General features: G+C 72.6%; 420 protein-coding genes, 7 tRNA genes, 11 pseudogenes and 1 riboswitch (2 of these 439 only partly in view). Of the genes and pseudogenes, 238 read left to right on the top strand and 200 right to left on the bottom strand.

The window, feature by feature from the left end:
- Positions 1-153 carry the 3' portion of an AAA domain-containing protein gene (locus tag ACPPVO_RS51415; RefSeq protein ID WP_426506574.1) on the top strand. 1,137 nt of this gene lie to the left of the window's left edge, so the window shows 153 of its 1,290 coding nt (coding positions 1,138-1,290); its start codon lies beyond the left edge, outside the window; the stop codon is at positions 151-153.
- Positions 154-224: 71 nt separating this feature from the next.
- Here the strand turns inward: ACPPVO_RS51415 and ACPPVO_RS51410 are convergent, their stop codons facing one another.
- The 4 genes from ACPPVO_RS51410 to ACPPVO_RS51395 all read right to left on the bottom strand — a co-directional run bounded on the left by ACPPVO_RS51410 (position 225) and on the right by ACPPVO_RS51395 (position 3,818).
- Positions 225-524: a hypothetical protein gene (locus ACPPVO_RS51410; RefSeq protein WP_426506572.1), complete on the bottom strand. Its 300-nt coding sequence runs from the start codon at positions 522-524 to the stop codon at positions 225-227.
- A gap of 95 nt (positions 525-619) precedes the next feature.
- Positions 620-2,467, bottom strand: a complete 1,848-nt coding sequence (locus ACPPVO_RS51405) for an endonuclease/exonuclease/phosphatase family protein (protein ID WP_426506570.1) — start codon at positions 2,465-2,467, stop codon at positions 620-622.
- Entirely contained in the window at positions 2,430-3,056 is a 627-nt protein-coding gene (locus ACPPVO_RS51400; RefSeq protein WP_426506568.1) for a winged helix-turn-helix domain-containing protein, read from the bottom strand. Before ACPPVO_RS51400 ends, ACPPVO_RS51405 begins: the two co-directional genes overlap by 38 nt.
- A gap of 372 nt (positions 3,057-3,428) precedes the next feature.
- A complete protein-coding gene (locus ACPPVO_RS51395; RefSeq protein WP_426506567.1) occupies positions 3,429-3,818 on the bottom strand; it encodes a hypothetical protein in 390 nt (129 codons plus the stop codon).
- On the opposite strand from ACPPVO_RS51395, the gene ACPPVO_RS51390 reads away from it, so the two are divergent.
- Positions 3,817-4,071, top strand: a complete 255-nt coding sequence (locus ACPPVO_RS51390; protein ID WP_426506565.1) for a hypothetical protein — start codon at positions 3,817-3,819, stop codon at positions 4,069-4,071. The genes ACPPVO_RS51395 and ACPPVO_RS51390 overlap by 2 nt on opposite strands.
- Here the strand turns inward: ACPPVO_RS51390 and ACPPVO_RS51385 are convergent.
- Positions 4,068-4,826: a thioesterase family protein gene (locus ACPPVO_RS51385; protein WP_426506564.1), complete on the bottom strand. Its 759-nt coding sequence runs from the start codon at positions 4,824-4,826 to the stop codon at positions 4,068-4,070. The genes ACPPVO_RS51390 and ACPPVO_RS51385 overlap by 4 nt on opposite strands.
- A gap of 28 nt (positions 4,827-4,854) precedes the next feature.
- On the opposite strand from ACPPVO_RS51385, the gene ACPPVO_RS51380 reads away from it, so the two are divergent.
- The 5 genes from ACPPVO_RS51380 to ACPPVO_RS51360 all read left to right on the top strand — a co-directional run bounded on the left by ACPPVO_RS51380 (position 4,855) and on the right by ACPPVO_RS51360 (position 10,028).
- On the top strand, positions 4,855-5,832 hold the full coding sequence (locus ACPPVO_RS51380; protein WP_426506562.1) for a magnesium transporter CorA family protein: 978 nt from the start codon (positions 4,855-4,857) through the stop codon (positions 5,830-5,832).
- Positions 5,829-7,211 carry a dihydrolipoyl dehydrogenase gene (gene lpdA / locus ACPPVO_RS51375; RefSeq protein ID WP_426506560.1) on the top strand — a complete coding sequence of 461 codons (1,383 nt, stop codon included), beginning with the start codon at positions 5,829-5,831 and terminating at the stop codon, positions 7,209-7,211. The genes ACPPVO_RS51380 and lpdA overlap by 4 nt, the downstream gene beginning before the upstream one ends.
- Positions 7,212-7,300: 89 nt before the next feature.
- Complete coding sequence (locus ACPPVO_RS51370) at positions 7,301-8,695, top strand: class II 3-deoxy-7-phosphoheptulonate synthase (protein ID WP_426506559.1); 1,395 nt, start codon at positions 7,301-7,303, stop codon at positions 8,693-8,695.
- Positions 8,688-8,831: a hypothetical protein gene (locus ACPPVO_RS51365; RefSeq protein ID WP_426506557.1), complete on the top strand. Its 144-nt coding sequence runs from the start codon at positions 8,688-8,690 to the stop codon at positions 8,829-8,831. The genes ACPPVO_RS51370 and ACPPVO_RS51365 overlap by 8 nt, the downstream gene beginning before the upstream one ends.
- Before the next feature lie 168 nt (positions 8,832-8,999).
- Positions 9,000-10,028 (top strand): threonine aldolase family protein, encoded by a 1,029-nt coding sequence (locus ACPPVO_RS51360; RefSeq protein ID WP_426506555.1) that lies wholly within the window; start codon positions 9,000-9,002, stop codon positions 10,026-10,028.
- A gap of 447 nt (positions 10,029-10,475) precedes the next feature.
- On the opposite strand, the gene ACPPVO_RS51355 is transcribed toward ACPPVO_RS51360, so the two are convergent.
- The 4 genes from ACPPVO_RS51355 to ACPPVO_RS51340 all read right to left on the bottom strand — a co-directional run bounded on the left by ACPPVO_RS51355 (position 10,476) and on the right by ACPPVO_RS51340 (position 15,378).
- Complete coding sequence (locus tag ACPPVO_RS51355) at positions 10,476-11,636, bottom strand: MFS transporter (RefSeq protein ID WP_426506553.1); 1,161 nt, start codon at positions 11,634-11,636, stop codon at positions 10,476-10,478.
- A gap of 223 nt (positions 11,637-11,859) precedes the next feature.
- Positions 11,860-12,750 (bottom strand): deoxyribonuclease IV, encoded by an 891-nt coding sequence (locus ACPPVO_RS51350; protein ID WP_426506551.1) that lies wholly within the window; start codon positions 12,748-12,750, stop codon positions 11,860-11,862.
- Complete coding sequence (pknB, locus tag ACPPVO_RS51345) at positions 12,750-14,729, bottom strand: Stk1 family PASTA domain-containing Ser/Thr kinase (RefSeq protein ID WP_426506550.1); 1,980 nt, start codon at positions 14,727-14,729, stop codon at positions 12,750-12,752. Before pknB ends, ACPPVO_RS51350 begins: the two co-directional genes overlap by 1 nt.
- Before the next feature lie 34 nt (positions 14,730-14,763).
- Complete coding sequence (locus tag ACPPVO_RS51340) at positions 14,764-15,378, bottom strand: hypothetical protein (protein WP_426506549.1); 615 nt, start codon at positions 15,376-15,378, stop codon at positions 14,764-14,766.
- A gap of 83 nt (positions 15,379-15,461) precedes the next feature.
- Between ACPPVO_RS51340 and ACPPVO_RS51335 the strand changes: the two genes are divergently transcribed.
- The 3 genes from ACPPVO_RS51335 to ACPPVO_RS51325 are packed head-to-tail and all read left to right on the top strand — an operon-like array spanning position 15,462 to position 16,431.
- Positions 15,462-15,770, top strand: coding sequence for an Rv2175c family DNA-binding protein (locus ACPPVO_RS51335; RefSeq protein ID WP_426514852.1), 309 nt, complete (start codon positions 15,462-15,464; stop codon positions 15,768-15,770).
- Between the two features lie 2 nt (positions 15,771-15,772).
- On the top strand, positions 15,773-16,093 hold the full coding sequence (locus ACPPVO_RS51330) for a lycopene cyclase domain-containing protein (protein ID WP_426506547.1): 321 nt from the start codon (positions 15,773-15,775) through the stop codon (positions 16,091-16,093).
- A complete protein-coding gene (locus ACPPVO_RS51325) occupies positions 16,078-16,431 on the top strand; it encodes a lycopene cyclase domain-containing protein (protein ID WP_426506545.1) in 354 nt (117 codons plus the stop codon). Before ACPPVO_RS51330 ends, ACPPVO_RS51325 begins: the two co-directional genes overlap by 16 nt.
- On the opposite strand, the gene ACPPVO_RS51320 is transcribed toward ACPPVO_RS51325, so the two are convergent.
- Positions 16,367-17,428 (bottom strand): polyprenyl synthetase family protein, encoded by a 1,062-nt coding sequence (locus ACPPVO_RS51320; RefSeq protein WP_426506544.1) that lies wholly within the window; start codon positions 17,426-17,428, stop codon positions 16,367-16,369. The two genes, ACPPVO_RS51325 and ACPPVO_RS51320, sit on opposite strands and share 65 nt — an antisense overlap.
- Before the next feature lie 10 nt (positions 17,429-17,438).
- On the bottom strand, positions 17,439-19,049 hold the full coding sequence (locus tag ACPPVO_RS51315; RefSeq protein WP_426506543.1) for a hypothetical protein: 1,611 nt from the start codon (positions 19,047-19,049) through the stop codon (positions 17,439-17,441).
- Positions 19,050-19,203: 154 nt separating this feature from the next.
- Here ACPPVO_RS51315 and metF point away from each other — a divergent pair, with 154 nt between their 5' ends.
- Positions 19,204-20,121, top strand: coding sequence for a methylenetetrahydrofolate reductase [NAD(P)H] (gene metF, locus ACPPVO_RS51310; protein WP_426506542.1), 918 nt, complete (start codon positions 19,204-19,206; stop codon positions 20,119-20,121).
- On the top strand, positions 20,108-20,770 hold the full coding sequence (locus tag ACPPVO_RS51305; protein WP_426506540.1) for a CDP-alcohol phosphatidyltransferase family protein: 663 nt from the start codon (positions 20,108-20,110) through the stop codon (positions 20,768-20,770). Before metF ends, ACPPVO_RS51305 begins: the two co-directional genes overlap by 14 nt.
- 461 nt (positions 20,771-21,231) lie before the next feature.
- On the opposite strand, the gene ACPPVO_RS51300 is transcribed toward ACPPVO_RS51305, so the two are convergent.
- Genes ACPPVO_RS51300 through ACPPVO_RS51275 form a run of 6 tightly spaced genes read right to left on the bottom strand, consistent with a single transcriptional unit; the run spans position 21,232 to position 26,149 of the window.
- Positions 21,232-22,683 carry a phytoene desaturase family protein gene (locus ACPPVO_RS51300; RefSeq protein WP_426506538.1) on the bottom strand — a complete coding sequence of 484 codons (1,452 nt, stop codon included), beginning with the start codon at positions 22,681-22,683 and terminating at the stop codon, positions 21,232-21,234.
- Positions 22,671-23,753 (bottom strand): glycosyltransferase, encoded by a 1,083-nt coding sequence (locus ACPPVO_RS51295; protein ID WP_426506537.1) that lies wholly within the window; start codon positions 23,751-23,753, stop codon positions 22,671-22,673. Before ACPPVO_RS51295 ends, ACPPVO_RS51300 begins: the two co-directional genes overlap by 13 nt.
- On the bottom strand, positions 23,741-24,481 hold the full coding sequence (locus tag ACPPVO_RS51290) for a carotenoid biosynthesis protein (RefSeq protein ID WP_426506536.1): 741 nt from the start codon (positions 24,479-24,481) through the stop codon (positions 23,741-23,743). The genes ACPPVO_RS51295 and ACPPVO_RS51290 overlap by 13 nt, the downstream gene beginning before the upstream one ends.
- Positions 24,478-25,014, bottom strand: coding sequence for a GNAT family N-acetyltransferase (locus ACPPVO_RS51285; protein ID WP_426506535.1), 537 nt, complete (start codon positions 25,012-25,014; stop codon positions 24,478-24,480). The genes ACPPVO_RS51290 and ACPPVO_RS51285 overlap by 4 nt, the downstream gene beginning before the upstream one ends.
- Positions 25,011-25,613, bottom strand: coding sequence for a monooxygenase (locus ACPPVO_RS51280; protein ID WP_426514851.1), 603 nt, complete (start codon positions 25,611-25,613; stop codon positions 25,011-25,013). Before ACPPVO_RS51280 ends, ACPPVO_RS51285 begins: the two co-directional genes overlap by 4 nt.
- Positions 25,614-25,660: 47 nt before the next feature.
- Positions 25,661-26,149: a YbaK/EbsC family protein gene (locus ACPPVO_RS51275; RefSeq protein WP_426506534.1), complete on the bottom strand. Its 489-nt coding sequence runs from the start codon at positions 26,147-26,149 to the stop codon at positions 25,661-25,663.
- A gap of 688 nt (positions 26,150-26,837) precedes the next feature.
- On the opposite strand from ACPPVO_RS51275, the gene ACPPVO_RS51270 reads away from it, so the two are divergent.
- The 6 genes from ACPPVO_RS51270 to ACPPVO_RS51245 all read left to right on the top strand — a co-directional run bounded on the left by ACPPVO_RS51270 (position 26,838) and on the right by ACPPVO_RS51245 (position 36,789).
- Positions 26,838-28,166 (top strand): DNA glycosylase AlkZ-like family protein, encoded by a 1,329-nt coding sequence (locus tag ACPPVO_RS51270; RefSeq protein ID WP_426506533.1) that lies wholly within the window; start codon positions 26,838-26,840, stop codon positions 28,164-28,166.
- Positions 28,167-28,669: 503 nt separating this feature from the next.
- A complete protein-coding gene (locus ACPPVO_RS51265; protein WP_426506532.1) occupies positions 28,670-29,182 on the top strand; it encodes an SAV_6107 family HEPN domain-containing protein in 513 nt (170 codons plus the stop codon).
- Positions 29,183-29,967: 785 nt separating this feature from the next.
- A complete protein-coding gene (locus ACPPVO_RS51260) occupies positions 29,968-30,165 on the top strand; it encodes a hypothetical protein (RefSeq protein WP_426506531.1) in 198 nt (65 codons plus the stop codon).
- 105 nt (positions 30,166-30,270) lie between these two features.
- Positions 30,271-31,911 (top strand): hypothetical protein, encoded by a 1,641-nt coding sequence (locus ACPPVO_RS51255; protein ID WP_426506530.1) that lies wholly within the window; start codon positions 30,271-30,273, stop codon positions 31,909-31,911.
- Positions 31,912-31,921: 10 nt separating this feature from the next.
- Entirely contained in the window at positions 31,922-33,466 is a 1,545-nt protein-coding gene (locus tag ACPPVO_RS51250) for a DNA polymerase Y family protein (protein WP_426506529.1), read from the top strand.
- Positions 33,466-36,789, top strand: coding sequence for an error-prone DNA polymerase (locus tag ACPPVO_RS51245; RefSeq protein WP_426506528.1), 3,324 nt, complete (start codon positions 33,466-33,468; stop codon positions 36,787-36,789). The genes ACPPVO_RS51250 and ACPPVO_RS51245 overlap by 1 nt, the downstream gene beginning before the upstream one ends.
- A 77-nt stretch (positions 36,790-36,866) precedes the next feature.
- Here ACPPVO_RS51245 and ACPPVO_RS51240 read toward each other — a convergent pair whose 3' ends face one another.
- From ACPPVO_RS51240 to ACPPVO_RS51230, 3 genes are read right to left on the bottom strand one after another with little or no spacing between them, the layout of a single operon-like run.
- Positions 36,867-37,637, bottom strand: coding sequence for a hypothetical protein (locus ACPPVO_RS51240; protein ID WP_426506527.1), 771 nt, complete (start codon positions 37,635-37,637; stop codon positions 36,867-36,869).
- A 19-nt stretch (positions 37,638-37,656) separates the two neighbouring features.
- Complete coding sequence (locus ACPPVO_RS51235; protein WP_426506526.1) at positions 37,657-38,094, bottom strand: hypothetical protein; 438 nt, start codon at positions 38,092-38,094, stop codon at positions 37,657-37,659.
- Complete coding sequence (locus ACPPVO_RS51230) at positions 38,087-38,449, bottom strand: hypothetical protein (RefSeq protein WP_360378698.1); 363 nt, start codon at positions 38,447-38,449, stop codon at positions 38,087-38,089. Before ACPPVO_RS51230 ends, ACPPVO_RS51235 begins: the two co-directional genes overlap by 8 nt.
- 176 nt (positions 38,450-38,625) lie before the next feature.
- On the opposite strand from ACPPVO_RS51230, the gene ACPPVO_RS51225 reads away from it, so the two are divergent.
- Entirely contained in the window at positions 38,626-39,048 is a 423-nt protein-coding gene (locus tag ACPPVO_RS51225; RefSeq protein ID WP_426506525.1) for a hypothetical protein, read from the top strand.
- A gap of 56 nt (positions 39,049-39,104) precedes the next feature.
- Here the strand turns inward: ACPPVO_RS51225 and ACPPVO_RS51220 are convergent, their stop codons facing one another.
- The gene (locus tag ACPPVO_RS51220) at positions 39,105-40,085 is read right to left on the bottom strand and encodes an aldo/keto reductase (protein WP_426506524.1); all 981 of its coding nucleotides are present in this window, start codon (positions 40,083-40,085) and stop codon (positions 39,105-39,107) included.
- A gap of 18 nt (positions 40,086-40,103) precedes the next feature.
- On the opposite strand from ACPPVO_RS51220, the gene thiE reads away from it, so the two are divergent.
- The 9 genes from thiE to ACPPVO_RS51175 all read left to right on the top strand — a co-directional run bounded on the left by thiE (position 40,104) and on the right by ACPPVO_RS51175 (position 47,685).
- Positions 40,104-40,712, top strand: coding sequence for a thiamine phosphate synthase (gene thiE / locus ACPPVO_RS51215; protein WP_426506523.1), 609 nt, complete (start codon positions 40,104-40,106; stop codon positions 40,710-40,712).
- A complete protein-coding gene (gene thiO, locus ACPPVO_RS51210) occupies positions 40,709-41,752 on the top strand; it encodes a glycine oxidase ThiO (RefSeq protein ID WP_426506522.1) in 1,044 nt (347 codons plus the stop codon). Before thiE ends, thiO begins: the two co-directional genes overlap by 4 nt.
- A gap of 25 nt (positions 41,753-41,777) precedes the next feature.
- A riboswitch (TPP riboswitch) is annotated at positions 41,778-41,888 on the top strand.
- Positions 41,888-42,091, top strand: coding sequence for a sulfur carrier protein ThiS (gene thiS / locus ACPPVO_RS51205; RefSeq protein ID WP_426514850.1), 204 nt, complete (start codon positions 41,888-41,890; stop codon positions 42,089-42,091). It overlaps the preceding riboswitch by 1 nt.
- On the top strand, positions 42,084-42,848 hold the full coding sequence (locus ACPPVO_RS51200; RefSeq protein WP_426506521.1) for a thiazole synthase: 765 nt from the start codon (positions 42,084-42,086) through the stop codon (positions 42,846-42,848). Before thiS ends, ACPPVO_RS51200 begins: the two co-directional genes overlap by 8 nt.
- Positions 42,842-43,357: a thiamine phosphate synthase gene (locus tag ACPPVO_RS51195; RefSeq protein WP_426506520.1), complete on the top strand. Its 516-nt coding sequence runs from the start codon at positions 42,842-42,844 to the stop codon at positions 43,355-43,357. Before ACPPVO_RS51200 ends, ACPPVO_RS51195 begins: the two co-directional genes overlap by 7 nt.
- Positions 43,354-44,142 carry a bifunctional hydroxymethylpyrimidine kinase/phosphomethylpyrimidine kinase gene (gene thiD / locus ACPPVO_RS51190; RefSeq protein WP_426506519.1) on the top strand — a complete coding sequence of 263 codons (789 nt, stop codon included), beginning with the start codon at positions 43,354-43,356 and terminating at the stop codon, positions 44,140-44,142. Before ACPPVO_RS51195 ends, thiD begins: the two co-directional genes overlap by 4 nt.
- A gap of 55 nt (positions 44,143-44,197) precedes the next feature.
- Complete coding sequence (gene thiC / locus ACPPVO_RS51185; RefSeq protein ID WP_426506518.1) at positions 44,198-45,778, top strand: phosphomethylpyrimidine synthase ThiC; 1,581 nt, start codon at positions 44,198-44,200, stop codon at positions 45,776-45,778.
- 45 nt (positions 45,779-45,823) lie between these two features.
- Positions 45,824-46,540, top strand: a complete 717-nt coding sequence (locus ACPPVO_RS51180; protein WP_426506517.1) for a class I SAM-dependent methyltransferase — start codon at positions 45,824-45,826, stop codon at positions 46,538-46,540.
- A complete protein-coding gene (locus tag ACPPVO_RS51175; RefSeq protein ID WP_426506516.1) occupies positions 46,537-47,685 on the top strand; it encodes an alkaline phosphatase family protein in 1,149 nt (382 codons plus the stop codon). The genes ACPPVO_RS51180 and ACPPVO_RS51175 overlap by 4 nt, the downstream gene beginning before the upstream one ends.
- A 43-nt stretch (positions 47,686-47,728) precedes the next feature.
- On the opposite strand, the gene ACPPVO_RS51170 is transcribed toward ACPPVO_RS51175, so the two are convergent.
- The gene (locus ACPPVO_RS51170) at positions 47,729-48,181 is read right to left on the bottom strand and encodes a hypothetical protein (protein WP_426506515.1); all 453 of its coding nucleotides are present in this window, start codon (positions 48,179-48,181) and stop codon (positions 47,729-47,731) included.
- Positions 48,182-48,248: 67 nt separating this feature from the next.
- Here ACPPVO_RS51170 and ACPPVO_RS51165 point away from each other — a divergent pair, with 67 nt between their 5' ends.
- The 3 genes and pseudogenes from ACPPVO_RS51165 to ACPPVO_RS51155 all read left to right on the top strand — a co-directional run.
- On the top strand, positions 48,249-49,556 hold the full coding sequence (locus ACPPVO_RS51165; RefSeq protein ID WP_426506513.1) for a DNA polymerase IV: 1,308 nt from the start codon (positions 48,249-48,251) through the stop codon (positions 49,554-49,556).
- A 151-nt stretch (positions 49,557-49,707) separates the two neighbouring features.
- On the top strand, positions 49,708-50,091 hold the full coding sequence (locus tag ACPPVO_RS51160; protein WP_360378660.1) for a DUF3040 domain-containing protein: 384 nt from the start codon (positions 49,708-49,710) through the stop codon (positions 50,089-50,091).
- A 685-nt stretch (positions 50,092-50,776) separates the two neighbouring features.
- Positions 50,777-51,274: pseudogene (locus ACPPVO_RS51155) on the top strand (transposase); the annotation flags it as partial.
- A gap of 231 nt (positions 51,275-51,505) precedes the next feature.
- Here the strand turns inward: ACPPVO_RS51155 and ACPPVO_RS51150 are convergent.
- The 3 genes from ACPPVO_RS51150 to ACPPVO_RS51140 are packed head-to-tail and all read right to left on the bottom strand — an operon-like array spanning position 51,506 to position 56,336.
- Entirely contained in the window at positions 51,506-53,995 is a 2,490-nt protein-coding gene (locus tag ACPPVO_RS51150) for a transglutaminase TgpA family protein (protein WP_426506512.1), read from the bottom strand.
- Positions 53,992-55,290, bottom strand: a complete 1,299-nt coding sequence (locus ACPPVO_RS51145; protein WP_360378654.1) for a DUF58 domain-containing protein — start codon at positions 55,288-55,290, stop codon at positions 53,992-53,994. The genes ACPPVO_RS51150 and ACPPVO_RS51145 overlap by 4 nt, the downstream gene beginning before the upstream one ends.
- A gap of 2 nt (positions 55,291-55,292) precedes the next feature.
- Complete coding sequence (locus ACPPVO_RS51140) at positions 55,293-56,336, bottom strand: AAA family ATPase (RefSeq protein ID WP_360378651.1); 1,044 nt, start codon at positions 56,334-56,336, stop codon at positions 55,293-55,295.
- Between the two features lie 284 nt (positions 56,337-56,620).
- On the opposite strand from ACPPVO_RS51140, the gene ACPPVO_RS51135 reads away from it, so the two are divergent.
- Together ACPPVO_RS51135 and leuS are read left to right on the top strand one after the other, a co-directional pair.
- On the top strand, positions 56,621-58,033 hold the full coding sequence (locus ACPPVO_RS51135; protein WP_426506510.1) for a serine/threonine-protein kinase: 1,413 nt from the start codon (positions 56,621-56,623) through the stop codon (positions 58,031-58,033).
- A gap of 207 nt (positions 58,034-58,240) precedes the next feature.
- Complete coding sequence (gene leuS, locus ACPPVO_RS51130) at positions 58,241-61,084, top strand: leucine--tRNA ligase (protein ID WP_426506509.1); 2,844 nt, start codon at positions 58,241-58,243, stop codon at positions 61,082-61,084.
- 95 nt (positions 61,085-61,179) lie between these two features.
- Here leuS and ACPPVO_RS51125 read toward each other — a convergent pair whose 3' ends face one another.
- Positions 61,180-61,890 (bottom strand): type 1 glutamine amidotransferase, encoded by a 711-nt coding sequence (locus ACPPVO_RS51125; RefSeq protein ID WP_426506508.1) that lies wholly within the window; start codon positions 61,888-61,890, stop codon positions 61,180-61,182.
- Positions 61,880-63,124, bottom strand: coding sequence for a MurT ligase domain-containing protein (locus ACPPVO_RS51120; protein ID WP_426506506.1), 1,245 nt, complete (start codon positions 63,122-63,124; stop codon positions 61,880-61,882). The genes ACPPVO_RS51125 and ACPPVO_RS51120 overlap by 11 nt, the downstream gene beginning before the upstream one ends.
- A gap of 382 nt (positions 63,125-63,506) precedes the next feature.
- Between ACPPVO_RS51120 and mraZ the strand changes: the two genes are divergently transcribed.
- From mraZ to ACPPVO_RS51010, 22 genes and pseudogenes are all read left to right on the top strand, one after another.
- Positions 63,507-63,938 (top strand): division/cell wall cluster transcriptional repressor MraZ, encoded by a 432-nt coding sequence (gene mraZ, locus ACPPVO_RS51115; RefSeq protein ID WP_360378637.1) that lies wholly within the window; start codon positions 63,507-63,509, stop codon positions 63,936-63,938.
- Between the two features lie 205 nt (positions 63,939-64,143).
- Positions 64,144-65,097: pseudogene (rsmH, locus tag ACPPVO_RS51110) on the top strand (16S rRNA (cytosine(1402)-N(4))-methyltransferase RsmH); the annotation flags it as partial.
- A gap of 23 nt (positions 65,098-65,120) precedes the next feature.
- Positions 65,121-65,678, top strand: a complete 558-nt coding sequence (locus ACPPVO_RS51105; protein ID WP_426506504.1) for a hypothetical protein — start codon at positions 65,121-65,123, stop codon at positions 65,676-65,678.
- A gap of 249 nt (positions 65,679-65,927) precedes the next feature.
- Positions 65,928-68,117, top strand: a complete 2,190-nt coding sequence (locus ACPPVO_RS51100; protein WP_426506503.1) for a penicillin-binding transpeptidase domain-containing protein — start codon at positions 65,928-65,930, stop codon at positions 68,115-68,117.
- 45 nt (positions 68,118-68,162) lie between these two features.
- Positions 68,163-69,635: a UDP-N-acetylmuramoyl-L-alanyl-D-glutamate--2,6-diaminopimelate ligase gene (locus ACPPVO_RS51095; RefSeq protein WP_426506501.1), complete on the top strand. Its 1,473-nt coding sequence runs from the start codon at positions 68,163-68,165 to the stop codon at positions 69,633-69,635.
- The gene (locus ACPPVO_RS51090; protein WP_426506499.1) at positions 69,632-71,035 is read left to right on the top strand and encodes a UDP-N-acetylmuramoyl-tripeptide--D-alanyl-D-alanine ligase; all 1,404 of its coding nucleotides are present in this window, start codon (positions 69,632-69,634) and stop codon (positions 71,033-71,035) included. The genes ACPPVO_RS51095 and ACPPVO_RS51090 overlap by 4 nt, the downstream gene beginning before the upstream one ends.
- Positions 71,032-72,153 (top strand): phospho-N-acetylmuramoyl-pentapeptide-transferase, encoded by a 1,122-nt coding sequence (mraY, locus tag ACPPVO_RS51085; protein WP_426506497.1) that lies wholly within the window; start codon positions 71,032-71,034, stop codon positions 72,151-72,153. Before ACPPVO_RS51090 ends, mraY begins: the two co-directional genes overlap by 4 nt.
- A gap of 62 nt (positions 72,154-72,215) precedes the next feature.
- Entirely contained in the window at positions 72,216-73,613 is a 1,398-nt protein-coding gene (locus tag ACPPVO_RS51080) for an FtsW/RodA/SpoVE family cell cycle protein (protein ID WP_426506495.1), read from the top strand.
- On the top strand, positions 73,613-74,719 hold the full coding sequence (locus ACPPVO_RS51075; protein WP_360378618.1) for a UDP-N-acetylglucosamine--N-acetylmuramyl-(pentapeptide) pyrophosphoryl-undecaprenol N-acetylglucosamine transferase: 1,107 nt from the start codon (positions 73,613-73,615) through the stop codon (positions 74,717-74,719). Before ACPPVO_RS51080 ends, ACPPVO_RS51075 begins: the two co-directional genes overlap by 1 nt.
- The gene (gene murC / locus ACPPVO_RS51070) at positions 74,716-76,200 is read left to right on the top strand and encodes a UDP-N-acetylmuramate--L-alanine ligase (RefSeq protein ID WP_360378615.1); all 1,485 of its coding nucleotides are present in this window, start codon (positions 74,716-74,718) and stop codon (positions 76,198-76,200) included. The genes ACPPVO_RS51075 and murC overlap by 4 nt, the downstream gene beginning before the upstream one ends.
- A gap of 17 nt (positions 76,201-76,217) precedes the next feature.
- Complete coding sequence (locus ACPPVO_RS51065; RefSeq protein WP_426506492.1) at positions 76,218-76,979, top strand: cell division protein FtsQ/DivIB; 762 nt, start codon at positions 76,218-76,220, stop codon at positions 76,977-76,979.
- 322 nt (positions 76,980-77,301) lie between these two features.
- A complete protein-coding gene (gene ftsZ / locus ACPPVO_RS51060) occupies positions 77,302-78,414 on the top strand; it encodes a cell division protein FtsZ (RefSeq protein WP_426506491.1) in 1,113 nt (370 codons plus the stop codon).
- A gap of 93 nt (positions 78,415-78,507) precedes the next feature.
- Positions 78,508-79,215: a YggS family pyridoxal phosphate-dependent enzyme gene (locus ACPPVO_RS51055; protein ID WP_426506490.1), complete on the top strand. Its 708-nt coding sequence runs from the start codon at positions 78,508-78,510 to the stop codon at positions 79,213-79,215.
- Between the two features lie 126 nt (positions 79,216-79,341).
- A complete protein-coding gene (locus ACPPVO_RS51050; RefSeq protein WP_426514849.1) occupies positions 79,342-80,007 on the top strand; it encodes a cell division protein SepF in 666 nt (221 codons plus the stop codon).
- Positions 80,008-80,025: 18 nt separating this feature from the next.
- Positions 80,026-80,331 (top strand): YggT family protein, encoded by a 306-nt coding sequence (locus ACPPVO_RS51045; RefSeq protein ID WP_223096957.1) that lies wholly within the window; start codon positions 80,026-80,028, stop codon positions 80,329-80,331.
- Between the two features lie 49 nt (positions 80,332-80,380).
- On the top strand, positions 80,381-81,175 hold the full coding sequence (locus ACPPVO_RS51040; protein ID WP_426506488.1) for a DivIVA domain-containing protein: 795 nt from the start codon (positions 80,381-80,383) through the stop codon (positions 81,173-81,175).
- A gap of 260 nt (positions 81,176-81,435) precedes the next feature.
- Entirely contained in the window at positions 81,436-82,209 is a 774-nt protein-coding gene (locus tag ACPPVO_RS51035) for a hypothetical protein (protein WP_426506486.1), read from the top strand.
- Positions 82,210-82,275: 66 nt separating this feature from the next.
- Positions 82,276-82,563 (top strand): DUF167 domain-containing protein, encoded by a 288-nt coding sequence (locus ACPPVO_RS51030; protein ID WP_360378605.1) that lies wholly within the window; start codon positions 82,276-82,278, stop codon positions 82,561-82,563.
- Entirely contained in the window at positions 82,560-84,077 is a 1,518-nt protein-coding gene (locus ACPPVO_RS51025) for a potassium/proton antiporter (protein WP_426506484.1), read from the top strand. Before ACPPVO_RS51030 ends, ACPPVO_RS51025 begins: the two co-directional genes overlap by 4 nt.
- 430 nt (positions 84,078-84,507) lie before the next feature.
- Entirely contained in the window at positions 84,508-84,942 is a 435-nt protein-coding gene (locus ACPPVO_RS51020; protein ID WP_426506483.1) for a TraR/DksA family transcriptional regulator, read from the top strand.
- A 41-nt stretch (positions 84,943-84,983) separates the two neighbouring features.
- The gene (gene lspA / locus ACPPVO_RS51015; protein WP_426506482.1) at positions 84,984-85,529 is read left to right on the top strand and encodes a signal peptidase II; all 546 of its coding nucleotides are present in this window, start codon (positions 84,984-84,986) and stop codon (positions 85,527-85,529) included.
- Positions 85,522-86,451 carry an RluA family pseudouridine synthase gene (locus tag ACPPVO_RS51010; RefSeq protein ID WP_426506480.1) on the top strand — a complete coding sequence of 310 codons (930 nt, stop codon included), beginning with the start codon at positions 85,522-85,524 and terminating at the stop codon, positions 86,449-86,451. The genes lspA and ACPPVO_RS51010 overlap by 8 nt, the downstream gene beginning before the upstream one ends.
- A 6-nt stretch (positions 86,452-86,457) precedes the next feature.
- Here the strand turns inward: ACPPVO_RS51010 and ACPPVO_RS51005 are convergent, their stop codons facing one another.
- On the bottom strand, positions 86,458-87,975 hold the full coding sequence (locus tag ACPPVO_RS51005) for a carbohydrate binding domain-containing protein (protein WP_426506478.1): 1,518 nt from the start codon (positions 87,973-87,975) through the stop codon (positions 86,458-86,460).
- Positions 87,976-88,084: 109 nt separating this feature from the next.
- Between ACPPVO_RS51005 and ACPPVO_RS51000 the strand changes: the two genes are divergently transcribed.
- A complete protein-coding gene (locus tag ACPPVO_RS51000) occupies positions 88,085-88,894 on the top strand; it encodes a hypothetical protein (protein ID WP_426506476.1) in 810 nt (269 codons plus the stop codon).
- Positions 88,895-89,356: 462 nt separating this feature from the next.
- Positions 89,357-90,118, top strand: a pseudogene (locus tag ACPPVO_RS50995) (MinD/ParA family ATP-binding protein); the annotation flags it as partial.
- On the opposite strand, the gene ACPPVO_RS50990 reads toward ACPPVO_RS50995, so the two are convergent.
- Positions 90,093-91,457: a transaminase gene (locus tag ACPPVO_RS50990; protein WP_426506474.1), complete on the bottom strand. Its 1,365-nt coding sequence runs from the start codon at positions 91,455-91,457 to the stop codon at positions 90,093-90,095. The pseudogene ACPPVO_RS50995 and the gene ACPPVO_RS50990 sit on opposite strands and share 26 nt — an antisense overlap.
- A 19-nt stretch (positions 91,458-91,476) precedes the next feature.
- On the opposite strand from ACPPVO_RS50990, the pseudogene dnaE reads away from it, so the two are divergent.
- Positions 91,477-94,788, top strand: a pseudogene (gene dnaE / locus ACPPVO_RS50985) (DNA polymerase III subunit alpha); the annotation flags it as partial.
- Positions 94,789-94,907: 119 nt separating this feature from the next.
- The gene (locus tag ACPPVO_RS50980) at positions 94,908-95,789 is read left to right on the top strand and encodes a hypothetical protein (protein WP_426506473.1); all 882 of its coding nucleotides are present in this window, start codon (positions 94,908-94,910) and stop codon (positions 95,787-95,789) included.
- A 571-nt stretch (positions 95,790-96,360) separates the two neighbouring features.
- On the opposite strand, the gene ACPPVO_RS50975 is transcribed toward ACPPVO_RS50980, so the two are convergent.
- The gene (locus ACPPVO_RS50975) at positions 96,361-97,050 is read right to left on the bottom strand and encodes an LON peptidase substrate-binding domain-containing protein (protein ID WP_426514848.1); all 690 of its coding nucleotides are present in this window, start codon (positions 97,048-97,050) and stop codon (positions 96,361-96,363) included.
- Positions 97,051-97,154: 104 nt separating this feature from the next.
- Between ACPPVO_RS50975 and ACPPVO_RS50970 the strand changes: the two genes are divergently transcribed.
- The 9 genes from ACPPVO_RS50970 (at position 97,155) to hisF (ending at position 103,658) form a co-directional block, all read left to right on the top strand.
- Complete coding sequence (locus ACPPVO_RS50970) at positions 97,155-97,796, top strand: TetR/AcrR family transcriptional regulator (RefSeq protein ID WP_360385101.1); 642 nt, start codon at positions 97,155-97,157, stop codon at positions 97,794-97,796.
- Positions 97,797-97,826: 30 nt separating this feature from the next.
- Positions 97,827-99,128 (top strand): histidinol dehydrogenase, encoded by a 1,302-nt coding sequence (gene hisD / locus ACPPVO_RS50965; protein ID WP_426506472.1) that lies wholly within the window; start codon positions 97,827-97,829, stop codon positions 99,126-99,128.
- Positions 99,129-99,213: 85 nt separating this feature from the next.
- Positions 99,214-100,290: a histidinol-phosphate transaminase gene (locus ACPPVO_RS50960; RefSeq protein ID WP_426506470.1), complete on the top strand. Its 1,077-nt coding sequence runs from the start codon at positions 99,214-99,216 to the stop codon at positions 100,288-100,290.
- An 86-nt stretch (positions 100,291-100,376) separates the two neighbouring features.
- On the top strand, positions 100,377-100,991 hold the full coding sequence (gene hisB, locus ACPPVO_RS50955) for an imidazoleglycerol-phosphate dehydratase HisB (RefSeq protein ID WP_426506468.1): 615 nt from the start codon (positions 100,377-100,379) through the stop codon (positions 100,989-100,991).
- Positions 100,988-101,137: a hypothetical protein gene (locus ACPPVO_RS50950; protein ID WP_426506467.1), complete on the top strand. Its 150-nt coding sequence runs from the start codon at positions 100,988-100,990 to the stop codon at positions 101,135-101,137. The genes hisB and ACPPVO_RS50950 overlap by 4 nt, the downstream gene beginning before the upstream one ends.
- Positions 101,138-101,147: 10 nt before the next feature.
- On the top strand, positions 101,148-101,771 hold the full coding sequence (hisH, locus tag ACPPVO_RS50945) for an imidazole glycerol phosphate synthase subunit HisH (RefSeq protein WP_426506466.1): 624 nt from the start codon (positions 101,148-101,150) through the stop codon (positions 101,769-101,771).
- A gap of 82 nt (positions 101,772-101,853) precedes the next feature.
- On the top strand, positions 101,854-102,168 hold the full coding sequence (locus ACPPVO_RS50940) for a hypothetical protein (protein ID WP_426506464.1): 315 nt from the start codon (positions 101,854-101,856) through the stop codon (positions 102,166-102,168).
- Positions 102,169-102,171: 3 nt separating this feature from the next.
- Positions 102,172-102,900 carry a bifunctional 1-(5-phosphoribosyl)-5-((5-phosphoribosylamino)methylideneamino)imidazole-4-carboxamide isomerase/phosphoribosylanthranilate isomerase PriA gene (gene priA, locus ACPPVO_RS50935; RefSeq protein WP_426506463.1) on the top strand — a complete coding sequence of 243 codons (729 nt, stop codon included), beginning with the start codon at positions 102,172-102,174 and terminating at the stop codon, positions 102,898-102,900.
- Positions 102,897-103,658, top strand: coding sequence for an imidazole glycerol phosphate synthase subunit HisF (hisF, locus tag ACPPVO_RS50930; RefSeq protein ID WP_426506462.1), 762 nt, complete (start codon positions 102,897-102,899; stop codon positions 103,656-103,658). The genes priA and hisF overlap by 4 nt, the downstream gene beginning before the upstream one ends.
- A 3-nt stretch (positions 103,659-103,661) precedes the next feature.
- Here the strand turns inward: hisF and ACPPVO_RS50925 are convergent, their stop codons facing one another.
- Positions 103,662-104,147: a hypothetical protein gene (locus tag ACPPVO_RS50925; protein ID WP_426506460.1), complete on the bottom strand. Its 486-nt coding sequence runs from the start codon at positions 104,145-104,147 to the stop codon at positions 103,662-103,664.
- Positions 104,148-104,255: 108 nt separating this feature from the next.
- Positions 104,256-105,203, bottom strand: a complete 948-nt coding sequence (locus ACPPVO_RS50920) for a LysR family transcriptional regulator (protein WP_426506458.1) — start codon at positions 105,201-105,203, stop codon at positions 104,256-104,258.
- Positions 105,204-105,274: 71 nt separating this feature from the next.
- Between ACPPVO_RS50920 and ACPPVO_RS50915 the strand changes: the two genes are divergently transcribed.
- Entirely contained in the window at positions 105,275-106,192 is a 918-nt protein-coding gene (locus ACPPVO_RS50915; RefSeq protein WP_360385123.1) for an EamA family transporter, read from the top strand.
- Between the two features lie 11 nt (positions 106,193-106,203).
- On the top strand, positions 106,204-107,676 hold the full coding sequence (locus tag ACPPVO_RS50910) for a PLP-dependent aminotransferase family protein (RefSeq protein ID WP_426506456.1): 1,473 nt from the start codon (positions 106,204-106,206) through the stop codon (positions 107,674-107,676).
- An 86-nt stretch (positions 107,677-107,762) separates the two neighbouring features.
- On the opposite strand, the gene ACPPVO_RS50905 is transcribed toward ACPPVO_RS50910, so the two are convergent.
- Positions 107,763-109,604, bottom strand: a complete 1,842-nt coding sequence (locus ACPPVO_RS50905; RefSeq protein WP_426506454.1) for an AMP-dependent synthetase/ligase — start codon at positions 109,602-109,604, stop codon at positions 107,763-107,765.
- Between the two features lie 142 nt (positions 109,605-109,746).
- Entirely contained in the window at positions 109,747-110,367 is a 621-nt protein-coding gene (locus ACPPVO_RS50900) for a TIGR03085 family metal-binding protein (RefSeq protein WP_426506453.1), read from the bottom strand.
- A 97-nt stretch (positions 110,368-110,464) separates the two neighbouring features.
- Here ACPPVO_RS50900 and ACPPVO_RS50895 point away from each other — a divergent pair, with 97 nt between their 5' ends.
- From ACPPVO_RS50895 to ACPPVO_RS50885, 3 genes are all read left to right on the top strand, one after another.
- On the top strand, positions 110,465-112,339 hold the full coding sequence (locus ACPPVO_RS50895) for an ABC transporter ATP-binding protein (protein WP_426514847.1): 1,875 nt from the start codon (positions 110,465-110,467) through the stop codon (positions 112,337-112,339).
- On the top strand, positions 112,336-114,120 hold the full coding sequence (locus ACPPVO_RS50890) for an ABC transporter ATP-binding protein (RefSeq protein WP_426506452.1): 1,785 nt from the start codon (positions 112,336-112,338) through the stop codon (positions 114,118-114,120). The genes ACPPVO_RS50895 and ACPPVO_RS50890 overlap by 4 nt, the downstream gene beginning before the upstream one ends.
- 101 nt (positions 114,121-114,221) lie before the next feature.
- On the top strand, positions 114,222-114,659 hold the full coding sequence (locus tag ACPPVO_RS50885) for a hypothetical protein (protein WP_426506451.1): 438 nt from the start codon (positions 114,222-114,224) through the stop codon (positions 114,657-114,659).
- Here the strand turns inward: ACPPVO_RS50885 and ACPPVO_RS50880 are convergent.
- From ACPPVO_RS50880 to ACPPVO_RS50865, 4 genes are all read right to left on the bottom strand, one after another.
- Positions 114,656-115,249 carry a TetR family transcriptional regulator gene (locus ACPPVO_RS50880; RefSeq protein WP_426506449.1) on the bottom strand — a complete coding sequence of 198 codons (594 nt, stop codon included), beginning with the start codon at positions 115,247-115,249 and terminating at the stop codon, positions 114,656-114,658. The genes ACPPVO_RS50885 and ACPPVO_RS50880 overlap by 4 nt on opposite strands.
- Before the next feature lie 124 nt (positions 115,250-115,373).
- Positions 115,374-116,111 carry an ABC transporter permease gene (locus ACPPVO_RS50875; protein WP_426506447.1) on the bottom strand — a complete coding sequence of 246 codons (738 nt, stop codon included), beginning with the start codon at positions 116,109-116,111 and terminating at the stop codon, positions 115,374-115,376.
- Positions 116,112-116,114: 3 nt separating this feature from the next.
- A complete protein-coding gene (locus tag ACPPVO_RS50870; protein WP_426506445.1) occupies positions 116,115-116,840 on the bottom strand; it encodes an ABC transporter ATP-binding protein in 726 nt (241 codons plus the stop codon).
- A 152-nt stretch (positions 116,841-116,992) separates the two neighbouring features.
- Positions 116,993-120,163, bottom strand: coding sequence for a hypothetical protein (locus ACPPVO_RS50865; protein WP_426506444.1), 3,171 nt, complete (start codon positions 120,161-120,163; stop codon positions 116,993-116,995).
- A 293-nt stretch (positions 120,164-120,456) separates the two neighbouring features.
- Here ACPPVO_RS50865 and hisI point away from each other — a divergent pair, with 293 nt between their 5' ends.
- From hisI to ligD, 4 genes are read left to right on the top strand one after another with little or no spacing between them, the layout of a single operon-like run.
- Positions 120,457-120,804 carry a phosphoribosyl-AMP cyclohydrolase gene (hisI, locus tag ACPPVO_RS50860; RefSeq protein ID WP_426506442.1) on the top strand — a complete coding sequence of 116 codons (348 nt, stop codon included), beginning with the start codon at positions 120,457-120,459 and terminating at the stop codon, positions 120,802-120,804.
- The gene (locus ACPPVO_RS50855) at positions 120,801-122,336 is read left to right on the top strand and encodes an anthranilate synthase component I (protein ID WP_426506441.1); all 1,536 of its coding nucleotides are present in this window, start codon (positions 120,801-120,803) and stop codon (positions 122,334-122,336) included. Before hisI ends, ACPPVO_RS50855 begins: the two co-directional genes overlap by 4 nt.
- A 59-nt stretch (positions 122,337-122,395) precedes the next feature.
- Positions 122,396-122,851 (top strand): Trp biosynthesis-associated membrane protein, encoded by a 456-nt coding sequence (locus ACPPVO_RS50850; protein ID WP_426506440.1) that lies wholly within the window; start codon positions 122,396-122,398, stop codon positions 122,849-122,851.
- A 10-nt stretch (positions 122,852-122,861) separates the two neighbouring features.
- Positions 122,862-124,127 carry a non-homologous end-joining DNA ligase gene (ligD, locus tag ACPPVO_RS50845; RefSeq protein ID WP_426506438.1) on the top strand — a complete coding sequence of 422 codons (1,266 nt, stop codon included), beginning with the start codon at positions 122,862-122,864 and terminating at the stop codon, positions 124,125-124,127.
- A 78-nt stretch (positions 124,128-124,205) separates the two neighbouring features.
- On the opposite strand, the gene ACPPVO_RS50840 is transcribed toward ligD, so the two are convergent.
- From ACPPVO_RS50840 to ACPPVO_RS50830, 3 genes are all read right to left on the bottom strand, one after another.
- Positions 124,206-125,165 carry a serpin family protein gene (locus ACPPVO_RS50840; protein ID WP_426506437.1) on the bottom strand — a complete coding sequence of 320 codons (960 nt, stop codon included), beginning with the start codon at positions 125,163-125,165 and terminating at the stop codon, positions 124,206-124,208.
- Between the two features lie 790 nt (positions 125,166-125,955).
- Entirely contained in the window at positions 125,956-126,108 is a 153-nt protein-coding gene (locus tag ACPPVO_RS50835) for a hypothetical protein (protein WP_426506435.1), read from the bottom strand.
- Between the two features lie 81 nt (positions 126,109-126,189).
- Positions 126,190-127,254, bottom strand: coding sequence for a hypothetical protein (locus tag ACPPVO_RS50830; RefSeq protein ID WP_426506433.1), 1,065 nt, complete (start codon positions 127,252-127,254; stop codon positions 126,190-126,192).
- Between the two features lie 173 nt (positions 127,255-127,427).
- Between ACPPVO_RS50830 and trpC the strand changes: the two genes are divergently transcribed.
- From trpC to trpA, 3 genes are read left to right on the top strand one after another with little or no spacing between them, the layout of a single operon-like run.
- Entirely contained in the window at positions 127,428-128,231 is an 804-nt protein-coding gene (gene trpC, locus ACPPVO_RS50825; RefSeq protein ID WP_426514846.1) for an indole-3-glycerol phosphate synthase TrpC, read from the top strand.
- Positions 128,232-128,257: 26 nt separating this feature from the next.
- Positions 128,258-129,463, top strand: a complete 1,206-nt coding sequence (trpB, locus tag ACPPVO_RS50820; protein WP_360385328.1) for a tryptophan synthase subunit beta — start codon at positions 128,258-128,260, stop codon at positions 129,461-129,463.
- Complete coding sequence (gene trpA, locus ACPPVO_RS50815) at positions 129,460-130,257, top strand: tryptophan synthase subunit alpha (RefSeq protein WP_426506431.1); 798 nt, start codon at positions 129,460-129,462, stop codon at positions 130,255-130,257. Before trpB ends, trpA begins: the two co-directional genes overlap by 4 nt.
- Positions 130,258-130,596: 339 nt before the next feature.
- Here trpA and ACPPVO_RS50810 read toward each other — a convergent pair whose 3' ends face one another.
- Positions 130,597-130,947 (bottom strand): hypothetical protein, encoded by a 351-nt coding sequence (locus ACPPVO_RS50810; RefSeq protein ID WP_426506429.1) that lies wholly within the window; start codon positions 130,945-130,947, stop codon positions 130,597-130,599.
- Between the two features lie 1,019 nt (positions 130,948-131,966).
- Between ACPPVO_RS50810 and ACPPVO_RS50805 the strand changes: the two genes are divergently transcribed.
- Positions 131,967-132,533, top strand: a complete 567-nt coding sequence (locus tag ACPPVO_RS50805) for a PQQ-binding-like beta-propeller repeat protein (RefSeq protein WP_426506428.1) — start codon at positions 131,967-131,969, stop codon at positions 132,531-132,533.
- Here the strand turns inward: ACPPVO_RS50805 and ACPPVO_RS50800 are convergent.
- Both ACPPVO_RS50800 and ACPPVO_RS50795 read right to left on the bottom strand, forming a co-directional pair.
- On the bottom strand, positions 132,415-133,056 hold the full coding sequence (locus tag ACPPVO_RS50800) for an SGNH/GDSL hydrolase family protein (RefSeq protein ID WP_426506426.1): 642 nt from the start codon (positions 133,054-133,056) through the stop codon (positions 132,415-132,417). The two genes, ACPPVO_RS50805 and ACPPVO_RS50800, sit on opposite strands and share 119 nt — an antisense overlap.
- An 86-nt stretch (positions 133,057-133,142) precedes the next feature.
- Positions 133,143-133,628, bottom strand: a complete 486-nt coding sequence (locus tag ACPPVO_RS50795; protein ID WP_426506425.1) for an NUDIX hydrolase — start codon at positions 133,626-133,628, stop codon at positions 133,143-133,145.
- A 118-nt stretch (positions 133,629-133,746) separates the two neighbouring features.
- Here ACPPVO_RS50795 and lgt point away from each other — a divergent pair, with 118 nt between their 5' ends.
- Positions 133,747-134,787, top strand: coding sequence for a prolipoprotein diacylglyceryl transferase (gene lgt, locus ACPPVO_RS50790; protein WP_426506423.1), 1,041 nt, complete (start codon positions 133,747-133,749; stop codon positions 134,785-134,787).
- Complete coding sequence (locus ACPPVO_RS50785; protein WP_426506421.1) at positions 134,787-135,959, top strand: FAD-dependent oxidoreductase; 1,173 nt, start codon at positions 134,787-134,789, stop codon at positions 135,957-135,959. The genes lgt and ACPPVO_RS50785 overlap by 1 nt, the downstream gene beginning before the upstream one ends.
- Here ACPPVO_RS50785 and ACPPVO_RS50780 read toward each other — a convergent pair.
- Together ACPPVO_RS50780 and bioB are read right to left on the bottom strand one after the other, a co-directional pair.
- Positions 135,949-136,197: pseudogene (locus ACPPVO_RS50780) on the bottom strand (hypothetical protein); the annotation flags it as partial. The gene ACPPVO_RS50785 and the pseudogene ACPPVO_RS50780 overlap by 11 nt on opposite strands.
- Positions 136,125-137,108, bottom strand: coding sequence for a biotin synthase BioB (gene bioB / locus ACPPVO_RS50775; RefSeq protein WP_426506419.1), 984 nt, complete (start codon positions 137,106-137,108; stop codon positions 136,125-136,127). The pseudogene ACPPVO_RS50780 and the gene bioB, both read right to left, overlap by 73 nt.
- Before the next feature lie 106 nt (positions 137,109-137,214).
- Between bioB and ACPPVO_RS50770 the strand changes: the two genes are divergently transcribed.
- Positions 137,215-138,354: an aminotransferase class I/II-fold pyridoxal phosphate-dependent enzyme gene (locus ACPPVO_RS50770; protein ID WP_426506417.1), complete on the top strand. Its 1,140-nt coding sequence runs from the start codon at positions 137,215-137,217 to the stop codon at positions 138,352-138,354.
- On the top strand, positions 138,351-139,100 hold the full coding sequence (gene bioD / locus ACPPVO_RS50765) for a dethiobiotin synthase (RefSeq protein ID WP_426506416.1): 750 nt from the start codon (positions 138,351-138,353) through the stop codon (positions 139,098-139,100). Before ACPPVO_RS50770 ends, bioD begins: the two co-directional genes overlap by 4 nt.
- A gap of 1,076 nt (positions 139,101-140,176) precedes the next feature.
- On the opposite strand, the gene ACPPVO_RS50760 is transcribed toward bioD, so the two are convergent.
- Complete coding sequence (locus ACPPVO_RS50760; RefSeq protein WP_426506414.1) at positions 140,177-140,836, bottom strand: sensor histidine kinase; 660 nt, start codon at positions 140,834-140,836, stop codon at positions 140,177-140,179.
- A gap of 133 nt (positions 140,837-140,969) precedes the next feature.
- Here ACPPVO_RS50760 and ACPPVO_RS50755 point away from each other — a divergent pair, with 133 nt between their 5' ends.
- Positions 140,970-141,746, top strand: a complete 777-nt coding sequence (locus ACPPVO_RS50755; protein WP_426506412.1) for an ArsR/SmtB family transcription factor — start codon at positions 140,970-140,972, stop codon at positions 141,744-141,746.
- Between the two features lie 84 nt (positions 141,747-141,830).
- Here the strand turns inward: ACPPVO_RS50755 and ACPPVO_RS50750 are convergent, their stop codons facing one another.
- Together ACPPVO_RS50750 and ACPPVO_RS50745 are read right to left on the bottom strand one after the other, a co-directional pair.
- Positions 141,831-142,676 carry a L,D-transpeptidase gene (locus tag ACPPVO_RS50750; protein ID WP_426506410.1) on the bottom strand — a complete coding sequence of 282 codons (846 nt, stop codon included), beginning with the start codon at positions 142,674-142,676 and terminating at the stop codon, positions 141,831-141,833.
- 9 nt (positions 142,677-142,685) lie between these two features.
- Positions 142,686-144,101: a PLP-dependent aminotransferase family protein gene (locus tag ACPPVO_RS50745; RefSeq protein ID WP_426506408.1), complete on the bottom strand. Its 1,416-nt coding sequence runs from the start codon at positions 144,099-144,101 to the stop codon at positions 142,686-142,688.
- Between the two features lie 64 nt (positions 144,102-144,165).
- Here ACPPVO_RS50745 and ACPPVO_RS50740 point away from each other — a divergent pair.
- Positions 144,166-145,299, top strand: a pseudogene (locus tag ACPPVO_RS50740) (amino acid permease); the annotation flags it as partial.
- 89 nt (positions 145,300-145,388) lie between these two features.
- On the opposite strand, the gene ACPPVO_RS50735 reads toward ACPPVO_RS50740, so the two are convergent.
- From ACPPVO_RS50735 to ACPPVO_RS50720, 4 genes are read right to left on the bottom strand one after another with little or no spacing between them, the layout of a single operon-like run.
- A complete protein-coding gene (locus tag ACPPVO_RS50735) occupies positions 145,389-145,832 on the bottom strand; it encodes a DUF5709 domain-containing protein (protein WP_360385183.1) in 444 nt (147 codons plus the stop codon).
- Positions 145,833-145,886: 54 nt separating this feature from the next.
- Positions 145,887-147,245 carry a GH1 family beta-glucosidase gene (locus tag ACPPVO_RS50730; RefSeq protein ID WP_360385185.1) on the bottom strand — a complete coding sequence of 453 codons (1,359 nt, stop codon included), beginning with the start codon at positions 147,243-147,245 and terminating at the stop codon, positions 145,887-145,889.
- Between the two features lie 31 nt (positions 147,246-147,276).
- Positions 147,277-147,561, bottom strand: coding sequence for a hypothetical protein (locus ACPPVO_RS50725; protein WP_426506407.1), 285 nt, complete (start codon positions 147,559-147,561; stop codon positions 147,277-147,279).
- Complete coding sequence (locus ACPPVO_RS50720) at positions 147,558-148,151, bottom strand: ABC transporter substrate-binding protein (RefSeq protein WP_426506406.1); 594 nt, start codon at positions 148,149-148,151, stop codon at positions 147,558-147,560. The genes ACPPVO_RS50725 and ACPPVO_RS50720 overlap by 4 nt, the downstream gene beginning before the upstream one ends.
- A gap of 119 nt (positions 148,152-148,270) precedes the next feature.
- Between ACPPVO_RS50720 and ACPPVO_RS50715 the strand changes: the two genes are divergently transcribed.
- The 5 genes from ACPPVO_RS50715 to ACPPVO_RS50695 all read left to right on the top strand — a co-directional run bounded on the left by ACPPVO_RS50715 (position 148,271) and on the right by ACPPVO_RS50695 (position 152,919).
- Positions 148,271-149,461, top strand: coding sequence for an ROK family transcriptional regulator (locus tag ACPPVO_RS50715; protein ID WP_426506405.1), 1,191 nt, complete (start codon positions 148,271-148,273; stop codon positions 149,459-149,461).
- Between the two features lie 62 nt (positions 149,462-149,523).
- Positions 149,524-150,381: an ABC transporter ATP-binding protein gene (locus tag ACPPVO_RS50710; RefSeq protein WP_426506404.1), complete on the top strand. Its 858-nt coding sequence runs from the start codon at positions 149,524-149,526 to the stop codon at positions 150,379-150,381.
- Positions 150,378-151,178, top strand: a complete 801-nt coding sequence (locus ACPPVO_RS50705; protein WP_426506403.1) for an ABC transporter permease — start codon at positions 150,378-150,380, stop codon at positions 151,176-151,178. Before ACPPVO_RS50710 ends, ACPPVO_RS50705 begins: the two co-directional genes overlap by 4 nt.
- A complete protein-coding gene (locus ACPPVO_RS50700; RefSeq protein ID WP_426506402.1) occupies positions 151,121-152,296 on the top strand; it encodes a sensor histidine kinase in 1,176 nt (391 codons plus the stop codon). Before ACPPVO_RS50705 ends, ACPPVO_RS50700 begins: the two co-directional genes overlap by 58 nt.
- On the top strand, positions 152,293-152,919 hold the full coding sequence (locus tag ACPPVO_RS50695) for a response regulator transcription factor (protein WP_360385197.1): 627 nt from the start codon (positions 152,293-152,295) through the stop codon (positions 152,917-152,919). The genes ACPPVO_RS50700 and ACPPVO_RS50695 overlap by 4 nt, the downstream gene beginning before the upstream one ends.
- On the opposite strand, the gene ACPPVO_RS50690 is transcribed toward ACPPVO_RS50695, so the two are convergent.
- Positions 152,912-153,655, bottom strand: a complete 744-nt coding sequence (locus ACPPVO_RS50690; RefSeq protein ID WP_426506401.1) for an SRPBCC family protein — start codon at positions 153,653-153,655, stop codon at positions 152,912-152,914. The genes ACPPVO_RS50695 and ACPPVO_RS50690 overlap by 8 nt on opposite strands.
- Position 153,656: 1 nt before the next feature.
- A complete protein-coding gene (locus ACPPVO_RS50685; RefSeq protein ID WP_426506400.1) occupies positions 153,657-154,250 on the bottom strand; it encodes an ArsR/SmtB family transcription factor in 594 nt (197 codons plus the stop codon).
- 76 nt (positions 154,251-154,326) lie between these two features.
- Between ACPPVO_RS50685 and ACPPVO_RS50680 the strand changes: the two genes are divergently transcribed.
- Both ACPPVO_RS50680 and ACPPVO_RS50675 read left to right on the top strand, forming a co-directional pair.
- Positions 154,327-155,466 (top strand): low temperature requirement protein A, encoded by a 1,140-nt coding sequence (locus ACPPVO_RS50680; protein WP_426506399.1) that lies wholly within the window; start codon positions 154,327-154,329, stop codon positions 155,464-155,466.
- A 9-nt stretch (positions 155,467-155,475) separates the two neighbouring features.
- Entirely contained in the window at positions 155,476-156,129 is a 654-nt protein-coding gene (locus tag ACPPVO_RS50675) for a pentapeptide repeat-containing protein (RefSeq protein ID WP_426506398.1), read from the top strand.
- Here the strand turns inward: ACPPVO_RS50675 and ACPPVO_RS50670 are convergent.
- Together ACPPVO_RS50670 and ACPPVO_RS50665 are read right to left on the bottom strand one after the other, a co-directional pair.
- Positions 156,109-156,555 carry a YdeI/OmpD-associated family protein gene (locus ACPPVO_RS50670; protein WP_426506397.1) on the bottom strand — a complete coding sequence of 149 codons (447 nt, stop codon included), beginning with the start codon at positions 156,553-156,555 and terminating at the stop codon, positions 156,109-156,111. The genes ACPPVO_RS50675 and ACPPVO_RS50670 overlap by 21 nt on opposite strands.
- A gap of 4 nt (positions 156,556-156,559) precedes the next feature.
- Complete coding sequence (locus ACPPVO_RS50665) at positions 156,560-157,669, bottom strand: geranylgeranyl reductase family protein (RefSeq protein WP_426506396.1); 1,110 nt, start codon at positions 157,667-157,669, stop codon at positions 156,560-156,562.
- 105 nt (positions 157,670-157,774) lie between these two features.
- On the opposite strand from ACPPVO_RS50665, the gene ACPPVO_RS50660 reads away from it, so the two are divergent.
- The 3 genes from ACPPVO_RS50660 (at position 157,775) to ACPPVO_RS50650 (ending at position 159,811) form a co-directional block, all read left to right on the top strand.
- A complete protein-coding gene (locus ACPPVO_RS50660) occupies positions 157,775-158,260 on the top strand; it encodes a beta-class carbonic anhydrase (RefSeq protein WP_426506395.1) in 486 nt (161 codons plus the stop codon).
- 44 nt (positions 158,261-158,304) lie between these two features.
- Positions 158,305-159,006, top strand: coding sequence for an SDR family NAD(P)-dependent oxidoreductase (locus tag ACPPVO_RS50655; RefSeq protein ID WP_426506394.1), 702 nt, complete (start codon positions 158,305-158,307; stop codon positions 159,004-159,006).
- A gap of 214 nt (positions 159,007-159,220) precedes the next feature.
- Complete coding sequence (locus tag ACPPVO_RS50650; protein ID WP_426506393.1) at positions 159,221-159,811, top strand: hypothetical protein; 591 nt, start codon at positions 159,221-159,223, stop codon at positions 159,809-159,811.
- Here the strand turns inward: ACPPVO_RS50650 and ACPPVO_RS50645 are convergent, their stop codons facing one another.
- Entirely contained in the window at positions 159,812-160,240 is a 429-nt protein-coding gene (locus ACPPVO_RS50645; protein WP_426506392.1) for a hypothetical protein, read from the bottom strand. It lies immediately after the preceding gene.
- 203 nt (positions 160,241-160,443) lie between these two features.
- Complete coding sequence (locus ACPPVO_RS50640) at positions 160,444-161,343, bottom strand: LysR family transcriptional regulator (protein ID WP_426506391.1); 900 nt, start codon at positions 161,341-161,343, stop codon at positions 160,444-160,446.
- 71 nt (positions 161,344-161,414) lie between these two features.
- Here ACPPVO_RS50640 and ACPPVO_RS50635 point away from each other — a divergent pair, with 71 nt between their 5' ends.
- Positions 161,415-162,215 carry an oxidoreductase gene (locus ACPPVO_RS50635; RefSeq protein WP_426506390.1) on the top strand — a complete coding sequence of 267 codons (801 nt, stop codon included), beginning with the start codon at positions 161,415-161,417 and terminating at the stop codon, positions 162,213-162,215.
- On the opposite strand, the gene ACPPVO_RS50630 is transcribed toward ACPPVO_RS50635, so the two are convergent.
- Positions 162,212-163,030: an isocitrate lyase/PEP mutase family protein gene (locus tag ACPPVO_RS50630; RefSeq protein WP_426506389.1), complete on the bottom strand. Its 819-nt coding sequence runs from the start codon at positions 163,028-163,030 to the stop codon at positions 162,212-162,214. The two genes, ACPPVO_RS50635 and ACPPVO_RS50630, sit on opposite strands and share 4 nt — an antisense overlap.
- A 56-nt stretch (positions 163,031-163,086) precedes the next feature.
- Here ACPPVO_RS50630 and ACPPVO_RS50625 point away from each other — a divergent pair, with 56 nt between their 5' ends.
- Positions 163,087-164,463, top strand: a complete 1,377-nt coding sequence (locus ACPPVO_RS50625) for a helix-turn-helix domain-containing protein (RefSeq protein ID WP_426506388.1) — start codon at positions 163,087-163,089, stop codon at positions 164,461-164,463.
- 209 nt (positions 164,464-164,672) lie between these two features.
- Here ACPPVO_RS50625 and ACPPVO_RS50620 read toward each other — a convergent pair whose 3' ends face one another.
- Positions 164,673-165,092, bottom strand: coding sequence for a hypothetical protein (locus ACPPVO_RS50620; protein WP_426506387.1), 420 nt, complete (start codon positions 165,090-165,092; stop codon positions 164,673-164,675).
- Between the two features lie 252 nt (positions 165,093-165,344).
- Between ACPPVO_RS50620 and ACPPVO_RS50615 the strand changes: the two genes are divergently transcribed.
- Positions 165,345-165,713: a DUF6980 family protein gene (locus tag ACPPVO_RS50615; protein ID WP_426506386.1), complete on the top strand. Its 369-nt coding sequence runs from the start codon at positions 165,345-165,347 to the stop codon at positions 165,711-165,713.
- Positions 165,714-165,763: 50 nt separating this feature from the next.
- On the opposite strand, the gene ACPPVO_RS50610 is transcribed toward ACPPVO_RS50615, so the two are convergent.
- Both ACPPVO_RS50610 and ACPPVO_RS50605 read right to left on the bottom strand, forming a co-directional pair.
- Complete coding sequence (locus ACPPVO_RS50610; RefSeq protein WP_426506385.1) at positions 165,764-166,180, bottom strand: nitroreductase family deazaflavin-dependent oxidoreductase; 417 nt, start codon at positions 166,178-166,180, stop codon at positions 165,764-165,766.
- A 17-nt stretch (positions 166,181-166,197) separates the two neighbouring features.
- Entirely contained in the window at positions 166,198-167,904 is a 1,707-nt protein-coding gene (locus ACPPVO_RS50605; RefSeq protein ID WP_426506384.1) for a RecQ family ATP-dependent DNA helicase, read from the bottom strand.
- A 190-nt stretch (positions 167,905-168,094) separates the two neighbouring features.
- Between ACPPVO_RS50605 and ACPPVO_RS50600 the strand changes: the two are divergent.
- From ACPPVO_RS50600 to metG, 4 genes and pseudogenes are all read left to right on the top strand, one after another.
- Positions 168,095-168,983, top strand: a pseudogene (locus tag ACPPVO_RS50600) (sigma-70 family RNA polymerase sigma factor).
- A 215-nt stretch (positions 168,984-169,198) separates the two neighbouring features.
- Positions 169,199-170,299 carry a glycoside hydrolase family 16 protein gene (locus ACPPVO_RS50595; RefSeq protein WP_426506383.1) on the top strand — a complete coding sequence of 367 codons (1,101 nt, stop codon included), beginning with the start codon at positions 169,199-169,201 and terminating at the stop codon, positions 170,297-170,299.
- A 349-nt stretch (positions 170,300-170,648) separates the two neighbouring features.
- Positions 170,649-173,588, top strand: coding sequence for a PQQ-dependent sugar dehydrogenase (locus ACPPVO_RS50590; protein WP_426506381.1), 2,940 nt, complete (start codon positions 170,649-170,651; stop codon positions 173,586-173,588).
- Positions 173,589-173,701: 113 nt separating this feature from the next.
- Entirely contained in the window at positions 173,702-175,105 is a 1,404-nt protein-coding gene (gene metG / locus ACPPVO_RS50585; RefSeq protein ID WP_426506379.1) for a methionine--tRNA ligase, read from the top strand.
- On the opposite strand, the gene ACPPVO_RS50580 is transcribed toward metG, so the two are convergent.
- The gene (locus ACPPVO_RS50580) at positions 175,093-175,560 is read right to left on the bottom strand and encodes a MarR family winged helix-turn-helix transcriptional regulator (RefSeq protein WP_426506377.1); all 468 of its coding nucleotides are present in this window, start codon (positions 175,558-175,560) and stop codon (positions 175,093-175,095) included. The two genes, metG and ACPPVO_RS50580, sit on opposite strands and share 13 nt — an antisense overlap.
- Before the next feature lie 60 nt (positions 175,561-175,620).
- Here ACPPVO_RS50580 and ACPPVO_RS50575 point away from each other — a divergent pair, with 60 nt between their 5' ends.
- From ACPPVO_RS50575 to ACPPVO_RS50565, 3 genes are all read left to right on the top strand, one after another.
- Positions 175,621-176,718, top strand: coding sequence for an NAD(P)/FAD-dependent oxidoreductase (locus ACPPVO_RS50575; RefSeq protein WP_426506376.1), 1,098 nt, complete (start codon positions 175,621-175,623; stop codon positions 176,716-176,718).
- Between the two features lie 28 nt (positions 176,719-176,746).
- Positions 176,747-177,640: a haloalkane dehalogenase gene (locus tag ACPPVO_RS50570; RefSeq protein ID WP_426506374.1), complete on the top strand. Its 894-nt coding sequence runs from the start codon at positions 176,747-176,749 to the stop codon at positions 177,638-177,640.
- A 277-nt stretch (positions 177,641-177,917) separates the two neighbouring features.
- Positions 177,918-178,802 carry a hypothetical protein gene (locus tag ACPPVO_RS50565; RefSeq protein WP_426506373.1) on the top strand — a complete coding sequence of 295 codons (885 nt, stop codon included), beginning with the start codon at positions 177,918-177,920 and terminating at the stop codon, positions 178,800-178,802.
- 399 nt (positions 178,803-179,201) lie between these two features.
- Here ACPPVO_RS50565 and ACPPVO_RS50560 read toward each other — a convergent pair whose 3' ends face one another.
- Positions 179,202-179,783, bottom strand: coding sequence for a hypothetical protein (locus tag ACPPVO_RS50560; RefSeq protein WP_426506371.1), 582 nt, complete (start codon positions 179,781-179,783; stop codon positions 179,202-179,204).
- A 548-nt stretch (positions 179,784-180,331) separates the two neighbouring features.
- Between ACPPVO_RS50560 and ACPPVO_RS50555 the strand changes: the two genes are divergently transcribed.
- Positions 180,332-180,610, top strand: a complete 279-nt coding sequence (locus ACPPVO_RS50555) for a tyrosine-type recombinase/integrase (RefSeq protein ID WP_426506369.1) — start codon at positions 180,332-180,334, stop codon at positions 180,608-180,610.
- A 111-nt stretch (positions 180,611-180,721) separates the two neighbouring features.
- On the opposite strand, the gene ACPPVO_RS50550 is transcribed toward ACPPVO_RS50555, so the two are convergent.
- The 4 genes from ACPPVO_RS50550 to ACPPVO_RS50535 all read right to left on the bottom strand — a co-directional run bounded on the left by ACPPVO_RS50550 (position 180,722) and on the right by ACPPVO_RS50535 (position 182,148).
- A tRNA-Val gene (locus ACPPVO_RS50550) sits at positions 180,722-180,796 on the bottom strand.
- Positions 180,797-180,829: 33 nt separating this feature from the next.
- Positions 180,830-180,900: transfer RNA gene (locus ACPPVO_RS50545), tRNA-Cys, on the bottom strand.
- Between the two features lie 15 nt (positions 180,901-180,915).
- Positions 180,916-180,988, bottom strand: a tRNA-Gly gene (locus ACPPVO_RS50540).
- Positions 180,989-181,098: 110 nt separating this feature from the next.
- Complete coding sequence (locus tag ACPPVO_RS50535) at positions 181,099-182,148, bottom strand: CapA family protein (RefSeq protein WP_360385291.1); 1,050 nt, start codon at positions 182,146-182,148, stop codon at positions 181,099-181,101.
- Between the two features lie 72 nt (positions 182,149-182,220).
- On the opposite strand from ACPPVO_RS50535, the gene ACPPVO_RS50530 reads away from it, so the two are divergent.
- Positions 182,221-182,293: transfer RNA gene (locus tag ACPPVO_RS50530), tRNA-Gly, on the top strand.
- 5 nt (positions 182,294-182,298) lie between these two features.
- On the opposite strand, the gene ACPPVO_RS50525 is transcribed toward ACPPVO_RS50530, so the two are convergent.
- Positions 182,299-183,351, bottom strand: a complete 1,053-nt coding sequence (locus ACPPVO_RS50525) for a hypothetical protein (protein WP_426506367.1) — start codon at positions 183,349-183,351, stop codon at positions 182,299-182,301.
- Here ACPPVO_RS50525 and ACPPVO_RS50520 point away from each other — a divergent pair.
- The gene (locus tag ACPPVO_RS50520) at positions 183,335-183,724 is read left to right on the top strand and encodes a hypothetical protein (RefSeq protein WP_426506365.1); all 390 of its coding nucleotides are present in this window, start codon (positions 183,335-183,337) and stop codon (positions 183,722-183,724) included. The genes ACPPVO_RS50525 and ACPPVO_RS50520 overlap by 17 nt on opposite strands.
- A gap of 37 nt (positions 183,725-183,761) precedes the next feature.
- On the opposite strand, the gene ACPPVO_RS50515 is transcribed toward ACPPVO_RS50520, so the two are convergent.
- From ACPPVO_RS50515 to ACPPVO_RS50500, 4 genes are all read right to left on the bottom strand, one after another.
- Positions 183,762-184,502, bottom strand: coding sequence for a YaaA family protein (locus tag ACPPVO_RS50515; protein ID WP_426506364.1), 741 nt, complete (start codon positions 184,500-184,502; stop codon positions 183,762-183,764).
- Positions 184,503-184,519: 17 nt separating this feature from the next.
- The gene (locus ACPPVO_RS50510; RefSeq protein ID WP_426506362.1) at positions 184,520-184,903 is read right to left on the bottom strand and encodes a GntR family transcriptional regulator; all 384 of its coding nucleotides are present in this window, start codon (positions 184,901-184,903) and stop codon (positions 184,520-184,522) included.
- A gap of 69 nt (positions 184,904-184,972) precedes the next feature.
- Positions 184,973-185,257 carry a hypothetical protein gene (locus ACPPVO_RS50505; RefSeq protein ID WP_426506360.1) on the bottom strand — a complete coding sequence of 95 codons (285 nt, stop codon included), beginning with the start codon at positions 185,255-185,257 and terminating at the stop codon, positions 184,973-184,975.
- 366 nt (positions 185,258-185,623) lie between these two features.
- Complete coding sequence (locus tag ACPPVO_RS50500) at positions 185,624-186,004, bottom strand: winged helix-turn-helix transcriptional regulator (RefSeq protein WP_426506359.1); 381 nt, start codon at positions 186,002-186,004, stop codon at positions 185,624-185,626.
- A gap of 102 nt (positions 186,005-186,106) precedes the next feature.
- On the opposite strand from ACPPVO_RS50500, the gene ACPPVO_RS50495 reads away from it, so the two are divergent.
- A complete protein-coding gene (locus ACPPVO_RS50495; RefSeq protein WP_426506357.1) occupies positions 186,107-186,901 on the top strand; it encodes an alpha/beta fold hydrolase in 795 nt (264 codons plus the stop codon).
- A 381-nt stretch (positions 186,902-187,282) separates the two neighbouring features.
- Here the strand turns inward: ACPPVO_RS50495 and ACPPVO_RS50490 are convergent, their stop codons facing one another.
- Entirely contained in the window at positions 187,283-187,951 is a 669-nt protein-coding gene (locus ACPPVO_RS50490; protein WP_426506355.1) for a cellulose binding domain-containing protein, read from the bottom strand.
- Between ACPPVO_RS50490 and ACPPVO_RS50485 the strand changes: the two genes are divergently transcribed.
- Positions 187,950-188,198, top strand: coding sequence for a hypothetical protein (locus tag ACPPVO_RS50485; RefSeq protein ID WP_426506353.1), 249 nt, complete (start codon positions 187,950-187,952; stop codon positions 188,196-188,198). The genes ACPPVO_RS50490 and ACPPVO_RS50485 overlap by 2 nt on opposite strands.
- 22 nt (positions 188,199-188,220) lie before the next feature.
- On the opposite strand, the gene ACPPVO_RS50480 is transcribed toward ACPPVO_RS50485, so the two are convergent.
- The 4 genes from ACPPVO_RS50480 to ACPPVO_RS50465 all read right to left on the bottom strand — a co-directional run bounded on the left by ACPPVO_RS50480 (position 188,221) and on the right by ACPPVO_RS50465 (position 192,638).
- Entirely contained in the window at positions 188,221-188,841 is a 621-nt protein-coding gene (locus ACPPVO_RS50480) for a methyl-accepting chemotaxis protein (RefSeq protein WP_426506351.1), read from the bottom strand.
- A gap of 3 nt (positions 188,842-188,844) precedes the next feature.
- Entirely contained in the window at positions 188,845-189,834 is a 990-nt protein-coding gene (locus ACPPVO_RS50475; RefSeq protein ID WP_426506350.1) for a HAMP domain-containing protein, read from the bottom strand.
- Positions 189,835-189,840: 6 nt separating this feature from the next.
- On the bottom strand, positions 189,841-190,908 hold the full coding sequence (chvE, locus tag ACPPVO_RS50470) for a multiple monosaccharide ABC transporter substrate-binding protein (protein WP_426506349.1): 1,068 nt from the start codon (positions 190,906-190,908) through the stop codon (positions 189,841-189,843).
- Between the two features lie 374 nt (positions 190,909-191,282).
- Complete coding sequence (locus ACPPVO_RS50465; RefSeq protein ID WP_426506348.1) at positions 191,283-192,638, bottom strand: ricin-type beta-trefoil lectin domain protein; 1,356 nt, start codon at positions 192,636-192,638, stop codon at positions 191,283-191,285.
- A gap of 642 nt (positions 192,639-193,280) precedes the next feature.
- On the opposite strand from ACPPVO_RS50465, the gene ACPPVO_RS50460 reads away from it, so the two are divergent.
- The 3 genes from ACPPVO_RS50460 (at position 193,281) to ACPPVO_RS50450 (ending at position 199,294) form a co-directional block, all read left to right on the top strand.
- Positions 193,281-195,023, top strand: a complete 1,743-nt coding sequence (locus tag ACPPVO_RS50460; RefSeq protein WP_426514845.1) for a ricin-type beta-trefoil lectin domain protein — start codon at positions 193,281-193,283, stop codon at positions 195,021-195,023.
- 460 nt (positions 195,024-195,483) lie between these two features.
- On the top strand, positions 195,484-196,869 hold the full coding sequence (locus ACPPVO_RS50455) for a ricin-type beta-trefoil lectin domain protein (protein WP_426506347.1): 1,386 nt from the start codon (positions 195,484-195,486) through the stop codon (positions 196,867-196,869).
- Between the two features lie 46 nt (positions 196,870-196,915).
- On the top strand, positions 196,916-199,294 hold the full coding sequence (locus ACPPVO_RS50450; RefSeq protein WP_426506345.1) for an RICIN domain-containing protein: 2,379 nt from the start codon (positions 196,916-196,918) through the stop codon (positions 199,292-199,294).
- Positions 199,295-199,366: 72 nt separating this feature from the next.
- Here ACPPVO_RS50450 and ACPPVO_RS50445 read toward each other — a convergent pair whose 3' ends face one another.
- Positions 199,367-202,456: a glycosyl hydrolase 2 galactose-binding domain-containing protein gene (locus ACPPVO_RS50445; RefSeq protein ID WP_426506343.1), complete on the bottom strand. Its 3,090-nt coding sequence runs from the start codon at positions 202,454-202,456 to the stop codon at positions 199,367-199,369.
- A gap of 347 nt (positions 202,457-202,803) precedes the next feature.
- On the opposite strand from ACPPVO_RS50445, the gene ACPPVO_RS50440 reads away from it, so the two are divergent.
- The 8 genes from ACPPVO_RS50440 (at position 202,804) to ACPPVO_RS50405 (ending at position 211,550) form a co-directional block, all read left to right on the top strand.
- On the top strand, positions 202,804-203,313 hold the full coding sequence (locus ACPPVO_RS50440) for a SigE family RNA polymerase sigma factor (RefSeq protein WP_426514844.1): 510 nt from the start codon (positions 202,804-202,806) through the stop codon (positions 203,311-203,313).
- Between the two features lie 14 nt (positions 203,314-203,327).
- Positions 203,328-204,560: a hypothetical protein gene (locus tag ACPPVO_RS50435; protein WP_426506341.1), complete on the top strand. Its 1,233-nt coding sequence runs from the start codon at positions 203,328-203,330 to the stop codon at positions 204,558-204,560.
- A 607-nt stretch (positions 204,561-205,167) separates the two neighbouring features.
- Positions 205,168-206,715: a peptidoglycan DD-metalloendopeptidase family protein gene (locus tag ACPPVO_RS50430; RefSeq protein WP_426506339.1), complete on the top strand. Its 1,548-nt coding sequence runs from the start codon at positions 205,168-205,170 to the stop codon at positions 206,713-206,715.
- Between the two features lie 224 nt (positions 206,716-206,939).
- On the top strand, positions 206,940-207,527 hold the full coding sequence (locus ACPPVO_RS50425; protein ID WP_426506337.1) for a hypothetical protein: 588 nt from the start codon (positions 206,940-206,942) through the stop codon (positions 207,525-207,527).
- A gap of 55 nt (positions 207,528-207,582) precedes the next feature.
- A complete protein-coding gene (locus ACPPVO_RS50420) occupies positions 207,583-207,924 on the top strand; it encodes a hypothetical protein (protein ID WP_426506335.1) in 342 nt (113 codons plus the stop codon).
- A 358-nt stretch (positions 207,925-208,282) separates the two neighbouring features.
- Entirely contained in the window at positions 208,283-208,906 is a 624-nt protein-coding gene (locus ACPPVO_RS50415; protein WP_426506334.1) for a hypothetical protein, read from the top strand.
- Between the two features lie 176 nt (positions 208,907-209,082).
- A complete protein-coding gene (locus tag ACPPVO_RS50410) occupies positions 209,083-211,116 on the top strand; it encodes an NAD(+) synthase (RefSeq protein WP_426506332.1) in 2,034 nt (677 codons plus the stop codon).
- Positions 211,117-211,157: 41 nt separating this feature from the next.
- Positions 211,158-211,550 (top strand): HIT family protein, encoded by a 393-nt coding sequence (locus ACPPVO_RS50405; protein ID WP_426506330.1) that lies wholly within the window; start codon positions 211,158-211,160, stop codon positions 211,548-211,550.
- Between the two features lie 119 nt (positions 211,551-211,669).
- On the opposite strand, the gene ACPPVO_RS50400 is transcribed toward ACPPVO_RS50405, so the two are convergent.
- Positions 211,670-212,014, bottom strand: coding sequence for a hypothetical protein (locus ACPPVO_RS50400; RefSeq protein WP_426506328.1), 345 nt, complete (start codon positions 212,012-212,014; stop codon positions 211,670-211,672).
- A 23-nt stretch (positions 212,015-212,037) separates the two neighbouring features.
- Here ACPPVO_RS50400 and ACPPVO_RS50395 point away from each other — a divergent pair, with 23 nt between their 5' ends.
- Entirely contained in the window at positions 212,038-212,499 is a 462-nt protein-coding gene (locus ACPPVO_RS50395; RefSeq protein ID WP_426506326.1) for a MarR family transcriptional regulator, read from the top strand.
- A 133-nt stretch (positions 212,500-212,632) separates the two neighbouring features.
- Here ACPPVO_RS50395 and ACPPVO_RS50390 read toward each other — a convergent pair whose 3' ends face one another.
- Both ACPPVO_RS50390 and ACPPVO_RS50385 read right to left on the bottom strand, forming a co-directional pair.
- Positions 212,633-213,055 carry a hypothetical protein gene (locus ACPPVO_RS50390; protein ID WP_426506325.1) on the bottom strand — a complete coding sequence of 141 codons (423 nt, stop codon included), beginning with the start codon at positions 213,053-213,055 and terminating at the stop codon, positions 212,633-212,635.
- Positions 213,056-213,659: 604 nt separating this feature from the next.
- Positions 213,660-214,775, bottom strand: coding sequence for a hypothetical protein (locus ACPPVO_RS50385; RefSeq protein WP_426506323.1), 1,116 nt, complete (start codon positions 214,773-214,775; stop codon positions 213,660-213,662).
- Here ACPPVO_RS50385 and ACPPVO_RS50380 point away from each other — a divergent pair.
- Entirely contained in the window at positions 214,774-215,709 is a 936-nt protein-coding gene (locus ACPPVO_RS50380; protein ID WP_426506322.1) for an amidohydrolase family protein, read from the top strand. The genes ACPPVO_RS50385 and ACPPVO_RS50380 overlap by 2 nt on opposite strands.
- Here the strand turns inward: ACPPVO_RS50380 and ACPPVO_RS50375 are convergent.
- Positions 215,658-216,194: a GNAT family N-acetyltransferase gene (locus tag ACPPVO_RS50375; RefSeq protein WP_426506321.1), complete on the bottom strand. Its 537-nt coding sequence runs from the start codon at positions 216,192-216,194 to the stop codon at positions 215,658-215,660. The two genes, ACPPVO_RS50380 and ACPPVO_RS50375, sit on opposite strands and share 52 nt — an antisense overlap.
- Before the next feature lie 104 nt (positions 216,195-216,298).
- Between ACPPVO_RS50375 and ACPPVO_RS50370 the strand changes: the two genes are divergently transcribed.
- Entirely contained in the window at positions 216,299-218,110 is a 1,812-nt protein-coding gene (locus ACPPVO_RS50370; RefSeq protein ID WP_426506319.1) for a hypothetical protein, read from the top strand.
- A 1-nt stretch (position 218,111) separates the two neighbouring features.
- On the opposite strand, the gene ACPPVO_RS50365 is transcribed toward ACPPVO_RS50370, so the two are convergent.
- A complete protein-coding gene (locus ACPPVO_RS50365) occupies positions 218,112-218,930 on the bottom strand; it encodes an SDR family NAD(P)-dependent oxidoreductase (RefSeq protein WP_426506317.1) in 819 nt (272 codons plus the stop codon).
- Between the two features lie 70 nt (positions 218,931-219,000).
- On the opposite strand from ACPPVO_RS50365, the gene ACPPVO_RS50360 reads away from it, so the two are divergent.
- On the top strand, positions 219,001-219,957 hold the full coding sequence (locus ACPPVO_RS50360) for a LysR family transcriptional regulator (RefSeq protein WP_426506316.1): 957 nt from the start codon (positions 219,001-219,003) through the stop codon (positions 219,955-219,957).
- A gap of 79 nt (positions 219,958-220,036) precedes the next feature.
- On the opposite strand, the gene thrC is transcribed toward ACPPVO_RS50360, so the two are convergent.
- Complete coding sequence (gene thrC / locus ACPPVO_RS50355) at positions 220,037-221,086, bottom strand: threonine synthase (protein WP_426506314.1); 1,050 nt, start codon at positions 221,084-221,086, stop codon at positions 220,037-220,039.
- 64 nt (positions 221,087-221,150) lie between these two features.
- Here thrC and ACPPVO_RS50350 point away from each other — a divergent pair, with 64 nt between their 5' ends.
- The 3 genes from ACPPVO_RS50350 (at position 221,151) to ACPPVO_RS50340 (ending at position 223,754) form a co-directional block, all read left to right on the top strand.
- Positions 221,151-221,954 (top strand): MurR/RpiR family transcriptional regulator, encoded by an 804-nt coding sequence (locus tag ACPPVO_RS50350; RefSeq protein WP_426506312.1) that lies wholly within the window; start codon positions 221,151-221,153, stop codon positions 221,952-221,954.
- A gap of 351 nt (positions 221,955-222,305) precedes the next feature.
- On the top strand, positions 222,306-222,968 hold the full coding sequence (locus ACPPVO_RS50345) for a hypothetical protein (protein WP_426506310.1): 663 nt from the start codon (positions 222,306-222,308) through the stop codon (positions 222,966-222,968).
- Positions 222,969-223,073: 105 nt separating this feature from the next.
- Complete coding sequence (locus tag ACPPVO_RS50340; RefSeq protein WP_426506308.1) at positions 223,074-223,754, top strand: PP2C family protein-serine/threonine phosphatase; 681 nt, start codon at positions 223,074-223,076, stop codon at positions 223,752-223,754.
- On the opposite strand, the gene ACPPVO_RS50335 is transcribed toward ACPPVO_RS50340, so the two are convergent.
- From ACPPVO_RS50335 to ACPPVO_RS50320, 4 genes are all read right to left on the bottom strand, one after another.
- The gene (locus tag ACPPVO_RS50335; protein ID WP_426506306.1) at positions 223,751-224,158 is read right to left on the bottom strand and encodes a GntR family transcriptional regulator; all 408 of its coding nucleotides are present in this window, start codon (positions 224,156-224,158) and stop codon (positions 223,751-223,753) included. The two genes, ACPPVO_RS50340 and ACPPVO_RS50335, sit on opposite strands and share 4 nt — an antisense overlap.
- Positions 224,159-224,671: 513 nt before the next feature.
- Entirely contained in the window at positions 224,672-225,391 is a 720-nt protein-coding gene (locus tag ACPPVO_RS50330; RefSeq protein WP_426506305.1) for a YcnI family protein, read from the bottom strand.
- Between the two features lie 77 nt (positions 225,392-225,468).
- Entirely contained in the window at positions 225,469-225,945 is a 477-nt protein-coding gene (locus ACPPVO_RS50325) for a vitamin K epoxide reductase family protein (RefSeq protein WP_426506304.1), read from the bottom strand.
- Positions 225,932-226,855: a DUF929 family protein gene (locus ACPPVO_RS50320; RefSeq protein ID WP_426506302.1), complete on the bottom strand. Its 924-nt coding sequence runs from the start codon at positions 226,853-226,855 to the stop codon at positions 225,932-225,934. The genes ACPPVO_RS50325 and ACPPVO_RS50320 overlap by 14 nt, the downstream gene beginning before the upstream one ends.
- A 263-nt stretch (positions 226,856-227,118) precedes the next feature.
- Between ACPPVO_RS50320 and ACPPVO_RS50315 the strand changes: the two genes are divergently transcribed.
- The gene (locus ACPPVO_RS50315) at positions 227,119-227,940 is read left to right on the top strand and encodes a cyclase family protein (RefSeq protein WP_426506300.1); all 822 of its coding nucleotides are present in this window, start codon (positions 227,119-227,121) and stop codon (positions 227,938-227,940) included.
- A gap of 74 nt (positions 227,941-228,014) precedes the next feature.
- Positions 228,015-228,239: a CbtB domain-containing protein gene (locus ACPPVO_RS50310; RefSeq protein ID WP_360390936.1), complete on the top strand. Its 225-nt coding sequence runs from the start codon at positions 228,015-228,017 to the stop codon at positions 228,237-228,239.
- Between the two features lie 99 nt (positions 228,240-228,338).
- On the opposite strand, the gene ACPPVO_RS50305 is transcribed toward ACPPVO_RS50310, so the two are convergent.
- Positions 228,339-228,968: a (2Fe-2S)-binding protein gene (locus tag ACPPVO_RS50305; protein ID WP_426506298.1), complete on the bottom strand. Its 630-nt coding sequence runs from the start codon at positions 228,966-228,968 to the stop codon at positions 228,339-228,341.
- 250 nt (positions 228,969-229,218) lie between these two features.
- Between ACPPVO_RS50305 and ACPPVO_RS50300 the strand changes: the two genes are divergently transcribed.
- From ACPPVO_RS50300 to ACPPVO_RS50260, 9 genes are all read left to right on the top strand, one after another.
- Entirely contained in the window at positions 229,219-229,728 is a 510-nt protein-coding gene (locus ACPPVO_RS50300; RefSeq protein ID WP_426506297.1) for a sigma-70 family RNA polymerase sigma factor, read from the top strand.
- Positions 229,725-230,399 (top strand): anti-sigma factor family protein, encoded by a 675-nt coding sequence (locus ACPPVO_RS50295; RefSeq protein WP_426506295.1) that lies wholly within the window; start codon positions 229,725-229,727, stop codon positions 230,397-230,399. Before ACPPVO_RS50300 ends, ACPPVO_RS50295 begins: the two co-directional genes overlap by 4 nt.
- 1,227 nt (positions 230,400-231,626) lie before the next feature.
- Positions 231,627-232,175, top strand: coding sequence for a M15 family metallopeptidase (locus tag ACPPVO_RS50290; RefSeq protein ID WP_426506293.1), 549 nt, complete (start codon positions 231,627-231,629; stop codon positions 232,173-232,175).
- 5 nt (positions 232,176-232,180) lie between these two features.
- Positions 232,181-232,597 carry a hypothetical protein gene (locus ACPPVO_RS50285; protein WP_426506292.1) on the top strand — a complete coding sequence of 139 codons (417 nt, stop codon included), beginning with the start codon at positions 232,181-232,183 and terminating at the stop codon, positions 232,595-232,597.
- A 60-nt stretch (positions 232,598-232,657) separates the two neighbouring features.
- Complete coding sequence (locus tag ACPPVO_RS50280; RefSeq protein WP_426506290.1) at positions 232,658-234,277, top strand: AAA family ATPase; 1,620 nt, start codon at positions 232,658-232,660, stop codon at positions 234,275-234,277.
- A gap of 2 nt (positions 234,278-234,279) precedes the next feature.
- Positions 234,280-234,723: a hypothetical protein gene (locus ACPPVO_RS50275; protein WP_426506288.1), complete on the top strand. Its 444-nt coding sequence runs from the start codon at positions 234,280-234,282 to the stop codon at positions 234,721-234,723.
- Positions 234,720-234,911, top strand: coding sequence for a DUF2997 domain-containing protein (locus tag ACPPVO_RS50270; protein WP_426506286.1), 192 nt, complete (start codon positions 234,720-234,722; stop codon positions 234,909-234,911). The genes ACPPVO_RS50275 and ACPPVO_RS50270 overlap by 4 nt, the downstream gene beginning before the upstream one ends.
- Before the next feature lie 141 nt (positions 234,912-235,052).
- On the top strand, positions 235,053-235,754 hold the full coding sequence (locus ACPPVO_RS50265; protein ID WP_426506284.1) for a helix-hairpin-helix domain-containing protein: 702 nt from the start codon (positions 235,053-235,055) through the stop codon (positions 235,752-235,754).
- A complete protein-coding gene (locus tag ACPPVO_RS50260; protein ID WP_426506282.1) occupies positions 235,738-236,430 on the top strand; it encodes a 4Fe-4S cluster-binding domain-containing protein in 693 nt (230 codons plus the stop codon). The genes ACPPVO_RS50265 and ACPPVO_RS50260 overlap by 17 nt, the downstream gene beginning before the upstream one ends.
- On the opposite strand, the gene ACPPVO_RS50255 is transcribed toward ACPPVO_RS50260, so the two are convergent.
- The 4 genes from ACPPVO_RS50255 to ACPPVO_RS50240 form a co-directional block, all read right to left on the bottom strand.
- Positions 236,339-236,941, bottom strand: a complete 603-nt coding sequence (locus ACPPVO_RS50255; protein ID WP_426506280.1) for a LutC/YkgG family protein — start codon at positions 236,939-236,941, stop codon at positions 236,339-236,341. The two genes, ACPPVO_RS50260 and ACPPVO_RS50255, sit on opposite strands and share 92 nt — an antisense overlap.
- On the bottom strand, positions 236,934-238,388 hold the full coding sequence (locus ACPPVO_RS50250; RefSeq protein WP_426506278.1) for a LutB/LldF family L-lactate oxidation iron-sulfur protein: 1,455 nt from the start codon (positions 238,386-238,388) through the stop codon (positions 236,934-236,936). Before ACPPVO_RS50250 ends, ACPPVO_RS50255 begins: the two co-directional genes overlap by 8 nt.
- 130 nt (positions 238,389-238,518) lie before the next feature.
- Positions 238,519-239,244 (bottom strand): (Fe-S)-binding protein, encoded by a 726-nt coding sequence (locus ACPPVO_RS50245; protein ID WP_426506276.1) that lies wholly within the window; start codon positions 239,242-239,244, stop codon positions 238,519-238,521.
- 3 nt (positions 239,245-239,247) lie between these two features.
- On the bottom strand, positions 239,248-240,303 hold the full coding sequence (locus tag ACPPVO_RS50240) for a LacI family DNA-binding transcriptional regulator (RefSeq protein ID WP_426506274.1): 1,056 nt from the start codon (positions 240,301-240,303) through the stop codon (positions 239,248-239,250).
- Between the two features lie 131 nt (positions 240,304-240,434).
- Between ACPPVO_RS50240 and ACPPVO_RS50235 the strand changes: the two genes are divergently transcribed.
- The 8 genes from ACPPVO_RS50235 to ACPPVO_RS50200 all read left to right on the top strand — a co-directional run bounded on the left by ACPPVO_RS50235 (position 240,435) and on the right by ACPPVO_RS50200 (position 250,059).
- Entirely contained in the window at positions 240,435-241,937 is a 1,503-nt protein-coding gene (locus tag ACPPVO_RS50235; protein WP_426506272.1) for a sugar ABC transporter ATP-binding protein, read from the top strand.
- Positions 241,934-242,962, top strand: coding sequence for an ABC transporter permease (locus ACPPVO_RS50230; protein ID WP_426506270.1), 1,029 nt, complete (start codon positions 241,934-241,936; stop codon positions 242,960-242,962). Before ACPPVO_RS50235 ends, ACPPVO_RS50230 begins: the two co-directional genes overlap by 4 nt.
- Positions 242,959-243,933: an ABC transporter permease gene (locus ACPPVO_RS50225; protein WP_426506268.1), complete on the top strand. Its 975-nt coding sequence runs from the start codon at positions 242,959-242,961 to the stop codon at positions 243,931-243,933. The genes ACPPVO_RS50230 and ACPPVO_RS50225 overlap by 4 nt, the downstream gene beginning before the upstream one ends.
- Positions 243,934-243,987: 54 nt before the next feature.
- Positions 243,988-245,043, top strand: a complete 1,056-nt coding sequence (rhaS, locus tag ACPPVO_RS50220) for a rhamnose ABC transporter substrate-binding protein (protein ID WP_426506266.1) — start codon at positions 243,988-243,990, stop codon at positions 245,041-245,043.
- Positions 245,044-245,122: 79 nt separating this feature from the next.
- On the top strand, positions 245,123-245,446 hold the full coding sequence (locus ACPPVO_RS50215) for an L-rhamnose mutarotase (protein ID WP_360390989.1): 324 nt from the start codon (positions 245,123-245,125) through the stop codon (positions 245,444-245,446).
- Positions 245,443-246,621, top strand: coding sequence for an L-rhamnose isomerase (gene rhaI, locus ACPPVO_RS50210; RefSeq protein WP_360390992.1), 1,179 nt, complete (start codon positions 245,443-245,445; stop codon positions 246,619-246,621). Before ACPPVO_RS50215 ends, rhaI begins: the two co-directional genes overlap by 4 nt.
- A gap of 85 nt (positions 246,622-246,706) precedes the next feature.
- Entirely contained in the window at positions 246,707-248,707 is a 2,001-nt protein-coding gene (locus ACPPVO_RS50205) for a bifunctional aldolase/short-chain dehydrogenase (RefSeq protein WP_426506263.1), read from the top strand.
- Entirely contained in the window at positions 248,704-250,059 is a 1,356-nt protein-coding gene (locus tag ACPPVO_RS50200; RefSeq protein ID WP_426506261.1) for a rhamnulokinase, read from the top strand. Before ACPPVO_RS50205 ends, ACPPVO_RS50200 begins: the two co-directional genes overlap by 4 nt.
- A gap of 67 nt (positions 250,060-250,126) precedes the next feature.
- Here ACPPVO_RS50200 and ACPPVO_RS50195 read toward each other — a convergent pair whose 3' ends face one another.
- The 6 genes from ACPPVO_RS50195 to ACPPVO_RS50170 all read right to left on the bottom strand — a co-directional run bounded on the left by ACPPVO_RS50195 (position 250,127) and on the right by ACPPVO_RS50170 (position 256,810).
- A complete protein-coding gene (locus tag ACPPVO_RS50195) occupies positions 250,127-250,681 on the bottom strand; it encodes an HD domain-containing protein (RefSeq protein ID WP_426506259.1) in 555 nt (184 codons plus the stop codon).
- The gene (locus tag ACPPVO_RS50190) at positions 250,678-251,325 is read right to left on the bottom strand and encodes a 4'-phosphopantetheinyl transferase family protein (RefSeq protein ID WP_426506257.1); all 648 of its coding nucleotides are present in this window, start codon (positions 251,323-251,325) and stop codon (positions 250,678-250,680) included. The genes ACPPVO_RS50195 and ACPPVO_RS50190 overlap by 4 nt, the downstream gene beginning before the upstream one ends.
- Before the next feature lie 297 nt (positions 251,326-251,622).
- Complete coding sequence (locus ACPPVO_RS50185) at positions 251,623-253,089, bottom strand: hypothetical protein (RefSeq protein WP_426506255.1); 1,467 nt, start codon at positions 253,087-253,089, stop codon at positions 251,623-251,625.
- A 239-nt stretch (positions 253,090-253,328) separates the two neighbouring features.
- Complete coding sequence (locus ACPPVO_RS50180) at positions 253,329-253,946, bottom strand: FMN-binding negative transcriptional regulator (protein WP_426506253.1); 618 nt, start codon at positions 253,944-253,946, stop codon at positions 253,329-253,331.
- A gap of 309 nt (positions 253,947-254,255) precedes the next feature.
- A complete protein-coding gene (locus ACPPVO_RS50175; RefSeq protein ID WP_426506251.1) occupies positions 254,256-255,668 on the bottom strand; it encodes an FAD-dependent oxidoreductase in 1,413 nt (470 codons plus the stop codon).
- Positions 255,665-256,810 (bottom strand): polysaccharide pyruvyl transferase family protein, encoded by a 1,146-nt coding sequence (locus ACPPVO_RS50170; protein WP_426506249.1) that lies wholly within the window; start codon positions 256,808-256,810, stop codon positions 255,665-255,667. The genes ACPPVO_RS50175 and ACPPVO_RS50170 overlap by 4 nt, the downstream gene beginning before the upstream one ends.
- A gap of 77 nt (positions 256,811-256,887) precedes the next feature.
- Between ACPPVO_RS50170 and ACPPVO_RS50165 the strand changes: the two genes are divergently transcribed.
- The 6 genes from ACPPVO_RS50165 (at position 256,888) to ACPPVO_RS50140 (ending at position 264,601) form a co-directional block, all read left to right on the top strand.
- Positions 256,888-257,904 carry a potassium channel family protein gene (locus ACPPVO_RS50165; protein WP_426506246.1) on the top strand — a complete coding sequence of 339 codons (1,017 nt, stop codon included), beginning with the start codon at positions 256,888-256,890 and terminating at the stop codon, positions 257,902-257,904.
- Positions 257,905-257,914: 10 nt separating this feature from the next.
- Positions 257,915-258,442 carry a hypothetical protein gene (locus tag ACPPVO_RS50160; protein WP_426506244.1) on the top strand — a complete coding sequence of 176 codons (528 nt, stop codon included), beginning with the start codon at positions 257,915-257,917 and terminating at the stop codon, positions 258,440-258,442.
- A 1,061-nt stretch (positions 258,443-259,503) separates the two neighbouring features.
- Positions 259,504-260,052, top strand: coding sequence for a sigma-70 family RNA polymerase sigma factor (locus ACPPVO_RS50155; RefSeq protein WP_426506242.1), 549 nt, complete (start codon positions 259,504-259,506; stop codon positions 260,050-260,052).
- A 98-nt stretch (positions 260,053-260,150) separates the two neighbouring features.
- Complete coding sequence (locus ACPPVO_RS50150; protein WP_426506240.1) at positions 260,151-260,633, top strand: hypothetical protein; 483 nt, start codon at positions 260,151-260,153, stop codon at positions 260,631-260,633.
- Entirely contained in the window at positions 260,630-261,616 is a 987-nt protein-coding gene (locus ACPPVO_RS50145; protein ID WP_426506238.1) for a hypothetical protein, read from the top strand. Before ACPPVO_RS50150 ends, ACPPVO_RS50145 begins: the two co-directional genes overlap by 4 nt.
- A gap of 87 nt (positions 261,617-261,703) precedes the next feature.
- Complete coding sequence (locus ACPPVO_RS50140; protein ID WP_426506236.1) at positions 261,704-264,601, top strand: RICIN domain-containing protein; 2,898 nt, start codon at positions 261,704-261,706, stop codon at positions 264,599-264,601.
- On the opposite strand, the gene ACPPVO_RS50135 is transcribed toward ACPPVO_RS50140, so the two are convergent.
- Together ACPPVO_RS50135 and ACPPVO_RS50130 are read right to left on the bottom strand one after the other, a co-directional pair.
- The gene (locus ACPPVO_RS50135) at positions 264,598-265,491 is read right to left on the bottom strand and encodes a pirin family protein (protein WP_426506234.1); all 894 of its coding nucleotides are present in this window, start codon (positions 265,489-265,491) and stop codon (positions 264,598-264,600) included. The genes ACPPVO_RS50140 and ACPPVO_RS50135 overlap by 4 nt on opposite strands.
- Before the next feature lie 4 nt (positions 265,492-265,495).
- Positions 265,496-266,401, bottom strand: a complete 906-nt coding sequence (locus tag ACPPVO_RS50130) for an NADP-dependent oxidoreductase (RefSeq protein ID WP_426506232.1) — start codon at positions 266,399-266,401, stop codon at positions 265,496-265,498.
- An 82-nt stretch (positions 266,402-266,483) separates the two neighbouring features.
- Between ACPPVO_RS50130 and ACPPVO_RS50125 the strand changes: the two genes are divergently transcribed.
- Positions 266,484-267,509 carry an ROK family protein gene (locus ACPPVO_RS50125; protein ID WP_426506230.1) on the top strand — a complete coding sequence of 342 codons (1,026 nt, stop codon included), beginning with the start codon at positions 266,484-266,486 and terminating at the stop codon, positions 267,507-267,509.
- A 176-nt stretch (positions 267,510-267,685) separates the two neighbouring features.
- Positions 267,686-268,036 (top strand): hypothetical protein, encoded by a 351-nt coding sequence (locus ACPPVO_RS50120; protein WP_426506228.1) that lies wholly within the window; start codon positions 267,686-267,688, stop codon positions 268,034-268,036.
- A 69-nt stretch (positions 268,037-268,105) separates the two neighbouring features.
- On the opposite strand, the gene ACPPVO_RS50115 is transcribed toward ACPPVO_RS50120, so the two are convergent.
- Entirely contained in the window at positions 268,106-268,747 is a 642-nt protein-coding gene (locus tag ACPPVO_RS50115) for a response regulator transcription factor (RefSeq protein WP_360391038.1), read from the bottom strand.
- The gene (locus ACPPVO_RS50110; protein ID WP_426506226.1) at positions 268,711-270,492 is read right to left on the bottom strand and encodes a sensor histidine kinase; all 1,782 of its coding nucleotides are present in this window, start codon (positions 270,490-270,492) and stop codon (positions 268,711-268,713) included. Before ACPPVO_RS50110 ends, ACPPVO_RS50115 begins: the two co-directional genes overlap by 37 nt.
- A gap of 132 nt (positions 270,493-270,624) precedes the next feature.
- On the opposite strand from ACPPVO_RS50110, the gene ACPPVO_RS50105 reads away from it, so the two are divergent.
- Together ACPPVO_RS50105 and ACPPVO_RS50100 are read left to right on the top strand one after the other, a co-directional pair.
- Positions 270,625-271,512, top strand: a complete 888-nt coding sequence (locus ACPPVO_RS50105; RefSeq protein WP_426506224.1) for an ABC transporter ATP-binding protein — start codon at positions 270,625-270,627, stop codon at positions 271,510-271,512.
- 1 nt (position 271,513) lies between these two features.
- Entirely contained in the window at positions 271,514-272,254 is a 741-nt protein-coding gene (locus ACPPVO_RS50100) for an ABC transporter permease (RefSeq protein WP_426506222.1), read from the top strand.
- 110 nt (positions 272,255-272,364) lie between these two features.
- Here the strand turns inward: ACPPVO_RS50100 and ACPPVO_RS50095 are convergent, their stop codons facing one another.
- Positions 272,365-272,967: a cysteine hydrolase gene (locus tag ACPPVO_RS50095; protein ID WP_360391049.1), complete on the bottom strand. Its 603-nt coding sequence runs from the start codon at positions 272,965-272,967 to the stop codon at positions 272,365-272,367.
- A 99-nt stretch (positions 272,968-273,066) separates the two neighbouring features.
- On the opposite strand from ACPPVO_RS50095, the gene ACPPVO_RS50090 reads away from it, so the two are divergent.
- Positions 273,067-273,897, top strand: a complete 831-nt coding sequence (locus ACPPVO_RS50090) for a phosphoribosylaminoimidazolesuccinocarboxamide synthase (protein ID WP_426506220.1) — start codon at positions 273,067-273,069, stop codon at positions 273,895-273,897.
- A gap of 7 nt (positions 273,898-273,904) precedes the next feature.
- Here ACPPVO_RS50090 and ACPPVO_RS50085 read toward each other — a convergent pair whose 3' ends face one another.
- Positions 273,905-274,831 (bottom strand): proteasome assembly chaperone family protein, encoded by a 927-nt coding sequence (locus ACPPVO_RS50085; RefSeq protein WP_426506218.1) that lies wholly within the window; start codon positions 274,829-274,831, stop codon positions 273,905-273,907.
- A 20-nt stretch (positions 274,832-274,851) separates the two neighbouring features.
- Positions 274,852-275,499: a TetR/AcrR family transcriptional regulator gene (locus ACPPVO_RS50080; protein WP_426506217.1), complete on the bottom strand. Its 648-nt coding sequence runs from the start codon at positions 275,497-275,499 to the stop codon at positions 274,852-274,854.
- Between the two features lie 84 nt (positions 275,500-275,583).
- Between ACPPVO_RS50080 and ACPPVO_RS50075 the strand changes: the two genes are divergently transcribed.
- A complete protein-coding gene (locus tag ACPPVO_RS50075) occupies positions 275,584-276,504 on the top strand; it encodes an SDR family oxidoreductase (RefSeq protein WP_426506215.1) in 921 nt (306 codons plus the stop codon).
- Positions 276,505-276,513: 9 nt separating this feature from the next.
- Here the strand turns inward: ACPPVO_RS50075 and ACPPVO_RS50070 are convergent, their stop codons facing one another.
- The 13 genes from ACPPVO_RS50070 to ACPPVO_RS50010 form a co-directional block, all read right to left on the bottom strand.
- The gene (locus tag ACPPVO_RS50070; RefSeq protein WP_426506214.1) at positions 276,514-277,173 is read right to left on the bottom strand and encodes a response regulator transcription factor; all 660 of its coding nucleotides are present in this window, start codon (positions 277,171-277,173) and stop codon (positions 276,514-276,516) included.
- Positions 277,152-278,288 (bottom strand): sensor histidine kinase, encoded by a 1,137-nt coding sequence (locus tag ACPPVO_RS50065; RefSeq protein ID WP_426506212.1) that lies wholly within the window; start codon positions 278,286-278,288, stop codon positions 277,152-277,154. The genes ACPPVO_RS50070 and ACPPVO_RS50065 overlap by 22 nt, the downstream gene beginning before the upstream one ends.
- A complete protein-coding gene (locus ACPPVO_RS50060) occupies positions 278,285-278,965 on the bottom strand; it encodes a YqeB family protein (RefSeq protein ID WP_426506210.1) in 681 nt (226 codons plus the stop codon). The genes ACPPVO_RS50065 and ACPPVO_RS50060 overlap by 4 nt, the downstream gene beginning before the upstream one ends.
- 59 nt (positions 278,966-279,024) lie before the next feature.
- Positions 279,025-280,239: a DUF2201 family putative metallopeptidase gene (locus ACPPVO_RS50055; RefSeq protein ID WP_426506208.1), complete on the bottom strand. Its 1,215-nt coding sequence runs from the start codon at positions 280,237-280,239 to the stop codon at positions 279,025-279,027.
- Positions 280,236-281,414 carry an AAA family ATPase gene (locus tag ACPPVO_RS50050; protein ID WP_426506206.1) on the bottom strand — a complete coding sequence of 393 codons (1,179 nt, stop codon included), beginning with the start codon at positions 281,412-281,414 and terminating at the stop codon, positions 280,236-280,238. Before ACPPVO_RS50050 ends, ACPPVO_RS50055 begins: the two co-directional genes overlap by 4 nt.
- A 44-nt stretch (positions 281,415-281,458) precedes the next feature.
- Positions 281,459-281,629, bottom strand: coding sequence for a hypothetical protein (locus ACPPVO_RS50045; protein ID WP_426506205.1), 171 nt, complete (start codon positions 281,627-281,629; stop codon positions 281,459-281,461).
- A gap of 59 nt (positions 281,630-281,688) precedes the next feature.
- Positions 281,689-282,813, bottom strand: coding sequence for a gala protein (locus ACPPVO_RS50040; RefSeq protein WP_426506203.1), 1,125 nt, complete (start codon positions 282,811-282,813; stop codon positions 281,689-281,691).
- Positions 282,807-284,021 carry an SDR family NAD(P)-dependent oxidoreductase gene (locus tag ACPPVO_RS50035; RefSeq protein ID WP_426506201.1) on the bottom strand — a complete coding sequence of 405 codons (1,215 nt, stop codon included), beginning with the start codon at positions 284,019-284,021 and terminating at the stop codon, positions 282,807-282,809. The genes ACPPVO_RS50040 and ACPPVO_RS50035 overlap by 7 nt, the downstream gene beginning before the upstream one ends.
- Positions 284,022-284,052: 31 nt before the next feature.
- Positions 284,053-284,127: transfer RNA gene (locus ACPPVO_RS50030), tRNA-Met, on the bottom strand.
- Positions 284,118-284,525 carry a VOC family protein gene (locus ACPPVO_RS50025; protein WP_426506199.1) on the bottom strand — a complete coding sequence of 136 codons (408 nt, stop codon included), beginning with the start codon at positions 284,523-284,525 and terminating at the stop codon, positions 284,118-284,120. The genes ACPPVO_RS50030 and ACPPVO_RS50025 overlap by 10 nt, the downstream gene beginning before the upstream one ends.
- Positions 284,526-284,599: 74 nt before the next feature.
- On the bottom strand, positions 284,600-285,061 hold the full coding sequence (locus ACPPVO_RS50020; protein WP_426506197.1) for a hypothetical protein: 462 nt from the start codon (positions 285,059-285,061) through the stop codon (positions 284,600-284,602).
- Between the two features lie 28 nt (positions 285,062-285,089).
- On the bottom strand, positions 285,090-285,683 hold the full coding sequence (locus ACPPVO_RS50015; RefSeq protein WP_426506195.1) for an RNA polymerase sigma factor: 594 nt from the start codon (positions 285,681-285,683) through the stop codon (positions 285,090-285,092).
- Positions 285,684-285,780: 97 nt separating this feature from the next.
- Positions 285,781-286,938, bottom strand: a complete 1,158-nt coding sequence (locus ACPPVO_RS50010) for a S8 family peptidase (RefSeq protein WP_426506193.1) — start codon at positions 286,936-286,938, stop codon at positions 285,781-285,783.
- 104 nt (positions 286,939-287,042) lie between these two features.
- Here ACPPVO_RS50010 and ACPPVO_RS50005 point away from each other — a divergent pair, with 104 nt between their 5' ends.
- On the top strand, positions 287,043-289,601 hold the full coding sequence (locus ACPPVO_RS50005) for an FHA domain-containing protein (protein ID WP_426506191.1): 2,559 nt from the start codon (positions 287,043-287,045) through the stop codon (positions 289,599-289,601).
- 1,305 nt (positions 289,602-290,906) lie between these two features.
- On the opposite strand, the pseudogene ACPPVO_RS50000 reads toward ACPPVO_RS50005, so the two are convergent.
- Positions 290,907-290,978: pseudogene (locus tag ACPPVO_RS50000) on the bottom strand (hypothetical protein); the annotation flags it as partial.
- A gap of 1,925 nt (positions 290,979-292,903) precedes the next feature.
- On the opposite strand from ACPPVO_RS50000, the gene ACPPVO_RS49995 reads away from it, so the two are divergent.
- From ACPPVO_RS49995 to ACPPVO_RS49975, 5 genes are all read left to right on the top strand, one after another.
- Positions 292,904-293,638, top strand: coding sequence for a dienelactone hydrolase family protein (locus ACPPVO_RS49995; RefSeq protein WP_426506190.1), 735 nt, complete (start codon positions 292,904-292,906; stop codon positions 293,636-293,638).
- A gap of 2 nt (positions 293,639-293,640) precedes the next feature.
- Positions 293,641-293,919 carry a DUF6295 family protein gene (locus ACPPVO_RS49990; protein WP_360376048.1) on the top strand — a complete coding sequence of 93 codons (279 nt, stop codon included), beginning with the start codon at positions 293,641-293,643 and terminating at the stop codon, positions 293,917-293,919.
- Between the two features lie 184 nt (positions 293,920-294,103).
- Positions 294,104-295,990 carry a propionyl-CoA synthetase gene (locus ACPPVO_RS49985; protein ID WP_426506188.1) on the top strand — a complete coding sequence of 629 codons (1,887 nt, stop codon included), beginning with the start codon at positions 294,104-294,106 and terminating at the stop codon, positions 295,988-295,990.
- A 63-nt stretch (positions 295,991-296,053) separates the two neighbouring features.
- On the top strand, positions 296,054-296,629 hold the full coding sequence (locus ACPPVO_RS49980) for an ATP-dependent Clp protease proteolytic subunit (protein ID WP_426506187.1): 576 nt from the start codon (positions 296,054-296,056) through the stop codon (positions 296,627-296,629).
- A 23-nt stretch (positions 296,630-296,652) separates the two neighbouring features.
- Entirely contained in the window at positions 296,653-297,867 is a 1,215-nt protein-coding gene (locus ACPPVO_RS49975) for a serine hydrolase domain-containing protein (protein ID WP_426506185.1), read from the top strand.
- A 6-nt stretch (positions 297,868-297,873) separates the two neighbouring features.
- On the opposite strand, the gene ACPPVO_RS49970 is transcribed toward ACPPVO_RS49975, so the two are convergent.
- Complete coding sequence (locus ACPPVO_RS49970; protein ID WP_426506183.1) at positions 297,874-298,581, bottom strand: hypothetical protein; 708 nt, start codon at positions 298,579-298,581, stop codon at positions 297,874-297,876.
- 51 nt (positions 298,582-298,632) lie between these two features.
- Between ACPPVO_RS49970 and ACPPVO_RS49965 the strand changes: the two genes are divergently transcribed.
- Together ACPPVO_RS49965 and ACPPVO_RS49960 are read left to right on the top strand one after the other, a co-directional pair.
- Positions 298,633-299,199, top strand: coding sequence for an O-methyltransferase (locus ACPPVO_RS49965; protein WP_426506182.1), 567 nt, complete (start codon positions 298,633-298,635; stop codon positions 299,197-299,199).
- Positions 299,200-299,266: 67 nt separating this feature from the next.
- Positions 299,267-299,749: an STAS domain-containing protein gene (locus ACPPVO_RS49960; protein WP_426506180.1), complete on the top strand. Its 483-nt coding sequence runs from the start codon at positions 299,267-299,269 to the stop codon at positions 299,747-299,749.
- Here ACPPVO_RS49960 and ACPPVO_RS49955 read toward each other — a convergent pair.
- The gene (locus ACPPVO_RS49955; protein WP_360376034.1) at positions 299,694-300,359 is read right to left on the bottom strand and encodes a pentapeptide repeat-containing protein; all 666 of its coding nucleotides are present in this window, start codon (positions 300,357-300,359) and stop codon (positions 299,694-299,696) included. The genes ACPPVO_RS49960 and ACPPVO_RS49955 overlap by 56 nt on opposite strands.
- Positions 300,360-300,411: 52 nt before the next feature.
- Between ACPPVO_RS49955 and ACPPVO_RS49950 the strand changes: the two genes are divergently transcribed.
- From ACPPVO_RS49950 to ACPPVO_RS49935, 4 genes are all read left to right on the top strand, one after another.
- Positions 300,412-301,023 (top strand): TetR/AcrR family transcriptional regulator, encoded by a 612-nt coding sequence (locus tag ACPPVO_RS49950; protein WP_426506178.1) that lies wholly within the window; start codon positions 300,412-300,414, stop codon positions 301,021-301,023.
- Between the two features lie 105 nt (positions 301,024-301,128).
- Entirely contained in the window at positions 301,129-302,142 is a 1,014-nt protein-coding gene (locus ACPPVO_RS49945; protein ID WP_426506177.1) for a CAP domain-containing protein, read from the top strand.
- Between the two features lie 248 nt (positions 302,143-302,390).
- Entirely contained in the window at positions 302,391-303,263 is an 873-nt protein-coding gene (locus ACPPVO_RS49940) for a DUF4397 domain-containing protein (RefSeq protein WP_426506176.1), read from the top strand.
- Between the two features lie 15 nt (positions 303,264-303,278).
- Positions 303,279-303,944 (top strand): class F sortase, encoded by a 666-nt coding sequence (locus ACPPVO_RS49935; protein WP_426506174.1) that lies wholly within the window; start codon positions 303,279-303,281, stop codon positions 303,942-303,944.
- Between the two features lie 195 nt (positions 303,945-304,139).
- Here the strand turns inward: ACPPVO_RS49935 and ACPPVO_RS49930 are convergent, their stop codons facing one another.
- Positions 304,140-305,030 (bottom strand): AurF N-oxygenase family protein, encoded by an 891-nt coding sequence (locus ACPPVO_RS49930; RefSeq protein ID WP_426506173.1) that lies wholly within the window; start codon positions 305,028-305,030, stop codon positions 304,140-304,142.
- Positions 305,031-305,078: 48 nt separating this feature from the next.
- Here ACPPVO_RS49930 and ACPPVO_RS49925 point away from each other — a divergent pair, with 48 nt between their 5' ends.
- Entirely contained in the window at positions 305,079-305,360 is a 282-nt protein-coding gene (locus ACPPVO_RS49925; protein WP_426506171.1) for a DUF4873 domain-containing protein, read from the top strand.
- Between the two features lie 183 nt (positions 305,361-305,543).
- Here the strand turns inward: ACPPVO_RS49925 and ACPPVO_RS49920 are convergent, their stop codons facing one another.
- The gene (locus ACPPVO_RS49920) at positions 305,544-305,975 is read right to left on the bottom strand and encodes an SsgA family sporulation/cell division regulator (protein WP_344503366.1); all 432 of its coding nucleotides are present in this window, start codon (positions 305,973-305,975) and stop codon (positions 305,544-305,546) included.
- A gap of 470 nt (positions 305,976-306,445) precedes the next feature.
- Here ACPPVO_RS49920 and ACPPVO_RS49915 point away from each other — a divergent pair, with 470 nt between their 5' ends.
- Positions 306,446-306,820: a TIGR02611 family protein gene (locus ACPPVO_RS49915; RefSeq protein WP_426506169.1), complete on the top strand. Its 375-nt coding sequence runs from the start codon at positions 306,446-306,448 to the stop codon at positions 306,818-306,820.
- Between the two features lie 354 nt (positions 306,821-307,174).
- Positions 307,175-307,531, top strand: coding sequence for a histone-like nucleoid-structuring protein Lsr2 (locus tag ACPPVO_RS49910; protein WP_360376013.1), 357 nt, complete (start codon positions 307,175-307,177; stop codon positions 307,529-307,531).
- Between the two features lie 831 nt (positions 307,532-308,362).
- Here the strand turns inward: ACPPVO_RS49910 and ACPPVO_RS49905 are convergent.
- From ACPPVO_RS49905 to ACPPVO_RS49865, 9 genes are all read right to left on the bottom strand, one after another.
- Complete coding sequence (locus ACPPVO_RS49905) at positions 308,363-308,785, bottom strand: Hsp20/alpha crystallin family protein (RefSeq protein WP_360376011.1); 423 nt, start codon at positions 308,783-308,785, stop codon at positions 308,363-308,365.
- A 740-nt stretch (positions 308,786-309,525) separates the two neighbouring features.
- Positions 309,526-310,098: a DNA-binding response regulator gene (locus ACPPVO_RS49900; protein WP_426514843.1), complete on the bottom strand. Its 573-nt coding sequence runs from the start codon at positions 310,096-310,098 to the stop codon at positions 309,526-309,528.
- Positions 310,099-310,156: 58 nt separating this feature from the next.
- The gene (locus ACPPVO_RS49895) at positions 310,157-311,248 is read right to left on the bottom strand and encodes a sensor histidine kinase (RefSeq protein WP_426506167.1); all 1,092 of its coding nucleotides are present in this window, start codon (positions 311,246-311,248) and stop codon (positions 310,157-310,159) included.
- Between the two features lie 13 nt (positions 311,249-311,261).
- Positions 311,262-311,999 carry an ABC transporter permease gene (locus ACPPVO_RS49890; protein WP_426506166.1) on the bottom strand — a complete coding sequence of 246 codons (738 nt, stop codon included), beginning with the start codon at positions 311,997-311,999 and terminating at the stop codon, positions 311,262-311,264.
- Between the two features lies 1 nt (position 312,000).
- Complete coding sequence (locus tag ACPPVO_RS49885; RefSeq protein WP_426506165.1) at positions 312,001-312,873, bottom strand: ABC transporter ATP-binding protein; 873 nt, start codon at positions 312,871-312,873, stop codon at positions 312,001-312,003.
- Between the two features lie 78 nt (positions 312,874-312,951).
- Entirely contained in the window at positions 312,952-313,512 is a 561-nt protein-coding gene (locus tag ACPPVO_RS49880; protein WP_426506163.1) for a TIGR03086 family metal-binding protein, read from the bottom strand.
- Positions 313,513-313,517: 5 nt separating this feature from the next.
- Positions 313,518-315,623, bottom strand: a complete 2,106-nt coding sequence (locus ACPPVO_RS49875) for a xanthine dehydrogenase family protein molybdopterin-binding subunit (RefSeq protein ID WP_426506162.1) — start codon at positions 315,621-315,623, stop codon at positions 313,518-313,520.
- Positions 315,624-315,975: 352 nt separating this feature from the next.
- Positions 315,976-316,953 carry an FAD binding domain-containing protein gene (locus ACPPVO_RS49870; RefSeq protein ID WP_426506161.1) on the bottom strand — a complete coding sequence of 326 codons (978 nt, stop codon included), beginning with the start codon at positions 316,951-316,953 and terminating at the stop codon, positions 315,976-315,978.
- Positions 316,950-317,399: a (2Fe-2S)-binding protein gene (locus tag ACPPVO_RS49865; RefSeq protein WP_426514842.1), complete on the bottom strand. Its 450-nt coding sequence runs from the start codon at positions 317,397-317,399 to the stop codon at positions 316,950-316,952. The genes ACPPVO_RS49870 and ACPPVO_RS49865 overlap by 4 nt, the downstream gene beginning before the upstream one ends.
- An 83-nt stretch (positions 317,400-317,482) precedes the next feature.
- On the opposite strand from ACPPVO_RS49865, the gene ACPPVO_RS49860 reads away from it, so the two are divergent.
- On the top strand, positions 317,483-318,430 hold the full coding sequence (locus ACPPVO_RS49860) for a zinc-binding dehydrogenase (RefSeq protein WP_426506159.1): 948 nt from the start codon (positions 317,483-317,485) through the stop codon (positions 318,428-318,430).
- A gap of 3 nt (positions 318,431-318,433) precedes the next feature.
- On the opposite strand, the gene ACPPVO_RS49855 is transcribed toward ACPPVO_RS49860, so the two are convergent.
- Positions 318,434-318,859, bottom strand: coding sequence for a rhodanese-like domain-containing protein (locus ACPPVO_RS49855; protein ID WP_360375990.1), 426 nt, complete (start codon positions 318,857-318,859; stop codon positions 318,434-318,436).
- A 70-nt stretch (positions 318,860-318,929) separates the two neighbouring features.
- Here ACPPVO_RS49855 and ACPPVO_RS49850 point away from each other — a divergent pair, with 70 nt between their 5' ends.
- On the top strand, positions 318,930-319,886 hold the full coding sequence (locus ACPPVO_RS49850; RefSeq protein WP_426506157.1) for a helix-turn-helix domain-containing protein: 957 nt from the start codon (positions 318,930-318,932) through the stop codon (positions 319,884-319,886).
- Between the two features lie 78 nt (positions 319,887-319,964).
- Here the strand turns inward: ACPPVO_RS49850 and ACPPVO_RS49845 are convergent, their stop codons facing one another.
- The 10 genes from ACPPVO_RS49845 to ACPPVO_RS49800 all read right to left on the bottom strand — a co-directional run bounded on the left by ACPPVO_RS49845 (position 319,965) and on the right by ACPPVO_RS49800 (position 330,359).
- The gene (locus tag ACPPVO_RS49845; RefSeq protein ID WP_426514841.1) at positions 319,965-320,591 is read right to left on the bottom strand and encodes a maleylpyruvate isomerase N-terminal domain-containing protein; all 627 of its coding nucleotides are present in this window, start codon (positions 320,589-320,591) and stop codon (positions 319,965-319,967) included.
- 2 nt (positions 320,592-320,593) lie between these two features.
- A complete protein-coding gene (locus ACPPVO_RS49840; RefSeq protein WP_426506155.1) occupies positions 320,594-321,511 on the bottom strand; it encodes an ABC transporter ATP-binding protein in 918 nt (305 codons plus the stop codon).
- The gene (locus tag ACPPVO_RS49835; protein WP_426506153.1) at positions 321,508-322,287 is read right to left on the bottom strand and encodes an ABC transporter permease; all 780 of its coding nucleotides are present in this window, start codon (positions 322,285-322,287) and stop codon (positions 321,508-321,510) included. Before ACPPVO_RS49835 ends, ACPPVO_RS49840 begins: the two co-directional genes overlap by 4 nt.
- Before the next feature lie 10 nt (positions 322,288-322,297).
- Positions 322,298-323,074, bottom strand: coding sequence for an ABC transporter permease (locus tag ACPPVO_RS49830; RefSeq protein ID WP_426506151.1), 777 nt, complete (start codon positions 323,072-323,074; stop codon positions 322,298-322,300).
- Positions 323,075-323,087: 13 nt separating this feature from the next.
- The gene (locus ACPPVO_RS49825) at positions 323,088-324,134 is read right to left on the bottom strand and encodes a hypothetical protein (RefSeq protein ID WP_426506150.1); all 1,047 of its coding nucleotides are present in this window, start codon (positions 324,132-324,134) and stop codon (positions 323,088-323,090) included.
- 48 nt (positions 324,135-324,182) lie between these two features.
- Positions 324,183-324,824, bottom strand: a complete 642-nt coding sequence (locus ACPPVO_RS49820) for a hypothetical protein (protein WP_426506149.1) — start codon at positions 324,822-324,824, stop codon at positions 324,183-324,185.
- Complete coding sequence (locus tag ACPPVO_RS49815) at positions 324,821-325,294, bottom strand: hypothetical protein (RefSeq protein WP_426506147.1); 474 nt, start codon at positions 325,292-325,294, stop codon at positions 324,821-324,823. The genes ACPPVO_RS49820 and ACPPVO_RS49815 overlap by 4 nt, the downstream gene beginning before the upstream one ends.
- Before the next feature lie 111 nt (positions 325,295-325,405).
- Positions 325,406-327,502: a protein kinase domain-containing protein gene (locus ACPPVO_RS49810; protein WP_426506146.1), complete on the bottom strand. Its 2,097-nt coding sequence runs from the start codon at positions 327,500-327,502 to the stop codon at positions 325,406-325,408.
- Between the two features lie 37 nt (positions 327,503-327,539).
- Positions 327,540-329,084, bottom strand: a complete 1,545-nt coding sequence (locus ACPPVO_RS49805; protein ID WP_426506144.1) for a Na+/H+ antiporter — start codon at positions 329,082-329,084, stop codon at positions 327,540-327,542.
- A gap of 177 nt (positions 329,085-329,261) precedes the next feature.
- Positions 329,262-330,359 (bottom strand): S8 family peptidase, encoded by a 1,098-nt coding sequence (locus ACPPVO_RS49800; protein ID WP_426506143.1) that lies wholly within the window; start codon positions 330,357-330,359, stop codon positions 329,262-329,264.
- A gap of 167 nt (positions 330,360-330,526) precedes the next feature.
- Here ACPPVO_RS49800 and ACPPVO_RS49795 point away from each other — a divergent pair, with 167 nt between their 5' ends.
- Both ACPPVO_RS49795 and ACPPVO_RS49790 read left to right on the top strand, forming a co-directional pair.
- Positions 330,527-333,142 carry a CHAT domain-containing protein gene (locus ACPPVO_RS49795; protein WP_426506141.1) on the top strand — a complete coding sequence of 872 codons (2,616 nt, stop codon included), beginning with the start codon at positions 330,527-330,529 and terminating at the stop codon, positions 333,140-333,142.
- A 436-nt stretch (positions 333,143-333,578) separates the two neighbouring features.
- A complete protein-coding gene (locus ACPPVO_RS49790; RefSeq protein WP_426506140.1) occupies positions 333,579-336,416 on the top strand; it encodes a hypothetical protein in 2,838 nt (945 codons plus the stop codon).
- A gap of 565 nt (positions 336,417-336,981) precedes the next feature.
- On the opposite strand, the gene ACPPVO_RS49785 is transcribed toward ACPPVO_RS49790, so the two are convergent.
- The 3 genes from ACPPVO_RS49785 to ACPPVO_RS49775 form a co-directional block, all read right to left on the bottom strand.
- The gene (locus ACPPVO_RS49785) at positions 336,982-337,398 is read right to left on the bottom strand and encodes a hypothetical protein (protein ID WP_426506138.1); all 417 of its coding nucleotides are present in this window, start codon (positions 337,396-337,398) and stop codon (positions 336,982-336,984) included.
- Positions 337,399-337,478: 80 nt separating this feature from the next.
- Entirely contained in the window at positions 337,479-338,684 is a 1,206-nt protein-coding gene (locus ACPPVO_RS49780; protein ID WP_426506136.1) for a glycosyltransferase, read from the bottom strand.
- A 78-nt stretch (positions 338,685-338,762) separates the two neighbouring features.
- Entirely contained in the window at positions 338,763-339,773 is a 1,011-nt protein-coding gene (locus ACPPVO_RS49775; RefSeq protein ID WP_426506135.1) for an SDR family oxidoreductase, read from the bottom strand.
- Positions 339,774-339,936: 163 nt separating this feature from the next.
- On the opposite strand from ACPPVO_RS49775, the gene ACPPVO_RS49770 reads away from it, so the two are divergent.
- Positions 339,937-343,107: a discoidin domain-containing protein gene (locus tag ACPPVO_RS49770; RefSeq protein ID WP_426506133.1), complete on the top strand. Its 3,171-nt coding sequence runs from the start codon at positions 339,937-339,939 to the stop codon at positions 343,105-343,107.
- 68 nt (positions 343,108-343,175) lie between these two features.
- On the opposite strand, the gene ACPPVO_RS49765 is transcribed toward ACPPVO_RS49770, so the two are convergent.
- From ACPPVO_RS49765 to ACPPVO_RS49755, 3 genes are read right to left on the bottom strand one after another with little or no spacing between them, the layout of a single operon-like run.
- Positions 343,176-343,670, bottom strand: coding sequence for a hypothetical protein (locus ACPPVO_RS49765; protein WP_426506131.1), 495 nt, complete (start codon positions 343,668-343,670; stop codon positions 343,176-343,178).
- Positions 343,671-343,718: 48 nt separating this feature from the next.
- Positions 343,719-344,876, bottom strand: a complete 1,158-nt coding sequence (locus ACPPVO_RS49760; protein ID WP_426506130.1) for a DUF2786 domain-containing protein — start codon at positions 344,874-344,876, stop codon at positions 343,719-343,721.
- A gap of 10 nt (positions 344,877-344,886) precedes the next feature.
- Positions 344,887-346,029, bottom strand: coding sequence for an FAD-dependent oxidoreductase (locus ACPPVO_RS49755; RefSeq protein WP_426506129.1), 1,143 nt, complete (start codon positions 346,027-346,029; stop codon positions 344,887-344,889).
- A gap of 111 nt (positions 346,030-346,140) precedes the next feature.
- On the opposite strand from ACPPVO_RS49755, the gene ACPPVO_RS49750 reads away from it, so the two are divergent.
- The 3 genes from ACPPVO_RS49750 (at position 346,141) to ACPPVO_RS49740 (ending at position 349,214) form a co-directional block, all read left to right on the top strand.
- On the top strand, positions 346,141-346,737 hold the full coding sequence (locus ACPPVO_RS49750; RefSeq protein ID WP_426506128.1) for a TetR/AcrR family transcriptional regulator: 597 nt from the start codon (positions 346,141-346,143) through the stop codon (positions 346,735-346,737).
- A gap of 96 nt (positions 346,738-346,833) precedes the next feature.
- The gene (locus ACPPVO_RS49745) at positions 346,834-348,168 is read left to right on the top strand and encodes a chitosanase (RefSeq protein ID WP_426506126.1); all 1,335 of its coding nucleotides are present in this window, start codon (positions 346,834-346,836) and stop codon (positions 348,166-348,168) included.
- A 128-nt stretch (positions 348,169-348,296) separates the two neighbouring features.
- Positions 348,297-349,214 carry a hypothetical protein gene (locus tag ACPPVO_RS49740; RefSeq protein ID WP_426506124.1) on the top strand — a complete coding sequence of 306 codons (918 nt, stop codon included), beginning with the start codon at positions 348,297-348,299 and terminating at the stop codon, positions 349,212-349,214.
- Between the two features lie 4 nt (positions 349,215-349,218).
- Here ACPPVO_RS49740 and ACPPVO_RS49735 read toward each other — a convergent pair whose 3' ends face one another.
- Positions 349,219-350,007, bottom strand: coding sequence for an ABC transporter permease (locus ACPPVO_RS49735; RefSeq protein WP_426506122.1), 789 nt, complete (start codon positions 350,005-350,007; stop codon positions 349,219-349,221).
- Positions 350,004-350,903: an ATP-binding cassette domain-containing protein gene (locus tag ACPPVO_RS49730; RefSeq protein ID WP_426506120.1), complete on the bottom strand. Its 900-nt coding sequence runs from the start codon at positions 350,901-350,903 to the stop codon at positions 350,004-350,006. The genes ACPPVO_RS49735 and ACPPVO_RS49730 overlap by 4 nt, the downstream gene beginning before the upstream one ends.
- Positions 350,904-350,973: 70 nt before the next feature.
- On the opposite strand from ACPPVO_RS49730, the gene ACPPVO_RS49725 reads away from it, so the two are divergent.
- Positions 350,974-351,615: a TetR/AcrR family transcriptional regulator C-terminal domain-containing protein gene (locus tag ACPPVO_RS49725; protein ID WP_426506118.1), complete on the top strand. Its 642-nt coding sequence runs from the start codon at positions 350,974-350,976 to the stop codon at positions 351,613-351,615.
- A 44-nt stretch (positions 351,616-351,659) separates the two neighbouring features.
- On the opposite strand, the pseudogene ACPPVO_RS49720 reads toward ACPPVO_RS49725, so the two are convergent.
- The 4 genes and pseudogenes from ACPPVO_RS49720 to ACPPVO_RS49705 all read right to left on the bottom strand — a co-directional run.
- Positions 351,660-352,661, bottom strand: a pseudogene (locus ACPPVO_RS49720) (MFS transporter); the annotation flags it as partial.
- A gap of 157 nt (positions 352,662-352,818) precedes the next feature.
- Positions 352,819-354,672 carry a hypothetical protein gene (locus tag ACPPVO_RS49715; RefSeq protein ID WP_426506116.1) on the bottom strand — a complete coding sequence of 618 codons (1,854 nt, stop codon included), beginning with the start codon at positions 354,670-354,672 and terminating at the stop codon, positions 352,819-352,821.
- 12 nt (positions 354,673-354,684) lie between these two features.
- On the bottom strand, positions 354,685-355,191 hold the full coding sequence (locus tag ACPPVO_RS49710; protein ID WP_426506115.1) for a hypothetical protein: 507 nt from the start codon (positions 355,189-355,191) through the stop codon (positions 354,685-354,687).
- On the bottom strand, positions 355,188-355,382 hold the full coding sequence (locus ACPPVO_RS49705) for a hypothetical protein (RefSeq protein WP_426506113.1): 195 nt from the start codon (positions 355,380-355,382) through the stop codon (positions 355,188-355,190). The genes ACPPVO_RS49710 and ACPPVO_RS49705 overlap by 4 nt, the downstream gene beginning before the upstream one ends.
- Positions 355,383-355,498: 116 nt before the next feature.
- On the opposite strand from ACPPVO_RS49705, the gene ACPPVO_RS49700 reads away from it, so the two are divergent.
- A complete protein-coding gene (locus ACPPVO_RS49700) occupies positions 355,499-356,461 on the top strand; it encodes a hypothetical protein (RefSeq protein WP_426506111.1) in 963 nt (320 codons plus the stop codon).
- Between the two features lie 33 nt (positions 356,462-356,494).
- Here ACPPVO_RS49700 and ACPPVO_RS49695 read toward each other — a convergent pair whose 3' ends face one another.
- The 3 genes from ACPPVO_RS49695 to ACPPVO_RS49685 all read right to left on the bottom strand — a co-directional run bounded on the left by ACPPVO_RS49695 (position 356,495) and on the right by ACPPVO_RS49685 (position 358,412).
- Positions 356,495-356,854: a GntR family transcriptional regulator gene (locus ACPPVO_RS49695; protein WP_426506109.1), complete on the bottom strand. Its 360-nt coding sequence runs from the start codon at positions 356,852-356,854 to the stop codon at positions 356,495-356,497.
- A 192-nt stretch (positions 356,855-357,046) separates the two neighbouring features.
- Complete coding sequence (locus ACPPVO_RS49690) at positions 357,047-357,268, bottom strand: amidase family protein (protein ID WP_426506108.1); 222 nt, start codon at positions 357,266-357,268, stop codon at positions 357,047-357,049.
- A gap of 406 nt (positions 357,269-357,674) precedes the next feature.
- Positions 357,675-358,412 (bottom strand): SDR family oxidoreductase, encoded by a 738-nt coding sequence (locus ACPPVO_RS49685; RefSeq protein ID WP_426506107.1) that lies wholly within the window; start codon positions 358,410-358,412, stop codon positions 357,675-357,677.
- A 67-nt stretch (positions 358,413-358,479) separates the two neighbouring features.
- Between ACPPVO_RS49685 and ACPPVO_RS49680 the strand changes: the two genes are divergently transcribed.
- Positions 358,480-358,950 (top strand): RrF2 family transcriptional regulator, encoded by a 471-nt coding sequence (locus tag ACPPVO_RS49680; protein ID WP_426506105.1) that lies wholly within the window; start codon positions 358,480-358,482, stop codon positions 358,948-358,950.
- A 281-nt stretch (positions 358,951-359,231) separates the two neighbouring features.
- Here ACPPVO_RS49680 and ACPPVO_RS49675 read toward each other — a convergent pair.
- Positions 359,232-359,303 (bottom strand) — tRNA-Val (locus tag ACPPVO_RS49675).
- Positions 359,304-359,379: 76 nt separating this feature from the next.
- Here ACPPVO_RS49675 and ACPPVO_RS49670 point away from each other — a divergent pair.
- Positions 359,380-360,417 carry a TRM11 family SAM-dependent methyltransferase gene (locus ACPPVO_RS49670; protein ID WP_426506104.1) on the top strand — a complete coding sequence of 346 codons (1,038 nt, stop codon included), beginning with the start codon at positions 359,380-359,382 and terminating at the stop codon, positions 360,415-360,417.
- On the opposite strand, the gene ACPPVO_RS49665 is transcribed toward ACPPVO_RS49670, so the two are convergent.
- The 3 genes from ACPPVO_RS49665 to ACPPVO_RS49655 form a co-directional block, all read right to left on the bottom strand.
- Complete coding sequence (locus ACPPVO_RS49665) at positions 360,414-361,859, bottom strand: beta-N-acetylhexosaminidase (protein WP_426506102.1); 1,446 nt, start codon at positions 361,857-361,859, stop codon at positions 360,414-360,416. The two genes, ACPPVO_RS49670 and ACPPVO_RS49665, sit on opposite strands and share 4 nt — an antisense overlap.
- Before the next feature lie 7 nt (positions 361,860-361,866).
- Positions 361,867-362,937 (bottom strand): DUF5937 family protein, encoded by a 1,071-nt coding sequence (locus ACPPVO_RS49660; protein ID WP_426506100.1) that lies wholly within the window; start codon positions 362,935-362,937, stop codon positions 361,867-361,869.
- Between the two features lie 74 nt (positions 362,938-363,011).
- Positions 363,012-363,350: a hypothetical protein gene (locus ACPPVO_RS49655; RefSeq protein ID WP_426506099.1), complete on the bottom strand. Its 339-nt coding sequence runs from the start codon at positions 363,348-363,350 to the stop codon at positions 363,012-363,014.
- Between the two features lie 319 nt (positions 363,351-363,669).
- On the opposite strand from ACPPVO_RS49655, the gene ACPPVO_RS49650 reads away from it, so the two are divergent.
- Complete coding sequence (locus tag ACPPVO_RS49650; protein WP_426506097.1) at positions 363,670-364,914, top strand: MFS transporter; 1,245 nt, start codon at positions 363,670-363,672, stop codon at positions 364,912-364,914.
- On the opposite strand, the gene ACPPVO_RS49645 is transcribed toward ACPPVO_RS49650, so the two are convergent.
- Positions 364,853-365,173, bottom strand: a complete 321-nt coding sequence (locus ACPPVO_RS49645; protein ID WP_426506095.1) for a YkvA family protein — start codon at positions 365,171-365,173, stop codon at positions 364,853-364,855. The genes ACPPVO_RS49650 and ACPPVO_RS49645 overlap by 62 nt on opposite strands.
- Positions 365,174-365,202: 29 nt before the next feature.
- On the opposite strand from ACPPVO_RS49645, the gene ACPPVO_RS49640 reads away from it, so the two are divergent.
- From ACPPVO_RS49640 to ACPPVO_RS49610, 7 genes are all read left to right on the top strand, one after another.
- The gene (locus tag ACPPVO_RS49640; protein ID WP_426506094.1) at positions 365,203-366,312 is read left to right on the top strand and encodes a damage-control phosphatase ARMT1 family protein; all 1,110 of its coding nucleotides are present in this window, start codon (positions 365,203-365,205) and stop codon (positions 366,310-366,312) included.
- Between the two features lie 198 nt (positions 366,313-366,510).
- Positions 366,511-366,963, top strand: a complete 453-nt coding sequence (locus ACPPVO_RS49635; protein WP_426506092.1) for a hypothetical protein — start codon at positions 366,511-366,513, stop codon at positions 366,961-366,963.
- A 9-nt stretch (positions 366,964-366,972) separates the two neighbouring features.
- Positions 366,973-367,575: a hypothetical protein gene (locus tag ACPPVO_RS49630; RefSeq protein WP_426506090.1), complete on the top strand. Its 603-nt coding sequence runs from the start codon at positions 366,973-366,975 to the stop codon at positions 367,573-367,575.
- 62 nt (positions 367,576-367,637) lie between these two features.
- A complete protein-coding gene (locus ACPPVO_RS49625; protein ID WP_426506088.1) occupies positions 367,638-368,396 on the top strand; it encodes a hypothetical protein in 759 nt (252 codons plus the stop codon).
- 11 nt (positions 368,397-368,407) lie between these two features.
- Positions 368,408-369,442, top strand: a complete 1,035-nt coding sequence (locus tag ACPPVO_RS49620) for a hypothetical protein (RefSeq protein WP_426506086.1) — start codon at positions 368,408-368,410, stop codon at positions 369,440-369,442.
- Positions 369,443-369,541: 99 nt separating this feature from the next.
- On the top strand, positions 369,542-370,990 hold the full coding sequence (locus tag ACPPVO_RS49615) for a flavin-containing monooxygenase (RefSeq protein ID WP_426506084.1): 1,449 nt from the start codon (positions 369,542-369,544) through the stop codon (positions 370,988-370,990).
- Entirely contained in the window at positions 370,987-371,880 is an 894-nt protein-coding gene (locus ACPPVO_RS49610) for an alpha/beta fold hydrolase (RefSeq protein WP_426506082.1), read from the top strand. The genes ACPPVO_RS49615 and ACPPVO_RS49610 overlap by 4 nt, the downstream gene beginning before the upstream one ends.
- A 140-nt stretch (positions 371,881-372,020) precedes the next feature.
- Here the strand turns inward: ACPPVO_RS49610 and ACPPVO_RS49605 are convergent, their stop codons facing one another.
- The 3 genes from ACPPVO_RS49605 to ACPPVO_RS49595 are packed head-to-tail and all read right to left on the bottom strand — an operon-like array spanning position 372,021 to position 375,608.
- Positions 372,021-373,097 (bottom strand): Zn-dependent alcohol dehydrogenase, encoded by a 1,077-nt coding sequence (locus ACPPVO_RS49605; protein WP_426506080.1) that lies wholly within the window; start codon positions 373,095-373,097, stop codon positions 372,021-372,023.
- Entirely contained in the window at positions 373,094-374,443 is a 1,350-nt protein-coding gene (locus ACPPVO_RS49600) for an aldehyde dehydrogenase family protein (protein WP_426506078.1), read from the bottom strand. Before ACPPVO_RS49600 ends, ACPPVO_RS49605 begins: the two co-directional genes overlap by 4 nt.
- Before the next feature lie 13 nt (positions 374,444-374,456).
- Positions 374,457-375,608: an acyl-CoA dehydrogenase family protein gene (locus tag ACPPVO_RS49595; protein WP_426506076.1), complete on the bottom strand. Its 1,152-nt coding sequence runs from the start codon at positions 375,606-375,608 to the stop codon at positions 374,457-374,459.
- 45 nt (positions 375,609-375,653) lie between these two features.
- Between ACPPVO_RS49595 and ACPPVO_RS49590 the strand changes: the two genes are divergently transcribed.
- Genes ACPPVO_RS49590 through ACPPVO_RS49560 form a run of 7 tightly spaced genes read left to right on the top strand, consistent with a single transcriptional unit; the run spans position 375,654 to position 382,367 of the window.
- Positions 375,654-376,277 carry a TetR/AcrR family transcriptional regulator gene (locus ACPPVO_RS49590; RefSeq protein WP_426506075.1) on the top strand — a complete coding sequence of 208 codons (624 nt, stop codon included), beginning with the start codon at positions 375,654-375,656 and terminating at the stop codon, positions 376,275-376,277.
- Between the two features lie 21 nt (positions 376,278-376,298).
- Positions 376,299-376,919 (top strand): TetR/AcrR family transcriptional regulator, encoded by a 621-nt coding sequence (locus ACPPVO_RS49585; protein ID WP_426506074.1) that lies wholly within the window; start codon positions 376,299-376,301, stop codon positions 376,917-376,919.
- Positions 376,920-376,944: 25 nt separating this feature from the next.
- On the top strand, positions 376,945-378,735 hold the full coding sequence (locus ACPPVO_RS49580) for a bifunctional metallophosphatase/5'-nucleotidase (protein WP_426506073.1): 1,791 nt from the start codon (positions 376,945-376,947) through the stop codon (positions 378,733-378,735).
- 39 nt (positions 378,736-378,774) lie between these two features.
- Positions 378,775-379,761 (top strand): aldo/keto reductase, encoded by a 987-nt coding sequence (locus ACPPVO_RS49575; RefSeq protein ID WP_426506071.1) that lies wholly within the window; start codon positions 378,775-378,777, stop codon positions 379,759-379,761.
- Positions 379,755-380,828 (top strand): carboxylate-amine ligase, encoded by a 1,074-nt coding sequence (locus ACPPVO_RS49570; RefSeq protein ID WP_426506069.1) that lies wholly within the window; start codon positions 379,755-379,757, stop codon positions 380,826-380,828. Before ACPPVO_RS49575 ends, ACPPVO_RS49570 begins: the two co-directional genes overlap by 7 nt.
- Before the next feature lie 13 nt (positions 380,829-380,841).
- Complete coding sequence (locus ACPPVO_RS49565) at positions 380,842-381,453, top strand: HAD family hydrolase (RefSeq protein ID WP_426506067.1); 612 nt, start codon at positions 380,842-380,844, stop codon at positions 381,451-381,453.
- On the top strand, positions 381,450-382,367 hold the full coding sequence (locus ACPPVO_RS49560; RefSeq protein WP_426506066.1) for a TAXI family TRAP transporter solute-binding subunit: 918 nt from the start codon (positions 381,450-381,452) through the stop codon (positions 382,365-382,367). Before ACPPVO_RS49565 ends, ACPPVO_RS49560 begins: the two co-directional genes overlap by 4 nt.
- Before the next feature lie 299 nt (positions 382,368-382,666).
- Here ACPPVO_RS49560 and ACPPVO_RS49555 read toward each other — a convergent pair whose 3' ends face one another.
- Positions 382,667-383,779, bottom strand: a complete 1,113-nt coding sequence (locus ACPPVO_RS49555; protein ID WP_426506064.1) for an FAD-dependent oxidoreductase — start codon at positions 383,777-383,779, stop codon at positions 382,667-382,669.
- Positions 383,780-383,809: 30 nt separating this feature from the next.
- Here ACPPVO_RS49555 and ACPPVO_RS49550 point away from each other — a divergent pair, with 30 nt between their 5' ends.
- From ACPPVO_RS49550 to ACPPVO_RS49530, 5 genes are all read left to right on the top strand, one after another.
- Positions 383,810-384,538, top strand: coding sequence for a TetR/AcrR family transcriptional regulator (locus ACPPVO_RS49550; RefSeq protein ID WP_426506063.1), 729 nt, complete (start codon positions 383,810-383,812; stop codon positions 384,536-384,538).
- Positions 384,535-385,203, top strand: coding sequence for a uridylate kinase (locus tag ACPPVO_RS49545; protein WP_426506061.1), 669 nt, complete (start codon positions 384,535-384,537; stop codon positions 385,201-385,203). Before ACPPVO_RS49550 ends, ACPPVO_RS49545 begins: the two co-directional genes overlap by 4 nt.
- Positions 385,204-385,309: 106 nt before the next feature.
- Positions 385,310-385,690, top strand: coding sequence for a RidA family protein (locus tag ACPPVO_RS49540; RefSeq protein ID WP_426506059.1), 381 nt, complete (start codon positions 385,310-385,312; stop codon positions 385,688-385,690).
- A gap of 52 nt (positions 385,691-385,742) precedes the next feature.
- Positions 385,743-386,090: a GntR family transcriptional regulator gene (locus ACPPVO_RS49535; RefSeq protein ID WP_426506057.1), complete on the top strand. Its 348-nt coding sequence runs from the start codon at positions 385,743-385,745 to the stop codon at positions 386,088-386,090.
- A 22-nt stretch (positions 386,091-386,112) separates the two neighbouring features.
- Positions 386,113-386,619 carry a hypothetical protein gene (locus ACPPVO_RS49530; protein ID WP_426506055.1) on the top strand — a complete coding sequence of 169 codons (507 nt, stop codon included), beginning with the start codon at positions 386,113-386,115 and terminating at the stop codon, positions 386,617-386,619.
- A 130-nt stretch (positions 386,620-386,749) separates the two neighbouring features.
- Here ACPPVO_RS49530 and ACPPVO_RS49525 read toward each other — a convergent pair whose 3' ends face one another.
- Genes ACPPVO_RS49525 through ACPPVO_RS49510 form a run of 4 tightly spaced genes read right to left on the bottom strand, consistent with a single transcriptional unit; the run spans position 386,750 to position 389,613 of the window.
- Positions 386,750-386,938 carry a hypothetical protein gene (locus ACPPVO_RS49525; RefSeq protein ID WP_426506054.1) on the bottom strand — a complete coding sequence of 63 codons (189 nt, stop codon included), beginning with the start codon at positions 386,936-386,938 and terminating at the stop codon, positions 386,750-386,752.
- A 9-nt stretch (positions 386,939-386,947) separates the two neighbouring features.
- Complete coding sequence (locus ACPPVO_RS49520) at positions 386,948-387,520, bottom strand: TIGR03086 family metal-binding protein (RefSeq protein WP_426506052.1); 573 nt, start codon at positions 387,518-387,520, stop codon at positions 386,948-386,950.
- 54 nt (positions 387,521-387,574) lie between these two features.
- Entirely contained in the window at positions 387,575-388,951 is a 1,377-nt protein-coding gene (locus ACPPVO_RS49515; RefSeq protein WP_426506050.1) for an ATP-binding protein, read from the bottom strand.
- Entirely contained in the window at positions 388,948-389,613 is a 666-nt protein-coding gene (locus ACPPVO_RS49510; RefSeq protein WP_360375852.1) for a response regulator transcription factor, read from the bottom strand. The genes ACPPVO_RS49515 and ACPPVO_RS49510 overlap by 4 nt, the downstream gene beginning before the upstream one ends.
- 96 nt (positions 389,614-389,709) lie before the next feature.
- Here ACPPVO_RS49510 and ACPPVO_RS49505 point away from each other — a divergent pair, with 96 nt between their 5' ends.
- Positions 389,710-390,291 (top strand): hypothetical protein, encoded by a 582-nt coding sequence (locus ACPPVO_RS49505; RefSeq protein ID WP_426506049.1) that lies wholly within the window; start codon positions 389,710-389,712, stop codon positions 390,289-390,291.
- A 176-nt stretch (positions 390,292-390,467) separates the two neighbouring features.
- Here ACPPVO_RS49505 and ACPPVO_RS49500 read toward each other — a convergent pair whose 3' ends face one another.
- The 4 genes from ACPPVO_RS49500 to ACPPVO_RS49485 form a co-directional block, all read right to left on the bottom strand.
- Positions 390,468-390,860, bottom strand: a complete 393-nt coding sequence (locus tag ACPPVO_RS49500; RefSeq protein WP_426506047.1) for a hypothetical protein — start codon at positions 390,858-390,860, stop codon at positions 390,468-390,470.
- Between the two features lie 315 nt (positions 390,861-391,175).
- Entirely contained in the window at positions 391,176-393,263 is a 2,088-nt protein-coding gene (locus ACPPVO_RS49495) for a hypothetical protein (RefSeq protein ID WP_426506046.1), read from the bottom strand.
- Between the two features lie 66 nt (positions 393,264-393,329).
- A complete protein-coding gene (locus ACPPVO_RS49490; RefSeq protein ID WP_426506045.1) occupies positions 393,330-394,229 on the bottom strand; it encodes a hypothetical protein in 900 nt (299 codons plus the stop codon).
- 6 nt (positions 394,230-394,235) lie between these two features.
- Complete coding sequence (locus ACPPVO_RS49485) at positions 394,236-394,580, bottom strand: DICT sensory domain-containing protein (protein WP_426506044.1); 345 nt, start codon at positions 394,578-394,580, stop codon at positions 394,236-394,238.
- A gap of 65 nt (positions 394,581-394,645) precedes the next feature.
- On the opposite strand from ACPPVO_RS49485, the gene ACPPVO_RS49480 reads away from it, so the two are divergent.
- Positions 394,646-394,894 carry a hypothetical protein gene (locus ACPPVO_RS49480; RefSeq protein ID WP_426506043.1) on the top strand — a complete coding sequence of 83 codons (249 nt, stop codon included), beginning with the start codon at positions 394,646-394,648 and terminating at the stop codon, positions 394,892-394,894.
- On the opposite strand, the pseudogene ACPPVO_RS49475 reads toward ACPPVO_RS49480, so the two are convergent.
- Positions 394,837-395,181: pseudogene (locus ACPPVO_RS49475) on the bottom strand (EAL domain-containing protein); the annotation flags it as partial. The gene ACPPVO_RS49480 and the pseudogene ACPPVO_RS49475 sit on opposite strands and share 58 nt — an antisense overlap.
- A 389-nt stretch (positions 395,182-395,570) precedes the next feature.
- Here ACPPVO_RS49475 and ACPPVO_RS49470 point away from each other — a divergent pair.
- Positions 395,571-396,386 (top strand): spermidine synthase, encoded by an 816-nt coding sequence (locus ACPPVO_RS49470; RefSeq protein WP_426506041.1) that lies wholly within the window; start codon positions 395,571-395,573, stop codon positions 396,384-396,386.
- Positions 396,387-396,618: 232 nt separating this feature from the next.
- Here the strand turns inward: ACPPVO_RS49470 and ACPPVO_RS49465 are convergent.
- Positions 396,619-396,695 (bottom strand) — tRNA-Leu (locus ACPPVO_RS49465).
- A 107-nt stretch (positions 396,696-396,802) separates the two neighbouring features.
- Here ACPPVO_RS49465 and ACPPVO_RS49460 point away from each other — a divergent pair.
- From ACPPVO_RS49460 to ACPPVO_RS49440, 5 genes are all read left to right on the top strand, one after another.
- Positions 396,803-397,390, top strand: coding sequence for an ANTAR domain-containing response regulator (locus ACPPVO_RS49460; RefSeq protein ID WP_426514840.1), 588 nt, complete (start codon positions 396,803-396,805; stop codon positions 397,388-397,390).
- A gap of 153 nt (positions 397,391-397,543) precedes the next feature.
- On the top strand, positions 397,544-398,836 hold the full coding sequence (locus ACPPVO_RS49455; protein WP_426506040.1) for an ABC transporter permease subunit: 1,293 nt from the start codon (positions 397,544-397,546) through the stop codon (positions 398,834-398,836).
- A gap of 10 nt (positions 398,837-398,846) precedes the next feature.
- The gene (locus ACPPVO_RS49450; protein WP_426506039.1) at positions 398,847-399,845 is read left to right on the top strand and encodes a branched-chain amino acid ABC transporter permease; all 999 of its coding nucleotides are present in this window, start codon (positions 398,847-398,849) and stop codon (positions 399,843-399,845) included.
- Positions 399,835-400,845 carry an ABC transporter ATP-binding protein gene (locus ACPPVO_RS49445; RefSeq protein WP_426506038.1) on the top strand — a complete coding sequence of 337 codons (1,011 nt, stop codon included), beginning with the start codon at positions 399,835-399,837 and terminating at the stop codon, positions 400,843-400,845. The genes ACPPVO_RS49450 and ACPPVO_RS49445 overlap by 11 nt, the downstream gene beginning before the upstream one ends.
- Positions 400,842-401,663, top strand: coding sequence for an ABC transporter ATP-binding protein (locus tag ACPPVO_RS49440; protein WP_426506036.1), 822 nt, complete (start codon positions 400,842-400,844; stop codon positions 401,661-401,663). Before ACPPVO_RS49445 ends, ACPPVO_RS49440 begins: the two co-directional genes overlap by 4 nt.
- 403 nt (positions 401,664-402,066) lie before the next feature.
- On the opposite strand, the gene ACPPVO_RS49435 is transcribed toward ACPPVO_RS49440, so the two are convergent.
- On the bottom strand, positions 402,067-403,329 hold the full coding sequence (locus tag ACPPVO_RS49435; RefSeq protein WP_426506035.1) for an ABC transporter substrate-binding protein: 1,263 nt from the start codon (positions 403,327-403,329) through the stop codon (positions 402,067-402,069).
- Between the two features lie 299 nt (positions 403,330-403,628).
- Here ACPPVO_RS49435 and polA point away from each other — a divergent pair, with 299 nt between their 5' ends.
- On the top strand, positions 403,629-406,328 hold the full coding sequence (gene polA / locus ACPPVO_RS49430; RefSeq protein WP_426506033.1) for a DNA polymerase I: 2,700 nt from the start codon (positions 403,629-403,631) through the stop codon (positions 406,326-406,328).
- Positions 406,329-407,371: 1,043 nt separating this feature from the next.
- Here polA and ACPPVO_RS49425 read toward each other — a convergent pair.
- Positions 407,372-408,187 carry a class I SAM-dependent methyltransferase gene (locus tag ACPPVO_RS49425; RefSeq protein ID WP_426506032.1) on the bottom strand — a complete coding sequence of 272 codons (816 nt, stop codon included), beginning with the start codon at positions 408,185-408,187 and terminating at the stop codon, positions 407,372-407,374.
- A 262-nt stretch (positions 408,188-408,449) separates the two neighbouring features.
- On the opposite strand from ACPPVO_RS49425, the gene rpsA reads away from it, so the two are divergent.
- Positions 408,450-409,946: a 30S ribosomal protein S1 gene (gene rpsA / locus ACPPVO_RS49420; RefSeq protein ID WP_426506030.1), complete on the top strand. Its 1,497-nt coding sequence runs from the start codon at positions 408,450-408,452 to the stop codon at positions 409,944-409,946.
- Positions 409,947-410,431: 485 nt separating this feature from the next.
- Here rpsA and uvrB read toward each other — a convergent pair whose 3' ends face one another.
- Positions 410,432-412,597 carry an excinuclease ABC subunit UvrB gene (uvrB, locus tag ACPPVO_RS49415; protein ID WP_426506028.1) on the bottom strand — a complete coding sequence of 722 codons (2,166 nt, stop codon included), beginning with the start codon at positions 412,595-412,597 and terminating at the stop codon, positions 410,432-410,434.
- A 309-nt stretch (positions 412,598-412,906) separates the two neighbouring features.
- Positions 412,907-413,488: pseudogene (gene coaE / locus ACPPVO_RS49410) on the bottom strand (dephospho-CoA kinase); the annotation flags it as partial.
- 185 nt (positions 413,489-413,673) lie between these two features.
- Here coaE and ACPPVO_RS49405 point away from each other — a divergent pair.
- Together ACPPVO_RS49405 and ACPPVO_RS49400 are read left to right on the top strand one after the other, a co-directional pair.
- Positions 413,674-413,874, top strand: coding sequence for a hypothetical protein (locus ACPPVO_RS49405; RefSeq protein ID WP_426506026.1), 201 nt, complete (start codon positions 413,674-413,676; stop codon positions 413,872-413,874).
- A gap of 91 nt (positions 413,875-413,965) precedes the next feature.
- Entirely contained in the window at positions 413,966-414,877 is a 912-nt protein-coding gene (locus ACPPVO_RS49400; RefSeq protein WP_426506025.1) for a hypothetical protein, read from the top strand.
- Between the two features lie 161 nt (positions 414,878-415,038).
- Here ACPPVO_RS49400 and ACPPVO_RS49395 read toward each other — a convergent pair whose 3' ends face one another.
- Positions 415,039-415,332: an antibiotic biosynthesis monooxygenase family protein gene (locus ACPPVO_RS49395; protein ID WP_426506024.1), complete on the bottom strand. Its 294-nt coding sequence runs from the start codon at positions 415,330-415,332 to the stop codon at positions 415,039-415,041.
- Between the two features lie 16 nt (positions 415,333-415,348).
- On the opposite strand from ACPPVO_RS49395, the gene pnuC reads away from it, so the two are divergent.
- The 7 genes from pnuC to ACPPVO_RS49360 are packed head-to-tail and all read left to right on the top strand — an operon-like array spanning position 415,349 to position 422,010.
- Complete coding sequence (pnuC, locus tag ACPPVO_RS49390; RefSeq protein WP_426506023.1) at positions 415,349-415,978, top strand: nicotinamide riboside transporter PnuC; 630 nt, start codon at positions 415,349-415,351, stop codon at positions 415,976-415,978.
- Positions 415,963-417,057: an AAA family ATPase gene (locus ACPPVO_RS49385; protein ID WP_426506022.1), complete on the top strand. Its 1,095-nt coding sequence runs from the start codon at positions 415,963-415,965 to the stop codon at positions 417,055-417,057. The genes pnuC and ACPPVO_RS49385 overlap by 16 nt, the downstream gene beginning before the upstream one ends.
- 10 nt (positions 417,058-417,067) lie before the next feature.
- On the top strand, positions 417,068-418,003 hold the full coding sequence (locus tag ACPPVO_RS49380) for an STM4015 family protein (RefSeq protein ID WP_426506020.1): 936 nt from the start codon (positions 417,068-417,070) through the stop codon (positions 418,001-418,003).
- Positions 418,000-419,088, top strand: a complete 1,089-nt coding sequence (locus tag ACPPVO_RS49375) for an STM4014 family protein (protein WP_426506019.1) — start codon at positions 418,000-418,002, stop codon at positions 419,086-419,088. Before ACPPVO_RS49380 ends, ACPPVO_RS49375 begins: the two co-directional genes overlap by 4 nt.
- Entirely contained in the window at positions 419,085-419,879 is a 795-nt protein-coding gene (locus ACPPVO_RS49370; protein WP_426506017.1) for an STM4013/SEN3800 family hydrolase, read from the top strand. Before ACPPVO_RS49375 ends, ACPPVO_RS49370 begins: the two co-directional genes overlap by 4 nt.
- Entirely contained in the window at positions 419,873-421,168 is a 1,296-nt protein-coding gene (locus tag ACPPVO_RS49365) for an STM4012 family radical SAM protein (RefSeq protein ID WP_426506015.1), read from the top strand. The genes ACPPVO_RS49370 and ACPPVO_RS49365 overlap by 7 nt, the downstream gene beginning before the upstream one ends.
- Positions 421,165-422,010: an STM4011 family radical SAM protein gene (locus ACPPVO_RS49360; RefSeq protein WP_426506013.1), complete on the top strand. Its 846-nt coding sequence runs from the start codon at positions 421,165-421,167 to the stop codon at positions 422,008-422,010. The genes ACPPVO_RS49365 and ACPPVO_RS49360 overlap by 4 nt, the downstream gene beginning before the upstream one ends.
- Here the strand turns inward: ACPPVO_RS49360 and ACPPVO_RS49355 are convergent.
- On the bottom strand, positions 421,988-422,539 hold the full coding sequence (locus ACPPVO_RS49355) for a TIGR03086 family metal-binding protein (RefSeq protein WP_426506012.1): 552 nt from the start codon (positions 422,537-422,539) through the stop codon (positions 421,988-421,990). The two genes, ACPPVO_RS49360 and ACPPVO_RS49355, sit on opposite strands and share 23 nt — an antisense overlap.
- Positions 422,540-422,576: 37 nt before the next feature.
- Here ACPPVO_RS49355 and ACPPVO_RS49350 point away from each other — a divergent pair, with 37 nt between their 5' ends.
- Positions 422,577-422,906, top strand: coding sequence for a hypothetical protein (locus ACPPVO_RS49350; RefSeq protein WP_360375796.1), 330 nt, complete (start codon positions 422,577-422,579; stop codon positions 422,904-422,906).
- A 4-nt stretch (positions 422,907-422,910) separates the two neighbouring features.
- Here ACPPVO_RS49350 and ACPPVO_RS49345 read toward each other — a convergent pair whose 3' ends face one another.
- Positions 422,911-423,783, bottom strand: a complete 873-nt coding sequence (locus ACPPVO_RS49345; protein ID WP_426506009.1) for a transglycosylase SLT domain-containing protein — start codon at positions 423,781-423,783, stop codon at positions 422,911-422,913.
- 101 nt (positions 423,784-423,884) lie between these two features.
- On the opposite strand from ACPPVO_RS49345, the gene typA reads away from it, so the two are divergent.
- Positions 423,885-425,750, top strand: a complete 1,866-nt coding sequence (typA, locus tag ACPPVO_RS49340) for a translational GTPase TypA (protein ID WP_426506008.1) — start codon at positions 423,885-423,887, stop codon at positions 425,748-425,750.
- 107 nt (positions 425,751-425,857) lie between these two features.
- Here typA and ACPPVO_RS49335 read toward each other — a convergent pair whose 3' ends face one another.
- Both ACPPVO_RS49335 and ACPPVO_RS49330 read right to left on the bottom strand, forming a co-directional pair.
- Positions 425,858-426,817 (bottom strand): terpene synthase family protein, encoded by a 960-nt coding sequence (locus ACPPVO_RS49335; protein WP_426506007.1) that lies wholly within the window; start codon positions 426,815-426,817, stop codon positions 425,858-425,860.
- A gap of 115 nt (positions 426,818-426,932) precedes the next feature.
- Positions 426,933-427,949, bottom strand: a complete 1,017-nt coding sequence (locus tag ACPPVO_RS49330) for a TerC family protein (protein ID WP_426506005.1) — start codon at positions 427,947-427,949, stop codon at positions 426,933-426,935.
- Positions 427,950-428,282: 333 nt separating this feature from the next.
- Between ACPPVO_RS49330 and ACPPVO_RS49325 the strand changes: the two genes are divergently transcribed.
- Both ACPPVO_RS49325 and ACPPVO_RS49320 read left to right on the top strand, forming a co-directional pair.
- Positions 428,283-428,603, top strand: a complete 321-nt coding sequence (locus tag ACPPVO_RS49325; protein WP_426506004.1) for a hypothetical protein — start codon at positions 428,283-428,285, stop codon at positions 428,601-428,603.
- A gap of 34 nt (positions 428,604-428,637) precedes the next feature.
- Complete coding sequence (locus tag ACPPVO_RS49320; RefSeq protein ID WP_426506002.1) at positions 428,638-430,194, top strand: DUF6745 domain-containing protein; 1,557 nt, start codon at positions 428,638-428,640, stop codon at positions 430,192-430,194.
- Positions 430,195-430,614: 420 nt separating this feature from the next.
- Here ACPPVO_RS49320 and ACPPVO_RS49315 read toward each other — a convergent pair whose 3' ends face one another.
- Positions 430,615-432,510: a CocE/NonD family hydrolase gene (locus tag ACPPVO_RS49315; protein WP_426506001.1), complete on the bottom strand. Its 1,896-nt coding sequence runs from the start codon at positions 432,508-432,510 to the stop codon at positions 430,615-430,617.
- Between the two features lie 216 nt (positions 432,511-432,726).
- Entirely contained in the window at positions 432,727-433,827 is a 1,101-nt protein-coding gene (locus tag ACPPVO_RS49310) for a winged helix DNA-binding domain-containing protein (protein WP_426505999.1), read from the bottom strand.
- Positions 433,828-433,893: 66 nt separating this feature from the next.
- Here ACPPVO_RS49310 and ACPPVO_RS49305 point away from each other — a divergent pair, with 66 nt between their 5' ends.
- Positions 433,894-434,085 carry a hypothetical protein gene (locus ACPPVO_RS49305; RefSeq protein WP_426505998.1) on the top strand — a complete coding sequence of 64 codons (192 nt, stop codon included), beginning with the start codon at positions 433,894-433,896 and terminating at the stop codon, positions 434,083-434,085.
- 6 nt (positions 434,086-434,091) lie between these two features.
- Here the strand turns inward: ACPPVO_RS49305 and ACPPVO_RS49300 are convergent, their stop codons facing one another.
- Positions 434,092-434,301 (bottom strand): hypothetical protein, encoded by a 210-nt coding sequence (locus tag ACPPVO_RS49300; RefSeq protein WP_426505997.1) that lies wholly within the window; start codon positions 434,299-434,301, stop codon positions 434,092-434,094.
- A gap of 86 nt (positions 434,302-434,387) precedes the next feature.
- Between ACPPVO_RS49300 and ACPPVO_RS49295 the strand changes: the two genes are divergently transcribed.
- Positions 434,388-435,248: an MHYT domain-containing protein gene (locus ACPPVO_RS49295; RefSeq protein WP_426505996.1), complete on the top strand. Its 861-nt coding sequence runs from the start codon at positions 434,388-434,390 to the stop codon at positions 435,246-435,248.
- 15 nt (positions 435,249-435,263) lie between these two features.
- Here the strand turns inward: ACPPVO_RS49295 and ACPPVO_RS49290 are convergent, their stop codons facing one another.
- Positions 435,264-436,304: a LolA family protein gene (locus ACPPVO_RS49290; protein WP_426505995.1), complete on the bottom strand. Its 1,041-nt coding sequence runs from the start codon at positions 436,302-436,304 to the stop codon at positions 435,264-435,266.
- Positions 436,305-436,480: 176 nt separating this feature from the next.
- Between ACPPVO_RS49290 and ACPPVO_RS49285 the strand changes: the two genes are divergently transcribed.
- Both ACPPVO_RS49285 and ACPPVO_RS49280 read left to right on the top strand, forming a co-directional pair.
- Positions 436,481-437,137: a response regulator transcription factor gene (locus ACPPVO_RS49285; protein ID WP_360375771.1), complete on the top strand. Its 657-nt coding sequence runs from the start codon at positions 436,481-436,483 to the stop codon at positions 437,135-437,137.
- Positions 437,138-437,222: 85 nt separating this feature from the next.
- Positions 437,223-438,572 carry a sensor histidine kinase gene (locus ACPPVO_RS49280; protein ID WP_426505994.1) on the top strand — a complete coding sequence of 450 codons (1,350 nt, stop codon included), beginning with the start codon at positions 437,223-437,225 and terminating at the stop codon, positions 438,570-438,572.
- 585 nt (positions 438,573-439,157) lie between these two features.
- On the opposite strand, the gene ACPPVO_RS49275 is transcribed toward ACPPVO_RS49280, so the two are convergent.
- Positions 439,158-439,712 carry an isochorismatase family protein gene (locus ACPPVO_RS49275; protein ID WP_426505993.1) on the bottom strand — a complete coding sequence of 185 codons (555 nt, stop codon included), beginning with the start codon at positions 439,710-439,712 and terminating at the stop codon, positions 439,158-439,160.
- Positions 439,713-439,771: 59 nt separating this feature from the next.
- Between ACPPVO_RS49275 and ACPPVO_RS49270 the strand changes: the two genes are divergently transcribed.
- Together ACPPVO_RS49270 and ACPPVO_RS49265 are read left to right on the top strand one after the other, a co-directional pair.
- The gene (locus ACPPVO_RS49270) at positions 439,772-440,725 is read left to right on the top strand and encodes a MerR family transcriptional regulator (protein WP_426505992.1); all 954 of its coding nucleotides are present in this window, start codon (positions 439,772-439,774) and stop codon (positions 440,723-440,725) included.
- An 11-nt stretch (positions 440,726-440,736) separates the two neighbouring features.
- Positions 440,737-443,127, top strand: coding sequence for a VIT domain-containing protein (locus ACPPVO_RS49265; RefSeq protein ID WP_426505991.1), 2,391 nt, complete (start codon positions 440,737-440,739; stop codon positions 443,125-443,127).
- Positions 443,128-443,522: 395 nt separating this feature from the next.
- Here ACPPVO_RS49265 and ACPPVO_RS49260 read toward each other — a convergent pair whose 3' ends face one another.
- From ACPPVO_RS49260 to ACPPVO_RS49250, 3 genes are all read right to left on the bottom strand, one after another.
- Positions 443,523-443,996: an HIT family protein gene (locus ACPPVO_RS49260; protein WP_426505990.1), complete on the bottom strand. Its 474-nt coding sequence runs from the start codon at positions 443,994-443,996 to the stop codon at positions 443,523-443,525.
- Between the two features lie 50 nt (positions 443,997-444,046).
- On the bottom strand, positions 444,047-446,062 hold the full coding sequence (gene thrS / locus ACPPVO_RS49255) for a threonine--tRNA ligase (protein ID WP_426514839.1): 2,016 nt from the start codon (positions 446,060-446,062) through the stop codon (positions 444,047-444,049).
- A gap of 631 nt (positions 446,063-446,693) precedes the next feature.
- The gene (locus tag ACPPVO_RS49250; RefSeq protein ID WP_426505988.1) at positions 446,694-447,275 is read right to left on the bottom strand and encodes a phosphoesterase PA-phosphatase; all 582 of its coding nucleotides are present in this window, start codon (positions 447,273-447,275) and stop codon (positions 446,694-446,696) included.
- Between the two features lie 17 nt (positions 447,276-447,292).
- Here ACPPVO_RS49250 and ACPPVO_RS49245 point away from each other — a divergent pair, with 17 nt between their 5' ends.
- Positions 447,293-447,577, top strand: coding sequence for a TfoX/Sxy family protein (locus tag ACPPVO_RS49245; protein ID WP_426505986.1), 285 nt, complete (start codon positions 447,293-447,295; stop codon positions 447,575-447,577).
- Here ACPPVO_RS49245 and ACPPVO_RS49240 read toward each other — a convergent pair.
- The 3 genes in view from ACPPVO_RS49240 to ACPPVO_RS49230 are tightly spaced (at most 53 nt apart) and all read right to left on the bottom strand, a layout consistent with a single transcriptional unit that may run on beyond the window.
- Positions 447,543-448,766 carry a cytochrome P450 gene (locus tag ACPPVO_RS49240; RefSeq protein WP_426505984.1) on the bottom strand — a complete coding sequence of 408 codons (1,224 nt, stop codon included), beginning with the start codon at positions 448,764-448,766 and terminating at the stop codon, positions 447,543-447,545. The two genes, ACPPVO_RS49245 and ACPPVO_RS49240, sit on opposite strands and share 35 nt — an antisense overlap.
- A gap of 17 nt (positions 448,767-448,783) precedes the next feature.
- Positions 448,784-449,815 carry a DUF695 domain-containing protein gene (locus tag ACPPVO_RS49235; protein WP_426505982.1) on the bottom strand — a complete coding sequence of 344 codons (1,032 nt, stop codon included), beginning with the start codon at positions 449,813-449,815 and terminating at the stop codon, positions 448,784-448,786.
- Positions 449,816-449,868: 53 nt separating this feature from the next.
- Positions 449,869-450,288: the 3' portion of an elongation factor G-like protein EF-G2 gene (locus tag ACPPVO_RS49230; RefSeq protein ID WP_426505980.1), read on the bottom strand. It continues 1,743 nt past the right edge of the window; only the last 420 of its 2,163 coding nucleotides appear in the window; the start codon falls outside the window, past its right edge; the stop codon is at positions 449,869-449,871.

The raw sequence follows: 450,288 nt of genomic DNA, 5'->3' as shown, positions 1-450,288 counted from the left end.
GCGTGCATCGTCGTCGCCCGGGCCGGCATCGCCGAGCTGCTCGACACCCACCCCTCGGCCGAGCCCGTCCACCTCAACGTGCCGGTGCGCTTCCCCGACGGCTGGGAGGCCAACCAGGCGATGCTCGCGCACCTCTCCACAGTGGACGCCTGACGCCCGGCCCCGGACGTGCCGCGGCCCCCGCACCGGATCGGTGTCGGGGGCCGCGACTTGGGGAGAGGAGGTTACCGCTTGATTCGTTTCTTCACGCTCTTACCGGTGCTTCGCAACGCCCTCATCGCCCGCTGCTGCGGGGTCTGACGCGCCTTGCGGCGCCGTACGACCGCCACCACCGCCACGACGACGGTGGCGAGGCCGGCCGCGGCGGCGGTCACCAGCGGAACGGGACGGCGACGTGCCACGTCCTTGGTGTGCTCGGCCAGCTCGGCCGCGCTCTCCTTGGCCTTGGTCGACAGGTCGCCGGCGGTGGCGCCGAAGTCCTTGCGGGTCTCGGTCACGCTTCCGTTCGCATGTGTCACGCTCATCGCTGCCCCTTTCTCTCTTGCCTCCGGGATGCCCACATGCCCCGTGGGTCAATCACGATTCGGCCAACACGTCCCCGAAAACGGTGACGAATCGGTCAAATTCCGGCGAAGACCAGGGAGACGTGTACCGGCGCGTGATCGGACGTCGTCGCGGTGCCCACGACCAGCGGACCCGCGGTCAGGCCGCGCACGAGCACGTGGTCGATCTCCTCGATCGGGCGGTCGGCCGGGAAGGTGCGCACCGGCCGGCTCGGGGCGAACGCGTCGGCGTACCCGGCCCCGGTGAGCCGGCCGAACGGCGCGCTGCCGGGCGTGATGTTGAGGTCGCCGGCGATGACGGTGGGCCGGCCGGCGGCGAACCGGGTGGCGAAGGCCGCGATCTCGTCCGCCTGCCGCAGCGGCTCGGCGTCCGGCGGCGGCTGGATGTGCGTCGACACCACGGCGACCTCGCGCCCCTGCACCGTGACCACGACGCCGAGGGCCTGGGCGCCCGTCGGCGCGCCGTCCGCGGTCAGCGGCATCGACTTCACGGCCACGACGGGCAGGCGGGTCAGGATCGCGTCGCCCCACACCGCGTCGGCGGCGGGGCCGAACCAGTACCGCATCCCGAGCCGGCGCGCGAGCACCGCCAGGTCGTCGTGGCCGCCGTTGAGCAGCCACCCGCGGTCGACCTCGGAGAGCAGGACGACGTCGGGGCGGTTCGCGGCGATGGCCGCGGCCACCTCCGCCGGACGATAGGTCCCGTCCAGACCGAAACCCATGCGGATGTTGTACTCCGTGAGCGCGAAGCCCCGTCCGTCCCCGCCGGACCGGGCCGGGGGCGGCACCCAGAGCCCGGCGAGCGGCAGCAGGAGGCACGCGGCGATCGCCGCGGCCCCGGCGCGCCGCGGCAGCCGGACGGTCACCGGCCCGGCCGCGCGGAGCAGGAAGCCGGCGGGGACGAGCGCGACCGCGACCGGCACCCACCGGTTCGGGTACCCGATGTCGTAGGCGGCGTAGTACGCGATCGCCGCGACCGCGAACACCACCAGGCCGAGGGTCGCGGCGTACGCGGCCCGCGGCGCGGGACGCTCGCCGGCCAGCCGCAGCGCGAGCCCGAGGCCGGGCGCGCCGAGCAGCAGGGCGAGCCACAGCGGGCCCGGCGCGCCGAAGTCGAACGCGAAGCAGGCGGCCGATGCGACCACGAGCACGGCGGCGGCGACGCGCACGGGCCGGCACGAGGGCACGCGGGGCGCGAAGGCGACGGCGAGGAACGCGAGCACGGCCAGCCCGATGCCCAGCGGCGGCAGCAGGGCGGGCGGCGTCGAGGCGTACCCGTGCGCGCCGTAGGACGCGGCCACCGCGGCGACGGCGGGGGAGAGGGCGTACACCCCGGTCAGCAGCAGCACGGGACCCACCAGGAACCAGCCCCCGGTCGCGGGCCGGCCCTCGGGGCGACCGTAGAACAGGGCGGCCCCCGCGGCGAGCGTGAGCGGGACCGCGATCCACCAGGGCCGCCAGCTCGCGTCGACGGTGCCGAGCGCGGCGTGCTCGAGGGCCGCGGCGGCGAGGCCGGCCGGGACGCCGAGCGCGACGGACGCCCCGCCCTCGGCGGCGGCGGCCAGGAAGGCGAGGCCGGCGAGCAGGCCGGTCGAGGCGACGTAGAGCTGCGGCGGGCCGCCGTGGACGAAGATCAGCGCGAGGCGGGCCAGGACCAGGACCGCGCCGGCCACAAGGGCGAGGCGGCGGGGGCCGAGGCGGCGCGCCAGCGGTGCGGCCGCGACGCCGGCGACGAACCACGCGAACGCGAAGGCGCCCATGAGCTCGGCCGGGGTCGAGGCCGTCTGCCCGAAGATCGTGATGATCGACGGGAGCCACACCCGCAGGAGATCGACCAGGAGCAGGATCCCCGCGGCGGTCGCGACGTCAGTCTTCGCGGACCACGACCTGGACGGCGGCGTCATCGTCGAGACGATAGCCGACCCCGCGGACCGTGGCGATGATCCGGGCGGCGTCGCCCAGCTTGACCCGCAGCCGGCGGACGTGGACGTCGACGGTGCGCTCGGTGCCGACCATGTCGTAGCCCCAGACCTGGCGCAGCAGCTGCGCACGGCTGAACACGCGCCGCGGGTGCTCGCACAGGAAGAGGAAGAGGTCGTACTCGCGGCGGGTCAGCGCCACCGGGGCGCCGTCCTGCAGGACCAGGCGCGAGCCGGTGCACAGGTAGAGGGAGGGCGCGTCGGGCGTGGCCCGGCCGATGCGCTTGACCTTGGGGTCGTGCTCCGCGACGGCGACCGGCGCGGCGGGCTCGTCGGCCGGCTGCTCGACCAGGCGCAGGTTGCGCGCCGGGGCGGCGGACGGGCTCGACGGGGTGCGCGGCAGCGGCGCGGTGCGCTGGATCTGCTGGCCGGCCTGGCTGGCGGCCAGCGCCTCGAGGTCGCTCAGCAGGCGGGAGGCCTCCGGTGGGAGATCCTCGCCGTTGAGCGTGATGTGGACGGTGATGGTGACCACGGAGGGCGCGACGTCGGGCACACCCACGACCGAAACGGCCATTTCAATCCTCTCGAAAACCTTCTGAATGAACGCCGATATCAACCGGGGGTCACTCGACAAAGGCCGTCGAAATGGTGCTCGCGGCGGGTTGTCCACATCGGATCAAGCAGCACCTGATGGCACATGGGACCGACCTTACCAGCTACGTCACATGATGCGACAGCCGTGTTACGTGCCGCACAGAATAGATCGACACTAATTCGTCAGACGTTTTGGCGCGTATTCACCGGCAATTCACGACACCGGTACCCGGATAACTTTGCGTGAGTCCGAGGTTGCGGTCAATGGTTTCCCACAATATGGAAGATCGCCATGAGTTCGCGTATCACTACGCGCGCATGCTGTGGTGAGGGAACCCCTAAATCATATCGGCTAGGTAGAGTCAGGTCGTCCACCATATGAGATGGTGGCCCGGAGCTGTCCGGGGCCGACAATACTCGCACCCAGTTCCGTCACCCGGTGCCGCAGCTCCCGGTCGGATGTGACCACGACGACGGGCCGATGTGACACATTGTCGCGCACGAGCGCCACAATGTGGTCGTCGCCGGATTGCGGCGCCGCCTCGACCGCGACCCCCGCGATCGGCGTGACCCCGCGGGCCGCGCCCTCGACCACCAGCGTGATCTCGCCCGGCAGGGCGGCGCGGTCGCGGGCGGCGAGGGCGTCGCGCAGCCGGGCCGCCGCGCCCGCCCGGTCGCGCCACCAGCCGTCCGGCACGGAGCCCACAACGTTTGCACCGTCGACGACGATGAGCGGTTCCATGTGGCCAGTGTTACCCCGCGGCCCCGCGTTTTCCCCTCAGCCCGCGCCCGGGCGGGCCGATCTCTGGCCTCGGAGGGCGGTCGAGGCGGCCCTCACCACCCCGGTCACGGCGCTCGGCGGCACCGAGGCGCGGGCCCGGGCCGGCGTCGGCGGGACCCGGTTCGCGGCCGGCGAGGAGAGCCGGGTGGTGCTGCACCGCGCGGACACCTCCATGTACGAGGCCAAGCGCGGCGCGGCGGCGGTGCTGAACTAGCGCTGGGCCATCCGGTACACGGCCAGCTGGGAGGCCTGCGCGACCGTGCGGCCGGCCGCGTCCCAGACCTCGCACACCTGGTCGAGCTGGCCGTCGGTGACCATCCGGGCGTACTGGCGCACCCGCAGCGGCCCCGGCGCCGGGAGCCCGCGCACGTAGGCGGTCAGCTCCAGCGTCGGCGTCCACCCGCTGCCGCCGAGCGTGAACGTGGCCGGCGGGAACGCGTCGACCGCGTACAGCAGCGAGAAGGCGTCGAACGGGGTGCCGTCGTCGAAGCTGAGCCAGCCCCGCAGGTCGCCCGGGGCGCTCAGGTCCACCCGCTGGTCGACCTGCTCCAGCATGGTGATGCGGATCCCGGCGCCCGGCGGCTCGACCGGGGTGCGGTTCAGGTCGTCGCGGGGTTTGACGGCGGCCGGCTCGGCCGCGGTGAACCGGGCCTCGCCGGCCGCGGCCAGGTCGCCGAGGGTGAACAGCGCCTCCACGCAGGCCCGGCCGCCCTGCGACAGCCGCACCCGGGCCTGGCGCACCGAGCGCCCGTCGCGCAGCGTCTCCACCGCGACCTCGGCCGGGCCGCACTCGGGCGGGGCGAGGTACACCGCGCTCGCGCTGAGCGGGTGCGGGTGCGCGGTGGTCGCGGCGGCCCGGGCGAGCACCGCCAGCAGGTATCCGCCGTTGGGCCGCCCACCGACGGTCCACTGTGGATCCAGCTCGGCCCGGCCGTCCACCACCGCGGTCGCCTCCGCGAATCCGGCCACCGGGGCCTCCTTCTGCTTTGATGAGCCTATGGCGCGTACGCGGCTCTACCGGGACGGTCGGCTGGAAGCCGAGGACTTCCCGCTCGACGATATCTCCGAGCACCTCAAGGACACCGCGGCGGTCGTGTGGCTCGATCTGGTCGACCCGGAGCAGGGCGACTACGACCTGGTCCAGGAGGAGTTCGGGCTGCACCAGCTGGCCATCGAGGACGCGTCCTCGCCGCACGAGCGGCCGAAGCTGCTGCACTATCCGGCACACATGTTCTTCAACGCGTACGCCATGCGGTTCCACGGCGGCGACGGCGACGGGACGGCGGAGGTCGACGAGGTGTCGGCGTTCCTCACCGACCGGGCGCTCATCACCGCCCACGGCGCCGGCTTCGACATGGACGCGGTCGTCGAGCGCTGGGACGCCACCTCGGACCTGGCCGCGCAGGGCGTGCCGTGGCTCGCCCACGGGCTGCTCGACGTGATCGTCGACGGGCAGTTCGACGCGGTGCAGAAGCTCGACGACGAGCTCGAGGCGCTGGAGGACCGGCTGTTCGAGGAGAGCCCGCAGGCCATCCGCGACGTGCAGCAGCGCAGCTTCCGGCTGCGCAAGACGCTCGGCCGGATGCGCAAGGTCATCATGCCGATGCGCGAGCTGGTCGGCGGCCTGATGCACTCCCGCGAGCACCTCGTCGACGAGGAGATGGTGCCGTACTACCAGGACCTCTACGACCACGTCATGCGCGTGACGGAGTTCACCGAGAACCTGCGCGACTTCACCGCCACGATCCTGGAGTCCAACCTGGCGGTGCAGGGCAACCGGCAGAACACCGTCATGAAGAAGGTCACCAGCTGGGCCGCCATCATCGCGGTGCCGACGGCGGTTACTGGTTACTACGGGCAGAATGTGCCGTACCCGGGTTCCGACAAGCTGTCGGGGTTCATCACCTCGGCCCTGCTGATCGTGGTGCTGTCCGTGGTGCTGTACGTCACCTTCAAACGCAAGGACTGGCTATGAGTGAGCACTTCGACGTCGTCGTCCTGGGCGCCGGCCCCGGTGGCTACACCGCCGCCGTACGGTCCGCGCAGCTCGGCCTGCGCACCGCCATCGTCGAGGACAAGTACTGGGGCGGCGTCTGCCTCAACGTGGGCTGCATCCCGTCCAAGGCGCTGCTGCGCAACGCCGAGCTTGCGCACATCTTCACCCACGAGGCGAAGACGTTCGGCATCTCCGGCGACGTCACGTTCGACTACGGCGCGGCGTTCCAGCGCAGCCGCAAGGTGGCCGACGGCCGGGTCAAAGGCGTGCACTACCTGATGAAGAAGAACGAGATCCGGCAGTACCAGGCCAAGGGCTCCTTCATCGACGACCACACGCTGCAGGTCGGCGACGAGACCATAACCTTCGCGAACTGCATCGTCGCCACCGGCGCCACGACCCGGCTGCTGCCCGGCACGTCGCTGTCGGAGCGCGTGGTGACCTACGAGGAGCAGATCCTCACCGAGGAGCTGCCCGGCTCGATCATCATCGCGGGCGCGGGCGCCATCGGCGTCGAGTTCGCCTACGTCCTGCACAACTACGGCGTGAAGGTGACGATCGTCGAGTTCCTCGACCGGATGGTGCCGCTCGAGGACGCCGAGGTGTCCGCCGAGCTGCTCAAGCGGTACAAGAGACTCGGCATTTCGGTTCTGACCTCGACCCGGGTCGACTCCGTGGAGGAGGAGACCGGTGGGGGCGTCAAGGTGACGGTCTCGTCCGGCGGTAAGAGCCAGGTGCTCGAGGCGGACAAGCTGCTGCAGGCGATCGGCTTCGTGCCCCGGGTCGAGGGCTTCGGCCTGGAGAAGACCGGCGTTGCGCTCACCGAGCGCGGCGCGATCGCCGTCGACGGGCGGCTGCGGACCAATGTGCCGCACATCTACGCGATCGGCGACGTCACCGCGAAGCTCATGCTCGCGCACGCGGCCGAGTCGATGGGCATCGTCGCCGCCGAGACGATCGCCGGGGCCGAGACCATGGAGCTCGACTACGTCATGATCCCCCGGGCGACGTACTGCCAGCCGCAGATCGCCAGCTTCGGCTGGACCGAGGAGCAGGCCCGCGAGAAGGGCTTCGACGTCAAGGTGGCCAAGTTCCCGTACACGGCCAACGGCAAGGCGCACGGGCTCGGCGACGCGACCGGCTTCGTGAAGATCATCAGCGACGCGAAGTACGGCGAGCTGCTCGGCGCCCACCTGATCGGCCCCGAGGTCACCGAGCTGCTGCCCGAGCTGACCCTGGCCCAGCAGTGGGACCTCACCGTCCACGAGGTGGCGCGCAACGTACACGCCCACCCGACGCTGGGCGAGGCGGTCAAGGAGGCCGTGCACGGGCTCGCCGGACACATGATCAACATGTAGGTGCGCCGGGCTCGCACCCGCCGGTCCAGCCTGCGGGATCGGCGGGTGGCGGACCCCGCTCGCCGATCCTCCTCGGTACGCTTTTCGTCATGCGCCAGGAGTGGCACCACTTCACGTACCCCGGCCCGGAGATCAGCCGCGTCGCCGTCCACGGCAACCAGGACGACGACGTCTTCGGCCTCGACCGCTGGCGGACCATGCCCCGGGCGCAGACGCCGCCGTGGCCGGACCAGGCCGCCGTCGACGAGGTCGCCAACCTGCTGTCGTCCGTCCCGCCGATCGTCGCGCCCTACGAGGTCGACCAGCTCCGCGAGCGCCTCGCCCTCGTCGCCGACGGCAAGGCCTTCATGCTCCAGGGCGGCGACTGCGCCGAGACCTTCGTCGACAACACCGAGGCCCACGTGCTGGGCAACGCCCGCACGCTGCTGCAGATGGCGGTCGTGCTGACCTACGGCGCCTCGCTGCCGGTCATCAAGATCGGCCGCGTCGCCGGCCAGTTCACCAAGCCCCGCTCCGCCGCGCTCGACTCGCTGGGCCTGCCGGCCTACCGCGGCGACATGATCAACTCGCTGGACCAGGACCCGGACGCGCGCATCGCCGACCCCCAGCGCATGGTCCGGGCCTACGCCAACTCGTCCAGCGCGATGAACATGCTGCGCGCGTACCTCGCCGGCGGCATGGCCGACCTGCACGCGGTACACGACTGGAACAAGGGCTTCGTGGTCACCTCGCCGGCGGGCCAGCGCTACGAGGCCATCGCCCGCGAGATCGACCGGGCCCTGCGCTTCATGCAGGCCTGCGGCGTCAACGACGACGAGGCCCTGCGCACGGTCACGCTGTACTGCTCCCACGAGGCCCTGGCCCTGGAGTACGAGCGGCCACTGGTGCGCATCGCGGGCGGCCGGCCGTACGGGCTCTCCGGGCACTTCCTGTGGATCGGCGAGCGCACCCGCCAGCTCGACGGCGCCCACGTGGACTTCATGTCCCGCCTGGCCAACCCGATCGGCGTCAAGCTCGGCCCGACCACCACGCCCGAGCAGGCCATCGAGCTGTTCGAGCGGCTCAACCCGCAGAACATCCCGGGCCGGCTCACGTTCGTGGCCCGCATGGGCAGCACCAAGGTCCGCGACGCCCTCCCGCCGATCGTCGAGAAGGTCACCGCGGCCGGCTGCCGCGTCGTCTGGCAGTGCGACCCGATGCACGGCAACACGCACGAGTCGTCGAACGGGTACAAGACCCGGCACTTCGACCGGATCGTCGACGAGGTCCTCGGCTACTTCGAGGTCCACCGCGAGCTCGGCACCCACCCGGGCGGCCTGCACGTGGAGCTGACCGGCGAGGACGTCACCGAGTGCCTGGGCGGCGCCCAGGCCATCGTCGACGAGGACCTGCCCGACCGCTACGAGACCGCCTGCGACCCGCGGCTCAACACCCAGCAGTCGCTGGAGCTGGCCTTCCTGGTGGCGGAGATGCTGCGTGGCTGACATCGTGGTCACCCGGCCGTCGCTGGGGACGGCCTTCCTGGTGGCTGACGTCGTGGTCGACTTCCGCTCCTCCGGCACGCTCACCCGGCCGTCGCTGGTGTCGGCTTCCCTGGTGGGGGCGATGCTGCGTGGCTGACGTGGTGGTCGACTTCCGCTCCTCCGGCACGCTCACCCGGCCGTCGCTGGTGTCGGCTTCCCTGGTGGGGGCGATGCTGCGTGGCTGATGTGGTGGTCGACTTCCGCTCCTCCGGCACGCTCACCCGGCCGTCGCTGGTGTCGGCTTCCCTGGTCGGGGCGATGCTGCGTGGCTGACGTGGTGGTCGACTTCCGCTCCGACACGCTCACCCGGCCGTCGCCCGCCATGCGCGAGGCGATGGCGGCGGCCGAGGTCGGCGACGACGTGTTCGACGAGGACCCGACCCTGCACGAGCTGCAGGAGCACGTGGCCGGCCTCTTCGGCCACGAGGCGGCCCTGTTCGCCCCGAGCGGCACCATGGCCAACCAGATCGCCCTGCAGCTGGCCGTCCCGCGCGGCGAGGAACTGCTGTGCGACGCCGCCGCCCACGTGGTGACCGACGAGATCGGCGCCGCCGCGGCCCTGGGCGGCGTGTCGACCCGCACCTGGCCGTCCGCGGCCGCCGACCTCGACCCCGCGACCGTCGCGGACATGATCCGCCCGGACGGCTTCGTGGCCGTCCCGACCCGCGCGATCGCCGTCGAGCAGACCCACAACCGCCTGGGCGGCGCCGTGATCCCGCTCGCGACGCTGCAGAGCCTGCGCACGATCGCCGACGAGGCGGGCGTGCACCTGCACTGCGACGGCGCGCGGATCTGGCACGCGCACGTGGCCGACGGGGTGGCCCTGTCCGACTACGGCCGCCTCTTCGACTCGCTCTCGGTCTGCCTGTCGAAGGGCCTGGGCGCCCCGGTCGGCTCGCTCATCGTGGGCTCGGCCGCGAACATCGCCGCGGCGCGCAAGCTCCGCAAGCGCCTCGGCGGCGGGATGCGCCAGGCGGGCATCCTGGCCGCCGCGGGCCTCTACGCGCTGCGCCACAACATTCCGCGCCTGGCCGAGGACCACGCCCGGGCGCACCGCCTGGCCGAGGCCCTGGCCCCGCACGGCGTGGTGGACCCGGCGCGCATTCGCACCAACATCGTGCCGCTCGACCTGACCGGCGCGGCCGTGGACGGCCCGGCCTTCGCGGCGGCGGCGCGCGAGCAGGGCATCCTGGTGTCGGTGCTGGGGCGGAGGTTGGTGCGCCTGGTGACCCACCTGGACCAGACCGAGGACGGCATCGACCACGCCGTGAAGGTGCTGCCGACCTTGCTGTAGTGGCGCGCTTTCCGATGTGTCGGGCACTCCGCTTCAGTCCCCGACATATCGGTCCGCCCCGCTTCGTGTTGCGGTGTCTTCAACGCCCTTGCTTCAGGCCGCCCTGCTTCAGACCCGACCTATTACGGCGCACTGCTTCGAGCCCGACCTGTCACGGCGCCCTGTTTCAGGCCCGACCTATCGCGGCGCTCTGCTTCAAGCCCGACCTGTCACGGCGCCCTGTTGCAGGCCCGACCTATTACGGCGCACTGCTTCGAGCCCGACCTGTCACGGCGCCCTGTTGCAGGCCCGACCTATTACGGCGGACTGCTTCAAGCCCGACCTGTCACGGCGCCCTATTGCAGGCCCGACCTATCGCGGCGGTCTGCCTCGAGCCCGACTCGCCCGGTGTTCGGCCTCCGCACGATATGTCGGGCGCTCCGCGCCGCGACATATCGGATTTATCGGTTATGCCGGGTTCCGCGGGTTCAACAGCAGGGCGACCAGCGCGGTCGCGCAGGTCAGCAGGCCCGCGCAGAGCATGGCGCCGTCCGCGTGCAGCAGGACCACCAGTGGCGACGCGGCCGCGGTGCCCAGGCCGATCGCCGTCTGGATCACCGCGCCCGACGCCGCGAACGCCCGGCCGTGCTGCGCCGGCGGGGTGCGGGTGCTGATCAGCGCGTTCTGGGCCACGTTCACGACGCCGTTGCCGATGCCGCCCGCCGTCGATGCGACGTACGCGAGCAGCAGGCTCGGGGCGAGGCCGATGCCCGCGATGCCGGCCCCGATGAGCAGGTTGCCCAGCGCCAGCAGGGTCGCGCTGGAGAGCCGGACCCGGGGCACGATCTGGGCCCCGATCAGCGCGCCGAGCCCCCAGAGCGTGAGGTACAGGCCGTAGCCGGAGTCGCTCGCGCCCAGCTGGCCGACGAAGCGGAACGGCGCCGCCACGTTGTCGATCACGCCGCTGCTGATCGCGATCGCGCTGCCCAGCAGGGCGGTGCGCAGGAGGCGGTCGCCGAAGATCAGGCGCATCCCGCCGGCGGCCCGCTTGCCGTCCGGGGGTGCGGCGGCCGGATGGCGGCGGGCCCGTACGGCCGAGCAGGCGAGGGTCAGCACCGCAAAAGTGGCCGCGTCGACCAGGATCGCCGTCCCCGGTCCGAAGGCGCCCGTGAGCAGGCCGCCCGCGGCCGGGCCGGCGATCCAGCCGAGCCCGGTGCCGGTGGCGAGCCGGGAGTACCCGCTCTGCGCGTCCCCCTCGCCGGTGATCGCCGGCACCAGGGCCGAGGTCGCGGGCCGCACGAACGCCGAGAGCGCGGTGACCCCGGCGAAGAGCGCGATCGTGGGCAGCAGTGCGGTCGCGTACGCCAGCGGCACACACAACACCGCCTGCCCGGCCAGCGCGACGAGCAGCACCGCCCGCGTCTCGAAGCGATCCACGATGCGCCCGGTGAGCGGGGCCAGTACCACGAACGGGATGAGCTCGGCCGCCAGCAGCCCCGCCACCCAGCCGCTGCCGTGTGGCTGGAGGCGTAGCAGCAGCGCCACGAGCGCGGCCGAGTCGCCGGCCGTGGACAGCGCCAGCCCGGCCGCGAGCAGGTTGAGGTCGCGCCGCACCACCCGATCGCTCACGGCTCAGCCCCCCGTCCCCGCCGCATCGGAGGTCACGATAACGGCCCGGCCCTCGCCGCGCCCCGGCCGAAACCCGCCGCGACACCCGACTCGTCCCGGCGGGGGCGTTAGCGACGAGCGTGCACCGAGGGTCAAAAGACGATAAGAACGCCGCATAACCGAAATGTCGGATATGTCGCGGCGCGAAGCGCCCGACATATCCGCTCAACTCCGCGCAACGGCCTCAGGCGCTCGGAGTGCAGGCCCGCAGGAGTGCGATGTCCGCCGCGTGGTCGGCGTGGTCGTCGCCGCTCGGGGTTTCCACGATCAGCGGTACGCCGCGCGCCGCCGGATGGTTCAGCAGCTCGCCGAACGCGGTCGCGCCGATCAGCCCCTTGCCCAGCGACTCGTGGCGGTCCCGCAGCGACCCGCAGGCGTCCTTGGAGTCGTTGGCGTGGATGAGCCGGAGCCGGTTCGGGCCCGCCGCGGACACGAGCGCGTCAATCGTCGCCGTCATGCCACCGGGCGTGGCCAGATCGTGCCCGGCCGCCCACGCGTGGCAGGTGTCGAGGCAGACGCCCAGGTGCGGGTGGCGGTCGACCGCGGCCAGGTACTCGGCGAGGTGCTCGACCCGCGACGCGAGGGAGCGCCCGCCCCCGGCGCTGGGCTCTACGAGCAGCGGCGGCCAGCCCTCGCGTTCGGCTCGCTCCAGAAGCGGAAGAAGCACCTGTCGTACCGTCGCAAAGGCCTTCTCCGCATGCCCGGCGTCGACCGCCGAGCCCGCGTGGAAGACGACGCCGCGCGCGCCGATCGCGTGCCCGCGGCGCAGGGCGTGCTCCAGGGTCGCGACCGAGCGCTCCACTGTCGCCTCGGTCGGCGAGCCGAGGTTCACCAGCAGGGCCGCGTGCACGTACGCGGTCACGCCGTGGTCGGCGCAGCACTTGAGGAACGCGTCGTCCTGCTTCGGGTCGCCGGCGGCCAGGGCCCAGCCACGGGGGTTGGAGACGTACACCTGGACCGCCGTCGCCGCCGTGCGCTCGACGTAGCGCAGCGCCCCCTTGGCGAGGCCCCCGGCGGCGAGCGCGTGCCCGCCGACCGGGGCGAGGGCCGGACCGCCCGGCGGAAAGTCACCCATTAGAAGAACGCGAAGAGGGAGACGTGCTGCCCGGGCACGACCGGCGTGCCGGGGGCCGGGTTCTGCTGGCGTACGGTGCCGAAGCCCTGCGAGTCGACCACCAGGCCGAGCTGTTCGAGCTGCTGGCGGGCCTGGTCGAGGGGAATGTTGCGCACCTCGGGCATCGGGATCTGGGCCGGGCCCTTGGAGATCTGCAGGTCCATGACCATGCCGTCGGCCACGCTGTTGCCGTCGCCGATGCTCTGCGAGACGATCTGGCCCTTCGGCTTGTCGCTGTCGACCTCCTCGACCTTGCCCAGGGCGATCTTCACCTTGGCCAGGTCGGTCTTGGCCTGGTCGACCGTCTTGCCGACGACGAGCGGCACCTTGACCGGGTTCGGGCCCTTGCTGACGAACACGGTGATCGTCTGGCCGGGCTTGACCTGCGTGCCGATCTTCGGGTCGGTGTCGACGACGTAGCCCGCGGGCACGGCGTCGTCGAACTTCTCGGCCCGGTTGCCCACGATCTTCATCGCCTGCAGGTCGACCTGGGCGAGGTCCCACTCCTTGCCGGCGATGTCGGGCACCTTGTACACCTCGGGTCCGAGCGACAGCGTGAGCGTGATCGTGCCGCCGTCGAGGATGCGCCCGCCCGCGGCCGGGTCCTGGGAGATCACCTGGTCCTTGGGGACGACCGCGTCGAACTTCGGGTCGGCGAACTTGACCTTGAACCCGGCGGTGGAGGCCAGGTGCGCGGCCTGGTCGCCGGTCTTGGCGCGCAGGTCGGGCGTGTCGGTGTAGCGCCCGACGCCGAACCAGTACCCGCCGACCGCCACCAGCAGGCCGAACGCGAGCATGGCGGCGATCACCGCGAGGCGGGTGCGCGGGTTGGCGTTGATCTGCGCGATCAGCCCCGACAGGCCGCCGCCCGCGCCGCCGCGGTGGGCGACGTCGGGGCGGTGCCGGCGCGCGACCGCGGCCGCCGGGGGAGCGGAGGCGGGCAGCCGGGCCCACGACGGGCGGCGGCTGGCCTGGTAGGTCTGGGTCATCGGCTGCGGCACCGACTCGACCCGCGGCACCATGACCGTGGGCGGGGCGATCTGGCGCGTGCGGCCGGTGGGCGTGGTGCCGATGTCCTCGCGGACCGCCTGCACCTCGGCGAGCATCGCGCCGGCGTCGGTCGGGCGGCCGCCCGGGTCGCGGCGGGTCGCGCGGGCGACGAGGTCGTCGACGGCGGGGGGCAGGCCCGGCACGTACCGCGACGGGAACGGCACATCGCGATCCACGTGCTGCCAGGCCACCTCGACGGGCCGGTCGGCCTCGTACGGCACCCGCCCGGTGAGCATCTCGAAGAGCACGATGCCGGCCGAGTACACGTCGGTGCGCGGGTCGGCGTGACCGTCGGTGACGAGCTCGGGGGCGACGTAGGCGACGGTGGCCATGAGGTGCGAGCCGGTCTCGTCCGCGCTCGCCTCGACCGCTCGCGCGAGGCCGAAGTCGGCCACCTTGACCACGCCGTCGATGAGGTTGTGGGTGTCGCCCGGCGACTCGGCGACGAGCACGTTCTCGGGCTTCACGTCGCGGTGCACGAGCCCGGCGCGGTGCGCGGCGGCGATCGCGGCGAGCATCTGCTCCATGATCGCGAGGGCCTCGTGCGGCTGCAGGCGGCGCCGCTCGGCGAGCAGTTCGCGCAGGGTGTGGCCGCGGACGTACTCCATGATCAGATACGGCAGCCCGTGGTGCGTGCCCTGGTCGTACACGGCGACCACGTTCGGGTGGGTCAGTCGTGCGATCGTCTTGGCCTCGTCGGTGAACCGGTCCACGAACAGCGGGTCACGGGACTGCGCCGGGTGAATGATCTTCAACGCGACGGTGCGTTCGAGCCGCTCGTCGAGCGCCGTGTAGACCGTCGCCATGCCGCCTTTGGCGACACGCGAGCGAACGCGGTAGCGCCCGTCGACAAGCGCACCGAGCAGAGGATCGGCGACCGTGGTATCCATTGGCTGCGAGTGTACGGCTGGGGGACCCGAAAGCTCAGCGTCCTGCACGGTCCTCGGAGGATCGTCCCCATTTCGAGCGCTTTGTGGGGGACGGCGACGGCGACGAACTACTCACCGAGGGTGATGGACCGGTCGTCTCGCTGGGCGTGGCGCTCGGCGACGGCGTCGGGGTGCTCTCGGGATCCGTCGTCTGCTGAGTGGGTACATCTGCCGGGGCCGGAACCTCGGGCATCGCCAGCACGGCGGGGGGCGTCGTCCGGCGCACCTGGGGCCGGACCTGGGTCGGCTGCGGCGCCGGCGGGCGGATCAGGCTCGGCGCGGATCCGGTGCCCGGCGCGGGGGCGGCGGGCGCGGCGACCGGGGCCTCGTAGGGCTCGGTCTGCAGGGCGGCCAGGCTGCCGGCCACGGCGAGGTACGTGCCCGCGGCGCCGCCCCCGACCGGCAGCGCGACGCCGGTCGTGGCGGCCGCGCGGTTGCGGTTGGAGGCGCGCATGACGTGCTGCCCGCGGTGGTGGCGCGGCCCGTACTCGGCCGTCTCCGCCATCCGCAGGCGCACCGCGCGGCGGCGGTTCGCGTGCCGGTACATGTCGTAGCACGCGGAGCGCCAGGCACCGGCGACCTCTCGGTGGACCTTGAGCAAGAGCCGCACTGCCCGTTCCTTCCCCGTCGCGTTGCGCGGTTTAACCTGCTTCTGTGAGCGAAGAACCTGCCGGCCCCGCCGAGTGGCTGACCATGCCCGACGTCGCCGAGCGCCTCGGCATCCCGGTGAACCGGGTACACCAGCTCGTCCGGGACAACATCCTGATCGCGGTGCGCGAGAAGGGCGTGCTGCGCGTCCCCGCGGACTTCATCCTGGACGGCGAGGTGGTCAAGCACCTTCCCGGCGTGCTGAGGTTGTTGTACGACGCTGGGTACAACGAGCCGGAGGCCCTCCGGTGGCTGTACACGCCCGACGAGTCGCTGCCGGGCACCCCGGCGGAGGCGCTGCGCGGCAACCGCGCGACCGAGATCAAGCGGCGCGCGCAGGCGCTGGGCTTCTGACGGTGCACTGGACCTATCTGCTGGTCCTGGCCGGCTGCCTGTTCGGCGCGCTGTGGCTGGAGCCGCTGCTGAAGGTCGGCGTCCTGCGGCAGGTGCGGCGGCTCGTGCTGACCGTCGCACCGGTCGCGGCCGTGTTCGTGGTCTGGGACCTGCTCGCCATCCACGCCGGGCACTGGACCTTCGACCCGCGCCAGATCACCGGGGTCATCCTTCCGGGTGGCCTGCCGCTCGAGGAGCTGCTCTTCTTCCTCGTCGTGCCGGTCTGCGCGATCCTCGGGTTCGAGGCGACCCGGCTGACGCTGCAGCGGTGGTCGCAGCGGTGACCTACACCACGGCCGCCGTTCTCGGCGTGGCGGCGGCATTGGTACTCGATGTGGCCGTGCTGCGCACAAGGGTCGTCCTCGGGCGTGTGTTCTGGTGCTCGTACCCGATCGTGATCGTCTTCCAGCTGCTGTCCAACGGCATCCTGACCGGCCGCGGGGTGGTGCTCTACAACCCGTCGGCGATCCTGGGGGTACGGCTGGCGTACGCGCCCGTCGAGGACCTGCTGTTCGGCTTCGCGCTCGTGCTCAGCACGCTGGCGCTGTGGGTCCGGTTCAGACCGCCCGCTGCGTCGCCGCCTGCGCCAGGCCCGTCAGAACCTCCCGGGCCTCGTCCGTGATCTCGGCGCCGGCCAGCGCGTCCAGCGCCGCCTCGGTCAGCTGCGCGATCCGCTCCTCGGTGCGCCGCAGCGCCCCGCTCGCCACGATCGTGTCGCGCAGCTCCTGGATGGTTTCGGGACCCAGCTTCGGGTCGCCGAGGTGCTCGTCGAACAGTGTCGTGCCCGTCTCCTCGATCGCGGCCGCGATCAGGTAGGTCCGCTTGCCCTCGCGCAGGTCGTCCCCGGCCGGCTTGCCGGTCACCGCGGGGTCGCCGAACACGCCGAGCACGTCGTCGCGCAGCTGGAAGGCCTCGCCGAGCGGCAGCCCGAACGCCGAGTACGCCTTGGCGAGCCGCCCCCCGTCGGCCAGCGCCGCGCCGAACACCAGCGGCTGTTCGATGGTGTACTTCGCGGACTTGAACCGCGCCACCAGGCTCGCCCGGTCGGTGGACGTGTCGCCGGTGGCCTGGGTCTGCACGTCGAGGTACTGCCCGATGGTCACCTCGGTCCGCATGTCGTCGAAGACCGGCCGCGCGCGGGCGAGCGTCACCGGGTCGACCCCGCTGGCGTGCAGCATCTCGTCGGACCAGACCAGGCACAGGTCGCCGAGCAGGATCGCCGCCGCGGTACCGAACCCGTCGCCGTCCCCCCGCCACCCGCCGGCCGCGTGCAGGGTGGCGAACCGCCGGTGCACGGCCGGCTCCCCGCGCCGCGTCTCGGACCCGTCCATCACGTCGTCGTGGATGAGCGCGCTCGCCTGTACCAGCTCCAGCGCCGCGACCGCCGCCAGGATCTCGTCCCGGTCCGCGCCGCCGGCCCCGCGGTACCCCCAGTAGGCAAAGGCCGGCCGCAGCCGCTTGCCACCCCCGAGCACCAGCGCCTCGATGGCGTCCGCGACGGGCGCGAGAGCCTCGGCCTCGATCTCGGTCAGCCGGTCGCGCCGCCGTCGCAGGAACGCGGCGAGGGCCGCGCGGACCCGCTCACGAAGCCCGGCCCGGTCGAGAAAGGGGTGCGTCACGGCAAAGACGCTAGTCCGAAACCAGCCGCCTCGCCGAGCGGGTGTCGCCCCCGTCCCGGCCGGTCCAGCGCACAGACTCGTACATTTCCTCCAATTCCCGATACCGCCGCGCCCGCCGAAGCCCGGAGAGGATCACCTCGAGCTCCCGAGCCACCCTCACCGATCCGCACCCGACCCCGGCCCCGAGCCCGAGCCGCGCCGCCGCACAGCCCTCTTCGAGCTCGCCGGCCGCGGTGAGCGCACGGGCCCGCCCGAGGTGCAGAAGCCCCAGCGCGCGCAACCGCACCGGCCCGCCCCCGCTGGTCCACACCGCCCTTCCGCTGATCGGTGTCCGCCTTGCACTGGCCCATGCCGGTCTTCCGCTGGTCTGTAGCGGTTCTGTGCTGGTCCCGGCGGGCCTTGCGCCGGTCGGTGGCCGCTCTGTGCTGGTCCAGGCCGGCGCGCCGTCGTTGGCCGTAGCCCGGCCGGGTGAGGCGGACGGCCGGAGCGCGCCCTCGAACAGCCGCAGCGCAAGCCGGTGCCGCCCGAGCACCGCCTGACAGCGCCCGGCGGCGGCCGCGAGGTGGACGTCATCGAGCCAGTACAGCCACGGGGGGTCATGCTCGTCCGACCGCCGCCCGTGCGCCTTCCCGGCCGCGGCGAGCGCGGCATCGCACCGGCCCCGTTCCCCACCGGCCGCCGCAGCCGCCGCCTCACGCAGCCACAGGACTGCGAGTGTCCCGGAGTCGGCGGGCTCAGCGATCCGCCGCGCCGCCCGGGCCAGCCGCAACGCCCCGGCGCCGTCCCCGTCCTCGGCCCGCAGCTGCGCCAGGCACCCGAGCAGATGCCCGGCCAGCCCCCGCTGCCCACCACGCACCGCGGCCCGCACCCCGTCCCGAACGAGCCCGGCCACCGCCCGCCCGCCGCCGTCCGCCCCGGCATCGACCCCGGCCCACACGGCGAGCTGCGCGAGCTCCGCGACCAGCGCAAACTCGGCCCGCCCACCACCGCCGGCGACCCGCCGAGCCGCGGCCGCGTACGCGTCCCGCACAACCCGCACGACCTCGGGCCCCGACAGGAGATCGTCCATCCGCCGCAGCTCCGCGACCCGCCCGGCGTCGACTTCCGGCCCGCCCCACTCCGGCCCTTCCCGACCTTCCCGCTCGCCTCCGCCGCCCGCCCGCTCGCGCTTGTCCGCACCGTCCGCCGGCTCGCGCCGTCCCGGTCCGCCGCTGCCGGCTCCGTCGTCCACCGGCTGGCGTCCGCGTGTGCCGGCCACCGATCCGTGCCGCCGAGGCCCGGCGCCCCCCGCGGCGCCGTCCACCGCTTCGTACCGGTCCGCGGCCGCATCGCGGGGACGGGCCGGGATCGGGCCGCGGCGGGTGCGGGCCGCCGCGCGTTCGAGGTCGTCGAGGGGCGTTTGGAGTACGAACGCCAGCCACGCCAGCCACGGCGGTCCCGGCACGCGCTCGCCCCGCTCCCAGCGCGACACCTCGTGCCGTGTGATCGTGGGCACGTCCGCGGCCGCGCACAGCATCTCGGCCAGCCGCAGCTGGGAACGTCCGCGCGCCAGGCGCAGGCGGGTGAGCAGGGCGCCGAACGTCTCGTCGTCGCCCGGGACGGGGTCGGGTCGAACAGGCATGATCCACCTCCCGGGAACGCCGCCCCGGGCGGCCGCCACCGTGGCGGAACCCACCCGAAGCAAAGTCCACCTCCTTATACCCCAGGGGTACGACAGGTTCCTGCACGTGAAACGGAGTCCTCATCCACCGGCCCGGGGCACTACAGTCATGGGCGTGGCTCTCGGACTTCCCTCTGTCATGGCCGGTGGACCCGCCGCGATCGGTGACCTGATCGCGCGGCAGGCCCCCACGTTCTCGTTCGAGTTCTCCCCGCCCAAGACGCCCGAGGGTGAGCGGCAGCTGTGGCAGGCGATCCGTGAGCTCGAGTCGCTCCAGCCGTCGTTCGTGTCGATCACGTACGGTGCGGGCGGCTCCACCCGCGACACCACCGTCGCCGTGACCGAGCGCGTCGCCGCCGAGACGACGCTGCTGCCCATGGCGCACCTGACCGCCGTGAACCACTCCATCGCGGAGCTGCGCAACGTCATCGGCCAGCTCGCCGGGGCCGGCATCCGCAACTTCCTGCTCGTGCGCGGCGACCCGCCCGGCGACCCGATGGGGGAGTGGGTCCGCCACCCCGATGGCGTGCTCTACGCCGAGGACCTGGTCCGCCTCGTCCACGAGGCCGGGGACTTCAGCATCGGCGTGGCCGCGTTCCCGTACAAGCACCCGCGCTCCGCCGACGTCGAGGCCGACACCGCCAACTTCGTGCGCAAGTGCCGCGCCGGCGCCGACTTCGCCATCACCCAGATGTTCTTCGACGTCGACGACTACCTGCGCCTGCGCGACCGGGTCGCCGCGGCCGGCTGTAGCACCCCGATCGTGGCCGGGATCATGCCCGTCACCAAGATGGGCACGATCGCCCGCTCCCAGCAGCTGACCGGCGCCCCGTTCCCGCCGGCGCTCGCGGCGCGCTTCGAGCGCGTGGCCGAAGACCCGGAGGCCGTGCGCCGCCTCGGCATCGACCACTGCACCCAGATGAGCCAGCGCCTGCTGGACGAGGGCGTGCCGGGCATCCACTTCATCACCTTCAACCGCTCCACCGCGACCCGCGAGGTCTGGCAGCAGCTCGGCGTCGGTGCCCGGGTCTGAGATCCCCGGCTGGGACGGGTACTGCACACGCTGGTCCGCGGCCCACGGCGGCTACGACCCGCGGACGGCGCCGGCCCTGGTCCGGGGCTGGCTCCGCCTCGGCCACGCACTGGGAGTCATCCTGGTGCGTGCGGGCGTCCGCAGCCCCAACGCCGTGACGACCCTCGGCCTGCTGCTTTCCGCGGGTGTACCGGTGGCCGCCGCCCTGGTTCCCGCAGGCGCCTTCTGGGCGGCGGTCCTGGTCCTGTGCTCCGCGTTCGCCGACACCATCGACGGCGTGCTGGCCGTGCTGGCGAACCGCGCGAGCCGCCTGGGGCAGGTGTACGACTCCGCCGCCGACCGCCTCTCGGAAGCGGCCTGGCTCCTGGCCTTCGCCCTGCTGGGCGCCCCGCTGTGGCTGACCGTGCTGGCGGGCGGCGTGATGTGGCTGCACGAGTACGTCCGGGCGCGCGCCTCGGTCGCCGGCATGACGGACATCGGCACCGTGACCATCGCCGAGCGCCCGACGAGAATCCTGCTGACCGTCTTCGGCCTGCTGGCGACCCTGCTGGACTCCCGTGCCGCGACGGTGACGTTGGCCGCGACGCTGGTGGTCGCGCTGGTGGGCTTCGTGCAACTCCTGCGTGCGGTCAATCGAGCCCTGCGCTGAGCTCTGGAAGCGATAAGTCGGGCGCTCCGCGCCGCGACTTATCGGATTTATCTCCTGTCGGGGTATAAATCCGATTCCGGAGGAATCGGATCGCGGTTCAAGCTGAGCGCGATTCCTCCGCCGGCCCCGTCGAGGACGGCAGTGAACAGCGGAAACGATAAGTCGGGCGCTTCGCGCCGCGACTTATCGGACTTATCTCCTGGCCGGGTATAAATCCGATTCCGAGGGAATCGGATCGCGACCAGTCAACGCGACCAGTCAACGGCCGGTCAACGCGGCCGGTCAACGCGGCCGGTCAACGCGGCCGGGTCAACGGACTGGTGAATGCGGCCGGGTCAACGGACTGGTGAATGCGGCCGGGGTCAACGGGGTTGGTCAATGCGTTCAGTTAACGCAGTCGGCCAGCGCGGCCGGTCAACGCGACCAGTCAACGCGGGCAAGCCGGCGAGAGGAGGCGAGAACTACCGGGAGCCACCGATCAGGTCCGCGACGATCTTGGCTGACAGCATCACCAGAGGCAGCCCACCGCCGGGGTGGACCGAGCCGCCCACCAGGAACAGGCCCCGCACCGGCGCCCGGTTCGGCGGCCGTAGCAGCCCGCCCAGCCCGTGGCTCGCCGTGCCGTAGATCGCGCCCCCCGGCGAGCGCGTCGACCGCTCCAGGTCCGCCGGCGTGAGTACGTCGCGGAACAGGAGGCGGGCGCGTACGTCGTGGCCGCGCGCCGCCAGCACGTCGAGAACGCGCTCCGCGTAGGCGTCCGCCTCGGCGGGCCAGTCGACGGGGCCTTGCGGGGCCGCGTTCACGAGTACGAACCAGCCCTCGTGGCCGTCCGGGCGCACGAGCGGGTCGTCCGCCGCGGTGACGAAGACCGTCGGGTCCTCGACGGGGCGGGGCGGCGTACCGAAGACGGCGTCGAACTCGGCGTCGTAGTCGCGCGGGAAGAAGACCGTGTGGTGGGCCAGGCCCGGGGTGCGCCCGCGCAGGCCCAGCAGCATGACGAAGCCGCCCAGGCTGCGGGCCTCCAGGCGGTGGGCCAGGCGGCGACGGGGGAGCAGGTCGCGGTACACGTGCAGCGCATCGGCGTTCGCCACCACGACGTCGGCCGGGATCGTGGTGCCGTCGGCCAGCACCACGCCGGACGCGCGGGAGCCAGTGACCGTGATCGAGCGCACCGGGGCCCCGGTGACCACGCGCACGCCCAACGACTCGCCGCGGGCCAGCAGCGCGTCGGCCAGGGTGCCGAGGCCGCCGCGGAGGTACCAGCCGCCGAACTCCAGCTCGGCGAACGGGATCGCCAGCAGCGCGGCCGGGGCTCGGCGCGGGTCGGCGCCGGTGTACGTCGCGTAGCGGTCCAGCAGCATCCGCAGGCGCGGGTCGCGCAGGTGCGTGCGCCCGAGCCCGCGCAGGGTGCGGCCCGGGGCGATTGCGGCCAGGTCCCGCAGCCGCCAGGCCAGGCCGGCCATGCGCACTGGGTTGTCCACGGGCGCGGTCAGCACGTGCCGCCACGACGTCGCCCAGACCCGCCCGGCGCGCCGCCACAGCCGGCGCCAGTCCGCGGCCGCCTCCGCGCCGAAAGTCTCCGCGATCCGATCTGCGAACGCGTCGCCGGCCGCGGAGTCCAGGGTGGAGCCGTCCGGGAAGTGGTGCCGGACGATCGGGTCGAGCGGCACGAGGTCCAGGCCGCCGCCGCCCGTCGCCGCGAACAGCTCGGCCGCGACCTGGGGCAGGGTGAACAGGCTCGGGCCGGTGTCGAAGCGGAACGTGCCCGCCGCGGTCTCCCGCACGTGCCGCCCGAGCTTGCCGCCGACCGTGCCGGCCTGCTCGAACACCTGCACCCGATGCCCGGCCGCGGCCAGGCGCGCGGCGACCGCGAGCCCGCCGACGCCGGCGCCGACGACAACTACGGAAGCCACGTCGGGCGCCCTTTCCACGTCGTGCGCCGGCGGTACGCGAACGAGCGCACCACCAGCCACGCGAACAACAGCACCGAGACCGGGTGGGCGAGCGCGTCGGGCAGCGCACGGCCACCCGTCGCCCGGGCGCTCACCACGCGCCCGGCCACGCCGAGCGCGTACGCCAGGATCCCCCACCACTGTCCGAACAGGACGGCCGCGGGCGCCACGACGTAGAGCGCCAGCAGCAGCCCCAGCACCGCGGCCGCGCCCCCGGGCGAGCCGAAGGAGGCCCAGAGCGATTTCGAGTAGCCCTCGGCGAGTTCGCTCCAGGAGGTGTACATCCGGCAGCGCGCCAGCCCCGAGCCGTCCGCGAGCGCGATCCGCCCACCGGAGCGCTTCACCGCCCGCGCGAGCTCGATGTCCTCCAGCACCTTGTCCCGCACCGCCGCGTGGCCGCCCGCGCGCACGTACGCGTCGCGGCGCACGACGAGGAACTGCCCGCCGGCCGCGGCCAGCGACGGGCGGGGCGAGCGCTCCATCGCCCGCAGCGGCAGGAACGTCAGCCACGACCACTGCAGCAGCGGCTGGACCAGGCGCTCGCCGGCGCCGCCGGTCTCGATGCGCGGGTACGGGCTGAGCAGGTCCACATCGGACCGTCGCAGCAGGACGGTCGCGCGGTCGGCGGCGTCCGGCGCGAGCACCACGTCGGCGTCGACGAAGACGAGTACCGTCGCGTCGTCCGCCGCGTCGGCCAGCTGCTGGCACGCGTGCGGCTTGCCCAGCCAGCCCGGCGGCGGCGGCCGCCCGCTCAGCAGCGTGACCCGGTCGCCGCCCACGCGCCGTACCAGCTCGGCGGTGCCGTCGGTCGAGCCGTCGTCGAGCACCAGCAGGCGCACCGCGGGCGGCAGTTCGAGCAGCGCGCGCAGGCACGGCTCGACCCGGTCCGCCTCGTCGCGCAGCGGCAGCAGTACCGCGATCGAGTCCTTTGTGGAGCCGGCCGGGGACCCGGGCCGCCGCAGCAGGCGCGCGTTCACGAGGGTGTGCACCAGCAGCGCGAACAGGGCCGCGCAGGCGATCAGGAGCGCCACAGCCGCACCGCCAGCGGGATCGCGACGAGCCCCATGCCCGCGGCGCCCCAGGCCGCCGACGCGGGGAGGCCGAGGAAGACCGCATGGGCCAGGATGCTCGAGGTGTACGTCCAGAGGTACATCGCGTACATGGGCGCGTCGGCCCCGGGCCGCGCCGGGTCGGCCCCGATCGCGAGGCGCAGCAGGGCCATGAGCGCGACGGCCACGGCCAGCCAGCCGAGGTAGTTGGTGAGCGGGATGCCCGGCACGCCCGGGAGCGCGGCGGAGTCCGTGTGCCACAGCCAGTACCGCTGCGAAACCATCTGCGGGTCGAGGAACAGGTCCCAGGCCGCGAGCCCGGCCCCGGCCACGGCGATGCGGGCGCCCGTCCGGGCCACGAGCCGCCCCGCGGCCACCCACGCGGGCCACGCCATCCACGTCCACGCCAGCGGGATGACCAGCGGCACGCCGAGCAGCCGCGGGCCGAGCGCGCCGGTGTAGTCGTAGTCGCCGAACGGGTAGCCGGTCGCGCGCCCGGCCGCCTCGACGAGGAAGCCGCCGCCGGTCGTGACGAGCACCAGGGCGCCGGCGGTACGCGCGCCGCGGGTCGCCCCGGCGTGCCCGACCGACATCGCGTAGCCGAGACATACCGTGGCGACCACGAGCGCGGCCCGGGCGTGGCCCTCGGTCAGCGGGTAGGCGATCTCGGCCAGGACGAGGGCGGCGAGCAGCGCCCAGAGCGGTTTCACAGGGGCAGCCGGCGGCCCAGCACGGCGAAGGGGCGGTCGTCGCCCGGGAAGTTGAAGTGGCGCAGGACGTCGACGAAACCGAACCGGCGGTACAGCCGCCAGGCCCGCGAGGTCGCCTCGGGCGCCTCGGGCGTGGACAGCAGCACGGACTGGTGCGGGGCGCGGGTGAGCAGGTCGTGCAGCTGGCGCGCGCCGATGCCGTGGCCCTGGGCGGCCGGGCGGACGTGCAGCTCGACCAGCTCGAAGCAGTCGGTGAGCCAGAACTTGCGGGCGTCGCGGCGCAGCGCGTTGCGCACCTGGTCGTGCCACCACTGCCCGCCGGCGCCGCGGTAGCCGTACCCGAAGCCGAGCAGATGGTCGTCGTCGTCGAGCGTGGCGACCGCCTCGAACGACTCGCGGCGGGTGTGCCCGGCGACGTAGCCGCGGCGCGTCTGCAGCAGCTGCACGGAGTACCCCATCGCCTCCCCGTACACGGCGATGACGTCGTCGAGCCGCTCGAGCAGGTCCTCGCCGCGCCACCGCACGAGCCTCACTGGCCGTCCCTCCACCCGATCACCTCTCGGTCGCCGTCGATGCCGAGCACGCGGAACCGGGCGAACAACTCCTCCGCGTACCACCCCAGCTGCGCCGTGCGCGTCACGACCTCGGCGTGCTCGGGCCGACGGTACGCGAACCGCCCGACGTCCGCCGCGGAGCGCCAGACGCTCATCGTGCCCTGGAATCCTACGGGTGCCTCGCCGAACCCGAAGGCGCAGTGCAGCCCCTCCGCCCCCGCCAGGGCGGCGCCGACGGGCCCGATGGCGCGCCAGAACGCCCGCGCTCGCCGAGGGCTCAGCCGGGCCCGGGTCAGGACCGCGATCGGCCCGTCGTCCGGCCTGGTGCGTTCCGGGGTGAACGGGGACTTTCCGGACCACGTTCCGCGGCTGGCGATCGGCTCCAGTGTCAGGGTGCAGTGCGCGGTCGCGCCGCGCATCGGCGGTACCGTCGCCGCTTCTGCCACCACGAGAGCGGCCCAGCGGGTCAGGTCGGCCGAGCCCACCCCGAACTCGCTGTCCCGGCCGGTGCCGAGCAGCTTGGCGAACTCCGCCTCGCGCCGGACCCGCGCCCGGTCGAACGCCATGGACCAGAACATCGCCGGGATCGCGCGCCGGGGCACGCGCCACACGTGCAGCCGGACGGTCACGCCACTTCGGCGGTGGTACCGCTGGTGATGCGCACCAGCTCCGCGTAGGTGATCGGGAAGACCGCCTGGGGGATGCCGCCCGCGGCCCAGATCTCGCCGTACTGCCCGAGGTCCACGTCCACCAGCGTGCGCAACGGCTTCGGGTGGCCCAGCGGCGACACCCCGCCGATGACCTGCCCGGTGCTAGTGCGCACGAAGTCCGCGTCGGCCCGCTTGAGCTTGGCGATCCCGAGGAGCGCGGCGACCTTGGCCGTGTCGACCCGGTGCGCGCCGGAGGTGAGCACGAGCAGCGCCTCGCCGTCGGCGTTGAAGATGAGCGAGTTGGCGATCTGACCCACGTCGATACCGATCGCGGCGGCCGCGGCGGCGGCAGTGCTGACCGGCTCGGTGAGAACCTTGACGCGGCAGGGCCGGCCGGCGGCGTCCCGCGCCCCGGCCGCATCGAGGGCGTCCTGGATCGCCTGGACGTTGGGATGAGGCTGCATGCGTCTATCTTGCCTTGGCTTTCTGGGAGCCTTCTGGCTGCGTGGCCCGGTCCAGCTGCGACGACGTGTCCGGCTGTGGCGGCGCGTGTAGCCGGCGGCGACTTGTTTGGCTGCGCGGCCTGTTTCGGCTGCTCGGCATGTCCAGCGGCTGGCTTGTCCGGCGATGGCGGACATATCCGACTACAGCGAGATGTCCGGCGGTATGGCTTGTCCGACTACGGCGACATGTCCGGCTGTGCGGCCGGCTCGGCTGCGCGGCTTGTCCGGCTACAGCGACATGTTGGGTCGCGAGGCATGTTCGGCTGCGGCAACATGTCTGGCTGCAACGACATGCCTAGCTGCGGCGACATTTCCCGGCTGCGTGGACACGTCCGGGTGCGTGACATGTCCGGTTGGGCGGACGTGCCCGGCTGCAACGACATGCCTAGCTGCGACGACATTCCCGGCTGCGTGGACGTGTCCGGCTGGGGGACGTGTCCGGCTGGGCGATGTGCCCGGGTGTGCGACGTGCCCGGGTGTGCGACGTGCCCAGCTGCGCGACGTGCCCAGCTGCGCGACGTGCCCAGCTGCGCGATATGTCGGCCGCGTCGCGGCCGACGCAGCCGACATATCGGATTTATCCGTCGCCGGGGTATATGGCGGTTTCAGCGCTCGACTTTTTGTCGTACCCCCTCGCTATGGTGCGGATATGACGGTGGAGGCGCGACGGATGCGCGCCCAGCTGCTGTCCGGGCCACCCGCGGACGGCGTGCTGGGTGCGGTCGAGCGGGTGGTGGGGGTACAGGCCCAGTCCTGGCCCGCGGCCCGTCTCGCCGTCCGCGCCCGCACCCGGGGCGCGATCGCCGAGGACGTCGACGCGGCCCTGGCCCGCGGCGAGCTGGCCCGCACCTGGCTCATGCGCGGCACCCTGCACCTGGTCGCCGCGGCCGACCTGGGCTGGCTGACCGAGATGTTCGGCCCGCTCAACCGGGCCGCGGGTCAACGGCGCCGCGAGGAGCTCGGCGTCACGGACGCCGTCGCCGAGCGGGCGCTGGCCGAACTGCCCGGCATCCTGGCCGGCGCGGGCCCGATGGAGCGCGGCGAGCTGATCGCCCGGCTCGCGCACCGGGGAGTGCGCGTCGACCCGTCCGGGCAGGCCCCCGCGCACCTGGTGGCCTACGCCGCCTCCGCCGGCGTGGTCTGCCGCGGCCCCGACGTGAGCGGCCGGCCGACGGTGCTGCTCGCCGACGAGATCCGGGCCGCCCCCGCGGCGGGCGGCCCGCGCCAGTTCTCCGGCGACGCGGCCCTGGCCGAGCTGGCCCGGCGCTACCTGCTCGGCTACGGCCCGGCCGACGAGGCCGACCTCGCCGCCTGGTCGGGCCTGCCGCTGCCCACCGCCCGGCTCGCGCTCACGCTGTGCGCCGACTCCGCGAGCCTGGCCGCGGCCGTTCCGCCACCGCGATTGCTGGGCGCGTTCGACACATTGCTTCTGGGGTACCGCGACCGCGCCTTCATCCTGCCCCCCGAACACCTCCGCCGGGTCAACGCGGGCGGCGGCATGATCGCCCCGACGCTGCTGGTCGACGGGCAGGTCGCCGGCGTGTGGCGCCGCTCCGGACGGCGGGTCGTGCTGCGTCCGTTCGGCCCGTCCCGCCCGCCGGGCAGCGTCCGCGGTGCGCTGGAGGCCGACGTCCGTGGCGCGCTGGAGGCCGACGTCCGCGGCGCGCTGGGCGCGGACGTCCGTGGCGCGCTGGAGGCCGACGTCCGCGGCGCGCTGGACGCGGACGTCCGTGGCGCGCTGGGCGCGGACGTCCGCGGTGCGCTGGGCGCGGACGTCCGCGGTGCGCTGGGCGCGGACGTCCGCGGTGCGCTGGGCGCGGACGTCCGTGGCGCGCTGGACGCGGACGTCCGTGGCGCGCTGGAGGCCGACGTCCGCGGTGCTCTGGACGCGGACGTCCGCGGTGCGCTGGAGGCCGAGGTCGCAGACCTGGCCCGCTTCGTGGGTGAGCGACTCACGCCGGCCTGGGAGGACGCATGAGGACGCCCGGGCTCCGCCGTGATCACCCGAACGGATGTTCGAAAAACCTCGCCCAACCATTGCCACGCACCGGCCCTCCCGGTGTACGCTTAACCCATCGAACGAGTGTTCGAACTGCTTCGGGGAAGGCGATTCGCGGCGCCAATCCCGAGCGCGGTCCGCGACACCGCGGAGGCCGGATTTTCGCGGGTCCGGCCTCAGGCGGGGCCGCCGTTCGCCGCCCACGACCCCCGGGCGGCGGACGGCGACCCAGCCGGTCGGGTGTGGTGTGGGGAAGCTCCACGCCCGACCGGCACGCCGTCGCCGTCGCGGGCCTCTGCCCGACCTCGATCCTGCGGCCTGAGGTCCGCGGCTCGAGCTTCAGTTCGCCCTACATATCGCCAACTTGCAAACGCACATCGCCAGACGGTCGCGACTCCCCCCGCGGCGGCCCGGCACGCGCACCACGCGCACCCACAGGCGCAGGCCCGACCCTGCCGACGCACCACCGAGGGAGAGCACCGATGCCGACGAACCGTTCGTCCAGCTCGTCCAACATCAGTCGTTTCCCGGCCCCCGGGCCGAGCGGCGGTGCCTCCCGCCAGCAGCTCCCGATCCCCGCACACGCGCTTCCCCACCGCACCCCGCGCGAGCTGCTCACCATGGCCCGCCACGGCCTGGAAGAGGCCACCGAGATCCGCGCCGACGGCATGCGCTACGCGACCGCCCACCTGGCGGCCCTGCGCGCGGCCGCCGCGGTCCTGGCCGCCCGGGCCGTCCCCGCCGCCCCCGGCCGTCGCAGCCGCGTGACAAGCGTCTGGTCGCTGCTGGTCCTGGTCGCCCCGGAACTGAGCGAGTGGGCCGCCTTCTTCGCCTCGACCGCGAGCAAGCGCTCCGCCGCCGAGGCCGGCATCCCGCGCGTGGTCACCGCCCGCGAGGCCGACGACCTGATGCGCTCCGCGGAGCAGTTCATCGCGGTCGTCGAGGTCGCCCTCGGCTACTCGTACCAGCCGAGGCTCGAAGGCCTGGCCAGCTGACCCGCCGCCCAGCCACGCCCGTGCCTCCCACCACCAGCCAGTCGCGCTCGCCCTTCAGGGCCCCACCGCCCGCGGGGCGAGACAGCGAACCCCTGGCCGCCCCAGCCTCGCACTCGTCCTTAGCGGCCCCGGTCGCTCCTGGCTCGGGCTCGTTTTTAGCGGCCCCGCGCGCGCTTCTTGCTGACGACCCGGGCTCGGTCGCGCCTTTTGCCGCCGGTCCGGGCTCGTCCGTCGCGGCCTCGCCGGTCTCCCGGCGAGTCGCGGCCTCGGTCGCGCCTTTCGCTGCTGGTCCGGACTCGTCCGTCGCGGCCTCGCCGGTCTCCCGGCGAGATGCCGCGCCCTCGGCCGCTCCTGGCTCGAGCTCGTCCTTGGCGGCTCGGGGCGCACCTTTTGCCGACGGCCCGGATTCGTCCGTCCCGGTCTCGTCGTCCTCCCGGCGTGACGGTTCGCCCGTGGGTGCTCCTGGCCCGCGTTCGTCCCCAGGGGCTGGCACGCCTCTCGCCGCCGGTCCGGGCTCGTCCGTCGTCTCGCCTCCCTTTCGGCACGACGACGCTCCTGGCCCGGGCTCACCCCTCGCGGCCTCGCCGGTCTCCCGGCGAGATGCCGCGCCCTCGGCCGCCGCGGCCGTTCCCCCAGCCTCCGCTGCGGCCGCGGCCCCCACCCACCGGCCGCAACCGATCGCCCTCGCCGTGTTCGTGCCCGCCTCCCCACACGGGTCCACGGCAGGCAGCGCACCGCCGGCCACCGCCACCCGCCGGCCGCAACCGATCGCCCTCGCCGTGTTCGTGCCCGCATCCCCACACGGGCCCACGGCAGATGGCGCGGACGGCCGGCCGCCCACCGGGGCCGGTCCGGTCCCCGCCCTCGCGTTCGTCGCGCCGGCCCTCGCCGCCGAGCCCGAGGAGCGGTACGGGGTGCCGGGGCCCGATCCGGCCTGGCCGGGTTTTCTCACCGCGCCGCCGGGCGACGTCGCCGAGCTCTGAGTTCGGCGTTCCGTATTTGGGCGATTTGCCCGTATTTACGCAGATTTATCTTCCGGGGGTGCTCCGGGAGACCGGGTAGCACGACAGGTGGGGGAGCAAGGAGCCGTGGCTGGCACGTCGGCTTCGGTGGCCGCCGAGTTCGAGGACGGGACGTACGACGACGTACGCCCCGAGGACGACGACTGGTCCACGATCAGCGTCGTCGGCGGCCGTGCGACCCGGCGCCTCGACCGCTCGACCGCCGACGGCTCCGCCCGGGCGGCCGCGATCGACTCCGCCCGCGCCTTCGTGAGCGGACTGACCGGCCGCGGCCGGAGCGGGCCGGGACGACCGGCGGCGCTCTCCGCGATCGGCGCGGTGACGTCCGCCGGCCTGGCCCGGGTGCCGGCCGAGGAGCAGGAACGGGGAGCGGAGGCCGAGGACGCCGCGCGGAGTGCCGAGGGCCGGGCGGAGAAGGACGCGCCGCGGCTGGTCGACGTCAGCGATGGCCGGACACGGGGTGCCGCGCGGCGGGCAACGGCGGCCGATGGCGGCGCGGGGGTTCATGCGCGGGCGGCGGCGGCCGAGGGCGCGGCGGGAGTTCATGCGCGGGCAACGGCGGCGGCCGAGGGCGGCGCGGGGATTCATGCGCGGGCAACGGCGGCGGCCGAGGGCGGCGCGGGAGTTCATGCGCGGGCGGCGGCGGCCGAGAGTGGCGCGGGGGTTCATGCGCGGGCGGTGGAGGCCGAGAGCGGCGGGCGGCGGGCGGGCGACGAGGGCGTTGCGTGGAAGGGCGCGGGAAGTGCTGGGCGGCGGGCGGCCGGGCTGCAGGTCGTGCAGGCCGCGGGGCTGGGCGGCGTCGTGCGTACCGCGGGGGAGCGCGACGTCGAGGTCGTGGCCGCTACGCGGACGTTGCCGGTGCTTGCCGGGCTGCGGGAGCTGCTGCCCGGGGGTGGGCTGCGCCGCGGGGCGACCGTGGCGGTGCACACCTCGTCGGTGTTGCTCGCTCTGCTCGCGGCGGCGTCCGGGGCGGGGTCCTGGTGCGCGGTGGTCGGGCTGCCGGGGCTCAGTCCGGTTGCGGCGGCCGAGATGGGGATCGCGCTCGAGCGGCTGGCGCTGGTGCCGCATCCCGGGACCGAGTGGACCACCATCGTGGCCGCGCTGCTCGATGGGTTTGACATTGTCGTGGCGGCGCCGCCCGGGGCGATCGCGCCCGTTGTGGCCGGGCGGCTCGCGGCTCGGGCGCGGCAGCGGGGGAGTGTGCTCATGGCCGCCGGGTCTTGGGCGGGGGCCGATCTGACCCTTGCGCCGGTCGGTAAGGCGTGGAGTGGGCTCGGGGCCGGGCGGGGGCGCCTGCGCGGGCGGGAGATCACCATTCAGGCCCGGGGGCGAGGGGCGGCGGCCGCCCCGCGTGAGGTGACCCTGCGGCTGCCCGAGATCACCGGCGTCCTGCCCCCGGTGATCAAAGAAGCCGCAAGAAGCGGGGCCGCAAGCGAAGCCGCAAGAAGCGGGGCCGCAAGCGGAGCCGCAAGAAGCGGGGCCGCAAGCGGAGCCGCAAGAAGCGGGGCCGCAAGCGGGGCCGCAAGCGGAGCCGCAAGAAGCGGGGCCGCAAGCGGAGCCGCAAGCGGAGCCGCAAGAAGCGGGGCCGCAAGCGGAGCCGCAAGAAGCGGAGCCGCAAGAAGCGGAGCCGCAAGCGAAGTCGCAAGAAGCGCGGCCGCAAGAAGCGAAGCCGCAGGAAACAAGGCCGACCTGCGCAGGGTGGGGTGACCAAAGAGCGATGCGAACGATTGTGATCTGGTGCCCCGACTGGCCGATCGTGGCGGCCGAGATCGTGGACGGGTACCCCGCGCAGGAGCCCGTCGCCGTCCTGCACGCCAACCGTGTGCTCGTCGCCTCGCCCGCCGCGCGCGAGGAAGGCGTCCGCCGCGGGCTGCGCAAGCGCGAGGCGCAAGGGCGTTGCCCGCACCTGATCGTGCTCGAGCACGACCCCGGCCGCGACATGCTCGCGTTCGAACCGGTGCTCGCCGCCGTCGAGGCCATCGCCGCCGGGGTCGAGGCGCTGCGCCCGGGGGCCTGCGCGCTCGCCGCCCGGGGGCCCGCGCGGTACTACCGGGGCGAGGCGGACGCGGCCGAGCGCATCGTCGAGCACATCGCGCAGCAGTGCGGGGTCGAGGCCCAGGCCGGGATCGCCGAGGGTACCTTCGCGGCCGGCCTCGCCGCCCGGGCCGGCGTCCTCGTGCCCGACGGGGAGACCGCCGGCTTCCTGTCCGGGCTGAGCATCGCCGCGATCGGCCGGCCCAACCTCGTCGACCTGCTGCGCCGGCTCGGCATCCACACGCTCGGGGAGTTCGCCGCGCTGCCCGGGGCCGATGTGCTCGACCGGTTCGGGTTCGACGCGGCCCTCGCGCACCGGCTGGCCGGCGGGCGCGACGAGCGGCCCCTCGCCCCGCGCCGTATGCCGCCGGACCTGGACGTGAGCGAGACGTTCGACGAGCCGATCGAGCGCATCGACGCCGCCGCGTTCGCCGCCCGGGCCCTCGCCGAGCGGCTGCACGACCGGCTCGGCGCGCACGGGCTGGCCTGCACCCGCCTGGCGATCGAGGCGATGACGGAGACGGGCGAGGAGCTGGTCCGGACCTGGCGCCACGACGGCCTGCTGAGCGTCAACGCCGTCGCCGACCGCCTGCGCTGGCAGCTGGAGGGCTGGTTGCGCAATATTCCAAACCGAAGCGGCGATCAAAGCAACGGTAGGCGGCCAGGAGCCATCACCCGGCTGCGGCTCGTGCCCGAAGGCGTGGTCGAGCACCTGGGGCTGCAGCCCGGCCTGTGGGGCGAGGCCGGCGAGGAGCGCGACCGCGCCCACCGCGCCATGACCCGCGTACAAGGACTTCTCGGCCCGGACGCCGTGCTGACCGCGGTCCTCGACGGCGGACGGGCCGACCAGAGCCGCATCCGCCTCGTGGCCTGGGGCGACGAGCGGGCCGCGCGGGGTACCGAGGCGCCGTGGCCGGGGCGGATACCGGGCCCGAGCCCCGCGACGGTGTACCCCGAGCCGCTCCCGGCCGAGGTCGTGGACGAGAACGGCGAGGTGGTGGGCGTGAGCGGCCGCCTGGAGCTGACCGGGACCCCGAGGAGCCTCCGGCTGAACGGGGAGGAGAGCGGGATCAAGGCGTGGGCCGGCCCCTGGCCGGTCGACGAGCGCTGGTGGGACGAGGAGGAGGCCCAGCGGAAGGCGCGGTTCCAGATCCTGACCGAGGACGAGCGCGCCTACCTCGCGGTACTGCGGAACGGAGCCTGGTTCATGGAAGCGCTGTACGACTGATGGGCTTCAACAACCCCGACATCCCCTGGTCCGAGCTGGAACGCCGGATGAGCGGCAAGAGCTGGCTGCCCCCGGGCCCGGACTACCGCCCGGACGTCCTGTCGGCGGACCAGGGCGACGGCGGCGACTCGCCGGCGTGGTCGCGCAAGCGCGCGGAGTACACGGCGCCGGACATCACCAGGACGGCGAGCGCCGTCCCGTACGCCGAGCTGCACTGCCACAGCAACTTCAGCTTCCTCGACGGCGCCAGCCACCCCGAGGAGCTGGCCGAGACCGCCGCGCGCCTGGGCCTGGAGACGATCGCGATCACCGACCACGACGGCTTCTACGGCGTGGTCCGCTTCGCCGAGGCCGCGCGGGCCCTCGAGCTCCGGACGGTGTTCGGCGCCGAGCTCTCCCTCGGCCTGCCCGGGCCGCAGAACGGCGAGCCCGACCCGCTCGGCCGGCACCTGCTCCTGCTCGCGCGCGGCCCGGAGGGCTACGCCCGGCTCTCCCGCGTCATCAGCGAGGCGCACCTGCGCGGCGGGGAGAAGGGCCGTCCGGTGTACGACCTGGAGGAGACCGCCGCGGCCCTGCGCGACCACGTCGTGGCGCTCACCGGCTGCCGCAAGGGCCACGTGCCCGCGGCCCTGCTGCAGGACGGCCCGGAGGCGGCCCGCAGGGAGCTCGACCGCCTCGAGGCGCTGTTCGGGAAGGAGTCGGTGGTCGTCGAGCTGACCTCGCACGGCGACCCGCTGGACGACGAGCGCAACGACGCCCTGAATGACCTTTCCGAGAGGGTGATAGCCACCAACAACGTGCACTACGCGCAGCCCCGGGACAGGAAGCTGGCCACCGCGCTCGCGGCCGTCCGGGCCCGCCGCAGCCTCGACGAGATCGACGGCTGGCTCCCGGCCGCCGGCGCCGCCTACCTGCGCTCCGGGGAGGAGATGGCCCGTCGCTTCGCCGCCTTCCCGGATGCGGTACCGCACGCCGCCCGCCTCGGCCGCGAGCTCGCCTTCGACCTGCAGCTGGTGGCCCCGAACCTGCCCGCGTACCCGGTGCCCGTGCCCGGCGTGAGCGAGATGGAGTGGCTGCGGCACCTCACGGCGGAGGGCGCCAAGGAGCGGTACCCCGGCAACGACAAGGCCCGCGCCCAGCTCGAGCACGAGCTGGCGCTGATCGAGGAGCTGGATTTCCCGGGGTACTTCCTGGTCGTCCACGACATCGTCGCGTTCTGCCGCGACAACGGCATCTACTGCCAGGGCCGGGGCTCGGCGGCCAACTCCGCGGTGTGCTACGCGCTGAAGATCACCAATGTCGACGCGGTGCGGTGGGGGCTGCTGTTCGAGCGGTTCCTGTCCCCGGAGCGCGACGGCCCGCCGGACATCGACATCGACATCGAGTCCGACCGGCGCGAGGAGGTCATCCAGCACGTCTACGGCAAGTACGGCCGCACCTTCACCGCCCAGGTCGCCAACGTCATCTCGTACCGCCCGAAGTCCGCCGTCCGCGACATGGCCAAGGCGTTCGGGCACTCCCCGGGGCAGCAGGACGCGTGGAGCAAACAGGTCGAGCGCTGGGGGGCCGTCGCGGTGACCGAGGTGGAGGAGATCCCGAAGAACGTCGTGGACTTCGCCAACGAGCTGCTCACGTTCCCGCGCCACCTCGGCATCCACTCGGGCGGCATGGTCATCTGCGACCGGCCCGTGATCGAGGTGTGCCCGGTCGAGCACGCCCGCATGCCGAACCGGACCGTCCTGCAGTGGGACAAGGACGACTGCGCGGCCGTCGGGCTGGTCAAGTTCGACCTGCTGGGCCTCGGCATGCTCTCGGCGCTGCGGTACGCGTTCGAGATGATCGACTCCGAGCTCGACATCGCGCACATGCCGCTGGACGACCCGGAGGTGTACGACATGCTCTGCCGGGCCGACTCCGTCGGGGTGTTCCAGGTGGAGAGCCGGGCCCAGATGGCGACCCTGCCGCGGCTGAAGCCCCGCGAGTTCTACGACCTGGTGGTCGAGGTGGCCCTGATCCGCCCGGGCCCGATCCAGGGCGGCTCCGTCCACCCGTACATCCGGCGCAAGAACGGCCGGGAGAAGGTCACGTACCCGCACCCGCTGCTCGAGCCCTCGCTCGCGAAGACCCTCGGCGTGCCGCTGTTCCAGGAGCAGCTCATGCAGATGGCCATCGACGTCGCCGGCTTCACCCCCGCCGAGTCCGACGAGCTGCGCCGGGCCATGGGCTCGAAGCGCTCGATGGAGCGGATGAGCGCGATCCGCGACCGGCTCTTCGCCGGCATGGCCGGCAACGGCATCACCGGCCCGCTCGCCGTCGAGCTGTTCGACAAGCTGGCCGCGTTCGCCAACTACGGCTTCCCGGAGAGCCACGCGATGAGCTTCGCCTACCTGGTGTACGCCAGCGCCTGGCTCAAGCGCTACCACCCGGCCGCGTTCTGCGCCGCGCTGCTCAACGCCCAGCCGATGGGCTTCTACTCGCCGCAGTCGCTCGTCGACGACGCCCGCCGGCACGGCGTGGAGGTGCGCCGCCCGGACATCAACGCCAGCGCCGCGACGGCGACGCTGGAGGGGGAGCACCGCACGGAGCCGGCCGGCGACCCGCGGGACTGGGGCCGCGGCGGCCCGGCGGTCCGGCTCGGCTTCAAGTCGGTGCGCACGCTGGGCGAGCCGGTCGCCGAGCGCCTCGAGGCGGCCCGGGACGAGGGCGGCCCGTACATCTCGCTGACCGACGTCGCGCGGCGGGCCGGGCTGTCCGCGGTACACCTGGAGGCGCTTGCGACCGCGGACGCCTTCGCGAGCCTCGGCCTCACCCGGCGCGAGGCGCTGTGGGCGGCCGGCGCCGCGGCCCGCGAGACGGCGAACCGGCTGCCGGGCACGGTCGGCGGCCAGCACGCCCCGATGCTGCCCGGCATGGACGCGGTCGAGCGGATGGTCGCCGACGTCTGGGCGACCGGCCTGGCCCCGGACGCGCACCCGGCCCAGTTCGCCCGCCCCTACCTCGACACCATCGGCGCCGTGGCGGTCGAGGCCCTGCACGGGGTCGAGGCCGGGCGCCGGGTGTCGGTCGGCGGGATCGTCACCCATCGCCAGCGCCCGGCCACGGCGGGCGGGGTCACGTTCATCAACCTCGAGGACGAGACCGGGATGCTCAACGTGACCTGCACACCGGGGCTTTGGCTGCGGTACCGCAAAATCGCCCGGACGGCGAACGCAATGGTGATCCGCGGGGTGCTCGAGAAGGCCGAGGGCGTGCTCAACCTGCGGGCCGACCACCTCGCGGCGCTGCGGCTGCCGATCCGCTCCCCGAGCCGCGACTTCCGCTGAACGTCAGCCGGTCGCCAAGCGGTCCCAGGGCGCTGCGGCTGCCGATCCGCTCCCCGAGCCGCGACTTCCGCTGAACGTCAGCCGGTCGCCAAGCGGTCCCAGTCGGCCGCGAACTTCCTCGGGTCGCTGGGGTCGGCCTTGATCGGGATGACGCCGCCCGGCTGCATGACCGAGACACGCTCCAGCGGTACCGCGAACATCGCCGGCCCGGCCACCGGCGCGCGCCCGTCGACCTCGATGTGCAGCTGGGTCGAGTATACCGGCCGCCCCTGCTCGTCGAGGCTGCCGGCGAACTCGGCGGACAGCACGCGGATGGTGCCCGGCACCCCGGTCGCCAGGATCTGCTCCTTGACGTAGGGCTCGGCGGCCGGCGGCGGGGCCGTCGGGGCGGCCGCGAGGGACCACTCGACGATGACCTTGGCCGGGTCGAGCGGGTCGACGAGGACCGTCAGCGGGCGGCCGGTGCCGAGCATGCCCATGGCGATGAACGGCACGTACTCCTTGATCGTCGTGTCGTAGGTGCCGTGCCCGGGCGCGCTGATGCGCAGCTGGAGGGCGATCTGGGGCTGCTCGTTGAGGTACACCCCGGTCTGCTGCGCGCCGAGGACCTGCGCGGTGCCGCGCACCCCGTTCGCGCGCAGCGCCTGGGCCTCCCGGAACCGCCGGTGGAAGCGCATCCCGACCAGGAACAGGATCACGGCGGTGCCCGCGAGCCCGGCGCCGACGAGGAGGAACGTCGTCTTCACCTCGGGCACGAAGTTCCCGACGACCATGAAGACGGAGCCGAGCAGGAACTCGAAGACGGCCACGAGGTACATCACGATGGCCGGCATGCGGGAAGTGGTCATGCCGCGAATGGTGGGGCCGTCACCCCTTGGCCGCAGTCGCCTCCGCGACCGGAGTCTGTCGGGAGCTACGCCACAGCCAGAAGAGCCCGACGAAGGGCAGCACCAGGGGAACGTACCCGTACCCCTGACCGAAGTCCGACCAGACCGTCGCGTCCGGGAACGCCTTGCCGTCCACGAGGCTCGCGGTGCCCACGGCGAGCACGCCGAGCAGCTCGAAGCCGACCGCGAACCAGGCCACCCGGCGCGACGTGACGCTGGAGCGGGCCAGGGCCACGGTGGCGACGATGTACACGAGCGCGGCCAGCGCCGACAGGGAGTAGGCCAGCGGCGCCTCGGAGAACTTGGTGCCGATCTGCACGCCGGCCCGCGCGCTCGCCGACAGCGCGAACACGCCGTAGACGAACACGAGCACGCGCCCGAAGCCGCGGTTGAGGGGTTTTACGGTCTTGTCAGCCATTCCAGATCTGTCCGAGTCGCAGGATGAGCACCGGCACGATGACCGCGGCGACGCCGATGAGCAGCGAGCCCCAGCGCGTCGGCTCCATCCGGGCCAGCACCCCACCGGCCGGGGGGAGCAGGACCGCGGTGAGCAGGTACCCGATGAGCGTGACCATGTCCCCGCCGTGCGGCTCGCCGCCGCCGGCCAGCCGTACCACCAGCGCCACGACCTGCACGGCCACCAGCGCCTCGACGACCCACAGGCCCGCGAACAGCGGCCGGGTGGGCGCGCGGTGCCGGAAGAACTCGGCGAACGCCCAGACAGCGAGCGCGAGCGACAGCACATGGGTGGCGACTGCCAGCGGCCCGATCACGGCCGACAGCGTATCTCCGGGCCGTAGACCCCCTGGCCGGAGGTAGGACACGCCGGGTCATCCGAGCGTGGTTCACTTCTGTCGGCTACCCGCCAATGGCACGTTTCCGGGATTCTTCCGCGCGACCGTGGCCTTAACGTTCATCGCAACGCAACACGACGATCAAGGGGAAGACAATGAGCGACGACTTCGGCGCCGGCGACACTGGCCACGACGTGGACTACGGCCACTACGAGGCCGGCCAGCAGCACGATGGTCTCGACCAGCTGCACCAGGCCCACGGCTCGGAGAACGACGCGCACAGCCAGTTCGGCGTGTACGAGAACGACCACCACCAGGACACGTCGACCGACTTCGCGCAGGGCCACCACCAGGAGTTCGACCAGCCGGGCGTCGTGCACGCCGAGTCGGACGACTTCACCAACTACTCGCACGACGCGTCGGTCGACGACCACGTGTTCGCGGCCGAGGGTGCCCAGGACTCGCACCAGGCGGAGTTCGGCGAGCTCGATGCGCTGGAGCAGCGCTTCGACGCCTCCTTCGCCCAGGGCACCGAGTTTCACGGTGGCGAGGGCCAGCTGGGCGTCGCGTCCAACTGAGCACGCCTGCGCGAAGAGGGGCCCCGGTCGCCGGGGCCCCTCTTCTGCATTTCCGGCTATGAGTGGCCGGAAATGCGGTGCGGCACGTACGGCGCCTCCAGGCGCTCGATCTCCTTCTCGTCCAGGGTCAGGTCGGTCGCGGCGATCGCGTCCTCCAGGTGCTGCAGCTTCGTCGCGCCGACGATCGGGGCCGTCACCGCCGGGTTGGACAGGAGCCAGGCCAGGGCGGTCTGGGCCGGGGTGACGCCGCGCTCGGTGGCCAGCTCGGCGTTGGCGTCCACGACGTTGAAGTCGTCCTCGGAGTACAGCGAGTCGCCGTACGGGTCGTTGTTCGCCCGGGTCGTGCGCCGCTCGCCGCCGCGGCCCCGGTTGCCCGCCAGCAGGCCGCGGGCGAGCGGGCTCCACGGGATCACGCCGACGCCCTGGTCCGCGCAGAGCGGGAGCATCTCGCGCTCCTCCTCGCGGTACACCAGGTTGTAGTGGTTCTGCATCGACACGAACGGCGTCCAGCCGTTGGTGCGCGCGAGGTGCTGGGCCTTGGAGAACTGCCAGGCGTACATGCTCGACGCCCCGATGTAGCGGGCCTTGCCGGCGCGGACGACGTCGTGCAGGGCCTCCATCGTCTCCTCGATCGGCGTCTCCGCGTCCCAGCGGTGGATCTGGTACAGGTCCACGTGGTCGGTGCCGAGGCGGCGCAGCGAGTTGTCGATGGCGGCCAGGATGTGCTTGCGCGACAGGCCGCCGTCGTTCGCGGCCTCGCTCATCCGGCCGTGCACCTTGGTGGCGAGCACGTAGTCGTCGCGGTGCGTGAAGTACTTCGCCAGCAGACGCCCGGTGATGGTCTCGCTGGCGCCGACGGAGTAGACGTCGGCGGTGTCGAAGAACGTGATCCCGCCCTCGGCGGCGCGGCGCACGAACGGGTCGGCGCCCTCCTCGTCGAGCGCCCACGGGCGGATGGCGGGGTTGCCGTAGCTCATCATGCCGAGACAGATTTCGGAGACCTGCAGGCCGGTCCGGCCGAGTCGCACTTGCTTCATGTCTGAAAAGCTATCGCGATGCCAACCATCGGACGACTGCATCTGGTGACCGATACGCGGCCCGGCCGCAACGCGCTGGAGGTCGTCGCGGCGGCACTGCGGGCCGGCTTCGACGTCGTGCAGGTGCGGCCCGAGGACGCCGTCACCGATCGCGAGGCCTACGAGCTGACCGTGCGCGTGCTGGCGATGTGCCGCGAGCTGGGCCGTACCTGCCTGGTCAACGACCGGCTGCACATCGCGCTCGCGGCCGGGGCCGACGGCGGGCACGTGGGCGCCGACGACCTGCCCGTGGCCGCGGCCCGGCGCGTGCTCGGCCCGCACGCGATCCTCGGCGCCACCGCCCGCAACCCCGAGACCGCGCGCCGGGCGGTCGCCGACGGCGCCTCCTACCTCGGCGTCGGGCCCGCGTTCGCGACCACCACGAAGACCGGGCTGCCCGACGCGATCGGGCCGGCCGGGGTGCGCGCGGTGGCCGAGGCGGTAGGCGTGCCGGTGGTGGCGATCGGCGGGGTGACCGCGGCCCGGGCCGGCGAGCTCTTCGCCGCGGGCGCGCACGCCGTCGCCGTCGTGGGCGCGGTCAGCGGGGCCGCCGACCCGTACGCCGCGGCCCTGGAGTTCACCGCATGACGACGTTCGGGATCGTCGGCGGCGGGATCATCGGCCTCAGCGTCGCGTTCGAGCTCGTCGAGCGCGGCGCCGCAGCGATCACGGTGTACGACCGCGACCCCTCGGCCGGGGCCGGGCTGGTCGCCGCCGGAATGCTCGCGCCCACCGGCGAGGCCGTGTTCGGCGAGGAGGAGCTGCAGGCGCTGATGCTCGAGTCGATGCGCCGCTGGCCGTCGTTCGCCGAGCGGGTCGAGGCCCGGACCGGGGCGTCGATCGCGTACCGCACCGACGGCACCCTCCTCGTCGCGCTCACCGCCGACGACCAGGCCGAGATCGACCGGCTGATCGGCTTCTACCGCCGCGCGGGTACCCCCATCGAGCCGCTCACCGGCCGGGGGCTGCGCGAGCTCGAGCCGCTGCTCGCCCCGCGGGTCCGCGGCGGCGCGCTCGCCCCCGGCGACCACCAGGTCGACCCGCGGCGGCTGCTGCGGGCCCTGCGCACGCTGCCGGTGCGGTTCGAGGCGCGGGACGTCACCGAGCTGTCCACGCTGCGGGACGATGTGATCATCGTCGCCAACGGCACCGGCTCGGCCGCGCTGACCGGGCTGCCGGTGCGCCCCGTGAAGGGCCAGCTGCTGCGGCTGCGGGGGGCCGAGCCGCTGCTGCGGCACGTCGTGCGGGGGGTGGCGGCGGGGCGGCACGTGTACCTCGTGCCGCGCGCCGACGGCGAGCTCGTCGTCGGCGCCACGGAGGAGGAGCGCGGCGCCGACACCACGGTCACCGCCGGCGGCGTGCTGGACCTGCTCCGCCCGGCCGCCGACCTCCTGCCCGGCGTCGCCGAGCTGGCGCTGGCCGAGACCCTCGCCGGCCTGCGCCCGGGCACGCCCGACAACGCCCCGGTCATCGACCGCCTGGCGCCGTCCGGGGCGCTGGTCGCCACCGGTCACCACCGCAACGGCGTGCTCCTGGCCCCGGTCACCGCGGCCGCCGTCGCCGACCTCGCGCTGCTCGGCGCGACCGGGGTCGACCTTCGCGCCTTCGGGGCAGCGCGCTTTACCTGACCATGTCGGCGGCGTTATGGTCGGAGACGTACCCCACGGGAGTCCGGTGTGACCGGGCTGAGAGGGGGGCTGTCAGCCCCCGACCGTCGAACCTGATCCGGGTCATGCCGGCGCAGGGAGGCAGGAGTGAGCCCTATGAAGCTCGTGGTCAACGCGGTCGCATCGAGCGTCGCCGACGGCACCACCGTCGCCGACGTGGTGCGCGCCCTCGCCGGAGACGATCCGCGCGGGATCGCCGTCGCCCTCAACGGTGACGTGGTACCCCGATCGCGCTGGGCGCAGACGCGCCCGGCCGACGGCGACCACGTCGAGGTGCTGACGGCGGTCCAGGGTGGTTGACGCCCTTGTGCTCGACGGCGTGGAGCTGTCGTCCCGGCTCATCCTCGGCACCGGCGGGGCGACGAGCCACGCGGCCCTGGAGGCGGCGATCCGGGCCAGCGGTACCGCGCTCGTCACCGTCGCGCTGCGCCGGCTCGACCCGGCCGCGCCCTCGCTCCTCGGCGTGGTCGAGCGGTGCGGGGTACGCGTGCTGCCCAACACCGCCGGCTGCTACACGGCCACCGAGGCGGTCAAGCTCGCCCACCTGGCCCGGGAGGCGTTCGGCACCGCCTGGGTGAAACTCGAGGTGATCGGCGACGAGGAGACCCTGCTGCCCGACGGCGTCGAGCTGGTCGCCGCGGCCGCCCGGCTCGTCGAGGACGGGTTCGTCGTCCTGCCGTACACCAGCGACGATCCGATCCTCGCCCAGCGCCTGGCCGACGCCGGCTGCGCGGCCGTCATGCCGCTCGGCGCGCCCATCGGCTCCGGGCTGGGCATCCGCAACCCGCACAACATCGCGCTGATCCGGCGGCTCGTCACCGTGCCGGTCATTCTCGACGCCGGGATCGGTACCGCCTCCGACGCCGCCCTCGCCATGGAGCTGGGCTGCGACGGGGTGCTGCTCGCCTCCGCCGTCACCCGGGCCGAGCACCCGGCGCGCATGGCCGAGGCGATGCGCCTCGCGGTGCGGGCCGGCCGACTGGCCCACCTGGCCGGGCGGATCCCCCGGCGCCTGCACGCGACCGCATCCAGCCCGACCGGAGGTATGCCGTGGTAGAGCCCGGCCTCATCGTCTTCACCGACCGCCGGCAGGCCGAACGCCCGCTGGACGAGGTGATCGCGGGCGCCGTCGACGGCGGGGCCCGGGTGGTGGTCCTGCGCGAGCACGACCTCCCGCCGCGGCGCCGCCTCAAGCTCGCCGCGGCCCTGCGCACCCGCCTCGACCAGGTCGGCGGCCGCCTGCTGCTGGAGGAGGACGGCGAGCTGTGCAAGTGCCACGGCCTCGAGGAGCTGTTCGCGGCCGCCGACGACCCCGCCGACTACGTCACCCTCTCGCCGATCTTCGCCACGCGCAGCAAGCCCGGGTACGGCCCGCCGCTCGGCCTGGCCGCCCTGGGCCGCATGGCGGTGGTCGCGCCCGTGCCGGTCTACGCGCTCGGCGGCGTCGACACCCCGGCCCGCGTCCGCGACTGCCTGGACGAGGGCGCCGCCGGCGTGGCCGTGATGGGTGCCGTCATGCGCGCCGACGACCCGGGCCGCCTGGTGAAGGAGCTCCTCACCGCATGAACCCGCCCGTCGCGCTCACCATCGCCGGCTCCGACTCCGGGGGCGGGGCCGGGATCCAGGCCGACCTCAAGACCTTCGCCGCACACGGGGTCTTCGGCACCAGCGTGATCACCGCGCTCACCGCCCAGAACACCGTCGGCGTGCGGGCCATCTCCGCCGTCGACCCGGGGTTCGTGCAGGCCCAGCTCGAGGCCGTCCTCGACGACCTGCCCGTCGCCGCCGTGAAGACCGGCATGCTGGCCACCCCGGAGACCGTCGCGCTCGTGGCTCGGTTCGCGCCGCGGCTGCCGGGCCTGGTCGTCGACCCGGTGCTCGTGGCCTCCTCCGGCGACCGGCTCTTCACCGCCGACGCCGAGCGGGCGTACCTCGACCTGCTCTTCCCGCACGCCGCCGTCGTCACGCCGAACCTGCGCGAGGCCTCGGTGCTGCTCGGCCGCGACGTCCTCGACGCCGAGGACGCCGCCAAGGCCGCCGAGGACCTGGCCGCCTACGGCCCCCGCTGCGTCGTGGTCAAGGGCGGCCACCTGCGGGGGAGCGCCGAGGCGGTGGACGCGGTCTGGTACGACGGCCACACCTCGCTGCTCACCGCGCCCTGGATCTCCACGTCCAACAACCACGGCACCGGCTGCACCTTCGCCGCCTCGACCGCCGCCCGGCTCGCGGCCGGCGACGAGCTGCCGATCGCGCTCGCCGGGGCCAAGTCCTACGTCCACTCGGCCCTCACCCGCTCGGCGTCCTGGAGCCTGGGCGCCGGCCACGGCCCCCTGGCCTGGGGCCCCTTCTAACGCACGGGTTCGACGCTTCCTCAGGTTCTCCATGCCCTTTTACGGGAGGTTTGGCATGAAAAGTAAGGTTTACGTCACGGGCTCCCGCCCCGACCTGCGGGTCCCGTTCGCCGAGATCGCGCTCAGCGGCGACAACCCACCGGTCCGGCTGTACGACACCTCCGGCCCGATCACCGACCGCCGTCCGTGGATCGCCGAGCGCGGCCCGGTCGAGCGCACGCAGCTGTACTACGCGCGGCAGGGCGTGATCACCCCGGAGATGGAGTTCGCGGCGATCCGCGAGAACGTCGAGCCGGAGCTGGTGCGGGCCGAGATCGCCGCCGGCCGGGCCATCCTGCCCAACAACGTCAACCACCCCGAGAGCGAGCCGATGGTGATCGGCGCCCGGTTCCTCGTGAAGGTCAACGCCAACATCGGTACCAGCGCGGTCTCCTCCGGCGTCGACGAGGAGGTCGCCAAGCTCACCTGGGCCACCCGCTGGGGCGCGGACACCGTCATGGACCTGTCCACCGGCAAGCACATCCACGCCACGCGCGAGGCGATCGTGCGCAACTCTCCGGTGCCCATCGGCACCGTGCCGATCTACCAGGCCCTCGAGAAGGTCGGCGGCGACCCGGTGCGGCTGACCTGGGAGGCGTACCGCGACACCATCATCGAGCAGGCCGAGCAGGGCGTCGACTACATGACGGTGCACGCCGGGGTGCTGCTGCGCTACGTGCCGCTGACCGTCCGGCGGGTCACCGGCATCGTGTCCCGCGGCGGCTCGATCATGGCCGCCTGGTGCCTGGCCCACCACGAGGAGAACTTCCTCTACACGCACTTCGCCGAGCTGTGCGAGATCCTCGCGAAGTACGACGTCGCGTTCTCCCTCGGCGACGGGCTGCGCCCCGGCTCCATCGCCGACGCCAACGACGAGGCCCAGCTGGCCGAGCTCAAGACCCTCGGCGAGCTGACGAAGGTCGCCTGGGAGCACGACGTGCAGGTGATGATCGAGGGCCCCGGCCACGTGCCCCTGCACAAGATCAAGGAGAACGTGGACCTGCAGATGGAGTGGTGCCACGAGGCCCCCTTCTACACGCTCGGCCCGCTCACCACCGACGTCGCGCCCGCCTACGACCACATCACCTCGGCCATCGGGGCGGCCATGATCGCGATGTACGGCACCGCGATGCTCTGCTACGTGACCCCCAAGGAGCACCTCGGCCTGCCCAACCGCGACGACGTCAAGGCCGGCGTGATCGCGTACAAGATCGCCGCGCACGCCGCCGACCTCGCCAAGGGCCACCCGGGCGCCCAGGCCTGGGACGACGCGCTGTCCAAGGCCCGCTTCGAGTTCCGCTGGGAGGACCAGTTCAACCTGGCGATGGACCCGGACACGGCGCGGGCGTACCACGACGAGACCCTCCCGGCCGAGCCCGCCAAGACCGCGCACTTCTGCTCCATGTGCGGGCCCAAGTTCTGCTCCATGCGCATCAGCCAGGACCTGCGCGAGTACGCCGAGCTCGGCATGCGGCAGAAGTCCGAGGAGTTCGCCGCGGCGGGCGGCCAGGTGTACCTGCCGCTGCCCCACACTGCGTCTTCTCCAGTGGGGGAGCTCCGCTCCACCCACACCCCCTCGAAGTCGCACGGCGTGTGAACGCCCAACGGCTGGCCGGCCCCTGGTTGCTCTAAGGTTTGCTGGGTGGAGTCTTCTGCGCCTCGCACCGCCGTCGTCTGGCGCGTGCTGCGTGACGAGCTGGCCCGGGCCGCCCGCCCGCTGAACGCCCTCGACGTCGGCGGCGGCACCGGCGGCTTCGCCGTCCCGCTCGCCCAGGCCGGGCACACCGTCACCGTCGTCGACCCGAGCCCCGACGCGCTCGCCGCCCTCACCCGCCGTGCCGCCGAGGCCGGGGTGGGGGAGCGGGTGCGGGCGGTGCAGGGCGACGGCGACGGCCTGGCCGACCTGGTCGAGCCGCGGAGCGTGGACCTGGTGCTCTGCCACAGCCTGCTGGAGGTCGTGGACGACCCGAACAAGGTCGTCGCCGCGCTCGCCGGGACCCTGCGCCCCGGCGGCGCGGCCAGCGTCGTCGTCGCCAACCGGGCCGCCGCCGTGCTGGCCCGCGCGATCAACGGCCACCTCGCCGCCGCCTCCCTGCTGGTGGCCAGCCCCGACGGCCGCGGCGACCCCCGCGACCGGCTCCGCCGCCGCTACGACGCCGCGACCGCCACCGCCCTGCTCGACGAGTGCGGCCTGACCGTCGAGCAGGTGCACGGCGTGCGGGTCGTCGCCGACCTGGTGCCCGGCACCGTCGCCGAGAGCGAGCCCGAGGCCCTCGCCGCGTTCGAGCTGGCCCTGGCCGGGACGCCGCCGTACCGCGACATCGCCACCCAGCTCCACCTCCTCGCCCGTCGCGCATGAATTTGCTCGACCCGGTCGAGCCCCGGTACGGGCACGACAGCCTGGCCGACATCCTGCCCACGGCGCTGTCGTTCCTGGGCGTCCCGGGGGAGCCGGACGCGCTGAACCTCGCCGCCGAGCTGGACGGGGTGCGCCGGGTCGCGGTGGTCCTCCTGGACGGCATGGGCTGGCACCAGCTGCCCCTGGCCGCGGCCGCCGCCCCCACGATGACCGACATCGTCGCGGGCCGCCTCGGCCTGGCCCGCCCCATCACGTCGGGCTTCCCGTCGACGACCCCGGTCAGCCTGGTCACCCTCGGCACGGGCACCGCCCCCGGCCGCCACGGCATCGTCGGCTTCAACCTCCTGCGCCCCGGCACCGGCAAGATCCTCAACCACCTGCACTGGACCGGCGACCCCGACCCGGCCGTGTGGCAACCGGTGCCGACGGCGTTCACCCGCGCGAGTGAGGCCGGCCTGGCCCCGACCGTGGTGACCAACCCGCGCTTCACGGACACCGGGCTGACCGTCTCGGCGTACCGCGGCGCCCGCCTCGGCCCCGGCATCGAGGCGGACGCCGTCGCGGAGGAGATGCTGGCCGCGCTGTCGAGCTCCCGGCTGGTGTACGGCTACCTCCCCGACGTCGACCGCGCCGGCCACGACTTCGGCATCGCCACGCCGGAGTGGCACCAGGCCGCCGCCGCCGCCGACCGCCTGGTCACCCGCCTGGTGGACGGCCTGCCCCCGGACACGGCCCTGATCGTGACCGCCGACCACGGCCAGCTCGACATCCCCCTGGACACCCGCATCGACGTGGACCGCGACCCCCGCCTGACCGAGGGCGTCACCTTCGTGGCCGGCGAGGCGCGGGTCCGCTACCTGCACACGGTGGACGGCGCCCGGGCCGACGTACTGTCGACCTGGCGGGACGTGCTGGGCGAGCGGGCCTGGGTGGTCGAGCGCGCGGAGGCGGTGGCCGCGGGCTGGTTCGGCCCGGTCCCGGAGTCACACCTGCAGCGCATCGGCGACGTGGTGGCCGTGTGCCGCGACCGCTGGGTCCTGATGGCCAGCCGGCACGAGCCGCCGCGGCTGAACTCGATGATCGCCTTCCACGGCTCGAACACGACGGCGGAGATGGAGATCCCGCTCCTGGTCGTGCGGCGTTAGATCCGATATGTCAGGCCTCGTCCCTCGGCCCGACATATCGGATTTATACCCTGACGGGGCATGTAGTGCGACTCTGCGACTCCAGCAGCGCGGTCACGTGCCGCACGTGGCGGGCCAGTTCGGCGCCCGGCGCGTCCGTGTGCCGCGCGACCAGGGCCAGCAGCTCATCCCGGTCCGCGGCGACGACCACGCCGGGCGCGCCCGCCGCGGGGTCGTCGGCCAGCACGGCGACGCGGGCCGTGCGCACGCCCAGCTGGCCCGCGCGGTTGACGAACGTCTCGCCCGGGATGAGCAGAGGCACGCGGCGGGCGCGGGTCCAGCCGGCTACCAGCAGTACCGCCGCCGCTTGTGGGTTGTTGCCGTTCGACCACTGCGCCGTCGGCGTGATCACCAGGCCGGGGAAGACGCCGCAGGTCAGGGCCGGGTGGCGGCGCCGGAGCCCCTCGACGGCCGCGACGACCGGCGCCAGGGGCGAGGTCATCGCGACAGAGGCCATGCCTGGAAGGTAAGGCAAACCTAAGTTTTCGTCAATTTTGTCAGAGGGGGCCGCTAAGGTTCCGGGTGTGGGGCGAAGTCAGGTTGTACCACGCGGAGGCGCCGGCGAGTTCGGACCGCACGCCGACGACACGGGCTGCACCGTGCTGCACGTCGACATGGACGCGTTCTACGCCTCGGTGGAGGTCCGCCGGCGGCCCGAGCTGCGCGGCAAGCCGGTCATCGTCGGCGGGGCGGGGCCGCGCGGAGTCGTGTCCGCCGCGAGCTACGAGGCGCGCGAGTTCGGGGTGCGCAGCGCGATGCCGGGCAGCCGGGCCCAGCGCCTGTGCCCGCAGGCGGTCTTCCTGCCGCCGGACTTCGGGGCGTACACCGAAGCGTCCCGCGCCGTGATGGCCATCTTCCGCGACGTCACGCCGCTGGTCGAGCCGCTCTCGCTCGACGAGGCGTTCCTCGACGTCGCCGGGGCGCGCAAGCTCCTCGGGCGCCCGGCCGAGATCGCCGCGCAGATCCGGCGCCGGGTCGCGCAGGAGCAGCGGCTGACCTGCTCCGTCGGGGTGGCCGGCACCAAGTTCCTGGCCAAGCTCGGCTCCACCCGCGCCAAACCCGACGGGATGGTGGTCGTCCCGCGCGAGCGCGAGCTGGAGTACCTCCACCCGCTGCCGGTCGAGGCGCTGTGGGGCGTCGGCGAGCGTACCGCCGAGAACCTCCAGCGGCTCGGGCTCCGGACCATCGGCGACCTCGCCGCCGCCCCGATCGGCCTGCTGCGCTCCGCCGTGGGCGACGCCGGGGCCCATCACCTGCACGAGCTGTCCTGGGCCCGTGACCCCCGACGGGTGATTCCGGAGCACGTCGAGAAGTCCATCGGCGCCGAAACCACCTTCGACGTCGACGTGAGCGACCTGTCGACCATCCGACGCACGATGCTCGCCCTCTCCGGCAAGGTCGCCGAGCGCCTGCGCCACGCCGGGCAGGCCGGCCGGACGGTCTCGGTGAAGATCAGGCTCGCCGATTTCCAGACCCTGAGCCGCTCACGCACCGTAGACGTCCCCACCGACGTCGCCCGCGAGATCTTCGAGCTCGGCTGGACGTTGTTCCAGGCCGGACGCCCGGGCGAGCGGATCCGGCTCATCGGCGTACGCGTCGAGGGCCTCGTCCACGCCGACGGCGCGCCCCGGCAGATGACGCTGGGTGAGCGCGACCACGGGTGGCGCGACGCCGAACGAGCCGCCGACGCGGTCGCCGCGCGCTTCGGCCCGGGCCTCGTCAAGCCCGCCAGCCTGCTCCGGGGCGACGGCATGCGCACCGACGGAAATGGAGCCGCACCGCGCGGGGAGGGGGCAGAAGAGTCCCCGAGGCGACACAATGGGAGGACATAGGAGCCACCCTCGTCGGAAAATCGGCACGGCCGGACCATCGTCCCGCTTTCCGACGGGTTGACCCCCTCGTAAACTTGCCAGTACGCAGCCGTCCGGCTGTGCCGGACTGCCGGTCCCTGAGGACCGGCCTTCGCGACCGGGGAGGAGTGCCGTGCCGCTCTCGGAGCACGAGCAGCGGCTGTTCGAGCAGATCGAGCGGTCGCTAGCCGAGGATCCTAAGTTCGCTTCGGCGGTGCGCGCCACCGACCCGCGGTTCCATGCCAAGCGCCGGATGATTGCAGCGGGGATTCTGCTGCTGGCCGGCATGGCGCTGCTTGTCTACGGCGTGGCAATTCGCATTCCACTCCTTGGCGTGGGCGGGTTCCTGGTGATGCTGTGCGCGTTGGCGTTCGGCGTCCAGGCCTACCGTCGCGGCCAGTCCACCGACCTGCACGCGGTCGGCGGAACGGCCACGCGCCGCACCCGCCAGCGCCGCGGTGGCCTGGTGGACCGCCTCGAGGAGCGGTGGCGTCGACGCCCCGAGGGCGACCTCTGACGGTCGCCTGATCGGGCTGGGCCGCCCACCGATGACCGCGGACGGCCCATGCGTCTCCACCATGCCCGCGGACTGCTCGTGCTGCCTGGCCGATCGCGGTTGGAACGCTGCTGGGTGAACGCCGTCCGTTTGGGGCCGTCCTTCCTGGGCGGGAGCCTTTCCGATGCCTGACCTGCGCCGGCGCCCACCAGTTGAGCTGGATCGGGCCGCCCGCGCTCTGCCCGGTGCGAGGCCCGCAGCGCCGGTCATCCCGGTTCGAGCACTCCGACGAGCCGCCGGCTTCGCCCGCCCGGTGCGAGGCCCGCAGTGCCGGCCGTCCCCGGTTTGAGCACTCCGGTGAGCCGCCCGCTTCGCCCCGCCTGCAGACCCGCTCATGGCACTCCTGCGAGCCGCCGGCTTCGCCAACCGGTCCCGAAATGGCACAAAGGCTCCTGCGTTCACGGCCCGAATCCCGCGTGCGGCCGATTCCGCAAAGGCCGCCGCGTGAGATTTTCACGCCGGCATCCAGTGATTGCCGCAAATCGGAAATAAGACCTGTCGGGCGAAAAATCCGATAAGTCGTGGCGCGAAGCGCCCGACTTATCGAGGGTTTGGTGTGCGACTCGCCGATTTTGGGCGTGATGTGGTGAATAGGAACGGCCACCGCTGGATCCTTCGAACGGCGAAGTCTGAAGGAGTTCAAGCGATGGCCGCACCTATGAGTGTGGACGGTGCCGCGTTCCTGCGTGAGCATGTCGAGTCCGCATCACCCGATCTGTTGCGTGCGATGGTGAAGTCGTTCGCGGGCCGACGCCGTGTGCGGCGCCGGCTACGGCGAACGCAGCGAAGAGCGGGTCAACTCCCGCAACGGCTACCGGGCCCGGGACTGGGACACCCGCGCCGGGACGGTGGAGCTGGCGATCCCCAAGTTGCGGCAAGGGTCGTATTTCCCGAGCTGGCTGCTGCAGCACCGCCGGCGCGCGGAGCAGGCGCTGGTGTCGGTGGTGGCCTGGTCTCGGCGATCGGTGCTGCGCTGCCGGGCGCGTCCTGGCAGCGGTGCCGGACGCACTACCTGCGCAACCTGCTGTCCAAGGTCCCGAAAACGGCCCAGCCCTGGGTTGCGACCCTCGTCCGGACCATCTTCGACCAGCCCGACCCCGAATCGGTCCGGGCGCAGTACGCCCGAGCGGTGGCTGCGATCAACGCTGGCCGTTCCTACACCACACCAGCGGGCGCAACACTTATCGAGTAACGGCTGCGGCCTGAGAGCGCAGCTCGCCCGTCTTTTCGCACGAGAGGGCCGCCTCCCGCGACAGAACGTGAGGCGGCCCTGACTCCACGAGCCTAGCCACCAAGCCGCGATGCCACCAATGGCCAAGTAAAAGGGCCGCCCCCCGCGACAGAACGGGAGGCGACCCTCACTCAACGAGCGTGGCTACCGATCAGCACGCCGCGCCACGATGCGGCGCCAGCTCACGGTTCGCATGAAGTCGTCCCACCCGCGGCCGGCCGAGAGCGCCGCGCCGCTCGTGCTGGTCGAGAAGCGTGTCCTCCAGCGGCGCAGGACCGACGGGGGCAGGAAGCGGGCGGTCAGCCGGACCTTGCGCGACGCGTTCGCCGCGAACGCCGTCTCCACCGACGAGATCGCCGTACGCAGCTCGCGGCCCGTGAGCGGGCGGCGGGCGTAGCGGGCGTGCTCCTCCGCGGTCGAGATCAGCCGGGCGCCGGACTCGGCCTGGTCGCGCAGGCGTTCCTTCCTGACCAGGCGCTCGACCGTGGCGCGCGGCGTCTCGGCCTCGTCCACCGGCACTCGGTAGTCGACCATGGTGTCGATGAGCTCGTCCCACGCGCGGTGGGCGTTCTCCCGGGCCGCCCCGAGGAACCGTTCGTCCGGGATGACCTCCATGGTCGGGCCCTCGCCGGTGACCACGGGGGTGCCGGCCGGTGGGGCCGCGGCGAACGCCAGGCGGCGCCGCCGGGTGCGGGAGCGGGTCAGCGCCGGCGTGCCCAGGAGCAGGGCCAGGACGACTACCGCCAGGAGCGTGATGCCCGCCGCGCTGGTCACGAAGTTCCGGGCCCGCACCGCGGCCGACAGGTGCGTGCTATCGGTCTGGGTGTCGGTGCCGCCGTTGTTGTCGTGGGTGTCGGTCTGGGCCGCCGGCGCCGAGGGGTCGTTCTGCGGGTTGCGGTCGTTGCCCGGCCGGTCGACGCTGTCGTCGCCGTTCACGGTGCCGGCCGTCGGCAGGTACGACGCGGTCACCGCGCCGCTGATCTGCGTCGACGGGGTCGCGTCGAAGGGCAGCCAGCCGTACCCGGGGAAGTACACCTCGGTCCAGGCGTGCAGGTTGAAGTTGGTCAGCGTCATCGTCCGGTCGGTGGTCTTGCCGCCGCGGGCGAAGCCGAACGCGACCCGGGCCGGGATCTTCGCCTCGCGCAGCATCCAGCCGAACGCGGCCGCGTACTGGGCGCAGTAGCCGCGCTTGTTCTGCAGGAAGTCGGCGATCTTGGTGCCGCTGGTGTCCGGGCCGGTGGTGATGTCGTAGACGAAGCCGTTGTCGGGCGAGAAGAAGTCGAAGAGGGCCTTGACCTTGTCGTACTCGTTGGTCTTGCCCTTGGTCAGCTCGTCGACCTTGCTCTTGACGAAGGGGTTGCTCGGCGCCGTGGCCAGGTCCTTCAGGGCCGGGTCGTTGAGATTCAGCCCGCCGGCCTGGCGCAGCTGGTCGGGGCTGATGTCCGGGCGCTGGTACGTCACCGTGAAGGTCTTCTTGGACGAGGTGTCCTTCCCGGAGTACACCACCGCGGTCTTCGGATCGAAGGACCACTGGTTGCTCAGCCGGTCGATCTTCGTCGGCCACGTGTAGATCGGCATGTAACTGATCGCGAGCTCGTTGGTGACCTCGATCTTCGCGGTGTGCGTCTCGGTCTTCACCGAGCTGTTCCACTCCGGCTTGCCCAGGCCGTTGCTCACGGGCGCGCCGCCGGAGATCGGGCGGGCCGCGAAGCCGCGCGCGTTGAGGTCCTCGAGCACGTTGAAGCGCAGGTAGAACGGGTGGTCGTCGTCGACGTTGGTCACCTTGACCATGTCGTACGACTTGTCCCGGGTGAGCTGCCCGGACAGCAGCGCGAACATGCTCACCGACTTGCCGTTGCGGCCGTTGCCGATCCCGCCGCCCCCGGCGCCCGCCCCCGCGCCGATGCTGTCGAGCAAGCCGGCCGGCATCGCGAAAGGCACCAGCGGGATGAGTACCGCGGCGGCGACGCTTATCGCGCCGAGGCGCTGGCCGGCCGCGGCGAGCGGCGAGGGCTCCCACAGGTCGACGTCGCGCCCGTCGCCGGTGAAGCGGCGGCCGAAGCGGCGCACCCGGTCGACGTTGTCGGTGACCAGCAGCCACAGGAAGCCGATGGCGCCGAGCGCGAAGGGCAGCCAGGCGGTGGTGTCGATGTCGACGGTGACCGGCACCGAGTAGATGGCGAGCATCGGCAGGCCGGCCAGCGCGGGCCGGCGCAGTACCACCGCGAAGAGGTCGACGAGCAGCGCCACCGCGGCGACGCCGAGCGTGGCGAGGAACAGGAAGCCCTCGCGGTCGGCGACGGGCGTGGCGTACTCGCTCATCTCCTGCGACGCCGTGTGCAGCAGCTGCCCGAAGTGGGTAATGGTGCCCGGCGACGGGAGGATCCCGAGGAACTCCTCGTGGCTGCGGTACAGCCAGGTCAGCGACAGCAGCGCGGCGAGGGCCATCGCGGCCGTCGGCGCCCAGGCCGGGGCCCGCAGGCTGCGCACCAGCAGCCCCACCCCGCACATGACGGCCACGACGAGGAACGCCCGGATCGCCCACGTGTAGTGGTCGAAGACGTTGACCAGCGGCAGCGACGCCAGGAACGCCGAACCCGCCGCGATCAGCGTCAAGTGCTTGCGTTGGTTCACCGGACTCCTCCAGCGACGCTCTCCGCGGACGCGGCCCGCCAGGCGAAGCCCTGCGACCCCCGTCCGGACTGCGGCCACAGCGCGGACAGTTTCGCCCCGTGCGGCACCTCGACGACCCGCCAGCCGCTGCGCAGCAGCGCGAGCGACGCGACGCCGTGGGCGCGGTCGGCCTCCTCGCGCGCCGCCGTCGGCAGGTTCAGCCAGGTCGACGAGTCGATGAACAGTGCGATGCATGTCGCGTTGTTGGAGCGGAACGAGGCCAGCAGCTCCGCCTCGGCCGAGGACAGCAGGCCGAAGATGCCGATGATGAGGCCGCCGTCGCTGCGCCGCCGGACGCTCTCGATGAGCGTGGCGATGTCGCCGCGCTGGGCCAGCCGCACGTCGGCGAGCTGGTCGAGCAGCGGGCCGTCGCCGTCGATCTCGGTCGCGTCGACGTCGACGCCGGCGTCGGTGACGAGCCGCATCTTGTACCCCGCGTGCCGCAGATGCACCGCGACGCTCGCGGCCGCCGAGACCGCCCACTCGAAGCTCGCCGTCGGGCCCTCGCCGCGGTGGGCGGTGGCGCGCGTGTCGAGCACGACGGTGGCGCGGCTCTCCCAGGGCTGCTCCTCGCGGCGCACCATGAGCTCGCCGGTGCGGGCGGTGGAGCGCCAGTGCACCCGGCGCAGGTCGTCGCCGTAGCGGTACTCCCGCGTCGCCGCGTCGTCCTCGCCGTGCACGGCCACGGAGCGGGCGCGGCTCTCCCCGGAGCCGGCGAACTCGCCGGCCAGGCGCACCGACGGCAGCGGTACCACCTGCGGGATGACGGTGAGCCGGTCCACCGACGGGAAGGCCCGGGTCAGCTCGCACAGCCCGAACGGGTCGGTCAGGCGCACGACCAGCGGGCCGACCTCGTAGCGGCCCCGCACGTCGGCGCGCACGGTGTAGGCCACCGAGCTGGCCTGGTGCGCGCCGAGCTTCTCCAGCACCAGCCGCGGGCGGGAGCCCAGCGCGTAGGGCAGCCGGTCCTCCAGCAGCATCGTGCCGGTGGGCAGCCGGGAGAGGTTCTGCAGGCGCAGGATGACCCGCGCGCTCGCGCCGACCTGGACGCGGTGCGGGTCGAGGGTGCGGCTGCACGAGAGGCGGTAGCGGGTCCGCCCGACGTAGGCCGCGGACAGCAGTGGCAGCGCGGCCAGCAGCAGCGCCACACGCAACAGGTCGCGTTCGCCGAGGATGATGGCGGCGATGAGGGCCGCTGCGGCGGCGGCCAGGAAGCTACGACCCCGGGTGGTGAGCCCCCGCAGCGCCTCTCGCATGCTCAGCGGCCCCCGTACTGCTGGGGCCGCTGCGACCGGGTGTCGTAGGGGGAGCGCGGGGGCCGCTCGGTCGCCAGCGGCAGCCGGTGCACGAGCTCGGCGATTATCGCGTCGGTGGTGCGCCGGGACAGCTGCGCCTCGGCCGTCGGGATCACGCGGTGGGCGAGCACCGGCACGGCCAGCGCCTGCAGGTCGTCGGGCAGCACGAACTCGCGGCCCTCGATGGCGGCGACGGCGCGGGCGGTGCGCAGCAGCTGCAGCGTGGCGCGGGGTGAGGCGCCCAGGCGCAGCTCGGGAGACTCGCGGGTGGCGGTGACGATGTTTACCGCGTACTGCTTGACCGCGTCGGCGACGTGGACGTCGCGGACCGTGGCGATCATCCGGCGCATGATGCTGCCGTCGGAGACGGGCACGAGGTCGTCCAGCGCGTCGTGGCGGCCGTGGACGTCGAGCATGGCCAGCTCCGCACCCATGTCCGGGTAGCCCATCGCGATCCGGGCGGTGAACCGGTCGCGCTGCGCCTCGGGCAGCGGGTAGGTGCCCTCCATCTCGATCGGGTTCTGGGTCGCGACGACCATGAAGGGGATCTGCAGCGGGTAGGTCGCGCCGTCGACGGTGACCTGCCGCTCCTCCATGCTCTCCAGCAGGGCCGACTGCGTCTTCGGCGAGGCCCGGTTGATCTCGTCGCCGACGACGATGTTGGCGAACACCGCGCCCGGCTTGAACTCGAAGTCGCGGGTCTCCTGGTTGTACACGCTCACGCCCGTGACATCGCTGGGCAGCAGGTCGGGCGTGAACTGGATGCGCCGGACCGAGCAGTCGATGGACCGCGCGAGTGCCTTGGCGAGTTTCGTCTTGCCCACACCGGGAACATCTTCGATGAGGAGGTGGCCCTCAGCGAGCATCACCGCCAGCGCGAGCCGCACGGTGGCGGTCTTGCCCTCGATGACCTGTTCGATGTTGGCGACGATCGCATCGGTCGCGGCGCGGAACTCGGGCGTCGGTAGCGGCGCGCCGAGTTCCTCGAACGTGCGGTGCCTGGTCAACTGGCCTCCTCATGGTCGTGCTGTGGCCACCGTTAGGTGTATGACCCGTAGGTGAACCGCCCGGTTGCACGAAAACGTTGTCATCAGATTGCAACCGAGCCGTTGTTATCCCCTCAGGCTAGCCGGGGAATTGACACGCCGCCGGACGGGAATCCGTTGATAACGGACATCCCGCCCGGCTGGTCGGCGCTACTTTTTTGGACGCCCGGACGTACCCCGGCCAAACCCGCGTAAACGACGTCGCTGAGATGTCGGTTCGCGTCGATTGGGGCAGACTTGGGCGCGTGGACGCCGGGCAGCTTGTCAACGGGCGGTACCTCCTCGCCGAGCGGCTGGGGGCGGGCGGCATGTCCGTGGTCTGGCGCGCCCGCGACGAGATCCTCGACCGCGACGTCGCGGTCAAGGTGCTCAGCTCCGACCTGGCCGCGGACGCCGACTGGCGCCGGCGCATCCGGCTCGAGGCCCGGGCGGCCGCGCGGCTCACACATCCCAACATCACCAATGTGTACGACTACGGCGAGACTTCGGATCAGCTGCCGTTCGTCGTGATGGAGCTGTTGCGCGGCCCGACCCTCGCCGAGCGCCTCCGGGGCGGGCCGCTGCCGCCGCCGGCCGCGCTGCGCATCTGCGCCGAGGTCGCCGCCGGGCTGGCCGCCGCGCACGCCGCCGATCTCGTGCACCGCGACGTCAAGCCGGCCAATGTCGTGCTCACCCCGGAAGCGGCCAAGATCCTCGACTTCGGCATCGTCGGCTTCGTCGGGCGGCCCGACGTGGACGAGGACTCCCCGCGGGTCCTCGGCACCCCCGCCTACCTCGCCCCCGAGCGGCTCGTCGGCGGCGAGATCACGCCGGCCAGCGATGTGTACGCGTTCGGGCTGCTGCTGTACCGCTGCCTGACCGGCCGGCTGCCCTGGAGCTCCGAGACCACCGCCCAGATGCTCAGGGCGCACCTGGCGGCCGCGCCGGCGCCGCTGCCCGAACTGCCCGGCCTGCCCGCCGACGTGCGCGCGCTGTACATGCAGTGCCTGGCCAAGGACCCCGCGGAGCGCCCGGCCGCCGTCGTGGTCGCGGCCCGGCTGGCCCAGGCGGCCGGCATCGTGCCGCGATTTTCGGTGGTACTGCAGGAGCCCGCCCCGGGCGCCGCCCGGCCCGAGGGCACCACCGAGCGGGTGGCCCTCCCGCTGCTGCCGGGCGTGTCCCCGGACGCGACCGAGCCGGTGGAGCACCCGGGCGGCCGGCAGCGGGTGCTGCTCGGCGTCGCCGCCCTGGTCGCGATCGCCGCCGTGCTGACCGGCGTCGCCCTGCGCGGCTCGGGCGACGAGCCGGCCGGGGCCACGGCGGAGGCGGTCCGGCCGGCGCCGGTCGTTCCTTATTCCTCTGCGCCGGAGCCGAGCCCCAGCGAACCGGGGACGACGCCGAGCGCACCGCCGATCACTCCGGCGGCCGACGACGAATCCACAGGCGGGGAGCAGGAGAAGGCCGGCACCGACGTGAAGACCGGCGGCGGGGTGGTCGTCGCGGTCTGTGCCGGCCACAAGGTCACCGTGCTGCGCGTGCTGCCCGCGGCCGGGGTCCAGCTCGTGCAGGCCGACCTCGGGCTGCACACCAAGGCCCGGGTCGAGTTCCTCCGGCAGGGGCAGCGGCTGCGCTACGACGTCGCCTGCTCGGGCGGCGCACCCACGGCGACGGTACATTAGCGCAGCGTGAGAGTTCGATGGCCGGGCGGGATTATCCGTTTCGGCCTGCGGTACACTGCGCTTATGACCCGGGCGGTCCGGCTTCTTAGCGAGCCGTGCTGACGCGAACACATCTCGCGACGGCACGGCGACCCCTCCTGCGCGAGGGGTTTTTCTATGCCCGGACAATGCCAGTGATTCCCCGAGACCTGAGGGTGGGCGACAGTCATGAGCGAGGCAGTGACCGACGGAGCGGTCGACATCCCGCCGTACCGGTACACGGCGGCGATGGCCGCGGACATCGAGGCGTGCTGGCAGGACTACTGGTCCGAGCAGGGCACCTTCCACGCGCCGAACCCGACCGGCCCGCTCAGCGACCCGAACCACCCGCGCGCCGGTGCGCCGAAGCTGTACGTGATGGACATGTTCCCCTACCCGTCGGGCGCCGGCCTGCACGTCGGGCACCCGCTGGGGTATATCGGCACCGACTGCTACACGCGGTACTTCCGCATGGCCGGGTACAACGTGCTGCACCCGATGGGGTTCGACGCGTTCGGCCTGCCCGCCGAGCAGTACGCGGTGCAGACCGGCACCCACCCGCGGACCACGACCGAGGCGAACGTCGAGCGGTACCGCAACCAGCTGCGGCGCCTGGGCCTGGCCTATGACGACCGGCGCAGCGTCGCCACCACCGACACCGAGTTCTACCACTGGACCCAGTGGATCTTCGTGCAGATCTTCAACTCGTGGTTCGACGCCGAGCAGCAGAAGGCGCGCCCGATCGAGGAGCTGATCGAGGAGTTCGCGGCCGGCACGCGGAGCACGCCCGACGGCCGCGACTGGGAGAGCCTGCCCGCCATCGAGCGGCGGAAGATCGTCGACGAGCACCGGCTGGCGTACATCTCCGAGGCGCCGGTCAACTGGTGCCCGGGCCTGGGCACCGTGCTGGCCAACGAGGAGGTCACCCCCGACGGGCGCAGCGAGCGGGGCAACTTCCCGGTCTTCAAGCGCAACCTGCGCCAGTGGAAGATGCGCATCACCGCCTACGGCGACCGCCTGCTGGACGACCTGGACCGGCTGGACTGGCCGGAGAAGGTCAAGTCCATGCAGCGCAACTGGATCGGACGGTCCCGCGGCGCCCACGTCGACTTCCCCACCGGGGCCGGCGCCCCGGTCCGGGTGTTCACCACCCGCCCCGACACCCTGTTCGGCGCGACCTACATGGTGCTGGCCCCGGAGCACGCGCTGGTCGACGCGCTGGTGCCCGCGGCCTGGCCCGAGGGCGTGCCGGAGCGGTGGACCGGCGGGGCGGCGACCCCGGCCGAGGCGGTCGCGGCCTACCGCGCGTTCGCCGCGTCGAAGACCGACGTGGAGCGCCAGGCCGACGCCAAGGAGAAGACCGGCGTCTTCATCGGGGCGTATGCCACCAACCCGGTCGACGGCCGGGCGATCCCGGTGTTCATCGCCGACTACGTGCTGGCCGGCTACGGCACCGGCGCGATCATGGCCGTGCCCGGCCAGGACGAGCGCGACTGGGAGTTCGCCGAGGTCTTCGGCCTGCCGATCATCCGCACGGTGCAGCCGTCGGCCGACTTCCCCGAGGACGGCAAGGCGTTCACCGGCGACGGCCCGGCGATCAACTCCTCGTTCCTGAACGGGCTGGGAGTGGCCGAGGCCAAGGCCTCGATCATCGACTGGCTGGAGGAGAACGGCCACGGCGTCGGCGCGATCACGTACCGCCTGCGCGACTGGCTGTTCAGCCGGCAGCGGTACTGGGGCGAGCCCTTCCCGATCGTGTACGACGGGACCGGGATGCCGATCGCGCTGCCCGACTCGATGCTGCCGGTCGAGCTGCCCGACGTCGAGGACTTCGCGCCGCGCACGTTCGACGTCGACGACGCCGACAGCATGCCCGAGACGCCGCTGTCGCGGGCCAAGGAGTGGGTCGAGGTCACGCTGGACCTGGGCGACGGGCCGAAGACGTACACCCGCGAGACGAACGTGATGCCGCAGTGGGCCGGCTCGAGCTGGTACGAGCTGCGCTACCTGGACCCGGCCAACGCCTCGAAGCTGGTGGACCCGGCCAACGAGCGGTACTGGATGGGCCCGCAGCACCCCGGCGACGTCGGCGGCGTCGACCTGTACGTGGGCGGCGTCGAGCACGCGGTGCTGCACCTGCTGTACGCGCGCTTCTGGCACAAGGTGCTGTTCGACCGCGGCTTCGTCTCGTCCGAGGAGCCGTTCCGCAAGCTGTTCAACCAGGGCTACATCCAGGCGTACGCGTACAAGGACGACCGGGGCGTGTACGTGGACGCCGAGAAGGTCGAGGAGCGCCAGGCCGGCAAGTACTTCTACGGCGACCGGGAGGTCAGCCGGGAGTACGGCAAGATGGGCAAGTCCCTGCGCAACGTCGTGACGCCCGACGAGATGTGCGAGCGGTACGGCGCGGACACCTTCCGCGTGTACGAGATGTCGATGGGCCCGCTGGACGTCTCCCGCCCCTGGGAGACCCGGGCGGTCGTCGGCGCGCAGCGCTTCCTGCAGCGCGTCTGGCGCCTGGTCGTGGACGAGCAGACCGACGCCGTGCGCGTGAGCGACGACGCGCTGGACGACGAGACGCGCCGCCTGCTGCACCGGGTCATCGACGGCGTGCGCGGCGACATCGAGGAGATGCGCTTCAACACCGCCATCGCCAAGATGATCGAGCTGACCAACCGGGTCACCCAGATCTCCGCCGCGGGCACCCCGCGCGAGGTGGCCGACCCGCTGGTCCGCCTGATCGCGCCGTTCGCCCCGCACCTGGCCGAGGAGCTGTGGCAGCGGCTGGGCAACGAGTCCTCGGTGGCCTACGCGGGCTTCCCGGTGGCGGACGAGGCCTACCTGGTGGCCGAGTCGGTGACGTACCCGGTCCAGGTCAACGGCAAGGTGCGTGGCAAGGTCGAGGTCCCGGCCGACGCCGACGAGGACACCGTGCGCGCGGCCGCCCTGGACGTGGTGGCCGAGCAGCTGGCGGGCAAGACCCCGAAGAAGGTCATCGTGGTCAAGGGCCGCATGGTCTCGGTCGTGGCCTGACGCAGAAGCAAGGCGCCGCTCCCGGCTCAAAGCCGGGAGCGGCGCCTCTTCGTATCCGATGGTGCGGTCGGCGAAGGCCGGGAGAGCGAGAACAGCTACTTCGCGATCGCGCTGAGGCGTTCGTTGCGCAGGGCCGTGGGCCAGCGGTCGTCGATCGGCTCCATGGTCGCGCCGGTCGCCCAGCGCAGCAGCAGGTCCGCGAGGCCGGGGTTGCGGGCCAGGGCCGGGCCGTGCGAGTACGTGCCCAGGATGCGCCCGTTCCAGGCGCCCTCGGACTGCCCGTCGTTGCCGATGCCCGTGGTCACCTTGGCCAGGGGCTTCACGCCCGGGCCGAGATGGGTGCGGCCGCCGTGGTTCTCGAAGCCGGTCAGCGCCGGCAGGCCCAGCGCCGGGTGCATCTCGCCCGCCAGTTCGCCCACCGCGCGGGTCTCGCCGCGGTCCGAGTCGATGTCCAGCAGGTCCAGGCCGGGGTACTTCGCCCCCTTCGCGAAGAACGAGTGGCCCATGAGCTGGTAGCCGGCGCACACGGCGAACACCGTCGCGCCCCGCTCCACGGCCCGGTGCAGGCCCCGGTCCGCGGCCAGGCGCTCGGCCGCCAGCGCCTGCGGGCCGTCCTCGCCGCCGCCGATGAGGTACACGTCGCCGTCGGTCGGCACCGGGTGGTCCGCGCGCACCTCGGCGCACTCCACCGGCAGCCCGCGCAGGTCGGCCCGGCGGGCCAGGATGAGCAGGTTGCCCCGGTCGCCGTAGGTGGACAGCAGGTCCGGGTACAGCCAGATCAGGCGCAGGTGGGACTCAGTTGACACGGTCCAGCTCCGCTCGGATGTCCTGGAAGGCGGTGTAGTTGGCGATGACCTCGAGACGGCCGGGCGGCACCAGCGAGAGCGCCTGGCCGAACGAGCGCACGTGCTCGAACGGCACCTCGTTGACCTCCAGCCGCACCGCGAGGTCCATGGCCCGGTCGCCGGTGATGAGCACCCGGCGCCCGCGCAGCGGGGAGAAGTCGACGTCGTACAGCCAGGACGTGTCGAGTCCGTCGGGGTCCCGGGCGTTGATGGACAGCAGCGTGGGGACGTCCTCGGCCATGTCGAACGACTCCAGCCAGCCGGCCGGGTTCTTGGCCAGCAGCAGCCGGATGACGCGCCCGTCGCGGTGCACGGTGGCGTAGCGGCCGGCGACCGAGGCGACCTTGGACAGCTCCGGCGCCGCCTTGGCCGGGGGCGCCCCGAAGTGCGCGGCGACGGCCAGGGCGGTCGCGGCGTTGGCGCGGTTCACCCGTCCGGGCAGCTGCAGGGTGATCTGGTGGTACGTCCCCGTGTTGTCGACCACGCCGTCGCCGGACACCGTCCAGTGGGGGACCGGCCGGCTCAGGTTGCCCTCGACGCAGGCCCACTGCTCGCCGTTGCGCTCGATGGACGCTCCGCACTCCGGGCACACCCAGGAGTCGTCGTGGAAGCGCTGGCCGGCGGCGACCCAGGTGACCGGGGTGCCCTCGGCCACGGCCTTGCCCGCGGCCCACACGACCATCGGGTCGTCGGCGTTGGCCACGAGGTGCAGCCCGCGGCCGGGCAGCGCGTCGCGCCACAGGGCCGCCATCATGGCGACCTCCTTGGCCCGGTCGAGCTGGTCGCGGCTGAGGTTGAGCAGGGCGACGACCCGCGGCCGGGTCTGGTCGAGCACCTGCTTGAGATAGTGCTCGTCGACCTCCAGCACCGCATAGGGCGTGGCGCCGGCCTTGGCCAGGGCCGACGTGTGCCCGGTCGGCATATTGGCGCCGAGGCTGTTGGTGGCCACGTCGCCCAGCACGCCCATCGCGGCCGCGGTGAGGCGGGTGGTGGTCGTCTTGCCGTTGGTGCCGGAGATCAGTGCGATCTGCCGGCCGGCGGCGAGCTCGGCGAGGAGATTGGGGTCGATCATGAGGCCGATGCGGCCCCCGATGACCGATCCGTCGCCTCGTCCGGTGGCGCGCGAGAGCGCGGCGGCACCGCGCGACAGGGAGGTGGCGAGCTTGGCCCGCATCGGCAGCTTGTTGTCCGTCATCTCGCTCTCACGGTGTCCGGGGATGCGCTGACCCTACCCGGCGCGGGCGACACCCCCAATGGGCCCACTCGCTCCCCGCGGCTCCCCACTTCCCTCCACCGGCGCCCCCGTACGCGCCGAGTGCGCGGAGATGTCTGCCCTGCCGGGCGATTTGTCCGGATTCTTGAACTTGTGGGAACGCCTCCACCGATCGGGCACGCCCAGGCTCCTCCACCCGGCCCCACCCCGTTTGACGTGGGAATTCTTCACAGAGACCACACCTGGATCGGGCGGTTTTCCGTTGACGGTGGAGGGAAGTGGAGTACAGTGGAGCGCGATGGCGGAGCCGGGGGGCTCGGCCGGCCCCGGGGGGACCGTTCGCGGTGGGAAGGGGTGGTTGTCCGTGTTCTTGGGCACCCACACTCCTCGCCTGGACGAAAAGGGCCGGTTGATCCTGCCGGCCAAGTTTCGGGACGAGCTGGCGGGAGGTGTCGTGATCACCAAGGGACAGGAGCGCTGCCTCTACGTGTTCCCCGGCGCCGAGTTCGCCCGGATCGCCGAACAGCTGCGCGCCACGCCGATGACGAACAAGGCGGCCCGGGCTTACGGCCGGGTGTTCTTCGCCAGCGCCCACGACGAGGTTCCCGACCGCCAGGGCCGGGTCACCATCCCGCAGCATCTGCGCGAATATGCCGCGCTGGATCGTGACCTCGTGGTGATCGGGGCGAGCACCCGGGTTGAAATCTGGGATCGCCAGGCATGGGACACGTACCTCGCGGAAAGCGAAGAGGACTTCGCGGGCATCGAGGAGGGGGTGCTGCCGGGAGGGCTGTGAGGTCCAACTGCAGTAACCGAACTTTTGAGGCCGCCGTACCGGCAGCTCTCCAGCCGCTCAGAGTTTCTCGAAGTCCTGACACCACTTCCCCGGTGCCAGGGCGGAGGGGCGGATGGGGAGCTGGCGGTACGGCGCTCGCGCACTTGGAGCACGGTGACAGCACCACGGCGGGGCCGCGAACCCCGCCGCCGGCAGGGGGTCGACGATGGGGGAGCGGGACGTTCACGTGCCCGTGCTGCTCGAGCGCTGCCTCGAGCTGCTCGCCCCCGCGCTCACGCGGCCCGGTGCGTTGTACCTCGACGCCACCCTCGGCCTCGGCGGGCACGCCGAGGCGGTGCTCCGGGCGCACCCGCAGGCCCGCCTCCTGGGCCTGGACCGCGACCCGCAGGCGCTGAGCCTCGCGGGGGAGCGGCTGGCGCCGTTCGCCGACCGGATCCGCCTCGTGCACGCCGTCTACGACGAGCTGCCCGAGGTCCTCGGCGACGAGCGGATCGACGCCGGACTGTTCGACCTGGGCGTGTCGTCGATGCAGCTCGACGACGCGGGACGGGGGTTCGCCTACGCCCAGGACGCACCGCTGGACATGCGCATGGACCAGACGCGCGGCACGACCGCGGCCGAGGTGCTCAACACCTACAGCCACGGCGAGCTGGCCCGGGTCCTGCGCGAGTACGGGGAGGAGAAGTTCGCCTCCCGCATCGCCGCGTTCATCGTCCGGGAACGGGAGAAGTCGCCGCTGACCGGCTCGGCCCGCCTTGCCGAGCTCGTCCGTGACGCCATCCCCGCGCCCGCCCGGCGCACCGGCGGGCATCCGGCCAAACGCACCTTCCAGGCGCTGCGCATCGAGGTCAACCGCGAGCTCGCGGTCCTCGAGCGGGCGATCCCCGCGGCGCTCGACGCGCTGCGGCCCGGGGGCCGGCTGGTCGTGCTGTCCTACCACTCACTCGAAGACCGCCTGGTCAAACGGGCGATCACGGAGCGGACCCGCTCGACCGTCCCGGTCGAGCTGCCGTTCGAGCCGCCCGGCAGCGAACCGGAGCTGCGGGCGCTCAACCGGGGAGCCGAGCTCCCCGACGCGGCCGAAACAGCGGCCAACCCGCGCGCGGCGTCGGTACGACTCCGCGCGGTGGAACGCAAGGAACGCCCGAAAAGGGCAGACACACTGGGGGAGGTGTGATGAACGTGACGACATTGCCGGCAGACCGGCAGCGCAGGAGTCAGCAGAGCGGATCGCGGTCGGGGGGCCGGACCACGGGGCGCAACGCTGAGGAGTTCGAGCCGCGACGGGACCCACAGATCGACGGTGCGACGGCACTGCAGCCGGAGTACACGCCGCCGGAGCACGAGACGCCGGAGCACGAGACCACGAGCCGGCCGGCGAGCCATCCCGCGCGGCCGGGCCGGGAGGACCGCCTGCGAGCGGCCCCGCCGGCACCGGTCAGTGCGCCGCGGGCGCCCTTCGTGGCGCTGGTGCTGGTGCTGGTGCTCGCCGGCGTGGTCGGCATCCTCGTGCTCAACACACGGATCGCCGAGAACGCGTTCAAGCTCGACGCGCTGAAGACCAAGCAGGCGGGCCTCGACCGCGACGAGGAGCGGCTGCGCAGCGATCTGGCCAACAAGGAGTCGCCGGTGACGCTCGCGTCGCGGGCGAAGCAGCTGGGGCTCGTGCCCTCGCGGACGCCGGCGTTCCTGGTGCTGCCCGACGGCACCAAGCTGGAGATGCCCGGGCCGAGCAAGTAGGCCGAGACCCATCCAAGTCCATAGTGGACGACGAACGGAAGTCAGGACATGGCTGGCGACACTCCTGATCGGCGGGGCGGCGAGCGGCGCGGGGGCGCCGGGCGCCGGGAGACCACCGAGCGCGGGAGCGCCGCCGGCCGGCAGCGAACGGGCGGTCGCGCCGGTGCGGGGGGTACCGGTGCCTCCGCCCGTTCCCGTTCCGATGGGGGCGAGGGCCGGGCGGCGGACGAGCCGTCGCTGCGCGGGACCATGTCCGAGGCGAAGCGGTACACGCCGCGCGGGCGCTCCGTGCGCGACGCCTCGGTCGACGCGGGCGGGCGCGGGGACCCGTTCCGCCCCGCCCTCGAGGTGATCCAGGGCGGCCGCAGCGAGCAGCCGCTGCGGGCCGGCCGCCGCGTCGAGCAGGCCCCGCGGGCGAGCCGCCGCACCGAGCAGTCCGCGCGCACCGAGCAGGCCGCGCGCGGGGGCGGCCGCACCGGGCAGGCCCCGCGCACCGAGCCGGGAACGCGCGGGGGCCGCCGCACCGCCCCGGCGGAGCGTCCGGACGGGGAGGAGGCGCCCCGGCAACGGCGGACCGCCCCGGCCCGGAAGGCGCAGCCGCTGCGGAAGGCCCCGAGGCGCGCGCCCGTGCGCAAGAAGCAGAGCCGGGTGACGGTACCGCGCCTGAAGCGCCGCCCCGGCCTGCCCAAGCTCGCCGAGCCGCGCCGCCGCCTGCGCCTGGCCACCGTCCTCGCGCTGGTGATGTTCGCCGCGATCGGCGTGCGCCTGGTGCAGCTGCAGCTGACCGACGCGAGCGCGTACGCCGCCGAGGGTCTGAAGGACCGCCTCGTGCGCGTCGTGCTGCCCGCCTCGCGCGGCTCGATCCTCGACCGCAACGGCAAGATCATGGTGCACTCGGTGGAGACCCGCTACGTGGCCGTCGACCCGATGGCGGTGAAGGACCCCGAGGCGCTGGCCGACAAGCTCTTCACGATCCTCGACAAGTACGGCGTGCCGCGCTCCGACCTCGTGCGCAAGATGACCCCGCACAAGGCCTCGGACGGCAGGACCAACGTGCGCTTCGAGTACCTCGTGCACCAGATCGAGCCCGCCGACGGCGACCGCATCGCGGCCCTGCACGTCGGCGCGCTCAAGGTCGACCGCGACGAGCGCCGCGAGATCCCCGGGTACGACCTGGCCTCCAACATCATCGGCTACACGTCGAAGCCCGACCTCAACGGGCAGATGGGCATCGAGAAGCAGTACGACTCGGTGCTGCGCGGCGTCGACGGGCTGCACGTGTACGAGCACGGCGAGGGCGAGCTCGACAAGCCGCTGCCGTACTACAGCTACGAGGAGCTCAAGCCGGCCCGCCCGGGCAGCTCGGTGGAGCTCACCATCGACCAGGACCTGCAGTTCTCGGTGCAGAGTGCCCTGGCCGAGCGCATGGGCCCGCTGGGCGCCGACTTCGCCACCGCCATCGTGCTCGACGCGCACACGATGGAGGTGATGGCGATGGCCAGCTACCCGTCCTTCGCCTCCGCGGACCCGGGCAGCACCGACCCGAACCTGCTCAAGGACCAGTGCACCGCGACGGTCTTCGACCCCGGCTCGATCCACAAGGTGATCGTCATGGGCGCCGCGCTGCAGGAGGGGGTCATCAACCCGAGCACCACGGTCACGGTGAACTCGAAGGTGAAGAAGGGCGGCACCACCTACACCGACCACCCGCCGCAGAAGGACGGCACCCAGATGACCATCCCGGGCATCCTGGCGCTGTCGTCCAACGTCGGCACCATCGCCGTGGCGGACCAGTTGGGCAAGGACAAGCTCTACGAGTACCAGCGGAAGTTCGGCCTCGGTCAGCGGACCGGCGTCGGGCTGCCCAACGAGTCGCCCGGCCAGCTGCTGCCGCCCAACGAGTGGACCGGCTCCAGCCCCGGCTCGATCCCGATCGGCAACGGCGTGGCCACGACGGCGCTGCAGATGGCGGCGGTGTACGGCACCATCGCCAACGACGGCCTCTACGTCCAGCCGACGCTGGTCAAGAAGATCATCGCGCCCGACGGCACCGTGACGAAGCCGCCGGCCCAGCAGACCCGCCGGGTGCTCGACCCGCAGGTCGCGCAGGAGCTGCGGGTGATGCTCGAGGGCGTGACCACGCTCGACGACGCCACCGGCAAGCAGGCGGCGATCACGGGCTACCGCATCGCCGGCAAGACGGGCACCTCGAAGCTGCCGCAGAACGGCGGGTACGCCGACGGCGACGTCGTGTCGTTCATCGGCATGGCCCCGGCCGAGGCGCCCCGCTACGTGATCGCGGTGAACGCCCACGTGCCGGGCGGGGCGGGCGGCTCGGTGGCCGCGCCGGCGTTCAAGGAGATGATGACGCTCACCCTGTCCAGCTTCGGGGTCACCCCGACCGGCACCGCGCCGCCGAAGCTGACGATCTACCCGTGACACCGGCTCCGGGGGCCCGCGGCCGGGCGGGTAGGGTCTGACCCCGTGCCCGGCTATCCCCGTCCGCGGAATGTCCGCCCCACGCTCGTCGGTGAGCTGGGCGGCGGCTCTGAAGATGTCGCGGTCACGGGGGTGACGCACAGTAGCTCCGAGGTACGGCCGGGTGATCTTTACGCGGCGCTGCCCGGCGCGCGGGTGCACGGGGCGCAGTTCATCCCCGAGGCGCTCGAGCGCGGCGCGGTCGCGGTGCTCACCGACCCCGCCGGGGTGCGCGCGGACGCGGGCGTCCCGTTCATCGTGGCCGGCAAGCCCCGCGAAGTGCTCGGCGAGGTCGCCTCCAAGGTCTACGGCGAGCCGACCCGGCGCCTGACCACGATCGGCATCACCGGTACCGCGGGCAAGACGTCGACCACCTACCTCATCGAGGCCGGCCTACGCGCCGCCGGCCAGGTCACGGGCCTCATCGGCACCGTGGAGACCCGGCTGGGCGACCTGACCGTCAAGAGCATCCGGACCACGCCCGAGGCGACCGACCTGCACGCGCTCTTCGCCGCGGCGCTCGAGCGCGGCGTGCAGTCGGTGGCGATGGAGGTCTCCAGCCACGCCCTCGAGGTCGGCCGGGTCGGCGGGGTCCGCTTCGCCGCCGCCGGGTACACCAACTTCGGCCTGGACCACCTCGACTTCCACCCGTCCGTGGAGGACTACTTCGCGGCCAAGGCGCGCCTGTTCGACGGCCGCGCCGCCGTGGAGATCCTCAACCTCGACGACGTGTCGGTAATGCGACTGCGCAAGCCCGCCTCGTGGACGTATTCCGTTGCGAGTGATCTTGCCGACTTCGGCGTCTCCGGCGTGACCGTGGACGGCTACGGACAGGCCTTCGACGTGCACTGGAAGGGCCGCACCGCCCGCTCCGGCGTGCAGCTGCCCGGCCGGCACAACGTGGCCAACGCGCTGCTGGCCATCGCCTCCCTCGTCGCCGTCGGGGTGGACCTCGACGTCGCGGCCCGGGCCGTGGCCGGGGCGCCGGGCTCGCCGGGCCGCATGGAGCGCGTCGAGGCCCCCGGCGAGGTCGTCGGCGTCGTGGACTACGCGCACAAGCCCGACGCCATGGTCGAGGTCCTCAAGGCGCTGCGCACCCTCGCGGCCGCCCGCGGCGGCCGGGTGCTCTGCCTGGTCGGGGCCGGCGGCGACCGCGACCGCGGCAAGCGCCCGCTCATGGGCCGGGCCGCCGCCGAGGGCGCCGACCTGGTGATCGTCACCGACGACAACCCGCGCACCGAGGACCCGGCGGCGATCCGCGCCGAGGTGCTGGCCGGGGCCGCGGGCGGGCCGGCCGACGTGGTGGAGATCGGCGGCCGGCGCGCCGCCATCGCCCACGCGGTGGCCCAGGCCAAGCCCGGTGACGTGATCGCGCTGCTGGGCAAGGGGCACGAGACGGGCCAGGAGGTGGGCGGCGAGGTGCTCCCGTTCGACGACCGGGTGGAGCTGGCCGCGGCGCTGACCGAGGCGGCCTCATGATCGCCCTGACGCTGGCGGAGATCGCCGCGATCGTCGGCGGCGAGCTGCACGGTGGCGGCGCCGGCGCGGTGGTCGACGGCGACGTGGAGTACGACTCCCGCAAGGTCGGCCCCGGAAGCCTCTTCGTGGCCTTCGCGGGCGCGAAGGTCGACGCCCACGAGTTCGCCCCCAAGGCGATGGCCGACGGCGCGGCCGGGGTCCTCGGCAGCCGGCCCGTGCCGGGCGTGCCCACGGTCGTGGTCGCCGACCCCCGCCACGCGCTCGGCCTGCTCGCCCGTGCGGTGCTCGACCGGCTGCACGAGGCCGGCGGCATCACCGTCGTCGCGCTCACCGGCTCCTCCGGCAAGACCAGCACCAAGGACATCGTCGCCCGGCTGCTGGCCGCACACGGCCCGACCGTGGCGACCGTGGGCTCGGAGAACAACGAGCTCGGCACGCCGTACACGGTGCTCAAGGCCGACGCCGGCACCCGCTTCCTCGTGCTCGAGATGGGCGCGCGGGGGGTCGGGCACCTGCGGTACCTGTGCGAGATCGCCCCGCCCGACGTGGCCGTCGTGCTCAACGTCGGCGTCGCGCACATCAGCGAGTTCGGCTCGGTCGAGGGCATCGCGCAGGCCAAGGGCGAGCTCGTCGAGGCGCTCGGCCCCGGCGGCGTCGCGGTGCTCAACGCCGACGACGAGCGGGTCCGGGCCATGGCGGCGCGCACCACCGGCCGCGTCGTGCTGGCCGGCGAGGCCGCGGACGCGCAGGTCCGCGCCACCGACGTGGTGGCGCTGGACCGCGGCCGGTTCGGCTTCACCCTCACCGTCCCCGATTGTCAGGCGCCCGTTCCGGTCCGCCTCGGCGTCGCGGGGCGTCACAGCGTCGGCAACGCGTTACTCGCCGCTGCCGTCGCGTCGCTGGCGGGCATGGACCCGGCCGCGATCGCGGCGGGACTCGGCGATCTCGACGGTTTGTCGACCCGAAGGATGGATGTCTTCGACCGTGCCGATGATGTCACGGTCATCGACGACTCGTTCAACGCCAATCCGGCGTCCATGGCGGCGGCGCTGCACGCGCTCGTCGCGGTGGCCGGCGGGCGGCGCAAGATCGCCGTGCTCGGCTTCATGGCGGAGCTCGGCGAGTTCGAGCGAGCCGGACACGAGGAGGTCGGTCGTATCGCCGCGGAACTCGGCGTCGACCGTCTCGTGGCCGTCAGCGAGCAGGCCGCGCCGATCCTGACCGGAGCGGCCGCCGTGGCGAGTTGGGGAGGAGACTCGGTGCTCGTGACCGATCAGGAGGCCGCCGTCGCGCTGCTGCGCGCCGAGCTGCTTCCACGCGACGTGGTCCTGGTCAAGGGATCGCGCTACCGGACCTGGGGCGTCGCCGACGCCCTGCGCTCGGAAGATCTCGGCAAGTGAGGGCCGTCTTCGTCGCGGCCTTCGTCGCGTTTCTCATCTCGCTGTTCGGTACGCCGATCGCGATCAGGTACTTCACCCGCCTGAAGGCCGACCAGCCCATCCGCAGCGAGGGCCCGCAGACCCACCTCGGCAAGAAGGGCACGCCCACCATGGGTGGCGTGGTGTTCATCTTCGCCACGCTCGTCGCCTACACCGGCGGGCACATCGCGCTCACCACGCTGCCCGAGGCGCAGCTGCGCCCGTCCGGCCCGACCGCGACCGCGGTGGTGCTGCTCGGCCTGTTCGTCTTCACCGGCCTGCTGGGCTTCCTCGACGACTACCTCAAGGTCGCCAAGCGCAACAGCGACGGGCTCAACAAGCGGGGCAAGCTCATCGGCCAGGCGCTCATCGGCGCCGTCTTCGGTGCGATCGCGCTCTACGTCTCCTCCGACCGGACCGGCCGCCAGGTCGTCACCACGGTGGCCAGCCCGAAGCTGTCGTGGGTGCACGACATCGACTGGCTGAACATCGGCAAGATCGCCGCGGTGATCTTCTTCGTGTTCGTGGTCATGTCGATGTCCAACGCGGTGAACCTGACCGACGGCCTCGACGGCCTCGCGACCGGCACGTCGATCCTGGTGCTCATCAGCTACATGGCGATCGCGTTCTGGCAGTACCGCCACTGGTGCGCCGACCCGTCGTACAAGGCCGGATACTGCTACGACGTGCGCGACCCGCTGGAGATGGCCCTGATCGCCGGGGCCGCCGTCGGCGCGCTGGTCGGCTTCCTGTGGTGGAACACGTCACCGGCCCGCATCTTCATGGGCGACACCGGCTCGATGGCGCTGGGCTCCCTCATCGCGGGCCTCGCGCTGGCCACCAAGACCATCCTGCTGCTGCCACTGCTGGGCCTGCTCTTCGTGATCATCGTGGTGACCTGGGTCATGCAGATCGGCTCGTACCGCACGACCGGTAAACGCATCTTCCGGATGGTGCCGCTACAGCACCACTTCGAGCTGGCCGGATGGAGCGAGGTCAACATCGTGGTCCGCTTCTGGATCATCGCCGGCCTCGGCGTCGCGGCCTCCCTCGGCCTCTTCGCCGCCGACTTCCTGCGTGTGATGAGCGGCGCCTCCTAACGGCACGTCCCCCCGGCGCGTCGCGGCCGTCCGGCCCCGGCGCGCCGGGAATGATGGGCGGCATGAGGAGCGACGGGGAGGAAGTTCCGAACGACGGCGGCTGGCTGGGCAACCTGGTCGGATCGCTGCGGGGGCTGCTGGACCGGCCGCTCGCCTCCTACTACCTGCTGCTGTCCAGCGTCGGCCTGCTCGTCTTCATCGGGCTGGTCATGGTCTTCTCGGTGACCAGCGTCGACAGCTTCGCGACCACCGGCAGCCCGTTCACCTCGATCGCCAAGCAGGCGCTCTTCGCGGTGGTCGGGCTGATCGCGTTCTGGGTCTGCCAGCGGCTGCCGGTGCGGACCTTCCGGGCCGTGGCCATCCCGGCGCTGCTCGCCACGTTCGTGCTGATGTCCTTCGTCGACCTGATGGGCTGGGCGGCGGCCCGCCGTGCGCCGCCCGGGGCCGAGGTCGACCCGATCCACCTCGGGCCGATCTGGGTCAAGGACCTGTGGCTGCACGTCGGCGGCTTCCAGCTGCAGCCGGCCGAGTTCGCCAAGATCGCGCTGGTGATCTGGGGCGCCGACCTGCTCGTGCGCAAGGGCCGCAGCATCATGAACTGGCGCGAGCTGCTCATGCCGATGTTCCCGGTGACGGTCGCGCTGCTGATCCTCGTGGGCTACAACGACCTCGGCTCGATGATCTGCATGGTGGTGCTGTTCACCGGCCTGCTGTGGGCGGCCGGGGCCCGGCTGCCGGTCTTCGGCTGGCTCGGCGGGTTCTTCCTGGCCGGCGTGGTCGCGCTCATCCTGCTGCCGGCCAACAAGGACTACCGGCTGGACCGGCTCAAGGTCTTCTTCGACCCGAGCATCGACCCCGACGCGAAGGCGGGGCGGTACCAGTACCTGCGCGGCCTGTGGGCGGTCGCCGACGGCGGCTGGTTCGGCGTCGGCCTAGGCCAGGGCCAGCTCAAGTGGGGCCGGCTGCCCAACGCGCACAACGACTTCATCTTCGCCATCGTCGCCGAGGAGCTCGGCGTGGTCGGCTGCATGGTCGTGCTGCTGCTGTTCGGCATGCTCACCTACACCGGCCTGCGCATCGCCCGCCGCGTCGAGGACCCGTTCCGCCGGCTGGCCGCCGCGGCGATCACCCTCTGGTTCGTCGGTCAGGCGATCATCAACATCGGGGGCGTCGTCGGCCTGCTGCCGATCACCGGCCTGCCGCTGCCGTTCATCTCCGACGGCGGCAGCGCCCTGGTCGTCGCGCTCGGCGCGGCCGGCATCCTCACCTCCGCCGCCCGGGCCGAGCCGGACTGCGCCCGAGCCATGCACGCCCGTCCGCCGCGGAAATGGGTGCGACTACTCTGGGCGCCGTTGCCGCCGCTTCCGCGCGCCCGCGAGGAGGACGACGGCACGGACCCCTCGACTCGCACGACGGGCCGGCCCACCCTCACGGGGTCGCCCCGCGGAAGGAGCACCTGATGGCAGCGCTGCGTTCGGTGGTGCTGGCCGGCGGAGGCACGGGCGGGCACATCTACCCGCTGCTCGCCTTCGCCGACTGCTTGCGCAGGCACGACCCCGACGTCCGCATCACGTGCATCGGCTCGCCGAGCGGGATGGAGAACGACCTGATCCCGCCGCGCGGGTACGACCTGCGCCACGTCCCGGCGTACCAACTGCCGCGCTCGGTGAACCTGAACCTGGTGCGCACCCCGGACCGGATGTGGAAGGCGGCCCGGGCCACCCGTGCGATCCTCGACGAGGTGAACGCCGACGCCGTCGTCGGCTTCGGCGGCTACGTGTCGGTCCCGGCCTACCTGGCCGCCTGGCGGCGCAAGACGCCCACGGTCATCCACGAGGTGAACGTGCCGATCGGCGTGGCCAACAAGATGGGGATGCGCTTCACCAAGAACATCGTGCTCGGCTTCCCGCACCAGGCCCAGCAGATGCCGTCCGTGGCGGACTCGCCCGTGGTCGGCGTGCCGCTGCGGCAGAGCATCGCGACCCTGGACCGGGCCGCCCGCCGCGCCGAGGCCCGCCGGTACTTCGGCCTCGACCCGAACCTGCCGACGCTGTTCGTCTTCGGCGCCTCCTCCGGCGCCCGCTCGATCAACAACGCGGTGGCGGGCGCGGCCAAGGCGATCACCTCGGCCGGGGTGCAGGTGCTGCACATCATCGGCGCCCGCAACGAGGACTTCGAGGTCCCGGCCGGGCTGGCCGCGCCGTACGTGCGCGTCAAGTTCCTCGCCGAGATGGAGCTCGGCTACGCGGCCGGCGACCTGGCCCTGTGCCGCGGCGGCGCGATGACGTGCGCCGAGACCGCCGCGATCGGCATGCCCGCGGTTTACGTGCCGCTGCCGTGGGGCAACGGCGAGCAGCGGCGCAACGCGCTGCCGGTGGTCGAGGCGGGTGGCGGCCTCATCGTCGAGGACGGCGACCTGACGCCCGAGCTGATCGCGCAGCAGATCGTGCCGCTCGCGCGCGACGGCGCCCGGCTCGCCGCGATGAGCCACGCGGCCGCCGGATACGGGCGCCGTGACGGTGACGAGGCCCTTCGTCGGTACCTGTTGAGGATCGTTGGATCATGAGCGGAGCGGAGCGAAGCGGAGTGGCCGCGCAGCATGAAGTTCAGCGCAACCTGACGGCCGAGGAGCTGGGCAAGGTCCATCTCGTGGGCGTGGGCGGGGTCGGCATGAGCGGCCTGGCCCGCCTGCTGCTCACCCGCGGCATCCCCACCTCGGGCAGCGAGCTCAAGGAGTGGCCTCAGCTCGCCGCGCTCAAGGCCCTCGGCGGCACGATCTACCGCACCCACGAGGCGTCCAACCTCGACGGCGTGGACACGGTCGTGTACTCCACCGCCATCCCCAAGGACCACATCGAGCTCGTCACCGCCCGCGAGCGGGGCCTGCGGCTGCTGCACCGCTCGGAGGCCCTGGCCGCCACGATGCTCGACCGGCGCGCCGTCGCCGTGGCCGGCACGCACGGCAAGACGACCACCACCTCCATGCTCACGCTGATCCTGCAGCACGCCGGGCTCGACCCCTCGTTCGTGATCGGCGGCGAGATCTCCGCGATCGGCTCCGGCGCCCACCACGGCAGCGGCGACCTCTTCGTGGCCGAGGCCGACGAGAGCGACCGTTCGTTCCTGCTGTACTCCCCGCACGTCGCGCTCGTCACAAACATCGACGCGGATCACCTCAACACGTACGGCGACCTGCAGGGGCTCGAAGACGCGTTCGTCGAGTTCTGCGCCCGGGTCCAGCCGGGCGGGTTCGTGGTCACCTGCGCCGACGACGCCGGGGCGATGCGGATGGCGGTGCGGGCCCGGGCGGCCGGGGCCGACGTGGTCACCTACGGCACCGCGCCCGACGCCGACCTGCGCATCAGCGAGGTCCGCTCGTCCGTGCACGGGGTGCGGTACGTGGCCCACCACGAAGGCGTGCCGCTCGGCGAGGTGTTCCTGCCGGTGCCGGGCGCCCACCTGGGCCTCAACTCGGCCGGGGCGGTCCTCACGGCGCTGCGGCTGGGCGTGCCGGCCGAGACGGCGATCGAGAGCCTGGCGACGTTCCCGGGCGTGCGGCGCCGCTTCGAGTTCAAGGGCGCCGAGGCCGGGGTGCGGGTCTACGACGAGTACGCATACCACCCGGTGCCGATCGCCGCGGCCCTGCGCACGCTGCGCGAGGTGGCCGGCGACGGGCGCCTCCTCGTGGTGTTCCAGCCCTACCGGGTGTACCGCACCCGCGACTTCCAGGCCGAGATCGCCGCCGGCCTCTCGCTCGCCGACGAGGCCCTGATCATGGAGGTCTTCGGGCCCGGCGAGGTCCGCGAGCCGGGGGAGGGCGGCGTGGCGCTCACGGCCGCGGTCGACCTGCCCGCGGAGCACAAGGTGTTCCTGCCGTCCTGGGAGGACGTGCCCGGCGAGGTGGTGGCCCGGGTCCGCGAGGGCGACGTGGTCGTCACCATGGGCGCGCCGCCGATCTCGCTCATGGGCGACGAGCTGCTGGCCGCGCTCAAGGGCGGGGGCGAGGCGGACGGGTACGTCGGCCGGCACTCCCGGGCCGACGACTGACGCCGGGCTGATCGCCGGTGACCCAGACGCGCGGATGGCGGCTCGTCCTGGCCCCCCGCGACGCGCCGCGCTCCGTGCGGCTCTTCGCGGCCCGGGCCCGGCGGCACCGTCTCCGCGCGGCGCTGCCCTGGCTGGTCGCGCTCGCGCTGGTGGCGCTGCTCGGCGGGGCGGCGGCGATCGTGTACCTCACCCCGGCCCTCGGCGTCGAGCGCATCGAGGTCACCGGGGCCGGCGTGCTCGACCCGGCCGCGGTGCGCGCGGCCGCCGGGGTGCGCGACGGCACCCCGCTGCCGCGGCTGGACCTGGGCGCGCTGGAGCGCCGGGTGCGCACGGAGCTCAAGCCCGTGCGCACCGTCAAGGCCCAGACGCACTACCCGCACACCCTCGCGATCGCGGTGGTGGAGCGCACGGCGATCGCGGCCGTGCCCAAGGTCGGCGGCTTCACCCTGCTCGACGCCGACGGCGTGGCCTTCCTGCCGGTCGACACCGCGCCGCCGGGCCTGCCGCTGATCCGCATCGCCCAGCCCGAGCCGGGCGACGCCACCACCGAAAGCGCCCTGACCGTGCTGGCCGCGCTGTCCCCGGCGGTCCGTACGCAGATGGTCGCGCTGGTCGCCGAGTCGCCGACCCGGATCAGGCTGGAGCTGACCGGCGAGCGGTCCGTGGTGTGGGGCGACGCCACCCAGAACGAGGCCAAGGTCCGGGTGCTGGAGCGCACCCCCATCGAGCCCGGGCACACCCTCGACGTGAGCGCCCCCGGCGTCGTCCTGGAGAAGTGACGCGTCCGCCCGTCACAACCGCAGGCCGGCGGCGTTAACGAATTCGACGGCGCGGTGGGCGTTTGGCCGACACGCCGGGGCACGGTCCTTGGATCACGACAGTCGGGCCCTTACCTTGCGATAAGGCATTAGTTGACATAACTATAAGCCTCTAGTAAAGGGTGAGGGTTTGCGGGACCCCCATCCGGTGCGTTCGCATTGGCGGACGCCGCCCGTCACGGGGTCGGGCTCGGACAGGCCTCCGCGAGGGGGCGGACCGGGGTTCAAGGCTCGGCACCGGACAGGATCGGCGCTCGCCAACCTCGAAAGGAAAGGTGGTCCGATGACACATCCGCACAACTATCTCGCGGTCATCAAGGTCGTCGGCATCGGCGGCGGCGGGGTGAACGCCGTCAATCGCATGATCGAGGTTGGCCTGAAGGGCGTCGAGTTCATCGCGATCAACACCGACGCCCAGGCCCTGCTGATGAGCGACGCCGACGTCAAGCTCGACGTCGGACGGGAACTGACCCGCGGGCTGGGTGCGGGCGCCAACCCCGACGTCGGCAAGAATGCGGCCGAAGACCACCGGGACGAGATCGAAGAGGTGCTCAAGGGCGCCGACATGGTCTTCGTCACCTGCGGCGAGGGCGGCGGGACGGGCACCGGCGGCGCGCCCGTCGTGGCCAACATCGCGCGGAAGCTCGGCGCGCTGACCATCGGCGTGGTCACCCGGCCCTTCTCGTTCGAGGGAAAGCGCCGCCAGGTGCAGGCCGAGTCCGGCATCGAGGAGCTGCGCAACCAGTGCGACACGCTCATCGTGATCCCGAACGACCGGCTCCTGGCCCTCGGCGACCGCGGCATCAGCATGATGGACGCGTTCCGCCAGGCCGACCAGGTGCTGCTCTCCGGTGTCCAGGGCATCACCGACCTCATCACCACGCCGGGCCTGATCAACCTTGACTTCGCCGACGTCAAGAGCGTCATGAGCGGCGCCGGTAGCGCGCTCATGGGCATCGGCAGCGCCCGCGGGGACAACCGCGCGGTCGAGGCCGCCGAGTCGGCCATCTCCAGCCCGCTGCTGGAGCAGAGCATGGACGGCGCGCGTGGCGTGCTGCTGTCCATCGCCGGCGGGTCCGACCTCGGTCTGTTCGAGATCAACGACGCGGCCCAGCTGGTCACCGACGCCGCCCACCCGGACGCCAACATCATCTTCGGCGCGGTCATCGACGACGCGCTCGGCGACGAGGTGCGCGTCACGGTCATCGCGGCCGGCTTCGACGGGGGCGCCCCGGCGTACCGCCCGATCGAGAGCCGGGCCCCGCGCACGGCGCACGGCCCGCAGCACAGCCAGCCGAAGGAGCCGGCGCCCCAGGAGCGCCAGGCCCCGCCGCCGCCCCGGCGGGTGCTCTTCGACGACGTCGACGTGCCGGACTTTCTCAAGAACGGTGCGTGATTGATCACGGCTTGAGCTCTGGTTGAATTGGGTAGGTCGCATGTGCGGCCTACCCAATCGCCGTATTCAGCGCAAACTTCTTTGGGGGCCCAGTTGGATGCGCGCACCGAGCAGATCGCGGCCAATCTCGCATCCGTGCGGGAGCGGATCACCGCGGCCTGCCGCGCGGCCGGCCGGGAGCCGGAATCGGTCACCCTCGTGGCCGTGACGAAGACCTACCCGGCCGAGGACGTCGCCCGGCTGGCCGAGCTGGGCGTGGCCGACGTCGGCGAGAATCGGGACCAGGAGGCGGCCGCCAAGGCCGCCGCCGTGCCCGGTGTGCGGTGGCACTTCGTCGGGCAGCTGCAGCGCAACAAGGCGCGCTCGGTGGCCGGCTACGCCGACGCCGTGCACTCCGTGGACAGCCTTCGCCTGGTGGATGCCCTGGCCGACGCCGTGGTGAAGACCGAGCGGGCCGCCCCGCTCGGCGCGCTGGTGCAGGTGAGCCTCGACGACGACGAGCACCGTGGCGGGGCGCTCACCGGACAGGTCGAGAAGGTCGCCGAGGCGATCGCGGCCAGCCCGGCCCTCGCGCTGCGCGGGGTCATGGCGGTCGCGCCGCTGGGCTGGGAGCCGGACGAGGCATTCGCCCGGCTGGCGGCAATCGCGTCCCGGATTCGTCAGCGTTTTTCCGGGCCGGACGGGGCGGCGGACTGGATTTCCGCGGGTATGAGTGACGATCTCGAATCCGCGATTCTGCACGGCTCGACACACGTCCGTGTCGGCAGTGCATTGCTCGGAAAACGCACCCCACTGGGGTAGCCTGGCCCGCGGGAACGGAAAACTACACGGGTGTGGTTCTGCGCCGGCGGGGCGGTGTCGCACGACGTGATCGGTGGCACCGACAACGGGGGGAAGTGCCGCATGGCGGTGGACGGAGGAGCGCGTATGGGTGCTCTGCGCAGGGCGGGCGTGTGGCTCGGTCTCGTCGAGGACGAGGACGATCGTGGGTACGACGATCGTCATTACCGGTACGACAACGACCTGCTCGACGAAGAGGACGACGTCGACGACGTGCCGGCGCCGCGCTCCCGCACGGCCTCGGAGCGGCTCTCCGCCTCGGAGCGCCTCTCGGCGTCCGACCGGCTCTCGACCTCGGAGCGTCTCTCCGCCTCCGAGCGCCTGGAGGCGAGCGCCGCGAGCCGCACCAGCACCGTCCGCTCGATCACGCGCCCGACCGCGTCGGTCAGCTACCCGACGCGCGACAACCTGGCCCTCGCCCCGACGAGCTCCGTCCGTGATCGCCCCCAGGTGGACGAGGACAGCGACGACCGCCGTTACGCGATCACCACGCTGCACCCCACCACGTACAACGAGGCCCGCACGATTGGGGAGCACTTCCGCGACGGCGTCCCGGTGATCATGAACCTCACCGAAATGGACGAGTCGGATGCCAAACGTTTGGTCGACTTCGCGGCCGGACTCGTATTCGGCCTGCGTGGTAACTTCGAGCGGGTGACCAACCGAGTCTTCCTGCTCTCACCGGCAAATGTCCAGGTCACCGCCGAGGACAAAGCTAAGATCGCCGAGGGCGGGTTCTTCAACCAGAGCTGATGCGAGGACTCAACGGCCGTGGTGTCCATCACCTTGCAGATCGTGCATCTGCTGCTCTACCTCTTCTTGGTGGCGCTCCTCGGACGCTTTGTGATGGGCTACGTCATGCAGTTCGGTCGCCGCTGGCAACCCGGCCGGGGAGCCGCCGCCGCGCTCGAAGTGGTGTGGAGCGTCACCGATCCGCCGCTCAAAGCGTTGAGGCGGGTGATTCGTCCGCTGCGTATTGGTACCGTGGCCGTGGACCTGTCTTCGCTTGTGCTGCTGGTTATCCTGTTCGTGCTGATGTACGTCGTGTTAGGGCGGCTGATCGCGGCGTTCTCGTGACACGCACCGCTCGGCGGCCACGCGGCCGCAACTGACCCGAGGAGTTTCGATGCCGCTGACCCCGGCCGACGTTCACAACGTCGCCTTCAAGAAGCCCCCAATCGGCAAGCGGGGCTACGACGAGGAGGAGGTCGACGCCTTCCTCGACGAGGTCGAGCGTGAGCTCGCCCGGTTGATCGAAGAGAACAACGAGCTGCGCGCGCAGCTCGAGCGCGGCGGCGGCCCCGCCCGCTCGGCGCCCGGCGCCGGCGGCGACCCCCGCCTGGCCGCGGAGCTCGCCGACCTCAAGACGCAGTTCGAGCGCGTCCAGCGGGAGAAGGCGTCGGCCGAGCAGGCCGCCCGCAGCATGCAGCAGGAGCTCGACCAGGTCCGCACGCAGGGCGGCCCGGCCGGTGGCTCCGGCGACGGCGAGCAGCAGGCGCTGCGCGTGCTCATGATGGCCCAGCGCACCGCGGACGACCACGTGTCCGACGCGCGCCGCGAGGCCGACAAGCTCCTCTCCGAGGCCCGCACCAAGGCCGAGGAGGTCACCCGCGACGCGCGGGCGAAGGCCGACGCGCTCGAGCGCGACGCCCGCCAGCGCCACCAGGAGGCCATGGGCGGCCTGGACGCGAAGCGCACCGCGCTGCAGAAGCACATCGAGGAGCTCAAGCAGTTCGAGCGCGAGTACCGCACCCGCCTCAAGGCCTACCTGGAGAGCCAGCTGCGCGACCTCACCGGTCGCGAGCAGAGCCTCGAGGCCGAGATGGCGCAGCGCGGCGAGGGCGCGGCGCGCCCGGCGGTCGGCGGCGGCGGTCTGGCCACGGCCGGCCTCGCGGGCGGCTACGAGGGCGCGGGTCGCTGACCCTGGGCCCGTCTCCCCGAGGCGAGCACGACGCACAGCGGCACCCACAAGAGTGAAGTAGTGGCACAGAGCGGCCCACCGGCAGCACCCGACACGCGGCCGGTCAATGCGACACGCGGCGCCCCAGTCGAAATTCGGCTGGGGCGCCGGTCATTCTGGGAGACTTCCGCCTGGCTCGTTCGTTGTACCGGCTGAGAGACACTCGCCCGGAGACGCCATCGGCGCTCGCCCCGGGACTCGCTTTGCGGAGGGACAGGGCCGTGATCGTCGGAAGCCTGCTGCTGATCGTGGTAGCCGTCGGCCTGCTCGTGCTGGGCCTGCTCCAGGGGTCGGACGCCCTGCTGGTCGCGTCCATCGGGGCGAGCCTGCTGGCCGCGGTCGCGCTGATCGTCGGTGGTCGCCAGGCCGCCGCCGCGCGCACCGCCCGCACCGCCCGCACCGGGCGCCAGGTGCCCTCGGAGCGCTACGACCCGTTCGCGTCCCACCTCGGCGGTGACGAGCTCGGTGGCGAGGACGAGGAGGTCCCGGGGGAGTACGGCCGGCGGGCGGAGCGCCAGGCGGTCGGCGCCGGGGCGCGCACCGGCACCACCTACGGCACGTCCACCGGCGGCCGCCCGGCCGCCCCGGACGAGACCACGACGACGGCCCCGGTCCGCGACGAGCCCGATGCCGGGATCCCGCTGCAGGGCGACAGCGAGGGCCGCTACGAGGAGTACCCGTCGCAGTACGACCAGCACCGGCCGGTCGACTCGTACCAGGACGACGATGACGACGACGATGACGACTACGACGACGAGGACCCGGCCGACGAGCCGGCGATCCAGCAGTCGCCGGCCGCCGACCTCGCCCGCGTCGCCGCGCTGCCCGACGAGGTCCTCGTGATCGACGGCCGGCCGCGGTACCACGTGCCGAACTGCCCGCACCTGCTCGGCCGCGAGCACGAGCCGCTGCCGGCGCACGAGGCGGTCGAGCTCGGCTTCACCCCGTGCGCCGTGTGCGCGCCCAACGACGTGCTGCTCGCCGCCCGCCGGTAGGCCCCTGGGCGCAGAGCCGCCCGCGCGGAGGATCGCCCCCGATCGGGTGAACCTTCACAATGAGGCATGGCCACCATCGCGATCCGTGTCCGGCCCGGTGCATCGCGCACCGCGGTCGGGGGCGGCCATCCCGGGCCCTACGGGCCCGCCGTGGTCGTCGCGGTGGGCGCCCGCCCCGTCGACGGGCAGGCCACCGCGGCCGCGCTGAAGGCCCTCGCCGCCGCGATCGGGGTGCGCCCGTCGAGCCTGCGCCTCAAGGCGGGGGCGGCGAGCCGGGACAAACTGGTCGAACTCGCCGACCCGCCGGCGGACCTCGCCGATCGGGTCGCCGGTCTGCTGGCGGGCCGCCGTTGAGTCATGAGCTCAACGTCGCGCTGCTGATCGGCGCGGCGGTCCTGCTGGTGTCCGTGGGCGCGGTGCGGTTCTCGGTGCGCCTCGGCCTGCCCAGCCTCCTGGTCTACCTGGGGCTCGGGGTCGCGATCGGGGAGGCCGGGCTCGGCATCCAGTTCGCCGACGTCGAGCTGACCCGGACGCTGGGCATCTGCGCCCTCGTGGTGATCATCGCCGAGGGCGGCCTCACCACGCGCTGGTCGACCCTGCGCCCGGTGCTCGGCCCCGCCCTGGTGCTCTCCACCGTCGGGGTGGCGGTCAGCATCGCCGTGGTCGGGGCGGTCGTCCACTTCGCGCTGGGCGTCGGGTGGCAGCAGGCGCTGCTGTACGGCGCCGTGCTCTCCTCCACCGACGCGGCCGCCGTCTTCTCCACGCTGCGCCGGGTCCCGGTCCGGCCGCGCCTCGCCGCGCTGCTGGAGGCGGAGTCGGGCATCAACGACGCCCCCGTGGTCATCCTCGTCGTGATGCTCTCGGCGCCGCGGCTCGGCCAGCACCCCTGGTACGAGGAGCTGGCCCTCGTCGCCTACGAGCTCGTCGCCGGCGCCGCGGTCGGACTGCTGGCCGGGTTCGGCGGTGCCTGGGCGCTGCGCCGGGCCGCGCTGCCCTCCGCCGGGCTCTACCCGCTCGCCGCGATCGGCCTGACCGTGCTCGCCTACGCCGCCGGCGCCGTCGCCCACGCCTCCGGCTTCCTGGCCGTGTACGTCACCGGCGTCGTCCTCGGCAACGCCCGCCTGCCGCACCGGCGAGCCATGCTCGGCTTCGCCGACGGGCTGGCCTGGCTCGCCCAGATCGGCCTGTTCGTGCTGCTGGGTCTGCTGGCCTCGCCGAGCGAACTCGGCGGGGCGGTGCTCACCGCCCTGGTCGTCGGCCTGGTCCTGGTGCTGCTGGCCCGCCCGCTGTCGGTGGTGGTCAGCAGCGCCCCGTTCCTGCTCACCCCGAACGGTCCCGGATGGCGGGACCAGGCGTTCCTGTCCTGGGCGGGCCTGCGCGGGGCGGTGCCCGTCGTGCTCGCCACGATCCCGCTCTCGGCCCGGCTGCCGGGCGCCCAGGACCTGTTCAACGTCGTCTTCGTGCTCGTGGTGATCTACACGGCCGCCCAGGGCGTGACGCTGCCGCCGGCGGCGCGCCTGCTCGGGGTCACCGCGCCCGCCGAGCCCACCGACCTGCAGGTGGAGGCCGCACCCCTGGAGCGCATGGGCGCGGATCTGCTGCAGGTCGAGGTGCCGGAGGGCTCGAAGCTCAACGGCGTGCACGTGGACGAGTTACGATTGCCTCTCGGTGCGGTCGTGACGCTGGTGTTGCGCGACGGCGGTGCGTTCGTGCCGGCGCCGGAGACCCGCCTGAAGACCCGTGACAGCCTCCTGATCGTCACCACCGAGCAGGTTCGCGATGCCGCGGAGCAACGGCTGCGGGCCGTGAGCAGGCGGGGGCGACTCGCTCGCTGGTTTGCCGAACATGGCGATGATCGGCGCCAATAATTGATCAAATTGGTCGGAATACGTGTGGCGCGTTTGTCGGACGCGTGTACATTCCGTATTCTTGCCAGCCACTGGAGTGCGCGACCGCGCGTCGCGCGCCCATTTTGCATCTGGGGGAGCCATGGCCGAGCGGGCTGATGCCGTGCCGACGAGGCGGTCAGCGAGTGGTGCCGGGCGGAGCAAGGCCGCCGATGTGACGGGAGGGGCCACTGTGACAACAGCACAGAAACCCGCCTCTCGGCAAGCCGGAACGCCGAACCGGGCGACAGAGGCGGCCGCCACCGGAGCGGCCGGCACGAAGCCGGCGGAGGCGGCGCCGGCCGCCAAGGCCGCACCGGCGAAACGGGCTCCGGCCCGCAAGGCCGGCAGTACCAGCACCACGACAGCGCCGACCACGTCAATCGCCGCCCGTGCGGCCAAGGGAGCCACAATGGCCAAGACCGCCGAACCGAAGACCACCGCGGCCAAGACCGCTGGGGCGACGAAGCCCGCCCGTGGAACGCGCACCGCCGCCGAGACGGAGAAGATCCGGGTGGCGCTGATCGAGCGCCGCGACGAGCTCAAGGGCGAGCACGAGCAGGCCATGGTGGAGATCCGTGAGCTGCAGCAGCACCGCCTCACCGACTCCGCCGGCGACGACCAGGCCGACACCGGCACCAAGACCGGCGAGCGCGAGCAGGAGATCACCATCGCCAACAACCTGGCCGACCGCATCCTGCAGGTCGAGCGGGCGCTGGAGCGGCTCGACGAGGGCGGCTACGGCTGGTGTGAGAAGTGCGGCAACCCCATCCCCGTGGAGCGCCTGGCCGCGTTCCCGTCCGCTACGCTCTGCGTCACCTGCAAGCAGTTGGAGGAGCGGCGCTGACCACCCAGGAGCCCACCCAGGACCGGGCCGAGCCGACGGCCGTGGACCCCGCGACCCCCGCGGCCGGCCCGTCCGCCGCGCGGACCCGGGCCTGGTCCGTCTTCGGCCTCGTCGCCGTGGCGATCGTCGGCATCGACCTGGCCGTGAAGCAGTGGACGACCTCGACCATCGCCCACGGCGACCCGGTGAAGCTGTTCGGCGGCCTGATCTACGTGATCTACACCCGCAACAGCGGGGCCGCGTTCAGCATGCTCCGCGATCACACGTGGATCTTCCCGATCATCGCGCTCGGCGTGGTCGGCTGGCTGTTCTGGATGATCCGCGGGACGGTGTCGACCGCCTGGGCGGTCGCCCTGGGGCTCGTGCTGGGGGGCGCCGCGGGCAACCTCGGCGACCGGCTCTTCCGCGCCCCGGGGCCGTTCCGGGGGCACGTCGTGGACATGTTCAGCTTCCTGGACGACCACGCCGGGCACTTCCCGGTGTTCAACATCGCCGACTCGGCCCTGACCGTCGGCGTGGCGCTGGCGATCCTGCTCGAGTTCATGGGGCGGCGCCGCGACGGGACCCGGGCCCGCAAAGATGCGTGAGGTCCGCTCGCTGCCGGTGCCCGACGGCCTGGACGGCACACGGCTCGACCAGGCCCTCACCCGCCTCTTCGGGCTCAGCCGCACCACCGCGGCCGACCTGGTCGAGGCCGGGGACGTGTCGGTCGACGGCGAGGTGCGGCCGAAGTCGGACAAGGTCCGCGCGGGCGCCTGGCTGGAGGTGACGCTGCCGGCCCCCGCCGGGGTGGTGGCGGTCGAGGCCGTGCCCGTCGACGGCCTCGGGATCGTCTACAGCGACGACGACATCGTGGTGGTCGACAAGCCGGTCGGCGTGGCGGCGCACCCGAGCCCGGGCTGGACCGGCCCGACGGTGATCGGCGGGCTGGCCGCGATGGGCCAGACGGTCGCCACCAGCGGCGCGGCCGAGCGGCAGGGCGTGGTGCACCGGCTCGACGTCGGCACCACCGGGCTCATGGTCGTGGCCAAGAGCGAGATCGCGTACAGCGCCCTGAAGCGCGCCTTCAAGGCCCGCGAGGTCGAGAAGCGCTACCACGCCGTGGTCCAGGGCCACCCGGACCCGCTGCGCGGCACGATCGACGCACCCATCGACCGGCACCCGAACCACGACTACAAGTTCGCGGTCGTCTCCGGCGGCCGGCCGAGCGTCACCCACTACGACACGATCGAGGCCTTCCCGGCCGCGAGCCTGCTCGACGTGAATCTGGAGACCGGGCGCACCCACCAGATCCGGGTGCACTTCTCGGCGCTGCGGCACCCGTGCGTGGGGGACGTGACCTACGGCGCCGACCCGACCCTGGCCGCCCGGCTCGGGCTCTCGCGGCAGTGGCTGCACGCCCGCGAGCTGGGCTTCGCGCACCCGCGCCACGGCGAGTTCGTCTCGTTCCTGAGCGAGTACCCGGCCGACCTGGCGGCGGCGCTGGAGGTTCTCAGCGCCGCCGCGTAGGCCGCCTCAGACGAGCGTGATGTCGTCGGCGTAGATCGTGCCGGTGCCGTACCAGCCGTGCACCCACACCTTGATCGAGGTGGCGCTGCCGGTGCTGACGGTGACGGTCAGCTTCGTCCAGGCCGAGCCGGACCCGGGCGACCACGTGCTCACGTCGCCCGCCCCCGTGGTGGCGCCGAGGAACGCGTAGCTGCCCTGGACCCAGGCGGTCAGCGTGTACGTGCGGTTGGGCTGCACGGCCACGGTCTGGCTGCACTGGGCGTTGTCGGACGCGGACGCGGCCGCCTTGAGCGCCTTGGTCCCGCCATGCACCGGCGTGCTCACGACGCTGCAGAGGCTGCCGGTCCACGGCGCGAGCGAGCCCGTCTCGAAGTTGCCGTTGGTCAGGCCGCCGGCCGGGGGAGTGCTGCTCGGGCTGCCGCTCGGGCTGCTGCTCGGGCTCCTGGAAGGCGTGGGCGACGCGCTGCTCTTCGTCGGGCTGGGCGAGCCCGGCGTGCCGCCGCCGCTGGTGAACGGGGCGAAGATGTGCGAGAACTGCCACGTGCTCTGCGAGATGCCGGAGCAGGTGTCCGACGCCGCGCCGCCGGGGCAGCCGCCGTTGTCGCGCTGCAGCGCCCAGAACGACAGCTCGGCGATGCCCTGCTGGGTCGCCCAGGAGTAGACGGCGTTCGCGTCGGCGACGGTGAACGTCTCGGCGGGGCCGAAGTCGTCGACGCCGATCATCTCGGTCACGCCGATCATGGACCACAGCTGCTGGCTGGTCCTCCCGGGGTACAACTGCTGCAGTTGCGTGTGCAGGCCGTTGGACGCCGTCTTGGTGTCGTTGGCCATCTGGTGCGGCTGGTTGTCGTAGTAGTCGAAGGTCATCTGGTTGACGATGTCGATCCGTGCGTTGTTGGCCACCGCGTTGCGCAGCACCGCGAGCCCGCTGTCGGCCAGGCCGCTCGTGGTCGTCGGCAGCGTGTAGACGAACTGGATGCTCCGCCCGTTGGCGGCGGCCCAGTCCTCGACGATCTTGATCGCCTTGTTGCGGCGGTCGATGCCGGCGGTGTTGGTCAGCGAGTTGTCCTCGACGTCGAGGTCGATGCGGGTGACGTCGTAGGTGGTGATGACCTTCTCGAACTGCGCCGCGATCTGGTTGACGTCGGTGCAGCTGTCGGCGATCTCGGTGGCGCCGTTGTCGGCCGCGTAGCCGCCGAACGAGGGGATCACGTCGCCGCCGCGGGCGCGGATGGCGGCGATGTCGCTGCCGAACGTCGAGTTGGCGATCGGCATGCCGGTGTCGCCGTTCCAGTAGACCGTGCACGAGCCGTGGCTCGCGGTCTGGATGAAGGCCATGGTCAGGTACTTGTCGCCGGACTGCTGGGACAGCCCGTTGAGGCTGTCGCCGTTGTAGGCCTCGAAGTAGGGGGCGAACACGTGGGCGGGGATGGCGGTCGCCGCCTGGGCGGACGGCGTGACCGCGAGGACGACCCCGGTGGCGGCCAGCGCCACCGCGGCGGCTGCGATGAGAGACCTTCGCATGACCCCTTCTTTCTATTAGTAAACTTGACTGATAGAAATCCTTCGCTGCCTCGATGTCAAGACCCCATGAGTCACCCTTAAGGCGGCGCTGTGGGACGCTCTTGGGGCGATGAAGCGGCTCCAGCAACTCGACCAGCGGCTCCTGCCGCCGGTCGGCAACGTCCTCGCCCGGGTTTTCCGGGGCGCCCAGCGGCTGCGCGCGTTCACGGTCGTCGTCGGCGTGGTCGCGGTGACGGCGACGCTGCTCGCCGTGCACCGCACCGACCGGCCCGGCAGCGACCCGTCCCTCGGCGACGTCGTGCGCGTCGGGGTCGCCGCGGGCGCGTCCATCCCGGCCTACCTGCAGGCGGGCCGGGACGAGCTGGCCGCGCTGCCGGGTGACGGGCCGGTCTACGCGCTGGTGTCGTTCACCGCCTACCTGGGGCCCGACCGCCTCACCCCGGTGGTCGCGGACGTCTCGGTGTCCAGCGTCTTCGCCCGGGTACCGCTGCCGCAGACCCAGACCGAGCTCGTCCGCCTGGGCGCCTACAAGCTCCCCGACGACGTGGTGTCGGCGATGGACGAGACCGCCCAGCGCAAGACCGAGGAGGCCGCCCACTACCGCGACCTGCTCGGCCGCAACGACGGCATCCCCGAGGAGAACCGGCAGCTGTACCTCTCCGGCGCGATCGTCGCCGACCAGGAGGCGACCGCCTACCGCGAGCACTGCTCGTGCGTGTACGCCGCGGTCGTCTACGGCACGCCCGCCGCCCTGCGCGCCGTCGCCGCCCGGCCCGAGACCCGCGTCGTCGACCCGATCACCGAGATGCAACGGCTCGATCGCACGGTGTTCCTGCCCCCGTTGCCCGAGCAGACTACGGTCGCGGAGCCGGTCAGCGAGGGGGCCGGCACGGTGGTCGCGTCCCCCCGTCCGTCCTGAGGCGATATCCCTTCGGCCTGTCGTGCAGTTGATGCAGGGGATGGGCTCGTAGGAGTGGTCCGAATACTGTTCGGTCCGTAGCCTTGGGGGGCGGGTTTGACGCGTGCGCGTGCGAGGGAGGGGCCGGGCGTGGCCGATCGGGATGCCGGGTGGGAGGACAGATCGGCCGAGCCGGCTCCCCGCTGGCGCTCGCTGCTCGACCGGGCGCTGCTGGGCCGGCCGACCCCGGGTGATCTGGATTACGACGGCCGGTTCGGGCGCCCCTCGGCCCCATATCCGCCCGGGCCCCAATACGATGACGAACCAATGCCTCCCACCAACGGCACCCGCCCGTACGACGACGCGCCGCTCCGCACCGCAGGGGCCGCGCGGCGTGAGCCCCTGGTCGAGTACCAGGCGCCCCGGCCGGCCGCCGACCCGACCGAGCAGATGGTGCAGGTCCTGCGCCGCGACATCCCGACCCCGAAGGTCCTCGCGTTCGCCAACCCCAAGGGCGGCGTGCACAAGACGACCGCGACCGTGCTGACCGCCGCCACGATCGGCAGTGTCCGCGGCAAGGGCGTCATCGCGTGGGACGACAACGAGCTGCGGGGCACGCTCGGCCTGCGCGCCGGCAGTGCCCGCCACGCGCGCACGATCCGCCACCTCATCGCCGATCTCGTGCGCGTCGAGCACGCGACCGGCTACGACCTGTACGACATGCTCGACGACTATCTCCGCCACGCCTCCGACGGCTCCTACGACGTGCTCGCCGGCGAGGAGAACCCGCGCTTCGCCCAGCGCCTCGACCCGCACACCGTGCGCCGGGTGCTGGAGCTGCTGCGGCGCACCCACGACGTGATCTGCGTCGACACCGGCAACAACGTCGAGAGCCCCAACTGGCAGACGGTGCTGCAGACCGCCGACCAGCTCGTGGTCACCAGCGTGCCGCGCGAGGACGCCGCGTTCACCGCCGACTGGATGCTCGACCTGCTCGACGAGGCCGGGATGGAGGAGCTGGTCGCCAACGCGGTCACGCTGCTGTCCTGCCCGACGCCCAACCCGACCCCGCTCATCGACGACCTGGCCGGGCACTTCCGCACCCGGACCCGGGCCGTCGTCGTGGTGCCCTACGACCCGGCGCTGGAGAGCGGCTCCAACATCGAGTACCCGATGCTGGCGGCGGCCACCAAGCGCGCGTGGCTGCGGGCGGCGGCGGTCATGATGGACCCGACGGCCCGGTGAGCTCCTCGACGGCGCCGCGGAACACCTCGGCGTGCCGGGCGACCTGCTCGTAGGTCGTGGCCGGGCTCATCAGGGCCATGTTGTGGAACGGGGTGAGCAGGATGCCCCGGTTCGCGAGGTACACGTGGAAATAGTCGTCGAGCTCCCCGTCGGCGGCTTCCGCCGACTCCGTGCCGGTTGCGGGGGCCGGGCTGGCGAAGCGGTACTCGACCCGCGCGCCGAGTCCGGTCACCGACCACGGGAGCTGGAACTCGGTGATCACGGCCTGCACGCCGGCCGCGAACTGCCGTGATTTCTCGGACATTTCGGCATGCGCGGCATTTGTCAGAACGTGCTCCAGGGTTGCGCGGGTCGCGGCGATCGACAGCGCGTTGCCGGCCAGGGTCCCGCCGACGCCGCCCATGTCGACCAGGTCGAGATCGCCCATGCCGGCCAGCTTCTGCGTGATCTCGTCGGACAGGCCGTAGGCCGCGGCCGGGATGCCGCCGCCGATCGCCTTGCCGATGGTCACCACGTCGGGCTCGAGGCCCCACAGGCCGGTCGCCCCGCCCGGGCCGGCCGAGAACGTGTGCGTCTCGTCGTTGACCAGGTAGGTGCCGTACCGCTTGGTGAGCGCACGCACCCCGGCGAGGTACCCGGGCCGGGGCAGCACGATGCCGATGTTGGTCAGCGCCGGCTCCATCACCACCGCGGCCACGTCCCCGTGCGCCAGTTCCCGCTCGAGCCCGTCCAGGTCGTTGAACTCGGCGACCCGGCTGGTCACGGTCACGTCGACCGGCGCGCCCACGTTCCCGGCGCGGGCCCGCGGCCCGTCCGGCGTGGCCACGATCAGCGACTCGTCGACCGAGCCGTGGTAGCAGTAGCTGTTGAACAGGATCTTCGGCCGGCCGGTGACCGCCCGCAGCAGCCGGATCGCCCACCGGTTCGCGTCGGTGGCGGTGAGCGCGAAACTCCACCGCGTAACCCCGAACCGGCGGGTCAGCTCGGCCCCGACCCACGCCGCGTCCGCCGTCGGCAGCATCGCGCAGGCGCCGCCGAGGGTCTCGAAGCGCTCCCGCACCGCGGCGACGACCGGCTCGGGGGAGTGCCCGGCCATCGCGGCCGTGTCGCCGAGGCAGAAGTCGGCGTACTCGTGCCCGTCCACGTCGGTGACGCGGGCGCCGCGGGCCTGCGCGAGGTACAGCGGAAATCCCGCCGCCGTCTTGTTCATCCACGTCATCGGGACCCGGCCGAAGAGGTTTCCGGCCCGCGCGTACTCGGCCGCCGAGCGGGGGTTGCGCCCGGCGAAGGCGGCTCGCTCGCGGCGCAGCAGCGCGCCGAGCCGGTCACGGTCGATCATGCCTGCAGTGTCGCCGAAAATGTCGTACCCCCGCGATAGGTTCGGGGCCGTGGGTTTCGTACATCTGCACGTACACACCGAGTACTCGATGCTCGACGGGGCCGCGCGCCTCGGGCCGCTGTTCGCCGAGGCGGCCCGGCTCGGCCAGCCCGCGCTGGCCATGACCGACCACGGCAACATGTTCGGCGCCCACGACTTCTACCACTCCGCGGCCCGGGCCGGCATCAAGCCGATCATCGGCGTCGAGGCCTACGTGACCCCCGGCACCAGCCGCGGCGACCGCACCCGCGTCCGATGGGCCGACGGCGGCGAGAACGACGTCTCCGGCGGCGGCGCCTACACCCACCTCACGCTGCTGGCGGAGTCCGCGACCGGGCTGCGCAACCTGTTCCGGCTCTCGTCGCGGTCCAGCACGGAGGGGTATTTCTACAAGCCCCGCGCCGACCGGGAGCTGCTGGCCGAATACGCACCGGGCGTGATCGCCACCACCGGCTGCCCGTCCGGGGAGATCCAGACCTGGCTGCGCATCGGCGACTTCGAGCGGGCCTGCGCGGCCGCCGCCGAGCTGCGCGACATCTTCGGCGCCGGCAACCTCTACCTGGAGCTGATGGACCACGGCCTGAAGATCGAGTCGCGGGTCCGCGCCGACCTGCTGCGCCTCGGCCGCCGGCTCGGCCTGACCCCGGTGGCCACCAACGACCTGCACTACACGTTCGCCGGCGACGCCGACGCCCACGAGGCGCTGCTGGCCGTGCAGTCCGCCACCACGCTCGCCGACCCGAAGCGCTTCAAGTTCGACGCCCGCGACTTCTACCTCAAGTCGGCCGAGGAGATGCGTCGCATCTGGGACGCCGAGGTCCCGGGCGCCTGCGACGCGACCCTGGCCGTCGCCGAGCGCATCGGCGACTACGCGGAGGTCTTCGCCCACCGCAGCCTGATGCCGGCCTTCCCGGTGCCGCCCGGCCAGACCGAGGGGGGTTATCTGCGGGCCGCGGTCGACCGGGGCCTGGCCCGCCGCTTCCCCGACGGCGTGCCGACGCCGCACGCCAACCAGGCCGGCTACGAGCTGTCGGTGATCGCCGGGGCCGACCTGGCCGGCTACTTCCTCGTCGTGGCCGACCTCGTCGCCCACGCCCACCGGGAGGGCATCCGCGTCGGGCCGGGCCGCGGCTCCGCGGCCGGCTCCCTCGTCGCCTACGCGCTGGGCATCACCGAGATCGACCCGCTCGAGCACGGGCTGCTCTTCGAGCGCTTCCTCAACCCCGAGCGGCCCAGCATGCCCGACATCGACATGGACTTCGACGAGCGCCGGCGCGGCGAGATGATCCGCTACGCGACGGCGCAGTACGGCGAGGACCGGGTGTCGCAGATCATCACCTTCGGCACGATCAAGGCCAAGGCCGCGATCAAGGACGCCGCCCGGGTCCTGGGCTTCCCGTTCTCCCTCGGCGAGCGGATCAGCAAGGCGGTGCCGCCGCCGGTCCTCGGCCGCGACATGCCGCTGTCCGGCGTCTTCGACCCGGCCCACTCGCGCTTCAAGGAGGGCGGCGAGCTGCGCCGGCTCTACGAGTCGGAGGCGGAGGTGCGCACCGTCGTCGACACCGCCCGCGGGCTGGAGGGGCTCAAGCGGCAGTGGGGCGTGCACGCGGCCGGCGTGATCCTGTCCCGGGAGCCGCTCATCGACGTGCTGCCGATCCAGAAGCGCGAGCAGGACGGCGCGATCATCACCCAGTGGGACATGGGCGCGTGCGAGGACATGGGCCTGCTCAAGATGGACTTCCTCGGCCTGCGCAACCTCACCATCATCGACGACGCGCTCGACGCGATCCGGCACAACCGGGGCGTCGACCTGCTGATCGAGGACGCGGCGCTGGACGACGCGCCGACCTACGCGCTGCTGTCGCGCGGCGACACCCTCGGCGTGTTCCAGTTCGAGGCGACGCCGGTCCGGCAGCTGCTGCGCTCGATGGCCCCGGACGGCTTCGCCGACGTCGCCGCGGTCGGGGCGCTCTACCGGCCCGGTCCGATCGCGGCCAACGCGCACAACGAGTACGCCGACCGCAAGAACGGCCGCCGCCCGGTCACGCCGATCCACCCGGAGCTCGCCGAGCCGCTCGCCGGCATCCTCGGCGACACCTACGGGCTGATCGTCTACCAGGAGCAGGTGATGGCGATCGCCCAGCGGGTCGCCGGCTACACCCTCGGCGCCGCCGACCGGCTCCGGCGGGCCATGGGCAAGAAGAAGAAGGAGATCCTCGACGAGGAGTTCACGCTGTTCGCCCCGGCGATGCGCGAGCGCGGGCACTCCGAGGGCGCGATCCGCACCCTGTGGGACATCCTGGTGCCGTTCTCCGACTACGCGTTCAACAAGGCGCACAGCGTGGCCTACGGGCTCGTCGCCTACTGGACGGCGTACCTGAAGGCGAACTACCCGGCCGAGTACATGGCGGCCCTGCTCACCTCGATCGGCGGCGACAAGGACCGCTCCGCCGTCTACCTCGCCGAGTGCCGGCACATGGGCATCCGGGTCCTGCCGCCCGACGTCAACGCCTCCCAGGGCCGCTTCGCCGCCGACGGCACCGACATCCGCTTCGGCCTCGGCGCCGTGCGCAACGTCGGCGCCGCCGCCGTCGAGGCCATCCTGCGGGCCCGCCGCGACCGGGGCGCGTTCACGGACTTCTACGACTTCCTGTCCAAGGTCGACCAGGTCGTGTGCAACCGCAAGACGATCGAGTCGCTCATCAAGGCCGGCGCCTTCGACTCCCTGGGCCACTCCCGCCGCGGCCTGCTCAGCGTGCACGCCGACGCCCTCGACGCCGTCTCCAGCGTCAAGCGCAACGAGGCCATGGGCCAGTTCGACCTCTTCGGCGCCCCGCTGATGACCGCCCCACCGGTGCCCGCGATGGAGTGGGACAAGCCCGAGCGCCTCGCCTTCGAGCGCGAGATGCTCGGCCTCTACGTCTCCGACCACCCGCTGCGCGGCCTGGAGCACGTGCTGCGCGCGGCCGCCGACCGCCCGGTCGCCGCCCTGGCCGAGGAGGGCACGCTCGCCGACGGCGCCGTGGTCCGGCTGGCCGGCATCCTGTCCGGGGTGCAGCGCCGCGTGACCCGCCAGGGCCGCCCGTGGGCGCAGGCCTGGCTGGAAGACCTGGACGGCAGCGTCGAGGTGATGTTCTTCCCGGACACCTACGAGCTGGTCGACCAGTGGGTGGTCGAGGACGCGGTGGTGTCGGTCAAGGGCCGCGTGGACCGGCGCGAGGAGGTGCCGCGCCTGATGGCCATGGACCTCGCCCTGCCCGACCTGACCACCCCGCCGCCGTCGACGCCGCTGCCGCCCTGGCCGGGCTCCTCCACCGCACCCCGGGCGGGCGATTCGTCCGGTTCGCGAGCTTCGCAGGGCGATGTCGACGCGCTTGCCGGAACGCGCCCCGCGCCTGGCAGGATGGGATCGTGAGCATCGCCCCGATTTCGCCCGTCGAACCGGCCGAGGCCACCCGGCCGGCGCGCGTACCGATCCTGCGGGAGGTGCTCGTCGCCCTGCTGACCGCGGTGGTGGTGGCGGGCCTGGGCGCACCCTTCGGCCTGCTGTGGTCGAAGCTGGCCCCGCACGTGGAGCTGGTCCAGACCCAGTACGGCCCGTATCCGATCCAGCCCGAGCCGGAGGGCTACTGGGGCGACGAGGGCTGGTTCGTCCTCATGGCGATCGGCATGGGCATTGTCGTCGCCCTGGCCGCCTGGTTCCTGCTGCGCCGCTACCGGGGCCCGGTCATGCTTGTCGCCCTGGTCCTGGGCTCGGCCGGCGCATCGGTCCTGGGCGCCTGGCTCGGCAACAAGATCGGCTACGCGCACTACATCGACCTGGCCGAGCACGCCCCGGAGGGCACGCACATCTTCCGCCCGGTGAAGCTGCGGACCGGCACCTCGAGCCTGGCCTTCGGCTTCATCCCCTGGGTCCGCGGCACGATGCTGATCCAGGGCCTGGCCGCCGCGGCCGTCTACACCGGGATGGCGGGCTTCCACGTCTCGCCGACGCTGCGCTACGACAACATCCCGCCGGAGTACCTGTCGCCGCCGCCCCCGCCGGTGGGCTACCCGGGCCCGTATCCGCCGCACCCGGAGCAGCCGCAGTTCCCGGCTTCGCCGTCGCCCTTCCCGCCGGGGGCGGTGCAGGAGGGACCGTTCGCGCCGGGCCTGGGTCAGGCGGCGCAGTTCCCGCCGGCCACGGCTACCCAGGATCAGCCGGCGGGCTGGCACGACCCCGGCGCTCCGCCTCCGGCGACGGAGTCCCCGGTTTGGCCGCAGTCGCCGAACGCCGAGCCGCCGCGCTCCTGAGCGAGGCCTGTTGGAGTTGGCCGCGGCAGCGTTCCGCGATGGTGTGGTGCCGGTAGGTGCTGGCATCGAATGCCGCCGGTCGCTCGCCGGGGTGCTGCCGGGCCGGCCGCATCCGCGTCGGTGTGCACGGCGGTTGTCGCCATCGCCGCCGACAGGGCGGCACGGCATGGTGCCGCGCTTCGCGGCAAGGGCCGTCGCCCGCTTGGTCGGTATCCCGTGGAGTCCGGGCGGAGACGTGGCCGCCGGGGGCGCGGCAGTCGGACGCTCAAACGGATGCCCACCGAAAGAGCCAAGAGCGAAGAGCCTCAAATTCCAAGGGAGGAAAAGCAATGATTTGAGGCGGGTTCGAGGAGGCTACGAGCGCGACTTGTTGCCGTAGTTGCGCACCGTCGGGGTTGAAGAACTGGCTGGCATCCGCGCGAACCTGCCCATCCAGCGTCCATCCCGCCTTGGCGCCCCGGGCCGCGCCCGGGACAGCCGCGGTTCCGGCCGTCGCCATACCCACCGGGCCCGGCTCAGGGCTACGGCGACGCAGGACCAGCGAGCGGGCCGGTCCGGGGTCGCCGTCGGGCTAGTTCGGGCTGGACGGTACGGCCAGGTCGGACAGGGCCACCGGCACGGCGCGGACCTGGCCCAGCAGGGCGGTCTCGCGGCGCAGCAGGGCCCGCTCGGCCTTCAGGCGGCTCGCCGTGTCCGGCTCCGCGAGCAGGGCCTGGCGGTCCTCCAGGGTCAGCGACGCCGTCGCCGCCACGAGGTGGGACAGGACCGTCGGGTCGTCCGGCAGCTGCTCGCCGTCCTCGTCGGCCCGGACCGCGCGCAGGTAGTCCTGGTAGGCCGCCAGGACGCCCGCGGCCAGTTCGCCCTCGCGGTCCGGCTCGCCCTTGGGCTCGGGCAGCCACTCGACCTCGCCGGTGAGGTAGGGGTCGTCGTTGCGTGCCAGGCCCAGCAGGCGGAACCGGCGCCGGCCCAGGGTCATGAGGTCGAAGCGGCCGTCCGGGAGCTCGGTGATCTGGCGGATCTCGGCCGCGCAGCCGATCTCGTACAGCGACAGCGACTCCCCGGCCGTGATCGCCGCGTCCGCGGTCTCCGTCTGGCGGCCGACCTCCCAGCCGCGCCGGATCGCGATCACGCCGAACTCGCGCGGCAGGCTGGCCGGCAGCTCGGTGAGATGCTGCACGAGCGTCCGGTACCGCGGCTCGAACACGTGCAGGGGCAGGACGAGCCCCGGAAACAGCACGGTGCCCAGCGGAAAGAGCGGCAGCAGCTCCACGAGCCGAAGCGTAGCCGAGCCCGGGCGGCCCCGGTGTTCAGGACGCTCGGGCGCCATAGCGGACCGGAATCATCCGTTCCGCTATAGTCGAGGGCATGGGACGCAAGCGCGAGGCCGAGCGCAACGACGGGGTCATTCTCGCCGCCGCTCGGGACGTGTTCATCGAGGACCCGAAGGCGCCGATCGCCGCCGTCGCCGAGCGGGCGGGCGTGGGGATCAGTGCGCTCTACCGACGGTACAAGAACAAGGAAGAGCTCCTGCGGACCCTCTGTCATGACGGTCTGCGCCAGTTCGTGGCCGAGGCCGAGGCGGCCGGCGAGCGCGCGGACGGGTGGGAGGCGCTCACCGCGTTCCTCCGGGCGGTCGTCGACGCGGACGTGCACTCGCTCACCGTCCACCTCGCCGGCACGTTCGTCTCGACGCCGGAGATGATCGCCGAGGCGGTGCGGGCGGGCACGCTCGTGGAGGGGCTGGTGCGCGACGCGCACGCGAGCGGGCGGCTGCGGCCCGACATCGGGGCGAGCGACATCACACTCGTGCTGGAGGGCTGTGCGGCGATCCGCCTGCCGGACCGGGAGCGCACGGCCCAGCTGCGGCGGCGGTACCTGGCCATCAACCTCGGCGGCATGCGCGCCGGTCCGGGCGAGGACCTGCCCGGACCGGCCCCGGCGCCCCAGGAGCTGAACTGGCGCTGGGCCGGATCCCGACAGCCCGCAGGGCGGGACGGCGACGCATAACCGCTGGCGGCGCCGAATAGACTCGCAAGGGTGTTGAACCGGATCGACCTGCGCGGCTCCGCCGAGGACCCGCGCCGTCTGCTGCCCCGAGCCGCCATCGACGTCTCCGTCGCCACCGAGCAGGTGCGCCCGACCGTCGAAGGGGTCCGTGAGCATGGCGCGGCGGCGATCCGCGCGGCGGCCCAGCGCTTCGACGGCGTCGACGTCAAGCGGCTGCGCGTGCCGGCCGAGGAGATCGAGCGGGCCGAGGCCGGGCTCGACCCGGACGTGCGCGCCGCGCTGCTCGAGTCGATCGCGCGGGCGCGCAAGGTCCACGCCGACCAGCGCCGCGCCGAGACCACCACGGTCCTCGCCGAGGGCGGTACCGTCACCCAGCGCTGGCTGCCGGTCGGCCGGGTCGGGCTCTACGTGCCGGGCGGCCTGGCCGTGTACCCGTCCAGCGTGGTCATGAACGTCGTGCCCGCGCAGGCCGCCGGGGTGCCCTCGATCGCCGTGACGAGCCCGCCGCAGAAGGGCACCGGCCTGCCCAACGCGAACATCCTCGCGGCGTGCGCGCTGCTCGGGGTCGACGAGGTGTACGCGGTCGGCGGCGCCCAGGCGATCGCGATGCTCGGGTACGGCTTCGACGACGAGGAGCCGGGCTGTGCCCCGGTCGACATGATCACCGGCCCTGGCAACATCTGGGTGACCGCCGCCAAGCGGATGCTGCGCGGCACCGTCGGCATCGACGCCGAGGCCGGGCCGACCGAGATCGCCATCCTCGCCGACGACAGCGCCGACCCGCGCCACGTCGCCGCCGACCTGATCAGCCAGGCCGAGCACGACCCGCTCGCGGCAAGCGTGCTCGTCACCACCAGCACCGCGCTCGCCGACGCGGTCGACGCCGAGGTCGCCCGGCAGGTCGCCGCGACCAAGCACCTCGAGCGCGTCACCGAGGCGCTGAACGGGACGCAGTCCGCGACAGTCCTCGTCGACGACATCGAGCAGGCGCTGGCGGTCGTGGACGCGTACGGCGCCGAGCACCTCGAGATCCAGACCCGCGATCCGCGCACCGTCGCCGAGCGGGTGCGCAACGCCGGCGCGATCTTCGTCGGGGCCTGGTCGCCGGTCTCGCTGGGCGACTACTGCGCCGGCTCCAACCACGTGCTGCCGACCGGCGGCTGCGCGCGCCACCAGTCGGGGCTGTCGACGCAGACCTTCCTGCGCGGGGTGCAGCTGATCGAGTACAGCCGCGATGCTCTGCAGGAGGTCGCCGGGCACGTGGTGGCGCTGTCCACCGCCGAGGACCTGCCCGCCCACGGCGCCGCCGTCTCCGTCAGGTTCGACGCATGACCGGTCCGGAGCGCACCGGAGGGGCCGGGCATTGGCTAGCTCAGTTCAAGTGTCGTGCCGCCGACGAGCGAAGTGAGGAGGGGGCATGACCTCGCTGGACGACCTGCCGCTGCGCGACGAACTGCGGGGGATGACCCCATACGGCGCGCCCCAGCTCGACGTGGCCGTGCGCCTCAATACGAACGAAAACTCCTATCCGGTACCCGAGGCGGCCGTCGCGGAGATGGAGAAGGCGCTCGGCTCCGTGCTGCGGGACCTCAACCGGTACCCGGACCGGGACGCCGTCGCCCTGCGCACCGACCTCGCCGCGTACCTCGGCCACGGCCTGACCGGAAAGAACGTCTGGGCCGCCAACGGCTCGAACGAGATCCAGCAGGAGCTGCTGCAGACCTTCGCCGGGCCGGGCCGCGTCGCGCTGGGCTTCACGCCCAGCTACTCGATGCACCCGCTGCTCGCCGCGGGCACCGGCACCACCTGGGTCGACGGCCGCCGCGGCGACGACTTCGCGCTCACCGCCGAGCACGCCGTGGCGAAGGTCCGCGAGACCGAGCCCGACCTGGTCTTCCTCTGCTCGCCCAACAACCCGACCGGCACCGCACTGCCGCTGGAGGTCGTGGAGGCGGTCGCCGAGACGGCCCCCGGCATGGTCGTCGTCGACGAGGCCTACGCCGAGTTCGCCCGTGCGGGCACGGTCTTCGCGCTGAGCCTCATCCAGCGGTACCCGCGGCTGGTCGTCACCCGCACGATGAGCAAGGCGTTCGCTCTGGCGGGCGGGCGGCTCGGCTACCTGGCCGCCGACCCGGCCGTGGTCGACGCGGTGCAGCTCGTGCGGCTGCCGTACCACCTCAGCGCCATGACCCAGGCCGTGGCCCGGGCCGCCCTGGCGCACACCGACGCCCTGCTGTCCACCGTGGACGCGGTCAAGGAGCAGCGCGACCGGATCGTGGAGACGCTGCGCGGCTGGGGCCTGCCGGTCGCCGACAGCGACGCCAACTTCGTGCTGTTCGGCGCCCCCGGCGGCGACAGCAAGGGGGCGTGGCAGGCCCTGCTCGACCGGGGCGTGCTCATCCGCGACGTCGGCCTGCCGGGCTGGCTGCGCGTGACCGCCGGCACGCCGGACGAGACCTCCGCTTTTCTGAACGCCCTTGAGGAGCTGTTGTGAGCGGTTCGGAGCGAAGCGGAGAGGCCGCTCACCAGAAAACTCAGCTTGACGCCGCGGCGTCACCGGAGCGAAGCGGAGGTGGCGACGTGAGTCGTACCGCGAAGATCGAGCGCGTCACCAAGGAGACGAAGGTCCTCGTCGAGCTCGACCTCGACGGCACCGGCGTCGGCGAGATCTCCACCGGCGTCGGCTTCTACGACCACATGCTCAACCAGATCGCCAAGCACGGCGGCTTCGACCTGCGGGTCAGCACCGTCGGCGACCTGGAGATCGACGCCCACCACACCGTCGAGGACACCGCGCTGGCCCTCGGCGCCGCGTTCGCCGAGGCGCTCGGCGACAAGGCGGGCGTCACCCGCTACGGCCACGCCCAGGTCCCGCTCGACGAGGTGCTCGCCTCCGCGGTCGTCGACCTGTCCGGCCGGCCGTACGTGGTGCACGACGAGCCGGCGAACATCGCCCCGCACATCGGTGGCAACTACCCGACGAGCCTGACCCGCCACATCTGGGAGTCCTTCGGGCACTCGGCCCGGGTCACGCTGCACGTCAGCATCCTGCGGGCCGGTCGCCACGGCGCCCAGCCCGACGCCCACCACATCGTCGAGGCGCAGTTCAAGGCCGTCGCCCGGGCGCTGCGCCAGGCCTGCGCGATCGACCCGCGCAACGCCGGCGTCGTGCCGAGCACCAAGGGCGCGCTGTGAGCATCGTCTTGCTGGGGCTGGCCGGGCTGCTCGTCGGCGCTGCGCTGTCGATGCGGCAGCAGAGCAAGTCGAAGGTACCGTTCGTCATCACGCTCGTGCTGGCCGCGATCTCCGCGACCGCCGGCGTGCTCTGGCTCAACAACTAGGAGGCGACGCGTGGCGAAGCGGGTGGTGATTCTCGACTACGGCTCGGGCAACCTGCGCTCGGCCGAGCGGGCCGTCGCGCGGGTCGGCGCCGACGTCGAGGTCACCGACGACCTGGGCAAGGCGGCCCGGGCCGACGGCCTCGTGGTGCCCGGCGTCGGGGCCTACGCGGCCTGCATGGCCGGGATCGAGGCGCTCGGCGCCGGCCCCACGATCGCGGAGCGGGTCCGCACCGGCGCGCCCGTGCTCGGCATCTGCGTCGGCATGCAGGTCCTGTTCGAGTCGGGCGAGGAGCACGGCGTCGTCACCAAGGGCCTCGGCCTCGCGCCCGGCTCGGTGACGCGGCTGCAGGCGCCGGTCGTGCCGCACATGGGCTGGAACACCGTCGCCTGGCCCGAGGGCTCGGTCCTCGGCGCCGGCATTCCGGACGACACCCGCTACTACTTCGTGCACTCCTACGCCTCGACGGTCGTCGACGCCCAGGCCGAGGCCGGGGTCCGCGTCGCCACCACCGTGCACGGCGAGCCGTTCGTGGCCGCCTTCGAGACCGGCGTCCTGCGCGCGACCCAGTTCCACCCCGAGAAGTCCGGCGACGCCGGCGCCACGCTGCTGGCCAACTGGCTCGGGACGCTGTGAGCGGTCCGGAGCGGAGCGGAGGGGCCGCTCACCGGGGGCACAGGGTTTTCGCGCCGGCGCCAGAGCTTGCGGAGGCGACGGCGTGAGCAAGGAGCGGGCCAAGCGGCGGGCGGTCCTCGAGGCCGAGCGCGCCGAGCGGATGCGCCGCCACGAGCGCAAGCGGGCCCGCCGGGCCGCCGTGCGGCGGCTGGTGCCCAAAATCCGCGCCGGGCGCACCGGTAAGCTCTTCGCTCGCCGCCCCCGCAAGCAGCGCGCAATCATCGCCATCCTCGTGCTGGCGGTCCTGGCGCTGGTCTGGACGTTCATCGACTCCTGGCCCGCCCGGATCGGCATCGGCACGATCGTCATCGTCGCCACCCCGGCGCTCACCGTGCTCGTCCTGGACCGAAGGATCTGAACCATGGCTCTGCAGCTCCTGCCCGCCGTCGACGTCGCCGACGGCCAGGCGGTCCGTCTCGTCCAGGGCGCCGCCGGCAGCGAAACCACCTACGGCGACCCGCTCGAGGCCGCCCTGGCCTGGCAGCGGCAGGGCGCCGAGTGGATCCACCTCGTCGACCTCGACGCGGCCTTCGGGCGCGGCTCCAACGCCGAGCTGCTCGCCGACGTGGTGCGCCGCCTCGACGTGCAGGTCGAGCTCTCCGGCGGCATCCGCGACGAGGCCTCGCTGAAGGCGGCGCTGTCCACCGGCGCGACCCGCGTCAACCTGGGCACCGCGGCGCTGGAGAACCCCGACTGGTGCGACCACGTGTGCGCCACCTACGGCGACCAGGTCGCGGTCGGCCTCGACGTGCGCGGGCACCAGCTCGCGGCCCGGGGCTGGACCAAGGAGGGCGGCGACCTCTTCGAGGTGCTCGACCGGCTCGAGAAGGCCGGCTGCGCGCGGTACGTGGTCACCGACGTGATGCGCGACGGCACCCTCACCGGCCCGAACCTGACCCTGCTGCTGGAGGTGACCGGCCGCACCAAGAAGCCGGTGATCGCCAGCGGCGGCGTGTCGAAGCTCGACGACCTGCGCCAGCTGGCCGCGCTCGCGCCCGCCGGCGTGGAGGGCGTGATCGTGGGCAAGGCGCTCTACGCCGGCGCCTTCACCGTCACCGAGGCCCTCGCCGCGCTGCAGGAGTCGGCATGACGGTTGCCGTACGCGTGATCCCCTGCCTGGACGTCGACGCCGGGCGGGTGGTCAAGGGCGTCAACTTCCTCAACCTCCGTGACGCCGGCGACCCCGTGGAGCTGGGCGCCGCCTACGACGCCGCGGGCGCCGACGAGCTCGTCTTCCTCGACGTGACCGCCTCGTCGGACGGGCGCTCCACGATGCTGGAGGTTGTCCGCCGTACCGCGGAAATGGTCTTCATCCCGCTGACCGTCGGCGGCGGTGTGCGCAGCGTCGGCGACGTCGACACGCTCCTGCGTGCCGGCGCGGACAAGGTCGGCGTCAACACGGCCGCGATCGCGCGCCCGGAGCTCATCGCCGAGATCGCGCAGCGCTTCGGCAACCAGGTCCTGACGCTGTCGCTGGACGTGCGGCGGGGCGGGGGACAGCCCAGCGGCTTCGAGGTCACCACGCACGGCGGCCGGCGCGGCGCCGGGCTCGACGCGGTCGAGTGGGCGGCGCGGGTCGCCGACCTCGGGGCGGGGGAGATCCTGCTCAACTCGATGGACGCCGACGGCACCAAGGACGGCTTCGATCTGGAGCTGATCCGGGCCGTGCGCGCCGTCGTCGACATCCCGGTGATCGCCAGCGGCGGCGCCGGCAAGGTCGCCGACTTCGCGCCCGCGGTGGAGTGCGGCGCGGACGCGGTGCTCGCCGCGAGCGTCTTCCACTTCGGCGAGCTCAGCATCGGCGACGTCAAGGGTGCCCTGCGGTCGGCCGGGCACCCCATCCGCTGATCCCTAATCGGCTCGCTTGCCGGCGGCCACGGCGATGCCGACGATCCATCCGACGAAGAGGCCGTACCCAGAGGCCTGCGCGGCCGAGTTGAGCGCGCCCAGCATCGTCGGCTCGGCGATGATGAACGCGGTCGTGAACGCGGCGAGTGCGGCGCCGAAGATCAGCGCCGCCCATCCGATGACGAAGGCGCCCCCGCCGCCGGCCACGGTGCGGGCCGAGACGGAGAGCACCAGCGCGACGAACAGGATCACCAGCAGCGCGCGCAGATCGTTGGCGAGCAGGTCCCGTGCGGCGTTGCCGGAGCCGTCGCGCGGGCTGATCCACCAGCGCGGCCACGCCAGCATGCGCAGGAAGAAGCCCCAAACGGTCGAGCCGTCGCTGTGACGGTCGACCCACTCAGTGAAGATCTGGTTGCCGAAGATCAGCACCAGCAGAACCGCCGCCAGGATTCCGGCGCTTGTCGCGGTCCGCGAACGGAAGAGGGCCATAGCAATGATTGTGAGGCTCGGCCCCAAAACGCGCAGAACTGAATTCGATGAATGAACGCCCCGCGGCCGCAGGGCCCGGCCGGGCCCTGCGAACAGGGCGGACGCGGGTCAGACGACTTGAATCGCCTCCCGGCCGGGCGCCCATTGGGGCCGATTGTCCGGTTCCGGGCGTAGCGCCCACGCCTCCTGCAGGGCCGCCACCGTCGCCCCGATCGCGGGCCGGGTCGCGCCCGCCGCCCGCCACGCGACGCTGACCCGCCGGGCCGCCTCCGGGGCCACCGGGCGCGCGACCACCCCGGGCGGCAGGGCGGTGCGGGCCAGCCGCGGGATGAACGCCACCCCGAGCCCCTCGGCGACGAACGTCAGCTGCGTCTCGAACTCGTTGACGAGGATCGCCGGGCGCAGCCCGGGCAGCATCCGCAGCAGCCACTCGTGGCAGACGGTGCCCGGCGTGGAGCCGATCCAGCGCTCCTCCCGGACCTCGTCGAGGGTGACCGGGCCGGGCTCGTGCGCCAGCGGGTGCCCGACCGGCAGGATCAGGTCCCCGACGTCCAGGCCCAGCTCGAGCGAGGCGACGCCGGGCGGGTACGTCACCGGGATCTCCAGCCACTCGTCGATCAGCGCGACATCGACGATCCCGCGCAGGATGCCGGCGAAACTCGCCTCCCGGTCGGTCTCCAGCAGCGTCGGCTCCAGCGCCGGATGGTCCGCCGCGAGCCGGCGCAGCGCGTGCGGGAGCAGGCCCCGGCATGCCGTCGGGAACGACGACACGCTCAGCCGCCCCGACACCGTCTCCTGGTGCGCGGCGAGCGCCGCCTCGGCCTCCTCGACCGCGGCCAGCACCCGGCCCGCGTGCTCGGCGAGCACCCGCCCGGCCTCGGTCAGCCGCAGCCGCCGGCCGTCCTTCTCCACGAGCGCGGCCCGCGTCTCCCGCTCCAGCTTCGCGATGTGCTGGGAGACCGCCGACGGCGTGATGTGCAGGGCTCCCGCGGCGGCCGTGACCGTGCCGAACGTCTGGACCGCGCGGAGCGCCTGCAGGCGCGAAAGGTCAAGCATGAAGCAATACTAAAACCTGGATGCAGTACTTTTCGATGGTGCTTCACGGTTCGGGGGCCAATCATCGAGCCATGAAACCTCGCGACCTCGCCCTGGCGATCGTGGTCAGCGTCATCTGGGGCGTCAACTTCGTGGTCATCCACGTGGGCCTGGACAGCATGTCGCCGCTGCTATTCTGCGCGCTGCGCTTCGGCGTCGCCGCCCTGCCCGCGGTGTTCCTGGTCGGCCGGCCGCAGGCGCCCTGGCGCTGGGTCATCGCGACCGGCATCGCGCTCGGCGTGGTGAAGTTCTCGCTGCTCTTCGCCGGGATGGCGGCCGGGCTGCCGTCCGGGCTGTCGGCGCTGGTCCTGCAGAGCCAGGTCGTCTTCACGATGGTGTTCGCGACGGTACTGCTGCGCGACCGCCCGGGCCCGCGGCGCGTCGGCGGCGTGGTCCTCGCGGGCGCCGGGATCGTGCTCATCGCCACCCAGCTCGGCCTGGACCGGCCGCTGGGCGCGTTCCTGCTTGTCGTGTCGGCCGGCGCGGCGTGGGGGCTGGCCAACATCGCGATGCGCAAGGCCTCGGCCGGGAACATGCTCAACTTCATGGTCTGGGTCAGCGCGGTCGCGACCCCGCCGCTGGTCCTGCTGACGCTGACCGTCGACGGGCCCCGGTACGTCTGGGGCGCCCTGCGGGGTCTGGACCTCGTCGCCGTCGGGGCGATCGCCTACATCGCGTACCTCAGCACGCTGCTCGGGTTCGGGGTCTGGGGGCGGCTGATCGCCCGGTACGGGGCCGGTACGGTCGCGCCGTTCGCGGCCCTCGCACCCGTCTTCGCCATCCTGTCCTCGGCGCTGTTCCTGCACGAGACGATCCACTGGTACGACCTGGTCGGGGGCGCGGCGATCGTCGGCGGGGTGTTCCTGGGCGCGGTCGGCCGCCAACCGGTGGAATTGGACTTGCCTGGAGAAGCCACTGCTGCAAGGGTGAGGCCAATCGAGCGAGTGTAGGAGGCCAATCGGTGTCTGCGATCGTCCGGGGCGCGCAACTGGCCCGCATGCTCAACGCCTGGCAGGTCGCCGTCGGGGTGCGCGGGCCCGCCGGGAAGCGGCCCGAGTACGTGGTGCTCGCCAACGCCGTCCGCGGCCTGCTCATCGACGGCCGGCTGGCCCTGGGCGTCCGGCTGCCCGCGGAACGGGAACTGGCGGCGTCGCTGGGCATCAGCCGTACCACCGTGACCGCCGCCTACCGCGAACTGCGCGAGAGCGGGCACGTCTCCAGCCGCCGGGGCGCGGGCAGCTGGACCGAGCTGCCGGCCGGGCACCGGGTGGGCACCTCCGGGCTGTGGACCCCAAGCGACGACGCCGGGCTGATCGACCTGGGCTGCGCGGCGATGCCGGCCCCGCCGGAGCTGTCGGCGGCCGCGGCCGAGGCGGTCACCGACCTGGAGCCGTACCAGTGCGGCCCCGGCTACCAGCCCATGGGCCTGCTGGTGCTGCGGGAGGCGATCGCCCGCCGGTACACCGAGCGCGGCCTGCGCACCGACCCCGACCAGGTGATGATCACCGGCGGCGTGCAGCAGGCCCTCGACCTGCTCCTGCGCCTGCTGGTCGCGCCGGGCCAGCGCGCCCTGGTCGAGACCCCGACCTACCCGAACGCGCTGAGCGCCTTCGTGGCCCAGCGGGCCCGGATCAGCTCGTACGCGATCGGCCCGGACGGCTGGGACCCCGACCTGCTGCTGTCGACGGTCCGCGCGGCGCAGGCCCGGGTGGCGTACCTCATCCCCGAGTTCCACAACCCGACCGGCCATCTGCTGCCGGCCGCCCTGCGCGAGAAGCTGCCGCCCGCCGCCCACGCCGCCGGCACCGACCTGATCATCGACGAGTCCTTCGTCGACCTGGCCCTGGAGCCGGAGCTGGCCGAGTCGATGCCGCCCGCGGTCGCCGCGTTCGACCGCACCGCGCGGGTGCTCACGATCGGCGGCATGAGCAAGGCCTTCTGGGGCGGCCTGCGCATCGGCTGGGTCCGCGGCCCCGCGCCCCTGATCGCCCGCCTGGCCGCGGCCCGCGTCGGCGTGGACATGGCCTCGCCGGTCCTCGACCAGCTGGTTGCGACGCGCCTGCTGCAGCGCCGCGACACGATCGTCGCCGCGCGCCGCAAGCAGCTGCTCGTCCAGCGCGACACCCTGGCCGCGGCCCTGCGCGCCGAGCTGCCGGAGTGGCGCTTCGTGCTGCCCCGCGGCGGCATGGTGATCTGGGCCGAGCTCGACGCGCCGGTGTCCAGCGCCCTGGCCCGCTCGGCCGAGGAGCTTGGCGTGCGCGTCGCGCCGGGCCCGCGCTTCGGCGCGGACGGGACGATGGAGCGCTTCATGCGGCTGCCGTTCACGCTGCCGGAGTCCGACCTGGTGGAGGCGGTGCGGCGGCTCGCGGAGGCGCGCACCGACCTGGACCGCCCGCGCCGGCACTCCTGGTCGGCACAGACCGTCCTGGCCTGATCCCTGATCCGGCCGCAGACGCGTCGTGGCCCCCGGGGATGGCGGTTCCCGGGGGCCACGACACTGTGGGGTGTGAATAGAGGCTTTTAGATCTCCGCGAGCGTCCCGGCGTACATCTGGTCGATGTCGGCCGCGAAGGACTTCTCCACGACCCGGCGCTTGACCTTCAGCGAGGGGGTGAGCTCGCCGTCCTCGATGGACAGGTCCCGGCCGAGGATGCTGAACTTCTTGATCTGCTCCCAGCGGTTGAGCTTCGCGTTGAGCTCCCGCACGTAGCCGTCGACGAGATCGAAGGCCTCGCGGGACGCCGCGATCTCCGCGTACGACTTGCCGGCCAGCGCCGTGCTCTCGGCCCAGCCCTTGATCGCGTCCGGGTCGAGCGTCACCAGCATCGTCACGTAGTTGCGGGCCTGGCCCACCACGATGGCCTGGGACGTGTACGGGCAGACCGACTTGAACAGGCCCTCGATGTGGCTCGGGGCGACGTACTTGCCGCCCGAGGTCTTGATGAGGTCCTTCTTGCGGTCGGTGATGCGCAGGTAGCCGTCGTCGTCGAGCTCGCCGATGTCGCCGGTGCGGAACCAGCCGTCCTCGGTGAACGCGGCCGCGGTCTCGTCGGGCAGGTTGTGGTACCCCCGCATCACCGGCGTGCCCTTGAGCAGCACCTCGCCGTCGGAGTCGAGGCGCACCCCGAGGTCGCCGAGCACCTGCCCGACGGTGCCGATGCGCGGCTCGCTCTCCCGGTTGACGAAGGAGCCCGCGGACGTCTCGGTGAGCCCGTAGCCCTCCAGGATCGGCAGCCCGGCGGCGAAGAAGAACTCGGCGATCTCCGGGGCCAGCGGCGCCGAGCCCGAGACCATCGCGCGCATCCGGCCGCCGAGGCGGGCGCGCAGCTTGCTGAAGACCAGCTTGTCGGCGATCCCGGCCTGGAACTTGAGCAGGCCGCCCGGTGTGCGCCCGGCCAGGCGCTGCGCGGAGGCGCGCTTGCCGACCCCGACCGCCCAGGTGAAGATCTTGAGCTTGGCCCCGCCGTCGGCCTGGGCGCCGGTGACGACGCGGTTGTACACCTTCTCGAAGACGCGCGGCGCGGCGCACATGAGCGTCGGCTGGATCTTGCCGAGGTTGTCGATGAGCTTGTCCACGCGCCCGTCGACGTACGTGGGCAGCCCGACGTAGATGATCCCGCACAGCAGCGTCTTGCCGAACGAGTGCGACAGCGGCAGCCAGAGGTACTGCAGGTCGTCGGCGCTGAGCACGCCTGTGTCCTGCTGTGTCCTGCCCTGCCAGATCCAGCCCGCGTGCAGCAGCTCCACGCCCTTGGGCCGGCCCGTCGTGCCCGACGTGTAGATCAGCGTGGCGAGCCGGTCGCCGTCGATGCCGGCGACGATGCCGTCGATCAGCCCGGGGTCCGCCTCGGTCGCGGCGCGGCCGGCCGCCTCGAGGTCCGCGAGGGTCATCGTCGGTTTGGCCTCGGTACCGGTGGGAGCCCCGTCGATCAGCACGATGTGCGTGAGGCTCGGCAGCTCCGCGTCCTTGAGCTTCGCCGCCTGCTCGGGGTTCTCGGCGAAGAGCACCTTGGAACCGGAGTCCGTGACGATGTACACGGCCTCCTCGGGCTCGGTCGTGGGGTAGACGGTCGTCGTCGCCGCGCCGGCGAGCATGACGCCAAGGTCGGCGAGGATCCAGTCCAGCCGCGTGCTCGACAGCACCGCGACGCGGTCCTCGGGGCGGACCCCCAGCGTGGTCAGGCCGGCCGCGATGGCCCGGGCGCGCCCGTCGACCTCCCGCCAGGTCATCCAGATCGGGTCACCGGCGTCGTCGGGGGCGGGGCGGGCGAAGGCCTTGGCGTCGGGAGTCTCGGCCACCCGGTGCAGGAACATGTCCGGGATCGAGCGGTACGGCAGTTCCAGCCGCTGGGTCTGGGTCATGGTCGGGGCTGCCTTCCGGGGGTCCGGGAGAATACGCCTCCAGCCGTGAGCACCGTCACGTCCGTCGGTTACCAGACGGTAAACCGTCGATCCCGTTACGGGCTAGACCCGAAACCGAAACGTGAGCAAGCGGCGCAACAGTTCAAATTCCCAGTCGGGCACCGCGTAGCTTTTCGGCCAGATCGTCCGGGCCGGTGACCGACACGTCGGCCGCGGACTGGCGCCCGGTGAAGAACAGCACCAGTTCGCCGGGGGCGCCCTCAACCCGGACGGTGTGCTCCTGCTTCCCGTTGACTGTGAAGGGCGCCACGCCCGGGCCGGAGACCTCGATGCGCGCGGGGAAGCGGCGGGCCGACATCCGGGCCGAGGTCTTCACGCGGCCGGCGAGCGCCTCGGCGTACGGCGGCGGAATCTCGCGCGGGGTCCAGCCCGGCGCGGCCCGCCGGACGTCCTCGAGGTGCACGAAGAACTCGACCACGTTCATCGCCTCGTCGAACGGGCGCAGCAGCAGCGGCCCGCGCCGCACCCGGTCGACCAGCGCCGGGTAGTCGCCCGCGGCCAGCCGGTCCTGGACCTTCTTCGTGTGCCCGGCCACCGCGCCGAGCATGATGCCGGCGGCGGCGTCGGGGCGGTGCTCGCGCAGCACCAGGTGCGCGGCGAGGTCGCGGGTGGCCCAGCCCTCGCAGAGGGTGGGCGCCGCGGGGCCGGCGGCCAGCAGTGCGTCGGCGAGCGCGGCGCGCTCCGACCGGGCGAAGGCAGTCATGGGCATAACGCTAGTCCCGAAAGTGTCGTACCTCGTCGGTAAGGTTTAGCGTGCGGTCGGGTCGCTTACTGGGGGGCGTGTTGTGACTAGTGGCAAGGTGCTCGCGAAGGGCTTCCGGGTGCTCGGCCACGCGGTCCGTGACGAGCCTCACATGTTCGCGTGGTCGGTCGGCGGCAGCGTGCTGTTCAGCCTGCTGACCATCACGACGGCGTTCGTCTCCGGACGCGTGGTCGGCCAGATCGTCGTGCCGGCGTTCGGCCGGGGCAGCGTCGCCACCGGCACGCTCCTGCTGGGCGGCCTCGCCGTGCTCGCGGTGAGCCTCGGCAAGATCGTGGGCATCTTCGGCCGCCGGCTCGGCGCGGGCGCGATGCAGTTCAACCTGCAGGCGAAGTACCGCCGCGCCGTCACCCGCCGCTACCTGCGCCTGCCGCTGGCCTGGCACCAGCGCCACGCGACCGGAACGCTGCTGTCCAACGCCAACGCCGATGTGGAGTCGGCGTGGTATCCGATCGCCCCGTTCCCGTTCGCGGTCGGCACCGTCGTGATGCTCCTGGCCGCGATCGTCTCCCTCTTCCTCACCGACTGGGCCATGGCGCTGGTCGGGGTGGCCGTGTTCCCGGCGCTGCTGCTGGTCAACGTGGCGTATTCGCGCCGCATGTCGCCGCGGGTGGCCCGGGCCCAGCAGCTGCGGGCCGAGGTGAGCGCGGTCGCGCACGAGAGCTTCGACGGCGCCCTCGTCGTCAAGACCATGGGCCGGGAGGCGTCGGAGACCGAGCGCTTCGCGGCCAAGGCCGTTGAGCTGCGCGACGCCACCATCCGGGTCGGCCGGGTCCGGGCCATGTTCGACCCGGTCCTCGACGCGCTGCCCAGCGTCGGCACCCTGGCCGTGCTCGTGGTCGGCACCTACCGCTTCCGCGCCGGCGCGGTCGGGGTCGAGCAGGTCGTCAGCGTCGCGTTCCTCTTCACCGTGCTCGCGTTCCCGGTCCGGGCCATCGGCTGGGTCCTCGCCGAGCTGCCCCGCAGCGTGGTGGGCTGGGAACGCATCCGGCGCGTGCTCGACGCCGAGGGCGACACCGTCTACGGCACCGCCGGCCTGCCCGGCACCGGCCCGGCCGCCCTGCGCTTCGACAACGTCGACTTCGCCTACACCGACGAGACCGGCACCGGGCCCAACGTGCTCACCGGCGTGACATTCGACGTCCCGGCCGGGCGCACGGTCGCGCTGGTCGGCCCGACCGGCTCGGGCAAGTCGACCGTCGCCGCGCTCGCGGCCCGGCTCGTCGACCCCGCGGCCGGCACGGTGTGCCTCGACGGCGTCGACGTGCGCGACCTGAGCCAGGACGCGCTGACCGCCGGCACCGCGCTCGTCGCGCAGATCCCGTTCGTCTTCGACGACACCATTCGCGGCAACATCACGCTCGACCGCGCCGGCGTCGACGACGGGGAGGCCTGGCGCGCGCTGCGCCTGGCCCAGGCCGACGGCTTCGTCGACCACCTCGCCGACGGCCTCGATACCAAGGTCGGCGAGCGCGGCACGTCGCTGTCGGGCGGCCAGCGGCAGCGCCTGACGATCGCCCGCGCCCTCGCCGGCTCGCCGCGCCTGCTGGTGCTCGACGACGCGACGAGCGCCGTCGACCCCCGCGTCGAGGCCGCGATCCTGGCCGCCCTGCGCCGCGACGAGGGCGCGCCCGCCCCGGGGCCCGACCGGGCGGCGCAGGCCGCGTCGATCCTCGTCGTCGCCTACCGCCGCGCCACCATCGCCCTGGCCGACGAGGTGGTCTACCTGGAGCGGGGCCGGGTCGTGGCCCGCGGCACCCACGCCGAGCTGCTGGAGAGCGCGCCGGGCTACGCCGACCTGGTGACCGCGTACGAGAAGGCCGAGGAGGAGCGCGAACGCGAGCACGCCTTCGACGGCGACCGCCTGGACGACGGCCGCGACGGCCGGCTGGACAAGGAGACGCTGCCCGCATGACCACCGTCGAGAGCGCCACCGCCGCGCCCGCCCCGCGCGCCTCCGTGCTGCGCCGGGGCCTGGCCCTGTCCCCGGAGCTGTTCACCGGGCTGGCCGGCACGCTGGGCCTGGCCCTGCTGGCCACCGCCGGGCGCGTGGCCGTGCCCGTCGCCATCCAGCAGGGCATCGACAAGGGCATCAACGCTCGCGGCGGGCCCGACCTCGGCGTCGTGGCCCGCATCGTGGCGGTCACCGCGGGCGTGCTGCTCATCACGATGGTCTGCTCGTACCTCATGAACGTGCGCCTCTTCACCGTCAGCGAGACGGCCCTGGCCGGCATCCGGGCGCGCACCTTCCGCCACATCCACGACCTGTCGATGCTGCACCAGCAGTCCGAGCGGCGCGGCGCGCTCGTCTCGCGGGTCACCGGCGACGTCGACCAGATCAGCCAGTTCCTGCAGTTCGGCGGCCTGCTGTTCGTGATCAACCTGGGCCAGCTCACGGTCACCACGATCGTCATGCTCGTGTACTCCTGGCAGCTGACCCTCGTCGTCTTCGCCGCGTTCGCGCCGCTCGTGTTCGTCGTGCGCTTCTTCCAGCGTCGGCTCAGCGTGCTGTACCTCGAGGTGCGCGAGAGCGTCGGCGCGATGCTGGGCGTGATCGCGGAGAGCGTCGTCGGCGCGCCGGTCGTGCGGGCGTACGGCATCCAGGGCCGCACCGGGGAGCGCCTCGACGGCGCGATCGAGCGGGCGCGGCGCAACCAGTTCCGCGCCCAGACCAACAACGTGATCAGCATGAGCTTCGGCGAGCTGGCCGCCGGGCTCGCGCTCGGCGGCGTCATCGTCGTGGGTACCCTGCTGGGCGTGGGCGGCGGCCTCACCGTCGGCCGGCTCACCGCGTTCCTGTTCCTGGCCACGCTGTTCGTGCAGCCGGTGCAGGTCGCCACCGAGGTGCTCAATGAGGCCCAGAACGCGATCGCCGGCTGGCGTCGCGTGCTGGACATCATCGAGACCGAGCCGGACGTCGCCGACCCGGGCGAGGCCGGCCACGCCCTGCCCGACGGCCCGATCGACGTGCGCTTCGACCACGTGCACTTCGCGTACCCCGACGGCCCCGAGGTGCTCAGCGACGTCGACCTGACCGTCACCGCCCGCACGCGCGTCGCCGTGGTCGGCGAGACGGGCAGCGGCAAGACGACGTTCGCGAAGCTGCTGACCCGGCTCATGGACCCGACGACCGGCCGTGTGCTGCTCTCGGGCGTGCCGCTGGACACCGTCCGCTTCGACTCGCTGCGCAGCCGCGTCGTGATGGTGCCCCAGGACGGCTTCCTCTTCGACGCGACGATCGCCGACAACGTCCGCTTCGCCCGCCCCACCCTGACCGACACCGACCTGGCCGCGGCCTTCACCGAGCTGGGCCTGATCGACTGGCTGGAGTCCCTGCCGGACGGCCTGCAGACCCAGGTCGGCGAGCGCGGCGAGTCCCTGTCGGTGGGCGAGCGCCAGCTGGTCGCCCTGGCCCGCGCCTACGTGGCCGACCCCGACCTGCTGGTGCTCGACGAGGCGACGAGCGCCGTCGACCCGGCAACGGAGGTCCGCCTGCAGCGCACCCTGGACGCCGTAACCCGCGGCCGCACGACCATCGCGATCGCCCACCGCCTGTCGACGGCCCAGTCCGCCGACGAGGTGATCGTGGTGGACAAGGGCCGCATCGTCCAGCGCGGCCCCCACGCGTCCCTGCTGACCGACCCGACCTCGATCTACGCGCGCCTGTACGCGTCGTGGCTGGAACAAACCCGCTGACCACCCCGAAGTCCACGCTCATGTCACGACGGGACATGTATTCACGTTCGGCTCTATGTGTGGGGGTTCTCGCAGGCCGGGGATGGCCTACATTGGGCTGCATGGCAGCCGGGGGGCGCCGATTCGTGCCGGTCCAGGTGCGCATCGCGGTGACGGGATTCATGGCGGTGGGCGCGGTCATGCTGACGCTCGCGCTCGTGTCGCTCGGGGTGCTGCTCTCGGGGATGCAGGTGGATCCGGTGGCTCAGGGGGGTACCGGATATCTGGATTTTGTCCTGTTCTTCAATGCGGCGCTCTTCCTGTCGCCGCTCGCCGGGGTCCTGGTGTTTCTCGGGACGCGGGTGCGGCGGGGGGAGCACTGGGCCTGGCTGTCCAGCCTGGTGTTCTGGGGCTTCGCCGGGACTACGGCGCCGCTGCTCGCCTGGGTGCTCGGCGCGCCGGTGCCGTTGCGGCTCGTGCCGGTCGTGTGTGCGATCGCGATGGTCGGGCTGCTGGTGACGCCGCAGGCGCGGACGTTCTGCGCCGATCTCGACGACTAGCCGGGCAGGGGGTCGGCCAGGTAGCGCTGGATGGTCGGGGCCACGTTGCTCACGACCTCCTCGGGGGGCATCGAGGCCAGGGGCTCCAGCTTCAGGATGTACCGCAGGATGCCGATGCCGATCATCTGTGACGCGACCAGAGCGGCTCGCTTCGGGGCCTCGGCGGGGTCCAGGTCCAGGGCGCGCGCGGCGCGGCGCAGGATCTGGCTCACCAGGAACTCGCGCAGCATGCGGGCGGACCAGTCGTGCTGCATGGCGCTGCGTACCAGGGCCACGACCGGCGTGCCGGCCGGGGAGTCCCAGACGCCCAGGAACGCGCGGACCAGGCGCTCGCCGACGCCGTCGATGCCGGGTTCGAAGACCGGTGGCAGGAGTTCGCCGGGGTCGATCGGGGCGTTCATGGTCGCGAGGAACAGCTGGTCCTTGGCGCCGAAGTAGTGGTGCACCAGCGCCGGGTCGACGCCGGCGGTGCTCGCGATCTGCCGGATGGAAGCCCCGTCGAAGCCGCGCTCGGCGAAGGCCGTGCGGGCGGCGGCCAGGATCGCCTCGCGGGTGTCCTGGTTGCCGGGGCGTCGTCCGGTGCGAGCCATGGGCCTCTTCCTGAAGTTGTACCTGTGCGCTGCCTTCTCCCGCCGCCCAGCCTATTCGGGTGCTCCGATGGCCCGGTGCGCGCCGGCCGTCGTCTACGGTCGGCGCGCACCGGGGCCGGGGCGGTCAGGCGGTGCGGCGGCGCAGCGTGGCCGCGCCCAGGAGGAGGGCGACGATCACACAGCCGATGACGATGGCCAGGTCGCGCCACATGATGCCGGTCGGGTCCGTGTGGGTGCCCAGTTCGGTGAGGGCCTGCACGGCGTACGACATCGGGAGCACGTCGCTGATCGCCTCCATCCAGCCGGGCATGCGGTCGCGGGGCTGCAGCAGGCCGCACAGGAGCACCTGGGGCAGTACGACGGCCGGCATGAACTGGACGGCCTGGAACTCGCTGTCGGCGAAGGCGCTCACCAGCAGGCCGAGGGCCATGCCGAGCACCGAGTTGCCGACCGCGATGACGCCCACGAGCCAGGCCGGGCCGAGCGTGTCGAGGCCCAGCAGCCAGTACGCGAGGGTCGACACGATCGCCGCCTGTACCGCGGCGGCGACGGCGAAGGCCAGCCCGTACCCGAGCAGGATGTCGACCTTCCCGATCGGGGTGGTGAGGAGGCGCTCGAGGGTGCCGCTCGTGCGCTCCCGGAGCATCGCCACGCTCGTGAGCAGGAACATGATCACGAGCGGGAAGACCCCGAGCATGATCAGGCCCACCCGGTCGAACAGGAACGGGTTGTCGTCGTAGAGGTACCGCAGGAGGGTGAGCAGTACCGTCGGGACCACGATGATCAGCGCGATCGTCCGGCGGTCGTGGCGCAGCTGGCGCAGGATGCGCCCGGCGGTGCCGAAGGTCAGTCGCGGGGACACGGCTCAGCCCACCTTCTCGGTGTCGTGGGCCTGCACGAGCCTGAGGAACGCCTCGTCCAGGTCGTCGGTGCCGGCGGATTGACGTACCGCTGCCGGGGTTTGATCGGCGATCAGGTGGCCTTCGCGGATCAGGAGCAGCCGGTCGCAGCGGGCGGCCTCGTCCATCACGTGGCTGGACACCAGCAGCGTCGAGCCGGCTTGCGCGAGGGCGTGGAAGCGCTGCCAGAGCTCGTTGCGCAGGACCGGGTCCTGGCCGACGGTCGGCTCGTCGAGCACCAGCAGCTGCGGCTTGCCCACCATCGCGCAGGCCAGCGAGGCGCGGGCGCGCTGGCCGCCGGAGAGGCGGCCGACGAGCTGGTCCTTGGCGGTGGCCAGGCCCACGTCGCGGACGGCCTCGTCGGCCTCCTTGGCCCCGAGGCCGTAGAGCGAGGCGAAGTACCGGGCGTTCTCGCGGACGGTGAGGTCGGCGTACACGCTGGGGGCCTGGGTGAGGTAGCCGAGCTTGTCGCGCAACGGCCGCGACCCGGCCGGGTGGCCGAGGACGGTGACGGTGCCGCTCACGATCTTCTGTACGCCGACCACGGCGCGCATGAACGTGGTCTTCCCGCTGCCACTCGGCCCGAGCAGCCCGGTGACGCTGCCGGCGGGGACGGAGCAGGTGAAGTCGTGCAGCACCCGCCGTTTGCCGCGCGCGATGACGAGGTGTTCGACCTCGATCGCGTTCGTCATCGTGGTGTTCCTTTCTGGCGGTCCATCAGGGGATTCAGGAACTCAACGCGTGATGAACTCAACGGTAGATGAAATCTTGGCCGCGGGCAAACCCGTAAATGCGACAGGGGGCGTACCGGTTGCCCGGCACGCCCCCTGCAGTGGACCCTGAGCTACAGCGAGAGGACCCGCTCGAGGAAGTCCTTGTACTGCCGCAGCGCCACGCGCAGCGCCTCGGTGTCGGGGTGCTTCGAGGTCTTGTTCGGGTTGAGCGCGTGCTGCTGCTCCTGCAGCTTCTCGGCGAGCGTCTCGATCGCGTCGCTGACCACGGCGCTGGCGCGGGCCACGGCCTTGACCGGGTCGTCGACGAACTTCGCCTCCGCCTTCACGAGCCGCGTACGGAACTTGTCGGCCCGCTTGCGCTTCCAGAGCACGATCCGCTCTTCGACGATGTCCCCGGGCCGAAGCGGCGCGGGGGCGACGGCGGCGTACTCGAGCTCGTCGTCGTCCTCCTCGTCCTCTTCTTCTTCCTCGGCCACGACGATCAGCACGTCGTCGTCCTCGTCCGCGGTGGCCACGATGAGCACGACGTCCTCGTCCTCGTCCTCGTCTTCTTCGTCGTCGTCGGCTTCGGCTACGAGGTCGTCGCTCTCGTCCTCGTCCTCGTCGTCGTCCGCTTCGGCCGCGACTTCCTCGACGTCGTCGCTTTCGCCTTCGTCCTCGTCGGCTTCGGCGGCGGGCTCTTCGGCCTCGTCGGTGTCTTCGACGAGGAGGAGTACGACGTCGTCGGTCGCTTCTTCGTCGCTGTCGGCCTCGGCGGCGGGTTCGTCGGCCTCGTCCTCGACCACGACGAACACGACGTCCTCGGCCGCGTCCTCGTCACTGTCGGCTTCGGCGGCCTCGTCCTCAACCACTACGAGCACGACGTCCTCGGCCACGGGCTCGTCGGCCGCGTCCTCGTCCTCGTCACTGTCGGCTTCGGCGGCCTCGTCCTCAACCACTACGAGCACGACGTCCTCGGCCACGGGCTCGTCGGCCGCGTCCTCGTCCTCGTCACTGTCGGCTTCGGCGGCCTCGTCCTCAACCACTACGAGCACGACGTCCTCGGCCACGGGCTCGTCGGCCGCGTCCTCGTCCTCGTCACTGTCGGCTTCGGCGGCCTCGTCCTCAACCACTACGAGCACGACGTCCTCGGCCACGGGCTCGTCGGCCGCGTCCTCGTCCTCGTCCTCGGCCTGAGCGGCGGGCTCGTCGGCCTCGTCTTCGGCCGCGGGCTCGTCCTCGGCGTCGGTTTCGGCGGCGGGCTCGTCGGCGGCGTCCTCGTCCTCGGCGATCACGAGTACGACGGCTTCGGCCGGCTCTTCGGCGGCCTCGTCCTCGACCACGACCAGCACGACGTCCTCGGCTTCGGCGGCCGGCTCCTCGTCGGACTCGGCCGCGGGCTCGTCGGCTGCGTCCTCGTCCTCCGCGTCGGTCTCGGCGGCCGGTTCTTCGGCGGCGTCCTCGTCTTCGGCGTCGGTCTCGGCCTCGGGCTCGTCCGTGGCGTCCTCGGCTTCAGCGGCCGGCTCCTCGGTCGCCTCTTCCGCCTCGGCGTCGGCCTCGGCTGCGGGCTCCTCCGACTCCGGCTCTGCCTCAGCCTCGGCTGCAGGCTCCTCCGACTCCGACTCCGACTCCGGCTCTGCCTCGGTCTCGGCTGCGGGCTCGTCGGCCGTGTCCTCGTCCTCTGCGTCGGTTTCCGCGGCCGGTTCTTCGGCGGCGTCCTCGTCCTCGGCGTCGGCCTCGGGCTCTGCCTCGGCTGCGGGCTCCTCCGTGGCGTCCTCGTCCTCCGCGTCGGTTTCCGCGGCCGGTTCCTCGGCCGCGTCCTCGTCCTCTGCGTCGGTTTCCGCGGCCGGTTCTTCGGCGGCGTCCTCGTCCTCGGCGTCGGCCTCGGGCTCTGCCTCGGCTGCGGGCTCCTCCGTGGCGTCCTCGTCCTCCGCGTCGGTCTCCGCGGCCGGTTCCTCGGCCGCGTCCTCGTCCTCTGCGTCGGTTTCCGCGGCCGGTTCTTCGGCGGCGTCCTCGTCCTCGGCGTCGGCCTCGGGCTCTGCCTCAGCTGCGGGCTCCTCCGTGGCGTCCTCGTCCTCCGCGTCGGTTTCCGCGGCCGGTTCCTCGGCCGTGTCCTCGTCCTCCGCGTGAGCTTCGGCGGCCGGTTCCTCGGCTGCGTCCTCGTCCTCCGCGTGAGCTTCGGCGGCCGGTTCCTCGGCTGCGTCCTCGTCCTCGGCGGCGGCCTCGGCCTCGGGCTCCTCGGACTCTGCGTCGGCCTCGGGCTCCTCCGCGGTGTCCTCGTCGTCCGCGTCGGTCTCGGCGGCGGGCTCTTCGGCGGCGTTCTCGTCCTCGGTCGTTGCGTCCTCGTCGTCGGACGCCTCGGCCTCAAGGGGCCCGGCGGCGGCATCGTCCGGAGCGGAAGCGTCGGTGGCCTCCACGTCCTCCGGCGTCACCGTTGCCGGTTCGTCCTCAAGCGCGACGTCCGCCGCCTCCGCAACCGGCTCGTCGCTCTGCGCCGTCTCGGTCTCCTCGACCGCATCGCCATCGTCGACCGTCTCGCTTTCCGCGGCGGCCGTGTCGCTCTCCGCGACCGGCTCGTCGCCGTCCTCCGACTCGGCGTTCTCGTCCGCAACGGTGCCGGCCGAGTCGTCAACGTCGGCGGCCGAGTCGTCAACGGCGGCGTTCGAGTCGTCAACCTCGGCAACATCGACAGCCGAGTCGTCAACGGTCGCGGCCGAGTCCTCGACGTCGGGCGTCGAGTCGTCAACCTCGGCAACATCGACAGCCGGGTCGGCAACGGTCGCGGCCGAGTCGTCGACGTCGGGGGTCGAGTCGTCAACCTCGGCAACGTCGGCGGCCGAGTCATCAACCTCGGCAACGTCGGCGGCCGAGTCGTCAACCTCGGCAACATCGGCGGCCGCGTCGTCGACGTCGGCTACGTCGGTCGCGGTGTCGTCGTCGGTGGCGACTGAGTCGTCAACGGTTGCGGCCGTGTCTGTGGCCGCGGGAGTGTCGTCGTCCGCGACCACGTCGGCGGTGGTCGAAGAGGTGTCCGCGACGGCCTCGGCATCCGCGACCCCAGAGTCATCGGCGGCCGGCCCGACCAGGGCCGAGATGTCGTCCGGCACCGCGACCGAGATCGCCGGGTCGTCCGCGAGCGCATCCGCTTCGTCCGGGCCGGCCGACGGAGCGGACGCAACCTCAGCGGACTCGTCAGGGGCCTGGGCGTCGTCCAGGGGCTCGCGCGGCGACGGTACGACCGCCTCGGCCGAGCCGTCCGAGGACGGCGGTTGCTCGTTCGGTGGGGTGATGTTGGGGTGCATGAGGGGGTCCTCCGTCCGCCTGGTCCGAACGGGGGCAGCCACCCGGTCGGACTGCTGGTTGGCTCAGCGCTGGGGTCGCGGACGCCGGGAGGCCGTGCGGCGCCCGGAACCGACGACCGCATGGCCGGCGATGGGGTGCCCCCTTGATGACGGGTAGGGGGTGCCGTCGGCTGCGGGGAAGGGTGGGCGACCGCGCAGATCTTCCGTGCGGCGCACCTGCAAGGTACCCCTTCAACACCAGCAGCCATAGACCCCAAACCGCCGAGTCTGCACGGTGCGGGAGAATTGCTGGCGTGCCGTCGAACCTTGATCCAGAAGTCGCCGACCGTCTGTTGCGCAACGAGGCCGGGCTCGTGCCCGCGATCGTGCAGGAGTACGGCTCCGGCAAGGTGCTGATGCTCGCCTGGATGGACGACGAGGCCCTGCACCGGACGCTCACGACCGGTCGCGCGACGTACTGGTCGCGCAGCCGCAACGAGTACTGGGTCAAGGGTGAGACCTCCGGGCACCACCAGCACGTCAAGGCGGTCGCGATCGACTGCGACGGCGACACCCTGCTGGTGACCGTCGAGCAGACCGGCGCGGCGTGCCACACCGGCAACCACACGTGCTTCTACACGGAACTCGAGGTGACGGCATGACGACCGGCGCGGTGGCCCCGGACGAGGCCACCTTCCGCGAGCTCGCGCGCACCCGCCGTGTCGTGCCGGTGACGCGAAGGCTGCTGGCCGACGGCGAGACCCCGGTCGGCGTGTACCGCAAGCTCGCCGGCGGCCCCGGCACGTTCCTCCTGGAGTCGGCGGAGCAGGGGGCGGGCGCGGCCGGCGCCGTCTGGTCGCGGTACAGCTTCATCGGCGTCCGCAGCGTGGCCACCCTGGTGGAGCGGGACGGGCGCGCGCACTGGCTCGGCACGCCGCCCGCGAACGTCCCGGCCGACGGGGCCCCGACGGAGGTGCTGCGCGCGACGATCGACGCGCTGACCGCCGACGACGCCGACCTGCGCGAGCTCAACCTGCCGCCGCTGTCGGGCGGGCTGGTGGGCTTCCTGTCCTACGACGCGGTCCGCCGGTTCGAGCGCCTCCCCGAGATCGCCCTCGACGACCTCGGCCACCCCGAGCTCGGGATGATGCTCGCCACCGACCTCGTCGCGCTCGACCACTTCGAGGGCGCGGCGCTGCTCATCGCCAACGCGGTGCTGCCCGCGGCCGGGGCGGACGAGGCCGTGGTCGTCGCCGCGTACCACCAGGCGATCGGCCGGCTGGACGCGATGACCACGGCGCTGTCCCGCCCGACGCCGCCGCTGGTGTCCACTGTGGACAAGGTACGCCCGGGTGAGTTCATCAGCCGCACGCCGGCCGGGGAGTACCCGAAGGCCGTCGAGGCCGCCAAGGAGGCCATCCGGGCGGGGGAGTGCTTCCAGATCGTGGTCGCCCAGCGCTTCGAGCGCGCGACCGACGCCGACCCCCTCGATGTCTACCGGGTGCTGCGCACGACCAACCCGAGCCCTTACATGTACCTCCTGCGCTTCGACGGCTTCGACGTGGTCGGGTCCTCGCCCGAGGTACACGTGAAGGTGGATGGGCGGCGGGCGCTGCTGCATCCGATCGCGGGCACCCGGTGGCGCGGGGCGACGCCCGAGGAGGACGCGGCGCTCGCGGCCGACCTGCTCGCCGACCCCAAGGAGCGCTCCGAGCACGTCATGCTCGTCGACCTGGCCCGCAACGACCTCGGGCGGGTGTGCAAGCCCGGCACGGTGGAGGTGCCGGAGTTCATGACGGTCGAGCGGTACTCGCACGTCATGCACATCGTCTCGACCGTCGTCGGCGAGCTCGGCGACGACCGCACCGCCTTCGACACGCTCGCGGCCACGTTCCCGGCCGGTACCCTGTCCGGGGCGCCGAAGGTCCGCGCGATGGAGATCATCGAGGAGCTCGAGCCCACGCGCCGCGGCCTGTACGGGGGCGTCGTCGGGTACTTCGGCTTCGGCGGCGACATGGACACCGCGATCGCGATCCGCACCGCGCTGCTGCGCGACCGTACCGCCTATGTGCAGGCCGGCGCCGGCATCGTGGCCGACTCCGATCCGGCCGCGGAGGAGACGGAGACACGCAACAAGGCCGCCGCGGTGCTGGCCGCCATCGCGACCGCCGAGACGCTGCGGCCGGCCCGGTGAACCTGTCGGGGCGTCGGGGCCTGGCGACCACGGCGGTCGCCTGTGCCGTCGGTGCTGCGTTGGTACTGCTGGCTGCCACCCGATCCTGGCAGTCCCTCGAAACCATCCAGCCGGCCCCGCTCCCGCCGCTCAAGGTGGAGCGCACCGGCACCGAGATCGCGCCCTGGCTGCCGGCCCTGGGCATCGTCGCGCTCGCCGGCGCCGGCGCGCTGCTCGCCACCCGGGCCGCGGCCCGGCTGGCGGTCGGCATCCTGCTCGTCGTCGCCGGCGCCGGCGTGACCGTCGCGTCGCTGGTGACCCTCGACGACGACGTCCGGGTGGCCTGGCCGCTGCTGTGCGCGCTCGGCGGGCTGGTCGTGCTCGCCGCCGGCGTGGTGACCGTGCGTGTCGGGCGCTCGTGGCCGGGCATGGGGTCGCGGTACGAGGCACCGGCGCGCCGCCGGCCCGGCCAGACCGATCTGTGGGACGCCCTCGACCGGGGCGAAGATCCGACGACGGGAGATCGGCCCGAGTAGGGTTCGGCCCATGGCGAGCAGCGCTGAGGAAGTGATCGAGGTCGCCGGGCGCGAGGTGACGATCACCAATCCGGACAAGGTGTACTTCCCGAAGTCCGGCCGCACCAAGATGGACGTGGTGCGCTACTACCTGGCCGTGGCCGACGGGGCCCTGCGGGGCGCGGGCGGGCGGCCGATGGCCCTCAAGCGGTACGTCAACGGCATCGAGGGCGAGGCCTTCTTCCAGAAGCGCGCGCCCGCCAAGCGGCCCGACTGGATCGAGACGGTGGAGCTGCGGTACCCGTCGGGGCGAACCGCGGAGGAGATCGTCCTGCGCGACGCGGCCCAGCTCGCCTGGGTCGTCAACCTCGGGTGCCTGGAGCTGCACACCCACTCGGTGCTCGCCGAGGACGTCGACCACCCGGACGAGCTGCGCATCGACCTCGACCCGGTGCCGGGCGTGCCGTGGGGCCAGGTCGTCGACGTGGCGCTCATCGCCCGGGAGGTCCTCGAGGAGTACGGCCTGGCGGGCTGGCCGAAGACGTCGGGCTCCCGGGGCTTCCACATCTACGCGCGCATCGAGCCGCGGTGGACCTTCGCCGAGGTACGCCGCGCCGCCGAGGGCTTCGCCCGCGAGGTCGCGCGCCGCGCCCCCGACCTGGCGACCGGCGCGTGGTGGAAGGAGGAGAGGCAGGGCGTGTTCCTCGACTACAACCAGAACGCCAAGGACCACACCACCGCCTCCGGGTACTCCGTCCGCCCCGCCGAGGAGGCCAAGGTCTCGGCCCCGCTCAGCTGGGACGAGGTGCCCGGCTGCGACCCCGCCGCGTACACCGTGGACACCGTGCCCGGCCGCCCCGACCCGTGGGCCGGCATCGAGGACGCCCGCGGGTCGCTCGAGCCGCTGCTGGACCTCGCGTCCACGTTCAAGAAGCGAGCACCCGCGAAGAAGGGCGCCGGCCGCCGCGAGCCGACCATGCCGCTGATCGAGATCACGCGCACCGCGACGCGCGAGGAGGCGCTGGCGGACCTCGACCGCTGGAAGGAGCGCCACCCCAAGGTCTGGCCGCTGCTCGAGCCCGCCGACGTCCTGGTCGACTCGATGCGGGGGATAAATTCGGTCTGGTACCGCATCCGCGTCAACCTCATCCACGTCCCCGACGGGGAGCGTCCGGAGCAGGAGCCCCTGGAGCACGACTTCGACCCCTTCGCCAAGTGGAAGGAGATGGCCGCGCGCGGCGAGATCCCGGCCCGCTGGCGCCGCCCCGAGCCGGCCCCCGAACCCGGGGAGTCGTGACGCCGCACACCGGGGCGCCCGGTCTGAGCGGTCCCTGACGCCGCCGCGTCGGCGGCCGGCGGCGCGCCCCCGGTTGCATCAGTAGTCCTCGGTGTACGGATCCGGCTCGCCGACCCATCCCGCGAAGAGCACCAGCCCGGTGGGGCGGTCGACGGCGAGGAAGCCGAAGGGCCGGTCGAAACTGACGTACACCATGTCGTGGTTCAGGTCCGGGATGCCGGCGCCCGACGCGGCGTAGGTGGACGCGGCCGCCTTGAAGCCCAGGGCGGTGAACGACGCGGTGGCGCTCTGGGCGGCCCCCGAGACCGCGAGCGGCTCCTCGGCGAGGCCCGGGAAGTGCCCCGTGGTGTCGGTCGGGCCGGTCGCGGCGCCCAGCCCGAACACCGCAGCCGCCGCGAGCAGGTCGTGCTCGGCCCGCACGGTGAAGCGGGGCAGCGACAGCGTGCACCCGGGAAGCTCGCTCCGCTCGACCGAGACGCCCGGCCCCTCCGGCGTGAAGGCACCATCCACCAAGGGCCGGAGAGCGTCCGCCGCGGCCGGCTCCGGCACGGTCACGGCGGCGATCGCGGCCGGGAGGAGCTCGGCCGGGCCGCGGTTCTCCTCGCCCAGGAGCAGGACCACGTCGACGTTGTCGCGGCCGCGAACGGTCGCGGCGGTGATCGGGCCGGCCGCTGTCGCCAGGACGGCGAGCCCGTCGAGTGTGGGCGCGCTCCGGTACAGCCACAACCACGAACCCGTCCAAGGTCCCGTGTCGAAGTGGCCCTCGCCCTCCTCGAACGGCTCGGCCCACTCGGTCTCGATAGCCAGCGCGCCGGCCAGGACGAGGCGCGTCTCTTCGTCGATCTTGATCGGAATGGACGGGATCAGGCCGCCGGTGTGCTCGTTCGACCAGGCGTCGATCGGGGCCGGGTCGTCGGTGAGGATGCCGGCCACGAGGTCCCGGAAGCGCGGCCGCAGCCGCACATCGGCGCGCGCCCACAACCCGACGGCGGCCTTCACGTCCGGCGGCAGTACGAGCGGCGTGGGGCGCCACCGCACTCAACTCGGCGGCGGCCGGCCCGGCGGCGGCCCCGGCCAGCAGCGACAGCAGCGGATAGACGCCCGCGCCCGACAGGACCGTCCCCGACGCTCCGGACAGGGTCGCCGCCCACGCCCCGGTGAGCCGATTCGCCGCAGCAACACTCATCGCACAACCCCCGAACGTGAAGGACAACAGGAACGGGCAGCGGCCCGCGAGGGCCCGACCGGGCGGGACGCGGCAGGCCGGGCTGGGGTCGGCGCCGCGTGGGGCGACGCCGCCACCCGCGTCACGGTGCGGCCTCCGAGGTGTCGGCCCAGGCAGGGCCGACAGTGAATGGAAGCGGCAGCGACCGGCGAAGGCCGGACACGACGGGAAGCGGCAGCCAGCCGTGAAGGCCCGACCGGGCGGGAAGGGGCAGGCCGGGCGGGGGTTGACGCTGCGTGGGGCGACCCCGTCGCCCGCGTCACGGTGTGGCCGGCGGTGTGTCGATCCAGGCAACGCGGAATGCGAATGGAAGGGGCAGCGAGCGGCGAAGGCCGGGGACGACGGGAAGCGGCAGCCAGCCGTGAAGGCCCGACCGGGCGGGAAGCGGTAGAGCGTGGGGCGCCGCCGTCGCCCGCGTCACGGTGTGGCCCGCGGTGTGTCGATCCAGGCAACGCGGAATGCGAATGGAAGGGGCAGCGACCGGCGAAGGCCCGGGGACGACGGGAAGCAGCAGCCACCCGTGAAGGCCCGACCGGGCGGAAATCGGCAGGCCGGGCAGGGTCGGCGCTGCGTGGGGCGACGCCGCCGACACAACCGCCCGCGTCACGGTGCGGCCTCCAGGGTGGCGACCCAGCCGGCGATGGGGAACAGGCCTGTGGGGCGGTGGACGGCGAGGTATCCGAACGGCTCGTCGAAGCGCACTGTCGCCCGTAGCCCGGTGGGCGGGGTCATCGGCACGGCCGGGCTCCGGGTCACCGGCGCGGCGTCGAACGCGGCGTCGAGCGCGAAAGGCCGCCGGAACGGGCGGTGACCCGGGGGCGGTGCACAGGGCAGACCTCACGGTGCGGCCTCCGGGGTGTCGACCCAGCCGGCCATGAGGACCAGGTCCGTGGGGCGGTGGACGGCGAGGTATCCGAACGGCTCGTCGAAGCGCACCGTCACCCGCAGCCGGCGCGCCGTGCCCGCCGGCGGGGTCATCGGCACGACCGGGGTGCGTGTCACCGGCGCGGCGCGGAACCCCGGGCCGGTGAAGGCCGCCGCCACGCTCAGCCCCGCGGACGCCACGCGCAGCGGCTCGGAGCTGATGCCCGGGAAGAGTGCCGGTGCGGCCGCCGCGCGCAGGCCGAAGACGTCCGCGGCGGTGAGCAGGTCGTGGGCGGCCGCGGCCGCGAAGCGGGGGACCTTCACCACCAGCTCGGGCTCGGTGTCGTCGGCGTCGACGAGTGCCTTGGTGATGCCCGGGCCCTTCCTCGCGGGGGTGGCCGCCGCGAAACTTTCCACGGCGGCGGCCAGCACGGCCGGGGCCGGGGCGGTCCCGCCGGCCGTGCACAGCACCACGTCGACGTCGCCCGTCCCGCGCACCGTCAGCAGCGTCACCGGGCCGGCGGGCGTCGCGGCGCTGCGCAGGGCGGTCAGGCCGGGGCCGCGCCGGTGCAGCGAGGCCAGCCGCCGGCCCGCCCAGGGGCCGGCCGCGGGGCGCAGCACGCCGTCGGTGAACGGGGTCTCCCAGTCGGCGGTGACGGCGAGGGCCGCGGCCAGGACCAGCGCGTTCTCGTCGGCGGGGGCGAACTCGAACGGGGGGACGGGGGCGCCGGTCTGCGCGGCCGCCCACGCGTCAAGCAGCGGGCGGTCGATCAGCGGGTCGCCGGTCAGGCGCGGGCCGGCGCGGGCGGCCCAGTCGAGGGTGAGCGGCACGCCCTCGCGGGTCCACAGGCCGAGCGCGCCGCGGATCGGCAGGTCGAGGGGCGTGGGGGCGACCGCGAGCAGCTCGGCGCGGGGGCGTCCGGCGGCGACGGAGGCCAGCAGGGCCAGGAGCGGATAGACCGCGGCCGCCGAGAACACCGCCGCGGCCGACACCGCGGCCCAGGTGGCCGTCAATGTGTTGGCGCGCTGGATGCTCATGCGGACACCCTAGGGCGGGGGTACGACAAAACTGGGCGGCGAGGCATTATGCCCTAGTCCATCAGGTGATGTCGGCCATACCCCCGCGACCGTCCACTGACCGGGGGCGACCTAGCATCGGTCGCATGACCACCGGAGAGGGGAGCTCCTTGATCAACGCGGAAAGCGGCCGGGTGCTCGACGAGATCCTCGCCGGAGTGCGCGAGGACCTGGCGGTCCGCGAGGCCCAGGTGCCCCTGTCAGACATCAAACAGCGCGCCGCCGAGGCCCCGCCGCCGAGGGACGCCTACGCCAAGCTGCGCGCCCCGGGCGTCGGCGTCATCGCCGAGGTCAAGCGCGCGTCGCCGTCCAAGGGCGCGCTGGCCGAGATCCCGGACCCGGCGGAGCTCGCGAAGGAGTACGCGGCCGGCGGCGCCCGCTGCGTCAGCGTGCTCACCGAGGGCCGGTGGTTCGGCGGCAGCCTCGACGACTTCGCCGCCGTCCGTGCCGCGATCGACATTCCGATGCTGCGCAAGGACTTCGTGGTGTCCTCGTACCAGGTGCACGAGGCCCGGGCCTACGGCGCCGACCTGGTGCTGCTGATCGTCGCCGCGCTCGACCAGAACACGCTTTCCGGGCTGCTCGACCGCATCGAGAGCCTCGGCATGACCGCGCTGGTCGAGGTGCACGACGAGGAGGAGACCGACCGTGCCCTGGAGGCCGGCGCCCGCGTCATCGGCATCAACGCGCGCAACCTGCGCACGCTGGAGGTCGACCGGACGGTGTTCGAGCGCATCGCGCCCGGGCTGCCCGCCGAGGTCGTCAAGATCGCCGAGTCGGGGGTCCGCGGGCCGCACGACCTGATCCGCTACGCGTCCGCCGGCGCCGACGCGGTGCTGGTCGGCGAGGGCCTGGTCACGCAGAAGAGCCCGCGCGACGCCGTCGCCGAGCTCGTGACCGCTGGGAGCCATCCGGCCACCCCGCGGGCGGCCCGGTGAACGCCGGCGGCCCGGCGAGCGCCTTCCTGTCGGCCGCGGGCCTGCTGCCCGACCCGGCCGGGCACTTCGGCACCTACGGCGGCCGGTTCGTCCCCGAGGCGCTCATCGCCGCGCTCGACGAGCTCGACGCGGCCTACCGCCACGCGCAGGCCGACGAGGCGTTCCAGGCCGAGTTCGGCCGCCTGCTGCGCGACTACGCCAACACGCCCAGCCCGCTGTACCGGGCCGAGCGGCTCTCCCGCGGTACCGGTGCAACGATCTTCCTCAAGCGCGAGGACCTCAACCACACCGGCGCCCACAAGGTCAGGAACGTCCTGGGCCAGGCCCTGCTGACCAAGCGGATGGGCAAGTCGCGGGTCATCGCCGAGACCGGCGCCGGCCAGCACGGCGTCGCCAGCGCCACCGCCTGCGCGCTGCTCGACCTCGAGTGCGTCGTGTACATGGGCGAGGAGGACACCCGCCGCCAGGCCCTCAACGTCGCCCGCATGCGCATGCTCGGCGCCACCGTCGTGCCCGTCTCGACCGGCTCCAAGACGCTCAAGGACGCGATCAACGAGGCCCTGCGCGACTGGGTGACGAACGTCGACGACACCCACTACCTGCTCGGCACCGCGGCCGGCCCGCACCCGTTCCCGGCGATGGTCCGCGACTTCGTCGGCGGCATCAGCGTCGAGGCCCGCCGCCAGATCGTCGAACAGACCGGCCGGCTGCCCGACGCGGTCGCGGCCTGCGTCGGCGGCGGCTCCAACGCGATCGGCGCGTTCCACGCGTTCGTTCCCGATGAAACCGTGCGGCTGTACGGCTTCGAGGCCGGCGGCGACGGCGTGGACACCGGCCGGCACGCGGCGAGCATCACCGGCGGCGCCACGGGCGTGCTGCACGGCGCCCGGACCTACCTGCTGCAGGACGAGGACGGCCAGACCGTCGAGTCCCACTCGATCTCGGCCGGCCTGGACTACCCGGCGGTCGGGCCTGAGCACGCCTACCTGCACGACACCGGCCGCGCCCGGTACGAGCCGGTCACCGACGCCGAGGCGATGGACGCCTTCAAGCTGCTCTGCCGCAGCGAGGGCATCATCCCGGCGATCGAGAGCGCGCACGCCGTCGCCGGGGCCCTGCGGGTCATCCCGAGCCTGGCCGCCGAGCTGGGCCGCGAGCCGACCGTCATCGTGTGCCTGTCCGGCCGCGGCGACAAGGACATGGACACCGCCCGGGAGTGGTTCGAGGTATGAGCGCCCAGACCGCGTTCGACAAGGCCGGGGTCGAGGGGCGCAGCGCGCTCATCGGGTACCTCCCGGCCGGCTTCCCCGACGTCGCGACGGCCACGGACGCCATCCGGGCCATGATCGACAACGGGGTCGACATCGTCGAGATCGGCCTGCCGTACTCCGACCCGGTCATGGACGGCCCGGTCATCCAGCGCGCCACCGAGGCGGCTCTCGCCCGCGGCTTCCGGGTCCGCGACGGCCTCGCCACCGTCGAGGCCGCGGCGGCGACCGGGGCGCCGATCCTGACCATGACGTACTGGAACCTGGTCGAGCGCTACGGCGTCGAGCGCTTCGCGGGCGACCTGGCCGCGGCCGGCGGGGCGGGCCTGATCACGCCCGACCTGATCCCGGACGAGGCCGGCCCGTGGCTCGCCGCCTCCGACCAGCACGGCCTCGACCGGGTCTTCCTGGTCTCGCCGTCCTCGACCGACGCGCGCATCGCGAGCACCGTCGCGGCCTGCCGCGGCTTCGTCTACGCCACCAGCGTCATGGGCGTCACCGGCGCCCGCGACCGGACCAGCAGCGCGGCGCCGGTCATCGTCGACCGGGTGCGCGCGGTCGGCTCCACGGTGCCGGTCGCGGTCGGGCTCGGCGTCTCCAACGGCGCGCAGGCGGCCGAGGTGGGCGCGTTCGCCGACGGCGTGATCGTGGGCAGCGCCCTGGTCCGCTGCCTGCTGGAGGCCGACAGCCCGGCGGCGGGCGTGGCCGCGGTGGGCAAGCTCAGCGCCGAACTGGCCGAGGGCGTGCGCCGCCGCTGAAACGGCCACTGGCACGTCAGCGCCGATGGCGCGCGCCGCCACAAGGCGGCCATGGGCAGCCTGGGCGCCGGGCCGGGCCGAGGGCGTGCGCCGCCGCTGAAACGGCCACGGGCGCCGAAGGCCTTCGCCGCCGCTAAAGCCGCCACGGACAACCTCGGCGCCGAAGGCGCGCAGCCAGCAAGGAGGCGCCGAGGACCAAGGCTCCGCCACCAACGGAAGCCGGGCTCGTTGAGCCCCCGTGCGGCATTATTCCCGTTTTGTACCGCAAGCCCTCCTCCTGCTGACCATGGCCTCCGTGCTCGGACCGCAAGCCGGCGCGGCCCAGGCCTCGACCATCGGCTACGGCTCGACCGCCGACGCCGACTGGCGCCAGGACGGCGGCGACCCCGGACGCTCCGGCCACCAGGCGCTGACCGGCGGCCTGAACGCGACGGCGGCGAAGCACCTGCACCCGGCGTGGGCCGCACCCGCCGGGCGCCCGGGCGAGCAGGTCGGCGGCGCGGTCGTGGTCGACGGCACGGTGTTCCGGTCCTCGGGCGGCCCGTCGGGGCAGATCCGCCGGTACGACGCCGTGACCGGTGACGATCTCGGCGCGGTCGTCGACGAGCCCGGCCAGGCGTTCGGGCGGCTCGCGGCCCCCGGCGACACGCTGGTCGTGGAGGCGATCGAGCGCCCGGCGCTGCGGCGCACGCTGCGCGGGTACACCTTCCGGGGCGAACCGAAGTGGACCGTGGACCTTCCCGATGCGGTCTCCGGCGGTTTCACGGCGGCCGGTGAGCTGGTCCTGCGCGCCGCCGGGGCCACCCTCACCGCCTACCGCACCGCCGACGGCACCGTTGCGTGGACCGCCCCGCTCGGCGGCGAGCCCGGCTTCCACGTCCCGGTCCGCCTCGGCGGGCTGGTGCTGCAGGCCGTGGAGCCGGGGACCATCGAGGCGTTCGACGCCCGCACCGGGGGCCCCGGCCTGGCGGCGCGACGCCAGCGGCGCCGAGCTCGTGGCGGCCGGCGACGCCGTGTACTCGGTCGGCGAGCGCGGCGTCTGCGCCTACGCCGCCGCCGACGGCGTCCAGCGCTGGTGCGACGCCGGGACGCTCGACGCCGTGTAGTCGGTCGGCGAGCGCGGCGTCTGCGCCTACGCCGCCGCCGACGGCGTCTAGCGCTGGTGCGACGCCGGGACGCTCGACGCCGTGTAGTCGGTCGGCGAGCGCGGCGTCTGCGCCTACGCCGCCGCCGACGGCGTCTAGCGCTGGTGCGACGCCGGGACGCTCGACGCCGTGTAGTCGGTCGGCGAGCGCGGCGTCTGCGCCTACGCCGCCGCCGACGGCGTCTAGCGCTGGTGCGACGCCGGGACGCTCGACGCCGTGTAGTCGGTCGGCGAGCGCGGCGTCTGCGCCTACGCCGCCGCCGACGGCGTCTAGCGCTGGTGCGACGCCGGGACGCTCGACGCCGTGTAGTCGGTCGGCGAGCGCGGCGTCTGCGCCTACGCCGCCGCCGACGGCGTCCAGCGCTGGTGCGACGCCGGGACGCTCGACGCCGTGTAGTCGGTCGGCGAGCGCGGCGTCTGCGCCTACGCCGCCGCCGACGGCGTCTAGCGCTGGTGCGACGCCGGGACGCTCGACGCCGTGTACTCGGTCGGCGAGCGCGGCGTCTGCGCCTACGCCGCCGCCGACGGCGTCTAGCGCTGGTGCGACGCCGGGACGCTCGACGCCGTGTACTCGGTCGGCGAGCGCGGCGTCTGCGCCTACGCCGCCGCCGACGGCGTCCAGCGCTGGTGCGACGCCGGGACGCTGGAGTCGCCGGTGCACGCGAGCGCCGGCGACGGGGCCGTGTTCGTCGTCGACGGGCACGGCGGGCTGGCCGCGTTCGACGCGGCCGGCGGGGCCCGGCGGTGGCGCACCTCCTACGGGCTGCACGCGGAGGTCGACGCCTCCTACTGGGCGCCGGTCAACGGGGGCGGCGTCGTCTACGCGATGGTGTACCACTTCGCGATCCGCGGCGGCGTGAGCACCCCCCGGGTCGAGCTGGTCGCGGCCGACACCGGCACCGGGCGCCTCGTGCGGCGCCTCGACCTCGACGTGGACGCGATGCACGGCGACGAGCCGCTGCTGCTGGCCGGCGACCACGTGTACTTCGCCGCCGTCCAGCGTGCACGCGTTCTCAGCCGCGTAGGGCCGCCCGCCAGGTGTCGCGGATCGCCTGCGCGCCCCAGGCGTTGGGCTCGATGTGCCCGCACAGCCAGAGCTCGCGGTTGGCCGGGTGCGAGTCGGGCCGCGTGATGTCGCCGGCCTGCGCGCCGTGGCCCAGGAACGCCAAGTGCAGGTCCGCCACGACCGCGCCGTGGCGCCGGGCCGCGCCGCGGATCGCCGCGTTCATCGAGTGCAGCAGGGCCAGGCCCTCGTCGACGTCGGGGAGGCCGGCCCAGGAGAGGTCGCCGGTGCCGTCCGTCGGGTCGTACACGGTGCTGACCACGATCTTCGCGCCGGTCGCGGCGAGGGTGGCGAGGACGGCGTCGTAGTTCGCGGCGGTCGCCTCCACCGCGGCCGGCACCTTGTCGGGGGACTCGACTATCGCGGTCAGCAGGTCGTTGCCGCCCATCGTGACGGTCACCAGGGCCGGGCGTCCGGCCACCTGGCCGAGCTGGCGGCGCAGGACGTCGTCGCTCGTCGCGCCGTCGCGCGCGAGCAGCAGCATCTCGATGCCGAGGTCGTCGGCGAGCAGGGAGGCGGCGCCGAGACCGGGGCCGCCCGCGTAGTCGTCGATCGACATCGAGTCGCCGAGCGCGTAGTACTGCGGGGCCATGGAATGGATCATCGCGGATCGGCCCGCGTCAGTGCCAGGTGGTATCGGCGGAGGTGCAGGTACGCAAGCTTGTGCGGCGGAAAATTTCAGGCGTCGGCGATCGCCGGTTCCTTGTCGCGCTCGACCTCGCGGATCACGCCGGTGCGCCCGGCGGCCGAATCGGCGATCGCGGTGCGGGTGGTGGCGGTCAATGGCTCGGGCAGCGCGTCGGGGGAGTGCCACGCCAGCCCGCTGATCCGGCCGGGCGCGTTGAGGGCCGGGCCGCCGCCTTCGAGCCGGCCGCGGAAGACGTGGACGAAGAGGTCGGGGGTGGTGCTGCCGCAGGCGTCGCCGGTCAGCTGGTACATGCCGATCAGCTCGATGATCTCGGTCTCCAGGCCGGTCTCCTCGCGGATGTCCCGGATGACCGCGTGCACGGGGCTCTCCTCCGCGCGGATCTTCCCGCCCGGCAGACCCCAAAGCCGGTGGCCGCCGGCCTGCCGGCATAGAAGAACGCGGCCGGCCGCGTCCTCGATGACCGCGGCGACCGCAGAGGTCACCTTGCTGCCGTTACTCAACGTTGAGTAGCTCATGTTCCGACTTTAAGCCGAGCCGCGCAGCGTCGCGAGACCTTCGCTGATGGTGATCTCCAAAGAGCCGGGGCCCGCCCGGGCGTCGGTTCCGGCGGGATCGGCGGTAGCGTGTGCACCCGTGGATGCTGCCCTCTTCCCGCTGGCCGAGATCCCGAGCCCGACGCGTGGCGTCTGGGACCTCGGACCGATCCCGCTGCGTGCCTACGCGCTCTGCATCGTGCTGGGCATCGTGGCCGCCTGCTACATCGCCGACCGCCGCCTCCGGGCGCGGGGCGCTCCACCCTGGGTGATCCTCGACGTGGCGATCTGGGCGGTGCCGTTCGGCATCGTCGGCGCCCGGCTGTATCACGTGATCACCTCGCCGGAGGCGTACTTCGGGGAGAACGGCTCGGTCCTCAAGGCGTTCAAGATCTGGGAGGGCGGCCTCGGCATCTGGGGCGGCATCGCGGCGGGCGCGCTCGGCGCCTACATCGCGTGCCGGCGGATGAAGCTGCCGTTCGCGATGACGGCCGACGCCCTCGCGGTCGCGCTGCCCGTCGCCCAGGCGATCGGGCGCTGGGGCAACTGGTTCAACAACGAGCTGTACGGCAAGGAGACGACCCTGCCGTGGGGGCTCAAGGTCTACAACTGGGACACCGAGCACGGCCGCGCCCTGGAGGCCGGCGGCCAGCCGATCGTGCTCGGCGTGTTCCACCCGACCTTCCTCTACGAGTCGCTGTGGTGCATCGGGGTCGCGGTCGCCGTCTGGCTGCTCGACCGCCGGTACCGCTTCGGCCGCGGCCGCGCCTTCGCGCTCTACGTCATGCTCTACACGGTCGGCCGCTTCTGGGTCGAGCTGCTGCGCATCGACGACGCCCACCACGTGCTCGGCATGCGCCTGAACAACTGGACGTCGATCATCGTCTTCGCCGCCGCGCTGGTGTATTTCCTGCGCGTACGCGGCCCGCAGGAGCACGTGACCTTCGACGACGACGGCAACATCACGCTCGTCAGCCCCGGCGCGCCGGCCGCCGGAGAGGAGCCCAGGGCCCTCGACGCCGCCCCGGAGCCTGTCGCCGAGCCCGTCGACGAGCCCGCCGAGGAGCCCGCGCCGGAGGAGCCCGACGACCGGCCCGCAGAGGCCAAGGAAGACCAGGAAGCGAAGGAAACACAGGGCTGATGCGGTCCGCGGTCGTGGTCGGCGCCGGCATCGGCGGGCTCGCCGCCGCCGGCGCGCTGGCCCGCTCGGGCTGGAGGGTCACCCTGCTCGAGCGCGACGACCGGATCCGGGCCGGCCGCGCCGCGGTGGTGCTGTGGCCCAACGGGGTCCGCGCGCTGCGGGCGCTGGGTCTGGCCGGCGGGCTCGAGGGCATCTCCACGCCGGTGCCGCCCGCGGGCATCCACCGGCCCGACGGCTCGTGGCTGGTGCCGCCGGGCGCGGCCGAGCTCGAGTCGCCGCCGGTCGTCGTGCACCGCGAGGACCTGCACGACGCGTTCATCGCCGGCATCGGCGAGCAGGTCGACGTCCGCGGCGGCATCGCGGTGCAGAGCGCTCGCGTGCGCCGCGACCGGCCTGCGGTCGGCGACGGCCGCGTCATGTTCGAGGGCGACCTGGTCGTCGCCGCGGACGGCCCCGACAGCGCGATCCGGCGCCGGCTCGCCGCCGCGAGCACCTTCGCCAGCGCCGGGTTCGCGGCGTGGCGGGCCGTCATTCCGTGGTACCGCGCGCCCGAGCTGCCCGCCGGCGTCCCCGGCCACGGGGACGTGCTCGGGGGCGGGCAGCGGTTCGCGTACGCGTCGCTGGGGGAGCGCGGCTCGGCCGGCGGCTCCAGCCGCGGCGGCATCTCCTGGGTCGCGACCGTGCCCGGCGCGCTGCGCCCCGAGCCGCCCGCCGGCCAGCTGGCCCTGCTGCGGCGCTGGTTCGCCGGCTGGCACGGGCCGGTCGCCCAGCTGCTGGACGCCACCGAGGCCGACGACCTGGTGCAGGAGCCGGTCGGCGAGATCATCCCGCTGCCGGACACGCTGGGCATCGCCGCCGGGGCGGGCGGCTACGCGCTCATCGGCGACGCGGCCCACGCCATGCCGCACCACCTGGCCCAGGGCGCCTCGCTCGCGCTCGAGGACGTGGCCACCCTGCAGACGGTGCTGGCGGGCGGGGCGGTGCCGGCGGCGCTGCACGAGTACAACCGGCTGCGTCGTCCCCGGATTCTCCGGGTGCTCCAGCAGTCGAAGAAGGCGGCGGCGGTACTGCAGAGCCGCGGCCGGATCGCGGCCTCCATCGCCCGGGTGAACCCCCGCTCGCTGGAGCGCGCCGCGGCCGCGGCGACCGAGTGGGGCGGCCCTACGGGGTGAGCACACCGTGCTCGACGCAGGCGGCGGACCAGCCGCCCGGCAGCACCTGGACCTTCATCCGGCGGCGGCAGTGGGTGCAGTACCGCGGCGGCTCGAGCTCCCGCGCGGCCGCGCAGGCGGCGTGTTCGCCGGTCCCGCGCGGCTCCCCGCACCGGTCGCAGTACGTCACAGCGTCGCCGACAGGGCCTTGACCGGCATGCTCAGCTCGTCGAGCAGGGCCAGGTCCTGCGCCGGCGAGCGGCCCAGCGTGGTCAGGTAGTTGCCGACGATCACCGCGTTCACGCCGCCCAGCAGCCCGTCGCGGGTGCCGAGGTCGCCCAGCGTGATCTCGCGACCGCCGGCGTAGCGCAGCAGCGTGCGCGGCAGCGCGAGGCGGAACGCGGCGACGGCCCGCAGCGCGTCCTTCGGGTCGAGCACCGGCTGCTCGGCCAGCGGCGTGCCCGGGCGCGGGTTGAGGAAGTTCAGCGGTACCTCGTGCGGGTCGAGCTCCTGCAGCTGGATCGCGAACTCGGCGCGCTGCTCGACGCTCTCGCCGAGGCCGAGGATGCCCCCGCAGCACACCTCCATGCCGGCGGCGCGGACCATGCGCAGGGTGTCCCAGCGCTCGTCCCAGGTGTGGGTGCTGACGACGTTGGGGAAGTGGGACTTCGCGGTTTCCAGATTGTGGTTGTACCGGTGGATGCCCAGCTCGGCCAGCCGGTCCACCTGCGCCTGGCTGAGCATGCCGAGCGAGGCGGCGATGTTGATGTCCACGGCCGCCCGGATCGCCGCGACCCCGTCGGCGAGCTGCGCCATGAGCCGCTCGTCGGGCCCGCGCACCGCGGCCACGATGCAGAACTCGGTCGCCCCGGTCGCCGCGGTCTGCTTCGCCGCCTCGACCAGCGACGGGATGTCGAGCCAGACCGCCCGCACCGGCGAGGCGAACAGGCCCGACTGCGAGCAGAAGTGGCAGTCCTCGGGGCAGCCGCCGGTCTTGAGCGACACGATGCCCTCGACCTCGACCTCCGGGCCGCACCAGCGCATGCGCACGTCGTGGGCGATCGCGAGGTACTCCGGCAGCTCCTCGTCGGTACAGGTCAGCACCGCGAGCACTCCGTCGCGGTCGAGGCCCTCGCCGGTGTCCAGCACGGCCTTGGCAGCATCAAGCATGCTCGTACCTTACAAATCGTCCGGGCCCCGTGTCCGCACCCGATGACTTTGTACACACTGTCTAATCGGTATTGTCGGGGTCCTACAACGTCGGTGGAGGGTTTCGTTGGAGTGGTTGGCTGGCCTCGATGATGCGGCGGCGGCTCGTGAGGCCGCGGGCCTGCGCCGGGAGCTGCGCCCGCGCGGCGCCGCCGAGGCCGATCCGGTGATCGACCTCGCGGGCAACGACTACCTCGGCCTGTCCCGCCACCCCGCCGTCCTCGCGGCCGCGGTCGAGGCGCTGCACGACTTCGGCCTCGGCGCGACCGGCTCCCGCCTGGTGCGCGGCTCCACCGAGGCCCACCAGGCCCTGGAGGACGGCCTCGCGGAGCTGCTCGGCACCGAGAGCGCGCTGGTGTACTCCTCCGGCTACCTCGCCAACCTCGGCGCCATCCGCGCCCTGGCCCGCCCGGGCGCCCTGATCGTCTCCGACGCCCACAACCACGCCTCCATCGTCGACGGCTGCCGCCTCGCCCGGGCCGGCCGCGACGGCGTCGAGACCGTCGTCGCCCCGCACGCCGACCCGGCCGCGGTCCGGGCGATCCTCGCCGCCCACCCGGGCCGCCCGGCGCTGGTCGTGACCGAGAGCGTCTTCTCCGTCGACGGCGACCTGGCCCCGCTGCCGGAGCTGTACGACGTCGCCCGCGCCCACGGCGCCCTCCTGCTCGTCGACGACGCCCACGCCCTCGGCGTGCTCGGCTCGCGCGGCGCCGGCGGGGTGGCCGCGGCCGGGCTGGCCGGCGCCCCCGGCCTGGCGGTGACCGCGACCCTGTCGAAGTCCCTGGGCGCGGCCGGCGGCGTGATCGCGGGCCCGGCCCAGCTGCGCCGCCAGCTCGTCGACACCGGCCGCACGTTCATCTTCGACACCGCCCTCCCGCCGGCCGTGGCCGCGGGCGCGCTGGCCGCGCTGGCCCTGCTCGCCGACGGCGACGACCTGCGCGCCGAGCTGCGCGCCCGGGCGTCGCGCGCGGCCGAGCGGCTCGAGGTCCCGGTTCCGGCCGGCGGCGTCGTCCCGGTCGTCGCCCCCGGCCCCGAGCAGGCCCTGGCCTGGTCGCTGGCCTGCCGCGAACAGGGCGTGGCGGTAGGCTGCTTCCGCCCACCGTCCACACCGGACGGACGCTCCCGCCTGCGCCTGACGGTCAATGTCGGCATCGCGCCCGAGGCCTTCGATGAGGCGCTCGACATCATCCTGAAGGAACGCCCTTGAACGCCCCCCTTGACGTCCTGTTCGGCGAGGAGATCCCGGGCCCGCTCACCGGCCCGCTCGTGATCACCGGCACCGACACCGGCGTGGGCAAGACCATCACGACCGCCGCCATCGCCGCCGCGGCCACCGCCGCGGGCCAGCGCGTCGCCGTGGTGAAGCCGGCCCAGACCGGTACCGCGGACGGCGACGAATGGGACGCCCGCACCGTGGCCCGCCTCGCCGAGCCGCTGACGACCCGCACCCTGTCGGACTTCCCGGAGCCGCTGGCCCCGCTCGCCGCCGCGCGCGTGGCGGGCGAGGACCCGCTGACGGCGGTGATGGCCCAGCTGGCGATCCGCTCCATCGCCGAGGAGCACGACCTGACCCTGATCGAGGGCGCGGGCGGCCTGCTGGTACCGCTGGGCGAGGGCGGCTGGACGATCCTGGACCTGGCCGCGGCCCTGAACGCGACGGCGGTGGTGGTGGCGCGGGCGGGCCTCGGGACGTTGAACCACACCGCGCTGACGCTGCAGGCCCTGTCGCGCCGCGACGTCCCGGCCATCGTGATTCTCGGCGCCTGGCCGACCGAGCCGGAGCTGGTACACCGCACGAACCTCCACGACCTCGAGGCGGACCTGGCGGGCGCGATCCCGGACGGGGCGGGCGCTATGACGCCGGAGGTCTTCCGACGGGAGGCCTTGCACTGGCTGGACGCGCGCTTGCACGGGCGCTTCGATCCGGTGGCGTTTCGCTCGCACTCTCGCTGAATCGTCGGGGGTGATGTCGCACGACATGTCGGGCGCTTCGCGCCGCGACATGTCGGATTTTTCGCCTGACGGGGTTTATGTCGGCTTACCTGGACTTTGGGGCTGTCCAACGACGCTCGGCCGATGGTGGCGGGAGCTTGCGCTCCCGCAATGTGTAAGCGTGGTCCCTGCTCGTTGTTGCGTACGGTTATTCCTCTTGGCCGTGGTTTGCCGGCGGGTTCGTGCGGGTCGTCATTCGGTGGTCCCGGATTTATGCGCTATATGAAGTGGGGCGGCGGGTTTCTGGGTGGGTTGGGATAATTGTGGGGTGGTGGGGCAGATATCTTTGTTTAGTCGGGCGCAAGTGGCTGCTATGCGGGATCGGACTCGGGCGCGGAATTGGTTGCCTTCTCGGGATGCGTTTCGGCGGGAGCATGCGGAGCGTCGCTACTGGGGGTTGAAGCGGCGGTATGCGGAGAAGCTTCGGCGGGAATATGGCAGTGAGGCGGCGGGGTATGCGAGCTTCGCGCGGCGGGCGGCGGAGGCGAAGGCGGCCTGCGAGCGGCGTGCGGCAGCTGCCCTTGCTTCAGGCGGGCCAGTTCCGCTGTCCGGCCGGGCCGAATGTCCCGGACCGCTTTCCGGTCAGGCCGAATGTCCCGGACCGCTGTCCGGCCGGGCCGAATGTCCCGGACCGCTGTCCGGCCGGGCCGAATGTCCCGGACCGCTGTCCGGCCGGGCCGAATGTCCCGGACCGCTGTCCGGCCGGGCCGAATGTCCCGGACCGCTGTCCGGCCGGGCCGAATGTCCCGGACCGCTTTCTGGTCAGGCCGAATGTCCCGGACCGCTTTCCGGTCAGGCCGAATGTCCCGGACCGCTTTCTGGTCAGGCCGAATGTCCCATACCGCCGGACCCGCCGATTGACCAAGCCGGGCTCGCCGTCCCATCGGCTGAGCCGACTGGACCTGCTGCTCCGCCGAATAGGCGCACCGCGGAACATTTCGGCGATGAGAACGACGGCGTCGAACCGTCGAGCCGCGGAACAAATCCGTCAGCCGATGGATTGCGTAAAAGCGTGCCGCGAGCCGAAAAGAATGGCCTCAGCATGGTGAAGGCGCGAGGACTGAGGACGGCAGGGAAAGGCGGAACGAGGAATCGTCCAGGCGCAGATCGCCGCCGCACAGGTTCGCCACCGCTCGGGCCACCTGCAGGTCCGGGGCCGGCTTCGGCGGCTCGTCGCTCGGGCGCCGCTGGGGGGCCGCGGTCAGCTCGCCCGCCGGTACGACGCGGGCGTCCAGCGACACGGCCGGGTCGCGGCTCAGGGCGATCTCCACGTGCGCGCGGGGCGGGGCCGCGATCGTCAGCCACAGTACGAGCTGGCCCACCAGGTGGCGGCAGATCATCTCGTCGACGGCGACGCGCGCGGTGTCCGGCACGTCCGCGTGTACGCTCACCGCTCCCGCGACGGCCACCCGCCGCGCCAGGTCCACCGCGTCGCGCACCACGGCTACGAGGTCCGTCGCGCCCTTGCGTGCGGGCGGCGTGCCGGTGGTCGAGGCCAGGGGGAGTACGACGCTGTCGACGTACCGCTCCAGGCGCATCGTGTTGCGGTCGATCGCGTCCAGGCAGGCCGCGCCCTCGCCCGGGCCGTCCGGCGGCAGGTCGTCGCGCAGCAGGCGGGTGTACGCCTTGATCGAGGTCAGCGGCGTGTGCAGCTCGTGGCGCATGCGGGCCGCCGGGTCATCACCGGTCGCGAACAAAGCAAGCCCCCTCTCACGCCGTCAAACCGGGCGTGCCGCCGCGAAGGTTCGCTCATTCACTCGTTCGCGTTGACAGGCAACCAAATGGCTGCCTAATATGGGCAACCGAAAGGCTGCCTATTCGGGGGGTGTCGTGGGCGACGTGTTCCGGGCGCTCGCCGACGAGAGCCGGCGCGCGCTGCTCGACCGGCTCAACCAGGCGAGCGGGCAGACGCTGCGCGAGCTCTGTGCCGGGCTGGACATGACGCGGCAGTCGGTCAGCAAGCACCTGGCGGTGCTCGAGGAGGCCGGCCTGGTCACCACGGTGCGCCGGGGCCGGGAGAAGCTGCACTACCTCAACGCCGCCCCGATCAGCGACATCGCCGAGCGGTGGATCAGCCGCTACGACCGGCGGCGGGTCGACGCGCTCGCCGACCTCAAGAAGGCCTTGGAGGCAACCCCGATGAGCAGGCCCGCATTCGTGTACACCACCTACATCCGGACCACGCCCGAGCAGTTGTGGCAGGGGCTGACGGATCCGGCGTTCACCCGGCAGTACTGGGGGACGGCGTTCGAGACCGACTGGCGCCCCGGCTCCGCGATGACCTGGCGGCTGGACCGCGACGACACGGAGATCGCCGACCCCGAGCAGGTGGTGCTCGAGGCCGAGCCGTTCACGCGCCTGTCGTACTCCTGGCACAGCTTCACCGCCGAGTGGGCGAAGGCCTACGACATCGACGACGAGTACCGGGCGAAGGCCGCGGCCGAGCCCCGTTCGAAGGTGACCTTCGAGATCGAGCCGAAGGGCGACCAGGTCAAGCTCACCGTCACGCACGAGGGCGGCGACACGGTCCTGGAGGGAGTGTCCCAGGGCTGGCCGGAGCTTGTCGCAAGTCTCAAGTCGCTGCTGGAGACCGGAAAGCCGCTGTAAACCTGGCATATACGATAAATCCGATATGTCGCGGCGCGAAGCGCCCGACATATCGCCGGCCGCCGGCATATCGAAGAAGGACAACTAGGGCAGCACGACCACCGAAGTGCCCGAGCCGATGTTCGTCAGCAGCACCTTCTGCGCCGCCGGCGGCATGCGCACGCACCCGTTGGACTTGCGGACGCCGAACTCGTTGCGGTACCAGGCGTGGATGCCCGTGTGCGCATCGGCCAGCCCGCTCGCCACGGCCTTCTTGTCGTCGGGCACGGCGCCCAGCGCGAGCACGTCCAGCCCGGCGTACACCTTGCTCGGCAGCGACGAACGCCCCAGCACGAAGGTGCGCCCGAGCGGCGTCTCGGTCGCGGGCGCGCCGACGGTGACGGTCCACGTCTGCTGCGGCTGGCCGTCGCGCACCCAGGTGAGCGTGTAGGCGCCGCGGTGCACGATGATCTGGTCGCGCAGCGGCGTGGTGGCCCAGTTGCCCGGCGGCAGCCAGCCGATGCTGCGGTTCATCGACGGCAGCAGTACCGCGACCCAGCCGCTCTGCTTCGCGACCACCGGCATGATGAGGTCCACGCCGCTGATCTGCGGGGTCAGGTACGCCCGGGCCGTGCCGCCGACCGCGTCGTACACCGGCTGCTTCTCCCGCACCTGCAGCGCCTCGGTGAGCGGCGTGGTCGAGGCCTGGTCGGGGTCGGCCGGGAACCCGGTCGCGGCCTGGGTGTAGGTGATCGTGGTCAGGCCCGCGGCGGGCGGGGCCGCGCTCGGCGGGGCCGTCACCGGGGCCGGTGAGGAGGGGCCGGACACGAGCGTCGTCGGGTTCGGGGCGGCCGGCAGGGAGCCCGGGCCGGCCTGGTTGTGCTTGGAGGAGCACCCCGCGAGGAGGGTGATCGCGAGCGCGGCAAGGACGACGGCGCGACGGGCGAACATGAGCCAAACCTAGCGGGTCGCGGCCGCCGCCGCGTCGGTCAGGCGGGTCAGGGCCTCGGGCAGGTCAGCCGACGCGATGGCGCCGAAGCCGATGGCGAGGCCCGGATCGGGTGTGAGCCGTGGCTCGGCGTAGAAGTTCGACAGCGGCTCGACCGCCACGTCCCGCGCGCGCAGGTCCCGCACCAGCGCGTTGACGTCCAGGGGCCCGTGGCAGCGCAGCGCCAGGTGCAGTCCGGCGCTCGACGGTACCGTCGCGAACCACGGCGCGAGCGGCCCGGCGGCGGCCCGCAGGACGAGCTCGTGGCGCGCCGCGTACACCCGGCTGACCGTCCGCAGGTGCCGCCGCAGCCGCCCCTCGTCGATGAACGCGGCCAGGGCCGCCTGGGCCGCGTGCTCGCCGTGCCAGTCGGTGAGCTTGCGGGCCGTGCGCAGGGCCGGCCGCAGCGCCTCGGGCGCGACCAGGAACCCGAGCCGCAGCGAGGGCAGCAGCGTCTTGGAGAACGAGCCGACGTAGATGACCCGGCCGGCCCGGTCGAGGCTCTGCAACGGCTCCAGCGGCCGGTCGGAGTAGCGGAACTCGCTGTCGTAGTCGTCCTCGACGATCGCCGCGCGGTGCTCCTGGGCCCAGGCCAGCAGCGCGCTGCGGCGGGCGAGGGACATCGCGGTGCCCAGCGGGTGCTGGTGCGACGGGGTGACGTACACCAGCCGCGCCGACGCGGGAATGGCGTCCACGACGATCCCGTCGGCGTCGACCGGCACCCCGGCCACCCGCGCGCCGTGGCTCTGGAACAGCCGCCGGACCGGCCGGTACCCGGGCTCCTCGACGGCGACGACCGCGCCCGGCTCGAGGAGCACCCGCGCGACGAGGTCGATCGCCTGCTGCGCGCCCGCGGTCACGAGCACGTCCCCGGGCGCGGCCCGCACCGACCGGGACAGCCCGATATGCCGGGAAATGGCGGCACGTAACGGCATGAAACCGGACGGGGCGTCGTAGTCCGCCGACGCCCGCACCGACCGCGCGAGCAGCCGCCGCCAGGTGCCCAGCGGGAACAGCGACGCGTCGGGGTGACCGATGCGCAGGTCGAACCGGGCCCCCGGAAAAGCGGCCACGTCCGCCGAGACCTCCGAGAACCGCCGGGAGGGGCGCAGCGGGCCCACGGGGGCGCGGCGGGACGGGGCGGGCTCCCCGCGGTACGCCACGAAGGTCCCCGCCCCCGCGCGCCCGGCCAGGAACCCGTCGCCGACGAGCCGGTCGTAGGCGGCGGCGACCGTGTTGCGGGCCACCGACAGGTCGCGGGCCAGCTCCCGGCTCGGCGGCACCCGCTCGCCGGGGCGCAGCCGACCGTCGAGGATCGCGTCGCGCAGCTGGCGGTAGATCCGGTCGGTGCGGTCGCCGCGGCCCTCGAGGCTGATGTGCACGTCCACGGTTGGCCCAATCGATCTTGCGCCGGATTGGCCCTTCAGCGGGGCCAACGCCGACCCTAACGTCATGGGCATGCTCACCGTCAAGCAGGGCGCCGCGCTGTCCGTCGGCGCGGTGCTCGGCACGGGCGTGATCGCGCTGCCCGGGCTCGCGGCACAGGTCGCCGGCCCGGCCGCGCTCGTCGCCTGGGTCGCGCTCATCGCCCTGTCGGCGCCGCTCGCGCTCACCTTCGCCGCGCTCGGGGCGCGGTTCCCGGACACCGGCGGGGTGGCCTCGTACGTCGGGCGCGCCTTCGGCCCCCGCGCCGCGGCCGTGGTCGGCTGGACCTTCTACTCCGCCGTGCCGGTCGGGTCGCTGCCCGCGGCCACGTTCGGCGGGGCCTACGTCACCGCCGTGCTCGGCGGCGGCGCCCGCACGACGCTGCTCACCGCCGCCGCCCTGGTGGCGCTGGTGACGGCGGCGAACCTCGGGGGTGTGCGGACGAGCGGGCGGGTCCAGCTCGGCCTGGCCGCGGCGCTGGTGGCGCTGCTGCTGGCCGCGATCGTCACCGCGCTGCCGCACGCGGACCTGGCCAACCTGCGGCCGTTCGCCCCGCACGGCTGGTCCGCGGTCGGGCCGGCGATCGCGGTGCTCGTCTGGGGCTTCGCCGGCTGGGAGGCGCTGACCTCGCTGGCCGCCGACTACCGCAACCCGCGCCGCGACGTGCCCCGCGCCACCTGGATCGCGGTCGCCGTCGTCGGCCTGTTGTACCTCGCGGTCGCCGCCACCAGCCAGCTGGTGCTGCCGGAGCCGTCGGAGGCCCCGCTGGGCGATCTGCTCGCGCTCGGCTTCGGCCACGGCGCGCGGGCGCTGACCGCCGTCGTCGCGCTGCTGCTGACCGCGGGGGCGATGAACGCGTACTTCGCCGGCGCCGCGCGCCTCGGGGCCGCGCTCGGCCGCGACGGGGCGCTGCCGGCCTGGTTCGCCCGCGGCGCCGACGCCGGTCAGGTGCCCCGCCGCAGCCTCGCCGTGGTCGCCGCCCTCGCCGCCGTGACGCTCGCGGTGGCCGCCGCGACCGGGCTCGGCGCCCGGCCCCTCATGCTGCTCACGACGGGATCGTTCGTCGTGGTGTACCTGCTGGGCACGGCCGCCGCCGTGAAGCTGTTCCCGCGCGGGTCGGCCGCGCGGCGCACGGCCGCCGTCGCGCTGGTCTCGGTCGTCGGGCTGCTCGCCCTGACCGGCCGCTACGTGCTGTGGACCGCGCTGGTCGCGGCGGCGGCACTGGCTTACCAGGCCGCCGCCGCGCGCCGTCACAGGTCGCGGTCGTCCACGATGTGCATGGCGGCCTCCTCGGCCGAGGCCGCGCCGCCGTCGATGCCCACGTCCGAGCCGACCTCGTCCTTCTCCTCGTCCTCGCCCAGACCCTCGTCGGGCGCGACGAGCCGGCCGGCGCGGCGGTCGCCGACCTCGCCGGAGTCGAAGAACTCGCCCGACTCGGTGGTGCGGCCGTAGTCGTCGAGGTCCAGCCGGCTGATCGGGTCGGGCTCCTCCTGGCGCAGCCGCTGGTCCAGCGACTCGCCCTGCTCGGCCTCGGCCTGGGTGACCCCGAACGCGGTCACCCCACGCGGCTTCTCCGGCGGCGAGTAACCCTCGTCGAGGGAGTCGGCCAGCCCGCGGTCGGACAGCGTGTCCTCCGCGGACAGCTGGCCCTCGTCGTCCGGGTCCGGGTCCCAGCTGTCGGTCTGCTGCGTCATGTCGGTATCCCCTCGAAGGTGCGAGATTCGGGCACCTTATGCCCGGTTCCGAGCCTAGATCACCGCTTCGCGCGAACGTTTGTGCGCGGTGATGAGATCGGCGTACCGGTGCCCGCTCGCCTTGATCGTGCGCTGCTGGGTGCCGTAGTCGACGCGGACCAGCCCGAATCGCTTGTCGTAGCCGTAGCCCCACTCGAAGTTGTCCAGCAGCGACCACGCGAAGTACCCGTCGACCGGCGCCCCGCGCAGCACCGCCCCGCGCACCGCGTCCAGGTGCTGCTCCAGGTAGTCGGTGCGCTCCTTGTCCTGGATCTCGCCGCTGGGCTCCACGGTGTCGTACCAGGCCGAGCCGTTCTCGGTGACCAGGATGCTCGCCGGGCGGTAGGTGCCGGCCACGGAGACGAGCAGCTCCTCCAGGCCCTTGGCGTACACCTCCCATGGCATCGCCGTCTCGACCGACCCGGGCACGGGGATCTGCCGGGCGAACGGCGCGCCGCCGGTCGGGTCGTCCACGACGATCTGGCGGAAGTAGTAGTTGACGCCCAGGAACTCCGTCGGCGACGCGATGGCCGCCAGGTCCCCGTCGCGGACCGGCGGCTCGACGCCGTAGCACTCGAGCATGTCGGCCGGGTAGCCGCGGCCGAAGACCGGGTCGAGCCACCAGCGGTTGGTGTGCCCGTCGGCGCGCGCGGCCGCGGCGACGTCCTCGGGCCGGTCGCTGCCGGGCTCGATCGGGCTCAGGTTGAGCACGATGCCGACGTTCGGCGCGCGCCGCGCGTTGGCCCGGATCGCCTGGTTGGCCAGGCCGTGGCCGAGCAGCACGTGGTGCGAGGTCTGCACGGCGCGGGTCAGGTCGCGCTCGCCCGGGGCCATGCGGCCCTCGAGGTGGCCGATCCAGGCCACGCACAGCGGCTCGTTGACGGTGTTCCAGTCGGCCACGCGGTCGCCGAGGCGCCCGGCCACGACGGCGGCGTAGTCGGCGAACGCCTCGGCCGTGGCCCGGTGCGGCCAGCCGCCGGCGTCCTGCAGGGCCTGGGGGAGGTCCCAGTGGTACAGCGTGACGAACGGCCGGACGCCCTCGGCGAGCAGCGCGTCGACGAGCCGGTCGTAGAAGTCGAGGCCGGCCGCGTTCACGGCGCCGACGCCGTCGGGCATCACCCGCGGCCAGGCGACCGAGAAGCGGTACGCGTCGAGGTTGAGCCGGCGCATGAGCGCGACGTCCTCGGGCCAGCGGTGGTAGTGGTCGCAGGCCACGTCGCCGGTGTCGCCGTTGTCCACGGCGCCCGGCGAGTGCGAGAAGGTGTCCCAGATGGACGGTTTCCGGCCGTCCTCGGCGACGGCGCCCTCGATCTGGTATGCGGCGGTGGCGGCGCCCCAGATGAAGCCGGGGGGTAGTGCGGACAGATCCAGCACTTGACGGTTCTCCTCTGATCGGAGGGGAGGGTCACATCTTGCCTTCGGCCGCGCTGAGCTTGGCCTTGATGGACTCGTTGGTGACCGGCTTTCCGGCCGCCGCGTCGGCGAACAGCTCCGCCATCGCCGTGCCGACGAGCGTCTCGAACCGGCTCTCCTCGGGCACCTGCGGCAGCGGGGCCGCGGTCGAGTTGAGCACCTGGTACAGCACCTCCTGTTCGGGCGTGCGGAACGCCGCGTCGGAGTACGCCGAGCGCACCGACGGCAGCGAGCCGTACGCCTTGTTCAGGATGATCTGTTCCTTGTCGCTGGTCATGAACTCGACGAACTCGAGTGCCCCGGCCGGGTTGCGGGTGTGCCTGTACACGGCCAGACGAGCTCGTCCCAGGTCTTCGGCGGGTTCGCGATGCCCGCCTCGGCGAACATGCGCTTGTTGTAGTACAGCGCGTACGACAGCGAGTACAGCGGTACGGCCGACGGCGGGGTGCCGGGCGCGCCCGCGGCGGCCAGCGCGTTGGGCACGAACCGGTCGCGGCCGCCGACCTTGTCCAGGGTGCGGCCGTCGAACGGCACGAACGCCCCGGTCGCCTGCAGCGAGGCCGACCAGGTGTTGCCGATGTTCACCACGTCCGGCCCGCCGTCGTCCTTGGTGGCCGCCATGAGCCGGTCGAGCAGGTCGGACCAGGGCACCACCTCGAGCCGCACGTGCACGCCGGTCTGCTGCTCGAACTCGTCGAGCTGCGGCTGCAGGGCGGCCCGGTCGAAGTCGAGGCTCGGGCCCTGGTTGCTGGCCCAGTAGACAAGCGTCTTCGGCCCGGCCGCGGGCTTGCCGCACGCGGCGACCGACCCGGATGTGCACAGCAGTGCGGCGATGGTGCAAATGGCACGTCGGATCGGTGTCGACATCGGTGCGCTTTTCTATCGAGACTTAATTAATGTCGCCATTAAAGTGGCGCTCAGATCGTGCGTCAAGGCCCGCGCCTTTAGAGTTGCGGGCACAGGCGACGCGGCTTACGGGGGTTGGCGTGCAGGTCGAGCGGGCGAGCAATCGAGAGGTACGACTGCGAAACCGCTCCGCGCTGCTCACCCGGCTGTTTCTGGAGGGCCCGCTCACGCGCCAGGACCTTTCCCGCCGCACCGGGCTGAGCCAGCCCGCGGTGAGCAATGTCGTGAGCGATCTCATCGATGACCGGCTCGTCGAGGAGGCCGGCGCCCTGGAGTCCGAGGGCGGCCGGCCCAGCATCCTGCTGCGGGTGGCGCCGGACTACGCCGTCGTGGCGGGCGTCGACGTCGGCGAGACCCGGGTCCGCGTCGAGCTGTTCGACCTGGGGCTGAGCCGCCTCGCCGAGGCCGACCACCCGATCGAGCCGGGCGGGACCCCGCCCGAGGCGGTGGCCGGGCACATCCTCGCCGGGCTGCGCGCGGTCGCGGGCGACCGCCCGGTCCTCGGCGCCGGGATCGGCGTCTCTGGCATCGTGCAGCAGCGGCCGGAGGGCGCCCTGGTGCACGCGCAGACGCTGGGCTGGGAGGCGGTACCGCTGGAGTCGCTCCTGCGGGCCGGCACCGGCGTGCCGCTGCACCTGGAGAACGGCGCGAAGACCCTCGGCCAGGCCGAGATGTGGTTCGGCGCCGGGCGCGGGCACCGCCACGCCGTCTTCGCGCTCCTGGGCTCGGGGGTCGGCGCGGCCGTGGTCACCAACGGCTCCACTTATCGCGGCGCGTCCAGCAGCGCGGGGGAGTGGGGGCACACGACGCTGGTGTACGGCGGCCGCCCGTGCCGCTGCGGCTCGCGCGGCTGCCTGGAGGCCTACGTCGGCGCCGCCGCGATCCTCGAGCGCTACTGCGAGCGGGCCGGCCGCCCGGCCCCCGGCGCCGGCGAGGAGTCCCGGCTCACCGCCCTGGTGACGCGGGCCGCGAGCGACCCGCACGCCCGTGCGGTGCTCGACGAGACCGCCGACTACCTCGGCGCCGGCGTCGCCAACCTCATCAACCTGTTCAACCCGGAGCTGGTCGTCCTCGGCGGCTGGGCCGCGCTCGCCCTGGCCGGGCTGCTGCCGCGGGTCCGCGCCTCGGCCGGCCGGCACGCGCTGCGCCAGCCGTTCGCCCAGGCCGGCATCGAGCGAGGCCGCCTCGGCCTGGACGCGGTGGCCCTCGGCGCCGCGACCCTGCCGATCGCGCGGCTGCTCACCGAGGGCGGCGGCGCGGCGGCGGGCTGAGCGCCGGCGCTGTCCGTCGACCGGTTGACCCGCGGGCGGTGAATCCTCGCGAGCATCGATGCATGCGACCGATCGAAGTGCAGGGGCTGCGCAAGAGCTACGGGGCGACGACCGCCGTCGACGGCGTCGACCTGGCCGTCGAAGCGGGCGAGGTGTTCGCCCTGCTGGGCCCGAACGGGGCCGGCAAGACCACGACCGTGGAGATCCTGGAGGGCCACCGGCGCCGCGACGGCGGGGACGTCCGGGTGCTGGGGGAGGACCCGGGGGCCGCGGGGCGGCGCTGGCGGGCCCGCATCGGGGTGGTGCTGCAGACCGCGGCCGACGCCGCCGAGCTCACCGTGCGCGAGTCCGTGCGGCACTACGGCGGGTACTACCCGCGGCGCCGCGACCCGGACGAGGTGATCGCCGCCGTCGGGCTCGAGAGCAAGGCCGGCGCCCGGGTGCGCACCCTCTCGGGCGGGCAGCGGCGCCGGCTCGACGTGGCGCTGGGCATCGTCGGCCGGCCCGAGCTGGTCTTCCTCGACGAGCCGACGACCGGCTTCGACCCGGAGGCGCGCCGGCAGTTCTGGGACCTGATCCGCGCCCTCGCCGCCGACGGCACCACGATCCTGCTCACCACCCACTACCTCGACGAGGCCGAGGCGCTCGCCGGCCGGCTCGCCGTGCTCGCGGCCGGGCGCATCGTCGCGGCCGGCTCCCCGGCGACCGTCGGCGGCCGCGACCGGGCGGCGGCGGTCGTCACCTGGCGCGACGCGGACGGCTTCCACGAGGTGCGCACCGGCGAGCCCGACGCGCTCGTGGCCGGCCTCAGCGGCTTCACCGGCCTGCGCGTCGCCCGGCCGACCCTCGAAGACGTGTACCTCTCCCTGATTGGCGGAGCCGGAACGGACTCGCCGAGCACGATCGGAGCCACCGGATGACCATGCCTTCGACCCTGCGCGTCGGTACCGCCCGCGGCCTGGTGGAGATCCTGCAGCTGGTCCGCACCCGGGAGGCGCTGATCTTCACGTTCGCGTTCCCGGCGCTGCTGTCGATCCTGCTCGGCAGCATCTTCGACGAGCCCGTGACGCCCGGCGGGACGACCACCCACTCGCAGGTGTTCGCGGCCGGGATGATCGCCTACGGCATCCTGTCGACCGCGTTCATCAGCGTCGGCGTCGGCATCTCGGTCGACCGCGCCGACGGCAGCCTGCTGCGGCTGCGCGGCACGCCCGCCACCGCCGGCGCCTACTTCCTCGGCAAGATCCTGCTCGTGCTCTTCGCCGCCCTGCTCGAGGTGGCGCTGCTGCTCGCGGTCGCGGTGCTGCTCTTCGACCTGCCGCTGCCCGCCGACCCGGGCCGGTGGCTGACGTTCGCGTGGCTGCTGCTGCTGTCGGTGATCGCCTGTACCCTCCTGGGCATCGCGGCGAGCTCGCTGGCCCGCTCGGCCCGCAGCGCCCCCGCGGTGCTCAACCTGCCCGTCCTCGTCCTGCAGTTCACGTCCGGCATCTTCGTCCACATCGCGGCCCTGCCGAGCGCGATGGTCAACATCTCGGCGTTGTTCCCCGTCAAGTGGATGGGCCAGGGATTCCGCTCCGTCTTCCTGCCCGACGCCCTCGCCGCTCAGGAGGTGGCCGGAGCATGGGAGCACGGACGTACGGCCCTCGTGCTGGGGGCGTGGTGTGTGATCGGCTTGGCGCTGAGCCTGGCGACCTTCCGCTGGAGCGACAGGCGCTGAGCCGGGGCCGCTGGGAGCTCTTCTACGCGGTGATCGTGGCGTGCGTCTGCGCCTTCATGCTGCTCGACCGGGGGCCGGGCCTGCGGGCCGCCGTTGCCGCGACGGTACTGCTGGTGCTCGCCCTGGTCTGGTACCTCGCGCTCGGCCGCGGCGCGGTCCGCCGGCCCTGGCTGTTCGTGACGGTGCTCGGCCTCCTGCACCTCGGCGCCGTCTGGATCGACCACACGGGCTCCTTCGCCCTGTTCGCCTGGGCCCCGATGATCTTCCAGGTGCTGCCGCTGCGCCCGGCGCTGGCCGTGGTCGCCGTGCTCGACCTGCTGCCGGTGCCGATGGCCCTGCTGCGCGACGGCACCATCGCCCGGGTACACGGGCTGCTCCCGCTGACCGCGCTGGGCCTGGCCTTCGCCGCCGTCATCGGCACCTACATGGCCCGCCTGACCGGCACGATCGCCGAGCTGAAGGCCAGCCGGGCCGAGGTCGCCCGCCTCTCCCACGAGGCCGGGGTGGCGACCGAGCGGGCCCGGCTGGCGGCGGAGATCCACGACACCCTGGCCCAGGGGTTCACCAGCATCATCACCCTCACCCAGGCGGCCGAGTCGGAGCTGGACGCCGACCGGGCCGCCGCGGCCCGCCGCCTCGGCCTGGTGGTCCGCACCGCCCGCGACAACCTCGCGGAGGCGCGGGCCCTGGTCGCCGCCCTGGCCCCGGCCGACCTGCACGCCACCGGGCTGGGCGCGGCCCTGCGCCGCCAACTGGACCGCTTCGCCGCCGAGACCGGCGTGCGCACGGCCCTGCACCTGGGCCCCGGCGCCGAGGCCGTGCCGACCGCGCTGCAGGTGGTACTGCTGCGGGCGGCCCAGGAGGCGCTGTCCAACGCCCGCCGGCACGCGGCCCCGTCCACCGTGGAGCTTTCGCTGCGGGTCGTGGCCGGCGCGGCCGTGCTGACCGTGACCGACGACGGTGCCGGCTTCGGCCCCGGCGCCCCGGCCGCCGGGTTCGGCCTGGCCGGGATGCGGGCGCGGGCCGAGCAGATCGGCGGCGCCTGCACGGTGAGCAGCAGCCCCGGCGCCGGTACCACCGTGACGTTGTCCCTGCCCCTGCCGGACGGACCGGAATGATCACGATCCTGCTCGCCGACGACCACCCGGTGGTCCGCGACGGCCTGCGCGGCATGCTGCGGTCCGAGCCGGACCTGGAGGTGGTCGGCGAGGCCGGCTCCGGCGCCGAGGCGGTCGTCGCCGCGGCCGCGTGCCGGCCCGACGTGGTCCTCATGGACCTGCGGATGCCGGGCCTGGACGGCGTCGGGGCCACGGCCCGGATCCTGGCCGCGCGGCCGGAGACCCGGGTCGTGGTGCTGACGACGTACGAGACGGACGCCGACATCCTGCGCGCCGTCGAGGCCGGGGCCCGCGGCTACCTGCTCAAGGACGCGACCCGGGCCGAGCTCGCGGCCGCGGTGCGGGCCGCGGCCCGCGGCGAGACGGTCCTGGCCCCCGCGGTGGCCGACCGGCTGGCCCGGGAGACCCGCCGCCGGGCCGCCCCGCCGATCCTGTCGGCCCGCGAGGTGGAGGTCCTGGCGCTGGTGGCCCGCGGCCGGACCAACGCCGAGATCGGCCGGGAGCTGCACATCTCGGAGGCCACGGTGAAGACGCACCTGCTGCGCGCCTTCACCAAGCTCGGGGTGGCCGACCGCACCGCCGCCGTGACCACCGCCATGTCCCTCGGCCTGCTGCCTAGTTGAAGACCTCGGCCAGCCACGCGGTCCACTCCTGCTCGGCCGTCTCGCGGTCGATGCCGGCGAAGACGTGGTGGCCGGTGAGGATGAAGCCCTGGCGGCCGACGAAGCGCAGCAGCGCGTCGTCCGTGCGCACGCCCAGGAAGCTCGGCTCCAGCGCGGTGTCGACGACGCCGCTGATCTCCCGGCCGCCGAAGGTCAGCCGCGCGGCGTCGCCCTCCTTGACGTCCTTGGACAGCCCGCACGCCTCGGTGACCGCGGCCCACACGATGTCCTGGTCGGCCTGCTGGGGCCCGAACGCGGCGACGGGCACGGCGGTGCGGCCGGCGAAGTGCTCCAGGTACTGCTGCAGGGTCCGCAGGTAGAGCGGGTTGCCCTTGCGGAGCGCGTCGTACTCGTCCTCCCAGTTGCCGGCGAGGACGCCGCTGTGCACCAGCCGCAGCGAGGTCGAGCCGCCGTCGCGGCCCTCGATGAGGTACTCGAAGGCCATGAACGAGCCGTCCTCGGCCTCGGGGCTGCGGTAGCCGAAGCGGTGCCCGGGCTCGTAGGCGGTGACGGTGCCGGTGGCGTCGAAGCCGGGCATCGCCATGCGGGTCTCGCCGCCGACGCGGGGCTCGATCTCGTTGCGGCCCATGAACCACGAGTCGATGCCGGGGCCGGTGGCGATGGCCGCCCACACCTGCTCGGGGGTCGCGGCGAGGTCGATGTCGTGGGTGAGCTCGAAGGCGTGGGTCTCGGACATGTCAGGACTCCTCGGTCGGTGTGATGCTCGGATGGATGGCGACGATGACCCGGTGGTCGCGGCCGCCGGGGGCGTCCTCGTCGTGGTAGCGGCCCACGAGCGCGGCCACGGCCGCGGTGAGCTCCTGGGCGAAGGCGGCCCGGTCGGCGGCCGAGGCGAAGCGCACGGTCCCGTCGAGGGCGAACGTGGCCACCGGCTTCCCGGCCTTGGCCGCGCCGGTGATGAGCTGGCCGGTCTCCTTGACCAGCCGCGCGGCGATCGCGAGCAGCCAGCGGGCGGAGAGCCGGTCGGGGGAGCGGGCCGGGTCGGGCTGGACGGCGGCCAGCGCGACCGGCGAGATGACGAACGACGCCGCGGTGGCCCGCAGCACCCGCTCGGTCATGTTGCCCTTGCGCCGCTGCTCGACCAGCTCCACCAGGCCGTGGGTCTCGAGGGCCTTGAGGTGGTAGTTGACCTTCTGCCGGGGCAGCCCGACGAGCGCGGCCAGGCTGGTGGCCGAGTGTGGCTCCGCCAGCAGGGCCAGCAGCCGGGCCCGTACGGGGTCGAGCGCGACCTCCGCCGCCCGGGACTCCTCGATGACTTGCACGTCGAACATGGCTCAACTCTAGGGACCGACAACTTCCCTTGTCAAGACAAAAAAAGTTGTCGGTGTACTGATCTACTGTGTGCCGGTGACTGAGGCGCGCGGCCCCCGGGTCTCCACGATCGAGCTCTTCTTCGACCTGGTCTTCGTGTTCACCGTGACCCAGCTGGCGTCGGTACTCGTGCACCACGTCGACTGGGCCCACACCGGACAGGTCGCGCTCATGCTCGGGCTGATCTGGTGGATGTACGCCGGCTACAACTGGCTCACCAACGCGGTCGCGCCCAGCAGCACCATGCGGCGCACGCTCCTGCTCGCCGGGATGGTCGGCTTCCTGGTCATCTCGCTCGCCGTCCCGGAGGCGTTCGACGGCGAGGGGTGGGCGTTCGGCGTCGGGTACCTCATCGTCACCGTCGTGCACAGCGTGCTGTTCCTGCACGCCGACGACAACATCTCGATCCGCCGCGCGATCGCGAACCTGGCCCCGATCAACGGCTTAGCCGCCGTGCTCGTCCTCGTCGGCGGCTTCCTGCACGACGGCTGGCGCATCGGCCTGTGGAGCACGGCCCTGGCCGTCATCATCGCCGCGCCGTACCTGCAGCGCATGGGCGCCTGGACCATCAACGCCGGCCACTTCGCCGAGCGCCACGGCCTCGTCGTGATCGTCGCGATCGGCGAGTCGGTGGTCGGGATCGGCCTTGCCTTCCGCGACGTGCACCTCGGCGCGGCCACCCTCGCCGTCGCCGTGCTGGGCCTCGCCATCGCCTACTACCTGTACTGGACCTACTTCTCCGGCGACGAGGCCCGCGCCGAGCACGCCCTGCACGCGGTCACCGACCCGGCCCGCAAGGCCCGGCTCGCCGTCTTCGCCTACGGCTACGCCCACGTCGCCCTGCTCGCCGGCATCGTGGGCACCGCCGTCGGCGTCGAGCTGTCCGTCGGCCACGCGACCGAGCCGCTGCACTGGGCGAGCGCCGTGTGCCTCAGCGCCGGCGTCGCCGTGTTCCTGCTCGGCCACGCCTGGTTCCTGTCGCTCATGGGGCTTCCCGGCATCTCGTACCGCATCGCCGGCGCCGTCGGGGTCCTCGCCGTGATCCCGCTGGGCCACTGGCGGGCCGTCGCCCAGCTCGCCGCGATCCTGGTGGTGATGATGGCCTCGGCGATCACCCGCGACCTGCGCACCGTCCGGGCGACGCGCACCACCCAGATCCACGACTTCGGCCGATAGGCTGGCCGCATGCCGGTCGCGCTGTCCCTCGAGGAACTCCCGTACGCCGCCTACCTGCAGCGCCACGCGGACGGCGAGCCCTTCGAACCCGACGGCAACTACACCGAGGTGCACTTCGACGGCGCCGTGTTCGACGGTGGCGAGGCGACCAGCGCCAAGTTCATCGAGTCGGCGTTCACCGGCACGGCCCTGACCGGCGTCGGGCTCGAGCGGGCCCGGTTCAGCGACGTGTGGCTCAGCCGCAACCGGTGGGTCGGGGTGCGCGTCGTCGACGGCGAGTGGCTCGACGTGGCCGTGCTCGACAGCGCGCTCGCCGGCGTGCAGGCGTACAGCTCCCGGCTGCGCCGGGTCACGTTCCGCGGCTGCAAGATCGACACCCTGAACCTGCGCGGGGCGACGGTCGCCGACGTCGTGTTCGAGGACTGCGAGCTCAACGAGCTCGACTGCGCCGGGGCGAGCCTGACAAACGTCACGTTCCCCGGCTCGGCGCTGCGCAACGCGCGCTTCTCCCAGGTGAACTGCAAGAAGGTCGACTTCCGCGGGGCCCGCGAGCTCGACGTCGCCGACGGGGCCGACTCGCTGCGCGGCGCCACGATCGACGAGCGTCAGCTCATGGAGATCGCGCCCGCCCTCGCCGGGGCGCTAGGCATTCTCGTCAAGTAGCGCCGCCACGGCCTTGGCCACGCGGCGCTGCCGGGTCTGCTCGGTCTTCGCGCCCTCGACGGAGAGCACGTGCTGGCGCTGGTTGCTGTACGACAGCGCGTCGAACCGCGCCCGGGCCGGCGGTTCGGCGTCGAGGGCCGCGGCCAGGTCGGCCGGCACCTCGACGGTCCGCGGCGCGGTGTCGAGCTCGACGTCGACGTCGACCTCCTCGCCGGCGGCGATCCCCGCACCGGCCCGCACCTCGGCGGCGACGGGCAGCATCGGCACCCCGCCGTAGACGGCGATCGTCGACCGGTACGGGTACCCGTTGATCGTCACCGCCACCTTCGGCTTCCGGCCCGGGCCGAGCGCCTCGACGACCTCGGCCGGCACGGTCAGCCCGGTCGCGGTCCTCCCGTTCAGCTGCAGCGTCGTGCGGAACCTCATGGCCTCACCCAAGCAGGCGCAGGGCCTGCCGTACAGGGAAACGCTCGACCGTGCCCTCGAAGGACGTCTGGCCGAGGCAGAACCGCTCGAACATGCGCCAGCCCGGCGGCGTGCGCAGCAGGTTGTGGAACAGCCGCGGATGGCGCGCGAACGCGGCCAGCAGCCGGGTGCCGGCCCGCATCGCCGGCGCGAGGGTCGCCTCGATGTCGCGCTCGTACCCCGGCAGGTCCCCCTCGGCCGCGGCCGCCCCGGCGAGCGCGCCCGAGCGGGTGGCGAAGCTGATGCCCTCCCGGGTCCACGGTTCGAGCAGCCCCGCGGCGTCGCCGGCGACGAGCACGTTGCCCCTGCGCAGCGGCGATCGGTCGGTACGGCACCGCGTCAGGTGCCCCGAGTCGTGCACGGGCTCGATCCCGCTCAGCCCCAGCCGGTCCACGAACGAGCGCAGGTAGGCCTTGGTCCGCTCGCCGTCCCCGCGCGCCGAGATCACCCCGACGGTGAGCTGGTCGCCCTTCGGGAACACCCACGCGTACGAGCCCGGCAGCGGACCCCAGTCGATGAGCAGCCGCCCGCGCCACTGCTCCTGGCGCGCGCGGTCGACCGGCAGCTCCACCTCGAGGCCGAGGTCGACCTGGCCGTACTCGACCCCGACGTGCCGCGCCGTGATGCCCGACGAGCCGTCGGCCCCGATCGCGACGGCGGCCGTGACGGCGGTGTCTCCGGCGAGCCGGATGCGCACCCCGCCCTCGTCCTGCTCGACGGCGCGGGCGGGCGTCGCCTGCAGTACCGTCGCGCCCGCCTTCTCCGCCGCCTGCCGCAGCGCGTCGTCGAACGCGGGCCGGCGCACCATCGTGAGCAGCGTTCCGCCGGTCTTCGTGAAGGCGGCCTTGCCGTCGTGGGTGAAGTCGGCCCGCTCGACCCGGTCGTCGGCCGGGATCGTGATGCGATCGGCGACCGCGGCCACCGAATGGCCGATCAGCCCGCCACCGCACGTCTTGTACCGCGGGTGCGTCGCCTTCTCCAGGACGACCGTGCGCGCGCCCCGGCGGGCCGCCTCGTACGCGGCCGACAGTCCCGCCGGCCCCCCGCCGATGATCGCCACGTCCCAGTCAGTCACGGGAAGCACCTTAACGGCCTCCGTCGCTTTCGGCCGGGGGTGACTTTGGCCTCGTGTGACCAACACATCAGCCGTTCGGGTGAAGGATCTGCTTCACTCGGTCTTATGTCCGCGATCGACCACCTGATCCACGCGAACGCGCGCTACGCCGAGACGTTCCCGGGCCCGCGCCCGTTGCGCCCCAAGCTGCGCCTGACCGTCATCGCGTGCATGGACTCGCGGCTGGACCTCTTCGGCGCCCTGGGCCTGGAGATCGGCGACGCGCACCTCATCCGCAACGCCGGCGGCCTGCCGACCGAGGAGGTGCTGCGCTCCCTCGCGATCAGCCAGCGCAGTCTCGGCACCCGCGAGGTCGTGCTGATCCACCACACCGAATGCGGCATGGACGGCTTCGACGACGCGGGGTTCCGCGCCCAGCTGGCCGAGACCGGCATGGTCCCGACCTGGGACGTGCCGGGCTTCACCGACCTGCACGACACCATGCGCAAATCGATCCGCACCGTGCGCGAGTGCCCGTGGCTGCCGAACCGCGACGACGTGCGCGGCTTCATCTTCGACGTGGCCACCGCCAAGATCGAAGAGGTCGTCTGACCCCCGCGGCCCCGGCGTACGTCGTCACCGGCGCGGCCGGCGGCGTGGGCCGCGGAATCGCCGAGCACCTGGCGGGCTCGGCCGCCCGCGTGGTGGTCCTGGACCGCTCGCCGGCGCCGTGGGCCGACGGCGAACGCGTGATCGCCCTGGCCGGCGACGCGGCGGACGAGCGGGTGACCGAGCGGGCCGCCGACCTGGCCGGTCCGGCGCTGGCGGGCTGGGTCAACAACGCGGCGATCTTCGAGGACGCCTGGCTGCACGAACAGCCGGCGTCGCGGGTCGTGGATCTGATCACCGCCAACGTGGCCCTGGCGGTGGCGGGCTGCGCGACGGCCGTGAAGCGCCTGGGTCCGGGCGGGGCGATCGTGAACGTCAGCTCCCACCAGGCCCAGCGCCCGGTGCGGGGCGCCCTGCCGTACGCCACGGCCAAGGCGGCGATCGAGGGCCTGACGCGCGCCCTCGCCGTGGACTACGGCCCGCGCGGCATCCGGGTGAACGCGGTGGCGCTGGGCACGATCGAGACCCCGCGCTCGGACGCCTACCTGGCGTCGCTGTCCCCGCCCGCGACGGCGCGGGTGACCGCCGATCTACGCCGTATACATCCCCTCGGCCGCCCCGGCGCCGCGGCGGAAGTGGCCGCGGTGGTGGCGTTCCTGTTGTCCCCGGCGGCGTCCTTCGTCAACGGCGCCGTGGTCCCGGTGGACGGCGGCCGGGCAGTACGCGGCGAGGATCCCGAATCCCGGTGATTCCGGGCAAGTCGCCGGTCCCATGGATCGGACGCGGACGTCCGCAATGTGAACACCGCGCGGGTACCCCTCGCCCCTCCGGCACTGCCCGTAACCGCTGGCCGTGCGGTGCGTGGCGGCGAACGACCCCGTACCGCAATTTGCATACGGCAGGGGTTGCGCCGAGGGATCCGCCTCGTCCCGATGGGGTCATGCATGCGGCACGATCGGACCCATGCGATACGGGGGGAGACTCAACCGGATCGAGTTCACGGCATTGATCGACCAGCAGGCCGGCCGCGTCCGCGCCAGCGCCGCGACGCTGCCGCTCTACGGCCCGGCCAGGTGGTCGGGCGGGTGCCGCCTGGGCGAGTGGGGCTGGGAGGACGACCGGCTCGTGCACGCCGGGCTGCTCTTCGGCGATCCGGTCGACTCCCTCCGCGCCCCGTGGGTCGAGGTGATCACCACCGCCGGCCCGCCCATGCCGCAGCTCATCGATCTGCGTATGGCGGCCACGGGGCAGCCCCGGGCCGACCGCCGCGCCGTCGAGCGGGCGCTCCGCGCGGCCTCCACCCCGGCGCCCGAGCGCGTCACGATCTCCGTCGACGGCGTGCCGCGCGAGTTCTCACGCTGGCCCGACGAGCCGCTCGGCGACTCCCTCGGCCGCGGATGGCTGGCGATCCTCGACGAGGTGCCGGGCCTGCTGCTGCGCGTCTCCGGGCTGGACCCCGCCGGGCTGGCGCTGGCCCGGGTCGGCGACATCGAGCCGCACCTCAAGGGCACGCGGGCGCACCTGCTCGCCGGGTACGACGCCGTCGGGACCTGATCAGCGCGTCGCCAGGGCCTGGGCGAAGTTGACGCGCTGGATCGCCTCGGCCGCGTGCATCGGCGAGTACACGATCTCCTGGGCCAGGTAGTGATAGGGCCCCGACTGGATCGACACGACCAGCGGACCCGACATCGAGTGCGTCTTGGCCGTCAGGAACAGCAGGCCGAACAGCAGGAACATGCTCAGCCCGCAGGTGAAGATCGACAGCACCACGGCCAGCACCGCGCACGTCACCGCCAGGCCCACGCCCCAGCCCGCCGTCGTCGTCATCGGGATCGGCTGGGAGACGACCATCCAGCGGCTGCCGCGGATCGGCCACACGCCCACCGGGGTGTAGATCGCCACGCCGTCGACGCGGACATCGCCGATCTGCACGTCGGGGCCGTTGTAGGCGGGGGCGCCGCTGTACGGCACGGGCAACGTCACCACCGGATTGTCGCCTGCGTCCCGGTCGGGCGGACACCGTCCGGAAGGGCGGAATGCGTTCAGCCGGCTGCGGGGCCGCTTTGGTTTCGCGGGGCCGTTTTGGGTCTGCGCGGGGTCGTTTTGGGTCTGCGCGGGGCCGCTTCGGTCTGCCCGGGGCCGCTTCGGTCTGCGCGGGGCCGCTTTGGTTTCGCGCCGCCCGACGCTCAGCCGGCGCTGGTCAGGTCGACCCGTTCGGACAGCTCGGCCAGCAGCTTCACCAGGCGCTCGGCCGCGGGGGACAGGGTGCGCCAGGCGGCCACGGTCTCGGCCGCGTCGCCCTCGATCGGCACGAACACGACGCCCGTGTCGCGCAGGGTCCGCGCCGACGCCGCCAGCCGGGTGACGCCGACGCCGGCGGCGACCAGACCGAGCAGGTTCGGTACCGTCGCCGCCCTTTGCACCACATCGGGCCGGAAGCCGGCCGCGGAGAAGTCGCGGTCGTACTTGTCGTGCCACGGCGGCCACGACGATCGCGGGGTCAGCACCCACGGCTCGCCGGCCAGCTCGGCGAGCGCGACCGCGGCCCGCCCGGCCAGGCGATGGCTCGCCGGCAGGACCGCGCACACGGGCTCCCGGGCGAGGGTGCGGGTGTTCAGGTCGGGTACGAGCGGCGGCCGGGTGAAGGCCAGGTCGAAGGTGCCGTCGCGCAGGCCCGCGACGAGCGGGTCGATCGCCGTGTCGGCCGTGCTGACCTCGACGTCCGGCAGGTGCTCGCGGCAGGCCCGCACCACCAGCGGCAGCATGTAGTTCGCGACCGAGGCGAGGAAGCCCAGGCGGAGCCGGCCGAGCTCGCCGGACTCGGCGCGGCGGGCCACCGCGACCGCGCGGTCCGCGGCGTCCAGGACCGCGCGGGCCTCGGCCAGGAACAGCCGCCCCGGCTCGGTGAGGCGGGTGCCGCGGGTGTCGCGGTCGAGCAGGCGGGCGCCGACGGTACGTTCCAGGGCGGCGATCTGCTGGGAGAGCGACTGCTGCGCGAGGTGCAGCTCCCGGGCCGCGGTCGTGAAGCTCAGGTGCTCGGCTACGGCGACGAAGTACCGCAGCTGGCGCAGCTCGGGAAGGCTCACAGGATCCGACTGTAACCGCTCCCGGTGGCGTGTGTTGGCCGCCGTCCGTCGCTCCGGGCCAGGCTGGGGGCATGCGAAACTGGCTGATCACCGGGTGCTCGTCCGGGTTCGGGGCGGCGCTGGCCCGGGCCGCGCTGGCCGCGGGCGACCGGGTCATGGCGACCGCGCGCGACCCCGACGTGCTGACCGAGTTCCCCGACCGCACCCGGCTCGACGTGACCGACGAGGACTCGATGGCGGCCGCGGTGGCGCTCACCGCCGAGCGCTTCGGCGCGATCGACGTCCTCGTGAACAACGCCGGCCACGGCTCCGTCGGCGCGGTCGAGGAGATCGAGCCCGAGCACCTGCGCGCGCTCATGGACGTCATGTTCTTCGGCGCCGTGTCGCTGACCCGGGCCGTCCTGCCGCACATGCGGGCCCGCGGCCGGGGCGCCGTCGTGCAGATCTCCTCCATGGGCGGGCAGCTGACGATGCCGGCGTTCGGCGCCTACTGCTCCGCGAAGTTCGCGCTGGAGGCGATCTCCGAGGCCTTGTACGCCGAGGTCGGCGCCCTCGGCATCCGCGTGCACATCGTGGAGCCGGGCGCCTTCCGCACCTCCTTCGGCGGCGCGGGGCTGCACCGGTCGCCGCGCCTGCCCGCGTACGCGGAGACGACGGCGGCGACCCGGGCCGCGGTCGAGACGATGGACGGCACCCAGCCCGGCGATCCGGACAAGGCGGCGCAGGCGATCCTGACCCTGCTGTCGCTGCCGGACGCGCCGCTGCGCCTGGCCCTGGGCTCGGACGCGGTCGACGCCATCCGAGCCCATCAGACCTGGGTCCAGGACGAGCTGTCCAAGTGGGAGACCTTGAGCCGGTCGACGGACAGCTAACCCATCAGCTCGTTCAGCTCCCCGAAGTCGTACGAGTCGGCCAGCGACGTGTACGTGCCCGCCGTGTAGGCCTCCCGGGCCGCCTTGCGGGCCAGCGCGTAGGCGGCCTCGGCGATCCACGACCCGAGGCTGACCCGGGCCACGCCCAGCGCCGCGAGCTCGGCCACCGTCGGCGTACCCGGCTGCGCGAGGACGTTCAGCGGCGCCGGGATCGCCTTGGCCAGCGCGCCGATCGTGGCGGGGTCGGCGACGCCGGGCACGAAGATGCCTGTCGCCCCGGCCGCGAGGTACGCCTCGGCCCGCTCCACGGTCTCCTCGGGCCGCCCGCGGAAGTACGTGTCGACGCGCGCGTTGATGTACAGGTCCACGCCCGCGTCGTCGGCGGCGGCGCGGGCCGCGGCGATGCGGGCCTGCTGCCCGGCGACGTCGCGCAGACCGGCTTCATTGTTCGCGCGAGCGGTGTCCTCGATGTTGACGCCGACGGCGCCGGCCGCGAGCACACCTCGGATCGTCTCGGCAACGTCGGCCGGCGTCGCGCCGAAGCCGGACTCGATGTCGGCGGTCACGGGCAGCTCACCGGGCACGGCGCGCACGATCCGGGCGAGGTGCTCGAGCGCCTGCTCCCGGGGGAGCGTGTCCCCGTCCGGAGCCCCGAGCGTCCAGGCGACCCCGGCCGAGGTGGTCGCGACGGCGGGCGCACCGCTGGCGGCGACGATGCGGGCGGAGGCGGCGTCCCAGGCGTTGACGAGCACGAGCGGATCGGCGGCGGTGTGCAGGGCCCGAAAGGCCGCGGCGCGGTTGGTCATGCGCGCCATTCTTCCGCCGCCGCGCGGGGCGGCCCCAACGTTTCAGTGCAGACTAAATTGTACCGGTGGTGACGATCGGCCTCTCCGCGTCCGCGGTCGCCCGGATCCGGTTCGCGATCTCCCCGCTGTGGGAGACGATCGCGAGCCTGCGCGTGCTGCGCGACCCGGGCGGCCACGCGATCCACCTGCCGTGGGCGGCCCGGGTGCGGCAGCTGGACGTGTCGCGGCTGGCCGGGCTCGTGTCGCCGACCCCGGGGTACATTCCGGACTTCCTGACCCCGACGCCGCCGGGCCCGTTCCCGGGCCTGGAGGAGGAGCTGGCCGTGCTGGCGGCCACGCCGGCGGACGTGATCGAGGCCCAGAGCGGCGCCGCGCTGGACCCGGAACGCCTGGCGCAGGCGCTGCGGGAGTACTTCGCGGCCGCGATCGCTCCCGACTGGCCGCGCATCAGGGGCCTGCTGGAGGCGGAGGTGTACGCGAGGGCCCGCTCCCTGGCCGCCGACGGGGTGGGCGGCCTGCTGAACGACTTGCACGCGAACGTGTCGTTCGCGGACGGCACCCTGTCGGTGCTGCAGCGCTGGTGCACGGCGGATGACGTACGCGACGGCGGCGACCTGGTGCTGGTGCCGTCCGTGTTCGTGTGGCCGTCGGTGCTGACGGTGTTCGGGGCGCAGGCCCAGCTGGCCTATCCGCCGCGGGGCGTGGGCGTGCTGTGGGAGTCACGGGGCGGCGCCGGCCGCAGGGCCCGCGGCGCCTTCGGCGGTGGGACGGTTGGCCGGGCGAGCGGCCCGGGCGGCAGGGCGGGTGGCGGTGGGGCGAGCGGCGGCCTCGGCGGTGGAGCAGGTGGCAGCGGCGCAGGCGGTGGCAGGGCGAGCGGCGGCACGGTTCACGGCGGCGTCGACGGCCGGGTCAGCGGTGGCCGAGTGGGCCGCGGCACCAGCGATAGGGCGGGCGGCGGCACTGACAGCAGCGGCGACGGCGGGGCCGGTGGCAGCAGCAGGGCCGGGGGGGCCGGTGGCAGCAGCAGGGCCGGCGGGGCCGGTGGCAGCAGCGTCGTCGGCGGGCCCAGCGGTCGACGCGGGGCTGGCGGCGGCATGATCGGTAGCGGGGCTGGCGGCCGTCGCGGGGCTGGCGGCCGGGCTGGTGGTGGGGTCGTCGACGACGATGAGGTCGGCGGCGAGTTCGGTGACGGCGGCGACCCGCTCGCGGCACTTGCTGCCCTCGTCGGACGAGCCCGAGCCCGCCTACTGGCCGAACTAGCAGCCCCCGCGTCGACCACCGACCTGGCCCGGCGAACCGGCCTGACCCCAGGCGGCGTGTCCCAGCATCTGGCCGTCCTGCGCGCGTCCGGCCTGGTAAGCGCTCACCGCGAAGGAAGGGCCGTGATCAACGTCCGGACCGGCACCGCCGAGGTCCTGCTGGACGCCAATGGAATCCGATGAAGATGAAGATGAACAAGACACCCACGTGGGTCGAGCGGTGCCCCGTTCCGCTTTCTGCAAGCACCCTACACCATCCAACCTAATCGATCACGTGATCGAATTCGGTGGGTCATGAGTGTAATACAAAAAGTGCCGGCCGACGCTTAATCCTAGCGCCGACCGGCCCTCGCCGGGGACCGCGCCAACGGTCCGTGAGAATTCGTTGACGGTCAGTTCTGGGCGGTGCCGAGCTCGGACTGGCCCTCGCCCGTGTGGATTTCGGTGCCCTGGGCGAACGCGGCGTCGAACTTCTGCTCCAGCGCGTCCAGCTCCGCGAACTCGGCCTGGTGCGTCGACTGCGAGCCCTCGGCGGCGAAGACGTGGTCGTCCTCGGACGCGCTGTGGCTGTAGTTGGTGTAGTCGTCCGACTCGGCGTGCACGATGCCCGGCTGGTCGAACTCCTCGTGGTGGCCCTGCGCGAAGTCCGTCGACTCCTCGGCGTGGTGGTCGTTCTCGTACACGCCGAACTGCGACTGCGCGTCGGTCTCGCTGCCCGCCGACTGGTGGAGCTGGTCGAGCTCGGTGCTCTCCTGGCCCGCCTCGTAGTGGCCGAGGTCCGTGCTGCCGTCGCCGGTCTCGTACTCGCTCATGATGTGGTCCCTCCGAAGGAGTCTATGGTCTATGCGGTGCGGGCCTTTGCTTGATCCACGGTATGCGGGGCCCTGAAGGCGGGAATCCCGGAAACGTGCCAGCGGCCCGACGCGTTGTTCAGCTGATGGCCGGGAGCGTAGTCCGGCGCGGGCGGGCCGAACTATCCCCCACATGACAGGTGATCAGCTACTTTTCGTCGCGAGCCGGGGCCGGTGCATACTCCTGCGGTGCGACGACACTGCTGCGACGGAATGCGTGCCCAACTCGAGCCCGAGAACGGCGAGACCGAGAACGGCGAGACCGAGAACGGCCAGACCGAGGACCCGTGGGACGACCCGGACGTGGTGGTCGTCTACACGCCCAAGTTCGACGAGTACGGCCTGCCCGTCCGGGACGGCGGCACGTCGATGGTCGTGATCGGGTACTGCCCGTGGTGCGGCGCCCGCCTGCCCCAGTCGCGCCGGGACGCCTGGTTCGACGCGGTGGAAGGGCTCGGGCTGGACCCGTGGGAGGACGAGCTGCCGCAGGAGTACCGCACCGACGCGTGGTGGAACGCCGACCCGGCGCCGGCGCAGCACCGCGACCACGTCGAGCCCGAGCGGGTCGTCACGCCGAGCTGAGTCGACCCGAGCGGGTCGTCACGCCGAGCTGAGTCGACCCGAGCGGGTCGTCACGCCGAGCTGACGAGCTCCACGACGGGGATCCTGCGCGCGACCCCGCGCTGGTGGTCGGCGAAGAACGGGTACTGGGCGGCGATCCGCTCGAAGAGCGCGTCGCGGTCCTCGCCGGTCGCCGGGCGGGCCGTGGCCGCGTACTGCTCGCCGTCGACCTCCACCGTCACGGCCGGGTCGGCGACGAGGTTGCGGTACCAGTCGGGGTCGTGCTCGGCCCCGGCCGCGGAGGCGATGACGAGGAGCCGTCCGTCGAGGCGGACGTACATCATCGGGTTGGTGTACGTCCGTCCGCTGCGCCGCCCCGTGGTCGTGAGCAGCAGCAGCGGGCGCCCCTCGAGGCGCCGGCCGCTCGCCCGGAACTCCTCGATGAGCTTCGCGTTGGCCGCGTTCAGGTCCGCCGGGATCTCCGCCATACCGACACCCTAACCGGCTACACGGGTTCGAGCAGCTTGGACTTCTGCACGATCGGAACGCTCAGCGTCTTGTACCCGACCTGCTCGAACAGCACCACGACGCGATCCTGCTCGTAGGCCATGACCGTGCCGGTGCCCCACGCCGAGTGCCGTACCTCGCTGGAGACCGGGAAGGGACGGTCCTGCGCCACGGTCCTGATCTCGGGCGCGGCGACCGGCGCGGCTTTCGGGCGGAACAGGCGCTGGTACCACTTGAGCCGCGGCACCACCGGGTCCACGACCACGGTACCGCCGGCGCAGTTGTCGCAGTGCCCGCACGGACCGTCGGCCTGCTCGCCGAAGTACGCCAGCAGCGAACGCCCGCGGCAGTTCGCGCTCTCGGCGTACTGCCGCATCATGTCGATCCGGGAGCGCCGCAGCGTCTGGTGCCGCTCGAACTGGGCCAGGGCCAGGCGTGCCGCCTCGGCCGGGGCGGGCGCGTAGCGGGGCGCGGTGAGCTTGTTCCCGGCGCCGACCTCGGCCGCGCCGACCTGCTCGAGCAGGCTCAGCAGCGACGTGATCCGGCGGGCCGGCAGCCCGCTGCGCGTCGCCAGGCCGGCGCGGGTCGTGGGCTCCTCGCGCAGCGCGGCGGCGAGCTGGGTGAGCTCCTTGGCGTCGGGCGAGCCGGTGGCGAAGAACCGCTGCAGGGCCACGTCCTCGGGGCGGAAGAACAGGATGGTGCGGGCCGGGGAGCCGTCGCGCCCGGCGCGGCCGATCTCCTGCAGGTAGCTGTCGGGGGAGTCGGGCAGGGCGACATGGTGTACCCAGCGGATGTTGGGCTTGTCCACGCCCATGCCGAACGCGCTGGTGGCGACCATGACCGGGGTCCGGTCGGCCATGAAGTCCTCGTAGCGGCGGTTGCGCTCGCCCGCGGCCAGCCCGGCGTGGAAGGCGACCGCCTCGATGCCGCGCTCGGCGAGGCGCTGCGCGTACTGCTCGGCGATGGCGCGCGTCGGGGCATACACGATCCCGGGGTGCTGCTCCTGCTCGACCTGGGCCAGCAGGCGCTGCCAGCGCTGCTCCTCGCTGGTGCAGTGCACCGCGCCGAGCTCGAGGTTGGCCCGGTCCAGCCCGGCGACGAGCGTGAACGGGTCGCGCAGCCCGAGCGCTGCGGTGATGTCGGCGCGCACGGGCGGCGAGGCGGTGGCGGTCAGCGCGACCACCGGCGGGCGGCCCAGTTCGCGGATCAGGTGCCCGAGCTGCAGATAGTCGGGGCGGAAGTCGTACCCCCACGCCGACACGCAGTGCGCCTCGTCGACGGCGACGAGCCCGGGCCGCAGCGCGCGGACCTCGGCGAGGCGGTCGGGGTTGCCCAGCTGCTCCGGCGTGATGAACAGGAACCGGGCGGTGCCGGCCTGCAGCGCCTCGAGCGCCCGGCGCTGCTGGGCGGGGGTCTCGGCCGAGCTGATCCGCACGGCCTGGCCCTCGCGGCGGCGGTTGAGACCGGCGATCTGGTCCTGCTGGAGGGCGAGCAGTGGTGAGATGACGACGGTGGGTCCGGGGATCAGCGTCGCCGGCACCTGGTAGATCGCGGACTTTCCGCCGCCGGTGGGCAGTACGACGAGGGCGTCGCGCTTCTTGAGCAGGGCGCGCATCGGCGGAAGCTGTCCGGGGCGGAGGGTCTCCCAGCCGAACTCACGGCTGGCGGCGCGGCGCAGGCGGGGCGCGTGAGGCACAAGATTCATCGGGCGCGACTGTACCGGTGTTCGAACGGTTCGGCGCGCTATGCGACACGCCGAGGCTTGAGGAGTCTCACCGTTCAGCAACCGAGATGCACCCGAAAGTGACGGCGTGAGCACCCTTCGTAGTCGAAAGTTCTTCGTGTCAGCAGGTGGACCGCCTGCATGGGGTCCACCCGGACACGAGGGGGAAACGATGACAACGACCCTTGAGGGTGCCACGCTCAAGGTCCAGTTGGAAGGCCGCGAGCTCGAGGACCTGATCCGCGAGCACCTGCCGCTCGTCGGGCATCTGGTGCGCCAGACGCTCGGCCGCCTGCCTGCCCACGTCAGCCGCGAGGACCTGGTCTCGGCCGGGATGGCGGCTCTGGCCGGCGCCGCGAAGGCGTTCGACCCGAGTCGCGGCATCCCGTTCGGCAGCTTCGCCACCACGCGCATCCGGGGCGCGATCCTGGATGAGCTGCGCGGGCTGGACTGGGCGAGCCGGTCGGTGCGCGCCAGGGCCCGGCAGGTCGACGCGATGCAACAGGAGCTCACCGCGGCGCTCGGCCGCACCCCGACGAACGCCGAGCTCGCCGAGGCGCTCGGGGTGAGCATCGAGGACCTGCAGGCGATCGACGACGACGTCCAGCGGGCGGCGGTGCTGTCGCTGCAGGGCTTCGCGGCCGGCAGTGCGGAGGACATGGGTCCCCGAGCGGGCCGCCGGGCCTGAGGACCTGATCCTGCACCGGGAGCGCATCGGGTACCTGCACAACGCCGTCGAGGCGTTGCCCGAGCGCCTCGGGAAGGTCGTGAAGGGGTACTTCTTCCAGGAGCGCCCGATGACGGAGATCGCGCACGAGCTCGGCGTCACCGAGTCCCGGGTCTCGCAGCTGCGCGCCGAGGCGCTCATGCTGCTGCGCGACGGGCTCAACACCCACCTCGACCCGGACCTGGTCTCGGCGAGCGACAAGCCGGCGGGCTGCGTCGCCCGCCGGCGCGAGGCGTACCACGACAAGATCGCCAGCGCCGGCAACCTCAACAGCCGGCTGGCCCGGACCAACCATCACGGCATGCCGTTCAGCCAGTCCGGCCGCCACGCCTAGACCCGGTCGCCCGCCGGGGTCTGCCATTCTTGGGGCGGTCCCCGGCTGCGGCGCTAACCGGCAATTAAAGATCGCCCTCGGAATCGCCCTTCGCGACGGTGATAGTGTGGCCGCTGCAAATTGGTCCGGCACCTGCGATATGCGCACCGATTGGCGGGCGAATGCGTTTCGAACCGGCAGAATTCGACCACACGGAACCCGGCGAAAACGACCATTTGGACGTTCCGGTGCGCCGCCGCGGCGGGCGCCGGCTCTGGGTCATCCTGGCCTCGGCCGCCGCGGTGCTGCTCGTCGCGGCCGGCGCCGGCGCCGCGACGCTGATGAGCCGGGACTCGGCGTCCAACGGCGGGACGGGCCCGGCGATCGACGCCGTCGGCAACGGCGACCCCGCCGCCGCGGCCGCCGGCCTGGGCGCGGGGCCCTCGGGGTCCACGTCGGCCGGCGCGTCGTCGTCGGCCAAGCCGGGCGCCTCCGCCACCAAGGCCGGCGCCGGCAACAGCGCCCCGGGTGCGCCGGCGATCACGCCCGCGGCCGGCAAGCGCTGGACGGTCGGCTTCAGCGAGGAGTTCAACGGCACGGCGCTGGACAAGTCGAAGCTCAGCCCGTGCTTCGACTGGAACAGCGGCGACTGCACCTCGACGTTCAACGGCGGGCGTGAGCACTACCAGCCCAGCCAGGTCGTCGTGTCCGGCGGCACCGCGAAGCTCATCGCCGCGCCGCTGAGCCCGCCGTACAAGAGCAGCGCCTGCCAGAACGGCTCCTGCACCTACAAGGCCGGCCTGGTGTCCACGGCGCGCCCGAACGCCGACGCCTCCAAGTACCTGTACTCGTTCACGTTCGGCTACGTCGAGTCCCGCTTCAAGTTCCCGGCGACGCAGGGCTTCTTCACCGCGCTGTGGATGCTGCCCGCCGACCCGTCGTACGACTACAAGACGGAGCTGGACATCCTCGAGGAGATGGGCGACGACCCGTCGACGATGTACATGACGTACCACTGGAACGACCGCAAGGACTCGGTCCACATCAACAGCGGCAAGCACAACAACGGCAAGTGCGCGTCGAAGGACTACTCGAAGGACTTCGTGCGTATGGGCGTGGACTGGGAGCCGGACCACATCTCCTGGTACATCGACGGCGTGGAGTGCTACCGCTTCACCGACGCGGCCCACATCGAGAAGGGCCCGATGCAGATCCTCATGCACATGATGGTGGACAACGACTGGCAGCGGCAGTGGAACGTCGGGCTCACCGACCCGACCCTGACCCGCCAGCTCGAGGTCGACTACATCCGCGTGTATCAGCAGACCCCGGCCTAGGCCCTGTCCTGCCGATCATGCCGGCCTGCGCCGGGCCCAGATTCCGCCTGCGCGCGCCCCGCGAAGGCCGGGTTACAACACCGGTAGCCAGGCCTCCGCGGGGCACACGCAGGCGAAATCTGGACCTCGTCTCGGCTCGGCATGACCGGCAGGACAGGACCTAGCACATCGTCCGGTCACCCCTGCGATCCCGGCCGGGGTGACCGAACGGTCAACGTCATCTCCACACATCGCACAATTATCCTTGTCGACGCAGCGCGCTACGCTGACGCCACTTTTCTGCGGGTTATCCCGAGTGGCATGGGGGCGCATTATGTCGCTGCGTCGGCAATTGTCGGTTTTCGCGGCTATGGCGGTGGTGATCCCGAGCGCGATATTCGCGTTCGGATTCAGCCGGTCCGCCGCGGTCGCGGGAACGCTGCCGACCGGCTTCCAGGAGCAGGTCGTGTTCAGCGGCCTGACCCAGCCGACGAGCATCCAGTTCGCCTCCGACGGGCGGGTCTTCGTCGCCCAGAAGAACGGCGTGGTCAAGGTGTTCGACAGCCTGTCGGACCCGACCCCGACCGTCTTCGCCGACCTGTCCGCGCGCGTGCAGGACTACTGGGACCGCGGCCTGCTCGGCTTCGCGCTCAGCCCGACGTTCCCGGCCGACCCCTCGGTGTACGTCCTGTACTCCTACGACGCCTCGGTCGGCGGCAGCTCCCCGAAGTACGGCGACGACTGCGTGGTCGACGGGGGCGGCACCGGCGGCAACTGCGTCATCAGCGGCCGGCTGTCGAAGCTGACCGCCAACGGCGACGTGATGACCGGCGCCGAGCAGCCCCTCATCAACGACTGGTGCCAGCAGTTCCCCAGCCACTCCGTCGGCGACCTGCACTTCGGCGCGGACGGCGCGCTCTACGTCTCCGGCGGCGACGGCGCGAGCTTCGGCAGCGTCGACTACGGCCAGTACGGCAGCCCGGTCAACCCCTGCGGCGACCCTGCCGCCGAGGGTGGGGCGCTGCGCTCGCAGGACGTGCGCACGACCGGCGACCACCTGGGGTACAACGGCAGCATCGTGCGCGTCGACCCGGCCAACCCGGGCGCCGCGAAGATCGTCGGCTACGGCCTGCGCAACCCGTTCCGGTTCGCCACCCGCCCGGGTACCGGCGAGATCTGGGCCGGCGACGTCGGCTGGAACGACATGGAGGAGATCAACCGGATCACGGACCCGACCGGCCCGGCGACCAACTTCGGCTGGCCCTGCTACGAGGGTGTCTCCGCGCAGCCCGGCTACCAGGCCGCCGCCCTGCCGATGTGCCAGAGTCTCTACAGCGCCGGCGGGGCGACCGGGCCGTACTACACGTACAACCACGCCAACAAGGTCGTGCCGGGGGAGGCCTGCCCGGCCGGCGGCTCCTCGGTCTCCGGGATCTCCTTCTACCCGACCGCCGGCGGCTCGTACCCGTCCGCGTACAACGGCGCGCTGTTCTTCGCCGACTACTCCCGCGGCTGCATCTGGACGATGTTCAAGGGCGCCAACGGGCTGCCCGACCCCACGCAGATCCAGACGTTCGCGGCCGGGGCGGCCAACCCGGTGTACATCACGACGGGCCCCGGCAACGACCTCTACTACGCGGACCTGGGCGGCGGGACCGTCCGGCGGATCCGGTACTACCCGACGAACCGCCCGCCCGTGGCCTCGTTCACGGCCACCCCGACGTCGGGCACGACCCCGCTGGCGGTCACGTTCGACGCCACGGCCTCGACCGACGAGGACGTCGCCGACCGCAGCGAGCTGACGTACCAGTGGGACTTCGACGGCAACGGCACGTTCGACGCGACTGGCGTCAAGGCCTCCCATACGTACACCACCGACGGTGGCTCGACCGCGGTGCTGAAGGTCACCGACCCGCTCGGCGCGAGCGACACCGCGACGACGACCATCACCGCCGGGAACGGGGCCCCGACCGCCGTGATCGACACCCCGGCGGCGACGTTCACCTGGGGCGTCGGCACCAACGTGCAGTTCTCCGGGCACGCCAGCGACCCGCAGGAGGGCGACCTGCCGGCCTCGGCGCTCAAGTGGGACCTGATGCTGGAGCACTGCACCGCCCCGGACAACTGCCACACCCACTACCTGCAGACGTTCCCCGGGGTCGCCGGCGGCTCGTTCCCGGCGCCGGACCACGAGTACCCGTCCTACCTGCGGCTGCGGCTCACCGCCACCGACGCGGGCGGGCTGACCAGCGTGTCGACCGTCGACCTGCAGCCCAAGACCGTTGACCTGTCGTTCGCCAGCAAGCCCAACGGCCTGCAGGTTACGGTCGGCTCGGCCCAGCAGGCGACGCCGTTCACGCGCCGGGTCATCGTGGGCTCCACGAACACGATCAGCGCGCTGGAGCCGCAGACCACACCCGCGATGACGTACTCGTTCGGCGCCTGGTCCGACGGCGGTTCCCGGACCCATGTGCTGACCGCGCCCGCGGCGGCGACGACGTACACGGTGACGTACAACGGCCTCGCCCCGATCGAACTGCGAGCCGGCGCGAACGGCAGCTATGTGACCGCCGACAACGGCGGGAACGCCCCGCTGATCGCGAACCGGTCCGTCATCGGCGCGTGGGAGCAGTTCGACGTCATGGACGTGGGCGGCGGCTTCGTGGCGCTGCGCAGCCGGGCGAACCTGCAGTACGTGACCGCCGAGAACGGCGGCGCCTCCCCGCTCATCGCGAACCGCCCGGAGGTCGGCGGCTGGGAGAAGTTCCAGCTCGTCGACAACGGCGACGGCACGGTGAGCCTGCGCGCGAACGCCAACGGCAAGTACGTGACCGCCGAGAACGGCGGCAACGCGGCGCTGATCGCCAACCGGGACGCGGTCGGCGCCTGGGAGAAGTTCACCAAGGTGAAGGCGCCCACGGCCATGAGCATCACGGCGAACATCAACAGCCTGGTGGTGTGCGCGGACGCCGGGGGCGCGAAGCCGCTGCTCGCCAACCGCGCCGGCGCCGGCCCCTGGGAGACCTTCGACGTCGTCGACCTGGGCAACGGCTTCGTGGCCCTGCTGTCGCACTCGGACTTCAAGTACGTGACCGCGGAGAACGGCGGCAACGCGGCGCTGATCGCCAACCGCCCGACGGTCGGCACGTGGGAGATGTTCCAGATCGTCAACAACCCCGACGGCACGGTGAGCCTGCGCGCGAACGCCAACGGCAAGTACGTGACCGCGGAGAACGCCGGCAACTCGCCGCTCATCGCCAACCGCACCGAGATCGGCGCCTGGGAAAAGTTCCGCCTCGCCCCGGTCTGATCTGCCACCATCGTCGGTATGACGCCGACCGCTCACATGCCGGGCCCCTTCCGGGGGCCCGGCGTCGTGCGCTAGTCCCCCGGCAGGGGCCCCCGTTCGCCTGGGGGAAGACGATGAGCTTTTACATCACGACCGCGATCCCGTACGTCAATGCCGCCCCGCACCTGGGCCACGCGCTGGAACTGGTGCAGGCGGACGTCCTGGCCCGCCACCGCCGTGGGCGCGGCGAACCGGTGCGCTTCCTGACCGGTACCGACGACAACGCTCTTAAGAACGTGACCGCGGCCCGCGCGGCGGGGGTCGGCGTCCGCGACTTCGTGGACGCGAACGCGTCCCGCTTCTCGGCGCTGCGCGACCCGCTCGGCCTGTCCTTCGACGACTTCATCCGCACCGGCACCGACCCCCGCCACGCATCGGGCGTGGCGCGCCTGTGGCGGTCGTGCGCCGCGTCCGGCGACTTCTACCGCCGCGCTTACGAGGGTTGGTACTGCAACGGCTGCGAGCAGTTCGTGGACCGGCTCTGCCCCGAGCACCCCGTGCCGCCGGAGCGGGTGACGGAAGAGAACTGGTTCTTCCGGCTGTCCCGCTACACCGGCCGCATCCTGGACCTCATCGAGTCCGGCCGCCTGCGCATCGAACCGGCCCCGAGACGCAACGAGGTCCTGGCCTTCGTCCGGGCGGGCCTGGAGGACTTCAGCGTGTCGCGTCCGGCGTCCCGCGCGGCCGGCTGGGGCATCCCGGTCCCGGACGATCCGGACCAGGTGGTGTACGTGTGGTGGGACGCCCTGGCCAACTACGTGACGGCGCTGGGCTCCGGCGCGGACTACGACCGCTGGTGGGGCGGCCCCGGCTCCGCCGAACGCGTGCACGTGATCGGCAAGGGGATCGTGCGCTTCCACGCCGTGCACTGGCCGGCCCTGCTCCTGTCGGCCGGCCTTCCGCCGCCCACGACCATCTTCGTCCACGACTACCTGACGGTGGACGGCGCCAAGCTGTCGAAGTCCGCGGGCAACGCGGTGGACCCGCAGGCCCTGACGGCGCAGTACGGCGCGGACGCGGTGCGCTGGTGGCTCCTGCGCGACGTGGCGCGGGTGGGTGACACCGACTTCACGGCGGCGCGCCTGGTGCACCGCTACAACGCCGACCTGGCCAACGGCCTGGGCAACCTGGTGAACCGGACCCTGGCTCGCGGCCCGGTCCCGGCCGCGCCGCCCCTCGCCCCCGGGCTCCCGGCCGTCGTCGGTACCGCGCTGGAGGCTTTCGACTTCCGGGCGGCCACGACAGCCTTGTGTGCGGCGGTCGGCGAGGCCAACCGCTACATCGAGTCGGAACGCCCCTGGGCGGCGACCGGCCCGCGGCGGGACGAGGTCCTGGCGACCCTGGTCGCGACGGTCCGGGCCCTGGCCGGGGAGCTCGCCCCGTTCCTCCCGGGGGCCGCCGCCCGCCTGGAAGCCCAGCTCCGGACCGGCCGCCCCGGCGTGCCCTTTCCCCGCCGGCCGGCCGGTCAGTCCCGGTAGCGCGCCTCGATGCGGTCGACCGTCTGCCGGCTCCACGCCTCGATGGCGGCCGCCTGCTCGGGGGTGAGCGTCTCGAAGAAGTACCGGCGGATGTTGCCCGCGTGCCCGAGGATCGCCTGCTCCACCGCCTCGCGGCCCTTGGTGGTCAGCCCGACCCCGACCCGGCGGCCGTTGAGCTCGTTGTCGGTGCGCTCGACGAGCTCGCGGTTCTCCATCCGCGTCAGCTGGTGCGCGACGCGGCTCTTCTCCCAGTCGAGCGACTCGGCGAGCTCGCCGACGCGCATCCGCCCGCCGGCCGTCCGGTGCAGCGTCACGAGCACGCTGAACTCCGCCTTGGAGATGCCGTACTCACGCTGCAGGTCGCGGTCCAGCTCGCGCGCGAGCAGGCGCTGCGCCTGCATCCAGCTGTTCCAGAGCGCCCACTCCGCGGGTTCGAGGGAACGGGGCTCGACCATGCCGGAATCGTATCGGACCGTGGAGTTGACGCGTCAACTCCACGGCCCTACAGTCGGCCCATGGATCAGACGGTGGTGGTCGTCGGCGGCGGGTACGGCGGGTCGCTGGTCGCCAAGGCGCTGGACGACGTCGTGCTCATCGACCCGCGCGAGGCGTTCGTCAACGCGGCGGCGTCGCTGCGGGCCCTGACCCGGCCGGACTGGGCGCCGAACGCGTTCTTCCCGTTCGGGACGCTGCTCGAACGGGGCCGGGTGATCCGGGACCGGGCCGTCTCGGTGGACCCGCGGGGCGTGACCCTGGCCTCGGGCGCTCGGGTCGACGCCGGCTACGTGGTCCTGGCCACCGGCTCGGGCTACACGTACCCGGCCAAGCCGAACGACGCGTCGACGAGCATCGCCGAGCAGCTGGACGACCTTCGCGCGACCCACAAGGAGCTCAGGGGCGCGGCCCGCGTCCTGATCCTCGGCGCCGGCCCGGTCGGCCTGGAGCTGGCCGGGGAGATCAAGGAGGTCTGGCCGGACAAGCACGTGGTCATCGTCGACCGGGCCGACCGGCTGCTTCCCGGCTTCCTCCCCGAGGTGCGCGACGGCCTGCGCCACCGGCTGGACGAGCTCGGCATCGAACTGCGGCTGGGCACCACCTTGACCGCACCGCCCGCCACCGAGCCCGGCCGGGCCGGCCGGGTCGGGGTCACCACCGGCCAGGGCGACGAGATCGAGGCCGACATCTGGTTCCGCGCCTTCGGCGTCCGGATCAACACCGAATACCTGGCCGACGGCCGGTTGACGACCCTGACCGAGCACGCGACGGTACCGGTCGACGAGCACCTGAACGTCCGGGGCTACGAACACATCTACGCGATCGGCGACATCGCCGCGCTGCCCGACCCGAAGATGGCGTCGTACGCGATGACGCACGCCGAGGTCGTGGTGGACAACATCAGGGCCCAGCTCGCGGGCGGCCGCCCGGAGGCCGTCTACACGCCGGTCCCCGAGCGCCGGATTCTGCTTCCCCTCGGCACCCGCACGGGCGTCGGCCAGCTCCCGACCCCGGACGGCGTGGCCGCGGCCACGGCCGAGACGGTCCGCGAGCGCAAGGGCGCCGACCTGTTCACCGCCCGCTTCGCCGCACGGTTCGACCGTCCCGGCGGGGCGTAAACCCCCACGACGGGGGCAGCGAGCAGACATGATCCCTGCCGCATTTCCCTACCAGAAGCGACGCCGGCGGGTCCTCGGCAGCGAGATGGCGTACGTCGAGGTCGGCGAGGGCGACCCCATCGTGCTGCTGCACGGCAATCCGACCTCGTCGTACCTGTGGCGCAACGTGCTGCCGCACCTGCAGTCCCGCGGCCGCTGCATCGCCCCCGACCTGATCGGCATGGGCGACTCCGACAAACTGCCTGGCACCGGCCCCGGCTCGTACCGCTTCGTCGAGCAACGCCGCTACCTCGACGCCCTGCTCGAGGCCCTGAACGTGCACGAGCGGGTCACCCTCGTCGTCCACGACTGGGGCTCGGCCCTCGGCTTCGACTGGGCCAACCGCCACCGCGACGCCGTGAAGGGCATCGCCTACATGGAGGCGATCGTGCGGCCGCAGGCCTGGGACCACTGGGACAAGCTGGGGGAGCGCGCCCTCCTGCAGGCACTGCGCTCCGACGCCGGCGAGGAGCTGGTCCTGCGCGACAACATCTTCATCGAACAGGTACTGCCGCGCGCCATCCTGCGCACCCTCGCCGACGAGGAGATGGAGCAGTACCGCCGGCCGTTCGCCGAGCCCGGCGAGGGGCGGCGGCCGACCCTGACCTGGCCCCGGGAGATCCCCATCGAGGGCGAGCCGGCCGACGTGACCGCGATCGCGAGCGCTTACGCGGACTGGCTGGCGAGCAGTGACGTGCCGAAACTGTTCCTGAGGGCCGAGCCGGGCGCGATCCTCGCCAGCGACTGGCTGCTGGACTTCGTCCGCGGATGGCCGGCGCAGGTGGAGGTGGCGGTCGCGGGGAGGCACTTCGTCCAGGAGGACTCGCCGGACGAGATCGGCCGAGCCATCGCCAGCTGGATGGGTGCGCTGACCCCGGCGTGATCGGTGCGGGGGCGACCCGTGCCGGCTCTCCGCGATCGCTCGGCTTGAACTCGGCTGCGTGTAGTAGACCCCCTGAACGAATACAAGGGTCGTTCCCGGCTCCCGGGAACGACCCCCTTGACCTGCTGTGGCGATACTGGGTTTCAGGACGGACGTGATCAAGGTGTCCGGCTTCCCGCGGTGATGCACACAGGATGACGCCGGCAGATTGGCGACCTGTCCCCCATAGGCCCGACCGCTGCATTGCCGGTGTTGAACGGGCGGTACGTTCGGTGCCGTGACGGGCGAGGCGACAACCGGCAGTGCTGATGAGGCTCCCAGCACGGCACTGGTGGAACGCGTGCTGGCCGAGGCGGCCGAGGTGCTGATCATCGAGGCATCCCCCTACGACCTCGACCGGCCCGGCGCCGCACGGACCGTGGTGTCCGGCGGCGGGATAGCCGAGCTGGCGAGGCTGCTGGCCGTTGTGGACGGCGGCACTGGAGACCACTGTCGGTGTATCGGATGGCCGACGATCGTCGTGCTGGACGCAACCGGCCGCGAGTACGCCCGATGGACGCTGCACCACCAGACCGGCATTCGGGGACTTGGCAGTTGCGATGCGGAGCTGCGTGACGGCCCCGGCCTCACGGACTGGCTGGCCGAGCGCGGCCTGACCGGATCACGCGAGGCCCAGCGGATGCTGGCCCGTCTGGCGGCCGAGGACGAGGAGCGTCGCCTTCAGTGGGTGCAGGCCGCGCCGCCGGTCCTCGCCGAGGTCGCCGACGCAGCGTCGCGCCAGGAAACCGGCGCCGAGGAGCGGCTCGCCGACCTGACGGCCCGGGAGTACCCCGATCCGACCGAGCGCATCCGAATGCTCCTGGCCTGGGCCGGCTTCCCCCCTCGTCATACGACCACAATGGGCGGCACGCCGTGGTACGAGTTGGCACCCGAGCGCATGCTGCTGGCCGAGCCGACCGAATCGATCTTCGACGCGGTAGCGTCGGCGCCGCCGACGCCGGCCCAGCTCGACGGTGCCGCCGAACTGTTCACGTGCTTCGGGTGGACTCGTCCGCTGCGAGCCGAAATTCCCGACCCGCTGCGCTCGACGCTGGTCGCGCACGTTACGGCGACCGGCACCGACCCGATGAAATTTCGGATGCGCCACGGATACGGCGCCTGACACCAGATCCGGCGCGTATACGATGGTCAGTCTGACGCGATGGCGGTAGCCTCGCGGATTGCGCGCTCGTACTTATCCCCGGGGCCGCCGCAGCGCCGTAGACCCCCCGAACGGATCAAGGGCCGTTTCCGACTAGCGGAAACGGCCCCTGAGCTGTGGTGGGCCTTACCCAGCACAGACTGAACGAGACGATCATCAAGTACATGCGAAGCAAGGGCAGCTGGAGGGGGTGAAGGCTGGCCACTCCCTCTGTTGGAGTCCTGTCGCCACGCTGCATCAGTCGCGGCGATCGCGTCATCCGTGTGACAAACGTCAGATGGGTGGCGCACCAGGCTCGCCGATGAGCCTGGTGCGCCCGTACACGGCCGGTCTTGTGGGCCAGTGATCACACGACGCGGGTCAGGGTGCCGGCAACGGCGTGGTGTTGGCCGAGTTGAACGCCTGCACGCCGGCCTCATTGTCGCCGTCGAACGGTGTCACCGGGCTGTTGGGGCCGAGGCAGAAGTCGTCGCCCTTCGGGTCGGCGAACCAGGCACCGACCTGGTTGAGGTCGACGCGCGTCCGTACCCCGTTTACGAGCGTGGATGAGAAGGCCTCCTGGACGATCAGCTTGAAGGTGTTCAACGAGCGGCCGCGCCGGTCGGATGTGAAGTCGCCGATGTATTCGGCGGCCCCGAACGGCGGGCCTGCCTTTTCCAGCAGGAAGACCGTGAACGTCGTGTTCGGCGGCAGATTGAAGGCGTTGACCGTGAAGATGTCGAATCCCAGCCGATCGGTGGTCAGCTGGACGTCGACGTTGACTCGGACATTAGGCATGCAGCCGGCCAGTTGAGCCGACGACGGCGTGAGCTTGAGATGTACCTGTTCGGGGAACCAATTCTTGTTGGACGCTGAGGCCGTGGCGCTCCTGGCCACAGCTCCACCAGCTGCGATCGCCCCGAGGACGAGCGCGCTGGCGATGAGTCGAGTCGTGCGACGCATTCGTTTCTCCAATCATGCAGGTGTGCTGCTCTTGCTGATGGGCGCGGCGAATCGCCTCCCGGGGCGTCGACCGGCAGGGCACGCTGAGGAAGGTTCGCCGCACCGCCGTGAGGCCTGTGCGAGGTAAGGCGTCCCGGTACGCAGGCCGGAAACGGTCGCCTGCGAGCGAGGCGGTTTGCTCAGACAGTTGGCGGGCAGATCGTCGTGAATGAACACACGAGGTCTTCTCCAGGTGCGGATGGTCAACCTGGGAACCGCTGGGACATCCGGCGTTTTCAGACCCAGGCCGAGAGTAATCGGCGAGGTACCTGGCGAGATGGCGAACCTGCAAACCTCACACCTGCATTCGGCGATGCGGCCGATCATGCCGTCTCCTCCGGCCAGCTCGGCGGTGTCCACGACGGGCTCCGCGATGCACCAGGACGTCGTTGAGGGGCCCTGCTGACGCTGGAGTCCGCTGCCGGAGCTCGGATGACGCCACCCTTGCCCGCTTCACGGCCGAAATCTTGCTTGGTCGCTCCAGTCGGGCTGAGATGTGCTGGCTGCCGGTGGCGCAGAAGCTGACACCGCATGGGCTGCGTCATTCCTGCAAGACGTTGATGATCGAGCCGGGCACGTCGGCCACCCTCATGGATGCGCAGATGGGCCATGCGGACGGTTCGGTTCAAGCGCTCTACGCGCACGTCACCGCGGGGATGGTGCGTCGGCTGCTGGACGGGCTGACCGAGATCTGGCAGGGGGCGCTGGAGGCGCGGCGGCTGCTGAATCCGGGCTCACCGGTTGCCGTGCTTGATCGGCTGCTGCGGGAGGAGGAGGGGGCATCGTGAGGTCGATGGACCAGGCAAGGTCGTCTCCCAGGTTTCTCCCGAGTGCCCGGCGAGAAGCAGTTCGGCCGGTCCCTCGTGGTGAGGAAACCGGCCGTGACCTGGTGTTTCGTGTGGTGGGCGATACTGGGTTTGAACCAGTGACCTCTTCCGTGTCAAGGAAGCGCGCTCCCACTGCGCCAATCGCCCTAGCGGTCGCCACCACGATATGCGGCGGCTCCGAGGTGGGAACGGGATTTGAACCCGTGTACACGGCTTTGCAGGCCGTTGCCTCGCCTCTCGGCCACCCCACCGTGGTGACTATCCCGAGCGGACGACGGGATTCGAACCCGCGACCCTCACCTTGGCAAGGTGATGCGCTACCAGCTGCGCTACGTCCGCACCGCCAGCTTCGTTCCCTGGCGACGGATGCAAACTTTAGCTGACCGCCAACCCCCATGCCAAACCGGTATCCCGCTTCGGCGCGTCGAAGGGGGCTGAGCTGGTGTTTTTCATGACGCGGTCGGGGATAGGGCGGCGCAGGTGCGCAGCCCGGCGTACCGCTGGCTGAGCTTTTCCGCCTTTGCGCCGGTCAGCAGGACGGGCTGGCCGGTGTCGGAGACCACGGCGGGCAGGAACTCTGCTTTGGTCACGGCGCGGGCTCGTACGGTCAGGCGCAGGACGCCCGTCTCGGTGCTCTTCGAGGTGCCGTACCACAGGAAGTTTCCCATCCCGTAGGCGACGAACGTGCGGCCCAGCCAGCCCGAGCCCTGCAGCGTGTGGGCGTGCGCGCCGATGATGATGTCGGCGCCCGCCTTCGACAGGCGGGACGCGAAGGACTTCTGCTCCGCGTTGGCGCAGCTGTTCGCCTCTTCGCCCCAGTGGTTGAAGACGATCACGAGGTCGGCTCGGGCGCGGGCGGCGGTCACGGCGGCCACGGCGCGCTCGGTGTCGAAGGCCAAGGCTACGCCCGGCTTGTCCGGGCCGGGGCCCCACGTCGACGCCAGCTCGTGCACCTGGCTGAAGCCGAGCAGCGCCACGTTCACGCCCTTCACGGTGGTGTACCGCGGGGCGTAGGCGTCCTCGGTGTTCTTCCCGGCGCCGAAGTACGGGTAGTCCGCGGCGTGCAGCGCGTCGAGGGTGTCGAGCAGCCCCACCCGGCCGTAGTCGAGGATGTGGTTGTTCGCGATGGTCACCGCGTCGATCCCGGCGGCCTTCAGGGCGTCGATCGCCTTGGGTTCGGTGCGGAAATGGTACGTCTTGGGCTCCGGCGTCCCCCGGGACGTGATCGCGGTCTCGAGGTTCACCACCGTGAGGTCGGCGTCGGCGAGCGTGGACGCGATCGGGCCGAACGCCGTCGCCGGGTTCGACAGCAGCTTCTCGGTGCGCTCCATGAAGTGCACGTCGCCGGCGAAGGCGAGGCGCAGGTCGGTGGTGGCGGCAGCGGGGGAAGCGGACGCCGACGGGGAGCCCGCGGCCGAGGCCGGCGCGGACTTCACCGCCGGGGCGGGATCGCTGCAGCCCGCGAGCAGCAGCGTCAGGGCGAGCACGCGCACCTTCACGGGCGTCACGCTAACGGGTGACGGGCCCCGGCGGCAGTCCCGTGCGCGAATGCGCTACAGTGCTTTCTCAGTGCGGACGTAGCGCAGCTGGTAGCGCATCACCTTGCCAAGGTGAGGGTCGCGGGTTCGAATCCCGTCGTCCGCTCTTTTTTATTCCTTACCCCGGAGTCGTACCGGCGGAATCGGACGCTTCGGCGCCTTGTCCAACACCCACAGCGGATTGGACACGCCCACCACGTCGCCCCCGGCGAGACGCACCTGAACCCGGACGTAATGGCCCGGCGACACCGTGACGGTCTTCGATTTTTCGGCCTTTGTCGACGGTACCGCCGCCGCCTCATCGGCCACGCCGACGATCACCTCCGCCTTGGCCCCGCTCGGCAGGCCGGTCGCGATCGCGTCCACCTTCACCGGTGACTTCGTCATGAGCACGGCGCCGAGCTGGGAAACGCCGCCGATGCGCAGATCCAGGCTGCCCCGGTACCGCGCCAGATCCGTGAACCACGCCGCGCCCTTGGCCAGCGCGCCGAGCAGATCCGGCTGCGCCGACGACGCCGACCAGACGTAGGTGATGTCGTGCTCCGGCTCCTTCGCCCAGTCCTTCGCGTCGTGGTCGTCGCTGCTGCCGACGGCGGTGAAGAACAGCGGGTTGCGGCAGGCGACGTCGTACACCCACAGCAGGTCGTCGAATGGTTTCCGGCCGATCTCGACCAGGTCCACGCCGAGGAAGTCGCGTTCGAGCATCAGCTTCGCGAGCTCGTCGCGCTTGGCCACGTCCATCGGATGGTTCCAGCAGACGAGGCCGCCGTGCGATTTGAGGTACCGCACCATCGACGCCGTCAGTCCGGGGTCGTTGTCGCGGATCGGGGGGCTCGGGAACGACGGGAAGGTCTGGTCGCCGCCGAACCAGTTCAGGTGCCGCACCAGCGACACCTCCATCGCGCGGTAATGCGTCACGCCCGCCCCGTGCCGGGCCGCGGCGGCCGCGATGACCTCGGCCCGCAGCCGCTCACCGGCCTGCCCGGCGCGGCGGGACCGGTGGAACGTGAGCCGGTCGGCGACGAACCCGGCGTTCTGCACGCCGATTCGCAGACCGGTCAGCGCATTGTCGCCGGCGGCGATGTCGGGCCAGAGCTTGGCGACGTCGTCGCGCAGTACGAAGGTGAACTCCTGCCATTGTCCGGGCTTGACGGGCAGGCACACCGTCCCGCTCGCGCCCGATGCCGTGTGCGTCATCGCGGGGAAGGGCCCGATCTGGTACCGCATCGGCGCCGTCGAAGTGCACGGCCTGGCGGTGCTCGAACGCCGCGATGCGGAAGTCGTGGTCGGTCCACCAGATGACGTCGACGTTCTGCCTGCGGGCCTGCTCGAAATGCGCGGAGAAGCTCGCGAGGCCCTCGCTGAACGGACCGTGAATGTGCATCGCCATGCTGACCGGCCGCACATTCCCACCGGCCGGCAGCGCCACACCCCAGTCCCGGGTCGGCTGCGTCGAGGGCGGCATCGCGGCGGCGGCGAGCGCGGCGCCGGCGGTCAATACGGTACGTCGGGTCAGCGTGTGGTCCACATTCCCTGACGTTCCCGGATCACCGCCGGGCGGCGCACGAGAATGGCTAAAGCTGCTCCACATGGATGTCGAGCTGACCCGATCGGGGCTCTTCGACGCGGTACCCGAGACCCCGCAGCGTTTCCGTCAGTTTCACCGCACTGCGCGGCCGGGCGCCGTCGACCAGCAGCGCGCGCACGATCCGGCCCTTGGTGGCCTTGTTGAAGTGGCTGACGACCTTGCCGCCGTGCAGGACCCGCACCGTGACGGCGTTCGGGGGCGTCCACATTCCGGCGTACGCCGACGAGCGCAGATCGAGCACCAGATCGTCCCCGGTCACGGCGTCGAGCGGCCCCTTGAGCGCCCGCTTCCAGTGCGCGGCGAGCGGGCCGACGCCGGGCAGCCGTACCCCGATCGAGCACCGGTACGGCGGGATCCGGTCCCCGACCCCGACCACGCCCCACAGCCCCGAGAAGATCAGCAGCTGCTTCGCGGCCCGCCGTTTCGCGGCCGCATCGAGGCTCGCCAACTCGAGCGCGTCGTAGAGGACGCCGGTGTACACCTTCCCGGCGGCGACGGCGGCCGCAGTCTCCAGCCGCGCGTTGCGCTCGACCTCCCCGGCCTGCCCGGCCCCGAGCCCGAGCGTGCCGAGCGCCGTCTCCGGGTCGGCCGCGAGCTTGACGAGATCGTCGAGCACGGCCCGCCGGGCCTCACCGAGCTCGGGCACGGACAGCGACGCCAGATCGAGCGCACGCCCCCGCCGCGGCGCGTCGGCCTTACCCTCGGAGGGCGGTAGCAGGATGAACACCCCGCGGACAGTACCGCCTACCCTTCGACGACCACCGCGACGGTCTCCGCGTTCACCAGCTCCACGCCCCCGCCGGCGCGCCGGATCTCCAGGAGCGGCACACCACGCTCGATCCCGAGCCGAGCGCGCTCCTCGGCACTGGGCATCCGCGACACGAGCGTGTCTCCGGCCCCGAGCCCCACGACCCGCCGCCGCGGCCGGGCCCGCACCCGCGCGACCCGCCCGCGCTGCGTGGCGACGAGGCCTTCCTCACGCAGCACGGCGAGCGCCCGCCGCACGGTCATCAGGCTGACCGCGAACTCCTGCGCGAGCTGAGCCTCGGACGGGAGGGGCCGCCCTTCGCCATACTCCCCGGCAGCGATCCGCTCGCGCATGAGCTCGGCCAGTCCCCGGTACCGCACGCGACGTTTGTAGGCCAAAGGGCCGAATGGCCATCGATCCGCCGCGACACAACCAGAACCAACCGCGGCTCACGCGTCCCGAGGCGCCCTGACGAAGCCGTCGGTCCACTGGTCCTCGTCGAGGGTGTAGGCGCCGACGTAGAAGCAGTCCGGCTCGTCACGAAACCCGGGCAGCGTCCGGGCGCGGACGATACGTTCCCGAGCCATCTGATCGGTGGAGTAGGCACCGAGAATCTTGAGGTCGTCGCCGTCCTCCTCGTGCCAGACGAGCACGCCGTTCTCGTCGCAGTGCTCGGTCGGCCGGCCGTCCAGAAACGGAGCGTGCTGAACGTGCCAGAGCAGGAAGACATCCACCCGCCGACCATAATTCGTCCACCGGTGACAGTCGCGCCAGCGGGGGTAGCGTGAACCGCGCGAGCCGGCCTCCCTCCGTATCTAGCCGCCCCACCGGGCAAGCCGAACATCCGATTCATGACCTCGGCGCCACTCAGCAAACACCGGCCGTCGCTGGTGCCGATAGACCGCCTCCTTGACCCGCGTGCCAGCGTGCCCAACAGGGTCGGCGATCTGCTCGAGGGTCAGCTCGAAGGCCGAGCCGATCGACACGAGGCTGTGCCGCAGCTCCCGAGGCGTGTTCGCAAGTGTCCCGAGGTATCAGCCCCAGCGGGCCGTTACGGGTAATGCGTCAGCGAGTCGGTCCACCCGCCCTCGCGGTGCCAACTAGCCGGAGCCATTGGCGAAGTCGTCGATGTCGGGCATATGACGTTCTGCCCACTCGCGGAGGGCGGCCAGCGGCTCGTCCAGTGAGCGGCCCAGCTCGGTGAGCCGATAGTGGACCCGCGGCGGTACCGACGGCTCGACCCGGCGGGTCAGCAGGCCGTCGGCGACCAGCGACCGCAGCGTCTGGGACAGCATCTTGTGCGAGACGCCGGGGACCCGGCGGCGCAGCTCGGCGAAGCCCAGTTCGCCGGGCTCGGCCTCGGCCAGCACCTTGACGATCATCGCGACCCACTTGCTGCCGACCCGGTCGAGCAGCCGTCGCGTGGGACAGGCGGGGTCGAACAGGTCGCCGCGGCGGCCGTCGGCACGGGAGGGCACCACGGGGTTACCACCTTTCGGCGAAGTGCGTTCTTCCGGCTGACCCTACCCGCTCCTACGGTTACCAGGTAACTGATGGTAACTACCGCTGGGAGCACCATGAGCATGAGCATGCATCTCGTCGAGGCGAACGGGATTGAGATCAATGTGGCGGTCGCCGGTCAGGGGCCGGCCGTCCTACTACTGCACGGCTTCCCGCACACCTGGCAGGTCTGGTCGGCGGTCATCCCAGATCTGGCCCGCACCCGGCGGGTGATCGCCCCGGACCTGCGTGGGCTGGGCGGGACCACCCGCGCCGCCGATGGGTACGACGCGGGGACGCTCGCCGAAGACGCGCGGGCCCTGCTCGACGCCCTGGACGTGGCGACAACCGAGGTGGTCGCGCTCGACCTCGGCGTACAGCCGGCGGTGCTGCTCGCCGCGCGGTACCCGGAGCGGGTGAGCCGGCTCGTGGTGATGGAGGCGGCGCTGAGCTCCGAGGGTTTCCCGCGGCCCTGGTGGTTCGGCTTCCACGACGTGCCGGGGCTGGCCGAGCGGGTGCTGGCCGGGCACGAGGGCGAGTACCTCGACTTCTTCCTGCGCAACGGGACGTACGACGGGAATGGGGTCGACGAGGGGGTGCGGGAAGCGTTCGTCACGGCGTACACCGGCACCGAGTCCTTGCGATGCGCCTTCGCGCACTATCGCGCGATGACGGTGAGCGGCGACCAGGTCGCTACGGAACTGAAGGATCGTCGGCTGACGATGCCGGTGACGGCGATCGGCGCGCGGTCGGTCGGCGACACGCTGCACCGGCAGCTGACGCCGTTCGCCGACGATCTCGCCGGGATCCACTTCGAGGAGTGCGGCCACATCGTGCCGCTCGACCGGCCCGGAGCGCTGCTCGCGCTGTGGCGGTAGGGCTCACTCCGGCCACACCCCTCCGCCACTAACCGCTACCGCGGGGGCTGCTCGGGCAGAAGGAGCATCGGTGCCCTGCTCGGTGGCCGCGCGCAGGAACGCCGCCGCCGCGGCGGCGTGGGCGGCGGCCGCAGCGAGCTCGTCGACGCAGATCGCCGCCCGGCCCAGCCCCTCGGCGATGTCTGCAGCCCCTGCGCGGTCTGGATCAGCGGCAGGAGCACCCGAGCTGGTAGCCGCCGGAAGCGCCGACCGCGACGCCCTCGTGCAGCGGTTCGACCACGGATCGATCATCGTCCTCAACGGCGTCGCCCTCACCGACGTCGAGGCCGCCGGCCACCAAGCGGTGCAGCCGGCCGCGCAGTTCGACACATCCCGGCCGATTTACATGGCGGAGCAGGCCGCGTTGTTGAGCGTGAAGGCGGTCGGCGACGCGTTGCTGGTCTGCCACGTGCCCAGGAACCCGAACGTCACCGAGGCGCCGGCCGCGACGGAGCCGTTGTAGGAAAGGTTCCCGGCCGTGACGGCGACGCCGCTCTGCTGGGCGTTGGTGTTCCACGACTGGGTGATGCGCTGATCGCCGGGGAAGGTGAACCTGAGCGTCCAGCCGTTGACGGGCGCGGTGCCGGTGTTGGTGATGATGATCTGGGCCGTAAAGCCGCCGGGCCACTGGCTCGCCGTGCGGTAGCTGACCGAGCACGGCGCGGGCTGCGTCGTCTGTGTGATCTTCACCGTGGCGATCTGGGTGGCGAGTGCGTTGCCCGCGGTATCCCAGATCCGGGCCGTGAGCTCAAGTCCTGTCGCAGTGCAGCCGGCGAACACCGAATAGCCGGTGTTCCAGCCGAAGGTCGCACCGGCGGCGACCGTCATTCGCTGCGGCGGCAGCGGATCGATGGCCGGGCAGCCGGCCGGGATGCCGGGCGTCGGGCCCACGAACCGGGCGAAGAATCCGGTGGACACCTGTTGTGGCTGGTTGGTGCAGTTCTGCGCTGTCGCCGTGGCGGTGACGCTCTGCCCCGGGGCCACCTGCGGCGGGTTGAATGTGAGGGACATGATCGAGATGGTGCCGGTGCAGGCGGGGATATCGGCCGGCGCGGCGTGTGCCGCCGGGCCGGTGATCGCCAGCACGCCGGCGGCACAGACGGCCGCGGCGGCGGAGGCCAAGAGCGAGCGCAAGTGGAGCCTCCCGGGCGAGCGGCGACGGAGCGATCGTCGTCAGTCGACTGCATTGATGCGCGTCTGTCAACAACCTGCTCTGCTCCTCGCCCGGGATCGTGCTCATCTCGGCCGGACGCCCTGACCAAAAGGAAAGTTACACCGGCTCAGGTGCGGAAATGCGTCACCATGACCTGCAGGTCGTGGGCCATGCGGCTGAGCTCGGCGACCGCTTTCTGCGACTGGGCCACGCCCTCGGTGGTGACCTCCGCCGCGGCGGCCAGCCCGGCGACGTTCGCCGCGATGCCGCCCGCGCCGTCCGCCGCGGCGGCAATGCCGCGGTTCATCTCGCCGGTCGTGGCGGTCTGCTCCTCCACCGCGCTGGCGATCGTCGCCTGGAAGTCGTTGATGCGCGCCACCACGCTGCTGATCTCGCCGATCGCGGCGACCGCGCCGCCGGTGTCCTCCTGGATCGCCGCGACGCGCCGCGCGATGTCCTCAGTGGCGCGCGCGGTCTCCTGGGCCAGCTCCTTGACCTCGCCGGCGACGACCGCGAAGCCCTTGCCGGCGTCGCCGGCCCGGGCGGCCTCGATTGTCGCGTTGAGCGCCAGCAGGTTGGTCTGCTCGGCGATGCCGGTGATGACCTTCACCACGGTCGCGATCTGGGTGGACGAGTCGCCGAGCTTGTTCATCTGCGCCGTGGTCGACTCCGCGACGTGCACGGCGTGGCCGGCGACCTTGGCCGCCTCGGCCGCGCTGTGCGAGATGTCGCGGATCGAGGCGCCCATCTCCTACGCGCCCTGCGCGACCGTCTGGATGTTGTCCGAGACCCGCCCGGCGGGCTCCGAGACGCCCCGGGCCTGATCGGAGGCGTCGTCCGCGGACGCCGCCATGGACCTGGAGGACGAGGTCAGCTCCTCGGCCGCGGCGGCGACGGCGTGCGCCGCGGTGGACACGGACGAGACCACGCCGCACAGTCCGCCGATCGCCTCCTCCAGCGCCGAGGCCATCTGGCCCACCTCGTCGCGGGAGGCGACCTGGGGGTTCACCGTGAGGTCGCCCTTGGCCATGCCCTGCAGCGCGACCCGGACCCGCGCGAGCGGGCGGGTGATCGAGATGACGACCACGCGCGCCAGGCCGCACAGCACCAGGGCGGCGACGATGACGGCGATCCACATGATCCGCTTGGCGTTCGCGCGGCTGGCGGCGGCGTCCTTCTCCGCCAGCGCCACGGTCCGGGCGAACAGGGCCCGTTCGTTCTGCAGTACGGCGGAGGTGAGGTAGTTGTCGACGCCGATCTGCTCCCAGGCCAGCCGGGACTGGGCCTGGTCCACCGACGCGCTGTTGACGAAGCGGGCAATGACGGAGCTGTAGTCGCTGTACACGTCGTTGATGCATTGCACCGCCCCGGCCAGCCGCGACGGCAGGTTCATCGCCTTGAGCTGGCCGAGCAGCTCCCCGGCCTCGGCCTCCTGGGTCTTGAGCAGGCTCGCCTGCGCCGCCGGATCGGGGCGCACGACGGCCTGCAGGCCGCTCACCTTGAGCTCGCTGGCGAGGCGGTCCAGCCGCAGGACCAGCGCACTGGCCGCGTTGAGCCGCTGCTGCCGGTCGGCGGTACGGTCGGCGACGCGGTCGCTGGTCAGGGTGACCACGAGGCACGCACACAGGGCAAGCAGGCTGGCGCTGACCAGCGCCGTGAGTTTGACCCACAGCGGCAGGTCGACGAAGGCCCGGGCGATCCGGTTGGCGCGGTCCGGGCGAGGGGCGGTCCGGTCGGTCATCCCAATTCAGCCACCGATCTGGCTAGCGTTGTAGTAGCCGCCGTCGATCAGGACGCGGCGATGGTTCGACTTGTCGACGCTGACGGGCTGCAGCAGGAAGGTCGGGATCACCTTCACGCCGTTGTTGTACTGACTGGTGTCGTTGATCTCCGGGCTGCCGCCGGTGAGCACGGCGTTCGTCATCTGCACGGCGACCTTGGCCAGTTCTCGGGTGTCCTTGTAGACGGTCTGGCTCTGTTGCCCCGCCACGATCAGCTTCACCGACTCCAGCTCCGCGTCCTGGCCCGTGACGACCGGCAGCCGGGCCGCATAGCCGGCCGCCTTGAGCGCGTCGATGATGCCGCGGCTGATGCCGTCGTACGGCGAGAGCACGGCGTCGAGGCGCACCCGCGCGAGCGGCCCCGCCAGCAGCCGCTGCATGCGCTGCTTGGCGGTGTCGCCGTCCCACCGCTGCGTGGTCACCTGCGTGAATGCGGTCTCGCCGCTGCGCACCACGAGCGCGCCGGAGGCCAGGTACGGCTTGAGCACGCTCATCGCGCCGTTGAAGAAGAAGGTCGCGTTGTTGTCGTCGGCGGAGCCCGCGAAGAGCTCGATGCTGAACGGCCCGCGCGCGCCCCGGGCCAGCCCGAGCGCCTCGGCGATGTATTCGGCCTGCTGTACGCCGACCTTGAAGTTGTCGAACGTGGCGTAGTACGCGATGTCGGGGCTGTCGCGGATGAGCCGGTCGTAGGCGAACACCGGGATGCGCGCCGCGGCGGCCTTGGCGAGCACGTCCTTGAGCGCGGACCCGTCGATGGCGGCGATGATCAGCGCCTTGTCGCCGTGCTTGATCATGGCGTCGATCTGCGCCACCTGTGCCGCGACGTCGTTGTCGGCGTAGGCGAGCTCCGGGCGGTACCCCCGCAGCTCGAACTGCTTGTGCATGTTCTCGCCGTCGGCGACCCAGCGCTCGGAGGTCTTGGTCGGCATCGCGAGGCCGACGGCGCCGCGGTCGGGCGGCCCGGCGACGAGCGCCTCCTGGGCGTCCGCGCCGCAGGCCGCCCCGCCCAGGAGCACGACCGCGAGAAGCGCCAAATCCCGGGCATCGTGCGGCTCCGGGGTCTCTTGCCTGCCATCTCGCTTACCTCCTCCGGCGCCCGATAAACGGAGATTACCGACATTTGCCCCGGAAGGTGATTGATTCATGATCACTGATCGCGAGACTCCGGTCCGCGATCGTGCGCATCGATCCGTGCCTGGGGGTGCGGGACGCGCGCCCCCGCTCGGATGGATGTCCCACGGGGTCGCACGGCCGAGCATGTGGCGGGCCATGGTGAACCCGACGTTCACCGAGGACCTTGGCGTCCGCGCGAACGCCAAGGTCCTCGGTGAAGCGGCCGTGCGTCGTTCGGCCGCTGGCACGCGCCTCAGGCCGGCCGGAGCAGGCGCGGCTCAGAACGGTCGGCGGCTCAGCTGCGGAGGCTCCATTTCTGGTTGGCGCCGTTGAGGCACTGCCAGAGCTGGATCTTGGTGCCGTTGGCGGTGCCGAGGCCGCTGGCGTCCAGGCACAGGCCGGACTGCACGCCGGTGACGGTGCCGTCGGCGTTGACGTTCCACTGCTGGTTGGCCTGGCCGTTGCAGTCCCAGATGACCGCGGCGGTGCCGTTGCTCCGGCCCTGTCCGGAGGCGTCGAGACACTTGTTGCCGTAGACCGTCAGCTGCTTGCTCGACGTGTACGTCCAGCGCTGGTTGGTGCCGCCGTTGCAGTCCCACAGCTGCGCCTGGGTACCGTTGGCCGTGGTGGAACCGCTGATGTCCATGCACCGGCCCGACTGACCGCCCACGACCATGACGCCCTGCGACCCGCTCGACGGTGTCGTGCTCGGCGACGGTGTCGGCCCGCCGGGCTGGAACTGCGTGAAGAAGTTCCAGACCACTGGCCTCGTCCAGGATTTCTCGCCGGGGGCGTAGGGGTCGGCCGTCCCGTCCACGGCATTGGGGGCGTGGCCACCGTCGAACGCCGCCCACACCACGGGATACCCCGACCGGCAGCCGGAGTAGTAGGTGACGATGTGCGTCAGGCTGCCTTGCGTCGGCTCGGGCGGGTTCTGCGGGGTGCAGCCGTTGTTCCGCACGAACGTGTCACGCAGTCCCCGTCCGAGCGAGATGGGGAGCACGTTGTCCCTGATGCCGTGGATCCCGATGTAGGCGATGGGCTGTGTGCCGCCGCTGCAGCCGCTGAGCTGTCCCCCGGAGTAGACGGCGACGGCGCGGAACACCGTCGAGCGGGCGCACGCCAGTGCGTAGCTCATGCCGCCGCCGTAGCTGAAACCGGCGGAGAACAGCTGCGTGGTGTCGACGCACAGGCCGCCCTCGATCTGGCGGATCATGTCGTCGACGAAGGTCAGGTCCTCGCCGCCGGAGTTGGCCCAGCCGTTGTTGAGGCCCTGGGGTGCCACGAAGATCGAGGTGTTGTTCGACAGTGCCCGCAGCCCGTAGTACGACCACGGGTATCCGCTCGTCCCACCGGAGTCGACGTCGTTGGCGGTGCCGCCGTTCCAGTGGAACCCGAAGACCAGACGGTACGGGGTGTTGCTGTCGTAGTTGTCCGGGACCCTCAGGATGAAGGTGCGGGTCTTGCCGCCGCTCTGGATCGAGTGCGTGCCGCTGGCGAGCGTCGGCGCCCGGCCGCACCCGGCGGTTGTCGCGGCGTAGGCGGTGGCGGCGTTGCCGCCGAGGCCGCCGCTGATGGCGATGCCGGCCGCGGCCACGGCGAGACCGGCCGCGGCCACGACCGCCCCGAACAAGGACCTGTGTCTCAACATGCGCATTCCTCGATGAGTGCATAGACGTATGGATGCGCTGGCGGCGTCGCGCACGGCATGTCGGTGCCCTGGCGGGGGACCTGTGCCGGGAAGGCGGCCATCGCGATGAGTCGTCGGTTCGGCGTCGGCCAAAGGCGGGGCGGACGCGTCACCGGTGGCGGTTCGCTCGGGATAGCGGTCCCGAACCGGGTGCAAGGTCGAGGGTGGTGAGGGTCGGGTGGTGGTGAGGGTCGGGTGGCGCAGGCGGGGCGCGGCGGCGGGCCATGGGGAGCCCCTCTGGGAGCACGATCGGTTCATTCATAAGACGTCATACGATAGGAGCAGACAATGGTGAGCGTCAACGTCTGACGCCACGACCGCGAACCGGTTCGTGGGCCACGGCAGCTCGGGGAAGCCGTCCGGCGGCCGTCTTGTTGACAGGCCACACCGACTGGCTTACCGTGCACACGAATCGATTCGACCGCTGTGCCGCCAGGGAACACCCCAGTCACCTGGCCGCCCGATCGTGCATGTTGGACAGTCCGCCAGCCGTCCGACGACGCCACCTCTTTCTCCGTCGCCGGCTCGTCTCGCGATCGGTGTGGGTTGTCCGTCACCCCCTCCCCGCCGACTGACCGAGGAGATGCAGTGCAACTTCCACGAATGCGCCGATGGCGCACCCGCGGTGCCCTCGCCGGGTCACTTGCCTTCGCCGCCGCACTAGCCCTGGTGGGCGCACGGCCGGCGCTGGCCGCCGACGAGTCCATCACCGTCAACTTCTCCGTGACGAACGGGACGCCGACGTACCGCGCGTCCGGCTGGATCTACGGGATGACCGAGGACGGCAAGAACCCGCCGGACAACTACTACCGCGACGTCAAGTTCCAGGCGATGCGCGCCGGCGGCGCCCAGCTGCCGGGCGGCGGCTGGGTCGGCGGCGGCTACGACCGCCGGTGGAACGCCACGCGGCTGCAGGCGCAGCGCACCGCCGCGCTCGGTGGCAAGTTCGTCCTGCTCAACCACGACCTGTGGGGAGCCGACGGCGCCGGGATCAGCCGGTTCCCGGGCGACAACGGCAACTGGACCGACTACGACAACTACCTCAACCGGCTGTTCGGCGACGTGCAGGCGGCCGGGATCACCGTCGAGTGGGACATCTGGAACGAGCCGAACATCAGCATCTTCTGGAACCGGCCGCAGTCGCAGTACTTCGAGCTGTGGAAGCACACGTACCAGCGCATCCGGGCCACGTTCCCCAACATGCTCATCGTCGGGCCGAGCTGCGCCTGCGTGCCGTCGACCGGCGGATGGTGGACGCAGTACCTCGACTACGTCAAGGCCAACAACGTCGTGCCCGACATCGTCAGCTGGCATTCGCTGCCCGGCGACCCGGTGGCCAACGTCGCCACGGCCAACCAGACCCTGGACTCGCGGGGCATCGCGCACCCGCGCCCGTACCAGATCAACGAGTACGGGGCGTCCAACGAGCAGAACCCCGGTGACGGATCCTGGTACATCGCCCGCCTGGAGCGGGCCGGCGCCGACGGCCTGCGGGCCAACTGGGCCGGCGGGCAGAACCTGCACAACGACCTGGCCAGCCTGCTCACCCGCAACTCCGCCGGCCAGTACCAGACCAAGGGCGAGTGGTGGGTGTACAACTTCTACGCCTCGCAGGCGGGGCAGATCGCCTCGGTCACGCCGAGCGGGTCCTACGACGCATTCGCCACGAAGACCGCCGGCTCCGCGAAGATCCTCGTCGGCGGCGGCAGCACGACCGGCAACGTCGCGGTGAACCTGCAGCGCCTGGACACCACGAGCGGCATCGTGCAGAACAACCAGGTCCGCGTGGTGGTGCAGAACATCCCGTACAACAACGGCGGCGCGGTGACGGGCCCGGTCACGGTCCAGGACAGCGTGGTGACGCTCTCCGGCAACGCCGCGACCGTGAACGTCTCGCACACCGCCATCAACGACACGTCCACGATCACGCTGCTGCCGCCGTCGGGCACGGTCCCGCAGGGCCAGCTCATCGTGGGCAGCCAGTCGGGACGGTGCGTTGACGTGCCGGGCGCGACGACCACCAACGGCACGCAGGTGCAGCTGTGGGACTGCCACGGCGGCACCAACCAGCGCTTCACGTATACCGCGGGCAAGCAGCTGCAGGTGTACGGCAACAAGTGCCTGGACGCCAACGGCCAAGGCAGCAGCAACGGTACCGCCGTGATCATCTGGGACTGCAACGGCCAGGCCAACCAGCAGTGGAACGTCAACGCCGACGGCACCGTCACCGGCGTGCAGTCCGGCCTGTGCCTGGACGCCAGCGCCCTCGGCACCGCCAACGGCACCAAGATCCAGCTCTGGCAGTGCCTCAACGGCGCCAACCAGAAATGGAGCCTGCGCAACTGACGCGAGCGGCGGAAGGGCGGCGGGCCGACCGGTCCGTCGCCCGGCCCCGCGGCGGTGATCTCGCCGAGGATCCCGCGAATCGATTCGGCGCGGTCGGCGCCGGTGACCGGGCGCCGGTCTGAAAGTTTCAGCCGCGCCCGACCTCTCCGGCCAGGCGCCTCTGTGCGTCATCCCGGCCGGCGCGGCAACGCGATCGGATCGGCCGCCAAACGTTGTCGCCGGTCTCTTGAGCGGCCGGGCGGAATGTGGCAGCGTCGCCATAGATGATACGTAATACGTAAGCTGTTTCCGCCGACCGCCGATCACCCCGCAGCAGCCGCGACTGTGAGCGCTCACACCCCTACATGATCGGCGCCGGGCCGCCACCGGCACATCCCGGTCCGCGGAAACCGATCAGCAAGGCCAAACCCGCGACGCCGGGCCTTCTGGAGGACTCCGGCGTGTCATGCCTGGAGGCTCGATGTACCGCAGATCCATTCGTACGCTGGCAGCGCTCGCCGTGCTGGCCGGCGTCACCGCGATGAGCCCGCACGCCGCGTCGGCGGCCACGGTGACCATCACCCCCGGGACCGCGTGGACCGATACGGCCGGCAACCGGCTGCAGGCCCACGGCGCCGGCATCTTCACCGTCGGATCCACCTACTACATGGTGGGCGAGGACAAGACCGCCGGGTCCACGTTCACCGCCGTCGCCTGCTACTCCTCGACCGATCTGGCGCACTGGACCCGGCAGACCGATGCACTGTCCCGCCAGGCGAGCGGCGACCTGTCCGCCGGCCGGATCGTGGAGCGGCCGAAGGTGCTCTACAACAGCACCACCGGCAAGTACGTGATGTGGATGCACATCGACAACACCTCGTACAACGACCAGCGGGCCGGCGTCGCGGTCAGCGACACACCGTGCGGGCCGTACACCTATCTCGGGGCAACCCGACCGCTCGGCCATCCGAGCCGGGACCTCGGACTGTTCAAGGACGACGACGGCACGGCGTACATGATCCATGAGGATCCGGCCGCCGGGATGCGGATCGAGCGCCTTTCCGCTGACTACACCAGCGCGCAGAGCACCGTCGCCACGTTCCCATCGCTGGAGTCGCCGGCGATGGCAAAGGTCGGCGGTCGCTACTTCCTGCTCACCTCGCATCTCACCGGGTGGTCCACCAACGACAACGTCTACGCAACCGCCACCTCCCTCGCGGGTCCGTGGAGCGGGTTCAGCAACTTCGCGCCGGCGGGCACCCGCACCTACGACTCGCAGACCTCGTTCCTGCTGCCGGTGACCGGCAGCGCCGGCACCAGCTACGTGTACGTCGGCGACCGGTGGAACGCCTCGAACCTGAACGCGTCGCTGCCGGTATGGCTGCCGATCACCCTCACCAGCTCGGGCACGGCCACGCTGAACTGGTACGACTCCTGGGGCATCGACACGAGCACCGGCACCGTGACGCTTCCCACCACGACCTCGAGCCGGCTCGTCGGCAGCCAGTCCGGCCGATGCCTCGACATCACCGGCGCCTCCCAGGCCAACGGCACCGCCGCCGAGCTGTGGGACTGCAACGGCGGCGCGAACCAGAGCTTCACCGCGACCGCCGCCGGTGAGCTGCGGGTGTACGGCAACAAGTGCCTCGAGGCCCGCGGCGCGGGCACCAGCGCGGGCACCGCGGTGGACATCTCGGACTGCACCGGCGGCAACCACCAGAAGTGGACACTCGCCAACGACGGCACCGTGGTGGGTGTCCAGTCGCGGTTGTGCCTCGACGCGAACGGCGGCGGCACCGCCAACGGCACGAAGATCATCATTTGGACCTGCAACGGCGGCGCCAACCAGAAGTGGGCCCGCTCGTAGCACCACCTTGGCGCGACCCGCACCCAACCCCACGTTAGGAGATCCAGTGTTCGCGTCCTCGTCCTCCGCCGCGCGGAGGCTCGTGGCGGCCGGAGCGGCCGCGGCGGCAGTGTCCGCCGCGGCCGTGGTGGCCGTAGCGCCGGCCGCCTTCGCGGCGACCACGACCGTGTATGTCTCCCCATCCGGCACCGGCACGAGCTGTACCTCCGCCGAGCCGTGCTCGCTCTCGGCCGCGCAGGTCGCGGTGCGCTCGATGGTCGCCGGCATGTCGGGCGACATCGTTGTGCAGCTGGCCGACGGCACCTATCGGCTCTCGTCGCCGTTGCGGCTGACCGCCGCCGACTCCGGCACCAACGGTCACACCGTGATCTGGCAGGCCGCTGCGTCCGCGCATCCGACGATCACCGGCGCGCGCCAGGTCACGGGCTGGTCGCTCGCCGACTCCGGCAAGAACATCTGGCGGGCCGGCGTCGGCACCGGCATCGACGCCCGGCAGCTCTACGTCAACGGGGTGGCCGCCCCTCGGGCCCGCACCCAGGTGAACCGGTCGGACTTCACCGCCAACGGCACCGGGCTGCAGTTCTCCAACAGCGCATTGGGCTACCTGAACAACGTGGCCAACCAGAACCGGGTGGAGTTCGAGGCGATCAACTCGTTCACCGACCGGTACTCGCCCGTGCAGAGCATCAGCGGGAACTTCGTCACGATGCAGCAGCCGGCGTGGAGCAACAACAACTTCGGGTACGACACCTTCAGCAGCCCGTTCCGGGCGGGGCCGATGTACGTCGAGAACGCCTACGAGTTCCTCGACTCGGCCGGCGAGTGGTATCTCAACACCGGCACCGGCACCCTCTACTACATCCCGCTGTCGGGCCAGAGCATGAGCAGCGCCGACGTGGAGCTCCCGGCGCTGCAGTCCCTGGTCGACATCGGCGGCACCTATGACGCGCCGGCGCACAACATCTCGTTCACCGGAGTCACGTTCACCGGCACGAGCTGGCTCGGGCCCAGCAGCAACCAGGGCTTCGTGGACCAGCAGACCGGTGCGTACATCGCCGGGAACTGGTCGTTGCCGTCGTTCGGATCGTGCAGCTCGGGCTGCACGCAGTTCGAGGCGACCCGGCCGGGCTGGTCACAGATGCCCGCGGCGGTGCAGGTGTCGGCGGCGAACAACGTCACGTTCGACGGCGTCCAGTTCGTCAACCTGGGCCAGACGGCGCTCGGCATCGGCAACGACGCCAACGCGCACGCCTCCGGCGTCGGGCTGGGCGCCAGTTCCATCACGGTGACCCGCTCGACGTTCGCCCGGGGCTCGGCCGGCGCGGTCGTGGCCGGTGGCGTACGTGCCGACGCGCACCACCCGAGCGACTCCCGGATGGTCAACCGGGACATCACGTTCAGCAACAACGTCGTGCACGACATGGGCCTGGACTACCGCGGCATCTCCTCGTTCCTGCCCACGTACGTCACCAACGCCACCATCTCGCACAACGAGATCTACAACATGCCGTACTCGGGCCTGACCGTCGGCTACGGCTGGGGCGCCAACGACGCGGGCGGCAGCAACGACTACGCCAACCGCGGCCTGTACAACTACCAGCCGCGCTACAGCACCGCGACCACCGCCACCAACAACCGGATCACCGGCAACTACATCCACGACATCATGCAGTCGATGAACGACGGCGGCTGCATCTACACCCTGTCGGCCAACCCCAACGCCACCATCGACAGCAACTACTGCCTGCGGACCAACAACTTCTTCGGCCTGTACTTCGACGAAGGCTCCCGCTACTTCACCGCCACCAGCAACGTGTTCTCCGCCGTGGGTACCTGGTCCACGGCCAACTCCAACGCCAACAACAACACCGGCAACCTGACCCTGACCGGGAACTGGACCACCAACGGCACCACGTGGGTCGGCAACGGTTCCCGGGGCAACAACGTCAGCAACAACACCACGGTCACCAACGGCAACTGGCCGGCGGGCGCCCAGGCGGTGATGGCCTCGGCCGGCGTTCAATCCACGGGCAGCACCCAGGGCCAGCAGATCGTGGGTGGCCAGTCGGGCCGGTGCGTCGACGTGCCCAACTCCACCACGACCAACGGCACCCAGGTGCAGCTGTGGGACTGCAGCGGCCAGACGAACCAGCGGTGGACGTACACGTCGAGCAAGCAGCTGCAGGTGTACGGCAACAAGTGCCTGGACGCCAACGGTCACGGCACGACGAACGGCACCCTGGTGATCATCTGGGACTGCAACGGCCAGACGAACCAGCAGTGGAACGTCAACGCGAACGGCACCATCACGGGCGTGCAGTCCGGGCTGTGCCTGGACGCCAACGGCGCCGCAACCGCAAACGGCACGAAGCTCATCCTCTGGTCCTGCAACGGCGGCACCAACCAGCAATGGAGCCTGCGGTAACGGCTCCCTGACAGCGCGAAGAGGCGGGTGCCGGTGTGCCGGCACCCGCCGGTTCCTCCGTGGCAGGCGAGTTCAGCGGACGTTGAGGTAGTCGACGTTCGGCCCGCCGTTGGCGGTCGTGGCGGTGGCGCGGACGGTGTTGGTGCCGGCGGTCACCGGTACCGTCACGGTCACGTCCTGCCAGGTGTTCCAGTTGACGGTGGGGTTGAACGCGACGCCGGCGGCCACGACGGTGCCGTTGACGGCGATGTCCATCGGCCGGTTGGTGGTCGTGCCGTTGGAGACGCGGAACGTGAGCGTCGCGGTGCCTGCTGCGGGTGCGGTCACCGACCACTGGACGTAGCTGCCGGCGATGTTGGTGTAGTCGACGAAGCCGGTGCCCGAGTAGCCGGTGTGGTTGGTCGCGACCATGCCCTGCGAGATCGTGGCGTTCTCCGCCTCATATCGCACGCCCCCGGCCGGTACCGTCTGGGTCGCAACGTTCCAGCCCGACACCCGCACCGACGGGGCCGCGCCGGCCAGGTCGCTCGTGCGGTACTTCGCGGTCAGCGTCTTCGACTCGCCCGGCCACAGGCTGATCTCGTTGTCGTTCCACTGGATCGGCAGCACCGGCTTGCCGGCCGCGCCGACCACGTGCGCGTCGACGTAGAACGCCGGCGTCTTGCCGGTCGAGGTGTTGCGCAGCGTGACGGTGGTCGTCGTGGTACCGCCCGCCTCGCTCGACGACGCCGTCGCCGACACGGGCGCCTGCGCCATGCCCGACAGGCCCTTGAGGTTGGCGTAGCTGGTCGTCGGCGCGTAGTACCAGTCGTTGTTCGCCCAGTCGACCGTGTCCGGCGCGGTCGACAGCCAGTAGACGTTGCGGCTGACCTCGGCGCCCGACGAGTCGAGCAGCACCAGCTTGGCGAGGTAGGTGCTGGCGATGCCGCTGATCGACGACGGCACGGTCAGCGCGGTGGCCCGCCCGCCGTCGCCTGGCACCGTCAGGGTCGCCGACTGGGCGAACACCTCCGTGCCGTCGGGGTTGTACAGGTTCACCTTGGCGGTCAGGCCGCTCGCCGAGCCGTGCCGCTGGTTGACCACGACGACCGAGCGGTTGTCGTAGGACCACTGCACGTGCAGTGGCTCGTTGGCCTTCTTGGCGCCGTAGTACGCGCCGTTCTGGTCCAGGTAGTAGTCGAACAGCTGCCAGTGCAGCGAGGTCCAGCCGCTGTTGAGCATCCAGTAGATGACGCCGTCGGCCGGATTCGACGAGTCGGTGAAGTTGCGCCGGTAGGACTCGAACTGGGCCCGGACGTTCTCGTACTGCGCCAGCTGCGCCTTGCGCACGTAGTCGTCCAGGCTGGCCGGCGTCCCGTAGCGGCCGGTGATGGCGTTGTCGAAGATCTTCAGCGTATTGAAGGTGCTCGACGGCGAGCGGTGGTACTGCGTCGCCGTCGGGCTCTGCCACAGCGTGCTCAGCTCGCTCGTGGACATCATCCGCTTGAGCGTGTCCATGGTCGGCACGTCCGGCCCTGCGCTGGTCTCGGAGTTGAAGCCCCAGGCGCCGCCGCTGTCCGAGTGCGCCTTGTCGTACCAGTAGTTCGGCGGGATCCAGTCGTACGGCCCGGTCATCTTCATCCCCGACGAGCCGGTCAGCGGGGCCGAGTTGTCCGACGCCGCGGCGATGACCGGGGTCGACCAGTCGGCCGCGGTCAGCGCGTCCATGTAGTTCTTCTCGATGGTCGCGTCGGGCGCGAAGTCGCTGCCGATGAGGAACGAGATGACGCTCGGGTGGTCGCGCAGCCGGGCGGCCTCGGCGGCCATCGACGCCTTCGCGATCGGGTAGTCGGCCGCCGTCCAGGTGTTGCCCGGCTCGCTGCCGTTGACCTGGCCCTCCCATTTGTCGCAGCACTCCCAGCCGGGCAGCGTGAGGATGCCGTACTGGTCGGTGAGGTCGAAGAACTCATTCGCCTCGATGTGTCCCTCCAGGCGGATCGTGTTGAGCCCGAGGTCGAGCGCGTAGCGCAGTTTGTCCTCGACGTAACCGGGATTCCATCGCAGGAACAGGTCGGGCGACCAGCCGCCGCCCCGGATCTGCAGCGGGCGTCCGTTGATGGTGTACCGCCGGTGCCCGCTGGCGTCCAGCGGTGCCTTCACGTCACGCACGCCGAACCGCTCGTGTGCGGCGTCGCCGGCCGTGCCGCCGACCGACACGGCCAGGTTCAGGTCGTACAGCGGCTGTCCACCCATGCCGGCCGGCCACCAGACCTGCGGATCGGCCAGCGTGACCGGGCCGAAGGTGACCGTCTTGGTTTCGTGCGCGGCCAGGCTCACCGACTGCGACAGGGCGGTGCCGGCGACGGTGCCGGAGACCGTCGCGGTGACCGCGGCGGCGGAGTCGTTGCGCACGTCGGCCTTCGCGGTCAGCGTCGCGCTGTCCAGCGCCGGCGTGCTGAGCTTCGTCACCACGTGGGCGTTGCGCAGCGCGACCGCGCCGGACCGGCGTAGCGTCACGTCGCGGACGATGCCCATGTTCTTGTCCGGCGGTGTCTGCACCCAGTCGATCCAGCCCATCGTGAGGTCCCGGTCGGGGTCGTTCGGGTACACCTTGATGGCGACGCTGTTGACTCCGCTGTGGACGACCGAAGTCAGGTCCAGTTCGTGGTCGGTGTAGGCGCCGGCGATCGTGGCGCTCGTGGCGACCTGGGTGCCGTTGACCCAGACGTCGGCCTTGGACAGCACACCGGTCACGTCGACGAACGTGTGCAGCCCGGCCTCGGAGCCGAGCGTGAAGTCCGCGCGGTACCACCACGGTACGGTGAAGTCCCCGGCGGGGATCGACTTCATGTTGGTGGAGTAGAACGGGTCGGGGTACACGTTGTTCTGCAGCAGGCCGGCGAGCACGGTCGAGCGGGCCGACACCGGATACCAGCCCGAGGCCGCGTACCCGGGCTGGGAGATGGTGCCGCCGGTGTCGCTGGTCCTGCCGGACGACTGGATGGCGAAGCCGGGGATGGCGGTCGACTCGCCGGGCGTGGCGGAGACCTGGACGGCGGCCCTCTGTGCGGCCGCCGCCGGGCGGGCCGCGGCCGGTGCCGCGCCGTTGCCGGCCAGCGCGGCCGCCGTGGCCGCCACGACGAGCAGGCGCAACGAGGGACGGGTTCGGATGTTGAGCAGCATGACGCCTCCCGGGTGATGGGCGGTCTGCATACACGGGTGTTCGACGGCCTGGCGAGCGGCGGCCGGGCCGGGGCCACGAACTGTTAAAGAGTCTTACTATTTTATGGCTCTCGATGTTAGGCGCGTGGCTCGGGTGTGGTCAAGACGCCGCAGCGTTGAAGGCTGTGGGTCGCCTGACGTTGGACCTCAGGCCGGGAGAGCGCCTCATGACCGCGGCCGCGGCCGCGATCCCGTCGGGGTGCGCGCGGGCCGTGGAAAGAATCTTCGCAACCTAGACTCCGGCCGCCACGTGTAGGAGATGCCGTCACACGGGCGGCACTACACGGGAGGAAGGACGCGTGACCGCAGTGACCACCCCAGTCGCGGCCGCGCATCGGGGCGGAGCCGAGGAATCGGCTCACGACTTCGACGCATTCTATGCCGCGAAGTTCGACGTCCTTCGTGGACAGATCTACGCCTATCTCGGTGATCGGGCCGAGGCGCAGGATCTGGTCCAGGAGGCGTTCTGCCGGGCGTACAGCAAATGGAAGAAGATCTGTCGCTATGACGACCCGTACGGCTTCGTGCGCCGGGTCGCCTGGAATCTGGCCACCAGTCGGCTGCGCCGGCAGCGCACGTCGATGAACTTCCTGCGACGGCAGCGCGAGGAGCACGCGGACGGGCCGTCGCCCGATCGGGTGGCGCTCGTCGCCGCGCTCGCGAAGATTCCCGCGCAACTGCGTAAGGCCGTCGTTCTGCACTATCTCGGGCACATGTCGGTGGTCGAGATCGCCGCGCAGGAGGACGTCGCCGAAGGCACGGTCAAGAGCTGGCTCAGCCGTGGCCGCGCCGCCCTCGCCGGACACCTGCAGGACTGAATAAGGAGACTGTGATGACCGATCAGTTCGACCACCTGCTCCACGACGCCTTCGACGACTTCGCCGCCGCCGAGCGCACCACCGCCGCCCAGGCCCCGGGCACCGCCGCAGTGCGCCGCACGGTGGCCGTCCGGCGGCGGAATCGCTACGCCATGCTCAGCGTGCTGGGCGCGGTACTCGTCGCCATCCCGGTGGCCGCCTATGCCGCCAACCCACGAGGGAACAACTCCCCGCCGCTGCCGGGCGCCTCGGTGACGGTCTCGAGCTCGCCGCCAGCGACCGCGACCGCGTCCCCCGCCGCCAGCGAGGGCGCGAACCCGGGCACCGACGGGAGCACGAGCCAGAGCACGACCGGTACCCCGGCCGACCCGGTGCCCGGCATGTACCTCTTCCGCGTGGACAAGCACGACGGCACGATCACCAACGACGTCCTGCACCGCGCGCCCGGCGGCGAGTGGCAGAAGGTCGCGAGCGTCAAGAGCCCGACCGTCGCGCTGCCGGCCGGGCCGCCGCTCATGACCATGTCGCCCGACCGCAAGCACGTCGCCTGGTTCCTCGACGGCAAGCTTCAGGTCAGCGCCCTTGACGGCAGTCAGGTCAAGACCCTGGCGACCGTCGGCGACCCGGTCGTCTGCGTGGCCGCCACGTGGGCCGCCGACTCCCGTCATCTGCTGTTCCAGGCGAAGAGCGCCGACGGTACGACCACCACGACGGAGAGCATCGGCGTCGACGGCGCCGGGCGGAAGACGCTCGGCCCCGGCGGCGACGCCGTCCAGTGCGGTCCCGCCTCCGTCGACGGCTCGACCGCGTACGTGATCTCGAACGCGGCCGGCCCGCGGCACCTGATGGCGGTCAGCGGCGGCACCTCGCGCACCATCGCCGTGAGCTGGCCCGGCGGCCGGCAGCCGGTCGACGTCGTCGCGGCCGACAAGGGCTCGACGCGCCTGCTGGTGGCCACCGTGTCCGACCCCGGCTGCGGCTGCGCGCCGCCGAAGCAGTACGTCATCGTGGACACCGCGAACGGCAAGGTGACCAGGCTCGACAATGCACAGGACAAGGCGGGCAGCTCGCCGGCCTCCGGCGCCTTCACCGCCGACGGCAAGGTCGTGCTCATCGCCGACCGCAACCGCGGCAACGGCAGCGGGGTCGACCTGTTCCTGACCGTGTTCGGCGCTGACGGCGCCATCCTGGGCAGCGCGCCGCTGCCGGACATGGAGGTGGGCTACCTCGTCGGCTTCGGCGCGTAGCGGACACGCGCAGGAGAACGCGGAGACGAACGGAAGGCAGCGGACCTGGCGGGAGTACCCCCAGGTCCGCTGCTTTGGTTTCAACCGCTACGGCACGACACCTCTGCCCAGTTAGCGCCCACGTCGGTTGGCGCCCGTAGAACCCACCATCGGTGATCAGTAGCCGGGTGGCTTCGCCACCCCTCGTGGTGCCGGCCGGTTGTGCCGCCCCTGAACTCCTCGCCGTCATGCTCGACCAGGCCGAGGTAGTCGCGATCGGCCAGAATCAGCCGTTGACGGCGAGCCGCGCCCCGCCGCCGGAGCGCAAAACTCTCAGAAGTATCCGGCTATCTCTTCAATTCGATCCGCGCAAGCGCGAAACCCACACCAAGACCCCCCGGGGGTGCTGCCGTCCTATTGAGATTCATCTACCAAGAAGAAAAGCGAATCCGGCTCGGCTTAGAGGCTGGCCAGCGCAAAGCGGCGACGGTTGCGAGCCTTGAATAATTGATCATCCCTGTGTTTTGTCGCAATCTGGTCCCCCCACTTCCCAATCCGGGCGGCTGCCCGTATCCATGAGCCATGGTTCGGGTCTGGGAAACGTAGTACCACCCGGGAAGGGATCTTCGTGACCTCGACGAGAACGGACAGGCTTCGAGGCGTTTTCTTTGCGTTCCTCCTATTGGCTACAACGGCCATCGGGGTCGCAGCCGGCGCTCGTCCGGCACTGGCCGCCACCGGCAATATGTTCCCACCATTCGACCTCGGAACGACGTGGAACATCTGTCAGGGGTACAACGGTCCGGCAACCCACACCGGCGCCTACCTCTACGCGTTGGATCTGACCGGTTCGGGATGCGACAACTCGGCCGCCGGTAGGCATGTCAACGCCCCGATCAGCGGTACCCTGGCCTACTCCTACGCCTCCGACGCCTCCCATGGCAACCTATGCGTCAACATCGCTGGGAATCGCAGCTACACCCTTACCCACGTCGAGTTGGCGAATGGCTTCAGTGGCAACTCCGGCAGCACGGTGACGGCGGGCCAGTGGATTGGTACCGTTGCCGCAGCAGGCAACCGTGGAAACAACAACCTAGCCCACCTGCACTTCCAGATTTGGAATGCGCCAGGCTGCTACAACAGCTCAGTCGTACCCTTCGACGCCGCTCATGGTGCTCGCATCTGTGGCGCGCCAGATCTGACGGCGACTGGCCCGAATGGCGGCAACGGAATCTGGAGCGGTACGTCGTTCACGGCACAAGCGTGCGGAACTCCGCTACCGGCGCCGTCCGGCCGTCGCAGCGACTTCAACGGCGACGGCCGGGACGATATTGCATGGCACCAGGGCACATCAACCCTGTTCATGCTCAGCTCCAACGGCACCGGTTTCGACCTTGCCGGCCGCAACGCTGACGACGCGCCCATCGGTGTACCCGACTGGGCTGCGGCCGGGAACATCGACGGTGTCGGCGCGGCCGAGATCTACTGGTACCACGCGGCCGCCCGTACGATCTACGTGCTGCGGTGGACCGGTACCACCTGGATCGGCGTCTCGGCCTCGTACGGCTATGACACGCCGGATCATGCGGTGGTCGGTGACTTCAACGGCGACGGTCGGGACGACATCGCATGGCACCAGAACACAACCTTGTTCTTGTTGACGTCAAACGGAACTGACTTTGACCTCGCCGGCCGGAATCCGACCGATGCGCCCATCGGCACTCCCGACTGGGCCGGTGCGGGCAACGTCGACGGGGCTGGCCCCGACGAGGTGTACTGGCACGACGTCAGCAGCAACATCTACACCTTCCGCTGGAACGGTTCCACCTGGGTCCCAGTCACAGTCAGCGGCGGTTTCGGCACCCCTAACCTGGCCATCGTCGGTGACTACAACGGCGACGGCAGGGACGACATCGCCTGGCATCAGGGCCCATCCACCCTGTTCATGCTGGACTCAACGGGTGGAGGCTTCGGTGTTGCGGGCCGCAACGATTCCATCGGCATCGCTGACCGGGCCGGTGGTGGAAATATCGACGGCGTCGGTGCCGACGAGGTCTACTGGTACCACTCCGGGCCACGGAATATCTACGTGCTCCGCTGGAGCGGGTCGACCTGGTATGGCGTTTCAGCCACGAATGGCTACGACCTGTCGGACCACATGGTGAGCGCCTCATAGCCGCACTTGGGTGTCCATGGCGAGAGAGTCTCTGGCCGCCGCGCCGGGGGCTCTCTCCGACCACCTGCCTCCATCCTTCACAGCGCAGGATCACAGGTGATAGATGGCCGGGGCGTCGTGCCCGCTAGTCGCTCGGACGGCACCGATCGGGGTGGCGCGGGATCGACGCGTTTGGCGGTTCGCGCTTCAATGGGTCAAACGGCCTATGCGGCGAGGTGACCGCCTTGCACGAAACCCTGCAACAGCTTCCAGCACTGCTCGGCGTTGTGATCGGCGTGGTGACGACCTTCGCCCTGACCAGTATCGGGGAGCGCGCACGCTGGCGGCGGAGTCAGGATGTGCGGTGGGATGCGGCGCGGCTCGAGGCCTATGTCAGCTACGGCAACGCCGTGAAGCGCGTCGTTCACGTCGCCACCTGCCTGGCGGCTGCGCGCGGGCTGCCGCACTCGTCGGAGCCGGTGCCACTGGAGCAGGGGCAACTCGAACTCGCGGCGGCGACCGCCGAGCGGACGGCGCGGTGGGAGTCGGTTCTGCTGCTCGGCCATCCTGACACCATCGCGGCCGGGCGGGCGTGGCATCAGGCGGTGTGGCGGTTGGAGTTCTACGCGCGGGGGCTGCTGCGGGACCGGGACGGATGGGCCGACGCGCTCGATGACTTTGAGCGGATGCGCGAAGGGTTCCACCGGGCCGCGAGGAATGATCTCGGTGTGGGTGGCGAGGTGCTGACCACCTCGTGGCCGCCTCCGTGGTACGAGCGCCTCAGTGACGAGGAGCGGGCGGCTGTCGCCGCTGCCACTGATCCACGCCCCTGACGGACGTGTCGGCATCCCGACTGGAACCGTCATCCGGATGGCTCAGAGTGAGCGGATGGAACCGGATCACTGGGCGCCCAACAGCCAGAGCAAGGCCGGCCCCGCCGTCGTCACGCTCGCGGTGCTTACGGCGGTCGCCTGGCTGGCGCTCGGCCTCGACGGGCTGGTCTATCGCGACTCGCTCGACGAACCCGAGGGGATGGCCACCGGCGCGGCGGCCTTCATGGGGCTGCTCGGATCCGTGGTGACCCTGGTGCTGACCGTTGTCACCGCTCTCGTGGCCGCGTACCACCGGGCCGTCAGTGAACAGCGCTGGGCGCTCGTCGTGGCGGTGAGCTCGGCGGTTCTGGCCGTCGGGCTGTGCGGCTGGTGGACGGTCGTCGCGATTCGTCAGTGACGGGCGTTCCAGACGGTTCCCTCGCGCGAGCGGTGCGTGAGGGTGGACAACCGGATGGGTGATTGCTGTCGTCGATCTCCCGGGTTGCGGCTAGCGTCGGCGTCGATACCTACAACGGGAGGAAGCGATGGCCTGGAGAGCCGCAAACTCGTTGCTGGTCCTCCACCAACAATTGCAAGCGGGCGCGCCGCGCGCCAAGCCGCCCGGGACCGGGGCCGATGAGTGGGGTCTGATCGGGGACGCGGCGCATGATCCGACGTCCGATCACACGCCGCACGACTTTCCCGGGTGGGGGAGTCAGATCGTCACCGCGGCGGACTTTCCCAACCGGCCCGACCTGGGGCTCGACGCTCATCAGGTGCTCGACGACATCCGGCGGTCGCGTGACGCGCGGGTCAAGTACGGCATCTCGAACGGGCAGATGTTCTCCAGCTACGCCGTCAGCGGGTACGGGGCCTGGACGTGGCGGCCGTACAACCCCAAGAACGGCGATCGGCACTTCACGCACGGCCACCTGTCCGTCGTCGGTGACGCGCGGGCGGACGGTACCCAACCCTGGCAGACGATCGGCGCGAATCTCGCCGAGGAGGATGACGACGACATGGGCGCTTCGTTCGGACCGATCAACATCGAGCGTGAGGGCGTTACCTCGCTGACCATCCCGCCGGTGCAGGGCGGCATCGCCGACCCGCGGCCGGCCTGGCTGAACTTCTGCAACGACACGGGCCAGGACTACGGGCTGCGCGTGTGGTGCACCCCGGGCAACGAGGATTACGCGCCGTTCCCGGGCACCAAGAACGGGCAGCTGCTGCTGCGCTCGGGGCAGCGCTGGGGCGTGGAGATCCCCGCGGGGACCTCCGGCCTGTCGATCCTGCGCCAGGCGATCGACGCCGACGGCAACGTGGTCGCGCCGACCGCCGAGTTCCGGGCGTACGGGGGCCACCTGACGTGCGCCATCGAGCGGGGCGCGGTCAAGCGCTGAAATCCAGAGCTCGGGCGGCGCGGGCGGGACCCGCGCCGGGCGCTGAATCCAGAGCTCGGGCGGACCCGCGCCGGGCGGGACCCGCGCCGGGCGCGGTCGAGCGCTGAAATCCGGGGATCGGGCGGCGCGGGCGGGGACCCGCGCCGCCGCGGGGGCGGTTGGACCATGATGGGAACGTGAACTTCCGCTCGCTCTACGCCCACGGCTTCGCCCGGGTGGCCGCCTGTACGGGGCGGACCGCCATCGCCGACCCGCCCGCCAACGCCGACGCCATCCTGCGGCAGGCGAGCGAGTGCTCCGACGACGGTGTCGTCCTCGCGGTCTTCCCGGAGCTGGGGCTCAGCGGGTACAGCATCGAAGATCTTCTCTTGCAGGACGCCGTGCTGGACGGGGTCGAGGGCGCGCTCGACGAGGTCCGGAAAGGGTCCGCCGAGCTGCTGCCGGTGCTCGTCGTCGGGGCGCCGCTGCGCCACCGCGGGCGCGTCTACAACTGCGCGGTCGTCGTGCACCGCGGCCGCATCCTCGGCGTGGCGCCCAAGTCGTACCTGCCGAACTACCGCGAGTTCTACGAGGCCCGCCAGCTCACCCCGGGCGACGCCGAGCGCGGCTCGACGATCCGGATCGGCGGCGCCGACGTGCCGTTCGGGCCCGACCTGCTCTTCGCCGCCGACGACGTGCCCGGCTTCGTGCTGCACGTCGAGGTCTGCGAGGACATGTGGGTGCCGGTGCCGCCCAGCGCCGAGGCCGCGCTGGCCGGGGCGACGGTGCTCGCGAACCTGTCCGGCAGCCCGATCACCGTCGGCCGGGCCGAGGACCGCCGCCTGTTGTGCCGCTCGGCGTCGTCGCGCTGCCTGGCCGCGTACGTGTACGCCGCCGCCGGCCTCGGCGAGTCCTCGACCGACCTGTCGTGGGACGGCCAGACGATGATCTACGAGAACGGGGCGCTGCTGGCCGAGACCGAGCGCTTCCCCGACGGCGAGCGGCGCTCGGTCGCCGACGTCGACCTCGACCTGCTGCGCCAGGAGCGGCAGCGGATGGGCACGTTCGACGACAACCGGCGTACCCACGACGCCCGGACGAGCGCGTTCCGGCGCATCGCGTTCACGATGGACCCCCCGGCCACCGACCTCGGGCTGCGGCGTGTGATCGAGCGCTTCCCGTTCGTGCCCGCCGACGTCGAGCGGCTGGCGCTGGACTGCTACGAGGCGTACAACATCCAGGTCGCGGGCCTGCGCCAGCGCCTTGCCGCGATCGGCGAGCCGAAGATCGTCATCGGCGTGTCGGGCGGGCTGGACTCGACCCACGCGCTCATCGTGGCCGCCCGTGCGATGGACCGCGCCGGGCGCCCGCGCACGGACATCCTCGCGTACACCATGCCGGGCTTCGCCACTTCCGGCGGTACCAAGGACAATGCCTTTGCCTTGATGCGCGCCCTCGGCGTGAGCGTCCACGAGCTCGACATCACCCCGACCGCGCGGCTGATGCTGCAGGAGCTCGGCCACCCCTTCGCGGCGGGCGAACCGGTCTACGACGTGACGTTCGAGAACGTGCAGGCCGGGCTGCGGTACGACTACCTGTTCCGCATCGCCAACCACCGTGGCGGCATCGTGCTGGGCACCGGGGACCTCTCGGAGCTGGCGCTGGGCTGGTCGACGTACGGCGTCGGCGACCACATGAGCCACTACAACGTCAACGGCGGCGTGCCCAAGACCCTCATCCAGCACCTCATCCGCTGGGTGAGCAACAGCGGCCAGTTCGACGCCGAGGTCGGCAAGATCCTGGACGTGATCGTCGAGCAGGAGATCAGCCCGGAGCTGGTGCCGGGGGAGGAGCTGCAGTCCTCGGAGTCGAAGGTCGGCCCGTACGCGCTGCAGGACTTCACGCTGTTCCACGTGCTGCGGTACGGCATGCGGCCCTCCAAGATCGCCTTCCTGGCCTGGCACGCGTGGCGCGACGCCGACGCCGGCGCGTGGCCGGCGCACTTCCCGGACCACCGCCGCGTCGCCTACGACCTGCCGGCGATCCGCCACTGGCTGGACGTGTTCTGCAAGCGGTTCTTCGGCTTCGCCCAGTTCAAGCGCTCGGCGCTGCCGAACGGCCCGAAGGTCTCGGCCGGCGGCTCCCTGTCCCCGCGCGGCGACTGGCGGGCCCCTTCCGACGGCAACGCCAACGCGTGGCTGCGCGAGCTCGAGCGGTGGGACTTCGATTGAGTTGCTTCAGTTGTACCCAGAACGCCCGCTCCGATCTTCCGTTGCGCGAGCGGATCGGCGACGATGAGCACTGGCGGGTCGCGCACGCCTTCGACACCGGCCTCGAGGGCTGGCTGGTCCTCGTCCCGCGCCGGCACGTGCTCACGATCGCCGAGCTGACCGACGCCGAGGCCGCCGGTCTCGGCGCCTGGCAGGTGCGGCTGTCGCGGGCGCTGCACGCGGTGACGGGCTGCACGAAGACGTACGTGGCCCAGTTCGCGGAGGCGCCGGGCTTCGGGCACGTGCATTTCCATGTCGTACCGCGGGCGGCCGATCTCCCGCCCGATGTCCGCGGTCCCGGCGTGTTCGCGCGCCTGAACCCGGCGCCGGAGCTGAGGATCGCCCAGGAGCGCATCGACGAGGTGTCGGCGGCCCTGGCGGCGCGGCTGGGTTAGGCCGCGGCCGGGGCTTTTCGCGGGCGGCGCGGCTGGGTTGGACCGCGGCCGGGGCTTTTCGCGGGCGGCGCGGCTGGGTTGGACCGCGGCCGGGGCTTTTCGCGCGCCGCGCGGCTGGGCTAGACCGCGGCCGCGGCCAGGGCTTCGTGCAGCGAGTCGAAGCGGTGCGCGAGGGTCACCCGCCCGTCGCGTACCCGGAACAATGTCGCGACCCGCGCGGGCGCGCCGCCGTCCCAGGTCGCCTCCTGCTCGACCACCAGGCCGTCCGGCCCGGCCGGGTGCCACGACACCGGCCGCAGCGCGATGCCCGACCGGGTGATCCACGCCGCGAAGTCGCCCGCCGCGATCGGCCCCGACCCGCGCGGCCCGGACACGTCGACGGGGTCGGTGACCGCGGCCCGGGCCGCGTCTTGGTCGCGCCGGTTGACGGCGTCGTGCCAGGCGTTTATCGCATCCTCTACCATGAGGCCTACCGTATGCGTTTTGCATGCGGAACGACAAGGGGGTGGGGTCCGTGGAGCCGGGCGGCGGGCGGGTGTTGTTCGCGTTCGTGCGGTTCTGGTCGCGCCGCTGGACCGGTGCCGACCCCGACCGCGGCCGGGACGTCATGGTGCTCGAGGCGGTCACCGCGCTGACCGGGCGCGGTGGCGGCCCGCCCTCGGTCAACGACGTGGCCCGCGAGCTCGGCCTCGACCAGTCCGGGGCGAGCCGGCTCGTCACCCGGGCCGAGCGGCTGGGCCTGCTGCGCCGCCGGGCCCCGCGCGAGGTCGGCGCCGCGACCGCCGTCACCGCCACCCCGGCCGGAGAGGACCTCCTCGCCGGCGCGCACGCCTGGCAGGACGGGGTGCTGCGCGAGCTGACCGCGGGCTGGCCCGACGAGGACGTGCGCACGCTGGTCACCCTCATGGGCCGGCTGGTCGACGCCCAGTCCCGGCCGGATCGGCCCTGACCACGGCGGCGGTGGCCGGCCGGTTGACGCGCGGTCGCGGCGGGGTCGGTTCTGGCTACGGCGGTGGCGGTGGCCGGCTGGTTGACGCGCGGTCGTGGCCGGATCGGGCCTGACCACCGCCGCCGCGGGCGCCCTACGATGAGCGCGTGGCGCGTTCGTCGGGCGCGACAGGGAGCGGGCACTGCTGGCCGGGCGGGTCCGCGACGCCCACGGCGGGGCCGGGCGCGGCGGGCTGTTCGTGCTCCTCGACGACGTGCAGTGGGCCGACCCGGGGACCCTGCGGCTGCTCGTCCACCTCGCCCGCAACGTTGCGCGGGAGCGGGTCGTGGTCGTCGCCACGTGCGACACCGAGCCCGTTCCCGCGCTGCGCGACGCGCTCGCCGCGCTCGCCCGCGAGGCCGTCGTCGACCGGATCGCGCTCGGCGGGCTCGCCGAGGACGAGGTCGCCGCACACCTCGCCGCCGTGGCCCGGTTCGCGGTGCCGGCGCCCGTCGCCGCCGCCGTGCACCGGCGCACGCGCGGCAACCCGTTCTTCGTCGGCGAGCTCGGCGCGCACCTGGCCCGGCGCGAGGTCACCGGCGGGGCCGCACTGCCGGCCGGAGTCACCGGCGGGGCCGCACTGCCGGCCGGAGTCACCGGCGAGGGCGCGCTGCCGGCCGGAGTCACCGGCGCGGCCGCGCTGCCCGCCGGGGTGCGCGACGCCGTCCGCGCGCGGCTCAACCGGCTCAGCCCCGCGACCCGGGCGGTCGTCACCGCCGCCGCCGTGCTCGGCACCACCGAGCCGGCGGTGCTCGGCACCACCGAGCCGGCGGTGCTCGGCGTCGGCGCGGCCGTCTTCGGCGCCACGGAGCCGGTGGTGCCTGGCATGGGCGCGCCCAGATCGGCCGCCACGGAGCCGGTGGTGCCTGGCATCGGCGCGCCTACACCGACCGCCACGGAGTCGGTGGTGCCTGGGATCGGCGCGCCTACACCGGCCGCCACGGAGTCGGTGGTGCCTGGGATCGGCGCGCCCAGATCGGGCGCGGCGGAGCCGGTGGTGCCTGGCATCGGCGCGCCTACACCGGGCGCCACCGAGCCGGCGATGCCGAGCATGGGCGCGGCCGCGGTGCTCGCCGCGCTGGACGAGGCCCGCGCGGCCGGGATCGCCGACGGGCAGGGCTTCACGCATGACCTGATCCGGGAGGCGGCGGTCGCGGAGGTACCGACGACGCAGCGCCTGACCATGCACGCCCCGCGCGGCCGAGGCGCTGCGCGACTCCGGCGACGTGCCGAGGGTCGCCCGCCACCTCGCCGAGTCGCTGCCCCTCGGCGACGCCCGCGCCGCCTCCGACTGGGCCCGCCGCGCCGGCGACCTCGCCGCCGGGCGGCTCGGGTGGGAGGAGGCGGCGGACTGGTACGGCCGCGCGCTGGACGCCGACCCCGGCGAGCGGCGCGCCGGCATCCTGCTCGCGCGGGCCCACGCCCAGGCCCGCGGGTACGACATCGAGGGCGCCCGCGCATCGCTGCTCGCCGCCGCCGACCTCGCCCGTGCGGCCGGGGACGCCGAGGCGCTGGCCCGCGCGGTGCTGGTCATGGAGGGCGTCTCCGATTTCCTGTGGGACCCGACCGGCCGCGCCCTCGCGCAGGAGGCGCTCGCCGCCCTGCCGACCGGCGACAGCGGGCTGCGGGCCCGGCTGCTGGCGGGCACGGTGGTGATGGACGCGTGGCGGCTGCGGGACGACGCCGGCGAGCGCAGCCGCGCCGCCCTCGCCATGGCCGAGCGCGTCGGCGACCGGGCCGCGATCGTCGAGGCGCTGCGCGCGCGGCAGTTCGCGTGCGGCGGGCCCGGCGGGGCCGAGGAGCGGTTCGCGCTCGGCTCCCGGCTGCTGGAGCTGCGCCGCGGCGACGACGACGCCGCGATGTGGGGGCGGCTGTGGCGCTTCGACGCGCAGGCCCAGCTCGGCGGCCTCGCCGCCGCCACCCGCGAGTCCGCGGCGCTGACCGCGATGGCCGAGCGGATGTGCAGCCCCCTCGCCCGGTGGCACGCCATCCGCACCCGGGCCGCCCTGGCCGCCGCCCGTGGCCGCTTCGCCGAGGCGATCGAGCTCGGCGAGGCCGGGGTCGCGCTGTCGCGCCGCTCCGGGCACGAGGGCTCGATGCTGCCGTCGGTCGGGTACCTCCTCGCCGTCCGGGCCACCATCGGCGACTTCCGCGACGGCCCCGACGAGATCGTGCTGCGGCACATCGACGCGTCGCCGACGACGGGCCTGCGACGCCGCCGACGCGTTCGCCGCCATGTGCGCGGCCGGGCGCCGGGCCGTCGCCGGCGGCGTCACCACCGTGCGCGACCTCGGCGACACCGGCTACCTCGCGCTCGGCGTGCGCGACGCGGCCCGCGCCGACCCGAGCCTGCCGCACGTCGTCGCGGCCGGGGTGCCGATCACCACCCCCGGCGGGCACTGCCACTTCCTCGGCGAGGGCGTGCGCGGCGAGGCCGGGCTGCGCCGCGCCGTCCGCGAGCGCCACGAGCGCGGCGCCGACGTCGTCAAGGTGATGGCCAGCGGGGGCAACCTGATGCCCGGGAGCCGGATCGAGCGGCCGCAGTACACCCGCGAGGAGCTGTGCGCCGTGGTCGACGAGGCGCACCGGCTGGGGCTGCCCGTCGCCGCGCACGCGCACGCCACCGCGGCCATCCTCGATGCCGCCGCGGCCGGCGTCGACAGTCTCGAGCACGCGTCGTTCATGACCGCCGACGACGTCGACGAGATCCCGGCGGGCCTGCTGGAGGAGATCGTGGCGCGGGACATCGTGCTCAGCCCGACCCTCGGCCTGCGCGCCGGGCCCGGCACCGCGATGCCGCCCGCGATGCTCACCCGGCTGCCCAAGCTCGTCGCCGCCGCCACCCGGATGGCCGCCGCCGGGGCCCGGATCGTCGTGGGCACCGACGCCGGCATCGCCCCGATCAAGCCCCACGACGTGCTGCGCGATGCTCCGGTACACCTGCAGCAGCTCGGGTTCGGCCCGGCCGACGCGCTGCACGCGATCACCGCCCGGGCCGCGGCCGCGATCGGGCTCGGCGACCGCAAGGGGCACCTGCGGCCCGGCTACGACGCCGACGTGCTCGCGGTGGACGGCGACCCGCTCACCGACCCGGCGGCCCTGCACCGCATCCGGGCCGTCTACGTCGGGGGCGTGCTCGTGGGGTCGTCGCGCAGCAGCGAGTACAGGTAAAGGCTTCGCCACCGGCCCTCGCGGAACTGCGCCGAGCGGATCTCGCCCTCGAGGGTGAACCCGGCCTTCGACAGCGCCCGCTGCTCGGCGACGTTCTCCACGTCCGTGTACGCCTCCACGCGTTCCTGCGGCGTCGTGGCGAACAGGTACGCCGCCAGCATCCGCTGCGCCACCGTGCCCGCGCCCCGGCCCCGGAACTCCGGCAGCAGCGAGATGCCGATCGTCCAGCAGCTCCAGATCGGCGTCCCGTAGGCGTGGCGCATCCACACGACGTTGCCCGCGACCGAGCCGTCGAGCTGGGCGATTAGGCTGCCGCCGTCGGGGCCGATGAGCCGGTTCTCCTCGAAGCGGCGCCGGGTGGCGACGATGTCGCGGTACCCCGACCAGTTGAACGCCCCGCCCGCCTCGGGGTCGTCGGCCTGCCGCTCCAGCAGCCACAGGTCGGCCGCCGTCACCGGCCGCAGCACCACGTCCGGCGTCTCCACGGCCAGCAGCGTACCGGTTGCATTGTGTCGAGAACTTGTCGCGGGCGGGCGTCCGGCCCCTCCGCTGGACGATGATGGGCGCGGGCAGAGGTTGGAGAACCGCAATGACGTCGGGTTCCGGCGCGCAGTGCTGCGTCGAGGCTGACATCGCATCCGAAACGGTCGCCGGGGGGCTGCACGCGCTGCACGCCGACGGGGACCTCCAGACCGCACGACGGTGCTTCGAGATCGCGTACGCGCGCGCCGAGGCCGCCGGGGACGTGCCCGGCATGGCCGAGGCCGTGCTCGGATCGGCGGGCGTGTGGGTGCACGAGCACCGCGTGGGCGCGGGGGCGGCCGTGCTGGAGCAGCGGCTGAGCCTGCTGCTGGGGCTGGTCGACCCGGAGGGGGTTCCGGCGGTACGCCTCCGGGCCCGCCTGGCCGCCGAGCGCGACTACCGCGAGGGCCGCAGCGACGCCGTCCTCGCCGCGCTCGAGGACGCCCGCGCGTGCGGCGACCCCGTCGCGCACGCCGAGGCGCTGAGCCTCGCGCACCATTGCCTGCTCGGCCCCGAGCAGGCCCAGCTCCGCCGGGAGATCGCCGTCGAGCTGCTGGCGGTCAGCCCTCGCACCGGCCGCCGCGGCGACCTGCTCATGGGCCTGCTGTGGTGCACCGCCGACCTGTTCCTCGACGGCGACCGGCACGCCGAGCGCCGCCTCGGCGAGCTGCGGGCCCTGCTCGACGAGCGCCCGCACCTCGCGGTGGGCTACGTCGCCGACGCGATCGACGTCATGCGCGAGATCCGCGCCGGGCGCTTCGCCGAGGCCGAGCGCGCCGCCCACGCCTGCTACGAGCGGGGCGACCGGGCCGGCGACGCCGACGCGGCGGGCTGGTACGGCGCGCACCTCGTCGCCATCCGCTGGTACCAGGGCCGGCTGCGGGAGCTGCGCCCGATGCTCGACCGGATGGTGCACTCGCCGACGCTGTCCGCCGTGGACAACGCGTACTACGCGGTGCACGCGGTCGCCGCGGCCGAGGACGGCGACCTGCGCACCGCCGCGCACGCCGTGGCCCGGCTGCGCGGCCCGTCGCTCAAGGAGCTGCCGCGCTCGGGCAGCTGGCTGGTCACCATCCACGGCATCGCCGAGGCGGCCCGGCTCATCGACGACCCCGACCTGGCCGAGGAGGTCTACGAGCTGCTCCTTCCGCACGCCGGGCTCCCGGTGATGGTGAGTCTCGGGGTCGCGTGCTTCGGCTCGGTACACCACGCGCTGGGCATCGCCGCCTCCGTCTCCGGCCGCCGCGACCTCGCGCTGGAGCACCTGACCCGCGCGGTCGCGCACAACCGGGCGCTCGGGCACTGGCCGGCCGCCGAGGAGTCCCGGCGCGCTTTGGAACGCCTCGGGCCGGCCCAGCCGTCGCGCGCATCGTGCGTGCGGGAGCGGCAGCACTGGCGGCTGGCCTGGGGCTCGCAGTCGGTGCTCGTGGAGAACAGCGTCGGGCTGCTGCACCTGGCGGTCCTGCTGGCCAACGCGGGCACCGAGATCCCGGCGGTCGAGCTCGCGATGGGCGTCAACGGTCTCGCCCAGGCCGCGGGGGCGCGCACGTCACCGCAGGCGGTGCTCGACCAGGAGGCGATGCGTCGGTACCGGCTGCGCGTCGCCGACCTCCGCGCGGAGATGGAGTCCACATCGGACGCCCGTCGCGCGGAGGCGGCCCGCCGCGAGAGCGAGGCGCTGATGGCCGAGCTCGCGGGCAGCGTGGGGATCGGCGGCCGCAGCCGGCGCTTCGTCGACAACGCGGAGCGGGCGCGGGTCGCGGTCGGCAAGGCCATCCGGCGGGCGATCGCGCGCGTGGAGGAGTCGGACGCGGCCCTGGGCCGCCACCTGCGGGAGACGGTGCACACGGGGCGGCAGTGCTCGTACCGGCCGGTGTAGCTCACGGCTTCCAGGGCAGCGGCCGGCCGAAGCGGACCAGCTCGCCGTAGTGGCCCGGCTGGACCTGGCCCAGCGCCAGGTCCAGCAGGGCGACGGCGGCCTCGGCCGGGGCCGGGGCGGCGCTCACGTCCCACCACAGGCCCGACGTCGGGGTGTTGATCATGCCGGGGCAGACCGCGGCGACAAGGATGTCCCGCGCCGCGTCGGCCCGGCGGCGCTCGGAGGCCAGGGCGCGTACCGCGGACACCTGGGCGATCTTGGACGGGATGTTCACGAACCCCGGCCACGCCATCGCCCGGGCCCGGCCGTCCGCCACCTCGTCGCGCCAGGCCGCCGTCGCCTCGTCCACCGCGTCCAGGGTGGTCAGCCCGTCGAAGCGGCGGTGCAGGGACGGGGCCAGGTGGTGCAGGGTCCCCAGGGAGCTCGCCACGATCAGCAGGCGGCCGCCGTCGCGCAGCCGCGGGGCGAAGGCGCGCAGCAGGCGCGTCGTGCCGAAGTTGTTGACCTGCGTGTAGGTGCCGACGATCGCCCTCGGGTCGTCGTCCGGGCCCACCCGCATCACCGCGTTGCCGAAGACGATGTCGATGCCGCCGATGTCCGCGGCCACCTCCTCGGCGGCGGACGGGTCGGCGACGTCGAGCCGGCGGCCGACCACCCGGGCGCCGCCCTCGCCGGCGCAGGCGGCGGCCGCGGCCTCGACCCGGGCCTCGTCGCGGCCGGTCAGGTAGACGACGTCGGCGGGGGTCAGGCGGCGGGCCAGGCCGGCGGCGAGGGCCAGGCCGAGGCCCTGGGTCGCGCCGGTCACGAGAGCGGTGGTCATGCCTCGACGCTAGAAGGCGCCGGGGTATGCGGCCAACGCGAGATGCGCGCGTCTGGTATGCGTATCCGTCATGGGCATCGGGGATGCATCGCTCACCGGGATCCGCGTGTTCCGGGAGGTCGCCGCGCGCGGGTCGCTCTCGGCGGCGGCCGGCGCGCTCGGGTACACCCAGTCCGGCGTTTCCCGGCAGATCGCGGCGCTCGAGCGCGCGGTCGGGGCCAGGCTGCTCGAGCGGCGGCCCGACGGCGTCCGGCTCACCGCGGCCGGGCGGGTGGTCCTGCGCCGGGCCGTGGTCATGCTCGACGAGGCCGACGCCGTCGGGCGGGAGCTCGCCGGGCTCGCCGCGACCGGGGGGACCGTGCGGCTCGGGTGGTTCGCCAGCGCCGGGGCGGTACTGGTGCCGGAGGCGCTGCGAATCCTGCGGGCAAGCGATCCCGGCGTCACCGTGGTCAGCCGGGAGGGGAGCACGCCGATACTCGTGCGGGGGCTGCGTGCCGGGACGATCGACCTCGCGCTGCTCGCGGCCGGGCCGCCGTTCCGGGCGCCCGACGCCGAGGACCCGCCGCTCGTGCTCGAGGTCCTCTCGGAGCGGCCGCTGCGCGTGGCGGTGCCGGCGGGGCATCCGCTCGCCGCGGCCGGCCACGTCGACGTGGAGGAGCTGCGCGGGCTGCGGTGGATCGCGGGGCAGTCGGCGGCCGGGGAGCGGCTCATGGGGGTGTGGCCGGGGCTCGGCGGGCGGCCGGTGATCGCGCACACCGCCCGGGACTGGCTCGCGAAGCTCCGGCTCGTCGCGGCCGGGCTGGGCGTCACGACCGTGCCGCCGTCGATGGCCGACGCGATGCCGGCCGGGGTGCGGCTCCTGGAGGTGCGCGGCGGCCCGCTCGAGCTGCGCCGGCTGCTCCTGGCGCGCCGCCCCGGCCGGCCCTCGGACGCGACCGAGCGGCTGGCCGAGGCGCTGCGTCAGGCGGCCAGGCCCAGTGAGCGCGCCACGTCGGGCACGGTCGGGTCCGCGGACGCCGTCGGGTAGCCGGTGCGCGGGACCGCGTCCGTGCGGCTCGCCGGGGCGCTGCGTCAGGCGGCTTCCGGCTGCTCGCCGGGGCGCTGCGTCAGGCGGCCAGGCCCAGTGAGCGCGCCACGTCGGGCGCGGTCGGGTCCGCGGACGTCGTCGAGTAGTCGGCGCGCAGGGCCGCGTCGGGGTCCTTGAGGCCGTTGCCCGTCAGGGTGACCACGACGCGGGAGCCGGGGGACAGGCGGCCCGCGCGGTGCCGGGCCAGCAGGCCCGCCACCGCGGCCGCGGACGACGGCTCCGCGAAGACGCCGTCGTGGGAGCCCAGCTCGCGGTACGCCGCGAAGATCTCGGCATCGGGGACCGCCGCGATCAGGCCGCCCGACTCGTCGCGGGCCGCGATCGCGGGCGCCCAGGTGGCGGGGGAGCCGACGCGGATCGCCGTGGCGTCGGTGCGCGGGGCGGGCACCGGGGCGCCGTGCACGAGCGGCGCGGCGCCCGCGGCCTGGAAGCCCCAGATGCGGGGGCGGCCGCGGTCGTAGGCGACGTACCCCTGCCACGTCGCGGTGATGTTGCCGCCGTTGCCGACCGGCAGGCAGTGGATGTCGGGGGCGGCGCCGAGCGCGTCCACGATCTCGTAGGCGACGGTGCGCTGCCCGGCCAGGCGCAGCTCGTTGCCGACCGAGTTGACCAGCGCCACGCCGGGCGACGTGGCCAGGGCGCGGGCGATGCGCAGGCAGTCGTCGAAGGTGCCGCCGATCTCGACGATCCGGGCGCCGTACCGCGCCGCCTGCGCGAGCTTCCCGCGCGCGACCCCGGAGGCCGGCACCAGCACGGCCGAGGCGATCCCGCCCCGTGCCGCGTAGGCGGCCGCGGACGCGCTCGTGTTGCCCGTCGACGCGCACAGCACGAGCTCGGCGCCCGCCTCCACGGCGCGGCTGACCGCCACCGTCATGCCGCGGTCCTTGAACGATCCGGTGGGGTTCGCGCCCTCGACCTTGAGCCACACCTCGCAGCCGGTGCGGCCGGAGAGGTGCCGGGAGTACAGCAGCGGGGTGTTGCCCTCGTGCAGGGAGACGGCCGGGGTGCCGGGGTGCACCGGCAGCCGGGGCCGGTAGTCGCTGTCGATCAGTCCGCGCCAGGGAGCCATGGCCGCGACCCTAACATTCGTCACGCCGTTGCCGGAATCAGATTATGGGCGTTACATTTGTACCGTGGATCTCGAGGCGCGGCTCGGAGCCGTCTACGCCGACCTGCCCCCGGGCGAGCGGGCCATCGCGCGCGCAATCCTCGACGACTATCCGTACGCCGCGCTCGGCTCCCTGCGCGCGCTCGCCCAGCGGGCCGGGGTCAGCCCGCCGACCGTCTCCCGGCTCGTCGGGCGGATCGGCTTCCCGACGTACGCGGACTTCCAGGAGGCCGTGCGCGGCGCCGACCGCTCCCGGCTGCGCACGTTCGTCACCGAGCCCGCCGACCTCGACGCGGCCGCCCGCACCCTGCGCGCCGGCCTCGACGGCTGCCTCGCCGCGGTGCCGGAGCCGCTGCTGGAGACCGTCGCCGAACGGCTGGCCGGGGCCGGCGCCGTGTGGGCGCTCGGCGGGCGGCTCAGCGAGCTGGCCGCGGAGTACCTCGTCCGGCAGCTCGCCAGCCTCCGCCCCGGCGTGCGCCACGTGCCCGGCCCGGCGCCCGAGCGCGCCCGGGTGCTGCTCGACCTCGGCCCGGCGGATCTGCTGGTGGCGTACGACTTCCGGCGGTACTCCCCGGACAACGCCCGCTTCGTGCGCGCGGCCGCCGACCGCGGGGCCCGCCTCGTCCTCGTCACCGACGCCTGGGAGTCGCCGCTGGCGCCGCTGGCCGACGTGCTCGTGCGGCTGCCGCGGGAGGCGTCCGGCCCGATCGACCCGATGACGCTCGAGGTCGCGGTCACCGAGCTCATCCTGGTGACGGTGGCCAACCGGCTCGGGCCGGCGCGGCGGCTCGCCGAGCTCGAGGAGCTGACCCGGGATCTCTCCCGCTAGCCGACCTCGTTAGCCGGCCTCGCTAGCCAACCTCGTTAGCCGACAAATCGGACTTTCTGCTCAAGTCGGGGCCGTCCCGGTCGATGGGGACCGTGTGCACCATGAGGCGGCCGGACGGCTGGGCGCGCCCCCGCGCACGGGGGCGGAGACGCTCATGCCCGTGGCGGGGCCCGGCCGGCTCGCCGCGCCACTCCTGGCCGAGTTCGATCTTGCCACCACCTCCGCCGGGGAGCGGCCCGGATTCACGCATCGGAACGAGATCGCCGGCCGTCCGCCGTTCCGGCGCAACCGGGTCGCAGCCGGTTCGTCGCCCCCGGTAATCTCAGCGGTTTGAGGGAGCAAGCAACGGGAATGGCCGACCACCGCGCGGACCAGCCCACCGGCGCATCCGCCGGCGGGCCGGTGACGCTGACGTTCGCGGAGCTGGAGTTCGTGCTGCGCTCCGCGGCCGAGCGCGACGTCGACGTCGACGACGTCCGCCGCTGGCTCAACTTCCAGCCCGGGGTGTCGACCGGCATCGTGGTCGCCTCCGGCGTCGCCTCCCTCGTCGCGCGGGACCTGTGCCGGCTCGAGGACAGCCGGGTCGTGCCCGGCGAGTTCGTACAAGGTGCGATTGCGGCTCTTGCAACCCGGCACACGAGCACCGAGGCGGCCGGCTGGCTCGACGAGCGCCCCGTCGTCGTGCACCTGTTCTCCGGCGTCACCGGCCGGTTGGCGATCTATCCGGGCTCCTACGGGCTGTTCTCCGTGGAGCTCATCGATGCCACCGAGCCGCTGTCGGGGCCCGTGCTGCGGTTCCTCGACCTGTGCACCTCCGGCGACCGCGCGGCCACGGTGCTCATCCGCACCCAGGCCGGCGCGGCCGACGACTCCGGCGTCGCGGTCGCCCGCAGCGCGGCCGGTGCCTGGTTCATGTCCGACTCGTTGGAACGACCGGACCCGGGCCGTCCCCTGGCCCGTGCGGCCGTGGTCGCCCGGCTGCTTGCACTGCTCGCGCAGCCGGTGGGAGTGTGATGACCTCCGGGCAGGCCCCGGTGTCCGGTCGTTCCGCCGATGGTGCGATCTTGGCAGCAGTGGGATCTTGATGGCGTTTTGGGATTCGAAGGCGGTGGAGGGCTGATGGCGACTATCCGGGCCGGTGCGGCGACCGACGTCGGGAAGGTCCGCCGCCGCAACGAGGACAGCGCGCTCGTCGGCGAGTGCATCTTCGCCGTGGCCGACGGCATGGGCGGCCACGCGGCCGGCGACGTGGCGAGCCGCCTGGCGGTAGCGGCCCTGCAGCGCCTCGACGGCGTGGCGGGCCCGGGCCCGCTGGACATCCGCGACGAGATCGTCCAGGCCAACGCCGACATCCTGGCCGCGGCGGTCGCCGACCCGACCCAGGGCGGCATGGGCACCACGGCGGCCGGCCTCTGCCTGGGCAAGGTCGAGGGCGACGAGTGCTGGATCGTGTTCAACGTCGGCGACTCGCGCGTGTACCGTTTCGCGGCCGGCGCCCTGGACCAGCTCACGATCGACCACGTGGCCCCCGAGGCCGTGACGATGCGCCGAGGCGTGATCACCCGTGCCCTGGGTACCGACCCGGGCCCGCGCCCGGACCTGTGGGTGCGCACGGCCGAGGCGGGCGAGCGCTTCCTGGTCTGCTCCGACGGCCTGTCGCTGGAGCTGACCGACGAGGAGATCGCCACGGTCCTGACCGCCTGCGAGGACCCGCAGGCGGCGGCGGAGGAGCTGGTACGCCGCGCCGTACTGGCCGGCGGCCGCGACAACGTCACCGTGGTCGTGGTCGACAACCTCTAGGCTTCGCGGGTCCAGCGGATCGCCGTACCGGTGGCGGGGTGCACCTCCTCGAGGTCCCCGAGGCAGACGACGAGCACGGGTACGCCGTCGGTGAGCCCGAGCTCCTCACGCTCCTTGGGCGTGGGCATACGGGCCTTGACGACGCTGACGGCGGGCACCTCGACGAGCGTGCCCGGCACCTCGACCACGTGCCCGGCGCGCCGCTCGACCCGAACGAGACAGTCCCGCCCGAGCGCGAGCAACCCTTCGTTGCGAAGCAGCTTGACGGCCTTGAGCGCGGTATCCCGCCCAACCCCGAACTCCCGGGCCAGCTCCCCGGCCCCGGGCACGACATCCCCGACGGCCAACTCCCCACACCCCACCCGCTGCCGAAGTACGTCGGCGATCTGGTCGTAACGCGCCACGAGTCCAATGTAGCCAAGTGGCCACACGAATCGAAAGTGGGCTTTTCGATAAGTCGGGCGCTCCGCGCCGCGACTTATCCCATTTTTCGCCTGACAGGTCATAAATCCGGACACGCCAATTTCCCCGAATCGTGCACGTCGAGGCTGCAATGAGCGCGGCCACGGGAGGGGCGCGCGGCTACCCGGGTGCGGTGGACGGTCATGAGCGGGGGTGCGGCTAAAGAGGTGCGGTGGACGGCGGCGGGCGGGGTGCGGCGCACGGCCGCAGGCGGGTGGTGCGCGCCTGTATGGGGTGCGGTGGACGGCCATGGGCCCATGAGCGCGGTGCGAATGCATGCGGCGAGCCGCGGTCTCGTGCGTCCCTGGTCCACCCCCGGCCGGAATCACTCGATCGAGTTCCGCTGCGCCTCCTGCAGCCGCGCCAATCCGGGGCATAACCGAAAAATCCGAAATATCCGTCGCGGAGCGGCGGATATTTCGGATCGCAACCGAACGTGAACCCCGAACGAGAAGCTATGCGACCGGCCCGCGCCGGTACGCCAGGACACCCATCACCAGACCCGCCAGGCCGAGCACCATCCCCGCGATCCCCAGCGCGATCGCCGTCCCGGCAGAGGACGACGAAGACGACGAGTCGGACGCGTTCGCCGTCGGGCCCGCCGACGTCGTGGTCGAGGCCGCCGCCGTGTCCGTCTTCTTCGACAGCTTCAGCACCGGCGCCGGGTGTTCGGCCGAAGCGCCCGCCGCGGGCTCGTCGATCCAGCGGACGACCTCGCCGTTCGAGTACGTCTGCAGCGCCTTGAACACGATCTGGTCCACCTGCGGCAGCGGGCCCAGGGAGACGTCGAACTCCTGGAACTGGTGCGGCTTGATCTCGGCGCCGGCGTCGGCGGTCCACGTGATTTTCGAGACGGCCTCGGTGATCTCGTCGCCGCCCTCGCGCTTCACCGGGGTGGCCAGTTTCGAGGTCTCCGTCACCGCGGTCCAGCCCTGCACCGGCCTGGTCGACACCGACGCGATCGGCTGGTCGGTCGGGATCGCGATCTCGAGCTTCGTCGTGCTCGCGTTGTCGCGCTCGGTCGGCACGCGGAAGGTCACCTTCGTGTACCCGCCCTGCACGGCGGTGTTCGGGTTGACCGTGACGTGCGCGGAGGCGACGGCCGGGAAGGCGAGCGCCGCGGTGACGGCCGCGGCGGTGGCGATGCCGGCGCGGACCACGGAGGTCAGGCGCATGACGGGGAGTTCCTCTCGAAAGCTTGGCGGGGGATGCGTACCGGGCGGATAGTCGGTACACACCCCCACAAAGTTCCCTAGAGGTCGGACGGGTCGGCCCAGGCGGTACCGATGGCGGTGACCGCGAAGAGCGCCACGGCGAGCACGTGCACCCCGGTGCACCACAGGCAGATCGCCTTCAGCTGGAACAGCTCGGCGAAGACCAGGTAGAACACGAAGAGCACGCCGATCGCGGCGAGGGCGAGGCGGCCGTACCGCAGCGCCGGCAGTTTGGAGCGCCACAGCGGGCCCGGCGAGATCGCGAGCATCGCCACGAAGTACACGAGGCCGAGCACCGCCACCGGGATGCCGAGCACCGCCGACTGCTCCGAGGTGGTGACCTTCAGGCAGTTCAGCGCCCCGGTATCGGGGCACGCGAGCGTGGTCGACGCGCTGAAGTGCTCGATCGTGAGGTACACCGAAATCCCGAGCCCGACCACGGCGAGCACCAGCGACGTCAGGGGCACCCACGGCTGGACCAGGCTGCGGTCCAGTTCCGGCTCACTTGCCGACATTGGCGAACTCCCCCTGGTAGGCCTGGACGGCGGCGCTGGAACACACGTCCCCGGGCTGGTTGCCCGTGATCTTGCACAGCAGGGCGGTCAGGGCGTTGGCGCTGCCGTTGATCGCCCGGCCCACCTGGCTGTTCGAGTCCTTGACCGCGTCGAGGACCTGCTGGTGGGTGTGGTCGGCGAGCAGTTCGGGGCTGTAGGAGGCGCCCGCCTGGATGGCCTTGTTCGCGAAGTCGACGAACGGGATCGCCCCGGCCGAGTCGCTCGGGACATAGGGCGCGGCGTTGTACTTCTGCAGCACCTGCTGCTGGGCCGGGGTGAGCTGGTCCAGCTGCTGGTACTGCCCGTTGACCCGCTTGTTCGTCGTGGTCTCGACGCCCTGGAAGGACAGATACTGGCTGGTGTACGTCGCGCCGTGGAACGACACCGTCGGCGTGTTCGGGTACGTGTCGTCGGCGGCCGACGCGGTCAGCGTCAGCCCGCTGAACGTGCCGAACCGCGACAGCGCGATGACCACGGGCCAGCGCTGGGCCGCGCAGAAGGGGCAGTACTCGGCGCCGACGTACAGCACCAGCGGCTTGCCGCCGTCGGTGAGCGCGGGCTGTCCGGTCAGCGCGGTGGGCAGGCTCGGCTTGGCCCCCGCGCCCACCGCGTCGAGCGTCGCGGCCGGCACGGAGGTGATCCCGCTGATGATCGCCTCGGCCGCGGCGCCGGTCGGTACGGCGCTCGGCGACTCCCCGCCCCCGCCGCCCGCGGTGCCGAGCTTGACCAGCCCCATCACCACGAAGACCAGCAGCACGGCGCCGATCGCGGAGTACGCGACGCGCATCCGGCCGCGCCGCGCAGCCGCCCGCTCCTGGATCATGCGCATCTGCCGCGCGTACTCGCGCGAGTCGCGCTGCCGTTTCGACACGCGCCAACCTCCTGGTCTGTGCGGGTGCGTCCGTTCCTTAGTCGCACAGGGCGGGCGACCGGTTCCCGATTTCCGGCGAAAGATCACCCGCCGCGGGCTCGATGGTAGGTGACCAACCTGGCGGAAGTCTGGGGACGAAAGACCCGAAAAACCATGACTCCGGTCCGTTGTGGTGCGGACCGTTGCTCCCGTCAGGAATCCCGGCGTCCGCCGTGGCAAGACCGCACCGGAAAACGCGGCCGCCACACCGTAGATTGACGACCATGCAGAGACGACACCTGCTCGCCGCCGCGGCCGGAGGGGCCGTCGCGGGTGCCGCCGGAATCGCCGGCACCGCGAACGCCGCCGACGCCGAGTCCTTACGCCCGGGCAAGACCCGCCTCATCAGCCTGTCCCACGTCAACGACCCGGCCAAGACCAACATCTACCCCGGCGACCCCGCGTTCACGCTCGAGACCATCGCGACGATCGAGAACGAGGGCTACTACCTGCAGTACGTCCGCGAGGGCGAGGCGACCGGCACCCACTGGGGCGCGCCGGGCCACTTCAACGCCGGTGAGCCGCTCGCCGACGACCTCGACCCGAACGACCTGTTCCTGCCCGCGGTGAAGATCGACGTGCGCGACAAATGCGCCCGCAACGCCGACTACGCATTGACCGTGGACGACGTGAAGCAGTGGGAGCGCCGCCACGGCCGCATTCCCGACGAATCGATGATCATCATGTGGACCGGCTGGGAGTACAAATGGGGCACTCCCGCCTTTCCGAACCTGGACGGCGACGGCGTGCTGCACCAGCCCGGCTTTGCCCCGGAGACCGTCCAGTGGTTCATCGACACGGGCCGCATCGGGCGCAACGGCGGCACCGGCATCGACACCTTCGGACCGGACCTCGGTACCGACCCGAACTTCCTCGCCTCGCTGCTGGTGTACCAACGCCACCGCGTCAGCCTCGAGATCATCGCGAACCTCGCCCAGTTCCCGACCACCGGCGCGTCGGTGCTCTGCGGCGGGTTCATCAACAAGAAGGGCTCCGGCTCGACGGCCCTCATCTTCGGGGTGATTCCGCCCGGCGTCCACGCCTGAACCGCGTCCGGGCCGGTGCCCGCGCGGCACCGGCCCGATTGACGTAACGATCAGCGGACGCTTAGTGTCCAGTTATGAGCACGATGTCCGGCGCCGAGGCACCGCAGGCGGTCACCACACCGCTCGTCCTGCCGATCTCCCGCTCGCTGTTCTGGCTCGGCGGCACCGCGCTGCTCGCCCTGCTGGTCTACTACTTCGTCGGCATCGACCAGGGCGCCGTGTCCATCTTCGGCAGCGACTCCCACGTGCACGAGTTCGTCCACGACGGCCGGCACTTCCTCGGTTTCCCCTGCCACTAGGGGCTGTGTCGATACCGGGGTTGTATCGGGGTGTGACCGGGGTGGTTCCAGCCGACGCCTGAGTCCGCCGCAGCCCGGCCATCCACTTCGATATAGCTCCTAGAGCCTTTTCAGAACACAGTCCCCGCAGGTGCCGCCGCCGGGGATTCGGTAGTACAGGCAGCAGTTGCGTCTCCGGAGCCGGCCGACGGCGACATCCGCCATGCCCTCGAGCGGCGGCCGGGCCACCAGCTCCTGCACCGCCGACCAGGCGTCGCGCGTCCCGAGCTGCCCCGCCGCCCCGCCCAGCGCCGACGCCACGTTGCCCCACAGCACGTGCCGCGACAGCCGGAACCGCGCGGCGAACACCTCCGCGAGCGGCATGACCAGCCCGCGGATCGCGACATCGAAAAGGTCGGACGCGGGGCGGTTTTCCTTCGCGTGTACCGCCACGGGCAGCGGCCCGCCCGGCACCTCCCGCCACCAGAGGTCCTCCGGCCCCACGCCGGGCACCGAGCCGGACAGCGCCTGGGCGAGCGGCGGCGAGACGAGCCGGGACGCGTACCCGAGAAACAGCACGGACGCCACGACCCGCGCCGGCAGCGCCTCCAGCCCGAGGCCGAACATCCCCGCAAGCGCCTCCCGCGACGCGGCGACCCGCTCCGCCACCACGTCGGGGGACAGCAGCGCCGCGAACGGCCGCCATCCGGGCTCGCCGGAGTAGGGCTCCCAGACGAAGTACGGATTCACCACCGCACCCTATGCCGAAAGAATTGCCCCGAGTTGGTTGAACCCTGAACAGTCTGGTGGGGTAGAGGTCGGCAGGAGGCCGTCGAGAGCGCCGCGAACGGCCGCCATCCGGGCTCGCCGGAGTAGGGCTCCCAGACGAAGTACGGATTCACCACCGCACCCTATGCCGAAAGAATTGCCCCGAGTTGGTTGAACCCTGAACAGTCTGGTGGGGTAGAGGTCGGCAGGAGGCCGTCGAGAGGGGCTGTGCGTGACGCGCGACGAGGAGCTCATGACCGCGCTGTACACCGAGCACTACGGTGTGCTGCTCGCCTTCGTCCTGCGGTACGAACGGGACCGCCACCGCGCCGAGGACCTCGTGCAGGACACGCTCCTGCGGGCCTGGCGGCACATCGAGCGCATCGACGTCAGCCGGGACACCACGCGGGCGTACCTGCTGACGATCGCCCGCAACGTCGTCAGCAACGCCTGGCGGGCCGAGCAGCGCCGCCCCCAGCTCGTTTCCGACCCCGACGCGGTCGCGGCCGTCGCCGACCCCGACAACGTCGACGAGCTCGTCGAGGGCTGGCTCATCACCGCCGCGCTCGACCGCCTCTCCGTGGAGCACCGCGAGGTGATCCGCTCCGTGTACTACGACGGCCGCACGGTCGCCGACACGGCCAGACGCCTTGCGGTACCGGAAGGTACCGTCAAGTCGCGCGCCTACTACGCGGTACGCGCGCTTCGGGCGGTGTTCGAGGAGATGGGGGTGTTACGGTGACCGCCGGCCACGACGCGGTGCGCCGGCTGCTCGGGGCCTACGTCCTGGGCGGCCTCGACGACACCGACCAGCACACGGTCGACGCCCACCTGAGCACGTGCGCCGAGTGCCGCACCGAGGTGGGGCGCCTGGCCGCGGTACCGGAGCTGCTGCAACGCCTCCCGGGCGGCCCGGGCGCGCCGCTGGAGCCGCCCTCCCGCGCCGGCCTCGACGCCTTCCTGCGCCGGGCCCGCCCGCGGCGCCTGCCGGTCGTCGCCCTTGCCGCGGTGTGCGTCGCGCTCGCCGTCCTGGCGGGGGTGCTGGCCGTGCGCCGGCCCGCCTCCGCCCCGGCGCCGCGGGCCGCTGCGTCGCCGTCGGCTTCGGCCTCCCCGGGGACCGTCGTCGAGTTCGAGGCGGCTGGCGGCAGTGGGCTGTCGGGGCGGGCCACGCTCAGTCCCCGCCAGTGGGGGGTTTCGGTCTCGATCGAGCTCGCTGGTCTGCCGGGGGAGGGGCCGTTCACCATGCAGGTCCTTGGGCGGGGTGGGCAGTCGGAGCAGGCGGCTTGCTGGGGGCGTACTCAGACCGCTCAGGCGCGGGTTACGGGGGCCAGCTCGATTCAGCTCGCTAACGTCGACTCGGTTCAGGTCGCTGACCACGATGGGCATTTGCTCGGGTCTGCTCGGTTGGGCTGAAGTCGATATGTCGGGCGCTGGCGCGCCGCGACATATCGGATTTTTCGCCTGCCGGGGGATATGTCGGGGTTTGTTGGTATTCTTAGCTGGACTGGGGGCTGACAAACGACGCTCGGCCGATGGTGCGCGGGAGCCTTCGGCTCCCGCAATGTGTAAGCGTGGTCCCTTTTCGTTGTTGCTTGCGGTTATGCCTCTTGGCCGTGGTTTGCTGCCGGGCTCGTGCGGGTCGTCATTCGGTGGTCCCTGCCCTGTCTCGCGCTATTTGAAACGGGATCCTGTTTTTGGGCGCGATTTGGGATAATCAATGTGTGTTGGGGCAGCGGGGGTTGTTCGGTCGGGCTGAAATTACTGCTATGTATGACGCTACTCGGCGGCGTAACTATTCGCCTGCTGGTGAGAAGTTTCGGAAGGAACACCAGCGGCATCGGGACTGGGGGCTTGAGCAGCGGCACCGGAAAAAGCTCTGTGACCAGTACGGCAGTGTTGAGGCGGCCGAGGCTTACTTTGCGCAGCGGGGCCGGGAGGCCCTCACGCCCAAGTCGCCGGAACCGCCGACTGGACCGGTTGAATGTCCGGCTGGGCCGCCTGTGGAACTGGCGGTCGCCGACCACGATGGTGAAGCGGCGCCACGGCACTGTGCGGAAAGCGGGGACTGTGCGGAATGCGGGGACCTTGAGTCCGCGCCAGCGCAGAGCGCGGACAGCGGGGACTGTGCGGAATGCGGGGACCTTGAGTCCGCGCCAGCGCAGAGCGCGGACAGCGGGGACTGTGCGGAATGCGGGGACCTTGAATCCGCGCCAGCGGAAGGCGTGGACAGCGCGGAAGGTGTGGACAGCGCGGAAGGTGTGGACAGCGCGGAAGGTGTGGACAGCGCGGAAGGTGTGGACAGCGCGGAAGGTGTGGACAGCGCGGAAGGTGTGGACAGCGCGGAAGGTGTGGACAGCGCGGAAGGTGTGGACAGCGCGGAAGGTGTGGACAGCGCGGAAGGCGTGGACAGCGCGGAAGGCGTGGACAGCGGGGACCTTGAATCCGCGCCAGCGCCCAGCGTGGACAGCGCCGACAACGACGTTGATGCCGCGGCGACCTGTGCGGTGAGCATTCCGCCCGCGCCCGCCGAAGCCGATTCCATCGACAATTGTCCCAACGAGTCGCTCGGCGGTGGGGGCGCGGCCGACTTCGGGGGGCCAAGGGGCAAAGGTTGCCGTTCGGGTGGCCGATGGTGGCAATGTGGAGGCCACAGGCATCACCGGGATCGCGACCCGCATGGCGCAGATCCGGTCCCAGATTGCCACGTTCCGACCGCCCGCCGTCGAAGGCCCGGGCGGCGGCGAGTCGTTTCAGCAGACGCTCGACGCCACGCTGCGCACCGCGCGCACACCCGGGGGAGTGCCGGTCGAGCTGACGAAGTACGGCAACGGGCGCGTCCCGGAAAGTGCGCTCCAGCGCGTCGGAACGACCGGGCACAGGCTGTGGGCGCCCGCCGCCACGTCGCTCGACGCGCTGATGCGGGCCGCGCGGGCGCAGGGGGTCGGCATCGGGATCACCGACTCGTACCGGCCCCTCGCCGAGCAGGTCGACCTCGCCAAGCGTAAGGGCTTGTACGCCAACGGCGGGCTCGCCGCCAAGCCCGGTACCAGCGATCACGGGTGGGGGCTGGCCGTCGACCTCGACCTGGACGGCAAGGCGCAGGCGTGGATGCGGCAGAACGCCGGGCGGTTCGGGTTTGCCGAGACCACGCCGCGGGAGCCGTGGCACTGGGCGTATCGAGCAAGATGAGAGGCGTGACCGCCCTCTTCACGACCGTCCACCTCGCGCTCGCCGCCGCTTGGGCCGGGGCCATGGGGTACAGCCTGCTCGTCGTGCAGCCCAAGGCCGAGCGCTACTTCGCCAAGGATGACGACCTCGAGGACTTCCTGCTGGTCATGGCCCACGGGAACCGGTGGAAGGTGGTGCCGCTCATCGCCGCGCTGCTCGTCACCGCCGCGCTGGCGGGGATTTACTACCTGCTTCCGGTGTACCTCGTCGCCGCCGTCATTTTCGCCAACGTGAGCTGGCGGCACTGGCCCGCCCGGGTGTTCGCGCTGCCCGCCGAGCGGGCCGGGTTCCGGAAAAGGCTGAAGGTTCAGGCGTGGGCCATGACGGTGCTCGTCGGTGGCGCGTTTCTGACAGGTCTGGCGGCAACCAGCGGACTCATCTGATCTCCACACCGCGGTTAGGGTCGTGCGACGAACGACTCGCGGTAAGGAGAGGACAGCGCAGTGACCGGTTTCCGCCACAATCTGGCGCAGCTGTTGAAGGCCAGGTTCCCGGTCCTGTACGTCGAGTCCTACGAGGAGCACCGCGTGCTCGGCGAGCTCGCCGCGGTCGCCGGGGACGCCGCGCTCGTGCGGACGCCGCGGCCGGTGTGGACCTGGTCGGCTACGAGCGGGCTGCTGCAGCCCGACGGGGTCGCGACCCAGTACACGACCGAGCCCGACAACGCCCTCGAGACGGTGCTGCGCATCCAGCAGCCCGGCCTGTTCGTGTTCCGCGACCTGCACAGCTCGCTGGGCGGCGACGTGCCGGTGCTGCCGAGCGTCGTGCGGCGGCTGCGGGACATCGCCGCGGCGTTCAAGGCGGGTGCGGTACCGCGGACGCTCATCATCGTCGCCCCCGTCCTGCGCATCCCGCCCGACCTGGAGAAGGACGTCACGATCGTCGACTTCCCGCTGCCGAGCGAGGCCGAGATCCGCGGCGTGCTGGAGGCGATGATCGCGGGCAACGCCTCGGGCGGGCGGATCCGCATCGAGCTCGACCCCGTCGGCCGGGAGCGGTTCGCCAAGGCCGCGACCGGGCTCACGCTGCACGAGGCCGAGAACGCGTTCGCCCGGGCCATGGTCAACGACGGCGTGCTCGACCTGCACGACCTCGGCGTGGTACACGAGGAGAAGCGGCAGGCGGTGCGCAAGGCCGGCGTGCTCGAGTACGTCGACGCCGGCGTGCGCCTCGACGAGGTCGGCGGGCTGGAGAACCTCAAGCGCTGGCTGGCCAAGCGGGACAACACGTGGCTCGCGGCCGCCGCGGAGTACGGGCTGCCGGCCCCCAGGGGCGTGCTCATCACCGGCGTGCCCGGCTGCGGCAAGTCGCTGACCGCCAAGGCCGTCGCCGCCGCGTGGGGGCTGCCGCTGCTGCGGCTCGACATCGGCCGCGTCTTCTCCGGGCTCATCGGCTCCAGCGAGCAGAACATGCGGGCCGCGCTGCGCACCGCCGAGGCCAGCGCCCCGTGCGTGCTGTGGGTCGACGAGATCGAGAAGGGCTTCTCGACGAGCGCGGGCAATGACGGCGGTACCACCAACCGGGTCTTCGGCACCTTCCTCACCTGGATGCAGGAGAAGACCGGCTCGGTGTTCGTCATCGCGACCGCCAACGACATCGAGCGCCTGCCGCCCGAGCTGCTGCGCAAGGGCCGCTTCGACGAGATCTTCTTCGTCGACCTGCCGAGCCGGGCCGAGCGCGCCTCGATCTGGGGCGTGCACCTGCGCCGGCGCCTGACCCGGCCCGCGGTGCAGGGCGCGCTGCGGCCCGACGACGCGCTCCTGCGCGAGCTGTGCGGGCTGACCAACGGCTACTCCGGCGCCGAGATCGAGCAGGCGGTCGTCGCGGCGCTCTTCGACGCGTTCTCCGAGCGGCGCCCCCTGCACCGGGAGGACCTGCTGCGGGCCATTGCGGCGACGGTACCGCTGAGCGTCACCCAGTCCGAGAAGCTCGACGCGATCCGGGACTGGGCCCGCACCCGGGCCGTGGCGGCGACGGCCGCCGAGGACTGGGACCCCGACGAGGAGCCGCCGACCGCGCCCATGCCCGTGCTGGGCACCCACGGACGCACGATCGAGGTCTGACGATGAGCGTTTCCCTGATTCTGGTACCGCTGGCAATTGCCGCCGCCGCGGCGCACGCCGGGCTCACCAAGGGCAAGCAGGGCACGGTCTGCGCGGTGCAGACCCGGATGCGCGACGTGAACCTGCTCGCGGCCGCGCTGCGGGACACCCGGGCGGCGGTGGAGCCCGACGGAGACGCGCTCGTCGCGGACTGGGCGGGCGTGCGGGCCCGCTTCGTCCGCGACGAGCGGCAGGTGTGGGCCGCGTACTTCACCGGCGACGTCGACGAGCCGCGGGCGGTCGACATCGTGCGGGCGGTCGACGCCGCCTACGGCCGGCAGGTCCAGGCGGCCGTCCTGGCCCGGCTCACCCAGCGCGCCCCGGCCGCGGGCCTGCGCCTGGAGTCGCGCTCGGTGACCCCCGACCGGGCCGTGCGCCTTGTCTTCGCGGTGGAGCGGGCGACGTGAAACGCATCGTCGTCACCGTGGCCGAGGACGGCACGGTCTCCGCCGAGACGCTGGGCATCACCGGTTCGAAGTGCCTCGACTACGTCGAGGTGCTCGAGGACCTACTGGGGGCGCAGACGGTGCACAGCGAGTACACCAGGGAATTCACGACCGTTCAGAACAGGCAGGTTCAGCACGATGGCCTCTAGGCTCTGTCCTGCCGATCATGCCGGCCTGCGCCGGGCCCAGATTCCGCCTGCGCGCACCCCGCGAAGGCCGGGTTACAACACCGGTAGCCAGGCCTCCGCGGGCCACACGCAGGCGAAATCTGGACCTCGTCTCGGCTCGACATGATCGGCAGGACAGAGCCTAGCCCGGCGAGCCTCGGCTGGCGTCTGCGCAACAGCTGGTGGGTGCTGCTCGTCGTCCTCGGCGTGGGCTGCCTCGGCGGCACCGGCTTCCTCTACATCGGCATCACCGCGCGGCGCCCGGCGTGGTGGGGCCTCGGGGTCGCGTACCTCGTGCTGCCGTGGGCCGGCCTCGTCGCCATCAACCGGCTCGGCGAGGACTCGCAGGTGAGCACCGCGATCGCGGTCACCTACTTCGCCCTGTGGTTCGCGAGCATCGTGCACGCCCTGGTCCTGAACGGCTCCTGGCTGCGGTGGCGGGCCGCGAACCGCCCGTGGTTCGAGGCGTCCTCGCCGCCGGCGGCCCCGCTGGCGCCCCCGCCGGTCTTCGCGCCCGCGCCGGCCGCCCCCCTCGACGTGAACCGGGCGACTTCGGTGCAGCTGGCGGAGGGCGCCCGCCTCGACGTGAACCGGGCGACTTCGGTGCAGCTGGCGGAGGGCGCCCGCCTCGACCTCCCGCGGGCGGAGCGGATCGTCGCCGACCGCGAGGCCCGCGGCGGCTTCCGGACCGTCGAGGAGTTCGCCGCCGCGGCCGCCCTGGCCCCGCACGAGTTCGCCCGTCTCCGCGCGGTCCTCACCTGCACCCCGCGGCCCCGGGCGCCGCAGTCGCAGCCGCCGGGCCCGGGCCGTGTTCTCGACTTCTGAGCCCGGCACCCTCGCGGTCGGGCGGTTCGTGGAGCGCACGGTCGCCGAGGGCCCGGGGGAGCGTACCGCCCTGTGGGTGCAGGGCTGCACCATCCGCTGCGCCGGCTGCTTCAACCCGCACCTGTGGACGTTCCGCGGCGGCACCCCGACCCCGACCGCCGACGTCCTGGCCCGGGTCCTCGCCGCCGGGACCGAGGGCCTGACCCTGCTCGGCGGCGAGCCGTTCGACCACGCCGCCCCGCTCGCCGTCGTCGCCGCGGGGGTACGGGCCGCCGGCCGCTCGGTCATGACGTTCTCGGGCTACACCACCGCCCAGCTGGACTCGGCCGTCCACGGCGGACGCGCGGACGTCGCCGCGCTGCTGGCCGCCACCGACCTGCTCGTGGCCGGCCCGTTCGTCGCCGGGCTGGTCGACCACGCGCGGCCCTGGGCCGGCTCCGCCAACCAGGAGTACGTCCACCGCGGCGACCGCATCCCGCCGTCGGCGCTCGCCGCGACCCCGGACCGCCTGGAGATCACGGTCGGCGCCGACGGCACCCTGGCCGTGAACGGCTGGGCCGACGACGAGACCCTCGACGCCCTGCTCAGCGAATCAGCAGCACGACCAGGGTCCGGGGCCCGTGCACGCCCTCGACCCGGTTCAGCTCGATATCGCTCGTCGCCGACGGCCCGCTGATCAGCGTCAGGGGGCGGGTCGGCGTGAGCCGCGCGAGGAGGTCCGGCACGGTCTGGACGACCTGGTCGGCGCGCACCACGCAGAAGTGCCGGTCCGGCACGAGGGTGACCGCGCGGCGCCCCTGGCCGGCCGAGCCGTCCAGGGCGATCGTCCCGGTCTCCGCCACCGCCGCCGCGCAGCACGTCACCACGGCCGCGAACGCGTCCAGCTCCGCCGCCGTCCGGGTCCCGTCGTCCACGGTGGACCCGGGCACCGCGAACGGCAGGCCCGGCGGCACGATCAGCGGGGCGAGGCCGTCCAGCGCCCGGGCCAGGTCGGCCTCCAGCGTGGCCTCGGTGGTGGGCACGACGGTCGCCTTGTAGTCCTCGAGCCGGTCGACGAGCAGGTCGAGGTCGCCGCGGCGGGCCGGGTCGGCGGGCCGGTAGTCGCGCGGTACCTCGGGCACGGCGGGCGCGGAGCCCAGCGCGGCGCGGATGCGGGCCAGGACCACGGATCGGGAGTCGTCAGCCATTGCGCGTGCGCCACCATTCGCGGAAGGTCTGGGCCGGCGGGCGGGGCAGGTCGCGGCTGTCCGTCCACGCCGACAGCGGCGGCGGCAGCGCGCCGATGCGGTCGCGGCGCCGGCCGAGCAGGCGGCCGAGGCGCATGAGCCGCTCGCCGCCGCGGAACCGGCCCGGGCTCGCCATCACCCACGCCATCGCGGCCATCGACACCGCCTCGGCCGACGGGCCGCGGTGCTCCTCGACGTGCCGGGCCCGCAGGTGTACCAGCAGCGAGGGGATGTCGATGCGCACCGGGCAGGCGTCGAAGCAGGCGCCGCACAGGCTGGAGGCGTAGGGCAGCGAGGCGTTGTCCTCGACCCCGGTCAGCTGGGGGCTCAGCACCGCGCCGATCGGGCCCGGGTACACCGAGCCGTACGCGTGCCCGCCGGTGCGCTCGTAGACCGGGCACACGTTCAGGCACGCGCTGCAGCGGATGCAGTGCAGCGCCGAGCGGCCCACCTCGTCGGCGAGCACCGCGGTGCGCCCGTTGTCCAGCAGCACCAGGTGGAACTCCTGCGGCCCGTCACCGGGCGTCACGCCGGTCCACAGCGACGTGTACGGGTTCATCCGCTCCCCGGTCGAGGAGCGCGGCAGCAGCTGCAGGAACACCTCGAGGTCGGACCACGTGGGCACGAGTTTCTCGATGCCCATGACCGTGATCAGCGTCGGCGGGAGGGTCAGGCACATCCGGCCGTTGCCCTCCGACTCGACGACCGCGAGCGTGCCGGTCTCGGCGACGGCGAAGTTGGCCCCCGACACCGCGACCTTCGCGGAGAGGAACTTGCGGCGCAGGTGCTCGCGGGCGGCCATGGCCAGCCGGCGCGGCTCGTCGGTGAGGTCCGCCGGCACGTCCGGCATCGCGCGCAGGAAGATGTCGCGGATCTCGGTGCGGTTGCGGTGGATCGCCGGCACCAGGATGTGCGAGGGCTTGTCGTTGCCGAGCTGCACGATGAGCTCGGCGAGGTCGGTCTCCCACGCCGCGATGCCCTGCTCCTGCAGGGCCTCGTTGAGCCCGATCTCCTGGGTCGCCATGGACTTGACCTTGACGACCTCGTCGGCCCCGGCCGCGCGGACCAGGCCGGCGACGATCGCGTTGGCCTCGTTGGCGTCGCGGGCCCAGTGCACGTGCCCGCCGTTGGCCGTGACCCGCTCCTCCAGCTGCTCCAGCAGCTCGGGCAGGCGGGCCATGGTCGCGGCCTTGAGCGCCTCGCCGGCCCGGCGCAGCTGCTCCCAGTCCGGCACCTCGGCGACGACCGCGGCCCGCTTGGCGCGGATGGTGCGGGTCGCGTGGCCGAGGTTGCGCCGCAGCTGCTCGTTGCCCAGCGCCGTGCGGGCCGCGGCGGGGAAGGGCTCGTCGCCGCGCAGCTGCCCGACTCCGCGGGGAGCCACCACGGGCATTCCCAGGAACGTGCTCATGCGACCTCCGCTTCGCTCCGGCCGGACGAGCAGCCACCTACGCCTCTGTGAGCGGCCCCAATGCCCAGTCTGGCTCGATGCGGCTTCGCGCGGACCGACCCAGACCAGGCACCGCTTCGCTGCGGACCGCTCATGTGGACGCCAGAATTTCCGCCAGGTGTACCGGACGAGTCTCCACCGACAGCCGCGAGAGCCCGCCGCCCATGTGCATCAGGCACGACGAGTCCCCGGCGGCGACGACGTCGGGGGAGGTGGACAGCACGTTGCGCAGCTTGTCGGCGAGCATCGCGGCCGAGGTGTCGGCGTTCTTGAGGGCGAAGGTGCCCCCGAAGCCGCAGCACTGCTCGGCGTCGGGCAGCTCGACCAGGTCGATGCCCTCGACCGCGCGCAGCAGCCGCAGCGGACGGTCGCCGACGCGCAGCAGGCGCAGCGAGTGGCAGGTCGGGTGGTAGGTGACCCGGTGCGGGTAGCGCGCGCCGACGTCGGTCACGCCGAGCACGTCGACGAGGAACTCCGAGAGCTCGTAGGTGCGCCCGGCGACCTCGCCGGCCCGGGCCGCGAGCTGGCGCTTGCCCGCGCGCTCGGCGACCATGGCGTGCTGGTGGCGTACCGAACCCACGCAGGAGCCCGAGGGCGCCACGATCGCGTCGTAGGGCTCGAAGGTGCGCATGTGGTGCTCGACGAGCTTGACCGCCTGGCGCTGGTACCCGGTGTTGATGTGCATCTGCCCGCAGCAGGTCTGGGCCTCGGGGAACACCACCTCGTGCCCGAGGCGCTCCAGCAGGGCCACCGTGGCCTTACCGACCTGGGGGAACATCGCGTCGGCGAGGCAGGTGACGAACAAGGCGACGCGCATGGGTCACCGCCTGCCCTTCAGTGCGCTCTGTCGGCGGCTGCGCGGGCGGCCGCTCGAGTCGCGGACGATCAGCTCGGGTTGGAAGACCACGTGCCGGTGCTCGTGCCGGCCGTCGTCCTCGATCTCCTCGAGCAGCAGGGCTGCCGCCGTGCGGCCGAGCTGCTCGCGGGGTTGCCGCACCGAGCTTAACGGCACCGCGGCGGCCGCGGCGAACTCGATGTCGTCGTAGCCGACGATCGCCACGTCCTGCGGCACCCGCACGCCGCGCTGGGTCATCTCCTGCAGCACCCCCAGGGCGAGCAGGTCGTTGGCGCAGAACACGGCGGTCGGCCGGTCGTCGCCGGCCGCGGCGACCTGGGCGGCGATCTGGGTGGCGGCGGCCCGGCCGGACGCGACGGTGAGGTTCGGCGTCGGTACCACCGACAGCTCGGCCCGCCCCTCGACGGCCTCGGCGATGCCGGCGTGGCGGTCGTGCACCTGGGCGATCGACATGGGCCCGCCGACGAACGCGATGTGCCGGTGCCCCTGCTCGACGAGGTGCTCCCCGGCGAGCCGGCCGCCGAGCACGTCGTCGACCGCGACCGAGCAGCGGCTGTGCCGGCCCGAGCCGCGGTCCACCAGCACCACCGGGGTGCCGCGCTGGATGAGCTGCTCCAGGCGGGAGTTCGGCGACTCGTCGACCGGGGTGATGAGCACGCCGCGCACCCGCTGCTCCTCGAGCAGGTCGAGGTGGCGGTGCTCGCGGTGGGCGTCCTCGCCGCTGTTGCACACCACGACCATCACGCCGTGGTCCTCGGCGGCGGCCTCCGCGCCCCGGACCACGTCGGTGAAGAAGGGGTTCGTCACGTCGAGGACCACCAGCGCGATCTGCCGGCTGTGCCCGGCCCTCAGCTGCCGCGCCGAGTCGTTGCGCACGTAGCCGAGCTCGGCGATCGCGTCGAGCACGCGCTGCCGGGTGGTGGTGGCGACGAGCTCGGGGCGGTTGAGGACGTTGCTGACGGTACCGATGGAGACGCCGGCCCGTCGTGCGACCTCTTTGATGCCAGCTGTCGTCGTCATCGATCTCCTGAACGTCCGGTGTATCGGAACGGTAACGCGACCGAAACCCTTGACGCGGTCCGGGCTCGGCTTCTAACGTCACTCTAACCAGTCGATGAAACGTTTCACAAGGTGCAGGAACGGAGGCCCGGGTGCTCGTTCTCGAGGGCGTCAGCAAGTCCTTCGGTGCCGTCGCGGCGCTCCGCGACGTGCGCCTGGACCTGCGCGCCGGCGAGGCCCACGCGCTGGTCGGCGAGAACGGCGCCGGCAAGTCCACGCTGGTCAAGGTCCTGGCCGGGGCGCACGCGCCCGACGCCGGGACGCTGACCCTGGACGGCCGGCCGCTGGTGCTCAACAACCCCGCCGACGCCCGTGCGGCCGGCATCGCCGTGATCTACCAGGAGCCGACGCTCTTCCCCGACCTGTCGATCGCCGAGAACCTCTTCATGGGCCGCCAGCCGCTGAAGTCCGGGCGCCGCATCGATACCGCCGAGATGCGCCGGCGCGCCACCGAGCTCTTCGCGCGCCTCGGCGTGCAGATGGACCTCGACCGCCCGGCCCGCGGCCTGTCGATCGCCGACCAGCAGCTGGTCGAGATCGCCAAGGCGCTGTCGTTCGACGCCAAGGTGCTCGTCATGGACGAGCCGACCGCGGCGCTGTCCGGCGTCGAGGTCGAGCGGCTCTTCTCCGTGGCCCGCTCCCTGCGCGACGCCGGGGCCGCGGTCCTGTTCATCTCGCACCGCTTCGACGAGGTGTTCGCGCTGTGCCAGCGCATCACCGTCATGCGCGACGGGCGCTGGGTCTCCACCGACCCGGCCGACGAGCTCACCGTCGCCGACGTCGTGCGCCGCATGGTCGGCCGGGAGGTCGGCGACCTCTACCCGGGAAAAACGAAGGCCCCGAATCCGGAGGCGGCAATCGGCGAGGCCCGCCTGGAGGTCCGCGGCCTCAACCGGGCCGGCGCCTTCCACGACATCAGCTTCACCGTCCACAGCGGCGAGATCGTGGCCCTGGCCGGGCTCGTCGGGGCCGGGCGCTCCGAGGTCATCCGGGCCGTGTTCGGCGTCGACCGGTACGACTCGGGCGAGGTGCTGGTCGACGGCAAGCCCCTGCGCGCCGGCAGTGCGTCGGCGGCGATCGGGGCCGGCCTCGCGCTCGTGCCCGAGGACCGCCGCCAGCAGGGCCTGGTGATGGAGCTGTCCGTCGAGCGCAACGCCACCCTGCCGCGGCGCTGGTCGCTGTCCAGTCTCGGGCTGCTGTTCGGCGGGGCCGAGCGGCGCTCGGCCCAGGACTGGGCCCAGCGCCTGCAGGTCAAGGCGGGCCGGCTCGGCGATCCGGTCTCCACCCTGTCCGGCGGCAACCAGCAGAAGGTCGTGCTGGCCAAGTGGCTGGCCACCCAGCCCCGCGTGCTCATCGTCGACGAGCCGACCCGCGGCATCGACGTCGGCACCAAGGCCGAGGTCCACCGCCTGCTGACCCGGCTGGCCGGCGAGGGCGTCGCGGTCCTCATGGTCTCCAGCGAGCTGCCGGAGGTGCTCGGCATGGCCGACCGGGTCCTGGTCATGCACGAAGGGCGGCTGGCCGCCGACATCCCCCGCACCCGAGCCGACGAGGAGTCCGTGATGCTGGCCGCCACCGGGCAGGGGGAGCGATGACGACCGTCGAGACTCCGGCCCCGCCACGCACAGCGCGGGCCACCCGGCTCACCCACCGCGTCTTCCTGGTCCGCGAGCTGGGCATCCTGGTCGCGCTGGTGCTGCTCATCGGCATCACCGCGGTCACCAACCCGCGGTTCCTGTCCCAGCAGAGCGTCAAGGACCTGCTGCTGGGCGCGACGATCCTGGCGATCCTGGCCACCGGGCAGGCGATCGTCGTCATCACGCGCAACGTCGACCTCTCGGTCGGCTCGGTCCTGGGCCTGTCGGCGTTCCTGACCGGCACGCTCTTCCTGAACCACCCCGGCATCCCGATCCCGGTGGTGCTGGTGGCGGGCGCGGCGCTCGGCGCGGTGTGCGGCGCGGTCAACGGCGCCCTCATCGCCGCCGCCCGGGTGCCAGCGCTCGTGGTGACCCTCGGCACGCTGTACGTCTTCCGCGGCATCGACTACCGATGGGCCACCGGCAAGCAGATCAACGCCGCGGACATCCCGGCCTCGTTCCTGCACATGGGGACGAGGACGATCGTGGGGGTACCGCTGCTGACGCTCTTCGCCCTCGTCGTCGTGCTCGCCGCCGGGTTCTTCCTGCGCTCCTACCGCAGCGGCCGGGAGCTCTACGCCATCGGCTCCGATCCCGCCGCGGCCCGCCTGTCCGGCATCGCGGTCGGGCGGCGCGTGTTCTTCGCGTTCGTCACCTGCGGCGCGCTCGCCGGGCTGGCCGGGGTGCTGTACGTGGCCCGATTCGGCACGCTCGACGCCAACGCCGGCCTCGGCCAGGAGCTCAACGTCGTCGCCGCGGTCGTCGTCGGCGGCGTCGCGATCTTCGGCGGCAGCGGCTCGGTCTACGGCGCGGCCCTCGGCGCGATGCTGCTCACCACCATCGGCAGCGCGCTGCCGGTGCTCGGCGTCACCCCGTTCTGGCAGCGGGCCGCCGTCGGCGCGCTGATCCTGGCGGCGATCGGCCTGGACCGGGCGCTGTCGCTGCGAGTCACGAAGAGCCTCGAGCGAGGGGTGCACCAGTGAACATCGTCCGCCGCATCGGGTCCTGGGACCTGATCGTCCTGCTGGCCCTCGTGCTGGTCGTCGCGGTCGGCGCGGCCTCCGTGGAGGGGGTGGCCAGCCCGCGCTTCTGGCGGTTCGTGACGCTGGAGGTCATCCCGATCGCGATCGTGGCCCTGCCGCTCACGCTCGTCATCATCACCGGCGAGATCGACCTGTCCGTGGCCAGCGTGATGGGCCTGACCTGCGCCGCGATGGGCGACCTGTGGGCGCACGGGGTCACCTCGCTGCCCCTGCTGGTGGTGCTGAGCCTGGTGCTCGGCGCCGTGCTGGGCGCGATCAACGGCCTGTTCATCACGGTCTTCGGCCTGCCCTCGCTCGCCGTCACGATCGGCACCCTGGCGCTGTACCGGGGCCTCGCCTACGTCGTGCTGGGGGACAAGGCGATCTCGAACTACCCCGTCTCGTGGACCAGCGGCTCGACCAAGCCGATCCCCGGCCTGACCATCCCCTGGTTCATCATCGTCGTGGCGGTCCTCGCCGTGCTCTTCGCCGTGGTGCTGCACGCCACGCCGGTCGGCCGCGGGCTCTACGCGATGGGCAACAACGCCGAGGCGGCCCGCTTCGCCGGGGTCGCGGTCGGCCGCACCAAGTTCTGGCTCTTCGTCACCACGAGCACCATGTCGGCCCTGGCCGGCGTCTTCTGGACCTTCCGTTTCGCCAGTGCCCGCGCCGACAACGCCAACGGCCTGGAGCTCGCCGTCGTCGCGGCGGTACTCCTCGGCGGCGTGTCCATCTTCGGCGGCCGCGGCGGCCTCCTCGGCGTCCTCGGCGCCGTCGTGCTCATCTGCGTGCTGCGCAACGAGCTCCAGCTGGCCTCCGTGCCCGAGAACACGCTCACCATCGTCACCGGTTCGCTGCTCATCGCGTCGGTCGTCGGACCGAACGTGGTGGCGATGGCGCGGGAACGCCTGCGCCGTCGCCGACCCGCCTGATCGCACCTCGCGTTTTTCTGCTCCGCCGACACCCCACTGAAAGGATTCAACCCGATGAGAGGCAAGCTCATCGCGGCCGTGGTCGCGACCGCCCTCGCATTCAGCATGTCGGCCTGCGCCGACGACTCGGACACGTCGACCTCCACCGACAGCAGCGGCGCCGCCGCCGGCTCCGGCACCATCAAGAGCGGTCTCAAGGTCGCGTTCCTGCCCAAGCAGGTGAACAACCCGTACTTCGACACCTCCGACAACAAGGGCGGCAAGCTCGCCGTCGACGAGTTCAAGGGCACGTACAGCGAGACCGGCCCGTCCGAGGCGAGCCCCTCGGCGCAGGTCAGCTACATCAACACGCTGTCGCAGCAGGGCGCGAACGTCATCGCCGTGTCCGCCAACGACAAGGACGCCATCTGCGGCGCGCTCAACGAGGCGCGGCAGAACGGCGCGAAGGTCGTCACCTACGACTCCGACACCAAGCCCGAGTGCCGCGACCTGTTCATCAACCAGGCCACCAGCGAGGGCATCGCCAAGATTCAGGTCAAGCTCATCTCCGACGCGATCGGCGCCGACGGCGGCGAGATCGCGATCCTCTCGGCCACGGCGAACGCGACCAATCAGAACGCCTGGATCGAGCAGATGAAGACCGAGCTGGCGAAGCCGGAGTACAGCAAGCTCAAGCTGGTCGACACCGTCTACGGCGACGACGACGACCAGAAGTCGTTCCAGGAGGCGCAGGGCCTCATGGCCAAGCACCCCAACCTCAAGGGCATCATCTCCCCGACCACGGTGGGCATCGCCGCGGCCGGGCGCTACCTGAGCGGCTCGACGTACAAGGGCAAGGTCCAGCTGACCGGGCTCGGCACGCCGAACCAGATGAAGGCGTACGTCAAGGACGGCACCGTCAAGGCGTTCGCGCTGTGGAACCCGGCCGACCTGGGCTACCTCGCCGCCTACGCGGGGGCGGCGCTCGCCTCCGGCCTGATCAAGGGCAAGGAGGGCGACAAGTTCAAGGCCGGCAAGCTCGGCGACTTCACCGTGGGCAAGGACGGCGTCGTGCTGCTCGGCGACCCGTACACCTTCAAGGCCGACAATATCGACCAGTTCAACTTCTAGCCGGGGTCTGCTCGATAAGTCGGGCGCTCGGCGCCACGACTTATCGGACATTTCACGATTTACCACGAGGAGGTAGGGCGTGCGCCGAGTCTGCTTCACGCTGCAGGTCAAGCCGGAGCGGCTGGAGGAGTACCGGCGCCGCCATGCCCAGGTCTGGCCGGACATGCTCGTCGCCCTGCGCGGCGCCGGCTGGCACGAGTACCAGCTCTTCCTGCGCGACGACGGCCTGCTCGTCGGCACGTTGCTGACCGACGATCTGGCCGCCGCGCAGGCCGCCATGGACGCCACCGAGGTGTCCGCGCGCTGGGAGGCGCAGATGGCGGAGTTCTTCATCCACGGGCGGCATCTGGTCGTCCTCGACGAGGTGTTCAACCTGGAGCACCAGCTTGGAGCATTGCAATGAGTGAGCTCGCCCCGGAGACGCGGGCGCGTGTCGCGGCGCGGCTGCGCGACCAGCGGATCGAGACGGCGTCCTGGGCGTACGGCAACTCGGGCACCCGGTTCAAGGTGTTCCCGCAGGAGGGCGTGCCCCGGGACCCGTACGAGAAGCTCGCCGACGCCGCCCAGGTCCAGCGCTTCACCGGCGTCGCGCCGAGCGTGGCGCTGCACATCCCGTGGGACCTCGTCGACGACTACGCCGACCTGGCCCGGCACGCGTCCGAGCTGGGCGTGCAGGTCGGCACCATCAACACCAACGTGTTCCAGGACAACGACTACAAGCTCGGCAGCGTCACCAACCCCGACGCCGGCATCCGGCGCAAGGCGACCGGGCACCTGCTCGAGTGCGTCGACATCATGGACCGCACCGGGTCGCGCGACCTGAAGCTGTGGTTCTCCGACGGCACCAACTACCCGGGACAGGACGACGTGCGCACCCGCCAGGACCGCCTCGCCGCGGCCCTGTCCGAGACGTACGCGCGGCTCGGCGAGGACCAGCGGATGCTGCTGGAGTACAAGCTGTTCGAGCCGGCCTTCTACATGACCGACGTGCCGGACTGGGGTACGGCCTACGTGCACTGCATGGCCCTCGGCGAGCGGGCCCAGGTCGTCATCGACACCGGGCACCACGCGCCCGGCACGAACATCGAGTTCATCGTGGCGATGCTGCTGCGGGCCGGGAAGCTCGGCGGCTTCGACTTCAACTCGCGTTTCTACGCCGACGACGATCTCATGGTCGGCGCCGCGGACCCGTTCCAGCTGTTCCGCATCATGCACGAGATCGTGCTCGCCGACGCGCTGACCGCCCAGGGCATCGCCTTCATGCTCGACCAGTGCCACAACATCGAACCCAAGATCCAGGCGGTGATCCGCTCCGTGCTCAACGTGCAGGAGGCGACGGCCAAGGCGCTGCTCGTCGACCACGCCGCACTCAAGACCGCGCAGGACTCCGGCGACGTGCTCGGCGCGAACGAGGTGCTGATGGACGCGTACAACACCGATGTGCGGCCGCTGCTGCGCTCGGTCCGCGAGGACATGGGCCTGGACCCCGACCCGATCGGGGCGTACAAGCGCTCCGGCTACCTGGAGAAGATCGTGGCCGAGCGCGTCGGCGGTTCGCAGGCGGGGTGGGGCGCGTGAGCGGTTCGGAGCGAAGCGGAGAGGCCGCTCACCAGGATGCACAGTCCTGGGCGCGGCGGCACCGGAGCGAAGCGGAGGTGGCGTCGTGACGCCTGAAGAGCTGATCGCGCGGTCCAACCGGCTCGGGGGCGACCCGCGCAACACCAACTACGCCGGCGGCAACACCTCGGCGAAGGGCACCGCCGAGGACCCGGTGACCGGCGGCCCGGTCGAGCTGGTGTGGGTCAAGGGCTCGGGCGGCGACCTGGGCACGCTCACGACCTCCGGCCTCGCCGTGCTGCGCCTGGATCGGCTGCGTGCGCTGACCCAGGTGTATCCGGGGATCGACCGCGAGGACGAGATGGTCGCCGCGTTCGACTACTGCCTGCACGGCCGGGGCGGCGCGGCCCCGTCCATCGACACCGCGATGCACGGCCTGGTCGAGGCCCCGCACGTCGACCACCTGCACCCCGACGCCGGCATCGCCCTGGCCACCGCGGCCGACGGGCCCGCCCTGACCAAGGAGTGCTTCGGCGACCGCGTGCTGTGGGTCCCGTGGCGGCGGCCCGGCTTCCAGCTCGGCCTCGACATCGCCGCCGTCCAGCGCGCGAACCCGCAGGCGATCGGCGTGATCCTGGGCGGCCACGGCATCACGGCCTGGGGCGCGACCTCGGACGAGTGCGAACGGAACTCGCTGGAGATCATCAACGCCGCGACCGCGTTCCTGGCCGCGAAGGGGCGCTCGGAGCCGTTCGGGCCGCAGGTGCAAGCGCCTCTCGAAGACCGGCGGGCGCGGGCGGCGGAGCTCATGCCGCTGCTGCGTGGGCTCGTGTCGACCGACCGGCGCCAGGTCGGCCATTTCCGGGACGACGACGTGGTTCTGGACTTCGTCGGATCGGCGGAGATGCCCCGGCTGGCCGGGCTCGGGACCTCGTGCCCCGATCACTTTCTCCGGACCAAGGTGCGTCCGATGGTACTGGAGCCGGGCGGCGGCACCGAGGAGAGCATCCGGCAGATCCACGCTCAGTACCGGGAAGAGTACGCGGAGTACTACCAGCGGAACGCGGCGCCCGACTCCCCGGCGATGCGCGGCGCGGACCCGGCGATCGTGCTCGTGCCCGGCGTGGGCCTGTTCTCTTTCGGGGCCAACAAGCAGACCGCCCGGGTCGCCGGCGAGTTCTACGTCAACGCGATAAACGTGATGCGCGGGGCCGAGTCGGTGTCGCGGTACGAGCCCATCGACGAGGCCGAGAAGTTCCGCATCGAGTACTGGGCCCTGGAAGAGGCGAAGCTCCAGCGGATGCCCAAGCCCAAGCCGCTCGCGACGCGGATCGCGCTGGTGACCGGCGGCGGGTCCGGCATCGGCCGGGCGATCGCGCTGCGCCTGGCCGCCGAGGGCGCCTGCGTCGTCGTGGCGGACCGGGACGCCGACTCCGCGAGCGCGGTGGCGGCCGAGATCGGGGGCGCCGACGTCGCCGTACCGGTGGCCGTCGACGTCACCGACGAGGCGGCGGTGCGGGCCGCGGTCGACGCGGCGGTACTCGCGTTCGGCGGGGTCGACCTCGTCGTCAACAACGCCGGGCTGTCGGTGTCCAAGCCGCTGCTGGAGACCACCGTCGCCGACTGGGACCTGCAGCACGACGTCATGGCGAGGGGCTCGTTCCTCGTCGCGCGGGAGGCGGCCCGGGCCATGATCAAGCAGGGGCTCGGCGGGGACATCGTCTACATCGCCAGCAAGAACGCGGTCTTCGCGGGGCCGAACAACGTCGCGTACGGGGCGACGAAGGCCGACCAGGCGCACCAGGTGCGGCTGCTGGCGGCGGAGCTGGGGGAGTACGACATCCGGGTCAACGGCATCAATCCCGATGGGGTGGTGCGCGGGTCGGGCATCTTCGCCTCCGGCTGGGGCGCGCAGCGGGCCGCCGTCTACGGGGTGCCCGAGTCGGAGCTCGGCGCCTTCTACGCGAAGCGCACGCTGCTCAAGCGCGAGGTGCTGCCGGAGCACGTGGCCGACGCCGTCTTCGCGCTGACCGGGGGTTCGCTGTCGCTGACGACGGGCCTGCACATCCCCGTCGACGCCGGCGTGGCGGCGGCCTTCCTGCGATGAGGATCGCGGCGGTCGATCTGGGGGCCTCCAGCGGGCGGGTGATCGTCGCGGACGTGTCGTCCTCGGCGGTCACCTTCTCCGAGGTGGCGCGGTTCGTGAACGAGCCGGTCCGTGTGGGCGGCACCCTGCATTGGGACATTCTGGCGCTGTACCGCGGGATCTTGTCCGGTCTTTCGGCCGCCGGTCCGGTCGACTCGGTCGGCATCGACTCCTGGGCCGTGGACTACGGCCTGCTCGACGCCGACGGGGCCCTGCTCGGCAACCCCGTCCACTACCGCGATGCGCGGACGGACGGGGTCGCCGCCGGGTTCGACGGCTACGCGCTCTACGAGGCCTCCGGCATCGCCCCGCTACCGTTCAACACGATCTTCCAGCTGGCCGCGGCCCGGGGCAGCGCGCAGCTCGAGGCGGCGCGCACGCTCCTGCTGATCCCCGATCTGCTGTCGTACTGGCTGACCGGCGTCGCCGGCACGGAGCTCACGAACGCCTCGACGACCGGCCTGCTCGCGGCCGGCGGGGGCAGCGGCTGGTCGCCGGCCCTGCTCGCGCTCGCCGGCATCGACGCGGACCTGCTCCCGCCGCTGCGTGCGCCCGGCTCGCCGGCGGGCACGATCCAGACTTCACTCGGGGTGTCGCCGGGCACCCCGGTCACCGTCGTCGCGTCGCACGACACGGCGTCGGCGGTGGCCGGGGTGCCGGGTGCGGGAAACTTCGCGTACATCTCCTGCGGCACCTGGTCGCTGGTCGGCGTGGAGCTGACCGCGCCGGTGCTGACCCGCGACTCCTACGAGGCCGGCTTCACGAACGAGATCGGCGTCGACGGGACGGTGCGGTACCTGCGCAACGTCATGGGCCTGTGGCTCCTGCAGGAGTGCATGCGGGAGTGGGACCTTCCCCTGTCGACGCTGCTCTCCGGGGCCGCCGAGGCCCCGGCGGGGCGCAGCATCGTCGACGCCACCGACCCGGTCTTCCTGGCCCCCGGCGACATGCCGGCCCGCATCGCCACGGCGTGCAAGGCGGCGGACCAGCCCGTGCCGGCCACGCCCGTGGAGATGACGCGCTGCATTCTCGACTCCCTGGCCCTGGCGTACCGGCGGGCCGTCGACGACGCCCGCCGCCTGGCCGGTGTCACCGTCGACGTGGTGCACATGGTCGGCGGCGGGGCCCTCAACACGCTGCTGTGCCAGCTGACCGCGGACGCCTGCGGGCTCCCGGTCCTGGCCGGCCCGGTGGAGGCGGGCGCGCTGGGCAACATCCTGGTGCAGGCGCGGGCCCTGGGGCTGGTGGACTCGGACATCCGCGCCCTGGTGCGCTCGACGCAGCCGATTGTCCCGTACGACCCGCGCGTCTAGGCGCGTTTTTGTCGTACCGCTGGGGTACGGTGGCGGCATGGTTAGAACAGACGTTCTAGATCATGAGCTACGTCGTCGGGAAGCGCGACTGGAAGGCCAGGCGGGCCTCGGCCCCGTCGGCGATGCGGGTGAGCTCGTCGTCCAGGCGCATGAAGACGGCCCAGACCGGCTCGCCGCGGGCGTCGGCGATGACCTGCGCGACCTGCTCCTCGAGGCCGGGCTCGCGCCGCCCCTTCCAGACCTTGTCGGCGAGCGTGACGAGCAGCTCGTCGAGCGTGGCCCCGTCGCGCTGCCAATTCCCGTGCAGCGCGGCAAACCGGGCGAGCCGCGGCTCGACCCCGAGCGCGACGAGCAGCTCCTGCCCGGCCGGCTCGTGCTGTGTGCCGGCCCCGGACAGCTCGGCGGGGAAGCGGACCTTCCCGATGTCGTGGGTGGCCGCCCCGAACAGCACCGCCGCCCGGTCCACGTCCACCTCACGCCCGACCCATTCGACGATCTCTACGGCGACGTCGTGCACGGCCCGCAGATGGGCACAGAGCCGCGGCGGCGCCCCGGCCCGGCGTAGCAGGTCGGCGGCCTCGGCGGGCAGTGGTCGCAGGTCCGGTTCGGTGTTTCCGCTCATGTGGTTACCACGCCGGCGCTGCGCACGAGGTCGGGCGTGGCGTGGAACCGTCCCCTGAACGTCGTCGGCGCGCCCGGGGACTTCGCCAGCCGCTCGGGCAGGATCTGCGCCTCGAACTCGCTCGTCTCCACGTCGATCGTGAGCCGCGCGTCGAGGAAGTCCAGCCAGGTCCCGACGATCGGCGACCACAGCTTGAACACGACCTCCTTGGCCGAGAAGTGCACGGCGGGCCACCAGTCCTCGTCCGGCCGCCGCGCGCACCAGGCCAGCTCCTCGGGCCGGCAGATGGAGGCGCGGACGTTCGCGGGCAGGATGGTGCGCCGCTCGGCATCGATCCCGACGGCGCGCACGTCGCTGCGGCGGGCAACGGCGGCGGCACAGTACCCGGCGGTGTGCGTGATGCTGCCGGTCGTCCCCTGGGGCCAGACGGGCGCCCGGTTCTCGGACGGCACGAGCGGCTGCCCATGGACATCGAGCCGCGCGAGCGCGCGCCGCGCACAGCTGCGCCCGGCCGTGAACTCCCGGCGCCGGCTGGCCACGGCGCGGGCACTCAGCGCGGCGGCCTCTTCGGGGAGCAGGTCGGCGAGGTAGTCCGCGTCCCGGGCCACCTCAACGGCGACCCAGTCGGGCAACAGATCGTGCACGCGGCGACTCTAACCGCGCAACACCGTACTTGCCGACTCTTGCTTTCTTGCTCTCTCGTTCGTCGCGCGGCCTCTCTACTTTGTACGGCCTCTTCACGCGCGGCCTCGTCTTCTCCCACGGCCTCTTCTCTTCCACGGCCTCTTCTCGCGCGGCTTCGTCTTCTTCCACGGCCTCTTCTCTTCCACGGCCTCTTCCCGCGCGGCCGCTCTTCTTCCACGGCCTCTTCTCGCGCGGTCTTTCTTCTTCCGCGGCCTCTCTTTCGCACGGGCCCTTCTCGCACGTGCCTCAGTGCTTGATCAGTCGCTCCTCGCCCGATCGGCATTGACCAGGGGCAGGAACAGTCCTCCGAGCACCGCCCCCGCGAGCATCGTCAGCACGACCACCCCGCTCCAGAGCTCCAGCGACCAAGCCACCCCGAGCGAGAGCTGCACCCCGACGAGATGCGCGGGCCAGACCAGCAGCGGCACGACCACCCCGATCGCCAACGAAACCATTCCCGCCCACCGCACCGCCACCGCCTGCAACGCGAGGTCGGCCATGACCGCCCCGAGCAACGGCCACAGCTGCGAGGCAAGATTCTCGAAGTCGTCGAACACCCCATTGGGAATCGAGGCGGCCGCAACCACGAGCGTGACGAGCCCGAACGGCACCCGCCCGAGCCGGCTCCAGACGAACAACAACGCGGCGATCACCAGCACCGAGTACGCCAGGTACTGCGCCAGCCCGAACGGCTGCCCATTGCCGTACCCACTGTTGGCAGCGGGCGCATCCGTGAACGGCGAGAGATAGTCGAGGAAGAACGCCGCGACCGCGGTCCCGCTCGTGGCACTGATGAGCACCGGCACGTCGGCCGCCACGCGCCAACCGATCGCGGCACCACCGCCAACGGCGCCCGCACTCCCCGCGACCGCGCGCAGGTTCCGCACCTCGGCCAACGTGTTGCCCCGCGGCGCGACGTTGCGCGGGTTCCGCACCTCGGTCACCGTGTCCGCGCTGCGCTCGCTCAGCACCTCGGCCGCCACGCTTGCGTTGCGCGCGCTCGGCCCCTCAGCCGCCACGTTTGCGTTGCGCGCGCTCGGCCCTTCGGTCACCACTCCCGCCTTGCGTGCGCTCGGCCCCTCGGCCCCTACGCCCGCGTTCCCCGCGACGGTGCGCAGGCCCAGCTTGGCGGCCGCGGCCCGGATCGGCGTCGCGATCATCAGTGAACCGGCCGTGAGCAGCAGCAGGTGCGGCGGGCTCAGTAGCGCGGCAAGGTCCGTCTCGATCCCGAACGTGATGTGCCACGTCATGTCGATCACCCCGCCGGCGGCGAAGAGGATCGCCCCGAGCAACCCGAGCCCGTATCCGGCCGGCACCCATGTCGGCACCGCCCCCTCGGGCCGCCCGCGCCAGAGCCGAGCGGGCACGAGACTGATCGCGAGCGCGGCATAGCCGCTGTACAGCACCCCGTGCCACGGCGTGAAGAAGGTCTCGAGCGACGGTACGTGCGAGTGCGCCCACCCGTCCATGAACAGCCCGCCGGCCAACCAGACCGAGGCGAGCGCAACGAGCAGATCCCGCCGAGCGGAGGAAACCGGCCGGCGCACAGCGGTACGTTCGGAAACGATGGTCGCCATCCATCGATCCTGACGCATCGCGCTCGTGAACACAGCCTCGTTTTGGGAATCCGCCCCTGCGGCGAGCCGCAAGGCCCGACGACCACATCCACCCGTCGGCTCCGCGTCGACCGTGCCCATCTCGCCAATCGTCGCCGCGAACGTCACCGAGGCAGATCGCGCCGCGCACCCGTGCAGAACTCCGAGCCGAGTCGAACTGCAGAAGCGTCGAGTCGAAGTGCAGGAGCGCCGAGTCGAGTCGAAGTGCAGGAGCGCCGAGTCGAGTCGAACTGTAGGAGCGCCGAGTCGAGTCGAACTGTAGGAGCGCCGAGTCGAGTCGAAGTGCAGGAGCGCCGAGTCGGGTCGAGCTGTAGGAGCGCCGAGCCGGGTCGAAACGGTGCGGCCGGTCAGGGATCGATGCGGCGCAAGAGGTGGGCGCGGGCCTCGGCGTCCATTGGGCCGTTGCGCGTTTCCAGGTGCGCGGCGAGTTCGTGGCGGTGTTCGGTCGTACGGTTCCCGCCGTACTTGAACTTGCCCGCGACCGCGGTGATCGTCAGCTCGATGCCGCGAATGCCGGGCAGGTTGCGGTCCGACGGCAGCACCGGGGCGCGCTCGACGCCGGGCTGGAACTGGGCGAGCTGCAGTTGCAGGATCGACGCCTTCTCGGCCGGATCGTCGACGATGCGCACGTCGCACGAGAGCTGGACGGTCGCGTAGTACGACGTGGGCACCCCGTCGCGCGGTTCGGTGCCCGGCTTCGCGTTCCAGTCCGAGGGCACGTACACGTAGTCGCCGATCACCGTCAGCAACGCCCGCGGGTGCTCCTCGAGCGCCGCCCACACCGGATTGGGCCGCGCCAGGTGCAGCCGCACGCGCTCGTCGCCGTCGAACGAGAAGTGGGTCGGCACCACCACGGGCAGGTCCCGCCCACGCCCGGGCGCGATCAACTGCCCGAAGTCGTGGCCGCCCAGCCACCGCCGCCACTCGGACTCGTCGATGGGTGCGTCCCACGGGTGTACCAGCACGCCTACCAGCGTGCGACACAAGCCACACGGCCGGAAGAACCAATCGCAACCCCGAGGCCCACACAACGGCAATCGTCGCGACCGCCGCCACGAGCACGAGGACGGGACGTTGGCAATCGCCGCCGCCTTCGAGGTTGAGAGGCCCCGATCGCAGCCGCAGGCGCCCGGTCGGGTGGGAGCGGCGTGCAGGTCGTTCGGGCGCAGCGTGCCGGGGCCGAGGTGGTCCGGCGCCGGCCCGGGGGTGCGGCCGCGACGTCGGCGCGGGCCTAGAGTGAGCGGAGTTGGCGGCCGATGCAGTCCGGAGTGGGCTCAGGTCGGGAGGCTCGCGCCTTGGGCGCGTAGGACGCGCTGGACATGCGACGCCGGTATCTCGCGCGGGGGTTTGCCCGCGTGCGCCGCCATGGCCGCGCACACCCCCGCCGCCTGGCCGGTGGCCATCGCGATCGGCATGATGCGGTACGAGCTGTGCGCGACATGGTCGCCGGAGATGCAGCGGCCCGCCACCAGGAGACCGTCGGTGTTGCGGGGGAGCAGGGTGCGCAGCGGAATGTGGTACGAGCAGCCCTGCGGCAAGCGGCGCAGGATCGTGCCCGGGCCGTTGGGGTTGTGAATATCGACCGGATAGGCGCCGCGCGCGATCACGTCGTCGAACGAGCGCGCGCCCAGCACGTCTTCGCCGGTGAGCTGGTAGTCGCCGAGGACCCGGCGCGTCTCGCGCACGCCGATCTGCACGCCGCTCTGAATGACGTACGAGTCCTGGAAGCCCGGCACCCGGCCCTGCAGGAACCGGGCGATCTGCGCCAGCTGCCGGTGCGTGGCCAGCTCCGCGCGGGTCAGGTCCCACACGCTGATGCCGAGGCCGCCGACGCGCGTCGAGTTGACGGACACCTCGTCCGGGTGCGGGGTGGCGAAGAACAGGATGTCCTCGCGCGGCAGGTCGAGCTCGCCCGCCTCGCGGGCCTGGCGGATCAGGTCCCACAGCCCGTGCACTCCTTTCCACTGGTCGGGATGCTCGTGGACGTAGTCGAGGAACGCCGCGCGGTCGACGTTGCCCGCGCGGAACATCAGGGTCATCGGCTGGGTCAGGCCGTCATCGGGGCGGCCGACCTCGTAGGGCGCGCCGGAAGCCGCGGCGAGGTCGCCGTCGCCGGTACAGTCGACGACCACGTCGGCATCGAGCACGACCGGACCGGATTTCGTCTCGAACACGACGCGGGAACCGCCGTCAGGCAGCCGCATCAGATCCGAGGCGAAGGCATGCAGCAAGAGTCGAACACCGCTGCCGGTCAGCATGTCGTAGGTGACGAGTTTGAACAGCTCAGGATCGAAGGGCACGGTATAACCGGTGCTCGGATCCGGGGGAGTGGCGCCTCCGGCTCGGACCAGGCGATCGAGCAGGGTCCATAGTACACCCGCCACAACCGGCTCGCCCTCCCCGTGATCGGTCGGCAGCAGTCGGTTGTCGTCGCCGCCCACGGCCTGCTTCATCTCGTTGTGGAAGCTCATCAGGGGCATGACCAGGGCGGCCGTCGCGTTGCCGCCGAGGAACCCGTAGCGCTCGACGAGCACCACGTCGGCCCCGGCCGCGGCCGCGCCCGTCGCCGCCCCGATCCCGGCCGGCCCGCCGCCCACGACCAGCACCTCCGTGCGGCCGCCGTGCGTGGCCGAGCGCGGCGGGAGCTGTACCGGGGGCAGCCCGTGCGGCCGTTCGAGCGCGGTCATGCTCCCACCACTTCCCGCTCGGCGACGGGCGACAGGCGGTCGAGCTGCGCATTCAGCCGCCGCCCCGTCTCCGTCGCGCGCTGGCGCAGGGCGGCGACCCGCGCCGCCATCTCCTCCTGGCGCTGCGGCCGCTCGTCCCAGAGCCGGTCGACCTGCGCGATGAGCGGCCCGGCGGCCTCCCGCACGACCCCGCGGGGAACGGGCGCGCCGATGCGTTGCGCGAAGTCGAAGACCTTTCCGGCGTATGGCAGCGCTAGTAGAGGTACACCCGCCAAAGCCGAGAAAATAAGGAAGTGCAGGCGCATCCCGACCGATAGGTCCAGGTGACGCATCAGATCGAGGACCTGGCCGGGCCGATATTGCCCGTTGAGCACGCGGCAGTGCTCGGCGGCGGTCATTCGCGACAGCACCGCGTGCGAGTGCCTGATGTCCGACCGCTCCATGGGCACGAAGAGCAGCGACGCGTCGAGCCGGTGCACGATGAAGTCCCCGACGTGGGCGAGCAGCTGGTGGTACTCGTCGGCGGCGAGGTGCTGCGCCGCGCGGCCCGGCTCGCGCACGCTCATGCCGACCACGCGGCGCCCGGGCGGCAGCGAGTCGCGCAGCATGGCCATGTCGAACTCCTCCGGCTGCAGCAGCAGGGCCGGGTCCGCGGTCACGGTGACGGGGGCCGTCACGCCCGCCTCCTCCAGCGCGACCTTCGACTCCTCGTCGCGCACGGTCAGCTCGGTGGCCGCGCCGAGCACCTCGCGCGCCATCGTGCAGTCGAGCTCCTCGGTCAGCGGGCCGGCTCCGATGGCGTACGTGAACACGGGAACGCGGCGCTCCTGGGCTGTGCGCACCACGCGCAGGTAGCGGCGGGCCTCGGTGTCGTACAGGATGCCGCCGCCGCCCAGGACCAGCAGGTCGAGGCGGGCCAGCGCGTCGGCGGTACGGTCGCGGCCGACGCCCTCCCACGGTGCCACCGCAACGCCGGGGTGCGCGGCCGCGGTGTGATCCGGATCGCGCGAGAAGACGAGGACCTGCGCGTCCGGGCGCCGGGCCCGCAGGTCGGACAGCAGACTGGCCAGGATCGCCTCGTCGCCCAGGTTGTACCCCCCGTAGGAGCCCAGGACACCCACCCGTGGACCGTGTTCGGCCATGACGCGCCTCCCGTCGCCGGAGCGACCCCGTCTACCCACGAGCGAAACTGTCACACCCGACCCTTATGGTGGATTTCGTGATCCACCTTCCAGCAGTACGGCAAGGTCCGTTGCGAGCGATCAGTGCCCGTCTCGGCTTCGCCGTAGCGCTGGTGGTCGTGATCGTGATCGTCATCTACATCGACCGCGGTGGCTATCGGGACATCAACGAGGACGGCCTGTCGCTGCTGGACTGCTTCTACTACGCCGTCGTGACGCTGTCGACGACCGGGTACGGCGACATCACCCCGGTCTCGGAGTCCGCCCGGCTCATCAACATCTTGGTCATCACCCCGGCCCGCGTGCTGTTCCTGATCATCCTGGTCGGCACCACCCTCGAAGTCCTGACCGATCAGTACCGCACGAACCTCAGGTTGCAGCGGTGGAGGAAGCGCGTGAAGAACCACGTCATCGTGTGCGGCTACGGCACCAAGGGCCGTGCGGCCGTCAGCACCCTGCTGGAGAACGGCTTCGACAAGACCAACGTGGTGGTCGTGGAGAGCGACCGCGCCGCGCTGCGCCAGGCCACCGCCGACGGGCTCGTCGCCGTCGAGGGCTCCGCGACCCGCTCGACCGTCCTCGTCGAGGCGCGCGTGCAGGAGGCCAAGGCGGTCATCATCGCCACCGACAGCGACGACGCGTCGGTCCTCGTCACGCTCACCGTCCGCCAGCTCACCGCGGGCAAGGTGTCGATCATCGCGGCGGCGCGCGAGGCCGAGAACGCGCCGCTGCTGCGCCAGTCCGGCGCCCACCACGTCATCGTCTCGTCCGCGACCGCCGGCCGCCTGCTCGGCCTGTCCACGACCGCGCCGCCGCTCATCGAGGTCGTCGAGGACCTGCTCACACCCGGGCAGGGGATGGCGCTGGCCATGCGCTCGGCCCGGCGCGACGAGGTCGGCTCGTCGCCGCGCGAGCTGAAGGAGCTGGTGATCGCGCTGTTCCGGCGGGGCAAGGTGCTCTCGCTGGCCGATCCCGAGGGCACGGCGATCCAGACCGGAGACATGATCGTGTATGTCCGCGACGACCGTCCCGAGGTGATCCCCGCGATGCCGTAGGGTTCCCCGGGTGGCGGCGCGGATCGGGACGTTCCTGGCCGCCGTCGTGCTCCTGCTGCTGGTGGCGACGCCGGCCGAGGCCCACGGCGGCGCGTCCGTGACGATCCACTCCGACGGCCACGGCTCCGTGTGGATCACCGCCCAGTGGCAGGACGGCCACGCGATCAGCGAGCCGACCACCGTGACCATGACCGCCACGGGCGACGCTTCGGCCTCGGTGGCTCCATCGGTACTGCGTCAGACGGGCGACGAGCGGGGCACCCAGACGTACAGCGGCACCCTGGACCCGGGCACCTGGCGCGTGGCGATCGACCTCGCCGCGCCCGTGAACGGCCACTGCCAGGCGGTTGTCCAGTCCGCCGCGCCCTCGGCCACGGCCTCGCCGACCGAGGTTGCCTGCCTGATCCCGGCCACGGCCTCGTCCACCGAGCCCTCGCCGCCGCCCGGCGGCGGCCTGACGCCGCTCTGGTTCACCTTGGGCGGGCTGGCCGTGGCGGCCGCGGTCGTGGTGGCCCTCCGGCACCGTCGGCGGGGCTGACCAGGCTCTCGGGTTTTTGTCGTACCCCTGTTCTAAGTTGTTGGCATGGATGAGGTGCTGACCGCGGAAGACCAGTCGGAGTGGCGTAACCGGCTGGAGACGATGATGGCCGAGCACCGACTCCGCCGTGAACGGCGCGCCGCGACGCGGGCCGCCTTCGCCGAGGCGAGGCGACGGGGGCTCGAGGAGCGACATGCCCAGCGGCTGGCCCTGATTGACCGGGAGGCTCGCACCGCGGAGATCACGGCGTACCGGGCCGAGCGTGACGCTCGGGCGGCCGGTCGTCGCCCGCGGGCCCCGTCTCCACCGCCTTCTTCTACGTCTTCCTCGTCTCTGGCATCTGGTGTGCGCGGCTGCTCGTCGCCGGATCGGGGGTCGGCGGCTGGCGGGAGCTCGCCGAGTGCTCGCGGTCCGGACCGGCCGACCGTGGCTGCCACTCGGTCGGCGGTTGCGGAGCCTGGCTCTCTCCAGGCGCCGGGGGTGGCGGATTCGGACGCTTCGCCGGTGCCGGCCGTCGTGGAGGCGGACCGTCGGCGGGTGGAGACCGTTGCCCGGCTTGGCGGTCCGGGTGTCGAGCCGGATGGTTCTCGGGTGCCGCCTGCTGTTGATTCGGGCGGTTCGCGGGCGTTGGTTGTCGTCGAGCCGGGCCGTTCCCAGATGTCGGCTGCTGTTCGTTCCGGCAGTTCGCGAGCCGTCGTTGTTGCACGGTCGGGAGCTTTGGGAGCACCTGCTGAGACGGAGCCCGGCCGTTCGCGGGCGTTGGACGGTGCGGGGTTGGACGGTCGGCCGGGTGGTCGATCGCGACTGGCCGGCGCGGGGGAGCGGGCGCCGCCCGGGTGACCGTGGTGTTGTCGCCGGGTCGTCGCCGTCCTTTGCTACTGGCTGAGCAGGGGTCCTCGTCGGCGAGCCCACAGCCGGACCTCGGGGCAGGCCGCCTCGGACCGTTCGACGGCTGGCCCCGCAAAATGCGACATGTGGGTCGCCGAGTGCGGTGGGTTGCTCGAGCTACACCCTGGTGAGCCGGAAGGAGGATTGTCGGGGTGGGGCGCTAGGCTCGCTGCGTGACTGGTGAGGCCAACGCCGAGACGGACCCGGCGACCGAGGCGTTGCTGGCCGCGCGGTCGGGCGACGAGCGGGCCGCGGCCGTGTTCGTGCGGGCCACGCAGACGGAGGTCTGGCGGTTCGTTGCGGCGCTGGTTGGCGTGGCGCACGCCGATGACGTGACCCAGGACACCTATCTGCGGGCCTTCCGGGCGCTGCCCGAGTTCGCCGGTCGGTCCTCGGCGCGCACCTGGGTGCTGGCCATCGCGCGGCGGGCGTGTGCCGATCAGGTGCGGGCGGCCGTTCGGGCGCGGCGCCTCGAGGCCCGGGTTGTGGCCGAGCCGGCGGCGCTGGCCGAGGGGGACCACGCGGGCCTGCACGCCACTAACGCGCTGGTTGCCGCTCTGCCTGCGGAGCGGCGGGTTGCGTTTGTGCTGACTCAGGTTCTGGGTGTGTCGTACGCGGAGGCTGCCGAGATTGAGGACGTTCCCGTTGGGACGATCCGCTCGCGGGTTGCTCGGGCGCGCGCTGACCTGGTCGCTGCCATCGCTGCCGCTCGCGCTGGATGACTGACGCTCGCCCACACGAGGGAACGGGTGCTGGCCGGGAGGCGGTGACCGTGGTCGGCGGGGAAGCAGTGACCGTTGCTGGCCGGGAAGAAGTATCCGTGGCCCGCCGGGAGGTGGTGACGATCGTTGCTGGTCGGGAGGCGGTGACCGTGGCCGGCCGCCGGGAGGCGGTGACCACGGCCGGCCGGGAGGTGGTCGTGACGATCGTTGCTGGCCGGGAGGCGGTGACGATGGCCGGCGGAGAAGCAGCCGGCGTTGTCGACCGGGAAGGGGTATCCGTTTCTGGCGGCGAGGCGGTGACGACCGTTGCTGGTCGGGAGGCGGTGATCGTTGCTGGCCGGGAGGCGGTGATCGTTGCTGGCCGGGAAGAGGTGGGCGTCGTTGGCCGGGAGGAAGTGGCCGGCTCTCGTCGGGCGGACCGGGGCTGTTGCTCGTCGTGCAGCGGGGAGCGTCGTTTCGCCGGGAGGAAGTGGCTGGCTTTCGTCGGGCGGATGTGGCCTCGCTCGGCGTGCCGAAGTGACCGTCGTTGGCCGGGAGGAGGCGAAAGGCGGACGTGGGCTTCGCTCGTAGTGCAGTGGTGACCGTTGCTCGCCTTGTTTTGGCGGTCTCGCTGGGGCTGGTGGCCGTTGTGCTCTACGCCGGGCCCGTCTCTGCTCATGGGGCCGACGCCCCCGTTGCCGTCGGTTATGTCGTTCGCGTTGACTCCGTGTCTGTTTCCGGGGTTCAGGTACGTGCTGTCGAGGGTGGGGCTCGGCTCGAGCTTGTGAACCGCTCCGGCCGTGAAGTCGTCGTGCTCGGGCTGCAAGGGGAAGAGTTTCTCCGCGTCGGCGTGCGCGGCGTTGAAGAGAATCGGCAGTCGCCCACCTGGGTCGCCAGTCGGTCGATCACCGGGGCGGCCCGCGGGGGGAATGCCTCCGCCGCTCCCGAGTGGCACCTCGTGGCCTCGGTGCCGCGGGTCCGGTGGCACGACGAGCGGGCCAGGGAACTGCCCGCGCGCGCCTGGAGCGTTCCGCTGCTTGTCGACGGGCGGGAGGCCGGGATTGTGCGCGGTACCGTCGCGAGCGCGCCGGCGCCCCAGACCGGGTGGTGGTGGGCCGGAGGCGTGCTCGGGGCCGTGGTCGTCGGGCTGTTGTGGCGGTCGCGGACCGTGCTCGCCGGGGTCGCGGTCGTTGCCGGGCTGGTCGCGGCGGGGTGGATCGTGCAGTCGGCAAGTCTGGCCACGTCGCCCGCCGATGGGGTCGGGGTGCAGCTCCTGGTTCGGTTGTGGCCGCTCGTCACGGCCGTCGGCGTTGTGGCGGCCGGCGGGCTGTCGCTGTTCAAACGTGTGGACATCGTCGTGGCGATCGCCGGGGCCTGTCTCGCGGTCATGGTCGGGCTCGGGGACTCGGCGGTGTTCCGGTACGGGACGCTCGCCGGGCCGTCCTGGGGGAGATGGGCCGTCGTCGTGGCGTTCGCGGCGGGAGCGGGGCTGGCCGTTGCCGGCGGGGTTCGGTGGTACCAGCAGGCAGCACCCGCGGAACCCGAAGAACGGCGCGAAAGGCCACATCAGAACTCGGAGAAGTAAACAAAAGCCAACGAGTTCTTTCATGAACGACCGTTTCTCTGCATAATCGGGCATCGATGTTCCCCGCCAGGAGCAAAGGAGTCCGACGTGGACCGTAGGACGTTCGTCGCGCGAGGGGCCGTCGTCACCGGCGGCGCGATCGCGCTCAGCACCGCCGTTGCCGGAGTCGCCGACGCCGCCGTGCGCACCAGCAAGACCGTCACGGCCGGGGCGCGCACCGGGCAGTACTCGCCGAACCTCGCCCCCCTCAAGGCGACCCCGTTCCTGAAGCTGCCACCCGGCGCCGTGCAGCCGCGCGGCTGGATCCGCAACCAGCTCAACATCGAGGCCGACGGCCTCTGCGGGCGCATGACCGAGGTCTCCGACTACCTGGTGTACAGCAACTGCGGCTGGGTCGACCGGACCAAGGGCGCCTGGGAGGAGCTGCCGTACTGGCTGCGCGGCTTCGGCGACCTGGGGTACGTCACCGGCAACACGCGCATCCTCACCCTGGCGCGCCAGTGGATCGACGGCATCATCGCCAACCAGGCCGCCGACGGGTTCTTCGGGCCGGACAGCCTCCGCACGAGCCTGGAGGGCGGCCCGGACTTCTGGCCGCACATGCCGCTGCTCGATGCCCTGCGCGCCTTCGCGGAGTACAGCGGCGACGCGCGGGTCGTGCCGTTCATGCGCAAGTACTTCCAGTTCCAGAACGCCCAGCCGGCGGCCGTGTTCAACCGCAGCTGGGCGGCCCTGCGCTGGGGCGACAACATCGACAGCGTCTACTGGCTGTACAACCGGACCGGCGAGAGCTGGCTGCTCGACCTGGTGCGCAAGATCCACGCGGGCTCGGCCGACTACACCAACGGCATCCCGAACTGGCACAACGTCAACCTGGCCCAGGGCTTCCGCGAGCCCGCGCAGTTCGGGCTGCTCGACACCGACCCGAAGTACCAGCAGGCCACGTACAACGACTACAACACCGTGATGGGGCTGTACGGCAACTTCCCCGGCGGCGGCTTCGCCGGCGACGAGAACTGCCGCACCGGGTACACCGACCCCCGCCAGGGCTTCGAGACCTGCGGCATCGTCGAGTTCATGCACAGCCACCAGATGCTCGCCCGGATGACCGGCGACTCCGTGTGGCTGGACCGCTGCGAGGACCTCGCGTTCAACTCGCTGCCCGCCGCGCTCGACCCCGCTCAGAAGGGCGTCCACTACATCACGTGCGCCAACAGCATCGGGCTGACGAACCGCACCCTGACCCAGGGGCAGTTCCAGAACGGCTTCCCGATGCTGGCCTACATGCTCGGCATCCACAACTACCGCTGCTGCCCGCACAACTACGGGATGGGCTGGCCGTACTACGCCCAGGAGCTGTGGTTCGGCACGTGGGACAACGGGCTGTGCGCCGCGATGTACGGCGCCTCGCAGGTGACCGCCAAGGTCGGCGCGAGCGGCACCACCGTCACGATCGCCGAGGACACCGACTACCCCTTCAGCGACACGGTCACGTTCACGCTCAGCACGCCCGGGCCGGTGAGTTTCCCGTTGTACCTGCGGGTGCCCGGCTGGTCCCAGGGCGCCCAGGTCCGGGTCAACGGCACCCTGGTCACCGGCACGCTGCAGTCCGGCTCGTTCGTCATCGTCGACCAGACCTTCAACAACGGCGACAAGGTCACGGTCGCGCTGCCGATGCGCACCACCGTGCGTACCTGGGCCAAGAACGGCAATGCGATTAGCGTCGACAACGGCCCGCTGACGTTCTCGCTGTCGATCGCCGAGCGGTGGTCGCGCATCGGGGGCACCGACGCGTGGCCCACCAACGAGGTGTACGCGGACACCAACGCCGCCTGGAACTACGGGCTCCTGCTGGACCCGGACAACCCCGCGGTGACCGTCACCCGCAAGCCCGGCGCGCTCGCCGCGAACCCGTTCACCCGCGACGGCGCCCCGATCTCGCTCAGCCTCACCGGCCGGAAGATCCCCAACTGGCAGGCCGACGCCGAGGGCATCGTGCGCACGCTGCAGCAGAGCCCGGCCCGCTCCACCCAGCCCAACGAGACCGTCACCCTGCTGCCGATGGGCGCGCAGCGGGTCCGGATCACCACGTTCCCGCGCATCAGCGACGGCGCGGACGCGATCGACTGGTCGATCCCGGCGACGGCCTCGGCGTCCTGGTGCTGGGGCGGCGACAGCGTCGGGGCGATAAACGACGGCAAGGTCCCCAGCAGCTCCGGCGACCAGTCCATCCCGCGGCTGACCTGGTGGGACCACCTCGGCACGAGCGAGTGGGCGCAGCTGTCCTACGCGACGCCGGTCAACGCCGGTGCGGTTTCCGTGTACTGGTTCGACGACACCGGCGCCGGGCAGTGCCGGGTGCCGCAGTCATGGCAGGTGCAGTACCTCAACGCCTCGGGCCAGTGGACGGCGGTGAGCGGGGCGTCGGCCTACGGTACGGCGCTGAACACCTTCAACCGCGTCACCTTCAACGCGGTCACGACCTCGGCCCTGCGCGTGGCCGTCCAGCTCAGGTCCGGCTTCTCGGGCGGGATGCTGGAGATGCGCGTCGAGGGCACGACGGCGCCGATCTCCTGGAAGCGGATCCAGAACAAGAACAGCCTCAAGGTGCTGGGCGTCGCGGGCATGTCGACGGCGAACAGCGCCAATGTCGTGCAGTACGACGACAACGGCACCGCCGACCACAACTGGCGCCTGATCGATGCGGGCGGTGGGTGGTACAAAATCCAGAACCAGAACAGCGGCAAGCTCCTCGCCGTGCAGAACATGTCGACGGCCGACGGCGCGCTCGTCCAGCAGTTCGAGGACAACGGCAGCGCCGACCACCTGTGGCGGCTCGTCGACAACGGCGACGGCTGGGCCCGGATCCAGGTCCAGCACAGCCTGAAGGTGCTCGGCGTCTCCGGGATGTCGACCGCGAACAGCGCCCAGGTGGTGCAGTTCGCGGACAGCGGAACCGCCGACCACCTCTGGAAACTGCTCTAGCGGTGCCCGGGCCTCGGCTTCAGCCGGGTCGTCGGCAGGCCGGGGGCGGGCAGCGGCCGCTCGTCCCCGGGCACGACGCCGAAACGGTCCGAGGCCCGCATCCAGTCGTCGCGGGCCTCGACGATGTCCTCGTGCGAGCGGCCGACGAAGTTCCACCACATGACGAGCTCCTCCTCGAACGGCACGCCGCCGAGCAGGAACAGCCGGGCCGGGCCGCCGGTGGCCTCGAGGGCGAGGCGGTCGCGGTCCCGGCCGAGGTACAGCAGGGAGCCGGGCTCGACCGCGACCCCGTCGACCCGGGCCGTGCCCTCGGTGACGACCACGGCGTGCTCGAAGTCCGGGCGCAGCGCGAGCTCGGTGCGCCCGGCCAGCTCCACGTCGGCGCCGAGCAGCTCGGTGTACACCTCGGCGGGGGAGACGGCCCCCGCCAGCGCGCCGACCGCGACGGTAACTTTCACGTCCCGGTCGGCGAGCTGCGGCAGCTCGGCGATGTGCTGGAACGCGGGCGCCCGGTGCCGCTCGGCGTCCGGCAGCGCGACCCAGAGCTGCAGGCCGTGCAGGACCGGCGGCTTGGCCCTCGGCGAGTTCTCCGAGTGCGCGATGCCGCGGCCCGACGTCATGATGTTGAGCTGGCCCGGGACGATCACCTGGTCGGAGCCGAGGCTGTCGCGGTGGCGCACCTCGCCGCCGAGCAGCCAGCTCACCGTCTGCAGGCCGATGTGCGGATGCGGCGGCACGCGCATGCCCGGCTTGCCGGTGACGTCCTCGGGGCCGAAATGGTCGAGGAAGCACCAGGCGCCGACCGTCCGCCGGGCCTTGTTGGGCAAGGTGCGGCGGACGACGGTGTAACGCCCGAGGGGGACGTCCCGGCCCTCTTCCAGGATGGTCACGCCCTCAATTGTCCACGGCGATCACGATTTTGCCGCGGCCGTGACCGGTCTCGATCTCGCGGTGGGCGTCGGCCGCCTCGGCGAGGGGGTACACCCGGCGCACGTGCCACCGGGTGCGGCCGGCCGCGTACAGCCCGACCAGCTCGGCCAGGGCCTCGGCGCTGCGCCGGCCCTGAATGCTCGCCAGGCCGAGCTCCTCGACGCGGTCGTGCGCGACCAGGGTGATGATCCGCTTGCGGTCGGCCACGAGCGCGAGCGAGGTCTCGAGCGCCTCGCCGCCGGCGCCGTCGATCGCCGCCGTCACGCCCTGCGGGGCCAGGGCGCGGACGCGGTCGGCCAGGCCCTCGCCGTACACCACGGGAATCGCGCCCAGAGAGCGCACGTAGTCCTGGTTGGCCGCGCTCGCCGTGCCGATGACCGTGGCCCCCAGGAGCACGGCCAGCTGGACGCCGGCCGTGCCGGTCCCGCCCGCCGCGGCGTTGACGAGCACGGTGTCGCCGGGCCCGGCGCCGATCGCCGACAGGGCCAGCCGGGCCGTCTGCCAGCCGGCCGTGAAGCCGCCCGCCACCTCCCAGGGCACGCTCGGCGGCTTGGCGGTGACCTGGTCCTCGGGCACCACGATGAGCTCGGCGTACGACCCGAAGACGCTGAACCCGAGCACCTCCGTGCCCGCGGGGATCCGGTCGGTGCCCTGGTCGACGACGCCGGCGAACTCGTTGCCCGGGGTCTGCGGGAGGGTCACGGTGGCGTACGGCGGGACCCAGCCCCGGCGCAGCGCGGCGTCGAAGGGCTGGACGCCGGCGACGCGCACGCGGACCCGGACCTGACCGGGCCCGGCCTGCGGTTCGGGGCGGTCGTGGAGGCGGAGGACGTCGGGCGGACCGGGTTCGGCGAACGCAGCGGCTCTCATGGTCAACCACTGTCCGACCTCAAGCGCGGTTGAGGTCAATGGGGTACCGTGCATCCGCGTTGGAGTAATCAGGGAGTCGACCATGGTGAACGCGAAGGACTGGGTCGTTGTCGGACTGGACAACGGCGGCACCGCGAACAACGCCACGGTGCTCGACCACGGGGGCTCGTTCCTGGTGGACGGGCTCGTCGAGGTGCCGAGCCGGGTGCTGGACGGCCCGGAAGCGGCCGTCGAGTCGCTGGCCGGGGCGTTCGAGAACATCCTGGCCGTGACCAAGGTCGACCGCTCCCGCGTCGTCGCCGTCGGCCTCGACACCCCGGGCCCGGCCAGCGCGGACGGGGTCATCTCCTCCAAGGGCGCGACGAACTTCTCGCAGGCGGCGTGGTGGGGCTACGACTTCCGGGGCGCGCTCGAGCGCCGGCTCGGCCTGCCGGTCGTCTACAACAATGACGGCAACGCGGCCGCCCTTTACGCGCATCACGTGTACTTCGGGCCCGCCGCCGACACCAAGTCGTCCGTCTCGGCGATCGTCGGCACCGGCCTCGGCGGCGGCGTCATCGAGCAGGGCAAGGTCATCAAGGGCGCGGCCGGCATGGCGGGCGAGCTCGGCCACGTCCAGATCCCGATGCACGGGCTGCTCGAGGAGGGCCAGCCGCTGCCCTCCTGCGGGTGCGGCTTCCTCGGCGACGTGGAGAGCGTCTCGTCGCTGACCGGGATCGTGCGCAACCTGCTGCCGTACTGGCTCAGCCGCTTCCCCGACCACCCGCTGCACGGCGCCGACTCCCTCAAGTCCGCCGCGAAGCAGGTCCGCTCCTACGCCGAGCAGGGCGACGAGCTCGCCCTGCGGATCTTCGAGCAGCAGGCGATGGGGCTCGGCCGCCTGTTCACGATCGCGGCCAACTTCACCGACCCCGACTGCTACTTCGTCGGCGGCGGCGTGGTCGAGGCCGCGCCGCACTTCCGCGACTGGTTCCTGGCCCGGGTCCGCGAGTACACGCTGCTGCGCGAGGAGCAGGCCAAGGTCTCCGAGTTCTCGCTCGTCCCGGAGCGCGACATGGCCGGCGCCCGCGGAGCGGCGATCGCCGCGGCCGGGACGGTCGTGGCCTGAGCGAGCTCGACCCCAGGCGCTCTCGACCGGGGCCGGGGCGCGGGCCACGTTCTCGCCCGCCAGGTTGAGCCGCCCTTTGTCGTCGCGCTGCCACCGCCGCCCGCTCGCGTCGGTGAAGCGCACCTCGACGTGCATGTCGGCCGAGGGCGCGAGCCGGATGGTCCCGTCCTCGTTTGATGCGGTCCCGCTCGACGGGCCCCTCGGTCGCCTCGTCGTCGAAGCCGGCGTACACCTCGGGCTGCTCCCCGGGCGGCACGATCCGCACCCGCCGGGTCGCCGTCCACGCGGCGGGCGGGTCGCGAAAGACGATCTCGACGTCGTACACCGGCGCCTGCCCGGCATTGCGCACCGCCGCGCCGACCACGCCCCGCGTGATGATCTTCTCGAACGTCTCGCGCTCGCTTACCGCCCACGCGCACACCCGCTCGGCGTCGAGCCGGTCGTCGGCCAGCCGGTGCCGCGCGATGAGCTCGCCGACGGCGACCGTGGCCTGCCGGGCCGCCTGCAGCGCGGCCCAGCCGAGGTAGACGGCGCCCCCGGCGACGAGCACGGCGAGGATCGCGGCGACGAGAAGCCCCACGAGCGCCAAGGTACCGCTACGAACCCTGCAAATGCGCCAAAACCGCCAATACCCGGCGATTGTCGTCGTCCGAGATCGGCAGGTTCAGCTTCCCGAAGATGCTCGCGATGTGCTTGTTCACGGCGCTCTCGCTGAGGAAGAGCTGCTTGGCGATCGCCGCGTTCGAGCGCCCCTCCGCCATCAGCGTCAGCACCTCGCGCTCCCGCGGCGTCAGGGTGCCGGTCTGCTCCGTCGGCCGGGCCACGAGCTTCGCGATCACCGAGGGGTCCATGACGGTGCCGCCCGACGCCACCCGGCGTACCGCATCGATGAACTGGTCGGCGTTGAACACGCGATCCTTGAGCAGGTAGCCCACCGCCCCGGTGCCGTCGGCCAGCAGTTCCCGGGCGTAGAGCTGCTCGACGTGCTGGGAGAGCACCAGCACCGGCAGCCCGGGCACCTCGCGGCGCGCGGCGAGGGCGGCCTGCAGGCCCTCGTCGGTGAAGCTCGGCGGCAGCCGCACGTCGACGACGGCGACGTCGGGCCGGTGCTCCAGCAGCGCGGCGAGCAGGTCGGGGCCGGTGTCGACGGCCGCCACGATCTCGAAGCCGTGGCTCTGCAGGAGCAGGACCAGGCCGTCCCTCAGGAGGTAGAGGTCTTCGGCGAGGACAACGCGCACGGCAGCTCCAGCGAGGCGACGGTCGGCCCGCCCGGGGGGCTGTTCAAGGCGAGCGTTCCGTCGAAGGTACCCAACCGCCGCTGAATCCCGCGCAGCCCGGTGCCGCGCGACGGGTCGGCGCCGCCCTCGCCGTCGTCGGTCACCGTGACGCGCAGCGCGCCCTCGCGGTGGCGGATGTCGATCGAGACGTGCTCGGCCCGGCCGTGCCGGACCGCATTGGCCAGCAGCTCGCTGACCGCGAAGTACGCCGCGGACTCCACCGGCGCCGCCAGCCGCCCCGCGAGCCGGCCGGTCACGGTGACCTCGGCCGCGGTGTCCAGGGCCAGGGCCCGCACCGCGTCGGGCAGCCCGCGCTCCGACAGCACCGGCGGGTGGATGCCGCGGACGAGGTCGCGCAGCTCGGTGAGGGCGGTCTGCGAGGTCTCGCGGGCCTGTGCGACGAGCCGGCGGGCCGCGTCGGGGTCGGTGTCCATGAGCCGCTCGATCGTGCTGAGCGTGAGCCCGACCGAGATGAGCCGGGCCTGGGCGCCGTCGTGCAGGTCGCGCTCGATGCGCCGCACCTCGGCCGCCTGGGCGTCGACGGCATCGGCCCGGGTCTGGGTGAGGCGCTCGACCCGCCGCCGGAGCTGCTCCTTGGCGGTCGGCCGCAGCAGTACCGCGGTCCAGCGCGACGCGATCCGCAGCGCGCGGTCGGCCACCGCGACGGCCGCGACCGCGAGCGCGACGCCGACGGCGAGCCCGGCGGTGCGGTTGCCGGCCACGGCTCCGTACCAGCGGCTCCAGTCCGCCCCGAAGAACTGCGTCCACATCCACGGCAGGGCCAGCCCCCAGACGCCGTAGATGCCGGCCACGACCGGGACCCCGGCCACGACCCCGACCACGACCGCGTCGGCGACGAGCCACAGCAGGTCGCGCCACGAGGCCACGTCGTGCCAGACCCACTGCCAGCGGGCGTTGAAATCCGCCATGCCCTCGGTCTTGTACAGGGTCCGGTCCACCCGGTACATCCCGTCCGCGCGCAGCTCCGGGAACCGCCGCGCCGTGTACGGGCGCTCGATGGTGACCCCGGCCCAGGCCGCGTAGCTGCGGCGCAGGTTCGCCAGCCACCGGAAGTGCGTCAGCCCGATCGGGATCAGGAAGATCAGGCCGAGCCCGAAGCCGAGCGCGAAACACACCAGCGTGACCGCGAACAGCGCCACCTGCACGACGGCGCTGATCGCGAGCAGGCCGCAGCGGGCCCAGGCGAGCAGGGCGCGGTCCGAGCATTTCCGCCCCGCCGGGGACGTTTCGGCGACCGGCCGCAGCCGGCGCTCGCTCCACGCCGCGACCGCGCGCACGGCCCGGGGCGCGACCGGCAGCCCGAGCGGGATCACCAGCAGCACCACGAACGGGAAGAACAGCATCCACCGGAGGTCGCGCTCGAGCGCCGGGTCCTTGGCGAACCAGTCCACCCGGGCCAGATAGGCGGGCATGCGCGGGGATCGGTACAGCTGGGATTCGTGGCGGTAGAGCCCCTCCTCGTCCGGCTGCGGCGGGGCGGGCTCGGGCCGGTAGGGCACCGGGATCTCGCGGCCCAGCCACGAGCCGAACAGCGCGCGCCACCGGTTGGTCAGGTGCCGGACGGCGATCCCGGGGGCGATCAGGGCCAGCCCGGTCGGCAGCACCGTCAGCACGAACTGCGCGAGCGCGACCGGCGTCAGCGCGAGCAGCTGCCCGCTGCGGGCGAGCGCCTTGGAGTACGTCATGTCACCGAGCCTCGCCCTTCTCCTCGTCGCGCACATCGGCCCTGACTGCCGCGCCCGGTGCAGATAACTGCACCCCCGGGTCGGCATCCAGCGTCATTCTGCCGGGTCGCCGGTGTCGGCAGAGTGTCGGCCATGACAGTCATCGAAGTGCAGCAGCTGCAGAAGCGCTACGGCGAGCGGGAGGCCGTGCGGGACGTGACCTTCTCCGTCGAGCGCGGGGAGATCTTCGGCGTCATCGGGCGCAACGGCGCCGGCAAGACCACGACGGTCGAGTGCGTCGAGGGCCTGCGCACCGCCGACGGCGGCTCGGTGCGGGTGCTCGGCCGCGGCCCCGGCGACCCGGTCGTGCGCCAGCGCCTCGGCGTGCAGCTGCAGGAGTCGCAGCTGCCCGACCGCATCCGGGTCCGGGAGGCGATGGAGCTCTTCGCGACGTTCTACGAGCGCCCCGCCGCGACCGGGCCGCTGCTGGAGCGGCTGGGCCTGGCCGAGCACCGCGACCAGCAGTACAAGCGGCTCTCCGGCGGGCAGAAGCAGCGCCTGTCGATCGCGTTGTCGCTTGTCGGCTCGCCCGAGGTGGCGGTCCTGGACGAGCTGACCACCGGCCTGGACCCGCAGGCCCGGCGCGACACCTGGCGGCTGATCTCGGACATCCGCGACGGGGGCGTCACCGTCCTGCTCGTCACGCACTTCATGGACGAGGCCGAGCGCCTGTGCGACCGGATCGCGGTCATCGACCAGGGCCGCACGGTCGCGGTCGACACCCCGGCCGGGCTGATCCGCCGGGCCGCCCCGGGGGTGACTGTCACGTTCCGCACGTCCGCCCCGGCCCACCTGGCCGGCGTTCCCGGCGTCGACTCGGTGACGGCCGACGACGGCATCTGGACCGTCACGGGCCGCGGCAACCTCGCCCATGAGGTGTCGAAAGCGCTGGCGGCCCAGGAAGTTGTACCCCTGGAGCTCAACATCGTCCAGGCCGACCTCGAATCCGCGTTCGTCGCCCTCACCGGCAAGGAGTCCTGACATGCGTGCCCTGACCCGGCTCACCGTCATCGAGACCAAGCTCATGCTGCGCGAGATCGCCGGCCCGATGTTCACCGTTCTGCTGCCGGTCGCCCTGCTGGTCGTGTTCGGCCTGCCCGGCAGCGCGCACAAGGCCGACCCGGCCCTCGGCGGGCACCGCGGCATCGACACCGTGATCCCGTCGATGTCCGTCATGGTGTCGATGGCCATGGTCGCGTTCTTCATGCTGCCCGTGGTGCTCGCCAACTACCGCGAGCGCGGGGTGCTGCGCCGGTTCGCGACCACGCCGGTGAAGCCGGCCGCCCTGCTCGGCGCCCAGCTGGTCATGAACGCCGGCGTGGTGCTGGCCTCGACCGTGCTCACCCTCGTCATCGGCGTCGCCGCGCTGGGCATGCACCTGCCCGACCTGGCCCTCGTGGTGCCGACCTTCCTGCTCGGGGTGCTCGGGCTCTTCCCGGTCGGGCTGCTCGTCGCGTCGGTGGCGGGCACCGCCAAGGCAGCGACCGCCTACGCCCTGGCGATGTGGTTCCCGTCGGCGTTCTTCGCGGGCCTGTACGTGCCGGTGGAGTACATGCCGGCCACGCTGCGGCGGATCGGGGACTTCACCCCGCTGGGCGCCTTCCGCCAGGCCATCCAGGCCGCGTGGACCGGCGACACCCCGCGCCCGCTGCACCTGGCGGTGCTGGGCGCGAGCTTCCTGCTGGCCGGCGGCCTGGCGGTGCGCCTCTTCCGGAGGGCCTAGGGGTTGCATCGAAGTGGGGGTTGGAGCGAGGCGAGGCTCAGGCGTCGGCTGGGCGGCCCCAGGCGGCGTCTGAGTCCGCCGCAGCCCGGCCATCCACTTCGATACGACCCCTAGAACTGCCCGGCGAAGTCGGCCGCCGACATCGGGGTCGAGAACATCGGGAAGTCGTACTTCAGCGCGTTGTCGTGCTCCTCCTGCGAGGTGGCCGCGAGGCAGTCCTGCAGGGTGACGACCTGGTAGCCGTGCTCGTAGCCGGTCCGCATGGTGGACTCGACGCAGCAGTTGGTCAGGAAGCCGCCCAGGGCGATCGTGGTGATGCCCTTGCTGCGCAGGATGAAGTCGAGGTTGGTGCTGGCGAAGGTGTCCAGCCCGCGCTTGCCCTCCACGACGATGTCCCCGGCCTGCGGCGCGAGCTCGTCGACGATCTGCGCGCCCCACTCGCCCTTGACGAAGGCGTTGCCGTCCACGACCCCCTTGAGGATTCCGTAGGGATGGGAGGTGATCTCGTTGTATCCGGGCGCGAAGGTGATCGGCGCGTGCACGATCGTCACCCCGGCGGCCCGCGCGGCGGCGACGAGCTGCCGGGTGTTGGCCATCATGTCGGTCTTGTCCATCACGCCCTGCACGGCGGCGTGGAACGCGCCGCCCTCGGAGACGAAATCGTTCTGGTACTCGATGAGGACGATGGCGGTCTTGGCGGGATCGATGGTCATGCGGACCCTCCACTCACGACGTCGTGACGCAGCTCACCCTACGCCGCGACGGCGGCGGCCCGGATCGTTCCGACGGCCTCGGCCGATAGGCTGAGCCGCGTGGAACTCCTGCACTCGGGCAAGGTCCGTGACGTGTACGCCGACGGCGACGACCTGATCCTGGTCGCCTCGGACCGCATCTCCGTCTACGACGTGGTGCTGCCGACGCCGATCCCGGACAAGGGCGCCGTGCTCACCCGGCTCTCGCTGTGGTGGTTCGAGCAGCTCGCCGACATCGTGCCCAACCACGTGATCTCGGCGACCGACGTGCCCGCGGAGTTCGCCGGCCGGGCGATCCGCTGCCGGCGGCTGGAGATGCTGCCCGTCGAGTGCATCGCGCGCGGCTACCTCGCCGGTCTGGGGCTCTCGGAGTACAACTCCCGGGGTGAAGTCTCCGGCATCCAGCTGCCGCCGGGGCTCGTCGAGGGGTCCCGCCTGCCCGAGCCCGTCTTCACCCCCACGACCAAGGCCGCGGTCGGCGAGCACGACGAGTTCGTCACGCTCGACGAGGTCCGCGAGGAGATCGGCAAGGACCTCGCGGACGAGCTCCGGGAGCTCACGCTGCGGGTGTACTCCCGCGGCGCCGCCCTCGCCGCCGAGCGCGGGATCGTGGTCGCCGACACCAAGCTCGAGTTCGGCCGCGACCGCGCCGGCGCCGTGGTGCTCGCCGACGAGGTGCTCACGCCCGACTCGTCCCGCTTCTGGCCGCTGGACCGGTGGGAGCCGGGCCGCACCCAGTTCTCCTTCGACAAGCAGGTCGCGCGCGACTGGTCGCTGTCCAGCGGCTGGAACAAGACCGCGCCCGGCCCGGAGATGCCGGCCGACGTCGTGGCCCTGACCCGGGCGCGCTACGTCGAGGTCTACGAGCGGCTGACCGGCACCGCCTGGTAATGCCTGTTCAGCCCCCCAGCGGGGGCTCGTCGCCGCGGGTGTGCTCGGCCAGGAAGCGCTCCAGCTCCGCCCCGATCTCATCCGCGGTCGGCAGCGGCGCGGGGGAGTCGGCCAGCAGGTTGCTGTTGCCGCTGCGGCCGCGGGTGAAGGCGTCGTACTGCTCCTCCAGCGCCCGCACCAGCGAGGCGGCCTCGTCGGCCTGGGCGATCTGCACGTCGATCTCCGCGCGCACCGAGTCGGCCGCGGCGTGCAGCTCGTCCATCGGCACCCGCAGGCCGGTCGCGTCGGCCAGGCACGCCAGCAGCTTCTCCGCGGCGGCCGGGAACTCGGCCTGGGCCACGTAGTGCGGCACGTGCACGGCGAAGCCGAAGGCGTCGCGGTCCTGCTGGCCGATGCGGTACTCCAGCAGGTTGCCGACACTGCCCGGCACCTGCACCCGCTGCAGCCACGGCTCGAAGCCGGCGATGAGGTCCCGGCTGGTCCCGTGCGCGGTCACCCCGGTCGGGCGAGTGTGCGGCACGGCCATCGGGATCGCGGTGAGCCCGACCGTGGCCCGCACGTCGAAGCGCTCGATCAGCTCGAGCACCGCCGCGGTGAACCGCTCCCACTGCAGGTCGGGCTCGGGCCCGTCCAGGAGCAGGAACTCGGTGCCGCCGGCGTCGCGCACCGCCCGCAGCAGCAGCTGGGGCTGCTCGTAGTGCTCCCAGTGGTCCTCGACGAAGAGCATCGCCGGGCGCCGGCCACGGTAGTCGTAGAGCTGGTCGAGGTCGAACGTGGCGACCGTGCGCGGCGATCCGACGCTGAGCAGGTGCTCGCGCGCGAGACGGGCGGCGTTGCCGGCGTCCACGAAGCCCGTCAGCGCGTGCACGAGCACCGGCCGGTCGGCCTCCGGCGGTTCCTCGGTGAGCTCGTAAAGTTCGCTGGGGTTCAGCACCGCGACGCGTCCTTCCTGTTTTAGCTCTGCAACCCGGCAGTACGCCCGATCATTCCATCCGCGGTCATCCAGGGGTTCGTGAGGATCGCGTAGACCAGTTCGTCCACGGCCGGCGTCAGCTCGGTGAAGGACGGCCCGGCGCCGGTGTACGGGTCGCAGACCTGCAGCATCATCTCGTGCACGCCGCCGACCAGCGCGATCGCGAGCAGCGGCGACAGCGCCGGGATCCGCGGGTCGGACTCGCGGGCCCGCTCGATCACCTCGACCAGCGCGTCCGCGAAGCGGCGCAGCATCTGCTGGCGCAGGCGGAACGCCTTGGGGCCGGCCGCCTGGATCTCCACGAGCAGGGTGCGGGTGACCGCGGGCAGGCTCTCCAGCGCGGTGAGGTACGCCGTCACCCCGCTGTTGATCATCTCCTTCCACGGCCGGCCACCCGGGCCGGCCGCGCTGCGCACCACCTCGAGCAGGTGCGCGCAGCCCTGCTCGTAGAGGGCCATCAGGCAGGCTTCCTTGTCCGCGAAGTGCTCGTAGAACGTGCGTTTGGACACCCGCGCGTGCATGACGACGTCCGCGATCGTGGTGGCCGCGTAGCCCTTCGCGGCGATCGACTCGGCCAGCCCGCCCGTGAGGTCGGCGCGCAGCTCCTCGGCGGTCCTGGTGCTCGTCATGCGGTGGCCTCGACCTTTCGCGACAATGTACCCGGGTGCTAGTTTGCCTGGTACTGAACGGTACCGCCGACAGGAGGGGCCTCGGTGAAGCGTGCACTGACTGGTCAGGTGGTACTCGTCACCGGTGCCGCCCGCGGCATCGGCGAACACACCGCGCGCCTGGCCGCCGCCCGGGGCGCCCGGCTGGCGCTCGTCGGGCTCGAGCCCGCCCGCCTGGAGCGGCTCGCGGGGGAGCTGGACGCCGTCTGGTTCGCCGCCGACGTGACCGACCAGGCCAGTATGGCCGCCGCGGTCGAGAGGGCGCTCTCCGCGTACGGCCGCATCGACGCCGTCGTCGCCAACGCCGGCGTCGCCAGCCGCGGCACGATGGCCACCGGCGACGTCGAGGCGCTGGTGCGCACCGTCGAGGTGAACCTGGTCGGCGTGATGCGCACGGCCGCCGCGTGCCTGCCGGCGCTCATCGCCTCCCACGGGTACCTGCTGATCGTCGCCTCCGCCGCGTCGTTCGCGGCGCTGCCGGGCATGGCGCCGTACTGCGCCTCGAAGGCCGGCGCCGAGCACTTCGGCAACGCGGTGCGGCTGGAGGTCGCCCACCACGGCGTCGCCGTCGGCACGGCCCACCCGAGCTGGATCGACACCGACCTCGTCCGCGACGCCAAGGACGACCTTCCCGCGTTCGGCGAAACCCTGCGCCGCCTGCCCCCGCCGCTGGGCTCCACCACATCCGTCGAGCGCTGCGCCACCGCCTTCGTCGACGCGCTGGAGCGCCGCCGCCGCAAGGTCTTCGTGCCCCGCAGCGTCATGCTCGTGTACTGGCTGCGCACCTTCCTCAACAGCCGCCTGGCCGAGAAGGTGGTCGAGTCCCAGGCCCGGCGCAGCGTCCCGCTCATGGAGGAGCAGGTGCGCACGCTCGGCCGCGGCTTCGGCGCGAACACGGCCCTGCCCGCGCCGCGCCGCCCGGAGCCGCCCGAGCCAGGGTTCATCGCCGACCGCTACCACCGGTGACGGGCTAGCCTAGGCCCTGTCCAGCCGCGACTCGTGCACGAGGATCGCCACCTGGACGCGGTTCGTGCAGCCCAGCTTCGCCAGGATCCGGGAGACGTACGTCTTCACCGTCGCGACGCTCATGTGCACCGCGGCGCTGATCTCCGCGTTCGAGCGGCCCTCCGCGACGCCCTCGGCCACGTCGCGTTCCCGGGGCGTGAGCGCCGCGAGGGTACGCCGCGCCGCCGCCCCGCGATCATCGGCCTTCACGTGCGCGATGAGCCGCCGCACCGCGGACGAGGACAGCGTCTGCTCGCCGGTGGCGACCCGGCGTACCGCATCGAGGATCGCCAGCGGCGGGGTGTCCTTCAGCAGGAACCCGTGCGCGCCGAGCCGCAACGCCCGCAGGACGTGCTCGTCGGTGTCGAACGTGGTGAGGACGATGACCCGCACGCCGTCGGGCCGCAGGGCCTCGAGCGCGGCGAGCCCGTCCATGCGCGGCATGCGGATGTCCATGAGGACGACGTCGGGCCGCGTGGCGCGCACGGTGCGCACCGCCTGGGCCCCGTCGGCCGCCTCGCCGACGATCTCGACCCCGGTGTTGCCGCCGAGCACCATGGCGAGCCCGGCCCGCACCAGCGCGTCGTCATCGGCGACGACGACGCGGATCAGCCCTTGCACGGCAGCCACGCCTCCAGCGTGAACGTCGCGGCGCCCTGATCGCTGCGCCGCACGCCGTGCTCGAACCGCCCACCGGCCAGCGCGACCCGCTCGGCCAGCCCCTCCAGCCCCGAGCGCGTCCCCGGCAGGGCCGGCGCGGCGGGCCGGTCGGGCAGCGGGTTGCTGACCCGGACGTGCACCTCGTCGCCGCGTTCGAGCAGCACCCGCACCGCGACCCCGGGCGCGTGCTTGCGCGCGTTCGTGAGGCCCTCCTGCACCAGCCGGAACGCCGTGCGGTCCACCGCCGCGGGCAGTCCTCCGTCGAGACGATGCTCCAGTTGTACCGTCGTGCCGGCCTTCTCCGCCTCCGCCACGAGCTCGCCGAGGTCGGCCAGCCCCTGCCGGGGCCGCAGCTCCTCCCGGTCGCTCGCGCGCAGCACCCCGAGGATCTCGCGCAGCTCCTCCATCGCCTGGTGCGCGCTGGTCCGGATCGTCGCCCCCGCGTCGGCGACCTGCTCCCGCGAGAGGTCGTCGCGGATCTCCAGCGCCCCCGCGTGCAGGCTGATGAGCGAGATCCGGTGCGCGAGCACGTCGTGCATCTCGCGCGCGATCCGCTCCCGCTCGAGCCCGCGCACCAGCTCGGCCCGCTGCCGCGCCTCGGCCTCGGCGCGGGCCGCGCGCTCCCGCAGCGAGGCGATGAGCTCGCGCCGCGCCCGCACCGCGGTGCCCCAGGCGACCGCGCCGGCGATGATCGTGAGCGCGAGCGTGTTCGCCCCGAGGACCTGCAGGTCGGGGTCCGGGTACCGGATGCTGAGCGGCACCGGCGCCAGCAGGTGCAGCAGCGCGACCCACAGCGCGGTCCGCAACGGCCGGTGCACCGCGACCCCGAAGACGGCGATGAGCGCGGCCCCGCCCGCCATGTCGGTGAGGGCGGCCGGCACGAGGAGCGCGATCGCCACCCCGACCGGGTACCGCCGCCGCCACCACAGCACCACGATCGCGGGCACGGTGATGGCGAGCGAGACGAGCAGCCGCCCGTCCCCGAGCGTGCCGTTGTCCAGCCCGCCGGCCGCCGCCATGAGCGCCACGAGCACGGCGATGACTGTCGCGGTGATGTCGACCGCGACGTTGCGGGCCCGCGTCACGACTTCACCAAGGGCCGCCAGTGCTGGACGGTACCGATGTCCCGCACGGTGTACCCGAGCTTCTGCACCTCGTCGCGCAGCTCGTCGGCGTCGGTGCCGCTCTTGTTCTCCAGCGCCTTGCCGCGCGCGGCCAGCACGGCGTTGACGGCCGCGGGCAGGTCGGGGAGGTCCGGCACCCAGCGCCGGTACAGCTGCGCGTACGGGTCCTGGGCGACCCACGGATACCCGTGCTCGCGGAACGCCCGCTCCACCCGCGGGCTCCCGGCATTGTCGAACCGGTCCCGCACCACCTGGCGCGACTGCCGGTCGAGCACCACGAGCAGCCTCCCGTCCACGAACACCGCGTCGACGTCGCGCCGCTCGACGGTCCGCCGCGTCTCCCCGCGGACGAGCGTGAGCCCGCCGTCGCCGACGGTCACGCGCAGCGCCTCGTGCACCGCCACGAAGGCGAGCCCGGCGCCGAGCAGCACCCCCGCGGCGACGACGGCCAGCAGCCCCCACCCGGCGTCGAGGTGCCGCACGAGCCGCAGAGGCCCGGCGAACGGTACCCACGGCAGCGAAAGCAGCCACCGCGCCGCGCTCGGCAGCCCCCACCCGGCGAGCCCCCCGGCGACGGGCAGCCCGACGAGCAGCAAGGCCCGGTCTCCGCGGGTCAGCCCGAGCTCGTCATCAGCCATGCCTACACGCTAGGCAGCCACCCCGCGGGCGGGACAGTCGCCGAAAGTAGCCGGACGTCTCAGTCGTCGGTGATGTGGATCGCCTCCATCCAGGCCGGGGTCGCGGGCGGGTTCGGGCCGATCAGCCCCGCGATGATCCGGCAGCCGCCCGGCTCGTCCGGCCACGGGGTCAGGCCGTCGGTCAGCACCACGATGATGTTCGGCGGCTCCGGCTGCCGCCGCGCGCGCTCGATGCCCACGCGCATGTCGGTGCCGCCGCCCCCGCTCAGCTGGACCTGCTCGGTCTTCGTCACCCGGGTCACGGCCGTGACGTCGGCGTCGCAGGCGAGCACCGTGACACGGTTGCCGCGGATGCCGACCGCGCGCAGCACGCCCGTCACCTCGGCCAGGCACGACGCGAGCTGGCCGTCGCCCATCGAGCCCGAGGTGTCGATGACGATCGCGACCCGCGGCAGGGGCTGGCGCAGGCTCGGCAGCACGACCCCGGGCAGCGCGGCACTGCGCCGGCCCGGCCGCGCGTACGTGTAGTCGACCGCCCCGCTCGCCCACACCACGGCCTGCCGCAGCGCCCCGGTGAGCAGCCGCCGCCAGTCGACGGTCGGCTCGGCGATCTCGTCGGCCCAGCGCCGCCAGCCCTGCGGCACGGTGCCGCGCCCGCGCACGTGGGCCCGGATGCCGTCGGCCGTCGACCGCCGGATCGCCCCCGCCTCCACCTCGGTCACCGCGGGCGCCCCGCCGGCCCCGAGCTCGCCCGCGATCTCCATGCCGTGCGCCCCCGACCCGCATTGCACGTGGATGACGTGGGTGTGGGGGATGCCGGCCAGGTACTCCTCGAAGAGCCGCCCCGGCGGCAGCCCGAACGTCCCGGGCTCCACGCGGCTGTGCGGCAGCGGCAGCCCGTCGGCGATGAGGTCGTCGTTGATCTCGCAGTCCTGCGCGAGGTTGACCCGCAGGTGGTCGTCGCGGTCGGCGTGCCGCAGCCGCTCGGCCCGCCCGTGGTGATCCCGCAGCAGGTGCGCGACCTCGTGCACCCAGACCCCGGCCAGCTCCTCCACCGGGTGGGCGGTCACGAAGCCGGGGTTGACATACAGCCGCCAGTGCCGGTCGACGCCCATCGTGGACAGGTGCCAGGCGGGCACGACGGACAGCGCATACAGCGCCGAGGCGAGATACGGCCGCAGTTTCGCCGCCCGGTACCGCGCCGCGAGCAGCTTCGTCCGGTCCAGCGCCACCCGGGCCGGCGACGCGGAGTCCAAAGGCGCCGGCGAGCTCACCGCATCGCCCCCGAGAGGCGCAGGATGTCGACGAAGGCGTCAATCGTCGGCGGGACCGGCCACGACTTCTCCCGCATGGCCGCCAGGTCCGCGGCCGCCCGGGCCGCCACGTCCGGCACCCCCGCGTCGACCGCCTTGGCCAGCACCGTCCACGCCGCCTCCCAGCGCGGCCGCGACGTGTCCGACTGCACGGCCGACACGATCGCGGTGAGGAAGGCCAGCTGGCGGTCGCCGCGCTCCGGCAGGGCGAACGCGTCCGGGTTGGCCAGGACGCGGTTCGGGTCGGGCAGGTCGAGCTCGTCGAGGTAGGTGATGAACTCGAGGCCCGCGCCGTCGCCGATCGCGCCGATGAGGGCCGTCGACAGTGCCTCGCGCGAGGCGTCGCTGGCCAGGGCGAACGTGAGCAGGCGCAGCGCCATCTCCCAGGTGCGCGGGGAGGGCCAGGCGCCGCCGCGGGCCTCGGCGTCGGCGGGCAGGTGGTGGGTCAGGCCGGGGCGGGCGGTCAGGAAGCCCGACAGCGTGCCGCGGGCGCGGGCCAGCGCGGACGCGGCCCGGCGCGGGTCGATGCGCGGGATGTCGGCGGTCGGCCAGGTGCCGGCCAGGCCGCGGGCGACGACCGCCGGGTCGTGGGTCCAGTGCAGGTGCACGAACCGGTTGGCCAGCGGCGGGCTGAGGTGCCAGCCGTCGGCCGCGCTGGCCGGCGGGTTGGCCGCGGCCACCACGCGCACGCCGGGCGGCAGGGCCAGGCTGCCGACCCGCCGCTCGAGCACGACCCGCAGCAGGGCCGCCTGCACGGCCGGCGGGGCCGAGGACAGCTCGTCGAAGAAGACCAGCCCGACGCCGCCGCGGGTCAGGCGGACCGCCCAGTCGGGCGGGGCCATCGGCACCCCCTGGGTCGCCGGATCGTCGCCGACGACCGGCAGTCCGGCGAAGTCGGAGGGCTCGTGGATGCTCGCGATGACCGTCTCCATCGGCACCTCGAGCCGGTCGGCGAGCTGCTGCAGCGCGGAGGACTTGCCGATGCCGGGCTCGCCCCACAGCAGCACCGGCAGATTCGCCGACACGGCCAGCGCGAGCGCCTCGAGCTGCACGTTGTCGCGGCGCTCGACACGGGTCGCACGGGTCGCGGCGAGCAGGTCGTCCGCCGCGGCGAGCAGGTTCAAAGCCTCCGTCATGCCCGCGAGATTAGCCGGGGGGTACGACAAAAATCGCCGGGATATCAGGCCGGGAGCTCCGGGCCATCGTCCCGCCGATGGCGGTCCCAGGCCTCCACGACCAGGTCGTCGACCGTCGCCCCGGCGGCGATCAGCGCCCGCACGAGGACCGGCGACCCGCCGTCGTGCACGGCCGCGTACAACGCGGTCAGCCCGGCGTGGTCGCGGTCGTCCACGTCGAGCCCGCCCGCGAGCAGGCGCTCTCAGCCCAGCGCGCTACCGGAGACGAGGGCGCTCACCGGTACACACTCAGGATCTCGCTCGCGAAGGGCGGCTCGTCCCCGGCCAGCAGCTCGGCGAGCCGCCGCTTGACGCGCCGCGGCACATCGGGCCCCAGCGTCAGGCGCCGCAGCCCGGTCCGGCCCGTCTCCACCGCGGCGAGCAGCGCCTTGGCCCCGCGGCCGCGCACCCCCGTGTGGCGCAGGTCGAGGCGGCGCAGCGGGCTGCCGGGCAGCGCCTCGGCGAGGACCCGAGCGCCCGCGTCGCCGATGGTGTTGTCCACGGCGCCGAGCACCCGCAGCGACAGCGGCCGGCTCAGGTCCAGACCCTCCAGCCGGCCGAGGCGGGCCGCGACCGGCGCCACGTCGGTCAGGCCGTTGCCGCCCAGGCCCAGCGTCGTACCGTCGCGGGAAATCCCCTCCACGACCAGCCCGGCGCCCTCGTCGCCGAGGCGGTTCGCCGCGAGGAACAGCCCCGTGACGCCGCACTCGGCCAGCAGGCGGCGCAGCAGCGGCGCGGCGGACGGCCCGAGCCCGTTGCCGCCGAGGAAGACCCGCGCGACGGGCCGCTCCCGCGCGGCGAGGGCGTCGACGAGCAGCGCCAGCCCGGCCGTCGTGAGCCCGGTGTTTACCAGGTCCAGCGTGGTGAGGGCGGTGTTCGTGCGCAGCGCGGCGGCGAGCGCGGCGATCCCGTCGTCGCCGAGCGGGTTGCGCTTGAGCCACAGCGCGGTCACGGTGTCGTCGCCGGCAAGCCGCTCGAACAGGGGCTCCGCGCCGCTCGCGTCGATGGCGTTGCAGCCGAGGTACAGCGTCTCCACGCCGTGCCCGGGGGCCAGCGACGCGGCGAGCGCGGCGGTCCCGGGCGCGCCGAGGCCGTTCGTGCCGAGCAGGAGGTGTACCGCATGGGCCGACCCGACCACGCGGTCCAGCACCCGGCTGACCCCGTCCGCCCCGAGGCCCTGCTTGCACAGGTCGAGCCGCCCGTCGGGCTGCAGCGTGCCGAGCGGGAAACGCTCGGTCGCGGCGACCCCGGCCGGATCGGACAGCCGGGCCAGCAACGGCTCGAGAAGTGCAAGATCCGCCGTCGGTACCGCCGGTGCCGCCATCACGGGACAGGAGATCTCGATCCCGGGCTCTACCACTGCACCTCCCGGTAGTCCTTGAGGAAGACGCCGTGCACCCGGTCGCCGTGCACGCCGCGCACGATCGGGTCGTAGACGCGCGCGGCCCCGTCCACCACGTCCAGCGGCACCCGGAAGCCCCTGCGGTGCAGCGCCTCGCGGGTCGCGTGGGGCCGCTCGTCGGTGACCCAGCCGGTGTCGACGCTGGTGACGTGGATGCCGGCGGCCGCGTACTCGTCCGCGATCGTGCGCGTCAGCATGTTCAGGCCCGCTTTGGCCATGTTCGTGTGCGGGTGGCCGGCGGTCTTGTTCGCCCGGCTGAAGCTGCCCTCCATCGCCGAGACGTTGACGACGTACCGGTCGGGGAAGGGCGACGCGGCCAGCAGGGGCCGCAGGCGGGCGGTCAGCAGGAAGGGTACGAAGGCGTTGATGACCTGCACCTCGATCCACTCCCGCGGGGTCACCTGGTGCGCCTTGAGCGTCCAGCTGTTCACCGGCCGCAGGTCGAGCGGCTCGCCGGTCTCGTCGAGCGCGCCGGCCGGGAAGAACAGGTCGGCGGGGGAGGCGGGCAGCGCGGGGCGGCCCTCGGCGGCGGCGAGCTCGCGATGGTACGAGGCCGGGCGCTGGATGGTCTGGGCCGCGTTGTTGACCAGGATGTCGAGGTGGCCCCAGCGCGCGGCGACGGCGTCGGTGAGCCCGACGACGCCGGGCAGGTCGAGGAAGTCCACGCCGTGGACGTGCAGCCGGTGGTGCCACTGCCCGGCATCCGGTACCGCCGCGAAGCGCCGCCCCGCGTCCCGCGGGAACCGCGTGGTGACGACGACCTCGGCCCCGTCGCGCAGCAGCTTCAGCGCCGTCTCGAACCCGATCTTGATGCGGCCGCCGGTGAGCAGCGCGCGCCGGCCGGTGAGGTCGCAGCGCGCATGCCGCCGCGCGGTGTTGCCCGCGGCGCACTCGGCGCACAGCTGCGGGTACGACTGCGGAACTTCGCGGTAAGGCGACTTGCACACATAGCACCGGCGCTCGCGCCGCAACGGCGCGTCGCCGGGGCGCGGGTCCGTCAGAATCCGGCGGTCGTGCTCACCGGCCGCCGTGCGCCGCTCGGCCCGGCGCTGCTTCTTGCGGGCCCGGTAGGCCTTGTCGACCGCCGCCACCACGCGCTCGTCGGCGCCGTCGATGGCGGCCAGCACCCGGAGGCAGGCCTCGACGTCGGCGGGGTCGAGCGACACCGCAGCATGATAACCGCGCGCCGGCAGGCGGCGGGGCCGACCGGATTCGAACCGGTGTCCTCGTCGATTATGAGTCGGCGCGCGACGACCTCTGCGCTACGACCTCGCCGAGGCGAAGCTTACGGTCCGCGCCCGCGGCTGGTAGAGCTGGTGCAGCACGAAGCTGTTGCCGTCCGGGTCGGAGAAGCTGGTGACCCGCGAGAACAGGCCCTCCTCGATCGGGGTGTCGAAGACGATCCCCCGCTCGCAGGGCTCCTCGTAGGTCCGCTCGATGTCGTCGGTGTCGAGCACGATCCCGCGCAGCGAGCCGGGCGGCATCGTCTCGAACCAGGTGACGAGCGTGAACGACGTCTGGCCGTGCTTCGGCGCGACCTCGACCCAGCGGCGGTCGCCTTCGTCGTTGTCGCTGATCAGTTCCCAGTCCAGCGCGTTGATGTAGAAGTCGCGGGCCCTGTCCTGGTCGGTCACAGGAATGGAAACGATCTGCACGTGGTCGATGGGCATGGCCGGCTCCTCGCAGCTCCGCGGCACCTTTTCCGCGACGGTACCCCCTGTGACCTGCTATTTTGCCGAGAATTCTACAATTGCACCCATTCTGTGCGGACCGGCACGAAAGCGCCCTCGACCGCGGGCTCGCAGCGCAGGCGCACGGGCCCCGTCGCGACCCCCTCGATGCGGAAGCGCCCCTCGTCGTCGGCGGCGGTCTCGTGGGAGCCGGCGGGCGACTCCACCACGACGCGCGCGGCGACGACGGGCGCCAGCTCGCCGACCACGTCGACGGCGCCGGCGCGCGCGGTCACCTGGACATCGATGGTCAGCGCACCGCTGAAGAACGTCAGCACCCGGGGGGTACCGCCGCGGACCCCGCCCCGGACGGCGATGAGCCGATCGAGCGAGTCGCGCGTCAGGGCGGCCAGCGCCGCGTCCGGGTCGCGCCAGGCGAGGCTCGCCCGCGCGGCCGCAAGAACGTTCGGCGGCACCGGGTCGCGCCGGCCGGCGATGTCACGCAAAGAGCTCAGCACCTCTTCCTCCCCGATCATCGGGTCGGCCCTGCCCAGCCGCGGTGGGTCATGTCGAAGTCGCCAATCGTCGGCGCAGCGTGCCCAGGCAGCGCTTGCGGGTCGGTCCGATACTGCCGATCGGCACGTCGAGCGCGGCCGAGACCTCGGCGTAGCTCGGCGGGGGATCGGCGATGAGCACCCGCAGCAGCTGCTGGCACTGGCGGGAAAGCGTGCGGAACTCATGCCACAGCTGGGCGTCGCGCTCGTCGCGCAGGACCCCGGCGTCGGGCTCGTCCTCGACCGGCTCGACGCCGGCCGGGGCGCCGCCCAGGGTCTCCACGAAGTCACCGGCCGAGCCCGCGGGCACGTCGCGGCCGCTCTTGCGCAGCAGCGCGATGGCCTCGCGGCGGGCGGTGGTGGCCAGCCACGAGCCGAGCTTGTCGGCCTCGCGCACGGCATCGACGTGCTCCACCAGCCGCAGCCAGGTCGCCTGGCTCACGTCCGCGGCGTCGGACTGGCCGAGCTGGAAGCTGCGCGCCACCGACCAGACGAGGTTGGCGTACCTGTCCACAATGGACTCCCACGCCTGCTGGTCGCCGGCCGCGGCCGCCCGCAGAAGTGCGGCATTGTCGTGCTCACCGGGACTTTCGGGGTCGGCCATGGCTCCGAAGGGTAGCATCGCGGCCACCGGGCGACGGGGTGCGGCAACCAGCGCGCCGCACCCCGTCACCCCCCTCCCCCTGGTGTGATGCATGGCTTCACGCCACCCCCGCGTAGCGGCCGTAGCGCAGGCCCGCCCCCGCCACGACCGACTGCGCCGCGAGCCCGGCCGAGCCGGCCTCGGGCAGCGCGTCGGCGATCGCCGCGGCCACGTACGGCGCCGCGAACGAGGTGCCGCTCCATCGGGCCCAGCCGTCCGGGAAGCCGTCGTGGTGCACGTACGTGCTCAGCACGTCCGCGCCCGGGGCGGCCAGCGTGATCCAGGGCCCGGTGTTGCTCCAGTTGCAGATGCGCCGGCCGTCGTGGGCGGCGACCGCGACCACGCGACGCCGCCACGGCGCGCCGGTCCCGGCGTACGCGGCCGGCCAGAACGGCCGGTCGTGCTGGCCGTCGTTGCCGGCCGCCGCCACGACCACCCGGTCACCGTTGGTCAGCAGCTCCGCCAGCGCCGCCGTGAGCAGGACCGGAGGCCGGTCGTCGAGCGAGTATCCCCCCAGCGAGAGGTTGATGATCGGATCGTCGCCCGCCTGCCGGAGCGCCGCGACCAGGTCGCTCTCCCGGCATACCCCGAACGTGTCGACGATCCGCACCACTCTCGGCCGTACCCGCCGCGACCGGCCCAGCATGACCCCGGCGACGAAGTTCGCGTGCCCCGCGTCGCCCTGGCGCACCTCCGCGCCGTCGTCGTCGCCGGGCTCGAAGTCCTCGGTGACGTACCGCTCCTTCGGCAACGGGCTGTTCAGCCACACCCCGGTGTCCAGCACCAGGACGCGTACCCCACCGGCGCCCTTCTCCGGCAGAGTCAGCGCGCCGGGCGGCGCCGGGCGTGGCGGCCCGTACGCTCCGGCGTGCGCGAACGGTGTCGAGACGAACACGTGGTTCGGCGCGGCGGCCACCCGGGTGTCCCCGGCCGCCTCCGCCTGCACGCGCACGCGCCGTGCGGCCCGCGCCACGTCCAGGCCCGGCAGCCGCACCCGCCGGAAGCCGTCCGGGACATCCCCCTCCTCGACGATGTCCCGTGCGGTGAGCCCCTGCTCGGCGAACGCCTGGCGCGCGGTGGCGAAGTACTCCCCGAGCACCACCAGCTCGTCGGCGACGAAGCGCACCGGCGTGCCGTCCGCCCGGTCCTCGCGACGGATCCACGACAGACCGGCCAGTCGCCGGGCTCGCCGTGAACGCCACTCGTCCGGGGGCATGGGCTCCTCCTCCTCTGGTCCCGACAGACATGAGGACGCGCCCCGCCGGTCTGATACATGGCCCCGGGTGTTTTCTGTCGTACCCCCACGGCATGATGAGCCCCGTGGCGAGCATCGATCAGCAGACGGTGACCCGGGAGCTGCAAGTCCTCGAGGTGACCAGCGGCGACCAGAAGGCGACGGTCCGTCCGGACGACACCGTGACCATCGGCCGCGATGCCGCCAACGACCTGGTCATCGAGGGCAACCTGATCTCCCGGCGGCACGCCGAGGTCATCTGGAACGACGACGGCTGGTTCCTGCGCGACCTCGACAGCCGCAACGGCACCTTCGTCGCCGGGGAGAAGGCGGCCTTCGTCGCCGCCACCGACGGCGGCGAGGTCCACCTCGGCGCGGCCGACGGCCCGGCCCTCAAGTTCAAGGTGATCACCATCACCGAGCGGCTGCCCGTGCAGCCGGCGCCGCCGCAGCGGGAGGCGACCCAGCACGAGTTCGGCGCCGGGCGCATCCGCCTGGGCCGCGGCCCCGACAACGACATCGTCCTGACCGACCTGCGCAGCTCCCGCAACCACGCCGAGCTGCGCCGCACCCCGACCGGCGGCTTCGAGGTCGTCGACCTCGGCAGCCGCAACGGCACGTTCCACAACGGCAAGCAGGTCACCCGCCAGGACATGACCCCCGGCGACCTGATCTCGATCGGCCGCCACGAGTTCATCTTCGACGGCGCCCGGCTGCACGAGTTCGAGGACGCGGGGCCGTCCTCGCTCATCGCCGACGACCTCACGGTGCGCATCAAGGACGCGATCCTGCTCGACGACGTCAGCTTCGCCCTGGCCGAGGGCAGCCTGCTCGCCATCATCGGCCCGTCCGGCTGCGGCAAGTCCACGCTCGTCAAGGCGGTCGCCGGGCTGCGGCCGGCGACGCAGGGCGCGGTGCGCTACGACGGCCGCGACCTCTACGCCGACTACGCCGAGCTGCGCTACCGCATCGGCATGGTGCCGCAGGACGACGTGCTGCACCGCCAGCTCACCGTGCGCCGCGCCCTGCGCTTCGCCGCCGCCCTGCGCTTCGCCGACGACGTGCCGCGCAAGGAGCGCCGGGCCCGGGTCGCCGAGGTGCTCAAGACGCTCAACCTGACCGAGCGGGCCAAGCAGCGCATCGACAGCCTCTCCGGCGGCCAGCGCAAGCGCGTCTCGGTCGCGCTGGAGCTGCTGACCGAGCCGTCCCTGCTCTTCCTCGACGAGCCCACGTCCGGCCTCGACCCGGCCCTGGACAAGGAGGTCATGGAGGAGCTGCGGGAGCTCGCGGACAAGGGCCGCACCGTCGCCGTCGTCACGCACAACGTCATGCACCTCGACCTGGCCGACCGGGTGCTGGTGCTGACCGTGGGCGGCCGGATGGGCTACTTCGGCCCGCCCGGCGAGGTGCTGGAGTTCTTCGGCGCCGAGGACTACGCCGAGGTCTTCCGCGAGGTCACGACCAACGCCGAGCACTGGACGCGGAAGTACCGCTCGTCGGAGCTCTACACGCGATACGTCACCGAGCAGATCGCCGAGGCCCCGCCGCCGAAGCCGGAGGCGGTCGAGCAGGTCACGATCCCGGCCCAGCGCGTGGCCTCGGGGAGCGCCCACGTGCCGTCGCCGGCCGGGGCCACGACGGCGGTGGGGGAGGCGACGGCCGAGCAGGAGATGCCACCGCGGCCGGCCGGGTCGCCGACCGCGTCGCCGCCGCCTAGTTCTCCGGGCGCGCCGGGTTCTTCGGGCGCGTCGGGTTCGTCGGGCAAGGTCGTCGGGCGGGCGCGGGTCAAGCTCGGCGGGGCTTCGCTGCGCAGCCGGGTCGTGCATCCCGCGGCGCCCATCCGGCAGTTCCTCACCCTGTGCCTGCGGATGTTCTGGGTGATCGGCGCCGACCGCGGCCTGAGCGTGTTCATGGTCGGCCTGCCGCTCGCCCTGGCCCTGCTCACGCGGACGGTGCCGGGGGACAACGGCCTGGCGCCGGGCCTGTTGAAGTACAGCCTGGAGGCCCAGCGGCTCCTGGTCGTGCTGGCCGTCGGCGCCGCGTTCCTGGGCACCGCCGCGGCCATCCGCGAGCTGGTCAACGAGAGCACGATCTACAAGCGCGAACGCGCGGTCGGCCTGTCCGCCGGGGCCTACCTGGCCTCCAAGGTCTTCGTCTTCTCCCTGATCATCATCATGCAGACCACGCTGTTCACCTGGCTGGCGCTGCTGGGCAAGAACCCGCCGAAGGACCCGCTGCTCTTCAAGGAGCACTGGCTGGTCGAGATCACGATCCCGGTGGCCATGGTGGCGCTGGCCTCGATGGCCTTCGGCCTGCTGGTCAGCGCGCTGGTCAAGACTACCGAGCAGACGACCCCGGTGCTGGTGGTCGTGGTGATGGCCCAGCTGGTCCTCTCGGGCGGCCTCTTCGAACTGGACGGCCAGAACGTCCTGGAACAGATCTCCTGGCTGTTCCCGACGCGCTGGGGCCTGGCCGCGGGCGCGTCAACGGTGGACCTGCAGTCGATGATCCCGTTCAAGGACGCCCTGTGGGCCCACACAACGGGCGCATGGTGGCGCTCGGTACTGATCCTGCTCGCACAGATCATCCTGCTGACCGGCCTGGCGCGGCTGGCCTTGCGCCGCTCGGAGCCCGGCCGCCAGTAACCCCAGACGCAGGCAACGACCCCGCCCTTCAACGGGCGACCACTCCCTCCGGGGCCACCGTCCCCAGCGGCCGACCAGTCCCTCCGGGGACGCCGTCCAGAGCAGGTGACCACCCCCACGGGGGCGCCGGCCACAGCAGCCGACCACCCCACGGGGGCATCGGCCACAGCGGCCGACCCCCGGCGGCGACGACCGCGGCGGGCGACCAACCCCTCGGGGGCGCCGTCCACAGCGGCCGACCCCCTGGGGGGCGACGACCACGGCGGGCGACCAACCCCTCGGGGACGGCCGCCCGCTGACGACCGCCATGCGGGCATGGTCGCTCGCGTGCGGCAGCCCGCATGCTGGTGGCGGGCTCCTGTGGCCGCCCGCGCCCGCCCGCCGCCACTGCTCGCCCGCTCGTCCGCGTTCGCCCTGCCGCCGTCCGCGCTCGGCCGCCCGCGCCCGCGGCGTCCGCGCCGCGCCGCCCGTGCCCGCGTCCCGCGTCGTCCGTCTCGGCGACCCGCGCCCGCGCCGTCCGTGCCGGCACCGCCTGTGTCCGCGTCGTCCGCGCCGTTCGTGCCGGCGCCGCCCCCACGCCCGTGCCGGGCCGCGCCGGTGCCGGCCGCGCTGTCCGCGCTCGGCCGCGCGCCCGTCCGCCCGGCCCGCGTCCGTCCGGCCCGCGTCCGCGCTGCCCGTCCGCTTCGGTCGCCCGCGTCCGCCGCGTCCGCGCCGTCCGGGCCGGCGCCGTCCGTGTCCGCGCTGCCCGCGTCGTCCCTGCCGCCCGTGCCTGCGGTACAGCCCGATCTGGCCCTCCAGCGCCGAGGGCAGCCGGGCCGCCGGGACCCGCAGCGCCTCGAGCAGGCGGCGCACCGCCTTGTCCGCCCCGACGGCGGCCGCGGCCGGGGCGAAGCCGCCCAGGTCGAGGTAGAGCTGGCCGTCGTCGAAGCGCTCGGCGACCCGGTGGGCCCAGTGCACGGCGAGGGTGGTCTTGCCGACCCCGGCCGTGCCCTCCAGGACCGCGATCCGCGGGGTCGCGCCGCCGGCCGCCAGCGCCGCGTCGAGCCGGCGCAGGGCGTCGGCGCGCCCGACGAACGCGGCGATGTCCCGGGGCAGCTCCCGCGGCACGAGGCGGCCGGTCCGCGCGGGGTCCGGGGCGCTCTTCAGACCGCCGGGCAGGAGGCGGCCGGTTCGCGCGGGCTCCGGGCCGCCCTGCTGGATGCCGGGCACGAGGCCGGCGGTCCGCGCGGGCTCCGGGCCTCCCTGCAGGATGTCGTCGCGCACGGTGGTGACCTCCGCGCCGGGGTCGACGCCGAGCTCGTCGGCGAGCGCACGGCGCAACCGGTCGAAGGCGAGCAGCGCCTCGCCCGGGCGGCCGGCCAGGCGCTGCGCGGTCATGAGCCGGGCCGCCACCCGCTCGTCCCACGGGTGGCGCTCGGCCAGCTCCGCGTCCGCGGCCGTTCGTGCCGGCGTCGCCCATGCCCGTGCCGGCCGCGCCGCCGTCGGCCGCGCTGCCCGCGCTTGGCCGTGCTGCCCGTCCGCGCGCCGTCCGCTTCGGTCGCCCACGCCCGCCGCGTCCGCGCCGTCCGTGCTGGCGCCGCCGCGCTCGGCCGCGCCGCCCGCGCCGTCCGCCTCGGCCACCTGCGATCCGCGTCCGCCGCGTCCGTGCCGGCACCGCCCGCGCCCGTCCGCGCCGTCCGTGCCGGCGCCTTCCCATGCCCGCGCCGCCCGTGCTGGCGCCGCCGCGCTCGGCCGCGCCGCCCGTGCCCGGCGCGTCCGCGCCGTCCGCCTCTGCTGCCTGCGGTCCGTGCCCGCCGCGTCCGCGCTGGCCGTGCCAGGCGCCGCCCGCGCCGGCGCCGCCGCGCTCGGTCGCGCCGCCTGTGCCCGTGTCCGTGCCGTCCGCCTCGGCCGCCCGCGGTCCGCGCCCGGCCGCCCGCGCTGGCCGTGCCGGCGCGGCCCGCGCCGTCCGCCCGGCTCGCGTCCGCGCGGCCCGCGCCCGTGCCCTCCCTCCGAGCCCGTGCTGCCCCGCGCCCGTGTCCTCCGAGCCCGTGCTGCCCGTGCCCGTGCCCGTGCCCGGGCCCGCCGCGTCCGCGCCGTCCGCCTCGGCCGCCTGCGGTCCGCGCCCGGCCGCCCGCTGGCCGTGCCGGCGCCGCCCGCGCGGCCCGTCCGTGCCGTCCGCCTCGGCCGCCCGCGTCCGCGCCCCCGCGCTCGGCGGCGCCGCCCGCGTCCGTGCCGTCCGCCTCGGCCGCCCGCGTCCGCGCCCCCGCGCTCGGCGGCGCCGCCCGCGTCCGTGCCGTCCGCCTCGGCCGCCCGCGTCCGCGCCCCCGCGCTCGGCGGCGCCGCCCGCGTCCGTGCCGTCCGCCTCGGCCGCCCGCGTCCGCGCCCCCGCGCTCGGTCGCGGGCCCGCGTCCGCGCGGCCCGTGTCGGCGCCGCCGGGCTCGGTCGCGCCGTCTGTGCCCGAACGACGGCCACATATGTGTGGTCGCTCGCGTGCGGCAGGCAGCATGCTGGTGGCGAGTTCGTGTGGCCGCCAGCGCCCGCCCGCCGCCACCGCTCGTCCGCGTTCGCCCTGCCGCCGCCCACGCTCGGCCGCGCCGCCCACGCTCGGCCGCGCCGCCCGCGCCGCCCGCGCTCGGCCGCGCCGCCCGCGCTCGGCCGCGCCGCCCGCGCTCGGCCGCGCCGCCCGCGCTCGGCCGCGCCGCCCGCGCTCGGCCGCGCCGCCCGCGCTCGGCCGCGCCGCCCGCGCTTGGCCGCGCCGCCCGCGCTTGGCCGCGCCGCCCGCGCTTGGCCGCGCCGCCCGCGCTCGGCCGCGCCGCCCGCGCTCGGCCGCGCCGCCCGCGCTTGGCCGTCCACGCTTGGCCGCGCCGCCCGCGCCAGCGCCGCCCGCCCTCGGCCGCGCTGCCCGTGCCCGCCTGTGCCCGCCGCGTCCGCGCCGTCCGCCTCGGCCGCCGGCTGACGGTCAGCGCGCCCACGCTCGGTCGCCAAGGCGCGCGATGTCGCGAGTTGGTCGTCGGGGAGTGGAGTGGTCCCCCGGAAGCGCGCGTCGCCGCGAGAGAGCATGGCAGGCGTCCGGTCCAGCGGGACGGCCCCCAGCTGACGGGCTGTGCAATGCACGCCGCTGTCAGACACAGAAGGGCCCCAGGGGCAGGCGGACCGGCTGCCCAAGTAAGAACACAGCCGTCGGCGGGCGACCCCCACACCTCGCGGACGCTCGAAGTCGTGGGGGCACAGAGGCATGGGTGCCGGCACGCCGGTAGCTGGGCGGGGATATTGTTTGCCCGGCTAAGGAACAGCACCAGCGAAAAACGACTGGAGTGCAGCACATGTCAGACGCGATCCGTGCCGAGACGGTGTACATCGGTGAGGAGCAGATCCAGGCGTACCAGGCCCGTCCGCTCGACCCCGGTCCGTTCCCCGGCGTCGTGGTCATTCACCACCTGCCCGGGTACGACGAGGCGGCCAAGGAGATGGTTCGCAAGTTCGCCGTCAACGGCTATGCGGCAATCTGCCCCAACCTCTTCTGGCGCGAGGCTCCGAACGCCGCGCCCGACGACGCCTCCGCGTTCGTGCGCGGGCAGGGTGGCATCCCCGACGAGCAGATCATCGGTGATGTTGCCACGGCCGCGGCGGCGCTGCGGGGGCTGGACAATGCCAACGGGAAGGTCGGGGTTATCGGGCACTGCTCCGGTGGCCGGCAGGCGCTGCTCGTCTCGACCGCCGTTGCGCTCGATGCGGCCGTCGACTGTTACGGGGCATTTGCGCTCGAGGCGCCCCCTACCGGGTCGCCGCTCAAGGTCGGCTCGATCCGGGATCGCCTGCCTGACGTGCGCTGCCCGGTGCTGGGGCTGTTCGGCGACGACGACAAGTATCCGGCGCCCGACGAGGTTGCGCGCCTCGCCGCGCTCATGGGCGAGCACGGCAAGTCGTTCGAGCACCACAGCTACGCGGGGGCCGGGCACGGGTTCTTCGCGGTGGACCGCCCGTCGTACCGGCCCGAGGCCGCGGTCGACGGGTGGAAGCGCGTTTTCGCGTTCTTCGGCACACACCTGGGGGCCTGACCGTGTGCACGTACGAGACCGAGACGGTCGACATCGAAGGCGCCGGCAAGGGCGCGACCGGCTGGTTCGACCTCACCCGCGCCGCGGTGTACGTCGATCATCCGCAGCACGCGCAGTTCGGTCACACGCTGAACATCGACTTCGCCAACCCGGCGCTCGGACCGTCGGCCCGGGTCGCGGTCGAGCTCACCGAGGAGGCCGCGCTCGCCCTGGTCGCGGCCATCCAGCAGGCCCTGGCCAACGCCCCCGCGGGCCTAGCGAGCGCCGCCGCGCCGGTGTAACAAAGGCAGCCGGTGTAACAAAGGCCGCCGGTGTAACAAAGGCCGCCGGTGCAACAAAGGCAGCCGGTGTAACAAAGGCAGCCGGTGTAACAAAGGCCGCCGGTGTAACAAAGGCAGCCGACAAAACGGGCGAGCAACGCATCGGCCCTACCCAACCCGTGCCCCGCGGAGCAGGATCAAGGACATGGGCGCCTACCACGACATGTACCAGCGCAGCCTCGCCGACCCCGAGTGGTTCTGGCGCGACGCCGCCGCCGGTGTGGACTGGGAGCGCATGCCCATGCGCATCCTCGACGCGGACCGCCCGCCCTTCTACCGCTGGTACCCCGACGCCGAGCTCAACACCTGCCACAACGCGCTGGACCGGCACGTCGACGGCGGGCGCGGCGACGACCTCGCGCTCGTGTACGACAGCCCGGTCACGGGCACCGTCCGGCGGTACACCTTCCGGGAACTGCGCGACGAGGTCGCCGTCTTCGCGGGCGCCCTGCGCCGGCTCGGCGTCGGGCCGGGCGACCGGGTCGTGGTCTACATGGCGATGGTGCCCGAGGCCGTCGTCGCCATGCTGGCCTGCGCGCGGCTCGGCGCGGTCCACTCGGTGGTGTTCGGCGGCTTCGGCCCGAAGGAGCTCGCGGCCCGCATCGACGACGCCCGGCCCAAGGTCATCGTCGCGACCTCGTGCGGCGTCGAGCCGAGCCGCCTGGTGGAGTACAAGCCGCTGCTGGACGCGGCGCTGGAGGAGGCCGGGCACAAGCCCGAGCACGTCGTGGTGCTGCAGCGCGAGCAGGGCCCGGCGCAGCTGCGCGACGGCGAGCTGACCTGGGCGCAGGCCGTCGACCAGGCGCCGGCCGCGGAGTGCGTGCCGACCGCGGCGACGGACCCGCTGTACATCCTCTACACGTCGGGCACGACCGGCCGGCCGAAGGGGATCGTGCGCGACAACGGCGGGCACGCCGTCGCGCTGACCTGGTCGATGGCGAACATCTTCGACTGCGGGGCCGGCGACGTGTTCTGGGCGGCGTCCGACGTCGGCTGGGTCGTCGGCCATTCGTACATCGTCTACGCCCCGCTGCTGGCCGGCGCGACGACGGTGCTGTACGAAGGCAAGCCCGTCGGCACCCCCGACGCCGGCGCGTTCTGGCGGGTGGTCGAGGACCACGGCGTCAACGTGCTCTTCGCCGCCCCGACCGCCATCCGCGCGATCCGCAAGGAGGACCCCGACGGGGCCCGGATCGACCGCGAGCGCATCAAGAGCCTGCGCACCGTGTTCATGGCGGGGGAGCGCCTCGACCCGCAGACCTACGCGTGGGCCGGCGAGCGCCTCGGCGTTCCCGTCGTGGACAACTGGTGGCAGACGGAGACGGGCTGGCCGATCGCCGCGAGCCCGCGCGGCCTCGAGGAGCTGCCCACGAAGCCCGGTTCGCCGTCGGTACCGGTCCCCGGCTACGACGTGCGCGTGCTCACCCCGGACGGGCAGGACGCCGCGACCGGCACCGACGGCGCGATCGCGATCCGGCTGCCGCTGCCTCCGGGGTGCCTGCCCACGCTGTGGGGCGACGACGAGCGGTTCGTCCGCTCGTACCTGTCCGCCTACCCCGGCCACTACCTCACCGGCGACGGCGGGCGGTTCGACGAGGACGGCTACCTGTACGTGATGGGCCGCACCGACGACGTCATAAACGTCGCCGGCCACCGCCTGTCGACCGGCTCGATGGAGGAGGTGCTCGCGAGCCACCCCGCGGTCGCCGAGTGCGCCGTGATCGGCGTCGACGACGAGCTCAAGGGCCAGGTGCCGCGCGGGTTCGTGGTGCTCAAGGCGGGTGTGGACACCCCGGCCGAGACGGTCGGGGCCGAGCTGGTGCGGCTGGTGCGCGACCGGATCGGGGCGGTGGCGAGCCTGCGCAGCGTGCAGGTGGTGGCCGGGCTGCCCAAGACCCGCTCGGGCAAGATCCTGCGCCGGACCATGCGGGGCATCGCCGACGGCCGCGAGGAGCCCGTGCCCTCCACCATCGAGGACCCGGCGGTGCTTGACGCCCTGCGACCGGTGCTCCGGGAGCAGGGAAAACGCTGAGAGCGAACACGCTCACGGCGAACGGGGGATCCAGGAGCAACCCGCAGGCCATACCGTCGGGGTATGGCCGACATTGAGATCCCGTTCGACAGCGCCGTCTTCGAGCGTCTGCTCAGCAAGCGCATCATCGTGCTCGGAACCGAGGTGAACGACGAGAGCGCCAACCGCATCTGCGGCCAGCTGATCCTGCTCGCCGCCGAGGACTCCGAGACGGACATCGCCTTCTGGATCAACTCCCCGGGCGGGTCGGTGTCCGCCGGCATGGCGATCTACGACACCATGAAGTTCATCAAGAACGACGTGTCGACCGTGGTCATGGGCATGGCGGCGTCGATGGGGCAGTTCCTGCTCAGCGCCGGCACCCCGGGCAAGCGCTACGCCCTGCCGCACTCGCGGGTCATGATGCACCAGCCCTCGGGCGGCATCGGCGGCACCGCGGCCGACATCGCCATCCAGGCCGAGCAGATGCTGTTCACCAAGAAGACCATGCAGCGCCTGATCGCCGAGCACACCGGGCAGACCTACGAGCAGATCGAGGCCGACTCGGACCGTGACCGCTGGTTCACCGCGCCGGAGGCGAAGGAGTACGGCTTCGTCGACCGGGTCGTGGAGGGGGCGGAGCAGCTCGCGGTTTCCTGAAACGGGATCTACAGTCCCGGGTTGTGAGTATCGATCGTGAAGTGGCGCCGGAGCAGGCCGGGTTCGACGCACGGCGGCTGGCCCGCCTCGACGCCCACTTCGCGCGATACGTCGACGATGGCCGCCTCGCCGGCTGGCAGCTGGCGGTCGCGCGCGACGGGAAGGTCGCGCACCACAGCGTGTACGGGCAGCGCGACGCCGAGGCCGGCCTGCCGGTCGAGCCCGACACGCTGTGGCGGCTGTACTCGATGACCAAGCCGGTCACCTCCGTCGCCGCGATGCTGCTGTGGGAGGAGGGCCGCTTCGAGCTCACCGACCCGATCAGCGAGTGGCTGCCCGAGTTCCGCGACATGCGGGTGTACGAGAAGGGCTCGGCGAACCAGCCCTACACGGTGCCGGCGACCGAGCCGATCCGGGTCTGGCACCTGCTCACGCACACGTCGGGACTGACGTACGGCTTCCTGTACACCTCAGTCGTCGACGCCCTGTACCGCAAGGCCGGCTACGACCTGAGCATGAAGCCCGGCGCCGATCTCGCCGAGGCCTCCCGCGCCTTCGCCGGCCTGCCGCTGCTGTTCCAGCCGGGCACCGCCTGGGGCTACGGGGTCAGCACCGACGTGCTCGGCCGCCTGGTCGAGGTGGTCGCCGGCATGCCGCTGCCGGAGTTCGTGCGCACGCGCATCCTCGAGCCGCTGGGCATGCACGACACGACCTGGTCGGTGGCGCCGGGTGAGCCGCGGATGGCGGCGCTGTACGTCCCGGGCCCCGACGGCCGCCGCGTGCGCTTCGACTCCTTCGGCGACCTGGCGTTCGAGGAGCCCAAGGCGCCGGCGGGCGGCGGCGGCCTGATCTCGACCGCCGCCGACTACCAGAAGTTCATGATGATGCTGCTGCGCCGCGGCGACGGCCTGCTCGCCCCGCGCACCGTCGCCTTCATGACCCGCAACCACCTGCCCGGCGGCGTCGACCTGGACAAGCTGCAGACCGGCGGCTTCGCCGAGACGACGTTCGAGGGCATCGGCTTCGGCCTGGGCTTCGCCGTCGTCCGCGACCCCGTCCCGGCCCGCGTGTACAGCAGCCCCGGCACCTTCTACTGGGGCGGCGCGGCGAGCACGGCCTTCTGGGTCGACCCGGTCGAGCGGCTCACGGTGGGCTTCTACGCCCAGCTCGTGCCGTCGAGCACCTACCCGCTGCGCCCCCAGCTGCGCCAGCTCGTCTACAGTGCGCTGACCGACTGAAACCGGTCAGACGAAGCTCAGGTTGCCACCGGCGGTGGCCACCTTGACCTTGTGCACCGAGCCCGCGTCGGTCTTGACCGTGCCGCTCTGCTTGCCGCCGTCGAGCTGGGCGTCCAGCGCGTACCCGTCCGAGGTCAGCCGCAGGTTCACGTTGCCGCCGCCGCTGTCGATGTCGATGCGGTCCGGCGCCTGGGTGATCTTGAGGTCGACCGGGCCGCCGCCGGTGCGCGCGTTGAACTCCGGCGGGGCCAGCCCCTCCGCGGACACCGCGCCGCCGTCGGTCTGCACGTCGATCAGGCCGGTCAGCCCGGTCAGGTCGACCCGCCCGCCCGAGCTGTCCAGCCGGATGCTCAGGGTCGAGGGCATCTCCACCACGTAGGAGATGGAGCAGTCGTTCTTCGGGCAGCCGGCCGAGCCGAGGATGAGCTCGCCGCCGTCCACGCTCTGCTTGCGGCCGGGCTTGTCGCTCTTGTACTTCAGCGTCTCCGTCACCTTGATGGTGGGCCCGCCGCCGACCTTGATCGAGATCGAGCCGCCCTCGCTGTCCACCTCGACCACGCTGACGTCGTCCTTCACCTCGAACGCGTTCGTGGCGGTCTGCTCGGGGCCGTCCTTCGCGGGCTTGTCCGGCGACTGCGACGGGGAACCGCAGGCGCCGAGGGCCAGCAGGACGGCGGCGGCGGGGGTGAGGACGCGCAGAGGCAGTGACTTCACGGGGCCCAGCTTTGCACGCGGAGCGCGACGATCTTCGGTAGGGTCGCCGCCGTGAGCCTCGTCGATACCGCCTACGCCCGGGCCACCGCGAACGGCTTCGGGCAGTCCTGCGAGCCCGAGGTCGGGCGCCTCCTGGCCACCCTGGCCGCCGCCCTGCCGCCGGGAGCGCGCGTGCTGGAGATCGGCACCGGCGCCGGGGTCGGCACCGCGTGGATCGCCGACGGCCTGCGGCCCCGCAGCGATGTCAGCGTGGACTCGGTCGAGGCCGACCCGGCCACCGCGGCCCTCGCCGCGACGGCGGAGTGGCCGGCCTTCGTGCACCTGCACGTTGCCGATGCACTGGAGTTCCTCGCGGCCACGCCCCACCGGTACGACCTCGTCTTCGCCGACGCGTTCGGGGGAAAGATCGAGGGGCTCGACCGTACCGTCGAAAAATTGAACGCTCGGGGGACCCTTGTCGTCGACGACATGACCCCGGTCGAGGGATGGCCGGAGGACTTCCGGGCCAAGCAGGCCGGGGTGCGCCGGGCGCTGCTCACCGACCCCGGGCTGGTCGCGGTGGAGCTGGCCCACGGCTCCGGCGTGATCATCGGCGTCCGTCGACCCCCGGCGGGCTGAACGGCGCAGGAGGGGTCGGCCACCCGGCCGCTGACACCGGGGGAGCGGTATCGGTACCGTCACAGCGATGAGTGCGGTCGTGCTGGCCCTGCACGGGCTGCTGGTGGAGGGGACGGTCGCGACCATCGAGCCGGTGCTCGCCGGGCTCCTGGTCGCCGACGAGCCCCGGCTGGTGCTCGACGTGTCCCAGGTGACGGTGTGCGACACCACCGGCGCCGAGCTGCTCGTCGGGGTGGCCGGCCTGGCCCGCGACCGCGGCGGCGAGCTGCGCCTGGCCGCGCCGTCGCCCGCGATCCGCTCCTGGCTCGGCATCGCGGCCGGGATGAGCGGGATCGCCGCCTTCGCCACCGTCGAGGGGGCCCTGGACGCCGACCCGCGCGACCTGCTCGGCCCGGCCCTGGCGCCGCCGGCCATCTGCGTCGACGACCCGCCACCGCCGCCGCTCAGCGCCGGACCCGCCCGCACGCCATCCCGCGGCCGGCCCCGCTGGCGGGTCAACCCTTCGGGCCGCGCACGATCACGCCGAGGTCCCGCATCACCGCGTCGGTGAGCCCCGGCAGCTGCGCCGGCTCGATCGTCACCCCGCGCAGGCTGCTCATCCCGCTGACCTCCGACAGCTGGTTGCCCCGCAGGTCGGCGCCGCGCAGGTCGCAGCTCTCGAACGACATCTGCCGCAGCCGGCAGCCCTGCATCGCCGCGTAGGGCAGCGCGCAGTCGCGCAGGTTGGTGTTGACCAGCACGCAGCCGACGAACCCGGTCGGGCCGGTGGTGTTGACGTCGTCGAGCGAGGCCCCGTCGAGGCGGCAGCCCTCGAACAGCACGTCCGACAGCCTGGACTCGGCCAGGTTGGCCCAGGTGAGCTTGCAGTTGACGAAGTGCACCCGCTCCAGCGTCAGCCCGGTCAGCCGGGCCGCGGTGAAGTCGACCTTCTCCAGGCGGCAGCCGCTGATCGTGACGTCCTCCCACACGACCCCGTTGAGGTCGAGGTTCTCCAGGTGGGAGCGGCGCAGCCGGGCGTCGATGAGCGTGGTGCGGATGGCGCGGCCCGTCTGCACGTAGGCCTCGTTGAGGTTGCCGCCCCACGGCGCGCTGACCGGCTCGAGCTCGCCGGGGTCGAACGCGGGGAGTTCGATCTCGATGTCGTGCACGCGCACTGCCACGTACCTCACCGTAGAGGGTCGGCCGAGCATGTGGCACGTAGGCTGTCAGGTCATGAACGATGCGGGAGTGCGGCCGCGGGTGGACGGGCGCACATTACGGGCCGAGCGCACCCGGCAGGCGATCACGGACGCGCACTTCGCGCTGCTGGAAGAGGGCGAGCTGCGGCCGACCGCCGAGCGGATCGCCGAGCGGGCCGGGGTGTCCCTGCGCGCGCTGTGGACCAACTTCAAGGACATGGAGGGCCTGTTCGCGGCGGCCGGCGAGCGGCTCATGGAGCGGCAGCGCGCGGAGTACCGCCCGGTCGAGCCGGACCTGCCACTGGTCGAGCGCATCGAGCGGTACTGCGCCCAGCGGGCCCGCCTCCTGGAGCTCATCGCCCCGGCCGCCCGCGCCGCCCGCATCCGCGAACCGTTCTCGGCGCAACTGCGCAAGAACCGGGCCTGGTACCTCGAGATCGCCCGCGAGGAGCTGCAGACGCTGTTCGGCCCCGAGCTCGACGCCGCCGGCCCGGCCCGGACCGAGATCGTCGACGCCCTGACCGTCGCCGTGACGTTCGCCGGCTGGTCGATGTGGCGCGACGAGCTGCACCTGGACGTGGACGGCGCCACGGCGGTGCTCCGGCGCGTGGTGAGCGCCCTGCTACCGGCCGCAGCCGCGGCATAAGTTTGGCTTAGACCGTCGTTAATTCGGCTCCCGCGCGCGAATCCGGCGCCTAGGGGCTTCTAGTGTCGACTGCGGCTCTGACCGCAAGCATGCATGGAGGCCCCGGTGTCAGCGTACGGAGACGGTTACGCGGACCGCTACGACCCGTACGGCGCCCAGGCCGGCCGCCACGACGACCGCGGCGGCTACGGCGACGACCGGGGTGGCTTCAACGACCGGGGCGGCTACGGCGGCCAGGGCGGCCAGGGCGGCTACGGCGACGACCGGGGCGGCCAGGGCGGCAACGGCGACCGGGGCGACAGCTGGGGCGAGCGCGGAGAGCGCCAGGAGCCCGGCTTCTACGACCAGCCCCGCGGCTACCCCGCCGGCGACTACGACGAGCTCCCGGGCGGCGCCGACCAGGACGAGGCCCGCCGCGGCAAGCGCATGCTGCTCGTCGCCGGCATCGGCGCGGTCGCGCTCGTCGTCGTCGGCGCGGTCGCCTTCGGCGGCTCGCTGCTGCTGTCCAAGAGCTCCAACGCCGCCCCGCAGTCCAACGTGGCCGCCGGGGCCGCGGCCAGCATCGAGGCCGGTGACCTGTTCGGCGGCGCCTCCGGCGACCCGTCGGCGGCCGGCAGCGACCCGGCCGGGAACGCCACCTCCGCCGCCCCGACGACCAAGGCGGCGACGCCCGCCCCGAAGACCACGGCGCCGACGGCCAAGAAGACCACGGCCGCGCCGGGCGGGGGCAGCAACGTGGCGTACGAGAACCAGGTCCTGGCCCTCGTGAACACCGAGCGGGGCAAGGCCGGCTGCCAGCCGCTGAACTACAACGCGAAGCTGCGCGCGGCCGCGTACAAGCACTCGGCCGACATGGCGGCCCACAACTACTTCTCGCACGACTCGCAGGACGGAACCTCCTTCGCCACGCGTATCTCGAACGAGGGATACAGGTGGTCGAACGCGGCGGAGAACATCGCCAAGGGCCAGCGCACGCCCGAGGAGGTCATGAACGCCTGGATGAACAGCGCCGGGCACAAGGCCAACATCCTCAACTGCAAGCTCAAGGACCTGGGCGTCGGCCTGGCCTACCAGGGCAAGACCGCGATCTGGACCCAGGACTTCGGCACCCAGATGTAGCGAAGGGTACCGATAGGTAACTTTCCTCGTCCGGACGGACGTAGTGCCGCAGCACAGCGTTGGGCACCGTACACCTTGCGCGATGATCGCTGCCCAGCATGGGTGGCGCGTTGCTCAGCGACGTGCCAGACTCACCGCGATCGGTGCTCACGGTGCCCGTGCGGATTACTCACTCGACCCCCGCGGGTGCGTTCGACCCATTCCTGGTTCCTGAAACAGCGAGCTGTGTTCACAGCAGGGGGTTCAACGTGTTGGCTGCTCCCCAGCGGCGGCGGCTCGCGGCGTTAGCCGCCGCGGCGCTGCTCGGCCTGGGCCTGACGATGGTGGAGGCCTCGCCCGCGGCCGCGGCCGGCGTCGGGTATGTCCGCCTCGCCCACCTGTCGCCCGACACTCCGGCGGTCGACGTCTATCTGAGCTCCGTCAGCGGGGCCATTCCGCAGCAGAAGTTCGATGCCGTCGCGTACGGCACCGTCTCGAAGTACCTGCCCCTTCCGCCCGGCACCTACGCGGTGGCGATGCGCAAGAAGGGCGACCCGGCCTCGGCCGCGCCGGTGCTGAGCACCCAGGCGACGGTGGAGGAGGGCAAGGCCTACACGGTCGCGGGCACCGGCAAGTTCGCCGACCTCGGCCTGCGCGTGATCGCCGACGACCTGGGCCTGCCCGCGTCGGGCAAGGCGAAGGTGCGGGTCATCCAGGCCTCGGTGAAGCAGCCGATCCTGGACGTCTCGGTGTCGGGCGGCACGAAGATCGCCGACGGCGTGCAGTTCGCCACGACGACCTCGTACCAGACGGTCGACCCCGGCCGCTGGACGCTGCGGCTGGCGGCCCCGAGCGCGACCAGCGCCGCGACGACGGTCACCGCACCGCTGAAGGCCGGCGCGGTGTACTCGTTGATCATCCTCGACGGCAGCGGCGGCCTGACCGCGCAGCTGCGCACCGACGCGTCGAGCAGCGGAGTACCCGAGGGCGGCGTCGACACGGGCGGCGGCGGCACCGCCGGCGGGTCGACGGGGATCGACCCGCTGCTGCCGATCGGGGCCGGGACGGCCCTGGTCGTGCTGGCCGTGGCCGGTGGTCTGCTCTGGCGCCGTGGCCGTTCGCGCACGGCGGCGGCCGCGTAGCCGCCGCTCGACATCATGGGCAAGACGGGCAAGGTGGTCAGGCATCGGGCGCTGCGACAGCGCCTGAACCTGACCGCCACCCGGCGCCGGACGCTGATGCTCATCGGCTGCGTCCTGGCCCTGGCCGCACCGATGATCGTGGGGGCGGCGACGCTCGTCGGCCGGCGGGTCGACATCGACGCGGGCGACGCGACCTGGATCGTGCCGCACAGCATTGACCTGTCGGCCGTGACCGCCGCGCCGGACGCGCCCCCGTCCCGGCTGCGCATCGCGAAGCTCGGCGTGGACACCCCGCTGGAGAGCCTGCAGATGGACGCCGCCGGGATGCTGGAGAGCCCGAAGGTGTACGGCGAGGCGGGCTGGTTCACCGGCGGCACGTACCCGGGCGACGCGGGCCCCGCGGTGCTGGCCGGCCACGTGGACTCCAAGACCGGCCCGGCCGTCTTCTACCGCCTGCACGAGCTGCAGCCGGGCGACACGGTCGACGTCCAGCGGGGCGACGGCTGGCTGACGTTCCGCGTGACGGCGAGCGAGCACTACGCGAAGGCGCAGTTCCCGAGCACGCGCGTCTACGGGCCGACGCCGGTGCCGGAGCTGCGGCTGATCACCTGCGGCGGGACCTTCGACCAGGCCCGCCATTCGTACCGCGACAACCTGGTCGTCTACGCGGTGCTGACCTGAGGCTGATCCGAGCCTGATCTGAGCGGAAGTTTAGGGTCGGTGTGCCAGGTCGCCTCGCGGCGATAGGCGCAACACGGCTCCAGCCGAACGGTATTCCGTGAAGGCAGTGTGGTGAGGCCCGGGGACACACAGCACACCGACTCCCTGAACCGTAGCGCGCCGGCCACGCATCGTCTCGTGATCGGGAACACATCGCTAGATCAGGGCGGCGGCTCGCCAGATGCGCTGCGCGGGGCCCTCGACCAGGCCCAGCTCCTGCAGGTAGGTCGTGACCCGGGTGCCGGCCCAGCGCAGCGTCTCCCGGAAGTGCGGGTTCGCCCAGGCGACCGCGCGGGTCCGGGCCGGGTCCAGCCCGACCGCGGCGTACGCGTACGGGTTGATGAGGGTGTGGGTGACCGTGTACGCGGCGCGGGCGACGATGATCTGGCAGTACAACCGCCGCGTTCTGCCCGCGGACGCGACCTGCCGGGCGAGCTCGTCCCGGGCGAACTTGATGTGTCTCGCCTCCTCGACCACGTGGATCCGCGAGACCATCCGCACCAGCGGCTGCAGGCTCTCATCGGCCATCGCCTCGCGCTGGAGGGCGTCGAGGATCTCCTCGGCGACCAGCGCGGCCGCGAATGTCTGGATGCCGCCGGCGGTCGCGCCCAGGTAGCGCCCGAGCGCGCGGTGCACCGCCGCCGGCCGGTACGCGGGCGCGCCCAATGCCTCGATCATCCGGCCGAACATGATGCTGTGCCGGCACTCGTCGCCGATCTCGGTGAGCGCGTACTGCACGTGCTCGCTGCGCGGGTCCATCCCGCTCACGTGGCGCAGCAGCATGCGCATGAGCAGCACCTCGAACCAGATGCCGATGCTCGCGATGCTTGCCACCTCGTGCTTGGACAGCTCGACGCGCTGCTCGGACGTGAGCGAGTCCCATAGCGGGGTGCCGTGCAGCGACAGGCGGCGCTCGGGGGCGTACATGACCCCGGCCGGCTGCGGGGCGCTCCAGTCGATGTCGACGTCGGGGTCGTACGAGTTGCCCGCCGAGATCTTGAGCAGGCGGGCGGCGGTGACCTCGCGAGCGGCGGCGACATCCGGCATGGCGGCCCTCCTTGACGGTACCGGCCGGGGTTGGTACTAGTCAGTACCATGCCCGAGGAATCGCCGGTGGTCAAGGCCTCGCTCGTCGCGGGGGAGCGGACCTACCAGGTTGAGCTGCGCCTTTCCGGTCACTTCCAGCCCATCGACGGCCGGTTCCATTGGAGCGCGCGGATGTCGGCGGGCCCGGAGGTCGTGGCGCTGTTGCGCTCCGGGCGGCGTGACGTGCTGCTCGCGGGCCGCAACGGCGCCGACCCGGTGCCCGCCCGGCTGGTCGAGCTCAACCCGTGGGGCGAGATCCGGGTCGCCGGCACCGGCCGGCCGCCCGGATGACAGCATCGGGCGCCACGCGTGCCCCGCTCCCGGCGATGGCGGCTTGCCGGAGGTGGCGGGCTCGCGTGGCGCCCGGATTCTCGCTTGTTATTCGGGTGTACCGCAGGTGGCAGTCGATGGCCGGCGGGTACGGGTGGAGCGGGCTTTTCCGGCGGGCGGGTGGTGCCGCGGCCGGGGCCGGTTTCAGCGGCCGGCGAGGAGCCGGCTCACCGCGTTGTCGACGTCGAGGTGGTCAGTCTCGTGGCCGCGTGGCACGACGCTGTAGGTGCGCCGCAGGAACCGCACCAGCACGCTGCGCGGAACCTCGAACAATGCGTTGCCGTCCGGCGAGGACAGGGCCAAGGCGACGAAGTCGCCCCGCGGCCCGTTCCAAGGCCAGACTCGCACGTCGCCGATCCCGGCCGGCTCGTCGAGCCCGGTGAACAGCAGCTCGCGGGCGAACGACCAGCTGACCGGCTCGCCGCCCGCCGACTCGGCGTGGAAAAGGACGTGAACCGCGTACGGGTCGTTCGGGTCGTAGCGCAAGCTGGCTCGCACCGGCAGCGCGGTCGCGTCGGGCGCGACGAGTCGTAGGGATGTCTCGACCTCGACGGTCGATGGTCGGATAGCGCTCATGTCGTACTCCCCCCGGCACCGCTTGCGGAGCATGCCGTGCCCCGCCTCTCTATGTTGAGGCGATTCCCAGTGTTACGCGTAGTGATTCTACGATCTCACTCTGTAGTGTTTCTGGGCCCGATTTGCCGTCAACCGAACATCGTGCGTGTGATGTCCAGTTTTCTGGGCGCGGTCGGGGTCCTTGACGTGACGTGTGGGCCGTACGTCAATTCATTCCGGTAACGTCCCGTGGTCCACGGGAGTGACGGGTGTTTGCGTGATGGGAACGAGAATTGCGCGCCAGTGAGGTGGACGGGTCGGGCGTTACGCCTGATTCCGGACCGCCCCCGGCCCGCGAGGGTGACTTCCGGCGTGTCGCAGCCGGGGTTGTACCCCATGACTGGATGCGAACTTCGTCGGTTTTCGTACCGTATGTCGCTACCGTGCGTGATTAGTCCGATTGTTGGTCGGCCGTGGATCATGGAGCGGTGATGTCTTCCTGGCGGGTGCGGGCCGACCGACTCCGTGATGGTTATCTGCGGCTGCGGGCGCGTGCGTACGCCAGCCCGCTCGGCCGCATCGGCGTGAAGCTCGCCGTCGCCGTGCTGGGCACCCTGGTCGTCGCCGTCGGCGTGGTACTCCTGCCGTTGCCCGGCCCCGGGTGGGTCATCATCCTGGCCGGGCTGGCCCTGCTGGCGATGGAGTTCGCCTGGGCTCGCCGGCTGCTGCACTTCACCCGGGCCCAACTGCTGCGCTGGACCGGCCTGGTGCGCGAGGGCTCGTGGCTGGTGCGGATTATCTCCGTCGGCGGCCTGTTCCTGGTGGTCGCGGGTGCGATGCTGCTGTCGCTGCGGATGCTCGCCTGACTCCACATCTGCGATCTTCTGGATCGCGTGGGTGAGTTCTCGCCATCCTGGCGGGGTGGCTCTTGCTGCTGATCGGACCCCACTGATCCCGCCCAATTCGGCGCGTGCACTTTACCGATCGTGTGCGTTTCGTGTTGTATGCGTTTCGTGACATGCCGATTTCGGGGCCGGGGGAGCGAAAGGGCTACCGTGGAGGTAATCTCGCCCGAGTCAAGGCGTAGCATGTCGCGAAGTAATGTGTTTGTGTCCGAATGATACGCCCGGTGCGCGCGGCGCCGAGTCAGATCGGTTCGGTCCGCATAGGCTGTGCACAACGGTTCTGTACACCTGGGTACCACCGAGGAAAGGCCACTCATGGCAAAACGCGTCATCCACGAGCTGATCGATGACATCGACGGCAAGCCCGCCGCCGAGAGCATCGTGTTCGCGCTCGACGGCGTGCAGTACGAGATCGACCTGTCCGCCGGCAACGCCTCGAAGCTGCGCGACGCGGTGGCCCCCTTCGTCGCCGCCGCTACGAAGATCGGCCGCGGCGGCGTCGTCGCGACCACGCGCGGCCGCGAGGCCCGCGGCCGCAGCGTGACCCGCGGCGATCGCGACCAGAACCGGGCGATCCGCGAGTGGGCGCAGGCCAAGGGCATCGACGTGTCCGACCGGGGCCGCATCAAGCAGGACATCGTCGACCGCTACCACGCCGAAGCGGGCCGCTGACCGCACGCGACACGGGCGGGCCGGGAGCACGAATTACGTGCACCCGGCCCGCTGTTGCATTGGTGAGGCCATAAGCCCGATCGTCAGCCGCTTTCCGCCCCGATTCGCTTTGCTCTCACCGCTTTGCCGCCCGCACCGCGCATTGCCGATCGCGGTGGCGGCCTATCCCGGTACGCCCGCTTTGCCGCACCTCTTTGCCCGACCCGGCCGCCGCTTTCGCCCCGCCTTTGCCCCGGCGTGTTTGCCCTCGCGATAGCCCTCGGCGTTTGCCCCGCGTTTGCACTCACCGCCGGCCTCACCGTTTGCCCGCCGTTTGGCCACATGGTTTGGCCGCCGGGTTGCCGGTCGCTTTGGCCCCGCGCTTTTGCTCTTGGCCGCCGAGCCGACCTTGTTGCCGCGCGAGGTCCGGCGGGCGGGACGCCCGCTCGCGCCCCGGCTCGGGCATTTCGCCACCGGGCAAATAAGCCGGATCATCACCGCGAGCGCATCGGGAATAACCGGCTGTGGCGATGTCGATCGATTCGGAATGCACCCCGGAAACGCGACGGCCGCGGCCCCTTCCGGGACCGCGGCTCGTTCACCCTCGCGGGGGGCGCTTCCTGAGCGGCCGCCGCTCGCCGGGCCATGGCCGGCTCGGCGCTTGCGGGTGCACTCCGTATGCACCCCGGAAACGCGACGGCCGCGGCCCCTTCCGGGACCGCGGCTCGTTCACCCTCGCGGGGGGCGCTTCCTGGGCGGCCGCCGCTCGCCGGGCCATGGCCGGCTCGGCGCTTGCGGGTGCGCTCCGTTTGCGGCGGCGACTGGTTCGCGGTGGCCGCGGCTGTCGGGCTTTTACTGCGCGGCGGCGAGCTCGCGCTGGGTGGTGCTGATCTCGATCTTGCGCGGCTTGGCCTGCTCGGCCACCGGGATGCTCAGCGTGAGCACGCCGGCGTCGTAGGCGGCCTCGAGGCGCTCGGTGTCGAGGCTGTCCCCGAGCACCAGCCGCCGCGTGACGGTGCCGGTCGGCCGCTCGGCGATGACGCGGCGGACACCCTCGCGCTCGGTGCGGGTCCGCTCGGCGCGGACGGTGAGAACATTGCGGTCGACGGTGGCGTCGATGGTGGCCGGGTCCACGCCGGGCAGATCGATCTCGACGAAGAACGTGTCCCCGTCGCGGTACGCGTCGAGCGGAGCCGCAACGCCCCCGCGAACCGGCGAGCCGAAGAACTGGTCGAACGAGTCAAAGGACCGGAACGGAGCGGTGCGCAGCAACATGATGAAGTCCCTCCAAGGTTGAGCCCGTGTCGCTCAAGTCTTACAACCTCGGACATGCCCACCGTCTTCCGCGCTTACACGTGACCTGAGTCACCGGGACTCAACTTTCGATAAGTCGGGCGCTCCGCGCCGCGACTTATCGGATTTATCGCCTGCCGGGCGATAAGTCGGATCGGATGCGCACCAGCGGCTCGAAGAGCCGGCGAGGTGGAGGTGCGGTGCGGTGGAGGCGCGGTGGGCGCGTGGGAGCCGCCGCGGGATTGGTGGCGCCGAGCGCCTGGGATGTGGCGGGTCAGAGCGGGTGGGGGATTGGGCGACGCGGTGGCGGTCCGAGCCGTGGTCGGATCGGGCCGAGCCGCGGCTGGGTCGGGCGGCGCGCTGTGGCTAGGTCGGGCAGGGCCGTGGTCGGTCGGAGTCCGTAGCGGGGTTGGGCCCACCGCGGCGGACCGGATGGGCGGCGCGCTGTGGCTGGGTCGGGGGGGCGCCGTGGTCGGATGGGCGGCGCGCTGTGGCTGGGTCGGGGGGCGCCGTGGTCGGATGGGCGGCGCGCCGTGGCTGAGCGGGGCGGAGCCGTGGTCGGTCGGAGTCCGTAGCGGTTTGGCCCACCGCGGCGGATCGGAGTCCTCAGCGGGATGGGCCCACGGCGGCGGCCCGGAGTCCGTCGCGGGGTCAGGTGGCGCGACGGCGGTCAGAGCCGTGGCGGCGCCGTGGCCCGTCGCGGGGGTCGAGGTGAGGGCGGGTCAGAGCCAGCCGCGGGACTGCGCCACCCCGACCGCCTCGATGCGGTTGCGCGTGCCGGTCTTCGTGATCGCGGCCGACAGGTAGTTGCGCACCGTGCTCTCCGAGAGGTGCAGCCGCTTGGCGATGTCGGCGACCGTGGAGCCGTCGCCCGCCTCGCGCAGTACGTCGCGCTCGCGGTCGGTCAGCGGATCCGGGCCCGCGGCCAATGCGGCCGCGGCCAGGTCCGGGTCGACCACTCGCTCGCCGGCGAGAACGCGGCGTACGGCGGCGGCCAGGGACTCCACCGGGCCGTCCTTCACGAGGAAGCCGCTGGCGCCCGCCTCCATGGCGCGCCGCAGGTATCCGGGGCGCCCGAACGTGGTCAGGATCAGCACCCGGCACCCGGGCAGGCGCCGGCGCAGCTCGGCCGTCGCGCTGATGCCGTCGCCGCCGGGCATCTCGATGTCGAGCAGCGCCACGTCGGGCCGCGCCTCCAGGGCCGCCGCCACCACCGCGTCGCCGCTGGAGACCTGGGCCACCACCTCCAGGTCGGGCTCCAGGTCGAGCAGCAGCGCCAGAGCGCCACGCATCATGCCCTGGTCCTCGGCGAGCAACACGCGGATCGTCACGACCCAACCTCCAGATGTCCGTTCACAGGGGAAGCCGTGCCGTCAGGGCGAAGCCGCCGTCAGGGCGGGCGCCGGTCTCCAGCGTCCCGCCCGCGTTGCCCAGTCGCTCGCCCAGGCCGCGCAGGCCGTTCCCCGCCGCCGGGGCCGGGGACGACGGGGCGAAGTCGCCGTCGTCGGTCACGGTCAGGACCGCGGCCTCGTCGGTCAGGGTCACGGCGATATCGCAGCGCGAGGCCCCGCTGTGGCGGATGACGTTCGTCGCGGCCTCGCGCACCACCCAGGCGAGGAGACGGTCGGCGGCGTCGGGCAGCGGGTCGGCGGTGCGCACCACGTCGGCGGCGATGCCGGCCGCGGTCAGGGCGCCCTTCGCGCGGGCGAGCTCGGCGGTCAGGCCGGTCTCGCGGTAGCCGGTGACGGCCTCGCGGATCTCGACCAGCGCGCGCCGGCCCACCTGCTCGATGTCGGCGGCCTGGGCCGCCGCCGCGGCCGGGTCGCGCTCGGCGATGCGCCGCACGACCTCGGCCTTCACGACGATGACGGACAGCGTGTGGCCGAGCAGGTCGTGCAGGTCGCGGGAGAAGCGCAGGCGCTCCTCGGCGACCGCGGCCTCGGCCAGCGCCTCGCGGGTCTCGCGCAGCTCGGCGACCAGCCGCTGCATCTGCCGGACCGAGCCGACCAGCAGCGACGACAGGATCGTGCCGATGGCCACGCTGCCGGTCTGCCACCAGCTCGCGCCGACCGCGAACCCGAGGCCGAGCACCGTGGCGAGGCAGCCGGCGAACCAGTAGACGGCCATGACCGGGCGCTCGGTGCCGGCGTACACCGCGACGCCCCCGACCGAGGCGTACAGCATGAGGATCAGCCAATGCGGGCCGTACGCCAGCGCGAGCCCGATCGCGAGCGCCCCCGTGACGCCGATGAGCACGTGGTGCCGGCGGGTGACCGAGGTCGAGCCGAAGCCCAGGGCGGCGGTGTACACGTACACCAGCTCGAACGCCACCAGTCCGACCAGCGCCGCGGCCGTGGTGACCGTGCTCAGCGGGTCAACGAGGGCGAACGTCCACACCGCGACCCAGATCATCCCCCCGATCGTGGGGCGCGGCCCGCGCTTCATGCCGTCCACCCTTTCACAGCACCGAGATGCGGCGAACGGAGCGGCGGAAGCCGTACACCGCGAGCCCGGCGAACGCGACAAGCCACACGGCCAGGATCGCCACGTCGCCGACGCTCGGGGCCCCGCCGAACGCGACCCGCCAGGACATGTCCGCGTAGGCGTGGGTGGGCAGGAGCCGGCCGATCGAGGCGACCCAGCCCGGCATGATGTCCAGCGGCAGCCACAGCCCGCCCACGATGGACAGCCCCAGGTACACCAGCAGGTTGAGCGGCTGCGCGGTCTGACTCGTGGCCAGGTAGCCCAGCCCGAGCCCGAGCAGCGCGAACGGCAGCGCCCCGACCCACAGCAGCGGCAGGATCGCGAGCCACTGCCCGGCGTCCAGGCGCACCCCGTTGATGAGCACGGCGGCCAGGCACAGCGCGAGCACGGGCAGCAGCCCGGCGGCCATCGCGGCCAGCCCCTTGCCCAGCACCACCTTGACCGGCGACAGCGGGGTCAGGCGCAGCTGCCGCAGCCAACCGATGGAGCGGTCGATCACGAGCCCGGAGGCGTAGTTGAGCAGGCCGCCGATCGCGCCGTAGCCGGCCATGGAGACCATCGTGTAGACGGCCGCGACGCTCTTGTCCTGCCCGGTGACGGTGCTGATGTTCGTGAACAGCACGTAGCTCAGCAGCGGCATGAGGACGGTGAAGATGAGCAGCCCGGGGGTGCGGACCAGCCGGCGCAGCTCGAGGCGGATGTAGGGCAGCATGTCAGGCCTCCAGGCGGGTCAGGGCGAGGTACGCCTCTTCGAGCCCGGCGCCGGCGACCTCGAGGTCGTGCAGCAGGCCCGCGGCGGCGAGGGCGAGGACGGTGGCGTCGGAGTCGGTGCTGGTCAGCACGGCCCGGCCGGCCTGTTCGGCGACCGCGACGACTCCGGGGAGTACCGCATAATCCGCTTTTCGGTCCGTGACACTGACCGTGCGCACCGCCACGCGCCGCTTCACGTCGGCGGCGGTGCCGTCGGCGATGACCCGCCCGCGGTCGAGGACCACGATGCGGTCGGCGTTGTCGTCGGCCTCCTCGAGGTAGTGCGTCGAGAAGAGGACCGTGCGGCCCTGTCCGGCGTAGGTGCGCATCGCGGCCCAGAAGGCGCGGCGGGCCTCGACGTCCAGCGCGGCCGTCGGCTCGTCGAGCACGAGCAGGCCGGGGCGGCCGATGAGCGCCATCGCGAAGCGCAGCCGCTGGGCCTGACCGCCGGAGAGCCGCTCGACGGTCCGCCCGGCCAGCCCGGTCAGGTCGGCGAGCTCGAGCGCCTCGGCGACCGGCATCGGTTGCGGGTACACGTCATGGAGGAACCGCAGCAGATCCCCGACGGTGGACCGGGGCAGCAGCCCGCCGGCCTGGGGCATCGCGCCGACGAGACCGGCGGCGGCCGCGGCCGACGGGGCCCGGCCGAAGAGCCGGACGCCGCCGGTGCGGGGCGGGAGCAGCCCGAGCAGCATCAGCAGGGTCGTCGACTTGCCGGCCCCGTTGGGCCCCAGCACCGCGACGACCTCGCCGGCCGTGACCGTGAGCGTGACGTCCTCCACGGCCCGGACACTGCCATAGGCGTATGACACTTTTTGGAGCTCGACGGCGTTCATGCCGCTCACGCTAGGTGCGCCGCGACCCCACCGGCAGATTCGTCGATCTCGGTCCGGCGGTGACAAATGTCCTGGAGGTCAGCGGGGGACGCGTCCGAGCCGCAGCAGGATCCGGTCCATTGTGGATGCGTCCGCCGGCGCCGGGAGGGCGGGCGCGAACGCCGTCGTGGTGCCGGGCACCGACTCGGCGATGGGCAGGGCCTGCCGGAGTACCTCCTCGGGCAGTTCCCACGCCAGGCCGAGCGTCGTGGCCACGTCCCAGCCGTGCACCACGTAGTCGATGGCGTGCGCGCCGATGCCGCGCCAGGCCGGCAGCGGGGCCGGCGCGAGCTCCGCCAGCGCGATCGGGGTCTCGAGGTCGACGGCGGCGAACGCGGCGATGACCTCGTCGGCCGCGGCCGCGTAGTCGGCGGCCGGGTCGGCGCCGAGCGGCCGCGGCGCCCAACGCTCCAGCGGCCAGGCCTCGCCCCGCGCGGCGGCGGCGAAGCCGAGGTGCTGCACGGTCATGTGGGCCAGCAGGTCGGCCAGGGTCCAGCCGGTGCAGGGGGTGGGCCGGGTCAGGTCGAACGGGCCGTCGAGCAGGGCGACACTTGCTCGCACGGCCGTCGCGTCCGTGGTACGGAAGTCCGGAATGGCCATGGACCTCATCCTGGCACGGCGCGCAGCAGCGCGGCCGGCGTGATCGGCAGCGAGCGCACCCGCACCCCGATGGCGTGGTACACCGCGTTGGCGACCGCCGCCGCCGCGCCCACGATCCCGAGCTCGCCGAGCCCCTTGGACCCCATCGGGTTCAGGTGCGGGTCGTCCTCGGGCACGAACGACACGTCGATGCGCGGGATGTCGGCGTTGACGGCGACGTGGTACGACGCCAGGTCCGACGTAACGAAGTCGCCCGTGCGCGCGTCGAGCACCGTCTGCTCCAGCAGCGCCATGGACACGCCCATCGTCATGCCGCCGACGAGCTGGGACCGGGCCGTGGTCGGGTTGACGACGCGGCCGCCCGCGAAGACGCCCAGCATGCGGTCCAGGCGCACCTCGCCGGTGCCGGGGTCGACGCGCACCGCGCAGAACTGGGCGCCGAAGGCGTGGCGGGCGTACTCCCCGCGCTCGGCGATGTCGGCGGTGGTGTCGGCGGACACGGCGACGCCCTCGGGCGGGACCTGGCCGCCGTGCACGCGGTCGATGCGCTCGCGCAGCAGCCGGCACGCCTTCGTCACCGCCCAGCCCCACGAGGACGTGCCCATCGAGCCGCCGGCGACGGTGGCGAAGCCGATCGCGCTGTCCCCGACCCGGATCTCCACACAGGACTCGGCGCAGCCCAGCGCGTCCGCGGCGATCTGGCGCATGACCGTGCGCGCGCCGGTGCCGATGTCGGCCGCGTTGACCGCGACCTCGAAGTGGTCGTCGGCGGTGGCGCGCGCGGTCGCCGTCGACGGCCACGTGATCGCCGGGAACGACGCCGCGGCCACCCCGGTGCCGAGCAACCAGCGGCCCTCGCGCCGGCACGTCGGGCGGGGGTCGCGGCCGGCCCAGCCGAACCGCTCCGCGCCCTCGCGCAGGCACTCGACCAGGTGGCGGCTGGAGAACGGCAGGCCCTCGGCGTCGCGATCGGTGTCGTTGCCGATGCGCAGCTGCACCGGGTCCCAGCTGCCGGCCGCCGCCAGCTCGTCGATCGCCGACTCGAGCGCGAACGAGCCCGGGCACTCGCCGGGGGCCCGCATCCAGGTCGGCGGCGGCACGTCCAGCGCGACGACGCGGTGGCTGGTGGTCAGGTTCGGCGTGGCGTAGTGGACCCGGCTGACGACGGCGCACTGCTCGGCGTACTCCACCAGCCGCGACGTCTGGCTGATGGACTCATGCCCGATCGCCAGCAGCCGGCCGTTGTGGTCGGCGCCGAGCCGGATGCGCTGGATGGTCGGGGTGCGGTACCCGGCCAGCGCGAACAGCATCGAGCGCCCCAGGGCCAGCTTGACCGGCCGGCCGACGGACCGGGCGGCCATCGCGGCGAGGACCACGTTCGGCCGCGGCATGCCCTTGGCCCCGAAGCCCCCGCCGACGTGCTCGTTGTGCACGCGCACCATCTGCGGCGGGAGCTCGAAGAGCGCGGCGAGGGTCTCGCGTACCGTCGACGACGCCTGCGTCGCGTCGAACACGTTGAGCTTCCCGCGCTCCCAGAACGCGGTCGTCGCGTGCGGCTCCATCGCGTTGTGGTGCTCGGTCGGCGTGCGGTAGGTGGCGTCGACGCGCACGTCCGCGGCCGTGAACCCGGTTTCGAAGTCCCCGTGGTCCAGCCGTCCCTGGTAGCCCGCGTTGACGATCTCGGGCTCGTAGAGGCCGGGGTGGTCGGCGCGCAGCACGGTGTCCGCGGCGGACACCTCGGCCTGGACGTGCACCGCGTCGGCCCCCTCGCGGGCCCGCTCCGGCGTCGTGGCCACCACGAGGGCGACGACCTCGCCGTAGTACCGCACCTCCGCCGACTGCAGCAGCATGAGGTTGGGGTCGTCGCCGGGCTCGAGCCGCGGCGCGTTCCCGTGCCACAGCACCGCGAGCACCCCGTCAACGGCGAGCGCGTCCGCGATGTCCACGTTGGACACCCGGCCGCGGGCGAACGTGGCCTGCACCGGCCATGCGTAGCACTCGCCGGGCAGGTGGTGGTCGACGGCGTACCGAGCCTGGCCGCTCACCTTGTCGCGGGCCTCGAGGCGGGGCTCGGCGCGTCCGATGTGCACCGGCGCAAACCTCGTGATCACGGCGTTACCTCCGCTTCGCTCCGGCGACGCCGCGACAACGGCTGTGCTTCATGGTGAGCGGCCTCTCCGCTTCGCTCCGAACCGCTCACGGCGTTACCTCCGCTTCGCTCCGGCGACGCCGCGACAACGGCTGTGCTTCATGGTGAGCGGCCTCTCCGCTTCGCTCCGAACCGCTCACGGCGTTACCTCCGCTTCGCTCCGGCGACGCCGCGACAACGGCTGTGCTTCATGGTGAGCGGCCTCTCCGCTTCGCTCCGAACCGCTCACGGCGTTACCTCCGCTTCGCTCCGGCGACGCCGCGACAACGGCTGTGCTTCATGGTGAGCGGCCTCTCCGCTTCGCTCCGAACCGCTCACGGCGTCATCTCCCGCAGTAGTCCGACGGTCAGGTTGCGCAGGAGCGGCACCTTGTACCCGTTGTCGCGCAGCGGTTTCGCCGTGGTCAGCTCCTCCTCGGCGGCCCGCTCGAAGCTCTCCGGCGTCGCCGGTGCCCCGCGCAGCGCCCGCTCCGCGGCCCAGGCGCGCCACGGCAGGTGGGCGACCGCGCCCCAGGCCAGCCGGACGTCGTGCACGACCCCCTCGCGCACATCCAGGGCGGCCGCGACCGAGCCCGCGGCGAAGGCGAACGAGGCGCGGTCGCGGACCTTGCGGTACCGCGAGCCGGCGGCGATGGCGCAGTCCGGGAGCACGACGGCGGTGATGAGCGATCCGGGCGGCAGGTTCGTGTCCCGGTCCGGCCGGTCACCGGGCCGGCGGAACAGGTCGTGCACGCTGATCGCGGCGGGGCCGTGGGGCCCGATGTAGTGCACGGAGGCGTCCACCATGGCCAGCGCCACCGCCAGGTCGGACGGGTTCGTCGCGATGCACTGCGGCGACGCGCCCAGGATCGCCAGGTCGTGGTGCTCGCCGTCACGGGCGTCGCAGCCGGAGCCCGGGATGCGTTTGTTGCACGCCTTCGTGAGGTCCTGGAAGTACCGGCACCGGGTGCGCTGCAGCAGGTTGCCGCCGACGGTCGCGCGGTTGCGCAGCTGCCCCGACGCGCCCGCGAGCAGCGCCTCGGACACGGCCGGGTACCTGGTCCGGACCACCGGGTGCGTGGCCAGCTCGCTGTTCGTCACCAGCGCGCCGATGCGCAGCCCGCCGCCCTCGAAGGTCTCCACCTCGCGGTACGGCAGGTCGCTGACGTCCACGATGAGGTCGGGCGCGGTGACCCCGAGCTTCATGAGGTCGACGAGGTTCGTGCCGCCGGCCAGGTACGCCGCGCCCGGGCGGACCATCGTGGCGACCGCGCCCTCGGCGTCCTCGGCCAGTTCGTACCGGAACGGTTTCACAGCGCCCCCGCCACTTCGTAGACGGCGTCCGTGATGTGCGTGTACGCGCCGCACCGGCAGATGTTGCCGCTCATCGCCTCGCGGATCGCCGCCGGCGACTCGGTCTCCTCCGGGGTGAGCCCGACCGCGGAGCAGATCTGCCCCGGCGTGCAGAACCCGCACTGGAGCGCATCGTGCGCGATGAACGCCTCCTGGATCGGGTGCAGCCCGTGCCCGGCGCTGAGGCCCTCCACCGTCGTGACCGCCTTGCCGTCGGCCGAGCAGGCGAGGATCAGGCAGCTGACCACCCGACGCCCGTCCAGCAGGACCGTGCAGGCCCCGCACTGCCCTTGGTCGCAGCCCTTCTTCGCCCCCGTGAGTTCGAGGTGCTCGCGCAGCGTGTCCAGCAGCGTCGTCCGGTTGTCCAGCCGCAGCTGGTGCTCGAGCCCATTGACCTGCAGCGTGATGTCGCTCTCGGTATCCGTCCTGCTCACGGCGCTGTCGCTACCCGCCTTGACATGAACCATGCTTCAGGTCCGAGGGTGGTTTCATGCGTGTGATCGAGGTGGCCCGCTTCGGCGGTCCCGAAGAGCTCGTCCTGGTCGACGCCCCGGCCCCGGTGCCCGGCCCCGGCCAGGTGCGGATCGCGGTCGCGGCCGCCGACACCCTGTGGCTGGAGACGATGGTCCGGGCCGGCCGCGGCGACCCGTTCTTCCCGGTGGACCTCCCGTACCGCCCGGGGGTGGGCGTGGCCGGCACCGTGACCACCGTCGGCGGCGGCGTCGATCCACAGTGGATCGGCCGCCGGGTGGTCGCCTCCGTCGGTCACGCGGGCGGCGGCTACGCGACCGAGGCCCTGGCCGCCGCGGACGCCCTGGTCCCCGTGCCGGACGCGGTCGCGGACCGCGACGCCGCGGCCGTCCTCCACGACGGCGTGACCGCCCTGGCCGTGCTGGGCATCGCGCCGGTCGGCCCCGGCGACCGCGTCCTGATCACCGCGGCCGCCGGCGGCATGGGCGCCATCCTGGTCCAGCTGATCGCGGCCGCGGGCGCGACGGTGATCGCCGCCGCGCGCGGCGAGGCCAAGCTCTCCCGGCTGCGCGCGCTGGGCGCCGGGCAGGTCGTGGACTACTCGGAGCCGGACTGGACCCGTTCCGTGGCCCCGGTCGACACGGTCCTGGACGGCGCGGGCGGCTCGTACGGCCGCGCCGCGTTCGGCCTGGTGCGCCCCGGCGGTCGCTTCTCGGGCCACGGCATGCCCGCGGGCGGCTTCGCCACCGGGCCCGCCGGGGCCCACGACGTCACGACGACGGGCATCGAGGCCGTGCAACTGTCCCCGGCCCGCCGCCGGGCGCTGCTGTCGGAGGCGGTGCAGGCGGTGGCCGCGAAGCGCTTCGAGCCTTTGATCGGTCAGGTGTACCCGCTGGCGGACGCCCCGTCCGCCCACCGCGCGATCGAGGAGCGCACGGCGATCGGCAAGACCCTGCTCGTGCCGTAGCTCTCAGCAGTCGCAGGACACGGCCCAGCGCGGGGCGGTGAGCTCGTCGGCGGGCCGCCGCTCCGTGCCCTGCGAGGTCTCGAACTCGAGCCCCTCGCGCACCCAGTACTCGAACCCGCCGATCATCTCGCGCACCCGGTACCCCAGCCGCGCGAACTCCAGCGCCGCCCGGGTGGCCCCGTTGCACCCGGGGCCCCAGCAGTACGTGACGACCTCGGCGTCGCGCGGCACGACCTCGCCCGCGCGGACGGCGATGTCCGCGGTGGGCAGGTGCACGGCCCCGGGGAGGTGCCCCTGCGCCCAGGCCTGGTGCCCGCGGGAGTCGACGACGACAAGGTTCGCGGCCCCGGCCGACAGCGCCGAGTGCACGTCGCTGACATCGGTCTCGAACCGCAAACGGCGGCTGAAGTGCTCGATCGCTTCGCTCATGGGAGAAGCCTGAGGCCTGCGCGCCGCCGCCGACAGTGGCGAAAACGCCCACCATCGCTAAGATCTCGTCATGCGCCCGAGCGTCGCCGTCCTCGCCTACTCCGGGATGTCCCTGTTCGAGACGGGCATCGTGACGGAGATCTTCGGTCTTCTGCGGCCCGAGCTCGACGTCCCGTGGTACCGCCTGACGATCTGCGCCCCGGCCCCGGCCCCCGTGCCGGTCCTGGGCGGTGCCACCCTGCACCCGGCCGCCGGGCTGGACTTCCTCGCCGCGGCCGACACGGTGATCGTGCCCGGCGTCGAGAGCGTCCGCGCCGACCCGGCCCCGGAGGTCCTGGCGGCCCTGCGCGCAGCCCACGCCCGCGGCGCGCGCATCCTGTCGATCTGCTCGGGCGCGTTCGCCCTGGCCGCCGCGGGCCTGCTCGACGGCCGCCGCGCCACGACCCACTGGCGCTACGCCGACGTGTTCCGCGCCCGGTACCCGCACCTCGACCTGGACCCCGACGTGCTGTACATCGCCGAGGGCGACGTGTGGACCAGCGCCGGCAGCGCGGCCGGGCTCGACCTGTGCCTGCACGTGGTGCGCACCGACCACGGCGCCGCGGTCGCGAACGCGGTGGCCCGGCGGCTTGTCGTCCAGCCCCACCGCGACGGCGGCCAGGCCCAGTTCATCGAGGCCCCGATGCCCGCCGACGCCGACGACGACCGGATCGCGGCGAGCCTCGCGTGGGCCCTGGCCCGCCTGCGCGAGCCGCTGACGTTGGCGGACCTGGCGCGCCAGGCGCACATGTCACCGCGGACGTACCTGCGGCACTTCACGCGCGCGACCGGCACGAGCCCGATCCGCTGGCTGCTGCGCCAGCGTGTCCAGGCGAGCCTGCCCCTGCTGGAGACGACCGACGCCCCGATCGAGCAGGTGGCGGCGGCCGTTGGCTTCGACGCCACGGTGACGTACCGCCACCACTTCACGAACGCGATGCGGACCTCGCCGTCCGCGTACCGCCAGGCCTTCCGGGCCCGCGACTAGGGGCTGTACCGAAGTGGGGGTCGGAGCGAGGCGACGCCTGAGTCCGCCGCAGCCCGGCCATCCACTTCGATACAGCCCCTAGCTGCGCTCGGCCAACGGCCGGCCGTCCCACTGCCACGACGTCCGCGGCTCGTGCCCGGGCAGCTCGGCGCGGCCCGTCGCCCACAGCAGCACCAGCCACGGGTCGTCGTGCGCCGGCACGTCGACGAAGAGCCGGTCGAGCACCTTGCGGCACAGGTCGGCCGGCGGCGCCCACGGGCGCTCCACGGTGTCGGCGATGTCCCACGCGTGCACGAGCACCTCCACCACGCCCATGGCGGCGAAGCCCTCGGGATCGCTGATGCCGTACGGGTGCCAGCCCCGGCGCGAGGCCGGAGCGGCGTCCACCACCCCGGCGAGCATGCCGCCGCACGCCTCCAGGACGCGCAGCAGGCCGAGGGTGCCGCCCGTGGCCTCGACGAAGATGGTGCTCGCCGGGCCGCTGTCGCGCAGCGAGCGCCACACGATCGGCAGGTAGGACTCCCGGGGGCTGTCGGCGGCGGCGATCTGCCCGGCGTAGGCGAACAGGTCGTCCGCCGTGTGCTCGACGGTCTCCCAGCACGTCCAGGACAGCGTGCCGGCGGGGCGCCCCCAGCCGTCGTCAGGCACGTCGGCGAAGGCCGCACGCACCAGGGACACGGAGCGGAGTACGTCGGCGCCGTTCATCGTCACCCTTCCGACGCTAGCAAATACAGGTGCCGCACAACGCCCTCGATGTCGGGCTCCTCGATCGTGAGGTCGTGCAGCTGGGCCGTCCCGGCCACCGAGGCGAGGATCGCGGCCACCGTCGTCGTGCCCGGCGCGAACGACAGCCGCTGCCGCAGCCCGCCCGCCTCCACGCCCACCAGCCGCGTTCCCGGCACCGCGGACAGCGGCGGCGCCGGCTCGGCCAGGTCCAGCACCAGGATGCGCTCGGCGCCGACCTGCCGGGCCAGCGTGTCGAGGGTGCCGTCGAAGGCGAGCCGCCCGCGGTCCACGACGAGCAGGCGGTCGGTCAGCCGGCGCACGTCGCCCATGTCGTGCGTGGCCAGCAGCAGGGTGGTACCGAGGGCGCGCTGCTCGATGAGGAACGTGCGCAGCCGCTCCTTGCTCAGCACGTCGAGGCCGATCGTCGGCTCGTCGAGGACGAGCAGCTCGGGGGAGTGCAGCAGGGCGGCCGCCACCTCGCCGCGGATGCGCTGGCCGAGCGAGAGCTTGCGCACGGGAGTGTCCAGAAAGGACGTGAGGTCGAGCCGCTCGGCGAGCTCGGCCAGGCGCGGGCGGTGGTCGAGGCGGTGGATGGCGCCCAGCGCGCGGTATGAGTCGCGCAGTGGCAGGTCCCACCACAGCTGGCTGCGCTGGCCGAAGACGACGCCGATGCGCCGGGCCAGGCGGCGTCGCTGCCGCATCGGCTCCAGGCCGCAGGTGCGCACCGCGCCGGCCGTGGGCCGCAGGATGCCGGTGAGCATCTTGATGGTGGTGGACTTGCCGGCGCCGTTGGCCCCGATGTAGCCGACCGCGGCGCCCCGTTCGATGCCGAACGTGAGCCCGTCGACGGCGACCACCTTGCCGAAGTGCCGCCGCAGGTCCGTGACCTCAATGATCATGATCCCGCCCCCGTGTAGTGCCGCAGCCCGGATCGCCAGCCCAGCAGCGCCACGCCCCAGAGCGCGGCCGCGGCCACCGGCGCGCACCAGCCGACCCAGGCCGGGAACCCGGGCGGCGGCGGCAGGCGCAGCAGAGTCAGCGCCGGCAGGTACGCCACGAACGCCGTCGGCACCACGAACGTGAACAGCACCCGCACCGGGTCCGGGTAGATCGTGGTCGGGAACTGCGACGCGTACTGCCCGCCGTAGACGAACGACGAGGTGACGTCGGAGCCCTCGACGAGCCAGAACTGCACCGCGGCCGCGGCGGTGAACAGGGCGGCGAAGACGGCCGCCCCGCAGAGCACGGTGAGCGCGACGAGCAGCACGTTCGCGGCCGTCCACCGGATGTCGAGCCGGGCCAGGACCAGCGCCGCGACGACCGCGCCGGCCGCGGTGCGCCCGAGCCGGCGCAGCGACAGCTCGGCGGTGACGAGCTGCATGAGGACCGGCAGCGGGCGCAGCAGGAACGCGTCGAGCGTGCCGGTGCGCAGAAACCCGGGCAGCGCGTCGAGGTGGCCGAAGAACAGGTCGGCAAGGCTCATCGCGATGTGCCCGAGCGCGAAGACGAGCAGGGCCGCGCGGAACGTCAGGCCGCCGAGCGCGGGCACGTTGGCGAAGACGACATACATCTCGCACAGACCGCTGACGGTCGCGCCGACGCTCGCGAACAGTTCGATCGCGAACGATCCGCGGTACACCGTCTGCGCCCGCACGTGCATCCGCGCCAGGGTCACGTAGGGCCCGCTAACCACCCTGCACCACCAGCTTCCGCGTGCCGAGGGCGAAGACGGCACGCCCGAGCCCGAGCAGACCCAAAAGCCAAAGAGCCTGCGTCAGTACCGTCGAGAGCCCGGCCTTTCCGGTGAGCACATCGATCGGCGCCTGCAGCAGCGAGGGGAACGGTGTCGCCGCGGCCACCACGGCCAGCCAGTGCGGGAACCAGCGCACCGGCACCACGAGCCCGCAGAGCACGCCGGACAGCACCAGGTACAGCGTCATCGGCCCGCGCAGGTCCAGCAGCCAGAACGCGCTGAGGTTCACCAGCCACCGGCATGCGAACGACAGCGCGCAGGCGATCGTGACGCTCACCGCGCCGAGCGCGTAGGGCGCCGCCGCGTGCGGCAGCGTGAGCCCGGTGATCAGGAGCCCGGCCAGCAGCGGCGGGATCCCCCGCGGCAGCACCGAGAACGCGGCCCGGCCGAGGTCGGCGGCGAAGTAGGAGAGCATCGGATCGACCGGGCGGGCCAGGTCGACCGCGATGTCCCCGGAGCCGATGCGCTGCGCCAGCTCGGTCCAGGTGAACAGCATGACCGGGCCGATGAGGGCCTGGCCCAGCCACACGTACGTGGCGGTGGTGGCCCGGTCGTAGCCGGCGAGGGTGCCGCCCGCGGTGCCGACCACGGCGATCATCACGGCCGAGCGGATCAGGCCGAACACGCAGTTGGTGAACGCGGCCCCGAGGGTGGCCAGGCCGTACGCGGACCATCGGCGGAAGCCCAGCACGAAGAGGGTCGCGTACACGGGCAGGATTGTGTCAGCTCGCCATCGGCATATCGACCGGATTCGGGCCGGCGTCCTGCCACTGGCGCAGCATCGGGGTCACCGCCCAGCCGAGCTCCCGTTCGCGGGAGGCGGCGTCGGCGCACCGGGCGGCCCAGCTGCGCGCGGCCCGGGGCAGGGGCAGGCCCGCGCCGAGCAGCTCGTCGCGCAGCTCGTAGAGCACGGCCGCGGCGTGCTCGAACGCGGGGACCTCGCGGGCGCGCTCGTCGAGGGCGGCCATCCAGTCGAGCTCCCGGCCGCCGCAGGCCGGGCAGTCGCAGGACCACAGCCGCGGGTCCGGACGGGTGCGTTTGGCGCGCTGGACCGCGCTGATCCGGCGGTACGACATCGTGGGCTTGAAGATCGTCGCCGGCGGATGGATCTTGTCGGTTTCCCGGGGCGCGAGGTGGCGCAGCGCGGCGACGGTGCCGACGGCCGCCGCGACCGCGCCGTGGCACAGCGCGCCCAGCGACGACAGGTCGCAGCGCAGCAGCATGACCGGGGTCGCGCCGCCGAGCAGGGCCAGCAGCCCGGGCACGCACCCGGGCAGCGCGAACGGGTCGGCCCGGGCCTCCAGCACCAGCGCGACCGGCACGGCGGCGTCGCGGAGGTGGCCGGTGAGCCGGGTCAGGTGCAGGCGGTCGCGCAGCCACGCCGGGTGCAGGGGCAGCACGGCGATCGCGTCGGGGATCGCCATCGCCCGGTGCAGGATGCTGGCCAGGCCGGCCTCGTCGCCGGCGTCGACGTACCCGGAGTCGGTGAGCACGGGCAGGCCCAGCTCACGCTGGCGGCGCAGCCAGCGCGGGTTGAACGGGGCGCGGGCCGGCATGCGGTCGGGCCCGGCGTACCGGGCCGCGTCCAGCAGCAGCGGCGCGCCGAAGCGGGCCCGGCCGAGCAGGTAGGCGGCGGTCTCGAGCAGGCCGTGCTCATCGCCCTGGTGGGGCGCGACGACCAGCCCGCCGTGCGGCCGGTCGGCGATCGGGGCGCAGCGCAGGGCCTGGTTCGCCGTGCAGTACACGAGCAGGCTCCGCGCGTCGAACATGACCCACCTCACGTTGGGTACATCGATCGTAACCAATCGTAGAGCGGGTCACCTACCGCAGTCGACCTCGATCGTCGTCGTGGCACTCGCGGTGCTCGGCTGCGTCACGGCGATGCGCACCTGGTGCACACCCCGCGACTGCCCGACGGTGGCCTGCGTCGTCTCGCTGAACGAGGTCCCCGAGGCCGTGCGGCGCACGGTCGTCGACTCGTTGATGGTGTATCGCACGGGCAGCCCCGGCTGGCTCAGCGTCATGCGCACGGTGATCTTCGTGACGAGCGTGCCCCGGCAGGTGGTGAACGAGTCCGGGTCGGCGCTCACCGACACCGTCACCACCCGCGGCCCGCTCGGCGTGGTCGGCGCCGCCGAGGTCGGCCGGGCGGAGGAGCGGGTCGCCGACGGCCGCTCCGAGATCGTGGTCCGCTGCGCGGTCGCGGGCGGCCCGAGCGTCACCGAGTCCTCGGGTACCACCGGCTGGGGCGTGTCGTGCACCGCCGCGGGCGGCCGGGGCCGGGGCCCGTCACCGGTGGCCAGCGCCACCAGCGCGATGCCGACGGCGAGCACGACCGCGATCCCGCCGCCGGCCAGCAGCGCGACGCCGCGCCGCGAGAGGCCCTCCGCCGGTGGCGCCGGAAAGCCGTCAGGTACCCCCGATAACCCGTCCTCCGCTGAGCCGGGTGGTTCGGTCATTGGTGTCCCGTGATCGTGGGCCGTGGCGGCTTGCGCGTCGTCGGCTTGGTGTCGGGCTTCGTGGTCTGCGTCGCCGGCGGCTTGGCGGTCGTCTTCGTCGCCCCCGGCTTGCCCGAGGTCGGCGGGTTGCCGCCCGGGATGTCGGTGGACGTCAGCTGCGGCCACGACTGGGTCGCCTGGGGAGCGTCGGCCGGCGACGGTACCCCGGAAGGCGCCACGCTCACCGTCGACGACTCGGGGTTCGCGGCCGCGGGCGTGGGCTCGCTCCCACCGGTACTCAGCGCCGCGGCGACCAGCCCGACGATCAGCACCAGCGCCAGGGCCCCGCAGGCGACCAGGATCTTGGTCTTGCGATCCATGGGCCCGGCGGCGTCGTCCTCCTCGGGCGGCGGTGGCAGCTTAAACTCGCCTGTGTACTCACCGTAAATGAACCGTGGCAGCCCGTCGCGCGTCGCGTCGTCGTCGGTCATTCGACCACCTTCCGGCAGGTGACGGTCACGGTGCTGCGGTCGTTACCCTAGACGCACCTCGTACGTCGTTGCGTTGTCGTCCGGCGCAACATCTTAATGGAACGTGAGAGGTTATCTAGGTGCGGTGCAGGCGTTGGTGAACGTCAGCGAGTCCGTGACGGTGCCGGGGCTGGTCACGGTCAAGGTCATCGGAAACGAGTACTTTCGGCTGCTGTCGACCCGTACGCGGTAGGTCTCGGTGTACGTGCCGTCGGTCGCGGTGACGGTCTTGGCGGGCTTGCCCGTGGTCGCGTACGTCACCTTCGTCCCGGCCGGGTTCGTGGCGATCGTCACGGTCACCTGGACGTCGAGCCCGTTGCTGGAGCACGGCCCGTTGTACGTCAGCGGGTTGAGCCCGATCTTCGCCGACGTCACCACCGGCGGCTTCGGCGACTGGGTGGTCGGCTTACTGGTCTTCGGCGCCCGAGTGGTCGGCGCCGGCGACGACCACGAGGGCGCGGCGCTGGGTGACGGCACCTCGTCGGACGGTGACGGCTCCGTGTTCACCAGCGCCGCGTCGGTGGCGGAGCTGGCGGGCGCCCCCTGCGCGGCCTGGTGCGTGCCGGCGGGCCCCCCACCGTCGACAAAGAACCCGACGGCAACGAGGAACACGAGAACACCGGCGCCGATGAGGGCGGCAACCTTGAGCTCGGAGCGAATGCCGGGCGGAGCGGGACGGTCGAACTCCGGCTCCGGCTCCGCCGCGAGGCCGGCCACGAGCGGCTGTTCCTGCGTGACATCGGCCCCTTGGGCGACGGCATGCTCTTGCGTGACGTCCACGCCACCATCGCGCTGCGAGGCGGCCGCGCCGGCTCCGGCGGCCGCGCCGGCTCCGGCGGCCGCGCCGGCTCCGGCGGCCGTGCCAGGTTCCGCGGCCGTGCCAGGTTCCATGGCCGTGCCAGCTTCCGCGGCAGCGTCCGGTTCCACGGCCGTGCCAGGTTCGACGCTCGCGCCGGGTCCGGCGGCCGTGCCAGGTTCCGCGGCAGCGCCGGGTCCGGCGGCCGTGCCAGGTTCCGCGGCAGCGTCAGGTCCGGCGGCCGTGCCAGGTCCGCCGGCCGTGCCAGGTCCCGCAGCCTCACGGCGTCCCGCAGCCTCGCTGGGTCCTGTGGCCTCACCGGCTCCCACGGCCTCGGCGGCACCTTCAGCGTTGCCGGGTCCCTCAGCCTTGCCAGGTCCTTCGGCCGTGCCGGTCAAAGCCATGGCGATCGTTGTCGCGCCCTCGGGACTCGCGGCCTTCTGATCCGCCCCGGCCGTGGTCGCCGGCCCTTGCGCAGCCGCAGCCGCCGGCTCTTGCGCAACCGCCGCGGCCGTGGTCGCCGACCCCTGCGCAGCCGCAGCCGCAGCCGCCGACCCCTGCGCAACCGCTCCCGCTTCGTCCGCGGGATCGGCCGCGCCCGATTGTCCGGAAATTTCAGGACTCGTCCCCGGCGCCGCCGGATGCCCGGCCGCGGCGGCCAGCGCCGCCCGCACGGCCGCCAGCGACGGCCGATCCCGCGGATCCTCGCTCATCAGTGCGGCCACCGTCTCCGGCGCGGCGTCGGGGGAGGCGAGCGCGAGCGTCGCCCCGAGCGAGTAGAGATCGGCCTCGGGCCCACCCTCGCCGGCGCGGCGCCGCTCGGGCGCCACGAAGGCGGGGTCGCTCAGCGGAAGGTGCGGGTCGAGCATGGCGGCGACGGCGAAGTCGGTGAGCTGGGCGGTGCCGTCGGACAGGAGCAGTACGTTGGCCGGCTTCACGTCACCGTGCGTGATGCCCGCGGCGTGGGCGACGGCCAGGGCGTCGAGCAGGACCAGGCCGAGCTCCGCTCCCTCGGCGGCCGGGAGCGGACCCTCGGTGCTGACGCGCTCGCCGAGGGAGCGGCCCTCGACGAGATCCATGACGATCCACGGCCCGTCGTCGGTCACCACGACCTCGTGGACCCGAACGATGGCCGGGTGCTCGACCCGCCCGGCGGCGCGCGCCTCGCGGTTGACGCGGTCGCGCTCGGCGGTCGTCATGAGCTCCGGCAGCCGCACCTCCTTGATCGCCACCATCTGCCGCCGCCGCAGGTCACGGGCGCGCCACACGATGCCCATGCCGCCCGCGCCGATCGCGTAGTCCAGCCGGTACCGGTCCGCCAGCGTCTTCAAGATCTGATCCCGCCCAAGCTCGCTAAAGGGACATCTCAGCATGCCCGTGCCCGGTGTGGAGGTCGGACAATCGGTTGGTTCACTCTGTCGTATAGGTGCCTGTGAGTCGAACCTCTTCGATGTCAAGTCTGCCCTGCAACTGCCTGAGCACCACGTCGTCGATCCGGCGTTCATCCCGGAGCCGCACGATCGTCGCCCGTTTGTGCGCCAGCAGTTCCAGCTTCATCGTTGTGTACTGTTCGTGCTCGATCCGCTCCACACGGTCGCTCTCTTCGTCGCCCGCGTCCAAGCCGGCGAGATGCTGCTCGTACTCCTTCCGCAGCCGCGACACCACCAGCTCCTCGGCCCCGAGCCGCGTGCCGATCTCCGGCAGCGCGTCCAGCGCCTCCCGGGTCGCCGTCGTCTGGGCCAGCAGCAGTTCCTGCCGCGGACCGTCGTCCTCGGGCAGCCGCGCCCAGCGTACGACGGCCGGCATACACAGCCCGAGCAGCAGGGTCAGCACGATGACGCCCGAGGTGACGAAGACGATCAGGTCCCGCTCGGCCACCGCGGAAGGCACCGCGAGGGCCGCGGCCAGTGACACCGCGCCGCGGAATCCGGCGAACGCGTTCACGAGCCGCGCCCGCGCGCCGACCCGCCGCAGCCGCTGCTGGGGGCGGCGGTCGAGGGCGCGGATGAGGTACGGCGTCGTGAACCCCCACGCGAACCGCAGCCCGACCACGGTGCCGCCGACGGCCGCCAGCACGACCGCCGCGTGCCCGAGGGTGCCGTCGGTGAGCCCGCGCACCGAGTCCGGCAGCTGCATGCCGATGAGCACGAACAGCGCCCCGTTGAGCACGAACGTGGTGAGCGTCCAGAAGGCCACCGCCTGGGTCCGCGTGCGGGCGGTCACGGTACGCGGCCCGGTCTGGCTGAGCACGAGGCCGCAGGCGACCACGGCGAGTACCCCCGACGCATGCACGATCTCGGCCAGCAGGAACGCCACGAACGGCGTCACGACGGAGACGGTGTTGGCCAGCAGCGGATCATCGCCGATCGCGCGCCGCGCGAGGATCGCCAGCCAGGCGGTGACGAACCCGGCGAGCACACCACCGGCGTACGCGAGCAGGAACAGCAGCCCCACCTGCCCCGCGGCCAGCTCACCCCCGTCGACCGTCACGGTCAGCGCGAGCCCGAAGATCACCAGCGCGGTGCCGTCGTTGACGAGGCTCTCGGCCCGCAGGACCGTTGTCGTGCGCCGGGGCAGCCCGCGCGCGAGCACCGCCACGGCGGTCGCGTCGGTGGGCGCGATGGCCCCGCCCAGCACCCAGGCCGGCCCCCAGGCCACCCCGAGCAGATGCGCGACGTACGCGACCCCGCCCGCCGTCGCGATCACCAGCACCGTCGAGAGCAGCACGATCACGCGAAGGTTGCTGTAGATCTCGCGGAGCGAGGTGGTGAGGCTCTCCCAGTACAGCAGCGCCGGCAGGAACAGCAGCAGCACCGCCTCCGGCGGCAGCCGGACCATGGACAGCACCGGCACCAGCCCGAGCAATGCCCCCATGACGAGCAACAACACCGGCGGCGCCACGCGCACACGCTGGGCGATCATGCCGGCCAGCAGCAGCGCGACACCGAGTGCCACGACGACTTCGAGCGCGCCCAGGACGGGCCTCCTCCATGCGGGGGTTATCGCCGTCCCATTCTTCAACGCCCCGTCCGAACCCGCCTCCCGCACCCCGGACCCGCGCCGGCGGTGCGGCTCTCCTTCGGGGCGCTGCGGTTCGCCGCCCGCAGCGCCCTCCCCCCACGGGCCCCCAGTTCAGCGCAGCGCCGGGAACCCGCCCAGCTGCTGCTGCCCGGCCTCGGCCTTGACCTGCGCCGCGGCCGCCGTCACCGACCCGGCCGCCGCCGCTCGCTCGACCACCGCCGCCACCACCTTCGGCGCCGCGAACGAGGTGCCGCTCCACGCCGCCCAGCCCGAGGTGAAGCTCGGGTGGTGGATGAAGGTGCTGACGATCTCCGCGCCCGGCGCCACGAGGCTGACCCACGACCCGCGGTTGCTCCACTCGCACACGCCGTTGCCGTCGTGCGCCGCCACCGCCAGGACCTGCGAGGCCCACGGCGAGTTGCTCGCCGCGAACGCCGCCGGCCAGAACGGCCGGTCCTGGATGCCGTCGTTGCCCGCCGCCGCGACGACGACGCGCCCGGTGCCCGACAGGAACGTCGAGAGCGCCGCGGAGAGGATCGCCGGCGGCTGGTCGCCGAACGAGAACCCGCCCAGCGACAGGTTGAGCACGTCGACGTCGGTGAGCCCGCCGATCGCGGCGGCCAGGTCGGCCTCGGTGCACACACCGAAGGTGTCGAGGACCTTCACGATGCGGATCTGGGCCGCGTCGGTCGCCTGCACCACGACCCCGGCGATGAAGTTCGCGTGCCCCACGTCGGAGTCGAGCTCGCCGTTGTCGTCGCCGTCGAGGACGGACTCGATGTTCTCCGGCGTGGCCGAGTAGCAGCCGGCGAGGAGCGGGCTGTCGACGTACACCCCGGTGTCCATGACAACGACCCGTACGGAGGATGCACCTCCGGCCGAAGGGGCGAGCTTGGACGGGGGAGCGTCGGCCGCCATGGGCGGGCCGAACGGGCCGCCGTGCTCGTACGGCGTCGACATGAACACGTGGTTCGGGCCGACGACGGCGTCCGGGAGCTGGCCGCGCAGCTGCCGGACCGCGGCGGTGACGTCGAGGCCGCGGGCCTTGAACCGCCGCAGGCCGGCGTGCGGCTCGTCCTCCGTGATGTCACCGGCCCGGTGGCCCAGGCCGTTGAGCGTGCGGTGCGCGATCCCGGCGCCGCGCTCGGAGACCAGGATCTCGTCGGCGACGAAGCGCACGGGCCGGCCGGACTGTACTTCGGTACGCAACCACGGCAAGGTGGACAGGCGTGCGGTGCGGACCTGCTCCCACCGCCGAAGACGATCGTTTGGTACGGACATGAATGCTCCCCAAAACGGATCAACAATGAGGCCGGTGACATGAGTCGCGCTCCGGGCTCCGTGATACACATCGGAGCCTTTGGCAGGATGCAACCATGACGGCAGCGTCCGTGCTCCCCTCCGCCGACGAAGCTCTGGCGCAGCGGCTGCTCCCGATTGTCATGGCCGATCCCGGCAAGGCCAAGCACCTCGCCGAGGCGGCGCTGGACGACGCCAAGCGCGACGCCGACCCCGGCCGCCAGGCGGTGGCCCTGCGCGCCCTCGGCCTGGTCGCCCAGGCCCAGCACGACGCCGCCGCCGCGGCGACCCACCTCAAGGCCTCGATGAGCGTGGCCCGCCGCCACGGCCTGCGGGTGCACGAGGCCGAGGCGCGGATGAGCCACGCGCTGATCCTCGACGACCTCGGCCGGCCGAGCGCGGCGCTCAAGGAGATCGACCGCGCCGTGGCCGAGCTCAACGGCCACCGGCGGGCCCGCGCGATCATGCAGCGCGCGCTGATCCTGCGCCGCCTCGGCTTCGACCGGCAGGCCATGGAGCTGTACCGCAGCGCCCTGCGTGCCTTCCGCGAGTCCGGCGACCAGGTGTGGGAGGCGCGCACCCTGACCAACCGGGGCGTGCTGCACGGGTACCGCGGCAACCTCAAACAGGCCGAGAACGACCTGCGGGCCGCCCAGGCGCTCTACAACCGGCTCGGCATGGCCACCGCCGCCGCCCAGGTCGAGCACAACCTGGGCTTCGTCGCGGCCCAGGCCGGCGACGTGCCCACCGCCCTGGCCCGCTACGACCGTGCCCACGACCGGCTGTGGAGCACCGGCGTCGCCGCCGTCGGCCTGCTCGACCGGGCCGACCTGCTGCTGTCGGTCCGGCTCCTGCCCGAGGCCGAGACCTCCATCCGCGCCGCCATCGACGCCTGCACCGACGGCCACCTCGACTCGGTGCTCGGCCAGGCCCACCTCACGCTCGCCCGGCACGGCCTCGCCGCCGGCACCCCGGCCGAGTCGAAGGAGGCCGCCGCGGCCGCGCGCCGGGTGTTCCAGCGCCAGGGGCGCACGGTGTGGAGCGCCCGGGCCCGGGTCGCCGAGCTCGCCGCCGTCGTCGCCCTCGGCAAGGCCAACCGCGGCACCCTGCGCGACCTGCGCTCGGTCGCGGCGCACCTGCTCGAGGCCGGCTGGGTGCAGCCCGGCTGGGACGCGCTGCTCGACGCCGCCCAGCTCGCGGTCGACCTCGGCGAGCTCTACACCGCCCGTGAGCTGCTCACCGAGGCGGGCGGCGCGGCCAAGCTCGGCCCGGCCCCGCTGCGCGTGCGCTGGTGGCACATCCGCGCCCGGGTCGAGCTCGCCTCCGGAGCCGTCGCGGAGTCGGTCCGGGCGGCCACCTCGGGGCTGCGGCAGGCCGACGCGTACCGGGCCAGTCTCGGCGCCACCGAGCTGCGCGTGCGCGGCAGCGCGGAGACCGCGGCCCTGGCCGGCCTGCGGCTGCGGCTCGCCCTGGTCCACGGCGGACCGGCCGCCGCCCTGGCCTGGGCCCAGCGGTGCCGCGCCGCCGCACTCTCCCTGCCCCCGACGCACCCGTCCACCGACCCGGTCGTCGCCCGGCACCTGATCGAGCTGCGGCGGATCAACGGCGAGCTGGCCGCGGCGCCGACGGGACCGCAGCGCACCAGCCGCCTGCTGCGCCGGCAGCGCGTGCTGGAGGCCGAGATCCGCCGCCGCTCGTGGCGGGCGCCCGGTTCTTCACCAAACGCTGTGGAGTTGTCGATCCCCGCACTCGCGGCGGCGCTGGGGGAGCGGGTGCTCGTCGAACTGCTGGACATCGACGGGCGCCTGCATGCCCTCGTCGTGCGCGGGCGCAGGGTCACGCATCGCATTGTTGGCGAGATCGATGCGGTGCGAGCCGAGCTGGAGTCGCTGAGGTTCGCCCTGCACAACCAGGTGCTGGGACACGCCGCGGGCGGCGAGCGACTCGAGCGGCGCGCCGAGGTTCTCGACCGGCTCCTGCTGGGCCCGCTCGCCGATCTGCTCGGCGACGGGCCGCTGGTCCTGGTGCCGACCGGTGCCCTCCACGCGCTGCCGTGGGGAATGCTACCCCGCCTCCGCGGCCGCTCGCTGACCGTCGCACCCTCCGCGACGATCTGGCTGCGGCGCGTAACTATGTCCACTGTGGATGGTAAGCTCGTGCTGGTCGGGGCCCACTCGGCGGAGCAGGCGGCCGACGAGGTGCGCGAGATCGCCGCCGACCGGCCGGGCGCGACGGTGCTCGCCGGCGACCGGGCGCGGGTCGAGCCCGCCCTCGCCGCGCTGGACGGGGCCGCGGTCGGGCACATCGCCGCGCACGGCGAGTTCCGCGTGGACAACCCGCTCTTCTCGTTCCTCATGCTCGCCGACGGGCCCCTCACGGTGTACGACCTCACCGCCCTGCGCCGCCCGCCCGCGCTGCTGGTGCTGTCCGGATGCGACACCGGCCTGGCCGACGTCCACCCCGGCGACGAGCTCATGGGACTCGTCGCGGCGCTGCTCAACATGGGTACCGCCACCGTGATCGCCTCCACCGGACCGGTCGACGACGGCGCCACCCGCCAGCTCATGTGTGCCTTCTACGGCCACCTCGCCAAGGGCCTTGGCCCGGCCGCCGCCCTCGCCGCCGCCCAGGCGTCCGCGGGGCCGCGCGACCGGGCCAGCGCCGAAAGCTTCGTCTGCTTCGGGGCGGGCTGACGAGGCCCGCGTAGCCGAGCCGGCACATATTGTCACGGCCCGATGATCAGCCTCGGAAATGTCGGACCCCCGGCCTACGATGTCGCCCGTGACCCGACGACGTGCTCGCATCCCGCTCGCCACCCTGGTGGCGCTGCTGGTGCTGGGCGCGCTCGTCGCCTGGGGGGTCGGCGGCGCCCTCGGCCTGCGCTTCGACCGGGCCGCGATCCCCGTTGAGCGCCCCGCCGTCGCCGACGTGGCCGCCCCCGCGCCCGTGGCGATCGCGTCGATCTCGCTGCCCGCCTCGCCGCGGCTCACCCTGGCCGCCGCCGCGGTCGCCGACGCCCTGGCGACCCGCGGTGCCGTCCGGCCGGTGATCGTCAACGACGGTCCGGCCGATTTAGCGGTACACGTAGATCAGTCAATCCCCGCAGGCTCCTACCGCATCGACGACCCGTTGGCGATCACGGGCGGCGACGACACGGGCGCCGCCTCCGGCCTCTACGCGCTCGTCGACCGCATCCGCTCGGGCGAGCCGCCGCTGCCCGACGGGCAGAAGGCCCAGATCGTCACGCCCCGCCTCGGGCTGCGGCTCACCGACGCCGGCTCGGTCGGCCGCGAGCCCGACGTCGCCGCCTTCGCCGCCGGCACCGACTACTCGCTCAACACCGACGTCGTCGGCGGCGCGCTGCTGCCGGGCGCGCCGTGGGTCGACCAGGTCGCCGTCGAGCGGATCTCCCGGCAGTTCCACCAGTTCGTCGAGCACTCGCTCGCGCAGGGGTACAACGCCGTGGTGCTGCCCGGCTTCCTGGAGTACATCGCGTTCAGCCGGGTCGGCGACGGGCACGCGGTCTACCCCGGCGCCGACTCGCACATCGCCCGCGCCGACGCGCTCACCGCCGCCTTCGCGCCCGTGTTCCGCTACGCCGCCGACATGGGCATGAAGGTGTACCTGCTGACCGACATGCTCGCCGTGTCGCCCCCGCTGCAGCAGTACCTCGAAAAGACCTACGGCGGCCTCAACGTCGAGGATCCGCATTTCTGGCGGGTGTACGCGCTGGGCCTGGCCGAACTCTTCGAGCGCATGCCGTTCGTCAGCGGCCTCATGATCCGCGTCGGCGAGGGCGGCGACGTCTACAAGCAGCCCGGCTGGGACTACAGCTCCAAGATCGCGGTCACCACCCCGCAGGCCGTGCGCACCATGCTCGACACGCTGCTCGGCGCCGCGGGCGAGGCCGGGCGCGACATCATCTTCCGCACCTGGACCGTCGGCGTCGGCGCGGTCGGCGACCTGCACACCGACCCGGCCGCCTACGAGCAGGTCCTCGGCGGCTTCGACAACTCGCACCTGATCGTGTCGACGAAGTACTCCCTCGGCGACTTCTACAGCCACCTGCCGTTCAACTCGACGCTGGAGGTCGGCGCGCAGCGGCGGATCGTGGAGTTCCAGTCCCGGCGCGAGTTCGAGGCGTTCGGCTCGCTGCCCAACGACCTCACCGGGCTGCACCAGCAGGCGCTGCAGCGCTTCCTCGCCGCCAACCCGCACGTCGAGGGGGTGTGGACCTGGACCCAGGACGGCGGGCCACTGCGCGCCGGGCCGATGACGCTGCTGCTCCGCTCGGGGTTCTGGCAGCTGTACGACCTGAACTCCTACGCCCTCGGCCGGCTCGCCTGGGACCCGGCCACCCCGGCGGCCCAGATCACCGCCGACTGGGCCCGGCAGACCTTCTCCGACGACCCGGCGACCGTCACCGCGATCTGCCGCATGATGTCCATGTCCCGCGAGGCGGTCACCAAGGGCCTCTACCTGGGCCCCTACGCCGACGACAAGGTCGAGGCGCTCGGCCTCGAGCCGCCGCCGATGATGTGGATCTTCGAGTGGGACATCGTCACCGGCGACTCCGCCGCGCTCGACAGCATCTACGCCGTCAGCCGCGACCGCCTCGAGCAGACCATCGCCGAGGGCGACCGTGCCGTGGCCCTGGCCGCCTCGATGCAGGAGACGATCGCCGCCACCGACCCGGCGACCTGGCGCGACGCCACGCTGCGGGCGAAGCTCATCGACACCCTCGCCTACGAGACCGACCTGTTCCGCACGCTCGGCGCCTACCGCGCCATGTTCCTGCGGCACGCCCAGTGGCTCGACACCGGCTCGGCGTCGGCGCGCTCGGCGTGGCTGGTGGCGGAGCGGCAGTACCGCACGGCCCGCGACGCGCACGTGGCGCGCTACGGCGGGGACGTGGACCTGCCGGCGTACAACTTCACCGCCGCCGACATCGGCGCGACCCGGGCCGACCGCGACCCGCTCATGGCCGTGCTGGCCCGCATCCTCCTCGGCCTCGTCGTGCTGCTCCTGCTCGTCGGCGCCGTCGGCCGCTCCACCGGGATGCGCGCGCTCTGGCTCGGTGCGACCCGCCCGTGGCGCCTGGCCGACCTCTCGCCGCTGCCGAACCGGCTCGACCGGCTGCTCGTGATCGCCGTCCCGGCCGCGGCGCTCATGCTGTCGCGGCTGGTGTTCACCTGGTTCGCCGCGCCCGCGCACCTCGTGGTCTCCCTCGGCGGCTGGCTGCTGTTCGCCCTGACCGCCCGGGTGGTGGCCGGGCGCCGCGACCCGTTCCACCTGTGGGCCGCGATCGGCGGCGTGGCGATGCTGCGCACGGTGATCCTGCTGGCCGCCATGATCCTGCACGGCCCCGGCGGCTACTGGTTCGCGTTCTGGACCGACCCCGTGCGCCGCTCGATCTACGTGTGCATCGCCTTCGCCGCGTTCGCCTGGCTCTTCGTCGCCGTGGCCCTCGTGCTGCGCGACCGGTACTCGCTGCCCCGCCGCCGGGCGACGGCGGTCGTGCTGGCGGGCCTGGGCGTGCCGCTGGTGGTGCTGGGCGGGCTGGTGGCGGTGCTGGGCCTGGAGCGCGCGCTGACGATCTGGAACGACCAGATGGCGCTGCTGCCGTGGGGCCTGTCGCGGATTCTGGGCATCACGGTGTACCTGGGAATCCCGACGTACCTGCCCTCGGTCGCCGTGGCGCTGGGCGCCGCCCTGCTCGGCGCCGCGTCCCTGCTGTCCCTGCGCCGCCGCGCCCGCCCCGGCACCGACGGCCCGCGCCCGGCTCTGCCGGCGGGCCTGTCCGGCAGACACTCGCGCCTCGGCCCCGACCGGCCCGACGACGCACCGCTCCGGGGGGCGCTCCCGGCCCTGCCGTCCCGCCGCCCCGCGATCCCGTTACCGTCCCGAATACCGCGAGCCAACGAGGACGACCCGGGCGAGGATCACAACCCCCGCCACGCCCTCTGACCCCGCCCGGCGCGGTCATCGGGTGCCTGTGCTCGGGGCTGGGCGGCGGCCGAGGGGTCGTGTCCGCGTCTCGCGAGGCCGGCAGCGGTTCACGAACGCGCGCGTGGCTTGGCCGGGCCGCGGGCGTTCGGGTTTGCGCGCAGCTCGGTCAACGGCGGCCGTTCGCTTCGCGTGGGGCCGAGCCGGCGGCGGGCGGGGACGGTCCGTGTGGGGCTGAGTCAGCGGTGGGTGGGCTGTTCGTGTAGGGCTGAAACAGCGGCGGGTGGGGACGGTTCGCGTGGGGCCGAGCCGGCGGCGGGCGGGGACGGTTCGTGTGGGGCTGAGTCAGCGGTGGGTGGACTGTTCGTGTAGGGCTGAAACAGCGGCGGGTGGGGACGGTTCGCGTGGGGCTGAAACAGCGGCGGCGGGCGGTTCGTGTAGGGCTGAAACAGCGGCGGGTGGGGACGGTTCGCGTGGGGCTGAAACAGCGGCGGCGGGCGGTTCGTGTAGGGCTGAAACAGCGGAGGGCGGGACGGTTCGCGGGCGGCTGAGTCAGCGGCGGGTGGACGGTTCGCGCGGGGCTGAGTCAGCGGCGGGCGGCGGTCGTGGCCAGGGTCCACGTCACGGCGTCCTCGGCCAGGGCGGCGGGAAGAGCGGCCCAGTGGCGGTCCTGCGCGTACGCGCGCCAGCGGGCGCCCGCGACGCTCCCGCCCACGGCGCCGGCCGCGGCGACCAGGGCCGGAGGCACCGGATTGCGCCCCTCGCGCCGGGCCAGGAACCCGGCGGCCAGGCCCGCGAAGACGAGCCGCCCGGCCAGCGGCGCAGCGGCTAGGCGGCTCGGCGCGCCCGGGAGCTTGTCGACCACGAACTCCCCGGCGGCCGCGGCGGCGGTGGCCACGCGCAGGCCCCGTGAGCCGCCCCCGAACGCCACGGCCGCGGGCGCCGCGAGACTGCGCCCACCGGAGGCGATACCGAGCAGGGCGGAGCGTGCAATCAGCCACATGATCGCGACGCTACCCGCCCCGCCGGTCCGGCAAACGCGGCCCCGCGAGCCGATCGGATGAAGGGAGGAGGCGGACCGGTTCAGCGCAGGGCGGGAACTCCCTCCGTGGTCAATGCCCGCACCACCGCCTCCGGCGACGACATCGCCGCGATCTCCACCTGCGCCCACGCGGCCGCGGCGGCGAAGATCGGGTCCTTCAGCAGGCGCGGGACGTGGGTTCGCACCGCGCGTTCCACCGCCGCGGGGTCCGGCGCGTTGACCGTGAGCGCCGCGCCCGCGTGCGTCATGTCCCCGTCCGGCGCGGTGTTCTCCAGCGAGAGGATCAGCTGGGGCAGGCCGTGGGCCAGCGCCGGCAGGGCGACGCCGGGGCCGCCCCGGGAGACCAGAACGTGGCAGCGGGACAGCACCGCGGGGTCGGGCCGGCCGGGCGTGACGAGCACGTTCGGCGGCTGCGGGCCGAGGCCGGCCGGGTCCGCGCACATCACCAGGTTGATCGGCTGGCCGTCGAGGGCGCTCAGGATCGCGGCGGCCTCGGCGGGCGAGCCGGGGCGGGCCAGCACCGTGTCGCGGTGCGGCAGGGCGTCGATGCGGGCCGTCAGCTGGCGGCGCGAACTGCCGTCAAGATCGGCCGTCAGTTGCGGGGGCGAAGCCGTCAGTTGCGGGGGCGAAGCCGTCAGTTGCGGGGGCGAAGCCGTCAGTTGCGGGGGCGAAGCCGTCAGTTGCGGGGGCGAAGCAGCCGGGTGCGGCGCGCCCCAGCCGGCCGTCGTCGGTCGCAGGTCCAGGGTCCGGGTCCAGATCGGCTCGCCCGGTCGGCGCAGGGCGGGTGGGCAGACGTCCAGGTAGGTGGCCTCGCGCACCGCGTCCGCCGTCGCCGGGATGCCCCAGCGGGTGAGGAGGCCGTCCAGGTGCACCGCGTACGCGTTCCACAGGACCATCGGGGGCATGATGCCCAGGCCGTGCACGACGTGCCGGGCGCCCGTCACGGCCGCGGCCACCACGCCCGCGACCTCGGCGGTGTCGGAGATGACGAGGTCGGGGGGCCAGTCCCGGGCGCGGGGGATCAGGTCCTCGGCCCGGCGCACGGCCGAGTTCGCGAAGAAGGCGGAGCGCTGGGCCGTCGTACCGCCGCCGGGCAGCCCGGCCTCCGGCGTGCCGACGGGCCAGGTCTCCAGGCGGTGCCGGAGGAGGGGCGCGAGGACACCCGCGCCCGTGGCGACGACCACCTCATGCCCCGCCGCCCGCGCGGCCAGCGCGAGCGGCAGGATTGTCGCGACATGTCCGGACAAGGGGCACGCACTGAACAGAATGCGCATACCGAGCTCACGCCGCCCGCCGCGGGACGGTTCAACACTGTCGGAAAAGCGTCAGCGGCGGCGGGCCGCGGCCGCGCCCGCCAGAAGGATCAGGCCGGCGCCCGCGGCCGCCAGCAGGCCGTGGTGCTGCGACGCCCACAGCTGGGGGGCGCGCCCCTTGGAGCGGTCGTCGAAGTCGCCGTGCGCGCCGAAGTCCTCGGTGCGGTCGGCCGGCCGCCAGAGGTTGCGCGGCTCGTGCGCGCCGCGCGGCTGGGACGTCTGCTGGGAGTCGAAGCCCGTGCGGGCCAGGTACCGGTCCAGCAGGCCGGGAATGAACTTGTCCGCGATCAGTGTGCCCACCGTCGAGGCGCCCACCCAGTACTCGCGGCGCCGCGGGTGGTCGGCCGCGTACACGACGGCGCGCGCGGCGACCTCGGGCTGGTAGATCGGCGGCACCGGCTGGGCGTGGCGGCCCAGGCGCGACAGGACCCAGTCGAACTGGGGCGTGTTCACGGCCGGCATCTGCACCATCGTCACGTGGACGTTGCTCTTGTCGTGCAGGAGCTCGGTGCGCAGCGACTCGTGGAAGCCCTGGATCGCGTGCTTCGCCCCGCAGTACGCGCTCTGCAAGGGAATGCCGCGGTAGGCCAGGGCCGAGCCGACCTGCACGATCGCGCCGCGGTCGCGGGGGAGCATGCGGTCCAGGGCCGCGCGCGTGCCGTAGACGTAGCCGAGGTACGACACCTCGGTCACGCGCTTGAACTCCTCCGGCTCGATCTGCATGAACGGCGCGAACACCGAGGTGAACGCGTCGTTGACCCACACGTCGATCTCGCCGAGCTCCTTCTCGACCCGGCTCGCCGCGGCGTCCACGGCGTGCTGGTCGGCCACGTCGACGGCGATCGGCAGGGCCGTGCCCCCGCGGGCCTCGACGTCCTCGGCGGCCGCCTGCAGGCCGGCCTCGCCGCGCGCGAGCAGCGCCACGGCGGCCCCGCGCGAGGCGAACAGCCGCGCGGTGGCGCGCCCGATCCCGCCGCTGGCCCCGGTGATGACAACGACCTGCCCAACGCCCTGATGCCTCATACGAACACGCATACCCGCGACCAAAATCGGGAAAACCACCGGAGAGCGCTCTCCCCAAGGAATCGATGGGGGCCCTTGACAGCCAGGCCCACAAGGGGAACTCTTCAGAGAGCGCTCTCTCACCCGAAGGGCGTGTAAAGCCTCTCCGCCAAGAGGTCACCGAATGAAACGCGTCATTCCCCTGGTCGTGGCCGTGCTCGCGGCCGGATACCTCGTCGTCACCACCCTCACCGCGTCGGCCGCGACCCAGCTGCTGTCGCAGGGCAGGCCCGCCACCGCCTCCTCCACCGAGAACGCGGGCACCCCCGCCGCGAGCGCCTTCGACGGCGACGCCGGGACCCGCTGGTCCAGCGCCTTCGGCGACCCGCAGTGGATCCAGGTCGACCTGGGCGCGAGCGCGACCATCAGCCAGGTCAAGCTCCAGTGGGAGGCCGCGTACGCGACCGCCTTCCAGATCCAGGTCTCGGCCGACGGCGCCGCCTGGACCGGCGTGTACAGCACCACCACGGGAACCGGCGGCGCCCAGACGCTCACCGTGAACGGCACCGGCCGATACGTCCGGATGTACGGCACGGCCCGCGCGACGCAGTACGGCTACTCGCTGTGGGAGTTCCAGGTGTACGGCGAGACCGGCACCCCCGGCACGTGCGGCACCACGAACGCGGCGCTCAACCGCCCGGCCACGGCGTCGTCCAGCGAGAACGCGGCCGGCCCGGCCGCGAGCGCGGTCGACGGCAACGCCGGCACCCGCTGGTCGAGCGCGTTCGCCGACCCGCAGTGGATCCAGGTCGACCTGGGCGCGAGCGCGCAGGTGTGCCAGGTGGTCCTCAACTGGGAGGCCGCCTACGCGACCGCGTTCCAGATCCAGCTGTCGGACAACGGCAGCACGTGGACGACGGCCTACTCGACCACTACGGGGGCCGGCGGAACCCAGACGCTGGCCGTGAGCGGCAGCGGGCGGTACGTCCGGATGTACGGGACGGCCCGCGCGACGCAGTACGGCTATTCCCTGTGGGAGTTCGAGGTCCGCCAGATCGGCACGACGACGACAACGACAACGAGTCCGCCGGCCGGCTGTCCGTGGGTCGGTTCGACCGCGCCCGTGGCCACCCGCGTGAGCCAGCTGCTCGGCCGCATGACGACCGACCAGAAGATCGCCCTGCTGCACGGCAACGGCGCCTCGTCGCCGTACATCGGCAACCTCGACGGCATCCCGAGCCTGTGCATCCCGGGCCTGGGCCTGCAGGACGGGCCCGGCGGGGTCGGCGACGGCATGGGCGGCGTGACGCAGATGCCGTCCGCGGTGACCTCGGCGGCGACGTTCGACCCGGCGCTGGAGCAGGAGTACGGCGCGGCGATCGGGGCCGAGTTCGCCGGCAAGGGCGCGAACGTGGCGCTGGGGCCGACCCTGAACATCGTGCGCGACCCGCGCTGGGGGCGGGCGTTCGAGACGTTCAGCGAGGACCCGTACCTCACCGGGAGGATGACCGCGTCCGACATCCGCGGCATCCAGAGCCAGGGCGTGATGGCCCAGGCCAAGCACGCCGCCGTGTACAACCAGGAGACCAACCGCAACGGGCCGGCCGACAACGCCATCGTCGACACGCGCACGCTGCAGGAGATCTACCTGCCCGGCTTCCAGGCGGCGGTGACCCAGGGCGCGACCGCGTCGATCATGTGCGGGTACTCGACCGTCAACGGCACGTACGACTGCGACCACCCGTACCTGCTCAACACCGCGCTGTACCAGCAGGCCGGCTTCGGCGGGTTCGTCACCTCGGACTGGGGCGCGGCGCACTCGACCGTCCCGGCCGCGAACAACGGCATGACGATGGAGATGCCCGGCGGGTACTTCTTCGCCGACTTCCTCAGGCAGGCCGTCGCCAACGGCCAGGTGAGCACGGCCCAGCTCGACCTGATGGTGACCCGGGTGCTGACCCCGATGTTCGCGTTCGGGCTCTTCGACCGGCCGAAGACCGGCGCGCCGGCGGCGAACGTGAGCACCGCGGCGCACCAGGACGTGGCCCGCCGCGGCGCCGAGGAGGGCACGGTCCTGCTCAAGAACAACGGCATCCTGCCGCTGTCGACCGGCACCACGCACTCGATCGCCGTGCTCGGCGTCGACGGCGGGGCGGGCGTGCAGGGCGTCGGCGGGGGCAGCGCCACCGCCACGAGCTCGGGCACGGTCTGGCCGCTGACCGGCATCCAGAACCGCGTCGCCGGGACGAGCACGACCGTGACGTACAACGACAGCAGCAACCTGACAAACGCCGTCAACCTGGCCAGGAGCTCCGACGTGGCGATCGTGTTCGCGAGCAACAACTACGGCAACGAGGGCTCCGACCAGACCACGATCGACCTGCCGGGCACCCAGAACCAGCTCATCAGCCAGGTCGCCGCGGCGAACCCGCGCACCATCGTGGTGCTGCACACCAACTCGGCCACCACGATGCCGTGGCTCGACCAGGTGGCCGGGGTCTTCGAGGGCTTCTACGCCGGCCAGCAGGTCGGCACGGCGACCGCGGCGCTGCTCTTCGGCGACGCCAACCCGTCCGCCAAGCTGCCCGTGAGCTTCCCGAAGAGCCTGGCCGACGTGCCCGCGCACACCGCGGCGCAGTGGCCGGGGGCGAACAACCAGGTGCAGTACTCCGAGGGCCTCAAGGTCGGCTACCGCTGGTACGACAGCCAGAACATCGCGCCGCTCTTCCCGTTCGGCTACGGCCTGTCGTACACCTCCTTCGGCTTCTCGAACCTGCAGGTCGGTGCGCTGGCCAATGGCAAGGCGACGGTCACCGCGACCGTCACGAACACCGGCGGCCGGGCCGGCACCGAGGTCGTGCAGCTGTACGTCACCGCGCCGGCGTCCGCCGGGGAGCCCCCGCGCGCGCTCAAGGGCTTCCAGCGCGTGAGCCTGGCCGCGGGCGCGTCGAGCACCGTGACGTTCACGGTGACGCAGCAGGATCTGGCGTACTGGAACACGACGGGCAACGCGTGGACGACCGCGGCCGGGACGTACCAGATCTCGGTCGGCAACTCCTCGCGCAACCTGCCGCTGACCGGGAGCCTCGCGGTCACCGCCGCGACCGTCCCGGCGAACCTGCTGCCCAACCCCTACGGCATGAGCAGCCCGGTCGGCAAGGCGGTGAGCTGGGCCTTCGGCGCCACAGCGGGTGGGTCTCAGGCCACGTACACGGCGAGCGGCCTGCCCGCCGGGCTGTCGATCAACTCGGCCGGCGTCATCTCGGGCTCGGCCACCGCGGCCGGCACGAGCACCGTGACCGTCACCGCGAGCACCGGGGCGAGCGCCACCTTCGTGTGGACGACCACCCCGTGAAATAGACCCCCTGAGGGCGGGGGAGGCGGGCCGCGCACACCAGTTGGCGGAGTGCGCGGCCCGTTTTATCAGACCCGGCCGTACTGCAGGGCGTGCGTGAACCGCGGGTCGACCTTGGTCAGCTCCACGCGCTGCCCGTCCTGCGACACGTAGGCGCCGCTGATCACCTGGAAGTTGCTGCGCGAGGCCACGACGATGCCGACGATGAGCACGACGAGCCCCAGCAGGAACAGCATCGGCCCGGCGTCCCCGTCGATCGTGGCGATGCCGCCGACGATCAGGAGCAGGCCGAGCGCGAGCACCCCGAACCCGATGCCGAGGTTGCGCGAGCGGGCCGCCTTGCACTGGGCGCACCACGGAAACGCCGCCGCCTGGACGGTCTTGCGCAGGACCATCACCACGATGGCGTAGACGATGCCACCGAGGACGATCAGGACGGCGGCCCACGGCGGGGGCTTCGAGACCAGGCGCATCCGCTTCATCTCGATCGCGGGTTCGCCGTGGCGGGGGCAGACGTGCGGCAGGTGACCGGCCGCGACCTGCCCGGCGGGAAGCTCAATCATGCGCGGGAGGATCGCACACGAACGGGCCGTCCGGCGTCGGACGAACGCTCAGTTCAAGATCGCCCGGTCGGCCGCGTCCCGGCCCGACTCCCAGCCCTCCCGGCTGTCGACCCGGCTGCCGCGCCCGCGCACGGTGCGCGGGAAGACCTTGGCCATCGTCTCGCGCACCTGCTCGTCGCGGGAGCGCAGCACCGGCAGCAGGTCGCTCGCCGCGGCCGCCTCCTCCAGGGCCAGCTCCGTCGCGCGGGCCAGGCGCTCGCCGATGCGCACCGCGTAGGCGACGAGGAACGACTGGCGGAACGCCTTGAGCCGGGCCCGCCCCGCCTTGCCGCCCGGCGGCTCGGTCCTCGACATCGCGCGCCCGGCCTGCACGAGCAGCGAGGTGTACAGCAGGTCGACGACGTCGATGTCGGAGTCGAAGCCGAACACGGTGGTGAAGCCAAGGTCGGGCGACCACACGGTGTGGCAGCGGTTCGCCCGGGCCACCGCGCTGAGCAGCGACGCCTTCTCGCCCTCGTACGGGTGGTCGACCCCGATCCGCCGCGCGAACGGCACCACCGCGGCGGTGCCCTCCCGCCCGGCCAGCAGCGCCTCGTCGATCGCGTGGCGGGCGATGAGCTCCTGCGCCTTCGCCGTGTACGTCTCGGCCTCGGCCGGGTAGCCGGTCGACTCGGCCTTGGCCAGCAGCGCGCGCACCCGGTCGAGCAGGCGCTCGTCGACCCGGGTGCTCTTCGGCAGCTGTTTTGCCGACCCCGGCGGCGGTACCAGCACCTCGATCGCCGGCAGCTCGGCGAGCACGACGAGCAGGCCCACCAGGTCGTCGACGACCGAGATCCGGTCCAGCCGGCGCCGGGCGGTGAGCTCCGACACATAGTGCGCGTCGGCGCTCCACCACACCTTCGCCCCGAGCTCGTCGGCCTGGGAGAGCCAGCGCTCGTCGACCGTCCGGCGGTCGTACCGCCGCAGCAGCCCGGCGACCGCGTCCACGACGGCCTGGCCGAGGAGCGGACGGTCGGTCCCGCCGCGGCGCACCACGGCCCGATGCAGCTCGGCCGGCTGCCACCCGCCGCGCGCGAGCTGTGCGACGGCGTCGGCGATGGCGGCGGACAGGGCCGGGTCGACCTCGGCGGCGGGGGCGACGGCGAGGAGGTCGAGCCCGTCCTCGTACGCCACCGCCCCGCGGACGAGGTCGTCGATCTGCTTCACCGCGCCAAATCTACTGGGCGAGCCGGGCGGGCTCGTACGCGTACAACCACGCCGTCGCCTTCTCGTAGAACATCGGCACGAAGATCCGCATCATGGCCGCCTGCATGCGGCGTTTGACCGGGCCGGCCTTCTTGGCGCGGCGGTTGTCCTCGGCGGTGCCCAGCACCTTGGCGATCCGGGGCCGCCGCTCGGCGTCGTAGCGGCGCAGCGCCCCGGCGATCGAGGCCTCGGCCTGCAGCGCCGCGGCCAGCGCCAGCGCGTCCTCGATCGCCATCGAGGCGCCCTGCCCGGCCCCGACCGGGTGCGCGGCGTCCCCGATGATCACGATCCGGTCGCTGTGCCACGTCTTGACCCGGTCGACGACGTGCATGGGGGTCGCCGGCTGCAGCGACACGGTGGCGGCGATGATCGCGGCCGGCCCCGCCTCCTCGCGGTAGAGCGCGGCGAGCTCGTCCAGCCGGCCGGCGCCGTCGCGGGCCGGGGGCACCGGCGAGTTGACCTGGGCCGACCACCACACCTCGGCGCCGGCGCGCAGGTGCAGGAAGGCGCCGTTGCGGGCGAAGGTCATGTTGAACACCCCGGGGTCGACCCCGTCGAGCTTCGCGATGCCGGAGACGGAGTACAGCCCGGCGTACTGCGGCACCGGCGCGGCCGGGTCGAGCACGCCCCGTACGGTCGACCAGATGCCGTCGGCGGCGACGAGCACGTCGGCGGTGTCGGTGGCGCCGCCCTCGAACGTGGCCCGCACGCCCGTCTCGGCCTCGGTGACCCCGTTGAGCCGGGCGCCGGTGACGATCCGGGCGCCCGCTCCGGCCGCGGCCTCGCGCAGCGCGGCGACGAGCCGGCCCCGCATCAGCGACACGCTGCGCAGCGTGTCGCTGTTCCGGCGGCCGCGGGCCACGTCGGCGATGAGCATGCCGCCGGCCGACCACATCCGCTGCCGCTCGATCTCGAACCCGGCCCGCCGCACCGCGTCCAGGACGCCCAGCGCGTCCACGGCCCGCAGCCCGTTGGCGGCCAGGCTGATCCACGCCCCGACGTAGCCGACCGGGTCCTCGTACGCCTCGTAGACCGTCACGTCGGCCCCGATGCGCCGCAGCGCCAGCGCCGCCGTGGCCCCGCCGACCCCGCCCCCGATCACGATCGCTCGCATGTCGCGCCCTCCCCTTTGGCCGAATCAAGCTTCACTGAATCGAACTTCGGTGAAAGTATGTTCGGTAGAGTGGTGCTCGTCAACCCGGGAAATCTGGAAGGATCACTCGCCATGAGCCAGGGGGTACGCAAGGCGCGGGCCGCGCAGACCCGGGCCGCGCTGCTCGACGCGGCCCGCACGCTGTTCGGCGAGCGCGGCTACCTCAACACGAAGATCACCGACATCACCGCCGCCGCCGGCCGCTCCACGGGCTCGTTCTACGAGCACTTCGCGGACAAGGACGAGCTGCTGCGGGCGCTGCTGGAGGACATCGAGGACGCCGCCGACGAGCGGATGGCGGCCACCGGGCACCCCCGCGACCACGACCTGACCGACCGCGACCAGCTGCGCGCCCACATCGGCATCGCCTGGGGGGTGATGCGCCAGCACCGGGCGATCCAGGTGGCGCTGTTCCAGTCGATGGTGGCCGCCGACCCCGCCTCGGGCCGCTCCTGGCGCGACCTGACCGGGCAGACGGCGGTGCTGCGGGAGCACCTGGAGTGGCTGCGCGAGCGCGGCCACGCCCTGCCGGGCGAGCCCGAGCTGCTCGCCGCGGCCATGGGCGCGATGCTGGCCCTGGTGAGCTACGCGCTGCCGCCCGGCCACGCCTACGGCGACGAGCAGGTCGTCGACGCGTTCACGGACCTGTTGCTCAAGGGCCTTTCTTAGCGCCGTCACCCGTTCGGGATGGGGCGGCCTGAGGCCTTCCTGAAATCCCGCTTTAGCCCGCAGTCAGCTCACCCTCACGCATGGTCCGATCCACCCATGCACTTGACTCGCAGGCTCGCCGGGTGGATCGCCGCCACCGGGGCGCTCATCGCGGTTCCGCTCGTCATCTGGGCCAACGTGGGGGCCGAGGCGGCCACCGACCCGCTGCTGTCCCGCAACCGGCCCGCCGAGGCGTCGTCGGTCGAGTCGGCGGAGTACGCGGCGGGCAACGCCGTCGACGGCGACGGCCGGACCCGGTGGGGCAGCGAGGAGGGCGTCGACCCGCAGTGGATCGCCGTCGACCTCGGCGCACGGGCCACGGTGAACCGGGTACGGCTGCGCTGGGAGACCGCGTACGGGCGGGCGTACGACATCCAGACCTCGGACGACGGCACCGCCTGGACCACGATCGCCGGCACCCGCGCCGGCGACGGCGGCACCGACGACCTGACCGGCCTGACGGGGCAGGGCCGCTACGTGCGCCTGTACGGCACGGCCCGCGGAACGAAGTGGGGCTACTCGCTGTACGACTTCGAGGTCTACGGCACCGCCCCGGCCTCCGGCGACGCCCCGGCCCGGCGACGCCCCGGCCGCGCCTCGCAGGCGGCCCCGGTGGTCACCTCCGGCGCCCCGCGCCCGTCGAAGCCCACGCCCACCGCGACGACCCCGGCCGCGCCGGCCGCGGGCACGGGCCTGGCCGACCCGCGCAAGAAGGACATCGCCATGCAGCTGGTCTCCTCGGCGGAGAACTCCAGTCTCGACTGGAAGGCCCAGTACCAGTACCTCGAGGACATCGGCGACGGCCGCGGCTACACCGGCGGCATCATCGGCTTCTGCTCCGGCACCGGCGACATGCTGGAGCTCGTCGAGGCGTACACGCAGGCCGTCCCCGGCAACCCGCTCGCCCGGTTCCTCCCGGCCCTGCGCAAGGTCAACGGCACCGCCTCGCACGCCGGCCTCGAGGGCTTCCCCGAGGCCTGGCGCAGCGCCGCCGCCGACCCCGCGTTCACGCGGGCCCAGGACGACGAGCGCGACCGCGTCTACTTCGACCCGGCCGTCAACCAGGCCAAGGCCGACGGGCTGGGCGCGCTCGGCCAGTTCGCGTACTACGACGCCATGGTCATGCACGGCCCCGGCCCGGACGCGGACAGCTTCGGCGGCATCCGCAAGGCCGCCCTGGCCAAGGCGAAGCCCCCGGCCCAGGGCGGCACCGAGACCGCGTACCTGACCGCCTTCCTCGACGCGCGCGCCGCGGCCATGCGCACCGAGGCCGCGCACAGCGACACCAGCCGCGTCGACACCGCCCAGCGCCAGTTCCTGAAGGACGGCAACCTGGACCTGCACACGCCCCTGACGTGGAAGGTCTACGGCGAGACCTTCAAAATCTCCTGAGCGCAACCGAACGCCGGGCGACCCTTTGCACGGGTGCGTACGATCGCTGGCGTGGCGCTGGCGATCTTCGATCAGGATGAATCCCCGCGCGCGGCCGTAGCGACCGCGCCCGGGCACGGGGACGCCCGATGACCGGTCCGCTGGAGCTGTGCGCGGAGGCGCTCGCCACCGCCCGTGTCCAGGGCCTCAGCGCCGACGCCCCCATCCACGCGCTGGCCTCGACGCTGGGCGCCGACTTCACCGAGCACGCCGGCCCCGACGGCATGTACCGCGACTTCGGCGAGGTCGAGTGCCACTACGAACGCCTGGGCCCGGACGAGCCGTGGCAGGGCCGCTTCCTGGTGGTGCGCGCGGACCGCCTCCCGGCCCCGGTCCGCCTCGACGACCTGCAGGAGGAGCTGCGCCGGGTGGGCCAGTCCCTGGTCCCGCTCCCGCCGAGCCGGGCCGGCGCCACCGAGGTCACCTTCCGCGCCCCGCTGAGCGGCTCGACCGTCACCGCCGCCGACGACGGCACCGTGATCGCGATCGCCGCCCCGGTCTGGCCCGTCCCGGAGTCCCCGGCGCTGCCCGAGGCCCGCTGGCGGGCGGTCTGCGAGAGCCTGCGCCTGCTGCTCCCGCTGACGCGCACCGAGCGCGCCGAGTGGCTCGCCGACCGCGTGCCCGACACCTCCGAGGCCGCCGACTGGTGGACCTCCCTGCTGCACCCGCTGGCCACCCTCCGCTTCGGCGACCCCCGGCACGCCGCCGACTGGGCCGGCCTCGAGCTGTGGCTGCTGGACCGGGCCGGGGACGCGGGCGTCTGGCCCCGCGAGGAGTGGGTCTGGCGCTGGATGTGGTTCGTCCGCAGCCTGACCGCCCGGGCCGCCGCCCCGCTCGCCGCCGACCTGACCCGGCTCAGCCTGGCCGCGCTGCCGATGACGGTCGCCCAGCTGCACACCCTGCCCCCGGACTGGCGCGCGTTGAGCGTCGCCGACCTGAGGAGAGCCCGGACCGCGCGGGCCCTCCTGTCGGTCGCGACCGCGCACGGCGCGCGGGTCATGGGCTGACGGCTCAGCGCGGCGACGCCTTGCGGTACCGCCACACGGAAAGCGGCACGAAGACCGCCAGGAGCGCGACCGACCAGGCCAGCGACATGCCGATCGGGTGCTGCAGGGGCCAGGCGGCGTGGGTGGCCGAGGGGGACGGGTTGCCGAACAGGGCGCGCACCCCGGCAACCGTCGCGCTCATCGGGTTCCAGTCGGCCACCGGGCGCAGCCAGAACGGCAGGCCCTGGGTCGGGACGAACGTGTTGGCGAGGAAGGTCATCGGGAACAGCCACGAGAACGTGGCCTGGTCGGCGATCGCCGGGCTGGCCACGGCCAGGCCGATGAAGGTACCCACCCAGATCATGGCCAGTCCGAACAGGGCCAGCAGGCCGAAGCCCGCCGCGGTGGCGGCCACGCCCCGGTGCGGCGACCAGTTCGTCAGCAGCAGCGCGCACCCCGCCATGCCGGCCAGGCCGAGCAGGCGCAGCAGCAGCTCGGCCAGGTTCGCGCCGGTCAGCACGGCCGCGCGGGCGATCGGCATCGAGCGGAACCGGTCGATGATGCCCCGGGTCATGTCGGTGCTGGTACGGATCGCGGCCTGCACCGCGGTCAGCGCCATCGTCTGCATGAAGATGCCCGGCATGAGGAACGAGCTGTAGTCGCCGCCGCCGGGCAGGGCGATCGCGCTGCCGAAGACGTACGCGAACAGCACGATCATGATGACCGGGAACAGCAGGAAGCCGATCAGCTCGCCCGGCTCGCGGCGCAGGCGGGAGAAGCTGCGCCCGGCGATGACGTAGGTGTCCGAGATCATGCCGCACCGCCGGTCAGGTGCAGGAAGACCTCGTCCAGCGTCGGGCGGCGCAGCGCGATGTCGTCGACCTCGATCGCCGCGGCGGCCAGTTCCGTGGCGATGCGGACCAGCTCGTCCGACGTGACCGACAGCCGCGCGCCGGAGACGGTCACGTCGCCGCCCATGATCGCGGCGGCCGCGCCCGCGCGGGCGGGATCGTGCACCACCACGTCGACGCGCGCCCCGCCCAGGGAGCGCTTGAGCGCCAGCGGCGTTCCCGCGGCCGCGACCCGGCCCCGGTCCAGCACCACGATCTGGTCGGCGAGGCGGTCGGCCTCGTCGAGGTACTGCGTCGTGAGCAGCACGGTGGTCCCCTCCCGGGCGAGCTTCGCCACCATGTCCCAGATCTCCAGCCGCGTCCCCGGGTCGATGCCGGTCGTGGGCTCGTCGAGGAACAGGGCGGCCGGCGCCACGATCAGGCTCGCGGCCAGGTCGAGCCGGCGCCGCATGCCGCCGGAGTAGGTGCGCACGGGCCGGTTCGCGGCCGCGGTGAGCCGGAACCGCTCGAGCAGCTCGTCGGCCCGCCGCCGGGCTTCGCGCTTGGAGAGGTGGTACAGCCGCCCGAACAGCACCAGGTTGGTGCGCCCGGTCAGCACCTCGTCCACCGCCGCGTACTGCCCGGCCAGGCCCAGCTCCAGCCGCGCCCGGGCCGCGTCGCGCACCACGTCGTGCCCGGCGACCCGCGCCCACCCGCCGTCCGGGTGCAGCAGCGTGGCCAGGATGCGCACCACCGTCGTCTTGCCGGCCCCGTTCGGCCCGAGCAGCCCGCAGACCGTCCCGGCCGGCACGTGCAGATCGACCCCGTCCAGCGCGGGCCGACCGCCGAAATGCTTGGTCAATCCACTCGCTTCAATCATGACGCGTCCCCTTAACACCGTTAAGGACTTAACGGTGTTAAGGATGCCTGAACACTGTTAAGGTGTCAACGTGCCGCTGGATCGGGAGCAGGTCATCAAGGCCGCGATCGACCTCCTGGAGGAGGTCGGGCTCGACGGGCTGTCGCTGCGCCGCCTCGCCCGCGAGCTCGGCGTCCAGGCCCCGGCCCTCTACTGGCACTTCAAGAACAAGCAGGAGCTGCTCGACCAGCTCGTCGAGACGATCGCGGCGGAGGCCCGGGCCGCCGAGCCGCCCGCGCCCGGCCAGGCGTGGGACGAGTGGCTGGCCGAGCGGGCCCGCGGGATCCGCGCGGCGCTCACCCGCCACCGCGACGGCGTCCGGCTGGCCACGGCGACGCGGCCGCAGGCCGTCCAGCTCAACGCGATCGAGCTGCAGCTGCAGGTGCTGTGCGGGATCGGCCTGAGCCCGCGCGACGCGATGGCGGCGATGATGGCGGTCGCCAACTACGTGTCGGGCTTCACCCTCGACGAGCAGGCCGACCGGCTGCGCGCGGCCGAACCGGTCGACGAGGAGCTGGGCGTCGACGAGGTGTTCCGCTTCCTGGAGGCGTACCCCTTGATGAACGCCAGCCTCCGCGAGATCCGCGATCCGCAGAGCGACGCCAGCTTCGAGCGCGGCCTGCAGATCGTGCTCGACGGCATCCGCGCCGCCGTGGCCCGCTCCGCCCGCTGAGCGAGCAGGTAGAACGCGCAGGCCACGAGCACGACCGCGATCGTCGCGAGCAGGGCCTGGTAGCCGACCGCGGCGATCAGCGCGGCCCCGAGCGCGATCGACCCGGTCTGCGGCACGGTCACCGCCATCATCGCGGCCGCGAAGACCCGGCCCTGCATCCCGTCGGGCGTCGCGCGCTGGAGGCGCGTGGTGAACCCGACCGCCAGCCAGGGCAGACTGATGCCGAAGAGTGCGGCTCCCGTGAGTACCACCGCATGGGCCGGCACCGCCTGCAGCAGCGCCCCCGCGGCCCCGGCCAGCATGCCCGCGGCCATCAGGCGCGCCTCGCCCAGGCGGCGGGCCAGCGGCGCCGCGCTCGGCCCGCCGAGCAGCGCCCCCGCCCCCTGCACGGCGGCGAGCACCCCGACGAACGCGGGGGAGCGGTGCAGCCCCTGCCCGGCGACCGCGAACACGGTCGTCTCGCTGAACCCGAACACGCACAGCGCGCACGCCGCCGCCAGCACCACCGGCCGCAGCCGGGGCGAGCGGGCGATGAACCGCAGCCCGCCGCCCCCGCCCTGGATCCGCACCGGCCGCCGCTCGTCGACCTTCAGCCGTAGCAGGCAGGCGATCGGCACGGCGAAGCTGACCGCGTCGAGCAGTACCGCCGCCTTCGGGCCGGCCAGCACGAACAGCCCGGCCCCGAGCAGCGGCCCGACCAGGCGCAGCGTCTCCTGGGCGGTGCGCAGGAGGCCGTTGGCGTCGGCGAGCAGCTCGCCGGGGACGATCGAGACCAGCAGCGCCGACTGGGCCGGGGCGAGCAGGGTGTACGCCGCGCCGCACAGCGCCATCGACAGGTACACCAGCCCGACCCGCCCCGGCCCGTCCACGGCCAGCAGCGGCAGGACGGCGGCCGCGGCCCCGGCGTTGGCCCACACGAGCAGCGGGCGCCGCCGGAACCGGTCGACAAGCGCCCCCGCGACCGGGCCCAGCAGCGCCGGGGCGGTGAAGCAGAAGAACACCAGCCCGGCCGCCGAGTTGCTGCCGGTCAGCGTCTTGACCCACACGCTGGTCGCCAGCCACAGGGTCGAGTCGCCGAGCAGTGACACCGTCTGCCCGAGCAGGTACGTCCGGGCCGCCGGCACTGCGAGCACGCGCTTCACGCGCGTGCGATCACGATCGGCATTACTCGATGGACGCGCACGCAGCGCGATCTGTCAACCGCTAGGAGTTACGGACGTCCCACATCCACAGGCCGCCGGTGTGCGTACCGGGACCGTAGAGCTCGGTGAGCGTGGTGCGCACGGCGGACCACTGCGCGCCCTCGGGGGCCAGGATCAGCGAGGTGTGCCAGTACGCCAGGTCCGTTCGCGCCTGCGCCCGGTCGGCGTCGGTGACCGTCGGCACCCGGTTGTAGTACATGGCCTCGGCGAAGAGCCGGTCGGTCGGGCGCGGGGCCGGCCCGGCGACGGCGTGGTGGCCGTCGACGCCGTCGGCGGGGCCGAGGAAGTACCCGTGCGAGACCTTCATGTCCGCGCCGGTCGATCCGGTCCAGTAGATCGCGGTGGTGAAGTCCCACTGCGGCAGCGGCACGATGAGCACCGTCCGGTCCGCCCCGACGTACTGCTTCCAGGTCCCCGCCGACACGAAGGCCGGAATCGGGGTCCGGTTCACGACCTTGATCGGCATCGGCGCGGCCGGCAGCAGCGCCGCCACGAGCACCGTGCCCAGGAACAGCCGCCGCGTGCGCACGGGCAGCCCGCCCAGCTCCAGCAGCCGCTGCACGCCGAGGGCCAGAATGGGTACCACCGCCCAGTTCGTCACCTCGCCGAGGCGGGTCGGCAGCAGCGTGTCGAACAGGGGCAGGTGCTGCAGCAGCCAGAACGGCCCGGGCACGTGGGTGTTGCGGCCCTGGAACTGCAGCGGCGAGCCCCAGGCGAGCACCTGGAAGCCGAGGCCGGTGATCGCCAGGGAGCGGATGAGCACGTCGTGCCACTGCCAGACGACCAGCGCGACAAGCAGCAGCACGAGCGTCCAGCCGAGGAAGCCGTGCTCCTCCGCACCCAGCGGCGCCGGAGGCTCTCCGAAGCGGCGCAGCCGCTCGGCCACGCTGTTGCTGCCGTACGAGGTCAGGCCGAGCACGTCCATGCGGAACGTGGTCATGTACTTGTCGCCGCCGTGGTACGCGCCCGGGCCGAGGAACTGGAAGTACAGCGGGTAGGCGAGCACCACCAGCGACGCGCCCGCGGTCACCCCGAGCCCGGCGGCGAGCGGCCGGATCGCGGCCCGCACCCGGTCGCGGCGCTGCACCGCGTAGAGCGCCAGCACCACCGCGATCGCGAGCGCGGCCAGGAACAGCGTCTCCTCGTTGATGAAGACCTGATAGACGACCAGCGCGGCGAGGATGAGCCCGTTGCGCACCGGGCGGCCCTCGAGCAGCTTGAAAGTGCGCCAAGCCAGCAGCGGTACCAGGAACTGCGCGACGAGGTTCGGGTGGTAGGACGCGTGCGAGGCGACCGTCGGCGCGAACCCGCCGACCAGGGCGCCCACCCACGCGGCGGTGCGGCTGGTGACGAGGTGGCGGGAGAGCAGCCAGTACCAGGCGGCCGCGGTGCCGGCGATGCCCAGCACGATCAGCAGGTCGAACGTGACCTGGGGGCCGAACAGCAGGGTGATCGGGGCGAGGGGGATCCCGAAGCCCAGCACCGTCGTGTTGGCCATGCCGTTGACGCCGAGCGGGAAGTTGTACTGCACGATGTGCAGCGGGTTCTCGCCGTGCGTGATGGCGTGGGCGGACCAGGCGAGGAAGTACTCGGCCTGGGCCCGGTCGCCCGGGCTGATCGGCATCCGCCGGCCGTAGTGGGCCAGGATCGGCGCGACGATGAACAGCGCGCCCAGCAGGAAGCTGCCGAGCGCCAGCAGGTCCGCCCGGCGGCTGGTCCGCCTGGTGGTGTTATCGGCGATGCTGTCCGATTCCTCGCTCGTCGGCCGCGCCGGCGCGCCGTCGCGTTGTCGCACGATCCTGCCGGTGGTGGCCGGTGCGGTCGTGTCGTCCTGGCCGGCCGTACCCGTCAGCATCGCGTGACAATATCAGCGAGCCGGCTTCACCTTCATATGCGACCGCGGGGCGGACCCGTGGACCGGACCCGCCCCTCGACTTTGCGCTGTGTGGTTACCGTCCGCGTTCGGTGAACGTCGGGAGGGCGCCGGGGACGCGCCGAACGTGTCGGTCGGCCCGGGCACGGGGTTGCCGTTGATGTCCGTCGGCTGCGGCACCGGGTTGCCGTTGACGTCGGTCGGCTGCGGGATCGGGTTGCCGTTGATGTCCGTGGGCATCGGCGCCGGCATCGGGTTGCCGAACGTGTCCGTCGGCTGCGGTGTGGGCGCCGCGCTGGTGCAGCTCGGCGCCGGGGCCGGTGTGGGCGCCTCGGTCGGCGTCGCCGACGGGTTCGAGCTCGGGTCCTGCGTCGGCAGCGTCGACGGGGTCTCCTCCGTCGTCGCGCTCGGCGTGTCGAACATGCCCGGCGGAATGATCACCGAGCCGCCCGGCGCGGGTACGGCCGGCGGCATGACGATCGGGCCGCCCGGGTTGTTCATGTTGTCGGTCGGGACCGGCGGCCCCGGGAAGTGGTCAGCAGGCCGGTCGTCGAGCCGCCCGCGAACCCGGGCACGAGCAGAGCGCAGGTGCCGACGACCGAGCCGCCGACCATGAAGAAGTACGCCACCGCGCGCGTCGCCGCCACGAGGTCGCGCGCGTGGATCAGGGGACGGACCGCCGCGCGCCACACCGAATCACGATCGGCGGGCCGCCGGCGAAGCTGAGCCCTTCCGGCTGGTATCGGACACCGGTTGTAGCGAGGGCCGACTATGCTGCGCGGGGTCTTCCGTGTGCCGAGGAGCTCTCATGTCTGACCCGTACGCGCCACAGCCGAACTACGACCCCTATGGCCAGCAGCCGTCCTATGGTCAGCAGCAGCCCTCGTACGGCCAGCAGCCTACCTACAACCAGCCCCCGGCCTACGGCCAGCCGGCCTACGGCCAGCCGGCGTACGGCCAGCCGGCGTACGAGCAGCCGTCGTACGACCAGGGGTACGGCCAGCAGCCGCCGTCCTACCAGCAGCCGCCGCCGGCGTACCAGCAGCCGCCCCAGCCGGCCTACGACCAGGGTTACGGCTACAACCAGCAGCCCGGCTACCCGCCGCCCCCGCCGCCGAAGAAGGGCAACGGCCTCCTGATCGGCATCGTCGTCGCGATCGGGATCGTGCTGATCGGCGGCATCGGCGCCGTGGCGTACGTCATGAACTCCGACGACAAGGACACCCCCACGGCGAGCTCGACCACCACGGCGCCGCAGCCCGGGGCGTCGACCGGCGCCGCGAAGACCTCCGCGGCCGCCCCGAAGAGCCCGAAGGTCACGTTCACCGCCCCGGCCACCATCAGCAGCTGGAAGAAGCAGTCCAACCAGGACCAGGCCAAGCAGATGAGCCAGCAGATGTCCGACGCCGGCGTGCAGAACCCGTTCGCCGCGCAGTACCAGGACTCCAAGCAGACCGCGCACGTCGTCGTGGTCTGGGGCGGCACCGGCTCGGCGTTCGGCGTCGGCGGCCCGGACAAGCAGCTGAAGGACTTCTTCGACGGCGCCTTCAAGTCCCTGGGCGGCACCGGCAGCGGCTCGACCCCGTTCGAGGCGGGCAAGCTCGGCGGCAAGGCCGAGTGCCAGAAGACCACCGCGACGGGCGTGACGATCTCGATCTGCGCCTGGGTCGGCAACGACGCGCTGCTCGCGTTCATGTTCAACGGGATGGAGCCGTCGGCGGCCGCCATCCAGGCGAAGCTGATGCTCCCCTCGATGGCGATCGCCGCCTAGCTTTTCCGCTCAGCTTTTTCTCGTGAGCGCCGCCTAGCTCTTTCTCGTGAGCGCCGCCTCCGCGATCCGGAGCCCTTCCGGGGCCTCGATCCCGGAGGCGGCCACGACGGCCGCGTACTCCTCGGCCGCGCGCCGCACCCGTTCCAGCGCCGCCTGCCCGGCCGCGGTCACGTAGGACCCGGCCCGGCCGCGCGTCTCGATCAGCCCGGCGTCTTCCAGCTCGCGGTAGGTGCGGGCCACGGTGTTGACGGCCAGCCCGAGCTCGGCGGCGAGGGCGCGGATCGTCGGCAGCCGGGTCCCCACCGCGAGCGACCGGTCCCGGATCCGCGCCGCGACCTGGAGACGCAGCTGCTCGTACGGCGGCACCGCCGACTCGGCCTCGATGACGAACATCCCGCCAGTATCCCGGCGTGGCAGGCGCGCACCGGCGCCGGCTCCTGCTTCCGGTTCTGGAGCGGGCCCGGCCTGGGCGCCGCGGTCCTGGCGCGGCGCACGCGTTGGCCGCGCCGTTCCTCGCCGCGCCGCTGGACCGCTGGACCGGTGATCGACCCGGCGGTTCGCGCCCAAGTGCGGCGAGGCCGGCCGTCAGAGGGCAGGGTGCTGGTCGCGGACCGGGCTCAGTGTCTCCAGCAGCGAGGCGACGTGCAGGATCGTCGACTCCGAGTGCCAGTTGGCGGCCAGCTGCACACCGATCGGCATGCCGTCGCTGCTCGTGCCGAACCGCATCGACAAGGCCGGCAGTCCCGTCAGATTGAACGGGACGGTCGTCGCTTTGGCCGGCCCGTGCTCGCGAGCCCGACAGGACAAAACGACCCTGCTGGCCGAGTCGATCCAGCAGTCTCTGGATGAGTTGCCTCATCTCGGCCTGCTGGTCGATCAATCCGAGTGGCGCGAGGCGGCCGAGGACCGCGGCGCCGTCAGCGCCCAGGTTCAACGTACCGTCGGCATTCGCGACCGGATGGACAAACCCTCAACCGCGCAGCTAGCAAGGCCGGACGATCGCCGCGCTGCGGGCTGGTCGGCCCGGCCCAGGTATACCCGGTCATCTCGCCCGGATGGGGGCGATCGGGCACCGCCCGGCAACCACGGTGTCCGTAGCCGGCCGCTACGGACACCGCGGGACATGTGGGAGGACTGCAATGCCCAGGGCGCCACAGTGCCGAGCCACCGGACGTCGAAGACCGGCAGGCCGAATACGTCGCCCCCGGCTCGCTCATCGTTGCTGGGTGGTCAGCCATTCGTCGAAGGTGGTGGGGGCGATCTGGGCGTCGGCCGCGGGCAGCAGGACATCGCCGGCCGCGGTCTCGTCGAAGATGCCGCCGTGCCAGGTCGGCACGAGCCGGATGCTCCTGCCCTGAGCGGCGAGCGTGCGACGGGCCATGTCGATCAGGTCCTGCGGCTCGGGTCCGGCGATGTCGCGGTGGCGGCCCTGGGGGGCGCCGACGGCGACTCGGGCAAGGATGTCGGCGACGTCGGCGGGGGCGATCGGCTGCATCAGCAGCGGCGGCAGCTGCGCGACCCCGTCTTGTTCGACCCAGCCGGCGATCATCGCGGGGAAGTCGTGGAACTGCGTCGCGGGAACGATGGTGTACGGGATCGGCCCGGCCTCGACGGCCGCCTCCTGGGCGCGCTTGCCCGCCATATGGGCGTTGCCGGGCACGGTGCGTACCCGGGCGATGGACAGCAGGACGTGGTGGCCGACTCCGGTTCGCTGTTCGGCGCTGAGCAGGTTGGCGGTGGCGGTGGTGAAGAAGCCGACGGCCTCGGCGTTGGTGCTGGTGGCGTCGACGACCGCGTCCACCCCGGTCAGGGCTTCGTCGAGGCCGGTGCCGGCGACGACGTCCACGCCATGGGTCCGGCTGATGGGCACGACATCGTGCCCGTCGCGTTGCAGGCCGGCGGCGGTCAGGGATCCGATCCGTCCGGTGGCCCCGACGACGGCTACTCGCATCTTGGCAGCTCCTTGCCTATTGCAGATATTAGGGGTCCATAATAACCACGAAGGCTAGACTGGGCACGTGAAGCTGCCTGAGAGTGCCGAGTGGGCCCTGCACTGCGCCGCCTCCCTGGCGCAGCTGGACGGAGCGGCCACGGCGAGCGGGAGCCAGTTCGCGGAGCATTTCGGCATTCCCGCGCCCTACCTGGCCAAGCAGCTGGCACACCTGGTCCGAGCCGGGGTGCTGACCGCCACGACAGGTCCGCGGGGCGGGTTCCGGCTGGCCCGGCCCGCGTCGCAGATCACCGTGCTGGACGTGATCGAGGCGGTCGACGGTGGCGCCGACCCGTACCAGTGCCGGGAGATCAGGCAGCAGGGCCGCGGCGCGCTGCCCGCCGAGGACTGCACCGAGCCGTGCGTCCTGGCCACGACGATGCGCGCGGCCCACGAGGCCTGGCGAGCCAGTCTGGCGGCGGTCAGCCTGGCCGACATCATCGGCACGCTGCCCGCTGACGTCCCCGCCCGCACCCGTCGGCTGCTCTCCCGTACGTGAAGAGCCCGCGGCCACCTGACCGCGACGCACGCACCAACCTGAGCCCCAAGCCCAGCAAAGCGTTGAGCGAATTACCCAAGCAATACGCTGAGCGAATTACCCAAGCAATACGCTGAGCGAATTACCCAAGCAATATCGGGATGACGGGGGCGCCCGCCAATCGGGGGGTGCGGGGTGGCGAAGCCCCCCGCCGGGGAGCAAAGGCGAAGCCGAGCGCGAGGAATCCACCGCCGACATGCGAAAGAGGGCGCAGCCCTATGAGCAGGCTGCACCCTCGGCGGTGGGCGATACTGGGATCGAACCAGTGACCTCTTCGGTGTGAACGAAGCGCGCTCCCGCTGCGCCAATCGCCCCTTCGTGTCGAACTGTACAGCACCGGGGGCGGGCGATGCATCCCGGTACCCCGCGTGTCGGTAGGGTGGAGGGTCTATGGCCCTGTATGCGCTGCTCATCCTGCCCTCCGCCAACCGCGTCTACGCCGACGCGTCCGTCGAGCTCACTCAGGCCGAGCTCACAGCGTTCGACCGTGGCGTGCTCGGCAACCGGCTCGCCGAGGTGGGGACGCGCACCGTCGGCGGCGTGCCGTACGTGACGTTCGAGGCGGACGCGATCACCGAACAGGACGCGGCCGTGCTCGGGAACCTCTCGTCGGTCTATGCGCTGTTCGAGGTCGTCGGGGACCTGTTCCGGCCCGTCGACGTCACGCGGCTCGATCGGTTCGACGACGATCTCATCACCATCCAGAAGTACCAGGGCAAGACGAACGAGCAGTTCACGAAGCTGCTGCTCAACGTCACGCTGCTGGCATCCGAGCACGCCAGGGACTTCCTCACCCGGCGGTTCCGCGTGCTCGACCCGCTCTGCGGGCGCGGGACGACGCTCAACCAGGCGCTGATGTACGGCTTCGACGCCGCCGGCATCGATCGGGACCAGAAGGACTTCGAGGCGTACGCGGCGTTCATCCAGACGTGGCTGAAGCGGAAGCGGATCAAGCACAAGGCCGAGTTCGGGCCGGTGCGGCGCGAGCGCCAGGTGGTCGCGAAGCGGCTGCGCATCGACCTCGCCGCCGACCGGGACGACTACAAGGCGGGCGCTACGCAGTCGTTCGACGTCGTGAACGCCGACACGATGCGGTCGCGGGAGTTCTTCAAGGACGGCACGTTCGACCTCGTCGTCACCGATCTGCCTTATGGGGTACAACACGGAAGTCGAACGGCCGGTAAAGGGCTCGTGCGCAGCCCGGAGGACCTGCTCGCGGAGGGTGCGCCGGTGTGGGCGCGACTGCTGCGGCCGGGCGGGGCGATGGGCATCGCGTGGAACACGTTCGTGGCCAAACGGGAGGTCGCGGCCGGCCTGCTGGCGGAGGCCGGGCTCGAGGTCGTGGACGACGAGCCGTACCAGTCCTTCCGCCACCGCGTCGACCAGGCCATCCTGCGCGACGTCCTGGTCGCGCGGAAGCCCGCCTAGAACACCTCGGGGTCGGGGTGGAAGCCGACGCCCCGCAGTGTCCACCGTGGACCGTGCGCGGCCAGCCGCACCCGGAACGCGGCCCAGTCCCGCGCGGCCTGCGGCGACCACGCCACCTCGGCGATCGCCGGCAGGCGCGGGAACGTGAGCAGGTGGATGTCGGCGGCGGTCGCGACCGTCTCGGTCCACAGTGGAGCCTCGACGCCGGCGACGTCGGCGTCGCCCGGCAGCAGCGCCGCGGGGTCCCAGTCGTAGGCGGTGCGCGTGGTGATGTGCCCCGCCCAGTCCAGCCCGATCGGGGTGTCCACTGTGTACTTCATGTCGAGGTACACGCGATCCGCCGGTGACAACAGGATCCGGTCGCCCTGCGCGATGGCGGCCAGCAGGTCCTCGTCGGGCTCGGGCTTGTGGCCCCAGTACTGCGCGATCCGCCCCGGCTCCCGCCGCGCCGGCCCGATCTGGTGCCACCCGACGACCGTCTTGCCGAGCGCGGTCACCATCGGCTGCACGCGGTCCATGAACGCCAGATAGTCCTCTGTGGACGTGCTCTGCGCCTCGTCGCCGCCGATGTGCAGGTACGGCCCGGGCGTCAGCGCCGCAACCTCGCGCAGTACATCCTGCACGAATGTGTACGTCGCCTCCCGGCCGACCGTGAGCGTGCTGAACCCGACATCGACGCCGGTGTACGCCGGCGGCGCGGTCCCATCGGCATTGAGCTGCGGATACGCGTGCAGCGCGGCGTTCGTGTGCCCCGGCAGGTCGATCTCGGGCACGATCGTGACGTGCCGCTCGGCCGCATGGGCGACGATCCGCGCATACTCGGCCTGGCTGAAACACCCGCCGGCCCCGCCCCCGACCTGCGTCGCACCGCCCGAACGCGCAAGTTCCGGCCACGACTCGATCGCAATGCGCCAGCCCTGGTCGTCGCTGAGGTGCAAATGCAGGAAATTTATCTTGTACCGCGAGAGCTCATCGACGAACCGCAGAACCACTTCGGGCCCGAAGAAATGCCGCGACACGTCGAGCATCGCCCCCCGGTACGCGAACCGCGGCTCGTCACGGATCCGTCCACCCGGGACGGTCCACGGTCCATCCTGGACGGTCGCGGCGTCCACCGAGGACGGCAGCAGCTGCAGGAGCGTCTGCACCCCGTAGAACAGCCCCGCCGTCGTACGGGCCCGAACGACAACCGAGCCCGCGTCGACGTCGAGCTCGTAGCCCTCGTCCGCCCCCGACGCGACCAGCCGCAACTCGATCGCCGGCGCCGGATGATCCGCGACGACGGGCAGCGCGAACCCGGTCGCCGGCCGCAGCGCGCCGGCGAGGAACGCCCCGGCGGACGCCGAGTCCGAGCGGATCACCCCATCGGCCGGCAGCACAAAGGTGACCCCGGGGGCGGGCTCGACGCGGGCCGGGACGGGTACGACCGTGATGTCGTTCATGTCCAGATCATCGCAGGAAAGCGGCGACCAGGTCGGCCCCGAGCGCGGCGGTCGCCTGGACGTCGAGGGCGTGGCTGACGTACCGCCCGCGCCGGGTCGTGGTGAGCAGGCCCGCCTTCTTGAGGACCGCCAGGTGGCGCGACACCTCGGGCGCGCTGAGCTCCCACGCCTCGGCCAGCTCCCCGGTCGTGTGCGGCCCGCGCGCGAGCGTCCGGCACAGCCGCAGCCGGACGGGGTGCGCGAGCGCGTCGAGCCGCCGCCGCACGACATCGAGCGCGAGCGGCGCCGCGTCGTGCCGGTCGGCGGCCGGGTACTGCACGACCGGCCGCCAGCCCGGGGCGTGCACGGTGAGCAGGTGCGGCCGGTTGTACACCGAGGGAATGAACGTCACCCCGCCGACCCCGCTCGCCCAGTTGTCCTGGAGCTTGTCGAGCTGTATCTCCCGAGCCCCGCCGCCCCGCTCGACCAGCCCGGCCGCGGGCGAGACGGCCTCGAGCGCCGCCCCGAGCCCGAGCCGCGCGTGGATTTCCGACTTGTGCCGCGCATCGGCCGCGAGCCGATGCTCGACGCGCCGCCAGGCGTCGGAAAAGAACGCATCCGCACAGTCCTCGAGCAGCCGCCGTACAACGGCCCGCACGGAGCCGGGATCGGAGAGCAACCGCTCGGCGAACGCGGCCTGCCGAGGCCCCCGAGCGAGCGCAAGCTCCAGAGCCCGCTCGGCCGACACGGTACGGCGGAAGGACAGCCGGGAGGAGCCACAGGTGGTAACGAGCGCAGCGGCGACGTACACGTCGTCGGGAAGCCGGTCCACGTCGTCCAGCTCATCTTCCAGCGCCGCACCGGGCCGGGCCGGGACGAGGAAGTCCGCGCGGGAGGAGCGCCACAGGAACTCGGCCTCCAGGAGCCGATCGGCGAGCGCCGGCTTGAGCCCGGCGAGCGTCGCGGCCGCCCACGCCTGCGTAGCCGGATGGTGCGCCGGCTCCGCGAGGACGTGCAGCATCGACGTGAGCTCAGCCAGCGGCGAGGCGGCGAACGTCACGCACTCGGCCGGCATCCCGGTCACGTCGATGGTGAGCACCCACCCATCGTGCCAGCGCCCATCCGCTCACGGCCCGCCACTTGACGCGGATCGTCAATCGTCCGCCGCCACGGCTACGCCCCCTCGGTGCTCCCGGCCCGATGAGCCTCCTGGCCGGCTGACCAGCCGCTCGCCGGTGTCACGACCCGGAGCCCGTCGGCCGGCCCGGGTTCGCCCGACAACTCCCAGTCGCGGGGCAGGACCACGTCCGAGGTGCCGACCGCGCCCGTCATCTCCAGCCGCTGGTCGAACTGTGCGTTGGACAGGTCGGCGTTGCGGTGGAACTCGACGTCGCGCAGGTCCGTCTGGCGCAGCTTCACGTTGTCCTGGCCCAGCCGCTCCAGCGTGTACAAACCGGCCAGCCGGACCGCCGCCCGGTCGCTCGCCAACTGGTCGGCGGCCGCGACGTACAACGCCGTCGACCGCTGCTCGCCAGCGCGCCGCCCGCGAAGACGGCCGCCACGATGACGACCGCCCACCACCAGGGCAGCACCTGCAGCGGCACATCGGCGGACGGCACCGGTTCGTGGCTCGTCCGGCTTGCCCGCGCGATCTTCGGCATACCCATGCCCGGCATTGTGACCATCCGTGACCACGGAAACGCAGCGCGGAAGGTTCCGACTCCGGCGGCCGATCAGCTCAGTCCACTCGCCGAACCGGTTGGCCGGACGGGTTGACGGGGATCGTCAATCGGCGTGACCGCCGTGGGTGGTGGGGCGCAGGTTTGGCCGCATGCGATGGGGTGGGTTTGGCGCGCGGTACGCCGCGGCTCTCGCGGTCGACGCGATCGGAGCCGGGCTCCTCCGCCCGTTCCTCGTGGTCTACGGCGTCGGTGTCCTGGCGCTTCCCGCCGCGGCCACCGGCATCGCGCTCACCGCCGGGCTGCTCGCCGGGTTGGTCGTGGTGCCTCCCGTCGGGCGGTGGATCGATCGCGGGGCGCGGGTCGGGCCGGTCGTGGCGGCGCTCGTCGTGCGCGTGGCCGGGGTCGCGGTGCTGCTCGGGGCCCGCGGGCTCGGGGCGTTCGCCGTGGCCGCGGTGCTGCTCGGGGTCGGCAACCAGGCGTGGCCGCCCGCGCATGCGGCGCTCGTCAGTGCCATGGCCGGCGCGCGGGCCGACGGGGCGCTCGCGTTCGGGCGGGCGTTGCGCAACGGGGGGCTCGGGGTCGGGGCGCTCGTCGCGACCGTGGCGGTCGGGGCGGGCACCGGGGTGCTGCGGCTGCTCGCCGTCGGGACCATGGTCGGCTATGCGGTGGCGGCCGGGCTTGTCGGCACCATGCGCGTCACGGCCGCGACGAGCGTGCGCACGAAGGTGAGGGGCCGTAGCCATCGGGTGCTCGTCTGGGGGAATCTTCCGCTCGCGCTGTGTTACTCCGTGCTCGAGGTCGTCCTGCCCGTCGTGCTCACCCAGCGGCTCCACGCGCCCGCGGTCTGGGCCGGGCTCATCTTTGCCGGGAACACGGTGCTCGTCGTGGTCCTGCAGGTTCCGCTCGTGGTCCGGCTCGCCGGGCGGTCGCGGCGGGGGCTGCTGGCCGTGGCCGGGGGAGTGCTGGCCGTGTCCTATGCCGGGTTCTGGGTCAGCGGCAGCGCCGGTGCGGTCGCCGGGGTGGCGGTGGTGTACACCCTCGGGGAGCTGCTCTACGCCGGATTCGGCGCGGCCCTCGTGGCCGCCGCGGCGCCGGCCGGTGAGGTCGGGCGGGCGCTCGCCGGGTTCCAGCTCTCCACCGGTGTCGCCAACGCGCTCGCGCCCGCGTTGCTGCTCGGGCTGCTGCAGGCCGGTGAGGCTCCACTGTGGAGCGGGCTCGTCGTCGCCACCGCGCTCGGGGGGTGGGTGATCGGGCGGTGGGGGCCGGTGCCGCCGGAGCGGGCCGAGCTCAGCGGCGTTGAACTGAGCGGCGTTGCACTCAGCGGCGTTGAACTCAGCGGCGCTGAACCTGTGGTGGCGGCACGGGCTGGCGGTTCTGGTTCTGGCGCGCCTTGACGGCCAGGCGGCTCAGGTAGATCAGCGCGCCGCCCAGCACGCCGACGTCGTCGAGGTAGATCGGGTCGGGGAGCAGGTCGATGGGGAAGATCGTGTAGAGGATCGCGCCCCAGATGACCCATTTTCCGCCCAGGCCCATCGCCTGGAGGTACTTGCCGGTCTTCCACACCCGCACGGCCAGAACGATGGCCACCACCAGGGTTGCGATCAGCACCAGGGCGCCGATCACGAAGAGGGCGTAGAACCAACCGTCCGACATGGTTCGAGTTTACGGGTGATACTGCCCCCATGCCCGTCGAGCCACCCGTCATCGTGAGCAGCGACCCGCGCTCGTTCCCCCACTCGGTGCTGCGCGACCGGCACCCCGCGATCGTCAAGCGGGTGCTCGAGGCATATCCGTACGCGCCCGAGGTACAAGAGCGGCTTGGAATGCTCTTGCAAGAGGACGTGGTCCGGTCGCTGGGCGAAGAGGCGCACGATTTCGGGGCCTGGGCCGTCTGGGGGGCGGGGATGTTCGGGCGGTCGTGGTACGACGTGCCGTTCCTCTTCGCCGAGAACTTCTTCTATCGCCGGCTGCTGGAGGCGGTGGGCTACTACGCGCCGGGGGCCTGGCGCGGGATCGACCCGTTCGGGCCGCAGAAGGCCGCCGACCTGCCGGGGGAGCGGGAGCTGGCCGAGCTCGACGCGCTGCAGCGGCTGCCGGAGGAGGAGCAGGCCGCGGGGGTGGTGCGGGCGGCGCTCTGGGGCAACCGGGCGGATCTCGGGTTCGGGCTCGTCAAGGAGAAGAAGGAGCGGGTCGAGATGCCGCTCGTCGACGACAGTGCGCGGCTGTGGGCGCTGACCCGCGGCGGGCCGGTGATCGTGGTCGCCGACAACGCCGGGCGGGAGCTGCTGCCCGACCTGGTGCTCATCGACTTCCTGCTCCGCACCGGGCGGGCGTCACGGGTCGAGCTGCACGTCAAGCCGGCGCCGTACTTCGTCTCCGACGCCCTGACCGCCGACGTGCTGGCCGAGCTGGGGCGCTTCCCCGCGGGCAGTGCGGTCGGCGGACGGCTGGACGGTGCGCTGCGGAGCGGGGCCTTGCAGCTGTACACCGAGGACTTCTACTGCGCGCCGCTGACCTTCCACGACGCGCCGGACGGGCTCGCGGCGCGGTTCGCGGCGGCGGAGCTGACGATCCTCAAGGGGGATCTCAACTACCGCCGCCTGGTCGGGGACCGGATGTGGCCCGTGACCACGTCGTTCGGGGAGGTCAGCGGGTACTTTCCGGGGCCGGTCGCCGCGTTGCGGACGGTGAAGTCCGACGTGGTGGCCGGGCTGGACGCGGGCGCGGAGCGGGGGCTGCCCGCCTCATGGCGCACCAGCGGCGCTTTTGCCCTTGTCCAAGTGCGAGGCTGAGATCGGGGAGGAGAAGGTCGGGCCGGCCCAGGACTTGCAGGAGTTCGTCATGCTCCGCACTCTGCCGTGACGGACTTGGCGGGCACTTGCGGCCGGCTTGCGAAGGGCCGCAAGCGTGCTCTGGGTCACCCCCGGGAGTGGCTTTTGTCCGGGTGTACCGGGGTATCGCGCCACCTCCCGATGGAGAGGAACGCGCGCATGCAACCTGAAGGCGACGAGCTGGCGCCCCGACCTGATGAGGACGCCCCGCCCGCGCCGGAGAGCGTTTCGGCGGCGCCCGCGCCCGCGGTCGGGTCCGCGCCGGTCGGTGGCACCGCGCCGGTCAGCGGTCCGGCGCCGGTCAACGGTTCGGTGTACCGGCCGGTCGGGGGCTCGCCGGGGAGCCTGGCGGCGCTGTGGAACGACGCCGACCGGCAGCGGATCAAGACCAAGTGGCAGGAGCTCCAGCTGCGGTTCATCGACGACCCGCACCTGGTGGCGGGGGAGGCGGAGCGGCTCGTGCAGGAGGCGGTGGCCTCGCTTACCGCGTCCCTGGACACGCGCCGGGGCCAGCTGCACCAGCAGCGGGCCGCCCGCGGGCTGGACACCGAGAATCTGCGCGCCTCGCTGCGCGAGTATCGCGAGTTCCTCGACCGCATCCTCGGATTGTGAGGGGTACCCATGAACTCCACGACGATCACGATCGGCCTGGTGGTGCTGGCCCTGGCGGTCGGCGGCTGGATCCTGCTGCGCGGCGGCAAGGAGGAAGAGGAGGAGCTGGAGGAGTCGGCGGCCGCGCCGGCCGCGCCCGTGGCCCAGCCCCGGCCGCCGTCGCCCGGGACGGCCGCGCCGGCCGGCACCATGCCGTCCGGGATGCCGCCGGCCGCGGGGATGCCTCCGGCGGCGGGGATGGCGCCGGCCGGGGGCATGGCGGCCGGCGGGATGGCCCCGGCGGCGGCGATGCCCCAGGCGGCCGCGCCGATGTCGTCGGTGCCGTACGGCGGCGGGTTCACGGTCAACTCGTCGCTGACGAGCGAGGCGCACGCGTACGAGGTGCGCAACCGCTGGCAGGAGCTGCAGCTGCGCTTCGTCGACGACCCGCAGACCGCGGCCGGGGAGGCCGAGCGGCTCGTGGACGACGCCCTCGCCGGGGTGACCGCCTCGCTCAACGCGCGCAAGGACCAGCTCAGCAACTGGCGGGTGTCCGGCCGCGACGACACCGAGCAGCTCAGGGCCGCGGTCCACGGCTACCGCGACTTCCTCAACCACCTCGTGGGAGCGTGAACGATCGGCTTCGTTTGAGCGGGGGTGCGAGGCGGGAATACCTCCATTGAAGGAGGACCGCCATGACAGCCACCCAAGTATTGGTCACGATCATTGTCCTGGTCGTGATCGCCGCGCTCGGCTACGGCATCTGGTTCGTCACCCGGCGGCGGGCCCTGCAGAACCGGTTCGGCCCCGAGTACGACCGGGCCGTAGCCGAGGGGGACAGCCGCCTCGCCGCCGAGCGTGAGCTGCGTGAGCGCGAACGGCGCCACGCCGAGCTCGAGCTCAAGGAGCTCTCCCCGGAGTCCCGGGCCCGATACACCAGCAAGTGGGAGGAGATCCAGGCCCGCTTCCTGGACGACCCGGCCGGCGCCGTGCGCGACGCCGACGCGCTCGTGACCGAGCTGGTCGCCGAGCGCGGGTACCCCACCGGCGACTACGAGCAGCACCTCGCCCACCTGTCGGTCGAGCACGCCCGCACCATCGGGCACTACCGCGACGCCCACGAGATCTCGCAGCTCTCGGACCGTGGTGAGGCCACCACGGAGCAGCTGCGCCAGGCCGTCGTGCACTACCGCACGCTCTTCTCGGAGCTGCTCGGCACCGACGTGACCCCCACCGCGAGCGACCGGGCCGACGACGCGGAGCCCGCCGCCCGTGCGGCCGAGCACGACGCCGAGCACGTCACCGGCTTCGACGACCCGGAGGCCCGCCACGACGCCGCGCTGCACCGCGCGGACGACGAGGTCGACGACGAGCCCGCCGCCGACGTGGCGAACGACGTGCCCGCCCAGCGCAACGGCGGCGACGTGCCGCATGACACCCGCAGCCGGTCGTGAAGGGGAAGGCGATGACGCAGCAGGAGCAGCACCACACCTACGTGCCGGGGCAGCGCGACGGCGAGCCGGAAGAGCACGCCGTCGGTACCGCGCACGCGCCCTACGAGGAGACCGACGAGCGCGGCGGCGAGGAGGCCTACCCGGCCTCGACGTACGCCTCCGGCTCGGCCGACACCGACGTCGCCGACCGTGACGACGTGGAGGTCGTCGACCGCGACGAGGCCCTGGCCGAGGAGGAGCGCGAGGGCGACGCCGACTACGACAACGCCGCGCGCGGGGACGACGACAACGCGGATCGCGAGGACGACACGCGCGCCGTCGACCAGGACGCCGTCGACCGGGACGAGGTCGACGCGGTCTACGGCAACGCCGTGCGGGAGAACGAGGTCCGCGAGACCGACGACGAGGACGTCGACGACGTCGACGCCGCCTACGACAACGCGGTGCGGGAGAACGAGGTCCGCGACACGGAGGCGGACGCCGAGGCCGACGAGGCCCCCGCGGCCGTCGAGGACGAGCGCGACGAGGACGCAATCGCCAGCGCCGAGGCGCAGGAGGACCGGCAGTGGGCGGCGGAGCACGCCACCGAGCTGCGTGCCGGCTCGACCAACCTCGACGACGACGAGACCGACGACGAGAACAACCTCGACGACGAGCCGGCCGCCGTCGCCGCGCCCGTGGCGGTCGAGGAGACGACCGGTGAGGCGGCCGGCGACGAGGACCGGGACCGGGACGAGACCCCGGTCGGCTCCACGCCGGGCTCCGTGGACGTGACCGCCGTCGGGGCGATCTGGGCCGACGGCGCCGCCGACGGCCTGCGCGAGCGGTGGCGCGAGCTGCAGCTGCGCTTCATCGACGAGCCCCGCTCGGTCGCCGACGAGGCCGACGCGCTGGTCGGCGAGGCCCTCGACACCATCACCAACTCCCTGCAGGCCCAGCGGCGCGAACTGGCCAACTGGCAGAACGAGCCGGGCGACGACACCGAGCGCCTGCGCGCGGCCGTCCGCGGCTACCGCGACTACCTGGACCGCCTGCTCGGCATGTGACGCCCCGAACGCGAAAGGCCCGCCGGTGCGGCGGGCCTTTTGTCGTGCGTTACCCGATGGTAACGTGCCTGGTACCGGCTAGTACCAAGGGAGCGGCCAGTGCACACGCGGATCGCGATCATCGGCGCCGGCTTCGGCGGGCTCGGCGCCGCCATCCGGCTCAGGCAGCGCGGCCAGACCGACTTCGTCGTGTTCGAGCGCGCCGGCGAGCTCGGCGGCACCTGGCGCGACAACAGCTACCCGGGCTGCGCCTGCGACGTGCCCAGCCAGGTGTACTCCTTCTCCTTCGCCCTGAACCCGCGCTGGACGAGCACGTACTCCCCGCAGGCCGAGATCTGGGACTACCTGCGCGCGTGCGCCGACCGCTTCGGCGTCCGCCCCGCGATCCGCTTCGGCACCGAGGTGCACCGCGCGGACTGGGACGCCGCCGCGGCCCGCTGGCGCATCGAGACCACGCAGGGCAGCTGGACCGCCGACGTGCTCATCGCCGCCGGCGGCCCGTTGAACGAGCCGGTCATCCCGAAGCTGCCGGGCCTCGAGACGTTCCGCGGCGAGGCCTTCCACTCCGCCCGCTGGAACCACGACGCCGTCCTCGCCGGGCGCCGGGTCGCGGTGATCGGCACCGGCGCGTCGGCGGTCCAGATCGTGCCCGCGATCCAGCCCGAGGCCGGGAGGCTCACCGTGTTCCAGCGGACCCCGGCGTGGGTGATGCCCCGCCGGGAGCGCCCCCTGCGGGCGTGGGAGCACCGGGTGTACCGCCGGATCCCGGGCGCCCAGCGACTCATGCGCGCACTCGTGTACTGGCAGACCGAGGCGACCGTGCTGGCCTTCCTGCGCCCGGCGCTCATGCGCGTCGCGGAGCGGGCGGCGCGGGCGAACCTGCGTCGCGGGGTGCCCGACCCGGGGCTCCGGGAAAAGCTCACGCCGCGGTACCGCATGGGCTGCAAACGGGTGCTCAAGTCCGACGACTACTACCCGGCCCTGACGCGGGACAACGTCGAGGTCGTCACCGACCCGATCGCCGAGGTGCGCCCGCACGCCGTCGTCACCCGCGACGGCACCGAGCACCCGGTGGACGTCATCGTCTTCGGCACCGGGTTCCGGGTCACCGACCTGCCGATCGCCGAGCGCATCCGGGGCCGCGACGGGCGCAGCCTGGCCGAGCACTGGCAGGGCAGCCCGCAGGCGTTCCGCGGCACCACCGTGGCCGGCTTCCCGAACCTCTTCCTGCTGCTGGGGCCCAACACCGGTCTCGGCCACAACTCGGTCGTGCTGATGATCGAGGCCCAGATCGCGTACGTCCTCGACGCCCTCAGGACCCTGGACCGCAAGGGCATCCGGGCGCTGGAGCCCCGGCCCGAGGCCCAGGCGCGTTTCGTGGCCGGGCTCGATCGCCGGATGGCGGGCACGGTGTGGTCGACCGGCTGCCGCAGCTGGTACATCGACGCCACCGGCCGCAACTCGACGCTCTGGCCCGGCTCGACGTGGGCGTACCGCCGCCGCATGCGCCGCTTCGACCCCGCCGCGTACCGGGAGATCACGACATGACCATCCACTACGTGCGCGAGGGCGCCGGCGAGCCGCTCGTGCTCATCCACGGCATCGGGCACCACTGGCGGGCCTGGGAGCCGGTCATCGCCCCGCTCGCCGAGCACCACGACGTGATCGCGCTCGACCTGCCCGGCTTCGGCCGCTCGCCCGCGCCCGCGGTCAACCTCGGCATGCCGACCGCCGTCGCGGCGCTGGCGGAGTTCTTCGCCGAGCTCGGCCTCGACCGCCCGCACGTGGCCGGCAACAGCCTCGGCGGCGCGATCGCGCTGGAGCTGGCCGCGGCCGGCCTGGCCCGCTCGGCGACGGCGCTGTCCCCGGCCGGCTTCGCCACCCCCGAACAGGTGCGGCGGGCCCTGCGCGTGCTGCGCAGCCTCCGCTTCGGCGCCTTCACCCCGGCGCCGGTGCTGCGCGTGTTCTACCGCACCGCGTTCGGGCGCCGGTTCTCCTTCGGCGCGCTCGTCGTCGACCCGACGGTGCTCACGCCCGAGCGCGCGCTCGCCGACACCCTGGCGCTGCGCGGCGGGCGGGGGTTCGCGGCGGTGGCGCGGCACGGGTCGAGCTACGCGTTCGCCGGCGACCTGGGCGCGGTCCCGGTCACCGTGGCCTGGGGCGAGCGGGACCGCATCCTGCTGCCCGTCCAGGCCCGGCGGGCCCAGGAGGTACTGCCGAATGCGCTTTTTCACGAACTGAAAGGCTGCGGCCACGTGCCGATGAGCGACGACCCGGACGCGGTGGCCCGGGTCGTGCTCGCAACCGTAGCGAGGGGCTGTATCGAAGTGGATGGCCGGGCTGCGGCGGACTCAGACGCCGTCTGGAACCACGCCGGTCACACCCCGATACAACCCCGGTATCGGGGCGCGCCCGGCGCGGCCCCAGCCGACGCCTGAGCCTCGCCTGTACGCCGGCCGCATCGTCCTGGCGCTGCTGTGATGTCGCGCAACACGCGCGACACCGCCACCCTCTTCCCGCAGCGGGTGCGGGCGCTGTACGGCGGGGCCTCGCTCCGACCCCCACTTCGATACAGCCCCTAGAACCGGACCAGCGTCCGTGCTCCCTGACCGGCCCGCATCCGGCTGAACGCCTCGCCGACGTCCGCCAGCTCCACCTCGTCGGAGACGAGCGCGGCCAGGTCGAGCCGCCCCGCCCGGTAGTGCTCGAGCAGGATCGGCACGTCGACCGCCGGGTCGGTGCTGCCGTACATGCAGCCGACGATGGTCCGGGCGAAGAACGCGACCTCGAGGGCGTTGAACGTCACCGGGTCCTGGGCCGAGCCGAGCCCGACCACTGTCGCGGTCCCGCCGCGGCGGGTGGCCGACCAGGCGGCCCGGATGGTCTCGCCGCGCCCGACGCACTCGATCGCGTGGTCGGCCCCAAGGCCGCCGGTCAGCGCCCGGATCTCCTTGGCCAGCCCGGCGTGCGGGGCGAGGTAGTGGGTGGCGCCCAGAGACAGGGCCAGCGCCTCCTTGGCCGGGGCCGGGTCCACCGCGATGATCGCCTCGGCGCCGGCGAGCCGGGCGCCCTGGATCGCGGCCAGGCCGACGCCGCCGAGCCCGACGACGACCACGGTCTGGCCCGGCCGGACCCGCGCCGCGTTCGTGACCGCGCCGACGCCGGTGAGCACCGCGCAGCCGAGCAGCGCGGCCTCCGCGAGCGGGATGTCGTCGGGCACCGGGATGCACGCGTGCGCGCCGACGACCGTCTCGGCCGCGAACGCGCCCGTGCCCAGGCCCGCGTAGACCGGCTCGCCGGCCACGGTCGCGAACGGCACGCCGCGGGCGTCGTCGGCGTGCACGCACAGGTAGGGCTCGCCGTGCTCGCAGAACCAGCAGGCCCGGCACGGCGGCGACCAGTTCAGCACCACGTGGTCGCCGGGCGCCAGGCCGGTGACGCCGGCGCCGGTCTCGACCACGACCCCGGCGCCCTCGTGGCCGAGGACGGCCGGGAAGGGCTGGCGCAGGGTGCCGTTGGCCAGCGACAGGTCGGAGTGGCAGACCCCGGCCGCGGCCAGCCGTACCCGCACCTGGCCGGGCCCGGTCGGGTTGAGCTCGATGTCCTCGACGGCGAGCGGCCCGTCGAGCGCGCGCATGACCGCGGCCCTGGTCACAGCTGCACCGACTTCACGGCCGTGAACTCCTCGTACCCGTGCACGCCCAGCTCACGGCCGTAGCCGGAGTGGCCGATGCCGCCGAAGGGCGCGAGGGGGTTGAACGAGCCGCCGTTGATGTCGACCTGGCCGGTGCGCATGCGCCGGGCGAAGGCCACGGCCCGGTCGCGGTCGGCCGACCAGACGGCGCCGGCCAGCCCGTACCTGGTGGCGTTGGCGATGCGCACGGCGTCGTCCTCGTCGCGGTACCGGATGATCGACAGCACCGGCCCGAAGATCTCCTCCTGGGCGATCGCGGCATCCGGGTCGACGCCCGCGAAGACCACCGGGGCCACGTAGTAGCCGACGGACGGCACCTCGCCGCCGCCGAACGCCACCGTCGCGCCGTCGCGCCGGCCGCGCTCGATGTAGCCGAGCACCCGGTCGCGCTGCGCCGCCGAGGCGAGCGGGCCCAGGCGGGTCGCCGGGTCGGCGGGGTCGCCCACGGTGTACTTCGCCGCGGCCGCCACCGCCAGCTCCACGGCCTCGTCGTGGCGGGACTCGGGCACGAGCATCCGCGTCCACGCCGTGCACGTCTGGCCGGAGTTGAGGAAGCAGTTGCCGATGCCGACCTTCACCGCGGCCGCGAGGTCGGCGTCGGGCAGGATCACGTTTGCCGACTTCCCGCCCAGCTCCAGCGCCACCCGGGTCACGTTCGCGGCGGCGAGCGCGGCGACCCGGCGGCCCGCGGCCGTGGAGCCGGTGAACGAGACCAGGTCGATGCCCGGGTGCCCGGCCAGCGCCGCGCCCGTCGGGTCGCCGTAGCCGTGGACCACGTTGTACACCCCGTCGGGGATGCCCGCGGCCCGCACGAGCTCGGCGAGGTGGTTGGCCGAGAGCGGGGCGACCTCGCTGGGCTTGTGCACAACGGTGTTGCCGGCCGCGAGCGCGGGCGCGACCTTGGCGACCGTCTGGTGCAGCGGGTAGTTCCACGGCGTGATCGCGCCGACGACGCCGACCGGCTCGCGGTACACCTCGGAGTTGCCGATCCGCTGGGGCTCCTCCGGCGCCTTGAGCAGCTCGATCATCGAGCCGAGGGTGGCCAGCGGCAGCCCGACCTGCACCTTGCGGGCGATCGGCAGCGGCGCGCCCATCTCGGCGCTGATCAGCTCGGCGAGCTCCGGTGCGGCCGCGCTCATCGCGTCGAGCAGCGCCTGCAGGCGCGCGGCCCGCTCGGCGCGGGGGAGGGCGGCCCAGGCGGGCTGGGCGGCGCGGGCGGCCGCGACGGCGCCCGACACGGTGTCGGGCGAGCCGGTCGGGACGGAGCCGATGACCTGTTCGGTGGCGGGATTGACGACGTCGATCACGGTGCTTCGCCCCTTACGAAAACGCGCTCACGCCGGTGAGAGCGCGGCCGATGATGAGCTTCTGGATCTGGCTGGTGCCTTCGTACACGGTAGTGACCCGGGCATCACGCAGGTACTTGCCCACGGGGTACTCGTCGATGTAGCCGTAGCCGCCGAAGACCTGCAGCGCCGCGTTGGCCGCGCGGACCGCGGCCTCGCTGGCGTAGAGCTTGGCGGTCGAGGATTCGGTGGCGAACGGCCGGCCGCGGTCGATGAGGTCGGCGACCCGCCAGGTGAGCAGCCGCGCCGCGTCGGCCTCGACGGAGATGTCGGCGAGCAGCTGCTGTACCAGCTGGAACGCCGCGATCTTCTTGCCGAACTGCTCGCGCTGGGTCGCGTAGCCGGTCGCCGCGTCCAGGCAGCCCTGGATGATGCCGACGCAGCCGGCGGCGAGCGACATGCGCCCCTTCGCCAGCGCGGCCATGGCGATCTTGAAGCCCTCGCCCTCGGCCCCGAGCAGGTTCGCGGCGGACACGAAGACGTCGTCGAAGCTGAGCATCGCGGTGGCCTGGCCGCGCAGGCCGAGCTTGCCGTGGACCTCGGTGACCTGCAGGCCCTCGGACGGCATCGGCACCAGGAACGCCGAGACGCCCTTCGGCCCGGGCCCGCCGGTGCGCGCGAAGACGAGCGCGACCGAGGCCCAGGTGCCGTTGGTGATGAACATCTTGGCCCCGTCGAGGCGCCAGCCGCCCTCGACCGCCGTGGCGCGGGTAGCGAGGGAGCCCGCGTCGGAGCCGGTGTCGGGCTCGGTCAGCGCGAAGCAGGCCAGGTCCTCGCCGCCGCACAGGCGGGGCAGCCACTGCGTCTTCTGCGCCTCGGTGCCGTACGTGTAGATGGACTTCGCGACCAGGCCCAGCGAGACGGAGACGATGCCGCGCACCGACGAGTCGCCCCGCCCGAGCTCCTCCAGGACCAGGCAGTACGTCAGGTGGTCGCCGCCGCTGCCGCCGTACTGCTCGGGGATCGTGATGCCGAAGATCCCGAGGCCGGCCAGCTTCTTGACGATCTGGAGGTCGACCTGCTCGGCCCGGTCCCAGGCCGCCGCGTGGGGCGCGATCTCGCGGTCCGTGAACTCGGCGGCCATGCGCCGGACGGCCTGTTGTTCGTCGCTGAGGGTCAGATCCATAACCTGATTCCTTAACTAACGCTGTTAGTTTCTAGGATCGTACTCATGGTCCGTCCCCGAACGCCACTGCTGAGCCGCGACCGCATCGTCGAGGTCGCCACCGCGATCGTGGACGCGGAGGGCCTCGACGCCCTCTCGACCCGCCGCCTGGCCCGCGAGCTCGGCGTGCAGGCGCCGTCGCTGTACAACCACTTCGCGACGAAGGAGGAGATCGTCGACGCGATCGGCGACGCCATCGTGGCCGGCGTCGACCTGTCGATGCTCGGCCGCGACCCGTGGCCGGCCGCGCTGCGCTCGTGGGCCCGCGCCTACCGCGCCGCCTTCCGCGCGCACCCGAACGTGGTCCCGTTCCTGGCCCGCGGCCCGGCCCGCCGCCCGGCCTCGCTCCGCCTCGCCGACGCCGTCTACGGCGCCCTCGTCGACGCCGGCTGGACGCCGGCCCAGGCGACCCGGATCGGCGCGGCCATGCGGTACTTCGTGGCCGGCTCGGCGCTGGGCTCCTTCGCGCTCGGCTTCGTCGACGACCCGTCGCTGTACGCCGCCGACTACCCGCACCTGCGCGACGCCCACCGCCTCGCGGGCCGCCACGCCCAGGTCGACGAGTCCGCCTTCGAGCTCGGCCTGGACGCGCTCATCGACGGCCTGGAACGCAAGTTCTCCGAAAAATGAGCGTTCGCTCTATATTTGGGTATGCCCCGCGTCTCGGAAGCCCACCTCGCCGCCCGCCGCGAGCAGATCCTCGACGCCGCCACGCGCTGCTTCCTGCGAAACGGCTTCCACCACACCTCGATGCAGGACGTGATCAAGGAGGCGGGGCTGTCGGTCGGGGCCTTCTACCGGTACTTCAACAGTAAGGCCGAGCTCATCCGGGCCATCGCCGAGGAGAAGGTCGGCAGCATCCTCACGACCCTGGAGCAGCTGCTCGCCGAGGAACCGCCGCCGCCCCTGCCCGTCGCCTTCGCCGAGCTGCTGGCCCAGGTCGACCACAACCTCGGCGCCGAGGGGCCGGTGCGCATCGCGGTGCAGGTCTGGGGCGAGGCCGCCTACGACCCCGCGTTCGCCGAGCTCGTCGGGAACATCTACGTCCGCATCCGCACCCGCGCCACGGCGCTGGCCGAGCGGATGCGCGACGCGGGGGAGCTGCGCCCCGACGCCGACCCGGAGGCCGTGGCCACGGTGATCATGGGGCTCGTGCAGGGATACATCATCCAGCACGTCCTGGCCGGGCGGGTCGGGCGGGAGACGTACCTGGCCGGAATCTCGGCATTGATCGGCCGCTATGGTGCGGGGGACGCCCACGAGGCGGACTGACCACCCCGTACATGGAGGGCCTGACATGACAAACCTCTCCCGCCGCGGCGTCCTCGCCGCCGCCGCGGCCGCCGCGGCCGCGCCGTTCGTCGCGGGCTCCGCGGCCGAGGCGCACCCGAGCGACCCGAAGACCTGGGACCTCACCCTGCTGGGCACCTCCGACACCCACGGCAACGTCTACAACTGGGACTACTACCGCGACGCGGAGTACGACGACGGCGCCCACAACGACGTCGGCCTGGCCAAGGTCGCGACGGTCGTGAACACGATCCGGGCCCAGCGCCGCGGCAAGGCGACCCTCGTGCTCGACGCCGGCGACACCATCCAGGGCACGCCGCTGGCGACGTACTACGCCAAGCAGGAGCCGATCACCACCACCCACGAGCGGCACCCGATGGCCCGGGCGATGAACGTCATCCGCTACGACGCGGTGACGCTGGGCAACCACGAGTTCAACTACGGGCTGCCGCTGCTGGACCTGTGGATCCGCCAGCTCGGCTTCCCGGCGCTGGCCGCCAACGCGGTGAACGTGAAGACCGGGCGCCCGGCGTACCTGCCCTACGTCATCAAGAAGGTCGACCTCGGCCCCGGCGCGCCCAACCTGCGCGTCGGCATCCTCGGCCTGACCAACCCCGGCGTCGCCATCTGGGACCGCGCCAACGTCGAGGGCCGGCTGCGCTTCGACGACATGATCGCGACCGCCGCCCGGTACGTGCCGGAGATGCGCCGCCGCGGCGCCGACATCGTGCTCATCAGCGCGCACGGTGGCGACAGCGGCACCTCCAGCTACGGCCCGGAGCTGCCCAACGAGAACCCCGCGGCGCTGCTCGCCGCGCAGGTGGCCGGCGTCGACGCGATCCTGTTCGGCCACGCGCACAACGACATCCCGCAGCGCTTCGTCACCAACACCGCCACCGGCGCCCAGGTGCTGCTGTCGGAGCCGTCGAAGTGGGGCCAGCGGGTGACCCGGATGGACTTCACGCTCAGCCGCGACCGGGGCCGCTGGCAGATCACCACCAAGGCCGCGACGACCATCAACACCAACGCCTACGAGGCCGACCCGGTGGTGCTCGCCGCGGTGCGGGCCCAGCACAACAAGACCGTCGCGTACGTCAACCAGGCCGTGGCCAACTCGACGCAGGAGCTCTCGGCGGCCGAGTCCCGGTACAAGGACACGGCGATCCTCGACTACATCAACAAGGTGCAGACCGACACCGTGGCCACAGCCTTGAGCTCAGGAGCTGTTGACGGGCAGTACGCGGCGCTGCCGGTGCTGTCGATCGCGGCGCCGTTCTCCCGCACCGCGCTGTTCCCGGCCGGGCAGGTGAAGATCAAGGACGTCGCCGGCCTGTACATCTACGACAACACCCTGGAGGCCGTCGTGCTCACCGGGGCCGAGGTCCGGGCCTACCTCGAGTACTCGGCGAAGTACTTCGTGACGCTGGCCCCGGGCGCTCCGGTCGACCCGGCGACGATCAGCGACCCCACGGTGCCGGACTACAACTACGACACGCTGTCGGGTGTGGAGTACGACATCGACATCTCCAAGCCGGTGGGGCAGCGCATCACGCGGCTCGTCCACCCCGGCACCGACACGCCGGTCGGGAACGCCGAGCAGTTCGTCGTCGCGGTGAACAACTACCGGCGCTCCGGTGGCGGAAACTTCCCCGGGATCGTCAAGACGCAGGTGTACAACGCGCAGCAGGAGATCCGCCAGCTGCTCATCGACTGGGCGCAGGCCAAGGGCGTCATCGACCCCGCGGACTTCTTCACCCCGAACTGGCGGCTCGTCCGCGAGGGCGAGCCGGTCTTCTAAAACGGGCGCGGAGATCTGGTGCGCCTTAGGGTGTTCTCCATGCAGGAGAGGATTCTGGGGCGCACCGGCGTTCCCGTCAGCGTCATCGGGCTCGGCGCATGGCAGCTCGGCGCCGACTGGGGCCGTGTCGACGAGGAAGAAGCGCTCGCGACCCTGTCCGCCGCGCACGAGGCGGGCGTGACGTTCATCGACACCGCCGACGTGTACGGCGACGGGCGCAGCGAGCGGATCGTCGGTCAGTTCGTGCGATCGTTGCCGGACGGCCGGCGGGTCACCGTGGCGACGAAGATGGGCCGGCGGGTGCCGCAGGAGCCCCAGCACTACAACCTCGCCAACTTCCGGGCCTGGAACGACCGCTCCCGGGAGAACCTCGGCGTCGACACCCTCGACCTGGTGCAGCTGCACTGCCCGCCGACCGAGGTCTACCACACCGACGAGGTGTTCGACGAGCTCGACGGGATGGTCGCCGAGGGGCGGATGAAGGCGTACGGCGTGAGCGTCGAGACCACCGCCGAGGCCCTCGCCGCGATCGCCCGGCCCAACGTGGCCAGCGTGCAGATCATCTTCAACATGCTGCGGCTCAAGCCGCTCGACGAGGTCCTGCCGGCGGCCGAGAAGGCCGGCGTCGGCATCATCGCCCGGGTGCCGCTGGCCAGCGGGCTGCTCTCCGGCCGGTACGACGAGCACACCACCTTCGGGGCCGACGACCACCGCACGTACAACCGCCACGGCGAGGCCTTCGACCAGGGCGAGACCTTCTCCGGCGTCGACTACGCCACGGGGCTCGCGGCCGTGCGCCGCCTCGCCGCGCTGCGGCCCGAGGACGCCACCCTGGCCCAGGTCGCGCTGCGCTGGATCATCGACCACTCCGCCGTATCCGTCGTCATCCCCGGCGCGCGCAACGCCCAGCAGGCCCGCGGCAACGCCGAGGCCGCGTCCCGGCCGCCGCTGCCGCCGGAGACGCACGACGCGGTCACCGCGGTCTACGACGAGCTCGTGCGCGAGTCGGTGCACGACCGGTGGTAGCCGTCGGCGACACGATCGGCGTCGAGGAGGAGTTCCACGTCGTCAACGGCGAGACCGGCGCGCTGGAACCGGCCGCGCGCCGGGTGCTGCGCGGCGCCGACGCCGAGCCGGAGCTGCACCGCTCGATGGTCGAGACCGCCAGCGCCGTGCACACCGACCTGACCGCGCTGCGGGCCGACCTGGTGGAGAAGCGCCGGTCGCTCGTGGAGGCCTCGGGCCGCCACGGGCTGGCGATCGTGGCCGCCGGCTCCGTGCCGGGCTCCGGGAGCACGCCCAGCCGGGTGTACCCCAACGAGCGGTACGAGCGCATGGCCCAGGAGTACCGCCAGCTCGTCGACGAGCAGCAGGTCGCCGCGTGTCAGGTGCAGGTCGGGGTGCCGGACCGGGACCAGGCGGTGCGCCTCACCCGCCGGATCCGGGAGTGGCTGCCGACGCTGCTCGCCCTGAGCGTGTCCTCGCCGTACTTCGCCGGCCAGGACACCGGGTACGCCTCCTACCGCACGATCGTCACCTCCCGCTGGCCGACCGTCGGGCCGCCGCCGGACCTGAACTCGGCCGCGCAGTACGACAAGGTCGTCGCCACGCTGGTGGAGAGCGGGGTGATAAGCGACGCCGGGATGGTGTACTTCGACGCCCGGCCGTCCGCGCGGTACCCGACGGTCGAGGTGCGCGTCGCCGACTCCTGCCCCGACATCGACGACGTGGTGCTGCTGGCCGCGCTCGCCCGGGGCCTGCTCACCGTCGCCGCCGAGGAGGACGAGGCCGGCCGGGCCCTCCCCGAGGCGCCGCAGGTGCTGCTGCGCGCGGCCACCTGGCGGGCCGCCCGCTCCGGCCTCGCCGGCCACCTCGTCGACCCGTCGACCCGCAGCGCGGTGCCGGCCGGGGTACGCATCGACGCCCTGCTGCAGCACGTGCGCCCCGCGCTGGAGGCCCGCGACGAGTGGGACACCGCCCTGGAGCTCCTGGCCGCCCTGCGCTCGCGCGGCACCTCGGCCTACCGGCAGCGCCGGGCGGAGTCGCACCGCGAGGTGGTGCTCGCCCTCGCCGCCGAAACCGCGAAGGGGTGACTACCCTCGGGGCATGACGCACAGGGGTCTGCTGGTCGACTGGGGCGGCGTGCTCACCACCGACGTGTTCGCGTCGTTCGACGCGTTCTGCGCGCGGGAGGGGCTCGCGCCCGGAACCGTTCGCGAGCTCTTCCGCTCCGATCCCCGGGCGCGTGAGCTGCTCGCCGGCCTCGAGGACGGCACCCTGCCCGACGCCGAGTTCGAGGCCGGCTTCGCCGCGCTGCTCGGCCCGGGTATCGCCGCCGAGGGGCTCATCCCGCGGCTCATGGGCGACGCCGGCGACGACCGGGCGATGCTCGACTTCGTCCGGGCCGCCCGCGCGGGCGGCATCCGCACCGGGCTCATCTCGAACTCGTGGGGGGTCGACCGGTACGACCGCAATCTGCTCGCCGAGCTCTTCGACGGCGTGGTGATCTCCGGCGAGGTCGGGCTGCGCAAGCCGGCGCCGGAGATCTACGCCCTGGGCGCGGAGGCGGTCGGGCTGCGGCCGGACGAGTGCGTGTACGTCGACGACCTGCCGGGCAACCTGAAGCCCGCCCGCGCGCTGGGCATGACCACGCTGCACCACCGGGGCGCGACGCAGACCATCGACGCGCTGCGCCCCCTGCTGGGCCTGACCCTGTGAGACGCCGCACGCTGCTCGCGTTCGCCGCGGCCTTGCCTTTGGCCGCGTGCGAGTCGGACGGCGCGGAGGCCACCGGCAACCTGCGCATCGCCACGGGCAGCCCCGGCGCCGTGTACTACCGCTACGGCTCCGCGATCGCCGAGCTGTGCAAGCGCTACCTGCCAAACGTCCACGCCAGCGTCCTGACCACGGCCGCGTCCCAGTTCAACGTGCAGAGCATTCTCGACGGCACCGCCGACGTGGCGTTCACCCAGGCCGACATCGCCGCCGAGAACGACCAGAGCCACCCGGACCAGCTGGCCGCCCTGGGCCGCCTGTACGACGACCACATCCACGTGGTCGTCGCGGCCAGCGGCCCGGTGAAGGGCCTGCACGACCTGCGCCAGCGCCGCGTCTCGATCGGCGGCGAGGGCTCCGGCACCGCCATCACCGCCCTCCGGGTGCTGTCGATCTCCGACATCGCCGTCGAGGAGAAGCGTCTCGGCCTGGACGACTCGGTGGCGGCGCTGCGCGCGGGCGGCATCGACGCGTTCTTCTTCTCCGGGGGCCTGCCGGTGGCCGCGATCGCCGACCTGGCCCGCGACTTCCCGATCCGCCTGCTGGACCTGTCGGAGCCGGTGAAGGCGCTGCGGGCGCAGTACGGCGACTACTACGCGGAGCGGGTCGTACCGGCGTCGACGTACACGGGCATCACGGCGACGGTGGCCATAGGCATCGCCAACTACCTCGTGGTGCGCATGTCGATGGACGAGCCCCTGGCGTACGGCGTGACGCGCCTGCTGTTCGAGGGGCGCGACGAGCTCGCGAAGGCCCACCAGGCGGCCGCGCGCCTGAACATCCGCTCAGCGATCTCGACCCCGCCGCTGCCCTTGCACCCGGGCGCGATCCGTTACTACCGCGCCCAGAAGGCCTAGCTGTAGCGTCAGCGCGCTGCGCTCGCGTCGGGGGAGCTTCGCTCCACCCAAACCCCCTCAAGATCTGCGCCGGCGCGTTCGAGGGCGAGCAGTGCACGGTTCCCGGGCCGGGCGCGACCGCCGGAGCGTTGTTCCGACCGGTTCGCCTGACGCTCGATCCGCACGCCATCGCGGTCGGACCCGGCTGCACAGCGAGGACGCGCCGTCACGGCGCGGCCCACCGTTCTCGTCGAGCGGCGGTCACGCAGTGGGGCGCGGCACCCGGCATGGGGTGCTGGACCCCCGTTGCGACGCGCGGGTCAAGCCGATGCCGGCTCGGCGGGGTGGGCCGTGAAGAAGCGGATGAGGTCTTCCGCGGCGGTCGGGGACAGCATCATCGCCTGGACCCGGGCGGACATCTCGGCGATCGGGCCGATCCTGGTGAACATCTCCTCCTCGTACGCGCGGATCGCGGCGTGCGGGTCGGTGGGGTGGGCGGCCAGTTCGCGGGCGAGTACCGCGGCGTCCAGCATGGCCTGGTTGGCGCCCTCGCCCACCGGCGGCATGAGGTGCGCGGCGTCGCCGATCAGGGTGACGCCCGGGCGGCCGGCCCAGCGTGTGCCGATCGGCAGGGTCTCGATCCGGCGCGGGGTCGCCTCGCCGTCGCCGGCCTCGATGAGTGCGGTGAGCCTCGGGTCCCAGTCGTCGAACAGGTCCAGCAGGGCGCGCTTGGTGCCGACGTGGTGGTCGTCCGCGCGCAGGGACGCGACGACGCGCAGGCTGCCGTCGCCGCTGCGCTGTGCGGCCAGGAGCTGGTTCACGCCGAGGCACCACAGGTTTCCGGGGCCGACCAGCTCGGCCAGGTGCGGGTGGCGCCGGTCGACGTCGGCGATGCTCAGCTCGGCCAAGGTAGCCACGTAGGTCGGTTTCGCGTCGGTCAGCAGCGACCGGACGCTCGACCGTGCGCCGTCCGCGCCGACGAGGATCTCGCAGTCCGATCGGTGGCCGCCGTCGAACTCCAGCCGGAAGCCGCCGCCGGGTCCCGGTGTCGCCGCGGTGAGGCGGTGCCCCCACGCGACCGTGTCGCCGGGGAGCGAATCGAGCAGAAGGTCGCGCAGGGCGTTCCGGTCGATCTCCGGTCGTCCGGAGAACGAGCCGGGCTCCGGCCTGTGGTGCAGGAGGGTCCGGCCGGCCGGGTCGAGGATGCGCAGCTCCTCGCCCTCGGGCCGAGCGGCGGATCGGAACCGGGCGGTGAGGCCCGCCTCCGCCAGGGCGTGCTGCCCGGACTCCGGGTGCAGGTCGAGCGATCCGCCCTGTGATCGGGCGGAGCGGCCGGGCTCGCGCTCGTACACCACCGCATCGATGTTCTGCCGGTGCAGGATTCGAGCCAGGGTCAGCCCGCCGAGGCCGCCACCGGCGATCGCTACGCGCATCGTCAACCTCCTTAGCGTACGCTGTATCGTATGACTACACCGTACCTTAGCGCGGCGGAGCCCGTCTGGGAGCGGCCCGAGCCCCGGACCCGGTCGGCGCCGGTTCCGTTGAGCCGCGCGAAGATCGCCGCCACGGCGATCCGGCTGGCCGATGAGCACGGCCTCGACGGGCTGTCGGTTCGCAAGATCGCCAAGGAGCTCGGCGTCGGTCCGATGCGGCTCTACGACTACGTGGTGAACCGGTCCGAGCTGCTCGACCTGATGGTCGACGCCGTCTACGCCCGGATCGCCGCGGCCGACCGGCCGTCCGACTGGCGGGCCGCGATCGTGGCCATCGCCCGCCTGACCCGGGTCGCCGCCCTGGAGCACGAGTGGTTCGCCGACCTGCTCGGCGGGAGGCCGCACCTGGGCCCGAACGCGCTCGCCGTGGGCGAGTCGACGGCGGCGGCGCTCAGCCGGGCCCCGGGCGTGCGCGACATCGCCGACCTGCAGCGGGCCGCGGGAACCCTGAGCGCCTTCCTCATCGGCGCGCTCCGCCGGGAGGTCACCGAGCGGCGCACCGCCCGCTCCACCGGCACCGACGAGCGCGCCTGGCAGGCCAGCCTCGGCCCCTACCTGACGCGGCAACTGGAGACCGGCCGGTACCCCACCATCGCCCGGCTCGTCATCGACGGCGCCGACCTCGAGCCCGAGGAGGACTTCGATCGCAACCTGACCACCGTCCTGGACGGCATCACCGGCCGTCCCGCGCCGCGATGACCACGCCCCGGCAGCAGGTGCTGGACGAGCTGGCCCGCCGGGTCCTCGCGCCGCGGCTGGATCACCCGGCACGCGTGGGCATCGACGGCCACTCCGCCGCGGGTAAGACGACCCTGGCCGACGAGCTGGCCGCCGTCCTGCGCGGGAGCACGACCCGGCCCGTGCTCCGGGTCGCGGTCGACCACTTCAAACGGCACGTGGACCGGCGTACGCAATATCCGCCCGGCTCGCCGGAGAGCTACTACTTCGAAATGTTCGACGTCGACGCCATCCGCGATGAGCTGCTGGTGCCACTGGGCCCGGGCGGCAGTCGCCGGTACCGCACCCAGATCATGGATCTCAGCGGCCGCACGCCCGTCGACTCGGGCGTGCACGTGGCTCCGGACGACGCGATCCTCGTGGCGGACGGCGGCTTCCTGCAGAAGCCGGCCCTGTTCCGGCACTGGGACCTGCGCGTGTACGTCCACATCGAGGTGGCGGACGTACTGCACCGCGGCACGGCGCGCGACCAGGCGTGGATGGCCTCGGCGGAGGCGGCCGCCGAGCGGTACCGCACCTACTACATCCCGGGCGAGGAGCTGTACCTGGCCGAGGTCCGCCCCGCCGGACGAGCGGACATCGTCATCGACAACCGTAACTTCGACGCCCCGCGCATCGTCCGCTGAACCGCGGGGCGGCCCTCCGCGTGCACCCTGGCGGCGGGCGCGTTCCGGCCGCCGTCAGCGGCCCTCCGCGGCAGGCGGTGGGCTCCGTCAGGCAGGAGGCCGTCCAGTGGCCCGAAGAGTGATCTCCACCCCCGAGGCGCCGGAGTACCCGACCTACAGCCAGGCGGTACGGGCCGGCAACACGATCTACGTTGCCGGGACGCCCGGGGTCGACGTGGCCACCGGGGAGTTCGCCGGCCCCACGGCCCGTGAGCAGGCCCGCCAGTCCTTGCTCAACTGCGCGGCGATCCTGCGCGCCGCCGGCGCCGAGCTGAGCGACGCCGTCATGGTGCACACGCTGCTGCTGCGCCCCGAGGACGCCGACATCCTCGTCGAGGTGTTCGACGAGTTCTTTCCCGAGGTCCGCCCGCCGCGGTTCGTGAGCCGGCTCGGCGTCGACCGGCCCGGCCTCCTCGTGTCGATCGCGATGATCGCCGTCGTCGACTGACGGGCCGCGGCGGTTGACCGTGGCACTGGATGGTGCTAATAATACTAGCACTATGAAGTGGGCAGTTGATCATTCGTCGCGGGAGTCGTTGGCGGTCCAGATCATGGCGTGTGTACGCCAGGGGGTGGCCTCGGGGGAGCTCGCCGTCGGCGAGCAGCTCCCGCCGGCGGCCGAGCTGGCGCCGGCGCTGTCGGTCGACCGCAACACCGTGCTGGCCGCCTACCGGCAGCTGCGCGACGAAGGCGTGCTGGAGTTCCGCCGCGGTCGCGGGGCGCGGGTCGCGTCCGCGGTCACGGAGCCGGCCCCGGTCACCGAGGCGGCCCAGGCGCTCGTGGCGGTGGCCCGCCGGCACGGGCTGGGGCGCCACGACCTGCTCCGCCTCATCGAGAAGCTGACCTGACACGTCGAGAGGATGGTGCCCGATGACGGCATCCGCACTGCCCGGCCGGGGACGGTACTCGATCTACACCGGCCGGGTGACCAACTGGCCGCTGGTGGTGGCCCTCGGCGTCGCGCTGATGGCGCCGCTGCTGCTCATGGGCGGCATGTCGCGCGGCAGCTGGAGCGACCCCGCCGGCCCCGCGATCCCGCTGCTGGTGGCCGCGGTCGCGCTGCTCCTCAGCGTGCTGACCGGGTTGAACGTCCGGACCGCGGCGGGACCGAACGGCGTCACGGTCCACTGCGGGATGCTGGGATGGCCGCGCCGCACGTACCGTCTGGAAGCGATCGCGCACGCCGAGGTGGTCGACCTGCCGCCGTCGCTGTGGCGCATGTCCCTCGGCTTCTGGTGGACCCCGCGCCAGACCTACTTCACGGTCCGCCCCGGGCCCGTCCTGCGGCTGGCCCTGAACACCGGCCGCAGCGTGGCGATCACCGTGCCCGACCCCCACGCCGCGGTGGCGATCATCCACGAGGCCAGGTCCGCCTGACCGGCCGGGCTCTGTCCCACCCGTCGCCGCCGCATCCACAACCGCTTCTTCGGCCCGGCCGCCAGCGCGCACTACGCGCGGATCGTCGAGCCGATCGCGCGGCGGACCTTCACCGAGACGTTGCGGGTCCTCACCGCGTAGACCGGCTCCACGGGGCCACCCAGTCGTTGCCGGGCGCGGCCGGCTGCGGCGGGCCCGCGGCGGCCGGCGGGGCCCACGAGGACCAGGCGACGGGCGCCGGCGGCCGGACGTGCCGCGATGTGGCCGGGTGCCCCAGCCCCGCCCGCCCGGCCAGCGCCAGCACGAAGCATGCGCGCACGTTACCTGTCTAGGGGCACCGCCCGAGCCGGCGCAGCAGCCGGTCCTGTTCGTCCCCGGCCGGCGGCTGCTCCGACGGCTGTGCCGGCGCGAAGAAGCGCTCCAGGCCGGCCAGGCCCGCGTACGTCTGCTCCAGGCTCGCCGCCGCCCACGCGACAAGCCCGGGATCGAGCGCCTCGGGGGCGCCGACCGCGCGGGCCAGGTCCCAGGTGTGGACAAGACTGTCCGTCGTCCGTACCGCGAGCAACTGCCCCCCGCGCGCCCGGCCCAGCGGGTAGTCCAGCATCCGGTCCAGGGCTCCCGGCGCGCGGAAGGCGTGCGCGCAGTCGCGGACCGAGGCGTCGTACGCGGCGACCGGGTCGGCTCCGAGCGCGTCGGCGTCGCGGAGCCGGATGAAGTCGGCGGCCGTCGCGCCCGCGAGCAGGGCGACGTAGTTCAGGTTGCCGCGGGTCATGTGGTTGACCAGGGCGCGCACGTCCCACTCGGCGCAGGGGGTCGGGGCCGTCCACTGCTGCGGGTGTACCTCGCGCAGGGCGGCCGCGAACCCCGCGCTCGCTCGTTCGTAGCGGTCGGCCTCGTCCATGACCCCAGCGTGCCGGTACACCCGGAAGAACGCTGGCGGGGATCGGACGTCGCGTTACACGGCGGCGGGGAACCAGACCCGGGCGTGCAGGCCCGACGGCTCGTTGGGCAGCAGGTCGAAGCGGCCGCCCGAGGCGTCGACCAGCACGGCGACGATGGGCAGGCCCAGGCCGCTGCCGTCGACGTTCTGGGCGTCGGGGGCGCGCCAGAAGCGCTCCATCGCCATCTCGCGCTGCTGCTCGGTCAGTCCCGGGCCGTTGTCGATCACGTGGAGGTCCACGCCGTTGTCGTCGGCGCTGGGGCGTACCGTCACCGTGGTTCCGGGTCCGGAGAACTTCACCGCGTTGTCGATGAGCGCGTCCAGCGCCTGGTCGATCGCGTTGCGCACGGCGCGGGCGCGCAGCGGACGGGCCGGGCGCACGTACCGCAGCGTGATGTCCTTCTTCGCGGCCACCGGCTGCCAGGCCAGCACGCGCGCCCAGGCGGTCTCGCCCGCGTCGAAGTCGGTGAGGTCGTACTTGCCCCGCTCGGCCCGGGCCAGCGCGAGCAGGCTGTCGAGCACGTCGCCGAAGCGCTCGGTCTCCTCCAGCGCGAGGCGGTGGCCCTCGACCGCCTGCGGGTCGGTGAGGTCGACGCCGAGGTCCTCGACGCGCAGGCGCAGCGCGGTCAGCGGGTTGCGCAGCTGATGGCTGGCGTGTGAGACGAACGCGCGCTGCCGCTCCAGGGCGTCGGCGACGGTCGCCGCCATCTCGTTGAAGGCGTTGCCGAGGCGGCGCAGCTCCGGCGGGCCGTCGGCGGCCGGGACGCGCACCGTGTAGTCGCCGGCCGCGAGCTCGTGCGCGGCCGCGTCGAGCTCGGCGACCGGGCGCAGCGTCCAGCGCGCCAGCGACCAGGCCGCGACGATGCCGGCGAAGAGCACCACGAGCCCGCCGCCGGCCAGGATGCCCCAGGCGCTGCCGACGCCGTTGGCGTTGCTGCGGGTCGGCGAGATGGTCACGACCGCGCCGATCACCTCGCCGCCCCGGCCGACCGGCACCGCGACCACGAGCGGGTCGGTGCGCCACGGCCAGATCGTGCCGTCCTCGCTCGCCTCGCGCCCCTCCAGCGCGCGGCGGGCCTGGCGCAGCACGTCGTCGTCGGCGAGGCGCAGGTCGGGGCGCGAGCCGACGACCTGGTGGGCGTCCTGGTCGACCACGACCGCGGCGACGCCGTACACGTCGTCGTAGCGGGTCAGCTCGGCCGCCAGCTCCGCCGTGTCGGTGTCGCGCAGCGCGGGTTCGGCCAGGGTGGCGAAGCGCGTTGCGTCGGCGAGCCGGTCGGCGACCAGCCGCTGGGTGTCGCGACCGGCGAGGGAAATCGCCAGTGGTACCTCCAGCGCCGCCAGCACGAGCAGCAGCAGGACGAGGTACACCGTGCCGAGCCGGACCCTCATGGCGCGAGGCGGTACCCGACGCCGCGGACGGTCTGCACGAGCCCGGGCACGTCGAGCTTCGCGCGCAGCGAGCCGACGTGGACGTCGAGCGTGTGCCGCCCGACGAAGCTGGTCTGCCAGACGGCGAGGATCAGGCGGTCGTACGACACCACGACCCCCGGCGTGCGGGCCAGCACGGCGAGGATCTCGAACTCCTTGCGGGTCAGCGCCACGTCCCGCCCGTCGGCGAGCACCCGGCGCGCGGCCACGTCGACGGAGACCGGCCCGGCGGTGAGCACCTCGCTCGGCGGCGGCGCGGCCCGGGCGGCCCGGCGCAGCACCGCCTCGATGCGCGCGTTGAGCTCGGCCATGGAGTACGGCTTCACGACGTAGTCGTCGGCGCCGGTCTGCAGCCCGATGACCCGGTCGCGCTCCTCGGCCCGCGCGGTGACCGCGATGATCGCGACGCTCTCGTCCTTGCGGCGCAGCGTGCGACACACCTCGATGCCGTCGCCGTCGGGCAGGTTGAGGTCGAGCAGGATCAGGTCGAAGGGCTCGCCCGCGAACGTGTCCAGGGCGGACTGCGCGGTCGGGCAGTGCACCACCTCGTGCCCGCGCCGGCGCAGGGCGGTGGCCAGGGCGGCCGCCACCCGCGCGTCGTCTTCCACCAGCATCACCCGCATCGTGCGCCCATGGTACGGGAGCCTCACCTTCAAGAGTTCGTCAAGGAACAGCGGCGGCCTCTCCCGCAGCGGGTCGCCGGTTGCCACGGTGTTCCCGTGGACATCGTGTCGAGCGGCGAGCGTTACCGAGCCTCGACCGTCGCCGCGTTCGAGGCGGCCGTGCTGGTGCGATGTACGGGGGTGTGTGGAGGAGGAGGCCGTGCCCGGGCGCTGGGGGGCACCCGGGCACGATCTCTCGACGGCGTGCTGGCCGAGTTCAACCGCGGGGCCGCCGCCGAGCGCCTCGCGGAGCTGCTGACCGCCGCGGGCCGCACGGCGAGTGTCCACCGCTACACGGCCGGTAACCGGCACCGCTACGAGATCTTCCGCGTCTTCGCCGACCCGGGGGCCGGCACGTTCCTCGACCGCGCGTGGGCGCAGGGGTACGCCGACCTGTGCGCCGTACCCGCCGAGCCGCGCTCGACCCGCCAGGTGCGCCACTCCCGCCGCCTGGCCGAGGCCGCCTGGCGCAGCGTGCTGATGGTCTCGGGCCCGGCGCGCAGCGGCTCCCCGGGCCTGCGCGTGGCCGACCTGGACACCGCGACGGTACTGGTCCGCGCGGGCCGCATGATGGCCCTGCCGGTGCGCATGTCGACCCGCCCGGGCGGCCAGCTCCTGCTGGCGATGACCGCCGCCTGACCTCGGTCCGGGCGCCGGTTACCCGGACACCGGCAAGTAGCGCTGGGCAGACTTGTCACGCGGACCCGGCGGCGAGCATCGGTCGCTCGAGGCGGCGCTGCGGACCAATGGCGTCCAGGGCCAGCAACTGGTTGGGGTGCACACCTGCGCCTGCGGTAGCGCCCGCGTTTTCGCCGTCACCAGTCGCGCCACTCGCCGGCGGCTTCGTCGGCGCCGCGGCGCTCCAGCAACGCCTCGACGTCGATGCCTGCCTCATCGAGGACCTCCTCGATGTACTCGCTCAGCTCCTCCCGCGTGATCGTCTCGATGGGGTGGCCGCACTCCAGGTCGGCTTCGTTGAGGGCGACCACGACCCGTTCGACCGCGGCCCACACTGCCTCGTCCGTGCGCGGCTCGAGGCCGGTGATCTCCCGCTCGTACGCCTCCAGGGCCGTGTCGACCGCGGCGACGAACTCCGGCGGGAATGCCGTCAGTGCGTACGCCTCGTCCGCCGGCAACGTTCCCGCGGCCACCGCCGCCGCTTGCTCCGCCGTCTCTCGTCGCCACCGCTGGGTCAGCCGCTCGATCATGCCGACAGCGTAGGCAGCGCGCCGACGGGTACGGCGGTCACCGCTCGTTCTCCCGGGCCGTTACCGGCGGGGCGACGACCGGCTCGGTGGCCGGGTCATGGTCGATCCGCGCCGGGCCGCCCACGATCAGGGTGGCCCGGGCCCACGGCGATGGAGCCGGGCCGGACTCGGGCAGACGTATCTGGTGGCTCGCAGTCCAAGCGGCGCGCTCGAACGAAGAGTTCCGGCGCGGTGCCGGGCGGGCGGCGCAGATCTTGAGGGGGTGTGGGTGGAGCGTAGCTCCCCCACCGCAAGCGCAGCGAGCTGGAAATACAGCTACAGCCTCGTGGCGCTGAAGATCATCGTGGTCATCACCACGCCGCCCGTGGCGGCGTTCGTCAGGACCAGTCTCGGGCTCAAGGACGTGAAGGGGTTCTCCTTGTCGACCCAGGTCGCCTTGCGGTTGCCCGTCGAGAACGCGGTCAGCTCCACCCCGCCGTCGCCCGTCGGTTTGCACGTGACCTGCAAGGGCGTCGAGGCGGTCGTCGGTGGGCCGGCGTTCTTCGGCTTGGCCGACGCCGCCACCTTGGGGTGCTGGTCCCCGGCGTGCTTGTAGATCTCGATGACCCCGTCGGCGTTGATTTCGAAGCTGTACCCGTTCGCGAGGTTCGCCCCGTCGAAGCACCCGGCGCCGATGCGCGCCCCGCCGGCCGACTTGCCGATCGCGGCGAACTCGAGGTCGATGTTGAAGCCGCCCCCCGGCACGCTGAGGCGCTGCTCGGGGCCGGGCGCGAGGCAGCGTACGTTCGGCTGCTCGGCGGTGATGCGCAGCGCGTCCGGCACCTCGATCTTGCAGCCGCCGGACGGGCCCCAGGACGCCTTCTGCTGCAGCGCCGCCACCGTCTTGGTGCCCTTCAGCGGCCACGGGCCGACCGAGTTGAGCCAGCAGGCGATGACCGGCCGGGCGTGCCAGGTCTTGTCCAGGCCGGGCGGCAGGAGCGGCTTCTCCAGCGGCAGGAAGGACTGCCCGAACGGTACGCCGAGGTAGTCCCCGTAGGACTGCTCGCACATCGCCCGCGTCGCGGTGTCCACCGCCTTGGCGCCGGGGTCGACGGTGAACGGCAGGTGCCCGACGAAGGTGACCTCGCCGACGTGCGCGGCGTTGCACTGTGCGACGTACCGCAGCTGCGACGACCCGCCGATCCAGTCGAAGCACTCGCCGGTCTTGAGGTCGAACTGCTCCCCGGCGTAGGCGTCGGCGGCGGCGGTCGACGGCGCGGCGAGGACCTTGGCGATCCGGTCGCCGTCGGCGTAGTCGGCGACCGGCAGCCCGTCGGCGAACAGCTGCCGCAGCGAGGGGGAGAGCCCGTCGACGGCGAGGTTCGTGTCGTGCACCGCCTGCCGGTGCGTGGGTGAGAGCCCGGCCACGACGACCACGTGCCCGTTCTCGGTGCGCAGGTAGTACTCGAAGCCGTACCAGTGCCCGGCGCCCACCGCGCCGAGCGGGACCGCGACCACGACGGCCAGCACGGCGTACCCGGTCACGGTGCCCCAGGCCCGCCCGACCGACGCCGCGATGATCCCCGCGGCGACGCCGAGCACGCCGCCGAGCAGCGCGATCGCCCCGCCCGCGGCGAGTACGAAGGCCAGCGGCTCGGCGATCAGGAAGCCGAACAGGCCGCCGGCCCGGGCCGCGCCGCCGTCGAGCACGGCGGGGTTGCCGCGCACCAGGTGCAGCAGGCCGAGCGTGGCCACGACGATGCCGGTGGACCGGGTCAGCACCCGCTCGCGCAGGAAGAGCAGGGTGGCCGAGCCGAGCGTGGCGAGCTCGGCGCCGCGCCACAGCCGCCGGTCGACCACCGGGACCAGCAGGAGCCGGCCGGGCCACGGCTCGCGCGGCAGGCGGGGGAGCGGCCAGGCGAGCAGCAGGGGCAGGACGGGCAGGGCGTAGGCGGCGTACCCGAAGAAGAACGACGTCACCTTGAGCGCTGCCGCGTGCCCGGGCAGCTGCGGCACCCACAGCAGGGCGGCGAGGACGAGCGCGAGGGGCACGGTGACCGCGAGGCGCACCCAGGACGGGCGGCGCACCTTCAGGCGCTCCGGCTTCTTCATTTCGCCGGTGTACTCGTCCACGTCGCGCCGGGGCTGCGTGACGTCGCCGGTGACCAGGTTGCGCCGCGGGCGGCGGTGCGCGCCCCACTCGGCGGCGGCCGCGCCCTGCCAGTCGGTGAGCGCGGCCCGGACCTGGTCGGCGGCGACCAGGGCGAGCGCGAGCGCGACGGCGAACGTGAGCGCGATCCGCCAGGCGGGCGGCCGCGGCGCGAAGCCGAGCAGCGTGGACAGGCCCAGCGTCGCCGCGGTCGCGAGGACCAGCAGGGCGACCGCGGGGAGAGCGGCGCGGGCCCGCCGACCGGCCTCGGACATGGCTGGGAGCATGGCACCAGGCGTCACTCGTCGCAACCGGCCTAAAGCTGGCTTAAAACTCCGGGCTCACATCTGCGTGTGCCCGGCCGCGCAGGCATCGATGACCGGCTTGAACGCGGCGACCTCGGCATCGGTGATCTTGAGCTCGGTGTACAGCAGCGGGCCGCCGTCGAGGCTGACCCACGCCGGGAACACGTACGGCTTCTTGATCTCGGCGAGGGCGTGCGGGGTACAGCGCTCGCCGTCGACGATGATCGGGATCTTCAGCTCGCCGGTGCCGGGCGGGAGCACGCCGTACGGCTTCGGGGTCGCCTCCCGCAGCGGGGTCGGCAGCACCTCGAGCAGGATGCTGCCGACGAACTCCTGCAGCGCGATCGTGCCCTTGAAGCCGGTGCGGTGAACCACCACGGTGCCCTGGACCCAGCCGCTGGGCAGGTGCGTCCACGGGCCGAACGTGAACGTGGCCTGGCGGTCGAGGTACGCCTGCTGGCAGTCGATCGCGAGGAACTTGTCGAGCATCGGGTTCGGGGTGGCCAGCGGCACCTGGACGTCGCTGACCTGGCCGTTCTCGGTCTGCACGCGCAGCGCCACGGTGGCGGCGGCCGCGCGGGGATGCAGGTCGTCGCCGGTGCAGATGCCGGTTCCGTACGCCACCGGCACGTCGACCTGCAGGCCGCCCGGCGGCAGCCACGCGTCGGCCTTGACCGGCCCGACGCCCTTGAACGACGGCGCCCGCAGCTCGATCTGCTGCACGACGAGCTTGGCCGGCCCGTCGTTGTGCATCGAGATCTGCACGGTGTGCCGGACCTCGTCGACCCGGCCCTGGGTCAGCTCCACCCGGACCTTGATCGGGTCGGCGCCGGACGCCGCGGTCCCGGGGGCGTGGGCCTCGGGGGCGTGCCCGGACAGTGCCGCGCCGCCCAGGGAGACGAGCACCAGCAGCGCGACGAGCAGCATGCGCCTCATGGGCGCCTATGTTGGCACAATCCACTGCAGGAGCGCACGGGCCGCGTCGAGGACCAGGTCGCGGTCGTACGTCAGCGCGTACGTGAACCGCCGCTGCTCCTCGGGGCCGGTGTCGGCCAGGTCCCGGGCCACGAGCGCGCCCGCGAAGTGCGGGCCGACCACGATGACGTTCCACTCGCCGCGCAGCGGGTCGTCGCTGGGCAGCGCGATCCCGCGCACCCCGTCGACCGGCGCGCCCGGCAGCTCGGTGGCCAGCACCGTGACCAGGGCGGCGTCGCGGGAGTAGGTCGAGTACCGCCGGGCCGTCGCCGGCGTGAAGTGCCGCGCCTCCTGGAACGAGGCCAGCAGCATCGGCGGCTCCGCGGCGTCGGCCGCGCGCCTCCAGGTAGTGGCTCAGCGGCAGCAGCATCCGCTTGGTGGCCAGGGCGGTGGGCCGGCGCGCGGCGACGATCTCGTACGGGGTGCGCCCGCCGGGCGGGGCGGGCGCGGTGACGAACGGGACGGTGGACGAGCCGTGGCGGGTGTGCACCTCGGCCGGCAGCGGGCCCGGCCGGTCGAAGAGCCAGCCCTGCCCGAGCGTGGCGCCCATGCCCAGCGCGGCGTCGAGGTGCTCGCGGGTCTCCACCCCCTCGGCCAGCAGCGCGGCGCCGGCGCGCTCGGCGTAGGCGACGACGGCGTTGACGACCCGGGCCGCGTAGCCGCCGCCGGGCCGCTGGGTCAGGTGCCGGTCGAGCTTGACGACGTCGGGGTGTACGAACGGCATCACCGACAGCGAGGCCGGCTCGGCGCCCACGTCCAGGGCCACGCCCCAGCCCGCGCCGCGGCACGCCTCGGCCGCGCTGAGCAGGGCCGCCGGGTCGGCACCGATGGCCCGCTCGGTCATCTCGACCACCACCCGCAGCCGCAGCTGGGCATCGAGGATCGTCGGGGCCAGGTCGGGCGGGCACGGCACGCCGAGCGCGGCGGGCTCCGCGTTGACGAACAGGGTCAGGGCCGAACGGCAGGCCGGCGTCGAGGGCGGTGCGGTACGCCGTCGCCCGGCACACCCAGTCGAGCTCGGCGAGGCGCCCGCGCCCGGCGGTCGCCTCGAACAGCGGCAGCGGCTCCTCCCACGGCGTGCCGGCCGGGCCGCGGGTCAGCGCCTCGTAGCCGACGACCTCGGGCTCGGTGCGGTTCCAGGAGTCGAGCCGGACGATCGGCTGGAAGACGGTGGTGACCGCACGGGCGTCGATGACGCCGTCGACCGTGCGGATGATGGTGGTGCGGCCCTCCATGTCCGCAGGTTCGGCGGGTCCTGCCCTCAGCTGAGCCTTTCGCCGCTTCGCGGTAGGTTGTGCCCCAATGGGAAGCTGGCGGGAGATCATCGACGGGATCGCCGAGCAGGGGGAGTACGGGGCGGCCCGCCTGGTGCGGGACCCCCGGCGCAAGGGCGGTTGGACGCTCCTCGTCGAGGAGGTGCAGCAGTCGTACGTCGATGTGCTCGACCCGACCCACCTGTACTTCGAGTACACGCGCCGCGTCGGCTCGGTCGTCGACACCGCGTTCCCGGAAGGCAGGCCGATCCGCGCGCTGCACCTGGGCGGCGGGGCGTTCACGCTGCCGCGGTACGTGGCCGCGACCCGCCCGGGCTCCGAGCAGCTCGTGGTCGAGCGCGACCGCCGGCTGGCCGCGTTCGTCCAGCGCGTCCTGCCGCTGCCCCCGGACGAGCGCATCGACCTGCGCTTCGGCGACGCCCGCGCGACCGTCGCCGAGCTCGACGCCGGCGCCTACGACCTGATCATCGGCGACGTGTACGACGCGGCGCAGATGCCCGAGAGCGTGTCCGACGTCGTCTTCGCCTCCGCCGTGGCCCGGCTGCTGGCCCCCGGCGGCGTCTACGCGCTCAACGTGGCCGACCTGGCCCCGCTCGCGTTCTCCCGGTCGCAGGGGGCGACGCTGCGCACGGCGTTCGCCGACGTGTGCCTGATCGTGCGGCCGGACCTGCTGCGCGGCCGGCGCTTCGGCAACGTGGTCTTCGCCTGCGCGGTGGAGCCGGACCGCCTGCCGATCGCCCGGCTGGCCGCGCTGGCCGGGCGGGACCGCCAGCCGGCTCAGGTGGTGACCGGAGCGGGCCTGGACCTGCTGACCGAGGGCGCCGATCCGGTCCGCCTCGACTAGGTCCTGTCCTGCCGATCATGTCGAGCCGAGACGAGGTCCAGATTTCGCCTGCGTGTGCCCCGCGGAGGCCTGGCTACCGGTGTTGTAACCCGGCCTTCGCGGGGTGCGCGCAGGGGGAATCTGGGCCCGGCGCAGGCCGGCATGATCGGCAGGACAGGGCCTAGTCCTGGTGGGAGTTACGCACACGTGACCGTGTCCGGCATCACGTTCTCGTGGGGCTTGTGTGCCGTTTTGGTGCCCCGGGTGGGATTCGAACCCACACTGTCGGAGGTTTGAGCTCCGTTCCTCTGCCGATTGGGATACCGGGACGAGTACGCCGCACTAGGGTACCCACTACTCTGATCGCGACGGTAACCGCCGTCGGACACGTCGGATCGGATCGGGAGAGGCTTGTGGCCGAGGCACAGAGCCGTCGGGTGCTCATCGCGGAAGATGAGGCGCTCATCCGCCTCGACCTGCGGGAGATGCTCGTCGAGGAGGGCTACGACGTCGTCGGCGAGGCCGGCGACGGCGAAACGGCTGTCCGGCTCGCCGAGGAGCTCAAGCCCGATCTCGTGATCCTGGACATCAAGATGCCGATCATGGATGGGCTCGCCGCGGCGGAGAAGATCGCCGGCGGGCGGATCGCGCCGGTCGTCATCCTGACCGCGTTCAGCCAGCGGGACCTGGTGGAGCGGGCGCGCGCCGCGGGCGCGATGGCCTACCTGGTCAAGCCGTTCCAGAAGAGCGACCTGGTGCCGGCGGTGGAGATCGCCGTGTCGCGGTACGCGGAGCTGTCGGTGCTCGAGTCCGAGGTCGCCACGCTCACCGAGCGGCTCGAGACGCGCAAGGTCGTGGAGCGCGCCAAGGGCCAGCTCATGGCCACCTACGGCATGAACGAGCCGCAGGCCTTCAAATGGATCCAGCGCACCGCGATGGACCACCGCATGACGATGCGGGAAGTGGCCGACCGGATCATCGCCGAAACCGCCGGGGGAAACACCACCGTAATCGCCGAGTCCTGACCTTTTACCTGCGCACGGCGTGTTTCGCGGCAGCTTGCTGGACATCGAATAACGGCTTGGTAACGGCCCGCTATTGCCTTGAGGGCCGGGCTATGATCCGCCAGTCCCGAGGCTCGGGATCACAGCCAGTCACCGTTGATTCGAGGAGCACCATTGCGTAGAGCCGTGATCATGCTCACGGCCTTCCTGGCCTGCGTGATGCTCTCCTTCGGCATAGGCGCCACAAGCGCCTGGGCCGAGGGCGAAGCACTGCAGGGAACGCTGAAGAACGGCGACGCCCCCGTCGCCGGAGTCAAGATCAAAGCGTTCACTCAGGACGGCGCGCCCGTCGGCGAAGCAGCCTCAGACGCTCAGGGCAAGTGGAGTATTCCGGTCCCGGGCCCCGGCACCTACCGGGTCGACCTCGATCAGACCTCCCTGCCGGCGGGCGTCACCCTGACCAACAACCGGCCCAGCCTGACGCCGCAGGTGGCCGACGGCCAGGCCCGTAACGTGCTGTTCCCGCTCGGCGGGGCGGGCGGGGCGACCGGTCAGAACCAGCCGAACGCGCCCAAGGCGCCGTCGGAACTGGACCGGTACGCCGACCTGCTCTACAGCGGACTGCACTTCGCGCTCATCATCGCGCTGGCCGCGCTCGGCGTCTCGCTGATCTTCGGCACCACCGGCCTGACCAACTTCGCCCACGGCGAGCTGGTCACGTTCGGTGCGCTGATCACCTTCCTGTTCAACGTGACAATCGGGCTGCCGCTGGTCCTGTCCGGCCTGATCGCCGTCGTGATCGGCGGCCTGCTCGGCTACACGCAGGACCGGGCGTTCTGGGGCTGGCTGCGCCGGCGCCGCACCAACATGGTCACGACGATGATCATCTCGATCGGCCTGTCCCTCGCCGTGCGGTACATCTTCCTGTACTTCTTCGGCGGCGAGACCCGCGCTTTCGCCCAGTACAACGGCCAGCCCGGCCATCAGTACGGGCCGTTCCTGATCGCGCCGAAGAACCTCGTCTGCGACGTGATCGCCATCGTGGCCATCGTGGCCGTGTCCTGGGCGCTGCTCGGCACCCGCCTGGGCAAGGCGACCCGCGCGGTCGCCGACAACCCGGCCCTCGCGGCGGCCTCCGGCATCAACGTGGACCGCATCATCCGGCTGGTCTGGACCATCGGCGGCGCCCTGGCCGCGCTGGCCGGCGTGCTCCTGGGGACCTACCAGAACGTCGGCTACCAGATGGGCTTCCAGATCCTGCTGCTGGTGTTCGCGGCCGTCACGCTGGGCGGCTTCGGTACCGCCTGGGGCGCCCTGGTGGGCAGCCTCGTGATCGGCCTGTTCGTGCAGCTGTCCACGCTGTGGATTCCGTCGGAGCTCAAGACCGTTGGCGCGCTGGCCGTACTGATCGTGATCCTGCTCTTCCGGCCACAGGGCATCCTGGGCCGCCGGACGCGGATCGGCTGAGGGGGACACGATGAACTGGCACTCCATCTTCAGCGTCTCGCTGGAAGCGATCATCGGGTCCACCACTATTGCTTACGCGCTGGCGGCCATCGGCCTCAACGTCCACTTCGGCTACACTGGCCTGCTGAACTTCGGGCAGTCGGCGTTCCTGGGCGTGGGCGCGTACGGCATCGCGATCACCGTCTCGACCTTCGACCTGCCGTTCTTCCTCGGCGTGGCGATCGGCCTGGCCGCCGCGATCATCCTGGCGCTGTTGCTCGGCATCCCGACGCTGCGCCTGCGCGCGGACTATCTGGCCATCGTCACCATCGCGGCGGCCGAGATCATCCGGCTCATCTACCGGGCGACGGGCCTGCACAAGTGGACCGGCGCCTCGGACGGCCTGCAGGGCTTCTCGCAGGACTTCTACAACCTGAGCCCGTTCCAGGGCAGCAAGGGCGTCAACATCGCCGACCTCATCACGTTCACCGACCGTGAGCTGTGGGTGCTGCTGGTCGGCTGGACCCTGGTGGCGCTGTCCTGCCTGGTCGTGTGGCTGCTCATGAAGAGCCCGTGGGGCCGCGTGCTCAAGGCCATCCGCGAGGACGAGGACGCGGTGCGCAGCCTCGGCAAGAACGTCTTCTCGTACAAGATGCAGTCGCTGGTCATCGGCGGCGTCATCGGCTGCCTCGGCGGCTTCATCTTCGCCCTCGACCGCGCCGCGGTGCAGCCGGACACGTGGGGCACCGAGTTCACGTTCTTCGCGTACACGATCGTCATCCTCGGCGGCGCGGCACGGGTCTTCGGCCCCGTCGTCGGCGCGGCGATCTTCTGGGTGCTGCTCGTCTTCATCGACGCGACGCTCTCCGAGGCGATCAACCACAAGGACATCCCGTCGTGGCTGATCAGCACCAACCAGGCCGGTTCGGTGCGGTACATCCTGGTCGGCATCGGCCTGATCCTGCTGCTGATCTACCGCCCGCAGGGCATCTTCGGCGACAAGAGGGAGGTCATGCTCGATGTCCGCTGAGCCCACGCCGGCCACCGGCACCGCCAAGCAGCGCGCCACGGCGGCCCTGGCCGACATCCCGTGCGAGCCGGGCGTGTCCAAGCCCGACCCGATCCTCGTCGCCGACGGCGTCGTGCGCCGCTTCGGCGGCCTCACCGCCGTCGACGTCAAGCACGCCGAGGTGCAGCGCGGCTCCATCACCGCGCTCATCGGGCCCAACGGCGCCGGCAAGACGACGTTCTTCAACCTGCTCACCGGCTTCGACGCGCCGGACGAGGGTTCCTGGACGTTCAACGGCAAGAGCCTTTCGGGTGTACCCGCACACAAGGTCGCCCGCTCCGGCATGGTCCGCACCTTCCAGCTGACCAAGGCGCTGTCCAAGCTCACCGTCATGGACAACATGCGGCTGGGCGCGACCGGGCAGAAGGGCGAGACCTTCTGGCGCGCCCTGATCCCGGCCATCTACCGGCAGCAGGAGGACGAGGTCACCGCGCGCGCGGAGGACCTGCTCACCCGCTTCAAGCTCATCGCCAAGAAGGACGACTTCGCCGGCAGCCTCTCCGGCGGCCAGCGCAAGCTCCTGGAGATGGCCCGGGCCCTCATGGTGCAGCCCGACATGGTCATGCTCGACGAGCCGATGGCCGGCGTGAACCCGGCCCTGACGCAGTCGCTGCTCGGCCACGTCAAGCAGCTGCGCGAGGACGGCATGACCGTGCTGTTCGTCGAGCACGACATGGACATGGTCCACGACATCAGCGACTGGATCATCGTCATGGGGCAGGGCGGCGTGATCGCCGAGGGCACCCCGGACAAGGTCATGGCCGACCCGCGCGTGATCGACGCCTACCTGGGCGCCCACCACGACGGCGCGGTCAAGACGGTCGGCGGCGAGGAGTACGACGCCGGCGACCTCGCCGACGGCGGCGAGGTGGCGCTCATCGGCGCCGTCGACGAGCTCGAGCAGGAGCAGGCGGCGGCGGACGGCAGTTCCGCCGGCGCCGACGGAAAGGACCGGTCGTGACCGTTTCCAGCGAACTTCCTGAGCTTCCCGAGGACGAGGAAGCGGCTCCCGTCAGCAACGAGATCGTCGACCGCACCGAGCACGTCTCGAAGGCCGACGGGGCGGTCCTGCGGGCCGACGACGTCGTCGCCGGGTACCTGCCGGGCGTCAACATCCTCAACGGCGCCGACCTCTACGTGCACGACGGCGAGCTCGTCGGCATCATCGGGCCGAACGGCGCCGGCAAGTCGACGCTGCTCAAGGCCATGTTCGGGCTGGTGAACATCCGCTCGGGCACGGTCACGCTGCGCGGGGAGAGCATCACCAACTTCAAGGCGCACGCAATGGTCGAGCGGGGCATCGGCTTCGTGCCGCAGACGAACAACGTCTTCGCCGCGCTGACCATCGAGGAGAACCTGCAGATGGGCACGTTCCTGCGGCCCAAGCGGTTCAAGGAGCGCTTCGACTTCGTCACGCAGCTCTTCCCGACCCTGGCCGAGCGGCGCAAGCAGCGGGCCGGGCTCCTGTCGGGCGGCGAGCGGCAGATGGTGGCCATGGCCCGGGCGCTCATGATGGAGCCCACGGTCCTGCTGCTGGACGAGCCGTCGGCCGGCCTCTCGCCGGCGCTGCAGGACGAGGTGTTCTTCCGGACCAAGCAGATCAACTCGACCGGCGTGACGGTCGTGATGGTCGAGCAGAACGCGCGGCGGTGCCTGCAGATCTGCGACCGCGGGTACGTGCTCGACCAGGGGCGCAACGCCTACACGGCCTCGGGCGAGGGCCTCATCAACGACCCGCGGGTCATCGAGTTGTACCTCGGGACGCTCGCGCGCGCCTGAACCATCGTTTTTGCACCGCGGAAAATCCCGCGCCTCCCACGGGGGCGCGGGATTTCTTCGTTACGCCTCCTGGCTGATTTCACGTCGTTTTTACAATGGTGGTCTTGCGTTCCGGAATATCAACGTCGATCTTGATAATGCGGTTATTGTTCCGCTCGCGGAACGATAATTTCCGAGGTCGTATCCGCTACGGGCGCCAGCCCGTTCCGTCCGTGGCACCGCGGACCCGGCTGGCCGGCCCTCTCCGGCCGCAGGCCTGCAGGGCCGGCCTTTGTCTGGCGGGAGCGACGGTCCGCAGGTGACGCGGGCCCGAGCCCGGACTTTTGGGTCTTTCGTCCGTTCTTTTCCGCGCACGAAAAGGCCCCCGCCGCTTGCGCGACGGGGGCCTTCGGGGCCGTCAGGCTCAGATCTTGCCGGCCTGGTACTTGACCTCGGGGAGGAGCTTGTTGTCCGCACCGTAGGTGTAGACACCGATGGTGGCCTCGGCCGGGTCACCGGCGTCGTTGAAGGAGATCGGGCCCGAGAGCCCCTCGTAGTCGATGTCCTTCTTGGCCTTGATCAGGTCCAGGCACTGCTTGTAGCCCGTGCACTTCTCGCCGCCCTTGGAGACGGTGGTCAGGTGCTTGGCGATCTCGCCCGGGTTGTCGCTGCCGGCCTCCTCGGCCGCCAGGGCCGAGAGGATGGTGGCGTCGTAGGACTCAACCGCGTAGTTGAAGTCCTTCAGGTCCTTGTTGACGCCCAGCAGGCGCTGCTTGAAGTCGGCCTTGGTCTCGGCGCCGGGCTGGGTGCCCTTGAAGCCGGTCAGGGTGCCGGGCTGGAAGTCCTTCGAGTAGTCGGCGATGTTGCCGTCGACGAAGTACCACTTCTTGCTCTTCAGGCCCTGCTCGAGCAGCTTCGGGACGATCTTCTTGGTCTCGTCGAAGCCGATGATCGCGATCGCGTCCGGGTTGGCCTGCTTGATCTGGCCGACCTCACCGCTGAAGTCCGCGGCCTTCGGGTCGTAGGTCACCGACGCGACGACCTTGCCGCCGCCGCTCTCGATCTCCTTCTTGGCGTTCTCGGCGAGGCCGGTGCCGTAGGAGTCGTTGAGGACCAGCATGCCGGTGGTGGCGTTGCCGTCCTGGACGATCAGGTCGCCGAGCACGCGGCCCTGGAGGGTGTCCGGGGGCGCGGTGCGGAAGTAGAGGCCGTGGTCGTTGTACGCGGTGAACGCCGTCGAGGTGTTCGCCGGCGAGATCTCCACTACCCCGGCGCCCGTGATCTTGTCGATGACGGACAGCGAGACGGAGGACGAGGCCGCGCCGATGATGACGTCGGTCTTGTCCGTGAGCAGCTTGTTCACCGACTGGGTGGCGATGTCCGTGGAGGTGTCGCCCGAGTCCATGTGCTGGATCTGCACCGGCTTGCCGAGGACGCCGCCGTTGTCGTTGATCTCCTTGATCGCCACGTCGACGCCGGCGAACTCCGGCGGGCCGAGGAAGGCCAGCGAGCCGGTCTGCGGCAGGATGGTGCCGATCTTGAGTACACCGTCGCCGGCCGCCGCGGCGCCGCCGCTGGTGGCAGTCGTCGATGGGCTGTCGGCCTTGTTATCGCCGCAGGCACTGAGCGCCAGGCAGGCGGCGCTCAGCACGGCGACCGAGCGCCATCCGAGATTGGGGCGGATCATCACCTGTCTCCTTTTTAACAGCGCGGTAGGCGTGGTTGCGCCCTAGATGCCAAGACGCTGATGAACGCACAACCTAATGACACTGCCTGCGCGGCACTAGGCCTTCGGCCCAACACGCCCAAGGAAGTTGCGCAGTCGTAATCTTCCTGTTCGCAACCGCAACGCGAATCGCTTTGTCTGAAGTTTTCGCGGCGGGCTTCCCGGCAAGTGCCGCCGGTGGGGGCGAATCGGACAATACGGGTGAAACGGCGTGAGGGGCTCCGCGGTTTTTGTCGTACCCCCGGACTAGGCTCGCTGGCGTGACGGGTTCGACTGACTCCAAGCTGTTGCTGCTCGACGGGCACTCGCTCGCCTACCGGGCGTACCACGCCCTGCCGAAGGAGAACTTCTCCACGGTGACGGGCCAGACGACAAACGCCGTCTTCGGCTTCACGTCGATGCTGATCAACATGCTGCGCGACGAGCAGCCCACGCACATCGCGGTGGCGTTCGACGTCTCGCGCAAGACGTTCCGCATGGAGCAGTACGCGGAGTACAAGGCCAACCGCGCCGCGACGCAGCCCGAGTTCGCCGGCCAGGTGCCCCTCATCAAGGAGATCCTCAACGCGCTGCGGATCCCGTTCGTGGAGAAGGACGGCTTCGAGGCCGACGACGTCATCGCCACGCTCGCCCGGCAGGCCACCGAGCTCGGCCTGCCGACCTCGATCATCACCGGCGACCGCGACGCGTTCCAGCTGGTCACCGACGTCGTCACGGTGCTGTATCTCAAGCGCGGCGTCACCGAGATGGACCGCATGACCCCGGCCAAGGTCGAGGAGAAGTACGGGATCCCGCCGTCGCGGTACCGCGACAAGGCCGCGCTCGTCGGCGAGGACAGCGACAACCTCTCCGGCGTCCCCGGGGTCGGCGACAAGACCGCGGCCAAGTGGATCGTGCAGTTCGGCGGGCTCGACCAGATCATCGCCCGCGTCGACGAGATCAAGGGCAAGGCCGGCGAGAACGTGCGCGCCCACATCCCCGAGATCATCCGCAACTACGGGCTCAACGAGCTCCGCAGCGACCTCGAGCTGCCGATCGGCCCGGAAGACGTGAAGTGGCGGGGCTGGGACCGCGAGGCCGTGCACCAGATCTTCGACTCGCTGGAGTTCCGGGTGCTGCGGGAGCGGCTCTACCAGTACCTCGACGCGGTCGAGCCCGAGGCCGAGTCCGGCTTCGACCTCTCCGGCGAGGTGCTGCACGGCGGCGTCGGCGCCTGGCTCGACCAGCACGCCCCGGCCGGCACCCGCACCGGCGTGGCCGTCGCCGGGAAGTTCGGCCGCGGCACCGGCACCCTCACCGGCATCGCGCTCGCCGTCGCCGGCGGCCCCGCGGCCTGGTTCGACCCGGCCGCCCTCGACCCGGCCGACGACGCCGCGGTCGGGGCCTGGCTCGCCGCCGCCGACCGGCCCAAGGCCCTGCACGACGTGAAGCCGGCCCGCCTGGCCCTGCTGGCCCGCGGCTGGACGGAGCTGGCCGGCGTGGTCAGCGACACCGCCCTGGAGGCCTACCTGGCCCGGCCCGACCAGCGCTCCTACGACCTCAACGACCTCGCCCTGCGCTACCTCAAGCGCGAGCTGCGCGTCGACGCCCCCCCGAACGGCAACGGGCAGCTGACCCTCGACGGGCTCGGCGACGACACCGGCGAGGCCGAGGAAAACCTCATGCTCCGGGCCCGGGCCACCCTCGACCTCGCCGAGGCGATCAGCGAGGAGCTGCACCGCGACGGCGACTCGTCGGCCCGCCTGCTGGCCGAGGTGGAGCTGCCGCTCGTCTACGTGCTCGCCGAGATGGAGCGGACCGGGATCGCGGCCGACACCGAATACCTCGGCGAGCTCGAGTCGCAGTTCGCCGGCGGGGTGAAGGGCGCCGCCCAGGCCGCCTACGGGGTGATCGGGCGCGAGTTCAACCTCGGCTCGCCCAAGCAGCTGCAGGAGATCCTCTTCAACGAGCTCGCGCTGCCCAAGACCAAGAAGATCAAGACGGGGTACACCACCGACGCCGACGCCCTCCAGGGCCTGTTCGCCCAGACGCAGCACCCGCTCCTGGAGCACCTGTTGCGCCACCGCGACGTCGCCAAGCTCAAGACCACCGTCGACGGCCTGCTCAAGTCGATCAGCGACGACGGGCGCATCCACACGACGTACTACCAGACCGTCGCCGCCACCGGCCGCCTCTCCAGCACCGACCCCAACCTGCAGAACATCCCGATCCGCACCGAGGAGGGCCGGCGCATCCGCCGCGCCTTCATCGTGGGCGAGGGCTTCGAGACGCTGCTGACCGCCGACTACAGCCAGATCGAGATGCGCATCATGGCGCACCTGTCCAAGGACGAGGCGCTCATCAAGGCCTTCAACTCCGGCTTCGACTTCCACGCCGCGACCGCGTCCTCGGTCTTCTCGGTGCCGGTCAACGAGGTCGTGCCCGACCAGCGCCGCAAGATCAAGGCGATGAACTACGGCCTCGCCTACGGCCTGTCCTCCTACGGCCTCGGCACGCAGCTCGGCATCACCCCGGCCGAGGCGACGGTGCTCATGGAGGAGTACTTCGCCACCTTCGGCGGCGTGCGCGACTACCTGCGCTCGATCGTCGCCCAGGCCCGCCGCGACGGCTACACCGAGACCGTCCTGGGCCGCCGCCGCTACCTGCCCGACCTCAACAGCGACAACCGCCAGCGCCGCGAGATGGCCGAGCGCATGGCCCTCAACGCCCCGATCCAGGGCTCCGCCGCGGACATCATCAAGGTCGCCATGCTGCGCGTCGACACCGCCCTGCGCGACTCGGGCCTGCGCTCACGAATGCTCCTGCAGGTCCACGACGAGCTGGTGTTCGAGGTGGCAATGGGCGAGCGCGAGCCCCTGGAGACCCTGGTCCGCGACGCCATGGGCGGCGCCTACCCCCTGGACGTCCCCCTGGGCGTCTCGGTGGGCATCGGCTCCGACTGGAACGCCGCCGACCACTGAGCCAACGCCCGTCAAGGCCCGCAGCGTCACTGCCCCGACGCTGCGGCCTTCGGCCCCGCCCGGAGCCCAAGCCTTTGCCAACGCCCGTCCCGGCGAACTGAGCTCCCGCCCCTTCAAGGCCGTTGGCGCCTGCCCCAGTTCCCGGCCCGAACCGTTCGTAAGCGCTCGCCGGTGCCCGGCGCCGAACCCGCGACCGTGCGACGGCCTTTGGTGCTTGCCCTGACGCCGGCTCGAATCGTTCGCCAGCACTCGCTGGTGCCCGGCGCCGAACCCGCGACCGTGCGACGGCCTTTGGTGCTTGCCCTGACGCCGGCTCGAATCGTTCGCCAGCACTCGCTGGTGCCCGGCGCCGAACCCGCGGCCGTGCGACGGCCTTTGGTGCTTGCAGTGACTCCCGCCTCGAATCGTTCGCCAGCACCCGCCTTCGGCCCCGCTGGTGCCCGGTGCCGAACTGAGCTCACGCCCCTTCGAGTTTCCGCAGCGTCACCCGCTCGGCGCTGCGGTCTTCGACCCCGCCCGGACTTCATGGGCTCGCCCCTTCTGCCAGCGCTCGCCTTGGAGCCGCTGGTGCCCCGGGCCGGCTCGTCTTCCGGGGCCGAGTGGTTCACCGATAAGTCGGGCGCTCCGCGCCGCGACTTATCGGATTTTTCGCCTGGCGCTCGTTAAGTCGGACATGCCGGAGTCTCGGGCGCCTGACGTATCGTGCTCGAGGCCGAGAACTCTGGTCGGGCTGGGCGTGCTCTGGCGATAAGTCGGGCGCTCCGCGCCGCGACTTATCGGATTTTTCGCCTGGCGCTCGTTAAGTCCGACATGCCCGAGCCTCGCGTGACCGGCGTATCGCGTTCTGCGGGTTTGTGCGAGTTCGTGGCGGGGGTTGGCGTCGGCTGGGCGGGACCTAACGCAGGCGTCACACGACGCGCCGTGAGCCCCGCCGAGAGCCGCCGGGCGAGCCGGCGCTGGTGGGACGGCGACGCCGACGCCTACCAGGAGGAACACGGTTCAGCGAAAAGTCGGGCGCTTCGCGCCGCGACTTTTCGGACATTTCATGATTTCGTGGGCTTCGTGGCTATGAAGATGGCCGTGCCCGGGAAGACTCGTCCGCGCATGGGGCTCCACTGGCCCCACTCCTTGTCGTGCCCCGGCGGCCATTCCGGTTCGATCAGGTCGTTCAGCACGAAGCCCGCGGCCACCAGCTCGCGGATTCGGTCGCCCAGGGTGCGGTGCTGCTCCACGTACGTGGGGACGTGCTGCTCGTCCTCCTCGACGTACGCGCGGCGGTCGAAGTACGAGTGCACCGCCACCAGGCCGCCCTCGCCCGGGTCGTCGAGGAAGACCCAGCGCATGGGGTGGGTGATCGAGAAGGCCCAGCGGCCGCCGGGGCGCAGGACGCGGTACACCTCGCGCATCACGCGGGAAGAATCCGCCACGAAAGGGATGGCGCCGAACGCCGTGCAGACGATGTCGAATACGCCCTCGGCGAACGGCAGGGCGCTCGCGTCGGCCTGCAGGAGCGGGACCGGTACGCCCGATCGGGTGGCTCCGTTCTGGGCGTGGCGGAGCATGCCGGCGGACAGGTCGGACGCCACGACCTCGGCGCCCTGGGTCTTCAGCCAGCGCGAGCAGGACGCGGCGCCGCAGCCGATCTCGAGGACCCGACGGCCCCTGACCTCGCCGAGCAGGTGGGCGTCGGCCTCGCGCAGGCCCTCGGGGCACCACACGAAGTCGGCATCGCCCAGGAAGGAACCGTGTTCCTCCTGGTAGGCGTCGGCGTCGCCGTCCCACCAGCGCCGGCTCGCCCGGCGGCTCTCGGCGGGGCTCACGGCGCGTCGTGTGACGCCTGCGTCAGGTGACGATTCCATGGGGAGCAACGGTAGGCCCGCGAAAGTCGGCAGATCGGGTCTGGGGGAGGGTTGGACCATGTGGTATTGCGCAGGGTAGGCTGATCGGTGCACTCGTGGGTTTGTGGCGCCTCGGCATGGAGCAGGCTCACGGTCGCCGAACACATACCTGGGCTTCCAATGCACTGATCCTGCACTGCGACAGGCGGGTTGTGCCCGACGACGGGTCCGCGGGAGCGCGCAGAGTCACCAGGCCAATCCACCGACCGGAGCAACAGCCCACATGACGAGCAGCATCGAGGCCACCTCGAGCGCCAGCAGCAACAGGGTCACCATCGACGACCTCGGTTCCGAGGAGGCGTTCCTCGCCGCGATCGATGAGACCATCAAGTACTTCAATGACGGCGACATCGTCGAAGGCACCGTCGTCAAGGTCGATCGGGACGAGGTCCTGCTCGACATCGGCTACAAGACCGAGGGTGTCATTCCCTCGCGCGAGCTGTCGATCAAGCACGATGTCGACCCTGCTGAGGTCGTGTCGGTTGGTGACCACATCGAGGCCCTGGTTCTCCAGAAGGAGGACAAGGAAGGCCGTCTGATCCTGTCGAAGAAGCGCGCGCAGTACGAGCGCGCTTGGGGCACGATCGAGAAGATCAAGGAGGACGACGGCGTCGTCCGCGGCTCCGTCATCGAGGTCGTCAAGGGTGGTCTCATCCTCGACATCGGCCTGCGTGGCTTCCTGCCGGCCTCCCTGGTCGAGATGCGCCGGGTGCGCGACCTCCAGCCGTATGTCGGCCGGGAGCTCGAGGCCAAGATCATCGAGCTGGACAAGAACCGCAACAACGTGGTGCTGTCCCGCCGGGCCTACCTCGAGCAGACCCAGTCCGAGGTCCGGACCGAGTTCCTGCACAAGCTGCAGAAGGGCCAGGTCCGCAAGGGCGTTGTGTCCTCGATCGTCAACTTCGGTGCGTTCGTCGACCTCGGTGGTGTCGACGGCCTGGTTCACGTCTCCGAGCTGTCCTGGAAGCACATCGATCACCCGTCCGAGGTGGTCGAGGTCGGCCAGGAGGTCGAGGTCGAGGTTCTCGACGTCGACCTGGACCGTGAGCGCGTCTCCCTGTCGCTGAAGGCGACCCAGGAGGACCCGTGGCGTCAGTTCGCCCGGACCCACGCGATCCAGCAGATCGTGCCCGGTAAGGTCACGAAGCTCGTCCCGTTCGGTGCGTTCGTCCGCGTCGACGACGGCATCGAGGGCCTGGTGCACATCTCCGAGCTGGCCGAGCGCCACGTGGAGATCCCGGAGCAGGTCGTCCAGGTGGGCTCGGACGTCATGGTCAAGGTCATCGACATCGACCTTGAGCGTCGCCGGATCTCGCTGTCGCTCAAGCAGGCCAACGAGGGCTTCGTCGAGGGCGAGGAGCACTTCGACCCGACCCTCTACGGCATGTCGGCGACCTACGATGAGCAGGGCAACTACATCTACCCGGAGGGCTTCGACCCGGAGACCGCCGAGTGGATGTCCGGCTTCGAGAAGCAGCGCGAGGCGTGGGAGCAGCAGTACGCCGAGGCGCGTCAGCGCTGGGAGGCCCACACCAAGCAGGTCCAGACGGCGCGTCAGGCCGACGCGACCGCCGAGCCCGCCGCGGCGGCCCCGCAGAGCGGCTCGGCCTCGTCGTCGACCCCGACCGCGACCCGCGCGCCGGAGGAGCCCTCGGGCACCCTGGCCACGGACGAGGCCCTGGCCGCCCTGCGCGAGAAGCTTGCCGGCGGCAAGAGCTGACCCGCAGCAAGCCCTAGCAACGCGAGAAGCCCCGGTACCCGCAAGGGACCGGGGCTTTCCCGTGCCCGCACCCCCGACCCGGGGACGAACGCCGGCGCTCGCGGATGAGTGCAGTTGCCGGATTCGATTTGTGCTCGGCGGCCGGCCGGACGCGCGGCTCCACCACACTCGGAGGACGGGACGGGTGAACGCGGGGCCTGCACCGCCGGGCCTCGCGCGGAGACCGGACAAGGGCCCACCGGAACGTGCGTGGCGACCGGGGCGCGCGGCGACCGGACGCGGGCGGGCCTGCACCCGCCGGAACGTGTGCAACGACCGGACGCGTTTGGGGAGCACACGCCGAGGGAGGGCTTGCACCCGCCGGAACGCGTGCGGCGCCGGACCCGTCGGAACGTGTGTGGCGACCGCGCGGGGGAGGACCTGCACCCGCCGGGGCGCGCGTGGTGGGTGGGCAGTGCGCGGGCCCCGGCGGGTGGCGGTCGTTGTTACTTCACGCCGGCTACGTCCATGGCCCGGAGCTCCTTCTTCAGTTCGGAGACCTCGTCGCGCAGGCGGGCGGCCAGCTCGAACTGCAGCTCGCGCGCCGCGCCCAGCATCTGGTCGTTCAGGTCCTGGATGAGGGTGGCGAGCTCGGCGCGGGCCATGCCCGCGCGGGCCGGGATCGCGGGGCCGCCGGACGCGGACGCGGCGCCCTTGGTGCCGCCGCCCTTCTGGCGGGCGCGGGTGTTCTCCGGGGACTTGCCGCGGCTCATCTGGCGGCCGCCGCCGATGACGACCGCGCCGCCCGGGCCGTGGCCGGACACGACGCCGGCGGTGTCCTCGGACTCGCGGTAGATGTCGTCGAGGATGTCGCCGAGCTTCTTGCGCAGCGGCTGCGGGTCGATGCCGTTGGCCTTGTTGTACGCCTGCTGCTTGTCCCGCCGCCGGTTGGTCTCGTCGATCGCCTGGGCCATCGACGGGGTCATCTTGTCGGCGTACATGTGGACCTGCCCGGACACGTTGCGCGCCGCGCGGCCGATGGTCTGGATGAGGCTCGTGCCCGAGCGCAGGAAGCCCTCCTTGTCGGCGTCGAGGATCGCGACCAGGCTCACCTCCGGCAGGTCGAGGCCCTCGCGGAGCAGGTTGATGCCGACCAGCACGTCGAACTCGCCCCGGCGCAGCTCCCGCAGCAGCTCGACCCGGCGCAGCGTGTCGACCTCGGAGTGCAGGTAGCGCACCCGAATGCCGTGCTCGAGCAGGTAGTCGGTCAGGTCCTCGGCCATCTTCTTCGTCAGCGTCGTGACCAGCACCCGCTCGTCGCGCTCGGTGCGCAGCTTGATCTCGTGCATGAGGTCGTCGATCTGGCCCTTGGTCGGCTTGAGCACCACCTCGGGGTCGATCAGGCCGGTCGGGCGGATCACCTGCTCGACGACGTCGCCCTGGACCTTGCCGAGCTCCCACGGACCCGGGGTCGCCGACAGGTACACGGTCTGCCCGACCCGCTCCTCGAACTCGTCGAAGCGCAGCGGCCGGTTGTCCTGGGCGCTGGGCAGCCGGAACCCGTGCTCCACCAGGGTTCGCTTGCGGGAGGCGTCGCCCTCGTACATGCCGCCGATCTGCGGCACCGTCGCGTGCGACTCGTCGATGACGGTGAGGAAGTCGTCGGGGAAGTAGTCGAGCAGGCAGTGCGGCGGGCTGCCGGCCTCGCGCCCGTCGATGTGACGGGAGTAGTTCTCGATGCCGTTGCAGAACCCGACCTGGCGCATCATCTCGACGTCGTACGTGGTGCGCATCCGCAGCCGCTGCGCCTCCAGCAGCTTGCCCTCCCGGTCGAGCTCGGCCAGGCGCTCCTCGAGCTCGATCTCGATCGCGGCGATCGCCCGCTCCATGCGCTCCGGCCCGGCCGCGTAGTGCGTCGCCGGGAAGATCATCAGCGCGTCGGTCTGGCGGATCTCGTCGCCGGTCAGCGGGTGCAGGTAGGACAGCCGCTCGATCTCGTCGCCGAAGAACTCGATGCGGATCGCGAGCTCCTCGTAGGCCGGGATGATCTCCAGGGTGTCACCCCGGACCCGGAACGTGCCGCGGTTGAACGCCATGTCGTTGCGCGTGTACTGAATGTCGACCAACCGTCGCAGCAGCTTGTCCCGGTCGACCTCCTCGCCGACGCTGACCTTGGCCGCGCGGTCCAGGTACTCCTCCGGCGTGCCGAGCCCGTAGATCGCCGACACCGTCGCCACCACGATCACGTCGCGCCTGGTCAGCAGGCTCATCGTGGCCGAGTGCCGCAGCCGCTCCACCTCCTCGTTGACCGAGGAGTCCTTCTCGATGTAGGTGTCGGTCTGCGGGATGTAGGCCTCGGGCTGGTAGTAGTCGTAGTAGCTGACGAAGTATTCGACCGCGTTGTTGGGCATCAGATCGCGGAACTCCTTGGCCAGCTGCGCGGCCAGGGTCTTGTTGTGGGCGAGCACCAGCGTCGGTCGCTGCAGCCGCTCCACCAGCCAGGCCGTGGTCGCGCTCTTGCCGGTGCCGGTCGCGCCGAGCAGCACCGAGTGCCGGTCACCGGCCCGCACACGCTTGGCGAGGGCCTCAATCGCCGCCGGCTGGTCGCCGGAGGGTACGTACTCGCTGACCACCTCGAAACGGCGGTCCAAGCGTGGGATGTCGAGCGCCATGTCCCCTACCGTACGCGGGGGGTATGACACTTTCCGGGTCCTCGCCCTCGGTGGCCGACCGTATTCAACCTGGCGATTGTGTGGGGAACATCACCGGTCTACGGTAGATGCCGTAGGCCGCTCGCGGCGGCCGACCGGAGAGCCGGCCCGCCCATCACGCAGGTCCTCCCGGCGCACGGTTGCAGCCCCGGCCCGTCACGGTCGGCGAGCGCACCGAGCGAGATCGCGCGAATCGCGCGACCGGCCGCCGCGAGCGCCCTAACCAGGGCTCGAACGCCCGAGCGGCGAAGGGTAAAGGGCCTAAGCCGCCAGAATCCGCTCCCACGCCGCGGCCACCTGACGATCGAGCTCCTCCGGCGTGCCGTCGTTGGCGATGGCAATGTCCGCGACAGCACGGCGCTCCTCGTCGGTCGCCTGAGCCGAGATCCGCGCCATGGCGTCGTCGCGCGACATGCCCCGTAGGCGCATCAACCGGTCGAGCCGGGTGTCCAGCGTCGCGAACACGATCAGGATCAACGAGTACAACCCGGAAAGGCCCTTCTCCACGAGCAGTGGGACGTCGTGGACGACGATCGAGTCGGGTGGCGCCGCCGCGACCAGCTCGGCCGACCGCGCCCGCACCAGCGGATGCGTGATCTCCTCCAGCCGTCGCCGCGCCTCGGCGTCCGCGAAGACGATCCGGCCCAGCGCCGGCCGGTCGAGCGCCCCCGAGCCGTCCAGGACCCCGGGCCCGAACGCCTCCACGACCCGGGCGAGCCCCTCGGTCCCCGGCGCCACGACCTCGCGCGCCAGCCGGTCGGAGTCGATGATCACGGCGCCGAGCGCCGCGAGCCGGGAGGCCACCGCGCTCTTGCCGGCCCCGATTCCGCCCGTGAGCCCCACCATCTTCATGCCGCAATCACACCTGAAGGTGAACCGCGACGGGCCGCCGGGGTCAGGACGGCGTGGTTTGCACGGAATGCGCGGTTTGTCAAGATACCTTCCGACTCAAGGGAAGATCACGGGGGTAAATCATGACAGTGGGGCGACACGGCCTGGGCCGGCCGGGCCTGGCGCGCCGCGATTGGGCAGGCATCATGCCGCAGGGTAGCGGTACCGCTCCCTTCGGTCGCCGGCCCGCGCGCCGCGCACGCCACCGCCGCATCAATGCGCGCCGGCGTGGGTCCTCCGACGGCTGGGCGTTCCTGGTCGCCGCCGCGGTGCTGGGAATGCTGGCCGTGAGCGGCTGGTATACGGCCAGCGGGGCCAACGCGGTCGCGCAGATGCTGGCCCGCTAGACGACCCGTTCCGCCGTGGCGCGCGCCGTGGGCGGTCAGCGATACTCTGCCGGGCAACCGCACATCTGCCAGGACCAGAAGGACACGCTGCATGGAGCCGGAGAACGGCCAGGACCAGGTCAACGGGTCGCCACCACCGCCGAAGCCGAAGAGCCGGCGCGGCTGGATGTCGGACTCGCCGCTGGACGGCGGCTCGGGCTGGCCCACGTCGGCGTACTCGATCGTGCCCCGCCAGCCGACGCCGGCCCGGGAGGAGCCCAGGCCCGCTCCGGAACCGATGCCGGCGCCGGAGCCGTCGCCCGAGCCGTCGCCCGAGCCGGAGAGGCCCGCGCGCAAGGGCCGGATCGGCGTGCTCATCATCGGCATCATCGTGCTGGTCATCGCGGCCGTCGGCGGGGTGCTGGCGACGCGCGAGAAGAGCTCGGGCAACGACGAGCGCACGGACGCCGCGACCGCGACGGCCACGGAGACCACGGCCCCGGCCCTTCCGGTCGTCGTCGAAACCGCGAGCGCGACCCCGAGCGGCGCCACCCGGAGCGCCGGCGCGGGTGCGGCCCCGAGCGCGGGGGCCGGCGCGGCGAACAGCGCGCCGGCCAGTGCGCCGGCCGTGGCGCCCAGCACCGGCATCCTTCGCACCGGCACGGCCCAGTTCGTGGTGCTGGCCGGCCAGCCCGACGACGCGTACGACTTCGACAGCGCCACCAAGCAGGCCGCCGGCGCCGACGCCACCGCGGGCGCGATCGGCATGACGGCCGCCAACGGCGCGAAGTTCGCGGTGCTGCTCACCGACGACACCCCGTCGCTGGCCGTCTGCTCCGCGGTGCCCGCCGACCGCTGGGTCGGCCAGGTCGTGATCGGCAGCCTCGTACCGGGGGCGCGGGTGTGCATGCGCACCAGCGAGAACCGCTACGCCTGGTTCATGACCCGGGCGGGCGAGCTCGTCACCGGTGCGCTCTACACCTCGAACCTGGACTTCGTCGTGTACAAGAAGAGCGGGGACTAGGGGCTGTATCGAAGTGGATGGCCGGGCTGCGGCGGACTCAGACGCCGCCTGGAACCACCCCGGTCACACCCCGATACAACCCCGGTATCGGGGCGCGCCCGGCGCGGCCCCAGCCGACGCCTGAGCCTCGCCTCGCTCCGACCCCCACTTCGACACAGCCCCTAGACCGCCACGTCGTTGAAGTGCTCCACGCGGGGGGCTCCGTCGAAGTACGGCCCGATGAGCCCCCGCCACTGCGCGAACCGGTCCGTCGCCCGGAAGTTGTCCAGGTGCGCGTCGACCGAGTCCCACTCCACGAGCAGGACGAACCGCGACGCGCTCTCGATGCCGCGGGTCATGCGCACCGAGCGGCACCCCGGGGTCGTGGCGAGTACCTCGTGGGCCTTGCGGTACGCGGCGGCGAACTCGTCCTCGCGGCCTTCGAGCACGTCGATCAGTGCGACTTCCAGAACCATCCAGCTAGGGTAGACCGTGCTCGACTGGCTGACCTCCGCGGCGTTCCACGCCTTCGGCGCCCCGACCACGTGGGCTGAGCTGCTCGGATTCGCCAGCGGACTGCTGTGCGTCTATCTCGTCGTGCGCCAGCACATCGCGAACTGGCCGGTCGGGATCGCCAACAACCTCCTCTTCATCGTCGCCTTCTGGCACGTCGGGCTCTTCGGCGACGCCTGGCTTCAGGTCGTCTACGTCGCGCTCGGCGCCTACGGATGGTGGTGCTGGCGCACCGGCCGGCTGCAGCAGAAGGTGCGCACCACGACCAGGGTCGAGTGGTGGTGGCTCGCGATCGCGGGCGTGTTCCTGACCGTGGCGCTCTGGTGGTACCTCGACCGTTTCACCGAATCCACGGTCCCCGGGCCCGACGCGATCACGACCGCGGTGTCGCTGTTGGCGACCTACGGCCAGACCCGCCGCCTGCTGGAGAGCTGGTGGCTGTGGATCTCCGTCGACATCGTCTACATCCCCCTTTACGGCTACAAGGACCTGTGGCTCACGGCGCTGCTGTACCTGGTGTTCCTCACGCTGTGCGTCTTCGGCCTGCGGGCCTGGCGCGCCGAGCTGCGCACCGCGCCGCTGGGGAGCCCGGCGTGGTCCACGGACTAGTCATCGGCAAGTTCTACCCGCCCCACGCCGGCCACCATCACCTCATCGACGCCGCCGCGCGCGCCTGCGACGAGGTGACCGTGGTGGTCGCACCGTCCACAGTGGAGTCGATCCCGCTCGAGGACCGGGTCGCGTGGCTGCGCGAGGTGCACGCCCGCTCGCCCCACGTCCGGTTCGTCGGGATCTACGACGACACCCCGATCGACTACGGATCCGAGGCGGCCTGGGACGCCCACACCGCTACGTTCCGCACGGCGGTCGGCGCCCGGCGGGTCGACCGGGTCTTCTCCTCGGAGGCGTACGGCGAGGAGCTGGCCCGCCGCTTCGGCGCCGTCCACGTGCCGGTCGACCCGGGCCGGGGCGCCGTGCCCGTCTCCGGCACCGCCGTGCGCGCCGACCCCGTCGCGCACTGGGGCATGCTGGCGCCGCCGGTGCGCGCCTGGTTCGTCAGGCGCGTGGTCGTCGTCGGCGCGGAGTCGACGGGCACGACCACCCTGACCCGGGCCCTGGCCGCGCATCTTCGCCTGCGCGGAGGGGTTTTCGCCGGTACCTGCTGGGTCGAGGAGTACGGACGCACGCTGACCTCCTTGAAAATGGCCGGACTGGCGCCGGGTCAGACCATGGAGGACCTCGTGTGGACGCGCGAGGACTTCGTCGCCGTCGCCCGCGAACAGAACGCCGCGGAGGACGCCGCCGCCCGATCCGGTGGGCCCATTCTGCTCTGCGACACCGACAGTTTTGCCACCTCGGTCTGGGAGGAGCGCTATTTGGGCAACGCATCGTCAGCTGTCCGTGACACTGCGCGACGACCCGCGCTCTACCTGCTGACGAGCGACGAGGGCGTGCCGTTCGAGGACGACGGCATGCGCGACGGCGAGCACCTGCGCGCCTGGATGACGGGCCGGTTCCGCGACGAGCTCGCCGCCCGCGGCGTCCCGTGGATCGAGCTGACGGGGTCGTACCGCGACCGCCTCACCCGGGCCGTCAAGGCGATCGACGATCTGCTCGCGGCGGGCTGGAATCTGGCATCGCCGCTGCTCCCGGCCGACGCGAACAGAATTGTCGGGGGGTCCTGCTAAGTTCCCGGCCATGACGATCGGCAGCAACGTCACCACCTTCGCGGGCCTCCCGGTCCGGCGGTTCGAGGTCGGGCCGCGAGGCCGGCGGGACAGTCCCCGTCGCGGCGAGAAGGCCGCATGGCGCATCGGCGTCGGCTACGACGACGGTCCGCAGGATTTCGCCGACACGCTCGACGCGCTGCTGGACAGCGTCGGCGCGCACAACATCACCGCGCTGGTGATCGGGGCGTGGGGCGAGCCGCACGACTCCGGCCCGCCGCTGAACCTGCTGACCGCGGCCCGCGACCGGCTGACCGAGCTGCGCGCCCTCTTCGTCGGCGAGATGACCTACGAGGAGTGCGAGATCTCCTGGATCAACCAGGGCCAGTACGCGCCGCTGCTGGGCGCCTTCCCGGCCCTGGAGGTGCTGCACATCCGCGGCGCCGACGGGCTGGGGCTCGCCCCGGTGCGCCACCGCCGGCTGCGGGAGCTGTGCGTGGAGAGCGGCGGGCTGCCGGCCTCGTTCATCCGCGGCTTCACCGACTCCTCGTTCCCGGCGCTCGCCGACCTGGAGCTGTGGCTGGGCACCCGGGAATACGGCGGCGACGCGGTCGTCGACGACCTCGCGCCGATCATGACCGGCACCGAGCTGCCGGCGCTGAAGCGGCTGGCCCTGCGCAACGCGGAGATCGCCGACGACGTCGCGACCGCCCTGGCCGCCGCGCCCGTGGTGGCCCGCCTGGAGAGCCTCGACCTGTCGATGGGCGCGCTGTCCGACGCCGGGGCCGAGGCGCTGCTGCTCGGCCAGCCGCTGACCCACCTGCGCTCGCTCGACCTGTCGCACCACTTCATGTCGCCGGAGCTGGCCGCCCGCTTCGCCGAGGAGCTGCCCGGGGTCCGCGTCGACGTCTCCGACGAGCAGGACATCGACGAGGGCGGCTTTCGATACGTCTCGGTCGCGGAATGATCACCGTCGTCGGCATTCCGGGGCACCGGCGGGTGGAGCTGTTCCGCGCCGCCGCCGTCGCCGCCGGGCACCCGGAGCCCGCGGTCGTCGGCTGGCGCGACGTGTGCGCCGGCGACTTCGCCCTGGCGCCCGGCTCGCTGGTGCGGCTGGAGTCGCCGGGGGAGGACGCCGAGGTCGACCGGCTGCTGCGCGGCGCCGACCGGCCCGCCGAGCACGGCGAGATCGTCGGCCTCGCCGCCTGGTACGCGGGGTTCCTGGCCGCCGCCCGCAAGGTCGAGCGCGCCGCCACCGGCCCGCTCACCACGCCCGTCGACGAGCTCGCCGTCATGTTCGACAAGCGCCGCTGCCACGCCCTGCTCCGCGAGCGCGGCGTGCCCGTCCCGCCGGGGTTCGCGGCCCGCGGTTACGAGGAGGTCCGCGCGGCCGGCTGGCCGCGGGTCTTCGTGAAGCCGGCCCACGGCAGCTCCGCGTCGGGCGTCGTCGCGCTGGCCTTCAACGGCGACCGGGTCAGCGCGCACACCTCCGCCGCCCTCGACGGCGACAAGCTCTACAACGAGCTGCGCGTGCACCACTACACCGACGAGCGCACGGTCGCCGCGATCGTCGACCGGCTCGGCGCCGACGGCCTGCACGTCGAGCGCTGGTTCCCGAAGGCGGCCCACGGCGGCAAGGTGTTCGACCTGCGGGTGGTGGTCATCGCCGGGCGGGCGAGCCACGTCGTCGCCCGCACCAGCGCGACCCCGCTCACCAACCTGCACCTGGGCAACGCCCGCGGCGACCTGGCCGCGATCCGGGCCACGGCGGGGGAGGAGCGCTGGGCGGCCGCGATGGACGCCTGCGAGCGGGCCGCCGCCTGTTTCCCCGGCAGCCTGCACGCCGGCGTCGACCTCATGTTCGCGCCCGGGTTCGCCGAGCACGCGGTGGCGGAGGTCAACGCCTTCGGCGACCTGCTGCCCGGCCTGCTCGTCGACGGCCGCGACACGTACGCCGCCGAGGTCGCGGCCCTACCGAGAGCCGCCGAGGTCGCGGCCATCCCGATAGCCGCCGAGGTCGCGGCCCTCCCGAGACACGCGGTGCCGGCATGAGATCGCTGCTGGGCACCCACGACCTGCTCCTCGTCACGCTCGACACGCTGCGCCACGACGTCGCCGCCGACCTGCTCGCCGCGGGGCGCACCCCCAACCTGGCCAAGGTCCTGCCGGGCGGGGCGTGGGAGCGGCGGCACACCCCGGCCTCGTTCACCTACGCGGCCCACCACGCGTTCTTCGGCGGCTTCCTGCCCACGCCGGTGACGCCCGGCCCGCACGAGCGCCCGTTCGCGGCCCGGTTCCCCGGCAGCACCACCGTCGGCGCCGACACCTGGGAGTTCGACGCGCCGGACGTCGTCACGGGGCTGCGCGCCGAGGGGTACCGCACCGTCTGCCTCGGCGGCGTCGGGTTCTTCGCGATGACCTCGCCGCAGGGCAGCGTCCTTCCGGGCCTGTTCGACGAGGCGCACTGGACGCGCGAGTTCGGCGTCACCAACCCGGCCTGCTTCGAGGCCCAGCTCGAGACCCTGGCCACGGTACTGCCGCCGGAGCGGCCGTTGTTCACCTTCGTCAACGTCGCCGCGCTGCACCAGCCCAACCGGCACTACCTGCCCGGCGCCGCGGAGGACTCGCTCGCCTCGCACGGGGCGGCGCTGGAGTACGTCGACCGGCACCTGCCCGAGCTGCTGCGCCTGGTCACATCGCGGGGCCGCCCGTGCCACGTGATCATGTGCAGCGACCACGGCACCGCCTACGGCGAGGACGGGCACACCGGGCACCGCGTCGCGCACGAGGTCGTCTGGACCGTGCCCTACGCGCAGTTCACGCTGGAGGCGGGCGCATGGTGAACCTCGGCTCGCCGTACCAGGGCTACCTGTACGCGTACCCGCACAAGACCGCCTACCGCCCGCTCGACCCGCGGCCCCGCCTGGCCGACGTGTGGGCCGGCGAGGACACGGCGAAGCTGTTCCTCTACGTGCACGTGCCCTACTGCGAGATGCGCTGCGGCTTCTGCAACCTCTTCACCCGCGCCAACCCGCCGCACGAGCAGGTCACCGCCTACCTCGCCCAGCTCGGGAGGCAGGCGGCCAGGGTCGCGGCGGCGATGCCCGGCGCCCGGTTCGCGCGGGCGGCGATCGGCGGCGGCACCCCGACCTACCTCACCGCGCCCGAGCTCACCGAGCTGTTCGACCTGCTCCAGCGGACCACCGGGCTCGAACGCGGGCCGCTGTCGGTCGAGACGTCCCCGGCCACCGCCACCCCCGACCGGCTCGCGGTGCTCAACGAGCGCGGCGCGAGCCGGATCAGCATCGGCGTGCAGAGCTTCCTCGACGCCGAGGCCCACGCCGCCGGCCGGCCGCAGCACCGGGCCGAGGTCGACCGCGCCCTGGACGCGATCCGGGCGGCGGGCCCGGCCGCGCTCAACATCGACCTGATCTACGGCATCCCGGGGCAGACCCGGGCCACCTGGGACGAGTCCCTGAGCGCGGCGCTGCGGTGGAGACCCGAGGAGTTGTACCTGTACCCGCTCTACGTCCGCCCGATGACCGGACTCGGCCGCCGGGCCACGCCCGCAGACCCGGACTGGGACGCCCAGCGCCTGGAGCTCTACCGCCACGCCGCCGAGCGGTTGCGCACCGAGGGCTACGAGCAGCTCTCGATGCGCCAGTTCCGCCGGCCCGGCGACCACGAGGCCGTGGACGAGTACTCCTGCCAGGACGACGGCATGGTCGGCCTCGGCTGCGGCGCCCGCTCGTACACCACCGACCTGCACTACTCGTTCGACTACGCGGTCGGCGTCCGGCACGTGCGCGGCATCCTCGCCGACTACCTCGCCCGCCCCGCGGCGGACTTCGACGTCGCCGAGGTCGGCTTCGCCCTCGACGCGGCCGAGCAGCGGCGCCGCTGGCTGCTCAAGTCGCTGCTGCGGGCCGAGGGCGCGGACCCGGCGGCATACGCGGCGCGGTTCGGCACCGGGCTCGACGAGGACTTCCCGGCCCTGGCCCGGCTCCGGGACGCCGGCTACGCCGAGGGCCACCGCCTCACCGCCGACGGCTTGGCGCACTCCGACGCCATCGGGCCGTGGCTGGTCTCGGAAGGCGTCCGAAAAGCCATGGCCGGGCACGTGACGCGATGAAGATCCTCTACCGCGGCCCGCTCGCCAGCTGCAACTACGACTGCCCGTACTGCCCGTTCGCGAAGCGCCACGACCCGCCCGAGCTGCTGCGCGAGGACCGGGCCGCGCTGGAGCGGTTCGCCGCCTGGGTCCGCGGCGCCGACGAGCCGGTGGAGGTGCTGTTCACGCCCTGGGGCGAAGGGCTGACCCGCAGCTGGTACCGCCACGCCCTGATCGAGCTGTCCCACCTGCCGCACGTCGGGCGCGCCGCGATCCAGACGAACCTGTCCGGCCGGCTCGGCTGGGTGCAGGACGCGGACCCCGCGAAGCTGGCGCTGTGGTGCACGTACCATCCGGGCCAGACGACCCAGGAGCGGTTCCTGGCCGCGAGCGCCACCCTCGGGCGCCACGGCATCCGGCACTCCGTCGGCATTGTCGGCCTGCCCGAGCACCTCGAGCCCGCCGTCGAGCTGCGGCGAAGGCTCGACCCGGAGGTGTACCTGTGGGTGAACGCCGCCGACGGCCACCGCTACGGCCCGGAGGAGGAGGCGGCGTGGACGGCGATCGACCCGCTGTTCGGCTACAGCGTCCGGCCGCACCTGTCGCTCGGCCGGTCGTGCCGCACCGGCGACGAGGTCGTCTCGGTGCTCGGCGACGGCACCGTGCGCCGCTGCCACTTCGTGCCCGAGACGCTGGGCAACCTCTACGACGGCTCGTGGACGGCCCGGCGCGGCGAGCGGCCCTGCCCCAACGCGACGTGCGACTGCCACATCGGGTACGTGCACCTGCGGACGCTCCCGCTGTACGACGTCTTCGCGGGCGGCGTACTCGAGCGCATCCCTAGCGCGGGTTGCGGCCGATGAACGCGAGCAGCTTCGTCTGCGGGTCGGCGTCCGCGGGCACCTCGACCTTCGGGCCGTACTGGCCGCTGGAGCGCAGCAGCTCGTCCAGCGGCAGCATCCCCTCGAGCATCGCCGCGCACCGGTCCGGGTCGAGGCGCTCGTCCTGCCCGGTCGCGCGGGCCAGGTCCCAGCTGTGCAGGAACACGTCGGAGGTGTAGAAGGTCGCGATGGCGTCCGGCACCGGCATCTGGCCGGTGTGCCGGTTGGTGAACGGCACGTCCGCCGAGGCGGGATCGTCGAGCAGCGCCTGCACCCCGGCCGCGTGCGCCCGCCACGCGCCGGCGGGGTCGTCGTCGACGGACGGGCCGGCGGGCAGCGTCACCCCGGCCCCGGACTCGAGGAACGAGGGGAGCCACTCGACCAGGTGCCGTACGACATCCCGGGCCGTCCATCCGTCGACCGGCGCGGGCGCGGACCAGTCGGTGGTGCCCTGCACGAGCGCGGTGAAGTGGGCGGCGGTCTCGCGGTGGTCCTGCGCGGCGGTGGTCATCGAGGCCTCCTGGAGAGCAGCCGCCATACTGGTCGGCATGGGTAACTTGATCGCGTTCGCGTCGCGGCGGCTGGTGGAGGACGCGTCGCTGACCCCCGGATACGTGTACCACGATCCGGAGGACGCCACGCTGCCACCCGGCCCCGAAGGACGCCGGGCCAGCGGCTGGAACCTCCTCGTCGGCGACGAGACCGACGAGCAACTGGCCGACGCGGGTGAACTCCTCATGCCCGAGCTGGACTGGCTGCTGGAGCGCTACCCGGCGTTCGGCAAGATCGTCGCCGAGGGCTCGGAGGGCCGCCAGTTCGAGTGGGACGCCGACGCCGGCCAGTACACCGACGTCGGCCCCTCGATCCCCGAGGACTGACCCCTCAGTAGTTCCCGGCGCGGCTGGCCACCATCAGGGCGCGGACGTTCTGCACGTACTGCGGGTTGGGGTAGACCCCGCCCGCGTAGTCGACGCCGCCGGTGCCCCAGTTGTAGGCGGAGATGACCGCGTTGAGCAGCTTGGTGTCGGTCATGTCGTACGTGCCGAGCTTGGGCCCGTAGTACGCGATGAGCCAGGCGAGGTAGTTCGCCCCGAGCATCACGTTCTGGTCGGGTTTGGTGCGATCCCAGCTCGTGCCGAACCGCGTGTTGACGAACGTCTGCGTGCCTGGCATGACCTGCATCACTCCGAGGCCCCCGTCACAGGCCGTGATGTCGGTCTGCCAGCCGCTCTCCTGTTCGGCCACGGCGTACAGCAACCGCAGCGGCACCAGGATCGGCTCGTAGTCCGGGTCCGTCGCGGTGCCCCAGAAATGCTTTGTCGAAGCCGTGTCGAGGTACCCCTTGACCTGGGCTTTCGGCAGTTGGTTGGTCCCGCGCACCGGCGCGCACGTGTTGTGCGGCGGGGCCGGCGGCGTGGCCGTCTCGGTGACCTTCGGCGACGGCTTCCTGGTCGGCTTCTTGGTCGGCGTCGCGGCCTTCGACGTCGGCGGGGCCGTGGTCGTCTCGACGACGGCGACGGGCACCTCGCTGGTCGGCGGCGGCACCGAGGCCGGCGCGATCGGCACGGACCCGTCGTGCTGGCGCTCCTGCGCGGCCGGCTTGGCCCCGCCCACGCCCTTGACCAGGGTCGCTCCGATCACCCCGCAGCCGATCAGCACCACGGCCACCGCGACCGAGAGCAGGATCGCCCCGAGATTCCGGTTCCGCTTCCGTGGCTCTTCGTAAGCCTCAAACTCCGCAGTGTCATCATCCATTGACAGCTGTTCTCCTCCCCCGTGCCCGTCAGATTAGCCGCAACTAATAGACGCGCGGGACCCCCGGTTTCCATGACAGGGCGCCTGGAACAATGGAGGGCATGCAGACCCGTTCAGACCTCCGCAACGTGGCCATCGTCGCCCATGTCGACCACGGCAAGACCACACTCGTCGACGCGATGTTGCGGCAGTCCGGCGCGTTCCACGCCCGCGCCGAGCTCACCGACCGGGTCATGGACTCGATGGACCTCGAGCGCGAGAAGGGCATCACCATTCTCGCCAAGAACACCGCGGTGCGCTATGTCCCCCAGGACGGCGGCGGCCCCGTCACGATCAACATCATCGACACGCCGGGCCACGCCGACTTCGGCGGCGAGGTCGAGCGCGGCCTGACCATGGTCGACGGCGTGGTGCTGCTGGTCGACGCGAGCGAGGGCCCGCTGCCGCAGACCCGGTTCGTGCTGCGCAAGGCCCTCAAGGCCCGCCTGCCGATCATCCTGGTGATCAACAAGGTCGACCGCCCCGACGCGCGGATCAAGGAGGTCGTCGACGAGACCTACGAGCTCTTCCTCGACCTCGACGCCGACGAGGAGCAGATCGACTTCCCGATCGTCTACGCCTGCGCCCGCGACGGCATCGCCTCGCTGACCCAGCCCAAGGACGGCACGGTCCCCGAGGACAGCGACAACCTCCAGCCGCTGTTCGCCACGCTGCTCGGCACCATCCCGGCGCCCTCCTACCACGAGGGCGCCCCGCTGCAGGCGCACGTGACGAACCTCGACGCCTCGCCGTTCCTGGGCCGGCTCGCGCTGTGCCGCGTGCACGAGGGCACGATCCGCAAGGGCCAGACGGTCACCTGGTGCCGCGACGGCGGGGCCCAGCAGAACGTGCGCATCTCCGAGCTGCTGATGACCGACGGCCTGGAGCGCAAGCCCGCCGAGGAGGCCGGCCCGGGCGACATCATCGCCGTCGCCGGCATCGCCGAGATCATGATCGGCGACACGCTCGCCGACGCGGAGAACCCGATCGCGCTGCCGCGCATCACCGTGGACGAGCCGGCGATCTCGATGACCATCGGCACCAACCAGTCGCCGCTGGCCGGCAAGGTCAAGGGCACCAAGGTCACCGCCCGCCTGGTCAAGGACCGCCTCGAGCGCGAGATGGTCGGCAACGTGTCGCTGCGCATCCTGCCGACCGAGCGCCCGGACGCGTGGGAGGTCCAGGGCCGCGGCGAGCTGGCGCTGGCGATCCTGGTGGAGCAGATGCGGCGCGAGGGCTACGAGCTCACCGTGGGCAAGCCGCAGGTGGTGACGCGGGAGATCAACGGCAAGATCCACGAGCCGACCGAGCGGCTCACGATCGACGCGCCGGAGGAGTACCTCGGCGCGATCACCCAGCTGCTGGCGACGCGCAAGGGCCGCATGGAGCAGATGGTCAACCACGGCACCGGCTGGATCCGCATGGAGTGGCTGGTCCCGGCCCGCGGCCTGATCGGCTTCCGGACCGAGTTCCTCACCGACACCCGCGGCACCGGCATCCTGCACCACGTCTTCGAGTCCTACGAGCCGTGGTACGGCGAGCTGCGCACCCGCGCCACCGGCTCGCTGGTCGCCGACCGCGCGGGCGTGGCGACGCCGTTCGCGATGATGAACCTGCAGGAGCGCGGCTCGATGTTCGTCGAGCCGACCACCGAGGTGTACGAGGGCATGATCGTCGGCGAGAACTCCCGCGCCGACGACATGGACGTCAACATCACCAAGGAGAAGAAGCTCACGAACATGCGCTCGTCGGCCGCCGACGAGACGGAGAAGCTGATCCCGCCGCGCAAGCTCTCGCTGGAGCAGGCGCTGGAGTTCTGCCGCGAGGACGAGTGCGTGGAGATCACGCCGTCGGCGATCCGTATCCGCAAGGTCATGCTCGACCAGAAGGACCGCGAGCGGTCGGCCCGCAAGCGGGCCCACGCGTAAGGAAGGACGCCCGAAGGGCGAAATTCCATGACTCGGGCCCGCGTCACCTGCGGGCCGTTGCTCCCGCCAGAAATCCCGGCGTCCGGGGTGGCAAGAACGGCGGCGCTCTAGTTGACAGGGCGCCGCTGAGCGGGAATCTCCGCGGGGGTGTAGCGGCCCGACTCGAGCGACCAGTCCACGTTGCCGCGGATCCAGTGGACCAGGTCGCCGATGCCGACGACGCACGTCGGGTCGTCCCACCAGCGCGCCTCGAGCCGGTCGCGGGCGACCTGGAACTCGAGCACCCGCTCGTCGTGCTCGGCCACGGCGGCGAGTACCGCCTCGTCCAGCGACAGCCGGTGCTCGCGCTGGAACGAGAAGACGATGTTGTGGTGGTCGCCGACCGCGGCCTCCTTCGGCCACGAGATCAGGTCATTGAAGATCCCGATCACCGTGCCGGCGGCGCGCCGCGCGGTGGCGAAGTCGGGGTCCTCGAGCAGCCCGGCGGGCAGCTCGATGCCGTGCATGGGCTCGATGAGGTCGAAGAACATGTCGGTGGCCGCGCTGTGGTGGCGCATCTTGCGGTACTCGTCCAGCCGCGGCGGCCGGTCCGCGGTCCGGTTGCCGGCCTCCCACAGCGTGCCGGCCAGGTAGTCCGCGACGTGCCCGACGAACCGCTCCCGCCAGGCCGCGCTGACCCGCGGTTCGGTGCGCCGCCACACCTCGCCCAGCGCCGCGGCCAGCGGCCGGCCCAGCGCCGCGCCGAGGATCGGGGCCGGGCGCTGGTCGCGCAGCAGCCGCACGACCTCGGCGACGGCCGCCCGGGCCGGCTCCGGATCGCGCACGAGCGCCCGCTCCAGCAGGTCGTCGAGGACGAAGATGCTGATCAGCCAGGCCGTGGCCAGCCGCAGCTCCGGCTCGTCGGCCCCGGGGTGGGCGCGGCACATGAGGTTGGCGAACTTGGCCCGCGCGAAGGCCGCGCGGGCGCCGGGCCGCTCGAGCAGTCCGTGCCGGGTCGCCCAGTGCAGCGACCAGCGCTGCACGGCGTCGGCGTGCGGAGAGATCGCGGGCGTGAACGGGCACAGCACCGAAGGGGACGCTAGTTGGCCCCGGTATGTCATTTCGTGCAAGATGCATCACCCGCCCGCCGTGGTACCTCATCGTCGCGCCGAAACACGCGCAGCGCGACCCCCCGGTGGGCGTTTATCGGATTTTGTGAGCTTTGTCCGCCTGTGCATGTTCTGCACGCGCGTCGCGCCTCGACTTGACCAGGGAGGCGACGGTCGTGATGGCGAGGGTGCCGATGATGACCGCGAGTGACGCCTGGATGCCGATGTGCGGGGCCCACCCGACGTGCTTGCCGCCGTTGATGAAGGGCAGGTTGTTGTCGGCGAGGGCCTCCAGGAACAGCTTCACGCCGATGAAGCCGAGCACGACGGCGAGGCCGACGGAGAGGTACACCAACCGGTCGAGCAGGCCGCCGATCAGGAAGTACAACTGCCGCAGTCCCATCAGCGCGAAGACGTTGGCGGTGAAGACCAGGTAGGGCTCGGCGGTCAGGCCGAAGATCGCCGGAATGGAGTCGAGGGCGAAGATCAGGTCCGTGGTCCCGATGGCGATGAGCACCACGATCATCGGCGTCATGTGCAGGCGGCCGCGCTCGTCACGCGCCGTGAGCCGCGACTCCTCGTACTTCGGGGTCATCGGCAGCACCCGCCGCGACCAGCGGATCAGCGCGTTCTCCTTGAAGTCCTCCTCCTCGGTCTCGCCCTGCATGGCGAGCTTGACCGCGGTGTAGACGAGGAACGCGGCGAAGATGTAGAACACCCACGAGAACCGGGCGATCGCCGCCGACCCGATCGCGATGAACCCGCCGCGCATGACCAGGGCGAGCACGATCCCGATGAGCAGGATCTTCTGCTGGTACTGCCGCGGCACCTTGAACCGCGACAGGATGATCACGAAGACGAACAGGTTGTCGACGGAGAGGCTGTACTCCGTCAGCCAGCCCGCGTAGAACTCCCCGGCGTAGTTGCCGCCCCACTGGGCCAGCACGAACAGCCCGAAGAGCAGGGCGAGCCCGACGTACACCGTGACCCAGATCGTCGACTCTTTGATCGAGGGTTCATGGGGGCGGCGCGCCACGATCGCGAGATCGAAGAGCAGTATCGCGCCGAGCCCGACGAGAGTCGCTGTCCAGATCCATCCGGCAACGTCCACGTGTTATTCCTCCGGTAGACACACCACAGGCCACGCCGACCCGGAGGGCCGCGTGGGCTGTGTAGTTGACACCGGAGGTCTCTTCCGCCATCCGCGATAGCCGGGATGACCGACGGCGCCGGGTGTGAGCCCCACGTCACCGTGGGCACCGTGCTGACGACGACCGCCGCTGGGGAATACTCCCCTCCTGTTGCTCGTCAACCATTGTCCACCCGGCCGCCACGTCCCGACGCGCGGGGCCGAAAAAAATGTCGTACCCCACGTCTATCGTGCGGGCAGGTGGGAGTTTTTCCAACGCTCACTCACGTCCGCGCCGTCGAGAGGAGTGCGATCGTGTATCGACAAGGTGACGTCCTGCTGGTGCCCGTCCCGGCCGCGGAGGTGCCCGCGACCGCCGTTCCCGCACCTCGCGACCGCGCGGGCCGCATGGTCCTGGCCCGCGGCGAGGCGACCGGCCACGCCCACGTGATCGTCGGCCCCGACACCCTCCTCCTGGCCGACCGCGACGACATCGACCGCCTCTTCGTGAGGATCATCACCAAGGCGCGGGTCGTCCACGAGGAGCACGGCACGATCACGATCCCGGCCGGCTCCTACCGCATCGTCCGCCAGCGCGAGTACGTCCCCGGCGCCTTCCGCTACGTGGCCGACTGATGCTCCCGCCCCTTCCCAGCTGGATGGCCGCCCAATGACCTCGACCCTCGCCACCCCCGAGTCCCGGGCCGCCGCCCTGGGCGCGGTCTCGGCCAAGTGGCTGGCCGCGGGCCTGTCCACGGCCCCCGCCGACCGCCAGGCCGCCGCCGAAGCGGTCCGCCTCGCCTACCGCTCGGCCGGCCTCCCGGAGCCCCGCCACATCGTCTGGTTCGCGTCGCCCCTCGCCGGCGCCCGCGCGGCCGCCCTCCTGACCGGCCGCCGCGGCCTGCCCGGCGCCACCCCCGACCCGGCCGACGCCGTCGTCGAGGCCGAGCTGCGCGCCCAGGGCTGCCCGCCGGTGCACGGTTCGGCGGGCCCGTCGGTGCGCGCCGCCGTCCGCACCAACCCGTGGGCCGCGGCCCGCGCCGAGGCGCACGAGCTGCTGGGCCCCGACGGGTGGGCCGGCCTGTGGTCCGCTTGCGGGGCGGACGTGTGGCGCCTGGTGAACGACCGTCTCGCTACACCGCTGCGCACGCATCTGCGGGGGGAACTGCCGGTTCACGCGCGGGCGGTGCTGCTGGACGCGGTGGGTGGGCAGCATGACGCGGGCTGGCTGGCCGCGTTCGACGCGGCGGCGGCTCCGTATGTGCCGGCGCCCACGCCCGCTACTCCCACTGCCGCGGCCTCTTCTTCGCGTCGCTCTTCCGTCGCGTCGCCTTCTGCTGGGTCGCCTTCTTCCTCGGCTTGGGCTTCTCCTGCCGGGTCGGTCTCGTCCGGTGGGCCCTCGTCTTCCGCTGGGCCTTCGTCTTCCGCTGGGCCTTCGTCTTCCGCTGGGCCTTCGTCTTCCGCTGGGCCTTCGTCTTCCGCTGGGCCTTCGTCTTCCGCCTCGCCGGAGCCGCAGTTCAGTGCGGGTCCCGTCGGCGCGGCCGCTTGGGTCACCACTCGGTCCGCCGCTTCGACGCCTTCCTCTCCGGACGCCGCCCCCGCGCCCGTCTTCAGCGCCGGCCCGGTCGGCGCCGTATGGGCCACGACCGGCCCGGTCCCCGGCGAGGCGGCCCTGCACGCCGTGCAGCGCCTGTCCGGCCTGGCCGGGGTGGCCCGCACGGCCGGCTGGTGGTGGCCCTACGCCAACGTCGCCATCCTCACCGACCGCCCCGACGCCGTGCACCGCGACAACATCGGCCGCCTCCACGCCGCCGACACCCCCGCCCTGCACTACACCGACGGCTACGCCCTGCACGCCTGGCGCGGCATGCCCATCCCGTCGGACCTGGTCGAGCGCCTGGGCCGCCTGACCTACCGCCAGATCGCCGACGAACGCAACGCCGAGCTCCGCCGCGTGATGCTGGAACACTTCGGCTACGAGCGCTACCTCCGCGAGGCCGGCGCGCAGCGGGTCGCCCAGGACGAGGCCGGCGTCCTGTGGCGCCTGAACTTCAACGACGACGAGCCCCTGGTCATGGTCGAGGTCATCAACAGCACCCCGGAGCCGGACGGCACGAGCCGCGTCTACTGGCTCCGAGTCCCCCCGACAACCCGAACCCCACGCGAGGGCGTGGCGTGGACCTTCGGCCTGACGGAGGCCGAGTACCACCCCTTGATCCAGACCTGACCCATACCTTCACCTGCGGAGCCCACGGCCGCCGGCTGACTGGGAGCGCGCGGGCCGGCATTGACGGGCGCGCGGTGGGCCGGCGCCCGCCGCCGTCCGCGTCCCACGCCCCTGCCCCGACCTCCGTTGCCGGGTCGACGCGGAGCCGGCCTCGCCCACGTCGCCACCCCGCCACCGCCGCGAGCCGCGCCGGCGCGCAGTCGCTCCGGCCAGGTCGCGCACTCCGGTCGCGGCCCTGCGGCGCCATCCACCCGGCCTGCGCACGCTGCCGGCACGCCGGCGCGGCTGCGGCGCCATCCACCCGGCCTGCGCACGCTGCTGGCGCGCCGGCGCGGATGGTCGCGGCCCTGCGGCGCCATCCACCCGGCCTGCGCACGCTGCTGGCGCGCCGGCGTGGAGTCGGCCCGCCAGCGCGCCCGATCAGGGTGCGACGGGCAGCAGAACGTACGAGGGCGCGAGGATCTCCTGCCGCACCTTGCGCAGCTCGAGCTCGTGCCCCAGCGGCGCGCCCGTGCCCGGGTTGCGGCTGAAGCGCGGGTGGGCGCCGCCGCTCACCTGGATGCGGATGCGGCGGCCCGCGGCGAACCGGTACGCGGTCGGCCACAGCTCCACATGGATCGGCGCGGCCGGGTCGCGGTCGGTGGCGGCGCGGGCCAGGCCGTCGCAGATGTTCCAGGAGCGGCCCTGGTCGTCGACCTCGCAGAGCCGGACGAACACGTCGAAGTACGCCGCAGGGGCATCTTCGCCCCGTCCCGCCGTCGTCGCGCGCACCGTGATGTGGGCCGAGACCGGGCCGACCACGTTGAGCGCCTCGACCAGCGGCGCCGACGTGAACGTCAGCACGTCGGACCGCGCCTCGAGCGGCCGGTTGTCCCGCCGCCCGGCGATCTTTCCGATGAGCCTCGGGCCGCCCAGGGCGGGCGTCGGGTCCTTCGGGTCGTACACGAAGGAGTCGAGCACGTCGCCCTCGTCCGGCAGGGCCGGGGTCGCGACGAACGCGGTTGGCGTAGGCCAGTCCAGCTCGTCGGGGTCCATCCCGTTCGCGGGCGCCGGGGTCGGGGTCGGCCAGTCCGATTCGTCCGGGTTGGGCAGCGAAGCGCGCGAGAGGGTCGGCGCCGAGGTGGGTGACAGCGCCTGGGCCGGAGCGGGGGAGAGGGCCTGCTCCGGGTCGGCGGAGCGGGATGCCGTCGCGGGGGAGGGGGTCGGCCAGCCCAGCTCGTCGGGCGTGAGCAGGTCCGGGTCGTCGGGGGTCAGGGTCGCCGACTTGGCCAGGTGCCAGCGCTGCGGGGTGCTCGACGGGGGCGGCCAGTCCGTGAGCTCGAGCCAGCCCTCGGCGCCGCCGACGTGGACGCGTACCGGACGGTCGCGAATCTGCTCGGGACCGCCGGTGTGCGCGCGGAACCAGGCGACGGCCTCGGCCGCGGAGTGCTGGAAGAGGCCCGCGCTGCCGTGGTGCCAGGGGCCGATCGTGAGGTGCGGCTGCTGCCCGGCCGCCCGCAGCGCCGTGTAGTCGGCGAGCTGCCAGGGCAGGAAGATGTCGTACCAGCCGCCGATCATGAGCACCGGGGCGGCGACGTGTGGCAGGCGGTGGGCGTGGCCGCGCTGCGTCCAGTACGACGACGCCGGGTCGGCCTCGGCCAGCCAGCGCTGGAAGAACTCGATCTCGGCGCCGACGGTCACGCGGTCGGCCTCGGCCATGGGCACGCGCGCGAGGCCGCGCTGCAGCCGGGGCTGGCCGCGCAGGAGCTCGACCGCGTTCTCCAGCCGCGGGCCCCGCTGCGCCTCCAGCAGGGCCGACCAGGTCAGCACCGTGTCGAGCGAGAACGCCCCGCCGGCGTACGTCGGCGGCCCGAAGTCCGAGGCGGTCACGATGGTCGCCATCGCCTTGAGCTCGTCGCCGGCCTCGGCGGCGAGGGCCCACTGCACGAACCCGACGTAGCTCGGCCCGTACGTGAGCAGCCGTCCGTCGTACCACGGCTGCCGGCGCAGCCAGTCGAGCGTGTCGAGACCGTCCTCGCGCTCCTGGAGCAGCGGCTCGAAGGTACCGCTGGAGTCGCCGGTTCCCCGGCAGGACTGGATGAGCACATTGAAGCCGCGCTGCGCCACGGCCCGGCAGAGGATGCTGACCGGCGCCCCGCGTCCGTACGGCGTGCGCACGAGCACCGTCGGCACCTCGCCGTCGATCGCGGGTGCGTAGTGATCGGCGCGCAGGTTGGCCCCGTCGCGCATCCGGATCGGGACGCCTCGCGTCACCCGGACCCGCCCGGACACCGCGGGCGGCAGCTTGAGCAGACGACCAACGGGATCCAGCCTCATGCGTCCCGAGCGTAGCGGCCGCCCCAACCGCCCCCGCGACGTGACCACCACTGGGCTGTACGTCAGCAGCCCGGACCCCACGCACGGCGCCGTGCGCCTGCCACACAAAACGACATGTCGGGCGCTCCGCGCCGCGACATGTCGGACTTATGCCCTGTCAGGGTATAAATCCGAAAAGTCGTGGCGCGGAGCGCCCGACTTTTCGGGGCCACACGGCTACAGGTGCACCGCGGCGGACTCCAGGCCGCGCACGGCAGCGAGTCCGTTGGACTCCTCCTCGAGGGCCGTTCGCGTCGCGGCCGTAAGTGGAACCCAGGGCGTCACCGTCACGTCGAGGCGCTTGCGAGCCGCCGCCCGGGCGCGCCAGGTTCCCGCGATGTCGCCGTCCAGCAGCAGTACGCCCGGATTGCCCAGTATCCGCCAGACCTCCTTGGCCTGGGCCTTGTCCGGCACCAGCACGGTGCGGTCGCGCGCCTGCAGGAACGGGTCCGACGGCGGCAGCAGCCGCACGCCGCGCACCGGCGGGGGGTCGAGCAGCGCGTCCAGGTTCTCGGGCGGCAGCCAGGCCGTCCGGCCGTCGACGGACACCGCTACCAGGTCCGACGGCCAGATCGGCTTCAGCGCGGTGACCGTCGTCCCGAGGTACTTCGCGACGTCCCCGGGCGTCGCCGGGCCGAGGATGCGCAGGTACGCGCGCACGAACCCGGCCGTCCCCGACGCCGGCCCGGGCAGTGGCGGGCGCGGGTCGAGCGGGGCGAGCACCGTCTTCGCCGCGTCCTCGTCCAGGCGTACCCCGCCGCCCAGTCCCGCCTGCTGGAACAGGCCGCCCGAGATGTGGCGGGCGCCGCAGGGCTTGCAGTCGTAGGTGAGCTCCTTCGGCACCCGGTCGCTGACCGCGCGGCTCACGTCGCCCTTCGCCGTTGGGGCGCGGACCACCTCGCGGAGCGCGGCCGCCGTCGCGCGGAACGCCTCCAGGCCCAGCTCGAACGCGGCCTTCGGCAGCTGGCCGGTCGCGAACCGGGCCGCCGCGTCGGCCTCGGACAGCGGCCAGAGGGCCTGGGCCAGCGCGGGCAGGTCGGCCGGGCGGTGCAGGTGCGGGGCGCCGCGGGTGGTCCAGGCCAGGGTCAGGTCGCCGCCGAGCGGGTCCGTGCAGCGCGCCGCGAGCGCCTGCCGGGCGGTGCCCGCGGGCACGTTGGGCACGCCGAGGTCGAGCACCCCCAGGCCGGCCGGGTCGCTGCCGAGGCGCTCGTGGAGGCCGTTCATGACGCTGCGGTACCGCATGACCTGCGCCCGCCCGATCGCCGGCCCACTGCTCATGGCGCCATTCTCGCCCGCCGCGCCGGGCTCTTGCCCGCCACCCCCGCGCGGGTTCACGATCGATTTATGGCGGAGGAGACCTTCACGGACGCCGAGATGGCGTTCCTGCGCCATGCCCGCTTCGGTGAGCTGCCGGCGCGCGTGCCGCCCGAGGACCGGGTCGAGCTCGAGGAGACCGACCCGCCGCGGGCGTGGATCGACATCGGCGACAGCATCGAGCAGCAACGTGCCCTGCAGCCGGGCGCCGGCGGTTCGTAGGGCGCGTCAGATGCGGTGATGGGAGCCGTCGGGGTCAGGCATCTCGGGGTCGTCGGTCATGTCGGTGTCCGGCGGGGTCGTCGCGGCCGACGGCGGGGTCGAGTCGGGCGGCGCCCACTCGGATTCGCGCTCGTCGTCCAGCGCCTCGTCGGTCTCGCCCTGGGTGGCCCGCCCGGCCGCGCCGGAGCCGATGAGCGAGTGGTCGGATTCGGTCATACCCGCAGGCCTACCCGTGCCACGAACGGGCAAACCGCGCACAGACTGTCCGACCGGCGGTACGCCCGGCCTGGCTGAATCGCCGGGTGACTTCGGTTGAGCAATTTGCATATGGCTGGATCACGCCGACGCTCGCCCTCGCGATGTCGATCCTGGGCTGCCTGCTCGGCACGTTTCTGACCGGCCGCTCCCGGTCGTCCACCGGCGGCCGCCGGGCCCGCTGGCTGACCCTTTCGGCGCTGTCCATCGGCGGTACCGGGACCTGGGTGCCCCATTTCATGGCGATGCTCGGCGTCGACGTGCCGGGCACCGACGTGTGGTACGACATCCCGATCACGGCCCTCGGGCTCGGCATCGCGGTGGTCGTCTACTGCCTCGGGCTCTACATCGTCGGCTGGGGCCGTCCGACCGTGTGGAAGATCCTGCCGGCCGGGCTGCTCACGGGCATCGGGTTGACCGCGGTGTACGCGACCGGGCCGCTGTCCATGCGCGTCGCCGCGACCGTCGCCTACGACGCCCGCACGCTGCTCGTCGCGGCCGGCGCGGCGATCGTCGGGGCGACCGTGACGCTGTGGTGCGCGTGCGTCGTGCGGGGTACCGCCGCCATGCTCTGCGCCTCGGTGATCATGGCGCTGGCCGTGTGCAGCACGCATTACCTGGTCATGGCCGCGCTGCGGGTGCGGCCCGAGCCGAGCGGCGCCGGGGTCGAGGGCGTCACGCTGTTCACGATGCTGGCGCCGGTGTGCGTCGCCGCGTGCCTGGTGCTGGCGGGGCTTGCTTACAGTACCGTCGGATTCACCGTGCGTCAGGACACCGCCCGCGAGGAGGCGCTGCTGCGCCGGGCCCGGGACATGTACTCGATCGCGACCCTCAGCCGCGCCGCCGCGCACCGCCGCCGGCAACGCGAAGGGGACCGCGGTCAGACCGCGGTCCCCTCACACCGTTGAGCCCGGCGCTGAGCGTTACTTCAGCGCGGCGGCCGGGTCGGCGGCCACCTGGACGAGCCGCTCCGGTGTGACCGAGCCGATGAGCACCCGGCCGTCGTCGGTGAACAGGACGCTCACCAGCTTGCTGTTGAACGTGCGGCCCCCGTTGCCGGTGGGCAGCTGCGAGATGGCGTCCTGGGCCTTCTTCTCGTCGTCGGAGGCCGCCCCCGAGGCCCCGTTCGAGTTCCGCAGCACCAGGACAGAGGCCCAGCCGGTACCGATGACCGCGGTCTTCGGCTTGTCAGCGGCCTTGCCGTTCTGCTGCATCTGCTGCTTCGCCTGATCCGCCTTCTCGTCCGAGTTCCCCTCGGTGACCTTGGTGCCGGCCGGGGGGTTGAACGAGAACTCGGCGCTGTCCGGGCGAGCGAAGTTCACCGAGGTGAACGCCACCTCGAACGCCGGGTTGGCGGTACCGCGGGGCAGGACCTGCACCCGCAGCGGCAGCTTCTCCTTGGCGTCGATCGCCAGGCGGACCTCCCCGACCAGCGACGAGGTGTCGCGGGGCCGGAGCACGAGCTCGTAGGCGTCACGGCCGGCGATCTTCGCCGACGTGCCCGTGGAGACCTGCGTGGTCGGGTCGATCGCCTTGAGCGCCAGGTCGGCGGCCTCCTGCGGCGACTTCGGCAGGTCGGTCGGCGACGGCTTGGCGCCCCCCTCGCTCTCCCCGGGCTTGCCGGTGAAGTGCTGCGCCTCCTTGGCCTGCGAGTCCCAGACCCAGGTGTCGTTGCCGTTGTGGATGATGTCGCTCTGTCCCTGCGTGCCCAGGAGTGACACGCGGGCCTTGTCGGGGCCCGAGTACCACACGCGCAGGGTGTGCTTGCCCGAAACGAGCGACGTGAGCTTGGCGCTCTGGTCGCCGGTCAGCAGCGGAATCGCCGGCAGCCCCAGATCGGCCCGCTCGACCACGGTGCCGGACAGTCCGTCCAGCGTGGCCGTCTGCAGGTCGACCAGCAACTGCGCCGCGGTCCGCGGCGCCAGGTTCGGCTCGGCGGCGACGGCGAGCGTCTTCGCTGCCACGCCAGCACCGACCACAGCGACCGCAGCAGCCGCGGGCACCGCCCACCGAAGGACGGGTCGTGACGTGAAGTTCGACATTGGTTGCACCTCCTGCCAACCATGGTGCGGTGATACGGCTGTGACATCGCTGAGACCGTCTGTGCCGTGACTCAGTCGAGCATGCCACGCTGTACCGCGTGCGGCTGCTGGTAGTAGAGGACGAGATGCGCATGGCCAACGCGCTCCAGCGTGGCCTGCAGGCGGAGGGCTTCGCCGTGGACGTGGCCGGCGACGGCCCGAACGGGCTCGAGATGGCCCGGCACGGCGGGTACGACGCAGTGATCCTGGACATCATGCTGCCCGGCTTGTCCGGGTATCGGGTGGTGCAGACCCTGCGCGCCGAGAAGAACTGGGTGCCGGTGCTCATGCTCTCGGCCAAGGACGGCGAGTACGACCAGGCCGACGGGCTCGACTGCGGCGCGGACGACTACCTCACCAAGCCGTTCTCCTACGTCGTGCTCGTGGCCCGCCTGCGCGCGCTCCTGCGCCGCGGTGCGCCGGAGCGGCCGAGCGTGCTCACGGTCGGAGAGCTGACCCTCGACCCCGCCCGGCGCCGCGTGGCCAGCGCGGGCGAGGAGATCGTGCTCACGGCCCGGGAGTACGCGCTGCTGGAGTACCTCATGCGCCGCCCCGGCCAGGTGGTCTCCAAGACGGAGCTGCTCGACCACGTGTGGGACGCCAGCGTCGACACCGCGCCCAACGCCGTCGAGGTCTACGTGGGGTACCTGCGGCGCAAGCTCGGCCGCGACCTCCTCGAGACCGTCCGCGGCGCCGGCTACAGGCTGCGCACGTGACCGGTCCGGAGCGGAGCGACGGGGCCGGGCACCAGGAAGCACAGGGTGGACCTCAGGCCGCGGCCGAGCGAAGCGAGGTTTCGGCATGAGGTTGTGGGCGTCACTTTCGCTGCGCGGTCGCCTGGTGCTGCTCGGCACCACCGGCCTCGTCGTCGGCCTGAGCATCGCGGGGGCGGCGATGGCGTTCGCGATGACGTACAGCTTCCGCGGTTCCCTGGACCGCTCCGCCGATGCGACGGTGGCCGAGATCGCCTCGCTGCTCGACGAGGGCGGCAAGCTCCCCGAGGCCCTCCCGGCCCCCGCCAACCAGGTCGTGCAGATCCTCGACCCCCAGCGGCGCGGCGTCGTGGCCGGTGATCGAAATGCCGATTTGTTGGTACCCATCCTGCGCGGACCGGAGGTCGAGCGCGCCCTGCGCGGGGAGCGCGTGGAGGTCCCCGGCGACCGCGCGGTCCAGCCCGACAGCCTGCGCGTAACCGCCCGTCAGGCCGCCGACGGCCGGATCATCCTCGTCGCCGTCCCGCTCGCCGACTACCACCGCAGCCTCGAACTGCTGCGCAACGCGCTCTGGGTCACGTACCCGGCCCTGATCGTCGTCCTGGTCGCCGTGGCCTGGCGCGTGGTGGGCGTCGCTCTGTCCCCGGTGGACCGCCTGCGCTCAGGCGCCGAGCGCATCACCGGCGCCGCGACCGACGAGCGCCTCCCGGTCCCGCCCTCCAGCGACGAGATCCAGCGCCTGGCGATCACCCTGAACCACATGCTCGACCGCCTGGCCGTCTCCCGCGCCCGCCAGCGCTCCTTCATCGCCGACGCCGCCCACGAGCTGCGCAGCCCCCTGGCCTCGATCCGCATCCAGATCGAGGTGGCCCAGAAGCTCGGCGACTGGGCCGCGGTCTCCGACGACGTGATCGCCGACCTGGACCGCCTGGCCCGCCTGGTCGAGGACCTGCTCCTCCTGGCCCGCGCGGACGCCTCGGACCCACGCCGGGCGGCCGTGGAGCCGGTCGAGCTCCGAACGCTGCTGAACTCGCTGGCCAAGCGCTACGACACTGTCACCGTCGAGTCCGGCGAGTCCCTGTGGACGGAAGGCGACCCGGACGCGATGCTCCGCATCGTGCTGAACCTCGTCGACAACGCGGTACGCCACGCCCGCAGCCGCGTAACCCTGGCCGCCGTACCGGAGGGGACGTCAGAGGTCCTGGTAACGGTCACCGACGACGGCGAGGGCATCCCGGCCCCCTTGCGCGAACGCGTCTTCGACCGCTTCGCCCGCTTGGACGACGGCCGAGCCCGCGACGCGGGCGGCAGCGGCCTGGGCCTGGCGATCGTCCGCGAACTGACCCGCCGCCACGGCGGAACGGTCCGCCTGAACGACGCCCGCCCCGGCGTACGTGCCGAGGTCCGCCTACCCCGCCTGCCCGACAGCACCATGTAGCACACGCCCAGCGGAATGCAGGTCAGTGCCCCACTTACCTGGCGTGCCCGACAGCACCATGTAGCGCCCGTCCTGCGGTGTGCAGGTCAGTGCTCCACGTGCCCCGCCAACCCGACAGCACCACGCAGCGCACGTCCTGCGGTGCGCAGATCACTGCTCCACTTTCCCCGCCTACCCGACAGCACCACGCAGCGCACGTCCTGCGGTGCGCAGATCACTGCTCCACTTTCCCCGCCTACCCGACAGCACCACGCAGCGCACGTCCTGCGGTGCGCAGATCACTGCTCCACTTTCCCCGCCTACCCGACAGCACGATGTAGCGCCCGTCCCGCGGTGTGCAGGTCAGTGCTCCACTTACCCCGCCTGCCCGACGGCACCACGCAGCGCACGTCCTGCGGTGTGCAGGTCAGTGCTCCGCGTGCCGAGCCTGCCGAACAGCACCATGCATCGCACACCCCGCCGGCCTGCGTATCTCTGCCCTGCCTGCCGTTGTCTGCCTGATAACTCCATACAGCACGCGTTCTCTCGCCCCGAAGTCCCGCGGTCCGGCAGCGCTACCTGACCCGCTCGGCGCGTTCCCCCGCCTCAGCCAAAACTGACCTCCTTCGTCGCCGCGGTCCCGCCGCGCCGTCCCGGGGCCCGTTCGTCCGCCCAGTACAGATTGGTGTGCGCGATCACCAGCTCCGGCGCCGGCGCGCCCCACTGCGTCAGGTCCTCCGTAGTGTGCGCGTCCCCGACCAGCGTCGCGTCATAGCCGCGCACCAGTGCCCCGTGGAGCGTCGCGCGGATGCAGGTGTCGGTCTGCGCACCGGTGACCACGAGCCGCCCGGCACCCAGCTCGGCCAGCCGCTGCTCCAGATCCGTGTCCTCGAACGCGTCCGAATACCGCTTGTGCACCAGAGGCTCCGACTCCTGTCGCACCAGGTCGGCGACGATCTGCCAGTCCTCCGTGTCGCGGGGGAGGTGCTCGTCGTCGGAGTGCTGCACCCACACCACCGGCACGCTTTCGGCGCGGGCCTTGTCGAGCAATGCATTGATGTTGGCGATGACGCCGTCACGGTTGTGGGCACCGTGCACGGTGCCGTTCTGAACGTCGATGACGAGGAGCGCTGTGTGCGGCCGGTCAGGCAATGTCGTCATGCCAATCAATCTAGACTCAGACCTTGACAGTGTCAAGCTGACAGTGTCAGGATTGCAGCATGACCGCACAGGAATGGACGCTCGACGAGCTGATCGGCAAGGTTGCCGAGCGGCTCGACGACACCGCCTACGCGGGCGCGCCGAACGGCAGGGTGCGGGAGGTTCCCGATGCCCGAGCCGTCCGGTGGTACACCACGATCGGCCTCGTCGACCGGCCCGCTATGCGCGGACGGACGGCTTGGTACGGGCCTCGGCACCTGGCCCAACTGGTGGCGATCAAGCGGCGGCAGTCGCAGGGCTTCAAGATCGCCGAGATCCAGGCGGAACTGGCCGAGGCTCCGGATGAGGTGCTCCAGCGCATCGCGGATCTGACCGACGTCAACGCCAAGTCGACGGCCACCCCGCGCCGCTTCTGGGTGCAGCGGCCCGCCGACTACGCACGAACCCAGCCGGGCCTGGAACAGGAAGACAACGAGGACGGGGACGACGGGGACGGGGACGAGTTGGCTCGGCGGAAGCCGTCCGAACCGGCACGGCCAGGGCGTGTACGGCCGGAGCCCGGGGATGTTCGGCCCGAACTGGACGGCAGGCGGCCCGCACTGGGTCGTAAGCGGCCCGAACTGGGGCATGTGCGACCCGAGGTGGGGCGCGTGCGGATTGAGCCGGGTCACCTCGGGCCGGAGTCGGACTTGGAGCGGCCCGAGGCTGGGCGCGTGCGGATTGAGCCGGGTCACGTTGAGCCGGGTCACGTTGGGCTGGAGTTGGGCTCTGGGCCGGTGGAGCGCGTGCCTCCGGAGCGGGCGAGGCCGGACCAGCAAGCGGGGCCGGCCGTTGCGGGGCTGCTCAGCGGGGTGCCGCTGGGCGGAGGAGCGGTACTGCTGCTGAACACGACACCGACCGAGGACGACCTCGAGGCCATCCGGGTCGCGGCCCGCGAGCTCATGGACCTGCTCGCAACCCGGGGACTTGTCACACCGGACGAGACGACGACGAGGAGAGGGAACGCCAAATGAGACTCGCGACGATGACCGAGGACGAGGCGCGCACGGCCGCCGCGCCCGCGGACGAGGCCGGGCTGGGTGCGCTGCGCACCGAGCGTGGCAACCTCCCGCTCGACCGGCTCGAGGTGCGGGCCTCGATCACCGGCCTGGTCGCCCGCACCGATCTCACCCAGGAATTCGTGAACGTCCACCGGGAGCCACTCGAGGCGACCTACGTCTTCCCGTTGCCCGACCGCGCGGCCGTGATCAGCATGGCCATGACCGCCGACGGCCGGACCGTCGAGGCGGAGCTGCAGGAGCGGGGCGCGGCTCGGGAGGCGTACGACAACGCCATCGCCGCCGGGCAGCGCGCCTCGATCGCCGAGGAGGAGCGGCCCGACGTGTTCACCATGCGGGTCGGCAACATCCTGCCCGGCGAGCGGGTCAGCGTGAAGCTCTCCCTCGTGGGGCCGCTCGCGTTCGAGGACGGCGAGGCGACGTTCCGCTTCCCGCTCGTGGTGGCGCCGCGGTACATCCCCGGGGCGCCGCTCGACGGCGACAGTGTCGGCGACGGGCACGCGCTGGACACCGATGCGGTTCCCGACGCCTCCCGGATCAGCCCGCCGGTGCTGCTGCCCGGCTTCCCCAACCCGCTGCGGCTGTCGATCGACGTCGACGTCGACCCGGCCGGCCTGCCGCTCGGCGACGTGCGGTCCAGCCTGCACGTGGTGGAACAGGCGGAAAACCGTGTGTCGGTACACCCCGGTGAGCGCGCGAACCGGGACTTCGTGCTTCGACTGGCGTACGGCGCGGGGGCGCAGAGCCTCGTGCTGGCCCCCGATGCCGAGGGCGACGAAGGCACGTATCGGCTGACGGTGCTGCCGCCCGAGCCCGACGCGCCGCCGCGACCGCGGGACGTGGTGCTGCTGTTGGACCGCTCGGGCAGCATGGGCGGCTGGAAGATGGTGGCGGCCCGCCGGGCCGCGGCCCGGATCGTCGACACCCTCGGGTCCCAGGACCGCTTTGCGGTGCTGGCCTTCGACGACCGGATCGAGACGCCGGAGTCGCTGGGGGCGGGGCTTTCCGGCGGTACCGACCGGAATCGCTATCGGGCCGTGGAGCATCTCGCGCGCGTCGACGCCCGCGGCGGCACCGAGCTGCTGGAGCCGCTGCTCGAGGGGCTGCGCCTGCTCGGCTCCGACGGCACTCGCGACCGCGTTCTGGTGCTGGTAACCGACGGTCAGGTCGGCAACGAGGACCAGATCCTGCGCAGGGTGTCGTCGGCGCTGCAAGGGGTTCGGGTCCACACGGTCGGCATCGACCAGGCCGTCAACGCCGGCTTCCTCGGCCGCCTCGCCATCGCCGGCGGGGGACGCTGCGAGCTGGTCGAGAGCGAGGACCGGCTGGACGACGCGATGGACAGCATCCATCGGCGGATCGGCGCGCCGGTCGTCAGCGGCGTGACGATCGCCGCAGAAGGGCTGGCCCTGCTCGACGACACCCGCACGCCGGCGCGGTTGGCGGATGTGTTCCCGGGCGTGCCGTACGTGGTCACCGGGCGCTATCGCGGCCCGGTCGCGGGTGCGCTGGCGGTCCGCGGCACGACTCGCGACGGCAGCCCCTGGTCGGCGACGGTCACCGCGGAGCGGCACGACTCCACGGCGCTGACGGCGGTCTGGGCGCGTTCCGTACTGCGGGACCTGGAGGACCAGTACGTCACCGGCGCCCCGCTGGAGCAGCGGATCACCGAGATCTCGCTGCGGTTCGGGGTGCTTTGCCGGTTCACCGCCTTCGTGGCCGTCGACAGCCGGGTGGTCACCGAGGGCAGCGACCCGCGCAAGGTGACCCAGCCGGTGGAGAGCCCGGCGGGGTGGGAGATGCCGCGCTCGGCGCCGCCTCCGCCGCTCCAGCCGACGCTCGCCTCGATGCCGATGGGGTACGGGACGGCCGCGGGCGGGGCACCGTTCGCGGTCTCGGCGGCGCCGCAGTTCTCGGCCCGGCCTCCGATGGCCGCGCCGCCGATGGCTCCGGCGCCGATGGCCCCGCCGGGGGGTGGCGGGCCGGTTCAGCGCAAGGCGGCGCTGCACCGCGGGTCCGCCCGGCAGATCTTTAGGCAGGACGTGGACGAGGACGACGACGGCTTCGCGGGCGGGGGCCTGGACGCGCGCACGCTGGCCACGCAGGAGGCGGCGCGGTTGCGGGAGGCGGAGGGGCGGCCGGAGTACGAGCGGCGGGAGCTCCTCGAGGACCTCGGGTCGCGTCTGGCCGCGCTGTCGCTGCCGGAGCTTCGGGCGCTGGCTGAGGCCCTGACCGCGGAGTCCATCGCCGCTCGTCCGCTGGCCGAGCTGTGGGAGTTCGCGCTGGCGGAGCTCGACCGGGTTGCGGGTGGCGGGGGCGGAGACCGGCCGCAGCGTAAGGCGTTCTGGAAGCGCTGATGCCGAGGTAGTGCGAGATAGCGGAGGGGTCCGGGTGTCGTTGGGCGTCCGGACCTTTCTCCTGTCGGTATGAGCGGGCCGGCGGGGGAGAGAGATGAGGGTCAGACCGCCGCTACGAGTGGTTAGCAGGGAGATGGGGTCGGGCCGGCGGTCAGACCTCGGCCTGGCTGTCGATGTGAGCGGCTTGCGGGCAAAGGAGAGCCAGGCCATCGGTGTGAGCGGCTGCGGGAGTGAAGGTCAGGCCGTCGCTGTGAGCGGCTGCGGGAGTAGAAGGCGAGGCCGTCGATGTGAGCGGCTTGCGAGTTGGAGATGACGGGCGGGCCGGCGGTCGGACCTCGTTGATGTGCTGTCGGGCATGAGCGCGGTCTGCGGGTGGGAGATGAAGGCGGGGGCTTTCAGACCGTCGGCCAGACCTCGGCCAGGAGTTTGCGCGTGTCCGTCAGGAGCTGCGGCAGGACCTTTGTGCGGCCCACCACCGGCATGAAGTTCGTGTCGCCGCCCCATCTTGGGACTATGTGCTGGTGCAGGTGGGCCGCTATCCCGGCGCCCGCCACGGCGCCCTGGTTCATGCCCAGGTTGAAGCCGTGTGCGCCGCTCACCCGGCGGATCACTCGCATCGCCGTCTGGGTGAACGATGCCACCTCGGACGTCTCGGGCAGGGTGAGGTCGGTGTAGTCGGCGATGTGCCGGTACGGGACGACCATGAGGTGGCCCGGGTTGTACGGGTAGAGGTTGAGGATCGCGTACACGACCTCGCCGCGGGCCACGACGAGGCTCTCGTCCGGGGGCAGGCCCGGGGCCCGGCAGAACGGGCACCCGGTCGGCTCGTCGTGGTCGTCGGCCCGGTCCTCACCCTTGATGTACGCCATGCGATGCGGCGTCCACAAGCGGTCGAGTTCGTCCGGTTCGCCGGGGTTGGTCACTCGGGCGCCCCTGGCGTGGGTGCGGGGGCGGACGGGCCGAGGTTGACGCGGGAGCGGACCACGTCCACGACGTGGGCCACGGCCTCGGCCACGGGTACGCCGTTGCGCTGGGAGCCGTCGCGGTAGCGGAAGCTCACCGTCCCGTTCGCGACGTCGTCGTCGCCGGCGATGGCCATGAAGGGGATCTTCTGCTGCTGGGCGTTGCGGATCTTCTTCTGCATGCGCTCGTCGGAGTGGTCGACCTCGACGCGGATGCCTTCCTTGCGCAGGAGGTCGGCGAAGTCGAACAGGTAGTCGGCGTGGTCGGAGCGGATCGGGATGCCGACGACCTGGACGGGGGCGAGCCAGGCCGGGAAGGCGCCCGCGTAGTGCTCGGTGAGGACGCCGAAGAAGCGTTCGATCGAGCCGAAGAGCGCGCGGTGGATCATGACCGGCTGCTGGCGGGAACCGTCGGAGGCCTGGTACTCGAGGCCGAAGCGCTTCGGCTGGTTGAAGTCCACCTGGATCGTGGACATCTGCCAGGTACGGCCGATGGCGTCCTTCACCTGCACGGAGATCTTCGGGCCGTAGAACGCCGCGCCGCCCGGGTCCGGCACGAGGTCGAGACCGGAGGCCTCGGCCGCGGTACGCAGGGCCTCGGTCGCCTCTTCCCAGTCGGCGTTGTCGCCGATGAACTTGGGGGACTCGTCGCGGGTGGACAGCTCCAGGTAGAAGTCGTCGAGGCCGTAGTCGCGCAGCAGGTCGAGCACGAACTGCAGCAGGGAGCGCAGCTCGCCGCCCATCTGCTCCTTGGTGCAGTAGATGTGCGAGTCGTCCTGCGTCATGCCGCGCACGCGGGTGAGGCCGTGGACCACGCCCGACTTCTCGTAGCGGTACACGGTGCCGAACTCGAAGAGCCGCAGCGGCAGCTCACGGTAGGAGCGGCCGCGGGCCCGGAAGATCAGGTTGTGCATCGGGCAGTTCATGGCCTTGAGGTAGTACTCCGCGCCCTCCATCTCCATGGGCGGGAACATGGTGTCGGCGTAGTACGGCAGGTGCCCCGAGGTCTGGAACAGGTTCGCCTTGCTGATGTGGGGCGTGTTGACGAACTCGTAGCCGGACTCCTGGTGGCGCTGCCGCGAGTACTGCTCCATCTCGCGCCGGATGATCCCGCCCTTGGGGTGGAACACGGCGAGGCCGGAGCCGAGCTCGTCCGGGAAGCTGAACAGGTCGAGGTCGGAGCCGAGCTTGCGGTGGTCGCGCCGGGCGGCCTCCTCGAGCAGCTTCTGGTAGTCCTTGAGCGCGTCGCGCGTCGGCCACGCCGTGCCGTAGATGCGCTGGAGCTGCGGGTTCTTCTCGGAGCCGCGCCAGTAGGCGGCGGCGCTGCGCATGAGCTTGAAAGCCGGGATGAAGCGCGTCGAGGGCAGGTGCGGGCCGCGGCACAGGTCGGACCAGCAGACCTTGTCCGACTGCGCGTCGAGGTTGTCGTAGATGGTCAGCTCGCCGCCGCCGACCTCCATCACCTCGGAGGTGTCGACGTCGGACTTGACGTCGACGAGCTCCAGCTTGAACGGCTCGTTCGCGAGCTCCGCCTTGGCCTGCTCGACCGAGTCGAAGCGCCGGCGGCGGAAGCGCTGGCCGGTCTTGATGATCTCCTGCATGCGCTTCTCGAGCTTGCCGAGGTCGTCGGGGTGGAACGGCTTGTCGACCATGAAGTCGTAGTAGAAGCCGTTCTCGATCGGCGGGCCGATGCCGAGCTTGGCGTCGGGGAACACATCCTGTACGGCCTGGGCGAGCACGTGCGCGGTCGAGTGGCGCAGCACGTTGAGCCCGTCGGGGCTGGACATGTCGACCGCGTCGACCTCGGTGTCCACGGAAGGCGTCCAGTCCAGGTCGCGCAGCCGGTCGCCGTCGCGGACCACGACGATCGCCTTCGGGCCGCTGGTGGGCAGCCCGGCCGCGGCGACCGCGGCCGCCGCCGTCGTGCCTGCCGTGACCACGATGCGCGGTGGGGCTTCGGTATTCGAGCGCACTGCGGACACGGGCTGCTCCCAGCATCAAAGGGTCGGTTTTCACACCGATGCTATCGAGCGCGCCGCGACGCTCAGCGCAGGGCCGCGAAGACGCGGCGGGCGACGAGCGTGACCCAAGCCACCAGGCTCAGCGCAGGGCCGCGAAGACGCGGCGGGTGACGAGCGTGACCCAAGCCACCAGGCTCAGCGCAGGGCCGTGAAGACGCGGCGGGTGCCGAGCGTGACCCAAGCCACCAGGCTCAGCGCAGGGCCGTGAAGACGCGGCGGGTGCCGAGCGTGACCCAAGCCACCAGGCTCAGCGCAGGGCCGTGAAGACGCGGCGGGTGCCGAGCGTGACCCAAGCCACCAGGCTCAGCGCAGGGCCGCGAAGACGCGGCGGGTGCCGAGCGTGACCCAAGCCACCAGGCTCAGCGCAGGGCCGCGAAGACGCGGCGGGTGCCGAGCGTGACCCAAGCCACCAGGCTCAGCGCAGGGCCGCGAAGACGCGGCGGGTGCCGAGCGTGACCCAAGCCACCAGGCTCAGCGCAGGGCCGCGAAGACGCGGCGGGCGACGAGCGTGACCCAAGCCACCAAGCTCAGCGCAGGACCGCGAAGACGAGACCGGCGACGAGCGTGACCCAAGCCACCAAGCTCAGCGCAAGGCCGCGAAGACGAGACCCGCGACCAGAGCGCCCACCACCGTGCCGACCGCCACCTGCGCCGCGGTGTGGTCCTTGAGCGCCACCCGCGACCACCCCACGGCGCCGACGAGCGGGGCGGCGACGATGAGGACCCAGCCGTACACCAGGCAGAGGATCACCACCGACCCGGCCGCCACCGCGGCGTGGATCGACATCTTCCACCAGTGGTTGACCAGGGCGGCCACGAGCAGCCCGATGCCCCCGGCCCCGACCGCGGCCAGCAGTTCGCGGTGCGCGTGGGCGAGCAGCAGGACCACGAGCCCGGTCAGCACCGACCCCATCCCGACCAGCAGCGGCACGAGTCGCTGCCGCCGGTCGCCGATGTGGTGGTCGGTGATGCGCCCGGAGCGGACGCCGCGCAGGATGTAGAGGTAGGGCAGCACGCTCTCGAACAGCGCGGCCACCGATCCGAGGGCCAGCCCCCGCGCGAGCCCCGGCTCCGCGTGCACGCCGAGGAGCACGAGCAGCACCGACACGAGCACCGCGGGCGCGAACGCCTCCGTCAGCCACCGGGCCACGCGCTGCTTGATCACGGGGGCACACTACCGGGGTGACGTACGACGAGACCCTGGCCGCGCGGCTCCGGTCGCGCCTCGGCGCCGGGGTGACGGCCAAGCGGATGTTCGGCGGCCTGGTCTACCTGCGCGACGGCAAGATCGTCGCCGGGGTCTACGGGTCCGACCTGCTCGTCCGGGTGGGCGCCGAGGGCATGGCCGCGGCTTTGGCGCGCCCCGGCGTGCGCCCGTTCGCCATGGCAGAGCGAAAAACCCGGGGTTTTGTACTCGTCGAGCCGGATCGAATCAACGAGTGGTACCCCGCAGCGGCATCCGGGTGAAGCCCTTGAGGCTCAGGCTGTCACGCCGCTCCGGCGGGCCGGCCAGGGCGAGGTCCGGGAACCGCGCGGCCAGCGCCGGCAGGGCGACCTGGGCCTCGAGCCGGGCCAGCGGCGCGCCGAGGCAATAGTGGATCCCGCCGCCGAAGGACAGCGGCGCGTTGTTGTCCCGGTCCAGCCGCAGCTCGTCCGGGGCCTCGAAGCGCTCGGGGTCGCGGTTGCCGGCGCCGAGGTACGCCACCACGCGCTCGCCCTCGTCGATCGTGCGCCCGGCCAGCTCGACGGGCGCGGTGGCGATCCGGCTGACGATCTGCACCGGGCTGTCGAAGCGCAACAGCTCCTCGACCGCCGGATCGGCGGCGCGCGCGGTGACGCGAGCCAGCGATCCGGGGCGCTCCAGCAGCGCCACGAGCCCGTTGGCCAGCAGGTTGGTCGTGGTCTCGAAGCCGGCCGCGAACAGCAGCGCGGCGTTGCTGAGCACCTCGTCGTCGGTGAGCCGGTCGTCGGCGGCCTGGGCCTGGGCGAGCGCGCTGAGCAGGTCGTCGCGCGGCTCCTTCCGCCGCTCGTCGAGCAGGCCGGCGAGGTACTCCCGCAGCCGCGCGGCCGCCGGATCGGCCTTCGCCAGCACCTCGGGCGTGATCACCTCGAGCACCCGGGTCCAGTCGCCGACCAGCTGCTGCAGGCCGGCCCGGTCCGCGGCCGGCACCCCGAGCAGCTCCCCGATGACGGCCACCGGCAGCGGGAACGCGAACGTGGAGACGAAGTCGACGGAGTCGCCGGCGTCCTCCATCGCGTCGAGCCGCTCGGCGACCAGGCGCTCGATCGCGGGCCGCAGCGCCGCCACCCGCCGGGCCGTGAAGGCGGAGCTGACCAGGCGGCGCAGCCGGGTGTGGTCCGGCGGGTTGAGGGTGAGCATGGTCGTGAACAGCTGCATCAGCGCCGGGCGCTCGCGCCAGTCGGGGAAGCCGATGAAGGCCAGCATGTCCGGCGGCAGGTGCGCGAGCCGGCCGTCGCGGACCACGGTCTGGCAGTCGCCGTAGCCGGTCACGACCAGGGCGCCGTCCTCGGCCCGCACGATCGGGGAGATCTCGCGGAGGCGGGCGTAGCGCGGGTACGGGTCGGCCCGCCCGGTCATCGTGGTGAGCTCGTCCAGGATCCGGAGTACCTCGTCGTCCTGCACGATGTCCGCCACGCGTCCACCTTAACGGCTCAGCGAAAGTGGCCGATGCGCTCCAGGGCCGGGTCGAAGTGCCGCTCGACGCGGGCCCGGCCGTCCTTCCACCAGCCGGCCGCCTCGGCCAGGTCGTCGGCGGCGGGGGAGTCGGCGTCGACGTAGTAGTGCAGGATGCGGGCGCCCGCGCCGGTCTCGTGGGCGAGCAGGATGCCGTCGGCGCCGGACGCGGGCGTCAGGGCGTTGTCCTCGAAGTCGCGCAGCGCCGCGAGTGACTCGGCCTCGGGCAGGCCGGCCTCGGTGCGGTGCCGGTACGGCAGGGTGATCGCCACGTGCGTGTCGAACCGCGGCCAGCGGACCGGGCGCAGCGGCCGCTGGACCGCCACGATGACCGGGCCCTCGGGCGAGTCGCCGCGCAGCAGGATCCACTGCGGGGTGCCGAACTCCTCCCGCAGCGCCTCGACGGCCGCGGCAAGCTCGTTCGGGCGGGCGGCGCCGTCGGGCGGCTCGGTCTCCCAGGAGATCTCGCCGATCCACTCCTCGACGCCGTCCTCGCCGAGCAGCCAGTCCAGGGCCAGGAAGGTGACGCTGCGGCGGGCGTCCTCGCCGAGCATCCGGAAGCCGGGGTGGTAGGCGACGACGGCGATCTCGGGGGAGTCCTCGGCGCGGGTGAACGCGAAGTGCAGCTGGGCCAGGTCGAGCTGCACGCCCTCGCCGATGCCGATGGTGTGCTCCAGCACCGCCGGGTCGGCCTGCCGGGCGGTGTGGTACTCCCAGGTCGCGTCGGCCGGGGGCGCCAGGGCGCCCCAGCGGGCGGCGACGGGCCGCAGCTCGGCCACGCCGGCGGCGGAGACGACGAGGGCGTGTTTGGCGGTCGTACCGCGGTAGAACTCCCACTCCAGGTCGGGGTGGATCGCCTCGACGCGCCGGGAGACCTGCGGGGTGAGCGTGGCCCAGTCGCCGGAGGAGATCGCGGCCTCGACATCGGCCCGCACGGTCGGCCACCACGTCCAGAAGTCAACGATCGCGCCGCTGTCGCCGGCCTTGCGCTTCGAGCGCCCGAACACCACAACCCCCCCCTAACGGTGATCCCGCCGCGGCGGGATCACCGTCCAGGTAAAGGTCAGCGCGTTGCGGCGTGCTCCTTCTTGACCGCCTCGGCCAGGTGCGCCGGCATCGGGTCGTGGCGGACGAACGTGCGGGTGAACGTGCCCGAGCCCGAGGTCATCGCGCGCAGCTCGACGGCGTAGCGGACCAGCTCGGTCGCCGGCACCTCGGCCCGGACGAGGGTGCGCTCGTGGCCCTCGGGGTCCGGCTCGTTGCCCAGCACCCGCCCGCGCCGGCCCGACAGGTCGCTCATCACCGCGCCGACGAAGTCGTCAGGCACCCGGATCGTCACCTCGTCGATCGGCTCCAGCAGCGTCGTCTGGCCCTGCTCGGCCGCCTCCCGCAGGGCGAGCGCCCCGGCGGTCTGGAACGCCGCGTCGGAGGAGTCGACGGAGTGCGCCTTGCCGTCGTAGAGCGTCACGCGCACGTCGACCAC

It is taken from the genome of Dactylosporangium sp. McL0621, assembly GCF_049995355.1.
In the GTDB taxonomy this organism is placed as follows: domain Bacteria; phylum Actinomycetota; class Actinomycetes; order Mycobacteriales; family Micromonosporaceae; genus Dactylosporangium.
The sequence above is the reverse complement of the archived record's forward strand: the minus strand, read 5'-3'. Positions and strand labels throughout refer to the sequence as shown.

Bases quoted from the DNA above. Each gene is read 5' to 3' on its own strand.
- ACPPVO_RS51410 (WP_426506572.1), bottom strand. From the start codon at position 524: ATGAGCGTGACACATGCGAACGGAAGCGTGACCGAGACCCGCAAGGAC.
- ACPPVO_RS51405 (WP_426506570.1), bottom strand. From the start codon at position 2,467: ATGACGCCGCCGTCCAGGTCGTGGTCCGCGAAGACTGACGTCGCGACC.
- ACPPVO_RS51400 (WP_426506568.1), bottom strand. From the start codon at position 3,056: ATGGCCGTTTCGGTCGTGGGTGTGCCCGACGTCGCGCCCTCCGTGGTC.
- ACPPVO_RS51390 (WP_426506565.1), top strand. From the start codon at position 3,817: ATGTGGCCAGTGTTACCCCGCGGCCCCGCGTTTTCCCCTCAGCCCGCG.
- ACPPVO_RS51395 (WP_426506567.1), bottom strand. From the start codon at position 3,818: ATGGAACCGCTCATCGTCGTCGACGGTGCAAACGTTGTGGGCTCCGTG.
- ACPPVO_RS51380 (WP_426506562.1), top strand. From the start codon at position 4,855: ATGGCGCGTACGCGGCTCTACCGGGACGGTCGGCTGGAAGCCGAGGAC.
- lpdA (WP_426506560.1), top strand. From the start codon at position 5,829: ATGAGTGAGCACTTCGACGTCGTCGTCCTGGGCGCCGGCCCCGGTGGC.
- ACPPVO_RS51370 (WP_426506559.1), top strand. From the start codon at position 7,301: ATGCGCCAGGAGTGGCACCACTTCACGTACCCCGGCCCGGAGATCAGC.
- ACPPVO_RS51350 (WP_426506551.1), bottom strand. From the start codon at position 12,750: ATGGGTGACTTTCCGCCGGGCGGTCCGGCCCTCGCCCCGGTCGGCGGG.
- pknB (WP_426506550.1), bottom strand. From the start codon at position 14,729: ATGGATACCACGGTCGCCGATCCTCTGCTCGGTGCGCTTGTCGACGGG.
- ACPPVO_RS51335 (WP_426514852.1), top strand. From the start codon at position 15,462: ATGCCCGACGTCGCCGAGCGCCTCGGCATCCCGGTGAACCGGGTACAC.
- ACPPVO_RS51315 (WP_426506543.1), bottom strand. From the start codon at position 19,049: ATGCCTGTTCGACCCGACCCCGTCCCGGGCGACGACGAGACGTTCGGC.
- ACPPVO_RS51280 (WP_426514851.1), bottom strand. From the start codon at position 25,613: ATGTTCTGGTCCATGGCGTTCGACCGGGCGCGGGTCCGGCGCGAGGCG.
- ACPPVO_RS51275 (WP_426506534.1), bottom strand. From the start codon at position 26,149: ATGCAGCCTCATCCCAACGTCCAGGCGATCCAGGACGCCCTCGATGCG.
- ACPPVO_RS51270 (WP_426506533.1), top strand. From the start codon at position 26,838: ATGACGGTGGAGGCGCGACGGATGCGCGCCCAGCTGCTGTCCGGGCCA.
- ACPPVO_RS51265 (WP_426506532.1), top strand. From the start codon at position 28,670: ATGCCGACGAACCGTTCGTCCAGCTCGTCCAACATCAGTCGTTTCCCG.
- ACPPVO_RS51250 (WP_426506529.1), top strand. From the start codon at position 31,922: ATGCGAACGATTGTGATCTGGTGCCCCGACTGGCCGATCGTGGCGGCC.
- ACPPVO_RS51245 (WP_426506528.1), top strand. From the start codon at position 33,466: ATGGGCTTCAACAACCCCGACATCCCCTGGTCCGAGCTGGAACGCCGG.
- ACPPVO_RS51240 (WP_426506527.1), bottom strand. From the start codon at position 37,637: ATGACCACTTCCCGCATGCCGGCCATCGTGATGTACCTCGTGGCCGTC.
- ACPPVO_RS51235 (WP_426506526.1), bottom strand. From the start codon at position 38,094: ATGGCTGACAAGACCGTAAAACCCCTCAACCGCGGCTTCGGGCGCGTG.
- ACPPVO_RS51225 (WP_426506525.1), top strand. From the start codon at position 38,626: ATGAGCGACGACTTCGGCGCCGGCGACACTGGCCACGACGTGGACTAC.
- ACPPVO_RS51220 (WP_426506524.1), bottom strand. From the start codon at position 40,085: ATGAAGCAAGTGCGACTCGGCCGGACCGGCCTGCAGGTCTCCGAAATC.
- thiE (WP_426506523.1), top strand. From the start codon at position 40,104: ATGCCAACCATCGGACGACTGCATCTGGTGACCGATACGCGGCCCGGC.
- thiO (WP_426506522.1), top strand. From the start codon at position 40,709: ATGACGACGTTCGGGATCGTCGGCGGCGGGATCATCGGCCTCAGCGTC.
- thiS (WP_426514850.1), top strand. From the start codon at position 41,888: ATGAAGCTCGTGGTCAACGCGGTCGCATCGAGCGTCGCCGACGGCACC.
- thiD (WP_426506519.1), top strand. From the start codon at position 43,354: ATGAACCCGCCCGTCGCGCTCACCATCGCCGGCTCCGACTCCGGGGGC.
- thiC (WP_426506518.1), top strand. From the start codon at position 44,198: ATGAAAAGTAAGGTTTACGTCACGGGCTCCCGCCCCGACCTGCGGGTC.
- ACPPVO_RS51175 (WP_426506516.1), top strand. From the start codon at position 46,537: ATGAATTTGCTCGACCCGGTCGAGCCCCGGTACGGGCACGACAGCCTG.
- ACPPVO_RS51170 (WP_426506515.1), bottom strand. From the start codon at position 48,181: ATGGCCTCTGTCGCGATGACCTCGCCCCTGGCGCCGGTCGTCGCGGCC.
- ACPPVO_RS51145 (WP_360378654.1), bottom strand. From the start codon at position 55,290: ATGCGAGAGGCGCTGCGGGGGCTCACCACCCGGGGTCGTAGCTTCCTG.
- leuS (WP_426506509.1), top strand. From the start codon at position 58,241: ATGAGCGAGGCAGTGACCGACGGAGCGGTCGACATCCCGCCGTACCGG.
- ACPPVO_RS51120 (WP_426506506.1), bottom strand. From the start codon at position 63,124: ATGACGGACAACAAGCTGCCGATGCGGGCCAAGCTCGCCACCTCCCTG.
- ACPPVO_RS51100 (WP_426506503.1), top strand. From the start codon at position 65,928: ATGTCCGAGGCGAAGCGGTACACGCCGCGCGGGCGCTCCGTGCGCGAC.
- ACPPVO_RS51090 (WP_426506499.1), top strand. From the start codon at position 69,632: ATGATCGCCCTGACGCTGGCGGAGATCGCCGCGATCGTCGGCGGCGAG.
- ACPPVO_RS51080 (WP_426506495.1), top strand. From the start codon at position 72,216: ATGAGGAGCGACGGGGAGGAAGTTCCGAACGACGGCGGCTGGCTGGGC.
- ACPPVO_RS51075 (WP_360378618.1), top strand. From the start codon at position 73,613: ATGGCAGCGCTGCGTTCGGTGGTGCTGGCCGGCGGAGGCACGGGCGGG.
- murC (WP_360378615.1), top strand. From the start codon at position 74,716: ATGAGCGGAGCGGAGCGAAGCGGAGTGGCCGCGCAGCATGAAGTTCAG.
- ftsZ (WP_426506491.1), top strand. From the start codon at position 77,302: ATGACACATCCGCACAACTATCTCGCGGTCATCAAGGTCGTCGGCATC.
- ACPPVO_RS51050 (WP_426514849.1), top strand. From the start codon at position 79,342: ATGGGTGCTCTGCGCAGGGCGGGCGTGTGGCTCGGTCTCGTCGAGGAC.
- ACPPVO_RS51040 (WP_426506488.1), top strand. From the start codon at position 80,381: ATGCCGCTGACCCCGGCCGACGTTCACAACGTCGCCTTCAAGAAGCCC.
- ACPPVO_RS51030 (WP_360378605.1), top strand. From the start codon at position 82,276: ATGGCCACCATCGCGATCCGTGTCCGGCCCGGTGCATCGCGCACCGCG.
- ACPPVO_RS51020 (WP_426506483.1), top strand. From the start codon at position 84,508: ATGGCCAAGACCGCCGAACCGAAGACCACCGCGGCCAAGACCGCTGGG.
- ACPPVO_RS51010 (WP_426506480.1), top strand. From the start codon at position 85,522: ATGCGTGAGGTCCGCTCGCTGCCGGTGCCCGACGGCCTGGACGGCACA.
- ACPPVO_RS51005 (WP_426506478.1), bottom strand. From the start codon at position 87,975: ATGCGAAGGTCTCTCATCGCAGCCGCCGCGGTGGCGCTGGCCGCCACC.
- ACPPVO_RS51000 (WP_426506476.1), top strand. From the start codon at position 88,085: ATGAAGCGGCTCCAGCAACTCGACCAGCGGCTCCTGCCGCCGGTCGGC.
- ACPPVO_RS50990 (WP_426506474.1), bottom strand. From the start codon at position 91,457: ATGATCGACCGTGACCGGCTCGGCGCGCTGCTGCGCCGCGAGCGAGCC.
- ACPPVO_RS50970 (WP_360385101.1), top strand. From the start codon at position 97,155: ATGGGACGCAAGCGCGAGGCCGAGCGCAACGACGGGGTCATTCTCGCC.
- ACPPVO_RS50960 (WP_426506470.1), top strand. From the start codon at position 99,214: ATGACCTCGCTGGACGACCTGCCGCTGCGCGACGAACTGCGGGGGATG.
- priA (WP_426506463.1), top strand. From the start codon at position 102,172: ATGGCTCTGCAGCTCCTGCCCGCCGTCGACGTCGCCGACGGCCAGGCG.
- hisF (WP_426506462.1), top strand. From the start codon at position 102,897: ATGACGGTTGCCGTACGCGTGATCCCCTGCCTGGACGTCGACGCCGGG.
- ACPPVO_RS50925 (WP_426506460.1), bottom strand. From the start codon at position 104,147: ATGGCCCTCTTCCGTTCGCGGACCGCGACAAGCGCCGGAATCCTGGCG.
- ACPPVO_RS50920 (WP_426506458.1), bottom strand. From the start codon at position 105,203: ATGCTTGACCTTTCGCGCCTGCAGGCGCTCCGCGCGGTCCAGACGTTC.
- ACPPVO_RS50915 (WP_360385123.1), top strand. From the start codon at position 105,275: ATGAAACCTCGCGACCTCGCCCTGGCGATCGTGGTCAGCGTCATCTGG.
- ACPPVO_RS50905 (WP_426506454.1), bottom strand. From the start codon at position 109,604: ATGACCCAGACCCAGCGGCTGGAACTGCCGTACCGCTCGATCCCGGAC.
- ACPPVO_RS50900 (WP_426506453.1), bottom strand. From the start codon at position 110,367: ATGACTGCCTTCGCCCGGTCGGAGCGCGCCGCGCTCGCCGACGCACTG.
- ACPPVO_RS50890 (WP_426506452.1), top strand. From the start codon at position 112,336: ATGACCACCGTCGAGAGCGCCACCGCCGCGCCCGCCCCGCGCGCCTCC.
- ACPPVO_RS50885 (WP_426506451.1), top strand. From the start codon at position 114,222: ATGGCAGCCGGGGGGCGCCGATTCGTGCCGGTCCAGGTGCGCATCGCG.
- ACPPVO_RS50880 (WP_426506449.1), bottom strand. From the start codon at position 115,249: ATGGCTCGCACCGGACGACGCCCCGGCAACCAGGACACCCGCGAGGCG.
- ACPPVO_RS50870 (WP_426506445.1), bottom strand. From the start codon at position 116,840: ATGACGAACGCGATCGAGGTCGAACACCTCGTCATCGCGCGCGGCAAA.
- ACPPVO_RS50865 (WP_426506444.1), bottom strand. From the start codon at position 120,163: ATGCACCCCAACATCACCCCACCGAACGAGCAACCGCCGTCCTCGGAC.
- ACPPVO_RS50855 (WP_426506441.1), top strand. From the start codon at position 120,801: ATGACGACCGGCGCGGTGGCCCCGGACGAGGCCACCTTCCGCGAGCTC.
- ligD (WP_426506438.1), top strand. From the start codon at position 122,862: ATGGCGAGCAGCGCTGAGGAAGTGATCGAGGTCGCCGGGCGCGAGGTG.
- ACPPVO_RS50830 (WP_426506433.1), bottom strand. From the start codon at position 127,254: ATGAGCATCCAGCGCGCCAACACATTGACGGCCACCTGGGCCGCGGTG.
- trpA (WP_426506431.1), top strand. From the start codon at position 129,460: ATGAGCGCCCAGACCGCGTTCGACAAGGCCGGGGTCGAGGGGCGCAGC.
- ACPPVO_RS50800 (WP_426506426.1), bottom strand. From the start codon at position 133,056: ATGGCCCCGCAGTACTACGCGCTCGGCGACTCGATGTCGATCGACGAC.
- ACPPVO_RS50795 (WP_426506425.1), bottom strand. From the start codon at position 133,628: ATGAGCTACTCAACGTTGAGTAACGGCAGCAAGGTGACCTCTGCGGTC.
- ACPPVO_RS50785 (WP_426506421.1), top strand. From the start codon at position 134,787: ATGCGGTCCGCGGTCGTGGTCGGCGCCGGCATCGGCGGGCTCGCCGCC.
- bioB (WP_426506419.1), bottom strand. From the start codon at position 137,108: ATGCTTGATGCTGCCAAGGCCGTGCTGGACACCGGCGAGGGCCTCGAC.
- ACPPVO_RS50750 (WP_426506410.1), bottom strand. From the start codon at position 142,676: ATGTTCGCCCGTCGCGCCGTCGTCCTTGCCGCGCTCGCGATCACCCTC.
- ACPPVO_RS50735 (WP_360385183.1), bottom strand. From the start codon at position 145,832: ATGACGCAGCAGACCGACAGCTGGGACCCGGACCCGGACGACGAGGGC.
- ACPPVO_RS50725 (WP_426506407.1), bottom strand. From the start codon at position 147,561: ATGACCAGCGACAAGGAACAGATCATCCTGAACAAGGCGTACGGCTCG.
- ACPPVO_RS50720 (WP_426506406.1), bottom strand. From the start codon at position 148,151: ATGTCGACACCGATCCGACGTGCCATTTGCACCATCGCCGCACTGCTG.
- ACPPVO_RS50710 (WP_426506404.1), top strand. From the start codon at position 149,524: ATGCGACCGATCGAAGTGCAGGGGCTGCGCAAGAGCTACGGGGCGACG.
- ACPPVO_RS50705 (WP_426506403.1), top strand. From the start codon at position 150,378: ATGACCATGCCTTCGACCCTGCGCGTCGGTACCGCCCGCGGCCTGGTG.
- ACPPVO_RS50695 (WP_360385197.1), top strand. From the start codon at position 152,293: ATGATCACGATCCTGCTCGCCGACGACCACCCGGTGGTCCGCGACGGC.
- ACPPVO_RS50690 (WP_426506401.1), bottom strand. From the start codon at position 153,655: ATGTCCGAGACCCACGCCTTCGAGCTCACCCACGACATCGACCTCGCC.
- ACPPVO_RS50685 (WP_426506400.1), bottom strand. From the start codon at position 154,250: ATGTTCGACGTGCAAGTCATCGAGGAGTCCCGGGCGGCGGAGGTCGCG.
- ACPPVO_RS50675 (WP_426506398.1), top strand. From the start codon at position 155,476: ATGCCGGTCGCGCTGTCCCTCGAGGAACTCCCGTACGCCGCCTACCTG.
- ACPPVO_RS50670 (WP_426506397.1), bottom strand. From the start codon at position 156,555: ATGAGGTTCCGCACGACGCTGCAGCTGAACGGGAGGACCGCGACCGGG.
- ACPPVO_RS50660 (WP_426506395.1), top strand. From the start codon at position 157,775: ATGTCCGCGATCGACCACCTGATCCACGCGAACGCGCGCTACGCCGAG.
- ACPPVO_RS50650 (WP_426506393.1), top strand. From the start codon at position 159,221: ATGCGATACGGGGGGAGACTCAACCGGATCGAGTTCACGGCATTGATC.
- ACPPVO_RS50635 (WP_426506390.1), top strand. From the start codon at position 161,415: ATGCGAAACTGGCTGATCACCGGGTGCTCGTCCGGGTTCGGGGCGGCG.
- ACPPVO_RS50630 (WP_426506389.1), bottom strand. From the start codon at position 163,030: ATGGCGCGCATGACCAACCGCGCCGCGGCCTTTCGGGCCCTGCACACC.
- ACPPVO_RS50620 (WP_426506387.1), bottom strand. From the start codon at position 165,092: ATGAGCGAGTACGAGACCGGCGACGGCAGCACGGACCTCGGCCACTAC.
- ACPPVO_RS50615 (WP_426506386.1), top strand. From the start codon at position 165,345: ATGCGTGCCCAACTCGAGCCCGAGAACGGCGAGACCGAGAACGGCGAG.
- ACPPVO_RS50610 (WP_426506385.1), bottom strand. From the start codon at position 166,180: ATGGCGGAGATCCCGGCGGACCTGAACGCGGCCAACGCGAAGCTCATC.
- ACPPVO_RS50605 (WP_426506384.1), bottom strand. From the start codon at position 167,904: ATGAATCTTGTGCCTCACGCGCCCCGCCTGCGCCGCGCCGCCAGCCGT.
- ACPPVO_RS50590 (WP_426506381.1), top strand. From the start codon at position 170,649: ATGGCGGTGGTGATCCCGAGCGCGATATTCGCGTTCGGATTCAGCCGG.
- metG (WP_426506379.1), top strand. From the start codon at position 173,702: ATGAGCTTTTACATCACGACCGCGATCCCGTACGTCAATGCCGCCCCG.
- ACPPVO_RS50580 (WP_426506377.1), bottom strand. From the start codon at position 175,560: ATGGTCGAGCCCCGTTCCCTCGAACCCGCGGAGTGGGCGCTCTGGAAC.
- ACPPVO_RS50575 (WP_426506376.1), top strand. From the start codon at position 175,621: ATGGATCAGACGGTGGTGGTCGTCGGCGGCGGGTACGGCGGGTCGCTG.
- ACPPVO_RS50570 (WP_426506374.1), top strand. From the start codon at position 176,747: ATGATCCCTGCCGCATTTCCCTACCAGAAGCGACGCCGGCGGGTCCTC.
- ACPPVO_RS50560 (WP_426506371.1), bottom strand. From the start codon at position 179,783: ATGCGTCGCACGACTCGACTCATCGCCAGCGCGCTCGTCCTCGGGGCG.
- ACPPVO_RS50495 (WP_426506357.1), top strand. From the start codon at position 186,107: ATGAGCATGCATCTCGTCGAGGCGAACGGGATTGAGATCAATGTGGCG.
- ACPPVO_RS50485 (WP_426506353.1), top strand. From the start codon at position 187,950: ATGATCGAGATGGTGCCGGTGCAGGCGGGGATATCGGCCGGCGCGGCG.
- ACPPVO_RS50490 (WP_426506355.1), bottom strand. From the start codon at position 187,951: ATGTCCCTCACATTCAACCCGCCGCAGGTGGCCCCGGGGCAGAGCGTC.
- ACPPVO_RS50480 (WP_426506351.1), bottom strand. From the start codon at position 188,841: ATGGGCGCCTCGATCCGCGACATCTCGCACAGCGCGGCCGAGGCGGCC.
- ACPPVO_RS50475 (WP_426506350.1), bottom strand. From the start codon at position 189,834: ATGACCGACCGGACCGCCCCTCGCCCGGACCGCGCCAACCGGATCGCC.
- ACPPVO_RS50465 (WP_426506348.1), bottom strand. From the start codon at position 192,638: ATGTTGAGACACAGGTCCTTGTTCGGGGCGGTCGTGGCCGCGGCCGGT.
- ACPPVO_RS50460 (WP_426514845.1), top strand. From the start codon at position 193,281: ATGCGCCGATGGCGCACCCGCGGTGCCCTCGCCGGGTCACTTGCCTTC.
- ACPPVO_RS50455 (WP_426506347.1), top strand. From the start codon at position 195,484: ATGTACCGCAGATCCATTCGTACGCTGGCAGCGCTCGCCGTGCTGGCC.
- ACPPVO_RS50445 (WP_426506343.1), bottom strand. From the start codon at position 202,456: ATGCTGCTCAACATCCGAACCCGTCCCTCGTTGCGCCTGCTCGTCGTG.
- ACPPVO_RS50435 (WP_426506341.1), top strand. From the start codon at position 203,328: ATGACCGATCAGTTCGACCACCTGCTCCACGACGCCTTCGACGACTTC.
- ACPPVO_RS50420 (WP_426506335.1), top strand. From the start codon at position 207,583: ATGGAACCGGATCACTGGGCGCCCAACAGCCAGAGCAAGGCCGGCCCC.
- ACPPVO_RS50400 (WP_426506328.1), bottom strand. From the start codon at position 212,014: ATGGTAGAGGATGCGATAAACGCCTGGCACGACGCCGTCAACCGGCGC.
- ACPPVO_RS50395 (WP_426506326.1), top strand. From the start codon at position 212,038: ATGCGGAACGACAAGGGGGTGGGGTCCGTGGAGCCGGGCGGCGGGCGG.
- ACPPVO_RS50380 (WP_426506322.1), top strand. From the start codon at position 214,774: ATGTGCGCGGCCGGGCGCCGGGCCGTCGCCGGCGGCGTCACCACCGTG.
- ACPPVO_RS50385 (WP_426506323.1), bottom strand. From the start codon at position 214,775: ATGGCGGCGAACGCGTCGGCGGCGTCGCAGGCCCGTCGTCGGCGACGC.
- ACPPVO_RS50370 (WP_426506319.1), top strand. From the start codon at position 216,299: ATGACGTCGGGTTCCGGCGCGCAGTGCTGCGTCGAGGCTGACATCGCA.
- ACPPVO_RS50365 (WP_426506317.1), bottom strand. From the start codon at position 218,930: ATGACCACCGCTCTCGTGACCGGCGCGACCCAGGGCCTCGGCCTGGCC.
- ACPPVO_RS50360 (WP_426506316.1), top strand. From the start codon at position 219,001: ATGGGCATCGGGGATGCATCGCTCACCGGGATCCGCGTGTTCCGGGAG.
- thrC (WP_426506314.1), bottom strand. From the start codon at position 221,086: ATGGCTCCCTGGCGCGGACTGATCGACAGCGACTACCGGCCCCGGCTG.
- ACPPVO_RS50345 (WP_426506310.1), top strand. From the start codon at position 222,306: ATGGCCGACCACCGCGCGGACCAGCCCACCGGCGCATCCGCCGGCGGG.
- ACPPVO_RS50340 (WP_426506308.1), top strand. From the start codon at position 223,074: ATGGCGACTATCCGGGCCGGTGCGGCGACCGACGTCGGGAAGGTCCGC.
- ACPPVO_RS50330 (WP_426506305.1), bottom strand. From the start codon at position 225,391: ATGCGCCTGACCTCCGTGGTCCGCGCCGGCATCGCCACCGCCGCGGCC.
- ACPPVO_RS50325 (WP_426506304.1), bottom strand. From the start codon at position 225,945: ATGTCGGCAAGTGAGCCGGAACTGGACCGCAGCCTGGTCCAGCCGTGG.
- ACPPVO_RS50315 (WP_426506300.1), top strand. From the start codon at position 227,119: ATGCAGAGACGACACCTGCTCGCCGCCGCGGCCGGAGGGGCCGTCGCG.
- ACPPVO_RS50310 (WP_360390936.1), top strand. From the start codon at position 228,015: ATGAGCACGATGTCCGGCGCCGAGGCACCGCAGGCGGTCACCACACCG.
- ACPPVO_RS50275 (WP_426506288.1), top strand. From the start codon at position 234,280: ATGAGCGTTTCCCTGATTCTGGTACCGCTGGCAATTGCCGCCGCCGCG.
- ACPPVO_RS50265 (WP_426506284.1), top strand. From the start codon at position 235,053: ATGATCGGCAGGACAGAGCCTAGCCCGGCGAGCCTCGGCTGGCGTCTG.
- ACPPVO_RS50255 (WP_426506280.1), bottom strand. From the start codon at position 236,941: ATGGCTGACGACTCCCGATCCGTGGTCCTGGCCCGCATCCGCGCCGCG.
- ACPPVO_RS50250 (WP_426506278.1), bottom strand. From the start codon at position 238,388: ATGAGCACGTTCCTGGGAATGCCCGTGGTGGCTCCCCGCGGAGTCGGG.
- ACPPVO_RS50245 (WP_426506276.1), bottom strand. From the start codon at position 239,244: ATGCGCGTCGCCTTGTTCGTCACCTGCCTCGCCGACGCGATGTTCCCC.
- ACPPVO_RS50240 (WP_426506274.1), bottom strand. From the start codon at position 240,303: ATGACGACGACAGCTGGCATCAAAGAGGTCGCACGACGGGCCGGCGTC.
- ACPPVO_RS50230 (WP_426506270.1), top strand. From the start codon at position 241,934: ATGACGACCGTCGAGACTCCGGCCCCGCCACGCACAGCGCGGGCCACC.
- rhaS (WP_426506266.1), top strand. From the start codon at position 243,988: ATGAGAGGCAAGCTCATCGCGGCCGTGGTCGCGACCGCCCTCGCATTC.
- rhaI (WP_360390992.1), top strand. From the start codon at position 245,443: ATGAGTGAGCTCGCCCCGGAGACGCGGGCGCGTGTCGCGGCGCGGCTG.
- ACPPVO_RS50200 (WP_426506261.1), top strand. From the start codon at position 248,704: ATGAGGATCGCGGCGGTCGATCTGGGGGCCTCCAGCGGGCGGGTGATC.
- ACPPVO_RS50195 (WP_426506259.1), bottom strand. From the start codon at position 250,681: ATGAGCGGAAACACCGAACCGGACCTGCGACCACTGCCCGCCGAGGCC.
- ACPPVO_RS50175 (WP_426506251.1), bottom strand. From the start codon at position 255,668: ATGACCGCGCTCGAACGGCCGCACGGGCTGCCCCCGGTACAGCTCCCG.
- ACPPVO_RS50170 (WP_426506249.1), bottom strand. From the start codon at position 256,810: ATGGCCGAACACGGTCCACGGGTGGGTGTCCTGGGCTCCTACGGGGGG.
- ACPPVO_RS50130 (WP_426506232.1), bottom strand. From the start codon at position 266,401: ATGAGAGCCGCTGCGTTCGCCGAACCCGGTCCGCCCGACGTCCTCCGC.
- ACPPVO_RS50125 (WP_426506230.1), top strand. From the start codon at position 266,484: ATGGTGAACGCGAAGGACTGGGTCGTTGTCGGACTGGACAACGGCGGC.
- ACPPVO_RS50120 (WP_426506228.1), top strand. From the start codon at position 267,686: ATGCGGTCCCGCTCGACGGGCCCCTCGGTCGCCTCGTCGTCGAAGCCG.
- ACPPVO_RS50110 (WP_426506226.1), bottom strand. From the start codon at position 270,492: ATGACGTACTCCAAGGCGCTCGCCCGCAGCGGGCAGCTGCTCGCGCTG.
- ACPPVO_RS50105 (WP_426506224.1), top strand. From the start codon at position 270,625: ATGACAGTCATCGAAGTGCAGCAGCTGCAGAAGCGCTACGGCGAGCGG.
- ACPPVO_RS50100 (WP_426506222.1), top strand. From the start codon at position 271,514: ATGCGTGCCCTGACCCGGCTCACCGTCATCGAGACCAAGCTCATGCTG.
- ACPPVO_RS50095 (WP_360391049.1), bottom strand. From the start codon at position 272,967: ATGACCATCGATCCCGCCAAGACCGCCATCGTCCTCATCGAGTACCAG.
- ACPPVO_RS50080 (WP_426506217.1), bottom strand. From the start codon at position 275,499: ATGACGAGCACCAGGACCGCCGAGGAGCTGCGCGCCGACCTCACGGGC.
- ACPPVO_RS50060 (WP_426506210.1), bottom strand. From the start codon at position 278,965: ATGGCTGATGACGAGCTCGGGCTGACCCGCGGAGACCGGGCCTTGCTG.
- ACPPVO_RS50050 (WP_426506206.1), bottom strand. From the start codon at position 281,414: ATGACGGAGGCTTTGAACCTGCTCGCCGCGGCGGACGACCTGCTCGCC.
- ACPPVO_RS50025 (WP_426506199.1), bottom strand. From the start codon at position 284,525: ATGCCCATCGACCACGTGCAGATCGTTTCCATTCCTGTGACCGACCAG.
- ACPPVO_RS50020 (WP_426506197.1), bottom strand. From the start codon at position 285,061: ATGATCGGGGAGGAAGAGGTGCTGAGCTCTTTGCGTGACATCGCCGGC.
- ACPPVO_RS50015 (WP_426506195.1), bottom strand. From the start codon at position 285,683: ATGGCCGACCCCGAAAGTCCCGGTGAGCACGACAATGCCGCACTTCTG.
- ACPPVO_RS50010 (WP_426506193.1), bottom strand. From the start codon at position 286,938: ATGCCCCCGGACGAGTGGCGTTCACGGCGAGCCCGGCGACTGGCCGGT.
- ACPPVO_RS49995 (WP_426506190.1), top strand. From the start codon at position 292,904: ATGTCAGACGCGATCCGTGCCGAGACGGTGTACATCGGTGAGGAGCAG.
- ACPPVO_RS49985 (WP_426506188.1), top strand. From the start codon at position 294,104: ATGGGCGCCTACCACGACATGTACCAGCGCAGCCTCGCCGACCCCGAG.
- ACPPVO_RS49980 (WP_426506187.1), top strand. From the start codon at position 296,054: ATGGCCGACATTGAGATCCCGTTCGACAGCGCCGTCTTCGAGCGTCTG.
- ACPPVO_RS49960 (WP_426506180.1), top strand. From the start codon at position 299,267: ATGAGTGCGGTCGTGCTGGCCCTGCACGGGCTGCTGGTGGAGGGGACG.
- ACPPVO_RS49950 (WP_426506178.1), top strand. From the start codon at position 300,412: ATGAACGATGCGGGAGTGCGGCCGCGGGTGGACGGGCGCACATTACGG.
- ACPPVO_RS49935 (WP_426506174.1), top strand. From the start codon at position 303,279: ATGGGCAAGACGGGCAAGGTGGTCAGGCATCGGGCGCTGCGACAGCGC.
- ACPPVO_RS49930 (WP_426506173.1), bottom strand. From the start codon at position 305,030: ATGCCGGATGTCGCCGCCGCTCGCGAGGTCACCGCCGCCCGCCTGCTC.
- ACPPVO_RS49925 (WP_426506171.1), top strand. From the start codon at position 305,079: ATGCCCGAGGAATCGCCGGTGGTCAAGGCCTCGCTCGTCGCGGGGGAG.
- ACPPVO_RS49920 (WP_344503366.1), bottom strand. From the start codon at position 305,975: ATGAGCGCTATCCGACCATCGACCGTCGAGGTCGAGACATCCCTACGA.
- ACPPVO_RS49915 (WP_426506169.1), top strand. From the start codon at position 306,446: ATGTCTTCCTGGCGGGTGCGGGCCGACCGACTCCGTGATGGTTATCTG.
- ACPPVO_RS49910 (WP_360376013.1), top strand. From the start codon at position 307,175: ATGGCAAAACGCGTCATCCACGAGCTGATCGATGACATCGACGGCAAG.
- ACPPVO_RS49905 (WP_360376011.1), bottom strand. From the start codon at position 308,785: ATGTTGCTGCGCACCGCTCCGTTCCGGTCCTTTGACTCGTTCGACCAG.
- ACPPVO_RS49900 (WP_426514843.1), bottom strand. From the start codon at position 310,098: ATGATGCGTGGCGCTCTGGCGCTGCTGCTCGACCTGGAGCCCGACCTG.
- ACPPVO_RS49895 (WP_426506167.1), bottom strand. From the start codon at position 311,248: ATGAAGCGCGGGCCGCGCCCCACGATCGGGGGGATGATCTGGGTCGCG.
- ACPPVO_RS49890 (WP_426506166.1), bottom strand. From the start codon at position 311,999: ATGCTGCCCTACATCCGCCTCGAGCTGCGCCGGCTGGTCCGCACCCCC.
- ACPPVO_RS49885 (WP_426506165.1), bottom strand. From the start codon at position 312,873: ATGAACGCCGTCGAGCTCCAAAAAGTGTCATACGCCTATGGCAGTGTC.
- ACPPVO_RS49880 (WP_426506163.1), bottom strand. From the start codon at position 313,512: ATGGCCATTCCGGACTTCCGTACCACGGACGCGACGGCCGTGCGAGCA.
- ACPPVO_RS49860 (WP_426506159.1), top strand. From the start codon at position 317,483: ATGCGTGTGATCGAGGTGGCCCGCTTCGGCGGTCCCGAAGAGCTCGTC.
- ACPPVO_RS49855 (WP_360375990.1), bottom strand. From the start codon at position 318,859: ATGAGCGAAGCGATCGAGCACTTCAGCCGCCGTTTGCGGTTCGAGACC.
- ACPPVO_RS49850 (WP_426506157.1), top strand. From the start codon at position 318,930: ATGCGCCCGAGCGTCGCCGTCCTCGCCTACTCCGGGATGTCCCTGTTC.
- ACPPVO_RS49845 (WP_426514841.1), bottom strand. From the start codon at position 320,591: ATGAACGGCGCCGACGTACTCCGCTCCGTGTCCCTGGTGCGTGCGGCC.
- ACPPVO_RS49840 (WP_426506155.1), bottom strand. From the start codon at position 321,511: ATGATCATTGAGGTCACGGACCTGCGGCGGCACTTCGGCAAGGTGGTC.
- ACPPVO_RS49825 (WP_426506150.1), bottom strand. From the start codon at position 324,134: ATGTTCGACGCGCGGAGCCTGCTCGTGTACTGCACGGCGAACCAGGCC.
- ACPPVO_RS49820 (WP_426506149.1), bottom strand. From the start codon at position 324,824: ATGACCGAACCACCCGGCTCAGCGGAGGACGGGTTATCGGGGGTACCT.
- ACPPVO_RS49815 (WP_426506147.1), bottom strand. From the start codon at position 325,294: ATGACCGACGACGACGCGACGCGCGACGGGCTGCCACGGTTCATTTAC.
- ACPPVO_RS49810 (WP_426506146.1), bottom strand. From the start codon at position 327,502: ATGCTGAGATGTCCCTTTAGCGAGCTTGGGCGGGATCAGATCTTGAAG.
- ACPPVO_RS49795 (WP_426506141.1), top strand. From the start codon at position 330,527: ATGACGGCAGCGTCCGTGCTCCCCTCCGCCGACGAAGCTCTGGCGCAG.
- ACPPVO_RS49785 (WP_426506138.1), bottom strand. From the start codon at position 337,398: ATGTGGCTGATTGCACGCTCCGCCCTGCTCGGTATCGCCTCCGGTGGG.
- ACPPVO_RS49775 (WP_426506135.1), bottom strand. From the start codon at position 339,773: ATGAGGCATCAGGGCGTTGGGCAGGTCGTTGTCATCACCGGGGCCAGC.
- ACPPVO_RS49770 (WP_426506133.1), top strand. From the start codon at position 339,937: ATGAAACGCGTCATTCCCCTGGTCGTGGCCGTGCTCGCGGCCGGATAC.
- ACPPVO_RS49765 (WP_426506131.1), bottom strand. From the start codon at position 343,670: ATGATTGAGCTTCCCGCCGGGCAGGTCGCGGCCGGTCACCTGCCGCAC.
- ACPPVO_RS49755 (WP_426506129.1), bottom strand. From the start codon at position 346,029: ATGCGAGCGATCGTGATCGGGGGCGGGGTCGGCGGGGCCACGGCGGCG.
- ACPPVO_RS49750 (WP_426506128.1), top strand. From the start codon at position 346,141: ATGAGCCAGGGGGTACGCAAGGCGCGGGCCGCGCAGACCCGGGCCGCG.
- ACPPVO_RS49745 (WP_426506126.1), top strand. From the start codon at position 346,834: ATGCACTTGACTCGCAGGCTCGCCGGGTGGATCGCCGCCACCGGGGCG.
- ACPPVO_RS49740 (WP_426506124.1), top strand. From the start codon at position 348,297: ATGACCGGTCCGCTGGAGCTGTGCGCGGAGGCGCTCGCCACCGCCCGT.
- ACPPVO_RS49735 (WP_426506122.1), bottom strand. From the start codon at position 350,007: ATGATCTCGGACACCTACGTCATCGCCGGGCGCAGCTTCTCCCGCCTG.
- ACPPVO_RS49730 (WP_426506120.1), bottom strand. From the start codon at position 350,903: ATGATTGAAGCGAGTGGATTGACCAAGCATTTCGGCGGTCGGCCCGCG.
- ACPPVO_RS49715 (WP_426506116.1), bottom strand. From the start codon at position 354,672: ATGCTGACGGGTACGGCCGGCCAGGACGACACGACCGCACCGGCCACC.
- ACPPVO_RS49710 (WP_426506115.1), bottom strand. From the start codon at position 355,191: ATGAACAACCCGGGCGGCCCGATCGTCATGCCGCCGGCCGTACCCGCG.
- ACPPVO_RS49700 (WP_426506111.1), top strand. From the start codon at position 355,499: ATGTCTGACCCGTACGCGCCACAGCCGAACTACGACCCCTATGGCCAG.
- ACPPVO_RS49695 (WP_426506109.1), bottom strand. From the start codon at position 356,854: ATGTTCGTCATCGAGGCCGAGTCGGCGGTGCCGCCGTACGAGCAGCTG.
- ACPPVO_RS49685 (WP_426506107.1), bottom strand. From the start codon at position 358,412: ATGCGAGTAGCCGTCGTCGGGGCCACCGGACGGATCGGATCCCTGACC.
- ACPPVO_RS49670 (WP_426506104.1), top strand. From the start codon at position 359,380: ATGGCCCTGTATGCGCTGCTCATCCTGCCCTCCGCCAACCGCGTCTAC.
- ACPPVO_RS49665 (WP_426506102.1), bottom strand. From the start codon at position 361,859: ATGAACGACATCACGGTCGTACCCGTCCCGGCCCGCGTCGAGCCCGCC.
- ACPPVO_RS49650 (WP_426506097.1), top strand. From the start codon at position 363,670: ATGCGATGGGGTGGGTTTGGCGCGCGGTACGCCGCGGCTCTCGCGGTC.
- ACPPVO_RS49645 (WP_426506095.1), bottom strand. From the start codon at position 365,173: ATGTCGGACGGTTGGTTCTACGCCCTCTTCGTGATCGGCGCCCTGGTG.
- ACPPVO_RS49640 (WP_426506094.1), top strand. From the start codon at position 365,203: ATGCCCGTCGAGCCACCCGTCATCGTGAGCAGCGACCCGCGCTCGTTC.
- ACPPVO_RS49635 (WP_426506092.1), top strand. From the start codon at position 366,511: ATGCAACCTGAAGGCGACGAGCTGGCGCCCCGACCTGATGAGGACGCC.
- ACPPVO_RS49630 (WP_426506090.1), top strand. From the start codon at position 366,973: ATGAACTCCACGACGATCACGATCGGCCTGGTGGTGCTGGCCCTGGCG.
- ACPPVO_RS49625 (WP_426506088.1), top strand. From the start codon at position 367,638: ATGACAGCCACCCAAGTATTGGTCACGATCATTGTCCTGGTCGTGATC.
- ACPPVO_RS49620 (WP_426506086.1), top strand. From the start codon at position 368,408: ATGACGCAGCAGGAGCAGCACCACACCTACGTGCCGGGGCAGCGCGAC.
- ACPPVO_RS49610 (WP_426506082.1), top strand. From the start codon at position 370,987: ATGACCATCCACTACGTGCGCGAGGGCGCCGGCGAGCCGCTCGTGCTC.
- ACPPVO_RS49595 (WP_426506076.1), bottom strand. From the start codon at position 375,608: ATGGATCTGACCCTCAGCGACGAACAACAGGCCGTCCGGCGCATGGCC.
- ACPPVO_RS49590 (WP_426506075.1), top strand. From the start codon at position 375,654: ATGGTCCGTCCCCGAACGCCACTGCTGAGCCGCGACCGCATCGTCGAG.
- ACPPVO_RS49585 (WP_426506074.1), top strand. From the start codon at position 376,299: ATGCCCCGCGTCTCGGAAGCCCACCTCGCCGCCCGCCGCGAGCAGATC.
- ACPPVO_RS49580 (WP_426506073.1), top strand. From the start codon at position 376,945: ATGACAAACCTCTCCCGCCGCGGCGTCCTCGCCGCCGCCGCGGCCGCC.
- ACPPVO_RS49575 (WP_426506071.1), top strand. From the start codon at position 378,775: ATGCAGGAGAGGATTCTGGGGCGCACCGGCGTTCCCGTCAGCGTCATC.
- ACPPVO_RS49565 (WP_426506067.1), top strand. From the start codon at position 380,842: ATGACGCACAGGGGTCTGCTGGTCGACTGGGGCGGCGTGCTCACCACC.
- ACPPVO_RS49555 (WP_426506064.1), bottom strand. From the start codon at position 383,779: ATGCGCGTAGCGATCGCCGGTGGCGGCCTCGGCGGGCTGACCCTGGCT.
- ACPPVO_RS49550 (WP_426506063.1), top strand. From the start codon at position 383,810: ATGACTACACCGTACCTTAGCGCGGCGGAGCCCGTCTGGGAGCGGCCC.
- ACPPVO_RS49545 (WP_426506061.1), top strand. From the start codon at position 384,535: ATGACCACGCCCCGGCAGCAGGTGCTGGACGAGCTGGCCCGCCGGGTC.
- ACPPVO_RS49535 (WP_426506057.1), top strand. From the start codon at position 385,743: ATGAAGTGGGCAGTTGATCATTCGTCGCGGGAGTCGTTGGCGGTCCAG.
- ACPPVO_RS49530 (WP_426506055.1), top strand. From the start codon at position 386,113: ATGACGGCATCCGCACTGCCCGGCCGGGGACGGTACTCGATCTACACC.
- ACPPVO_RS49520 (WP_426506052.1), bottom strand. From the start codon at position 387,520: ATGGACGAGGCCGACCGCTACGAACGAGCGAGCGCGGGGTTCGCGGCC.
- ACPPVO_RS49515 (WP_426506050.1), bottom strand. From the start codon at position 388,951: ATGAGGGTCCGGCTCGGCACGGTGTACCTCGTCCTGCTGCTGCTCGTG.
- ACPPVO_RS49510 (WP_360375852.1), bottom strand. From the start codon at position 389,613: ATGCGGGTGATGCTGGTGGAAGACGACGCGCGGGTGGCGGCCGCCCTG.
- ACPPVO_RS49500 (WP_426506047.1), bottom strand. From the start codon at position 390,860: ATGATCGAGCGGCTGACCCAGCGGTGGCGACGAGAGACGGCGGAGCAA.
- ACPPVO_RS49495 (WP_426506046.1), bottom strand. From the start codon at position 393,263: ATGTCCGAGGCCGGTCGGCGGGCCCGCGCCGCTCTCCCCGCGGTCGCC.
- ACPPVO_RS49490 (WP_426506045.1), bottom strand. From the start codon at position 394,229: ATGAGGCGCATGCTGCTCGTCGCGCTGCTGGTGCTCGTCTCCCTGGGC.
- ACPPVO_RS49485 (WP_426506044.1), bottom strand. From the start codon at position 394,580: ATGCTGCTGGCCTCGTTCCAGGAGGCGCGGCACTTCACGCCGGCGACG.
- ACPPVO_RS49470 (WP_426506041.1), top strand. From the start codon at position 395,571: ATGGGAAGCTGGCGGGAGATCATCGACGGGATCGCCGAGCAGGGGGAG.
- ACPPVO_RS49450 (WP_426506039.1), top strand. From the start codon at position 398,847: ATGAACTGGCACTCCATCTTCAGCGTCTCGCTGGAAGCGATCATCGGG.
- ACPPVO_RS49445 (WP_426506038.1), top strand. From the start codon at position 399,835: ATGTCCGCTGAGCCCACGCCGGCCACCGGCACCGCCAAGCAGCGCGCC.
- ACPPVO_RS49435 (WP_426506035.1), bottom strand. From the start codon at position 403,329: ATGATCCGCCCCAATCTCGGATGGCGCTCGGTCGCCGTGCTGAGCGCC.
- ACPPVO_RS49425 (WP_426506032.1), bottom strand. From the start codon at position 408,187: ATGGAATCGTCACCTGACGCAGGCGTCACACGACGCGCCGTGAGCCCC.
- rpsA (WP_426506030.1), top strand. From the start codon at position 408,450: ATGACGAGCAGCATCGAGGCCACCTCGAGCGCCAGCAGCAACAGGGTC.
- uvrB (WP_426506028.1), bottom strand. From the start codon at position 412,597: ATGGCGCTCGACATCCCACGCTTGGACCGCCGTTTCGAGGTGGTCAGC.
- ACPPVO_RS49405 (WP_426506026.1), top strand. From the start codon at position 413,674: ATGCCGCAGGGTAGCGGTACCGCTCCCTTCGGTCGCCGGCCCGCGCGC.
- ACPPVO_RS49400 (WP_426506025.1), top strand. From the start codon at position 413,966: ATGGAGCCGGAGAACGGCCAGGACCAGGTCAACGGGTCGCCACCACCG.
- ACPPVO_RS49395 (WP_426506024.1), bottom strand. From the start codon at position 415,332: ATGGTTCTGGAAGTCGCACTGATCGACGTGCTCGAAGGCCGCGAGGAC.
- ACPPVO_RS49380 (WP_426506020.1), top strand. From the start codon at position 417,068: ATGACGATCGGCAGCAACGTCACCACCTTCGCGGGCCTCCCGGTCCGG.
- ACPPVO_RS49375 (WP_426506019.1), top strand. From the start codon at position 418,000: ATGATCACCGTCGTCGGCATTCCGGGGCACCGGCGGGTGGAGCTGTTC.
- ACPPVO_RS49370 (WP_426506017.1), top strand. From the start codon at position 419,085: ATGAGATCGCTGCTGGGCACCCACGACCTGCTCCTCGTCACGCTCGAC.
- ACPPVO_RS49365 (WP_426506015.1), top strand. From the start codon at position 419,873: ATGGTGAACCTCGGCTCGCCGTACCAGGGCTACCTGTACGCGTACCCG.
- ACPPVO_RS49360 (WP_426506013.1), top strand. From the start codon at position 421,165: ATGAAGATCCTCTACCGCGGCCCGCTCGCCAGCTGCAACTACGACTGC.
- ACPPVO_RS49355 (WP_426506012.1), bottom strand. From the start codon at position 422,539: ATGACCACCGCCGCGCAGGACCACCGCGAGACCGCCGCCCACTTCACC.
- ACPPVO_RS49350 (WP_360375796.1), top strand. From the start codon at position 422,577: ATGGGTAACTTGATCGCGTTCGCGTCGCGGCGGCTGGTGGAGGACGCG.
- ACPPVO_RS49345 (WP_426506009.1), bottom strand. From the start codon at position 423,783: ATGGATGATGACACTGCGGAGTTTGAGGCTTACGAAGAGCCACGGAAG.
- typA (WP_426506008.1), top strand. From the start codon at position 423,885: ATGCAGACCCGTTCAGACCTCCGCAACGTGGCCATCGTCGCCCATGTC.
- ACPPVO_RS49320 (WP_426506002.1), top strand. From the start codon at position 428,638: ATGACCTCGACCCTCGCCACCCCCGAGTCCCGGGCCGCCGCCCTGGGC.
- ACPPVO_RS49315 (WP_426506001.1), bottom strand. From the start codon at position 432,510: ATGAGGCTGGATCCCGTTGGTCGTCTGCTCAAGCTGCCGCCCGCGGTG.
- ACPPVO_RS49310 (WP_426505999.1), bottom strand. From the start codon at position 433,827: ATGAGCAGTGGGCCGGCGATCGGGCGGGCGCAGGTCATGCGGTACCGC.
- ACPPVO_RS49305 (WP_426505998.1), top strand. From the start codon at position 433,894: ATGGCGGAGGAGACCTTCACGGACGCCGAGATGGCGTTCCTGCGCCAT.
- ACPPVO_RS49300 (WP_426505997.1), bottom strand. From the start codon at position 434,301: ATGACCGAATCCGACCACTCGCTCATCGGCTCCGGCGCGGCCGGGCGG.
- ACPPVO_RS49280 (WP_426505994.1), top strand. From the start codon at position 437,223: ATGAGGTTGTGGGCGTCACTTTCGCTGCGCGGTCGCCTGGTGCTGCTC.
- ACPPVO_RS49275 (WP_426505993.1), bottom strand. From the start codon at position 439,712: ATGACGACATTGCCTGACCGGCCGCACACAGCGCTCCTCGTCATCGAC.
- ACPPVO_RS49270 (WP_426505992.1), top strand. From the start codon at position 439,772: ATGACCGCACAGGAATGGACGCTCGACGAGCTGATCGGCAAGGTTGCC.
- ACPPVO_RS49265 (WP_426505991.1), top strand. From the start codon at position 440,737: ATGACCGAGGACGAGGCGCGCACGGCCGCCGCGCCCGCGGACGAGGCC.
- ACPPVO_RS49260 (WP_426505990.1), bottom strand. From the start codon at position 443,996: ATGGCGTACATCAAGGGTGAGGACCGGGCCGACGACCACGACGAGCCG.